This is a genomic window from Bradyrhizobium sp. CCBAU 051011, assembly GCF_009930815.1.
Lineage (GTDB): Bacteria > Pseudomonadota > Alphaproteobacteria > Rhizobiales > Xanthobacteraceae > Bradyrhizobium.
In genome coordinates, this window is the sequence record NZ_CP022222.1 from 6,871,261 (window position 1) to 7,319,702 (window position 448,442).

General features: G+C 62.6%; 434 protein-coding genes, 5 tRNA genes and 8 pseudogenes (1 of these 447 running past the window's edge). 192 read left to right on the top strand and 255 right to left on the bottom strand.

All coding sequences use genetic code 11. From position 1 onward, the window contains the following. Together ACH79_RS32350 and ACH79_RS32355 are read left to right on the top strand one after the other, a co-directional pair. On the top strand, window positions 1-1,695 hold the 3' portion of the coding sequence (locus ACH79_RS32350; protein ID WP_161854567.1) for a valine--tRNA ligase. 1,173 nt of this gene lie to the left of the window's left edge; the window shows 1,695 of its 2,868 coding nt (coding positions 1,174-2,868); its start codon lies beyond the left edge, outside the window; its stop codon occupies window positions 1,693-1,695. Window positions 1,696-1,838: 143 nt separating this feature from the next. Next, a complete protein-coding gene (locus tag ACH79_RS32355; protein ID WP_161854568.1) occupies window positions 1,839-2,225 on the top strand; it encodes a VOC family protein in 387 nt (128 codons plus the stop codon). A 34-nt stretch (window positions 2,226-2,259) separates the two neighbouring features. Here the strand turns inward: ACH79_RS32355 and ACH79_RS32360 are convergent, their stop codons facing one another. Both ACH79_RS32360 and ACH79_RS44405 read right to left on the bottom strand, forming a co-directional pair. Next, complete coding sequence (locus ACH79_RS32360; RefSeq protein ID WP_246738218.1) at window positions 2,260-4,425, bottom strand: carbohydrate-binding domain-containing protein; 2,166 nt, start codon at window positions 4,423-4,425, stop codon at window positions 2,260-2,262. Further along, a complete protein-coding gene (locus ACH79_RS44405) occupies window positions 4,403-4,564 on the bottom strand; it encodes a hypothetical protein (protein WP_246738219.1) in 162 nt (53 codons plus the stop codon). The genes ACH79_RS32360 and ACH79_RS44405 overlap by 23 nt, the downstream gene beginning before the upstream one ends. Window positions 4,565-4,895: 331 nt before the next feature. On the opposite strand from ACH79_RS44405, the gene ACH79_RS32365 reads away from it, so the two are divergent. Together ACH79_RS32365 and ACH79_RS32370 are read left to right on the top strand one after the other, a co-directional pair. Further along, window positions 4,896-6,902 (top strand): vanadium-dependent haloperoxidase, encoded by a 2,007-nt coding sequence (locus ACH79_RS32365; RefSeq protein WP_246738220.1) that lies wholly within the window; start codon window positions 4,896-4,898, stop codon window positions 6,900-6,902. A gap of 436 nt (window positions 6,903-7,338) precedes the next feature. Next, entirely contained in the window at window positions 7,339-7,575 is a 237-nt protein-coding gene (locus ACH79_RS32370) for a hypothetical protein (RefSeq protein WP_161854569.1), read from the top strand. A 1,125-nt stretch (window positions 7,576-8,700) separates the two neighbouring features. Here the strand turns inward: ACH79_RS32370 and ACH79_RS32375 are convergent. Further along, complete coding sequence (locus ACH79_RS32375) at window positions 8,701-9,306, bottom strand: DNA-3-methyladenine glycosylase (RefSeq protein WP_161854570.1); 606 nt, start codon at window positions 9,304-9,306, stop codon at window positions 8,701-8,703. A 157-nt stretch (window positions 9,307-9,463) separates the two neighbouring features. Here ACH79_RS32375 and lipA point away from each other — a divergent pair, with 157 nt between their 5' ends. The 3 genes from lipA to ACH79_RS32390 are packed head-to-tail and all read left to right on the top strand — an operon-like array spanning window position 9,464 to window position 11,457. Further along, window positions 9,464-10,423 (top strand): lipoyl synthase, encoded by a 960-nt coding sequence (gene lipA, locus ACH79_RS32380; protein ID WP_161854571.1) that lies wholly within the window; start codon window positions 9,464-9,466, stop codon window positions 10,421-10,423. 15 nt (window positions 10,424-10,438) lie between these two features. Further along, window positions 10,439-10,978, top strand: a complete 540-nt coding sequence (locus ACH79_RS32385) for a DNA topology modulation protein (RefSeq protein ID WP_161854572.1) — start codon at window positions 10,439-10,441, stop codon at window positions 10,976-10,978. Continuing rightward, window positions 10,978-11,457 carry a type II toxin-antitoxin system RatA family toxin gene (locus ACH79_RS32390; protein ID WP_161854573.1) on the top strand — a complete coding sequence of 160 codons (480 nt, stop codon included), beginning with the start codon at window positions 10,978-10,980 and terminating at the stop codon, window positions 11,455-11,457. Before ACH79_RS32385 ends, ACH79_RS32390 begins: the two co-directional genes overlap by 1 nt. On the opposite strand, the gene ACH79_RS32395 is transcribed toward ACH79_RS32390, so the two are convergent. Further along, window positions 11,454-12,185, bottom strand: coding sequence for a FadR/GntR family transcriptional regulator (locus ACH79_RS32395; RefSeq protein WP_161854574.1), 732 nt, complete (start codon window positions 12,183-12,185; stop codon window positions 11,454-11,456). The genes ACH79_RS32390 and ACH79_RS32395 overlap by 4 nt on opposite strands. A gap of 230 nt (window positions 12,186-12,415) precedes the next feature. On the opposite strand from ACH79_RS32395, the gene ACH79_RS32400 reads away from it, so the two are divergent. Both ACH79_RS32400 and ACH79_RS32405 read left to right on the top strand, forming a co-directional pair. Further along, complete coding sequence (locus tag ACH79_RS32400; RefSeq protein WP_161854575.1) at window positions 12,416-13,324, top strand: NAD(P)-dependent oxidoreductase; 909 nt, start codon at window positions 12,416-12,418, stop codon at window positions 13,322-13,324. Window positions 13,325-13,435: 111 nt separating this feature from the next. Then, entirely contained in the window at window positions 13,436-15,109 is a 1,674-nt protein-coding gene (locus ACH79_RS32405) for a thiamine pyrophosphate-binding protein (RefSeq protein WP_161854576.1), read from the top strand. A gap of 4 nt (window positions 15,110-15,113) precedes the next feature. Here ACH79_RS32405 and ACH79_RS32410 read toward each other — a convergent pair whose 3' ends face one another. Both ACH79_RS32410 and ACH79_RS32415 read right to left on the bottom strand, forming a co-directional pair. Further along, window positions 15,114-15,716 (bottom strand): CinA family protein, encoded by a 603-nt coding sequence (locus tag ACH79_RS32410; RefSeq protein WP_161854577.1) that lies wholly within the window; start codon window positions 15,714-15,716, stop codon window positions 15,114-15,116. 1 nt (window position 15,717) lies between these two features. Beyond that, window positions 15,718-16,914, bottom strand: a complete 1,197-nt coding sequence (locus ACH79_RS32415) for a bifunctional 2-C-methyl-D-erythritol 4-phosphate cytidylyltransferase/2-C-methyl-D-erythritol 2,4-cyclodiphosphate synthase (RefSeq protein ID WP_161854578.1) — start codon at window positions 16,912-16,914, stop codon at window positions 15,718-15,720. Between the two features lie 286 nt (window positions 16,915-17,200). Here ACH79_RS32415 and dusB point away from each other — a divergent pair, with 286 nt between their 5' ends. The 7 genes from dusB to hflX all read left to right on the top strand — a co-directional run bounded on the left by dusB (window position 17,201) and on the right by hflX (window position 26,648). Beyond that, complete coding sequence (dusB, locus tag ACH79_RS32420; RefSeq protein WP_161856674.1) at window positions 17,201-18,202, top strand: tRNA dihydrouridine synthase DusB; 1,002 nt, start codon at window positions 17,201-17,203, stop codon at window positions 18,200-18,202. Then, window positions 18,199-19,374 carry a nitrogen regulation protein NR(II) gene (locus tag ACH79_RS32425; RefSeq protein ID WP_161854579.1) on the top strand — a complete coding sequence of 392 codons (1,176 nt, stop codon included), beginning with the start codon at window positions 18,199-18,201 and terminating at the stop codon, window positions 19,372-19,374. Before dusB ends, ACH79_RS32425 begins: the two co-directional genes overlap by 4 nt. A gap of 9 nt (window positions 19,375-19,383) precedes the next feature. Next, a complete protein-coding gene (gene ntrC / locus ACH79_RS32430; RefSeq protein WP_161854580.1) occupies window positions 19,384-20,826 on the top strand; it encodes a nitrogen regulation protein NR(I) in 1,443 nt (480 codons plus the stop codon). Between the two features lie 170 nt (window positions 20,827-20,996). Beyond that, on the top strand, window positions 20,997-23,324 hold the full coding sequence (locus ACH79_RS32435) for a PAS domain-containing sensor histidine kinase (RefSeq protein WP_161854581.1): 2,328 nt from the start codon (window positions 20,997-20,999) through the stop codon (window positions 23,322-23,324). A gap of 17 nt (window positions 23,325-23,341) precedes the next feature. After that, entirely contained in the window at window positions 23,342-24,712 is a 1,371-nt protein-coding gene (locus ACH79_RS32440) for a sigma-54 dependent transcriptional regulator (protein WP_161854582.1), read from the top strand. A 302-nt stretch (window positions 24,713-25,014) separates the two neighbouring features. Then, complete coding sequence (gene hfq / locus ACH79_RS32445) at window positions 25,015-25,263, top strand: RNA chaperone Hfq (RefSeq protein ID WP_006020546.1); 249 nt, start codon at window positions 25,015-25,017, stop codon at window positions 25,261-25,263. Between the two features lie 11 nt (window positions 25,264-25,274). After that, the gene (gene hflX / locus ACH79_RS32450) at window positions 25,275-26,648 is read left to right on the top strand and encodes a GTPase HflX (protein WP_161854583.1); all 1,374 of its coding nucleotides are present in this window, start codon (window positions 25,275-25,277) and stop codon (window positions 26,646-26,648) included. Between the two features lie 8 nt (window positions 26,649-26,656). On the opposite strand, the gene mazG is transcribed toward hflX, so the two are convergent. The 3 genes from mazG to ACH79_RS32465 all read right to left on the bottom strand — a co-directional run bounded on the left by mazG (window position 26,657) and on the right by ACH79_RS32465 (window position 32,125). After that, complete coding sequence (gene mazG / locus ACH79_RS32455; RefSeq protein ID WP_161854584.1) at window positions 26,657-27,511, bottom strand: nucleoside triphosphate pyrophosphohydrolase; 855 nt, start codon at window positions 27,509-27,511, stop codon at window positions 26,657-26,659. A gap of 213 nt (window positions 27,512-27,724) precedes the next feature. Continuing rightward, window positions 27,725-28,720: a diguanylate cyclase gene (locus tag ACH79_RS32460; RefSeq protein WP_161854585.1), complete on the bottom strand. Its 996-nt coding sequence runs from the start codon at window positions 28,718-28,720 to the stop codon at window positions 27,725-27,727. 3 nt (window positions 28,721-28,723) lie between these two features. Next, window positions 28,724-32,125, bottom strand: a complete 3,402-nt coding sequence (locus ACH79_RS32465; protein WP_161854586.1) for a response regulator — start codon at window positions 32,123-32,125, stop codon at window positions 28,724-28,726. Window positions 32,126-32,448: 323 nt separating this feature from the next. Between ACH79_RS32465 and queC the strand changes: the two genes are divergently transcribed. Further along, window positions 32,449-33,150 (top strand): 7-cyano-7-deazaguanine synthase QueC, encoded by a 702-nt coding sequence (gene queC, locus ACH79_RS32470; protein WP_161854587.1) that lies wholly within the window; start codon window positions 32,449-32,451, stop codon window positions 33,148-33,150. Window positions 33,151-33,248: 98 nt separating this feature from the next. On the opposite strand, the gene ACH79_RS32475 is transcribed toward queC, so the two are convergent. The 3 genes from ACH79_RS32475 to nthA are packed head-to-tail and all read right to left on the bottom strand — an operon-like array spanning window position 33,249 to window position 34,932. Continuing rightward, window positions 33,249-33,632 (bottom strand): nitrile hydratase accessory protein, encoded by a 384-nt coding sequence (locus tag ACH79_RS32475; protein WP_161854588.1) that lies wholly within the window; start codon window positions 33,630-33,632, stop codon window positions 33,249-33,251. After that, window positions 33,632-34,291: a nitrile hydratase subunit beta gene (gene nthB, locus ACH79_RS32480; protein ID WP_161854589.1), complete on the bottom strand. Its 660-nt coding sequence runs from the start codon at window positions 34,289-34,291 to the stop codon at window positions 33,632-33,634. The genes ACH79_RS32475 and nthB overlap by 1 nt, the downstream gene beginning before the upstream one ends. Then, window positions 34,291-34,932, bottom strand: a complete 642-nt coding sequence (nthA, locus tag ACH79_RS32485; protein ID WP_161854590.1) for a nitrile hydratase subunit alpha — start codon at window positions 34,930-34,932, stop codon at window positions 34,291-34,293. Before nthA ends, nthB begins: the two co-directional genes overlap by 1 nt. Window positions 34,933-35,033: 101 nt before the next feature. Between nthA and ACH79_RS32490 the strand changes: the two genes are divergently transcribed. The 4 genes from ACH79_RS32490 (at window position 35,034) to urtA (ending at window position 40,027) form a co-directional block, all read left to right on the top strand. Further along, window positions 35,034-35,756, top strand: coding sequence for a hypothetical protein (locus tag ACH79_RS32490; protein ID WP_246738221.1), 723 nt, complete (start codon window positions 35,034-35,036; stop codon window positions 35,754-35,756). Window positions 35,757-35,845: 89 nt separating this feature from the next. Further along, the gene (locus ACH79_RS32495; protein ID WP_161854592.1) at window positions 35,846-36,652 is read left to right on the top strand and encodes an enoyl-CoA hydratase/isomerase family protein; all 807 of its coding nucleotides are present in this window, start codon (window positions 35,846-35,848) and stop codon (window positions 36,650-36,652) included. Window positions 36,653-36,836: 184 nt separating this feature from the next. Further along, complete coding sequence (locus ACH79_RS32500) at window positions 36,837-38,735, top strand: adenylate/guanylate cyclase domain-containing protein (RefSeq protein ID WP_161854593.1); 1,899 nt, start codon at window positions 36,837-36,839, stop codon at window positions 38,733-38,735. 5 nt (window positions 38,736-38,740) lie between these two features. Next, on the top strand, window positions 38,741-40,027 hold the full coding sequence (gene urtA / locus ACH79_RS32505) for an urea ABC transporter substrate-binding protein (protein WP_371419481.1): 1,287 nt from the start codon (window positions 38,741-38,743) through the stop codon (window positions 40,025-40,027). 87 nt (window positions 40,028-40,114) lie between these two features. On the opposite strand, the gene ACH79_RS32510 is transcribed toward urtA, so the two are convergent. Next, window positions 40,115-41,299 (bottom strand): Xaa-Pro peptidase family protein, encoded by a 1,185-nt coding sequence (locus tag ACH79_RS32510; RefSeq protein ID WP_161854594.1) that lies wholly within the window; start codon window positions 41,297-41,299, stop codon window positions 40,115-40,117. Window positions 41,300-41,674: 375 nt separating this feature from the next. On the opposite strand from ACH79_RS32510, the gene ACH79_RS32515 reads away from it, so the two are divergent. Genes ACH79_RS32515 through ACH79_RS32530 form a run of 4 tightly spaced genes read left to right on the top strand, consistent with a single transcriptional unit; the run spans window position 41,675 to window position 46,893 of the window. Further along, window positions 41,675-42,694 carry a TRAP transporter substrate-binding protein gene (locus ACH79_RS32515; RefSeq protein WP_161854595.1) on the top strand — a complete coding sequence of 340 codons (1,020 nt, stop codon included), beginning with the start codon at window positions 41,675-41,677 and terminating at the stop codon, window positions 42,692-42,694. Window positions 42,695-42,710: 16 nt separating this feature from the next. Next, window positions 42,711-44,612 carry a TRAP transporter large permease subunit gene (locus tag ACH79_RS32520; RefSeq protein ID WP_161854596.1) on the top strand — a complete coding sequence of 634 codons (1,902 nt, stop codon included), beginning with the start codon at window positions 42,711-42,713 and terminating at the stop codon, window positions 44,610-44,612. Between the two features lie 29 nt (window positions 44,613-44,641). After that, window positions 44,642-46,291 carry an acyl-CoA synthetase gene (locus tag ACH79_RS32525; RefSeq protein WP_161854597.1) on the top strand — a complete coding sequence of 550 codons (1,650 nt, stop codon included), beginning with the start codon at window positions 44,642-44,644 and terminating at the stop codon, window positions 46,289-46,291. Window positions 46,292-46,305: 14 nt separating this feature from the next. Next, a complete protein-coding gene (locus ACH79_RS32530; RefSeq protein WP_161854598.1) occupies window positions 46,306-46,893 on the top strand; it encodes a DUF2199 domain-containing protein in 588 nt (195 codons plus the stop codon). 9 nt (window positions 46,894-46,902) lie between these two features. Here the strand turns inward: ACH79_RS32530 and ACH79_RS32535 are convergent, their stop codons facing one another. The 4 genes from ACH79_RS32535 to metG form a co-directional block, all read right to left on the bottom strand. Beyond that, window positions 46,903-47,535: an antibiotic biosynthesis monooxygenase gene (locus ACH79_RS32535; protein ID WP_161854599.1), complete on the bottom strand. Its 633-nt coding sequence runs from the start codon at window positions 47,533-47,535 to the stop codon at window positions 46,903-46,905. A gap of 181 nt (window positions 47,536-47,716) precedes the next feature. Beyond that, window positions 47,717-48,514: an MBL fold metallo-hydrolase gene (locus ACH79_RS32540; RefSeq protein ID WP_161854600.1), complete on the bottom strand. Its 798-nt coding sequence runs from the start codon at window positions 48,512-48,514 to the stop codon at window positions 47,717-47,719. Beyond that, window positions 48,511-49,302 (bottom strand): TatD family hydrolase, encoded by a 792-nt coding sequence (locus ACH79_RS32545; protein ID WP_161856676.1) that lies wholly within the window; start codon window positions 49,300-49,302, stop codon window positions 48,511-48,513. The genes ACH79_RS32540 and ACH79_RS32545 overlap by 4 nt, the downstream gene beginning before the upstream one ends. Window positions 49,303-49,316: 14 nt before the next feature. After that, window positions 49,317-50,927, bottom strand: coding sequence for a methionine--tRNA ligase (gene metG / locus ACH79_RS32550; protein WP_246738222.1), 1,611 nt, complete (start codon window positions 50,925-50,927; stop codon window positions 49,317-49,319). 13 nt (window positions 50,928-50,940) lie between these two features. Between metG and ACH79_RS44410 the strand changes: the two genes are divergently transcribed. After that, the gene (locus ACH79_RS44410; RefSeq protein ID WP_246738223.1) at window positions 50,941-51,291 is read left to right on the top strand and encodes a hypothetical protein; all 351 of its coding nucleotides are present in this window, start codon (window positions 50,941-50,943) and stop codon (window positions 51,289-51,291) included. Between the two features lie 14 nt (window positions 51,292-51,305). On the opposite strand, the gene ACH79_RS32555 is transcribed toward ACH79_RS44410, so the two are convergent. From ACH79_RS32555 to ACH79_RS32565, 3 genes are read right to left on the bottom strand one after another with little or no spacing between them, the layout of a single operon-like run. Then, the gene (locus ACH79_RS32555) at window positions 51,306-52,346 is read right to left on the bottom strand and encodes a DNA polymerase III subunit delta' (protein WP_161854602.1); all 1,041 of its coding nucleotides are present in this window, start codon (window positions 52,344-52,346) and stop codon (window positions 51,306-51,308) included. Further along, window positions 52,343-53,029: a dTMP kinase gene (gene tmk, locus ACH79_RS32560; protein WP_161854603.1), complete on the bottom strand. Its 687-nt coding sequence runs from the start codon at window positions 53,027-53,029 to the stop codon at window positions 52,343-52,345. Before tmk ends, ACH79_RS32555 begins: the two co-directional genes overlap by 4 nt. 2 nt (window positions 53,030-53,031) lie before the next feature. Then, window positions 53,032-54,228 carry a D-alanyl-D-alanine carboxypeptidase family protein gene (locus tag ACH79_RS32565; RefSeq protein ID WP_246738749.1) on the bottom strand — a complete coding sequence of 399 codons (1,197 nt, stop codon included), beginning with the start codon at window positions 54,226-54,228 and terminating at the stop codon, window positions 53,032-53,034. Between the two features lie 230 nt (window positions 54,229-54,458). On the opposite strand from ACH79_RS32565, the gene ACH79_RS32570 reads away from it, so the two are divergent. Then, entirely contained in the window at window positions 54,459-55,403 is a 945-nt protein-coding gene (locus ACH79_RS32570; RefSeq protein WP_161854605.1) for an alpha/beta fold hydrolase, read from the top strand. Here the strand turns inward: ACH79_RS32570 and ACH79_RS32575 are convergent. Continuing rightward, on the bottom strand, window positions 55,400-56,323 hold the full coding sequence (locus tag ACH79_RS32575; protein ID WP_161854606.1) for a septal ring lytic transglycosylase RlpA family protein: 924 nt from the start codon (window positions 56,321-56,323) through the stop codon (window positions 55,400-55,402). The genes ACH79_RS32570 and ACH79_RS32575 overlap by 4 nt on opposite strands. A 954-nt stretch (window positions 56,324-57,277) precedes the next feature. On the opposite strand from ACH79_RS32575, the gene ACH79_RS32580 reads away from it, so the two are divergent. Together ACH79_RS32580 and ACH79_RS32585 are read left to right on the top strand one after the other, a co-directional pair. Then, window positions 57,278-57,367: transfer RNA gene (locus tag ACH79_RS32580), tRNA-Ser, on the top strand. Window positions 57,368-57,762: 395 nt separating this feature from the next. After that, the gene (locus tag ACH79_RS32585; protein ID WP_161854607.1) at window positions 57,763-57,984 is read left to right on the top strand and encodes a hypothetical protein; all 222 of its coding nucleotides are present in this window, start codon (window positions 57,763-57,765) and stop codon (window positions 57,982-57,984) included. Here ACH79_RS32585 and ACH79_RS45230 read toward each other — a convergent pair. Next, a complete protein-coding gene (locus ACH79_RS45230; protein ID WP_161854608.1) occupies window positions 57,977-58,240 on the bottom strand; it encodes a DUF2934 domain-containing protein in 264 nt (87 codons plus the stop codon). The genes ACH79_RS32585 and ACH79_RS45230 overlap by 8 nt on opposite strands. Before the next feature lie 256 nt (window positions 58,241-58,496). On the opposite strand from ACH79_RS45230, the gene ACH79_RS32595 reads away from it, so the two are divergent. Beyond that, the gene (locus ACH79_RS32595) at window positions 58,497-59,588 is read left to right on the top strand and encodes an IS5 family transposase (protein WP_161853322.1); all 1,092 of its coding nucleotides are present in this window, start codon (window positions 58,497-58,499) and stop codon (window positions 59,586-59,588) included. A gap of 205 nt (window positions 59,589-59,793) precedes the next feature. Then, complete coding sequence (locus tag ACH79_RS32600) at window positions 59,794-59,934, top strand: hypothetical protein (RefSeq protein ID WP_161854609.1); 141 nt, start codon at window positions 59,794-59,796, stop codon at window positions 59,932-59,934. 404 nt (window positions 59,935-60,338) lie between these two features. On the opposite strand, the gene ACH79_RS43315 is transcribed toward ACH79_RS32600, so the two are convergent. Then, complete coding sequence (locus ACH79_RS43315; RefSeq protein WP_202639089.1) at window positions 60,339-60,512, bottom strand: hypothetical protein; 174 nt, start codon at window positions 60,510-60,512, stop codon at window positions 60,339-60,341. A gap of 138 nt (window positions 60,513-60,650) precedes the next feature. Continuing rightward, window positions 60,651-60,851 (bottom strand): hypothetical protein, encoded by a 201-nt coding sequence (locus tag ACH79_RS43320; protein ID WP_202639374.1) that lies wholly within the window; start codon window positions 60,849-60,851, stop codon window positions 60,651-60,653. Window positions 60,852-61,234: 383 nt separating this feature from the next. Here ACH79_RS43320 and ACH79_RS32605 point away from each other — a divergent pair, with 383 nt between their 5' ends. From ACH79_RS32605 to ACH79_RS32620, 5 genes are all read left to right on the top strand, one after another. Then, window positions 61,235-61,462: a hypothetical protein gene (locus ACH79_RS32605; RefSeq protein WP_371419307.1), complete on the top strand. Its 228-nt coding sequence runs from the start codon at window positions 61,235-61,237 to the stop codon at window positions 61,460-61,462. Between the two features lie 225 nt (window positions 61,463-61,687). Further along, complete coding sequence (locus ACH79_RS43325) at window positions 61,688-61,834, top strand: hypothetical protein (protein ID WP_202639090.1); 147 nt, start codon at window positions 61,688-61,690, stop codon at window positions 61,832-61,834. Between the two features lie 1,197 nt (window positions 61,835-63,031). Further along, the gene (locus ACH79_RS32610; protein WP_161854610.1) at window positions 63,032-63,280 is read left to right on the top strand and encodes a DUF3551 domain-containing protein; all 249 of its coding nucleotides are present in this window, start codon (window positions 63,032-63,034) and stop codon (window positions 63,278-63,280) included. A gap of 770 nt (window positions 63,281-64,050) precedes the next feature. Further along, window positions 64,051-64,275: a hypothetical protein gene (locus ACH79_RS32615; RefSeq protein WP_161854611.1), complete on the top strand. Its 225-nt coding sequence runs from the start codon at window positions 64,051-64,053 to the stop codon at window positions 64,273-64,275. A 268-nt stretch (window positions 64,276-64,543) separates the two neighbouring features. After that, window positions 64,544-64,792 (top strand): hypothetical protein, encoded by a 249-nt coding sequence (locus tag ACH79_RS32620; RefSeq protein ID WP_161854612.1) that lies wholly within the window; start codon window positions 64,544-64,546, stop codon window positions 64,790-64,792. A 286-nt stretch (window positions 64,793-65,078) separates the two neighbouring features. Here the strand turns inward: ACH79_RS32620 and ACH79_RS32625 are convergent, their stop codons facing one another. Next, window positions 65,079-65,264 (bottom strand): DUF3606 domain-containing protein, encoded by a 186-nt coding sequence (locus tag ACH79_RS32625; RefSeq protein WP_161854613.1) that lies wholly within the window; start codon window positions 65,262-65,264, stop codon window positions 65,079-65,081. A 176-nt stretch (window positions 65,265-65,440) separates the two neighbouring features. Here ACH79_RS32625 and ACH79_RS32630 point away from each other — a divergent pair, with 176 nt between their 5' ends. Further along, on the top strand, window positions 65,441-65,734 hold the full coding sequence (locus ACH79_RS32630) for a hypothetical protein (RefSeq protein WP_246738224.1): 294 nt from the start codon (window positions 65,441-65,443) through the stop codon (window positions 65,732-65,734). Between the two features lie 166 nt (window positions 65,735-65,900). Then, window positions 65,901-66,110, top strand: coding sequence for a hypothetical protein (locus ACH79_RS32635; protein WP_161854615.1), 210 nt, complete (start codon window positions 65,901-65,903; stop codon window positions 66,108-66,110). 166 nt (window positions 66,111-66,276) lie between these two features. Here ACH79_RS32635 and ACH79_RS32640 read toward each other — a convergent pair whose 3' ends face one another. The 21 genes from ACH79_RS32640 to ccoN form a co-directional block, all read right to left on the bottom strand. Then, window positions 66,277-66,639 (bottom strand): hypothetical protein, encoded by a 363-nt coding sequence (locus ACH79_RS32640; protein WP_161854616.1) that lies wholly within the window; start codon window positions 66,637-66,639, stop codon window positions 66,277-66,279. Further along, window positions 66,636-66,821: a hypothetical protein gene (locus ACH79_RS32645; protein WP_161854617.1), complete on the bottom strand. Its 186-nt coding sequence runs from the start codon at window positions 66,819-66,821 to the stop codon at window positions 66,636-66,638. The genes ACH79_RS32640 and ACH79_RS32645 overlap by 4 nt, the downstream gene beginning before the upstream one ends. Then, a complete protein-coding gene (locus ACH79_RS32650; protein ID WP_161854618.1) occupies window positions 66,818-67,024 on the bottom strand; it encodes a hypothetical protein in 207 nt (68 codons plus the stop codon). Before ACH79_RS32650 ends, ACH79_RS32645 begins: the two co-directional genes overlap by 4 nt. Beyond that, window positions 66,996-67,478 (bottom strand): hypothetical protein, encoded by a 483-nt coding sequence (locus ACH79_RS32655; RefSeq protein ID WP_161854619.1) that lies wholly within the window; start codon window positions 67,476-67,478, stop codon window positions 66,996-66,998. The genes ACH79_RS32650 and ACH79_RS32655 overlap by 29 nt, the downstream gene beginning before the upstream one ends. Then, window positions 67,475-67,732, bottom strand: coding sequence for a hypothetical protein (locus ACH79_RS32660; protein WP_161854620.1), 258 nt, complete (start codon window positions 67,730-67,732; stop codon window positions 67,475-67,477). The genes ACH79_RS32655 and ACH79_RS32660 overlap by 4 nt, the downstream gene beginning before the upstream one ends. Beyond that, window positions 67,729-68,952, bottom strand: a complete 1,224-nt coding sequence (locus tag ACH79_RS32665) for a hypothetical protein (RefSeq protein WP_161854621.1) — start codon at window positions 68,950-68,952, stop codon at window positions 67,729-67,731. Before ACH79_RS32665 ends, ACH79_RS32660 begins: the two co-directional genes overlap by 4 nt. Window positions 68,953-69,388: 436 nt before the next feature. Then, entirely contained in the window at window positions 69,389-69,535 is a 147-nt protein-coding gene (locus ACH79_RS32670; protein WP_161854622.1) for a hypothetical protein, read from the bottom strand. Next, window positions 69,532-69,780, bottom strand: a complete 249-nt coding sequence (locus ACH79_RS32675) for a hypothetical protein (RefSeq protein ID WP_161854623.1) — start codon at window positions 69,778-69,780, stop codon at window positions 69,532-69,534. The genes ACH79_RS32670 and ACH79_RS32675 overlap by 4 nt, the downstream gene beginning before the upstream one ends. Before the next feature lie 161 nt (window positions 69,781-69,941). Further along, a complete protein-coding gene (locus tag ACH79_RS32680; protein WP_161854624.1) occupies window positions 69,942-70,613 on the bottom strand; it encodes a hypothetical protein in 672 nt (223 codons plus the stop codon). A gap of 84 nt (window positions 70,614-70,697) precedes the next feature. After that, a complete protein-coding gene (locus ACH79_RS32685) occupies window positions 70,698-72,056 on the bottom strand; it encodes an AAA family ATPase (protein WP_161854625.1) in 1,359 nt (452 codons plus the stop codon). A 458-nt stretch (window positions 72,057-72,514) separates the two neighbouring features. Then, window positions 72,515-72,715, bottom strand: a complete 201-nt coding sequence (locus tag ACH79_RS32690; RefSeq protein WP_161854626.1) for an AlpA family transcriptional regulator — start codon at window positions 72,713-72,715, stop codon at window positions 72,515-72,517. An 83-nt stretch (window positions 72,716-72,798) separates the two neighbouring features. Continuing rightward, window positions 72,799-73,254 carry a hypothetical protein gene (locus tag ACH79_RS32695; protein ID WP_161854627.1) on the bottom strand — a complete coding sequence of 152 codons (456 nt, stop codon included), beginning with the start codon at window positions 73,252-73,254 and terminating at the stop codon, window positions 72,799-72,801. Then, window positions 73,251-74,534 (bottom strand): site-specific integrase, encoded by a 1,284-nt coding sequence (locus tag ACH79_RS32700; RefSeq protein ID WP_161854628.1) that lies wholly within the window; start codon window positions 74,532-74,534, stop codon window positions 73,251-73,253. Before ACH79_RS32700 ends, ACH79_RS32695 begins: the two co-directional genes overlap by 4 nt. An 889-nt stretch (window positions 74,535-75,423) precedes the next feature. Beyond that, window positions 75,424-75,609: a cbb3-type cytochrome oxidase assembly protein CcoS gene (gene ccoS / locus ACH79_RS32705; protein ID WP_161854629.1), complete on the bottom strand. Its 186-nt coding sequence runs from the start codon at window positions 75,607-75,609 to the stop codon at window positions 75,424-75,426. Beyond that, window positions 75,609-77,801 (bottom strand): heavy metal translocating P-type ATPase, encoded by a 2,193-nt coding sequence (locus ACH79_RS32710; protein ID WP_161854630.1) that lies wholly within the window; start codon window positions 77,799-77,801, stop codon window positions 75,609-75,611. Before ACH79_RS32710 ends, ccoS begins: the two co-directional genes overlap by 1 nt. 13 nt (window positions 77,802-77,814) lie before the next feature. Next, entirely contained in the window at window positions 77,815-78,312 is a 498-nt protein-coding gene (locus ACH79_RS32715; protein WP_161854631.1) for a FixH family protein, read from the bottom strand. Between the two features lie 20 nt (window positions 78,313-78,332). Next, window positions 78,333-79,796, bottom strand: a complete 1,464-nt coding sequence (ccoG, locus tag ACH79_RS32720) for a cytochrome c oxidase accessory protein CcoG (protein ID WP_161854632.1) — start codon at window positions 79,794-79,796, stop codon at window positions 78,333-78,335. A gap of 99 nt (window positions 79,797-79,895) precedes the next feature. After that, entirely contained in the window at window positions 79,896-80,768 is an 873-nt protein-coding gene (gene ccoP / locus ACH79_RS32725) for a cytochrome-c oxidase, cbb3-type subunit III (protein ID WP_161854633.1), read from the bottom strand. 7 nt (window positions 80,769-80,775) lie between these two features. After that, a complete protein-coding gene (locus ACH79_RS32730; protein ID WP_161854634.1) occupies window positions 80,776-80,940 on the bottom strand; it encodes a cbb3-type cytochrome c oxidase subunit 3 in 165 nt (54 codons plus the stop codon). Between the two features lie 12 nt (window positions 80,941-80,952). Next, complete coding sequence (ccoO, locus tag ACH79_RS32735) at window positions 80,953-81,687, bottom strand: cytochrome-c oxidase, cbb3-type subunit II (RefSeq protein WP_161854635.1); 735 nt, start codon at window positions 81,685-81,687, stop codon at window positions 80,953-80,955. An 11-nt stretch (window positions 81,688-81,698) separates the two neighbouring features. Continuing rightward, window positions 81,699-83,345: a cytochrome-c oxidase, cbb3-type subunit I gene (gene ccoN / locus ACH79_RS32740; RefSeq protein WP_161854636.1), complete on the bottom strand. Its 1,647-nt coding sequence runs from the start codon at window positions 83,343-83,345 to the stop codon at window positions 81,699-81,701. Between the two features lie 60 nt (window positions 83,346-83,405). On the opposite strand from ccoN, the gene ACH79_RS32745 reads away from it, so the two are divergent. Continuing rightward, a complete protein-coding gene (locus ACH79_RS32745) occupies window positions 83,406-83,981 on the top strand; it encodes a hypothetical protein (protein ID WP_161854637.1) in 576 nt (191 codons plus the stop codon). 75 nt (window positions 83,982-84,056) lie between these two features. Here the strand turns inward: ACH79_RS32745 and ACH79_RS32750 are convergent, their stop codons facing one another. Beyond that, entirely contained in the window at window positions 84,057-84,770 is a 714-nt protein-coding gene (locus tag ACH79_RS32750; protein WP_161854638.1) for a Crp/Fnr family transcriptional regulator, read from the bottom strand. Window positions 84,771-84,955: 185 nt separating this feature from the next. On the opposite strand from ACH79_RS32750, the gene ACH79_RS32755 reads away from it, so the two are divergent. Next, window positions 84,956-85,273 carry a cytochrome c gene (locus ACH79_RS32755; protein ID WP_202639091.1) on the top strand — a complete coding sequence of 106 codons (318 nt, stop codon included), beginning with the start codon at window positions 84,956-84,958 and terminating at the stop codon, window positions 85,271-85,273. 107 nt (window positions 85,274-85,380) lie between these two features. After that, window positions 85,381-86,220 carry a universal stress protein gene (locus ACH79_RS32760; protein WP_161854639.1) on the top strand — a complete coding sequence of 280 codons (840 nt, stop codon included), beginning with the start codon at window positions 85,381-85,383 and terminating at the stop codon, window positions 86,218-86,220. A 44-nt stretch (window positions 86,221-86,264) separates the two neighbouring features. Here the strand turns inward: ACH79_RS32760 and ACH79_RS32765 are convergent, their stop codons facing one another. The 5 genes from ACH79_RS32765 to ACH79_RS32785 form a co-directional block, all read right to left on the bottom strand. Then, window positions 86,265-88,958, bottom strand: a complete 2,694-nt coding sequence (locus ACH79_RS32765; RefSeq protein WP_161854640.1) for a bifunctional acetate--CoA ligase family protein/GNAT family N-acetyltransferase — start codon at window positions 88,956-88,958, stop codon at window positions 86,265-86,267. 111 nt (window positions 88,959-89,069) lie between these two features. Next, on the bottom strand, window positions 89,070-89,495 hold the full coding sequence (locus ACH79_RS32770) for a hypothetical protein (protein WP_161854641.1): 426 nt from the start codon (window positions 89,493-89,495) through the stop codon (window positions 89,070-89,072). A 99-nt stretch (window positions 89,496-89,594) separates the two neighbouring features. Beyond that, window positions 89,595-90,428 carry a universal stress protein gene (locus ACH79_RS32775; protein WP_161854642.1) on the bottom strand — a complete coding sequence of 278 codons (834 nt, stop codon included), beginning with the start codon at window positions 90,426-90,428 and terminating at the stop codon, window positions 89,595-89,597. Between the two features lie 126 nt (window positions 90,429-90,554). Continuing rightward, the gene (locus ACH79_RS32780) at window positions 90,555-90,770 is read right to left on the bottom strand and encodes a hypothetical protein (protein ID WP_161854643.1); all 216 of its coding nucleotides are present in this window, start codon (window positions 90,768-90,770) and stop codon (window positions 90,555-90,557) included. Between the two features lie 206 nt (window positions 90,771-90,976). Beyond that, window positions 90,977-91,858, bottom strand: a complete 882-nt coding sequence (locus ACH79_RS32785; RefSeq protein WP_371419308.1) for a Crp/Fnr family transcriptional regulator — start codon at window positions 91,856-91,858, stop codon at window positions 90,977-90,979. Between ACH79_RS32785 and ACH79_RS32790 the strand changes: the two genes are divergently transcribed. Further along, entirely contained in the window at window positions 91,842-92,045 is a 204-nt protein-coding gene (locus ACH79_RS32790; protein WP_161854644.1) for a hypothetical protein, read from the top strand. The two genes, ACH79_RS32785 and ACH79_RS32790, sit on opposite strands and share 17 nt — an antisense overlap. A gap of 108 nt (window positions 92,046-92,153) precedes the next feature. Here ACH79_RS32790 and ACH79_RS32795 read toward each other — a convergent pair whose 3' ends face one another. The 6 genes from ACH79_RS32795 to ACH79_RS32815 form a co-directional block, all read right to left on the bottom strand. After that, window positions 92,154-92,384: a hypothetical protein gene (locus ACH79_RS32795; protein WP_161854645.1), complete on the bottom strand. Its 231-nt coding sequence runs from the start codon at window positions 92,382-92,384 to the stop codon at window positions 92,154-92,156. Window positions 92,385-92,487: 103 nt separating this feature from the next. Continuing rightward, a complete protein-coding gene (locus tag ACH79_RS43330) occupies window positions 92,488-92,646 on the bottom strand; it encodes a hypothetical protein (protein ID WP_202639092.1) in 159 nt (52 codons plus the stop codon). A 170-nt stretch (window positions 92,647-92,816) separates the two neighbouring features. Further along, the gene (locus ACH79_RS32800; protein WP_161854646.1) at window positions 92,817-93,656 is read right to left on the bottom strand and encodes a CHAD domain-containing protein; all 840 of its coding nucleotides are present in this window, start codon (window positions 93,654-93,656) and stop codon (window positions 92,817-92,819) included. 83 nt (window positions 93,657-93,739) lie between these two features. Next, the gene (locus ACH79_RS32805) at window positions 93,740-95,302 is read right to left on the bottom strand and encodes a bifunctional aminoglycoside phosphotransferase/ATP-binding protein (protein ID WP_246738225.1); all 1,563 of its coding nucleotides are present in this window, start codon (window positions 95,300-95,302) and stop codon (window positions 93,740-93,742) included. A 109-nt stretch (window positions 95,303-95,411) separates the two neighbouring features. Beyond that, entirely contained in the window at window positions 95,412-95,837 is a 426-nt protein-coding gene (locus ACH79_RS32810; protein WP_161854647.1) for an HPP family protein, read from the bottom strand. Between the two features lie 24 nt (window positions 95,838-95,861). Then, window positions 95,862-96,689, bottom strand: a complete 828-nt coding sequence (locus ACH79_RS32815; protein WP_161854648.1) for a universal stress protein — start codon at window positions 96,687-96,689, stop codon at window positions 95,862-95,864. A gap of 338 nt (window positions 96,690-97,027) precedes the next feature. Here ACH79_RS32815 and fixL point away from each other — a divergent pair. The 5 genes and pseudogenes from fixL to ACH79_RS32840 form a co-directional block, all read left to right on the top strand. Next, window positions 97,028-98,501, top strand: a pseudogene (fixL, locus tag ACH79_RS32820) (sensor protein FixL); the annotation flags it as partial. Then, a complete protein-coding gene (gene fixJ / locus ACH79_RS32825; protein ID WP_161854649.1) occupies window positions 98,485-99,096 on the top strand; it encodes a response regulator FixJ in 612 nt (203 codons plus the stop codon). The pseudogene fixL and the gene fixJ, both read left to right, overlap by 17 nt. 107 nt (window positions 99,097-99,203) lie before the next feature. After that, on the top strand, window positions 99,204-99,578 hold the full coding sequence (locus ACH79_RS32830) for a response regulator transcription factor (protein ID WP_246738226.1): 375 nt from the start codon (window positions 99,204-99,206) through the stop codon (window positions 99,576-99,578). Between the two features lie 116 nt (window positions 99,579-99,694). Next, entirely contained in the window at window positions 99,695-100,399 is a 705-nt protein-coding gene (locus tag ACH79_RS32835; protein WP_161854651.1) for a helix-turn-helix domain-containing protein, read from the top strand. 42 nt (window positions 100,400-100,441) lie between these two features. Beyond that, a complete protein-coding gene (locus ACH79_RS32840; protein ID WP_161854652.1) occupies window positions 100,442-100,699 on the top strand; it encodes a hypothetical protein in 258 nt (85 codons plus the stop codon). A 264-nt stretch (window positions 100,700-100,963) separates the two neighbouring features. Here ACH79_RS32840 and ACH79_RS32845 read toward each other — a convergent pair whose 3' ends face one another. Continuing rightward, window positions 100,964-102,226: an aminotransferase class III-fold pyridoxal phosphate-dependent enzyme gene (locus ACH79_RS32845; protein WP_161854653.1), complete on the bottom strand. Its 1,263-nt coding sequence runs from the start codon at window positions 102,224-102,226 to the stop codon at window positions 100,964-100,966. A 243-nt stretch (window positions 102,227-102,469) separates the two neighbouring features. Here ACH79_RS32845 and ACH79_RS32850 point away from each other — a divergent pair, with 243 nt between their 5' ends. Beyond that, a complete protein-coding gene (locus tag ACH79_RS32850; RefSeq protein ID WP_246738227.1) occupies window positions 102,470-103,105 on the top strand; it encodes a DsbA family protein in 636 nt (211 codons plus the stop codon). An 83-nt stretch (window positions 103,106-103,188) separates the two neighbouring features. Then, window positions 103,189-104,157: a tripartite tricarboxylate transporter substrate binding protein gene (locus ACH79_RS32855; RefSeq protein WP_161854655.1), complete on the top strand. Its 969-nt coding sequence runs from the start codon at window positions 103,189-103,191 to the stop codon at window positions 104,155-104,157. A 5-nt stretch (window positions 104,158-104,162) separates the two neighbouring features. On the opposite strand, the gene ACH79_RS32860 is transcribed toward ACH79_RS32855, so the two are convergent. Beyond that, window positions 104,163-104,453, bottom strand: a complete 291-nt coding sequence (locus ACH79_RS32860; protein ID WP_161854656.1) for a PilZ domain-containing protein — start codon at window positions 104,451-104,453, stop codon at window positions 104,163-104,165. A 268-nt stretch (window positions 104,454-104,721) separates the two neighbouring features. Here ACH79_RS32860 and ACH79_RS32865 point away from each other — a divergent pair, with 268 nt between their 5' ends. Continuing rightward, a complete protein-coding gene (locus ACH79_RS32865) occupies window positions 104,722-105,924 on the top strand; it encodes an acyl-CoA dehydrogenase family protein (protein WP_161854657.1) in 1,203 nt (400 codons plus the stop codon). Between the two features lie 11 nt (window positions 105,925-105,935). Next, window positions 105,936-106,337, top strand: a complete 402-nt coding sequence (locus ACH79_RS32870) for a VOC family protein (RefSeq protein ID WP_161854658.1) — start codon at window positions 105,936-105,938, stop codon at window positions 106,335-106,337. Window positions 106,338-106,663: 326 nt separating this feature from the next. On the opposite strand, the gene ACH79_RS32875 is transcribed toward ACH79_RS32870, so the two are convergent. Beyond that, complete coding sequence (locus ACH79_RS32875; protein WP_161854659.1) at window positions 106,664-107,452, bottom strand: Spy/CpxP family protein refolding chaperone; 789 nt, start codon at window positions 107,450-107,452, stop codon at window positions 106,664-106,666. A 428-nt stretch (window positions 107,453-107,880) separates the two neighbouring features. On the opposite strand from ACH79_RS32875, the gene ACH79_RS32880 reads away from it, so the two are divergent. The 7 genes from ACH79_RS32880 (at window position 107,881) to ACH79_RS32910 (ending at window position 115,312) form a co-directional block, all read left to right on the top strand. Continuing rightward, window positions 107,881-109,221: an ABC transporter substrate-binding protein gene (locus ACH79_RS32880; protein WP_161854660.1), complete on the top strand. Its 1,341-nt coding sequence runs from the start codon at window positions 107,881-107,883 to the stop codon at window positions 109,219-109,221. Between the two features lie 100 nt (window positions 109,222-109,321). After that, window positions 109,322-110,257: a carbohydrate ABC transporter permease gene (locus ACH79_RS32885; RefSeq protein WP_161854661.1), complete on the top strand. Its 936-nt coding sequence runs from the start codon at window positions 109,322-109,324 to the stop codon at window positions 110,255-110,257. Next, window positions 110,257-111,168: a carbohydrate ABC transporter permease gene (locus ACH79_RS32890; protein WP_161854662.1), complete on the top strand. Its 912-nt coding sequence runs from the start codon at window positions 110,257-110,259 to the stop codon at window positions 111,166-111,168. The genes ACH79_RS32885 and ACH79_RS32890 overlap by 1 nt, the downstream gene beginning before the upstream one ends. Window positions 111,169-111,172: 4 nt before the next feature. Next, window positions 111,173-112,273, top strand: a complete 1,101-nt coding sequence (locus ACH79_RS32895) for an ABC transporter ATP-binding protein (RefSeq protein ID WP_161854663.1) — start codon at window positions 111,173-111,175, stop codon at window positions 112,271-112,273. A gap of 30 nt (window positions 112,274-112,303) precedes the next feature. After that, the gene (locus ACH79_RS32900; RefSeq protein WP_161854664.1) at window positions 112,304-113,293 is read left to right on the top strand and encodes a hydroxyacid dehydrogenase; all 990 of its coding nucleotides are present in this window, start codon (window positions 112,304-112,306) and stop codon (window positions 113,291-113,293) included. A 63-nt stretch (window positions 113,294-113,356) separates the two neighbouring features. Further along, window positions 113,357-114,781, top strand: coding sequence for an amidase (locus ACH79_RS32905; protein WP_161854665.1), 1,425 nt, complete (start codon window positions 113,357-113,359; stop codon window positions 114,779-114,781). Window positions 114,782-114,901: 120 nt separating this feature from the next. Further along, window positions 114,902-115,312, top strand: a complete 411-nt coding sequence (locus ACH79_RS32910; protein ID WP_371419309.1) for a hypothetical protein — start codon at window positions 114,902-114,904, stop codon at window positions 115,310-115,312. Window positions 115,313-115,334: 22 nt separating this feature from the next. On the opposite strand, the gene ACH79_RS32915 is transcribed toward ACH79_RS32910, so the two are convergent. Next, window positions 115,335-115,880 (bottom strand): DUF1993 family protein, encoded by a 546-nt coding sequence (locus ACH79_RS32915; RefSeq protein WP_161856680.1) that lies wholly within the window; start codon window positions 115,878-115,880, stop codon window positions 115,335-115,337. Window positions 115,881-115,943: 63 nt separating this feature from the next. Between ACH79_RS32915 and ACH79_RS32920 the strand changes: the two genes are divergently transcribed. The 3 genes from ACH79_RS32920 (at window position 115,944) to ACH79_RS32930 (ending at window position 118,244) form a co-directional block, all read left to right on the top strand. Further along, window positions 115,944-116,720, top strand: coding sequence for a transporter substrate-binding domain-containing protein (locus ACH79_RS32920; protein ID WP_161854667.1), 777 nt, complete (start codon window positions 115,944-115,946; stop codon window positions 116,718-116,720). Between the two features lie 188 nt (window positions 116,721-116,908). Next, window positions 116,909-117,748, top strand: a complete 840-nt coding sequence (locus ACH79_RS32925; protein WP_161854668.1) for a DUF2147 domain-containing protein — start codon at window positions 116,909-116,911, stop codon at window positions 117,746-117,748. 142 nt (window positions 117,749-117,890) lie between these two features. Further along, entirely contained in the window at window positions 117,891-118,244 is a 354-nt protein-coding gene (locus tag ACH79_RS32930) for a hypothetical protein (protein WP_161854669.1), read from the top strand. A 12-nt stretch (window positions 118,245-118,256) separates the two neighbouring features. On the opposite strand, the gene ACH79_RS32935 is transcribed toward ACH79_RS32930, so the two are convergent. Together ACH79_RS32935 and ACH79_RS32940 are read right to left on the bottom strand one after the other, a co-directional pair. Beyond that, window positions 118,257-118,661: a cupin domain-containing protein gene (locus ACH79_RS32935; protein ID WP_161854670.1), complete on the bottom strand. Its 405-nt coding sequence runs from the start codon at window positions 118,659-118,661 to the stop codon at window positions 118,257-118,259. A 23-nt stretch (window positions 118,662-118,684) separates the two neighbouring features. Then, window positions 118,685-119,383 (bottom strand): ribonuclease activity regulator RraA, encoded by a 699-nt coding sequence (locus ACH79_RS32940; protein WP_161854671.1) that lies wholly within the window; start codon window positions 119,381-119,383, stop codon window positions 118,685-118,687. Between the two features lie 225 nt (window positions 119,384-119,608). On the opposite strand from ACH79_RS32940, the gene pxpB reads away from it, so the two are divergent. From pxpB to ACH79_RS32955, 3 genes are read left to right on the top strand one after another with little or no spacing between them, the layout of a single operon-like run. After that, window positions 119,609-120,340 (top strand): 5-oxoprolinase subunit PxpB, encoded by a 732-nt coding sequence (gene pxpB, locus ACH79_RS32945; RefSeq protein ID WP_161854672.1) that lies wholly within the window; start codon window positions 119,609-119,611, stop codon window positions 120,338-120,340. After that, window positions 120,337-121,392: a biotin-dependent carboxyltransferase family protein gene (locus ACH79_RS32950; protein WP_161854673.1), complete on the top strand. Its 1,056-nt coding sequence runs from the start codon at window positions 120,337-120,339 to the stop codon at window positions 121,390-121,392. The genes pxpB and ACH79_RS32950 overlap by 4 nt, the downstream gene beginning before the upstream one ends. A 34-nt stretch (window positions 121,393-121,426) precedes the next feature. Continuing rightward, window positions 121,427-122,200, top strand: coding sequence for a LamB/YcsF family protein (locus tag ACH79_RS32955; RefSeq protein WP_161854674.1), 774 nt, complete (start codon window positions 121,427-121,429; stop codon window positions 122,198-122,200). Between the two features lie 59 nt (window positions 122,201-122,259). Here the strand turns inward: ACH79_RS32955 and ACH79_RS43335 are convergent, their stop codons facing one another. From ACH79_RS43335 to ACH79_RS32965, 3 genes are all read right to left on the bottom strand, one after another. Further along, window positions 122,260-122,412: a hypothetical protein gene (locus tag ACH79_RS43335; protein WP_176721835.1), complete on the bottom strand. Its 153-nt coding sequence runs from the start codon at window positions 122,410-122,412 to the stop codon at window positions 122,260-122,262. Between the two features lie 217 nt (window positions 122,413-122,629). After that, the gene (locus ACH79_RS32960) at window positions 122,630-123,796 is read right to left on the bottom strand and encodes a CmpA/NrtA family ABC transporter substrate-binding protein (protein WP_161854675.1); all 1,167 of its coding nucleotides are present in this window, start codon (window positions 123,794-123,796) and stop codon (window positions 122,630-122,632) included. Then, entirely contained in the window at window positions 123,793-124,383 is a 591-nt protein-coding gene (locus tag ACH79_RS32965; RefSeq protein ID WP_161854676.1) for an ANTAR domain-containing response regulator, read from the bottom strand. Before ACH79_RS32965 ends, ACH79_RS32960 begins: the two co-directional genes overlap by 4 nt. A 113-nt stretch (window positions 124,384-124,496) precedes the next feature. Between ACH79_RS32965 and rimO the strand changes: the two genes are divergently transcribed. Both rimO and ACH79_RS32975 read left to right on the top strand, forming a co-directional pair. Next, entirely contained in the window at window positions 124,497-125,822 is a 1,326-nt protein-coding gene (gene rimO / locus ACH79_RS32970; protein WP_161854677.1) for a 30S ribosomal protein S12 methylthiotransferase RimO, read from the top strand. Between the two features lie 287 nt (window positions 125,823-126,109). After that, window positions 126,110-127,306, top strand: coding sequence for an acetylornithine transaminase (locus ACH79_RS32975; RefSeq protein ID WP_161854678.1), 1,197 nt, complete (start codon window positions 126,110-126,112; stop codon window positions 127,304-127,306). Window positions 127,307-127,400: 94 nt separating this feature from the next. On the opposite strand, the gene ACH79_RS32980 is transcribed toward ACH79_RS32975, so the two are convergent. The 3 genes from ACH79_RS32980 to pcsA all read right to left on the bottom strand — a co-directional run bounded on the left by ACH79_RS32980 (window position 127,401) and on the right by pcsA (window position 129,916). Continuing rightward, complete coding sequence (locus tag ACH79_RS32980) at window positions 127,401-128,375, bottom strand: quinone oxidoreductase (RefSeq protein WP_161854679.1); 975 nt, start codon at window positions 128,373-128,375, stop codon at window positions 127,401-127,403. A gap of 75 nt (window positions 128,376-128,450) precedes the next feature. Continuing rightward, window positions 128,451-129,185, bottom strand: coding sequence for a TerC family protein (locus ACH79_RS32985; RefSeq protein ID WP_161854680.1), 735 nt, complete (start codon window positions 129,183-129,185; stop codon window positions 128,451-128,453). Further along, window positions 129,182-129,916, bottom strand: a complete 735-nt coding sequence (pcsA, locus tag ACH79_RS32990; protein ID WP_161854681.1) for a phosphatidylcholine synthase — start codon at window positions 129,914-129,916, stop codon at window positions 129,182-129,184. The genes ACH79_RS32985 and pcsA overlap by 4 nt, the downstream gene beginning before the upstream one ends. 134 nt (window positions 129,917-130,050) lie before the next feature. Here pcsA and ACH79_RS32995 point away from each other — a divergent pair, with 134 nt between their 5' ends. Next, window positions 130,051-131,241, top strand: coding sequence for a UbiH/UbiF family hydroxylase (locus ACH79_RS32995; RefSeq protein ID WP_161854682.1), 1,191 nt, complete (start codon window positions 130,051-130,053; stop codon window positions 131,239-131,241). 99 nt (window positions 131,242-131,340) lie between these two features. Here the strand turns inward: ACH79_RS32995 and ACH79_RS33000 are convergent, their stop codons facing one another. Continuing rightward, window positions 131,341-132,294, bottom strand: coding sequence for an AEC family transporter (locus ACH79_RS33000; protein ID WP_161854683.1), 954 nt, complete (start codon window positions 132,292-132,294; stop codon window positions 131,341-131,343). Between the two features lie 123 nt (window positions 132,295-132,417). On the opposite strand from ACH79_RS33000, the gene hspQ reads away from it, so the two are divergent. Continuing rightward, window positions 132,418-132,750, top strand: a complete 333-nt coding sequence (hspQ, locus tag ACH79_RS33005; protein ID WP_027537766.1) for a heat shock protein HspQ — start codon at window positions 132,418-132,420, stop codon at window positions 132,748-132,750. A gap of 128 nt (window positions 132,751-132,878) precedes the next feature. Here the strand turns inward: hspQ and ACH79_RS33010 are convergent, their stop codons facing one another. Further along, entirely contained in the window at window positions 132,879-133,664 is a 786-nt protein-coding gene (locus tag ACH79_RS33010; RefSeq protein ID WP_161854684.1) for an invasion associated locus B family protein, read from the bottom strand. A gap of 262 nt (window positions 133,665-133,926) precedes the next feature. On the opposite strand from ACH79_RS33010, the gene ACH79_RS33015 reads away from it, so the two are divergent. From ACH79_RS33015 to ACH79_RS33025, 3 genes are all read left to right on the top strand, one after another. Further along, complete coding sequence (locus ACH79_RS33015) at window positions 133,927-135,744, top strand: extracellular solute-binding protein (protein WP_161854685.1); 1,818 nt, start codon at window positions 133,927-133,929, stop codon at window positions 135,742-135,744. A gap of 79 nt (window positions 135,745-135,823) precedes the next feature. Next, window positions 135,824-137,329, top strand: a complete 1,506-nt coding sequence (locus ACH79_RS33020) for a class I adenylate-forming enzyme family protein (RefSeq protein ID WP_161854686.1) — start codon at window positions 135,824-135,826, stop codon at window positions 137,327-137,329. Window positions 137,330-137,419: 90 nt separating this feature from the next. Next, window positions 137,420-138,709 (top strand): GGDEF domain-containing protein, encoded by a 1,290-nt coding sequence (locus ACH79_RS33025; RefSeq protein ID WP_161854687.1) that lies wholly within the window; start codon window positions 137,420-137,422, stop codon window positions 138,707-138,709. A 154-nt stretch (window positions 138,710-138,863) separates the two neighbouring features. On the opposite strand, the gene mfd is transcribed toward ACH79_RS33025, so the two are convergent. Further along, a complete protein-coding gene (gene mfd, locus ACH79_RS33030; protein WP_161854688.1) occupies window positions 138,864-142,382 on the bottom strand; it encodes a transcription-repair coupling factor in 3,519 nt (1,172 codons plus the stop codon). Next, window positions 142,379-142,669, bottom strand: coding sequence for a succinate dehydrogenase assembly factor 2 (locus ACH79_RS33035; protein WP_161854689.1), 291 nt, complete (start codon window positions 142,667-142,669; stop codon window positions 142,379-142,381). The genes mfd and ACH79_RS33035 overlap by 4 nt, the downstream gene beginning before the upstream one ends. A gap of 408 nt (window positions 142,670-143,077) precedes the next feature. Between ACH79_RS33035 and ACH79_RS33040 the strand changes: the two genes are divergently transcribed. The 4 genes from ACH79_RS33040 to recG all read left to right on the top strand — a co-directional run bounded on the left by ACH79_RS33040 (window position 143,078) and on the right by recG (window position 148,050). Further along, window positions 143,078-144,271: an RNA ligase RtcB family protein gene (locus ACH79_RS33040; protein ID WP_161854690.1), complete on the top strand. Its 1,194-nt coding sequence runs from the start codon at window positions 143,078-143,080 to the stop codon at window positions 144,269-144,271. Next, window positions 144,268-144,891, top strand: a complete 624-nt coding sequence (gene prfH, locus ACH79_RS33045) for a peptide chain release factor H (protein ID WP_161854691.1) — start codon at window positions 144,268-144,270, stop codon at window positions 144,889-144,891. Before ACH79_RS33040 ends, prfH begins: the two co-directional genes overlap by 4 nt. Before the next feature lie 671 nt (window positions 144,892-145,562). Further along, window positions 145,563-145,838 (top strand): hypothetical protein, encoded by a 276-nt coding sequence (locus ACH79_RS33050; protein WP_161854692.1) that lies wholly within the window; start codon window positions 145,563-145,565, stop codon window positions 145,836-145,838. Window positions 145,839-145,941: 103 nt separating this feature from the next. Further along, on the top strand, window positions 145,942-148,050 hold the full coding sequence (gene recG, locus ACH79_RS33055) for an ATP-dependent DNA helicase RecG (protein WP_161854693.1): 2,109 nt from the start codon (window positions 145,942-145,944) through the stop codon (window positions 148,048-148,050). On the opposite strand, the gene ACH79_RS33060 is transcribed toward recG, so the two are convergent. The 4 genes from ACH79_RS33060 to ACH79_RS33075 form a co-directional block, all read right to left on the bottom strand. Beyond that, window positions 148,002-148,985, bottom strand: a complete 984-nt coding sequence (locus ACH79_RS33060; RefSeq protein WP_161854694.1) for a dihydrodipicolinate synthase family protein — start codon at window positions 148,983-148,985, stop codon at window positions 148,002-148,004. The genes recG and ACH79_RS33060 overlap by 49 nt on opposite strands. Before the next feature lie 124 nt (window positions 148,986-149,109). After that, on the bottom strand, window positions 149,110-149,895 hold the full coding sequence (locus tag ACH79_RS33065; RefSeq protein WP_161854695.1) for a DUF502 domain-containing protein: 786 nt from the start codon (window positions 149,893-149,895) through the stop codon (window positions 149,110-149,112). A 247-nt stretch (window positions 149,896-150,142) separates the two neighbouring features. Continuing rightward, the gene (gene glmS, locus ACH79_RS33070) at window positions 150,143-151,969 is read right to left on the bottom strand and encodes a glutamine--fructose-6-phosphate transaminase (isomerizing) (protein WP_161854696.1); all 1,827 of its coding nucleotides are present in this window, start codon (window positions 151,967-151,969) and stop codon (window positions 150,143-150,145) included. Window positions 151,970-153,078: 1,109 nt separating this feature from the next. Then, window positions 153,079-153,843, bottom strand: coding sequence for a DUF6236 family protein (locus ACH79_RS33075; RefSeq protein ID WP_210255649.1), 765 nt, complete (start codon window positions 153,841-153,843; stop codon window positions 153,079-153,081). Between the two features lie 846 nt (window positions 153,844-154,689). Between ACH79_RS33075 and ACH79_RS33080 the strand changes: the two genes are divergently transcribed. Both ACH79_RS33080 and ACH79_RS33085 read left to right on the top strand, forming a co-directional pair. After that, window positions 154,690-155,184, top strand: coding sequence for a hypothetical protein (locus tag ACH79_RS33080; RefSeq protein WP_161854698.1), 495 nt, complete (start codon window positions 154,690-154,692; stop codon window positions 155,182-155,184). 140 nt (window positions 155,185-155,324) lie between these two features. Then, window positions 155,325-155,738, top strand: a complete 414-nt coding sequence (locus ACH79_RS33085) for a hypothetical protein (RefSeq protein ID WP_161854699.1) — start codon at window positions 155,325-155,327, stop codon at window positions 155,736-155,738. A 1,596-nt stretch (window positions 155,739-157,334) separates the two neighbouring features. Here the strand turns inward: ACH79_RS33085 and ACH79_RS45235 are convergent. Further along, window positions 157,335-157,460 (bottom strand): GMC oxidoreductase, encoded by a 126-nt coding sequence (locus ACH79_RS45235; RefSeq protein WP_161854700.1) that lies wholly within the window; start codon window positions 157,458-157,460, stop codon window positions 157,335-157,337. Between the two features lie 362 nt (window positions 157,461-157,822). On the opposite strand from ACH79_RS45235, the gene ACH79_RS33100 reads away from it, so the two are divergent. Then, on the top strand, window positions 157,823-158,269 hold the full coding sequence (locus ACH79_RS33100; protein ID WP_161854701.1) for a nuclear transport factor 2 family protein: 447 nt from the start codon (window positions 157,823-157,825) through the stop codon (window positions 158,267-158,269). A 485-nt stretch (window positions 158,270-158,754) separates the two neighbouring features. Here ACH79_RS33100 and ACH79_RS43340 read toward each other — a convergent pair whose 3' ends face one another. Continuing rightward, window positions 158,755-159,069: a hypothetical protein gene (locus ACH79_RS43340; protein WP_202639093.1), complete on the bottom strand. Its 315-nt coding sequence runs from the start codon at window positions 159,067-159,069 to the stop codon at window positions 158,755-158,757. Between ACH79_RS43340 and ACH79_RS33105 the strand changes: the two genes are divergently transcribed. The 6 genes from ACH79_RS33105 to ACH79_RS33130 all read left to right on the top strand — a co-directional run bounded on the left by ACH79_RS33105 (window position 159,068) and on the right by ACH79_RS33130 (window position 167,745). Then, on the top strand, window positions 159,068-162,424 hold the full coding sequence (locus ACH79_RS33105) for a peroxidase family protein (RefSeq protein WP_202639094.1): 3,357 nt from the start codon (window positions 159,068-159,070) through the stop codon (window positions 162,422-162,424). The genes ACH79_RS43340 and ACH79_RS33105 overlap by 2 nt on opposite strands. Window positions 162,425-162,665: 241 nt before the next feature. Further along, on the top strand, window positions 162,666-162,863 hold the full coding sequence (locus ACH79_RS33110) for a hypothetical protein (RefSeq protein ID WP_161854703.1): 198 nt from the start codon (window positions 162,666-162,668) through the stop codon (window positions 162,861-162,863). A 52-nt stretch (window positions 162,864-162,915) separates the two neighbouring features. Continuing rightward, complete coding sequence (locus ACH79_RS33115) at window positions 162,916-163,617, top strand: hypothetical protein (protein ID WP_161854704.1); 702 nt, start codon at window positions 162,916-162,918, stop codon at window positions 163,615-163,617. 93 nt (window positions 163,618-163,710) lie between these two features. Beyond that, window positions 163,711-164,325: a TetR/AcrR family transcriptional regulator gene (locus ACH79_RS33120; protein WP_202639095.1), complete on the top strand. Its 615-nt coding sequence runs from the start codon at window positions 163,711-163,713 to the stop codon at window positions 164,323-164,325. A gap of 73 nt (window positions 164,326-164,398) precedes the next feature. Further along, window positions 164,399-165,259, top strand: coding sequence for a DMT family transporter (locus ACH79_RS33125; protein WP_161854706.1), 861 nt, complete (start codon window positions 164,399-164,401; stop codon window positions 165,257-165,259). Window positions 165,260-165,354: 95 nt separating this feature from the next. Beyond that, the gene (locus tag ACH79_RS33130; protein ID WP_161854707.1) at window positions 165,355-167,745 is read left to right on the top strand and encodes a tetratricopeptide repeat protein; all 2,391 of its coding nucleotides are present in this window, start codon (window positions 165,355-165,357) and stop codon (window positions 167,743-167,745) included. A 53-nt stretch (window positions 167,746-167,798) separates the two neighbouring features. Here ACH79_RS33130 and ACH79_RS33135 read toward each other — a convergent pair whose 3' ends face one another. Together ACH79_RS33135 and ACH79_RS33140 are read right to left on the bottom strand one after the other, a co-directional pair. Continuing rightward, window positions 167,799-168,413 (bottom strand): ferric reductase-like transmembrane domain-containing protein, encoded by a 615-nt coding sequence (locus tag ACH79_RS33135; RefSeq protein WP_161854708.1) that lies wholly within the window; start codon window positions 168,411-168,413, stop codon window positions 167,799-167,801. Between the two features lie 35 nt (window positions 168,414-168,448). Continuing rightward, complete coding sequence (locus tag ACH79_RS33140; RefSeq protein ID WP_161854709.1) at window positions 168,449-168,937, bottom strand: Twin-arginine translocation pathway signal; 489 nt, start codon at window positions 168,935-168,937, stop codon at window positions 168,449-168,451. 289 nt (window positions 168,938-169,226) lie between these two features. Here ACH79_RS33140 and ACH79_RS33145 point away from each other — a divergent pair, with 289 nt between their 5' ends. Both ACH79_RS33145 and ACH79_RS33150 read left to right on the top strand, forming a co-directional pair. Continuing rightward, window positions 169,227-169,511, top strand: coding sequence for a type II toxin-antitoxin system RelE/ParE family toxin (locus tag ACH79_RS33145; RefSeq protein WP_161854710.1), 285 nt, complete (start codon window positions 169,227-169,229; stop codon window positions 169,509-169,511). A gap of 10 nt (window positions 169,512-169,521) precedes the next feature. Continuing rightward, on the top strand, window positions 169,522-169,818 hold the full coding sequence (locus ACH79_RS33150) for a HigA family addiction module antitoxin (protein ID WP_161854711.1): 297 nt from the start codon (window positions 169,522-169,524) through the stop codon (window positions 169,816-169,818). 153 nt (window positions 169,819-169,971) lie between these two features. Here the strand turns inward: ACH79_RS33150 and ACH79_RS33155 are convergent, their stop codons facing one another. Continuing rightward, window positions 169,972-170,352 carry a helix-turn-helix domain-containing protein gene (locus tag ACH79_RS33155; protein WP_161854712.1) on the bottom strand — a complete coding sequence of 127 codons (381 nt, stop codon included), beginning with the start codon at window positions 170,350-170,352 and terminating at the stop codon, window positions 169,972-169,974. Between the two features lie 141 nt (window positions 170,353-170,493). Between ACH79_RS33155 and ACH79_RS33160 the strand changes: the two genes are divergently transcribed. Further along, on the top strand, window positions 170,494-170,883 hold the full coding sequence (locus ACH79_RS33160; protein WP_161854713.1) for a DoxX family protein: 390 nt from the start codon (window positions 170,494-170,496) through the stop codon (window positions 170,881-170,883). A gap of 175 nt (window positions 170,884-171,058) precedes the next feature. Continuing rightward, the gene (locus ACH79_RS33165) at window positions 171,059-171,655 is read left to right on the top strand and encodes an NAD(P)-dependent oxidoreductase (protein WP_246738228.1); all 597 of its coding nucleotides are present in this window, start codon (window positions 171,059-171,061) and stop codon (window positions 171,653-171,655) included. A 113-nt stretch (window positions 171,656-171,768) separates the two neighbouring features. Here the strand turns inward: ACH79_RS33165 and glmU are convergent, their stop codons facing one another. Further along, the gene (glmU, locus tag ACH79_RS33170; protein ID WP_161854715.1) at window positions 171,769-173,127 is read right to left on the bottom strand and encodes a bifunctional UDP-N-acetylglucosamine diphosphorylase/glucosamine-1-phosphate N-acetyltransferase GlmU; all 1,359 of its coding nucleotides are present in this window, start codon (window positions 173,125-173,127) and stop codon (window positions 171,769-171,771) included. 309 nt (window positions 173,128-173,436) lie between these two features. Here glmU and ACH79_RS33175 point away from each other — a divergent pair, with 309 nt between their 5' ends. Together ACH79_RS33175 and ACH79_RS33180 are read left to right on the top strand one after the other, a co-directional pair. Next, entirely contained in the window at window positions 173,437-174,732 is a 1,296-nt protein-coding gene (locus tag ACH79_RS33175; RefSeq protein WP_246738229.1) for a hypothetical protein, read from the top strand. Window positions 174,733-174,828: 96 nt separating this feature from the next. Further along, window positions 174,829-175,209 carry a hypothetical protein gene (locus tag ACH79_RS33180; protein ID WP_161854716.1) on the top strand — a complete coding sequence of 127 codons (381 nt, stop codon included), beginning with the start codon at window positions 174,829-174,831 and terminating at the stop codon, window positions 175,207-175,209. Here the strand turns inward: ACH79_RS33180 and ACH79_RS33185 are convergent. Continuing rightward, entirely contained in the window at window positions 175,169-176,794 is a 1,626-nt protein-coding gene (locus ACH79_RS33185; protein ID WP_202639096.1) for a beta-(1-6) glucans synthase, read from the bottom strand. The genes ACH79_RS33180 and ACH79_RS33185 overlap by 41 nt on opposite strands. Window positions 176,795-177,044: 250 nt before the next feature. On the opposite strand from ACH79_RS33185, the gene ACH79_RS33190 reads away from it, so the two are divergent. The 6 genes and pseudogenes from ACH79_RS33190 to ACH79_RS33215 all read left to right on the top strand — a co-directional run bounded on the left by ACH79_RS33190 (window position 177,045) and on the right by ACH79_RS33215 (window position 183,555). Next, complete coding sequence (locus ACH79_RS33190; protein WP_161854717.1) at window positions 177,045-177,623, top strand: beta-1-3, beta-1-6-glucan biosynthesis protein; 579 nt, start codon at window positions 177,045-177,047, stop codon at window positions 177,621-177,623. A 201-nt stretch (window positions 177,624-177,824) separates the two neighbouring features. Beyond that, window positions 177,825-180,503: a glycosyltransferase gene (locus tag ACH79_RS33195; RefSeq protein WP_161854718.1), complete on the top strand. Its 2,679-nt coding sequence runs from the start codon at window positions 177,825-177,827 to the stop codon at window positions 180,501-180,503. Window positions 180,504-180,745: 242 nt separating this feature from the next. After that, window positions 180,746-180,821, top strand: a tRNA-Lys gene (locus ACH79_RS33200). A gap of 209 nt (window positions 180,822-181,030) precedes the next feature. Next, on the top strand, window positions 181,031-181,171 hold the full coding sequence (locus ACH79_RS33205) for a hypothetical protein (protein WP_161854719.1): 141 nt from the start codon (window positions 181,031-181,033) through the stop codon (window positions 181,169-181,171). 1,476 nt (window positions 181,172-182,647) lie between these two features. Continuing rightward, window positions 182,648-182,746 (top strand): annotated as a pseudogene (locus ACH79_RS45240) (PEP-CTERM sorting domain-containing protein); the annotation flags it as partial. 551 nt (window positions 182,747-183,297) lie between these two features. Then, window positions 183,298-183,555 carry a hypothetical protein gene (locus ACH79_RS33215; protein ID WP_161854720.1) on the top strand — a complete coding sequence of 86 codons (258 nt, stop codon included), beginning with the start codon at window positions 183,298-183,300 and terminating at the stop codon, window positions 183,553-183,555. Between the two features lie 189 nt (window positions 183,556-183,744). Here ACH79_RS33215 and ACH79_RS33220 read toward each other — a convergent pair. Beyond that, a pseudogene (locus ACH79_RS33220) lies at window positions 183,745-184,256 on the bottom strand (IS5 family transposase); the annotation flags it as partial. A gap of 325 nt (window positions 184,257-184,581) precedes the next feature. On the opposite strand from ACH79_RS33220, the gene ACH79_RS33225 reads away from it, so the two are divergent. Further along, window positions 184,582-185,187 (top strand): hypothetical protein, encoded by a 606-nt coding sequence (locus tag ACH79_RS33225; RefSeq protein ID WP_161854721.1) that lies wholly within the window; start codon window positions 184,582-184,584, stop codon window positions 185,185-185,187. 1,268 nt (window positions 185,188-186,455) lie between these two features. Here ACH79_RS33225 and ACH79_RS33230 read toward each other — a convergent pair. Further along, window positions 186,456-186,680, bottom strand: a complete 225-nt coding sequence (locus tag ACH79_RS33230) for a hypothetical protein (protein ID WP_161854722.1) — start codon at window positions 186,678-186,680, stop codon at window positions 186,456-186,458. 31 nt (window positions 186,681-186,711) lie between these two features. Here ACH79_RS33230 and ACH79_RS33235 point away from each other — a divergent pair, with 31 nt between their 5' ends. After that, window positions 186,712-186,900: a hypothetical protein gene (locus tag ACH79_RS33235; RefSeq protein WP_161854723.1), complete on the top strand. Its 189-nt coding sequence runs from the start codon at window positions 186,712-186,714 to the stop codon at window positions 186,898-186,900. Between the two features lie 330 nt (window positions 186,901-187,230). Here ACH79_RS33235 and ACH79_RS33240 read toward each other — a convergent pair whose 3' ends face one another. Continuing rightward, window positions 187,231-187,452, bottom strand: a complete 222-nt coding sequence (locus ACH79_RS33240; protein ID WP_161854724.1) for a hypothetical protein — start codon at window positions 187,450-187,452, stop codon at window positions 187,231-187,233. A 554-nt stretch (window positions 187,453-188,006) separates the two neighbouring features. Between ACH79_RS33240 and ACH79_RS33245 the strand changes: the two genes are divergently transcribed. Continuing rightward, the gene (locus ACH79_RS33245; RefSeq protein ID WP_161854725.1) at window positions 188,007-188,384 is read left to right on the top strand and encodes a hypothetical protein; all 378 of its coding nucleotides are present in this window, start codon (window positions 188,007-188,009) and stop codon (window positions 188,382-188,384) included. Window positions 188,385-188,598: 214 nt separating this feature from the next. Beyond that, window positions 188,599-189,006: a hypothetical protein gene (locus ACH79_RS33250; RefSeq protein ID WP_161854726.1), complete on the top strand. Its 408-nt coding sequence runs from the start codon at window positions 188,599-188,601 to the stop codon at window positions 189,004-189,006. A 27-nt stretch (window positions 189,007-189,033) separates the two neighbouring features. Here the strand turns inward: ACH79_RS33250 and ACH79_RS33255 are convergent, their stop codons facing one another. The 3 genes from ACH79_RS33255 to ACH79_RS33265 all read right to left on the bottom strand — a co-directional run bounded on the left by ACH79_RS33255 (window position 189,034) and on the right by ACH79_RS33265 (window position 192,471). After that, window positions 189,034-189,483 (bottom strand): response regulator, encoded by a 450-nt coding sequence (locus tag ACH79_RS33255; protein ID WP_246738230.1) that lies wholly within the window; start codon window positions 189,481-189,483, stop codon window positions 189,034-189,036. A 43-nt stretch (window positions 189,484-189,526) separates the two neighbouring features. Beyond that, the gene (locus tag ACH79_RS33260; RefSeq protein WP_246738231.1) at window positions 189,527-191,860 is read right to left on the bottom strand and encodes a PAS domain S-box protein; all 2,334 of its coding nucleotides are present in this window, start codon (window positions 191,858-191,860) and stop codon (window positions 189,527-189,529) included. A gap of 206 nt (window positions 191,861-192,066) precedes the next feature. After that, the gene (locus ACH79_RS33265; RefSeq protein ID WP_161854729.1) at window positions 192,067-192,471 is read right to left on the bottom strand and encodes a hypothetical protein; all 405 of its coding nucleotides are present in this window, start codon (window positions 192,469-192,471) and stop codon (window positions 192,067-192,069) included. A 162-nt stretch (window positions 192,472-192,633) separates the two neighbouring features. On the opposite strand from ACH79_RS33265, the gene ACH79_RS33270 reads away from it, so the two are divergent. The 4 genes from ACH79_RS33270 to ACH79_RS33285 all read left to right on the top strand — a co-directional run bounded on the left by ACH79_RS33270 (window position 192,634) and on the right by ACH79_RS33285 (window position 194,654). Beyond that, window positions 192,634-192,879, top strand: coding sequence for a hypothetical protein (locus ACH79_RS33270; protein ID WP_161854730.1), 246 nt, complete (start codon window positions 192,634-192,636; stop codon window positions 192,877-192,879). Window positions 192,880-192,998: 119 nt separating this feature from the next. Continuing rightward, window positions 192,999-193,598, top strand: a complete 600-nt coding sequence (locus tag ACH79_RS33275) for a formyltransferase family protein (protein ID WP_161854731.1) — start codon at window positions 192,999-193,001, stop codon at window positions 193,596-193,598. Window positions 193,599-193,801: 203 nt separating this feature from the next. Continuing rightward, window positions 193,802-194,155, top strand: a complete 354-nt coding sequence (locus ACH79_RS33280; protein WP_246738232.1) for a hypothetical protein — start codon at window positions 193,802-193,804, stop codon at window positions 194,153-194,155. Then, entirely contained in the window at window positions 194,100-194,654 is a 555-nt protein-coding gene (locus ACH79_RS33285; protein WP_371419310.1) for a hypothetical protein, read from the top strand. Before ACH79_RS33280 ends, ACH79_RS33285 begins: the two co-directional genes overlap by 56 nt. 104 nt (window positions 194,655-194,758) lie before the next feature. On the opposite strand, the gene ACH79_RS33290 is transcribed toward ACH79_RS33285, so the two are convergent. Together ACH79_RS33290 and ACH79_RS33295 are read right to left on the bottom strand one after the other, a co-directional pair. Continuing rightward, window positions 194,759-194,959 carry a hypothetical protein gene (locus ACH79_RS33290; protein ID WP_161854732.1) on the bottom strand — a complete coding sequence of 67 codons (201 nt, stop codon included), beginning with the start codon at window positions 194,957-194,959 and terminating at the stop codon, window positions 194,759-194,761. Between the two features lie 57 nt (window positions 194,960-195,016). Beyond that, on the bottom strand, window positions 195,017-195,415 hold the full coding sequence (locus ACH79_RS33295) for a RidA family protein (protein ID WP_161854733.1): 399 nt from the start codon (window positions 195,413-195,415) through the stop codon (window positions 195,017-195,019). A gap of 157 nt (window positions 195,416-195,572) precedes the next feature. On the opposite strand from ACH79_RS33295, the gene ACH79_RS33300 reads away from it, so the two are divergent. Both ACH79_RS33300 and ACH79_RS33305 read left to right on the top strand, forming a co-directional pair. Beyond that, window positions 195,573-196,451, top strand: a complete 879-nt coding sequence (locus ACH79_RS33300) for a DMT family transporter (protein ID WP_161856686.1) — start codon at window positions 195,573-195,575, stop codon at window positions 196,449-196,451. Between the two features lie 179 nt (window positions 196,452-196,630). Then, window positions 196,631-198,064 (top strand): caspase family protein, encoded by a 1,434-nt coding sequence (locus ACH79_RS33305; protein WP_161854734.1) that lies wholly within the window; start codon window positions 196,631-196,633, stop codon window positions 198,062-198,064. Between the two features lie 100 nt (window positions 198,065-198,164). On the opposite strand, the gene ACH79_RS33310 is transcribed toward ACH79_RS33305, so the two are convergent. Together ACH79_RS33310 and cysK are read right to left on the bottom strand one after the other, a co-directional pair. Beyond that, window positions 198,165-198,404: a BrnA antitoxin family protein gene (locus tag ACH79_RS33310; RefSeq protein WP_161854735.1), complete on the bottom strand. Its 240-nt coding sequence runs from the start codon at window positions 198,402-198,404 to the stop codon at window positions 198,165-198,167. Window positions 198,405-198,407: 3 nt separating this feature from the next. After that, on the bottom strand, window positions 198,408-199,385 hold the full coding sequence (gene cysK, locus ACH79_RS33315; RefSeq protein ID WP_161854736.1) for a cysteine synthase A: 978 nt from the start codon (window positions 199,383-199,385) through the stop codon (window positions 198,408-198,410). 236 nt (window positions 199,386-199,621) lie between these two features. On the opposite strand from cysK, the gene ACH79_RS33320 reads away from it, so the two are divergent. After that, window positions 199,622-199,837 carry a hypothetical protein gene (locus tag ACH79_RS33320; RefSeq protein ID WP_057861666.1) on the top strand — a complete coding sequence of 72 codons (216 nt, stop codon included), beginning with the start codon at window positions 199,622-199,624 and terminating at the stop codon, window positions 199,835-199,837. 6 nt (window positions 199,838-199,843) lie between these two features. On the opposite strand, the gene tgt is transcribed toward ACH79_RS33320, so the two are convergent. Next, window positions 199,844-200,977, bottom strand: coding sequence for a tRNA guanosine(34) transglycosylase Tgt (gene tgt / locus ACH79_RS33325; RefSeq protein ID WP_161854737.1), 1,134 nt, complete (start codon window positions 200,975-200,977; stop codon window positions 199,844-199,846). Between the two features lie 337 nt (window positions 200,978-201,314). Here tgt and nhaA point away from each other — a divergent pair, with 337 nt between their 5' ends. The 5 genes from nhaA (at window position 201,315) to ACH79_RS33350 (ending at window position 207,443) form a co-directional block, all read left to right on the top strand. Next, window positions 201,315-202,655, top strand: a complete 1,341-nt coding sequence (nhaA, locus tag ACH79_RS33330) for a Na+/H+ antiporter NhaA (RefSeq protein ID WP_161854738.1) — start codon at window positions 201,315-201,317, stop codon at window positions 202,653-202,655. Window positions 202,656-203,244: 589 nt separating this feature from the next. Then, a complete protein-coding gene (locus ACH79_RS33335) occupies window positions 203,245-204,423 on the top strand; it encodes a patatin-like phospholipase family protein (RefSeq protein WP_161854739.1) in 1,179 nt (392 codons plus the stop codon). Window positions 204,424-204,553: 130 nt separating this feature from the next. After that, entirely contained in the window at window positions 204,554-205,294 is a 741-nt protein-coding gene (locus ACH79_RS33340) for a TetR/AcrR family transcriptional regulator (RefSeq protein ID WP_161854740.1), read from the top strand. A gap of 278 nt (window positions 205,295-205,572) precedes the next feature. Beyond that, entirely contained in the window at window positions 205,573-206,178 is a 606-nt protein-coding gene (locus ACH79_RS33345; RefSeq protein WP_246738233.1) for a PepSY domain-containing protein, read from the top strand. Window positions 206,179-206,417: 239 nt separating this feature from the next. Continuing rightward, on the top strand, window positions 206,418-207,443 hold the full coding sequence (locus tag ACH79_RS33350) for an aspartate-semialdehyde dehydrogenase (protein WP_161854742.1): 1,026 nt from the start codon (window positions 206,418-206,420) through the stop codon (window positions 207,441-207,443). A 353-nt stretch (window positions 207,444-207,796) separates the two neighbouring features. On the opposite strand, the gene ACH79_RS33355 is transcribed toward ACH79_RS33350, so the two are convergent. Continuing rightward, window positions 207,797-208,825 (bottom strand): IS110 family transposase, encoded by a 1,029-nt coding sequence (locus ACH79_RS33355; protein ID WP_161849768.1) that lies wholly within the window; start codon window positions 208,823-208,825, stop codon window positions 207,797-207,799. Window positions 208,826-209,268: 443 nt separating this feature from the next. Here ACH79_RS33355 and ACH79_RS33360 point away from each other — a divergent pair, with 443 nt between their 5' ends. Further along, window positions 209,269-209,739, top strand: a complete 471-nt coding sequence (locus ACH79_RS33360) for an SgcJ/EcaC family oxidoreductase (RefSeq protein ID WP_161854743.1) — start codon at window positions 209,269-209,271, stop codon at window positions 209,737-209,739. 130 nt (window positions 209,740-209,869) lie between these two features. On the opposite strand, the gene ACH79_RS33365 is transcribed toward ACH79_RS33360, so the two are convergent. The 6 genes from ACH79_RS33365 to coaD form a co-directional block, all read right to left on the bottom strand. Continuing rightward, window positions 209,870-211,171, bottom strand: coding sequence for a sorbosone dehydrogenase family protein (locus tag ACH79_RS33365; RefSeq protein ID WP_161854744.1), 1,302 nt, complete (start codon window positions 211,169-211,171; stop codon window positions 209,870-209,872). A 287-nt stretch (window positions 211,172-211,458) separates the two neighbouring features. After that, the gene (gene queA, locus ACH79_RS33370; protein ID WP_161854745.1) at window positions 211,459-212,535 is read right to left on the bottom strand and encodes a tRNA preQ1(34) S-adenosylmethionine ribosyltransferase-isomerase QueA; all 1,077 of its coding nucleotides are present in this window, start codon (window positions 212,533-212,535) and stop codon (window positions 211,459-211,461) included. A gap of 136 nt (window positions 212,536-212,671) precedes the next feature. Beyond that, window positions 212,672-213,136, bottom strand: a complete 465-nt coding sequence (locus ACH79_RS33375; protein ID WP_161854746.1) for a peptidylprolyl isomerase — start codon at window positions 213,134-213,136, stop codon at window positions 212,672-212,674. Next, a complete protein-coding gene (locus ACH79_RS33380; protein WP_161854747.1) occupies window positions 213,112-213,552 on the bottom strand; it encodes a hypothetical protein in 441 nt (146 codons plus the stop codon). Before ACH79_RS33380 ends, ACH79_RS33375 begins: the two co-directional genes overlap by 25 nt. 4 nt (window positions 213,553-213,556) lie before the next feature. Continuing rightward, the gene (locus ACH79_RS33385) at window positions 213,557-214,099 is read right to left on the bottom strand and encodes a peptidylprolyl isomerase (RefSeq protein WP_161854748.1); all 543 of its coding nucleotides are present in this window, start codon (window positions 214,097-214,099) and stop codon (window positions 213,557-213,559) included. Between the two features lie 43 nt (window positions 214,100-214,142). Continuing rightward, window positions 214,143-214,640 carry a pantetheine-phosphate adenylyltransferase gene (gene coaD, locus ACH79_RS33390; RefSeq protein ID WP_161854749.1) on the bottom strand — a complete coding sequence of 166 codons (498 nt, stop codon included), beginning with the start codon at window positions 214,638-214,640 and terminating at the stop codon, window positions 214,143-214,145. A gap of 274 nt (window positions 214,641-214,914) precedes the next feature. On the opposite strand from coaD, the gene ACH79_RS33395 reads away from it, so the two are divergent. Next, entirely contained in the window at window positions 214,915-215,172 is a 258-nt protein-coding gene (locus tag ACH79_RS33395) for a hypothetical protein (protein WP_161856687.1), read from the top strand. A gap of 116 nt (window positions 215,173-215,288) precedes the next feature. Here the strand turns inward: ACH79_RS33395 and ACH79_RS33400 are convergent, their stop codons facing one another. Then, the gene (locus ACH79_RS33400) at window positions 215,289-216,071 is read right to left on the bottom strand and encodes a GntR family transcriptional regulator (protein ID WP_161854750.1); all 783 of its coding nucleotides are present in this window, start codon (window positions 216,069-216,071) and stop codon (window positions 215,289-215,291) included. 137 nt (window positions 216,072-216,208) lie between these two features. On the opposite strand from ACH79_RS33400, the gene pcaB reads away from it, so the two are divergent. The 3 genes from pcaB to ACH79_RS33415 all read left to right on the top strand — a co-directional run bounded on the left by pcaB (window position 216,209) and on the right by ACH79_RS33415 (window position 219,225). After that, the gene (pcaB, locus tag ACH79_RS33405) at window positions 216,209-217,546 is read left to right on the top strand and encodes a 3-carboxy-cis,cis-muconate cycloisomerase (protein WP_161856688.1); all 1,338 of its coding nucleotides are present in this window, start codon (window positions 216,209-216,211) and stop codon (window positions 217,544-217,546) included. A 36-nt stretch (window positions 217,547-217,582) separates the two neighbouring features. Beyond that, window positions 217,583-218,578: a tripartite tricarboxylate transporter substrate binding protein gene (locus tag ACH79_RS33410; protein ID WP_161854751.1), complete on the top strand. Its 996-nt coding sequence runs from the start codon at window positions 217,583-217,585 to the stop codon at window positions 218,576-218,578. A gap of 164 nt (window positions 218,579-218,742) precedes the next feature. Then, window positions 218,743-219,225 (top strand): hypothetical protein, encoded by a 483-nt coding sequence (locus ACH79_RS33415; protein ID WP_161854752.1) that lies wholly within the window; start codon window positions 218,743-218,745, stop codon window positions 219,223-219,225. Between the two features lie 129 nt (window positions 219,226-219,354). Here ACH79_RS33415 and ACH79_RS33420 read toward each other — a convergent pair whose 3' ends face one another. Continuing rightward, the gene (locus tag ACH79_RS33420) at window positions 219,355-220,062 is read right to left on the bottom strand and encodes a hypothetical protein (RefSeq protein ID WP_161854753.1); all 708 of its coding nucleotides are present in this window, start codon (window positions 220,060-220,062) and stop codon (window positions 219,355-219,357) included. 371 nt (window positions 220,063-220,433) lie between these two features. Between ACH79_RS33420 and ACH79_RS33425 the strand changes: the two genes are divergently transcribed. Beyond that, complete coding sequence (locus ACH79_RS33425) at window positions 220,434-221,735, top strand: sensor histidine kinase (protein ID WP_246738751.1); 1,302 nt, start codon at window positions 220,434-220,436, stop codon at window positions 221,733-221,735. A gap of 247 nt (window positions 221,736-221,982) precedes the next feature. Here the strand turns inward: ACH79_RS33425 and rnk are convergent, their stop codons facing one another. Both rnk and ACH79_RS33435 read right to left on the bottom strand, forming a co-directional pair. Next, window positions 221,983-222,396: a nucleoside diphosphate kinase regulator gene (gene rnk / locus ACH79_RS33430; RefSeq protein WP_161854755.1), complete on the bottom strand. Its 414-nt coding sequence runs from the start codon at window positions 222,394-222,396 to the stop codon at window positions 221,983-221,985. Between the two features lie 16 nt (window positions 222,397-222,412). Next, complete coding sequence (locus ACH79_RS33435) at window positions 222,413-222,898, bottom strand: GreA/GreB family elongation factor (protein WP_161854756.1); 486 nt, start codon at window positions 222,896-222,898, stop codon at window positions 222,413-222,415. Window positions 222,899-223,743: 845 nt separating this feature from the next. Here ACH79_RS33435 and ACH79_RS33440 point away from each other — a divergent pair. Together ACH79_RS33440 and ACH79_RS33445 are read left to right on the top strand one after the other, a co-directional pair. Further along, complete coding sequence (locus tag ACH79_RS33440; protein WP_246738234.1) at window positions 223,744-224,352, top strand: hypothetical protein; 609 nt, start codon at window positions 223,744-223,746, stop codon at window positions 224,350-224,352. A 133-nt stretch (window positions 224,353-224,485) separates the two neighbouring features. Then, on the top strand, window positions 224,486-224,689 hold the full coding sequence (locus ACH79_RS33445; RefSeq protein ID WP_161854758.1) for a hypothetical protein: 204 nt from the start codon (window positions 224,486-224,488) through the stop codon (window positions 224,687-224,689). Between the two features lie 113 nt (window positions 224,690-224,802). Here the strand turns inward: ACH79_RS33445 and ACH79_RS33450 are convergent, their stop codons facing one another. From ACH79_RS33450 to ACH79_RS33465, 4 genes are all read right to left on the bottom strand, one after another. Further along, window positions 224,803-225,312, bottom strand: a complete 510-nt coding sequence (locus ACH79_RS33450) for a hypothetical protein (protein WP_161854759.1) — start codon at window positions 225,310-225,312, stop codon at window positions 224,803-224,805. Window positions 225,313-225,569: 257 nt separating this feature from the next. Then, window positions 225,570-228,296 (bottom strand): DNA gyrase subunit A, encoded by a 2,727-nt coding sequence (gene gyrA / locus ACH79_RS33455; RefSeq protein ID WP_161854760.1) that lies wholly within the window; start codon window positions 228,294-228,296, stop codon window positions 225,570-225,572. Window positions 228,297-228,499: 203 nt separating this feature from the next. After that, window positions 228,500-228,898 (bottom strand): DUF2306 domain-containing protein, encoded by a 399-nt coding sequence (locus ACH79_RS33460; RefSeq protein WP_161854761.1) that lies wholly within the window; start codon window positions 228,896-228,898, stop codon window positions 228,500-228,502. A gap of 260 nt (window positions 228,899-229,158) precedes the next feature. Continuing rightward, window positions 229,159-229,647, bottom strand: a complete 489-nt coding sequence (locus ACH79_RS33465; RefSeq protein ID WP_161854762.1) for a single-stranded DNA-binding protein — start codon at window positions 229,645-229,647, stop codon at window positions 229,159-229,161. A 502-nt stretch (window positions 229,648-230,149) separates the two neighbouring features. Between ACH79_RS33465 and ACH79_RS33470 the strand changes: the two genes are divergently transcribed. From ACH79_RS33470 to uvrA, 3 genes are all read left to right on the top strand, one after another. Next, window positions 230,150-230,911 carry an outer membrane protein gene (locus ACH79_RS33470; RefSeq protein ID WP_161854763.1) on the top strand — a complete coding sequence of 254 codons (762 nt, stop codon included), beginning with the start codon at window positions 230,150-230,152 and terminating at the stop codon, window positions 230,909-230,911. 225 nt (window positions 230,912-231,136) lie between these two features. Continuing rightward, the gene (locus tag ACH79_RS33475) at window positions 231,137-231,796 is read left to right on the top strand and encodes an outer membrane protein (RefSeq protein WP_161856689.1); all 660 of its coding nucleotides are present in this window, start codon (window positions 231,137-231,139) and stop codon (window positions 231,794-231,796) included. A gap of 263 nt (window positions 231,797-232,059) precedes the next feature. Further along, a complete protein-coding gene (gene uvrA, locus ACH79_RS33480) occupies window positions 232,060-235,044 on the top strand; it encodes an excinuclease ABC subunit UvrA (RefSeq protein WP_161854764.1) in 2,985 nt (994 codons plus the stop codon). A gap of 11 nt (window positions 235,045-235,055) precedes the next feature. Here uvrA and ACH79_RS33485 read toward each other — a convergent pair whose 3' ends face one another. The 3 genes from ACH79_RS33485 to ACH79_RS33495 form a co-directional block, all read right to left on the bottom strand. Next, window positions 235,056-235,607 (bottom strand): RNA 2'-phosphotransferase, encoded by a 552-nt coding sequence (locus ACH79_RS33485; protein WP_161854765.1) that lies wholly within the window; start codon window positions 235,605-235,607, stop codon window positions 235,056-235,058. Window positions 235,608-236,049: 442 nt separating this feature from the next. Next, window positions 236,050-236,997, bottom strand: coding sequence for a cytochrome D1 domain-containing protein (locus ACH79_RS33490; protein ID WP_161854766.1), 948 nt, complete (start codon window positions 236,995-236,997; stop codon window positions 236,050-236,052). A 2-nt stretch (window positions 236,998-236,999) separates the two neighbouring features. After that, entirely contained in the window at window positions 237,000-237,542 is a 543-nt protein-coding gene (locus ACH79_RS33495) for an SRPBCC family protein (protein WP_161854767.1), read from the bottom strand. 466 nt (window positions 237,543-238,008) lie between these two features. Between ACH79_RS33495 and ACH79_RS45245 the strand changes: the two are divergent. Further along, window positions 238,009-238,122: pseudogene (locus ACH79_RS45245) on the top strand (PEPxxWA-CTERM sorting domain-containing protein); the annotation flags it as partial. 109 nt (window positions 238,123-238,231) lie between these two features. Here the strand turns inward: ACH79_RS45245 and ACH79_RS33505 are convergent. The 3 genes from ACH79_RS33505 to ACH79_RS33515 all read right to left on the bottom strand — a co-directional run bounded on the left by ACH79_RS33505 (window position 238,232) and on the right by ACH79_RS33515 (window position 239,759). Further along, window positions 238,232-238,558 carry a PRC-barrel domain-containing protein gene (locus tag ACH79_RS33505; protein ID WP_161854769.1) on the bottom strand — a complete coding sequence of 109 codons (327 nt, stop codon included), beginning with the start codon at window positions 238,556-238,558 and terminating at the stop codon, window positions 238,232-238,234. A gap of 171 nt (window positions 238,559-238,729) precedes the next feature. Continuing rightward, window positions 238,730-238,969, bottom strand: a complete 240-nt coding sequence (locus tag ACH79_RS33510) for a hypothetical protein (protein WP_161854770.1) — start codon at window positions 238,967-238,969, stop codon at window positions 238,730-238,732. 13 nt (window positions 238,970-238,982) lie between these two features. Further along, complete coding sequence (locus tag ACH79_RS33515) at window positions 238,983-239,759, bottom strand: AAA family ATPase (protein ID WP_161854771.1); 777 nt, start codon at window positions 239,757-239,759, stop codon at window positions 238,983-238,985. A gap of 65 nt (window positions 239,760-239,824) precedes the next feature. Between ACH79_RS33515 and ACH79_RS33520 the strand changes: the two genes are divergently transcribed. After that, the gene (locus tag ACH79_RS33520) at window positions 239,825-240,163 is read left to right on the top strand and encodes a hypothetical protein (RefSeq protein ID WP_161854772.1); all 339 of its coding nucleotides are present in this window, start codon (window positions 239,825-239,827) and stop codon (window positions 240,161-240,163) included. 528 nt (window positions 240,164-240,691) lie between these two features. Continuing rightward, window positions 240,692-241,354 (top strand): outer membrane protein, encoded by a 663-nt coding sequence (locus tag ACH79_RS33525; protein ID WP_161854773.1) that lies wholly within the window; start codon window positions 240,692-240,694, stop codon window positions 241,352-241,354. 112 nt (window positions 241,355-241,466) lie between these two features. Here ACH79_RS33525 and ACH79_RS33530 read toward each other — a convergent pair whose 3' ends face one another. Further along, window positions 241,467-242,324 carry a PCC domain-containing protein gene (locus tag ACH79_RS33530; protein WP_161854774.1) on the bottom strand — a complete coding sequence of 286 codons (858 nt, stop codon included), beginning with the start codon at window positions 242,322-242,324 and terminating at the stop codon, window positions 241,467-241,469. Between the two features lie 4 nt (window positions 242,325-242,328). Beyond that, window positions 242,329-243,966, bottom strand: coding sequence for an acyl-CoA synthetase (locus ACH79_RS33535; protein ID WP_161854775.1), 1,638 nt, complete (start codon window positions 243,964-243,966; stop codon window positions 242,329-242,331). 192 nt (window positions 243,967-244,158) lie between these two features. Here ACH79_RS33535 and ACH79_RS33540 point away from each other — a divergent pair, with 192 nt between their 5' ends. Beyond that, complete coding sequence (locus ACH79_RS33540) at window positions 244,159-244,683, top strand: DUF3828 domain-containing protein (RefSeq protein ID WP_161854776.1); 525 nt, start codon at window positions 244,159-244,161, stop codon at window positions 244,681-244,683. Between the two features lie 57 nt (window positions 244,684-244,740). Here the strand turns inward: ACH79_RS33540 and ACH79_RS33545 are convergent, their stop codons facing one another. Further along, window positions 244,741-245,142, bottom strand: a complete 402-nt coding sequence (locus ACH79_RS33545) for an SPW repeat protein (RefSeq protein ID WP_161854777.1) — start codon at window positions 245,140-245,142, stop codon at window positions 244,741-244,743. Between the two features lie 173 nt (window positions 245,143-245,315). Beyond that, window positions 245,316-246,260, bottom strand: a complete 945-nt coding sequence (locus ACH79_RS33550; RefSeq protein ID WP_161854778.1) for a tetratricopeptide repeat protein — start codon at window positions 246,258-246,260, stop codon at window positions 245,316-245,318. Between the two features lie 99 nt (window positions 246,261-246,359). Here ACH79_RS33550 and ACH79_RS33555 point away from each other — a divergent pair, with 99 nt between their 5' ends. Beyond that, window positions 246,360-246,632, top strand: coding sequence for a GNAT family N-acetyltransferase (locus tag ACH79_RS33555; protein WP_161854779.1), 273 nt, complete (start codon window positions 246,360-246,362; stop codon window positions 246,630-246,632). Window positions 246,633-246,698: 66 nt separating this feature from the next. Here ACH79_RS33555 and ACH79_RS33560 read toward each other — a convergent pair whose 3' ends face one another. Further along, window positions 246,699-247,490: a fumarylacetoacetate hydrolase family protein gene (locus ACH79_RS33560; RefSeq protein ID WP_161854780.1), complete on the bottom strand. Its 792-nt coding sequence runs from the start codon at window positions 247,488-247,490 to the stop codon at window positions 246,699-246,701. Between the two features lie 195 nt (window positions 247,491-247,685). Next, on the bottom strand, window positions 247,686-248,069 hold the full coding sequence (locus ACH79_RS33565; protein WP_161854781.1) for a DUF3597 domain-containing protein: 384 nt from the start codon (window positions 248,067-248,069) through the stop codon (window positions 247,686-247,688). A gap of 291 nt (window positions 248,070-248,360) precedes the next feature. Here ACH79_RS33565 and ACH79_RS33570 point away from each other — a divergent pair, with 291 nt between their 5' ends. After that, window positions 248,361-249,272 (top strand): DUF2189 domain-containing protein, encoded by a 912-nt coding sequence (locus ACH79_RS33570; protein ID WP_161854782.1) that lies wholly within the window; start codon window positions 248,361-248,363, stop codon window positions 249,270-249,272. Window positions 249,273-249,480: 208 nt separating this feature from the next. Continuing rightward, window positions 249,481-250,296, top strand: a complete 816-nt coding sequence (locus tag ACH79_RS33575; protein ID WP_161854783.1) for a lytic transglycosylase domain-containing protein — start codon at window positions 249,481-249,483, stop codon at window positions 250,294-250,296. A 51-nt stretch (window positions 250,297-250,347) separates the two neighbouring features. On the opposite strand, the gene ACH79_RS44415 is transcribed toward ACH79_RS33575, so the two are convergent. Further along, window positions 250,348-250,485, bottom strand: a complete 138-nt coding sequence (locus tag ACH79_RS44415; RefSeq protein ID WP_246738235.1) for a hypothetical protein — start codon at window positions 250,483-250,485, stop codon at window positions 250,348-250,350. An 805-nt stretch (window positions 250,486-251,290) separates the two neighbouring features. Between ACH79_RS44415 and ACH79_RS33585 the strand changes: the two genes are divergently transcribed. From ACH79_RS33585 to ACH79_RS33595, 3 genes are all read left to right on the top strand, one after another. Continuing rightward, window positions 251,291-251,443 (top strand): DUF1127 domain-containing protein, encoded by a 153-nt coding sequence (locus tag ACH79_RS33585; protein ID WP_016846063.1) that lies wholly within the window; start codon window positions 251,291-251,293, stop codon window positions 251,441-251,443. 189 nt (window positions 251,444-251,632) lie between these two features. Then, window positions 251,633-253,066 (top strand): methylenetetrahydrofolate--tRNA-(uracil(54)-C(5))-methyltransferase (FADH(2)-oxidizing) TrmFO, encoded by a 1,434-nt coding sequence (gene trmFO / locus ACH79_RS33590; RefSeq protein WP_161854785.1) that lies wholly within the window; start codon window positions 251,633-251,635, stop codon window positions 253,064-253,066. 4 nt (window positions 253,067-253,070) lie between these two features. After that, window positions 253,071-254,174, top strand: a complete 1,104-nt coding sequence (locus ACH79_RS33595; RefSeq protein WP_161854786.1) for a serine/threonine protein kinase — start codon at window positions 253,071-253,073, stop codon at window positions 254,172-254,174. Between the two features lie 129 nt (window positions 254,175-254,303). Here the strand turns inward: ACH79_RS33595 and ACH79_RS33600 are convergent, their stop codons facing one another. Genes ACH79_RS33600 through yajC form a run of 5 tightly spaced genes read right to left on the bottom strand, consistent with a single transcriptional unit; the run spans window position 254,304 to window position 258,582 of the window. Beyond that, window positions 254,304-255,167: a phytoene/squalene synthase family protein gene (locus ACH79_RS33600; RefSeq protein ID WP_161854787.1), complete on the bottom strand. Its 864-nt coding sequence runs from the start codon at window positions 255,165-255,167 to the stop codon at window positions 254,304-254,306. Next, window positions 255,164-255,547 (bottom strand): Mth938-like domain-containing protein, encoded by a 384-nt coding sequence (locus ACH79_RS33605; RefSeq protein WP_161854788.1) that lies wholly within the window; start codon window positions 255,545-255,547, stop codon window positions 255,164-255,166. The genes ACH79_RS33600 and ACH79_RS33605 overlap by 4 nt, the downstream gene beginning before the upstream one ends. A 4-nt stretch (window positions 255,548-255,551) precedes the next feature. Continuing rightward, on the bottom strand, window positions 255,552-256,556 hold the full coding sequence (gene secF / locus ACH79_RS33610; protein ID WP_161854789.1) for a protein translocase subunit SecF: 1,005 nt from the start codon (window positions 256,554-256,556) through the stop codon (window positions 255,552-255,554). A gap of 10 nt (window positions 256,557-256,566) precedes the next feature. Continuing rightward, entirely contained in the window at window positions 256,567-258,165 is a 1,599-nt protein-coding gene (gene secD / locus ACH79_RS33615; RefSeq protein ID WP_161854790.1) for a protein translocase subunit SecD, read from the bottom strand. Between the two features lie 54 nt (window positions 258,166-258,219). Beyond that, window positions 258,220-258,582, bottom strand: a complete 363-nt coding sequence (gene yajC, locus ACH79_RS33620) for a preprotein translocase subunit YajC (RefSeq protein WP_161854791.1) — start codon at window positions 258,580-258,582, stop codon at window positions 258,220-258,222. 194 nt (window positions 258,583-258,776) lie between these two features. On the opposite strand from yajC, the gene ACH79_RS33625 reads away from it, so the two are divergent. Beyond that, entirely contained in the window at window positions 258,777-259,748 is a 972-nt protein-coding gene (locus tag ACH79_RS33625) for an ATP-binding protein (protein ID WP_161854792.1), read from the top strand. A gap of 155 nt (window positions 259,749-259,903) precedes the next feature. On the opposite strand, the gene ACH79_RS33630 is transcribed toward ACH79_RS33625, so the two are convergent. Together ACH79_RS33630 and ACH79_RS33635 are read right to left on the bottom strand one after the other, a co-directional pair. Then, window positions 259,904-261,283, bottom strand: coding sequence for a LysM peptidoglycan-binding domain-containing M23 family metallopeptidase (locus tag ACH79_RS33630; protein ID WP_161854793.1), 1,380 nt, complete (start codon window positions 261,281-261,283; stop codon window positions 259,904-259,906). A 109-nt stretch (window positions 261,284-261,392) separates the two neighbouring features. Beyond that, on the bottom strand, window positions 261,393-262,010 hold the full coding sequence (locus ACH79_RS33635; RefSeq protein WP_161856690.1) for a protein-L-isoaspartate(D-aspartate) O-methyltransferase: 618 nt from the start codon (window positions 262,008-262,010) through the stop codon (window positions 261,393-261,395). A gap of 281 nt (window positions 262,011-262,291) precedes the next feature. Here ACH79_RS33635 and ACH79_RS33640 point away from each other — a divergent pair, with 281 nt between their 5' ends. Then, on the top strand, window positions 262,292-262,669 hold the full coding sequence (locus tag ACH79_RS33640; protein WP_161854794.1) for a response regulator: 378 nt from the start codon (window positions 262,292-262,294) through the stop codon (window positions 262,667-262,669). Between the two features lie 106 nt (window positions 262,670-262,775). Here the strand turns inward: ACH79_RS33640 and surE are convergent, their stop codons facing one another. From surE to ACH79_RS33700, 12 genes are all read right to left on the bottom strand, one after another. Next, window positions 262,776-263,543, bottom strand: coding sequence for a 5'/3'-nucleotidase SurE (surE, locus tag ACH79_RS33645; RefSeq protein WP_161854795.1), 768 nt, complete (start codon window positions 263,541-263,543; stop codon window positions 262,776-262,778). 96 nt (window positions 263,544-263,639) lie between these two features. Beyond that, window positions 263,640-264,095, bottom strand: a complete 456-nt coding sequence (locus tag ACH79_RS45250) for a hypothetical protein (protein WP_371419311.1) — start codon at window positions 264,093-264,095, stop codon at window positions 263,640-263,642. A 12-nt stretch (window positions 264,096-264,107) separates the two neighbouring features. Beyond that, the gene (serS, locus tag ACH79_RS33655) at window positions 264,108-265,439 is read right to left on the bottom strand and encodes a serine--tRNA ligase (RefSeq protein ID WP_161854796.1); all 1,332 of its coding nucleotides are present in this window, start codon (window positions 265,437-265,439) and stop codon (window positions 264,108-264,110) included. Between the two features lie 110 nt (window positions 265,440-265,549). Then, a complete protein-coding gene (tatC, locus tag ACH79_RS33660) occupies window positions 265,550-266,374 on the bottom strand; it encodes a twin-arginine translocase subunit TatC (RefSeq protein ID WP_161854797.1) in 825 nt (274 codons plus the stop codon). After that, a complete protein-coding gene (gene tatB / locus ACH79_RS33665; RefSeq protein WP_161854798.1) occupies window positions 266,371-266,889 on the bottom strand; it encodes a Sec-independent protein translocase protein TatB in 519 nt (172 codons plus the stop codon). The genes tatC and tatB overlap by 4 nt, the downstream gene beginning before the upstream one ends. A 116-nt stretch (window positions 266,890-267,005) precedes the next feature. Further along, window positions 267,006-267,248, bottom strand: a complete 243-nt coding sequence (locus ACH79_RS33670) for a twin-arginine translocase TatA/TatE family subunit (RefSeq protein ID WP_057834624.1) — start codon at window positions 267,246-267,248, stop codon at window positions 267,006-267,008. A gap of 229 nt (window positions 267,249-267,477) precedes the next feature. Then, complete coding sequence (scpB, locus tag ACH79_RS33675; RefSeq protein ID WP_161854799.1) at window positions 267,478-268,209, bottom strand: SMC-Scp complex subunit ScpB; 732 nt, start codon at window positions 268,207-268,209, stop codon at window positions 267,478-267,480. Between the two features lie 18 nt (window positions 268,210-268,227). Next, entirely contained in the window at window positions 268,228-269,055 is an 828-nt protein-coding gene (locus ACH79_RS33680; protein WP_161854800.1) for a ScpA family protein, read from the bottom strand. Further along, window positions 269,052-270,074: a beta-N-acetylhexosaminidase gene (nagZ, locus tag ACH79_RS33685; protein WP_161854801.1), complete on the bottom strand. Its 1,023-nt coding sequence runs from the start codon at window positions 270,072-270,074 to the stop codon at window positions 269,052-269,054. The genes ACH79_RS33680 and nagZ overlap by 4 nt, the downstream gene beginning before the upstream one ends. A 47-nt stretch (window positions 270,075-270,121) precedes the next feature. Continuing rightward, window positions 270,122-271,645, bottom strand: a complete 1,524-nt coding sequence (locus tag ACH79_RS33690) for an SPOR domain-containing protein (RefSeq protein ID WP_161854802.1) — start codon at window positions 271,643-271,645, stop codon at window positions 270,122-270,124. A 120-nt stretch (window positions 271,646-271,765) separates the two neighbouring features. Further along, on the bottom strand, window positions 271,766-273,559 hold the full coding sequence (gene argS, locus ACH79_RS33695) for an arginine--tRNA ligase (protein ID WP_161854803.1): 1,794 nt from the start codon (window positions 273,557-273,559) through the stop codon (window positions 271,766-271,768). A gap of 9 nt (window positions 273,560-273,568) precedes the next feature. Then, window positions 273,569-274,765 (bottom strand): deoxyguanosinetriphosphate triphosphohydrolase, encoded by a 1,197-nt coding sequence (locus ACH79_RS33700; protein ID WP_202639097.1) that lies wholly within the window; start codon window positions 274,763-274,765, stop codon window positions 273,569-273,571. Between the two features lie 104 nt (window positions 274,766-274,869). On the opposite strand from ACH79_RS33700, the gene erpA reads away from it, so the two are divergent. Beyond that, entirely contained in the window at window positions 274,870-275,199 is a 330-nt protein-coding gene (gene erpA, locus ACH79_RS33705) for an iron-sulfur cluster insertion protein ErpA (protein ID WP_057861732.1), read from the top strand. A 194-nt stretch (window positions 275,200-275,393) separates the two neighbouring features. Here the strand turns inward: erpA and ACH79_RS33710 are convergent, their stop codons facing one another. Further along, a complete protein-coding gene (locus tag ACH79_RS33710) occupies window positions 275,394-276,299 on the bottom strand; it encodes a LysR family transcriptional regulator (protein WP_161854805.1) in 906 nt (301 codons plus the stop codon). 223 nt (window positions 276,300-276,522) lie between these two features. On the opposite strand from ACH79_RS33710, the gene ACH79_RS33715 reads away from it, so the two are divergent. Beyond that, window positions 276,523-277,596 carry a tartrate dehydrogenase gene (locus ACH79_RS33715; protein ID WP_161854806.1) on the top strand — a complete coding sequence of 358 codons (1,074 nt, stop codon included), beginning with the start codon at window positions 276,523-276,525 and terminating at the stop codon, window positions 277,594-277,596. A gap of 88 nt (window positions 277,597-277,684) precedes the next feature. Further along, window positions 277,685-278,653, top strand: coding sequence for a tripartite tricarboxylate transporter substrate binding protein BugD (locus tag ACH79_RS33720; RefSeq protein WP_161856691.1), 969 nt, complete (start codon window positions 277,685-277,687; stop codon window positions 278,651-278,653). A 135-nt stretch (window positions 278,654-278,788) separates the two neighbouring features. Here the strand turns inward: ACH79_RS33720 and ACH79_RS33725 are convergent, their stop codons facing one another. The 4 genes from ACH79_RS33725 to ACH79_RS33740 all read right to left on the bottom strand — a co-directional run bounded on the left by ACH79_RS33725 (window position 278,789) and on the right by ACH79_RS33740 (window position 284,819). Beyond that, window positions 278,789-279,265 (bottom strand): hypothetical protein, encoded by a 477-nt coding sequence (locus ACH79_RS33725; protein ID WP_161854807.1) that lies wholly within the window; start codon window positions 279,263-279,265, stop codon window positions 278,789-278,791. Between the two features lie 434 nt (window positions 279,266-279,699). Next, window positions 279,700-280,563, bottom strand: coding sequence for an amidohydrolase family protein (locus tag ACH79_RS33730; RefSeq protein WP_161854808.1), 864 nt, complete (start codon window positions 280,561-280,563; stop codon window positions 279,700-279,702). After that, window positions 280,560-283,685, bottom strand: a complete 3,126-nt coding sequence (locus tag ACH79_RS33735) for an efflux RND transporter permease subunit (protein ID WP_161854809.1) — start codon at window positions 283,683-283,685, stop codon at window positions 280,560-280,562. Before ACH79_RS33735 ends, ACH79_RS33730 begins: the two co-directional genes overlap by 4 nt. A 3-nt stretch (window positions 283,686-283,688) precedes the next feature. Beyond that, window positions 283,689-284,819, bottom strand: coding sequence for an efflux RND transporter periplasmic adaptor subunit (locus ACH79_RS33740; protein ID WP_161854810.1), 1,131 nt, complete (start codon window positions 284,817-284,819; stop codon window positions 283,689-283,691). Window positions 284,820-284,978: 159 nt separating this feature from the next. Between ACH79_RS33740 and xth the strand changes: the two genes are divergently transcribed. Next, a complete protein-coding gene (gene xth / locus ACH79_RS33745; protein WP_161854811.1) occupies window positions 284,979-285,770 on the top strand; it encodes an exodeoxyribonuclease III in 792 nt (263 codons plus the stop codon). After that, window positions 285,767-286,264: a GNAT family N-acetyltransferase gene (locus ACH79_RS33750; protein WP_246738236.1), complete on the top strand. Its 498-nt coding sequence runs from the start codon at window positions 285,767-285,769 to the stop codon at window positions 286,262-286,264. The genes xth and ACH79_RS33750 overlap by 4 nt, the downstream gene beginning before the upstream one ends. Before the next feature lie 150 nt (window positions 286,265-286,414). Here ACH79_RS33750 and ACH79_RS33755 read toward each other — a convergent pair whose 3' ends face one another. After that, a complete protein-coding gene (locus ACH79_RS33755; RefSeq protein WP_161854813.1) occupies window positions 286,415-287,257 on the bottom strand; it encodes a tetratricopeptide repeat protein in 843 nt (280 codons plus the stop codon). Next, the gene (ilvD, locus tag ACH79_RS33760) at window positions 287,244-288,968 is read right to left on the bottom strand and encodes a dihydroxy-acid dehydratase (protein WP_161854814.1); all 1,725 of its coding nucleotides are present in this window, start codon (window positions 288,966-288,968) and stop codon (window positions 287,244-287,246) included. Before ilvD ends, ACH79_RS33755 begins: the two co-directional genes overlap by 14 nt. A gap of 891 nt (window positions 288,969-289,859) precedes the next feature. Between ilvD and ACH79_RS33765 the strand changes: the two genes are divergently transcribed. Both ACH79_RS33765 and ACH79_RS33770 read left to right on the top strand, forming a co-directional pair. Next, entirely contained in the window at window positions 289,860-290,816 is a 957-nt protein-coding gene (locus tag ACH79_RS33765) for a calcium-binding protein (RefSeq protein WP_161854815.1), read from the top strand. Window positions 290,817-291,313: 497 nt separating this feature from the next. After that, the gene (locus ACH79_RS33770; RefSeq protein WP_161854816.1) at window positions 291,314-293,512 is read left to right on the top strand and encodes a transglycosylase SLT domain-containing protein; all 2,199 of its coding nucleotides are present in this window, start codon (window positions 291,314-291,316) and stop codon (window positions 293,510-293,512) included. Between the two features lie 119 nt (window positions 293,513-293,631). Here the strand turns inward: ACH79_RS33770 and ACH79_RS33775 are convergent, their stop codons facing one another. The 8 genes from ACH79_RS33775 to ACH79_RS33810 form a co-directional block, all read right to left on the bottom strand. After that, complete coding sequence (locus ACH79_RS33775) at window positions 293,632-294,600, bottom strand: tripartite tricarboxylate transporter substrate binding protein BugD (protein ID WP_161854817.1); 969 nt, start codon at window positions 294,598-294,600, stop codon at window positions 293,632-293,634. A 33-nt stretch (window positions 294,601-294,633) separates the two neighbouring features. Beyond that, window positions 294,634-295,875: a threonine synthase gene (locus ACH79_RS33780; protein WP_161854818.1), complete on the bottom strand. Its 1,242-nt coding sequence runs from the start codon at window positions 295,873-295,875 to the stop codon at window positions 294,634-294,636. A gap of 115 nt (window positions 295,876-295,990) precedes the next feature. Beyond that, window positions 295,991-297,409 carry a dihydrolipoyl dehydrogenase gene (lpdA, locus tag ACH79_RS33785; protein ID WP_161854819.1) on the bottom strand — a complete coding sequence of 473 codons (1,419 nt, stop codon included), beginning with the start codon at window positions 297,407-297,409 and terminating at the stop codon, window positions 295,991-295,993. Between the two features lie 138 nt (window positions 297,410-297,547). After that, window positions 297,548-298,915 carry a pyruvate dehydrogenase complex dihydrolipoamide acetyltransferase gene (locus tag ACH79_RS33790; RefSeq protein WP_161854820.1) on the bottom strand — a complete coding sequence of 456 codons (1,368 nt, stop codon included), beginning with the start codon at window positions 298,913-298,915 and terminating at the stop codon, window positions 297,548-297,550. 2 nt (window positions 298,916-298,917) lie between these two features. Further along, window positions 298,918-299,223 carry a DUF5076 domain-containing protein gene (locus tag ACH79_RS33795; protein ID WP_161854821.1) on the bottom strand — a complete coding sequence of 102 codons (306 nt, stop codon included), beginning with the start codon at window positions 299,221-299,223 and terminating at the stop codon, window positions 298,918-298,920. 6 nt (window positions 299,224-299,229) lie between these two features. Continuing rightward, a complete protein-coding gene (locus tag ACH79_RS33800; RefSeq protein ID WP_161854822.1) occupies window positions 299,230-300,621 on the bottom strand; it encodes a pyruvate dehydrogenase complex E1 component subunit beta in 1,392 nt (463 codons plus the stop codon). 30 nt (window positions 300,622-300,651) lie between these two features. Then, window positions 300,652-301,677, bottom strand: a complete 1,026-nt coding sequence (pdhA, locus tag ACH79_RS33805; protein WP_161854823.1) for a pyruvate dehydrogenase (acetyl-transferring) E1 component subunit alpha — start codon at window positions 301,675-301,677, stop codon at window positions 300,652-300,654. Window positions 301,678-301,892: 215 nt separating this feature from the next. Continuing rightward, window positions 301,893-302,210, bottom strand: a complete 318-nt coding sequence (locus ACH79_RS33810) for a septum formation initiator family protein (protein WP_161854824.1) — start codon at window positions 302,208-302,210, stop codon at window positions 301,893-301,895. Between the two features lie 122 nt (window positions 302,211-302,332). On the opposite strand from ACH79_RS33810, the gene ACH79_RS33815 reads away from it, so the two are divergent. Then, window positions 302,333-303,319: an integrase core domain-containing protein gene (locus ACH79_RS33815; protein WP_161849690.1), complete on the top strand. Its 987-nt coding sequence runs from the start codon at window positions 302,333-302,335 to the stop codon at window positions 303,317-303,319. 201 nt (window positions 303,320-303,520) lie between these two features. Here ACH79_RS33815 and ACH79_RS33820 read toward each other — a convergent pair whose 3' ends face one another. The 3 genes from ACH79_RS33820 to eno form a co-directional block, all read right to left on the bottom strand. Continuing rightward, the gene (locus ACH79_RS33820; protein ID WP_161854825.1) at window positions 303,521-304,075 is read right to left on the bottom strand and encodes an NADPH-dependent FMN reductase; all 555 of its coding nucleotides are present in this window, start codon (window positions 304,073-304,075) and stop codon (window positions 303,521-303,523) included. 557 nt (window positions 304,076-304,632) lie between these two features. Beyond that, window positions 304,633-305,769, bottom strand: a complete 1,137-nt coding sequence (locus ACH79_RS33825) for a zinc-binding dehydrogenase (RefSeq protein ID WP_161854826.1) — start codon at window positions 305,767-305,769, stop codon at window positions 304,633-304,635. A 46-nt stretch (window positions 305,770-305,815) separates the two neighbouring features. Beyond that, a complete protein-coding gene (gene eno, locus ACH79_RS33830) occupies window positions 305,816-307,099 on the bottom strand; it encodes a phosphopyruvate hydratase (RefSeq protein ID WP_161854827.1) in 1,284 nt (427 codons plus the stop codon). 174 nt (window positions 307,100-307,273) lie between these two features. Between eno and ACH79_RS33835 the strand changes: the two genes are divergently transcribed. Genes ACH79_RS33835 through queF form a run of 3 tightly spaced genes read left to right on the top strand, consistent with a single transcriptional unit; the run spans window position 307,274 to window position 309,155 of the window. After that, window positions 307,274-308,266, top strand: coding sequence for a lyase (locus ACH79_RS33835; RefSeq protein ID WP_161854828.1), 993 nt, complete (start codon window positions 307,274-307,276; stop codon window positions 308,264-308,266). Next, a complete protein-coding gene (locus ACH79_RS33840; RefSeq protein ID WP_161854829.1) occupies window positions 308,263-308,634 on the top strand; it encodes a cytochrome c family protein in 372 nt (123 codons plus the stop codon). Before ACH79_RS33835 ends, ACH79_RS33840 begins: the two co-directional genes overlap by 4 nt. A 56-nt stretch (window positions 308,635-308,690) precedes the next feature. Then, complete coding sequence (queF, locus tag ACH79_RS33845) at window positions 308,691-309,155, top strand: preQ(1) synthase (protein WP_161854830.1); 465 nt, start codon at window positions 308,691-308,693, stop codon at window positions 309,153-309,155. A gap of 59 nt (window positions 309,156-309,214) precedes the next feature. Here queF and ACH79_RS33850 read toward each other — a convergent pair whose 3' ends face one another. Further along, window positions 309,215-309,892, bottom strand: a complete 678-nt coding sequence (locus ACH79_RS33850; protein ID WP_246738237.1) for an HAD-IA family hydrolase — start codon at window positions 309,890-309,892, stop codon at window positions 309,215-309,217. 220 nt (window positions 309,893-310,112) lie between these two features. Between ACH79_RS33850 and ACH79_RS33855 the strand changes: the two genes are divergently transcribed. Further along, on the top strand, window positions 310,113-311,093 hold the full coding sequence (locus tag ACH79_RS33855) for a hypothetical protein (protein ID WP_161854831.1): 981 nt from the start codon (window positions 310,113-310,115) through the stop codon (window positions 311,091-311,093). A 6-nt stretch (window positions 311,094-311,099) separates the two neighbouring features. Here the strand turns inward: ACH79_RS33855 and ACH79_RS33860 are convergent, their stop codons facing one another. The 5 genes from ACH79_RS33860 to secG all read right to left on the bottom strand — a co-directional run bounded on the left by ACH79_RS33860 (window position 311,100) and on the right by secG (window position 315,918). After that, window positions 311,100-312,275: an MFS transporter gene (locus tag ACH79_RS33860; RefSeq protein WP_161856693.1), complete on the bottom strand. Its 1,176-nt coding sequence runs from the start codon at window positions 312,273-312,275 to the stop codon at window positions 311,100-311,102. A 14-nt stretch (window positions 312,276-312,289) separates the two neighbouring features. Continuing rightward, window positions 312,290-313,141 carry a 3-deoxy-8-phosphooctulonate synthase gene (gene kdsA, locus ACH79_RS33865; protein WP_161854832.1) on the bottom strand — a complete coding sequence of 284 codons (852 nt, stop codon included), beginning with the start codon at window positions 313,139-313,141 and terminating at the stop codon, window positions 312,290-312,292. A gap of 95 nt (window positions 313,142-313,236) precedes the next feature. After that, window positions 313,237-313,563, bottom strand: a complete 327-nt coding sequence (locus tag ACH79_RS33870; protein ID WP_057834587.1) for an NIPSNAP family protein — start codon at window positions 313,561-313,563, stop codon at window positions 313,237-313,239. A gap of 176 nt (window positions 313,564-313,739) precedes the next feature. Beyond that, complete coding sequence (locus ACH79_RS33875) at window positions 313,740-315,371, bottom strand: CTP synthase (RefSeq protein ID WP_161854833.1); 1,632 nt, start codon at window positions 315,369-315,371, stop codon at window positions 313,740-313,742. Window positions 315,372-315,537: 166 nt separating this feature from the next. Further along, window positions 315,538-315,918, bottom strand: a complete 381-nt coding sequence (secG, locus tag ACH79_RS33880) for a preprotein translocase subunit SecG (RefSeq protein ID WP_161854834.1) — start codon at window positions 315,916-315,918, stop codon at window positions 315,538-315,540. Between the two features lie 225 nt (window positions 315,919-316,143). Between secG and ACH79_RS33885 the strand changes: the two genes are divergently transcribed. Genes ACH79_RS33885 through ACH79_RS33895 form a run of 3 tightly spaced genes read left to right on the top strand, consistent with a single transcriptional unit; the run spans window position 316,144 to window position 317,608 of the window. Further along, a complete protein-coding gene (locus ACH79_RS33885) occupies window positions 316,144-316,710 on the top strand; it encodes an XRE family transcriptional regulator (protein WP_161854835.1) in 567 nt (188 codons plus the stop codon). Between the two features lie 7 nt (window positions 316,711-316,717). Further along, complete coding sequence (locus ACH79_RS33890; protein WP_161854836.1) at window positions 316,718-317,053, top strand: hypothetical protein; 336 nt, start codon at window positions 316,718-316,720, stop codon at window positions 317,051-317,053. Between the two features lie 21 nt (window positions 317,054-317,074). Beyond that, the gene (locus ACH79_RS33895) at window positions 317,075-317,608 is read left to right on the top strand and encodes a GNAT family N-acetyltransferase (RefSeq protein ID WP_161854837.1); all 534 of its coding nucleotides are present in this window, start codon (window positions 317,075-317,077) and stop codon (window positions 317,606-317,608) included. A 4-nt stretch (window positions 317,609-317,612) separates the two neighbouring features. On the opposite strand, the gene tpiA is transcribed toward ACH79_RS33895, so the two are convergent. Beyond that, window positions 317,613-318,365 carry a triose-phosphate isomerase gene (gene tpiA / locus ACH79_RS33900; protein WP_161854838.1) on the bottom strand — a complete coding sequence of 251 codons (753 nt, stop codon included), beginning with the start codon at window positions 318,363-318,365 and terminating at the stop codon, window positions 317,613-317,615. Window positions 318,366-318,626: 261 nt separating this feature from the next. Here tpiA and ACH79_RS33905 point away from each other — a divergent pair, with 261 nt between their 5' ends. From ACH79_RS33905 to ACH79_RS33930, 6 genes are all read left to right on the top strand, one after another. Next, window positions 318,627-320,528: a peptidylprolyl isomerase gene (locus ACH79_RS33905; RefSeq protein ID WP_161854839.1), complete on the top strand. Its 1,902-nt coding sequence runs from the start codon at window positions 318,627-318,629 to the stop codon at window positions 320,526-320,528. A 64-nt stretch (window positions 320,529-320,592) separates the two neighbouring features. Further along, window positions 320,593-321,606: an anthranilate phosphoribosyltransferase gene (gene trpD / locus ACH79_RS33910; protein WP_161854840.1), complete on the top strand. Its 1,014-nt coding sequence runs from the start codon at window positions 320,593-320,595 to the stop codon at window positions 321,604-321,606. 19 nt (window positions 321,607-321,625) lie between these two features. Continuing rightward, window positions 321,626-322,447, top strand: coding sequence for an indole-3-glycerol phosphate synthase TrpC (trpC, locus tag ACH79_RS33915; protein ID WP_161854841.1), 822 nt, complete (start codon window positions 321,626-321,628; stop codon window positions 322,445-322,447). Between the two features lie 3 nt (window positions 322,448-322,450). Continuing rightward, window positions 322,451-322,951, top strand: a complete 501-nt coding sequence (gene moaC, locus ACH79_RS33920) for a cyclic pyranopterin monophosphate synthase MoaC (RefSeq protein ID WP_161854842.1) — start codon at window positions 322,451-322,453, stop codon at window positions 322,949-322,951. Window positions 322,952-323,059: 108 nt separating this feature from the next. After that, window positions 323,060-323,320 carry a hypothetical protein gene (locus ACH79_RS33925; protein ID WP_161854843.1) on the top strand — a complete coding sequence of 87 codons (261 nt, stop codon included), beginning with the start codon at window positions 323,060-323,062 and terminating at the stop codon, window positions 323,318-323,320. Between the two features lie 255 nt (window positions 323,321-323,575). Continuing rightward, window positions 323,576-326,308, top strand: a complete 2,733-nt coding sequence (locus ACH79_RS33930) for an EAL domain-containing protein (protein ID WP_161854844.1) — start codon at window positions 323,576-323,578, stop codon at window positions 326,306-326,308. 844 nt (window positions 326,309-327,152) lie between these two features. Here ACH79_RS33930 and ACH79_RS33935 read toward each other — a convergent pair. From ACH79_RS33935 to ACH79_RS33960, 6 genes are all read right to left on the bottom strand, one after another. Further along, window positions 327,153-327,563, bottom strand: coding sequence for a hypothetical protein (locus ACH79_RS33935; protein ID WP_161854845.1), 411 nt, complete (start codon window positions 327,561-327,563; stop codon window positions 327,153-327,155). Beyond that, a complete protein-coding gene (locus ACH79_RS33940) occupies window positions 327,556-327,741 on the bottom strand; it encodes a hypothetical protein (protein ID WP_161854846.1) in 186 nt (61 codons plus the stop codon). The genes ACH79_RS33935 and ACH79_RS33940 overlap by 8 nt, the downstream gene beginning before the upstream one ends. A 217-nt stretch (window positions 327,742-327,958) precedes the next feature. Beyond that, window positions 327,959-329,137, bottom strand: a complete 1,179-nt coding sequence (locus ACH79_RS44420; RefSeq protein ID WP_246738238.1) for a hypothetical protein — start codon at window positions 329,135-329,137, stop codon at window positions 327,959-327,961. A 305-nt stretch (window positions 329,138-329,442) separates the two neighbouring features. Continuing rightward, entirely contained in the window at window positions 329,443-330,777 is a 1,335-nt protein-coding gene (locus tag ACH79_RS33950; protein WP_161854847.1) for a S41 family peptidase, read from the bottom strand. A 178-nt stretch (window positions 330,778-330,955) separates the two neighbouring features. Further along, window positions 330,956-332,137: an NADH:flavin oxidoreductase/NADH oxidase gene (locus ACH79_RS33955; protein ID WP_161854848.1), complete on the bottom strand. Its 1,182-nt coding sequence runs from the start codon at window positions 332,135-332,137 to the stop codon at window positions 330,956-330,958. A 53-nt stretch (window positions 332,138-332,190) separates the two neighbouring features. Beyond that, window positions 332,191-332,499 (bottom strand): hypothetical protein, encoded by a 309-nt coding sequence (locus ACH79_RS33960; protein ID WP_161854849.1) that lies wholly within the window; start codon window positions 332,497-332,499, stop codon window positions 332,191-332,193. A 125-nt stretch (window positions 332,500-332,624) separates the two neighbouring features. On the opposite strand from ACH79_RS33960, the gene ACH79_RS33965 reads away from it, so the two are divergent. The 5 genes from ACH79_RS33965 (at window position 332,625) to ACH79_RS33985 (ending at window position 336,359) form a co-directional block, all read left to right on the top strand. Then, entirely contained in the window at window positions 332,625-333,251 is a 627-nt protein-coding gene (locus ACH79_RS33965) for an HAD family phosphatase (RefSeq protein ID WP_161854850.1), read from the top strand. Between the two features lie 26 nt (window positions 333,252-333,277). Continuing rightward, on the top strand, window positions 333,278-334,489 hold the full coding sequence (gene glp, locus ACH79_RS33970) for a gephyrin-like molybdotransferase Glp (RefSeq protein WP_161854851.1): 1,212 nt from the start codon (window positions 333,278-333,280) through the stop codon (window positions 334,487-334,489). A gap of 196 nt (window positions 334,490-334,685) precedes the next feature. After that, window positions 334,686-335,387 (top strand): transcriptional repressor LexA, encoded by a 702-nt coding sequence (gene lexA, locus ACH79_RS33975; protein ID WP_161854852.1) that lies wholly within the window; start codon window positions 334,686-334,688, stop codon window positions 335,385-335,387. Window positions 335,388-335,615: 228 nt separating this feature from the next. Continuing rightward, on the top strand, window positions 335,616-336,038 hold the full coding sequence (locus ACH79_RS33980; protein ID WP_057838114.1) for a hypothetical protein: 423 nt from the start codon (window positions 335,616-335,618) through the stop codon (window positions 336,036-336,038). Window positions 336,039-336,122: 84 nt separating this feature from the next. Then, complete coding sequence (locus tag ACH79_RS33985) at window positions 336,123-336,359, top strand: hypothetical protein (RefSeq protein ID WP_161854853.1); 237 nt, start codon at window positions 336,123-336,125, stop codon at window positions 336,357-336,359. Window positions 336,360-336,366: 7 nt separating this feature from the next. Here ACH79_RS33985 and ACH79_RS33990 read toward each other — a convergent pair whose 3' ends face one another. After that, window positions 336,367-338,661, bottom strand: a complete 2,295-nt coding sequence (locus ACH79_RS33990; protein ID WP_161854854.1) for a ComEC/Rec2 family competence protein — start codon at window positions 338,659-338,661, stop codon at window positions 336,367-336,369. 505 nt (window positions 338,662-339,166) lie between these two features. Here ACH79_RS33990 and ACH79_RS33995 point away from each other — a divergent pair. The 4 genes from ACH79_RS33995 to ACH79_RS34010 all read left to right on the top strand — a co-directional run bounded on the left by ACH79_RS33995 (window position 339,167) and on the right by ACH79_RS34010 (window position 342,220). Next, window positions 339,167-339,424, top strand: coding sequence for a hypothetical protein (locus ACH79_RS33995; RefSeq protein WP_161854855.1), 258 nt, complete (start codon window positions 339,167-339,169; stop codon window positions 339,422-339,424). A 168-nt stretch (window positions 339,425-339,592) separates the two neighbouring features. After that, window positions 339,593-339,775, top strand: a complete 183-nt coding sequence (locus ACH79_RS34000) for a hypothetical protein (RefSeq protein ID WP_057848834.1) — start codon at window positions 339,593-339,595, stop codon at window positions 339,773-339,775. Between the two features lie 114 nt (window positions 339,776-339,889). Continuing rightward, window positions 339,890-341,320 (top strand): type I glutamate--ammonia ligase, encoded by a 1,431-nt coding sequence (glnA, locus tag ACH79_RS34005; protein ID WP_161854856.1) that lies wholly within the window; start codon window positions 339,890-339,892, stop codon window positions 341,318-341,320. A gap of 576 nt (window positions 341,321-341,896) precedes the next feature. Then, window positions 341,897-342,220, top strand: a complete 324-nt coding sequence (locus ACH79_RS34010) for a hypothetical protein (RefSeq protein WP_371419312.1) — start codon at window positions 341,897-341,899, stop codon at window positions 342,218-342,220. A 73-nt stretch (window positions 342,221-342,293) separates the two neighbouring features. Here the strand turns inward: ACH79_RS34010 and ACH79_RS34015 are convergent, their stop codons facing one another. Both ACH79_RS34015 and ACH79_RS34020 read right to left on the bottom strand, forming a co-directional pair. Continuing rightward, on the bottom strand, window positions 342,294-342,713 hold the full coding sequence (locus ACH79_RS34015; RefSeq protein ID WP_161854857.1) for a nuclear transport factor 2 family protein: 420 nt from the start codon (window positions 342,711-342,713) through the stop codon (window positions 342,294-342,296). A gap of 5 nt (window positions 342,714-342,718) precedes the next feature. Next, window positions 342,719-344,401: a glutamine--tRNA ligase/YqeY domain fusion protein gene (locus tag ACH79_RS34020; RefSeq protein ID WP_161854858.1), complete on the bottom strand. Its 1,683-nt coding sequence runs from the start codon at window positions 344,399-344,401 to the stop codon at window positions 342,719-342,721. A 144-nt stretch (window positions 344,402-344,545) separates the two neighbouring features. On the opposite strand from ACH79_RS34020, the gene gltX reads away from it, so the two are divergent. The 4 genes and pseudogenes from gltX to ACH79_RS34040 all read left to right on the top strand — a co-directional run. Next, window positions 344,546-345,970, top strand: a complete 1,425-nt coding sequence (gene gltX / locus ACH79_RS34025) for a glutamate--tRNA ligase (protein WP_161854859.1) — start codon at window positions 344,546-344,548, stop codon at window positions 345,968-345,970. 159 nt (window positions 345,971-346,129) lie between these two features. Beyond that, complete coding sequence (gltA, locus tag ACH79_RS34030) at window positions 346,130-347,434, top strand: citrate synthase (protein ID WP_161854860.1); 1,305 nt, start codon at window positions 346,130-346,132, stop codon at window positions 347,432-347,434. A 267-nt stretch (window positions 347,435-347,701) separates the two neighbouring features. Next, window positions 347,702-348,091 (top strand): SPW repeat protein, encoded by a 390-nt coding sequence (locus ACH79_RS34035; protein WP_161854861.1) that lies wholly within the window; start codon window positions 347,702-347,704, stop codon window positions 348,089-348,091. A 218-nt stretch (window positions 348,092-348,309) separates the two neighbouring features. Continuing rightward, window positions 348,310-348,786: pseudogene (locus tag ACH79_RS34040) on the top strand (MFS transporter); the annotation flags it as partial. A 102-nt stretch (window positions 348,787-348,888) separates the two neighbouring features. Here ACH79_RS34040 and lpxB read toward each other — a convergent pair. The 17 genes from lpxB to ACH79_RS34125 all read right to left on the bottom strand — a co-directional run bounded on the left by lpxB (window position 348,889) and on the right by ACH79_RS34125 (window position 367,936). After that, on the bottom strand, window positions 348,889-350,055 hold the full coding sequence (gene lpxB / locus ACH79_RS34045; protein WP_161856695.1) for a lipid-A-disaccharide synthase: 1,167 nt from the start codon (window positions 350,053-350,055) through the stop codon (window positions 348,889-348,891). A gap of 23 nt (window positions 350,056-350,078) precedes the next feature. After that, window positions 350,079-350,936, bottom strand: a complete 858-nt coding sequence (locus ACH79_RS34050) for an LpxI family protein (protein WP_161854862.1) — start codon at window positions 350,934-350,936, stop codon at window positions 350,079-350,081. Window positions 350,937-350,955: 19 nt separating this feature from the next. Next, on the bottom strand, window positions 350,956-351,759 hold the full coding sequence (gene lpxA, locus ACH79_RS34055) for an acyl-ACP--UDP-N-acetylglucosamine O-acyltransferase (RefSeq protein ID WP_161854863.1): 804 nt from the start codon (window positions 351,757-351,759) through the stop codon (window positions 350,956-350,958). A gap of 170 nt (window positions 351,760-351,929) precedes the next feature. After that, complete coding sequence (locus tag ACH79_RS34060; RefSeq protein ID WP_246738239.1) at window positions 351,930-352,283, bottom strand: hypothetical protein; 354 nt, start codon at window positions 352,281-352,283, stop codon at window positions 351,930-351,932. 249 nt (window positions 352,284-352,532) lie between these two features. Next, window positions 352,533-353,168, bottom strand: a complete 636-nt coding sequence (locus ACH79_RS34065; protein WP_161854864.1) for a histidine phosphatase family protein — start codon at window positions 353,166-353,168, stop codon at window positions 352,533-352,535. A gap of 145 nt (window positions 353,169-353,313) precedes the next feature. Further along, window positions 353,314-353,772, bottom strand: coding sequence for a 3-hydroxyacyl-ACP dehydratase FabZ (gene fabZ, locus ACH79_RS34070; RefSeq protein ID WP_057859038.1), 459 nt, complete (start codon window positions 353,770-353,772; stop codon window positions 353,314-353,316). Next, window positions 353,772-354,839 (bottom strand): UDP-3-O-(3-hydroxymyristoyl)glucosamine N-acyltransferase, encoded by a 1,068-nt coding sequence (lpxD, locus tag ACH79_RS34075; protein ID WP_161854865.1) that lies wholly within the window; start codon window positions 354,837-354,839, stop codon window positions 353,772-353,774. Before lpxD ends, fabZ begins: the two co-directional genes overlap by 1 nt. Before the next feature lie 127 nt (window positions 354,840-354,966). Beyond that, window positions 354,967-357,525: an outer membrane protein assembly factor BamA gene (gene bamA, locus ACH79_RS34080; RefSeq protein ID WP_161856697.1), complete on the bottom strand. Its 2,559-nt coding sequence runs from the start codon at window positions 357,523-357,525 to the stop codon at window positions 354,967-354,969. Between the two features lie 171 nt (window positions 357,526-357,696). Further along, window positions 357,697-358,872 (bottom strand): RIP metalloprotease RseP, encoded by a 1,176-nt coding sequence (gene rseP / locus ACH79_RS34085; protein WP_202639098.1) that lies wholly within the window; start codon window positions 358,870-358,872, stop codon window positions 357,697-357,699. Between the two features lie 43 nt (window positions 358,873-358,915). Continuing rightward, entirely contained in the window at window positions 358,916-360,139 is a 1,224-nt protein-coding gene (gene dxr, locus ACH79_RS34090; RefSeq protein ID WP_161854866.1) for a 1-deoxy-D-xylulose-5-phosphate reductoisomerase, read from the bottom strand. 4 nt (window positions 360,140-360,143) lie between these two features. Beyond that, complete coding sequence (locus ACH79_RS34095; RefSeq protein WP_161854867.1) at window positions 360,144-360,992, bottom strand: phosphatidate cytidylyltransferase; 849 nt, start codon at window positions 360,990-360,992, stop codon at window positions 360,144-360,146. Further along, a complete protein-coding gene (locus ACH79_RS34100; RefSeq protein ID WP_161854868.1) occupies window positions 360,989-361,744 on the bottom strand; it encodes an isoprenyl transferase in 756 nt (251 codons plus the stop codon). Before ACH79_RS34100 ends, ACH79_RS34095 begins: the two co-directional genes overlap by 4 nt. Window positions 361,745-361,786: 42 nt before the next feature. Continuing rightward, window positions 361,787-362,350 carry a ribosome recycling factor gene (gene frr, locus ACH79_RS34105; protein WP_161854869.1) on the bottom strand — a complete coding sequence of 188 codons (564 nt, stop codon included), beginning with the start codon at window positions 362,348-362,350 and terminating at the stop codon, window positions 361,787-361,789. 70 nt (window positions 362,351-362,420) lie between these two features. Next, window positions 362,421-363,137 (bottom strand): UMP kinase, encoded by a 717-nt coding sequence (gene pyrH, locus ACH79_RS34110; RefSeq protein WP_161854870.1) that lies wholly within the window; start codon window positions 363,135-363,137, stop codon window positions 362,421-362,423. 71 nt (window positions 363,138-363,208) lie between these two features. Then, window positions 363,209-364,132 carry a translation elongation factor Ts gene (gene tsf / locus ACH79_RS34115; RefSeq protein ID WP_161854871.1) on the bottom strand — a complete coding sequence of 308 codons (924 nt, stop codon included), beginning with the start codon at window positions 364,130-364,132 and terminating at the stop codon, window positions 363,209-363,211. A 132-nt stretch (window positions 364,133-364,264) separates the two neighbouring features. Beyond that, the gene (locus tag ACH79_RS34120) at window positions 364,265-365,263 is read right to left on the bottom strand and encodes a 30S ribosomal protein S2 (RefSeq protein ID WP_161854872.1); all 999 of its coding nucleotides are present in this window, start codon (window positions 365,261-365,263) and stop codon (window positions 364,265-364,267) included. A 225-nt stretch (window positions 365,264-365,488) separates the two neighbouring features. Continuing rightward, on the bottom strand, window positions 365,489-367,936 hold the full coding sequence (locus ACH79_RS34125; protein ID WP_161856699.1) for a caspase family protein: 2,448 nt from the start codon (window positions 367,934-367,936) through the stop codon (window positions 365,489-365,491). 260 nt (window positions 367,937-368,196) lie between these two features. Here ACH79_RS34125 and ACH79_RS34130 point away from each other — a divergent pair, with 260 nt between their 5' ends. After that, entirely contained in the window at window positions 368,197-368,664 is a 468-nt protein-coding gene (locus ACH79_RS34130) for an aminoacyl-tRNA deacylase (protein WP_161854873.1), read from the top strand. Window positions 368,665-368,746: 82 nt separating this feature from the next. Here ACH79_RS34130 and ACH79_RS34135 read toward each other — a convergent pair whose 3' ends face one another. The 10 genes and pseudogenes from ACH79_RS34135 to ACH79_RS34180 form a co-directional block, all read right to left on the bottom strand. Beyond that, window positions 368,747-369,166 (bottom strand): CBS domain-containing protein, encoded by a 420-nt coding sequence (locus ACH79_RS34135; protein WP_161854874.1) that lies wholly within the window; start codon window positions 369,164-369,166, stop codon window positions 368,747-368,749. Window positions 369,167-369,359: 193 nt separating this feature from the next. Next, the gene (gene adh / locus ACH79_RS34140) at window positions 369,360-370,877 is read right to left on the bottom strand and encodes an aldehyde dehydrogenase (RefSeq protein ID WP_161854875.1); all 1,518 of its coding nucleotides are present in this window, start codon (window positions 370,875-370,877) and stop codon (window positions 369,360-369,362) included. A gap of 136 nt (window positions 370,878-371,013) precedes the next feature. Further along, entirely contained in the window at window positions 371,014-371,979 is a 966-nt protein-coding gene (locus ACH79_RS34145; protein ID WP_246738240.1) for a helix-turn-helix domain-containing protein, read from the bottom strand. Between the two features lie 286 nt (window positions 371,980-372,265). Beyond that, complete coding sequence (locus tag ACH79_RS34150; protein ID WP_246738241.1) at window positions 372,266-373,243, bottom strand: FHA domain-containing protein; 978 nt, start codon at window positions 373,241-373,243, stop codon at window positions 372,266-372,268. After that, window positions 373,240-374,583 carry a S1C family serine protease gene (locus tag ACH79_RS34155; RefSeq protein WP_246738242.1) on the bottom strand — a complete coding sequence of 448 codons (1,344 nt, stop codon included), beginning with the start codon at window positions 374,581-374,583 and terminating at the stop codon, window positions 373,240-373,242. The genes ACH79_RS34150 and ACH79_RS34155 overlap by 4 nt, the downstream gene beginning before the upstream one ends. A gap of 32 nt (window positions 374,584-374,615) precedes the next feature. Continuing rightward, complete coding sequence (locus ACH79_RS34160; RefSeq protein WP_246738243.1) at window positions 374,616-375,089, bottom strand: DUF2846 domain-containing protein; 474 nt, start codon at window positions 375,087-375,089, stop codon at window positions 374,616-374,618. A gap of 201 nt (window positions 375,090-375,290) precedes the next feature. Then, a pseudogene (locus ACH79_RS34165) lies at window positions 375,291-375,476 on the bottom strand (hypothetical protein); the annotation flags it as partial. 40 nt (window positions 375,477-375,516) lie between these two features. Continuing rightward, window positions 375,517-376,266 carry a carbonic anhydrase gene (locus ACH79_RS34170; RefSeq protein ID WP_161854878.1) on the bottom strand — a complete coding sequence of 250 codons (750 nt, stop codon included), beginning with the start codon at window positions 376,264-376,266 and terminating at the stop codon, window positions 375,517-375,519. A 182-nt stretch (window positions 376,267-376,448) separates the two neighbouring features. Next, on the bottom strand, window positions 376,449-379,958 hold the full coding sequence (dnaE, locus tag ACH79_RS34175) for a DNA polymerase III subunit alpha (RefSeq protein ID WP_161854879.1): 3,510 nt from the start codon (window positions 379,956-379,958) through the stop codon (window positions 376,449-376,451). Window positions 379,959-380,425: 467 nt separating this feature from the next. Next, entirely contained in the window at window positions 380,426-381,172 is a 747-nt protein-coding gene (locus ACH79_RS34180; RefSeq protein ID WP_065750695.1) for an outer membrane protein, read from the bottom strand. Window positions 381,173-381,474: 302 nt separating this feature from the next. Here ACH79_RS34180 and ACH79_RS34185 point away from each other — a divergent pair, with 302 nt between their 5' ends. Both ACH79_RS34185 and ACH79_RS34190 read left to right on the top strand, forming a co-directional pair. Further along, a complete protein-coding gene (locus tag ACH79_RS34185) occupies window positions 381,475-381,765 on the top strand; it encodes a DUF3551 domain-containing protein (protein ID WP_161854880.1) in 291 nt (96 codons plus the stop codon). Window positions 381,766-381,913: 148 nt separating this feature from the next. Then, entirely contained in the window at window positions 381,914-382,180 is a 267-nt protein-coding gene (locus ACH79_RS34190) for a DUF3551 domain-containing protein (protein ID WP_161854881.1), read from the top strand. Between the two features lie 132 nt (window positions 382,181-382,312). Here the strand turns inward: ACH79_RS34190 and ACH79_RS34195 are convergent, their stop codons facing one another. From ACH79_RS34195 to ACH79_RS34250, 12 genes and pseudogenes are all read right to left on the bottom strand, one after another. Further along, entirely contained in the window at window positions 382,313-383,011 is a 699-nt protein-coding gene (locus ACH79_RS34195; protein WP_161854882.1) for an ABC transporter ATP-binding protein, read from the bottom strand. A gap of 7 nt (window positions 383,012-383,018) precedes the next feature. After that, window positions 383,019-384,287: a lipoprotein-releasing ABC transporter permease subunit gene (locus ACH79_RS34200; RefSeq protein WP_161854883.1), complete on the bottom strand. Its 1,269-nt coding sequence runs from the start codon at window positions 384,285-384,287 to the stop codon at window positions 383,019-383,021. Between the two features lie 80 nt (window positions 384,288-384,367). Beyond that, entirely contained in the window at window positions 384,368-385,687 is a 1,320-nt protein-coding gene (proS, locus tag ACH79_RS34205) for a proline--tRNA ligase (protein WP_161854884.1), read from the bottom strand. A 250-nt stretch (window positions 385,688-385,937) separates the two neighbouring features. Beyond that, window positions 385,938-387,503: a copper resistance protein CopC gene (locus ACH79_RS34210; protein ID WP_161854885.1), complete on the bottom strand. Its 1,566-nt coding sequence runs from the start codon at window positions 387,501-387,503 to the stop codon at window positions 385,938-385,940. Between the two features lie 10 nt (window positions 387,504-387,513). Beyond that, the gene (locus tag ACH79_RS34215) at window positions 387,514-388,038 is read right to left on the bottom strand and encodes a YcnI family protein (RefSeq protein WP_161854886.1); all 525 of its coding nucleotides are present in this window, start codon (window positions 388,036-388,038) and stop codon (window positions 387,514-387,516) included. Between the two features lie 9 nt (window positions 388,039-388,047). Continuing rightward, window positions 388,048-388,557: a copper chaperone PCu(A)C gene (locus ACH79_RS34220; RefSeq protein ID WP_161854887.1), complete on the bottom strand. Its 510-nt coding sequence runs from the start codon at window positions 388,555-388,557 to the stop codon at window positions 388,048-388,050. A 42-nt stretch (window positions 388,558-388,599) separates the two neighbouring features. Beyond that, window positions 388,600-388,839, bottom strand: a pseudogene (locus ACH79_RS34225) (TonB-dependent receptor); the annotation flags it as partial. A 92-nt stretch (window positions 388,840-388,931) separates the two neighbouring features. After that, window positions 388,932-389,318, bottom strand: a complete 387-nt coding sequence (locus ACH79_RS34230) for a DUF2946 domain-containing protein (protein WP_161856703.1) — start codon at window positions 389,316-389,318, stop codon at window positions 388,932-388,934. A 49-nt stretch (window positions 389,319-389,367) separates the two neighbouring features. After that, the gene (locus ACH79_RS34235; RefSeq protein WP_161854889.1) at window positions 389,368-389,868 is read right to left on the bottom strand and encodes a TlpA disulfide reductase family protein; all 501 of its coding nucleotides are present in this window, start codon (window positions 389,866-389,868) and stop codon (window positions 389,368-389,370) included. Next, a complete protein-coding gene (locus ACH79_RS34240) occupies window positions 389,865-391,079 on the bottom strand; it encodes a sialidase family protein (protein ID WP_161854890.1) in 1,215 nt (404 codons plus the stop codon). The genes ACH79_RS34235 and ACH79_RS34240 overlap by 4 nt, the downstream gene beginning before the upstream one ends. Window positions 391,080-391,108: 29 nt before the next feature. Beyond that, a complete protein-coding gene (locus ACH79_RS34245; protein WP_161854891.1) occupies window positions 391,109-393,511 on the bottom strand; it encodes a TonB-dependent receptor in 2,403 nt (800 codons plus the stop codon). 92 nt (window positions 393,512-393,603) lie between these two features. After that, on the bottom strand, window positions 393,604-393,978 hold the full coding sequence (locus ACH79_RS34250; protein WP_161854892.1) for a DUF2946 domain-containing protein: 375 nt from the start codon (window positions 393,976-393,978) through the stop codon (window positions 393,604-393,606). 463 nt (window positions 393,979-394,441) lie between these two features. Here ACH79_RS34250 and ACH79_RS34255 point away from each other — a divergent pair. The 5 genes and pseudogenes from ACH79_RS34255 to ACH79_RS34275 form a co-directional block, all read left to right on the top strand. Beyond that, window positions 394,442-394,695: pseudogene (locus tag ACH79_RS34255) on the top strand (globin); the annotation flags it as partial. Window positions 394,696-394,761: 66 nt separating this feature from the next. After that, on the top strand, window positions 394,762-394,953 hold the full coding sequence (locus tag ACH79_RS34260; RefSeq protein ID WP_161854893.1) for a globin: 192 nt from the start codon (window positions 394,762-394,764) through the stop codon (window positions 394,951-394,953). Window positions 394,954-395,106: 153 nt separating this feature from the next. Then, entirely contained in the window at window positions 395,107-396,126 is a 1,020-nt protein-coding gene (locus tag ACH79_RS34265; protein WP_161854894.1) for a sugar ABC transporter substrate-binding protein, read from the top strand. A 6-nt stretch (window positions 396,127-396,132) separates the two neighbouring features. Then, the gene (locus ACH79_RS34270; RefSeq protein ID WP_161854895.1) at window positions 396,133-397,635 is read left to right on the top strand and encodes a sugar ABC transporter ATP-binding protein; all 1,503 of its coding nucleotides are present in this window, start codon (window positions 396,133-396,135) and stop codon (window positions 397,633-397,635) included. A 10-nt stretch (window positions 397,636-397,645) separates the two neighbouring features. Then, window positions 397,646-398,680, top strand: a complete 1,035-nt coding sequence (locus ACH79_RS34275; RefSeq protein WP_161854896.1) for an ABC transporter permease — start codon at window positions 397,646-397,648, stop codon at window positions 398,678-398,680. A gap of 19 nt (window positions 398,681-398,699) precedes the next feature. On the opposite strand, the gene ACH79_RS34280 is transcribed toward ACH79_RS34275, so the two are convergent. From ACH79_RS34280 to ACH79_RS34300, 5 genes are all read right to left on the bottom strand, one after another. After that, window positions 398,700-399,179, bottom strand: coding sequence for a hypothetical protein (locus tag ACH79_RS34280; protein ID WP_161854897.1), 480 nt, complete (start codon window positions 399,177-399,179; stop codon window positions 398,700-398,702). Between the two features lie 116 nt (window positions 399,180-399,295). Next, complete coding sequence (locus ACH79_RS34285) at window positions 399,296-399,433, bottom strand: hypothetical protein (protein ID WP_161854898.1); 138 nt, start codon at window positions 399,431-399,433, stop codon at window positions 399,296-399,298. A 56-nt stretch (window positions 399,434-399,489) separates the two neighbouring features. Further along, entirely contained in the window at window positions 399,490-400,797 is a 1,308-nt protein-coding gene (gene mtnK / locus ACH79_RS34290; protein WP_161854899.1) for an S-methyl-5-thioribose kinase, read from the bottom strand. 142 nt (window positions 400,798-400,939) lie between these two features. Beyond that, entirely contained in the window at window positions 400,940-401,548 is a 609-nt protein-coding gene (locus tag ACH79_RS34295; RefSeq protein ID WP_161854900.1) for a trans-aconitate 2-methyltransferase, read from the bottom strand. Window positions 401,549-401,581: 33 nt separating this feature from the next. After that, window positions 401,582-401,935, bottom strand: a complete 354-nt coding sequence (locus ACH79_RS34300; protein ID WP_161854901.1) for a hypothetical protein — start codon at window positions 401,933-401,935, stop codon at window positions 401,582-401,584. Between the two features lie 525 nt (window positions 401,936-402,460). Between ACH79_RS34300 and ACH79_RS34305 the strand changes: the two genes are divergently transcribed. Next, on the top strand, window positions 402,461-402,700 hold the full coding sequence (locus tag ACH79_RS34305; RefSeq protein ID WP_161856704.1) for a PilZ domain-containing protein: 240 nt from the start codon (window positions 402,461-402,463) through the stop codon (window positions 402,698-402,700). A gap of 22 nt (window positions 402,701-402,722) precedes the next feature. On the opposite strand, the gene ACH79_RS34310 is transcribed toward ACH79_RS34305, so the two are convergent. From ACH79_RS34310 to ACH79_RS34410, 22 genes are all read right to left on the bottom strand, one after another. Continuing rightward, window positions 402,723-402,998, bottom strand: coding sequence for a DUF1467 family protein (locus tag ACH79_RS34310; RefSeq protein WP_065750677.1), 276 nt, complete (start codon window positions 402,996-402,998; stop codon window positions 402,723-402,725). A gap of 6 nt (window positions 402,999-403,004) precedes the next feature. Beyond that, on the bottom strand, window positions 403,005-403,409 hold the full coding sequence (gene mce / locus ACH79_RS34315) for a methylmalonyl-CoA epimerase (protein WP_161854902.1): 405 nt from the start codon (window positions 403,407-403,409) through the stop codon (window positions 403,005-403,007). A gap of 55 nt (window positions 403,410-403,464) precedes the next feature. After that, window positions 403,465-405,135: a ribonuclease J gene (locus tag ACH79_RS34320; protein WP_161854903.1), complete on the bottom strand. Its 1,671-nt coding sequence runs from the start codon at window positions 405,133-405,135 to the stop codon at window positions 403,465-403,467. Beyond that, entirely contained in the window at window positions 405,135-405,947 is an 813-nt protein-coding gene (locus tag ACH79_RS34325; RefSeq protein WP_161854904.1) for a biotin--[acetyl-CoA-carboxylase] ligase, read from the bottom strand. Before ACH79_RS34325 ends, ACH79_RS34320 begins: the two co-directional genes overlap by 1 nt. Window position 405,948: 1 nt before the next feature. Next, window positions 405,949-407,385: an NADH-quinone oxidoreductase subunit NuoN gene (gene nuoN, locus ACH79_RS34330; protein WP_161854905.1), complete on the bottom strand. Its 1,437-nt coding sequence runs from the start codon at window positions 407,383-407,385 to the stop codon at window positions 405,949-405,951. Window positions 407,386-407,451: 66 nt separating this feature from the next. After that, on the bottom strand, window positions 407,452-408,963 hold the full coding sequence (locus ACH79_RS34335) for an NADH-quinone oxidoreductase subunit M (protein ID WP_161854906.1): 1,512 nt from the start codon (window positions 408,961-408,963) through the stop codon (window positions 407,452-407,454). Continuing rightward, a complete protein-coding gene (gene nuoL / locus ACH79_RS34340) occupies window positions 408,963-411,032 on the bottom strand; it encodes an NADH-quinone oxidoreductase subunit L (RefSeq protein ID WP_161854907.1) in 2,070 nt (689 codons plus the stop codon). The genes ACH79_RS34335 and nuoL overlap by 1 nt, the downstream gene beginning before the upstream one ends. Before the next feature lie 8 nt (window positions 411,033-411,040). Further along, entirely contained in the window at window positions 411,041-411,349 is a 309-nt protein-coding gene (gene nuoK / locus ACH79_RS34345) for an NADH-quinone oxidoreductase subunit NuoK (RefSeq protein ID WP_161854908.1), read from the bottom strand. Further along, window positions 411,346-411,984: an NADH-quinone oxidoreductase subunit J gene (locus ACH79_RS34350; RefSeq protein WP_161854909.1), complete on the bottom strand. Its 639-nt coding sequence runs from the start codon at window positions 411,982-411,984 to the stop codon at window positions 411,346-411,348. The genes nuoK and ACH79_RS34350 overlap by 4 nt, the downstream gene beginning before the upstream one ends. A 119-nt stretch (window positions 411,985-412,103) precedes the next feature. Next, window positions 412,104-412,598 (bottom strand): NADH-quinone oxidoreductase subunit NuoI, encoded by a 495-nt coding sequence (nuoI, locus tag ACH79_RS34355; protein ID WP_057840541.1) that lies wholly within the window; start codon window positions 412,596-412,598, stop codon window positions 412,104-412,106. Between the two features lie 7 nt (window positions 412,599-412,605). Continuing rightward, the gene (gene nuoH, locus ACH79_RS34360) at window positions 412,606-413,676 is read right to left on the bottom strand and encodes an NADH-quinone oxidoreductase subunit NuoH (protein ID WP_161854910.1); all 1,071 of its coding nucleotides are present in this window, start codon (window positions 413,674-413,676) and stop codon (window positions 412,606-412,608) included. A gap of 10 nt (window positions 413,677-413,686) precedes the next feature. After that, complete coding sequence (nuoG, locus tag ACH79_RS34365) at window positions 413,687-415,765, bottom strand: NADH-quinone oxidoreductase subunit NuoG (protein WP_161854911.1); 2,079 nt, start codon at window positions 415,763-415,765, stop codon at window positions 413,687-413,689. A gap of 7 nt (window positions 415,766-415,772) precedes the next feature. After that, on the bottom strand, window positions 415,773-416,261 hold the full coding sequence (locus ACH79_RS34370) for a hypothetical protein (RefSeq protein WP_161854912.1): 489 nt from the start codon (window positions 416,259-416,261) through the stop codon (window positions 415,773-415,775). Between the two features lie 5 nt (window positions 416,262-416,266). Next, window positions 416,267-417,592 (bottom strand): NADH-quinone oxidoreductase subunit NuoF, encoded by a 1,326-nt coding sequence (nuoF, locus tag ACH79_RS34375; protein ID WP_161854913.1) that lies wholly within the window; start codon window positions 417,590-417,592, stop codon window positions 416,267-416,269. A 21-nt stretch (window positions 417,593-417,613) separates the two neighbouring features. Next, window positions 417,614-417,829, bottom strand: coding sequence for a hypothetical protein (locus tag ACH79_RS43345; protein WP_202639375.1), 216 nt, complete (start codon window positions 417,827-417,829; stop codon window positions 417,614-417,616). After that, window positions 417,826-418,437 carry an NADH-quinone oxidoreductase subunit NuoE gene (nuoE, locus tag ACH79_RS34380; protein ID WP_161854914.1) on the bottom strand — a complete coding sequence of 204 codons (612 nt, stop codon included), beginning with the start codon at window positions 418,435-418,437 and terminating at the stop codon, window positions 417,826-417,828. The genes ACH79_RS43345 and nuoE overlap by 4 nt, the downstream gene beginning before the upstream one ends. 11 nt (window positions 418,438-418,448) lie before the next feature. Then, complete coding sequence (locus ACH79_RS34385; RefSeq protein WP_161854915.1) at window positions 418,449-419,405, bottom strand: FkbM family methyltransferase; 957 nt, start codon at window positions 419,403-419,405, stop codon at window positions 418,449-418,451. After that, window positions 419,405-420,601 (bottom strand): NADH-quinone oxidoreductase subunit D, encoded by a 1,197-nt coding sequence (locus ACH79_RS34390; RefSeq protein WP_161854916.1) that lies wholly within the window; start codon window positions 420,599-420,601, stop codon window positions 419,405-419,407. Before ACH79_RS34390 ends, ACH79_RS34385 begins: the two co-directional genes overlap by 1 nt. 2 nt (window positions 420,602-420,603) lie before the next feature. Continuing rightward, complete coding sequence (locus ACH79_RS34395; protein WP_161854917.1) at window positions 420,604-421,215, bottom strand: NADH-quinone oxidoreductase subunit C; 612 nt, start codon at window positions 421,213-421,215, stop codon at window positions 420,604-420,606. An 11-nt stretch (window positions 421,216-421,226) separates the two neighbouring features. Then, window positions 421,227-421,817 carry an NADH-quinone oxidoreductase subunit B family protein gene (locus ACH79_RS34400; protein WP_161854918.1) on the bottom strand — a complete coding sequence of 197 codons (591 nt, stop codon included), beginning with the start codon at window positions 421,815-421,817 and terminating at the stop codon, window positions 421,227-421,229. Continuing rightward, window positions 421,808-422,173, bottom strand: coding sequence for an NADH-quinone oxidoreductase subunit A (locus tag ACH79_RS34405; RefSeq protein ID WP_057856661.1), 366 nt, complete (start codon window positions 422,171-422,173; stop codon window positions 421,808-421,810). Before ACH79_RS34405 ends, ACH79_RS34400 begins: the two co-directional genes overlap by 10 nt. 203 nt (window positions 422,174-422,376) lie before the next feature. Beyond that, a complete protein-coding gene (locus tag ACH79_RS34410) occupies window positions 422,377-422,892 on the bottom strand; it encodes a MarR family winged helix-turn-helix transcriptional regulator (protein WP_161854919.1) in 516 nt (171 codons plus the stop codon). 168 nt (window positions 422,893-423,060) lie between these two features. Here ACH79_RS34410 and ACH79_RS34415 point away from each other — a divergent pair, with 168 nt between their 5' ends. From ACH79_RS34415 to ACH79_RS34430, 5 genes are all read left to right on the top strand, one after another. Continuing rightward, on the top strand, window positions 423,061-424,251 hold the full coding sequence (locus ACH79_RS34415; RefSeq protein ID WP_161854920.1) for an aromatic ring-hydroxylating dioxygenase subunit alpha: 1,191 nt from the start codon (window positions 423,061-423,063) through the stop codon (window positions 424,249-424,251). A gap of 101 nt (window positions 424,252-424,352) precedes the next feature. Continuing rightward, window positions 424,353-424,562: a hypothetical protein gene (locus ACH79_RS43350; RefSeq protein WP_202639376.1), complete on the top strand. Its 210-nt coding sequence runs from the start codon at window positions 424,353-424,355 to the stop codon at window positions 424,560-424,562. A gap of 129 nt (window positions 424,563-424,691) precedes the next feature. Further along, complete coding sequence (locus tag ACH79_RS34420) at window positions 424,692-424,886, top strand: hypothetical protein (protein ID WP_161854921.1); 195 nt, start codon at window positions 424,692-424,694, stop codon at window positions 424,884-424,886. A gap of 519 nt (window positions 424,887-425,405) precedes the next feature. Continuing rightward, window positions 425,406-425,864, top strand: coding sequence for an Hsp20 family protein (locus ACH79_RS34425; protein WP_161854922.1), 459 nt, complete (start codon window positions 425,406-425,408; stop codon window positions 425,862-425,864). Between the two features lie 78 nt (window positions 425,865-425,942). Beyond that, a complete protein-coding gene (locus ACH79_RS34430) occupies window positions 425,943-426,266 on the top strand; it encodes a hypothetical protein (protein ID WP_161854923.1) in 324 nt (107 codons plus the stop codon). 577 nt (window positions 426,267-426,843) lie between these two features. On the opposite strand, the gene ACH79_RS34435 is transcribed toward ACH79_RS34430, so the two are convergent. Then, window positions 426,844-427,338: a DNA ligase gene (locus ACH79_RS34435; RefSeq protein ID WP_161856705.1), complete on the bottom strand. Its 495-nt coding sequence runs from the start codon at window positions 427,336-427,338 to the stop codon at window positions 426,844-426,846. A gap of 163 nt (window positions 427,339-427,501) precedes the next feature. On the opposite strand from ACH79_RS34435, the gene ACH79_RS34440 reads away from it, so the two are divergent. Together ACH79_RS34440 and ACH79_RS34445 are read left to right on the top strand one after the other, a co-directional pair. Continuing rightward, complete coding sequence (locus tag ACH79_RS34440) at window positions 427,502-428,602, top strand: sensor histidine kinase (RefSeq protein ID WP_161854924.1); 1,101 nt, start codon at window positions 427,502-427,504, stop codon at window positions 428,600-428,602. 35 nt (window positions 428,603-428,637) lie between these two features. Next, window positions 428,638-428,907 (top strand): hypothetical protein, encoded by a 270-nt coding sequence (locus ACH79_RS34445; protein WP_161854925.1) that lies wholly within the window; start codon window positions 428,638-428,640, stop codon window positions 428,905-428,907. 1 nt (window position 428,908) lies between these two features. Here the strand turns inward: ACH79_RS34445 and ACH79_RS34450 are convergent. Further along, a tRNA-Asp gene (locus ACH79_RS34450) sits at window positions 428,909-428,985 on the bottom strand. 319 nt (window positions 428,986-429,304) lie between these two features. Here ACH79_RS34450 and ACH79_RS34455 point away from each other — a divergent pair. Continuing rightward, entirely contained in the window at window positions 429,305-429,604 is a 300-nt protein-coding gene (locus ACH79_RS34455; protein WP_057844275.1) for an HU family DNA-binding protein, read from the top strand. Between the two features lie 106 nt (window positions 429,605-429,710). After that, window positions 429,711-430,970, top strand: coding sequence for a peptidase T (pepT, locus tag ACH79_RS34460; protein WP_161854926.1), 1,260 nt, complete (start codon window positions 429,711-429,713; stop codon window positions 430,968-430,970). A gap of 163 nt (window positions 430,971-431,133) precedes the next feature. On the opposite strand, the gene ACH79_RS34465 is transcribed toward pepT, so the two are convergent. Next, window positions 431,134-431,994, bottom strand: a complete 861-nt coding sequence (locus ACH79_RS34465) for a class I SAM-dependent methyltransferase (RefSeq protein WP_161854927.1) — start codon at window positions 431,992-431,994, stop codon at window positions 431,134-431,136. Window positions 431,995-432,323: 329 nt separating this feature from the next. Between ACH79_RS34465 and ACH79_RS34470 the strand changes: the two genes are divergently transcribed. Beyond that, window positions 432,324-433,010 (top strand): hypothetical protein, encoded by a 687-nt coding sequence (locus ACH79_RS34470; protein WP_246738244.1) that lies wholly within the window; start codon window positions 432,324-432,326, stop codon window positions 433,008-433,010. Between the two features lie 59 nt (window positions 433,011-433,069). Here ACH79_RS34470 and ACH79_RS34475 read toward each other — a convergent pair whose 3' ends face one another. The 8 genes from ACH79_RS34475 to ACH79_RS34510 form a co-directional block, all read right to left on the bottom strand. Then, window positions 433,070-433,225, bottom strand: coding sequence for a hypothetical protein (locus ACH79_RS34475; protein ID WP_161854928.1), 156 nt, complete (start codon window positions 433,223-433,225; stop codon window positions 433,070-433,072). A 778-nt stretch (window positions 433,226-434,003) separates the two neighbouring features. Next, a tRNA-Val gene (locus ACH79_RS34480) sits at window positions 434,004-434,080 on the bottom strand. A 373-nt stretch (window positions 434,081-434,453) separates the two neighbouring features. Then, window positions 434,454-434,855: a GFA family protein gene (locus ACH79_RS34485; protein WP_161854929.1), complete on the bottom strand. Its 402-nt coding sequence runs from the start codon at window positions 434,853-434,855 to the stop codon at window positions 434,454-434,456. Window positions 434,856-434,964: 109 nt separating this feature from the next. Next, a complete protein-coding gene (gene lon / locus ACH79_RS34490; protein ID WP_161854930.1) occupies window positions 434,965-437,391 on the bottom strand; it encodes an endopeptidase La in 2,427 nt (808 codons plus the stop codon). A 312-nt stretch (window positions 437,392-437,703) separates the two neighbouring features. After that, a complete protein-coding gene (gene clpX / locus ACH79_RS34495) occupies window positions 437,704-438,978 on the bottom strand; it encodes an ATP-dependent Clp protease ATP-binding subunit ClpX (RefSeq protein WP_057840487.1) in 1,275 nt (424 codons plus the stop codon). Between the two features lie 430 nt (window positions 438,979-439,408). Next, window positions 439,409-440,044: an ATP-dependent Clp protease proteolytic subunit gene (locus tag ACH79_RS34500; protein WP_161854931.1), complete on the bottom strand. Its 636-nt coding sequence runs from the start codon at window positions 440,042-440,044 to the stop codon at window positions 439,409-439,411. 308 nt (window positions 440,045-440,352) lie between these two features. After that, entirely contained in the window at window positions 440,353-441,711 is a 1,359-nt protein-coding gene (gene tig, locus ACH79_RS34505; RefSeq protein WP_161854932.1) for a trigger factor, read from the bottom strand. A 166-nt stretch (window positions 441,712-441,877) separates the two neighbouring features. Then, window positions 441,878-441,962: transfer RNA gene (locus ACH79_RS34510), tRNA-Leu, on the bottom strand. 349 nt (window positions 441,963-442,311) lie between these two features. On the opposite strand from ACH79_RS34510, the gene ACH79_RS34515 reads away from it, so the two are divergent. Together ACH79_RS34515 and ACH79_RS34520 are read left to right on the top strand one after the other, a co-directional pair. Next, the gene (locus ACH79_RS34515; protein WP_246738245.1) at window positions 442,312-443,403 is read left to right on the top strand and encodes a multicopper oxidase family protein; all 1,092 of its coding nucleotides are present in this window, start codon (window positions 442,312-442,314) and stop codon (window positions 443,401-443,403) included. 10 nt (window positions 443,404-443,413) lie between these two features. Further along, window positions 443,414-444,499, top strand: a complete 1,086-nt coding sequence (locus ACH79_RS34520) for an enolase C-terminal domain-like protein (protein ID WP_161854934.1) — start codon at window positions 443,414-443,416, stop codon at window positions 444,497-444,499. Between the two features lie 88 nt (window positions 444,500-444,587). Here the strand turns inward: ACH79_RS34520 and ACH79_RS34525 are convergent, their stop codons facing one another. After that, a complete protein-coding gene (locus ACH79_RS34525; protein ID WP_161854935.1) occupies window positions 444,588-446,087 on the bottom strand; it encodes an NAD(P)H-hydrate dehydratase in 1,500 nt (499 codons plus the stop codon). Between the two features lie 367 nt (window positions 446,088-446,454). Between ACH79_RS34525 and ACH79_RS34530 the strand changes: the two genes are divergently transcribed. After that, on the top strand, window positions 446,455-446,793 hold the full coding sequence (locus tag ACH79_RS34530; protein ID WP_027537227.1) for a P-II family nitrogen regulator: 339 nt from the start codon (window positions 446,455-446,457) through the stop codon (window positions 446,791-446,793). Window positions 446,794-446,943: 150 nt separating this feature from the next. Next, window positions 446,944-448,353, top strand: a complete 1,410-nt coding sequence (glnA, locus tag ACH79_RS34535) for a type I glutamate--ammonia ligase (RefSeq protein WP_057858562.1) — start codon at window positions 446,944-446,946, stop codon at window positions 448,351-448,353. Window positions 448,354-448,442: the final 89 nt, after the last annotated feature.

Genomic DNA, 448,442 nt, shown 5'->3' on the forward strand with positions numbered 1-448,442 from the left:
GCACAGCCGGCGATCGCGGCGGTGCGCTCGGGCGCGACCAGCTTCGTGCCGAAGAACTGGGAGAAGACCTATTTCGAGTGGATGGAGAACATCCAGCCCTGGTGCATCTCGCGCCAGCTCTGGTGGGGCCATCAGATTCCGGCGTGGTACGGGCCCGACGGCAAGGTGTTCGTCGCCGAGACCGAAGAGGAAGCCGTCGGCAACGCGCTCGGCTATTACGTCGAGCAGGAAGTCATCACGCCGGAGCAGGGGCGCGAGATGGCCCAGGATCCTGCCAAGCGCGAGGGATTCATCACGCGAGACGAGGACGTGCTCGACACCTGGTTCTCATCAGGCCTGTGGCCGTTCTCGACGCTCGGCTGGCCGGATGAAACGAGCGAAGTGAAGCGCTATTACCCGACCAACGTGCTCGTCACGGGATGGGACATCATCTTCTTCTGGGTGGCGCGGATGATGATGATGGGCTTGCACTTCATGAAGGAGGCGCCGTTCTCGACCGTCTACATCCACCGTCTCGTCCGTGACGAGAAGGGCGCGAAGATGTCGAAGTCGAAAGGCAACGTCATCGATCCCCTCGGCGTCATCGACGATTTTGGCGCCGACGCGCTGCGCTTTGCGCTGGCGCGCGGTGCCGCGCATAACCACGACATCAAGCTCTCGCCGCAACTGGTCGAGACCAACCGAAATTTTGCGACAAAGCTGTGGAATGCCTGCCGCTTCGCCGAGATGAACGGCTGCGACAAGCCCGACCGCTTCGAGCCGACGGCGGCGAAGGAAACGTTGAACCGCTGGATCGCGCACGAAACCTCGCGCGCCACGCGCGAGGTGACCGAGGCGATCGAGGCCTATCGCTTCAACGACGCGGCGAATGCGATCTACCGCTTCGTCTGGAACGTCTATTGTGACTGGTATGTCGAACTCGCAAAGCCCTTGCTGATGGGCGAGGAGGGGGCGGCCAAGGCCGAGACCCGCGCCATGATCGCCTGGGCGCGCGACGAGATCCTCAAGCTGCTGCACCCGTTCATGCCCTTCATCACCGAAGAGCTCTGGGCGGTAACGGCCAGGCGCGACGGCCTGCTGGTGCTGGCCGAGTGGCCGCGCAAGGCGAGCGCGGTGAGCGAAGAACAGATCGCTTCGATGGCGATGGCAGGCCCCGGCGATCCCCTGATCGCGCCTGTCATGGCCGCGCTCGACGCCGGCGATTTCAGCGATCCTGCCGCCGAAGCCGAGATCGGCTGGGTGGTCGACCTCGTCACCGCCATCCGCTCGGTGAAGTCGGAAATGAACATCCCGCCGGCGACGTTGATCCCGGTGGTGCTGTCGGGTGCTTCTGCGGAGACCAAGGAGCGCGCGCAGCGCTGGAACGACATCGTCAAGCGATTGGCGCGGCTGTCGGATATTTCGTTCGCCGATCGCCCGCCGGAAGGCGCGGTGCAGTTGCTGGTGCGCGGCGAGGTGGTGGCGCTGCCGCTCAAGGGCGTGATCGACCTCTCGGCCGAAAAGACCCGGCTCGACAAGGAAATCGTCAAGGCCGACGCCGACATCAAGCGCGTCGACGCCAAGCTTTCCAACGAGAAGTTCGTGGCCAACGCACCCGAAGAGATCGTCGAGGAAGAAAAGGAAAAGCGCGAAGCGGCAGTGGCGCGCAAGGCAAAACTGCAGGAAGCGCTGGAGCGGCTGAAACTGGCGTTCTGAAGCAAGGCGCCGACCTATCCGCGTCATTGCGAGCGAAGCGAAGCAATCCATAGCGCGACACGCGGAGAGGTGGATTGCTTCGTCGCTTACGCTCCTCGCAATGACGGCTGCGATAGCTTGAGTCATCATCGAGGACCTGATCGATGCTCGACCACGTCTCCATCACCGTATCCGATTTCGCCGCCGCCGAACGCTTCTACGACGCGATCATGGCCGCGCTCGACGTCGTCAAGGTCGGCCGCAGCGACCGTTGGCTCGGCTACGGCGAACGCGCCGACGCGCAGTATCCGGACCGCGTCTACATCGCGATCTACAGGGGCGAGAGGCCGGACGAGGCCACCAGCCGCCACTGGTGCTTCAAGGCCAAATCGCGAGCCGAGGTCGACGCCTTCTGGCGCGCCGGCATCGCCGCCGGCGGCACCGATGACGGCCCGCCGGGCCTCCGCCACTACCACCCCGCCTATTACGGCGCGTTCCTGCGCGACCCCGACGGCAACAAGGTCGAGGCGGTGTGCCATCGAGCGGAGTAGGGCATGCAGGCTGCTTGCTTGCTTTCGGTGGACCTCAGACGAACAGAAAATCGCTGGCGTGGAGCTGGCTCAGCGTTGTGTTCTTGATCTCGATCGTGTTGTTGGCGTCAACGGTGATCACGACACTGGTGCCAACCTCGGCCATGTGCGACTGCAGCGCGCTGAAGTCCGCAAACACTGTCTTGTCGAACTGAATGATGTCCTGCACGCCATCGGTGTTCTGGAAGTCGGCAATGGTGTCGTTGCCGAATCCAGGGGCGAACACAAACGTGTCATTGCCGGCACCGCCGGCCAGATAATCGTTTCCGCCGCCGCCGGTCAGCCGGTCGTTGCCGCCGCCACCATACAGGAACTCGCTGCTGGTACCGCCCTGCAGGCTGTCATTGCCGTCGTCCCCGAACATCTGGGTTGCCGCGGTGCCGCCTTTTATCTGGTCGTCACCGGCGTTGCCGTGCATCGTATCCAGTCCGCCGCCGCCGGAGAGATAGTCGTTGCCGTCACCGCCATTCATGACGTTGGCGGCGCCGCTGCCATAGAGCTGGTCCTTGCCGCTGCCGCCGTCGAGCAGGGCGCCGGTGTCGCCGGCGCTGGCCTTGATGATGTCGTTGCCATCGTCGCCATAGAGCTGATCCGTTGCCGTGGTGATGCCGGCGCCGCTGTTGATCGTGTCGTCGTCCGCCCCGCCGTGGATCGCATCCGCGCCGGGGCCGCCGTTGATGGCATCGTTGCCCGCGCCGCCCTGGATCAGGTCCGTCCCGGCACCGCCGTTGATCACGTCCTTGCCTGCGCCTCCGTCAAGGCTGTCATCATCGGTCGACGAGCCGAAGAACAGGTCCTGGTGACCGGTCATGTCATAGTGGATGGACTTGTTCTGATAGAGGTTCCAGGTCCCCGGCGAGCTTGGATTGACAGCGTCGGAAACGGCAAGATGCTCGCCGTTGACGGTGATGTCCTTGATATAGAGGTTTCGGTCGCCGTCGGCGGTGGCGATATCGTTGATGAAAGCGAGATCGAGACTCGAGACGGTAGCCGGGTTGGTGAACGTGAAGGAGAAGGTCTGGAAACCCGACGCATCGGTCGCGCCGTGGAATTCGACTGTGTTGCCGACCTGCTGCCCGTTAATCAGGACCTGCATCCTGGCGCCGACGCCGTCAACGACGGAGCTGTAACCCGTCACCGTAACTGACGTTTCCGCGAGTTTGGGAATTGTATCGGGGCCGCCGGTAATGGTGTCGTCGCCCCCGTCCGCCTTGATCGTGTCGTTGCCCACGCCGCCGGACAGCACGTCATTGCCGCCGCCGACATCCATCAGATCGGCGGACGGAGAACCCGTTAGCGTCTGGCCAGGCGGCTGGTGCTGACCTCCGTACCATTCAGTAATCAACTCCTGCGCAGGCTTGCCTTGCGGCGAGTAGCCGATCGGCGAGTATTTGTTGTTCGTATCCCAGTTCCAGATCGACGCGCCCCTGAACCAGCTTCCGCCTTCCGATCCCCACACCTGAAAGAAGGCACTGAAGGCGTCATGTTGCTCCTGGACGTCCTGCGTCGTGCCTTCGGCCCAGCCGCCTGGGCGGATATTGGTTCCGTCGACACTGCGATAGCCGGTTTCAGTGAAGAACACCTGCTTGTCGTACTGCAAGGCGAGGGAATGGAAGAAATCGACCGGCGACATGTGATTCATCACCTTCGCCCAATAGTCGTCCGTCGACATGCTGTTCCATGCGTTGACCATCTCCTCGACAGTTGGATCGGTTGTCGTCGTCAGCGGCGGATAAGCGTTGATTCCGATGACATCAACCTTGTCCCAAAAGCTCACATTGATGGCTTCGTCGGTTGCGGCGGCATAGGTGATCTCGCCGTGGAACACGGCACGTATGGAATCGATGAGGTCGACCCAGTAGCTTCGATACTGGGGTCCGGAGAGCTTGCCGAGTTCATTGCCGATCGAGAGCATGGTCACGCCGGCTTGCTCGGCGATTTCAGCCATGTGGACCATTTCCTCCTTGTAGGAAGCAAAGAAGGCGGCGGGATCGCTCGGAACAAGTGCGTAGGCGAGCGTACCATCGAGAGCTGAAACCATGGGCTTCAACGTAACCGAAAGCCCGATCGCCCTTGCATTTGCCGCAGCCTGAAGAATGTTGGCGTCGCTCTCGGTCTTGTTGGGATCCGCGGAGACATCATTCGACGTCCTGGTCTGCATAAAGAGCCGCGGCGCGAGCTCGATCGAGTTTGCAGGTGCTCGCGATCGCCTCCATGGCGGCGAACGCGGAACTGGCGACGAATGCACCATTGTAGTTGGAGAGGAAGCCAAATCCCTGAACAGGAAACACGCCCGCCATCGCACAGCTCTTTTCTTTTGAAGTTTTTGCTGTTTGGTGGCTCCGTGGTTTGCGCATCACGCCGCGTGTTCACGCATTCGACGCGGTACAATTGTGAGCACTTCACTCGCGCAAAACGAAGCAGCAGGCCACACTTACGCGTTCAACGTGGGCGTGTCGTGACAGGATTGAGTCGATGTTGCGATGGTTGAAAAAGCGAAGCGCGTCGTTGCTGGATCGTTGCCAGTTCGACTCGAACCGAAGAAGCTTGCTCGGGAACTTTGAGTCGTTCACGTCGTAGCGCCACGGCAAGTCGAACGCTTTGGTGGTTCCGAAGCGGACGCCTGCGACGATGCCGGGCTTGCTTGGCCAGCGCGATCGGCAGCCGGTGGACCGCTTCTGCCGATTGGTCCGCACGACTCACTTATTGATCTGCGTCAATCTCCTCTTGCTTCCTTCTGATTGCATCATTTCGCGTCTAGGACAGGCGCACAAGAGAGTGGAAGGCTCCGGCGCAATCCTGGATTTGCCTGCGAGGGAGGAACTCTCCATGGCCGACCACCACCCCACCATTTCGATTGAATCCGACCTGGCATCGCCGGCCCTGCCGACGACCACCGCGGTCACTCGCCGCTCGCTGCTCGGCGGGGCCGGCATCGCTGTTGGCGCCGCCGTGTTGACGTCGCCGCCGGGCATGCCCGGAGTAGCCCCGGCCGCGGCGCAGACTGTGGGCGTGGGCGTGAGCGTGGAGGCGCGGCCCCTCGACGCGGCGTTCAAGCGCCGCGCTTTCGAGGTCCGAGCGGCCTGCGCGAGCAACAACGAGAAAATTACCATCCCGCCCCACCCCGCGAATGGCGATGAGGCGCGCTACACCAACAAGATCGGTTCCGATACACGGGGCCTGCCGCACGACAAACGCGGCGAAGTGGAACAAGCTGCATGGCAGGCGCTCTATGCCGCTTGCCAGTCGGGCGATCCCGCTGATTTCGAGAAAATCTCGCTCGGCGGCACGCGCAAACTGGTCAATCCCATCGGCACACAGGCCGTCAGTCTCAGCGGCATAAACCCTACTCAGATTGCGATACCGCCGGCACCGGCGCTTGCAAGCGCGGAGCGTGGCGGCGAGGCGGTCGAGGTCTATTGGCAAGCTCTGCTTCGTGACGTTCCGCTTACCGAGTTGCGCGACGACACCTCCAATCGCGACGTGCTCGCAGCAACCGAGGAAATCAACAAGCTCGCCGATTTCCGGGGGCCGAAGTCTGGTGGGCGGGTCACTCCCGGTACGCTGTTCCGCGCCAATGCGCTTTATTTCGACCCGGCTGACCCGAAGGGCCGCTCCGTCACGCCTCCAGGCGTTTTGGACGGCCCGCTGATCTCGCAATTCCTGCTCCGGGACGTGCCCTATGCCACACAGTGGATCAGTGCTCAAATTCGCACCACGTTACCCGCCAGCGAATTCCTGACCGAATACGAGGAGTGGCTGGCGATCCAGAACGGCACTCCATCGAAACGCAGGCTGCAGTTCGACGCGACACCGCGATACATAACGACAGGGAGAGATCTCGCGGAGTATGTCCGCACGCCTCCTGCATTTGCGTGGGCGGCAACACTGCTCCTTGCGACCCCCGGCGGTGGGACGGACCAACGCTACTCCGGGATCTATCCACCGACAGAGCCCGCGTCCTACCCATCGAACCCGTATCGGAAATCGAAAACCCAGGGCCCCGGGGCTGCCACCTTCGGGTTCCCCTATGTGCAGGCACTGCTCGCCACGGGGATCAGTAACTCCGTCCGCGCGGTCTACTGGCAGAAGTATTTCGTGCACCGGGCTGTGCGACCGGAAGCCTATGGCGGTCTGGCGCACCATCGCCTCGCCAATGGCGTGAGCGACTACCCGTTGCACGACAACTTCCTGAAATCGGAAGCCCTCGATCGCAGCAAGGCAAAATACGGCACCTATCTTTTGTCACAAACCTATCCGGACGCCGCGCCCTTCCACTCCACCTATCCCGGCGGTGCCACCGGCGTTGGTGCCGTCGCGGCTACCATATTGAAGGCGTTTTTCGACGAGAGCCGCGTTATCCCCAACCCGGTACAGCCCGATCCGGCTGACCCGACGAAACTCGTACCCTACAGCGGCCCGTCGCTCACGGTCGGTGGAGAGTTGAACAAGCTCGCGGTGAATTTCGGTTTCGGACGGAATTGGGCGGGCATCCACTGGCGTTCCGACGCTTCCGCCTCTATGGCGATCGGCGAGGAAGTGGCTATCGGGATGCTGCGGGACGAGCGCACCACCCTCCGAGAGCCCTTCGACGGCTTCTCCTTCACGCGCTTCGACGGCAGCCGTGTTACAATCTGACAGCAGCCGGGCGGCGCCCCTTTCGTGGGGCGCGTCGGCCGGCTGTGCGGAGAAGCGGAAGCGTTTATGCCCGGAGTGGCAGCCATGGCGCAGAACCTGGTAGCCGGATTGGTCGTGGTGGCCTTGATTATCATGGGCTTGCTTGCCTACGCCCAGAAACATGAGGGGTGCTTGCACGGGCGCTCGCTCCAAACGTTCAAGCCCTGCGGATCAGTTAGCGTCAACATGTAGCGCCGGTCGCGACGCTGCGGCTGACTTCGCGCGATTTAGTGCCCATCCCATGGAGCGCGCGCGAGTGTCAACAGAATCCACGGCGCGGCCATCGCGGCCGGGCAGGGCACGTCACTAAACCCGAATTTAATGGAAACAATGGGGAGCGAACCCCACCTGTTCGTTGTGTAACGGTCTTTGCATAACCGCTCGAAAGGACAGAGCCATGAAAGTCGCAATGTTAGCGTTGGTCACCGCGTCAATGCTCTCAAGCACGTATGCATTCGCAAATACGGCGCATCATCAACCGTTCGTCAGAAGCTCCATGTATGCCACTCCAGCCGTCGTCCTGCATCCGAATTACGGCAATGCGAACGGAAATCCGGATGGTCCGACAACGTTGAGCGGCACCGGCGATTCTCAATTCGGCGGCACGTCGGCCGGCACCAGCGGCTACAACTAGGTGTGCGAAGTAGCAGCGAGCAGGAAGCATAGCCCGGATCAGCGTAAGCGAGATCCGGGTCTTGCTTTGTCCCGCATGTCGCTGCGCTCATGCGGGCTACTTGCTTGCTAAAGATCGCGCTTTTTCCACCACGCCCATGCGAGCTCAACAGATCGCTTTCTGAAAAACGCAGCAAGTTTTACGACGGCATCCCAATCATAATGTTCTTTGGAGGCACAAACCTCTCCGCTTTTGTCGAGCAAAGACAAATAATAGCGTCCGTCAAGGACTCGCTGCGCCCTCAGCGGATCGACTATCCTCGCGGCGGGACTAATCTCATCCGGGCCTACTGTCTGTTTGGTTGAAATTCGCAAGTCTCTCGCCCCTGCGCCAATATTCGATTTTTTCCAGCAACTTCAAGCTGATTTGCCCCGTCCAGCCGAGAACGCAAAAATAATCCGCTTCTCGCGCGCCCCAAATCACCCGTACAATTCCCGCCATCCCGTCCCGAGAAGAGGGGCGTTGGCCATCGTCACGAACGTTGGGACGGGTTGCGGTGGACGCGGCAGCGTCAGGCGCGCAAGGTGTTCGCAGGGCGGTTATCCGTGAGCGAACACAGCGCGCAGACGAACGACGCTTAAACGCTTTCGCTTTCTGCTTCGGCCGGCACGCACTTGGCCGGTTGAAGTCTCTGGCGAGGGAAGCTGCGTACGGCAAAACCGTGTGGTCCTGGCACCCGTGGCTGGTGTCAAGCTGGCGGAGGTTTGCAGTCGCCCAACCGGGTCATGCGAACCGTCAATTCGTCAGCGATGGAGGCAAGAGGAATCCGTCTCCAGGGAGAGCTCGGCATAAGCCGTCAAACCATTGCGCAGGGAATGCCGGACTGCTCCGGCTGTACCTGTATGCTCGTGTGCGCATTTCCTTAAGTGCAACTGCACACGGGACCGCGGGTGCGGCAAGCACCCGGCATTCCCTGCGCCCTCTCATCTTGACGAGGGCATCAGATGCAAACCTCGGGCGAATAACGTCGCGAGAACGCGAAACTGTATCCACGTCATTGCGAGCGAAGCAATCCACTCTTTCTTTGCTCGGCGACATGGATTGCTTCGCTGCGCTCGCAATGACGCTGAAAGAGAAACCGCGTTGTCAAAACCGCTTGCTCAGGAACCGCGATCCCTTCAGGCCATAGCGCCACGGCAGATCGACTGCTTTTGTAATGCCGATCCGGACACCGACGATGGTCTCCGCCTTGCTGACGCGCGCATGCAGCGCAAACGGCGGCTGGTCCAGCGGCAGTTCGTTATGCTTGATCGTGATGCCGAGCGCCTCGCAAAGCTTGCCCGGTCCCGTGCACAGCGCGCGCGCCTCCTGCAGGCCGCGGCGGCGGCGCATGGCAGCGAGGCCATGGGTCGGCTCAAGCGCGCGGATCAGCACGGCGCTGGCCGAGCCTTCGGCCTCGCAGACGAAGTTCACGCACCAGTGGATGCCGTAGGAGCGGTAGACATAGGCAAATCCCGGCGGGCCGAACATCACCCGGTTGCGCGGCGTCGGCCCGTTGAAGGAATGCGCGGCCGGGTCGGTGTGATGATAGGCCTCGACCTCGGTGATGATGCCGCCGACGCCGCCGACCAGCAGCGTCGCCCCGATCAGGTCGGGCGCGACCTCGTGCACGCTGCGGCCAAAAAACGAGCGTTTCAGCGGCTTGCCGAGTCGGGGGGCGGCGCCGTCGGCAGGCTTGGGGCTTTGAACCATTTTCAGGTGAGAATCGTTCGCGGAAGGGGTGAAATTCGTCATTATCTTGCACGTTCTGCCGGGTTTCGCGAGCCGGGGGCGCGTGGTCTTCCGCAACCGGGTTGCAGCTACAGGCGACACGGATTAGCTAAGTATTCTTGCCATTTCCGGACTTAACATGGTCGTCCTTGTCGATACCGTCTCCGCCAACCAGGTGCGCCCGCGTCACCCCGAAAAGGTGAACCGGCCGGATGCGCTGTCGCCGCCGAAGCCGGACTGGATCCGGGTGCGCGCGCCGAACACCCGCGGCTATGCCGACACCCGCAAGATCGTCAAGGAAAACGGCCTCGTCACGGTGTGCGAGGAGGCTGGCTGCCCGAATATCGGCGAGTGCTGGGACAAGAAGCACGCCACCTTCATGATCATGGGGGACACCTGCACCCGCGCTTGCGCGTTTTGCAACGTCAAGACCGGCATGCCCGGCGCACTCGACGCCGCCGAGCCGGAACATGTGGCGGAAGCGACCTTCAAGCTCGGGCTCACGCATGTCGTGGTGACTTCGGTCGATCGCGACGATCTCGCCGACGGCGGCGCCGAGCATTTTGCGCAAGTGATCCGCGCCATCCGCGCCCGTTGCCCGACCACGACGATTGAAATTCTCACGCCTGATTTCCTCCGCAAGGAGGGCGCGCTCGAAGTGGTGGCGGCGGCAAAACCCGACGTGTTCAACCACAATCTGGAGACCGTGCCGGCGCGTTATCTCACCGTGCGGCCGGGGGCACGTTATTTCCATTCGATCCGGCTGTTGCAGCGGGTCAAGGAGATCGACCCCACGATTTTCACCAAGTCGGGCATCATGGTCGGCCTTGGCGAGGAGCGGCACGAGGTGCTGCAGGTGATGGACGATCTGCGCTCGGCGGAGGTCGATTTTCTCACCATCGGGCAATATCTGCAGCCGACCCGCAAGCATCACGCTGTGATGCGCTACGTGACGCCGGACGAGTTCGCAGGCTACGAGAAGGTTGCCTACACCAAGGGTTTCCTCATGGTATCGGCGAGCCCGCTGACTCGCTCGTCGCACCATGCCGGCGAGGACTTTGCAAAACTGCAGGCGGCGCGCGTCGCGCGGGGCCGCTAGCCTCGGATTGAACCAATGCACCGTGTTCTTGTGATGGGATCGTCGGGGTCCGGCAAATCGACATTTGCCCGGCGGCTGTCGGAGATCGCAGGCATTCCCTTCGTTTCACTGGATGCGTTGTACTGGAAACCCGGCTGGGTTCCCTCAGATAATACGGAGTTCGGGCAGCGCGTGGCCGAGGTCGTGCGTCAGCCGCAATGGGTCATCGACGGCAACTACACCAGCAGCGGCGCGGGCGAACTGCGCCGCGAGATCAGTGACACCGTGATCTGGTTCGACCTGCCGCGCCGGAACTGCATGCTCGGCATCATGAGGCGGATCGCCGGCAGCTATGGCAAGGTCCGCCCGGAGATGGCGGAGGGTTGCCCCGAGAGGATCGACTTCGAGTTTTTTCGTTATGTCTGGACCTATCGCCAGCGACAGCGGCCGAAACTCCTAGTCTATTTTCAGGGGCTGCGTGCCGATCAATCGCTCGTCTGCTTCACCGATCGGACGCAGGCGGACGACTATCTGAAGAAAATCGCGATCAAACAGAACCGGGCGAGTATCCACTGATGCCGCGCTTTTCCAGCAAGCGCCGGGTTCATCACACCGCGCCGCAGATGTTCGATCTGGTCGCCGATGTCGAGCGCTATCCGGAATTTGTGCCGCTGTGCCAGTCGCTGCGGGTCCGTCAGCGCACGGCGAGGCCGGACGGCACTGAAATCGTGGTGGCTGACATGACGGTGTCGTTCAAGCTGGTGCGGGAATCCTTCACCAGCCGGGTGACGCTGGACCGGGCGAACCTGAAGATCATGGTCGAGTATTTGAAGGGCCCGTTCAGCAATCTGGAAAACCGCTGGACGTTCGAGCCGCGATCGGAAACCGACTGCGACGTCGGATTCTTCCTGTCCTACGAATTCAAGAGCCGGATGCTGGCGATGCTGATGGGGACGATGTTCGATACCGCGTTCCAGCGTTTTGCCGCCGCGTTCGAGAAGCGGGCGGACGCGGTTTACGGAAAGACGGGGGCAGGGCCAGCGAGAACCGGCTAAACATCCGCTAGGTCGGCGCGATCGGCCAGGCGGCGCGCGGCCTTGTCGTAATGCTTGCGGGCCTTGTCCCGCGCGGCGGCAGCATCGCCACGCTTGATGGCCTCGACCAGGCGGGCCTGCTCCTCGATCGCAACCGTGGCGAGCTCGGTGGCCTTGGTGTTCTTGACGGCGACCGATCGCAGCTTCTCGGCGATCTGGCCGTCGATCATCATGATGAAATTAAGGGCGTGCTCATTGTCAGCCACCTTGGCGATGGTATGGATCAGCTGGCGCTCGGCCTCGAAATGGCGCTCGGCGCCGCGTTCGCGATCGCGGATCGCCTCGCGCATCTCCTTGAGGATCGCCTCCATGCGGACAATGTCCCGGTTGGAGCGCGCCAGCGCCGCGTCGGCTGCGACCTCGATCACGACGCCGTTGCGCAGGCGCAGCAGCTTCAACAGCTCCTTGCGCTTCTGGAAACACGCAGGGCTGATCCGAAACGCCGTCCGCTCCTGCGGCTGCGCGATGAAGGCGCCGACGCCGACGCGGCTCTGGACGACGCCATCATATTTGAGCTGCGAGATCGCCTCGCGAACCACGGTCCGCGCAACCCCGAACTCGTTCGCCAGCGCCTGTTCGGACGGCAAGCGGTCGCCTGGCCGAAGCTCACCCGCGTGCAGGGCGCCAGTCAGGCTGGCGACGATCTCCTCCGGTAATGAAGGACTCCGTTCAAGCGATTTGATTTTCAAATTGATCGTCCTGCCCTGATGGCGCTGCAGCCGTTGATCCGGACACTATGGGGCACGCCAATCCGAAGGGATATCGAAATCGAGCGGTCGGCGCAATGAACTATCAGGTTGTCAGACAGCTTGCCGTCGTGGTAGCCCGAAGAAAAAGCTGACGGTGCGCGGTGACGCTGCCCACACGCCAATGCCAAGAAAATTCCAAGAGAGCGCCAAAATCACAGGGAAGGCCGGAGATGACATTCGAACGCGTTGGCTTTATCGGCCTCGGTGGAATGGGACGAGGTTTGGTGAAGAACCTCGTCGCCAAGGGCGTGGCAGTCACCGCCTACGATCTCAACCCGGCCGCTGTCTCCGTTGCCCAATCGTTCGGCGCGACCGCTGCCAACGGTGTTCAGGAAATCCGCGACAATTGCCGCATCGTCATGATTTGCGTCAATGAAGCCGAGGATGTCGAGGCGCTGATGACGTGTCGCGACGGGCTGCTCGCCGGTTCCGCTGCGGGCTTCATCATCGTGGATCACACCACCGGCAGCCCGCAAATGGTTGCGAAGCTCGATCGCATGGTGCGTGCGGCCGGCGGACGCTACGCCGAAGCGCCGATGACGCGAACGCCGAAACACGCCGACATCGGCAAGGTCAACGTGCTGTTCGGCGGCGAGGGCGACCTGCTCGACGATCTCAGACCGTATTTCGAGCTCTATGCCGAGAACATCTTCCACATCGGTCCATTGGGACACGCCATCCGCCTCAAACTCATTCACAACTATATCGCCTTCGCTAATGTGGCGGCGTGGTGCGAGGGGTTTGCGCTCGCAGCAAAAGACGGGCTCGATCTCTCGCAGGTGATCCGCATCATCTCGGCCGCCGGCGGCAAGAGCGGCATGCTCGACCTCTATGGCCAGGCGACGCTCGAAGGCGACTTCACCCCGCTGATGTCGCTGGCGAACGCGCGCAAGGATGTGCGCTATTACGCGCGCTGGCTGGAGGAGGCGGGGCTGCCTGGGTTCATGGCGGAGGCAGTGCACCAGACCTACCGGCAGGCGGCGCTGCTCGGGCACGACGGCGAGTCCTGCACCGCCGTCATCAAGGCCTATGAGGCCGTGACCGGCGTTGAGGCGCGGGTAGAGCCGAAAGACCGGTAAAGGAACATGACCGGCGACATATCAGATCTCGCAGGAAACCGGTTGCTGGTGCCGACGCCATTCTTTAAGCCGGGTCCAAATCCGTAAATCCCGCAACGGAAGGGCGAGCCGATGGATGGCAATCTTCGAACCGGTGGACATATTCTGATCGAGCAATTGGCCTTGCACGGCGCCGATACCGTGTTCGGCGTGCCCGGCGAGAGCTTTCTGGCCGCCCTCGACGGGATGTATCAGAGCCAGCGGGTGCGGTTCATCAACGCCCGGCATGAAGGCGGCGCGGCCATGATGGCCGATGCCTATGGCAAGCTCACGGGAAAGCCCGGCATCGTGTTCGCCACCCGCGGCCCCGGCGCCACCAATGCTTCCGCCGGCGTCCATGTCGCCTTCCAGGACTCGACCCCGTTGATCCTGCTCCTTGGCCAGGTCGGGCGCGACATGATGGAGCGCGAAGCGTTCCAGGAAATCGACTATCGACTGATGTTCGGGCCGATGGCGAAATGGGTCGCGCAGATCGACGATGCGCGGCGGATTCCCGAATTCATCTCGCGCGCCTTCTTCACCGCGACCTCGGGCCGCCCCGGTCCGGTGGTGCTGGCGCTGCCGGAGGACATGCTCACCGACACCGCCGAGGTGCCGGATGCGCCGCCCTATAATCCGATTCCGGTTGCGCCCGATGAGGGCGCCTTGCGGCAGTTCCATGCGCTGCTGTCTGAGGCGAAGAAGCCGTTCCTGATCGTCGGCGGCGGCGGATGGAGCGATCAGGCCCGCCGCGAGCTTGAAGCGTTTGCCGCCGCGCACGAGGTCCCGGTCGGCGTCTCGTTCCGATGCCAGGATTATTTCGACAATCTGCACCCCTGCTATGGCGGTCATGTCGGCATCGGTCTCGACGCAAAGATCGCCGAACGAATCCGCACCAGCGATCTGGTGATCGCGCTTGGTGCGAGGTTGGGGGAGGCGACCACATCCGGCTACACGCTGTTCGATGTTCCGAAGCCGAAGCAGCCGCTGGTCCATATCTATCCCGACCCGGAAGAGATAGGCCGTGTCTATTCCCCGACGCTCGGCGTGGTCGCGAGCAGCGCGGCCTTCGCCGCTGCGATCAGGCGGCTGGAGCCGAAACATCGCTCGCGCGCCGACTACGTCAAGGCGGCGCATGCCGACTATCTCGCCTTTGCCGAGCCGACGCGGTCGCCGGGCGACGTGCAGCTTTCGCAAGTCGTGCGCGGTTTGAGTGATCGCTTGCCGCACGACACCATCATTTGCAACGGTGCCGGCAATTATGCCGTCTGGGTGCATCGGTTCTGGCGCTATCGGCAATATCGCACCGAGCTTGCGCCGACCTCGGGCTCGATGGGATACGGCCTGCCCGCGGCCGTTGCCGCCAAGCTGCAGCATCCCGAGCGCACCGTGATCGCGTTCGCCGGCGACGGCTGCTTCCAGATGACCGGATTGGAGTTCATGACCGCGGTCGAAAACCGGCTGCCGCTGATTGTGATCGTCTGCAACAACGGCATGTACGGCACCATCCGCATGCACCAGGAGCGGACCTATCCCGGCCGCGTTTCCGGCACCGATCTCGCCAACCCGGACTTTGCCGCACTGGCCCGCGCCTGCGGCGGTTTTGGCGCGCGTGTCGAGCGCACGGAAGACTTTGCGCGCGCTTTCGACGAAGCCGTGGCAAGCGGATTGCCGGCCATCATCGAGCTTTCGATCAGCCCGGAAGCATTGACGCCGGTGAGCTCGCTGAGCGAGACGCGCGCCAAGGCTTTGGCTGCGCAGTCCTGATCGGCTAGGTCCGTGTCGGCCGACGTCGCTTGACGGCGCTGCGCCGTGGCGTTCGCGCGACCCGCGGACGCAACCGGCTCATCGTCTGACGTCGCGGTTTGACCGGCGGCTGCGGTCCGCGCGCCAGTTCCATCAGCATGCGCAGCGCTTCCACCACGGAGCGCTGGCGCACGGTGGTGCGGCCGATGGCTCCAAAACGGAATTCGCGGTGCAGGATCTTGCCGTCGCGCGATGCGACGGCGAAATGGACGAGGCCGACCGGCTTACCCGGCGTCGCTCCGCCCGGACCCGCAATGCCGGTGATGGATACCGCGAGATCGACGCCGGCCTTCTCCAGCGCGCCGACCGCCATCGCAGTCGCGGTCTCCTTGCTGACCGCGCCAAAGGTCGTCAGCGTTGAGGCCTTGACGCCGAGCATTGCGCGCTTGGCGTCGTTTGAATAGGTGACAAAGCCGCGGTCGATGACATCCGAAGAGCCGGGAATATCGGTAAGCGCGCCCGCGACCAAGCCTCCCGTGCAGGACTCCGCGGTCGCGATCATCAGCTTTCGCATCCGGCACAAATCGAGCAGCGAGCGGGCGAGGGCGCGGGCGTCGCTGCCGCTCATCCTACTCTCTCCAACCTTTATCGTCCCACGGCAGGCGGATGGTGACGCTCGCGGTTGCGGCGATGCCTTCCTCGCGGCCGGTAAAGCCGAGCCGCTCGCTGGTCGTCGCCTTCACCGCGACACGGGAAATGTTGAGTCCGGTGATCTCGGCAATGCGGGCGCGCATGACATCGCGCAGCGGCCCGATCTTCGGGCGCTCGCAGATCATGGTGACCTCTAGATTGGCGATGCGGCCGCCGCGCGCGGTGACGCGATCGACGGCGTATTTGAGAAATTTGTCCGACGCAGCGCCCTTCCACTGCGGATCGCTGGGCGGAAAGTGCGAGCCGATGTCGCCGTCCGCCAGCGCGCCGAGAATGGCGTCGACCAGCGCGTGCAGGCCGACGTCGCCGTCGGAATGGGCGAGAAAGCCGCGGGTGTGCGGCACCCGTACGCCGCAAAGCATCAGATGATCGCCGTCGCCGAAGGCGTGCACGTCATAGCCGGTGCCGGTCCTGATGTCGCCGAGCTGGGCGGCGAGGCGGGCTTCCTCGCGGACGAAATCTTCTGGCGTTGTCAGTTTCATGTTTGCAGGATCACCTTCAAAGGTCGCTACCGTCAATCCCGCCCACTCCGCGAGCGCCGCGTCATCGGTGAAATCGCTGCGACCGTCGCGCGCGGCGCGGCGGTGGGCATCGAGAATCACATCGAAGCGAAACGCCTGCGGCGTCTGCGCGATTCGCAAGCGTGCGCGGTCGGGCGTTGCCTCGACATCGCCGGTATCGCTCACCTGTTTGATCGTATCTGTGACTGATATCGCAGGCACGGCGGCACCGGTGCGTCCGGCCGCATTGACCGCGCGTGAAATCACCGCAGCGGTTACGAAGGGCCGCGCGGCGTCATGGATCAGAACGATGTCGGGCTTCTCCGCCGCGAGCGCTTCGAGCCCGGCATGCACCGAAGCCTGACGGGTCGCGCCGCCATTGGTGGGCGGCTGGTGACGCAGTCCTGCGACGGCCGCGGTGAACATGACGGCGTCATCGGGATTCACCACCGGCTGTACCGCAAAGACGTCCGGATGCCGGCAGAACGCCTCCATGGCGCGGAAGATCACGGTCTGCCCGCCGATCTCGCGATATTGCTTCGGCCCTCCGGCGCCGGCGCGAAGCCCGCGTCCGGCTGCGACGAGAATGGCTGCGGTACGCTCAGGTTTGGGCATCGGGACTCAAATACGACGAATCAGGGTTGAGGAGGGGGCGTCAGGCCGCGCTGGCGCACAGCCCTTACCATGCCGAATACGGAAAACAGAGTGATTCCCATCACCTGTGGGAAAAGCGGTTTTTGTTGCAGTGCACTTGCACAAATGGTAGATCTGTCTAAAGTGTAGGCAAGAAGCTTGACTGCCCAAGATTTGTGCTCACAATATGCGCTGACGGTTGCAATGACGCCGCCGCCCCAACCATGAGAACGCCGTGACCGGCCCGGAAAGTGAAGGCTCTAAGCCGTTGAAAATAGGCGAAATTGCTGTCGCCAACCGGGTTCTTCTGGCGCCGATGTCCGGCGTCACCGATGCCCCCTTCCGACGCCTGGCGGCCACTCTCGGCGCCGGACTGGTCGTCTCGGAGATGACCGCCAGCGACGAACTGGTGCACGGCAGGCCGATGTCGGTTCTGCGCTGCGAGAAAGCCGGTGTCGGACCACACGTCGTTCAGCTTGCGGGCTGCGAGGCGCACTGGATGGCGGAAGGTGCAAGGGTCGCGGAAGCCGCCGGCGCCGACGTCATCGACATCAACATGGGCTGTCCGGCGCGTCATGTCACCGGCGGTCAGTCCGGCTCGGCGCTGATGCGCGATCTCGATCATGCGCTCAAGCTGATCGAAGCTACGATTGCGGCGGTGAGGGTGCCGGTGACGCTGAAGATGCGGCTCGGCTGGGACGATCGCTCGCTCAACGCGCCGGAACTGGCGCGCCGCGCGGAAGCCGCCGGCGTGCAGATGATCACCGTGCACGGGCGCACGCGCTGCCAATTTTACAAGGGGACCGCCGATTGGGCCGCCGTGCGCGCGGTCAGGAACACGATCTCCGTGCCGCTCGTCGTCAACGGCGACATCACCTCATTCGAGAAGGCGGTCCAGGCGCTGGAAGAGTCGGGGGCGGACGCCGTGATGATTGGGCGTGGCGCGCAGGGGCAGCCCTGGTTGCCGGGACAAATAGGCCGTCGGCTTGAAACCGGGACGGTAGAGACTGCACCGTCGCTCGCGGAGCAACTCGCCCATGTGCGCGCACTCTACGACGAGGTTTGCAGCCATTACGGGCTGCGCATCGGGCTCAAGCATGCACGCAAGCATCTCGGCTGGGCGCTGGAGATCGCAGCCCAGTGCAGCCGCGCGCCGGCGGAGACTCTGAAAGGCTGGCGGCAAAAGATTCTGACGTCGGAAGATCCGCACCGCGTGCACCGATCGTTGCAGGACGCGTTCGACGATTTCGCATGGAGTGCTGCTGCATGACATCAGCCGCAGAACATCGCCGGCCAGTGCCTGCAGACAGCGAGGCCATCCTCAACGCGCTGCCGAACCCGGTGCTGCTGGTGGCGCCTGACGGCCGCATTGTCGACGCCAATATCGCCGCCGAATCCTTCTTCGAGATCTCGACGCAATTCCTGCGCCGGCAATCCCTGAAGGAGCTGGTGCCGTTCGGTAGTCCATTGCTGGCGCTGATCGACCAGGTACGATCCAGCGGCTCGCCGGTCAACGAATACAAGGTCGATCTTGGTACGCCCCGGATCGGCGGCGATCGCCAGGTCGATCTTCACGTCGCGCCGCTCACCGAACGGCCCGGCCACATCGTCGTGATGCTGCAGGAGCGCACCATCGCCGACAAGATGGATCGACAACTGACGCATCGCAGCGCGGCGCGCTCGGTCATCGCGCTGGCCGCGATGCTGGCGCATGAAATCAAGAACCCGCTGTCCGGCATCCGCGGCGCGGCGCAACTGCTGGAGCAGGCGGCCTCGTCCGAAGACCGCATGCTGACGCGGCTGATCTGCGACGAAGCTGACCGCATCGTCACCCTGGTCGATCGCATGGAAGTGTTCGGCGACGACCGCCCGGTGGCGCGCGGCCCGGTCAACATCCATTCCGTGCTCGACCACGTCAAACGGCTGGCGCAGTCTGGCTTCGCCCGCAACATCCGCTTCATTGAAGAGTACGATCCGTCATTGCCGCCGGTGCTGGCCAACCAGGACCAGCTCATTCAGGTGTTCCTCAATCTGGTGAAGAACGCTGCCGAAGCTGTCGCCGATCTCGGCAGCGACGCCGAAATTCAGCTCACCACCGCCTTCCGCCCCGGCGTACGCCTGTCGGTGCCGGGCAAGAAATCGCGGGTGTCGCTGCCGCTGGAGTTCTGCGTCAAGGACAACGGCTCCGGCGTGCCGGAAGACCTGCTGCCGAACCTGTTCGACCCCTTCGTGACGACCAAACAAACCGGCAGCGGCCTCGGGCTGGCGCTGGTTGCCAAGATCGTCGGCGATCACGGCGGCATCATCGAATGCGAATCCCAGCCGCGGAAGACGACCTTCCGCGTGCTGATGCCGATGTTCAATCCCACCAAACAGTTCGACCAAAGCAACCGCGACGGCGTTCCGGGTACGCCGTCGCCTGCCTCACAGGACGCAAGATGAGGAATAACGATGCCCGCAGGTAGCATACTCGTTGCCGATGACGACACCGCCATCCGGACGGTTTTGAACCAGGCGCTTTCGCGCGCCGGATATGAAGTGCGCCTGACCGGGAACGCCGCGACGCTATGGCGCTGGGTGAGTCAGGGCGAGGGCGATCTCGTCATCACCGACGTGGTGATGCCGGACGAGAGCGCGTTCGATCTTCTGCCGCGCATCAAGAAGATGCGGCCGAACCTTCCCGTCATCGTCATGAGTGCCCAAAACACCTTCATGACCGCGATCCGGGCCTCAGAACGCGGCGCCTATGAATATCTGCCGAAACCGTTCGACCTCAAGGAGCTCATCACCATCGTCGGCCGCGCGCTGGCCGAGCCGAAGGAGCGGGTAGCGAGCTCCGCCGACGATTCCGAATTCGATTCGATTCCCCTGGTCGGCCGTTCGCCGGCGATGCAGGAAATCTATCGGGTGCTGGCGCGGCTGATGCAGACCGATCTCACGGTGATGATCTCCGGCGAGTCCGGCACCGGCAAGGAGCTGGTTGCGCGTGCGCTGCACGACTACGGCAAGCGCCGTAACGGTCCGTTCGTCGCCGTCAACATGGCTGCGATCCCGCGCGACCTGATCGAATCCGAATTGTTCGGCCATGAACGTGGCGCGTTCACCGGCGCTAATACCCGCGCGTCGGGCCGGTTCGAACAGGCGGAGGGCGGCACGCTGTTTCTCGATGAAATCGGTGACATGCCGATGGAAGCGCAGACGCGGCTATTGCGAGTGCTGCAGCAGGGCGAATACACCACCGTCGGCGGGCGCACCCCGATCAAGACCGACGTGCGGATCGTAGCGGCCAGCAACAAGGATTTGCGCATCCTGATCCAGCAGGGCCTGTTCCGGGAAGATCTGTTCTTCCGACTGAACGTGGTGCCGCTGCGCTTGCCGCCGTTGCGGGAGCGGATCGAGGACCTGCCGGACTTGATCCGCCATTTCTTCACGCTTGCCGAAAAGGATGGCCTGCCGCCGAAGAAGCTCGATGCGCTGGCGCTGGAACGGCTGAAGCAGCACCGCTGGCCCGGCAACGTTCGCGAGCTCGAAAACCTCGCGCGCCGGCTGGCCGCCCTCTACCCGCAGGACGTCATTACGGCCTCGGTGATCGATGGCGAACTGGCGCCGCCGGCGGTCACCTCGGGCGGCAACGCGCCGATGGGCGTGGAGAACCTCGGCGGCGCGGTCGAAGCCTACCTGTCCTCCCACTTCTCCGGCTTCCCGAACGGCGTCCCGCCGCCGGGCCTCTACCACCGCATCCTCAAGGAAATCGAGGTGCCGCTGCTCACCGCGGCGCTGGCGGCCACGCGCGGCAACCAGATCCGCGCGGCCGACCTGCTCGGCCTCAACCGCAATACGCTGCGCAAGAAGATCAGGGATCTCGACATCCAGGTTTACCGGAGTGGCGGCTAGCGATTGAATCCGCCCGCGTTCGCAATGAAAATGAGGTGATTCGGCTGAGGATTGATCGCTTTAGCGGGTGGCCGCGCCGTGGAATTGTCGCAATTCGGCAACATTGTGATATGAATGCATCAGTCCGCAACGCGCGGGCTTAAAGCCTTTCAGCTCACCGAATTGCCGGAATGACCACCGCAGAGACCTCGGCGCCACCGTTCGACCCAGCACGTACCGAATCCGGAGGGGGCTTCCTGCGGAGGTGGGTGGCGCCGTTCGCCGTCGCAGTCGCGCTGCTGTCGGCATTCCTGACCTTCGTGGTTTTGAGCGGCCTGACGCCGATCGAGCCGACCCGCCACGTCGTCTACTCGTTCCTGATGATCAATGCGGCGACCATCCTGCTTCTGGTCGCCATCATCGCCCGGGAAGTCTGGCTGGTGATCCAGGCGCGGCGCCGCGGCCGGGCCGCCGCACGGCTGCACGTCCAGATCGTCAGCCTGTTCTCCATCATCGCGGTGCTGCCCGCGGTGCTGGTTGCGATCGTCGCCAACGTGACCATCGACCGCGGCCTGGACCGGCTGTTCTCGGGCCCGACGCGCGAGGTGATGCAGAACTCGCTGATCGTTGCCCGGGCCTATACCTACGAGCATGCGCAGCTCATCCGCGGCGACATCCTGGGGATGGCCAATGACATTGCGCGGGCAAGGCCGCTGTTCGACCAGGACCGCCGGTCATTTCGCGAATTGCTGACGATGAGCGCCACCTCCCGGAATTTGCCGGGAGCCATGCTGATCGACAAGGATCGCAATATCCTGGAGACGGCGCAAACCGGCATCAAGCAGGACTTTACGACGCCGCCGCAGGACTTCCTCAGCAATGTCAACGAGGACGAGCCGCAGATCGCGGTCTTTCCCGACGCGAACTACGTGGCGGCGGTAATCCGGCTGCGCTCCTTCAACGATACCTTCCTGTATGTGGCGCGGCTGCTCGATCCTCGCGTGGTCGCGCAGCTCAAGCAGACCGAGGCCAGCGTCGCTGAATACGCCCAGATCGAAGCCCGCCGGCTCGGCATTCAGGTCGCCTTCGCGCTGATGTTTGCGGTGATTGCGCTGACCATCCTGATGGCGTCGGTGCTGATCGGGCTGAATTTTGCCAACTGGCTGGTAGCACCGATCCGCAATCTGATGAGCGCGGCCAATATCGTTTCGACCGGCGATCTGCATGTCCAGGTGCCGGTCCATAAATCCGAAGGTGATCTCGCCCAGCTCGGCGAGACCTTCAACAAGATGACGGCCGAATTGCGCACCCAGCGAGACGAACTGGTCAGCGCCTCCGACCTGATCGACAGCCGCCGCCGCTTCATCGAGGCGGTATTGTCCTCGGCCAGCGCCGGCATCATCGGCGTCGATGCCTCCGGCAGCGTCGGCATTCTGAACCGCTCGGCCGAGAAACTGATCGGCCATGCCGAATCCGAGACGCTGGACCATCCGCTGTCGGACGTGCTGCCCGAGCTCGACGACATGATGAAGACGGCGCGTGAGGGCACGCAGCGTCTGGTGCAGGGCCAGATCACGATTACGCGCGACGGCCATGAGCGCAACCTGTCGGTTCGGGTCAGCGCCGAACAGACCAGCCATTCGCGCGACAGCTACATCATCACGCTCGACGACATCACCGAGCTCGTCTCCGCGCAACGCACCTCGGCCTGGGGCGACGTGGCGCGCCGCATCGCCCATGAAATCAAGAATCCGCTGACGCCGATCCAGCTTTCAGCGGAACGGATTCGCCGCAAATTCGGCAAGGTCATCACCGAAGACAAGAACATCTTCGAACAATGTACAGACACCATCGTGCGACAGGTCGACGACATCAGGCGGATGGTTGATGAGTTCTCCCGCTTCGCGCGGATGCCAAAGCCGGTCATGGAAGGCGAGGACGTCGCCGACACCGTGCGGCAGGCGGTATTCCTGATGAAGGTAGGCCATCCCGATCTCGATATCGAGGCCGATATCAAGCAGGACCCGATGCGGGCGCAGTTCGACCGCCGGCTGATTTCGCAGGCGCTCACCAACATCATCAAGAACGCGACGGAAGCGATCGAACAGGTGCCGCCGGAAGAACTCGGCAAGGGACGCATCGACGTGATCGCCGCGCGCGAAAACGAAGACATCGTGATCGACGTGATCGACAACGGTATCGGCTTGCCCAAGGTAAGCCGCGCGCGGCTGCTGGAGCCCTATGTGACGACGCGGCAAAAGGGCACCGGGCTCGGACTCGCCATCGTCGGCCGCGTGCTGGAAGACCATGGCGGCCGGATCGAACTCAAGGATGCCTCCGATTTCCGGCCCGGACAGCGCGGTGCCTGGATGCGGCTGCGATTCGCCGTCTCCGGTCATGCGACGAAGGTGGAATCACATCAGCAGGGCAATGAAACAAAAGGGTCGCCAGGCGAAACCAATGAAGCGGCATCCGCGACCAATGATCGAACAAAATCCGAAGTCGCAACAGGCAACTGACAAGACAGGTGTAACCCATGGCAAGTGACATTCTGATTGTCGACGACGAAGCCGATATTCGTGACCTCGTTGCGGGCATCCTGGACGACGAAGGCTTCAATACCCGTACCGCGCGCGACAGCGATTCGGCGCTGGCTGAGATCTCCAACCGCCGCCCGCATCTGGTGTTTCTCGACATCTGGCTGCAGGGCTCCAAGCTCGACGGCCTGCAATTGCTCGAGCAGGTCAAGAAGGAGCACGCCGACGTTCCCGTGGTGATGATTTCCGGCCACGGCAACATCGAGACCGCGGTGGCGGCGATCAAGCGCGGCGCCTATGACTTCATCGAAAAGCCGTTCAAGTCGGACCGGCTGATCCTGGTCGCGACGCGGGCGCTGGAGACCTCGCGCCTCAAGCGCGAAGTGAAGGAATTGAAGCAACTGGCTCCCACCGCCAGCGTCCTCACCGGACGCTCCGCCTGCATGAACCAGTTGCGCCAGACCATCGACCGGGCGGCCAAGGCCAACAGCCGCATTCTGATCGTCGGGCCCTCCGGCTCGGGCAAGGAACTGGCAGCGCGGACGCTGCATAATGCATCGAGCCGTGCAGAAGGCCCGTTCGTCGTCATCAACGCCGCGGCGATCACCCCGGAACGAATGGAAGTCGAACTGTTCGGTATCGAGCAATCGAACGGCGAGCAGGCGCGCAAGCCGGGCGCGCTGGAAGAGGCGCATGGCGGTACGCTGTTCATCGACGAAATCGCCGACATGCCGCGCGAGACCCAGAACAAGATCCTGCGCGTACTGGTCGATCAGACCTTTCAGCGCTCGGGCGGCACCGCCAAGATTCACGTCGACGTCCGCATTATTTCCTCGACGGCGCGTAACCTGGAGGAAGAGATCGCGGAAGGGCGTTTCCGCGAAGATCTCTATCACAGGCTGTCGGTGGTGCCGATCCGCGTTCCGCCCTTGTCGGAACGCCGCGAGGACATCCCCGAACTGATCGACTATTTCATGGATCAGATATCCGTGGCGACGGGCTTGCCGAAGCGGCAGATCGGCCAGGATGCGATGGCAGTATTGCAGTCCCATGTCTGGCCCGGCAACGTCCGCCAGCTCCGCAACAATGTCGAACGCGTCATGATTCTGGCCGGCGGCGGCCCGGAAGCGATCATCACCGCCGATATGTTGCCTCAGGATGTGGGCTCGATGGTGCCGGCGATGCCGACCAGCAATAATGGCGAACACATCATGGGGCTGCCGCTGCGCGAAGCGCGGGAAGTCTTCGAGCGTGACTACCTGATCGCGCAGATCAGCCGGTTCTCCGGCAACATCTCGCGGACGGCCGAATTTGTCGGCATGGAACGCTCGGCGCTGCACCGCAAGCTGAAGGCGCTGGGTGTTGGCTGAAGTTTGAGTGAATCGTTCGTTCGATAGTTCGCGATCTGCGCGGCCAATGGCATCGCTCGCGCAGATCCATGCATCTGCTTGGGAATATTTATCTCTTTCAGGTCATTTGAAGAGAATGGCCACTGGGTTCCGAGGGGGTGACGCGCGAACCGGCTTGCCTAAAAAGCGCGCGTAGCCTCTAATCGGATCGCCGAGCCGACCGGAGGGGGATCTCAGGGGAAGCCGGCGAGTCGGGGGCAGGCTCCATGAGAGAGCAACAACCGGCTTAATAAAAAGAAGCACGAGACGGCGGGACAAAAACAATGGCGGCAGACCGCGCACAAAATCTACAAGACACCTTCCTAAACCACGTTCGTAAAACAAAAACGCCACTGACGATCTTTCTGGTCAACGGAGTAAAGCTGCAGGGGATAGTCACCTGGTTCGACAATTTCTGCTTGCTGCTTCGGCGCGACGGTCATTCGCAGCTTGTCTACAAGCATGCGATCTCGACCATCATGCCGGGCGCTCCGATCCAGTTGTTCGAGGGCGGCGAGGATGCTCCGGCTTGAGAGTGAACTGATTGGAACCCTTCGACCGTGAAGGGAGCGCCGACCGTCCGCGGTCGGAGGCCAAACAAAGCGGGCGGGTGATCGTCATCGGCCCTTATTTGCGTATGCGCCGCGGCGACGCCGATGCGCAGGCGAATGAGGCTGTCCGCGATTCAGAAGCCCGGCTTGACGAAGCCGCTGGCCTGGCGCGCGCCATCGACCTCACGATTGCCGATGCATTGATTGCACCGATCAGCCAGATCCGGCCGGCGACCTATCTCGGCAAGGGAAAGGTCGAGGAGATCACCGGCCTGATCGCAGGCCACAACATCGAGCTGGTGGTGATGGATTGTGCGCTGTCGCCGATCCAGCAGCGCAACCTCGAGAAGGCCTGGAACACCAAGGTGCTCGATCGCACTGGCCTGATCCTGGAAATCTTTGGCCGCCGCGCCAAGACCAAAGAGGGCGCGCTGCAGGTCGAGCTGGCGCATCTGAATTACCAGCGCAGCCGCCTGGTGCGGTCATGGACCCATCTGGAGCGCCAGCGCGGCGGCTTCGGATTCATGGGCGGCCCCGGCGAGACCCAGATCGAGGCCGACCGCCGCCTGATCGGCGACCGCATCACGCGCCTCGAAAACGAACTGAAGAAGGTCCAGGCGACGCGGCGGCTGCATCGCGCCGGCCGGCAGCGGGTGCCTTATCGCGTGGTCGCGCTGGTCGGCTACACCAACGCCGGCAAGTCGACGCTGTTCAACCGCCTTACGCGCGCCGACGTGCAGGCGGCCGACATGCTGTTTGCGACGCTCGACCCGACCTTGCGCGCGCTGAGCCTGCCGCATGGCGGAAAGGCGATGCTCTCGGACACCGTCGGATTCATCTCCAACCTGCCGACGCAGCTTGTCGCTGCGTTCCGCGCCACGCTGGAAGAGGTGCTGGAGGCCGACATCATTCTCCACGTTCGCGACATCTCGCATGAGGACGCGGAGGCGCAGGAGCGCGACGTCGACGCCGTGCTGCGTCAGCTCGGCATCGATCCCGGCTCCGGCGGACGCATCCTCGAGGTCTGGAACAAGATTGATCGCTTCGATCCCGAGGAGCGTGAAAACCTGCGTAACATCGCCGCCCGCCGTCCGCCGGAGCGCCCGTGCTTTCTGGTCTCGGCTACCTCGGGCGAGGGGATCAACGAACTGTTGAGCGCGATCGAGGAGCGGCTGGCGGCAACCCGCACGACGCTGGACCTGTCCATCGATGCTTCCGACGGCGCGGGTATCAGCTGGCTGCACCGCAATGCCGAAGTGCTCAACAAGGAGCTTCACGACGGACGCTTCGACATGACGGTGCGCGTCGACGAGACCAAGCGCGACATCGTGGTGGCCAGATTCGACGCCGTCCCGCGGGTGGCGTAGGCCCGAATTCAGCGCGTACTTTGTGCAGGGATCGGTGCAGCCGCCCCTGACTTCTCGCCTTTGGCCTCGTTCCAGAGCGCGTCCATCTCTTCAAGCGTTGCGTCTTCGAGTGAGCAGCCACGGGCGGCAAGCGCGCGCTCAATATAGGCAAAGCGGCGCTCGAACTTGGCGTTGGTGCCCCGTAGCGCGGTTTCGGGATCAGCGCCAACGTGGCGGGCCAGATTGACCAGGGCAAACAGGAGATCGCCGGTCTCTTCCGCGAGCTCGTCGACATCCTTGCGGTCGAGCGCCGCCTCGATCTCATCGGCTTCTTCACGGATCTTGGCGAGCACGGCACGTGGATCGTTCCAGTCGAAGCCGACGGTCGACGCCTTGCGCTGCAATTCCATCGCCCGCGTCAGCGCCGGTTGGCCGGCCTTGACGCTCGATAGCAGCGATTTATGCGTGGTCTCCTCCGTCGGCCGCCGTGCTACGCGCTCGGCCTTTTCCTCGGCCTTGATGCGCTCCCAGGCGCTCTTGACGCCGGCGGGGGCGATGTTGCCGTCCTTGTCGGCAAACACATGCGGATGGCGGCGGATCAGTTTCCGCGTGATCGCTTCGACCACGTCGCCGAAGGCAAAGGCGTTCTGCTCTTCCGCCATGCGGGCGTGATAGACGACCTGCAGCAGCAGGTCGCCCAGCTCCTCGCGCAGGTCGTCGAGATCGCCGCGCGTGATCGCATCCGCCACCTCATAGGCTTCCTCGATCGTGTAGGGCGCAATCGTCGCAAAATCCTGTTCGAGGTCCCACGGGCAGCCCGTGACCGGCGTACGCAGCGCCGCCATGATCTCGATGAGGCGGGAAATATCGCGGGAAGGGGTCATGGGATTTCCGAAAGCCGAGGAAGGACAGCAGCTTTATGCCGCAAGCGGCCCGCCGTTCCCAGAAAAAGCAATGGCATGGTCGGTTATTTCCACCGACGGGAAGGCGGTCCGTTGGGCCGGATCGAGCACGTCGGTTCCACGCCGATCGATCGCTGCACGCAAATCAAGCACGGTAATGCGGGGAACTCCCGGGCAAGTCCTTCCGAGCCTGAACTAGACCGACCTGCCTCCGACTTTTTCGAAGGATGGTTTGCGCGGCGGCTCCGGAAGCGGAGAGCGCGGCTCGTGCGCCACGCGGTTGCGCCCTTCCTGCTTCGCGCGATAAAGCGCGGCATCGGCCTCGCTCAGCCAAGCCTGGATCGACTTGCGCTCGGTCGCCGGGAATGCCGCCACGCCGGCGCTGATGGTCACGATCCCGTTGCCGGGATTTCCATTGTGCGGGATTGCCATTTTTTCGACCGCCTGACGCAAACGGTTGGCCGCGGCTACACCCGCCTTGAGATCTTGTTCGGGCATCAGGATCAGGAATTCCTCACCACCGTAGCGATAGATCTCGTCGCCGGCCCGGCTCGCGTTCGCCAATGCTCGCGCGACAGTCTGCAGCACCTTGTCGCCGGCGGGATGACCCTCGTCATCGTTGTAAGCTTTGAAGTAATCGACGTCGCACATGATGGCGCAATAGCTGCGCTCATAACGTTCTGCCTGCGCGCCAATCGCGTCGAGGTCCTCGCTCAGCTTGAGGCGGTTGCCAAGCATGGTCAGCGAATCCGTCCGCGACTGGTCGAAAAGCCGGCGATTGAGTCGCGCGAGTTCCTCCGACTGCTGGAATAATCGGCGGTGGAGCGCGGTGACCCGGGCGGCGACATGCAAGCGCAGCTTCAGCTCCACAGTATCGAGGGGTTTGACGAGGTAATCGTCGGCGCCGGCCTCCATGCCGCTTACGATATCAGTCCTTTCGTCAAGGATCGTCAGAAAGATGAAATAGGTATAAGTGTCCCCGTTACTCGCCCGGACCCGGCGACAGAGTTCGAGCCCATCCATTCCCGGCATCATGCGGTCGCTGATGATGACCTCGACATCGGCCGTCTCAAACAGACGCCACGCTTCCTCACCGCTCGTCGCCACGATGCATTCATGGCCCAGCGAAATGACGGCGGCTTCGATTATCAGCCGTGACGCCGTGTCATCTTCAGCAACTAGAATGCGCATTGTTCATACCTTCGCAATTTCGGATCGCAGCACAGTGCTGGCCAGATCGAACTGCCGTGCGAGATCCGCAACCAGTTGCGAGGCAATACTTGTATCGCCATTTCGTGCGCGCGTTTCCAGTTCGGCGCAGGTCCGGACCATGCCGTTGGCGCCCAGATTGGCGACGCTTCCCCTCAGCTTGTGGGCGAGTCTGATCAGACTGGCCGCATCGCCCAGCCTGGCTGCATGCTGCAGACCGGCCAACTGGCGCGGGGTTTCCTCAAGGAAGCTGTCCAGCAGCTTTCCCACCAGGCCGGGCGAGCCGGCTCTTTCCAGCGTGCGCAGCTCGTCCAGGACGGAGCGATCGACCACGTCGTCGGATTGCGGCCGCGGCGCGATAGATGGGGATTCGACCACAGGAAGTCTCGGCAGCGATCGCTCGAGCGCGGCGGCGAGTTCGGCACGTTTCAGCGGCTTGGTGATGTAGTCGTCCATCCCCGCGGACAGGCTCTTGGCGCGCGCGTCCTTCATGACGTCGGCCGTCAGCGCGATGATCGGCGTATGCCGACCGGATCGTTCGCGCAGCCGGATCGCCCGGGTCGCCTCGTAGCCATCCATCTCCGGCATCTGGCAATCCATCAAGATCGCCGCGTAGGGGATCCGGCCGACGGCCTCAATAGCTTCGAGGCCGTTCGCCACGACATCGGCACGATAGCCGAGCGCAACGAGCATGCCGATTGCGACCTGCTGGTTCACGATGCTGTCCTCGACGACCAGGATACGTGCATTTCGTCGCGGTGCAGACGTTGCGGTTTGTCCGGCAGTGACGTCCGGGATTTCAACACGCAACGGTTCGTTGCCGGCGGGCCTCGCCATGACTTCCGTCAGACAATTATACAGAGCGGATTGCCGGGCCGGCTTGGTGAGGCAGGCATCGAAAAATCCCTCGGAGTCCGGCGCGGAATCGGCCTGGCTGATCGACGTCAGGAGAACCAGCCGGGTGCCGGCAATGGCGGGATCGGCCTTGATGGCCCGTGAAAGGGCAGATCCGTCCATACCCGGCATCTGCATGTCGACAATGGCGACATCGTACGGCTCGCCGCGGGCGCTGGCGGCACGTAACATTTCCAGGGCGCGGGCGCCGGATTCGGCGCTGCCATTGCGCATGTGCCAGCTGACAATATGCTCATGCAGGATCGCCCGGTTGACGGCGTTGTCATCGACGGCAAGCACGCGCAAGCCGCGAAGGTCCATGTGCTGCCGCCGGGCTGGCAGTGATGCGGCGGCGAGCGGCACGGCGAACCAGAAAGTGCTGCCTTTTCCCGGCTCGCTTTCCACGCCGATCTCGCCGCCCATCAATTCCACAAGCCGCGTGCATATGGCCAGCCCGAGTCCGGTACCCCCGTATTTTCGCGTTGTCGAAAGGTCGGCCTGCGTAAATGCGTCGAAGAGGTGAGGTTGCTGTTCCGGCGAGACGCCGATTCCCGTGTCACGGACCTCAAAGCGGATCGTTGCGCCATCGTCATTCTTCGTCTGCAGCCGGGCGCGCAGAACCACCTCGCCGTGCTCCGTGAACTTGACCGCATTGGCAGCCAGGTTGGTGAGAACCTGGCGCAAACGGAATGGATCGCCACGAAACGCCGCCGGAAGATTGTGATCGATCAGGCTCGCCAGCTCCAGCCCCTTGGCGGCAGCGGCTACGGCCACCACCCCGGTGACGCCTTCGACAACGTCGTACAGATCGAAGTCGATGATTTCGAGCTCTACCTTGCCGGCCTCGATCTTTGAAAAATCCAGGACGTCGTTGATCACGCCGAGCAGGGCTTCTCCCGATTGCCTCGCCATCTCCGCATAGCCGCGCTGGCGTGGATCGAGGTCGGTGTCCAGCAGCAGGCCTGTCATGCCGATCACGCCGTTCAGCGGCGTTCGGATCTCGTGGCTCATGGCACTCAGGAATTCGGACTTGGCCCGCGTTGCCTGCTGGGCTTCGCGAGCCTTTTCGACCAGCATCGTTTCAGCGCGCTTCTGCTCGGTGATATCGTCGTGGGTCGCAACCCAGCCCCCGTTCGACATCGTCGTTCGCCGGATCAGGATCACGCGGCCGTCGGCGAGCGTGAAGGTCTCGGAGGCCAACGTCGGCATTCTCTCGACGTGTTGCTCGACGGAAAGATCGCTCTTTTCGCCGTTCTCGACGTGAGCTTGCAGAAGCTGGGCCAGCGGCGTTCCGGGCGCGACCTGTTTTTCCGTCAGATTGTACATTTGCCGGAAGCGATCGTTTGAGATCACCAGCTTCTTGTCCGCATCGAACATGCAGAGGCCTTGCGACATGTTGGTCATGGCCGCATCGAGCCGCATGTTTGCTCGCTTCAGCTCCGCCGATTGCTGCTGCAGGGAAGCCGCCATGCTGTTGAAGCCGTTAGCCAACTCGCCCAACTCGCCCTTGGCCTGAACGGTGGAGCGGTGATCGGCATTTCCGGCGCCGACAATGGCGGCGTCGTGCTGCAATTGCCGTATCGGACGCACGATTCCCGAGGAGAGCAGCCAAGCCAGCAAATATACCGATGCGACCGCCAGCAAGGTCAGGATAAACGCCCACTGCGTATGTTTGAAGGCGCTGGACTGTTGGATCCCGGGCAAGCCGACCGTCACGACCCAGGGAACGATTTTTGCCGTGACGGTTGATGTGGCGCGCGACTGGCCATCGTACCAAATCACCTCATCGCCCTGATACCGAAGGCCGAGGTAATCAGGCGCCGTCGACTCCTTGCTCAGGTTACGCCCGGTCAATTCAGGTCGATCGGTGCGCCCAATGACGATACCGTTCTCGTTCAGAATCGTGACGACACTTCCGCTCGGCAGCGTTGTCGAATCCACGATTTCGGCAACGCGCGCCAGCCTCATGCCCGTGACGATGACGGCCCGTATCGCGCCGGTTTCGTCAAGAACCGGGCGCGCCACAACGGCAACCCACTCGGCGTTCAATCGGCTTACGATCGGCTCGCTTACCGTGAGCTTTCCTTCACGCGCCGGCTTGAAATAGCTCCGCCCAATTCCTGAAAGCTTGCTTCGATCCTCCACAGGGTGCTGCGAGGTTCCGATGTTGTTGCCCGCCAAGTCGAACAGCAGAATGTTGTTCAAATAGGACGGCAGGTCCGCCTTTACGTTGGAAAGAACTACATCGTTTTTTTCGGCATCCCCCGGATTGGTGGAAATCATTTTGCCGATAACGCGCAACAAGGTATCCACGTCGTGGATGTGGTCATCGACGCGCCCGGCGGCCATGCCCGCCGACCGAACGGCCGCGTCGCGGTTATTGACGAAATCCTCGTTGAACCGGTCCCAGAGAAAAATCGCTGCGAGAATAAGCAATGGCAGCGCGGCTGCCGTGACGAGAACCAGCAGTCGCGTTCGAATACGTCCGCTCATCTGGAAATGCCGCCTTCCGTGCGCTGAGGTGACCTGTCGGCGGCGCGGGGCAATGATCCGAGCCAGCGACCGTTCGTGAGCCTCAGGCACAATTCCGACTTGTCAGTCGGCTCGCTAGGCCCACCTTTGGTAGCAGTAGATCGTGACATCGTTAATAAAGTGTATCTATGGAACCAACGGCCGGTCACGAACCGCTGAAGGAAGTTTAAGCCGGTCGCCGCCTCGGGGAGCGCGATGAGGTTCGCACGCCGGGTAGATCGACGTCGAAATCGCATCGCTCTGCAGCCGATTGGCCTCGATATCGATGGATGCTAAGGGGGGACATGAACGACTCCGAAACCGCGCTGGTGCTGTTTTCCGGCGGGCAGGATTCCACCACCTGCCTGGCCTGGGCCTTGCGCCGCTTTGCGCGCGTCGAAATGCTCGGCTTCAGCTACGGTCAGCGCCACGCGATCGAACTTGCGTGCCGGGACCGGCTTTTGTCCGGGATGAAATCGCTGCGGCCGGAATGGGCGGCAAAACTTGGCGATAGCCACACGCTGGAAATCCCGACATTGGCGGAAATTTCCGACACCGCACTCACACGCGATGTGGCCATTGCAATGGGGGCCGACGGTCTGCCGAACACATTCGTACCCGGCCGTAACCTGGTGTTTCTAACCTTCGCCGCGGCGCTGGCCTACCGGCGCGGCATCCGTCACATCGTCGGCGGCATGTGCGAGACCGATTACTCCGGTTATCCGGATTGCCGTGACGAGACCATCAAGGCGCTGCAGTCGGCGCTGAACCTCGGTATGGCGAAGAATTTCGAATTGCACACGCCGCTGATGTGGCTCGATAAGGCCTCAACCTGGAAGCTCGCGCATGAGCTTGGCGGGGCAGGGCTGGTCGACCTGATCCGCGAGCACTCCCACACCTGTTACCTCGGCGAGCGCGGCGCGCAGCATGATTGGGGCTATGGCTGTGGAGAGTGTCCGGCCTGCGCATTGCGGGCCAAGGGCTGGCGGGAATATGCGGAACAGTAGATGCTTTCGTCATTGCGAGGAGCGCCAGCGACGAAGCAATCCATCTATCCGTTGTGCCGTGAAATGGATTGCTTCGCTTCGCTCGCAATGACGGTGGCTTATCCAAAATCCTCCGCCTTCAACTCGATCGGCGCACCATGCGGCGTGCGGTCGGCGGCGTGGTCCCATGCATCACGGTAGCGATGCAAGACATCCGACGTCGCAACCCCCTTGGCTGCGACCAGCGTTTCCAGCGTGGCCAGCCAGTGCCGGTAATAGGTCTCGCCCGTATCGGGGTCGCCGGCGGCCTGCGCGTGCTTGATTTGCGCGCCCAGCGTCTCCGCCCATTCCTTCCAGGTGAAGACACCGGCCTCATGCAGCGCCAGCGCCATGGCAAACGCGCGCGCCTCCCACGGCTCGCGAAACACGGGGCCGTCCTTGTCGCGGGGGACGCCGGGCACGGCGATGGCCGCCCGCATCGCCTGTTGCGGGGTCAGATTCATCACACGGGCTCCAGATAGGATTCCCAGGCGTCGACGGAGACGCTGAGCGTCGGGTCCGTACCCTTGCCCCACAATTCCGGCCCGTCGAAACGCACGGTGTAAAGCCATTGCGGGTCTTCGCCCTGGCCGAGCGAGTTGGTGTCGGGAAAGACGTGACAGCCGTGATTGAGCTCGATGGTGCCGAGATGGCCGCGGACATATTGCGGCAGCCTCGTATGCGTCACCGGATGGATGTCCTTCATCCGCACGGTCTCGCCGACCGCAAACATCGCTGGCGCCTTCGCCTCGCGCTCGGTCGGGCCGCCGCGCCGGATCGCCGGTGTGATTTCATTGGGAGCGACCGGCTTGACGCCGGGCTTGGGCGGCGAGAGCACCTTGCCGGCCTCGATCTCCTCGCGCGTCACCAGTCCGCGCTCGATCATCAGCGTTTCCAGCCCGGCCAGCCAGATCTGGAAATAGCTCTTGCTGAGGTAATCCTCGGGCGGCCGGTTCTCGCGTGCGAAGCGCGACATATCGATGTTCCAGCCGCCGGGGCGTGCCATCGCGACCGTCAGCGCAAAGGCGCGACGCTCCCAGTCGCCATGAAACACCGGCTCGTTCGGCTCAGGTATGACGGGGCCAAAACCCTTGGCGCCGCCCATGTCATGCGCGCCGTCCATCAGGCGATCTCGCTCGGCTGTTTGGGCAGGCCGGTGCCGATCATGCTGTCACGTGTCACGAGTTCGGCGAGTTGCTCGGCGCTCCAGCCCTCGGTGCCCTCGGGACGCATCGGCAGCACGAGGTAGCGGATTTCGGCCGTGGAATCCCAGACCCGGATCTTGGTCGTATCCGGCAGCGTCACGCCGAAATCCTGCAGCACGCCGCGCGGGTCGGAGACGGCGCGCGAGCGGTAGGGCGCGGATTTGTACCAGACCGGCGGTAGCCCCAACACGGGATGCGGATAGCAGGAGCACAGCGTGCACACGACCATGTTGTGCTGCTCCGGCGTGTTCTCCACGACGACCATGTGTTCGCCCTGGCGGCCGGAATAATCCAACTCGGCAATCGCCGCCGTTGCGTCCTTCATCAGGCGTTCGCGATAGGCGGGGTCGCTCCACGCCTTGGCGACCACGCGAACGCCGTTGCGCGGTCCGATCTTCTTTTCATAAAGGTCGATCAGGAGATCGAGGGACGCCGGATCGACATAGCCTTTCTCGGTTAGGATCGATTCCAGCGCGCGCACGCGCAGCTCGGTCTCCGACAGCTCGGAATGATCGTGGTCGTGATGATGGCCGTGGTGGTCGTGATCATGGTCGCTCATGCGGTCAGGATAGGCGCAAAATCCGGGCTATGTCGAGGCTGGGACTCTGCTAGCATTTGCCGATGGGGATCAGGGCAGGGTGGACCAAAATAGCGGCGGCCATGGCCATTTTGGCCTGGCTTCCGGCGGGAGAGGCGTGGGCGGCGAATGGCGCCTATGCGGTCGATGCAGCCGACATTGGCGAAGCCGGCTCGTGCAAGGTCGAGAGCTGGCTGTCGGCCGCGTCCAACACGGATTTTTCGGCGGTCGCGAATCCCTCCTGTGTGGTCAACCCGTTCAAGCCGGTCGAATTGAGCATGCTCACCAACCGTGCGCGCAGCGACAGCGAATGGAGCGCTACGATCCAGCCGAAGGCCAAGATGAACATCGCGCCGACTGGCGTCGGAAGGCTCGGCTTTTCCTTTTATGCCGGCGGCTCCTTCGATGCGCTGACCGGCGAGAATCTCACCGCTTTTGCAGTGGTCCCGGCGACGTTCCGGCTCAACGAAAATATGCGCGTCAATTTCAACGGCGGCTGGCTGTGGGACCGCAGTGTCGATCGCCATTTCCTGGCTTACGGAATCGGATTCGACTGGAAGTTCACGGAAACCTTGCAGTGGACCATCGAAGCCTTTGGCCAGGCGGGCCAATCGGATACGCCGAGCGTGGTCCAGCCGCGGTTCCAGACCGGCTTGCGTTACCGGCCGAACGAGATTTTCTCGGTCGATCTGATCTATGGCCGCAATATCTCGGGCGAGAACGCCAACTGGATCACGCTCGGCACTACGATCCGCTTCCCGGTGCCCGGTAGCCAGCCGGAACACCATCGCACCGGACATTTGTGATCCGTCTCCAGGCCTACTTGCAGCCTTTCCCGAGACCGCAGATTCATTTCTGAGATAGGTTCGGGAAAACAAGGGCAGGGAGGCCATGCGTGACCGAATTTGTGAAGATTGAAAAAGGCCAGGGACCGGATGGGCGCGTCGCCGTCGTGCGTTTCGACCGTGGCGACGGCATCAATGCGCTGTCGCCGGAAGCGATGCGCCAGCTCACCGATGCCGCACGCAGCTTCGAGGATGACGCTGCGACCTCCGTCGTGGTGCTCACTGGCGGCGCCAAATCGTTCAGCGCGGGTTTCGACCTGAAGGATCCGGAAGGCCGCTCGCGGAAGACAATGGACCTTGGCGCGCTGCGCCGGCACCTGAAGCTTGGACCGCGGCTGACGCGGGCGTGGCAGGATATGGAGCAGATCACCATCGGCGCCATCGAAGGCTTCTGCGTCGGCGGTGGCGTGGCGCTGGCCGTTGCGCTGGACTTCCGCGTGATGGCCCGCGACGCTCATATGCGCGTGCCCGAGATCGGCCTCGGCATGAACATGAGCTGGCAAAGCGTGCCGCGGATGCTGCACCTGATGGGACCGGCCCGCACCAAGCAGGCCGTGATCCTCGCCGACCAGCGCATCTCGGCCACTCAAGCTTACGAATGGCGGCTGGTGGAGGAGGTGGCTGATCCCGGCAAGGCTTTCGAGGCCGCGATGGCGCTCGCCACCAAGGTGGCCGCCCAGCCGCCGCTGTCGGTCGCCATGACCAAGCTGACCGTCAACCGCCTGGCGCATGCGCTCGATGATCTCGCCAGCCACATGGATCTCGACCAGTTCGCGCTCGCGAGCATGACGGAGGATCACAAGGAAGGTGTCGCGGCGTTTCTGGAGCGCCGCAAGCCGCGCTTCAAGGGCAGTTAGGATAAAGCGATAATAATATCAATGCCGTACCGGAGGCGTATTCTGAGCTTGATTTAAGTCAAGTCTCGGAAATGGCTTGGTGTTGATTTCGATAAGGAAGCATGACTTTAGCGCGGAAGCGCGCGTAACGAACGTCGAAGAGACTTACCGGCTGTATCCTTCGCGACTGAGGAGGGCGCACGGGATGTTCACATTTCGAACCTCACTCACCTTCGCGGTGATGGCGTTTATCGTCGCTCTGGCCGTGCTGCTGATCGCAATTCAGATCCTGGCTCTTCGTTGGGCCACGCACGAAGCCGCGTCTGCCTATATGGATGCGACCAGCGCGAAGGCACTCGGGCGCCTCCGCACCGAGATTACGACTATGACGTCGTTGGTACATGTGCTGGCGACAAGTTCCAGTGTAGCCGATTCAAATGAAAGAACCGAGACCGGCCGTGCGATCCCGCTATTCAAAGCCGCACTGCAAGAACAGCCTCAAATGGACAGTGTCTATGCAGGTTTCGAAAACGGTGCTTGGTTGCAGGTACGGCGCATTGACGGTCTCAACGACGAGCAGCGCGGAAGGCTGCGTGCGACGCCTGAGGCCAACATTGCGATCAATTTGGTCCGGCCCACGCCCAGTGGCGATCTGCCGATGCGACGAATTTTCGAAGATCAGCAGGGCAACCAGGTCGGGCAGCTTGATCTATGGAAATACGGATATGACGCGCGCAAGCGGAGCTGGTACCACGAGACGGTAAAAGCCGACCGAGCGCTGGTCTCATCGCCTTATCTTTCATTCAGCATCGGCGCACCCGTGATCACCGTTAGCGCGCCCTTGCGAGGCAAAGTGTCCGGCGTCCTTGCCGCAGATCTCAAGCTCGACAGCTTCAGCGAATTCGTCCAGTCACAACGACCGGGAGCGCACGGCAGTGTCTTGATCTTCGACTCGGCCGGCGCGCTTATAGCCCACCCCCATTTCGCACAATTCGTTGTCGATGCGATGACGCATCCATCCCAACCGCAACTGCCAAGCATCAAGGAAATCAACTCGGGCGTCGTGCAGGAAGCCTTGCGCAGATCAGATGGTCGCGACCACTACAACGGAAGTATCCGTGACGATCACGGGCGGGACTTTCTGTTCAGGGTGACAAAATTCAATCTGGGTGGGCAATATGACGCCGCCATACTGTTGCTGGCGGCCCAAGAAGACTTTGCTCAGAATGTACGGAAACTCCAGTTCACCGGACTAATCCTCGCAATCATCGCTAGCGCTGCTTTTATTCCGGTCATTTGGATATTCGGCGGCGGAATGTCTCGATCATTGAGAGACATTACTGCCCAAGCCGTCAAACTCCAGACGCTGGCTGCGCCCGGCCCCTCGTCAGTCGCGTCACGCATTAAGGAAATTCACGAACTCGGCAGTGCAATGGAACTCGCGCAACGCGCCATCTGGTCGTTCGCACATTTTGTGCCCAAGGAGATCGTCCAGCGCATCGTTGATGATTCCATCTCAACCGAGCTTGGCGGTGTTCGAGAGGAGATCAGCGTCGTTTTCACTGACGTCCGGGATTTTACGACGATCGCAGAGTCCGCAGACCCTGATACTCTCATGCACCAAACGTCGCGCTATTTTTCCGTGCTTACGGAGGCCTTTCTCGCCGAAGGCGGAACAGTCGACAAGTTCATTGGCGACGCCGTGATGGTGTTTTGGAACGCGCCCAATCCACAGCCCGACCACGTCGAGCGGGCCTGCCGGGCAGCCCTTGCGGGCAGGGCGGCATGTGAGGAGCTCAACTCTCAGTTCGAAACCGAGGGCCTGAAGCCGTTCTTCACGCGATTTGGCATACATGTAGGGGAGGCCATCGTCGGCAATCTTGGGTCGACGGAGCGCATGAACTACACTGCCCTTGGCAATACGGTAAATCTGGCGGCGCGCCTCGAAGGGCTGAACAAGCAATTTGGAACCACCATTCTTGTGAGCGAAAGCGTCCATTCGCGGGTTGAGCACTGCTTCCAGTTCAGAGCCTTCGAGACGGTCATTGCCAAGGGCATGACGAAGGAAACCCGCATCTTCGAGCTGGTCGGGGCAGCGACATGAAATCAATGATGCCAGGTGCGGTGCCATGTGTCTTGGCAAGGTTGTTCGGCCTGTGGCTGATGCTCGCAGTTTCGGCGGCTCACGCCGGCGAGGACACCATCAAAATTGGAATTCTCCATTCCTTGTCGGGCACCATGGCAATCAGCGAGTCCGTGCTCAAGGACACCGTCCTCATGCTGATTGCGGATCAAAACAAGAAGGGTGGGCTGCTTGGACGGAGACTGGAGCCAGTCGTTGTGGATGCCGCGTCCGATTGGGATGTCTTTGCGAAGAAAGCGAGGCAGCTAATCTCCAACGACAAGGTCGCCGTTGTATTCGGGTGCTGGACCTCCGCCTCGCGCAAGTCCGTGCTGCCGATTTTCGAGGAACTGAACGGCTTGCTCTTTTACCCCGTGCAGTACGAGGGTGAAGAAAGTTCGCGTAACATTTTCTACACCGGGGCCGCGCCCAACCAGCAAGCAATTCCGGCCGTTCGATATCTGATCAGCAACGAGGGAGGCAAGGTTCGCAGATGGGTTCTGCTCGGTACCGACTACGTCTACCCGCGCACGATCAACCGAATCTTGAGCGCGTATCTTGCTGCAGAAGGGGTGTCGCCGGATGACATCATGACGATCTATACGCCGTTCGGTCATTACGAATGGCGAGAGATCGTCGGGCGAATCAAAGCCTTCGGTTCGGAGGGAAAAAAGACCGCAGTCATATCAACCGTTAACGGAGATGCAAACACGTACCTCTACAGCGAACTAGCAGCCCAGCAGGTAGACGCCAACGCAGTACCAGTGATGGCTTTCTCGTTCGGCGAGCGCGAATTGCTGGGTGCGGACATTGCCCCCGTCGGGCATCTGGCGGCCTGGAATTACTTCCAGTCGATCAAGTCAGCAGAGAACGACGCTTTCGTGAGGATGTGGGCGGACTTCAACAAGCAACGAGACAAAACCACGAATGATCCGATGGAAGCCACCTTCATTGGGTTCAGGATGTGGGCACAAGCCGTCGTTCAAGCGGGCACAACCGACATAGATGCGGTCCGGCAAGCCATGTACGGCCAGAGGATCAACGCACCGAGCGGCTTCGAGGTTGCAATGAACACCAACCATCATCTTTCCAAGCCAGTCATGATAGGCAAGATAAATTCTTCCGGGACCTTCAATGTCATTTGGCGGTCGATCAATCCGGTCCGAGCCGATGCCTGGAGCAAGTACATCCCCGACAGCGCCAACCGTACAGCTGATTGGACCTTTCCCTGGGTCTGCGGGGGATGCATCGAGCCGACGTTCAAGGAGTGGTGAGGAGTGGCGGACTCAGTTGGAAACCAACCCGCGGGCGGTGAGGTGGAGAAGGCCTGATTGTCGGAGCGCGGTGAAAGCCAAACGGCCTCAACGCACCTGTGCCCTGCCGCCGATGTTCCAACCGCGGCCGCCTTCGCCAAAGATCTCGTGGCCCGTTGCCGTCACCGCAACCGTGTCTTCCAGCTTGATGAAGCCGCGCGTGGGATGCTTCATCGTTGTTTCGATCGACACCACCATGCCCGGCTCCAATGGCCGGCGCGCGTCCGGATCGTCGTAGGGAATGGGACCTGTAGCCGTCAGGCGAGGGGCCTCATGGCTGACCAGCCCCATGCCGTGCGCGAGAAAGTCGGTACATTCGCGCTGGCTGGACCGCGCGAGCTCTCTCTCAGCCGCGACATAAATTTCACCGCCCATGGCACCCGGCCGAACGGCGGCGAACGCCGCCCGCTGGATGGTTTCAATTTCGGCCAGCAGGTCCATGAGCTCGCTGTCCGGCTCGCCCAGCACCGCCATCCGCGCGAGATCGCCGATATAGCCGTGATAGTTGCCGCCGGAATCCAGTGACAGCACGTCGCCGTTCTCCCAGCGCTGTGCCGAAGGCGCCCGGTTGTGGCTGGAGCCGCAAGCCAGCAGGCAATACTCGAACGTCAATCCGCGGTTCACCTCCGCGATCTTCAGCGCATCGGAAAGCTGCTGCTTGGTGGTGCCCGGGCCGTGGTTCGCGATGACCTCGATCATGGAGTCGATCACCAATTCCGACGCCTTCTTCAGCCTGGCTAATTCGGCCGGCGATTTCACGGCACGCAGGCGTTCGAGCACCAGCAGCGCATCCTTGATCTCGCTACCGGGCAGGGCATCGGAAAGGGCCCTGCCGGCGTCCATCGGCAGGAATGGCATCTCGACGCCGACCCGCTTCATCGGCACGCCCGCGCCCTTGATCAGGCCGACCGCCTGTGAAACGGCATCCACCGATCCGTTGCCTTCGGTACGGGCCTGCGGAACCCACAGCGGCGCGACGGCCCGCTGATGGGTCTCCAGCCGATGCCCGATATAGACCGCCTTGTCTGGCGCGCCTTTCGGATAGATCACGACCGGCAGGTAGCGGCTAACCCCGAGCGCATCCATGTAGTCGAAGAAGATCGCGCGCTCGGCGCCGAGCAGATATTGGACATTGTGTTTGGACGTCGCGACCAGGATGTCGAGCCCGGCCGCTTCCATCAGCAAGTCGAGCTTGGCCGTGTCGAATGGAATGGCGCGCGATTGTCCTTGCATGATGAACCTCCCGATGCCGCTGGCGTCGCCTGGACCGCATTTGTGGGCGGGAAGTGGGCTGCTACCAGCGACGAAATCAACGAGCTCCAATGCAGTTTAACGAATGCCGGCTGGCTGTTGACCCGCATATCCATAATTCGCATAAGGTATATTATGGAATATCTATATCTACAATTAGATCAAATATTTAGCCGGATATCCTGGCAAACCGGGCCAGCCTGACAGCTGTACAGGCGTTCGTTTGGCCTAAGCAGGCCTGATCCGCCAAAGCCTGTGTTGCCGCCGCGTGCCGACGCTGCAATAAGCGCCCGAGTACGCTGATGACTCGCGACATCGGGTCGTCTCAAGAACAACAACCCTTAAGGGAGAACAAGGATGAGTTTTTCACGACGCACGCTTCTCAAGGCATCCGCTGCGTCAGCGGTTTTGGGCGGCATCGGCGCGCCGTTGGTGGCGCGGGCCCAGGCGGGCGAATTTACCTACAAATACGCCAATAATCTTCCTGACGGCCATCCCATGAACGCCCGGGCCAAGGAAATGGCCGCGGCGATCAAAGCCGAGACCAATGGCCGGTTCGACCTGCAGATTTTCCCGAACAACCAGCTCGGTTCCGATACCGATATGCTGAGCCAGATCCGCTCGGGCGGCGTCGAGTTTTTCACGCTGTCGGGCCTGATTCTGGCGACGCTGGTGCCGGCGGCGTCGATCAGCGGCATCGGCTTTGCTTTTCCGGACTACGACACGGTCTGGAGGGCCATGGACGGGGGCCTGGGCGGCCATATCCGTGGCGAGATCGCCAAGGCGAACCTCGTGGTGATGGAGAAGATCTGGGACAACGGCTTCCGCCAGACGACGTCATCGACCAAGCTGATCAACGGTCCTGAGGACCTCAAGGGCTTCAAGATCCGGGTACCGGTGTCGCCGCTCTGGACCTCGATGTTCAAGGCGTTCGAGGCGGCGCCCGCCTCGATCAATTTCAGTGAAGTTTACTCCGCGCTGCAGACCAAGATCGTCGAGGGCCAGGAAAATCCGCTCGCGATCATCTCGACCGCGAAACTGTATGAAGTGCAGAAGTTCTGCTCGCTGACGAACCATATGTGGGACGGCTTCTGGTTCCTGGCGAACCGCCGCGCCTGGGAAAAGCTCCCCGAGGATGTCAGGACCATCGTCGCCAAGAACATCAATGCGGCGGCCGTCAAGGAGCGCGAGGACGTCGCCAAGCTCAATGCCGGGCTGCAGCAGGAACTGGCGGGCAAGGGCCTTGCCTTCAACCAGCCCAACGTGACGCCGTTCCGCGACAAGCTGCGCTCCGCCGGCTTCTACGCCGAATGGAAAGGTAAATATGGCGATCAGGCCTGGGAGCTGCTCGAGAAGTCCGTGGGCAAGCTCTCGTAGCGTCTGAGCGACCGTCATGGCTCATGCCGAATTGAGTGAGGGCATTGGCGGCGAGGTGGGTCAGTCCCCTCCTCGCCGCCGACCGTTGCTGGCGTCGATCGAACACGCCCTGGGAGTGCTGGTCGAGCTTCCGGCCGCGCTTCTGGTCATAGCCGAGATCATGATCCTGTTTGCAGGCGTGGTGGCGCGCTATGCGCTGCACCAGCCGTTGATCTGGTCGGACGAACTCGCCTCGATCCTGTTCCTGTGGCTTGCCATGCTGGGTGCCGCGGTCGCATTCCGCCGCGCCGAGCACATGCGGATGACGGCGGTGGTCGCCAGCGCGAAGCCCGCCATGCGCGCTTATCTCGATCTGGTGGCGACGTCGGCGGCGCTGGCGTTTCTCATTCTGATCGCCTGGCCGGCCTACGAATACGCCTACGAGGAAAGCTACATCACCACGCCGGCGCTGCAGATCAGCAATATCTGGCGCGCCGCAGCGCTGCCGGTCGGCATTGCCCTGATGGCGATGTTTGCGCTGCTGCGGCTGGCCCGCGCGAGCAATTTTCGCACGGTGCTGGCCGCGATCCTCTCGGTGGCGCTGGTCATCGGGATATTCTGGCTGATCAGGGGCTCGCTCAAGCCGCTCGGCAACCTCAACCTGATCATCTTCTTTGTCGGCGTCGCCGGCTTCTGCGTGTTCGCCGGCGTGCCGATCGCGTTCGGCTTTGGTCTGGCGACCTATGGCTATCTGGCGCTGACCACGGGCACGCCGCTGATGGTGCTGGTCGGCCGCATGGACGAGGGCATGAGCCACCTCATTCTGCTGTCGGTGCCCCTCTTCGTCTTCCTCGGTCTCTTGATCGAGATGACGGGCATGGCGCGCGCCATGGTGGCGTTCCTGGCAAGTCTCCTGGGCCATGTCCGCGGCGGACTGCATTACGTGCTGGTCGGGGCGATGTATCTGGTCTCGGGCATCTCGGGCTCCAAGGCTGCCGACATGGCCGCCGTGGCGCCGGTGTTGTTTCCGGAAATGAAGGCGCGGGGCGCCAAGCCGGGCGATCTGGTCGCCCTCCTCTCCGCGACGGGCGCACAGACCGAAACCATCCCGCCGAGCCTGGTGCTGATTACCATCGGTTCGGTCACCGGTGTGTCGATCGCGGCGCTGTTCACCGGTGGCCTGTTGCCGGGCCTGGTGTTGGCGATCACGCTGTCGGCGCTGGTGTGGTGGCGCTACCGGAACGAGGACCTGCGGCATGTCACGCGGGCGAGCGCCGGCGAGATCGTCCGCGCGTTTGCCATCGCCCTGCCCGCTATCGCGCTGCCGTTCGTGATCCGCTACGCGGTGGTCGAGGGTATCGCGACCGCGACCGAGGTTTCCACCATCGGCATCGTCTATGCCTTCATCGTCGGCTTTTTTGTCTACGGCCTCCTGATCTACCGCAATTTCGACTGGCGGCGGATCGTGCCGATGCTAGTCGAGACCGCGGGCCTGTCGGGCGCGATCCTGCTGATCATCGGCTGCGCCACCGGCATGGCCTGGGGTCTCACGCAGTCCGGCTTTTCGCGGACGCTGGCGGCCGCCATGACCGGCCTGCCCGGCGGCTCGTCGACATTCATTGCGGTCTCGATCGTGGCCTTCGTGATCCTGGGCAGCGTGCTCGAGGGCATTCCGGCGATCGTGCTGTTCGGGCCTTTGCTGTTTCCGATCGCCCGCACGGTGGGCGTGCACGAGGTCCACTATGCGATGATCGTGATCCTCGCGATGGGTATCGGGTTATTCGCGCCGCCCTTCGGAGTAGGCTATTATGCGGCGTGCGCCATCGGACGCGTCGATCCGGCCGAAGGTATCCGGCCGATCTGGGGCTACCTCTTGGCGCTGATGGTCGGCCTGATTATCGTGGCGATCTTCCCGTGGATTTCCATCGGGTTCTTGTAAGGTCTAATTTTGTAAATGGGACACAGCCGATGAGCGCAGCCCAGAACCAGTATTCCATCGGATTGGACAAGACCCCGGCAAACTATGTGCCGCTGACGCCTTTGAGCTTCCTCGCCCGCAGCGCCGCCGTCTATCCGGATCATGTCAGCACCGTCTATGAAGGCCGCAGCTTCACCTGGGCCGAGACCTACGCGCGGTGCCGGCGTTTTGCGTCATGGCTCGCCGGACGAGGTATCGGCAACGGCGATACGGTAGCAGTGATGCTGCCGAACGTCCCGGCGATGAACGAGGTGCATTTCGCGGTCCCGATGGCGGGTGCCGTGCTGAACGCGCTGAACATCCGGCTCGACGCACCCTCGATTGCCTTCCAGCTCGACCATGGTGGCGCGAAAATCATCCTCGTCGATCCGGAATTCTCTGGCGTGATTGCGGAAGCGCTGACGCTGATGCAGGGGCCGAAACCGTTCGTCGTCGATGTCGACGACGCGGCTTTTGCCGGCGGCAAGCGGATTGGTGAGATTGAGTACGAGGCGGCAGTTGCGGCGGGCGATCCCGGCTTCGTCGCGCGGCTGCCCGGCGATGAATGGGACGCGATTGCGCTAAGCTATACTTCCGGCACCACTGGCAACCCGAAGGGCGTCGTCACCCACCACCGCGGCGCCTATCTCAACGCCGTCAGCAACATCCTGGCCGGCAATCTCGGCCAGCATCCGGTGTATCTCTGGACGTTGCCGATGTTCCACTGCAATGGCTGGTGCTTCCCATGGACGGTCGCGGCCTCCGCCGGCATCAACGTCTGCCTGCGCAAAGTCGATCCGGCCAAGATCTTCGAATTGATACCCAAACACGGCGTCACCCACATGTGCGGTGCGCCGATCGTCTACAACACGCTGATCAACGCGCCCGGTGCGCCCAAGGGCAACGCCGCGCGCCCCGTCGTCGGATTGATCGCAGGTGCTGCGCCGCCGGTCGCCGTGCTCGAGGGCGCCGAAAGCATCGGCATCAAGCTGACGCATGTGTACGGCCTGACCGAGGTCTATGGCCCCGCCTCCGTCTGCGCCGAGCAGCCGGGCTGGGACGAACTCCCCGCCGACCAGCGCGCGCAGATGAAGCGCCGGCAGGGCGTGCCCTACCCCCTGGAAGAAGCCGTCACGGTGCTCGACCCCGAGACCATGCAGGAGGTGCCGCGCGACGGGGAAACCATCGGCGAGGTGATGTTCCGCGGCAATATCGTGATGAAGGGCTATCTGAAGAACGAGAAGGCGACGCAAGAAGCCTTCGCCGGCGGCTGGTTTCACACCGGCGATCTCGGCGTGCTCGACGAGCACGGCTACGTCATCATCAAAGACCGCTCCAAGGACATCATCATATCAGGCGGTGAGAACATCTCCTCCGTCGAGGTCGAAGATGTCCTCTACAAGCACCCGGCCGTGCTGTTCGCGGCTGTGGTCGCAAAACCCGATTCCAAATGGGGCGAGGTGCCCTGCGCCTTCGTCGAATTGAAGGAAGGCGCCAAGGCGACGGAAGCCGAGATCATCGCCTTCTGCCGCAGCCACATGTCGGGCTTCAAGACGCCGAAGGCGGTGGTGTTCGGAGTTATCCCGAAGACCTCCACCGGCAAGATCCAGAAGTTCATGCTGCGCAACCAGGTGGATTCGGCGAAAGCGATTTCGGCCTGACGCGCATGAGTCCAATGAATGACGATTTCGATTTGGCCAACGACCCGCGCTGGCGTCGGCTATGGGATCGGCCGTGGTCTTGTGGAGTCTGCGGCGAAACGCATCACGGCCTGATTGACCTGGCTTGCGGTAATCCCGCGCAATGGCCCGGTACTGAGGACAAGGCGCCCAACAGCGCGCTGGACCTCAGCGGCAACTTCCTCTCCGAGGATTTCTGCGTTCTGGACGGACAGCATTTCTTTGTGCGGGCGGTGCTCGAGCTGCCGATCCGAGGCGGCAGCGACCAACCATTCGGCTTCGGTGTGTGGACGACCCTGTCACGCGAGAATTTTGTGCGCTACGTCGAGACATTCGATAGGGGCGAACAGGACGAACTCGGCCCATGGTTCGGCTGGTTCTCCAATCGGCTTGAAGGATATCCCGATACGCTGAACCTCAAATGTCAGGTTCATCTAGTGAGCGGCCGACAGCGACCGCGTGTAGTGCTGGAACCCACCGACCATCCTCTTGCAGTCGAGCAGAGGAGCGGCATCACCTTTGACCGGCTGCTTGAGCTTTATGCCATCAGCGGCCATGACATAAGATCGTCGCTCGGCGACTGAATGCAGCCTCTATGCTGATGCTCGTTCCACGGGCGGATAGTATTGCGGCGCTTCAGCGCGTTCGAACATGCTGTAGTCGCGCATCACTTCGAAGACTCGAAAGTACTGTACCGTCGGATCGGCAAACAGGCGGGAGCCGAATTCGACGCCTGCTTGGTCATTTGGCAGATCGATCAGGTGCGCAAAGTGCTCGTCACGATAGACGCTTGTGAAAGCGTCACGGCGCCATTTGGTCTCGGCCGGTAGCGTGGCATGCTTTGATTCAGCGGCGAGGATATAGGTCGGCTTGCGCCTTGCCGGATCGTTATAGGGAGTGCGCCGCTCAGGCTGCCAGATCGGCTGCCCCGGTTTTGCTTCGTGGATGACCTGCGCGACGCGGATGCGATAGTCCGAAAAGACTCTCTCGCGGCCGATGGTCTGGACATCATGATGGCGCGCATGCGCCCGCCACGCCGTCAGCGCCCCCTCGTCCTGCCAGATCTGGTAGGACAGCAGCAGGTTCTCCCGCGTCAAGCTCCTGAAGCGATCGATGAAGAGGCAGCCACCCATCGCCTCAAGGTCAGGCTTCAGCGAGGCCGCGAGATCGAGATATTGATCGCGGTGTCCTGGCCTCGTCTGGACTTCAAAGAACAGGCCAATCATCGAAACTCCTCCACGGCCTACGATCGAGTTTGCACTGCGCAATCGATCTTCTGTCCGGGTTCTCAAGTACCAGCCTCATCCCGTCATAGGCCGGTATGGCGCCCGGCGAAAGGCCCTGTCGCGGTGTCTTTTGGTCTAGAATGTGCGTGTTGGCGCGGACGGCGCAAGCCGCGCGGCGGTCCTAGCCGAGCTCCAGCCGCATCCCATCATAGGCCGGAATTACGCCATCCGGCAGGCTCTGCCGCAACACCTCATAATCGAGGTCCGAATGCATGTTGGTGATCACGGCCTGCTTCGGCTTGAAGCGCTCGATCCATGACAGCGCATCGTTGACGCTGAAATGGCTGGGATGACCGGCATAGCGCAGTCCATCGACGATCCACAGATCGAGATTTTCGAGCGCGGGCCAGCTCTCCTCGGGAATGTCGTGCAGGTCGGGCGTGTAGGCGGCGGCTCCGACGCGGAATCCCAGCGCCGGAATCCTGCCGTGATGAACCAGAAAGGCGGACAGTTTGACCGGGCCGCCCTTCCCTTCGGTGGTATGACTCTCGCCGGCTTCGATCGAATGGCGCGTCAGGATCGGCGGATAGTCGCTGCCTTCCGGCGAGATGAAGCAATAGGAGAACCGCGCCATGATGTCTTTGGCGGTCGACTGGTTGAAGTAGACGGGAATGCGCCGGCGCTGGTGCAGCACGACCGAACGCAGATCGTCGATGCCGTGGGTCTGGTCGGCGTGTTCATGCGTCAGGTACACCGCGTCAATGTGATCGACATTGGCGTCGATCAATTGCTCGCGCAGGTCGGGCGCGGTGTCGATCAAGATCCGCGTGGTGCCGTGCGCGCCGGTACGCTCGACCAGCAGCGAGCAGCGGCGGCGGCGATTTTTGGGATTGTTGGGATCGCAGGCACCCCAGCCGAGCGCCGGACGCGGCACGCCGGCGGAGGATCCACAGCCAAGGATCGTCAGCGTCACCGTCATGCGGTCGCCTTCGCCGCCGGCACCTTGGAGAACAGGTGGAAGAAATTTTCCGTCGTTTGCCGCGAGATCTCCTCCAGCGATACCCCGCGTGTCTCTGCCAGCACCTTCGCGACCTCAACCACGTAAGACGGCTCGTTGCGTTTGCCGCGAAACTTGCCGGGCGCCAGATATGGCGAGTCGGTTTCGACCATGATGCGATCGGCCGGCAGTTCAGCCGCGAGCTCGCGCAACGCTTCGGACTTCTTGAAGGTCAGGATGCCCGTGAAAGAGATCGAAAGGCCCAGACCAATCGCCTTCATCGCCAGTTCGCGCCCGCCGGTGTAGCAATGCAGCACAGCGCGGAACGGCCCCTTGGCAATCTCGTCTTCAAGGATGCGGCCGCAATCCTCGTCGGCTTCGCGGGTATGGATCACCAGCGGGAGGCCCGTCGCCCGTGCCGCTGTGATATGCGCGCGAAAGCCACGCTCCTGCGCCTCGCGCGAGCCGTGCTCATAGAAGTAGTCCAGCCCCGCCTCCCCCAGCGCCACGACCTTCGGATGCTTCGTCAATTCGATCAGTTCGCTGGCAGGGATGCCGTCTTCCTCATCGGCGTTGTGCGGATGGGTGCCGACCGAGCAATAGACGTTGGGAAACCGCTCGGCGATGGCGAGCAACTCGCCGAGCCGCTTCACCCGGGTCGAAATCGTGACGATGCGGCCGATCCCCGCCGTCTCGGCGCGCGCGACGATGGCATCGAGATCCTCGGCAAAATCCGGGAAGTCGAGATGGCAATGGCTGTCGATGAGCATGGCTTGCAAACGGCTCAATCCGCCTTTGGTTCGACATAGCGCGGAAATACCCCGACCGGCGGCGGCAAATTCGTGCCGGCCGCAATCCGCGTCCCGATCGCCGCAAAGTCCCTTGCGTCCTGGGGAACGCCGAGGCTGTCGAGCAGCTTGCCCGAGGCCTCCGGCATCACCGGTTGCGTCAGGATCGCGACTTGCCGCACCACTTCCGCGGTCACATAGAGCACGGTTTTCTGCCTCGCCGGATCGGTCTTGGCCAGCGCCCATGGCGCCTCGCCCGCGAAATAGCGGTTGGCCTCCGCGACCACGGACCACACCACGTTCAGCCATTGATGGATCTGCTGGCTCGCCATCGCGGTCCGCGACGCCTCCAGCATGGCATCTGCTTCCGCCAGGATTTCCTTGTCATTGTCGGTGAATTCGCCCGGCTCCGGCAGCACGCCGCCCAGTTGCTTGGCGATCATCGATAGCGAGCGCTGCGCCAGATTGCCGAGATCGTTGGCGAGATCGGCATTGATGCGCGCGACGATGGCTTCATGGTTGTAGTTGCCGTCCTGTCCGAACGGCACCTCGCGCAGGAAGAAATAGCGCATCTGGTCGACGCCGTACTGATCGGCCAGATTGAAGGGGTCGACGACGTTGCCTACCGACTTCGACATCTTCTCGCCCCTGTTGAACAGGAAGCCGTGCGCATAGACCCGCTTCTGCACGGGAATGCCGGCCGACATCAGGAACGCCGGCCAGTACACCGCATGGAAGCGGATGATGTCCTTGCCGATGATGTGCACATCCGCCGGCCAGTAGCGCCAGTTCGCATCGTTCTCGTCGGGGAAGCCGACGCCGGTGATGTAGTTGGTGAGCGCATCGACCCAGACATACATCACATGTTCGGGGTCGTTCGGGACCTTCACGCCCCAGTCGAACGTCGTGCGCGAGATGGAGAGATCCTTCAGGCCGCCCTTCACGAAGCTGACGACTTCGTTACGGCGCGAATCCGGGCCGATGAAATCCGGCTGGCTCTCATAGAGCTGCAGCAAGCGATCCTGATAGGCGGACAATTTGAAGAAGTAGCTCTTCTCCTCGACCCATTCGACCGGCGAGCCCTGGGGGCCGCGACGCACATTGTCCTCGCCGAGGACGGTTTCCTCCTCGGCGTAATAGGCCTCGTCGCGCACCGAATACCAGCCGGCATAGGTGTCGATATAGATGTCGCCGTTCTGCTGCATCCGGTTCCAGACCACCTGGACCGAACGATGATGGTCAGGCTCCGTGGTGCGGATGAAGCGGTCGAACGAGACGTTCAGGCGTTCGTCCATCTCCTTGAACCGGCCGGCATTGCGCGCGGCGAGTTCGGCGACGCTCATGCCTTCGCTCTCGGCGGTTTGCACCATCTTCAGGCCGTGCTCGTCGGTGCCGGTGAGGAAAAACACATCCTTGCCGTTGAGCCGCTGAAACCGCGCCAGCGCGTCGGTCGCGATCGCCTCGTAGGCGTGGCCGATATGCGGAATGCCGTTCGGATAGGCGATCGCGGTCGTGATGAAGTACGTGTCGCGCTCGGCAGCCGCCGCCGGCTTGGCGGCGGGCGCCGGCTTCGAGCGTGGCGCGGCGGGCTTCGGACTTTCTGCCACGGGCGCCGCTTGAATGGCAGGGCTCGCTTCTTGCGGCGTTACCGCGCGCTTCTTCGGCGCAGTTTTCGTTGCGGACTTCTTGGCTGATTTTTTGACGGCCTTCTTCGCGACCTTCTTGGCCGACTTTTTCGCGGCTTTCTTCGGAGCCTTCTTTGCAGCCTTCTTCGAAGCCTTGCCGGCCTTCTTCACACCGCGCTTGCTCGTGGTCATACTTTTCTTGGCCGCACGCTTTTTCGCCGCTGCCTTCTTGCTGGCGCTAGCGGATGGCGACTTGCGAGCCTTCTTCGTCTTGCGCTTTTTCGAAGCTTTCTTTCCAGCCGTCGCCACCACGAATTCCTTTATGACTCAAAGATTGTTGGATTGAGATCAGGCGGAGCGTTACCGCGTCGCGTCCGCGAGCATCCCGAACACCGAGAAAACCAGCGGTTTTCGCTCCAAATTATAGGATTCGGTGTCGCGCGCGGCGCGGACGATCTTTTCCCATACCTCCGCCAGCCGTGCAAGGCGGGGCAGATTTGCGTTGGCGTCGCCAGCGCGCAGCTTTTCGCCGATCCAGCGCTCGATGCCGTCGGTGAAGGCGGCCAGCGCCACACGGTCGCTGGTGCCCAGCGCCTCGCCAAGGGCATGCAATTCGCGCGGATCGACCTGCGGCAGCGTCGCCAGCAGCGCCGCAGTCCGCTGCTGCAGCTTCAGCGCGTCGCCGCCGAGCAGCGTCAGCGCGCGGGACACGCTCCCCTCCGCGGCATCGGCAGCCTCCGATAGCGCCGGATCATCGGGTGCGATGTCAGCGGCCCGCGCTGCCGCGCGAATGACGTCGTCGGCCGCAAGCGGCCGCAGCGGCAGCTTGCGGCAGCGGGACAGGATCGTCGGCAAGGCCCGCGCCGGCGAATGGCTGACGAGCAGGAACAGCGATCGTTGCGGCGGCTCCTCGAGAATTTTCAGCAGCGCGTTGGCGGCGTTCGGATTGAGCTCGTCGACGGTGTCGACGATGCAGACCCGCCAGCCATCCACCGCCGCGGTCGAGCCGAAGAACGAAATCGTCTCCCGCGTCTCGTCGACGGTGATCACGGTCCGCATCACACCGCGATCGTTGAGGCCGCGCTCCAAAACCAACAACCCGCCATGCGCGCCGGCGGTGACTTGACGCGCGACATGATCATTCGGATCGAGCGCCAGCGTCTCGGCGCGCTGCACCGAAGGCAGGACTGGATTGGGATTGGCGAGCACGAAGCGCGCCATGCGATAGGCCAGCGTCGCCTTGCCGATGCCTTGCGGTCCGCCGATCAGCCAGGCATGCGGAATGCGCCCGCTGCGGTAGGCTGTCAGCAAGGCGGTCTCCGCCTCGCGGTGGCCGAACAGATCGGCCGTTTCGCGGGGATGCCTGATCGCCGTCTCCTGCTCGGCCTTGCGTGCGCTCATGCCGTTCCCGCCTTATTCGGGACCGCGAACAGGTGATCGCGCAGCGCCGTCCAGACGCGGCCGGCAACCGTGTCTGCGTCGGCATTGGCATCGATCAGCACGCAGCGTTGCGGCTCTTCCGCGGCGATCTGCTTGTAGGCATCGCGCAGCCCCTGATGGAATTGCAGATCTTCCGCCTCGAACCTGTCCGGCACGCCGCTGCCGCGGCGGGCCGCGGCGCGCTGGTGGCCGACTTCCACGGGAATATCCAGAATGATGGTCAGGTCCGGCTTGAGATCACCGATCGTGACCCGCTGCATGGCGTTAAGAACGCCGGGCGCGACCTGCCCCAGTCGACCCTGATAGGCACGGGTCGAGTCGGAGAAGCGGTCGCACAGCACCCACGTTCCCTGGCTGAGCGCCGGCTGGATGACGGTGCGAACGTGGTCGTCGCGCGCGGCCGCGAACAGCAATGTCTCCGCGTCCGGTCCCAGCAGCTTGCCCATTCCCGACAGCACGAGATGCCGCATGATTTCCGCGCCCGGCGAGCCGCCGGGTTCGCGGGTGACGATGGCGCGCAGCTTCGCCGCCGCCAGACGCTCGGCGAGCTTCTTGATCTGCGTGGACTTGCCGGAGCCCTCGCCGCCTTCAAAGGTAATGAACTTCCCGCGTCCGGATGGCCGCTGCAGCGTTGCCTGGTTCATGCTCAGAGCTTCTCTGCACTCGCGCGGAACACGCCGATGACGAGCTCGCTGGCTCCGTCGATCGCGCGGCGCATGGTCGACCCGGTGCCAACCGCTTCCGCAGCATAGACCGGCGCCTCCACGGCGACGTTGGCGCCGCGCCACACCTTGACGACACCGACCGGCTGGCCGGCCTCCACCGGGGCCCGCACCGGACCATTGTAGACGATGCGCGCGATCAGTTTCTCGTTGCCGTTCTTCGGCACCATCACCTTGATCGGCTGAGGGCTGGCAAGCTTCACCGAGCGGCTTTCGCCGCCGAACACCTTGGCATAGCCGACCTGCTGGTTGGCCGCGAACAGAGTGCGGGTCTCGAAATTGCGAAAACCCCATTCCAGCATCTTCTTGGCCTCAGAGGCACGATCATCGGGATCCTCGAGCCCGTTGATGACGACGATCAACCTTGTATCGTTCTGCACGGCGGAGCCGACCATGCCGTAGCCGCCTTCCTTGGTGTAGCCGGTCTTAAACCCGTCGGCGCCGTTGAGCGTGTTAAGAAGCGGATTGCGGTTCTGTTGGCGGATCTTGTTCCAGGTGAACTCCCGCTCGCCGAACAATTTGTACATGTCGGGATAGGCCACGATCAGATGGCGGGCGAGCTTTGCCAGTTCGCGAACCGTCATCCTGTTGGCGGGATCGGGCAAGCCGCTGGAATTGCCGAATGTCGACTTCGTCAAGCCAATCTCGCGGGCGCGCTTGGTCAGGAAGTCGGCGGCAAAGATCCGCTCATTGCCGGCCATGCCTTCGGCCAACGCAATGCAGGAGTCATTGCCGCTTTGGATGATCGCGCCCTTCAACAGGTCGTCCACCGAGACCTTGCTGTTGAGAATGGCAAACATGGTCGAGCCGCCGGCCGGCGCACCGCCCTTGCGCCAGGCGTTCTCGCTGATCCGGTATTCGTCCGTCAGCTTTACCTTGCCTTCCTTGATGGCGTTGAAGACGACCTCGACCGTCATCAGCTTCATCATGCTGGACGGCGCTCGCAATTCGTCAGCGTTCTTCTCGAACAGCACGCTGCCGCTGGAACCTTCGATCAGGATTGCAGTCGGCGCATCGCCGTCAAAGCCGCCGTCCTCTTTCTTCGGCGCGCCCTGCACGCTGTTGTTGGCGGCGTAGACGATCCCGCCCCAGCCCACCGCGAGCGCGACGGTAGCCGCCATCAGGCTTCGCCACGCAAGAACGGCCGCGGCGTCGGATTTGCGGGGAACGGAGGTCTCTGCTGCCATCGGCGATGTCCTGAATCCGCGCGTTTTAACAGTTGGAAGTATCGCAAACAACACAGGTTTTGGACGCGCAGCCGTGTCGATCCGATTGCGGCAGCGGACGAAGGAACATATCGTGGCGATGCCGCAATCTCCCGACAGAATACGAAAAACAGGGCGGAAACGCGATGCCATCTTCACGCACTATTTCCGCCAACGGGCTGGACTTCTTTATTGTTGAACAGGGTCAGGGTCCGCTGGTGCTGCTCTGCCATGGCTGGCCCGAACTGTCCCACTCCTGGCGGCACCAGATCCCCGCCATTGCCGAAGCCGGTTTCCACGTCGTCGCTCCCGACATGCGTGGGTTCGGGCGGACCAGCGCGCCGGCCGATGTCGGCGCCTACACCATCTTCCACAATGTCGGCGACATGGTCGCGCTGGTGGCGGCGCTCGGCGAAAAGCAGGCGGTCATTGTCGGCCATGACTGGGGCGCGCCAGTCGCCTGGCACGCGGCGATGTTCCGGCCCGATATCTTCACCGGGGTCGCCGGCTTAAGCGTTCCGCCACCCTCCCGCGGGCGCGGCCTGCCGCTCGAGACGCTCAGGCAGAACGGCATCACCAATTTCTACTGGCAGTATTTTCAGGCTCCCGGCGTGGCGGAGGCCGAGTTCGAGCGCGACGTCGCGGCGACGATGCGAATCGTGCTGGCCGGGCGCGGGCTCTCCGATCCGGCGGCCCATCAGTTCGTGCAGGAGGGCAAGGGCTTCCTCGGCGATACCGACCCGAATCGACCGTTGCCGAACTGGCTGACCGAGGCCGACCTCGCCTATTTCGCGGCCGTCTATCAAGAGTCCGGCTTTCGTGGCGGGCTGAACTGGTATCGCAACATCGACCGCAATTGGGAACTGACGGCACCCTGGCAGGGCGCGCAAATCCACCAGCCCTCGCTGTTCATCGCGGGATCGAAAGACGGCGTCATTACCGGGCTGATTGGCGCCAAGCAGGTCAAGGAAATGGAGCGCGTGCTGCCGAACTTGCGGCGGAAGCTGATTCTCGATGGGGCCGGACACTGGATTCAGCAGGAGCGGCCCGATGAGGTCAACGCCGCCCTGATCGCCTTCTTGAACGGCTAGTAGAGGCCGCGGCCGCTGAGGACTTCGCTTGGCCCCCGCGGATCGACCGGCAGGTAAGCCTGGCTCGGGGCCGCATAGTTGGCCTCGTTCTCGTAGGACACCGCGCGCGGATTTTCCGCGGCACGGCCACGCGAACGGCTGGAGGCCGACATTTCCGAGGTCGCATTGACCGAGGCGTAGTCCGCCGAGGTATTGCCGAGGCTATAGGGCCTCCCCGCCGGCATCGGCACTTCGCCCCGGATACGGCCCGCGGACGACGGCATCTCCGGAACAAACGGGCGGGCCGACGCGACCCGGACCGTGGCGGGGGACGGCGCAGGCTCGCCGGTCCGCAGCGTCGCCTGGAGCTGGCGGTCGTCGGAACCCTCGAGCGGGGCCCGGCCGACATATTCAACGCGGACCTTGGCGACGCCGTTGGCTTTGAATTCAAGCAGTTCCGCGGCCTTGTTCGAGACGTCGATGAGCCGGTTGCCGTGATAAGGGCCGCGGTCATTGACGCGGACGATCAGCGACTTGCCGTTCCGGACGTTGGTGACACGGGCATAGCTTGGGATCGGCAGGGTCGGATGGGCCGCCGTTAGCGAGGTCATATCGAAGACTTCGCCATTGGCGGTCAGCCGGCCGTGGAAGTCATCGCCATACCAGGAGGCCATTCCCTCGGCACGGTAGTTCGGGTCCTCTTCCGGCACGTAGACCCGGCCTGCGACGGTGTAGGGCTTGCCGACGCGGTAGGTTCCCCCGCCCTTCGGCACGGGATCGCCAAACGCCACGACGCGGGGGCTCGAGGAGACCCCGTATTTGGGATCGATGCGGCTGGCGAATTTGTCCGACGAGGCGCAATTGGCGAGGACAAGGCATGTTGCCACGGCAACAGTACCACGAACCGCCCGAACGATCGTTGTTGGCCGTCGAATCCCCATCACCCCAATTACCATTTTCAGCGGCCTGCTGCCTACGTTGAAGCGCTACGGCCTGATCCCCACGATGCGGCCCACCTCCGCATCACGTGGTGAAGATATCGCAACCGGAACACGGCGGAAATGGGGTGTGGTCGCGCGTGACGAATGATCTGGTCGCGTGTGGTGAATGAATGGTTGCCTGCTCTATCCGTTGATTTACGGGCACAGCGCCACGATTCATCGTGTATGCATCCTTCGTCTTAGGCCTTTCTGTGCCGCTTTCAGACAATCTGTTGCATCAAATCACCACTCACGACCGATCTGCGATTCCGCCCGGTGAATCTTTTTGACTGTGCAACGGTGGAGTCGTTCTGTGGATCGCAGGGGCGCAAAGGATTTGTGCGATGATCGAGACGGTTACAGCGGTGATGGGCCTGGTGAGCGCAGGCATTTTCTTAGCCCATGCATTTGAAGGCTATCGTTACAGAGCTTGAGTTTTGACGGCCGGGGTTCGGGTAGCCCGCCCGGACTTCAGACAGAGAAATGGCGATAGTTCGGATCAGGGATTCGGAAAGCTTTAATAAATTCGGACGAGCATCTGGTGTGGTAGGTGTCCCATGCGCAGCCACGACATAGTCTCCAACGGATTTCTCGCTCTGACGACGGCCAGTTTCGTGCTCCTCTGCTCGGGCCTGCTGGCAGTTGCATTCGGCTAGCGAAACGCCCGAACCAATTGGGGCAGCGATGCCGGGACGATGCGTCCCGGCGAAATTGGCAAGTGCCGACAGACCGCCGGCTAAGCGAACTGCCGCTGATCCGTCACCACCCTTTCCCGGTGCGTGCAGGGTGGCTTCTCCGGCTCAACCAGCGATACTGGTTCTTCGTGCCTACCGCCCCGGTGTTTCCCGACAAATCCAGTTTTCTTCTCTTGTGCTCCCACCTTCGCATCGGCTAAGCGCTTGATCGTAAAGGCAAGGAAGGGTGGCCGAGTGGTTTAAGGCACCGGTCTTGAAAACCGGCGTGCCTGCAAGGGTACCGTGGGTTCGAATCCCACCCCTTCCGCCAGAAATAGATTTAACTATCTGATTTTATTGTATTTTGTATCCTGCGACTGGGCCTACGCACAATCAAGCGCACAAACGGTTCTCGATGATCCAGATACCCTTTTTGCCGTCGGCCTTGCAGTCGTCGCAATCATTATTGCCGTCGGCAAGCTAATTGAGCGGGTTTGTCGCCCTCCGAGCGCGGAGGCAGACAAATGGATATAGCCCTCATTGTGATCGCGGTTTGCGTCGCCCTGTACGTCGCTGTTCGGTTGACGCTGCGAAACTACTTTCCGCCGGATACATGACCCGAACGCCCGGCCCCTTATGCAGGGCTGGTAAGAGCTTCGGATCCTGGAACCGGGCCTACGTGCAAAGCATTTATGGCTCTCTCAGTGTCTCTTTTGGAAGCGGCAGATGCAAGAATACCGCGCCTACATCATGGGGCCGGACGGCCACGTACAGAGCCGCATCGACATCCGTTGCGATGATGAGGCCGAGGCCATCAGGCTCGCCCAGCAGCTCGTTGATGGTCACGACGTGGAGCTATGGCAACTGGATCGACAGATCGAGACATTCAGACACACGTCCGAGCGGCCAATCCTGAGGCAGTCGATTACTGCCGATGGCGCTAACTGAGCTCAGACTCGGCTTGAAGCCAAAACTCCAAGTCGCGGTCTGCAGGGCACCCGTTCTGTTCCCAAATTTCCCGGGCGCGTGCACTGATCGCCTGCTTTGTGCGTCTCGCCTCCAGACGCTGCCGCAACCTCTGCCTTAGCTCTTCAATCCAAGCCGTCAGTCGCTCCACGGTCGTCTGATCATTGATACGCGAGACAATCCGGGTCGCTTGGTCGATCTTGCGTTCTAGTTCCCGGGGATCTTCACTCTGATCCATGTACCATCTCCATCTAAATAAGACGGTTCAGGTCACAGCTTTGTTCATAGCGATGATGGAAATTCTAGGCGGCCGATGCACGATGGGACTCCCTAGTGGACCCCTCAGCGTTTGTGCCCGTTGCACCTCCAATCAGGCCAAGGAGGAACTCCCCATGATGAAGATCGCTTTAGCAGGCTGCTGAAAAAGTCGTTTTGCGAGGCGATCGGAGTGTGATTCTGTGCATGTGGTTGATTCCTTTCGACTGAGGATCGGGATGCGCGGCGAAGATGAGCATGCGGAACGCCTTTTCAGCTACGTGCGGCTGGAGACACGGATCCCTACGGACCATCCGCTGCGAGCGATCCGGGAGCTTGTTGACGCGGCGCTGAAGGATTTGTCGCGATCGTTCGATCGACTGTATGCGCGCGAAGGACGGCCGTCGATCCCGCCGGAGCGGCTGTTGCGAGCGCTGCTGCTGCAGGCGTTCTACACGGTGCGCTCGGAACGGCAGCTGATGGAGCAACTCGACTACAACCTGCTATTTCGCTGGTTCGTCGGCCTGTCTGCGGACGATACGGTGTGGGACGCGACCGTGTTCTGCAAGAACAGGGACCGCCTGCTCGACGGTGATATCGCGGCGAAGTTTTTCGCGAGCGTTCTCAACCTTCCGCAAGTGAGCAAGCTGCTGTCCAGCGAGCACTTCTCCGTCGACGGCACGTTGATCGAGGCCTGGGCCAGCATGAAGAGTTTTGTGCCGAAGGATGGCGATGGCAGACCGCCGGCGGCCAAGGGCAGTGGCGGGCGCAACGCCGAGCGCGACTTCCATGGCGAGAAGCGCAAGAATGACACGCATTCTTCGAACACTGACCCGGATGCCAGGCTGTTCCGCAAAGGCGCCGGCAAGGAGGCCAAGCTCTGTCACATGGGTCATCTGATGACGGAGAACCGCAACGGGCTGATCGTCGATGCGCGACTGACCGAGGCCAACGGCACCGCGGAGCGGACCACCGCGCTCGACATGATCGAGGATAATGCCAAGCCTGGCAGCACGGTGGGCGGTGACAAGAACTACGACACTGCCGACTTCGTCGCAGGCTGTCGTGAGCGCGGCTGCACCCCGCATGTCTCCCAGAACAATGCCAATCGCCGCTCGGCGATCGATGCGCGCACCACCCGTCATCCCGGCTATCGCATCAGCACGATCAAGCGCAAGCGGATCGAGGAGCCGTTCGGCTGGATCAAGACCGTTGGCGGGCTGCGCAAGACACGCCATCGCGGCCGAGGATTGGTCGAGTGGTTCTTCGTATTGACCGCGACCGCCTACAACCTCGTTCGCATCCCGAAAATTCTGGCAACGACGGCATGAGTCTGTCTGGAGCATCGAAAATGAAGCAAAATCGCCTCCGAGACACCGCCTACGGCGTCGTTCAGACCTCGGAAGTCGCCGCATCCTCGCGCCGATCAAGAAAATCGCTCCTGCAATCAGCTTTTTCAGCAGCCTGTTAGTCGTGGCGGCAGGTGTGCTGATGACCGCCCCGCTCGTCACTCAGGTTAAGGCCCAAGGTGTCAAGATGGCCCAAGTCGATATGCAGACCGGGCGGCATTTCGAAGACCGTGACGACCGCGACTATAGGGACCGTCGCCGTTACGACTCCAACGCCACAGTTGGCGTCGGTCCAGGCGGTGTCACCATCGGGACAGACGAGACGTGAAGATTGACCACGGATCGATCTAACGTTTAGTACCAGCGTCCTCGGCCGTACCACCCGCCGCCGCCAATCAGCAGAATAACAAGCACAATAATGAGAAGTGTGGTGGTATCCATGAGCCTTACTCCGCCTGCTGCGTAAACGCAGTGCGCAGCTTGGAATTCTAACTGTTGATAACGTTTAACCGTTGGGTCCGGTTCCGAGACCTTGCGTGGCGAGATGGCACGTCATCAGCCGAAGTAGGTAATGCGCGCAGATTGACGACAGGATCGTCAAGCCCTGCCGCACCGTCATGCGTGACGCTGCCGACGACATGGGCAAGCGGGCCGAGGCACGGCGTATACGCCTTTTGGCGTAGGAGGCCAGCCTCCGGGTAGTCAGCCAACGCCATACGGCTTGTTGAGAAATTAATCGCGATTGCCCAGCGCCTTCTCCGCGTATTGATCAATCGCGACGGTGATCGCCTGAACGTGTTGATAGCAGTGGCCTTCACGGGCGGCCCGCTGGCGAAGTTCAGCAAGCGCGCGAATCCATGGCGAGTCATCCGCCTTGTCGCCGTACCATTTCAATTGTTCGCGCATCACCAGCTCCGACCGCCCAACCCTTTCGTTGGACCGCCCTGCACACACTCTCGTTCTTAAAAGAGACAGCCGTGGCGCGGGGCAGGGTTACGCCACGACTGTCCCAGTGCGCCCATCATGCGGAAAGCGCAAATCTTTCTACCGGGAAAAAATGGCAATGAAGAGCAGAAACAATGGCGGGCGCAAGCCCGACACGATGGTTCCAGAGCACGGATTACAGCGCGTCTTTCCCGGTTCGCCGACGCCGTAGGGCTTGTTGAGAAAGTAATCGCGGTTGCCTAGCGCCTTCTCTGCGTACTGATCGATCGCGACGGTGATCGTCTGAACTGTTGGTAACATCAATCGTTGCCCAATTAGTGTCAGGAAACCGGTGCTCCGTACCCTACCCTTTCTGGGGGGCCGCCATGGAGCTCGAGCTGAGAAGATTGCCTCTGTTCAGGACCAATCAAACCATGACTGCCGTTTCTGCGGCGGAAGGCTCACTCTCCTCAAAACGATCATGGAATCTGAAAGCGGAGACGTCATTCATATATTTGAATGCGGATAGTGCGGAGAGCGCATTTGGAAGGACTAGGCTAGAAGTCCGCTACTGGGCGGCTAGACCTCATTTGGCGGCCCGACGCACGACGTTTCCGGACGACACGCGCCGGGCCCTGCCACCCCCGGTCACCCCCCGGAATGGCTAATTCAGGTTGGATCCGATTCTTGTCAGAATTGGGCGCATGCCACGAGAGAAGAAGATCACCTTCGGAGAGATGCGAGAGGCCGGCGTCTTTGGCGTCGTCGTCTTCTGCAGCGACTACCATTGCAGCCACTCCACCAGCCTGCCCGCCGATCGTTGGCCAGACCATGTTCGGCTCTCCGATATCGAGCCGCATTCGTCTGCAAGGCGTGCGGCAAGCGCGGTGCCGATGTGCGGCCTCTCTATGGCGCAGCCCAAATGGGCCTAGCCGGTCGTAGCTAAGCCCTTCGTCTTCGGGCCAGCAACTCGAAACGAACAAGAATAGCTGTGCAAGCGGCTAGCGCGCCCAAGGCCATCAAAAGAACCGTCGTGAGCATGGGAAATCTCCAGCCCGATGATTCGCAATTTCTTAAACTGTGAATTATCTCGGCCGAATATTTAAGAAGAAGTTAACATCCCGCCTTCCTGACGGCGGCAAGCTTAGAAGAGATCAATGACCGTCTTTGTCTATGTCAACACGGGCAAGCAGGTTGGTGACCCCGAGCATATCAAGGTGTTCGCCAATCAGGACGCTGCCGAAACGTGGTTTGCGGAGAACGATCCGGAAGGCGTTGCGTTTGAATATGAGGTTCTGGAGTGAATCGACTAGACCCCAGAAACCCGCCGGGGTTGAGATCGGCGGGTTTCCGTACTCTCGCGGGGGCTTGGGCGTTGCCGCGATTAGGTCATGCATACCAATCTGGAGTTTAACGGTTCACTAAGTTTGCATCGGCCGGCACCCGTCACCCCTACCCGCTGATCAGCCGGCACGTCCCCACCGTTAGAAACGGGCACTGCCCACGGCGGTGCAGTCGCCAAGCCCGTCCCATGGCGCATTGGAATGACGGCCCCAGCCTCCTCCCCCCGTGGCTCGGGCCGTTTCTCCGAAGCTTGGCATAGACATTGCTCCAGCATGTATTTCGAGACCGGCGGCGTCTTTATTTGGACGAAACCGTTTTCTCACGCGAGGAAAACGTCCTGAAACAATGGGCGAGCTATCCTTGTCTCCAATGATCAGGGGATGGCCAAAATGCAATACTTATTCGAGCTGATTTGGACGCAGTCATGCAGCAGATACCTGGCCTCAATGGGGCCAGCAGGAGGCTCAGCGATGCGTTCGAATTGTGAAAACGTGACGAGGTAATGCCGAGTTGGAATGAAGCGCTTTGAAGTCAGGAAGCATCGAGTTCAACGGGCGCACGATCGCCTGTCTAATTCGCAACCAGTCCGCCACTGGGGCGTCGCTGGAGGTGGTCGGCGCAATGGGCATCCCGACGCAATTTACCCTTCTGATCGTTGCTGATCGCTTGAGGTGCGGGTGCACTGTGATATGGCGAACCGAACGCTTGATCGGCGTCAAATTCCACTAAGCTTATGTGTCGAAGGGATTAACCCGCCAGAGTTCAGGGTATGACAAAGAGGCCGGCCCGGTTCTTGTTTTCCCCGATAGTGTAGATTCTGCGCTCGTTAGGGCGCGCAAGGGGACGGCTCCGGCACGCGCACTCCCAGCTTCCGCGCCGGGGCCGTTTCGGACTGGGTATCCTCATTGGCACGACCAGAAACCTATTGCTTGAGCAACCTATTGCCCTGGTACACCCGGTTTGAGGACCCAAGGCTACAGGATGATCTTGCTATGACGGTTTTTGTCTACGTAAACACCAGCAAGCAGGTTGGCGACGCCGAGCACGTCAAGGTGTTCGCCACCACGGACGCCGCGAAAAAATAGTTCGAAGAAAACGATCCCGAAGGCGTTGCCTTTGAATATGAGGTCTTGGAGTGAGTGCTGAAGGAGGCTCTGATGCGCATCCTGGTCTTGGCGATTTTGGCGATCGGGATAATCTCAATGGGGCCGGCGGCTGCCCAGATGTACGATCCGGCTTATCCGGTTTGCCTGCGGGTATACGGCCCGGCCACCTATTACGAATGCGGATACACGTCGCTGCCTCAATGCAACGCGTCGGCATCGGGCCGCTCGGCACAGTGCGTCATCAATCCATATTTCGGGGGCGCGCAAGCGGGTTATCGGCGGCATGGCCGGGTCTACTAAAGTGAACCGGATTGGCCGCAGGACCGCCTATGCGATGGTTGTCATCTTGGTTCTGGCGATCGCATGGCAAGTGCTAGGATCGCTGTAGGCCCGCCAGCGTAGGCCGCCCCAGTTTGGCACTGCGCGGGCGGCCCGGCGCACGACGGTTTTGGACGACACGCGCCGGGCCTTACCCACCGGAATGGCCCATTCAGGCTGGGTGTGATTCTTGGCAGAATTGCGCACCCTAGGGACCGTAGGTCGCAAGGCCAGTAGGCAACCGTCACTCAACCGGCGCGTTTGAATGCCGGCCCCAGCCCCTTTCGTAGGAACGAACTCTCAACGCCTTGCGTTGTGTGAACGCTCCGTGAGGCGCGTACCATGAATAACACGGATCAGGACACGGTATTGCGAGCTATGGAGGACGCCAGGCGCATCCTCGCAGAATACATCGCGCCAGGTCCACACGACGCTACACGTACAGTGCACAGGCTCATCGCCGTCCTCGATAGAGATGAGGTTGTCCTTGCTCTCGATCGAATGAAACGGCGCCGAACTCTTCGCCTTGTGGAATAGAGGCGCGCCCGGGGGTTAAGGCCCCGGACACTTCCGGACGACACGCGCCAGACCTAACCGTTGCAGGTCGTATCCGACGCCTCGCTGCCCCGTCGCCCAAAGGACTACCCCGCCAAGCCTCTTGACAGGTTGCCGCCCGCGCCTAATTTTTTCGCCGGGGCATCGCCCCTCTAGCCAAAAGGGAAAGCTGTAACGACCGTCAAAGGATGACGACGATGATGGACGAAAACATTGCCCGCTTACGAACCCATCGCAATAATATCGCCCGCTACCGGCGTTTGCTCCAAACCAAGCTTACTGATCTAGAGCGCCAATTTATTGAAAGGCGTCTGTCCGAGGAGCAATCGGATTACGAGCGTTTGGTAGAAGGCACCTTCCCCATGACATTCAAAATTCCGAAGACTCCTGAAAAGCAGCCAACAGCTTACGAGGCTGTCTAGGGCTCGCCAGGAACGGACCTGTAACCGTTCGCGTTGATGCGGGCGCCACGCCCCCCTGCATGGCGCATTGGAATGGCGGCCCCAGCGTTGATTGCCCCCAGGCTGGGGCCGTTTTTCGCGACCTTACTCAAATGTCGCCGCTACTCTCATACCCTTCACGCCGGCAGGCGCCGAGCTGTTCGCCTGAGGTCGGTTTTTCTTTTGTTCAGCTTGGAACGAACCAACGATCTGATTCTTCTCTGGAGCAAAGTCGCTTGGACGAGATCCGATGCCCCATTACTATTTGGATTTGCGCGATGAGGACGATCTAGCGGTTGATGAAGAGGGGCTGGAACTGCGGGACGTCGCGGCCGTGCAGGAGGAGGCCACACGATCCTTGGCGGAACTGGCTGGGAATGCGGTTCGCGGGCCCAGCTATGATGGCAATCGAAACCATCAGATGGCGATTGAGGTCAGAGACGAGACCGGCCCGGTGCTTGAAGTGAAATTCAGTTTTCAGATCAATAGGCAGAAGTAGCGGTCCAAATCGTGCCGACCAGCATTACCGGCAAGGCGCTTTTGCGGGGCGCTGGATAATGCTCCAGGAACACACTATGCCGCGACCTGTAACCATTACGCTTTGGTCCCTCGCTGCCGCGTGTTTATGCGCATTCACATTCGCCGCAGCGATCATGGCGCATTGAGACCGCCGCGGTTGGCGACCCAACTACGAAAGGGCCCCAGCGGCGGCGCTGAGACCCTTCCGAGGTGTCGCACGGGGGGAAGTGCGACATCATTTCAATCACCCACTCCACCAGTGGTTCCTAACGCCCAAGCCGGCGCTCGACCCGCTTGCGACCGCTGCCAACTTTCTTGACGGCCTTCTTCACAGCGCTGGCGGACTTCTTTGTCTTCTTCGCCGTGTAGCGCACTTCATAGTCCTGCCCGCCGGCGACCCGTGCACGGTCCTGCGTGCGTCCGCGGGCTGATTTCTTCTTTGCCTTTGCCATCCTGCAATACCTCCCATTGCAAGCGGCAACGCGTCATCATAGGCGGGGTTCCAATTCCGGCGCGCCGGAACGATTCAGCACAGGTCGATTTAGATTCGCATTGCGTGGAGTTCATAATGCGTAGGTCTAGTTGGACGCCATCAATAGTCCCGAATGACAACGATGAGACGGTTTACTTGGTAGCGGATGATTTCGGTCGATTAGGCCGCGCGTGGTCCGAAGCAGATTACGAAACCACCGACCTCGAAACGGTAATTCAAGACCTGCTGACCGGCCAATATAGCAACCCGATCCGCATCGTCGCCTTCAATACCGCCGAACGTTGGTCGGAAGACGTTTCCGAAGACGTCGCGCACGAATTGCGCCGTCGCTGCGATCTGCAAATGCGCGATCTCCCCCCTACGATCTCTGATTTTGTCGAACGGCATGAGGATCGTGATCGGCGTCAGTTGACCCTTTGGCTAGTTTAACTCAGACTCCCGAGTTGTAACTGGTACGATATCTGCACACATTTGAAGTGCACGCGGTGCCGCTCAATTGGCTGGGTCGATCCGCGTCCGAAATGGACGGAAGTAATAGATTATCAAGGGGCATTTTTTCGCCCTAGTTCATCATTTACTGATCGAGCTTTGTCACATGTCTATTTCTGACGAGTTGGCCAAACTCATTCCTATTGGCGAAGAAAACGCGGTATCTGGCCTGTTGCTTTGGAAGCAACTGAAGATGTGGTCACCGGCGAGTATTAAGCACACTTTGAGGCTGATGGCTCGGGATGGTTTAATCGAACGCAGGCAAGTTCTGCGCGACGGCCACGAGACGACCTTGTATTTCAGGTCGCGCAGTTGATTCAGAATCAAGCCCGATACAAAGGCTGACTGGCAGAACAAGTTCGAGGATCCGGTATCGTTGCCCAGGGCAAGAAGCTGTCACGCTTCGTGACTCCGCCGACTACATCACCAGCTTGCCGAAGATGCGTCCAAAATGTCGAAACACGATCTACGTCCTAATAATGTCAGGCAATGCCCAACGGTTGATGGTTAAGCGGACGATTGAAGTCCGGCGCCTTCGCCTGCCAGGACTCGCGCGTCAGTCGGTACGCTACGCCGCGGGGATCCTCTCCTGCCCCCAAGTGCTGGCGCTTCCCTGTCGGTATTCCGGCCTCGTCGTGCATCACCACCACGTCGTCATGCACCGAATAAAAACCGACAGTGATAGCGCCAGGGTTGTCCCCGAACGGCGCTGCGGTTTGCACCGACACCGCTTTGATGTCAGCTCTTGGCCGTGGCTTCGCTGATTGGCGTGCGGGAGCAAGGGGCACAGTGTCCGCGCGCTTTGCCTCGTCACCACGAGCAAGCAGGGTATCGAGCCAGGTCACGCTCTGCCCTTGCGGAAGTCCACGCCGTAAACGACGTTGCTGGCCGGCTCTTCGATCTCAGCCAGTCGCGCCGCAGCCCTCTCCCGCTGGATCGCGAAGGCCCGTTCCGGTGAGCAATCCAGCTCGGCCTGGATATCCACTGCTTCAGTTATTGCTCCCAGCAGTCCGCCATACTGAATCATTGCTTACTCCCCGCAAGAATGGCGAGTGCTTGCTTGCAGACACAGCCCGGCGCCTTGTTCGTCAGGTCTCGCCGCAGCATTGCAACTGGCAGGCCTTCAAACTGCTTCTTCAGCTCAGCCGCCTTTGCGTCCACAAACGCCTCGGCCTCTGCGCATGTTGCCCTGATCCGCTCGTCAAGCGGCGGCGTGCGATTGATTGCCATCTTCTGCTTTCCCTCGTTGCTGGATTGCTGCGAGCGCCTTCCTGGCATCCGCGGCCTCGTTTTGAGCCCGTCTCACTGCGCGGTCCTGTTCTTTCTCACGCGCAGCCAAGTAGCACTGGACATCGTAAGGAAGCGCCTTGAAGCGCGGCCCCATTGCCTTCGGCCACGAGCGCGGCGGAGGGATCGCGGCAATGCTGCTGATCACCTCCGCCACTGCACCCCCCGCTGTTGGATCGGCGAAGCCGTTAGCGAGGTGCGAGTCGGAAATCTCCTTGACTGCCTCCCAAATCTTTTCGATGGGGGCCACCTGCTCACAATCACGGATGAAGGCCGCGACGTGAACAGGCGCCGCCGGCAACGCACGGACGTTTGCCTGAATGCACCACTTGCCAAAGGCTGTCGGCTCTTCCTGGATGCGAGCGTTCAGCAGTGCCTGCAAAACAGGACTGTTCATCGGCCAGCCTTGATCAAGGTGCTATGCGCCTTACCCAGATTCCGACGCAGCAAGCTTAGTCGGCTGTAGCCCCTCAGATCGCCTTCGACCGATCCAAGCTTGCGCAGATGCTCGTCAAACTGATCAAGCGCCTCCGCCCTCTTGCTATGACCATACAGATGGAAATCGGCTGCGATCTGGTCGGGACCACGACCCTCCCCCGTCCAGTTCCTCGCGGCTTGGTCTACCTGCTGCAGAAAGTCGTCCTCGCTCATGATGCCCTCTTCAAGGATTTGATCTGACCGGCGATGCGCGCCGCCTTGTCACCCTTGGCGGATGCAAGTTGCTTCTGCAGTGCCTGGATCTTGGATGAATGGTCAGTGGTGCTCCGGTTCGGCTGGGAAACGCCAGGCCGCTGGACCGGAGGCAAGGCCTGCGGGACCGCCTTCGGCGCCGCCACCATCCGCCGGTACTTTATTGCATCGGCTGCAAGTCGCTGAAATGCAGGATGGTGGAGTGCCAGGTTTGTTTCTGCTTCACGCGCAAACTGCTCACGCGATAGCCCGTATTCGGCGACGTAAGAAACGAGATCCTCGACCATCTCGGCCTTTTCAGCCATCGTCATCGGGCCAAGCGCCGCATCTGACGCGCGGCTGTACTGCTGGCGCATTGTCTGAAACTGTTGCTGCTGGACCTGGGCCTGCTGCTGTTGCCATTGCGCCTGGGCGCTTTGGAGCTGACTAACCCGCTGCAGTACGCCCATCGCACGATTGAAGCGCTGAGGATCCTGCTGTGACAGGAGATTAAGGGCAGGCTCCCACTGCTCGGCCGGAATGTTGGCCAACTCGGGGAAGTGATCGACCAGGTTCGCCATCGCATACTGGTTTGCGACGTTGAGGGCGTTTGCGTAACTCTGCTGGACTGCCTCAGCCTTGGCAAACTCACCTTCCAGAGCCTGCCGCACCTGCGGAATCTTCAACGCCTTGCGGGTCTCAGGATCGAGACCTTCCATCGTATCGATCGCGTCCGCGGCATCGTCGTTGCCAGGCACGTTCTGCGCAGTCTCGGCCTTGGCGTCTTCCTTGGCCGACATCTCAACGCCGAGCTGCTCCGCAATCTTCGGATCACCCTTGATGACCTTCGCCCGCTCCTCATCGACTTTGTCGGTGAGGGTGGCCAGGTCGAGACCGTCGGCAAACTTCAGCAGATCGGTGCGGGTCGCCGCATAATCCTTGGCCGCCTGCTCGACGGTGACAGCCTCTTTGGTATCAATCTCGCCACGAAGCTCCGTTACCGAAAGCTCCAGCTCAGGCACCTGCGATGCCGCGCGGTTAGCTGCAGCTTGCCGGACAGGATCGCCCTCCGGCGCGTCTTGCTCCGCGGGCTCATCCTTCCTGGTCGTAAAGCCCGCCTTGGCGTTTTCATACTCACGGCCGAATAGCCCTTCGGTGGATGGCGTGAATTGGCCCGTAGCTTCGTCGCGATTTTCGCTCATTGAGCCTCTGTGATGTTGAGAACTACGCAGCCGTATTGACAGGTTGTTGGCTCAAAGTGGCCGCCAAATAGCCCCATTGTGATCGATCCTTCAGTTGGGGCGCTGATTAATTGGTGCCGTGCCATGATGTTGGTCCGAAAAGCACTATTTGCGATGGGTTGTGCATGGGGGATAGTCCTCGCCATCAGCCAGTATGCCAGCATGCTCTTTGAATGAGCGACCACCACGCTCGGAGCCATTTAGAGGGCCGTAAAGCGCGCGTCCGTCGCCGGCGGGTGTCGTGGCAGGATCGAGGCCGGCCGCACGTAGAGCCTCCAGAAGGGCTTGGCGAGTCCATTCGCTAGGCTTGCTCCCTTTGGCACGAGCAGCACGATCAACCAGCGCCGTGATCTCGGGCTGGACGCGGATCGTAATGTTGTCGGAGAAGCGGACGGGCTCAGTCATTGGTCTTAGCCTTGGTGATGCGGTACCCGCGCTGCTGCATCAGTTCGAGCGCAGCCCGGACTTCCATGTCGGATAGCTGGCAAAGCGGGGTGTGCGTCTGGAGCATGCGGGCAAGTTCGCCCAAGTCCTCGCCGCTCATTTCATTATCACCGTTTCAGTGGGGGACAGATCGGCGTCTGGCGCGTAGATCGGCTGGCCGTCAGTGGTGCGGGCAATCTCGACCGGCATCAGCCGCGGACGCTCCAGAGCCTTGCCGGTGCGGGTGATGTGTTCGCCGCCTATCAGCCAATCGAAGACTGCTTGCTGCTCAACGACAGCCAGGCGCCCGAACGGCGTTGCCGTCGCGCACTGCCTCATCAACTCGCCTAGGTGTTTGTCAGTCATGGTGCGATCCCGGTTTCAGTGTAGTGCGCCGGGGGGCACAGAGGTGCCGGGGTCGCCAAATCAGATGCTGACAATGTAAGGCGAACCGATCTGTTTTGCCAATTGTTTTGTACGTAGAGATGTACGTTACGAGACTGAGCTAGACAAACAGCCCGTATTTTCTAGGTAACTTCAGCGTGATTGGCGGAAGATGCATCCGCCGGCTGCCCGTATTCCGCAATCAAAGCGCGGTCGATCACGCCCATCACTTCATCAAGCACTGCATCAGGTGAGCGCTGATCCGCTCTCGGCACCCGCTCCTTGATCATGTTCACAAGGCGAACGAGAATCTCGGGATCGACACGAGCAGGCAATGGGCCGGGATCATAGGTGATCTGTGCAGGCGGTGGCGCCTGTCCGTGCCTTGGATCGATAATCACCCGCTCGATCTTCTGCCAGGATACCGTCAGGTTCTTGGACTCGCTGTCATCCGCTGGCTTGTCGCCATAGGTGCGCGGCGCATACTTCCCCACCAGCCATTTGATGTTGTCGGTCTGCAGCCGGGCCCGCTGCACTCTCGCGTGGTCCGCAACCGCCTTGCCGTTCTCAATGAAGAAGTCGCCGGCATCGTCAAACGAGACCTCAATAACCCTCTCTGCCCAGAAGTCAGCCCAAGCCAACCTCGCGCGCGCGTAATCGTTCTTTAGGTCTTCACGGCCATTCATCCACCTGTAGAACGTCAACCTGCTTGGCATCCCCTCTTCTCGACAGATGCCAGTCAACATCTCTCCATCCATGATCCGTTGCAGAATCTGGTTCGCGATCTCTTTTGAGTATTCAGACGGTTTAGCCATTGGTTCCTGGTCTCTTGATCTTCAGACCTCGGTAACACCGGTAACAGGGGTAACTCTGGTCACAGCGGTAACACCGGTAACTTTTCATTCTCCAGCGTCGGCGTTCCGCTCCTCATAGTCGGCAATCCATCTGTCGATGCAGTAGCGGTGCAGGTGTCGCCGGTAGCCGCCGTGGTGAACCTCCAGGGTCTCGCCGCGCTTCCAGCAGTGATCGCATTTGTGTCGATTGCTGATGACCTCGGAGACGTCGACGCCCAGCTCTTCCGGTGTGAACTGGGAGCGCAACAGGGCAGCGGCCTGCCTGGCAGGCTTGCCATCGATCCAGACGTGGGGCTCGTCGATAAAGTTACCGGTGTTACCGGCCTCCTCGAGATCAGTAACAGGCTCGTCGGGAATTTCTGCTGTCGCAGCAATGGTGTTCGATCGGGTGTTACCGGTGTGACCACTGTTACCGGGGGGCATGGGCTCAAGCCAGTAGCGGCTCTTACCGACCTTATGCACCTCGCCCGCCTTCGCCATTTTGCCAAGCAGACGCTGGACGCTGACACGAGGCTTGCCGGTTGCGGCAACGATCTCGGCCGGTGTCATTGGATCGCCGTGATCCTGAAGCGCGGCAATGATCTGCGATCGCTCGTCCGACCGCCGGACCTCAGCAGCCTCGCCCAGGATCGTCCAGAAACCGCCCGCGAAGAGGAGCGCGGTTTCCTTCTCGTCGACGTCGCGCCCGCGGACGTACAGCGTCTTGCCGTTCTGGTTGGCGTCGAGAACGAGCGTCGTATCGGCACAGGCGCTCAGTCCGTTTGATCCGCTCAGCGCCTCCAGCGGGTCGTCCGCGCCGCCCTTCTTGGTGTGGTGCAGGCCAAGAACCGCTATCCCATGCTCCGTTGCCCACTTCTGCAACGGCGCCCAAGTGGAATAGTCGCTCTCGTAGGCATTCTGGTTCCTGTTGCCCGGCGGTTTGATCCGCTGCAGCACGTCGATCACAACCAACCGTGGCGCCGGCACCTCCAGACGCCACCTGTCCAGCAACTCAAGCAAGCCACCGTCGAGGCGCAGCGGTTCCGTCGCCCATTCCAACCGAGAAAGGTCCGGCCGGTCTCGCTCATTCGGGAATAGTGTCTTGATGCGGCTCTGGATCCGGCGTTCGCCGTTCTCCAGGTCGATATACAGGACGTCGCCCTGCTCGCACATGATGGAGCCCATCGCGACGCCGCCGGTCGCAACAGCGAGTGCCATGTCAATGGCAAGCCAGGTCTTGCCGAGCTTCTGCCGCCCCGCAAGAACCAGAAACCCTTCGCTGAGATAGCCCGGCACCACCCATTTGAGAGGGTCGAATGTTCGGGCCATCAGCTCGACGGTGTTTGTTCGCCGGAGCCGTTCCGGCGTCGACGCCCTCGCATCAAGTCGCAGGATCTGCGCGTCGAGTTGGCGGTTGCTTTCCATCACAGCTTCCAGCCCCTCGCAATGAACGTTGCATTGACTTCGGGCGGTAGACAGCCGGGCGCTACTTCCTCAGTCCATCGAACTGCGGTTTGCGGATCAATCGATCCATTCGCCAAGGCTACCCCGTGAAAGGCCACCTCCTCACGAATGAGTTCGAGTCGCTTGCAGACAGTGCGGAGAGCTGCCAACACGAACTCGCGCTGTTGGTCTGGCGGGGCGTGACCTGCGTCGGTATTGTTCTGCTCATTGCGCCCTCCATGCTCGAATGCGGGAGGGTGTCCGCTTACGGAAACGGTCGCCGATCGGTTCATGCACAACGATATAGCCGCGACCAAATACACTGCGGGCCAAGGCTTGCACGAAGTCGGAAGAGGTCTTATTGTCCGAGCTGTCCGCCAAGACATGCTCTGGAATCGGCCCGCCGCTCAGGTGGGCCTTTTCTTTGGTGGGCATGAGGGTTACGCGGCCTCCAAAGCAGCAGCCACAGCGGCCTTCTGGAACGCCTCGACCTCATCCTCAAACCAAACCACGGCGCGCGCGTCGGGATCGAGTTTCGTCCCCTTCGGGAATTTGCCGTCAGCGATCTTTGCGTAGAGCGTCGGCTTCGCCCATCCGGTGGCAGCAAGCACCGCGGGCAGTCGCATTACCTTCCGAACCATTGTCTGATCTCCTAAGGCCGTAATGGCCTAGGAGCAAATCAATCATAATGCCGGAATCGGCCCCCGAAACAATTGGGGGGAGATCAAACCTTCCGAGCGGCATGCGCGACGACGCGCCTGTAATGGTCCCAGCATTCGTCCGCTTTGTTTGGCGTGATGGCTATTCCGAATGTGCCCTCGCACCAAGCTGCTGCCTTTTCCAAAATGACCTTCTTCGCCCCATATGGGCGCTGCGTCGGCAGTGACATACCGCGGCGCGCCTGCTCTGGGTTCTCCGGGTCGATGATCTCGTTGATGCTCTCGTGAATATCATCGAGCGCTTCCCGACTGCGCCTGCGCAGTAGAACCGGGATCATCTGAGCGCGCTCTTGTTCCGCTGCAATCATGCGCCCTTCTGGAGTAGCGTTGTGGCGTTCAATGGCTTGGTCTTCTGCTTCCGCGAGCCAAAGATTTTCGCAGTGCTCGCCCACCAAGAGGGCTCGCGCGTCCTCCAAGACCGGCTTGCGCCCTTGTCCTCTGCCGGCACCACCGCGGCTCATTTCCGCGCCCCGATCTTGACGACGTTGCTGCCGCCAACCGTCTTGCCGGTGCAGTAGGCAGCCCAATCCGCCATCAGCCGGCGTCGCTTCTCCAGCATGTCGCCGCGGTGGTAGGCAGCCTTGACCTTATCCTTGATGGTGTGCGCCAGTGCCATTTCGGAGAGTTCGTCTCCGTAGGCGGTTTGCTCCATGCACCAATCTTTGAAGGTAGACCGAAAGCCGTGAACGGTCGCCACGTCCGGCGCATAGCCCATGCCCTTCAGCAATTCGGACATGGCAGCGTTTGACAGGCCGGCGTCGGCCTTCCCGCCCGGGAAAAGGTAGTCCCCTTCGGTCGGCACCGCTTCAAGCGCGGCCAGGGCCTGCTTTGTGAGCGGGACGACGTGATCTCGCTTGCGGGCGCCCTTCTTGCCCTTCACCCGCGCCGCCGGGATCGTCCAAAGCTTTTCGTCCTTGTCGATCTCCTTCCATTTGCCGCCGATCGTGTCACCCGTGCGGGCTGCGGTCAGGATGGTGTATTCAAGCGCCCGGGCGCTAACGCCTTCCTTGGCCCGAAGCTTCGCCATGAACGCTGGCATGTCGCTGTAGGGCAATGCGGCGTGGTGCTCCACGGGGGCCACCTGAGACCGCGCTGGCAGGAGCTGGTCAAGATGCCCGCGCCAGGTCGCCGGGTTCTCGCCATTGCGGTAGCCGCGGGCCTTTGCGTAGGACAGAACCGTTTCGATCCTGCCGCGAGTCCGCAAAGCCGTTTCGGTTTTGATGTTCCAGAGCGTTCCCTGACGCCCGTTCTTTTCGGTCCGCTGCTCTAGCACCTTCATGACCAGACCAACGTCGATCGCTGCTACCGGAAGATGGCCCAAGAAGGGATACGCATATGTCTCCAGGGTCGATGCCCACTGACCGGCGTGCTTGTCACTTTTCCAGCCTGACTTGTTCGCCTCAATGTAACGCTCTGCGCATTCCTTGAACGTTAGAGCCTTGGCCCTCTCTACCGCCTGCTCGGCCTTGCGGGCTTTCCGCTCCTCAATGGGGTCGACACCGTCCACAACGAGCCCGTAGGCTGCGTCCCGCTTCTTGCGGGCATCCTTGAGGCTGACCAGCTCGAAGTCCCCCAGGCCCATCTTACGGGCGCGGCCGGCCATCATGTAACGGAAGACCCAGGCCTTGGTCTTGAAGTCGCTGACCTGCAGATAGAGGCCTCCACCATCGCCATAAAGACCCGGCTTAAGGTCCTCTTTCTCCGTGAATTTCACCGAAAGCTTGTTGGTGGGCCGCGCCATCGCATTCCCCCTATGTACGACTCTACGTACAAATATGCGCTAGCTTTCACGGGATGGCAATAGCCCTTGCTGGACTATCCAGACATAAAAAAGCCCCGTAGAATCGGGGTTTCTTGGACTCTATGAGACGAGGCGAGACATGAAAACTACGGACACCCCTTCCGCCAATTTGGCTAAATTACCGAAATTTCTGACCAATTCAGTCTTCTTACCCACACATCTGCCCACCCAGGTTCGCCAGCGGCGACTACCCCGAAGCAAGTAAATGCTGGTGTCGAGCGAACCTCTCGTATTCAAGCCGCGACGGAGTGATCATGGACACTCTCCTCATCGGCGCAGCGATCATCATCGCGCTCTATATCGCGCTCCGTCTGGTGCTGCGGTTCTACTTCCCGCCGGATACTTGACCTTGAGTAGAGAGGCTAACCCCGCTTTCGATCTCACCCTCGCCGGAAGTAGCAACTATCAAGAGTGGCGAATGGATATTGTCCGGCTCGCCACGTTCGTTGACCCACCAACGACTTCTCAGGATGAGGCTCTCAACGAGGTATGGGTAGTTCCCGGTTCGGACATTGGCAGGAGGCTCGATCACACGAGCGGCGATGCCGGGAAACGTGAGTCGGTAGACCTTCCCGATCTTTAGGCTTGATCCGCGCCGCATCCAGCTCTCCTCCGTCCTCGCATTTTTCAGCACGCATCTGAACTCGGTACCTTAACAATAGTTACGAGGGAGAATGGTTAAGAGAGGGTTAATTTGGCCACCAAGCGAGACCTTTCCCTCTTCCGGTCGACATGCACCGAGGCCTTCCCATTCGGGTCACCCACTGGAATGGTCTGTTCAGGCTGCGGGTGATTCTTGGCAGAAACAAGCGCCAGCGAGCCCGAGCACCTAATGACGCCCGCTCACCGTCGAAGACGCCGTCTCCTCCGAAACTGGCTCATCATCGGCAATCGCGCGCCACCCTGCCCCCTCCAAGTCGTCGTACTGGCCGTTCTTGAGCGACCAGAGAAAACCCGCCAGGCCGAGGGCGCCGAGCGTGAGTGCGAGCGGCACGAGAAATACCAGGACTTCCATCAGCAAAGCTCCCTCGCGCCGCGATGGGCGCGCAGCGCGTTCAAGATCACAAGCAGGGACGAGCCCGACATCGCGGCGGCGGCGACCAGCGGCGTGGCGAGGCCTGCGATGGCCAGTGGCACGGCAAGCAGGTTGTAGCCGGCGGCGAGCCACAGGTTCTGCCGCATCAGCAGCAGCGCCTTTTGCGAGAAGCCGATGGCCGCAACGACCGGCGCAAGGCGGTCGCCGAGGAACACCAGATCGGCGGTTGCCTGGCTCAAATGGGTCGCGCTGACCGGCGACATCGAGGCATGCGCAGCCGCCAGCGCCGGCGCGTCGTTCATGCCGTCGCCGACCATCAGGACCTTGACGCCTTGGCGTTTCAATTCCTCGATGCGGACAATCTTGTCCGCCGGCGTGACGCCCGCGCGCCATTCATGAACGCCGAGCTGTTCGGCGGCATGGCGCACCGCAGGTTCGCGGTCGCCCGACAGAATCTCGACTTCGATCCCGGCCCTGACGAGCGAGGCAATAGCGCCGGCCGCATCGGGGCGCAGGCGCTGCCTCACCGCAAAGACATGCCGCGTCTCGCCGTGACGGAAGGCGACGACGGAGGCCTCCGGATCGCGGTGCAGGATCTCGTTGGCGATCTGGTCCGCGCCGCAGAACGACGGCCGGCCCAACCGGACTTCGAGCCCGCGGACGAAACCGCGCACGCCCAGGCCGGCTACCTCCTCTACTCCGGCCAAGGGCGTCCTTGCGCCGGAGGCGCGGGCCACCGCGGCGGCGACGGGATGATGGCTGGCAAGGGCGAGCCGCCCGACGAGCTCGAATACATCTTGCGGCACGTCGACCGCATTGGTGACGTCAAGCTCCGGCAAGGTCAGCGTGCCCGTCTTGTCGAACACGGCGCGATCGACGTCGGCCAGCCGCTCGATGGCATCGCCGGAATTGAGCAGCACGCCGGTGCGGAACATGGCGCCCGAGACGACGGTCTGAACTGCCGGTATCGCCAGGCCCAGCGCACAGGGACAGGTGATGATGAGGACCGAGATAGCGGTAACGATAGCGTCGTGCCAGGTGGCGCCATAGGCCGCCCAGCCCAGCATGGTCAGCAGCGCCGCCGTATGCACCACAGGCGCATAGAGCCGCGAGGCGCGGTCGGCGAGCTGTACGTAGCGGGAGCGCGCCTGCACGGCATTGTCGAGCAGCCGGCTGATCTCCGCCAGCAGCGTGCCTTCGGACGCCGCCGATACCCGCACCCGCAAGGCGCCCGACAGATTGAGCGTGCCGGCATAGACGGCCGTGCCCGGCCCAGCCTTCACGGGCAGAGTTTCTCCGGTGATCAGGCTCTGGTCGATCTTGGACTGTCCCTCGATCACAGAGCCGTCGACGGCCGAGCGCTCGCCCGGACGTAGCAGGACGATGTCGCCGGCCTGTACCGCGGCAATCGGCACGACGCTGATTTCATCGGCGCCGATGAATTTGGTCGCCGTTTCTCCCTTGAGTGCGGCGAGGTTTCCGGCGACCGCCCGCGTCTTGCGGCGCATGCTCTGGTCGAGGTAACGGCCGGCCAGCAGGAAGGCGAGCAGCATCAGCGCGGCATCGAAATAGGCATGCTCGGCGTGGTGGATCGTCTCCATCACCGACATCGCGAGCGCCATCACGATGCCGATCGAGATCGGCACATCCATATTGGTGCGGCGCGCCCGCAAGGCGGTCCAGGCGGAGCGGAAGAACGGCTGCCCTGAATAGGCCGCCGCGGGCAAGGCAATCAGCGCCGACAACCAGTGGAAGAAATCACGCTGTTCCGGGATCATGTCGGTGACATTGCCGGACCATACGGGGATCGACAGCATCATGATGTTCATCGCGGCAAAGGCCGCGACTCCGAGGCAGCGCAGCAGAAAACTCGCCTGCTCGGTCTCGACAGCTTCGGCGCGGACAGGCTCGAACGGATAGGCCTTGTAGCCAAGCTCGGCCAGCCGGTCGATGAAGCGGGCCGGATCGAGCGTACCTTCCTTCCATTCCAGCGCCACGCGGCGGTCGGTCAGGTTGACGCGCGCCAGCGTGACGTTCGGCAGCGCGGAAAGACCGCGCTCGATCTTCGACATGCAGCCCGCGCAATTGACGCCCTCGACTGCCAGATCGATATGCGACAGCCCCGAGCCGAGATGCCGGACATAATGTGAAAAGTCTCGCGTCGCCTGCATTGATCGCGCCTTCCTAGTTCAACAACATGCGGTTTCTGGACAGGAACATCCGCTGTCCCGACGCGACACCTTCAAGCACCAGATCCCACTGCCCCGGCGCAATGGTCTCCGCGCTTCCGCGATAGATGCCGGCGCTCACTTCGGCGAGCATGACCTGCTGATCGGCGCGGCGATCGGTCGGCCGCTCGAACCGGCCGAGAAATGTAAGTCCGGGCATCGGCCGCCCGGAATTGTCGCGGGCCTCGACCTGTAGCGTCGCGCCGCCCTGCCCGCTGCGCTCGACATGGGCGTCGACCTTCCAGTTGCGCGCGCTCTGGGCATGGGCGGTAGCGATCTCCTTCTGATAGGCAAGGCTGGCAGCGTAGGCGCTGTCGACCTCGGTGCCCGGCAGGGTCTGGATCGCGAGCCGCATCATGAGGAGGTTGACCCCGATCACGACGCCGAAGAACACCACCGTCATCACGAACACCATGCGCCCCGTGATCGGTCTCGGCGTCCATGCCCTGTTCATGTGAATGCTCCCCTCGGATTTCATGGCGACACGAAATGGTCAGTCGCGGAGGCCACTTCGCCGAGCCCGATGTCGGTCACGCGGAAATTCACCGGAACGGATTTTCCGGGATTGCTCTCCGCAGGCGCTGTCACCAGCATCCGCAATTCCGTGGTGGTGTCGCGCGCTAGGATGATCATGGGCCGGTCCTGCGTCACGGAATCGGCTCCGATGACATGGAGCGTGGCGTTGACCGGGCCGTCGATATCAATCGCGATCACGCGGTCGAAGCCGCGCTTGTTCAATAGGCGCACGGTATAGGCGTTGCGGATCGATCCGTCGGAGAGTTTTACCGCGACTGGATTGCGGTCATGCAGCACGTTGATATCGAGCAGCGAGCGCGTCAGCAGCACATAGAGCATCACCGCGCCGACCGCAGCGATCAGGGCGGCGTAGGTGACGGTGCGCGGCCGGATGATCCGGTAGATCGGCGGCTTGCCTTCCTGCCGCCGATGGATGTTGATGTCGTTGTCGTAGCCGATCAGGCGGGTTTCCCGGCCGATCTTGGTCATCACGGTGTCGCAGGCATCGATGCAGAGGCCGCACTGGATGCAGTCGAGCTGCGGCCCGTTGCGGATGTCGATGCCGGTCGGGCACACGGCCACGCACTGATAGCAGTCGATGCAATCGCCGACTGGCTGACCGAGCGCGCGCAGTTCGTTCGCCTTCTTCAGCGATGTCCGCGCCTCGCCGCGATCGTATTTATAGGTGACGTTGAGCGCCCATTCATCGGTGAGCGCGGCCTGGATGCGTGGCCATGGGCACATGTAGACGCAGACCTGCTCGCGCATGAAGCCGGCGAGCAAATAGGTCGTCGCGGTGAGAATGCCGATCCAGATATAGGCAATCATCGGCGCCTGGAAGGTGATGAGCTGCTTCACCAGTGTCGGCGCGTCGTTGAAGTAGAGCACCCAGGCGCCGCCGGTCCACCACGCGATCATCAGCCAGATCGAATGCTTCAGCAGGATCTCGGCAAAGCGCTCGAGCTTCATCGTGCCTTTGGCCGCATCCTTGCGCATGCGCTCGCGCCGGTCGCCTTCGATCATCCGCTCGATGGCATAGAATAAATCGGTCCACACCGTCTGCGGGCAGAGATAGCCGCACCAGATGCGGCCGCCGACAGCGTTCATCAGGAACAGCGTCAGGGCAGCTATGATCAACAGGCCGGTGAAGTAGTAGACTTCCTGCGGCCACAGCTCGATGAAGAAGAAATAGAAGCGGCTGTTCGGGAGATCGACCAGCACCGCCTGATCCGGGGCGCCGAGGCCCCTATTCCAGCGCACGAACGGCAGCAAGTAATAGACCCCGAGGCAGAACGCCATCAGTCCCCATTTGGTCCGGCGAAACGTTCCGGAAACGCTCTGCGGATAGACTTTTTTCTGCGCCGCATAAAGCGGCGCGTCGTCGTCAAGCTGCAGGTCGGTCGGGCTCACGGATTTGTTCATCGCCGGGTTGGTCTCGTCTCAGGCGTTCACTCTAGACCCAGCTCCATAGCCGCGTTTGATCCATCTCAAACAGAACGGCGACGCCGCATCACCCTGTCGCTATTTGCCTCCACCGAGCGAGTGGACGTAGACCGTCAGCGCCTTGATCGTGGAAGGATCGAGCCGGCCGACCCAGGCGGGCATGACGCCGGCGCGGCCGTTGCTGATGGTCTCCACCAGCGTCGCCTCGTCCGATCCGTACAGCCAGATCTTGTCGGTCAGATCGGGCGCGCCGAGTTCCTGATTTCCCTTGCCGTTATCGCCGTGGCAGGACGTGCAGTTTTCCGCAAAGATCTTCGCGCCGGCGGCCCGATCGTACCCCGGCGCCGTCGCCAGGCCGGACAACGACCGGACATAATTGGCGACGGTCACGATCTGGTCCTTCTTGAGAACGCCCTCCTTGCCGAACGCCAGCATCGCGCTCTCATGCGCCTTCGGATGCCCCGAGCGGGCGCCGAACTGGATCGTCTGCATGATCTGGTCGAGGCTGCCGCCCCACAGCCATTCGTCGTCGTTTAGATTGGGATAGCCCTTGGCCCCCGCCCCGCCGCTGCCGTGGCAAGGCGCGCAATTGTCACCGAACACCGTCTTGCCGCGCGCGCGGGCGAGCGCCAGCAGCGCGGGATTCTTCTCGATCTCCTCCAGCGAGGCAGCGCCAAGCGCCACCATCTTGTCGCCGCGGATCTTTTCCAGATTGGCCAGCTCGGCGGCGACCTCAGCGCGGGTGGAATAATTCCATATCCCCGTCGTGTGGCCCCAGAGCAGCGGCCACGCCGGATACACGATCCAGTAGCCGACCGCCCAGAGAATGGTCAGGTAGAAGGTGATCAACCACCAGCGCGGCAACGGCGTGTTGAGCTCCTTGATGCCGTCCCACTCGTGACCGGTGGTGGTTCTTCCCGATACATGATCGAGATCGCCGTGTTTCGTCATGATCGCATTACTCCTCGCGCAAAGGCATTTTCGCCGCTTCGTCGAAAGCGGCCTGGTTGCGCGGCCAAAGCGCGTAGGTCAGGATGGCGATGAAGATTCCGACGAAGATCGGCGTCCAGAACGTCGTGACCAGGTCCGACGCCAGGTTATGGACCGTGAGGATTGCTTTCATCGTTCTGCCTTCTCAGCGAAGATTTGCTTTTTCGTTGTAAAGTTTGAAGTCGACCAGCGTGCCGAGTATCTGTAAGTACGCGACCAGCGCATCCATTTCGGTCGGCGCGCCGCTCTTGCCGTCGAAATTGCGGGCAACCGCCTTCGGATAGCGCTTGGTGAAGGCATCCACGCCGGCATTGTCAGGATCGGCCTGTGCCTTGAGGTCGGCGATGGCATTGGCCACCTGGTCGTCCGAATAGGGCACGCCGACGGCGCGGTTGGTGCGCAGATGACCGGCCACGCTCGCCTCGTCGACTTCCGTCCGCGACAGGAAGGCGTAACCGGGCATCACCGACTGCGGCACGATCGCGCGCGGGTTGTTCAGATGCGTGACATGCCATTCGTCGGAATATTTGCCGCCGACACGCGCCAGATCGGGCCCGGTACGCTTGGATCCCCACTGGAACGGATGGTCATACATGCTCTCCGCCGCGAGCGAATAGTGGCCGTAGCGCTCGACCTCGTCGCGCAGCGGGCGAACCATCTGCGAATGGCAGAGGTAGCAGCCTTCGCGGACATAAACGTTGCGCCCGGCGAGTTCGAGCGGCGTGTATGGCCTGACGCCGTCGACCTTCTCGATCGTGCTCTTGAGATAGAACAGCGGGGTGATCTCGACGAGACCGCCGATGGCGATCACCACCAGAATTCCCGCGACCAGGACGATCGAGTTCTTTTCGAAGATTTGGTGCCGTGCCCAGAAAGACATTGTTGCGCTCCTCATTCCGCCGGCTGAAGAGCGACGGGCGAATGCACTTCCGCTTCGCCAACCCGCACCGTCATCCAGAGATTATAGGCCATGATCAGCGATCCGATCAGGAACAGCCCACCGCCTGCGGCGCGGATGATGTAGAAGGGATGCATCGCTTCCACGGTTTCGATGAAGGAATATTCGAGGAAGCCGAGCGAGGTGTAGGCGCGCCACATCAGGCCCTGCAGAATTCCCGACACCCACATCGCCGAGATGTAGAGCACGATGCCGATGGTCGCGGTCCAGAAGTGCCAGTTGACCAGCTTCAGGCTGTAGAGTCCCTTGCGATCCCATAGCCATGGAATCAGACAGTAGAGCGCACCAAAGGACACGAACCCGACCCAGCCCAGCGCACCGGAATGCACATGGCCGATGGTCCAGTCGGTGTAGTGGCTGAGCGAGTTGACGACCTTGATCGACATCATCGGCCCTTCGAAGGTCGACATGCCGTAGAAGGCGACCGACACGACCAGCATGCGCAATACGGGATCGGTGCGAAGCTTGTCCCAGGCGCCCGAGAGTGTCATCAGGCCGTTGATCATGCCGCCCCATGAGGGCATCCACAGCATGATCGAGAACGTCATGCCGAGCGTCTGCGCCCAGTCCGGCAGTGCCGTGTAGTGCAGATGGTGCGGACCGGCCCAGATGTAGAGGAAGATCAGCGACCAGAAATGGATGATCGACAACCGGTAGGAATAGACCGGCCGCTCGGCGCGCTTCGGAATGAAGTAGTACATGATGGCAAGGAAGCCGGCGGTCAGGAAGAAGCCGACGGCGTTATGCCCGTACCACCACTGGAACATGGCGTCCTGGACACCGGCCCAGGCAACGTAGGACTTCGAGCCGAATATCGACACCGGCAACGCGGGATTGTTGCCGAGATGCAGCACGGCGATAGTGACGATGAAAGCCAGATAGAACCAGTTGGCAACGAAGATATGCGGTTCTTTTCGCTTGATGATGGTCCCCAGAAAGACCAGCAGGTACACTACCCAGACGATCGTCAGCCATAGATCCGCGTACCACTCCGGCTCGGCATACTCCTTGGACTGGGTCACGCCGAGCAGATATCCGGTGCCGGCGACAAGAATGAAGAAGTTGTAGCCGATGACGACGAACCAGGGGGCCAGATCGCCCGCCAGGCGCACGCGGCAGGTCTTCTGCACGACATAGAGCGAGGACGCGATCAGCACGTTGCCGCCGAAGGCGAAGATGACGGCCGATGTATGCAGCGGTCGCAGGCGACCGAAGCTGGTCCATGGCAGATCGAAATTGAGCGAGGGCCACGCGAGCTGGGACGCGATCAATACCCCGACCGCAAACCCCGCGATGCCCCAGATCACCGACATCACGGCGGAGAACTTGATCGGGCCCATGTTGTAATTGGGCCGGCCGTTGATTTCCTGCGGCGGCAGCGACGGGCGGGCAAAGTACCGGTTGACGATCGCAATGACCGCCCAAAGGCTTGCGGCGGACGACAGCGCGGCATGGAATGCAAACGCCGTATCCTGCGCCATGGCCATGGCGAGCAGGCACAAAAATGCCATGAGCGAAAAGACCAGCACCAGACCGGCCTCGCCGTGTGTCATCGATTTTGCGGTTGAAGACTGGGTCATGAGCTAGCTTCTCTTCTGCGGATGCCTGACCTCACTGATCACAGCCTCGCGAGCGGGAAATTGATCGAGGTCAATCTTCTTGCGGTTTTGCGCAGTTTGTTGCTGATAGAGCTGGGCTGCGAGGATTCAGCAGCAACACGGGCCAATCGGCAGGCAAGCCTGCGTTGCCTTGGCACGTTTCAAAGGAACGTCGGCCCTGCTCACGGGCTCCTTCGCGAGGGAAGCAGCGCGTTCGGTCGACCCGTAAGCTTCCAGATGCGGGAGATCGGCATCCCGGACCGTCCGCTTGAATTCCGCGCGAGCGATGCGTTTGCTGAACTTGGTGATCATCGCGCGCCACCGGCGGCCCATGGCGGCAGCCAACCTTCCCGTATCGGCGGTCATGATTGTCACGACGAGACCTCGATGATCATGCGCGACCAGACCGCAGCCTGGCTGTGTCGCGCCCTGTCGGCGCGGGGTGACGATCAGCGCGATCAGAACGCACGGCGCTTGGCGGCGGAGGGACTGGCCAATTGTTTCGGGCGGGTTTGCAGGTCGCCCCAGAACAGCACCCCGGCAAACACCACGAACATCGTGACGACGAAGACGGTAACGAGCAACGAATCGGTCGGCATGCGGTTGATCTCCCCGTGATGGAGGCAGCATGCACGCGGGCTTCGATCGGGGCTTTGACCAAGATCAAATGCAACGCGACTTCCGCGGGATTTCTCATGCCGCAGCCATGGCGACAGCCCGGCCCGGGTCCAGCAGGCGGACACCACCCGCGACGATGATGAGCATCTTCTCGCGCTCGAACCGGGTCAGCGTCCGGCTCACGGTTTCGATCGTCAGCCCGAGATAATCCGCGATATCCTGCCGGCTCATCGGCAGCGTAATGGTCTGCCGTTCGTCGCCGATGTGGGCCAGACGCTTTCGCCAGCCGACAAGGAAGGACGCAACTTTCTCCTCCGCAGTGCGGCGGCCCAACAGCAACATCTGCTCCTGCGCCAGCATCAGTTCCCGCGCCGCGAACGCGTTGATCCGGATCAGGAAGTGCGGCCTCTGCTCGATGAAATGCGTGAACGTTTCCCTGGAGAAGCGGCACACTGTGATGGAATCGACTGCATCCGCCGAGAAACTGTAGCGATCGGACGGCGCCATGCCGAGAAAGTCGCCCGGCAGCGCAAAGCCGACGACCTGACGCCGCCCATCCGGCAGCAGCTTGTACAGACGCGCGACACCCGCCGCCACATTGTGGACCGAATGCGCGAGCTGACCCGCCGTGAACAGCGCTTCATTGGGAGCGAGATGAACGTGGCGGGCGATCCGCTCGAACTCGGCAAGGTCGGCCTGGTCAAGCGCGCCGCAGATGCTGAGCGAGCGCACGGTACAGGCTGAGCAGCGGCCGAAACTTGCCCGATTTGGAGAGATGGTTCGTATCATTTGCCGCTGTCCGTTCAAGCGCCGGATTGACGTCCCTGTCCGTGGCCGCCCCTCAACAACCAGGAGATATAGTTCATTGCAGTGAATCCAGCATGGGCTGGTTGATCCAGGTCAAATTCGCCGACGATTAAACCCTCACAATAGCAACCGGCTGGAGAATCCATTCGCCACGAGTTGGAGCTGCGATGATCAGACGAATCCTGATGCCACTGGCGTTCACGTTGATCTCGTTGGTGCCGGCAGCGGCTGCTTCGCCTCAGGAGCAGCGCGGCAAGACCTACGCGCTGAACAATTGCGCGCGCTGCCATTCGATCGACAAGGTTTCGCCAAGCCCGCTGAAGATCGCGCCGCCATTCCGGACGCTACACAAGCGCTATCCGATCGAGACCATTGCAGAGGCGCTGGCGGAGGGTATCTCTACCGGCCATCCCACCATGCCGGCGTTCCAGCTCGACCCGGACCAGATCGGCGACCTGTTGGCGTATCTGAAGACGCTCGAATAACAGCGCGGGTCATACTCCGCACAAGTCCGCGAGCGCAGCTCATTGCGATGGATCAACTCTCGCAAACCGGCAGAGCGCTAGGTTGCGCCTCGGAAAAGGAGAGCCCCATGGCGTACAAGGACATTCTGCTGACTTTGACGAGTTATCCCGATCCCACCCCGACCTCGATCACCGAGGATGCCGTCGCGATCGCCGCGACCTTCGGAGCTCATCTGGCGGCGATAGCCTGCGAAGTGTATGTGGAGATACCCGGCCGTTTTCTTTCGGGCTCCATGGCCAACATTCCCGGCATCATCGCCGGCGAAGTCGAAAAAAGCCGGAATAGCGCCAAGGCCATGCTGGCCGCTTTCGACAATGCTGCGAACAAGGCCGGCATTCTGCGCGAATCCTATCTCGAGAAATGCCCGACCTTCGCCGTGCCGGACCTGTTGGTAGACCACGCACGGCTTCGCGATCTCACCATCGTGCCGGCGCCGGAAAACTATGATCAGTGGTACGCGGAAGCCGTGATCTTCGGATCGGGACGGCCGACGCTCGTTTTGCCCGAGACAGCGCGTAAGCGTGGTTTCGAGTTAGGGACCGTCGCAGTCGCCTGGGATTTCAGCCGTGCTGCGGCCCGCGCGGTTTCCGACGCGCTGCCGCTGCTCGAAAAGGCCAGAAAGGTGCGGATCGTCACCGTCACCAACGAAAAGAAACTGGACAACAAGCATTCCGCCGAAGCGCTGGCCAAAAACCTGGCGCGCCATGGCATCGACGTGGTGCTCGACAAGGTCGATGCCGACGGCCGGTCGATCGGCGAGGTGCTCGAAGCCTACACGGTTTCGCATCAGGTCGACGTCCTCGTGATGGGCGCCTACGGTAATTCGCGATGGCGCGAGTTCATCCTCGGCGGCGCCACCAAGAGGCTGCTCTCGAAGCCGCCGCTGCCGATTCTGTTCTCACATTGACGACGGCTGGCTCCGTGCCGGAGAGATAGCAGCATCAGGCGGGCTCAAAGCGCCAGCCTGACATTGCAGATGTCATGCTCGACCGGGTCTGTCTTCACCTCGAAGCCGAGGCTACGGCACATCGCCAGCATGATCGTGTTCTCGGCGAGCACGTCGCCCGAGATCGCTTTCAGGCCTTCTGACTTCGCGTATTCGATGATCAACTGCATCAATACCCAGCCGAGGCCCCTGCCCTTGAGGTCCGAGCGCAACAGGATCGCGTATTCGCCGCTCTCGTAGATCGAGTCGGAATGAATCCTGACGACGCCGACGAGTTCATTGGTCGCCTCGTCGAACGCGACAAAGGCCATCGCCCGGGCATAATCGAGCTGGGTCAGGCGGGCGATGAACTCGTGGGAAAATTCCTTCATCGGGGCGAAAAATCGCAGCCGCAGATCGTGCATGGTGACGTGTTTCAACATCTCGTGGATCAGCGGCTCGTCCTCGGGCCGGATCGGACGAACGAAGACGCGCCAGCCGTCCTTGACCTCGATATGGCGCTGCCACTGCGAGGGATAGGGCCGCACGGCGAAATTCGCAGGACCCGAACCGCGGAACTTGCGCTCGACCCGTCCAATCGCGACACGTGCATCGACCGCCAGCACGCCGGCTTCATCGGCCAGCAGCGGGTTAATGTCGAGCCCTCGGATTTCCGGAATGTCGGCGGCCAATTGCGCGAGCTTGACCAGAACCATCGCCACCGCGTCCTGCTTCACCGCCGGCACGTCGCGATAGGCGCGCAGTAGCCGGGAGACGCGGGTGCGCTCGATCAGGCTCTCCGCCAATTGCAGGTCAAGCGGCGGCAGCGCCAGCGCCTTGTCGTTGATGATCTCGACCGCCGTGCCGCCGCGGCCGAACACGACGACGGTGCCAAACGTGGGATCGTCGGCGAGGCCGAGAATGAGTTCGCGCGCCTTTGCCCGCACCACCATCGCCTGCACCATCACGCCCGAGATCCGTGCCTCCGGCCGCAGCGATCGTGCCCGCGCGAGAATATCGGCGGTCGCCTTGCGCACCGCGTCGGCGCTGGTGAGATTGAGCACGACGCCGCCGACGTCGGATTTATGCACGATATCCCGCGACATGATCTTGAGCACGACCGTCGATCCCTGCGCAAAGATCGCATTCGCATGCGCGACCGCCTCCTCGGCATCAGCGGCGGCGAAGGTCGGCACGGCCGCAATATCGTAGGCATCAAGGAGCTGTTTAACCTCGATCGGATCAAGCCATGAGCGATCATCGGCCAACGCCGTGGCCACGAGCTTCCGCGCCGCGCCCACATCGGGCGCAAACTCGCTCGGCATCGCGGGCGGAACCTGCGCCAGCGCCTCAACGACTTCGCGATGCCGGACCAGATGCATGAAGCCGCGCACCGCGTCGTCCTCGGTCAGATAGTTCGGAATGCCGGCATCACTCAGCAACTTGCCGATCGACGGCTCGGCGCCGACCCAGACTGCGAGTACCGGTTTGGGCAACATGCGGCGTTCGGCGCGGTACTTCTGGACCACGCCGGTCACGGCTGCGGCGATCTCATCGGCAGGCGCGATTGCGGTCTGGACATTCATGACAAGCACGGCGTCATTGCTCGGGTCGGCCAGCAGCGCCTCCAGCGCCACGGCATAGCGCTCGGCATCGGCGTCGCCGACGATGTCGACCGGGTTAGACTTCGACCACGTCGGAGGCAGCACCGCATCCAGTCGTTCCCGCGTCTCCGGCGAGAGCTGGGCGGAGATGCCGCCGAGTTCGGCCAGCCGGTCGATGGCCAGCACGCCGATGCCGCCACCATTGGTCAGGATCGCCAGCCGCTTGCCGGGCGGAGATTTGAGCCGTCCAAGCGTTTCCGCACAGTCGAACAGTTCGCCAAGATCGGAGACGCGCAGGACGCCGGCGCGCTGAAATGCGGCATCGTAGACGGCATCCGCCCCGGCCAGTGCGCCGGTATGCGTTGCCGCCGCCCGCGCGCCTTGCGCCATGCGGCCCGACTTGACGACGACGACGGGTTTGACCCGGGCGGCGGCGCGCGCCGCTGACATGAACTTGCGGGCGTCCTTGATCGCTTCGATGTAAAGCAGAATGGCGTGGGTCTTTTCATCCAGCGCGAAGTAGTCGAGCAGATCGGCGATATCGACATCGAGTTGGTCGCCAATCGAAACAATGCCGGAAAAACCAACAGAGCGCTGCGCCGCCCAGTCCACCATCCCCGCTGCAATGGCGCCGGACTGCGAGATCAGCGCCAGATGTCCCGCCACCGGCATGTGCGCCGAAAAGCTGGCATTGAGGCTGACGCCCGGCATCATGATGCCCAGGCAATTCGGGCCGATCAGCCGCATGCCGTATTTTTGCGCGGCTCGTTCCGCTGCCTCCGCCAGCGAATCCGGACCATGGCCGAGCCCGGCACTGACGATGACCGCACCTGCCGCGCCGCGGCGGCCCGCTTCATCAATCAGACCTGCGATGGTGCGGGCCGGCGTGGTGAGGACAACGAGTTCCGGCACAAATGTCAGTTTGGCGATGCTGTCAGCGGTCGCCACGCCATCGATCTCGTGATAGCGCGGATTGACGAGACCGAATTCGCCTTTGAACTGAGCTTTACGAATATTGTTGAGAATGGCGCGGCCGACCGAGCCCTGGCGCGGACTGGCCCCGACCAGTGCGACGGAATGCGGCGAAAGCAGATTGTTCAGACGATAGGTGGACATCGTTCTCCAGTATCGGCAGCTCGCGACCCCTGTGCGACAGGTTATCCGGAAACGGTCACGGCGCGATGATATATCGCGCCATGATCGTCAATTTCTGGGGCTGTTTTCCGATCAGTTCAGCGAGCGTCCGCTGATCAAGTTCGACGTAGCCGCGATCATCCGCTCACCATGCCTGAACAGCCGTTCGGAGTCGCGACGGAAGAAGTCGAGCTGGTGCTGGCTGCAGTCCTGGCACGTCGTCTTGATATCATTTACGGAGTGTGCGCTCGCCATCTTGGTGACGAACTCCGTGAACAAATGCATCTCGGTCTGCGTTCGCTCCAGCATCTCGTCGCCGAGGAACACCAGCTCCTCGAGCATCATCTTCTGCGCGCCAATCATGAACTCCAACGCGCCCTGATTCAGTTTGGTGGCTTCCGCTTCTGCATTTGCGGCTGCTGGAAGGGAGCCGGAAGCGGTCCGCTCAGACAACTCTGACATGACGATCTCCGATTTCTGAGTTTCCGCCGAAACGATTACCGGGGTCGGGGTGAACATTGAGGCGCATCAAACTGGCGTCATTGCGACCGCAGCCAGAGCCAGCGAACACAAGGCAAGGAACTCACCGGGACCAAAGGTCACATCCCTCCCCCGGGATCAGTGCGACATCAGGACCGGCACGGTCATGCAATCGAACATGCTGCGCGTGACGCCGCCCAGAATTCGTTCCTGCAAGCGCGAATGGCCGTACCCACCCATCACCAGAAGGCCCATACTGCTTTCGGCCGCGATCGACAGGATCGCGCCCTGGACGGCGCCGCGGTCCGTCGTCAGCCGTTGCACCCGGGCCGCAATGCCACGCCGCCCCAAATGCGCGGCGAGTTGGTCCGAGGAGGCGTCGCCCGCTTCCTCATTGACCGCAATCACGGTCACGGCGTTCGCGCCCATCAGAAACGGCATCGCATCGCGCAACGCGCGGGCCGCAAGGCGGCTGCCGTCCCAGGCGATGCCGACGTGATGGGCGTCGAGCGGTCCCTTGTGGATATAGGGAACCATCAGCATCGGCCCGCCGGAATTGAACAGGATCTGCTGCGGAATCTCATTGTCGTAGCTGGCTTTCGAGGGATCGGGCTGCAGCACGATCGTCATGTCGTAAAGCCGGGCAAGCGCGCTGATGGTCTTCCCGGCCTCGGCGGGAATTGCCGCAAAGGTCCTGATGCCGTAGGCGATCTTGGCAAGCTTGGCCTCGATCTCGAACACGGCGATCGCAGCGTTCGCCCGTTCTCGAGCGCGCTCCAGGTCAGCCCCCATGACGGCGGCTACGGCGGCGCCGCCGCCTTCCACCATCAATCCGGCGTTGCCCATCGCTTCATAGCCGATGGCCACGGCATCGAGGTGCGACCGGCGCGCAATGGTCAGCGCGACAGCGACGTCGATCACCGGCCTCACCAGACGCTCGGAGGGAATATGAACCAGAATGTTCCTGAACATCGCCGTTCTCCCACACATTCGCGGGGCGCTGACGCCCCCGTCCCGATTATGCCGGTAAAGATAAACGATGGACGGAGGGCCGGGGGTTGACCCACATCAAGCTCGAATTCGATCGCCTCCTCCGTGCTATCGCGGAATGAGCTGCAGCTCCAGCAGCGCCAGTCGTTGCAAGGCTACCGGATCGCACTCTCCGCCGTGAGCGGCGCGCAGAATCGCCTCGGCAATAGCCTGAACGTGACTGGAGCTGACCGGCTCGGGAAGCGAAGCCACCGCGGCATCAAACGCCGCTTCCATTACCGAGATGATCTCGGGCGGGAAGGACGCATTTGCAAAATCCTTCATGACGGTGGCTACAAAAGGAAGCGGCTGCCAATGCATCTTGGGGGGCGGGACTGCTATCAGCAGCCGCTCGAGTTTGCTGTGTCATCCCTTGGACACATATTGCATAATTTTCCCGAAGGTGAATCGTTCCCAAATTCAAGGAAATCAAATGGACAAAGCATCATTTCGCGGGACAGTTTCGCCATCCGCGGTCTTGCATATCTATTTCAAAGCGACGGATTCTGGTGGAGGTAACGGTCGTCGAACTGGGCCAATTCCCCGAGCTTTGCTTCGTCAAGTACCGTCACTCGGCCGCGGCTGATGTCTACGATCCGCTCCTCGCGCAGTTGCTTGATCACGCGGTTGGCATGCACGGGCGTGATGCCCAGCGCCTCGCCGATTTGTTCCTGCGTCAGCGGCATTTCGAAATTGTCGCCCGCCAGCCGACCGGTAACTTCAAGCCGCCTGCGAAGTTCGAGAACGATGTGGGCGAGCCGCCCGGTCGCCGGTCGCTGTCCGACATTGACGATCCATTCCCGGAACATCGCGGCATCGATCAGCGTGTCGCGCCAGAGCACTTCCGCGACGTTCGGCCTCGTCCGCGTCAACGCCCGCAACGACGCGTGGCTGATGAAGCCGAGCGTGGACGCGGTCAAGCTAACGAGATCGTGGTCCATACGGTGCAGGTGCAAGCTCTGCAGGTCGGGAATCTCCCCCGGAATATGGATCGAGAGAATTTGCCGCTGGCCGCTGGCTATGACCTTGGACCGAACGCAGAAGCCTTCGATTATCAGGCAGCATTCCGTCGGGCGCTCGCCGTCGGATACGATGGCTCTGGCCGCTTCCCAGTGACGAACGGCAATCGGAAGCCCTCGCAATGCAGCAATGTCCGCTTCTTCCAATCCTGAGACGGTATTGAGTCGTCGCAGTAACGCCGCAAACACAAGCTCCCGGTCCAAACCCCTGTCTCCTCCGTTCGGACGACCGTTCTCCAGTGAACGAAACGGACCGCTCGATGCGGGGTTCCCAACAAACGTTAAGGACGCCGCCGATGTGACGTGGGAGGTTTCAGGCCCCGCACGGAGGTCCGTCATGAAGAAAAAACGCAATCGCAGCCGCCCCGCCCTCCCGCTTCAGGAGCGGCTTGGCCAAGTCGCCCTTCGCGCGCGGGAGGAGGCAGCTGGCCTGCCGCCCGGTGAGGAACGCGACCGTCTGATCGAAATAGCGATGGCAAACGAGGCTGCAGCCACCATCGACCGCTGGCTTTCATCCCCGGGTTTGCAGGGCCCCAAATAGTCCAGCTTTCTGAATGTGCCTGCCTGCTCCCCGTTCCCGCCCGGCCAGGCGAAAGGACTCACGCTTGCGTTCATGCGGGACGTGACTTGAGCTTTTACTTCGGGGCTTTTACTTCGGCTTTTCGGCGCAGACGTGAATGACGTAGACCGGATTGGAGAACTCGTCGGTTACCTCCATCCGCCAGTCCTTGCCCGGGCGCAACTTTCCGTCGAGATCCTGGATGATCTGCCCTGCAGTTACCGTTGCTTCCCGCCATGCTGCCCGCACGTCGGGTAATTCTTCCCCTTCCTCGTCAAGTTCGATCCTGTCGTAATACACGTTGAAAAAGTAACGTGGCATGAGGGCATTCCCTTACGGCGCATCCTTCTCGACCGTATGCAACTAAACTCCCTGGCTGGTGCCTACTTTTCGGCCGGCTTCGTCACCACCATCGTCAGTTACTTTAATGCGTGTTCGATTCCTGCCATTTGTCCGGGTCGGACTTGGTCGTGCCGGACCTCTGTTCCTTTTCGGGGTTGCCCTTCCACGGCTTGTCGGTTTGCCGGTGCGTTCCCCAGTCGGTCTGCTGACGCGGGTCGTCCTTGGGAGTTTCTTTGCTCATGCCGCTACCTCCTTGGGGAGAATAGCCGTCAACCCGGCCAAAGGTTCCTGCGGCCGGAGAATGCAGCGACCGCAGTACGCCGGGCCAGACGGCAGGTTCGTGGATTCCAGCCGGCTAGGCCCCGCGCGAATTTCTTGCTGACTTGGAGGAAGTTTCGTCCTCACAACGGCTTAGGTTGAATTCTGGAGAACGGAACCACGGAAAGACTTGGCCATGTCGCGATGAGACGCGAGCGCCGCACCGAGCAATTTTTCCTTGCGGCGGCGATAGCCCGGCGGACGCTTCTTGCTTGTTTTGCCCTTTTTTGCTTGCGGCCCGTCGCCCGCAAGGCTGGCAAAGCTCTTGATATCGCGGAGGTCGCCCAATGCGCGCTGCAGCTGCTTTGCCGGCTGATGCAGATGGCGCAATTCGCGGCGACCCCACAGATTGACAGTTTCCGTCAGTGCTTCAAGCATGTAGCGGAAGCGTTTGAACTTGATCCGTAACCGGTGACGGCGCGACGCGCCCAAGGTATTCAGCTGCCGCCCTTGGCGGACCAATCGCCCGTGCCAGCGGTTGAGTTTACGGGCGCAATAGATTTGCAGAGCCTCCGCGTCCTTGCGCTGCTGGCAGCGCGCGAGCCATGGCCCCCGTCTGATCCAGCCTGCCATTGCCGAGATCAGATGTTGCGTCCGAACCGAGCGCAGGGCGCGAACCAGTTGGCGGTGGTTCCGCATCTGGCGTTGATCGAGCTGCTCCCCGATCATGCGCTGCGCCCATGCGCGGTATCGCTTGCGGCGCGCATATTCCACCAGGACATCGCTGTCGCGCGCGGCGCCGAGCGAGCCATTCAGCCACGCGATCTCCTTCTTCAGGCGCACCCATTCCTCATCGACCACGATCGGCGCGAAGAACGCCACCGCGGCGCGCAACCGCGTGATGGCGATGCGGATCTGATGCACGGCCTCGGCGTCGCCGGCGCATGCGCTACTGTGATGGGCCTTGATGGCCGCGACGCAATCGAGCGCCATCGTTTGGAATGCGGTTGCACAATCGAGGCTTGCCGCCGCGGCGACCTTGCGCCGGTTGGACGTTCTGGTCGGCACCGCCATCGTCAGCTCACCCCCCGCGCGACCAGCGCAGCACAAGCGTTGCGCAGCGACTGGTCCGGTGTTCCTGAGGCGTCAATTATATGCCAGTTTACCGCGCCGGTCGTATCCTGTTTCAGGGCGATATGCCGCGTCGCGTCGGATGCATCATCCCTGCGCTGCTCGATCCGCGCCAGCCTAGTCGCTAGATCAGCCGTCAGAAACAGGCCGACAAACCTTGCGCCCCGCTTGGCCGCGAGGCCGGCGATTTCGGTCCGTTCTCCTTCCTGCAAATACATGGCATCGAGCACGACCGAACAGCCCTGGGCAAGGATACGTTGCGCGGTGCTCGCGAGCGCATCGTATACACGTTTCGAGATATCAGCCCGATAGGCGGATTCCGGGAGAGCCGTGGTTTCGCTGGTACCGAACAGGCGCTTGCGGATGACGTCCGAGCGGACGATGACCGCGCCGGGTGGAGGCTCGATCAGGCCCGCGAGCCCGCGTGCAAGCACCGATTTGCCTGTTCCCGACAACCCACCGATTGCCACCAACAGCGGCTGCTTGGGCATGATGAGGCGCCCGGCCAGATCGAAATACCGTTTGGCCTCCCGCCACACCACGTCGCTCGCTTCGGCATGTTCGCTCTTCACGAACAGCACATGCGCCCGGATCGCTGCCCGCACCGACAGGAATAGCGGCAGCAGCTGGAGGCCATCGATCTGTTCCTCCCCCGCCTCCGCAAGGTAGCGATTAAAGACCGTGCTTGCCGCCGCAGGTTGATCGAAATGGATCAGATCCATCAGCGTAAAGGCGAGATCGTAAAGCACATCCGTCGTGGCGATGACGGGATCGAACTCGATGGCATCGAACAACAGCGGCCGGCCGTCCACCAGGGCAATATTGGCAAGATGCAGGTCGCCATGGCAACGGCGCACGAACCCCTGCTCGGCACGCCGCCTGAGCAACGGCTGCAACGTCTTTGCACATTCGCGGCTGGCTGCATCGAGCTGATCGATCGCCGCGGCAGCAAGCCCGCGCACCCCGCGAAACTTTGCGGTATTGCGGTCGATGATCGGGCGAATGGAGGCTAGCCAGCTTTCTCCGTCCGCGCGCGGCGCCTTGCCGTGGGATTGCAGAATTGCGTCGGCCGTGGCCGTCGCAAGCGATGCATCGATCATCATCGATTTCGCGACGCAATCGAGCGACTGCGTCTCGTCGAACCGCGCCATTTCGACCGCCCATTCGACCGGAGTGCCGGCGCCGCCGATTTCGAGAGCACCGTCGGAATTGCGCGTGATGGCGACGATGCGCCGGTAGAGTTCGGGAGCGTTGCCGGCGTTGACTTTCAGCTCTTCCTCGCAGGCGCGCTTGCGCTTCTCCAATGACGAGTAATCGAGGAATGGCAAGCGCACGGCGCGCTTGATTTTCAAGGCCCGGTCCGCGCCGAGAAAAACTATGGAGGCATGGGTATCGATCCGCCTGCCGCCCTTGGCCGGACCAAAGCTGGAGCCCTCGAGGAACTGCAGCACCTCCCGTTGCGGGTCGGCCTCGGTGGCGGCCGCATTGGCGGATGGCGGCATCGTCATGGCTGCGACACGGCGGCGCCGGTGAGGTTCGCGACTGAAAGCAGTTGCCGTTCCTCCCGGAGCAGGCGGTAATGCATTTCGTCGGATATCCTCCGCGAGTGCATGCAGCCTACCCCCGCGCGCTCTCGGTCAGCGCACGCATGATGTCCCCGCGCGAGATGATCCCGACCATCCGCTGCTCGGCATCCAGCACCGGCAGGCTCTTCATCCGGTGGTCCACCATCAGTTGGAGGACGCGGGTCAGTTTCGTTGCGGGGTCGACGTAGATGAATTCCGACGTCATCACATCCACCACCATCCGCGACAAAAGGTCGTCATAGGCCGGAACCATGCGGCCGGGGTTGAACGCGAAGCATTTCAAAAAATCGAAATTGCTCACGACGCCAACGATGTCATCGCCCTCGCGCACCGGATAGCAGTTGAAATCATCGGCCTCGAACATCCGATGCAGCTCGCGCATGGTGGTGTCGCGCGTAACCGTCTTCACCTGGCGCGTCATGAATTGCCCGGCGGTCGCTTCGAGAAATCTATGCACGGCGGTTCCTCGGGATTGAGATACTTAACGGGACAGGAACGCGCAGCGGCGGGATTCAGTTGCAAGGTGGCGTGTCACGCCGCTCAGCACCCATTCGCGCAATCGCGAGTGACCGTAAGCGCCGGCGATCACCGCGCCCGCTCCGACATTGCCGGCGATCTTCTCTAGTTGTTCGGTCACGCCGCCGGCCTTTTCCGGAACGAGGGTGTTCGCCGCGATGCCGTGGCCGCGCAGCCATGCCGCCACGTCGGCAACATGCGACAGCGCATCCGCGCGACGGCCATCCTGCTCCGGAATCTCCGCAACCGTGACTTCCGTTGCAGCAGCCAGGATCGGCAGAGCATCGAACACGGCCCGGCGCGCTTCCCGCACGTCCTTCCAGGCGATCAGAACGCTTCTCAGATCGAGCCATTCGGCTCTGGGCGGCACCACCATGAGCGGCCGGCCCGCCTGCATCACCAGATCGCTCGGGTCGGGAGCCGCACTGGGATCCACCAGGGCCTCGGAGCGGGCGCCGACCACGAGGATATCGGCGGCTCTTGCCTGCTGCAGCATGTAGGGGACCGGTAACGTGCGGGTGGCGCGCCACTCCACCGCTATTGCGCGCCTCTCGACCGACGCACGAAACTTCGATTCGAGTTCCGATAACTGTCGCTCGATAGCAGCGGTCTCCTCTTCGACCAGCTTTTGCGCAATGGCGCCACTCGCGAAGTACATTGGCGGCCTGAGATCTGAAGCCGCAACGGCAATAATCCGCGCCCCGAATCGTTCGGCGATATCTCCGGCCACCCTGAGGCAGGCATCGTTGGGCCGGTCCAGCGCCAGACCGACCATGACGGTTTTGTAGTCCATAAACCTGCTCCACGCCTTCGGGCGAAATGCCGAACGGCCCCAACCCACACAGCGACATCCTAGAGGTCCGCGCCGATTTGAAGCTGACCTAGATCAAGAAATCTCGTTCGCCTCTTCGAGGCGTGCACTATCGCAGCATGGCGCTGGCGGAAATTCGAAAAATTGCGCATATTATCAAATGGATATCGAACCTTTATGATGTCGCTTCGCCGCTGTTTCCCACGCCCGATCTAATGCGGTATCTGATGAACCAGAGCAGCCCAAGGCGAAGCATGTTCAGCGCCGACCGCCCCTTTTGAGATCAAGACCCGCTCGACGCGAACGCGCGCAGCGGCGCCGAGGGATCGGGCGTAGGCGCGTGGGATCTCGAGCTATCGACTCGCAAGTTGAGCTGGTCCAGCGCCGCACGGAAGCTCTTCGGCGTCGAGCCGGATGCCCCTGTCGATTACGATCTCTTCCTGTCCCTGCTCGATGCGCAGGACCGCGACCGAACAGCAGAGGCTGTACAACAGTCGATCGCTACCGCATGCAGTTTCGACGTTCAATACAGGGTGCGCCGGCATTCGGATGAAGGTCATTGGGTACGCGCGCTAGGCACGACCATCAATGGTCCCGACGGCGCTCCCGCCCGGCTTAGCGGCGTGATGATCGACATCAGCCGCGAGAAGCGTCTTGAGGATGCGGTCAGGACGCGCGAGCGGCACTTCCGCTCGATTCTGGACACGATTCCGGATGCGATGATCGTGATCGACCAGCATGGCATCATGCAATTCTTCTCCAGCGCCGCCGAGCGCCAGTTCGGTTACAGCGAACCCGAGGCCATCGGAAAAAACATCAGCGTGCTGATGCCGGAGCCGGACCGCAGCTCACGACGGCTATATCGCGCGTTACCTGAAGACGGGCGAGCGGCGCATCATCGGCATCGGGCGTATCGTCACCGGCATGCGCAAGGACGGCACGACATTTCCGATGCATCTCACCATCGGCGAGATGCATTCCGCAGGAAGGCCCTTCTTTACCGGATTCGTTCGCGATCTCACCGAGCAGCAACAGACCCAGGCGCGGCTGCAGGAGCTGCAATCCGAACTCGTTCACGTCTCCCGGCTGAGCGCGATGGGCGAGATGGCCTCCGCCCTCGCCCACGAACTCAATCAACCGCTGTCAGCCATCAGCAATTACATGAAGGGATCGCGCCGCCTGCTGGCCGGCAGCAGCGACGCCAACGCGCCGAAGATCGAGGTAGCGCTCGATCGCGCCGCGGAGCAGGCGATCCGCGCCGGCGACATCATCAGGCGATTGCGCAATTTCGTCGCCCGCGAAGCGTCCGAGAAGCGCATCGAAAGCCTTTCAAAAATGATCGAAGAGGCCGGCGCGCTCGGGCTCACCGGCGCCCGCGAACAGGGCGTATTCCTGCGCTTCAACCTCGATCCGACTTGCGATCTCGTGCTAGCCGACAGGGTCCAGATCCAGCAGGTGCTGGTCAACCTGTTCCGCAATGCGTTGGAAGCGATGGCGGCCTCGACGCACCGCGAACTGATTGCCTCAAATACCAGGGCCGCAGATGACATGATCGAAATTGCCGTTTCCGATACCGGGTCCGGCTTCGCGACCGATGCGCTTGCCCACCTGTTCCAGCCATTTTTCACGACGAAGGAGACCGGCATGGGCGTCGGCCTTTCGATCAGCCGCACCATCGTCGAAACCCACGGCGGCCGGATGTGGGCCGAAACCAACCGGTCCGGTGGTGCGACCTTCCGCTTCACGCTGCCCGCCGCGCATGCCAAGGATATGACCGATGCCAGCGAACGCTAAGGTTTATGTCATCGACGACGATCCGGCGATGCGCGACTCGCTGGATTTCCTGCTGGGTTCGGCCGGCTTCCGCGTGCGTCTTTTCGATTCCGCGCAGGCTTTCCTGAGCGAGGTTGCGACCCTGGAGGCCGGCTGTGTGGTCACCGACGTGCGCATGCCCGGTATCGACGGCATGGAACTGATGCGCCGACTGAACTCCAGCTCGCGAAAACTCCCGGTGATCGTCATGACCGGCCATGGCGACGAGCCGCTGGCCGTCGAAGCGATGAAGCTCGGGGCGCTCGACTTTCTGGAAAAGCCGTTCGATGACGACCGGCTGATCGGCATGGTCGAGACCGCCCTTCGCGAAAGCGGCTCGAAAAGCGACGCGGTGTCGGCCGATATGGCAGCGCGCGTCGCCAGCCTCACCCAGCGCGAACGCCAGGTGATGCAGGGGCTGGTAACGGGGCAATCGAACAAGGCCATCGCCCGGGAATACGACATTAGTCCGCGCACGGTGGAGGTCTACCGGGCGAACGTGATGACCAAGATGCAGGCTGGTAATCTTTCCGAACTGGTACGATTTGCGATCCGGGCCGGCTTCGTCGAAGATTGAGCCAAGTCAATTCGGGGACTGGAAAAGCGTCTATTTTTGTCGGCATGATCGACACCCGAAGCAGCACCACAGGTGAAGCCAGCGTCGGCCTTTCGCCCAGGAAGGCAATGATTTACGTTGTCGATGACGACTACGACGTCCGGACATCGCTGCGATTTCTGCTGGAGACCGAGGGTTTCGAAGTCCGCACTTTCCGTAGCGGAACCGCGCTGCTCGGATCCTCCACCCGCAATCGAGCGGATTGTCTAGTCGTTGACTACAAGATGGCGGAACTCGACGGACTCGAACTGGCCTATCGGCTGCGAAGGCTCGACGTCTCCACCCCGATCATTCTGATCACGGGCTATCCTGACCACGGCATCTCGGCCAAAGCGCATTTGGTCGGCGTGCGCCACGTGCTCTTGAAGCCCAACCTGGACGGCAATCTGGTCGATTGCGTTCGAAACGCCATCAATGCGCCGAACGTGGCGAGCCGGCCCTGAGGCCGAGCGCCCTCCGTAAAACCCCGTAGGGGATCTCCCTTAGGATATCGCCCCAAATATCGGACAGCTAAAATCCCAATTACACCAAGGCCATCCCGCATCGAGGAGATGGCAAAATGCTCACCCAGACGATCACCACCCCGGCAGTCCCGGCAGCCAAGGTTTTCCCCGCCCCGCGCGCCCAGAATGTTCCGGCCGTCGACCAGTTCAGCGTGATCGCGACCTGCGCGGGTGTAATTGCCAGCGAGTTCTCCTACCGCAAGGACGAGGAAATCTACGGCGAGGGCGAGCCTTGCGAATATGTCTATCAGGTGGTCCGCGGCGCGGTGCGCACCTACAAGCTGCTCAACGACGGACGGCGGCAAATCGGCGCGTTCCATCTGCCGGGCGACGTGTTCGGCCTCGATGCCGGTTCGATCCATCGCCTGACGGCCGAAGCGATTGGCGAGACCACGGTTCGCCTCGTGAAGCGGCGCAGCCTGGAAGCTGTCGCCGGGTTGAATGTCCAGGTAGCCCATAACCTCTGGATGATGACCGCAAGCGACCTCCGGCATGCCGAAGACCATATGCTGCTGCTGGGCCGGAAGACCGCGATGGAAAAAGTTGCCACCTTCCTGCTGGAGATGGACCGCCGGCTCGCCAAGGCCGGCATGGTGGCGCTGCCGATGTGCCGCCGCGACATCGGCGACTATCTCGGCTTGACGCTGGAGACCGTTTCGCGGGCGCTTTCACAGCTCAGCGACCAGGGCATTCTCGTGTTTTCCAGCGCCCGTCAAATCGTGCTGCGCAATCGCCAGCGACTGGCGGATCTGGACGCCTGAGAGTAAGCTGGGGCCACGATGCCGGAAGGATGGGAGTGCAGGATGAACAATTATCGCGTCTCCTTCTACAAGTACCTCTGTAATTCCGACGGGCACAGCTTCAAATGCCTGCAGCGCCAGATCGATGTCCAATCGGACGAACCTTCCCAGGCGATAGTGCTCGCAGCGCGGTTGGTCGATAACGAACGGATCAACGCCGATTGCGTCGAGGTCATGCACCTGAGCGGCCATCACGAGTTCGAACATCCCGCGGTCTATTCGCCCGCGCGCAGCAAGCAGGTATGGAACCGCGTCGCGTGACGAATTGATCGCGACGTTGATTGAAGCTCGAGCAGTTGCGAGCCTGCGCGGTCGGCTGCTCGTTGCGCGATGTGATCTCGTGCTGGCGGCTATTTGATCCACGTCAATGCGAAACCGGCGAAACGCAGGGATAGTCGATCTGCATGCCGGACGAGGATGTCCCGCATCACTCGGCGATCTCGCCGTTTTCTCCTAAGACTGCCCCGCCATCGTCGGTCATAGCGACCGCGTTGCGGGGCATTTTATTGATGTCCGTAAATTCGTTTACCGATTGGGTCCCGCTTCCAACTCGCGGACGGCCTTGAAGCCATGCGAAGCCGCCTGCAACGCCTCATCGATATCGGCTGCACGATGCGCCGAGGACAGGAACATATTGTGCTGGGGATGAAAGAATGCGCCGTGACGTAGCGCGGCCGAGCAGAACGCCCTGCCCTTGCGTACCTCCGGATCACCCTCGAACAGCATCAGCGGCATCTGCGGCGGCCCGCTCTGGCGGATCGCGATGCCATGTTCGTTCGCCAGCGCCGCCAGTCCCTCGCGCAATCTCAGGCCGATCGCGCGGATATGTCCTGGCACGTCGGTCTCGCGCGCGATCCGCAACGTCGCCCGCGCCGCCGCCATGGCTACCGTGCCGCACCAGAACGAGCCGGTGACGAATATCTTGGTAGCGGCCTCGCGGAAGCGATCGTTGCCGGTAACGGCGGCCAGCGCGTAACCGTTGGCAATCGCCTTGCTCCAGGCGCACAGGTCCGGACGCACGCCGAGCGCTTCCCAACTCCCCCTGATATCCAGGCGCAGTCCCGCCCGCACTTCATCGACGATCAGAGCGGCGTCAGTCGCATCGCAAGCCGCGCGCGCAGCTACGGCAAATTCTTTCGTCGGCAATTCGAGATCGCGGCCCATGTCGTGGCGGAAAGCCGTCACCAGGATCGCAGCGAGATCCTTGCCCGCGTCCTCGACCGCTGCCCGCAGGCTCTGCACGTCGTTGTATTCGAAGTGCAGGAGATGCGCGCGGTCCTCGGCCGTCACGCCGGCCACGCTCGGCGAGCACCATGGCAGCGCGCCGTGATAGCTACCCTGCGCGACCAGCACCTTGCGGCGTCCGGCGCCTGCACGGGCGATCGTGACGCAGCTCGTCGTCGCATCGCCGCCGTTCTTCTGAAACATCGCCCAATCGGCATGGGGCAGCATCGCCACAAGATCCTCGGCAAGCTCCACCATGACCTCGCCCGGACCGTTAAGGCAGTCCCCCTTGGCAGCCTGCGCCTCAGCCGCCGCCTGAACCTCGGGATGCCGGTGGCCGAGCAGGATCGGTCCCCAACTGCACATGAAGTCGATGTATTCGCGGCCATCGACGTCGCGCACGCGGCACCCCTCCGCGGAGGCGAAGAATTGCGGATAGCCTTCCGGGAGCCGCGCGGCATTCAGATGGCCCCACATGCCGCCCGGCACGACCAGTTTGGCCCTCGCGCGCAACACGGCATCCGCTGTCTGCGTTTCGCTCAACCGCGCTATGTGCTGGGTCATGACGTTCTCGTGATGCATTTCACCAAGTGGAATCCAGCCTCGGTCGCGCGGATGAAGCGGCACGGGCGTCACACGACCATCAAACCATCGCGCATGACAGGCGACAAGGTCCCACGTCCGGCGTGGTCCGCAAATGCGCGGTTCCCAATGCGATCAAACCGATCGGGTGGCTTTTGGCTCGCTAAAGCAATAAAAGACGAGCTCCGTTCTATCATCCCTTACCACATTCGTTTCGGAGCAACGTTGAACGTCCATCGTCCCATTGTTTTCGTCGCGCTCCTTGCATTCGCGTCCTTTGCCCTCGCAAACTCTGCGATGGCGCAAAGCGCGATCGCGGCTAACGTCGCCAAACCGATGTCTCTCCCCGACATCGCCATCGGGTCTGAAAAGGCGCCGGTCACCATCACCGAATATTCGTCGATGAGTTGCCCGCATTGCGCGGCGTTCGGACAAAATGTTTTTCCGATGCTGCGTTCGAGATATATCGACACCGGCAAGGTGCGTTTCGTGTTCCGCGAGTTTCCGCTCGACATCAAGGCCGCCGCAGCCTCGATACTGGCGCGCTGTATCGGCAAGGGCGATGCCGAAAAGTACCTCGCAGCCGTCGAGCTGTTGTTCAAGTTGCAGGACCGCCTGATGACGCAGACCAAGGACACGCTGCTCTATGTCGGCAAGCAGCACGGTATGAGCGAGCAGGAGGTCAAGACCTGCGAGGAAGACCAGGCGCAGTTCGACAAGCTGAGTGCCGATCAGCAATACGCCCATCGGGAATTGAAGGTTACCTCAACGCCGACGTTCTTCCTCAACGGTGTAAAGCTGCAGGGGTCGATGTCGTTCGAGGAGCTGGAGGAACGGATTACGCCGTTGCTCAAGAAATAGCACCGCGCGCCTCGCCGGAAGCCCCTTGTCCGGCGCCGCCGCCTCGCCGATGATGCCCCCAACAAACATACGGGGGTAACGCCATGACCGCGGCTGTACGGGTATTGTTGGCAGCCGCGTGGCTGCTGTCCGGTGTCGTGTCGTCATCGGCGCAAAACTATCCGAGCAGGCCGGTGCGCGTCGTGGTCGGCTTTCCCGCCGGCGGACCGACCGACGTCATCGCCCGCCTCGTCGCGCAGAAGCTTAGCGACAATCTCGGCCAACAGTTTTTCGTCGAGAATATCGGCGGTGCCGGCGGCAACACCGCCGCCGGCCAGGTCGCCCGCATGGCGCCGGACGGCTACACCATCATGGTGGTCAGCACCGGCTTTGTTGTGAACCCCAGCCTCTACGCCAAGGTGCCGTATGATCCGGTCAAGGATTTTGCGCCGGTGACGCTGGTTGCGGTTTCGCCGAATGTCGTGGTGGTCAACCCGCAGCTCGCTGCCAAGACATTGCCCGAACTGGTGCAGCTCATCAGGGACAATCCCGGTAAATACAGCTTTGCGGGGCCCGGGGTCGGATCGACGCCGCATTTGGGCGGCGAACTGTTCCGCCTCGCCTTCAAGCTCGACCTGGTCCACGTCCCCTTCACGGGCGCCGCCCCTGCGATTCAGGCGACGGTCGGGGGACACACGCCGATCGCTTTCACGGCGCTGCCGCCTGCCCTGTCCGCGGTGCAGAGCGGACAGCTGCGCGCGCTCGGCGTGGCCTCGACCGAGCGTGCCGCGGGTCTGCCGGACGTGCCGACCTTTGCCGAACAGGGCGTGAGCGATCAGGAGGCTGACACGCTGACAGGCATTGTCGCGCCGGCCGGAACGCCGAAGGCAATCATCGATCTGCTTCATCGCGAGATCGCCGGGATCGTCGCGCAGCCGGACGTCAAGGAACGCCTCACGACGCTCGGCTTCAAGGCGGTTGCGAATACGCCGGATCAGTTCGGCGCACGGATCAGGCTGGAGATGGAAAAGTGGGGCAAGGTGGTGCGCGATGCAAAGTTGCGGATCGAATAGTGCGTTCAGCACCCACGGTTCGATGACGGCTGTTCCACAGCGGCATCCACGATGTTGACGAAGGTCAGGCCGATACGGTTCTTCTGGATCCAGGCGACCCGGCACTCGTGCACGATCGACGGATCTCTCGCCATCACCAGGCGAAAGTGCTTCGGGACGAAGGCCGGATTGTCGACGTCGATCGCCGCCCCTTCACGTGAAATATTCCGCACCACGCACGGCATGACGGACCCGCCGGATGAAACATAGGCAGGCTCGTCGATCTCCGTTCGCGGATACTTTCGCTTCTCTTCCATCCTGTTCGTCCCGTTCCGGATCGATCCCGGTTAAACCGCAAGGCTAGCGCAAAACCTTAAACAACTCGGCGTGTGCGCCGCAGCGAACAGACCCAACCTGCCGAAACCTCGATCCCAAGCAATCGTCCGCGGAGCCATTGTGCAGAGCGGCACGAAATCCGATCGGTTATCTGCACATGTGCTCCGCGTCGCCATGGGCTTGCCGATTGCGGCGATGGCACGTTAGCTTTTCACCAACGACTGGCACGCGGACGCGACGGACCCACACATGATCTTGAATACAGCGATCGCAAGCTCTGCTGATCTCGCGGGCGACCAGGCGGTGATCGCCCGGGCCGAAGCCATATGTGAGGATGTCGCGAAAGCGTCCGACGATATCGAAGCCGCGCGGCGGCTGCCGCCGGCTCTGCTCGACAAGCTGCACAAGGCGCAATTGTTCCGGCTGTTGCTGCCCCGTTCGACCAACGGGATCGAAACCGATCCCGTCACTTTCTTCCACGTCATCGAAACCATTGCCAAAGCTGACGCTTCCACGGCCTGGTGCCTCAGCCAGGCCGGCGGTTGCGCGATGTCTGCGGCGTATCTGGACCTGCCGGTGGCGCAGGCGATCTTCGGCGATCCGCGCGCGGTGCTGGCATGGGGTCCCGGCCCCAAGGTCCGCGCCGTTGAATGCGAAGGCGGCTACAGGGTGACGGGGGTGTGGTCGTTCGCATCAGGCGGCCGCCATGCGACTTGGCTCGGGGCGCACTGCCCGATCTACGCGGCCGACGGCTCGCCCAAATGCGATGCCAACGGAGCCCCGCTCGAGCGCACCATGCTGGTACGCGCCGAAGACGTTGAGTGGACCGACATCTGGAACACGGTAGGGCTGCGCGGCACGGCCAGCGACCAGTTCGCGCTCAGCGACTTCTTCGTGAGCGCAGACCATTCGATTACCCGCGAGTTCGAGCGCGAATGCCGCGAGCGCGGCCCGCTCTACCGCATGAGCAACCACACCTGCTACCAGGTGGGGTTCGCCGGCGTCGCCTGCGGCATCGCCCGCACCGCGCTCGACAATTTCGTCGAGACGATGCGCAACAAGGTGCCGCGCGGCGCGAGGATGTCGCTGCGCGACAATGCGGTGGTTCAGAGCAACCTTGCCCAAGCAGAAGTCAACCTCCGTGCCGCCCGCGGCTACGTCTTGCAGTCGATGGCCGACACCTGGAAGGATCTTAGCGCCGGCGCGACCATCACGGTCGCGCAGCGCATGAACATCCGCATGGCCTCGACCCACGCCATTCACAAGGCGCGCGAGGCGGTCGACTTTGCCTACAACGCCGCAGGCGCCACCGCGATCTTCGAAAACCATCCGCTGGAGCGGCGATTCCGCGATATCCACACCGTGACCCAGCAACTGCAGGGCCAGCTCCGGCATTTTGAAACGGTCGGTGCCTGGATGATGGGCGTCGATACCGATCTCAGCTTTGTTTAGGAGAAACGACCATGGGACTTGGCGCGCTGCAGCACTACACGATCGAGCCCTCTGATCTCGAGCGCGCCAAGGATTTCTATTGCGACGTCCTTGGGCTGGAGAACGGCGACCGCCCCCCGCTCGATTTTCCCGGCTACTGGCTCTACTCGGGCGGCACAGCCACGGTGCATCTGATGGGCACCCGCAAGCCGCGCGAAGGCATCGTGGTGCGCGGTACCGAGAGGAAGTACGAGGATACCGGTCGGCTTGACCACATCGCCTTTGCGGCGACCGACGTCGAGGGGATGCGCAAGCGCCTGCAGGCGAAAGGCGTCAAATTCCGCGAGAGCATCGTGCCGCGTACCGGCGATACCCAGTTCTTCCTCTACGACCCCGATGGCGTCGGCGTCGAACTGAACTTTCCGAAGACCTGAGGCCCTCCAGGCCCATGCCTGACTTCAAAGGACGGCACCAGCATGGACGCCGGTGCCGTACGTGATGTTGAGGGGCAACACTTGCAACCAAAGACTGAAGTTCCCGACAACGCCGCGAGTCAGCCACGACTATGGCGCCAGTCCGTCAGGGTTTCTTCATCATTGCAATGAGATTGGGGGAGCCGCGCCGCTGCGGCAGAATAGCCGGGTGCCGTGCCTTTCAACCTACCCCAGGGCCTGCGTACCCGGCTATTCGTCCGGCGAGCCAGCTATAGCGTTTTCGAGCGACACGGGTTCGCGTTAAGAAAACGCGTCAAAACGAGAATCTAATCGAGCCCGCGTTCGTGGCTCAGATTGACCATTTCCTGAATGAAGACCGCCTTTTGCTTGTCGTCCAGGCTGGCGAATAGCGGCTCGGCCGCATCCGCCACGTTGCGCTGATCTACAGCGCGGTCGTTGAGAAACTGGGCCTCATTGCGCATCTGCTCGATGATGTCGTCAGGCGGATCGCGCTTGGCGCGCGCAACACGCAGGTTGAGCCGGTCAGCACCGTTATGACCGAGATAGTGCATCGCACTGTTGAACCCCGCCCAATGCTTTTCCTGCTCGGGCGTGAGGTTCAGCTCCTTCTTGATCCGTTCGATATTGGCATCGCTGTTGGCGACGATCTGTTCGGCCGTCAGTTGCGGCGCGCCGGTCTGGGTGAGGACGGGTCGCTGCTGCTGCGGTTGCTGCTGTTGTTGCTGCTTGGCGGTCTTGGTAGCCTTGCTTCCCTTCGCCGGCTTCGACGTGTCACCCTGCTTGGAAGGCTCGCCTTGTTTGGAAGCCTCACCCTGCTTGGCAGTATCCTTTGCCGCCGGCGCCTGTCCGCCCTTGTTGCCCCCGGTCAGCACACCGGTGACTCCGGTCACGACGCCCACGACGCCGCCAATGGCGCCGCCAAGCACGCCGCCGACCGGGCCCGCCGCCTTGTTACCCTCGCGGGCGCCCTTCTCGACACCCTGAACCAGCTGCGCATCCGCAAGCCGCGGCGCGCTGAGAAGCATGATGGCGGCCAACCCCATGGCCACGCACACTTTCCACCGCGTGCGCAGTTTGGACGTTGGGCTAGTCATGATTGGTCTCCGTGGTCGTTAACTAGGACTGATGTCCTCGAATCTGAATCTTATCGTTTTAGCGACGAGCAAGTCTAGCCGCGGTGCTGACCGTTATCGCTGGCGTCGAAATATCAAACCCGTAGACCGGGAACCCCGCGGCGCGACCGCAATCTCCAAACTCTCTCGCGTTCATCATGCCGTGTGCAACGCAATATGCCGCGCAGAGAGGCATTGCAGTATTCCGACCGCTGGAAAATTTGCACGCAACGTTAGTTCTAGAATGTCGCACATGTCATTTCTCGACAGACGTGTTCAATTCTGTTCTGATTGCGCAACCAAATCTCCGCGGGGCAGCCATCCCAAATCGGCGCGATCGCGTGAATGCCAATAAGAATAAGAAGAGGAACAACGAGACGACAACAAGAAGCAAGCAAAGAGGAAACGCCATGTCACGCAAGAAGCTTTCTCGCCGACAATTCGTTGCTGCTACTGCGCTGTCATCTGCGGCGCTCATCACCGCGCCCTATGTGCGTGGCGCCTACGCTGCAGGTAAGCTTTCGATCGGCTTCTGGGACCACTGGGTTCCCGGCGCCAACAAGGCTTCCACCGATCTCGTCAATGCCTGGGCCGAGAAGGAAAAGGTCGAGGTTCAGATCGACTACATCCCGAGCCAGGGCAACAAGAACCTGCTGACCATCGCAGCCGAAGCGCAGGCGAAATCCGGTCACGACATTCTGGCCATGCCGACCTGGTGGCCGCATGCGCAGGCCGAGCTGCTTGAACCCATGAACGACGTCATGGAAGGCCTCATCAAGCAGAACGGTGAACCCAACGGCACGGTGAAATATCTCGGTCAGTCCAAGGGCAAATGGCTTGCGGTGCCGGCGAGCGTCGGCAGCCAGATCAAGGGTCCCTGCTCCCGCATCGACCTGATGAAGCAGCATGCCGGCATCGACGTACAGGCGCTGTATCCCGCCGGTGCCCCACCGAAGGCCGATAGCTGGAATCTGGAGACCTTCCTGAAGGCCGCAGAGGCCTGCCAGAAGGCCGGCGTTCCCTTCGGTATCGGGCTTGGCGAGACTAGCGACAATGTCGATACGGCAGGCGCGATCTTCCAGTCGTTCGGTGCAGCCCTTGTCGATGAGAAGGGCAACCTCACTGTCAAAACTGACGCGGTGCGCCAGGCACTGGAATACTACAAGAAGCTGATCTCCTTCCTGCCGCCGGATGCCGGCGCCTGGGACGACTCCTCCAACAACAAATGGCTGGTCTCCGGCAGGGGCGCCATGATCATGAACCCACCGAGCGCCTGGGCAGTCGCCAAGCGCGACGCACCGCAGGTGGCCGAGCAGTGCTGGACTCATGGCTTCCCGGCCGGACCGAAGGGCCGCTACGCGCCCTACCTCGCCTACTTCTGGGGCACCTGGTCGTTCTCCAAGAACAAGGAAGCGGCCAAGAGCGTGCTCAGGGCGCTTTCACAACCTGATGCGATCGAGAAGATGTGCGTGGCGAGCGGTGGCTATGACCTGCCCTGCTACGAAAAGCTCACTACCCTGAAGGTCTGGCAAGAGGAAGGGCCGCCGAAGGGCACGCTCTACCACTATCCGAACCCGCACAACCACCAGACGCTTTCGATCGCCGCGGCGCCCGCTCCGCCGAAGATCGCACAGCAGATCTATACGCAGGCAACGTTGACCAAGATGTGCCTGCGTTATCACAAGGGCGAAGCGATGGAAAAGGTGCTCGCCTGGGCTGAAGGCGAGTGCGAAGGCTTCATGCGGAGCTGACGGAGGGGACGTCATGGCGGCCCGCTTGATCGCAGGCCGCCATTCCCTATCCGCTGTCAATCATAGGCGCGGCGAAACCTTACAGGGATAAAAACACACCATGGCTGACGTCGCATTGCAGCCGAACCGGGCCGCCGCGCAAGCTGCGCGCAAACGCTCGAGCCTGCACAGTATGATGAAGCGCAAATCGACTGTGGCGTTCCTGATGACGCTGCCGCTGATCCTCCTGATCGCGACCCTTGTGATCTATCCGGCATTCTACGCGCTGCACCTCGCGACGTTGAACAAGTCGATGCAGCGCTTCGTCGGGCTCAGCAATTTCGAATTCCTGTTCAAGCGCGAGACGTTCTGGCTCGTCGTCAAGCAATCCTGCATCTTCGCGATCACGGCCGTCATCTTCAAGGCGCTGCTGGGCTTTATCATTGCGCATTTCGTTCACAACATACCGGCCAAGGGCCAGCGCAAATGGCGCGGCATGCTGCTGGTACCGTGGGTAATCCCCCCGGCGATGAGCACACTGGCGTGGCTGTGGCTGTTTGACCCCTCCTACAGTGCGTTCAACTACACGCTCTCGTTCTTCGGCATCGGGCCGATCCCATGGACCGGCGATGCCATGTGGGCGCGCTTCTCGGTCATTCTCGTCAACATCTGGGTCGGCGCACCGTTCTTCATGATCATGTATCTGGCGGCGCTGAAATCCGTTCCGGAACAACTCTACGAGGCCGCGGCCATCGACGGCGCCAATTGGTGGCAGCGCATCTGGTACGTCACGCTGCCGATGATGCGAAACATTATCGCGATTACGACGCTGTTCTCGCTAATCGTGACCTTCGCCAACTTTGACATCGTGCGCATCCTGACCGCGGGCGGCCCGCTCGATCACACCCATATCTTCGCGACGTGGGCGTTCCGCATCGGGATCGAGGGCAGCGATATACCGCTGGGCGCCAGCGTATCCCTCTTCATGGTGCCGATTCTGGCGGTCGCGGCGATCTTCATCCTGCGCGACGTCAACAAACGCGGGAATGAAGCCTGATGACAACGGTGACCATCGACAAGGCCGCGCCGACCCGCAAGGTCAAATACGGCAGCATGAGCCGCGACCGCGCCTGGGCACTGCGCTGGTCGTATTTCTTCCTGGTGATCTTCGCGATCTTCTTCCTGACGCCGCCGATCTACATGTTCATCACCTCGCTGAAGAGCAGCGCGGAGATTTCGGCGGCAACCAATCCGTGGTGGGTGTTCCACCCAACGCTCGACAACTATGTCGGTCTGCTGACCTCGAACCAGTTTCTGCGCTTCTTCTGGAATTCGGCGATCGTCTCGATCTTCGTCGTCACCATCACCATGCTGATAGCAGTACCCGCTGCCTTTGCGCTGTCGAGGATGCGGTTCTGGGGTTCGGCGACGCTCGCGACCGGCGTGTTCCTGACCTATCTCATTCCCGAGACGCTGCTGTTCATTCCGCTGTTCAAGATGTTCGCGGTGATCGGCGACTGGACCGGCATCCAGCTCATCAACAGATGGTACGTGCTGCTGATCCTCTATCCGACACTTACGGTGCCCTTCTGCACCTGGATCATGATCGGCTACTTCGCCTCAATTCCGAAGGAGCTCGATGAAGCCGCCATTATCGACGGCGCATCCTGGTTCCAGACGCTGACGCGGATATTCATCCCGGTGGCGTTGCCGGGCCTGATCGCAGCGACGATCTTCGCCTTCACAGTCTCCTGGGCGCAATTCCTCTATCCGCTGGTCTTCACTACGTCGACTGACCAGCTCGTGATGCCCGTTGGCATCATCACGACGCTGATCAAGGGCGACGTGTTCAATTGGGGACAGATCATGACCGGCGCCCTGCTCGGCGCCGCGCCCCCGCTCATCATCTACGCATTCCTGATGGACTATTACATTGCCGGCCTGACCGCCGGTGCGACGAAGGGTTGATCTCATGGCTGACGTGACGTTGCGCAAGGTGGTGAAGCGTTATGACGAAGTCGAGGCGGTGCGCGGCATCGACCTCGATATCGCCGACCATGAGTTCGTCGTGCTGGTTGGGCCATCGGGCTGCGGGAAATCAACCACCTTGCGGATGATCGCCGGCCTGGAAGATATCTCCGACGGCGACATCATGATCGGCGGCGACGTCGTCAACGATGTGCCGCCGAAGGACCGCGATATCGCGATGGTGTTTCAGAATTACGCGCTTTACCCGCACATGACGGTCGCGGAGAACATGTCGTTCGGACTTCGGCTGAAACGCTATCCGAAGGCCGAGATCAAGAGTCGCGTCGACGAGGCCGCGCGCATGCTCGACATCGTCGAGCTCGTCGACCGCAAGCCGAAGCAATTGTCGGGCGGCCAGCGCCAGCGCGTCGCGATGGGCCGCGCCATCGTGCGCAACCCGAAAGTTTTTCTGTTCGACGAGCCGCTGTCCAACCTCGACGCCAAGCTGCGCGTGCAGATGCGGATCGAGATCAAGAAGGTGCATCAGAAGGTCCGCACCACGACGGTCTACGTGACCCACGACCAGGTCGAAGCGATGACGCTGGCGGACCGCGTGGTGGTGATGAACCACGGCCGGATCGAGCAGATCGGCACGCCGAACGAACTCTATCACAAGCCGGCGACGAAATTCGTTGCCAGCTTCATCGGCTCGCCGGCAATGAATTTCGTCCCGTGCCGGCTGGAGGATCTCGCCGGCAAGTTGCACGTCCGGTTGACTGACCGCATCGCCTTCCCGCTGCCGCCGGCCCGTGCTGCCCGTTATCAAGGCATTCCGCGCACCGACAAATTGCTGCTGGGGCTGCGCCCCGAGCACATCACCGAGGCGAAGCCGCATCCTGAGCCCGGTGTGGAGGCCTTTGACGCGGTGCTCGACGTCACCGAGCCGATGGGAATGGAGACGCTGATCTATTTTACCCTGGAAGGTTCGCAGGTCTGCGGCCGGGTCAATCCCAATGCCGGCGCGCAGGATGGCGCTCCGCTCCGATTGGCTGTGGACCTCAATAATATGCACCTGCTAAACGAGGTGACCGGCGTCGTCCTTTGACGGCGCATTAGCGAGACCCAAGGGCAGGAAATGGCTACCAACAAGAAGAAAATCTTCATCACGGAATCGATGTCGCAGCAGGGAAGAGCGCTACTTCATGCGCGCGACGACATCGAGATCGTCGAATTTCCCAACATGATTGCGCAGAAGGATTTCGAGGCCAAGCTGAAGGAGCATGCGCCGGTGCACGGTGTCGCCCTCGGCGGCACCCGCTTCGGCGAGCCCGAACTCGAAGCCTCGAAAGACATGCTGGTGGTTACCCGGATCGGCGTCGGCTTTGACGCTGTTGACGTCCCCGCGCTCAGCCGCCGCAAGGTCCCGCTGATGGTGGCCGGCACCGCCAATTCGCCGTCCGTTGCCGAGCATGCGGTATTCATGATGCTGACGCTCGCCAAGCGCGCGACAGAAATGCATTCGCTCGTCAGGGACGACAAATGGGCTGATAGGCTCGGAATGCTGCCCTTTGACCTCTTCGGCAAGACGGTGCTGATCGTCGGCTTCGGGCGCATCGGCACCCGCACCGCCAAGCGGTGCCTCGCGATGGAAATGAACGTGTTGGTTTACGACCCCTACAAGTCCGCCGCCGACATCAAGGCCGCCGGCTGCGAACCGGTCGCCGACCTCGACGCCGCGCTGCCGCGCGCTGACTTCCTCACCATCCATTGTCCGAAAAACCCGGAGACGGTCGGCATGTTCAATGCCGACAGGCTGAAGCGGCTGAAGCCATCAGCCTATCTGATCAACACGGCGCGCGGCGGAATCGTCGACGAGGCCGCGCTGCACGCAGCCCTGGTGTCCGGCAAGCTTGCCGGCGCGGGCCTCGACGTTTTCGAGCAGGAGCCCCCGCCGGCCGGTCAGGCATTGCTCGCCCTGCCGAACGTCATCATGGCGCCGCATGTCGCAGGTGTCACGGTGGAAGCCGTGGACCGGATGAGCGAGCAAACCGCCCGCAACATCCTGAGCGTATTGGACGGCGATCCGGTGCGTCAGAACGTGATCAATCAGGACGTGCTCGGCTGAACCATCGGAGTGAATGGTCCGGCGCGGCCGTTCCATCGGCCCGCCGGCAAGCGAGGTATCTGCATGGCCTTCAAGGAATACGGCAATTTTGATGCGGTCGGCCTCGCCGAACTGGTTCGGAAGAAACAGGTCTCGGCCAAGGAATTGCTCGATGAGGCCATCGCTCGTACCGCGAAGGTTGATCCGCAGATCAACGCTGTTGTCGTCAAGCATTACGACTATGCCGAGCGCCAGGTCGCGCGCGGCCTGCCCGATGGCCCCTTTACGGGCGTACCGTTTCTGCTGAAAGACCTCGACCTCCTGGAGGGCACGCGCACGACCTCCGGCGCCACGGTCCTGAAGGATTTTATGGCCGACCACAGCGGCACGCTCGTGCAGCGCTTCCTCGACACCGGCGTGTCGATCTTCGGCAAGAGCTCGAGCCCCGAATTCGGCCTGATGCCGACGACGGAGTCGCGCCTGCACGGGCCGACCCGGAACCCCTGGAATCTCGAGCATTCTTCCGGCGGGTCATCGGGCGGCGCGGCGGCGGCTGTTGCCGCCCGCATCCTCCCCTTCGCGCATGCCAGCGACGGCGGCGGCTCGATCCGGATCCCCGCCTCCGCGTCCGGCGTGTTCGGCCTGAAGCCGACCCGGGCGCGCAATCCACTCGGTCCCGATCGCGGCGAAGGCTGGGGTGGCTTCGCCTGCGGCCATGTCGTCAGCATCAGCGTGCGCGACAGCGCTGTGATGATGGATGCGATCCACGGCCCGGAGCCGTCGAGCCCCTACATCGCGCCGCCGCCGGAGCGGCCGTTCTCGCAGGAAGTCGGCCGCGACCCCGGCCGGCTGCGCATCGCCTTCACCGATAAGTCGCCGTATGGCGACGCCATCGACCCTGAAATTGCGGCAGCGGTGCGCGAGATCGCAAGCCTGCTGGCGGGGCTCGGCCATCACGTCGAGGAACGCGCGCCGAAGCTTCCCGCCGATCCGGCCGCGACCATAACCACGATCGTCGGCGCCAACACCGCGCTGACGGTGCGGGTGCTCGAGCAGAGGTTCGGTCGAGAGATGACGGACAGGGATCTCGAGATCTTGACGCTCGCGCACTCGCACAACGCAAAGAAGAACACGGCGACCGACTATGTCGCCGCCCAGCTTGCCGCCTTCCAGATATCCCGTTCGCTGGCGACCTTCTTCGAGAGCTGCGACGTCTTCCTGTCTCCGACCTTGTGCGCGCCGCCGCTGCGCATCGGTGAACTCAACACCATGTCGAACGACCTGTCGCACATCGTCCCAATCCTGCGCCGTTATATGCCGGGGACCTCGATATTCAACATGTCAGGACAGCCGGCGATGTCGGTGCCGCTCGCATGGAACAGGGCCGGGTTGCCGCTCGGCATGATGTTCTCGGCCAGATTTGGCGACGAGGCGACCCTGTTCAGGCTGGCCGGCCAGCTCGAACAGGAGCGTCCCTGGAAGACTATGTTACCACCGGTATGCGCCTAATCGCGCCCAAAAAAAGCCACGGATTGACAAAGCCCGGCTTTATTCGGAAGCAAGGCAAGGGCCCGGGGCGGCAACGGTCACTGATTCCGTAACCGGGTTCGATCCGGAGGCTGAATCGTGATGCAAAACGACCCCACCGACAATGCCCTGGCGACCATCGCCAGCATTCTTGACCCGCCGGAAGCCCGTCGCGACCCCGAAAAAGCTGCGGTCGCCGAGCAACGCCCGGCGTCCCCTCCACCGCTCCCCACCACGCCTCCGCCGATCGAGGCTCACGGTTACTCGAAATATGGTCCCGGGCCGATGGCGGCGATCCGTTTCAAATGGACGGTCCGCCTCGAGAATAGCGACTACTATGTCGACGAGACCATCGGAGAGAATTCCGCTCCGATCGTGAGCGGCCCGATGTCGAGGGAAGCCGCGATCCAGATGGTCGACGATCGCGAAAGCGACGCCAGCCGCCGCTTCGAGCTGTTCAAGAGCGAGATGACCGGGCGCGCGACCGCCAACAAGGAAAGCAGCGAAGCGTAGCGGTCCGCTCTCCCTTTGACGGCTATCTCGGCGGCCCCAAGAAGTCCTTCTTGGCGAGATCGACGCCGGCATGGCGCAGGATGTCGTACGCTGTCGTGACATGAAAGAAAAATTGCGGAACGCTGAACGTCAGCAGCAACGACTTTCCGGTAAATTTTCGCTGGGTCCCGTTCTTGAACGTGAAAGCGACTTCCTTGTCGGCTGCGTTCTCGATTCCCTCGCGCGGCAAACCTTGCACGAAATCAACCGTTGCCGATATCCGCGACTTGAGTTCGGCAATGTCAGGCTCCGCGTCTGAAAATGTGTGAGGCGCGCGGCCGGCCAGCAGCGCGCAGGCGACGATCGCATGCCGCTTGGCCTCTCCTGCCTGCTGTTTCAAATTGTACATCGTGGGTGAGAGTCGCATGTTCAGAAGAACGGCGGGCTCGATATTTCGCCCTTCGGCATGGGCCGCGGCCTTGTCGAGGAGACTGGACAGATTTTCGAGATACGGCACGAACACGCCGACGGAAGCCTCGTGGAGCGAGATGGTCACGATTTCATTTTCTCCGGGTGGCACCGCTGGCATATCTGGTCTAAATCGGCGCCATCGCTCCAGAGTGTCATCTAACTTGTCGGCGGAGAAGACCCGATGTTTCGCGTGTTCGTTAGTCTTGCAATAGCTGTCCTGTGGACCGTTGTCGCCCATGCTCAGCAGCCGGCGAATTCCCGCCTCGACGACATCATCAAGCGCGGCACGCTGCGGGTCGGCATGACCGGCGACTATCAACCGTTCACCTATTTCGACAAGGCGACGTCGCAATTCCGCGGCTTCGACGTCGACATGGCGGAAGCGCTTGGCAAGGCGCTCGGCGTCAAGGTCGAGTTCGTTCAGACGACGTGGCCGCAGCTGATGAAGGATTTCGAAGCCGACAATTTCGATATCGCGATGGGCGGCGTCTCGATCACGCTTGACCGGCAGAAAAAGGGAATGTTCTCGACGCCGATCATGCGCGAGGGCAAGACGGCGATCGCCCGCTGCGCCGACCAGGGCAAGTATGAGACGATCGCCGATATCGACAAGGCCGGCACCCGCGTCATCGTCAACCCCGGCGGCACCAATGAGCGCTTCGCCAAGGCCAACAGGAATGCCGAAATCAAGGTGTGGAACGACAATGTCACGATCTTCGACGAGGTCGCCAAGGGCAATGCCGACCTAATGATGACGGACGCTTCCAAGACCCGCTACCAGCAGAAGAAGCACCCCGGCGTGCTCTGCGCGGTGCATCCGGAAAAGCCGTTCGATTTTTCCGAGAAAGCCTATTGGCTGCAGCGCGACATGCCGCTGAAGGCTTTTGTCGACCAGTGGCTGCATATCGCCATCCAGGATGGCAGCTTCAGGAAAATCTACGCCGTCTGGTTCGATTGACCTCTGATACGCCTGTTTCGCAGGAAATTGACCGTCTATCGGGCGCTATCTATTCTGCCCGGATTGAATTTGAACCGAAGCCGCTAGTACACGACATATAGTTTGAAAGTGATCTGGATCACGCTGGGTGAAGCTGCCACTGCGTAATAGCTTTGGCAGCTCGGGTCCCCCGCTCAGGAGGTCGTCATATGAAGAAGTGTCTCGCTATCGCCGCGCTTTTGCTGGCGAGCACCGTCACCGCCGCGCAGGCGCAGTACTCGTTTGAGTATAACGGCCGCACCATTACCATCGATCCCGATCGCGGCACCGTTTCCATTCCCGGCGTCTACGATAATACCGGCAAGAAGACCAAGCGCCCGCGTGGCGAGGAAGGCGACCTTGATCGTCCGACCAGGAAGGTCCCGCAGCAGGCGAAGACCGCTCCGCAGGCCGCACCGGAGACAGCCTCGCCTCCGGCTGCGACGGCACCGGCGGAGCAAGCGGCTGCCCCTGCGTTGGCGCCCGCGCCGGTTGCCCCTGCTCCAACCGCTGCACCGCCCGCACCGTCGAACAATACGGCGGCCGTTGCGCCAACGGACGCCCCTGCGCCTCCAGCGGCAGCGCCCGCTCCTCCGGTACAACAGAATGCCGCTCCGGCAGTCCCGCCCGCACCCGCTCCCGTTGCCGCGCCAGCACCACCGCCGCCGCAACAGAAGCAGGCCGCGGCCCCGCCAGCTTCGGCGCCCGCTACGAATTCACCGCTCGGCGTGTGGTTGACGGAGGAGAAGGAAGGCAAGATCAGAATCGAACAATGCGGCCAGAATCTCTGCGGCTATTCCGTCGACAAGAAGTCGAACCAGAATGGCGAGCAGATCCTGATCAACATGAAGCCCGGCAAGGACAAGTGGAGCGGCCGGATTTTCGACCCGAGCACCGGCAGCACCTATGACTCCACGATCGCGCTGAAGGGCACCGACAGCCTGCGCGTCCAGGGCTGCGCGTTCGGCGGCATGTTCTGCGGCGGGCAGACCTGGACCCGCGTCAACTGATCGCAAGCCGCGGCCTCCCATACGACCAAAAGCCCCGCTGCAATGCGGGGCTTTTTCATTTCGGCACAGCGCGTGATGGCAATCACAGTCGCCAAAGAACCGCTATGAGACGCTGATCGTGTCCAAATTAAAGGGGCACGTCATGGTTAGGTCTCGGAAATCCGTAGTCGCCGTTGCATTGATTGCCGCACTGGGCATAGTGACGCCATCGGCAGCCGCAACCTTCGACGGCGACTGGAATGTGCAGATCACCTCATCGAACGCCGCCTGCAGCAGCGGCGCATCGGTCTCGATCGGAATCAGCAACGGCCAGGTTGCCTCCAACAGCACCGCTGTCACAGCGTCCGGCCGTGTGGCGGAAGCCGGCGCCATCCGCGTCACGCTTGCGAGCGGCATGAAGCGCGCGGTTGGCTCCGGCATGCTCACGGGCACGTCGGGATCGGGCACGTGGCGCGCGGCCATGTGCTCCGGCACCTGGACCGCGCAGCGGATGTGAGGCGACAGGTCCTCAGCCGACTTTCCCGGAATACTCCTCGTCGGTGACATGCTCCATCCAGGTGGAATAGACGCCGTCGAGCGCCTCCTGCATCGCGATGTGAGTCATGCTGTTTTGCGGTGAAGCGCCGTGCCAGTGCTTCTCGTTCGGCGGTATCCAGACGACATCACCGGGACGGATCTCCCTGATCGGACCACCCTTGGCCTGTACCCGGCCCACGCCGGAGAGGACGTAGAGCGTCTGGCCAAGCGGGTGGGTGTGCCAGGCGGTGCGCGCACCAGGCTCGAAGGAAACTCGCGAGCAGTTCAGACGCGCCGGCGCGGGAGCCATGTTGATCGGATCCTGCAGCACCGTGCCGGTGAAATTCTCAGACGGCGCCCGACGGGTCGGCCGGCTGCCCGCGAGATGAATATCCATGAAGTTATCTCCCTTCTTCGAACTTATTTCTTCGTCGCCGCGTAGCGCGCCTTGGTCTCGGCGTTCATCGGATAGAGGCCGGGCAACGCCGCACCGTTGTTCACCTCGTTGACGATCCAGGCTTCCATCCGCTCCTGCTCCGGCCCTTCAGCCAGTACATGGTCGAGAAGCGCCTGCGGGATCAGCACCGCGCCATCCTGGTCGGCGACGACGATGTCGTTGGGAAATACCGCAACCCCGCCGCAGCCGATCGGCTCGCCCCAGCCGACGAATGTCAGCCCCGCGACCGACGGTGGCGCCGCGAAGCCATCGCACCAGACGGGCAGATTGGTACCGAGCACGCCTTCGACGTCGCGCACCACGCCATCGGTGATCAGTGCCGCAACGCCGCGCTTGACCATGCGCGCGCAGAGAATGTCGCCGAAGATGCCGGCATCGGCGACGCCCATAGCGTCGACCACGGCGATGCAGCCCTTCGGCATCGCTTCAATCGCGGTGCGGGTCGAAATCGGCGACGACCAGGATTCCGGCGTGGCCAAATCCTCGCGCGCGGGAACGAAGCGCAGCGTGAAGGCCGGCCCGACCAGCCGCGGCTGTCCCGGCCGTAGCGGCTTGGTGCCGCGCATCCAGACGTTTCGCAGGCCCTTCTTCAGCAGCACAGTGGTGATGGTGGCGGTGGACACGCCGGACAGGGTTGCGAGGGCTTCGGGGGACAGGGACATCTGGAATGCAGGCTCCGGAGGATGGATGAAAGGTAGCGCATCTTGCGAAGCGCTGATGTCACGTCAAGGGCTCGCGGAAAGAAGCGCGATCATAACATCTTATCGTCGGCATGCAGATTAATTTATTGAACTTACTGGCTGATTTCGTGCGAAGCGAATTCCACTCGCGCCCAAAACACGCTACAGGTTGAGTGAGCACGAGAGCTGCGAGACAGTTTAGAGGCCATGGCCGCGACGCTTCCCCCGCCCCGCCTTTTGCCGAGTGGCGACAGCGCCATCACGGTGGAATTCAGCCGCAACATCGATGATGCCGCCAACCGGCGGGTGTTGGCGCTCGACCGTGCCATGGCCGCCGAGCCGATCGCGGGCGTCACCGAGACGGTGCCGACCTATCGCTCGCTGCTGGTGCATTACGATCCCGAGCAGATCGATTTCGACCAGCTTGGCGAAAAGATCCTCGGCTTTGCGCAGCGGCCGGTGCCGGCCTCGACAAAGACCCGGCGCTGGCGCATTCCGGTCGTCTACGGCGGCGAGCACGGCATCGACCTCGAGGATGTCGCCAAGACCCTCAACACCACGCCCGACGAGATCGTGGCGCGGCACGTCGCTGGCGACTACCGGGTCGCCATGATCGGCTTTACGCCCGGCTGGTCCTATCTCAGCGGGCTTGCAGATAGCCTGCACATGCCGCGGCGGCAGAATCCGCGCCTGCTGACGCCGGCCGGCACCATCTCGATCGGCGGGGTACAGACCGGCGTGCAGTGCCTCGCCGGCCCGAGCGGCTGGCACCTGCTGGGGCGGACGGCGGTCCGCACCTACCAGCTTCATCGCGATCCGATTTTCCTGCTTGAGCCCGGCGACAACGTCACCTTTGCAGCGGTCGATGCCAAGACGTTCGCCGAGCAGGATCGCGCGGCCGAAGCCGGCGAATTCATTGCCGAGCAGATCGCCTCATGAGCAAGCTCGTCATTGCCGCGATCGGCCCGGCCAGTTCGGTACAGGACGGCGGACGCCCCGGCGCCCAACGCTATGGCCTGGTGCCGAGCGGCGCGATGGATCGGCTGGCGCTGGCAGCCGCGAATACGCTGGTCGGCAATGAGCCGTTCACGGCGGCCATCGAAGTCGGTCCGTTCGATGCAAAATTTACCGCGCGCGGCGGCGCCGTGCGCGTTACCTTGGCTGGAGCCCCGCGCAATGCCGATATCGCCGGTCGCGCGATGGCGCCGGATACCTCCGCGACGCTTGCCGATGGCGAGACACTGACGCTCGGCTTCGCCCGCGGCGGCTCGTTCAGCTATCTCGCGATCGAAGGCGGCATTGCCGGCGAGCCGATGTTCGGCAGCCTCGCGGTCAACGCCCGCGCCGGCCTCGGCAGCCCCTATCCGCGTCCGCTGCAGGCTGGCGACGAATTGCAGACGAAACCGGCAAGCGGCGCGCCGGAACGGCGGATTGAATTGCCCGCGGCAACCGACGCGCCGATCCGCATGGTCTGGGGACCGCAGGACGACGAATTCGCCGACGAGACCAAAAAACTGTTTCTCGACAGCGAATGGAAGATATCGGCGACCAGCGACCGCATGGGCTACCGGCTCGAAGGGCCCGAGCTCAAGCATCTCCACGGCCACAACATCGTTTCCGATGGCACCGTCAACGGCAGCCTGCAGGTGCCCGGCAATGGCCAGCCGATCGTGCTGATGCGCGACCGCGGCACCAGCGGCGGCTATCCGAAGATCGCAACCGTGATTTCGGCCGACTTCGGGCGATTGGCGCAGATCCCCGCCGGGCGCGCCTTTCGTTTCAGGGCCGTCAGCATGGCGGAGGCGCAGGCCGAGGCGCGCAAATTTGCGGAGTTGCTGCGCACCCTGCCCGAACGGCTGCGAGCGATCGAAAGCGTTGATCTCAACATCGACGCGCTGCACGATGCCAATGTCGCGGGCCACGCCGTCAATGCGGTCGATGCCGGAACCTGGCACGCGGTATCGATGGCCGAGATAGCGGGGCCGGACTGACCACCAATCCACTCACGAGAAGCGGACGGACATCATGACAACCATCGACCTCAATTGCGATCTCGGCGAAGGTTTTGGCGCGTGGGAAATGGGCAATGATGCCGCGATGATCGAACTGGCGACGTCGGTGAATGTCGCCTGCGGCTTTCATGCCGGCGATGCCGACATCATGCGTCGCACCGTTGAGCTAGCGAAAGCACGTGGCGTCAGCGTCGGCGCGCACCCTGGATATCGCGACCTGCACGGCTTCGGCCGGCGGCCGATCCCGGGCCTGAAGTCTTCGGAGATCGAGAACCTCATCGCCTACCAGATCGGCGCGTTGCAGGCGATTGCGACCGCGGCCGGCTACAAGGTCACCCATGTCAAGGCGCATGGCGCGCTCTCCAACGTTGCCTGCGAGGACGACATGACCGCAAAAGCCATCGCCAACGGCATCAAGGCCGTCGATCCCAACTTGATCTTTGTCGTGCTCGCCAATTCCAAGCTGGTGCAGGCCGGCGAAGCCGCCAATTTGCCGATGGTGCACGAGGTGTTTGCCGACCGCGCCTACGAAGACAATGGCTCGCTGGTGTCGCGCAAGAAGCCGGGCGCCGTGCTGCATGATGCGAAGGAGATCGCCGACCGCGTGGTGCGGATGGTGCAGGACGGCGCGGTGGTCTCAGTCACCGGCAAGGTGATCAAGATGCGCACCGACACCGTGTGCATTCACGGCGATACGCCAGGCGCCGTCGATATCGCGCGTGGGGTACGTCAGGCGCTGAAGGATGCGGGGATAGCGGTCGCGCCGTTCAAGACGGCGCAGCCATAGCGTTTTCGAGCGAAGTGGAAGCCGGTTCGCGTGAAGAAAACGCGTCAGAAAACAACGCCTCAGAACGGATGAACCGACAGCGTGCCGAACACGATGGCGGCAATGAGCGCGAACGCGCTGTAGAGCGCGGCGGTATGAAAGCCGGTGCCGGAACGGCGGGACACCGAGCGTGCGTAAAGGTGCAGGCGGGCTTCCGCCGATAGTTCGCGCATGGTCGATCTCCAACGCAGCATGGAGTGCATATGGAATATCGATCGCGCTCCGATGCAAGATGTCCGCCGAAATAGCGATATCGACGCTTCGGCGCCCACCATTTCGAGGGGAAAATTCCTCTCTGCCTGATCAGAGCGAGAATATTATTCGGGCCGATTTGAGCCGGTAGGAACCCCGAATAGTAAATTTCGTGGCGGAACCCGTCAGCCGACCGGCTTAGGGCCTCCAATGCCCAATCTTGAAAGCTGCCAGATGCCCGGCGATGTCGCCCGGATCGAAAGCGGGACCGGCAAACGCACCGATGGCCTCGGAGGCGCCAGAGGCCCTGCCTTGATGCCCCAAGGCGGCGTCATAGAGCTCCGGCCTGAAGACCTCCATGGCGGTCCGCAGCGCCTCGGGGCGCATCGCTGTCTGCCCCCAGCGCACCATCTGGGCGTAGAGCCAGGCGGCCTGCGCCGGATCGGGCCGGCCTGCCCCCTCGCGCCCGACCAGCAGATAGCGACTGCTCTCGCGCCGCTGGCCGTCGGGTGAGATCTTCAGCCGCCCGTCGAGGGTGCGCTGGATCACCTCGGCGCCAACGCCGAGCCGGTCCGGCCGCGCCAGCACATGGGCAGCCTCGGCGCGGTTTCCGGGATCCTCGATGTATTCGGCAGCGTGGGCAGCCGCCCGGATCAGGGCGGCCAGCACCTCGGGATTCTTTTCCGCCCACTTTTCCCTGACCGCGAGAACCTTTTCGGCCGCGCGCACCAGGATGTCAGAGACGAAATGCAGGATGTGGCCGACGCCAAGATCGACCGCGACCGAGTTCCAGGGCGCGCCGACGCAAAACGCATCGACGTGGCCGTTGGCGAGGCTGTCCACCATGTAGGGCGGCGGCAGCACCACCAGCCGAATGTCCTCGTCGGGATCGACCCCGCCCGCCGCCATCCAGAACCGAAGCTGGTAATTATGGGTGGAGAACGGGAACGTCATGCCGAACGTCAGCGGTTCCGCGCCGCTCTTGCGCCTACTGGTCACGACACGGGCGAGCGCCAGCGCGGTGGCCATGGGATCGAGGGCGTCGCCATCGAGTTCGCCCATGATCGCAGCATGCAGCGCCGGCGACACCGTGATCGCATTGCCATTGAGGCCCAGATTGAACGGCGCCACGATCGGCACCTTGACGTGGCCAAGCCCGAGGCTCGAGGCGATCGCAACCGGCGCCAGCAGATGCGCTGCGTCGAACATGCCGATATTGAGCTTGTCGCGGACATTGGACCACGACACTTCCCGCACCAGGGTAACGTCGAGCCCTTCGGCGGCGGTAAAACCCTTGTCGACGGCGATGATCAGCGCGGCCGCATCGACCAGCGGAATGAAGCCGATATGCAGCGGTGTTTTCATTTCAGGAGCTCCGACGCGGTCAGGATCGACTGCGCGATCTCGCCGATCTTCTTTTTCTCGCGCATCGCAGTGGAGCGCATCAGCACATAGGCCTCGTCTTCGGTCAGGCCCTTCACCTTCATCAGAATTCCCTTGGCGCGGTCGATCACCTTGCGCTCCTCGAGCGCGGATTTGGTGCGGTCGAGTTCGTCCTGCAGCTTGGAGAAGGCGTTGAAGCGGGAGATACAGAGGTCGAGGATCGGCTTGATCCGCTCCTTCTTCAGTCCGTCCACGATGTAGGCGGAAACGCCGGCCTCGACGGAAGCCTGGATCGAGGCCGCATCGCTCTGGTCGACGAACATGGCGATCGGGCGCCGTACCGCGCGGCTGACCTGGAACATCTGTTCCAGCACGTCGCGGCTGGGATTTTCCAGATCAATCAGGATGACGTCGGGGTCGAGCGCATAGATTCGGGCCAAAAGGCTCTGCATTTCGCTGATATGCACGACGCCGGTAAAGCCAGCCTCCCGCAACCCCTCTTCCAGGATTGCGGCCCGGATCGGGCTTTCGTCGACAATCACGATTTTCGGCGACGACTCAGCGCTCATCGATCAACTCATAACCCGGCGGGGCATCCATAGCACGGAAGACCGCCGCGCAAAGCCTTGTAATTGTGGGAAATTGGGACTAGTTCGTGCTCATCAATCAGGCAGATCTAGATATGCAACAGGCCGCTGCGCCCAAAGTCAGCTTTGTTTCGCTTGGGTGCCCCAAGGCGCTGGTGGATTCCGAGCGCATCATCACGCGGCTGCGCGCCGAAGGCTATGAGCTGGCGCGCAAGCATGACGGCGCCGACATCGTCATCGTCAACACCTGCGGCTTCCTCGACAGCGCCAAGCAGGAATCGCTCGGTGCCATCGGCGAGGCGATGGCCGAGAACGGCAAGGTGATCGTCACCGGCTGCATGGGCGCCGAGCCCGAGCAGATCGAGGCGGCCTATCCCGGCGTGCTGTCGATCACCGGCCCGCAGCAATATGAGAGCGTACTGGAGGCCGTGCACCGCGCGCTGCCGCCGGTGCATAATCCGCATCTCGATCTGGTGCCGCCGCAGGGCGTCAAGCTGACGCCGCGGCACTACGCTTATTTGAAGATTTCCGAAGGTTGCAACAACCGCTGCAGCTTCTGCATCATCCCGAAACTGCGCGGCGACCTCGTCTCGCGTCCGGCCAATGACGTGCTGCGCGAGGCGGAAAAGCTCGTGGCGGCCGGCGTCAAGGAATTGCTCGTCATCTCGCAGGACACATCGGCCTACGGCGTCGATATCAAATATGCGGACAGCCCCTGGAAGGATCGCCAGGTCCGCGCCAAATTCTTCGACCTCGCAAAAGAGCTCGGCGAACTCGGCGCCTGGGTCCGGCTGGAATATGTCTACCCCTACCCGCATGTCGACGAAGTCATCGGCCTGATGACCGAGGGCAAAATTCTGCCCTATCTCGACATTCCCTTCCAGCATGCGAGCCCGGACGTGCTGCGGGCCATGAAGCGTCCGGCCGCGCAGGAAAAGACGCTGGCGCGGATCAAGAAGTGGCGCGAGGAATGTCCTGACCTCACGCTACGCTCGACCTTCATCGTCGGCTTTCCCGGCGAGACCGATTCCGACTTCGCCTATCTGCTCGACTGGCTCGAAGAAGCCGAGATCGATCGTCTGGGCTGCTTCAAGTATGAGCCGGTCGCCGGCGCCGCGTCCAACGCGATCGAAAATGCCGTGCCAGATGAGGTCAAGCAGGAGCGCTGGAACGCGCTGATGGCGCGGCAGCAGAAAATCTCCGCCCGCCGCCTCAAACGCAAGGTCGGCACCAGGCAGCAGATCATCATCGACGAGGTCGGACCGACGGTTGCGAAAGGCCGCTCAAAGGCCGACGCGCCGCAAGTCGACGGCGCGGTCTATTTGTCCAGCCGCCGCCCGCTGAAGGTCGGCGAGATCGTCACCGCGAAGATCGAGCGGTCCGATCAATACGATTTGCACGGCAGTGTCGCAGGGTTCTGACCCCGGCTCAGGAAGTAGCGAGCCACGGCGGCGGCAGCGCTCCGGCGGGGCTTCCGCTTGACACGGCCAGCCCTTCGGCTGTATGGGCCATCGCCATGAAGCTGAACCGGACCAACCGCCGCCCCTGCCTGCGTCGTCGCTCCCGCGACGATGATGGGGCGCGCCATGTCCGACGACAACGCTGATCAGCTAGTTTCAGCCAAGTTCTCGAGAAGGCCGCACCCTCAAAAGTGCGGCCTTCTTGCGTTTCGGCCTCACCTTTCACCCACTACCCAGAGGAGATCGACATGACTGACGCCACCCATCCGTTCGACGCGCTGATGGAGATTACCGCTCGCCCGCCGGTGGTGTTCGTCCGCGGTGCGGGCTCCTTTCTCTGGGACGACTCCCGCAAGCGCTATCTCGACTTCGTGCAGGGCTGGGCTGTCAACGCACTCGGCCATTCGCCGCCTGCCGTTGCGGAAGCGCTTGCCGCACAGGCCAACAGGCTGCTGACGCCAAGTCCCGCCTTCTACAATGGTCCGAGCCTCGAGCTGGCGCAGGCGTTGGTCGAAAAAAGCTGCTTCGATCAGGTCTTCTTCGCCAATTCCGGCGCCGAAGCCAATGAAGGCGCCATCAAGCTCGCGCGCAAATACGGCGCCAAATACAAGAACGGCGCGTTCGAAATCATCACCTTCGAAGGCGGATTTCACGGCCGCACGCTCGCGACCATGTCGGCCTCGGGCAAGAAGGCGTTCGAACCACTGTTCGAACCCAAAGTATCGGGCTTCCGGAAAGCCAAGCTCAACGATCTCGATTCAGTGAAGGCGCTGATCTCGGACAACACGGTCGCGGTGATGTTGGAGCCGATCCAGGGCGAAGCCGGTGTCTGGCCGGCCACCGATCAATTCCTGAAGGAGTTGCGCGCGTTGACGAAGCAGCACGGCCTGCTGCTGATCGTGGACGAGATTCAGACCGGCATGGGCCGGACCGGCAAGCTGTTCCACTACGAGCACGCCGCTATCGAGCCCGACATCATGACGCTCGGCAAGGGTATCGGCGGCGGCGTGCCGCTGGCCGCCCTGCTCGCCACCGGGCACGCCTCCTGCTTCGAACACGGCGACCAGGGCGGCACCTTCAACGGCAATCCCCTGATGTGCGCTGCGGGCCTGGCCGTGCTCGACCATGTGGCCAAGCCGGAATTCCTGAAAGCTGTGGCGGACGCCGGCCTGTTCCTGGAAAGCGAGCTGCACAAACTGTCCGCCCGGCATGGGCTCGGCGAGGTGCGCGGCCGCGGCCTGCTGCTGGCGCTCGACCTCAAACTGCCGATCGGTGCGTCAATCGTGGCCGAAGCGTTCGCAGACGGCGTACTCATCAACTCGCCGCAGCCCGATGCGCTGCGCTTCATGCCGGCGCTCAACGTCACGCGCGAGGAGATATCACTGATGATCGATTGCCTGGATGCGATTTTGGTCAAGGCAGGCGCGGCGCGTCGGGTGGCGTAAGGCTCTCATGTCATTCCGGGGCGATGCGGAGCATCGAACCCGGAATCTCGAGATTCCGGGTTCACGCTTCGCGTGCCCCGGAATGACGGTGACGTCACGGCCGCAAGATCGCAGCCCCCGTCGTCGCGCGGCTCTCGAGCTCGGTATGCGCTTTCGCCGCATCCTTCAGCGCGTAGGCATGGTTGATCGGCACGTGGAGCTTGCCGTTGATGACGGCGGCGAACAGCGTGTCGGCGCCTTCGAGCAGTTCGTTCCGGGTAGAGACGTAATCGTTGAGCTTCGGCCGCGTCGCAAACAGCGAGCCGTGATTGTTGAGCTCGGCGAGTGGGAACGGCGGCACCGGGCCGGAGGCGTTGCCGAAACTGACGAACAGGCCGCGCGGCCGCAGGCACGACAGTGAGCCCGGGAAGGTGGTCTTGCCTACGCCGTCATAGACGACGTCGCACAGCTCGTTGCGGCTGATCTGTTTGACGCGGGCCACGAAGTCTTCCTCGTTGTAGAGGATGACGTGATCGCAGCCATTGGCCAGCGCAAGATCGGCCTTGGCCTTGGAGCCGACGGTGCCAATCACATGGGCGCCGAGCGCCTTCGCCCACTGGCAGGCCAACAGGCCGATGCCGCCGGCGGCGGCGTGGATCAGCACGCGATGGCCGGGTTCGACCTTGAAGGTCTTGTGCAGGAGGTACCAGACCGTCAAACCCTTGAGCATCAGCACCGCGCCCTGCTCGTAGGTGATGTGGTCCGGCAGCTTGACCAGCTTGTCCGCCGGGATCACCCGCTCCGAGGCGTAGCCGCCGAGCGTGAAATAATAGGCGACGCGATCGCCGGGATGAAAATTGGTGACGCCGGGTCCGACGGCCACCACCTCGCCGGCGGCCTCGTTGCCGGCGATGAACGGCAGGCCGGGCGCCTTGTAGAGGCCGGTACGGAAATAGACGTCGATGAAGTTCAGGCCGACGGCGTGCTGGCGGATGCGGACCTCGCCCGCTGCAGGCGCCGCTACGTCCACGTCTTCATACACCAGGGCTTCCGGCCCCCCTACCTTGTGCACGCGCACGGCCTTGGTCATGACAGTCTCCCTCGGTATTTCCTGAAACGCCCAACCTGAAAGCGAAACGAAAGCCATCGCCGGCCGGATGTCAACTCACCCCCGGCTCCTGACGGCCTTCTTGCGGTTGCGCCGGGCGAGCACGTTGAACAGTTCGACCGCGGCTGCGAACAACATGGCGAAATAGATGTAGCCGCGCGGAATATGGAATTTGAATCCATCCGCCACCAGCGCCACGCCGATCAGCACCAGGAAGGCCAATGCCAGCATCTTGGTGGTCGGGTGATTGGCCACGAACCGGGCCACCGGACCCGACGAGACATACATCACGACGCATGCGATCACGACGGCAGCGATCATGATTTCCAGGTCCTGCGCCATGCCGATCGCGGTGATGATCGAGTCCAGCGAGAACACCATGTCGATGACGATGATCTGCATGATCACCCAGAAGAATACGCTGGTTTTGGGTTCGCCATCGGGCTCGCCATGGCTCGCCTCGACCTCGCCATGAATTTCATGCGTCGCCTTCGCGATCAGGAAGGCGCCGCCAGCAATCAGGATGATGTCCCTCCAGGACAGTTCGACGTTTCGCACCGTGATGACAGGCTCCGTCAGGCCGATCAGCCACACCAGCAGGCTGAGCAGCACGATGCGGAACACCAGCGCCAGCAAGAGGCCGATTTGACGCGCGCGCTTGGCCTGCTCTGGCGGGATTCGCGACACGATCACCGAAATGAAGATGACGTTGTCGATACCGAGCACGATTTCCAGTGCCGTCAACGTCAGTAGCGCCGCCCAGGCTTCCGGGCTCGTCAACAATTCCATCATGCTCTGAACGACTTTATTTGCCGGATCACGGCGTCGCTTCCCACAACATAGGCGGCAATGGCGCAAAGCCCGGCGATGATGGGAGCACCCACGTTGAAATCGCTGATGAGCGTGTAGATCGCAAGCACGGCTCCGATTGCCATCAGCCACAGGGTCAGCCAGCGCAGACGCACCACCCGGAACGGGTGCAGCACATGAAACGGGGCGAATGTGAGCGCGATCAGGATTGCGATTCCCAGCGTGGCGAGTTCCTTCGGCAGGTTCAGCAAGAACAAATAAAACGCCGCGGCGTTCCACAGCGCCGGAAAACCTCGGAAGTGATTGTCGGAGGCCTTCATGCGTCGGTCGGCGAAATAGAGCGCACCGGAAACCATAATGCCGATGCCGAGTATGGGCGCCGCCAGCGGCAGCAGCCTGCCGCTCGCGGTGATGGCATAGGCCGGAACGAAGACGTACGTTACGAAATCGACGACGAGATCGAGAACCTCGCCCGACCAGTTCGGCTGCAACCGCACGACGTCAGGTTTTCGCGCCAGCGGGCCGTCGATGGCATCGATGATCAGGGCGACGCCAAGCCAGCCGAACATGCTGGCCCAATGCTCGCGCACGGCCTCCAGCATCGCGAGCAACGCGACGCCCGCGCCCAGCGCCGTAAAAATGTGTACGGCGAATGCGGCGGTTCGCATTCGACTGGTTGCAGGAGCGGAATCTGGCTCTGAGGTCTGGTCCATTGCTCGGGCAGTGCTATCAGGAATCGCTCCGATTTGCATATCGGCGATTGCGGCGTTCCGCCGCGCGATTGGGCGGAAACATTTCGTCCGGTTGACGGCTTGAAAATGCCCGCCCGAACGTCAATTGTCCCAATATGAACGACGCATCTCAGGTTTATGACGCCGCTGTGATCGGCGGCGGGCCAGCGGGGTTGACCGCCGCCGTCGCGCTGGCCGCAACGGGCGTAAAGATCGCCCTGCTCGCCCGCCGTGTCCCCTATGCCGACAACCGCACGACGGCACTATTGGGAGCATCCACCGATCTGCTGGAACGGCTGGACGTCTGGCCGCGCTGCCGCAACAAGGCGGCGGCCCTGCGGACCATGCGCCTCGTTGACGATACCGGCCGGCTGATCCGGGCGCCGGAAGTGCGCTTCAGCTCGGACGAGATCGGTCTCGAACAATTCGGCTACAACATCGACAACCGCTCGCTGATGGTTGCCCTGGAAGAGCGCGCCGCAGAACTTTCGAACCTGACCCGGTTTGACGATGAGGCTGTAACGATCGACCCGCAGGATGCGCTCGTTTCGATCCGCACCGGCAAGGGCGGCCAGCTCGCCGCGCGGCTGGTAATCGGCGCCGACGGACGGCAATCGCCCTCCCGCGAGGCAGCCGGCATTACGATCAGCCGCCGCGACCTGCATCAGTCGGCGCTGACCTTCAACATTTCCCATTCCCGGCCGCACAACGGCATCTCCACCGAGTTTCACACCGCGCAGGGCCCATGCGTATTCGTGCCCCTGCCCGGCGACCGCTGCAGTGTGGTGTGGGTTGCAGCAACCCGGGAAGCCGAGCGGCTGATGTCGCTCAGCGACGACGAATTGTCGGAAGCCGCGGAAACGCAGTCGCACTCCATTCTCGGCCGCGTCCAGGTCGAAGCCGGGCGTAACCTGTTTCCGCTGACAATCGAGCGTCCCGACCAGTTCGCCAGCCATCGTGTCGCACTGGTCGGTGAATCCGCCCATGTGGTGCCGCCGATCGGCGCGCAGGGCCTCAACATGGGATTGCGCGATGCGGCCGATATCGCCGACATCGCAGGCAGCGCAATCTCGCTCGGGGAAGATCCGGGATCGCCGGCGGTGCTGGCGCGCTATCAGTCCGCCCGCCGCACCGACGTCGCGAGCCGGCTGATTGCCATCGATGTCGCCAACCGTTCATTGCTCAGCGATTTCTTAGGCATGCAATCGCTGCGCGCGGCCGGCATGCACCTGCTTGGTTCGTTCGGCCCGCTGCGGCGGCTCGCGATGCGCGAGGGGCTGGCGCCGACCTGGAAGCGCGTCAGCTAAGGCCGGCCGCAGGCGGCGCAAGTCTTTGCGAGCCGGGTACCATTCTACTTTGCATGGGGTTGTTTTCGATATTTTCGTTTCGAGCACCCGCGCAACGCCTTACGGAAACGCCAGCCGTCCGCTCTGGATGAACCACATCACGCTGGTCAGCGTGACCACGGAGGCGAAGGTCCCGATCAGGACGGCGACGGACGCCGGTTCGATCCAGGTGTTGTTCTGCCGCGCGATCACGAACACGTTCAGCGCCGGCGGCAATGCCGCCATCAGGACGGCGGTCGCAGCCCAGGGCTGTGCGAACGGGCCGAACAGCAGCATCAGGGCGAACACGATTAGCGGATGGATCAGCAGCTTGATCGCGATCACGCCGGGCACCTCCCAAGGCACGCGGTCGAACGGCCGCAGCGCCACGGTCACGCCCAGCACGAACAGCGCCGTCGGTGCCGCAGCGTTCTGCAGAAACAGCAGCGTCCTGTCGATGGCGACCGGCAACTGGATGTGCAACGCCGCGGTGAGCGCGCCCGCCGCCGCCGACATGATCAGCGGATTGAGCACGATCTGCCGCGCGGCTACACCAATAGCATGCAGGAAAGACGGATGTTTGCGATCGGTCACTGCCATTAGCAGCGGCACGATCGTGAACAGAAAAATGCTGTCGCAGCAGAAGATCAGCGCGGTCGGCGCCGCCGCCTTGGCTCCAAGCACCGCCAGCGCCAGCCCGGGGCCCATATAGCCGATATTGCCGTAAGCGCCGGCAAGCCCCGCCATGGTGGCCTTGCGCAGCGACAATTCGCCGATGATCCGGCCAGCCACCATGGCAAGGACGAAGGCGCAGACGGTCGCAAGCGTAGTTGCGATCAAGAATGGCGGGTTGTTCAGTTCGGAAAACGGCGTCTCCGACATGATGCGAAATAGCAGCGCCGGCAGCGAGACGTAGAGCAGGAAGAAGTTCATCCAGCTGAGGCCCGATTCCGGCAGCCCCCGGGTCTTGCCACAGGCGAAGCCGATAAAAATCAATCCAAAATAGGGGAGCGCGAGGTTGAGGATATCGACCATCTCGGAAGCGTCTTTTCGTCAGTGATTTCGGGGGGATGGCGCCGGATATGGCCACTATACGTAAAGGTTAACTCGTTCTATTGCCCCTAGCATCGGCCACAATCATGGTCTATTCGACGGGACATGATCAAAGCGCGCACCGCCAAATTTCAGATCGGGCAGATCGTCCGCCACCGGGTGTTCTCATTCCGCGGCGTGATTTTCGACATCGATCCGGAATTCAACAATACCGAGGAATGGTGGTTGTCGATCCCCGAGGAGGTTCGGCCTCACAAGGACCAGCCGTTCTATCACCTGCTCGCGGAAAATTCGGAGTCCGAATACGTCGCCTATGTCTCGGAGCAAAATCTGCTGCCGGACGATTCCGGCGAACCGATCCGGCATTCGCAGGTGGCCGAGATCTTCGTGAAGGACAAGTCGGGCGGTTACCGGCCGCGCAATCCGTCGCTGAACTAGCGCGGTTTCGCGCAAAAGCGGAAACTGGTTTGCTCCAGGCAAACGCGTCAACGCCGAGCCATCTCTGACTGGAAACACAAAAGGCGCCCGGTTGGGGCGCCTTTTGTTTTGTCGAACGGCTGCGGCCGTTACTTCGCCGCCGGATTGGCGCCGCCCGGTTGGGCCGCCTCCAGCTTCTTGCGCTGCTCTTCGGCCCGCTTCTGCAGCTCTTCCTGCAGTTTCTTCTGGTTTTCCTCGAACTGCTTCGGATCGGTCGGCGGACCGTCATAGGCCTTGGCGAATTCGCCCGCGAGCGGCAGCGGCAACGTCAGTGGCGCACCGTTGGAATTGATCGCCTGAACAACGAGGTTCTGGCCCTTCTTCAGGCTGGCGATCAGCTCAGGGGTCGCCTCGTAGTCGGACATGCAACCGTTCTGGAAGCAGATGACGTAGGGACCCTGCATCGGCGCATTGCTATCGACGATGATCCGCGTGCCGTGGACGAGCTGCATGCCGAGCGGCAGCGTCACGCGCAGGAGCTTTTTCGGCTCGCCTTCCGGCTCGATGATGACGGCGGCGATTACGGGCTGGCCCGACTCGATGCGGCCGTCCTTGCCGGTGAAGCAAACCTGCTTGGCGCCGGCTTCCTGACCCTTGAGGCAGAACTTGGTCCAGGGAGCGTAGATCAGCTGAACCTGCTGTTCCTGCGGCGGGGTGGCTCCGGCGGCGGGGGCACCGGCCGCAGGGGCTTGCGGGGCGGGCGCGGGAGCCTTGGGAGCCGCCTTCGGAGCCGCTTTCGGCGCGGCGGGCGCCGGCGCTGGTGCCTGCGCCTGCGCACCCGACGCAATCAACGTTGCCGACAGTGCCGAGGCCGCCAACAGGGCCAACATCTGCCCACGCGGCCGGACTGACCCGGCCAAGATACGGAAATTCATTGCGGAAAACCCTTTCTGAACCGGAGCGTCCGAAACCGCTGCAGACGCCGACACCTCTACCCGCGCTGAGGCGGCTATCTCGTTGGCAATTGAGGCGGATACGTGACAGGCGTTCCCGCTGGCATCAACTGCCCGCCTTCAATACAGCGGCAGCCGAAAAGATCAATGCCGACAAGCATCTTTGGTATTCCCCGCAGGCCGGGGCCAAAGCCTATGGTAAAGCTTTTCGGTGTGCATTTTCGAATCAAATCGCTGCCCGCCAATGACCGCCTTTAGGCATATCCGTCTGCGTGTGCTGACCTGTATCACCCTCGCGCTGGGTGTGGCTCCGCTCAGCGGTGCGAAGGCGGCCGAAACCCACGCACTGGCGATGCACGGGACGCCCGCCCTGCCCGCCGATTTCACCCACATGCCCTATGCCAATCCGGATGCGCCGAAGGGCGGGCGGCTGGTCTGGGGCGTCCTTGGAACTTTCGACAGTCTCAATCCCCTGATCGTCCGTGGCATCGCCGTTCAGCAGATCAGGGGCTTTGTGGTCGAGAGCCTGATGGCACGCGGCAATGATGAGGCTTTCACGCTGTATGGCCTGCTCGCCAGGAGCGTCGAGACCGACGATGCGCGCAGCTATGTCACCTTCCGCCTCGATCCCAAAGCGCGCTTCGCCGACGGCAAGCCGGTTACGACAGAGGACGTGCTGTTTTCATGGACCTTGCTGCGCGACAAGGGCCGTCCCAATCACCGCCAGTATTATTCCAAGGTCGCAAAGGCCGAGGCGCTCGACCCGCTCACGGTGCGCTTCGATTTCGGCGGCGCCAATGACCGCGAACTGCCGCTGATCCTCGGCTTGATGCCGATCCTGCCTAGGCATGCCGTCGATCCCGCCACGTTCGAGGAAACCACGATGACCGGGCCGGTCGGTTCCGGTCCCTATCGCGTCACCGCCGTCAAGCCGGGAGCCAGCGTTACGCTGACCCGCAATCCCGACTATTGGGGCCGCGACCTGTCTGTAAATCGGGGCCTATGGAACTTCGACGAGATCAGGCTCGACTTCTACCGCGAGTCCAACGGCCTGTTCGAGGCGTTCAAGCGCGGCCTCTACGATTTTCGCGTCGAATACGAACCGCTGCGCTGGCACGAGGGCTACGACTTTCCGGCAGCCCGCAATGGCGAAGTGATCCGCGACACCATCAAGCCCGGAATGCCACAGCCGTCGGAATTCCTGGTGTTCAACACGCGGCGCCCGCAGTTTTCCGACATCCGCGTGCGGCAGGCGCTGACGCTGCTGTTCGATTTCGAGTGGGTCAACCGCAATTACTTTTTCGGGCTCTATGCCCGCACGCCGGGCTTCTTCGCGGGATCCGAACTCTCCGCCTACACCCGTCCGGCCGACGCGCGCGAGCGCGAACTCTTGCAACCGTTCGCCGAGCGCATCCGCCCCGATATTCTCGACGGCACCTATCGCCTGCCCGTCACCGACGGATCGGGCCGCGATCGCACGACGTTGCGCCAGGCGCTGAACTTGCTGTCGGAGGCCGGTTACGATCTCGATGGAGCCGTGCTGCGGCAGCGTTCGACCAGGACGCCGCTCACCTTCGAAATCCTGGTAACGACGCGCGACCAGGAGCGGATCGCGCTGTCCTATCAGCGCGACCTCAAGCGCGCCGGCATCGAGGTCAGCATTCGCGCCGTCGATCCCGTGCAGTTCGACCAGCGCCGGCTCGGCTACGAGTTCGACATGCTGCAGAACCGCTGGGATCAATCGCTGTCCCCCGGCAACGAGCAATCGTTCTACTGGGGCAGTCAGGCCGCCGACATTCCCGGCACGCGAAATTACATGGGAGCCAAGGAGCTGGCCATCGACGCCCTGATCGGGACGCTGCTCGAGGCGCGTGAGCGTCCGGCCTTCGTCTCGGCGGTGCGGGCGCTCGATCGCGTTCTGATATCGGGCTTCTACGCAATTCCGGTGTTTAACGTGCAGGAGCAATGGATCGCGCGCTGGAATCGGATAGAACAACCTGTGGCGACCGCGTTGACGGGCTATCTGCCGGAAACCTGGTGGCAGAAGCCGGAAGCGAAGTGAATTTAGTTGCGTACCCAAGTATCTTGCCAAGTATCTTGCCCAACCGACGCAACCCTCGTGATAGAGCCGAAGTAACGCCGTGACCCAGCCGACCGCTTCGCCGACGCTCGATACGCTATTCAAACGGAACCTGGCACGGCAGCCGGACGCGCTGGCGCTGGTTGATCCCCCCAACAAGCCACGCATCACCGGCCAGCCGCCGAAACGTCTTAGCTTTGCGCAGGCCGACCGTATGATCTCCTCGCTGGCCGCGCACTTCATCGAGTCGGGCTTGCCGTCCAATTCCGTGATCGCGGTTCAACTGCCGAACACCATCGAATTCGCGGTCACCGTGCTCGCCGCCTATCGCGCAGGTCTTGTCGTTGCAGTGCTGCCCCTGCTCTGGCGGCAGTCGGAATTGACGATGGCCCTCAACCGCACCGCCGCGCGGGCGATCGTGACTTCGGGCAAGGTCGACGGCGTGGTCTATTCGGACATCGCCATGAACGCCGCCGCCGAAGCGTTCTCGATCCGCCATGTCTGCGGCTTCGGCAGCGACCTGCCGGAAGGCATGGCCTCGCTCGACAATGCCATCTTCCGGGAATCTCCGACCACGCGCGCCGTGGTCCAGGACGGCCGCAAGGCGGCGCTGATTTCATTCGATGTCACCGCAGACGGCTTCCGGCCGGTCCCGCGCGCCCATCTCGGCCTGATTGCGGGTGGGCTTTCCATGTCGCTCGAAAGCGACGTGCCGCAGGGCGCCACCATCCTGTCGGCGTTCTCGCCGATGTCGTTTGCCGGCCTCGCCTCCTCGCTGGCGATCTGGCTGCTGTCGGGCGGAACATTGGTGCTGCACCACCCCTTCGACGATGAGGTTCTGGAGCAGCAGATCAACGAACAGGCCTGCGACACGCTGATTGCACCTGCTCAACTGGCGCTGCGGCTGGACGAACTGGACCTCGCCGCGCGGATGCCGAGCCTGCGCAATGTTATCGGCCTGTGGCGCACGCCAGAGCAGGTCGGCTCCAGCGCATGCTGGACCGCGCAACAGGCGACGCTGACGGATGTCTATCTATTCGGCGAGGCCGGATTGTTCGGCGCGCGCCGGATCGCCGAGGATGGCTCGCCGGCCCTGATCAAGCCTGGCCCGCACGGCGCGCCGCGCGATCTGCCGGGATCGTCGATCGCGGGCGAAATCCTCGTGACGCCGCGCGGCACGTTAGGATTGCGCGGGCCGATGGTGCCGGTCGCAGCCTATGCGCCCCCTCCGCCGCCGAGCGACTCCCTGATCGCGGCGCCGCCGCGCGACTATGTCGACACGGACTACGCCTCGCGACTCGACCGCGTGACCGGTGCGGTCCATATCACGGCGCCGCCGTCCGGCGTCATGGCCGTCGGCGGCTACCGGTTCCTGGCGCAGGACCTCCAAGAATGGGCGCGCCGGCTCGGCCAGGGTGCGCTTCTGACCGCGTTGCCGGACCGTATCAGCGGCCACCGGCTGGCGGGGCGCGCCCTCGACAACGCGCGCGCTCGGGACGCGCTGACAGAACTTGGCCTTAACCCCTTGATGGTGGAAGCATTTCGGGATCGGAGCAACGCCGCCTGAGACGCCGGCGGCGGGCGTCCGTTGACGCCGCATTAAGCGGGGCAAACTAGGATCGCGGCTTCCTGTTTCGCGCCTTATCCGAGTCCGCAAATGTCCCAGCAAGGTCCGATCCTCGTCGTATCAAGCGCGAGCCGGCCGTCTTTTGCCGCCACGCTGGATGGCGCAGGGCTGTTTCCCGTGGTCGAGACCGGATGGGCGGACGCGGCGCGCGCGGTCGAGCAGGTCCAGCCGGCCGCCGTGCTGGCCGCGGCATCGCAGACCGACGCTGCCGGACTGACGGAGTTGGCCGCGCGGGTCGCGGCGCGACAGCCTTATCTGCCGTTGATCGCGGTGGACCCGCAGATGGCCTATCCCGACAACGTCATTCCCTTCTTTCAGAGCCAAGTCCTTCAGAGCCAAGTCCTTCAGAGCCAAGTCCTTCAGAACCACGTCCCCCACACCCAACAAGCTGGCTGCGACCGGCTGATGGCCCGCCTGCGGGCCGTGCTGCGCGTGCGGGCGTTGCATGCAACCGTGATGCGCCGGCTGGTGCCGGCAGCGCCGATGACGCTGTCACAGATCGACCCGGCGCGCGATGCTACCGTGCTGCTGATCGGCCGCGGCGGCGCCTATCCCGCGCTGTCGGTCGCGCTTGGCGAGCGCAGCGGCGTGGTCGGCGCGCTCTCGATCGAGGCGGCTGCGAAGCATCTCAACACCAGAGACATCGACGGCATCGTGCTCGGCGAAGGATTCAGCCTGCGGGTCGTCGATGCCTTCCTCACCGTGCTGACGGAGGACTCCCGTTTCCGCAATCTCCCCGTCGTCGTGACCGCAGGCGATCTGGCGCCGGCCTATGATCTGGCGAACCTCGAAATCGTTTCCGGCGATGCGGCCCAGGTGGCAACGACGGTGCTGCCGCTGATCCGCCAGCACGCCTTCGAAGCGCATCTGAGCCGCACGCTGAAGGCAATCGACGCCGACGGCCTGATCGACGCGCGGACCGGTCTGCTCACGGCGGAAGCCTTCGAACGCGACTTTGCCAGCGCCATCTACCAGACCCAGCAGCGCGGCGGCGGATTGTCGGTCGCGCGCTTTGCGTTCGACCCCGATCATCCGCGCGCGCAATTCGATGGCGCGCGGATCATCAGCCGCCTGATGCGGCAAATGGATTTTGGCGCCGCGCAGGACGACGGCTCGGTGGTCGTGGTGTTTGCCGAGGCCGACCTTAAGACGGCCCATGCCGTCGCCCGGCGGCTGTCGAGCGTGATGCGCCATACCAGTCACGGCCAGCGTGACGCACGGTCGGAGCCTTCAGTTACGGTCGCCACGCTGCTGCCGAACGATTCCGCGAAGTCATTGCGGTCACGGCTGCAGGAAGGTGCGCAACGCGCGGCATCTTAGAGCAAGCGCCCGATCTATCCCCGTCATTGCGAGCCAGCGGGTCGGCGCGAAGCGCCGCCCGATGACAGGCTCCGCGAAGCAATCCATCCCTCCGCGCATGAGGACAGATGGATTGCTTCGTCGCTTCTCGCAATGACAGGAAGAGAGCTCCCGCTTACGCCGCCTTCTTGCTTTCCGCGAGATTGGCGAGCTGCCGCAAGATCTCGGTCGTGCCCATCAGCCGCTCTTCCGGCGTCTTCCATGCCTGCAGGAACACCACCTTCATGTCCGGCCGCACTTTCGCGGCCTGGCCGTGCTGGCGGATGAAGGCTACCAGGCGTTCCGGTTGGGCAAAGCTGTTGTCGCGGAACGAGATCACCGCGCCCTTAGGCCCGGCATCGACCTTCTCGACATTGGCTCTGCGGCAATAGGCCTTGATCGCGGCGACCTTGAACAGATAGCGCACCTCATCCGGCAGCACGCCGAAGCGGTCGCGCATCTCCGCGGCGAAATTGTCGATCTCCTCGTCGGTGTCGAGATCGGCCAGCCGCCGGTACAGCGATAGCCGCACCGCAAGGTCGTTGACGTAATCCTCGGGGATCAGCACCGGCATGCCGATGGTGATCTGCGGCGACCAGCGGTCTGCGGCAGGCTCCGCCACGCCGGCCTTGAGGTTGAGGATCGCCTCCTCCAGCATCGATTGATAAAGCTCGAAGCCGACCTCCTTGATGTGGCCGGACTGCTCCTCTCCGAGCAGATTGCCGGCGCCGCGGATATCCAAGTCGTGCGACGCAAGCTGGAAGCCGGCGCCGAGCGTTTCCAGCGACTGCAGCACTTTCAGCCGCCGCTCGGCCTGACCGGTGATCTTCTGCTGCGTCGGCAGCGTGAACAGCGCATATGCTCGCAGTTTCGAGCGCCCTACCCGCCCGCGCAACTGATAGAGCTGCGCCAGGCCGAACATGTCGGCGCGGTGCACGATCAGCGTATTGGCGTTCGGGATGTCTAGGCCGGACTCGATGATGGTGGTCGAGAGCAGGATGTCGTATTTGCCGTCATAGAAGGCCGACATGATGTCCTCGATCACGGTCGGCGGCATCTGGCCGTGCGCGACGGCGACCTTCATCTCGGGCACGTTCTTATCGAGGAAGTCTTTCACGCTGGCGAGATCCTCGATCCGCGGCACGACGTAGAACGCCTGTCCACCGCGGTAGCGTTCGCGGAGCAGCGCTTCGCGGATCATCAGGGGATCGTGCGGGGCCACGAAGGTACGCACCGCGAGGCGGTCTACCGGGGGCGAGGCGATGATCGAGAGGTCGCGCACGCCGGTCAGCGCAAGCTGCAGCGTGCGCGGGATCGGAGTGGCGCTCAGTGTCAGCACATGCACCTGCGCCCGCAACTGCTTCAGCCGCTCCTTGTGGCTGACGCCAAAGTGCTGTTCTTCGTCGACGATCAGCAATCCGAGGTCGCGGAACTTGATCGACTTGCCGAGCAGTGCGTGGGTGCCGACCACGATATCGACATTGCCTTCGGCGAGCCCCTTCTTGGTTTGCGTCAGCTCCTTGGCCGGGATCAGACGCGAGGCCTGCGCGACATTGACTGGAAAGCCTCTGAAGCGTTCGGCAAAATTCTTGCTGTGCTGCCGCGCCAGCAGCGTGGTCGGCACCACGACAGCGACCTGCTTGCCGTCGAGCGCCACGGCAAACGCCGCTCGCAATGCCACCTCGGTCTTGCCAAAACCGACGTCGCCGCAGATCAGCCGGTCCATGGGACGGCCGCTTTCGAGATCCTTAAGCGTGGAGGTGATGGCGCCAAGCTGGTCCTCGGTTTCCTCATAGGGGAAGCGCGCGCAGAATTCGTCATAGACATGCGGCTGCACCGGCATTTTCGGCGCTTCGTGCAACTGGCGTTCCGCGGCAATCTTGATCAGCTCGCCCGCGATCTCGCGGATGCGGTTCTTGAGCTTGGCCTTGCGCGCCTGCCAGCCACCACCACCCAGCCGGTCCAGCTCCACACCGGTCTGCTCGGACCCGTAGCGCGACAGCAGCTCGATATTTTCGACCGGAAGGAACAGCTTCGTTTCCGCGGCATAATGCAGTTCGAGACAGTCATGCGGCGCGCCGCCGACCTCGATCGTCTGCAAACCCACAAAGCGCCCGATGCCGTGCTCGACATGCACCACGAGATCGCCGGTCGAAAGGCTCGTGACTTCCGAGATGAAGTTGTCGAGCTTGCGGCTTGATTTGCGCTGGCGCACCAGGCGGTCGCCGAGGATGTCCTGTTCGGTGATGACCGCGAACTCATCGGTCTCGAAACCGCTCTCCATGCCGACCACCGCCAGCATGGCCTCGTTGCGCGGCGTCGCCTGCACCGTGCGCCAGGTGTTGACGCTGGTGATATTGGCAAGCTTGTGATCTCTGAGCATGCTGGCCATGCGGTCGCGCGAGCCTTCGCTCCACAGCGTGATCACGACCTTTTTGCGCTGCGCCTGCAGGGCCAGCACATGCGCCACCACGGCCTCGAACACGTTGATGGAAGTATCGGCGCGCTCGGGCGTGAAATTGCGGCCCTGCCGCGCGCCGGCGTCGAACACGTCGCTGCTGCCGTCAGGTACGGCAAACGGTGTCAGCCGCGCTAGTGCGGCGTCGTTCAGCCGCGTCGTCCATTCCGTTTCCGTCAGATAGAGCCGGTCCGGCGGCAACGGCTTGTAGATCGCGCCGGACCCTGGATGCTCCAACGCCTCGCGCCTTGCCTCGTAATAGTCCTGGATCTGCTTGAAGCGCTCGCGCGCAGCATCCTCGCTCTGCGGCTCGATCGCAACCGGCGCGCCATCGAGATAGTCGAACAGCGTATCCATCCGTTCCTGGAACAGCGGCAGCCAATGCTCCATGCCGGGATGGCGACGGCCTTCGCTGACGGCCTCATAGAGCGGATCGCCGCGCTCCGGCGCGCCGAAGGTCGCGACATACCCCATGCGGAAGCGGCGGATGGTCTCGGTAACGAGCTGGAATTCGGAGATCGGCACCAGGTCGAGCGCGCGCATGTCGAGCAGCGTGCGCTGGGTTTCCGCATCGAACGTGCGGATCGATTCCAGGCTGTCGCCGAAGAAATCGAACCGCACGGGCTGATCGAGCCCGGCCGGAAACAGATCGAGAATGCCGCCGCGCACCGCGTATTCGCCGGGCTCGCGCACGGTCGAGGAGCGGTTGTAGCCATTGTGCTCCAGCCAGGCGACGATCGAATCCATCGGCACGACATGGCCGGGCGCGACCGACAGCGCCTGCGCCGCCACCACCTCGCGCGCCGGCACGCGCTGCACGATGGCATTGACGGTGGTGAGCACGATCAGCGGCTTGTCGCTGCCCTGCAGGCGCGACAGTCGCGCCAGCGTGGTCAGGCGCTGCGCCAGGACGCCGCCATGCGGCGACACCCGGTCATAGGGCTGGCAGTCCCAGGCCGGAAACTGCATCACCGGCAGATCGGGCGCAAAGAATTCCAGCGCCCGCGCCAGTTGTTGCATGCGCGGGCCGTCGCGGCAGACCACCGCAAGGCTGACCGCCGGCGGTTTCGGCCGGGCCGCCACCGCACGCGCGAGGTCCGAGACGACCAGCCCTTCCGCGCCTTCGGCAACGTTGGCAAAGGTCAGCGCGCGGCCGGGAGCCAGCAGCGTCGCGGGCGATTTGACTGATGCCTTCATGCGTCGTGATCCACGGCGCGAAACGCCTTGATACGCTCGAAAAGCGCGGTCGCATATTCCGGATCGAGCGGCTTGTCGCCGATCAGCGCGGCATAGAGATCGGGATCGGGTACCTCGATCAGGCGCTCAAGTTCGGCCAGTTCGTCATCTCGCATTTCTGATATCTCGGCATCCGCAAAGCGTCCGAGGATCAGATCCATTTCGCGGGTACCGCGATGCCAGCAGCGAAATAAAAGCCGCTTGCGGCGGTCATCCAGGCCACCGCTCGACCGTGTCGTACCCGTCATTTCTCTGTCCCATCCGAACGCCAAAAGCCCGGACGTGCCGGGCGAGGTTGATATAGTCCCCGTACCCGGGATTGTCAGTAGCGTTTCGCCCACAGATCCATGCGAAAGTGGACGTGCACCGCTCGCGAGGCACTTCATTGCGCCCTTGGGTTGCCGCATCGCTGCGGTTTCGCCGCGCGGGGGTTGCAGCTTTTGCATTTCGCCGCTATGTGTCTGCCGCGATCGGTGGCCGATTTTGGCACGATCATCAGGGAGAAGGCTCGATGACGTTGATGTCTCGCCGCCCCGTCGAGGGCATCGCCTAAGAGCGCGTGCGTTAGCCCGCCGCTTGGGAACTCGCGCGCTTAAAGCCAACGATCGTTGCGTTTGCGCGCGTCGACGATTCTCAAATCTCCAGAAAGTCTTTCAATGGGCACTTCTCCCAAAGTGGACGGCTGCGCGCCGATCCACGTCTTCGCCTCGTCCAAGTCCTGGATCGAGGGCAACGCTACGCTGCAACTGCAACAGGTCGCCGGATTGCCCGGCGTCCGCGCGGTCGCCGCGATGCCGGACCTTCATCCCGGCAAATACGGCCCCGTGGGCTGCGCTGTGCTGTCGGATCACATTCATCCGCAACTGGTCGGCTCCGACATCGGCTGCGGCATGGGCCTGTTTGAACTCGATATCGCCGCGCGCAAGCTTCGGCTCGACCAACTGGCCGGGCGCTTGCACGCGCTCGATCAGCCATGGGACGGCGATACGAGCAGCGTTCTGACCGACGCCGGTCTTCGCGCGACCGCCTTCGATGCTTCGCTCGGCAGCATCGGCGGCGGCAACCACTTCTGCGAGATCCAGGCGATCGAGGAAATCCTTGAGCCTGACATCGCCGCGCAGGCCGGGCTCGACCGCGACCATGCCTATGTTCTGATCCATTCCGGTTCGCGCGGCCTCGGCTTCTCGATCCTGGAGCGAGAGATGCGGAACGGCCAGGCGGCGCTTGACCCCGCGAGCGAAGCCGGCAGCGCGTACATGGATGCGCATGATCACGCCGTGCAGTGGGCCAGGCTCAACCGCCGCATCATCGCGGAACGCGCTGCGGCCACTGCGCGTGCGGACCTGCGTCCTGTCAACGATCTGGCGCACAACATGGTCGAGCGTCAGGCCGATGCGGGTGGCAACGTGTTGGCGCTGCATCGAAAGGGCGCAGCGGCTTCCGATCGCGGCCTCGTACCGGTGCCGGGATCGCGCGGCACGCTGTCGTATCTGGTGGAGCCGCTGGCGGCGATGCAGACCGAAGCTCTCGCCTCCCTCGCGCATGGCGCAGGCCGCAAATACGATCGCGCATCCATGCACGGCCGTATCAGGGTCAAGAGGTCCGACGTGGCGCGACTGGAGCGCAATCCCTATGGCGGCATCGTCGTCTGCGGCGATCGTGGCCTGCTCGCGGAGGAGGCGCCCGAGGCCTACAAGAACATCGAACGCGTCATCGAAGACCTCGTCGAGTTTGGCCTGGCGCGGGTGGTGGCGACGCTCCGGCCGCTCGTGACGTTCAAGAAGGCGCAATCCAATGTGGCGAGCAGCGCCGCCCGACGGGAGAAATCCTGGAAGGAGGACCGCCGATGATCCGTCTTCTCTTCACCAGCGGCCGCGGTCCGGCGGAATGCCGGATCGCGGTCCGGAAAGCCGTCGCAACGCTCGCGGCCGAAGCTGCTGCGCTCGGGCTTGAAACCGACTGCGTAGAAGGCCCGAGCCCGGACAGACATGGTCCGGGCTCGGCCATCGTTCTGGTCCACGGCGAGGCCGCGGCCGCGTTCGCGCGGCCGTGGATCGGCGCTATCCAGTGGGTGGCGCAGAGCCCGGTCCGGCCGCATCACAAGCGGAAGAACTGGTTCATCGGCGTGTTCGAGCTTCCGGCGCCGCCGGAAGCTCCGAAGGCGTTCGCAGCGCAGGATGTCCGCTTCGAAGCCTTCCGGGCCGGCGGCCCTGGCGGCCAGCATCAGAACAAGACCGAGAGCGCCGTGCGCGCCACGCACATCGCCAGCGGGCTCTCGGTCGTCGCGCGGGAGGAGCGCTCGCAGCATCGCAACAAGGCGCTGGCCCTGGAGCGGATGGCGGCGCTGCTCCGGCTGCAGGGTGAGCTCGAAGCCATCACCGCCCGGAACGATGCGCATGCAGCGCATGACCGCCTCGAGCGTGGGCGGCCGGTGAAGCGGTTCAAGGGCGACTCCTTCCGGGCATCGTAGTATAGGTTAGTGACAGTGCCGGAGTGCAGTTCCTGGAGAAGTGCAATCGCGCGGTGTAGCAATAGGTCCCGTGGAACGTACGGTTTGTACAATGACGAACGTAGTACAAGTTTACGACTATCGGTTCCCTAACACCGATTTTGCCATATGCGCTTTCAAATGCGCCTCTCGGAGATCGCGCAGTCACTTGGTTTTGAGGTCGAGAGTTGGGAGGATCAGCTGGGTCCAGCTCGCGGAATGCTTCTCAGGCTACCCACGGGACGAGTGGTCTTGTTTCTTGAGCTCCAACACGCGATCGATCACTATCGAGAAATGGGGCCATACGTCCACGTAGACGCCGGTGCGGTTGCGGAGTTCGGCGTTGAGCCTTTGATAAGCGAAGTTTTGACGACTCTCGGTTTATCGGACCAATCAGTTGATTGGCGCGCATCAAGTGATGCAGCAGCAAATTGCTATTGATCTGGTGAAACGAGTAGCGGCTTATAAAGGACTGAAAGACTAAATTGATGCGGACTGGTGCTCGTCGCACGCAAATCATACGGATACTTCTCTGGATAGCTCTCGCCCTGTTCGTCCTCTCACTCTTCTCGCCCTCCGTTTCGGGAGGTAGATTTTTTCGCGAGGATTTCGTGTGCAAGGCGCACCAGTGGACGCGGGGATGGGAGCTTCTCTTGATTGGACCGCTCGGCGTCCTCGATGGGCAGTTCGGATGGATTGCAAATCCGTTGATGCTTTTTGCGGCGCTAGGAAGACTACGCCGAGCCGCAAATCTGAGTTTTGCATTAGCGGCCGTCGCGCTCATCGTCGTCACTGCTTTTTCCTTCACCTCTGTATGGATGGACGGTGGAGGAAACGCGACGGTGTGCGGCTTTGGACCGGGGTACTATCTTTGGCTGGCTTGTTCTGTTCTCGTGTTGATTGCGACGCTGTTGAAACCGGCCAAGTAGGCCGGCGTCGACCGCATCGCCTTGAAAGGCCGTCTCGAAAAAAAGCCGTGGACGTTCCGCCCAAACCCGCGCATGACGGCGCGAAACGGTCTTAGGTTTCGATATGCGCCCCACCCTGCTCAATCCGCTGTTTGCGCCGGTCACGAGCCTTCCAGGCGTCGGGCCGAAGCAGGACAAGTTGCTGCGGTATCTGCTCGACCGCGATGAGACGCCGCGGCTGGTCGATCTCTTGCTGCACCTGCCGGCGAGCGTGATCGACCGCCGGGCGCGGCCCAAGATCCGCGAGGCGGCGCAGGGAACCGTGGTGACGCTGGAAGTCACCGTCGACCGCCACCGGCCACCTCCGCCGCGCAATGCCCGCGCGCCCTATCTCGTCTATGCCTCTGACGATACCGGCGACGTGGTGCTGACGTTCTTCCGCGCCAAGCCTGGTTATGTCGAAAAGCTGCTGCCGGTCGGCGAGAAGCGCTACGTATCGGGCACGCTGCAGATGTATGACGGCATTCCGCAGATCGTGCATCCCGACCGCGTGGTGGATGAAGCGACGTTTTCAAAATTGTCCGGCATCGACCCGGTTTATCCGCTGACCGAGGGCCTCGCGCTGGGATCGCTACGCCGCGCGATCGCGCAGGCGCTGCAGAAGCTGCCGGAATTGCCGGAATGGATCAGTCCGGAGGTGATCCGCCGCTGCAGCTTTCCGCCGATCCGGGAAGCGCTGAACCGCGTGCATGTTCCGGTCGAACTCACGGACATTTTGCCTGATGGCCCGTTCTGGTCACGGCTCGCTTTCGACGAACTCTTGGCCGGTCAATTGGCGCTGGCGCTGGTGCGTGCGCAACTCCGGCGTCCGGCCGGCGACCGCAACGCCGGCGACGGCCATCTGCGCCACAAGATCATCGACGCGTTGCCCTATGCGCTGACGTCGTCACAGCGCGAGGCGGTCGCGGCCATCACCGCGGATTTGCTGCAGCCGGTGCGGATGTTGCGGCTGCTGCAGGGCGATGTCGGGTCCGGCAAGACGGTCGTGGCGCTGTTGGCAGCCGCTGCTGTGACTGAAGCCGGCAAGCAGGCTGCGCTGATGGCGCCGACCGAAATCCTCGCCCGCCAGCACATCAAGACCATAGCGCCGCTGGCCGAACGCGCCGGCCTGCGGGTTGCCATCCTGACCGGCCGCGAGAAGGGCAAGGAGCGGCGCGAGATTCTGGCGCGACTCGAAGCCGGCGAAATCGACTTTTTGGTTGGCACGCATGCGCTGATCCAGGACGACGTGATCTTCAAGGCGCTGGCGCTGGCAGTGGTCGACGAACAGCATCGCTTTGGCGTGCGCGAACGGCTCGCGCTGACCAACAAGGGCGAGGCTGTCGACGTGCTGGTCTTGAGCGCGACGCCGATCCCGCGCACGCTGGTGCTCACCTATTTCGGCGACATGGACGTCTCCGAACTGCGCGAGAAGCCGGCCGGCCGGCAGCCGATCGACACCCGTGCGGTCCCGGCCAGCCGGCTCGACGAGGTCGTTGACGCCGTCGGCCGTGCGCTGAAATCAGGCACGCTGGTCTACTGGATCTGTCCGCTGGTCGAGGAATCCGAGGCTGAAGGTACCGAGCATCTCACCAACGCGACGGAGCGGTTTGAGAAACTGCAGCAACGCTTCGGCGACAAGGTCGGTCTCGTCCACGGCCAGATGAAGGGCGCGGAGAAAGACCGCGTGATGGCGCAATTCGCCGCGCACGAGATCGGGCTCCTGGTGGCGACCACGGTGGTCGAGGTCGGCGTCGACGTCCCGGCCGCGACCATCATGGTGATCGAGAACGCCGAGCGCTTCGGCTTGGCGCAATTGCACCAGTTGCGCGGCCGGATCGGGCGCGGCTCGGAGGCGTCTACCTGCCTCCTGCTCTACAAGGAGCCGCTCGGCGAAATGTCGAAGGCGCGGCTGAAGGTGATCCGCGAGACCACCGACGGTTTTCGGATCGCCGAGGAGGATCTGAAGCTGCGCGGCGAAGGCGACGTGCTCGGCATCCGCCAGAGCGGCCTGCCCGGCTACCGCATCGCCCGCTCAGATGTGCACGCCCAACTCATTACGCAAGCCCGCGACGAGGCGCTGCGGATCATGAAGGACAATCCGAAGCTCAGGGGTGAGCGCGGCGAGGCGCTGCGCTGCCTGCTTTACCTGTATGAACGCGACGAAGCCGTGCCGCTGATCGGCGCGGGATGACGCGCCGCGACGTCGGCAATGCGGCGCCGGTAGTGCTCGGTGCCCTCGACGATTTTGTCGATCAGCGCCTCCAGCGCCCAGAATTTTTCGTGGATATCGAAGGTGACGGCGCGGCTGTCGGTGCAGGCGAACGTGCCGAGGCGCTGGTGATAGAGCTTTGCGAGCTTCGGATAGCCCATCGGTTCGGCCATCGCTGATAGCGCGAGATAGACCGAGAGTTCATCCGCCAGCTCCGGATGGCTGATGTGCTCGGTCATCAGCCACTGGTAGAGATCGGGATGAAAATTCGTGAACACGCCGGTGAAGCCGCGCGAGCCGGCCTTCATCGCGTCAAAGGCAATCGCCGCATTGGCGTTGACGATGGCAAGCGGCGTATCCCTGGTCAGCGCCACCCGACGCTTGACCGTTTCGAGGTCGCAGGAGACATCCTTGAGGATAACGAAGCGGCCACTTTTAGCGCAGAATTTCAGTTCGTCGTCGCTGAGCAGACGGCGATAGGGCGCCGGGCACTCGTAGAGTCCAAGCGGAAGCTGCTTCGGCAGCCGGTCGAGCAGCCAGGTCAGGTCGTCGATGAACTTGCTGCCACCTTCCCGCTTGGCGTCGAGGCGGTTGGTGACGAGCACCATGCCGTCGACGCCGGTTGCGGCAATCGCGGTCAGCTCGGCAAGCTGGTCATCCAGGCTTTCGCTGATGTGGCCGGAAGCGATCACCGGCACGCGGCCTGCGGCGGCCTTCTTGGCGAAAGCGGCGAGCTCGACGCGTTCGTCGAGCGTGAGAAACTGCATCTCGCTGGACTGGCAGACCGCAAACAGCGCGTCCGAGCCATTGTCGATGTACCATTCCACCAGCCGGCCAAGGCCGGGATAGTCGATCGCGCCGTTCGCGGTGAACGGCGTGATCATCACGGGAATGATGCCTTCGATCTTCTGCGTCATAAGTTCAGCCTATCTATCCGTCATTGCGAGCGCAGCGAAGCAATCCATTCTTTCTTGATGCGCGAGATGGATTGCTTCGCTTCGCTCGCAATGACGGCGGAGGGAGCGTCGCAGGTGCCGCGCCCTACTCCACCTTCACCTTTGCCGGAGCCGGCTGCAGCGCGGCGGCGGAATTCGCCACGCGCGCGGCGTTCGCCATGCCGGCCAGCGCGGCGTTGCGCTTCTGTGGATCGGAGCCGGGCTGCACCACGCCCGCCGACATGATCAGGGTCGCGGCGTCCTCGGTGCTCATGTCGACTTCGATGATCTTGCTCTTCGGCACGTAGAAGAAGAAACCGGTGGTTGGGTTCGGCGCGCAGGGCAGGAACACCGAGATATGCTCCTCCTGGCCGGGAAGCTGGCTGGCGATGTTCACGCTCGGCGACTGCGAGATCAGAACGATCGACCACATGCCGGGCGAGGGAAATTCGACCAGGCCGACCTTGCGAAAGCTCGAGCCCTTGCCCGAGAACAGCGTCTCGAATACCTGCTTCAGGCCGCGATAGATCGCGCGCACCACAGGCATGCGGCCGAGCAGCCGTTCGCCGAGATCGACCAGCGTCCGTCCGATCAAATTGGCGGTGAGGAAGCCCAGCAGCGTCAGGGCGACCACGGCGACGATCAGCCCCGAGCCGGGCAGTCCGAACGGCAGGTAGGTTTCCGGCCGGTAGGCCGTCGGCACGAACGGACGGACGATGCTGTCCACCCAGTTCACGAACCACCAGGTCAAATAGAGGGTAATGGCGACCGGGCCTGCGACAATCAGTCCGGTCAGAAAGTAGTTCCGAAAACGGGCCACTAGCCCGGCGTGATGGCCTTCCGGCACGGGTTCGTCCGGGGGCGCGGTCGGGGGCAGTTCTTCGCGGTTCATCGTGGTTCCAGGTCGGAGCAGCCGGACTCGATATTCGGGCGCGATCGGACGCAAAACCGGGGTCCACTTTTGCTGATCGCGCCTATCCCAGCTAAGCCATCCTAGCAGGTTTTTGAAGCCCCGGCATGACAGCCGAGGGACTTGACTAGAGCCTTTTCCGTTTCGATTGAATCGAAACGGGGCTCTAGATTCCTTATTTTGACGCGTTTTCTTAACGCGAACCGGGTCCACTTCGCTGGAAAACGCTCTATTCGACCGTTACCGATTTGGCGAGATTCCGCGGCTGATCCACGTCCGTGCCCATCACCACGGCGGTATGATAGGCCAGCAGCTGCACCGGGATGGCATAGACCATCGGGGTGAACGTCGCCGCCATGTCCGGGAGCACGATGGTAACAAGCGATTCGATGGTGGCTTCCGCCGCCCCCTTGGCATCGGTCATCAGGATGATGTTGCCGCCGCGGGCCGCGACTTCCTGCATGTTGGAGACGGTCTTCTCGAACACCCGGTCATGCGGCGCGATCACCACGACCGGCATGGTTTCGTCGATCAGCGCGATCGGCCCATGCTTGAGTTCGCCGGCGGCATAGCCCTCGGCGTGGATGTAGGAGATTTCCTTGAGCTTCAGCGCACCTTCCAGCGCCAGCGGATAGCTGGTGCCGCGGCCGAGATAGAGCACGTCCTTTGATTTCGAGATGTCGCGCGCCAGCTTCTCGATCTGCGGTTCGATGGTCAGCGCCGCCGCCATCAGGCGCGGAATCTCGACCAGGCCATGGACGAGCTTGGTCTCGTCCTCGTCGGACAATTCGCCGCGTGCCTTGCCGGCAGCGACCGCGAGCGCGGCCAGCACCATCAACTGGCAGGTGAAGGCCTTGGTCGAAGCGACGCCGATTTCGGGACCGGCCAGCGTCTGCAGCACGGTTTCGCTTTCGCGCGCGATCGTCGAGGTCGGCACGTTCACCACCGACAGGGTGTGAACGCCCTGCGCCTTGGCGTAGCGCAGCGCGGCCAGCGTGTCGGCGGTCTCGCCGGACTGTGAAATGAAGATCGCGAGATCGCCTTTGCGCAAGGGTGCCTCGCGGTAGCGGAATTCGGATGCGATATCGATTTCGACCGGCACCCGCGCCAGCCGCTCGAACCAGTATTTGGCGACGTAGCCGGCAAGGTTCGCGGTACCGCAGGCCGTGATCGAAATGCGCTGGATATCCTTGAAGTCGAACGGCAGCTTGACCGGCAACATCACGCGCTCGCTCGCCATGTCGATGTATCTGGCGAGGGTGTGTCCGACCACTTCCGGCTGCTCGTGGATTTCCTTGGCCATGAAGTGGCGGTAGTTCGCCTTGTCGACCAGCGAGGTCGAGGCGCTGTGCTTGACCGCGTCGCGGTGCACGATCGCATTGTTCTTGTCGTAGATGGTCGCGCCCTTGCGGGTCAGCACCACCCAGTCGCCGTCTTCGAGATAGCTGATCATGTCGGTGAACGGACCGAGCGCGATCGCATCCGAACCCAGATACATTTCACCGTCGCCATGACCTATCGCCAGCGGCGGGCCGTTGCGGGCGCCGATCATCAGGTCGTCGTCGCCGGCGAAGATGAAGCCGAGCGCGAACGCGCCACGCAATTCCGACAGCGCCGCCCTCACCGCCTCGACCGGCTTGATGCCCTGCTGCAGCAGGCTGTCGACCAGGTGCAAAACGATCTCGGTATCGGTTTCGGTCTTGAAGACCGTCCCCTTCTTCTCGAGCGCCTCGCGCAGCTCGCGAAAGTTCTCGATGATGCCGTTGTGAACCACAGCGACGCGTTCGGTCGCATGCGGATGCGCGTTGTTCTCAGTCGGCTTGCCGTGCGTTGCCCAGCGGGTATGCCCGATGCCGGTATGGCCCTTCAGCGGTTCTGCATCCAGCCGCTTTTCGAGGTTCTTCAGCTTGCCTTCGGCGCGGCGGCGTTCGAGGTGATCGCCTTCCAGCGTGGCGACACCAGCGGAGTCATAGCCGCGATATTCAAGCCGCTTGAGTGAATCTACCAGAAGCTCCGCGACCGGAGCTTTTCCAAGAATGCCGACAATGCCGCACATGCGGTTCAATTTCCCCAAATCGACGAATAGCGTCGCAACCCGCGACTGTCTTAACGAAATTCGCTGTCTTACAGATACTCAATAATTATTGCGGATTGAGACAGCCTTAAGTGAAAAGCTTAATGGGTAGCCAAACCGGGTATTAACCTGTCACAGCCGGCTAGTCGTGCGGAATATGCGTCCGCGATCTCGCGGCATGACCTGCCCGAGCTTTGGCCTTGGTTCCCTCCGAAAGAGAGGGAGCAGGGAATGCCGGGTGCGCGCTGCACCCGCGGTCTCGCGTGCAATGGGTAGAAGGAAACGCACACGAGCATACAGGTTCAGCGGAGGCAATCCGGCATTCCCTGCGCAATGGCTTTACGGCTTATAACGCGCTCTTCCCGGCGACGAATTCCTTTTTGTCACCGTCACCAGCGGATTGAGATTTGTCTAAGCCCGGTCGGGCCGACGCGTCTCCGCTGGCTTGACATCAGCCACGGATGCCAGAACCACGCGACTTCGCCGTACGCAGCGCCCTCACCCTTCACTCCGATCGGCGAATGCCGGTGCGAAGTTCTGGCGAGAGCCTTGAAACGCCGGTCGTCTGCGCTGGCGTAAGATCACTCACGGGAGAACCCGCCCTGCGACCACGATCGCGCCCGACGCCGCTGCGTCCACCGCATCCAACCCCGCGTCCGTGACGATCGCGATACGCCCCTCTTGCCGGGGTGGATGGCCGAAGTGATAGCGGTGATTTGGGCGAGGATGGAAGCAGAATATTTTTTCGGTTACGGCTGGACGGGTAGCATCAGGTTGATCTGGTTGGACAAATTCGCTTGGGCGCGCGGGGCAAGTCGCTCAGCGAGAAAGACAGAATTAAATGCACTGTCACCGTAATGGGAGGGATGACTTTTACGGTTTCAACCGCAGCGATGTACGGTTTTATAGGCGCCAGACGCGCGAGATAGCTAGAGCGCGCTCGGGCATGTGAATTCAAAAGAGCTCTTTGTGAAAGCTGGAAACGTATCGATACGGGTTGGTCCTGTCTCTCAGACCTCGCCAGCCCCAATCGGGTGTGATTTTCAAGGAAGTTGCTGACGCTGATGCCGCAGACCCTACAAGCGCTGCCGTCAGCGCCGCTGTTGTGCCAAGTGCTGTTGCGCCACATAAGCGGCAAGCCCATCTCTCACGATCGCGAATGGCTTCAGATCAAATGAGGTCTTCAAGCTCGAAAGTCGAACAGGGAACTGCCATTCCGAGCATACCCGGATAGCAGCTGAGCACCCCTCATCTATGCGAAGTAGGGCTTCTTCGAGTGTTGCCTTAGGATCCTCGCTCGCATTTACTTCTGACACAAGCCGGTCGATCTCATTTCTCAGGGCTTGCAGCTCGTCATAGCGCTTTAGGCGAAACTCAAGGATCTCGTTTAGGGGGACTTCTTTATCCGGCACAGGAACCGCGCGATAGAGTTCGAGCGCTAGGCCCCCTTTGTCTGTAAGGGTTCCATCTTTTACAAGTAAGGAGTTCTCGCCTTGAGCAATTGCCCAGGTGCCTGGATTCTTTTCGTCTAAATCTCGAAGAGCCTGAGCTTGGGCAAGAATTAAGACTTCGACTCCAAATGAACCACTTAGGAAGACATTCGGTAGCTCGAGGACTTTGGCCGCTGACAAGAAGTCAACGTCGGGGCCACTCCCACCAACGTGAATTGCATTGTTCGTTGGCCACGCCAGTTTGTCGAAGTAGATCAGTGAGCTTCGAAGTTCTTGAGCATCCAACGAGGTAGATTTGATCGAGAGCCGAGTGCCTTCGATCTGCATGGGACAGCTGACGATGAGTCCACGCTTTGGCTTCCCATATGAGGGATCCTTGCCTGCGCGCCGTTTTGCCTCGCCCACTCACATTCTCCGAAAAATCATCGAGTTTCGCACGCAATCGTCAAAGCTCTCGACCTATCGTCGACAATAAGATTGATATTCTGATACCCGCCGATTCGAAATCACTTTGAGCGGATCGCAGCCGCCGAAACTCCGACGAACAATCGTCGTCGCCTTTGCTCGTGCTGAGGCAACGCGTGTAACGCTTCAGTAGAGTTTCGATCTCGCTGATGGCCAAGTTATATGATGATATGGCGTGGCTGCAGTCGGCCTTTGCTGGACCTGTGCAGATGCAAATCGCAAAGATCAGTGCAGCCGTCGACGTTGTCAGCTTACGCATTAATGCTTCCCCGGACCCGTCCTTATCCAACCGCAACCGGAGGGCGAGGGCAAGGGGGCGTTAGCGCTCCTGCTGGAGCCCTACAGCCGGGCTAGTGCCAAGCGGCGTCGGATTTACTTTGTCCAAGCCCAGTCGGGCCGACGCGTTTCCGCTGGCTTGACATCAGCCACGGATGCCAGGACCACACGACTTGATGTCTAGCCGTTTTTCCTGCCTGTTGAGAACGGCGGAAGTACCAGAAAATAAAGGCATTCTTCGATTTCTGCTGGACGAATGGAAGACCCGCCCGAACGCGCCGGGCCGATAGGCCCTAGTTTTCACACCCTGCTGCGCTGGCGCGGCCTGCGCCCGGCTGCAGCCGCGCTGTGCGGCCTTCCTACGGCCTCGACGCAATTCCTGACCGCGCTGCCGCCTGTTGTCGGTTCGGTCCCGTGCTGCGCCCGCGGGACTGTGGGTCCGCGCGGAAACAACCTGCATCCGCGCCGACGACAAGATACCCTTGTCGTCGGGGAACGTGGGGGACGGCAATGAAACCGGGACTGTGGCTGCTCTTAGGACTCGTGATCGGTAGTATTGCGGGCTGGTATGCGCGGGGGCTTACCGTGCCGGACGTTCGCGCCAGCACAAACTTCCGCTTCAATGACAAACTGACCGACCCGCAGCTACCGTATCTCAGCGCGAAGGGTAGCTGGCGAGGCGCAAACTTGGCCAACAAAGTCAACACGGTCGATATTATCTGCGATGCCTCCGAGAGAAACTGCGATCTCTACCAAGCCGACGTGATGTCGCTGAGCGACCAACCTTGGCTATCCTCGTATAGCAAGTCGTTCCGCATCACGAAGCTCGATGCCCAGAGCGTGGTTGCCGAGGCGTTACCCGACGTGTGCGTGCGCCAAACGCTGACGTTCGACCGAATAGCGAAGGCAGTGACCATGGTGCGCACCAAGATCAACCGCGAAGATGCCTGCTCCATCGTGCAGGACGCACCGGTAACACTCTATCTCGGAGAGCCGCTGCGTTGACGCCGCGCGCCGATGCGCGCTCGTGCCTTCACGCGACGCACGGAGCACGAGCGCGCGCCGGGGCTAAGCCGCTATGGCGCTATGGACAACCGGTGCATCGTTCAGCCATTCTTTGATCCGGGAAATTTGGGGGCGAGCCTATGAACCGGGCAGGATCAGTTGTCGCTCTGAGCGTGTTTCTGATGATTAACCTATCCAGCGATGGCGTCGGTCAAAACAATCCGGCCTTGCGCCTTCAGTGTGATTGGTTATCCACCTTGGATGTCGCAACGATGAGAACGAGCCCAACGTCGGGATCAAAGTTGATCTCGGTGGAAGTACTGCAAGGTCGGGCGGGCCGTCTCAAGAAAGAGGGTTTGGGGGCTGAATTTGCGGCCGTCGTAACCGACGAGCAAATCGAAGCAGAAACCGAGTATCAAATGGGAGCCTTGCGGCATCGCGAGCGCATTACGATCAACCGCTACACGGGCAAGATTGACAATTTCATTGTTATCGGGAAGGCCGAGCTAGTTCACCATGGACTTTGCAAACAACTGCCCGGTCGGATGTTCTGACCTCCCGCCGTTTCCCTGAAGTGCCACGACTAAAACGACCGTCTCGCGCCAGTCTCTGGCATGCTCCGCGTGCCGCATCCACGATGACCGTGGGTCCTACTGATAGGGAATTACGGTGACAGTGCGTTACGGTGACAGTGCACTTAATCTGGCGCTGGCGAAGTGCAATTGAGTGCACTGTCACCGTAATTCGGAGAAAGACCGAGTGGAACCGTGCGTGCTTTTGGGGCGGTCGTAGATTCCCACTCAGCCTTCAGCGCCCACCGTAACTATTCGGTCCCCAATAACTGCATGTGGCCGATAATCCGAAGGTGCTGCTGCTGCAGCTCCTATTTATTCCTCGTGGCGTACCGTCTCGATTGTAAAACTCGTGCCGGCCGTTGGGGTAAACCACCTCCGTGGATCCATCCGAATGACGTGTAGTAGTTTTGGATGCCCTCCCAACAGCTGACCTAGTTTGTTGCGCTTCAACTTCGCTGATTGTGAAAACCGTCAAGGTAGCAACAGCTAGCATCAAGCGCATTCCACCCTCCATGAATAATTGCACACGAAAATTGCGGGCTGGCCGACTACTTCTTTGTCTTGACGCTCCGATCGTCCGGCCTCTGCTCCTGCTTCACGATCTCCTTGTGCGACATACTGGAGCCTTCCGTGCGTCCCCCACCTGAGGAATGAATAACTTGGGTATCTCGCGATTTCGTATCAATTGTTGTGGTTGATCCATCGCCACGTTGGATTGTTGTTGTTTGAGCTACAGCCGACGCATGAAGTGCGCCCAGAAGAGCCAGTACTATTATCGGAAATCTGAATGACATCGATCGCTCCCTATAGCGAGCTATTTCACGATTTTTGTTGACTTAACGGGCCGATATCCCTGCCGCGGTTCAGGTCTACCATCCGCAAATTCGCACTTAATTAGCACGCATCGAGCGTCCACATTTTCGGGCCAATATCGGAGACGACCTTCATCACCAGGGGCAAGGGTTACGCTCGGATAATCTCCTTGGGGCGGCTGCGTTACATACGTCACACGCACCGTTCTGTTGGGATAGTTGTTCTTAGTCACGCACACTTTGTACCCGCCAGTATGCCACCAACGATCAGATGTGTATGAAAAGCGGCACGCTTCGGCCTCCGTGGAAGAGGCGAGACCAAGGACAAATGTTCCTATCGCATATATGGATCTATTCATAATTTACCCCGCGGATCTATAACAACCATAAGTTAATACCACTTGCAGAAGTTGGGCAAGCCAGCCGCCGGATGAGCTTAGAGATACCATTTGGAATTACGGTGACAGTGCACTTAAATGCGTAATGCGAGCAACCTTCGACCGGATCAAGCGCACTGGACTGCACCCCTGAATGAGACACGATAATTTCTGTGACAGGCAGAATGACCTGTGGCAGCAAGAGGGACGATCCGTCACTTTCCGACGGCTTACAAAATTGAAGGCGATCAAGCGCGTTGAAGGAGGCGAAGGCGTTCTGCCTGTGGCCCGCGAGCTTCGGCGGTGCGTTGTTTGGCCATTTACCCTGCGAGCACCAGCTCGCTCGCCTTCTCGGCCAGCGCAATGGTGGCGGCGTTGGTCATTACCTAAGGGATTCCAGCGAATACTGACGCGTCGATGACGCGCAGGTTCGAGACGCCTTTTACACGCAAGGCATTATTGACGACGGCGCCATGCGGCAGGTGCCGACAGGAACTACGGTGACGGTGCACTTAAATGCGCGGTACGAGCAATCTTCAACCGGATTAAGTGCACCGTCACCGTAATTCCTGCTCATGTCGATCCTGGTTTGGACCAACTCCTACACAGCGTATCTTTGATATTATCGGCCGGTGCCGCCTTGCTGGAATTGGAAGTTCGGTTGACCTAATCGCGAGACCATACCGCGGCGCAAACCTTGAAGGAGATCGTGACGCTGGAGCAACATTGGATTAGGAAGCGGTCTCTACGATCAGGCGAGGCACTTCGCCGTCGGCCCATGCAGGGAATAAGCACGACTGGCTCGCGAGATTGTTCGCGAGGGTGGGCCAAGAGCTAATTGTTCAGCAGCGTTCCCGAGAGAGGAGTGGCAATGATGACAAAGCACGCGAGCTTTGCCGAGGCGCGCAACCAAGTCCGAGCAGCGCTTGCCGCGATGGGCTCGGGCCGCCCAGAGGTATACATCGATTGCTGGGCCAAGTCCGAGGACACGACACTGTTTGGTGCGTGGGGTCCGATTGAGAGTGGGTACCGACGTCTTGTCGAAACATTCCGCTGGGTGGGACATCGGTTCAAAGGAGGCGCGTTAGTCCCGGAGGATATCGTCTCGTTTGAAAGCGGTGACCTTGCTTATACGGTGGGCTTCGAACGCGGCGAGGTGTCGGTCGATGCCAACGCTCCAGCCTCGATGACGATCCGCGTGACGCACGTCTATCGCCGTATCGACGGCGAATGGTATCTCGTCCATCGTCACGCCGATTTCCCACCTTCCGACCAGCGCACCGGGGGCGTACGCTCGGTGGGCCCGGATGGGGAAACTTGAACTAAGGATTCGGGCAATGGCCGCCGATTTGAAGGTCGACATCGCCGCTAAACGCGCTTGCCGATCCGCAAGACCTGAAACCACCCCTTTCGTACGAAGCGATGACAGACCAAACTCCATTGCGCGTCTTTTTTAGTTGCCCTGTATTGCAAGGCGGTTTACCAGGCGACGCGGATAGGGAAGCCGAGCATTGTTGTCGGCCGCTTCACTTGCAAAAGGTGCAACACGACGGTGCTCAGGTGGTGGGGCACCCAACACAGTTTTACGGGTTGGACAGGACCGCTTGACGTGCGGCGACCCAATTAGGCGACCAGGTCAGCTTGGGTCAATTTCACGAAGGTGCCGCTCTCATGCATCACGAGCCGGGCGCGCTCGAAACATGTCGAGACGAAAACCGGTCGATCACGCGCCCACGCGTTCGCCCCTTTGGAATATTTCCCAAAGTGGACGCGTGGAATTTCCACGAAGCTTGCGTGAGAAATACCCTATCTGCACACGCTTCCGCCGTTGCCGATTTTCACCGGCGCCACCAGCGAGGAGTTGGTGTCGCCGAAGGCGCCGGTGCCGACCGTGGTCTTGTGCCCCAGCGCAGTAGTATGACACTGCGACTTCTGTGAAATATTGCGGACCCCGCCGGCGTCGGTTGTTGCCAAATATGTGGCTACCTGTGCGCGATAAAGCTTTGATCCTTTCGCATTCTCATCTCTAAAGCGCCACAGAGTGGGCTCCCGCTTCCCAGCCTGCATGCATTCGCAGAGGCGTCCGGAATTCCACAACTCGGAAATCAGGGAGACGGACATGCAACTCATTCGATCAGACCTCGATTTCATTCTCGCGCAAATTCGTTTCGCCGAAACCGGCGCTCCTTTGGAGGACCCTTCCCTTCCGTTTGGGCTGCGGACGGTTGACGGCACTGATAACAGCGTAGTGCCGGGCCAGTCGGACTTCGGCGCCGCGGATCGGGTGTTCCCGCGAATGACCGATCCTGTGTTCCGCGACGCGGATCTCGGGACGTCCTACTCCCAGACCAAAGATACAGTGATCGACGCCCAGCCGCGGATCATCAGCAATCTGATTGCCGACCAGAACGCGAGCAGCAATCCAGCGGCCGCCGCAGTCGACAGCGATGGCGACGGGGTTATTCCGAACGTGAACCCTGATGGCGCGGCGCCGTTCAATCAGTGGTTCACGTTGTTCGGCCAGTTCTTCGACCATGGCCTGGATCTGGTGAACAAGGGCGACAGCGGGACAGTGTTTATCCCGCTGCAGCCGGACGACCCTCTCTACGTCGAAGGCAGCCCGACCAATTTCATGGTGTTGACGCGTGCGACCAACTTGGCCGGCGCAGACGGGAAGCTAGGGACTTCGGACGATGTCCACGAGCACACCAACCAGACGACGCCGTTCATCGACCAGAACCAGACGTACACGTCGCATCCGTCGCACCAGGTTTTTCTGCGCGAGTACGCGCTTGACGCCAACGGTAATCCGGTGGCTACGGGGCGTCTGCTCGAAGGCGCCGATGGCGGCCTGGCAACATGGGCTGACGTCAAGGCGCAAGCGAAGGCGCTGCTCGGCATCGACCTGACCGATGCCGATGTGACCAACATTCCCTTGCTGGCAACCGACTCCTACGGGCGCTTCCTGCCCGGAGCCAATGGATACGCCCAACTGGTGATGCCCGGCCCTGACGGCATTGCGGGCACGCCCGACGACGTCCTGACAGAAGGCGACCCCGCCAATCCCGTCAGCACCACCGACGCGATCCGTACCGGACACGCCTTTCTGAACGACATTGCCCATGATGCCGTTCCGACCGACAAGGTCGCGGACGGCGACACGGAGGTCAGCCTCGCGAACCTTGACGGATCGGATACGAGCGGCAACTACGACAATGAGCTGCTAGATGCCCACTACATCACCGGCGACGGACGCGGGAATGAGAATATCGGCCTGACCGCTGTTCATCACGTTTTCCACGCGGAACACAACCGGCTGATCGGGCACCTGAAGGAGGTGATCCTGGCCGAAGCGGACAATGATCCAGCATTCGTGAGCCAGTGGCTGAAGCCGGGAGCGAATATATCCGACGGCATCCAGGACAGTGAGTGGAATGGCGAGTACCTATTCCAGGCCAGCCGATTTGCGACCGAGATGCAATACCAGCATCTTGTCTTCGAGGACTTTGCACGCAGCATCCAGCCGAACATCGATGAATTCGAGGCGCACGACGTCACCATCGATCCCGCGATCGTGGCCGAGTTCGCGCACACGGTCTATCGGTTCGGGCACTCGCTGCTGCGCGAGACTGTCGACCGTATCGATGCCGACGGCAACGTGGTCGACGCCAATGCCGCGGTGGCGGGCGATCAGCAGCTCAGCCTGATTGACGCCTTCCTCAACCCGCTCGCCTATGCGGAGCGTGGCGCCGACGGCGAGGCTGCAGCGGAGATCGTGCGCGGAGCAACAAGCGAGGTCGCCAACAGCGTCGACGAATTCGTAACCGATGCGCTGCGCAACAATCTTCTCGGTTTGCCTCTGGATCTTGCGACAATCAACCTCGCGCGCGGCCGTGACACCGGCGTGGCACCGCTCAACAGTGTCCGCGAGCAGTTCTACGAAAAAACCGGAGATGCCGATCTCAAGCCCTATGCGAGCTGGGCGGAATTCGGCAGCGGCATCAAGCACCCGGAGTCTCTCGTCAACTTCATTGCAGCGTACGGCGTTCATCCATTGCTCGCTGCTGCCGCCACGGTGGCGGAGAAGCGCGCCGCTGCCGTCACGATCGTCTATGGGACGGCGGATGACCCGGCCACGGCGGCAGACGAGACCACTGGCCCGGACACTGATTTTCTCAACGGCTCCGGCGCCTTCGCCGGTGTCGAGACGGGTCTCAATAACGTTGACCTGTGGATCGGCGGCCTGGCGGAGAAGCCGCTGGCGTCGGGCGGGCTGCTGGGCTCGACCTTCAACTTCGTGTTCGAGACCCAGATGGAGAATCTGCAGAATGGCGACCGCTTTTACTACCTGTCGCGGCTGGAAGGCACCAATTTCCTGAATCAGCTCGAGGGCACCTCGTTCTCCGAGCTGGTGATGCGCAACACCGGTACCACTCACCTTCCCTTCGACGTCTTCTCGGCGCCCACCTACACGATCGAAGCCGGCGACCCGTCAACCCATCCGGTCGACGCTGCCGGAAATACATTGGTGACGACCAACCATGGAGGCAAGCTGAAGTTTCTTGGCGACGATCACGTCGTGATCGGCGGCACCGGCCGGACGGACAGGATTCTGTCCGGCGCCGGGGACGATACGCTCTGGGGCGACGGCGGCAACGATGTCCTCGACGGCGCGCTCGGCAACGATGCCGTGATCGGTGGCGACGGCAACGATCGCCTGGCGGGCGGCGAAGGTGACGACTTCGTCAACGGCGCCGCCGGAAATGACAAGGTATCGGGCGGCGCAGGCTCCGATCTGCTCGTCGGCCTGGAGGGTCGCGACCGCATCGAGGCCGGCGATGGCGACGACGAGGTCTTCGGGGGCCTCGGCAATGACCAGATCCTTGGCGGCGCCGGCAACGACGAGCTGCTGGGGAACGAGGGCGATGACTGGATCAAGGGAGGCCAAGGCGACGACCACCTGATCGGCGATAACGGCAATCCGTTCGGCGAGCCGCTGGCGGACACGGACACGGCCCTGTTCTCGGGCAAGGCAAAGAACTACACGATCACGCATAATGCCGATGGGTCAATCACGGTCACCGACAAGGTCGACGCCGACGGCACGGACACGCTGCAGAATATCGAACGCCTGCAATTTGCGGATCGGATGATCTTGGCAGACGGCACGACCACGCCGCACGGTGGCCACGGCTTTGGATGGTGGGGCGAGTTTCGCGACTCCGTCACCAGCGGTCAGGCGCCTGCGACCGGCACGAGCGCGGGGGCGCCGGCAAGTCAGGGTTCTGCTACGGCCCATGCGAACGGCGCGACCGCATCGTCCACCACATCGTCCTTGGCAAGCCACAGCTTTGCGCTGTTGAACCAGTATATGGCCGGCAGCTCCGGCCGGGTCGATCCCGGTCAGGACGTGGCGGCCGTGCCGAATGGCGCCATCCGCGGTCAGGATTCCTTCCTGACGAGACCGCAGCAATGATCGGCTTCCGCACCCGGGCTCCCGCGCCTGGGTGCGGGCAAGAATCCCGATACGCAGTACCGCAACGACCAGCACTTTCTGACGCTTCTGCAGGTTCCGCCTGTCTCATATCTGCCGCACCCGCAAAGACGTGACCGGACCTGCCGCACTGTCGGCGCATTCGGTCATTCATGCTCACGGCGCGGCTGAGGGGGGCGCGGCTGATTGCCCTGCTTTCTCTAACGTAAGAGGAAAACGTACTGTGAAGAAGATTGTGATTGCAACGGGTGCGACGCTTGCCCTGGTGACTGCGGCTGGTGCTGCCGACATCCCGCGCAGACAGCCCGTCTATCAGACGGCCCAGGTCGGCAAGATGCCGATTGGCAAGACCCCCATCGGGAAGACCCCGGTCGGCAAGACGCCTGTCGCGCCGCCGCGACCCTATGCGTCGCGGTATTGATTCAGATCCACGTTGATCCTGACCTCTAGCGTCGACAGTCGAAGAGCGAACCGTGGCAAACAGGCCGAAGAGATCGGGACTATGCCTGCTTGCGGGACTCGCTGTCCTGCTCCAGTGCGAAATCCATCCAGCTTCTGCCCGCGAGATTGACATTCTCGCGGGCCTGGAACGTCTCATTTCGCCGAAACCGGAAGTCGACAAGCGCGCCGCCAATGCGGATGCGCTTGTTTCCCCTGACGCGTCCATTGAATCGAAACCGGCGCCACAGTCGATCCGAAAGCCGGCATTGCGATCGGCAAAGGGCCCGTACTACGTCGATTTCAGAGCGCGAACGGCGGCGAGCTGGGGACATGCTTTCGTCTGGTTCGGGAAGACAAGCGAGCGAGCCGTCGAAGTCGCGGGCCTTACCCCTGCCGGAGACAACGTACCTTATGTGCTCGGTCATCTGATCTGGGTGCCGTCCGAGACCAAGGCGAGCTATGGCGATCTTGATCCGCAGTACCTGACCGCCAGCTACCGCGTTTACTTGAATGAACCCGACGCAAAACGGGTTTTCGCATACATCAAGAAATTGCAGGCGAGTTCACCGGTCTGGAACGCCGAAACAACCAATTGCACCGCGTTTATCGGCAGCATCGCGGAATTCATGGGATTGAAAGTTCCCCACCGCTGGCAGCGTCCCGAGAACTACGTCAACAATCTCAAGGCGATGAATGACGGGCGCCAGATGATCCGCCTGTCGTCAGAGCAATAGCTTGCGTTCGCTACACTTCCCTGCAGGATGAACTTCGCGTCGCCGGTCGATGGCTCACTTGGATTTAAAGACCAATTGGTCTATATATTAGTAATGAGCCGCCAAACCCCAGTGCAGTTGCCCCGTGGCCGCCCCCGAAGTTTCGACGTGGAAGCCGCTGTCGAACGCGCGATGGGTGTGTTCTGGTCGCGGGGCTATCACGCCACGGCGCTCCCGGACCTTCTTCGCGCGACGAAGCTCTCGCGCGGCAGCCTTTACGCCGCTTTCGGCGACAAGCACTCGCTCTTCCTGCGGGCGCTTGATCGCTACATTGCCGATGCGCTGACACGGATGGATATCGAACTCGACCGCCGCAGGGAGCCGGTCGACGGCCTGCGGGCCTACCTTGCCGGCTACGTCGACCGCACGACCGGTGCCAAAGGTCGGCGCGGATGCCTGCTGGTGGCGACAGCCATGGAACTGGCTGGCCAGGATGCCGAAGTCGGTCGTCGCGTCGCGAGCTTTTTCAAAGCTATGGAGGCCCGACTGGTGGATGCGCTTTCCCGTGCGAAGACGGCGGGCAAGCTGGCCGATGGCGTTGAGCCTTCAAGTGCCGCCCGAATTCTCGTCTGTTTCGTCGAGGGGCTGCGCGTGGTCGGCAAAACGGCGCCGACACGGATCACATCGCAAGCCACCGCCGACGCGCTTCTCGACCGCTTCATCAGGTAACAGACTATGGGACGCCTTCCGCGATTGGCGCGCGCCAATATTTAGACTGATCGGTCTTGAAAGGAAAGTTGCCATGTCTGCCATTCAGATCGTCTGCGCGGTGGTTGTCCCCCTGCTCTGGGGTTATCAGTTCGTGGCCATCAAGGTGGGCGTGACGGAGTTTCCACCGCTCTTCTTCCTCGCACTGCGCTTCCTGGCCATCGCGCTGCTGCTTGTTCCGTTCGTCAAAAGGCCTGCGCGTCAACAGTTCGGCCCTATCGCAGCTATTTCGATTTTCCTTGGTGGACTGAACTTCGGGCTCTTCTATGTTGGCCTTGGGCTCGGCTCGGGAAGCATGTCGGCCGTCGCCTATCAACTCGCCACGCCCTTCACCGTCCTGCTGGCCTGGCCGCTGCTCGCGGAGAGGCCGTCTCTCACCACGTCCGCCGGCGTGGTGATTGCATTCATAGGCGTGGTCGTGCTGGCAGCGGAGCCTGGCCTGTCGGCAAACGCGCTTCCGCTGCTGCTTGTGGTCGGGGCAGCCTTCGCATTCGCGGTGTCCAACGTCCTGACGAAACGCTACGGCCCGTTTGATCCCCTGATGTTGATGGGGTGGTCGTCGCTGCTCACGGTGCCTCAGGTCATGTTGATGTCGTTGCTCCTTGAGCATGGCCAACTGGCGAGCCTTGTCACGGCGGATGAACGTGGTTGGCTGGCCCTCGCCTACACAATTTTCATCGGAGGGATTGTCGGGTTTGGCCTTTGGTTCTGGCTAATCGGGCGTTGCTCCATGGGCCGCGTCGCCCCCTTCGGTCTGCTGCTTCCGGTATTCGCCTTGATTTCGAGCGTGTTGTTCCTTGGCGACCGCATCACGCCAAAGCTGATTGCCGGGGGGCTAATCGCGATATCAGGCGTCGCCATTACACAGGCCAGACCAAGCGCTCGACCAATTTGAACCCGGAAGCGCGCCGGGGCGACTTAGGGGTTTGGGCTTGAGCTGATTTCCGCTTTGACCGCCGCCTTCGCCCACGCGCTCTGGATGGGGATGAGATGCTCTGGCGCTGCTTTTTCCTGGCTCTGGCGTTCCTGCCCGCGCTCGCCCCGCCGGCTCGCGCGGCGGACAAGGCGTGGGAGGACTGCGGTCAGACCGCCGATCAGGATCGCAAGATCGCCGGATGCACGACGGTGTTGGCGCGCGGCGCGGCAGAGAGCGAGACCAACCGCGCCAACGCCTACGTCAATCGCGGCTATGCCTACTCCAGGCGCGACTACGACCGCGCCATCAGGGATTACGACGAGGCGATCCGCCTCGATCCGAAAGCCGTGCGTGCCTACAACGCGCGCGGCCGTGCGTACCACATGAAGGGCGACTACGATTGCGCCATCGCGGATCTGGACGAGGCGATCCGGCTCCATCCACGCTACGCGCTTGCGTATGAGGGCCGCGGCAAGATCTACCACAGCAAGGGCGATTACGACTGCGCCATCAGGGATTTCGACGAAGCGATCAGCCTCGATCCGAAATTTGCGGACGCCTATAGCAATCGCGGCAATGCCTACTCCAGCAAGGGCGACGACGATCGCGCCATCAGGGATCATGATGAGGCAATCCGCCTCGACCCGAATTTTGCGGACGCCTATTTCAATCGCGGGCTAGCCTACACCAGCAAGCGCGATAACGACCGCGCCATCAAGGATTACAGCGAGGCGCTCCGCCTCGATCCGAAAAATGCGAGCACCTATTTGCATCGTGGCGGTGCCTGGTTCTTCAAAGGCGATAACGACCGCGCCATCAAGGAGTACGACGAGGCGATCCGGCTCGATCCGAAATATGCGCTGGCCTATGAGATTCGCGGGCGGGCCTATGAAACCAAGGGAGACCCCGCTCGGGCGAAGAAGGATTACGACGAGGCGGCGCTGATACGGCGGGGTGCGAAACAAGCCGCGCCAACGCCTCTTGACATCAGCGGGACGGCCTCTTCCGAAAAGGTCGATTACGACCTCGTCCTCAAGGATTTCGACGAGGCAATCCGCCGCGATCCGAAAGATGCGATAGCCTATTACAGTCGTGGCAGCGCCCACGCCCAAAAGGGCGATCACGACCGCGCCATCCAGGATTTCGACAAGGCAATTCGCCTCGAGCCAAAAATTCCGTTTGCCTATTTCGAACGCGGCAATGCCCATAAAGGCAAGGGCGATAACGACCGCGCGATCAAGGATTACAGCGAGGCGATCCGCCTCGACCCGAAATACGCGGCTGCCCACCACAACCGTGGAATTACTTACTTCCACAAAGGCGATAAAGACCGCGCCATGAAGGATCTCGATGAGGCGATCCGCCTCGATCCGAAAGATGCGATGACCTATTACAGCCGCGGCAGCGCTTACACCAACATGCGCGATAACGACCGCGCCATCAGGGATTTCGACGAGGCAATCCGCCTCGATTCAAAATATGTGGCTGCCTATTACAATCGCGGCAATGCCCACAGGGACAAGGGAAATAACGACCGCGCCATCGACGATTACAGCGAGGCGATCCGCCTCGACCCGAAATATGTGGTTGCCTATGTCAATCGCGGGGCTGTTTACTCCTACAAGGGCGACAATGATCGCGCCATCCAGGAGTTCGACGCGGCGATACGACTCGATCCGAAAGATGCGGCGGCTTATTACAATCGCGGCAGCCTCTATTCCAGCAAGGGTGACAGCGACCGCGCTATCAAGGATTTTGACGAGGCCATCCGCCTCGATCCGAAATACGTGGTTGCCAACTACAATCGCGGCTACGCCTACTCCAACAAGGGCGATAACGACCGCGCCATCAATGATTACAGCGAGGCAATCCGCCTCGATCCGAAGAATTCGCGGTCGTATGGCCGTCGCGGCGATGCCTACCGTGGCAAAAGCGATTTCGAACGCGCGGTCAAGGATTACGCCAAGGCGATCGAGCTGGTCGGCAAACCGGAGAAGTCGCACTGGAATTACTGGCTCCTTCGCGGCGTGAGCTACGAGCGGCTCGGCAAATGGCCTCAGGCCGAGGCGGACTTTCTTAAGGCGATGGAGCTCGATCCCGATCAGCCCTCGGTTCTCAATCAGCTCGGCTTCAACTGGGTCGACCGTAATCTCAAGCTGAAGGAAGGCCTGGCGTTGCTCGAGAAGGCCGTCAAGCTCAAACCGGACGACGGCAATTTGCTCGACAGTCTTGGCTGGGCGCACTACCGGCTCGGCGACTATCAGGAGGCGATCAAGCTGATGGAGCGCGCGGCCACTCTCGAACCAAAGAGCAGCGAAACAAGGGACCATCTCGGCGATGCGTACTGGCGGACGGGACGCCAGGACGAGGCGCGTCAATCCTGGGAGCAGGCATTGTCGCTCAAGCCCGACCCAACTGAGGCGGAGAAGATCAAGGGCAAGATTGCCCGAGGGCTGGAAAAATAAGGCGCCTGGTGGCGCAGTGGCGACACGATGCCGCGTGCGCTAGCTCCGCTGGTTTACCGTCGCGCAATGTTCTCTCCGCGCAACGTCCCTCGCTTTCTCCATACCCGTAGATCGGCCATGACTTTTATGGTCGCCGCGAGGACCAGCGCGCAAAGCGCCGCCTTCGAGATCGTCTCCATCGTTCCCTCGATCAGCATGGCATGGACCACACTTCCTGCGACGATGATAATCGCGAGAGGCATATGGACGATACGCCACATTTGCGCTCGCAGTCCCAATCGCCGGCGGAGTGCAGCTATAAGTGCGACGGCGAAGATTGCCCACATGGCGATCACACCCCAGGGGGAAAACGGCGTCGGCGATGAGAAGAGAAGCGCGTCAATCATATCAGGCGGACTGGTGATCCAAAGGCCCCCGACGTGGACCACCACCGCGACGACCAGCACGCCTCCGATCCAGTGATGTATAAGCCGTCCACGATAGGCCGACGGTCCCGGCAAGTATCTGCCAATCAGCAGAGGCTGAACGAGCACAAGACCCAGTGCGATGATTCCTGCGAAACAGGCCAGTATGTAGACCGGATCGCGCCATGCCAGCAGCGGGCTCGTCCCTGCAGCGGCGATCGGCACGCAAATGGCTGTCGCAAGGGCGACCCAGATCAGGGTCACCTGGGCCAATCTCCACCCCTTCGTTCGCAACTCGGTCAGACCGGCTGAAGGACGAAGTGCGCCTCCAGGCTGGTATCTTTTGCGCTCCGCATCACGGGACGCAGAAAGACGGTTTTGAATTCACCACTGTCATAGGCCAGGTGACCATGCGGTTGGCCAAAGATGGGAATAATCTGCGGCATCTCGAGACGGAACGCCCCGTTCTTGTCGGTGAGCGTGGCTCCATGACTTTGCGGCTCGTGCTCCCGCCCTTCGGTCGTGTGCGCCCAAATCTGGATGCGCTGCCCGGCAAGCGGCGCCCCGTCGCCTGCGCGGCGCACTGTGCCACTCATCCAGAAGCCACCCTTGCCGATCCGATCCACGATCGCCGCGCCCCCGCGGTAGTTGTTGGCCCCGCCTGGCATCGAAGCGGTCGGCGCAAGGCCTTGCGCGCGAGCGGGCAACAGGAGCCCGGAAACCCCGGTTGCCAGGACGCAGCCGCCAGCAGCGAGGAGGTTCCGGCGGTTGAGTAGGACGGTGGTCATGTAGCTTCCTCCTGGCGACCGTGCAGTTGCTCCGCCAAGGTTACAACAACAAGCGCGAGACGCCCAGTTGAGGGAGGCGAAGAGCGCGACAGGTCGCAATAACAGTGTTGTGAAAGGGTGTGCCGGCCGCTCAACCAGCAAGTAGCCCGCATGAGCGCAGCAATTGCGGGGATAAACCACAGCCCGGATGTCGCTACGCTCATCGGGGCTACGCTTGCAGCTTCGTCACTAGTATCTCATCGAGATACTAAGCATTGCAATACGTATCTCAATGAGATACGTACTGCTCATGATTAGGAGCTTCAAGGGGAAGTTCGCCGAGTCGATCCTTCAGGGCCGCGCGGTACCGAAGGGGTTCCCGGCAAACCTCGCCAAAGTAGCGCGCCGAAAACTGATCATGGTGGACGCCGCCGATTTTCTCGAGGCCCTGAACTCGCCTCCCGGTAACCGCCTTGAACGACTCAAGGGCGATCTGGTGGGCAAGCACTCGATCCGCATCAATGATCAATGGCGGATCGTATTTAGATGGAGCGATGCGGGTCCCGAAGACGTGGAAATCGTCGACTATCATTAGGAGCTTGCAGATGGCAAAGAAACTTCCCCCGATTCACCCCGGCGAAATCTTGCGAGAAGAGTTTCTCGTTCCGCTTAAGCTGACATCCTACGCCGTCGCAGCGGCGCTGCACGTGCCGCGCACCCGGATCGAACGCATCGCGCGCGAAGAGAAGCCCATTACGGCCGACACCGCGCTGAGGCTCGGCAAGTTCTTCAAGACCGGCGCTGCGTTCTGGATGAACATTCAGGCGCGCTACGACCTCGAAACGGCCGAAGACGTGCTCGCACCGCAAATCAAAAAGATTGCGTCCTACGAGGCAGCGTGAGGGTAACGGCTAGCGGTGACAGTGCACTTAATCTGCCGCGGGCGACGTGCAATGGGGTGCACTGTCACCGTAATTCCAGTCAACACGCATAAAACGTCAAGACGTATCGCAAGGCGATCTGTATGCGAGCCGTCTGTGGCAGCGCCTTGGTATTCAGCCGCCCTTGGCTTTGCGGCCGCGCGCGCTCGGCTTTACCGGCACGCTCTGTCCATACTTAATCCACCAGGCCGTCAGGGCCTCCATCGTGGGTCCAAGCGCGCGTGCCTTTTGCGTCATCTCATACTCTACCCGCAGCGGCACTTCTGCGAACACGGTACGCGAGACCAGACCGTCCGCTTCGAGCTCGCGGAGTTGTGCGGTCAGCATGTGCTGGGTGATGCCGGGGATCGCCTTTCGCAACTCCCCGAAGCGGTAGACCCGCTGGTTGAGCAGCCACATGATCTCCAGCTTCCACTTGTCTGAGAGCAATGCGAACGCGCGCCGCATCTCCTCATGCATGTTGATTTCTTTATTGGCCATAGTCTGGTTTTCCATACCTGCTGCAAGTTATTCATCCTACTTGCGAGAGACGATCTTGTTCTACATTTTCGATGCACAAGGCGCGCAGAAAAGTGCGCATCCAGACAACGAACAAGATGAAGGAGATTGCTGCTCAACAGCAATCAACGAGACCTCATGGCTGCAATTTACTCTTACTGGATCAGCACGGCGCTTCTGTCCTTGCTGTATCTGACTTCCGCTTACATGTACGTCACCAAAGGAGATTGGGTTCGGCAGGCGCTCGCGGAGCTTGGCTACCCGGCCTACCTCGTGCCGTTGATGATCGTCGTGAAAGTTTTGGGCCCGGCCGCAATTCTGTTGCGCTTCAATGTGCCGCTCAGCGATCTCGCCTATGCGGGTATGTTTTATCACCTGCTGTTGGCCTTCCTGGCGCACGTTGCGGTCCGGAAGCCCAGCGCTGCCCTGCCAGCCGCGGTGGGCCTCGTGCTATTGGCTGCCTCGTTCGTCACGCAAAACGCCGCTCGCGAGGTCCCGTCGTCCTATATGCAGGCGGCAGCGTTCTGACGCGCCCGGCCACCATCAACTATGGAAAGAACATCAATATGAGCCGCATCAAAGGAATGGCTGCCATCGTCACAGCTTCGCGGCGCGGCATTGCTTGCGCCACGGCAAAGCTGTTGCCGTTAGGTGCAACATGAAAGTAACGCTCTTTGGTACCACAGGAACTACAGGTAGGTACTTGATCGATGAGGCTTTGAAACGCGGCATTGACGTCACGCTCGTTGCGCGGCCGAGCAGCCTCTTTGAAAACGCCAAGGTGAATATCGTTCGCGGTGAGCTTACCGATAGTGCTCTTCTGCGAGAAGCCATCAGCGGATCTGACGCCGTCTTGTCGGCGCTTGGGCCGACGACGTTACGGCATCCAGAAGATTTGCCGATTACGAGGGCTACGGAAGCGATTATTTCAGCGATGAAGCAGACGCAGGTGCAACGCCTCATTGCCGTTTCTACCGGCACGGCTGCCGACCCCGGGGATCGATTTGACTGGAAAATCGGGCTCCCCGCGTTGCTAATCAAGCATATGATGCGCAGCTGCTACAATGACATCCTTGGGCTCGCAAGGGTGATACGAGCTTCGGAGTTGGAATGGACAATGGTGCGTGTGGCTTTCTTGAAGAACCATCCCGCCTCCGCTCACCTCAACGTAGGGCTGTATGGCGTTTCCAGACATTCGCTGACCGTCAATCGCGAAAACGTTGCAAAGTTCATGTTCGATCAAATCACTGACCGCCGGTATATCCATCAAGCGCCAGGGATCAGTACGAAAGAAGTTTGACTTCTCGCCGATGCGTCGAAGCCACGGCTCCCCCTTGACCAGGACAGATCGGCTACGTGGCCAAGGGAATCTATAGTTAGCTACTGACAGAGAGGACTCAAAATCCCTCGCGCTTAACCCTCTTTCGGCTTCTTGGCCCGCATCTTCATTTCGCGATACCTTGCCGCCCCGCCCTCGCGGTTGCTCTGCGGGCTGCGTTCCACCGCCATCGCATCGTCAGGCACGTCCTTGGTGATGACCGAGCCCGAGCCGATATAGGCGCCCTTGCCGATCTTCACCGGCGCGACCAGCGAGGAGTTGGTGCCGATGAACGCGCCCTCGCCGATCGTGGTCTTGTGCTTGAAGAAGCCGTCATAGTTGCAGGTAATGGTGCCGGCGCCGAGGTTGGAATTGGCGCCGACATGGGCGTCGCCGACATAGGAGAGATGGTTGACCTTGGCGCCCGCTTCGATTGTCGCCGCCTTGGTCTCCACGAAATTGCCGATCTTAACGCCGTCGCCGAGCGAGGTGCCGGGGCGCAGGCGCGCATAGGGACCGATCGAGGCCTTCTTTCCGATCGAGGTCTCTACGATGTGCGAGAACGAATGGATCACCGCGCCGTCGGCAATCGTCACACCGGGGCCGATCACCACGAACGGTTCAATGGTGACGTCGCTGCCGAACTTGGTGTCAGCGGCGAGATAAACCGTCTCCGGTGCGATCAGTGTCACGCCGGCATCGAGCGCCGCCTGGCGCAGCCGCGCCTGCATCACCGCTTCGGCTACCGCAAGCTGGGCCTTGTTGTTGATGCCGCGCACTTCGTCTTCGCTGGTTTCGATCACGACGGCCTCCAATCCCATTTCCCTGACAATAGCGACGGCATCGACCAGATAGTATTCGCCCTTGCTGTTGGCATTGCCGATCCGGTCGAGAATTTCCAGAGCGCGGTGGCCGTCGAACGCCATCACGCCGGCATTGCACAGCGTGACCTTGCGTTCCTCCGCGGTCGCGTCGGCATGTTCGCGGATCGCCATCAGGCGGTCGCCTTCGAGCAGCAGCCGGCCATAGCCGGTCGGGTCGGCAGCCTGGAAACCGAGCACCGCGAGCGCAGCGCCGTTTTCCAGCGGCGCGCGCAGCCGCGCAAAGGTTTTGGCCGAAATCAGCGGCGTGTCGCCGAACGCCACCAGCAGATCGTCGGCGCCGCGCGCGATCGCCTCGCGGGCGGCCAGCACGGCATGCGCGGTGCCGAGGCGCTCGGCCTGAACGAAGGTCGCCGCGTCCGCCCGCACCCGCTTGACCTCGTCGGCCACCGCCTTGTGGTTTGGCCCGATCACGACCGCGAGCGAGGCGCCTGTTCCATGCGGGGCGGCGTCCAGCACATGCGCCAGCAGCGATTGGCCAGCGACGGGATGCAGCACCTTCGGCAACGAGGATCGCATGCGCGTGCCCTCGCCGGCAGCGAGCACGACAGTCAGGCTGGATCGAGCGGTCATTCGGGTCCTCAGAGTCTGACTCAAAAAGCAGCCGACGAAATCGGGCACTTTCGTTTGGCTCGTCATGCCCGGCCTTGTGCCGGGCATCCACGTCTTTTGTTCCCATCGAGCAAGAAAGACGTGGATGGCCGGGACAAGCACGGCCATGACGGAACGTATCGGGCGAACAAGCTTGCCGGCCGTCTTTAATTGTTTTCCCCCGGAGATCAAACCGATTCGCCGCCCAAAAACCTCCTGATTCAGGTGAGCGGCGCTTTTCCCTGTTAATGTTTGACCGGTGATTCGGGCCTTGAGGAGGGCCAAGGGCGTTTGGCCAAAAAACCAGACCATCTCCCGGACTTCGAGGCGGACGACAGCGGTGGCATGCTCAGCAACCTGCTGGCCGACGAGGATGAATTCGACCGTCGCGCCCTGTGGCGGATCGCCTCCTGGGGCTTTGGCGCGACGGCTGCGGTGGTTCTGGCCGTGATGGCGAACCAGTCGTCGTTCGGATGGAAGCGCGAGCAGGTCGCAGCCGCCGACCTGACGCGGCAAGCGCAGCAGATACAAACGGTCGCCAGGGAAACCCAGAACGAGGCGCGGCGGCTCACAGCCGCGATCGAGACGCTCAATGGCGATCGTGACAGGCTGTATGCCCGCGTGACCAACCTGGAACACGGGCTCGACTCCGTGACCGGCGCCATTGCCCGGCAGGGCCCTGCTTCCACTCCGCCGCCTGCTGCCAATGCGGAGCCGGCGGCCAGCCCGAATCCGCAAGCCTTGAATCCGCAAGCCTTGAATCCGCAAGCCTTGCCATCCGTCGCGCCGGTCGCCACTGCCCCGGCCGCAGCGCCCGCCGCAGACAAGCATGCAGCCAGCGCTGCCGCCGAGCCGGCCCCGGCTCCTCCGGTAAAGGATGCAGGGAAGACCGACGCCGGCAAGACCGATAGCGGCAAGCTGGAAACGGCAAAGGCCGATATGCTCAAGCCGGAGCCGACAAAGCCCTCGCCCGCCACACCGCTGGTGGCCTCGCAGTCGATGATGGCGCCGCCAGATCCTGCGGCCGCCAAGCTGATCGAGCCCGGCAAACCGCCGAACCAGGTTATCGCGAGCCCGATCCCTGACGTGGTGGCGTCGGCGCCGTCAGATGCGGAAGCGGACGAAGAGACTGCGCCAAAAGTTTCCCTGCAGCGGACCGAGTTCGGGGTCGATCTCGGCACCGCCAATTCCGTGAACGGCCTGCGTGCGCTGTGGCGCGGGCTGTTGAAGTCGAGATCGAACGCGCCGCTGATGGCGCTGCGTCCAATCATCGTCATCAAGGAAAGCACGACCGGCCTCGGCATGCAGCTTCGCCTGGTCGCCGGTCCGCTGAACGATGCCGGCGCCGCCGCAAAAATCTGCGCCGTCCTGGCCGAAAACAACCGTCCCTGCGAAACCGCTGTTTTCGACGGCCAGCGGCTGTCGTTCAAACCCGACGACACGCCGCCCACCGCCGCCAAGCCGATGCTGCGCCGGCGCGCCGTCGCCAAGCGGTCGACGGTCGTCGAGGAGGGGAAGCCGGAACCGCCGCCGCCGGCGACGCAGGCGACATTGTCGACCATCCTCGGCAGGAAAAACACGCAATAAGCTTTTGGCTACAGAGCGTTACGTGAAATCCTTGACCCGCATTCTCTTCACAGTCGGACGCTTGTCCCAAACGCCAATCCCGACCATATTGCCGCGATGAAAAAATCCCCGTTCCGGCTTACGCCCTATCAAGTCCAGTTCCTGTTGGTGGTCGGTTTCGTCACCGTCGGCTACGCGCTTTATTTGCGCTACCTCGCGGTGGAGTTCTCGACGGTTGCGCTCGCCTGCGACGCCGGCCTGCAAAGCACGCTGTGCAAGTCGCGGACGCTTGCCACCTATCTATTCAAGAATTCGGTGTTCGGCATCACCGCGGTGGTGATCGCTGTGCTTCACGTCATCCGGCCGTCGATCTTGCTGTTGACCTTGGGGCTGATCGCGGCGGGCTTCGGAATCGTGCTCTACAATATCGCGCTGTCGGGGATTGCGATCGGCCTGCTCATTTTGGGATTTGCACGGCCCGCGCCCGCCACAGCGTGAGCGCCAGCAGCAAATAGATCGCGCAGGTCCACATCGCCTGCCAGTTCTGGCTGCCCTCGTTGAAGCCCATGAACAGCGCGGCCGCCACCAGCAGACCGGCGAACGCGGATTCGGCGATCGGGCGCATGCCCTCCTTCGGCCGGTTCAGCAGCATCAGCGCCGCGAACGGCACCACCGCCATGGTCAGCGAGGCGAACGGAAAATCGCGGTAGCGCGGATCGAACGCAAAGCCGAGCGCGGTCCCCGCCGCGATCAGCGTGGTGACACCGAGCACGAAACCCAACAGCGCCGTCAGCACTGACTTGGTCCTGATGTCGCGCGGCCCGAGCAGTTCGAGGAAGGTCGGCAGCGGCCGGCCCGACATCGCGGCGTTCGCGCACAGCATCGGCGAGGCGATGGCGGCCGCCAGCAGCGCGCCCCATTGCAGCCAGCCGCCGGCCCCGTAGCTCTCGTAATACATCTTGTCGGCAGCGATCCCGAGCAGCATGCCGGCGGTCGTTGCAGACGTTCCGACCACGACCCAGGCGGCCAGCCCAGGCTTCCACGGCCGCCGCCGCAGCGTCAGCCAGCCCGCCAGGAATACGAGGGCGCTGAGCGCCATCCCACAGCCCATCTGCAGTTTCCAGAATGGATAATTGCTGATCGGCTCGCCGGGCGGATATTTCAGCGCCCGCTGCGCGTCGTTGATCATGCCCCAATAACCGCCGACGGTGCCTTCGAGCTGGCGCTTCCAGGGCTGGTCATAGGCCTCGATCAGGTTGACCCGAAACTTTTCGCGCTTGGCGAGATCGAGGATTTCGGACACCACGCGCGCCTGGTTGGTGCGCGAGGGCAGCGCGCCTTCGCGCATCCGCCCCGCGCTCGGCCAGCCGGTCTCGCCGATCAGGATTTCCTTGGCCGGAAACGCAACGGCCATCCGCTTGCGGATATCGTCGACATGACTGGCGGCAAACTTCGCGCGTACCGGGATGTCTTCCCAGTACGGCAAGATATGGATCGTGACGAAGTCGACCGCGTCATAGATTTCGCGGTTGCGCAGCCAGAATTCCCAGACGTCGGCATAGGTCACGGGCACGGTGACCCGCGACTTGACCGAGCGGATATTGGCGGCGAGATCGGATGTCGTCATCTCGCCACGCAGCAGCACCTCGTTGCCGACCACCAGCGCGGTGATGGTGCCCGGATGTTCCTTGGTCAGTTCGATCGCGACCGCAATCTGGGCGAGGTTCTTGGTCCGGTTGCTCGAGAGCCAGATGCCCTGGATCACCTTCAATCCCACCTTGGCGGCCAGCGCCGGGACCTGATCGAGCCCGTTCTCGATCGAATAGGTCCGCACGCAATCGGTGATCTTGGCGAGTTGCGCCAGATCCTGCGCGATCTGTTCCGGAGGGATTTGCGTGGTTGGAATCAGCGGCGTCTGCGCGCCGCGGAACGGCGCGTAGGAAACGCATTGCAGCTTTGCGTTGGGATCGATCGGCGCGCGCGCAAGCGTAATCGGCGTGGCGAGCCACCACCACAGGGCCGCGATCATAGCGAGCGATGAAAGGAGAAGCGCCAGCGGCGTACGAAGAGAAATCGGTTCCATCCTCCGGGCGGGGACCGTCGATTACCCGTTCATCGGCGTTCTGCCAAGATGCTGGACAGCCTATTCCGTCTCGTCCCCTGCGGCAGTTTTACCACCGATACGATAAAGTTGTGACTTTGCTGGACAAAATCGCAAATACCCGTCATTTGAATCGCCTGATGTCTCCGCCGCATTGGGGACGAATTTGGGCGGCAACAAGCCAGACCAACACACCAGCCGCCCGCGCGGCGGGAAACTAATCGGGGAATGTATGCGTCGACGGGTGCTTGATCCAAAAGTTGCGGTTTTGAGACGCTTTGCTGCTGCCGGCCTGGTCCTCCTGATCGGATCGGCTGGCGCGTTGGCCCAGAGCGGCTCCCCGGCCCCGCAGGATCAAGGCAAACCGCAGGCCGCCAACCCCGATCCCGGCAAGGATAACCAGCGCAAGGCGGACGAATTCGTCGAGGCGTCGCAGGCCATCAACGGGCCGGCCGGCAACCCCGAATGTGTCTGGCTTGGCCGGCGCGTGGTCAGCCTGATGTGGCGCGACGACCTCGATACCGCGTTCCGCCATCTTGACCTGTACGACCGCTTCGGCTGCCCCGGCGGGCATGTCCAGGCCGCCTTCCGCTGCCTGACCCGGTTCGGCGGGCAGATCGACCCCAAGGTCGCGGAAACGCTCTCCAGCCGCATTCACGCCTGCTGGATCAACCCGGGCGCCCAGCCTCAGACCGCCGCTGCCCAAGGCCCGGCACCGGCAGCCCCTGCGACCGCCGGCAACGCGCCGCCTGCGCCCGCCGCTTCGCCCTCGCCGGCTCCCAGCCCCGCACCTGCCCCGCCGGCGAAATAACCGTCGGGCATTCAGGATCCGTTCAGCGGAACGATCCTATTTATCCGGTGTTTCGATTGGTCACGCCCTTAAAAAGTCATGGGCGTCATACCAGTTGTGAATTCGCGCGGCAGGATTATCCTAATGATGCCGCTATGTCGGTCGAGCCTAGGGGACAGGTTCGCTTTCCTTAAATCTCAGCCCCGTATGGTTTAGCCGCCGATGCGTGCTGTCGTCGCCGTTCTGCTGTTTGTCACCGCAGCTCACGCCGGGGTGTGGGGCCTGTTCCAGCAAAAGCTGCCGGCCCCCGACTTCCGCGGCATCCTGCCAAGCGTTTCCTATGCGCCATTCGAGGGCAGCGCGCATCCCGACGTCGACAATCTGCCGCAGGTCGAGAAGATTCGCGCCGACCTGAAAAAACTCTCGACGATGACGCGCGCGATCCGTCTCTATTCGTCGACCGGTGGCGTCGAGCTGGTTCCGCCGATCGCCGCCGAGTTCGGCCTGAAGGTCACGCTCGGCGCCTGGGTCGACAAGAACACCGACCGCAACGAGCGCGAGATCGACGCCGCCATTAACCTGGCCAAGCGCAACAGCAATGTCATTGGCATCGTCGTCGGCAACGAAACCGTGTTTCGCGGCGAGCAGAAGGTCGAGGATCTGATCGCCCTGATCAAGCGGGTGAAGAAGTCGGTCAACGTTCCCGTCACGACAGGCGAAATCTGGAACATCTGGCGCGACAATCCGGAGCTCGGCTCCTCCGTCGATTTCGTCGCGGCCCACGTCCTGCCCTATTGGGAAAACTTCACCGACAAGCAGGCGGTCGATCAGGCGGTTTACCTCTATGGGCTGCTGCGCGAAAAATTCCCGGGCAAGCGCATCGTCATCGCCGAATTCGGCTGGCCCAGTGCCGGCTACAATTTGCGGAACGCCGAGCCGGGCCCGTTCGAGCAGGCCTCCGTGCTGCGCAACTTCGTCACCCGTGCCGAAGCCATGGGTATGGAATACAACATCGTCGAGGCGATCGATCAGCCCTGGAAGTTCTTCGAAGGCGGCGTCGGCCCCTATTGGGGCATTCTCGACGCCAACCGCGAACCGAAATTCGCCTGGACCGGGCCGATCGTAAACGAGAACTACTGGAAGCTCGCCACGATCGCGCTGCTCGTTGGCATCCTGATGTCGCTGCCGATCCTGCGGCTGGAACGGCCGACCATCATGCAGGCGCTGATGCTTTCGGTGGCCGCCAATGGCGTCGGCGCCTGGGTTTCGACGGTCTTTGCCTACTGGGCCGGACATTACTTCGTGCTCGGCTCGGCCTTTGCGCTGACGCTCGGCCTCATCCTGCTGGTGCCGCTGATCCTGATCGCGATGGCGCGGATCGACGAGATCGCAGCTGTTGCCTTCGGCCACGGCCCGCGCCGGCTGATCACCAAGAGCGCGCCGCTGGCGCCCGCCACCATCGGCGAGAACGTCGCCTTCCCGAAGGTGTCGATCCATATCCCGGCGTATTTCGAGCCGGTCGAGATGCTGAAGCAGACGCTGGATGCGGTATCGCGGCTCGACTACCCGAATTTCGAATGCGTCTGCATCATCAACAACACGCCCGACCCCGAATTCTGGCAGCCGATCCAGGACCACTGCCGCGCCCTCGGCGAGCGCTTCAAGTTCATCAACGCCGAGAAGGTGCAGGGCTTCAAGGCCGGCGCGCTTCGTATCGCCATGGAGCGCACCGCGGCCGACGCCGAGATCATCGGCATCATCGACGCCGACTATGTCGTGCATCCGGACTGGCTGAAGGATCTCGTGCCTGTGTTCGCCGACCCGCGCGTCGGCCTGGTGCAGGCGCCGCAGGAGCATCGCGACGGCGATCTCTCGCTGATGCACTACATCATGAATGGCGAGTATGCCGGCTTCTTCGACATCGGCATGGTCCAGCGCAACGAGTTCAACTCGATCATCGTGCACGGCACGATGTGCCTGATCCGCCGTTCCGCGATGGACATGGCCGGCGGCTGGTCCAGCGACACCATCTGCGAGGACACCGATCTCGGCCTGACCATCCAGCAGCAGGGCTGGCTGACGCACTACACCAACGTCCGCTATGGCGAGGGCCTGCTGCCCGACACCTACGAGGCGTTCAAGAAGCAGCGTCACCGCTGGGCCTATGGCGGCTTCCAGATCGTCAAGAAGCATTGGCGGCGTTTCCTGCCCGGCGCCAGCCGGCTGACGCCGGACCAGCGCCGCGAATTCTCGCTGGGCTGGCTGAACTGGCTAGGGGCCGAAAGCCTGGGCGTCGTGGTGGCGATCCTCAATCTGATCTGGGTGCCGATCGTGGCCTTTGCCGACATCGCCATCCCCGACAAGATTCTGACGCTGCCGATCATCGCCTCCTTCATCGTCTCGCTGGTGCATTTTATCGCGCTCTATCGCCTGCGGGTGAAGATCAAGGCCGGCCAGATGCTGGGCGCAATGATTGCGGCGATGAGCGTGCAGTGGACGGTGTCGCGAGCCGTAGCCCAGGGCCTGATCACCGAGCACCTCGCCTTCGCCCGCACCTCCAAGGGAGGGCTGTCGCGGATGTCGATCGAATTCCAGGCGTTCTGGGAAGCCGTGATCGGCGTGCTGCTCCTGATCGGGGCCGCCGTCTTGGTCGTCACCAACGGCTACAAGGAAGTGCGGGAGATCTACATCTTCGCGGGCGTGCTGGTGCTGCAAAGCCTGCCGTTCCTGGCGGCGGTTTCGATCGCGGTGCTGGAAAACTCCCGCATCAATTCCTTCGCGTTCTGGCGCAACAGCGCGGTGCGGACGGCGGAACTGATCGGCCTGCGCCCGGTCAGCCTGCCGCGGGTCTCCAACCAGTCCCAGCCGGTCGCCTCCGAAGTCCGCCGCGAGGCCAATTAGCGTAGCGTTTTCGAGCGAAGTGAGTTCCGGTTCGCGTCAGGAAAACGCGTCGAATAAGGAAGCGATCTCGGTTCTGATTTCAGCAGAACCGAGACTTGCCCGTGGATTGATTGGCGCTGGATAGTTGAAGAATCCGAACTAACCTTTAGCTACCTCAAGAGAATTGGATCAGGCGAACTTGGAATTTGTCGCGCCGGCGCTATTGACCCGCAGGGGCCCGCCCCCTACACAGCGCGGCAAGTGAGCGCGTAGCTCAGGCGGTAGAGCACGTGACTTTTAATCATGGGGTCGAGGGTTCGAGTCCCTCCGCGCTCACCAAATCATCAAATATTTCATAGTTCTTACAAGGTATAGGGGCGCCTTTTTGAGTCGCCCCTTTTCGTGTCCGCAGCAGGTTTGACCGAAGCGGCCCTGACCATTGCGAACATGGGAACGGCTCTGGCCGCGGGGCCGGGCCGCAAATGCCCCACCTTCACCATGATTTGTGCATACATCCACCCAACACCTGCTGGGGCAGGATAGCGCCAATGGCAGCTCGTTTCCATGAGACAACGGACGAGGAGTTCGAGGTGCAGTGTCGCAACCTCGTGCGCGTCGTGTCGGCCTGCACTCTGGGGCTTTGGTCGTTTTCTGCGGGCCTGCTGATCGGGACCTTCTATCTGTTTTGAAAGTGTTGCGGACGGGCGACTTCCGCTTTAGGTCGGCCGTTACGTCAGCCATCGCCCTTGCCCAACCCCGTAAGATGCTGCCGGCGTAGCGCCAGCGCACGAGCGGAATCGGCTGCGCAATGGGCGGGTCGAGAGGCCCTGCGCACGACGTTGCCGGACGACATGCGCAGGGCCACGCCACCCCAGGGCAACTCCCCTAAATGGCCCATTCAGGCTGGGTCTGATTCTTGGCAGAATTGGGCGCGATGCAGCGCCCTCAGAAAATCATCTTTGGAGAGATACGGGAATCCGACGTGGCCGGTGTCACCGTCTTCTGCCGGGACTATCGCGTAGCCACTCGACCACCCTACCCGCCAATCGCTGGCCGGATGAGGTGCGTCTGTCCGATGTGGAGCAATTCGACTGCAAGGCGTGCGGGCACAGGGGCGCCGACGTCAGCCGCTGTTTGAGGGAAAAAGATCGCGGCGTTATGAGTTAAAATACGGCCCCAGCGGGGCTTGGGGCAGACTGGGGCCGTTAAGTGAGATGCGTCTCCTGTGCCGAGAACAAAACCGACTCCGGCACATCCCTTGATAGCAAGTGGCAGATTACCTCGTACTTACTCTTTAGGGTATCCGATCGCATCTTTAGGGGTACCCGATCACGCACACTCGTTGTCCTGAGAGACTGCCGACCACATCAAGGTCTTCGCCACGAGGGACGCCGCGGAAAAATGGTTCGAGGAAAACGACCCCCGAAGGCGTGGCCTTTGAGTGTGTAGTTCTGGAGTGAACCGCATCAGAACTGGCGGGCAGCTTGGATCCGAGCAGAGCAAAGGAACGATATTCACCGCGCCAATGTTAACCCGTGCATTCAAGACAACGAGGAGCCGCCATAATGAACCGCTTTGCTTGCTTGGGGGCCTGTCTGGTGGTGTACGCTCTTGCCGGTCCAGCCTTGCTTGCCGGTCCAGCCTTGGCTGCAGGCGGATGTGGCGTCGGGTGCAGCAGCACTTCTGAAGGGGCTTGTGTCCGCGATGGATGGCAGCAAGCTTTGCCCGTTCGGAACGTGTGCCCGGCCACATCCGTGGCATCTCCCCCTTGCGGGCCGTATCACCGATGGAGCCGGCAATCCCAGATGTGCGTTGAGCGTTGAATCGACGGGGTGCCTGTTGTCAACTGAGCCGGCCTGCATGGCGAGCAGCATGATGCTGAGCGCGCCAACCGTTAAGGCCAACGTTCCGTTCTCAGCGCTTGGCAGCGCGGGGCGGACGTGAGGCCGCTCTTCCGAGTGCGCCCATGTGGTCGCTAGCCAACGCGATAACGCCTTAGGAACGATCCGGGCCTGATGCCGTAGGAATCGGGTGGCGTCCATAGACGCCACCGCGGCTCCAGCCCTTTGCGCCGTCTTCTCGACTCCCGGGGCTGGGGCCCGCCCTTCGTATGCGGCCAGTCGGGCCTTTGACAGCGTGGTGATCAGCACTGTGGAACGCCGTGCCAGCCCTCGACCTGGGCCATGATGACCCTCGGTTTCGCCGGCGTGGGCTTCATGACCTCTCGTCGTCGCAAACAGGCACCCGCGCTGACGGTGGCCTGATCGCCAACCCAATCAGAATCTACCGAGAGACCGCCTTCGGGCGGTCTTTTTGTCAGCGGTTTCAGAATTAACCTCCGCGGCGAACATCAAGCCTACGGGAGTTCTGTTGCGGCCTGCCTCAACAGGTCTAGCGTGGCCGTAGGTCGCGCAGACGGCAATAGTGCCCCGCCTGCGTACCGCGCGAATAGGGGGGCCGCTTTGCCCTCGGGGCGGCCCCCCCCCCCCCCCGCGTGGCATGGGCATTGCTACATGCCCCGCCCGATACCTGATCGGCGACGCGGCAACGAGTGGTGCCCAGCTGTCGGCGGCGCTGCCGAGTCGATACAGCCACGATTGCAGCGAATGGCTCCCTTTGTCGGTATTGCACGGATCGCACGCCGGCGCCTTGCCCTGGGCCAGCGTGCCGCCCCTTGATGATCGCGGTGGAACTGAACGTCTCCTAAATGTTCCGTTCAGCAGCCATTGCGCCTCGGAATGTTACCGTCCTCTTTTGGAGAAACCATGCGCGGCTTTGCCGCGTTTAGTTCCTACAAACCTAATGGGAGCTGAAAATGCCATTGATCAACGGAGCAGCTGCGGTCCTCGCCCTCCAACTCGGAATGCCCGCAGTCCAGAACGAAATGCCTGAAGTGGTTCAGGTTGGTGGGTATTGCAGCCACGGCTACGACATCGACATCCATGGCCGTTGCTATCCCAACGGTGTCATCCCGCCGCAATACCAAGCCGCGCGCCAAGGCTACGCCTACTATCAGCCGCGTCGATACTACAGGGAAGAGTACCGGCCACGTTGGCGACACTATCGCTATTGAATTCAAGCTGTACACCTAGGCGATGATTTCCCTTTCGATCGCCGCGTGGGCGCGTGGTCTGGCCGCAAAGTGCCGGCAACAACGGATGGCCGTATTTGCAGTGCGACAGAGCGCGCTTTTTCGCGCATTTCCGAAGTTGCGCGTGCTTCTGCGGCGTATTCCGGATGCGCCTGGAGATAGGCCTCCAAACGCCAGGCTCCTGATCCAGTCCGCAGCATAACCACGATCGGCCAGCAGCATCGTTTTCGACTTCAGTCGAGACAGGAGTTTGCCAGCAAGTCGGTTGTCGTGCACCTCGCCGGCCGTCAGCGCGAGCCGCACCGGCAAGCCATTGGTACGACCAATGCATGAACCTTGCTGGTCAATCCACCTCGCGACTGCCGCCGGTTGCGTGTGATACACGCCCCATGCTGATGCACGCGAACAATAGACGTGTCGATCATTTGCACGGCGGCATCATGGGCGCCGGCCAGTGCGCTCATAAGCTTGGCCCACACGCCCGCCCGTCGAACGAAGCGATTGTAGCAGGTGGTGTACGGGCCGAAGTTGTCCGGCAGATCGCGCCATGGCGCGCCAGATCGCAAGACCCAGAAGATGCCATTGAGGACGCGACGGTCATTCACTCGTGGCACGCCGCGCGGCTTATTCGGCAGCATCGGCTTGATGGCAGACCACTCATTGTCGGTGAGTTCGTAGCGCATGATTCGGCCCTCGAATTAGGGGCTTGAATCATCATCGGCAGGTGGGCTCAACATGCCCGGCCAAGGAGCGCTTTGGTCGCGATGCGCCCGAAAGCGGACGCGTTATACTCACTTTGAGTTTTGTCGTTCGTGACCCAAGGCGGACATTTTCCAAACATTCGAAACAAATTAACTCAAGTGGTTAAGTTCGCCGAAGCGAGGCCAGTTTATCATTGCGGGAATATGCCTACGTAGACTGAAGCGGCGGTGAACCATGTCTCGCGACCTTCCGATCTCAGGACCGTCTCTGGCTGACAAAGTTGCGCTATGGCTTTCGACAAGCCGCATGACCGATGGCCTTTGGATCGGAAGCTCACATGGTGACCCTGAACCTGCGCTACAACGTGTGGAAGCCGCGCTTAAACTAATGGAGCATTTTGCTCCGCTTCATTACCGACGTGTCAAGAGTAGCTTATCTCGAATTTGGGTGACGCTGGTTCCGCATGGAGCCGGCTGCTATCTGCATTCCTTGAACGTCTGCTTGCTCGACGAGCGCGTCATCGCTTCTGAAACCACAACGCTCGAATGGATCGCATCCGCTATCATACATGAAGCGACTCATGCGAGGCTAGAGAAGCGGGGCATTCGCTACGACGAGTCGGTCCGCTATCGGATCGAACGGAGTTGTGCTCGAAGAGAACTGGATTTTGCTCTGCGTCTGCCAGACGCCGACGCCTTGTTGGAAGAGATCAAATGGAGGCTCGAACGGTGCAATGAGGAGAATGCGTCCTTTACCGATCAAAAAATGTGGGAGGGAATTGAACAGGGCAACGAAGACATGCTCCGTCATCTCGGGACGCCAGAATGGGTCATATCTTCAGTGTTCAAGGCGAGAGATCTAGTGGTATGGCTTCGCCGCTTCACACGACGTATAGCCGGAGCTTCTTTGTAATGATCGCATAGCGTTGGGACGACCGTTTCTGGCCCGAAGGCGAAGTGCCGCGATGTCCGCTACCGCGCCGCTGTTGGGGGAGAAGCAGACATCAGGTGGCCGACTCGCATGGTGTCTCGGGCCGGACGGACGCCGTATCAGTGGTGACTGACTTCAACCAGTATGGCATTTCATTCCCGCGCAGTCCGGCAATCAATGAGCTGATCTGGCCGGTCAGGATGCGAATGGGGCCAATGGCGTCCAAACGACAGTATCGGGCCATGACCTATCGTCGTCGCAAATAGATAGGCATCTGCGCTGACGGCGGCCTGATCGCCAACCCAATCAGAATCTGCCGAGAGACCGCCTTCGGGCAGTCTTTTTGTCGGCGGTTCCAGAATTAACCTCCGCGGCGAACATCAAGCTTAACGTGCGAGTTTCGTTGCGGCCTGCCTAAACAGGTCTAGCGTGTCAGCAGGTCGCGCAGATGGCAAGAGTTGCCCCCGCCTGTGTACTGCGCGATTAGGGGCCGCTTCGCCCTCGGGGCGGCCCCGCCCCCGCGTGGCATGGGCATTGCTACATACCCGGCGACTGAGATTTCAGAGCCCAGTCTGAGACAAGGCGCCGCCGGGACAATGCATTTCGAGCTTGGCGGCGCATCTTTTTGAGACCTGCAAAAAAGACAAATGCCAAGCGCCAACGCTGATAATCGCCGAAACGCGGGACCTTCGCACCTTCTTGATTGGCTAGTGCCTCGCCGCAGGTCGCTCCTCCCAAGCTGCGCACAAATGCGGCAGGGCCAAAAAGCCCGGCGGCCACTTACGGCCGCCGGACGATACGCAAGTACAATTTGACCTGGAAAGTCGTCATTAAATCGGGAACAAGCGGCAACGTCTGCTCAAAAGTGAACAGAAGGAAAATCGATTAATAAAAGGATGCCCAGTTAGGTTGAAACGGCGGCCCCCTCATCAACTAGCTCAGACAGCAACTCCGCATCGCCGACGCCGCTCCAAGATCGATGGCGTCGCGATCGGTAAGGTTGACTGGTTAGGTTAAACTGCGAGTTCGGTTGCCACGCTTCAGGAGTCTGCCTAGTGGTCGGTCACCGGACACTTCCCCCAAGTCGTCCGGGCCCACACAGCAAAGCCGTCGGGCGATCATACTCCGCCCGCCGGCTTTGTCTTAAGGATGATCGGTGCGCCACCAATGGCTGAAAGTGAACTACGTCGTCGCCGTCGTGATCGCGATGATTGGCTGGCTTTTCCTCATCGCCTGGATCGTGAGGCAGTTCATTTGATCGGCCGCAGCAGGTACGCCGCAAACAACAAAGGCGGTCCCCACAAAGCCAGCAAGCCGTAAATGACGAGCTCTACAACGTCCATGCTCATCCCCAATGACATGTCGTTGCCCAAGCTTTGCCTAGATTCGCGCTCGGTAAAAGCGAAACAGTTTGTGCGCTGCACCCTGCGGCTGGTGGTCTGGTTGCCAAGTCTCACATGCGCTGAAAGGATCATGGCCGGTCACAAGACGTTGGAGCGATGCTAGATGCATACGCGGTCCAAACGATATGTCAGGCGCCAGCGCGGACGGCAGAAGGCGGCCGACCGCCGAGCTCATGCCAAATATGCGCCATCGACATATGCGCCATCGACGCGCCCCGAAAATCGCCTGGCCTTCCAGGTTGCCGCCGGGCTGAAGAAGCGCTGGCCGAACGTCCTGCCCTTCTCCATTTAGCTCCGCCAACTCCCCAACCGCAGCGTTCGAGATCCCTCGACCGCGGCCTGAAACAAACGGCTGTGTTCCTCGTTGTTAATGAAACAGGGACGCGGTCATGCAATTTTTTTTCAATCTCATCTGGAACCAATCACGCGGCAGATTCCTCGCGGCAATGCGTAAAAGGGAGGCCGAGCAATGATCGAACTCTCAGCAGGAATTCTCGCCTTGGTCAGCGTCGGAATCTTCGCCGCCCACGCGCTGGATGCTTACCGCACGGGCTAAGGCGCGGCGCAGCGTGAATCACAAACGAAACGTCGTCTCAAGCGCCGTGGCGCAGGGACGGCGTTGTCAAACGTCTGCTGCCTCTTGTCGATGTCTGTCCGATGAAGATCCGCGGACGTTGGCGTCGGCGAGCTGTGAGCGCGGCTTGAGAGGCACGCCTAGCTGGTGAGCCTTGAAGGCTACCCCTCCCACGGTTCGATCCATCTTTTCCGCAATTGCCTGGGCTGAATATTCCTCAGCAAGATCCCTGAGGTCTTTAATGTCCTCTGCACTCCAGCGCTTGGCCATCTAGTATCCTCCATTAACTCCCGTGCCTAAATTGGGAAAAAATGGAATAGTTCCATGCCGCCCGCTACGTTTGGAACGACATTCGCGAGGGTAGCTCCATCGAGGGCACTCGTAAGAACCGCCTTAGGTCTCATGGTCTCCGGCGGCGGCTCCGCGATCGGCGCCATCAAGGCCGCCCGGCAGCCACCTCTCCGGCAACAGCCAGCTTATACCGGTTAACCCGAATTTCCTGGCCCAAGACCATGCGGGCCTGCGATCGTTCCTCCACGCAACGGATGGCTTGGCGCATGAAGCCCGACATCACGGGGGCATCCGGGCGGCTTTTTTGTTTTCATGCCAAGGAATAGCACTCTCAACCGATTTGACGGTGGTTGCCGTTCAAGAAGCCTTGCTGTGACGGCCATACCGGCTGCCGCACCGACGTTGCTTTTGAATGACGTCCAATTTCGCCGCCAGCCTTCCCGACGCCGCATACAACTTCAATATGGAAGGAGTACAATCCGGCGTAGCCGCTCTGGAGCGGAGACCGGATTGCTAACCGGAGGGACCGAAAGATGTTCGCTAGCATCGCCGGCATGGCCCTCGCGCTACAATTGGGCGTACCTGCCCACCCGCACGACGTAAGCGTCCCCCCAGCCCAGGAAATCCGTTACCGGCGTCACGGCCGCCCGCCGCCATGCGGCGACGGCTACGATCTCGATGAGCGCGACGGCAAGTGCTACCCGAACGGGATGGTGCCGCCGCGCTATCAATCGGGCCGGTACTATCCGCTGGAGTATGGCGGCGGCCAGCGACCCATCCCATGCAACCATGGCGCAGACCGCGATATTCGCGACGGGCTCTGCTATCGGACCGGCACGGTGCCACGGCAGTATCAGGCGGGCCGCGAAGGTTATCACTACAGGCGAAACGGCTATTACGAGATGCGGTAGCGCGGCGACGCTGCATATCGGCATGCCGATTCGCAGCCAGCCATTGGCGGCCGTTGCGGATTTGACTTCCAATACCTGAAATGCGTTCATCGGGTATTCAGGGCGTGTTTTGATATATTTGCACGGACCAACAGCAGCCCCTCGATCGTGATCGGACGACCGGTCAGCGCATTGCGGAAACGCCGGCAGCTTCTGGTTTGATTGGAGACCGACCATGATTGTCAGCATTGCCGCCGCAGCACTGGCCGCTCAGTTGAGCGTGGCGCCTGGAAGCGCTGTTGCACCCGTCGCGCCTCAAACCGTGCAATACCGTGTACCCGTCCATCCGCCGCCATGCGGCCATGGCTGGGATCTGAGCGCACGCGACGGCATGTGCTACCCGAACGGCTATCTGCCGCCGCAAGACCAGGCCGCACGGCAATATCGCTACTATCGCGGCGGCTATGGTGGCGGCATGGGCGGCGGCTACTCCGTTCCATGCGGCCATGGCACGGATCGGGATAGCCGTGACGGTCGATGCTACCCGACCGGAACGGTCCCGCCGGAGTTTCAGTCAGGACGCCAACAATATTACGGCGACGGATATTATGATGGCCGCCGCCGCTACTACCGGGACTATTGAGCCTTGCCGATCGGCTGCCGCCGGCCGCTACGGCCGGCGCAGCTGCGCAAGAGCTTCGGCGACCACCGCGACGAGGGAAGCCATGGTGTATGGCTTCGGCAGCCATCCGAGCGGCGCATAGGGCTCTGCGCGCCCGCGCGTGTGCACATCGTCGTGCGCGGTCGCAAAGATGCAGCGAATGTCGAAGTCCTGATACAATTCGCGCGCGGCATCGATACCATCGCGGGTGCTGGCGAGGCGAATATCCATCACGGCAAGCGCCGGCTGCGCCTCACCGGCCAGCGCGACGGCTTCCTCCGCCGTCGTAGCCGGACCAATGACTACAAAGCCGGCGGACGTCAGCGCGATTTCGGTCTGCATGGCGATCAGAAAATCATCTTCGACGACGAGAACGCGCGGGGCAGCCTGCTTGTCTTCCATTCGTCGTGTCGCCGCTTCGTCACGCGGCGGCGAGTTCCGGTCCGGTTCGGATGGCAACGCAAAATATCCTGCGCTGTGCGGATTCGTCATCGATCACCGACTAGATTTTCGCCGCTGGGAAATCGAGGCATGCCCGCGACGGATTTTTCGTAACGTGAAGCGTTCCATGTAGCTGCCGCGCGAGGCCGAGCACGAGCTGGAGCCCGGACGAGGTCTTGCGTACGGCTTGCAGATCGAACCCCTCGCCGTCATCCTCGACGCAGAGCGCCAGCCGCCCGTCCTGACCGGTCAGGCTGACCCGAACGGCCTGCCTCGCATGATCCGTGCTGCCGTGCTTGACCGCATTCGTCAGCAACTCGTTCAATATCAACGCGAGCGGCATCGCCACGTCGTTGGAAAGCACACCGCCCGCCGGGCCGCACTCAATTCGTGCGTCCGCCGGCAGCAATTGCCGGATAGTCTCGCAGACCGCCGGCAGAAATTCTTCCGCCGCGACGCGACTGGCATCGCTTCGCCCGTACAGCACGCGCTGTGCCGCCGCCATGGCCGCGATCCGCGCGCTGGCTTCGTTGAGCACTTTCCTCGCTTCGTCGCTATGGGCGGTCCTTGCCGCGGAGAACAGCAACGCCTGCAGCATCTGTATGTTGTTCTTGATGCGATGGTTGAGTTCATCGAGCAGCAGCCGTTGCTGGGTCTCGGCCTGCCGCCGCTCGCTGATATCCACCAGCATGTTGATCGCGCCGGTGACGTTGCCCACGGAGTCCCGCAGCGGCGTCGGGAACGGAATGAACGGTACCCGCGTGCCGTCCGGCCGCTCGGCCACCGCTTCGGCACCGCGCACGGCGCGTCCTTCCCTGAGCGCAACCGCCATCGGACATTCATCGTGCGGCAGCGGCGTGCCATCCGGCATGAACAGCTTCCACGTGACACACCACTCGTCGCTGCCGAGCGCGGGGGTACGGCCGGAAAATTCGACCGCCGCCTGGTTGAAATAGGTGATTTTTCCCTGCGCGTCGGTCGTGTAGATCGCGGCCGGAATCGCCGCGAGCAATTCCGTGAGATGTCGTTCGCTCTCCCGGACTTTACGTTCGGCCTTCTTGCGACCGGTGATGTCGCGGGCGATCTTCGAGGCGCCGACGATAATCCCTGCGCTGTCGCGGACGGGCGAGACGGTCAGCGAAATGTCCAACAGGCTGCCGTCCTTGCGCCGGCGGACGGTCTCATAATGGTGGATGCGCTCGCCGCGCCGTATGCGTGCCAGGATCCCGGGCTCCTCGTCTTCGCGTCCCGGCGGAAAAAGAATGGTCACGGGCTTGCCGACGACCTCGATGGCGGCATAGCCGAACAGCCGCTCGGCGCCTGAATTCCAGGTCCTGATGATCCCGTCCAGATCCTTGCTGATAATCGCATCGTCGGAGGATTCCACGATGGACACGAGCTGCTGCGTACGTTCCTCGGCGGCGCACCGCGCCTGTTCCGCCCTCAGTCTGGCGATGCCGAACCCGAGGTGCCGTGCCAGCGTCAGCGCGACGTCGATCTCAGGTTCAATGAAGTGATGCGGCCGGTCGTAATAGGCCATGAATTTTCCGGCGAGCCGGCCGCCGATCAGGATCGGAATGAAGGCAACGGCCGCGATCTGTTCTCGCGCCACCGTTTCCTTGAGCGTGTCCGACAGAGCTGAAGCGGCGACATCCTCGAAATAGACCGGACGCGGATTTCCTTCATCCCTGTGCCACGGCGAATGGCCTTCGACGGCCTGCCGATACCCGTCCGATAAGCCCCGCCATCCGACGAAGCGCATCACGTCGCGGTCGTCGTACAGCAGAATGGAGGCGCGCTCGCAGGCAAGCGCGGCGATGATGCCGTCGAGGCCGGCGTCGTAAACCGCCGGAAGGGATGTGGCGTATTGGAGCCTTTCGGAGAACTGGAACAGCGCCGCCTGCTCTTCGCTTCGCCGCGCCAACGCCTGTTCCGCTGCCTTGCGCAGGCCGATGTCATGTTGAACGCGCACCGCGTAAAGGAAATTGCCCGACGGATCGCGGACGCTGGTAGACGTGACCTCCACCCAGAGATACGTGCCGTCCTTGCGGGCGAGGCGCTTCTCGATGGTGTAGCGGGCGATGTCTCCCGCTATCTGCCGCCTGAACTGCGCCAGATCCTGCACGACGTCCTCTGGGGAGGTCTCGTCAAAAATGGAGCGGCCGAACAGGTCGGCCGCTTCGCGTCCCACCAGCTCGCAGGCCTTCTGGTTGACGCGCCGGATCCGTCCGGCGTGATCGACCTCGACGATGCCCGCACCCACATGTTCGTAGCTGACACCCAGCCTTTCTTCATGCGCGGGCGACCATTCCTCGCGGGGCGCGCAGGCGACGTCAGAGGTCGCGGACCGGCCAGGCTTGGAGCGAGTCTTGGCCGTCCGATCCTGGATGTTCATTCCCGCCATCCCTGCCTTTAGGGGCAAACCTGCCTCACGCGATACTTGGCATCGGCACATGCAGGAAATCAGCACGCATGACCGCTGAGCTTTAACTTTGGACAAGTCCGGCAGGAGAAGATTGTTCCCCGCGATGGCTGGGCACCGAAACGTCCGCCTTCCAGCGCGCTTCGTTCCCGCAGGGATGGATCACAGTTTGATCGCCACTAGCAGCCTCGGCAGATCCCCGTGAACGTACTCACCTCCGGCCGCCCCCGCGGCCGGACCGGCGGCGGCTTGCGCGGTTTGGCTTGACGTGCGCTGATGATCCGCTGCGAGGCGCCTGGATAGGGCGGCGTCGCGAGGCGCGCGCGGGGCGCTGGAGATTCGACCGCGCCGTAGGAGACGGTTGGCGGGGGAGGATTCGACCTGAGCGGCGGCGTGTTCGCGGCATTGCCGATGCCGCTGGGATCGGAGAGCGCCCGTGGGTTGGCCGGTCCGAACGGCACGCCCGATATCGGCGCATTGCCGGCGCCGGCCGAGCCGGCCGGCGGCGTTAGTTGTGCGAATGCCTTGGCGGGGATGATCAGGCCGAGCGCCACCACGAGAACAAGCGCCGGATTGCGGGACATCGACGTACTCCAGGAGGCAGCTTATGCAACGAACATCTATGGCGCGTGTTCCCTCGCTTCCAGCTGCGCCTGTTTTCCTGCTGTCCGCCCTGTTCCGGAGTAGGCGTCGGTGGGAGAATCAGGCCTAATTGAGGCGCGATCACGTCTTGAGATTCCGGCGGCATGAACCAGCCCGAAGCGCTCGATTCCGATATCCGCGCCCTGCAGCAATGGCTGCGCGCCGCCTGGCAGCAGCTCGGCGATCCCGCCCTCACCGCCTTCGCCCGGCGCGAGCTGCGCAACCAGATGAAGCAATGTAGCGTCGACTTGCGGGCCTGCCTGCAAAGGGCGGCCGAACAACCGTCTGAACCGGCCCGGCCGCCGTTGCCGGCCCATTCCAGGCCGGAACTGCGAATCCTGTCGTGGTAGCCGTCGAGCCGTAACCGGCCGGCCCTGTTGATAACCCGCAAGCGCCGGAGCCGGCATCGAAACAGGCCGCCCGGGTGTGCTATCGGCATACCGGCCCGATTAACGACGGAAGAAAACACATGCGGATCACCCTGGTTGGTTCCCGCCATTTCGGCGTGACGACATTCAACACGCTGCGCCAACAGGAGGTCGATATCGTCCGCGTCGTCGTTCACGATGGCGAAGACCGGCTTGCCGCCGCGGCGCGGGCTGCCGGCGTCGAGGTCGTGGTGCAGGCCCATCCGAAATTCGTGGCCGCATCGGAAATCGCGCCCAATACCGACCTGATCGTAACAGCGCATAGCCATGCTCGCGTCACCAGAGAGGCGTTGGCCGGCACCAAGCTAGGCGGCATCGGCTATCACCCTTCGCTCCTGCCCCGGCACCGCGGCATCGCCGCCGTGGAGTGGACCATCAAGGAAGGCGATCCGATCGCGGGCGGCACCGTCTACCACCTCGCCGACCGCATGGACGCAGGCGCTATCGCCGCGCAGGAGTGGGTGTTCGTCAGAAAGGGAGAGACGGCGCGCGAGCTCTGGGAGCGCGCGCTAGCCCCGCTCGGCCAGAAACTGCTCACTGACGTCATCTTTCACGCCAAGACTCATAACAACCTCCCTGCCACGCCGCAGGAGGAAGAATTCGCCACCCAAGCGCCAAGCCTGTCCGACTCCAAACACTGACCTCTACCATGATACCGGAAATCTGCGGGAATCAGGCCCGAACCGCGCCGAAACGGTGAATTTTCCCGTTCCCCGGCGGAACCAGATTCACCTTGATGTGTTTGAGCCCGCAGGAACTTTCTTCAGTGCTGCGTCGCACCAAAGTTTGAACACATTGTGACAAGATAAGGCGCTCCATCACACACATTTCGGGGATCTGACCCATGCGCTCCAACCGCATCCGCAACCTGTTGTTTGTTCCGTTTCTCGCTTCCGCCGCGATCCTGGCCGCCGCTCCAGCTTCAGCCCAGAACCCCTATGATGGCCTTTGGCAGGTCACCGTTGTCACAAAAACGGGAAGTTGCGATGCGCAGACTACGTCGACCGTGAATGTCACCGGCGGCAAGATTTCGGGCGGCCCGGTTTCCGGCAGCGTCGGCTCCGGGGGACTTGTGCGAGTCTCGATCAATGGTGCATATGCGAACGGTCAACTCAGTGGCAACTCCGGATCGGGGAAATGGAATGGGGCTTCAGCTGGTGTCGCATGTAGCGGTCGATGGGAAGCATCCCGTCAGTAAGGCAAGCCAGACTTTCAAATTTTTCGCCAAGGCGCGGCGGCTGACATTCGCAGCCGTCGCTTTTTTTATGGCCGCCTTCGCGGCATCGACGAGCCATGCGCAGTCCAGCGCCTTCGCCGGCATGGCCGGCACCTGGTCCGGCGGCGGCACTGTGACACTCGACGATGGTTCGAGCGAACGGATTCGTTGCCGCGCAACCTACAGGGTGGGCGGAGCCAACATGGAGATGGTCCTCACCTGCGCCAGCGACGCCTACAGGTTCAACCTGCAGGCCGCCGTGGTCGCCGCGGGCGGTGAGGTCAGCGGCACCTGGACTGAGTCCAGCCGCAATGTCGGCGGCAGCATCCAGGGCCGTGGCGCGGGAGGCAGCTTCCAGGTCGTCGCCCAGGCGGCCGGCTTCGCCGCCAACATTTCGCTCAAGACCACCGGCAACAAGCAGCAGATCGCCCTGAGGGCCGACAGCCAGTTCCGCGCCGCCAATATCTCGCTTTCGAAGTAGCGCTGCGGCTCCTCGGCTCAAACACCGGCATCGGAACTGGATCGCCCGCCCCGGTGCGCAATTGCGCACAAGGCGGGCGATGGCAGTTTCGGACGCTTTGCGGCCTAGCCCGTCTTCGGCTGCTCGAGTTTCGCCGCCGTCTGCTTGATCGTCTTGGCGATCAACAAGGCCTGTTCCTTGTTGAAGGCAAAATCCTGCACGCCCCGCTGCGTGGTCAGCGACAGCACCATGATGTCGGGCTGGTGCTCGGGCCAGCCGGTCGCGAAAGCGGTGACGAAGTCTGCGGTAGTCGATCGATTGGTCATTGGCTCACGATATCCTCTGGTCGGACAGCGCCGTGTCCTGGCGCTTGAGATGTTCGGTTACGCCTTGGGCACGAACGCGGTAACTTCGATTTCAACCTTGGCCCTGACGTCGACCAAGCCGTCGATGTAGAGCAGCGTCGACGGCGGGAAGTTGCGCCCGAGCGTTTCCTTCCACGCTGCACCGATGCCGGGACCTGCGGCCTCGTATTCGCTGCGGCTGGTCAGGTACCACGTCAGGCGCACGATATGTTCGGGGCCGGCGCCGGCTTCTCCAAGCAGCTTGACGATGCGCTTCAGCGCGGAGCCGACCTGGGCGGCCAGGTCAGGGGCATAATCGCCCTTCTCGTCGCCGCCGGTCTGTCCGGCCAGCACGATCCATTTGCCTGAAGCGTCGATCTCGACGCCGTGCGAGAAGCCGCGGGGTTTTGACCATTCGGCCGGTTGCAAGATACGCATGCAGTTTCCTCCTTGAGACCGCCGCTCTTAGCACTGAACCGCCGGCTGCTCCCACAGCGAAATTGCCGTGCCGCGCATCGCTGTATCAGCGCATTTGCGCGTTGCAAATTGTGGCACACTCGCCGATACCGGCCTGCCCCAACCTCTTTCTCCGCAGATGGACCGCACACCTTCCAAAACCCTGGCCGCGCTGTGGATGGCCGGCTGGCTCAGCTTGATGCTGATCATCGCGATCGCCGGTCGCGAGGCCGCGCGCGAGATCAACCTGTTCCAGCTCATGGAGATGCGCTCGGTCCTCGGCTTCCTGATGCTATACCCGCTGATCCACGCCAGCGGCGGATTTGGCGCGATGAGGACGAAGCGACTGCCGCAGCATGTGGCGCGCAACCTCATTCACTATGGCGCGCAGCTCGGCTGGTTCCTCGCATTGACACTGATCCCGATCGGCCAGGTGGTGGCGATCGAGTTCACCATGCCGATCTGGACTGCAATCCTGGCTGCCACGTTTCTCGGCGAGCGCATGACATTCTGGAAGATCGCCGCCATCGTGCTCGGCATCATCGGCGTTGTCGTGATCGTTCGTCCCGCCACGAGTGAGGTCGAGCCAGGGCAGTTGATCGCACTGGCGGCTGCGGTCGGCTTCGGCGTTTCCGTCGCGATGGTGAAATCCCTGACCCGGACCGAACAGCCGCTCGCGATCATGTTCTGGATGCTGGTGATACAGTCGGCGTTGGGATTGTTCCCCGCGCTCTACGTCTGGCAGTGGCCACCCGCCCATCTCTGGGGTTGGGTCGTCATCATCGCGTTTTGCGGCACGTTCTCCCATTATTGCATGGCGCGTGCGATGCTGCATGCGGATGCAACCGTAGTGATCCCGATGGATTTCTTGCGGGTTCCCTTGAGCGCCGCCGCAGGCTGGCTGATTTATTCGGAACGGCTCGACATGTTCACCGTGGTCGGCGCGGCCTTAATCCTCGCCGGCAATCTGTTGAACCTGAAACCGAATCCTCCGACTAAGGCGCGAGCCCCAAGCTGAATTTTATTTCCCGCGCTGTGATCTAGATCACGTCGCGGGCCGTGTCGCGAAGGTAACGCATGGCTCCGGATTTGGTTTTTCACCTGCTTTTTTGTGGTGCGAAGCAGGCGATTCTTTGTAATGTCCCGCCAGCGTTACAAGCCAAAGCCTTTTTGTTCGATTCTGCAGGGGGATTTCCTATGCGTTTCCAAACCCTCATTTTGTCCGTCATATGCATGGTCTTGACGGCCGGGGCCGCCAGTGCCGAGAAGCGTGTCGCCTTCGTCGTCGGTAACGGCGCCTACAAGAACGTTGCGCCGCTGCCCAACCCGTCAGTCGATGCCAAGGCGATTGCCGCCACCCTGCGCAATGTCGGATTCGAAGTGGTCGAGGGTTCCAATCTCACGCGCGACAAGATGACCGAACGTCTGCTCGACTTCGGCAAGAAGGCGCAGGGCGCCGACGTCGCGCTGTTCTTCTACGCTGGCCACGGCATCGCCATCAGCGGAACCAACTATCTGCTGCCTGTGGACGCCGACATCAAATCCGAAATGGACGTCAAGCTCGGCGCCGCGATCAATATCGATCTCACGCTCGAGCAGACCATGGGCGACGCCAAGGTCAAGCTGGTGTTCCTTGATGCCTGCCGCGACAATCCGTTCGCAGCCAAGATCAAGTCGAACTCCGCGACTCGCAGTGTCAATGTGCAGACCGGTCTTGCCGAAATGAAGTCCGGCGAAGGCACGCTGATCGCATTCGCGACCGGCCCGGGCCAGACCGCGCTCGACGGCCAGGAAGGCGGCAACAGCCCGTTCACGCGCGCTTTGCTCGCCAACCTCACCCAGCCCGGCGTCGAAATCCAGCAGGCGATGACCAAGGTTCGCGCCCAGGTCAACGAGGAGACCAACAAGGGACAACTGCCCTGGGGCCACACCAACCTGATCGGCGCGGTCTACCTGAACGGCGCGCCCGCGCCGGGCGCCGTGGCCGCTGCGGCACCGGCGGCGACCGGTTCTTCAAAGGCGTCGGACGTGGAACTGGAGTTCTGGCGTTCGATCAAGGATTCCAACAAGCCGGAAGAACTCAACGCCTATCTCACGAACTATCCCAACGGTCAGTTCCGCTCGCTGGCATTGTCGCGGATTGCGTCGCTGGAGAGCGGTGCGAAGGATGCGACCCGCAATCTGAGCGCAGGGATCGATCCGGCGACCTTCAAGGACGAAGCCAACCAGACCACCGAGGACCAGATCGGCCTCGACAAGGGCCAGCGCCGCGACGTACAGCGCCGTCTCACCGGGCTCGGTTTCGATACCAAGGTCACCGGCCAGTTCGATGCCCCGACCCGCGCCGTGATCACGCGCTGGCAGGCCGCCCGCGGCTATCCCAAGAGCGGATACCTCAACAAGCTGCAGCACAAGGCGCTGCTGACGGAGATCGTGGCGGCTGCGCCGGCTGCGAGTGCCGACGAGGAGCGCCCGAAGCCGCGCCGCGCCCCGAGCAGCAATACGGTCCAGGCTCAACCGCAGCCGCAGCAGGCCCCGCCGCAGCGCCAGTACACCGCTCCTGCCCCTGGTCCCGATCCGGCCGGTGCCGGCCGCTTCATCGGCGGCGTCGTCGGCGGCATGCTACGCTAACGGCGAACAAATCTACAAAAAGGCCCGGGATCATCCCGGGCCTTTTATTTTGCGCTTCGCTAGGTGAGTTCAGCGGCAAATTGAGTTCGGCAGGGACGTGCTACTTGCCCGCAGCCTTACGCAGCGCCTCGTTGATGCGGTCCTGCCAGCCCGGACCGCCCTCCTGAAACCACTCCAGCACATCCTGGTCGATGCGCAGCGTGACCTGCTCGCGGACGCCGGGAATGGCGGCTGGTTTGGGTGGCGCCTCCGCCACCTTGGTCGTGGTCCGCTTGAACGCGGCCTCGGCTTCGGTGCGTGCATCGTTCAGGGTTCTCGGCCGCCTCGGCTGGTCTGCCATCGCTTAAATTCCCTCAAACAGCGCCGTCGACAAATACCGTTCGGAGAACGACGGCACGACGGCGAGAATGGTTTTGCCGGCGCTCTCGGGTCGTTTGCCGATCGAGAGCGCCGCCGCGATCGCGGCGCCTGAGGAAATGCCGCCGGAAATGCCTTCCATGCGCGCCAGCGCGCGCGACATCTCGATCGCCGCCGGGCCGTTGACCCTGACGATCTCGTCGATGACAGAGCGATCCAGAATGTCCGGAATGAAGCCCGCGCCAATGCCCTGGATCTTGTGCGGCGTATGCTGCCCGCCGCCCAGTACTGGACTTTCCTCCGGCTCGACAGCGACGATCCGCAAGCTCGGCTTGCGGGGCTTGAGCACCTGTCCGACGCCGGTGATGGTACCGCCGGTGCCGACGCCCGCGACGAAGAAATCGATATTGCCGCCGGTGTCGTTCCAGATCTCTTCCGCCGTGGTGCGGCGGTGAATTTCGGGATTGGCGAGGTTCTTGAACTGCTGCGGCATCACGGCGTTGGGCGTCGTCCGCACCAGTTCCTCGGCGGTTGCGATCGAGCCTTTCATGCCCTGCGCCGCCGGCGTCAGGATGATCTCCGCGCCGAGGAACGCCAGCATCTTGCGCCGCTCGATCGACATCGATTCCGGCATCACCAGTTTCAGCCGGTAGCCGCGCGAGGCCGCGACGAAGGCGAGCGCAATGCCGGTATTGCCGGAGGTCGGTTCGATCAGCACGGTGTCGGCATTGATCACGCCGGCCTTTTCCATTGCGATCACCATCGCCGCGCCAATGCGGTCTTTCACGCTCGCGGCGGGATTGAAATATTCGAGCTTGGCCAGGATGGTTGCGCTAACACCATGCGCCTCCGGCAATTTGCGCAGGCGCACGACCGGCGTGTCGCCGATCGCATCGACGATGGAGTCGTAAACCTTTCCCCGCCCCGGACGTTGCACTGCACTCGCGGCTGACGACGCATCCATCTCAACACTCCCAAAGTGATCATGTGCGGGGAACTGGCGGCTCTCCTTACTTAGGAGGCGCTCTCGTCGATGCGCAAGCCAGAAACGTCGGAGTCGAGAATTCGCTGCATCGCAAAATGCAATTGTCGCAAAATATCGCGAAATCAACGCATTTGTGTTGCGACATCGTCAAAGAATTCTGCTTATACTTTCGTCGTGAGCTGAGCCAGAGGTTCAGATCGCCAGGGAGGGTCACGATGCGAGCAATCGCTGAAATCCTGTCGACCGTAACATACAGGCCGGATCCGCGCGGATCTGATTTGCCGACGTGCCCGGTGTGTGCCGACACCATGGTGGCTGCAGAAGCTTCCGCCTACCTCACCGACAATGTGATCAGCTATCTCTGGACCTGTGACACCTGCGGTTACGGCTTCGTGACCAAGCATTCGGCGAAGAGGTTCGCCTGTAATTGACTTAAACTATCTTGGAGCAATGTCACCGCGCGCCCAACCGGCGCGCGTTTGTTTTTGGAACGTCTCGAACGTGCCGGCAGCAATCGCATCGCGCATGCCCCGCATCAGATGCTGATAGTAAGCGACGTTGATTTCCGACAGCAGCATCGCGCCGAGCGTCTCTCCCGACCTGACCAGATGATGCAGATAGGCGCGCGAGATATTGCGCGCCGACGGCCATTCGCTTTCCTCATCGAGCGGCCGCGGATCGTCGGCATGGCGCGCATTGCGCAGATTGATCTGGCCGAAGCGGGTGAACGCCATGCCGTGTCGCCCGTTCCGCGTCGGCATCACGCAATCGAACATGTCGATGCCGCGCGCCACCGCTTCCAGCAGATCCTCCGGCGTGCCGACGCCCATCAGATAGCGCGGTCGATCGACCGGCAGCGCCGGCGCAGTTTCCTCGATCATCGAAAGCATCACCGCCTGCGGCTCGCCGACCGCAAGCCCGCCGATCGCGTAGCCGTGGAAACCGATCTCGACCAGTTCACGCGCGCTTGTTTGGCGCATCTCGGGAATGTCGCCGCCCTGCACGATGCCGAACAGCATGTAGCCGCCGGGCGCGCTCTCGAAGGCGCGCTTGCTGCGCTCGGCCCAGCGCAACGACAACCGCATTGCGCGCTCAATGTCATCGCGCCCAGCCGGCAGCCGCACGCACTCGTCCATCTGCATCGCGATGTCGGCGCCGAGCAGCCGCTGCACTTCGATCGAACGCTCCGGCGACAGTTCGACCTTGGCGCCGTCGATATGCGAGCGGAAGGTCACGGCCTTCTCGCTGACCTTGCGCAAGTCCGACAGCGACATCACCTGGAAGCCGCCGGAGTCCGTCAGCATCGGGCCGTTCCAGCCGGTGAAGGTCTGCAGGCCGCCTAACGCAGCGATCCGCTCGGCGCCCGGCCGCAGCATCAGATGATAGGTATTGCCGAGCACGATATCGGCGCCGGCATCGCGCACCTCGCGCCAGTGCATGCCCTTCATTGCGCCGGCCGTGCCGACCGGCATGAAGGCGGGTGTGCGCACCACGCCATGCGGCGTTGTCAGGCGGCCGGTGCGAGCTGCACCATTAGTGGCGAGCAATTCGAAATGATTGGGAAGACTCATGGCGCTGCTTATTACGTGCTGGGAACGGCCAATCAACCGCCCAGTGAATGAAATCTGACGCTTGGTGCCCAACACGAAAGCACTCGGGCTCCCTCGCTGTTGGATAAAACTCGGCACTTTGCCTCAATTGTTGCGGCGCGATATTACGGTAGCTCTTGCGAGGAAAGCGGACGTCGCGCGGATACCCCATTTCAGTAGCGATTGACCCCAAACAGACATTGTTCTTCCAAGATTGAATTGTCGCCATCGCGATGTATAACGGCGTTCGGGTGCTCGCTGCATTGAGCAGCGACAGGTCAAGCGATGGTCGGGCCGCCACGCGGAAAGCGTGCGCCTCATGAACGACAGCCCTTCATTTGACGATCTGCCGAAAGCCCAGCGGCTGGCGGAACAGGCCCTCAGCAACCTTCATCGGTTCCTGCATGTCGAGGCGGTCAGCGGTGCCGCACTTCTCGTTGCCGCTGCCGCTGCACTGATCTGGGCCAACTCTCCGTTCGCTCATAGCTATCACGCCTTTTGGAACCTTCCGCTCACAATCGGTCTCGGGGATTACGTTTTTTCCCGGTCGCTGCATTTCTGGGTCAACGACGCGCTGATGACAGTCTTCTTCCTCGTCGTGGGCATGGAGATTCGGCGCGAGGTTCATGAAGGCGCGCTGAGCAGACTCGACCAAGCCATTCTGCCGCTGGTCGCGGCGACTGGTGGCGTCATCGTCCCGGCGCTCGTCTATCTGAGCTTCAACAGCGATCCGGCTAGGGGGCAGGGCTGGGCCGTGCCAACCGCGACGGACATCGCCTTTGCCGTCGGGGTGCTCGCGCTGCTTGGACGAACGATCCCGGTCAATGTGCGGGTCTTCCTGCTTGCTCTGGCGATCATCGACGACATCATTGCGGTACTGATCATTGCCCTCTTCTACACCGCCAGTCTTCAGTCTGGCGGTTTCATCATCGCGTCAATTGGCGTTCTCGCGGCTTTAGGGTTTCAGCGGATTGGGATCGGTTCTGCGCCCTTTTACGTACTGCCCGGTTCTTTGGTTTGGATTGGGTTCATGGTGGCCGGGATCCACCCAACCCTTGCAGGTGTCGTGCTCGGGCTGATAACTCCGGCACGCGCCATACCGATGCGGGAGCCGCCGCTGGAAGTAGTGTCGCGAGTGCTCAAACAGTTGCGAAGTAGCGATGCGGTGAAGGCAAGGGATCCGCATCGGTTGGAGCAACCGCTGCGAGACCTTCGCGTAGCTCACCGCGAGATATTGCCGCCGGTGTCGCGGGTGCAGATGGCAATGCATCCGTGGGTGGCCTACGGCATCATGCCGATCTTCGCGTTGGCGAATGCCGGCGTCAGCTTAACGGGTGCTGATCTCTCCGCTGGGGGCCATCTGGTGATGATGGGCACTGCGCTTGCCTTGGTCGCTGGGAAACCGCTTGGCGTCGTCGGCGCGACTTGGGTCGCGGTACGACTGGGCTGGTGTCGCCTTGCTCCTGGAGTTTCGTGGGGTGGCGTCTGGCTGGTCGGCCTGCTGGCTGGCATCGGTTTTACCATGTCGATCTTCATCTCGATGCTCGCCTTCTCCGATCACGGATTATTGAGTGCGGCGAAACTGGGCGTACTCGTCGGTTCGCTTGTCGCCGCCACGCTCGGTCTTGGCTGGGGCGCCACCTACGTTCGACGTCAGTGAGGCGGCTCCAATGCCTTTCAAAGCTCCGCACGCATCGCTCGTATCATTCGCCGTTGAGGTTCTGCCCTCCGGGATTACCCAAATAATGATCGTCGAAACTAGCTTGCACCTGAATCCCAAGCATCCTTCGTACAATAAATCCGCCGTGGAAACTCTCATTTCGGCCGCGCAAACGTATGTTAGCGCCAACATAGAAGGTGCTGCTGCTATTCGGCTTGTTTCTACCCAAAGCGGGGAAATCTGACTGTCTGCTCACCGTTGTTTTGTCGGCAATAGCCCATCGTGTCAGTTTAGCGCGATGCAGCGATATGCCCGACTCCTCACCCAACGGTCGCGATCCGACGATCCAAGCTAAGGTAACGTTCACGTTTGATCGATTTCGCGTGTGGGCGTGGGCACCGGGCGATTTCATCCACCCGTGCGCGCTCCGGAGCAGCCCGTGTCCCACGCCAGACAAAATTGAGCCACCGAGAAGCTCCCACTTGTTAAACAAAACGATACCGTATAGTTTCATGAACAGGGCCCGGACGGGACGCCGCTGACGATGAGGCCGGCGGCGGCAAATGCGTGTGACGGTGACTGACGGCGAATGCCCTCCCTCTCTTTTCTGACTGGATCAATCCTCTCCGACAGCCGGATCAGGAGGACAAGCTCACGCCTGCTCAAGTCGGCCGTCCTGCTGTGCAGCCTCGCGCTGGCCGCCTGCACGTCCCTGCCGCGGACGCCCTACAGCGCTGCGGAAGCATCCAGCTCCCGCGTGCTCGATATCGACGGCTTGCGGCGCTACGCCGACGAACCCGTCACGAAATTCCGTTTCGAGAAAGACGAACGCTCCTCAACCAGGACCTATCTCGCGCTCTCCGGCGGCGGCGCCGATGGCGCCTATGGCGTGGGCGTGTTGAACGGCTGGACCGCGGCCGGCACGCGCCCGACCTTCTCGGTCGTCTCGGGCGTCAGCACCGGCGGCCTGATTGCGCCCTTTGCGTTTCTCGGGTCGCAATACGACGACACGCTGCGGGAGGTCTATACCAGCGGGATCGCGGAGAGCCTGCTCGATGATCCCAGCATCATCCGCGTGCTGTTCGGATCCGGCCTGTTCGGCAACAAGCGGCTGCGCGAGCTGGTGGCCCGCTATGTCGGGCCGGAGATCCTGGCCGCCGTTGCCCGCGAAAATGCCAGGGGCCGAAAACTGCTCGTGGTAACGACCGATCTCGACACCCAGCGCACCGTTGTTTGGGACATGGGGAAAATCGCCGCGGTCGGCTCGCCGGAGGCGCTGCACCTGTTTCGCGACGTGATGGCCGCCTCCGCCAGCATTCCCCTGGTCTTCCCGCCCATCCTGATCGAAGCCGAGGGCCAGGGCCGGCGTTTTCAGGAGATGCATGTCGACGGCGGTGTGACTGCTCCGGTTCTGACGCTGCCGGATGCCCTGCTCTTCCAGGGACGTCTGCCCGGAAACAGCCGGATGAACATCTACATCCTCGTCAACAAGAAGCTCGAACGAACCTTTGAGCTCGTGTCCAACAGCACGCTCGATGTCGCCTCACGCAGCCTGTCGTCGATCACCCAGTCCCAGACCCGCTCGGTGATTTTCTCGACCTACGATTTCGCCAAGCGCAATCGGTGGGGCTTCCATTTGTCCTATATCGAGCGCGACTATCCCGCGTCGCCCAAAGAAGGATTCGATACCGCCTATATGCGCGCCCTTTACCAGTATGGATATGAGAAGGCTGCGTCGGGCCACGCCTGGAGCTCGACGCTTCCGTGAGCCACTCGGAACGACAAGCTGCCCATATCGTTGACGATATGGCCAATTCGGCCAGATTCGCGATGACGCCCCTCTTGCTGCGCGTTATAGAGCAATGACAACTATGACGACCGCGCAGGAATCGTTGGGCATGGGATTGACTGCGACCAAGGCCAGACCGGCAAAACGCGACGTCCCAAAGTCGCGCGGCGGCCGGCCGACGAAAAGCGCCGCCATCGAGCGCGATCAGCGGCTGATCGAAGTTGCCACCCGTCTTTTCCTGGACCGGGGCTATGATGCGACCTCGCTTGATGCCGTTGCGGAAGCAGCCCGGGTCAGCAAGCCCACCGTCTATGCGCGCTACGGCGACAAGCGCGGACTGTTTGCGGAAGTGCTGAGGCGCGAAATTGACCGCTGGCTTGCGCCGCTTGCGGAAGCGGCGGAAGTGCAGCTCACGCGGGCCTCGGACATCTCGGTCGAGCAGCGCCTGATCGAGGTCGGGCGCGAGATGCTGATGTTCACCTGTGGGCCCGATGCCGTCGCCTTCAGCCGCATGATGACGTCGCAGGCCATCAACTTTCCCGACATCGCCAAGCTCGGCAAGGAGGAAGGCTGGCTGAAGGCCGTTTCAACGACCGCGCGCTTCTTCGATCATCTGGTCGCACAGCGCGCCATGGACGTCGAGGATACCGGCATCGCGGCTGAGGTCTTTCTCGATGTGGTCGTCGGCCACACCCACCGGATGGCGACGTTCGGAACGCCGCTTGAGATGAAGTCCGCCGAAAAGCGGATGCGGCTGGCAATCAGGCTGTTCCTGGCAGGAGCGCTCGGGCCACCGAGCCGCGTCCAGTCCAATCCCAAGGGAACCACGCGGCGACGTCCCTCTCGCTGACAATTCCGTGAGAACGGCGTTTCACATGCGGTACGGGCGGGATGCACCCTTGACCAAACAAAACGATACGGTATGGTTTTGTTAAGTGAAGCGGCGGGCTTCCCCGCTTACCAGTCCCGGCGGGGCTCGCGCCGCTTCGATCGCCGCAAACGGCGGTCCCGCCCGTTTGCGACGTTCCGCGGCCGACCCATATGCCTCCAGGGGGTCGGCCGCGTTTCTTCGAGACGATCCGGCCCATCCGCCGGCAGAGACAGGCTCAAGCACGGAGACTTGCAAACATGCGCATGCCCCGCTGTTGGAGACCATTGCTTGCAATCATCCTGCTGGCGATCATCCTCCCTGCCCCGATCCATGCCATGGCGTCGTCGACCGACGAGCCAACCTCGCTCCGCAATGAGCCGGACGATGGCGCCGCGTCCGACCAGCGGGCGATCAGCCGCGAGCTCGCGCTTTTCCGCGGTTCGGCGGTCTCGCTAAGCCAGGCGATGGCTATCGCCGAAGCCCTGCATGCCGGCGCGACCACCGCCGATATCAGCTTCGACGGCGCGCCGGATGCGCCGGTCTACCGGGTAAAGACCCTTCACAACGACCGCATCTGGCACCACGCCATCGACGCCGCGACCGGCAAGATCGTCGGCGGCGAAGCCGCCCTGCCGCTGAAGGAATTCGATGCCGAGGATCGCAGCAACCTCGTTGCACTCAGGACGGTCCGGCATCGCCTGGCGGATGCCGTTCGCGTCGCCGAACATGCGGCATCGGGCAAGGCCATTAGCGGCGGCCTGGTCCGCGAACGCGGCCGGCTGAATTTTGCGATCGTCGTCATGAGCGGCAACGACCTGAAGGCGGTAGTCCTCGAGCCTCCCGGCGCCGCACGACGGCGGTGAGGGGCGCGTCCGTTGCAGCCAGCGGGCTAAAACCCGTTGACGGCAGCCCAAAGCTGCCGCATAAGTCCGCGCCATGACGATCTCGACCAAAGCGACCGCGAAAACCAAAGCACCCTCCGGGGGCTGGGGAGCCGTGCGCGCGTAGTCGAACGACCGCATCATCCAAACCGCAGCCCCGCCTGAAAAGGACCGGGGCTTTTTTATTGCCCGCAACATGCGCGAACCAGGAGGATAGACAAGTGAGCCACGAACCCGTTGTAGCCATTGCCGGCGTGACCGGCGCTGTCGGCGCCGAATTCATCGCCACCATGGACAGGCGCGGCTTCCCCGTCCGCAAGCTCAAGGCGCTAGCCAGCGCCCGGTCGGCGGGCAAGACCATCGATTTCCGCGGCGAGAAGATCGTGATCGAGGAGCTCACCGAAAAGTCCTTTGAGGGCGTCGACATCGCGCTGTTCTCGGCGGGCGGCGGGATTTCGCGCAAGTTCGCGCCCGCCGCCGTCAAGGCCGGCGCCGTCGTGGTCGACAATTCCTCCGCCTTCCGGATGGATCCGAACGTTCCGCTGGTGATCCCCGAGATCAACGCGGGCCGCATCAGGGATCACAAGGGCATCATCGCCAACCCGAACTGCTCGGCGATCACGGCGCTGGTGCCGCTATGGCCGATCCACCGGCAGAACCGCATCAAGCGCATGATCGTATCGACCTATCAGGCGGCGAGCGGCGCGGGCGCGGCCGCCATGGAAGAACTGGTGGAGTCGACGCGCGCCTATCTCGACGGCCGTCCGTTCACGCCCAAGGTGATCCCGCTGCCCTACGCCTTCAACGTCTTCAGCCACAACACGGCGATCGATCCCGAGACCGGCTACAACGACGAAGAGACCAAGGTCATCAAGGAGACCCGCAAGATCTTCGAGGATGACAGAATCGCCATCGGCGTCACCTGCGTGCGCGTGCCGGTGCTGCGCGCCCATTGCGAGGCGATCACCTTCGAATGCGAGAACCCGATCACGGAAGCCGACGTGCGCGCCATCCTATCGAAGGCGCCGGGCGTTCGGATCGTCGACGACCGGGCGAAGAACTACTTCCCGATGCCGATCGATGCGTCCGGCCAGGATGACGTTCTGGTCGGCCGCATCAGGAAGGATCTCAGCGACGCCTCAGGTCACTCGATCTCGATGTTCGTCTCCGCCGATCAGCTCCTGAAGGGCGCGGCGCTCAACGCGATACAGATCGCCGAGCTGCTGCCGCAACGCGCTATGGCGTGAAGGTGACGATGCCGTAGGGTGGGCAAAGGCGCACTTGCGCCGTGCCCACCGTCTATCCGCAACGGCAGTGAATGGTGGGCACGCTTCGCTTTGCCCACCCTTCTGTAACGGGCCTCGATTAGTCAATCCCTTTGCGTTGTCCGCCCGCCGGGGTCTCGCTTCTGTACGGGGTCGGCGCAGGGCCGCCACCTGATGGGGTTGGAAGAGGATAGGTCGACCAATCTACGTTGTGCGTGCTCACGAGGGCGACCTGGTGGGCAACGGCCTGACCTGATCCATCGTCCCGGCGAAGGGACTTCGCTTCGAGAAGGCCTGGTGTTGTGACCCGCCCGAAAACTGTTGTGTCTCTCCTGTTAGGCTGCGGCAGCAGCGGCGTTAAAGGGTGTTCCGTCGGCGAGCATGCGATGCATGATCACCGCGAGCCGGCGCGCCAGCGCCACTTTGGCTTTGTTCGTGCCGGCGCGCCGTTTGATCCGCATGGCCCAGCTCTTCAATTGCGAACAGCCTTTGACCGGCTTGGTCAGCATGACGTTGGCGGCTTCGTAAAGCACCGTGCGCACCGAAGCATCACCGATCTTGCTGATCCGGCCGGTGTAGTCGGTCTCGCCGGATTGATGCTTCTTCGGGGTCAACCCGAAATGGGCTCCTGCCTGCTTCGACGATTTGAACCGGGCTGGATCGTCGATCGCGCTGGCATAGGTTAGCGCCACGATTGGGCCGACCGCCGGGACTGACGTCAGCAGCCGTGCTTGCATGTCGGATCGCACCATCCTGCGGATCTGCTTCTCGAAGGCTGCGAACTCGGCCCGCAGCACTGTTCGCACCGCTAGCAGCGCCTTGGCGATCGTTTGCAGGTGCGGGTGGCCCGCCACGAGCTCCTCGATCCGTCCCGCGAACGTCTGCCCGGTCGTCTTGCCAACCTTCAGGCCAAAACCGCGCAGGATCCCGCGCAGACTGTTCTCCACGTCGTGAAGCTTCGATTGCACCAGCTTGCGCGCCGTCAGCAGCGATCGGGTCTCTTGCGCACTCATCGATTTGCAATGCACTGGCCGGAACCAGCCCAGCCGCATCAGTTGCGCGATGCCGCGGGCATCGTTGCGATCCGACTTGACCGGCATCGCCTCGAACGCCTTCCGCACGTGCCGCGTCTCCAGCAGTTCCACGGCAAGGCCGGCTATCTTCATGGCCGCAAACAGCCATTGCGACAATGGTCCGGCCTCCAGCCCGATCCGCTCCAGGCCGAAGCCCAGCGAACCGAACCAGGCGATTAGGGCTTGCGGCTCGCTCGCCACCTTGGCCTCGCGCACGATCTTGCCATTGGCGTCGACAACGCACACGCTCGAGCATTCCAATGACACGTCGATTCCGGCATAATGCTCCATGGTCGTCTCTCCTTGATGCTTGGAGCGAGGCTCATCCCTCTGACTCCGTAACACCATCAATGTGAGGGACGACCGCCCGCCTTCCAGGCAGGTCGCGCGAAGCGCGCCACCCAACACCGCCGTAGCAAGCGCGGCTTGCCTGGAGGGTGGACCGGGGCCCGTTACCCCATCTACACACTTCTCAATCAGAGCAGTGCTGACCCAAGGAGACATCGACCTTCTTGCTTGCCGGTAAGTCAACCGCTCTGACTTATGGTTCGCCGGCCGCGGATGATGTAGTTTCACTCGTGTGAGGTTACGAAACTCAGTCAAGCCAGGTGGGACCGTTCAATTTATCAGCCCAGGTGACATCGATCACCTGACGCCAAACCATGCAAATAACTAGCCGCTCGCATTGCAAGAGGCCGTCTCATCTCTGGCCGGTATTCGCAAGGGAGTGTGTCATGCGATCCTTTCAAAAAGTGCCCGCCGCAGCAGTTGCCCTGTACGTGTTGTTGCTTCCAATTGGCTCCAGCGCTTTGGTCGAACCGAAAACGGAGGTGGCGGCAGCGGCCTCGGCATGGGGACAAACTATTGGCGGAGGCGATCCCGAAAAAGTCTTATCGCTCTATGCGGACGACGCCGTACTCTGGGGCACGCTGTCGCCGACCGTGCGTTCCAATCGGGAGGCGCTACAAGAGTATTTCGTGAACGCCTTCAGGGTTCTGCCCAACCTGAAGGTTGCCTTCGGCGATCAGTTGATCCGCGTGTACGGGAATACGGCGATCAACACCGGCTACTACACGTTCTCCTATGGCAGGGATGGCGAGGCCAAGACCTTGCCCGCGCGCTACAGTTTCACCTACGTCAAGAACGGCGATCGTTGGCTGATCGTCGACCACCATTCCTCGGCTATGCCCTCGACACCGAAATAGGAGCTGTAGGGTGGGCAAAGGCGCACTTCGCGCCGTGCCCACCATCTATCCGGCAGTGTGTATGGTGGGCACGCTTCCGCCTTCGCTCTTCGAGCTACGGCGGACAAGTCGTTTTGCCTACCCAACGCAGCTACGCACCCGTCACGCGCCAGATGACGTTGCCGACGTCATCGGCCACCAGCAGCGAACCGTCAGGCCCGAGCGTCACGCCGACCGGCCGCCCGTAGGAAACCTTCTCATCAGGCGCGAGGAAGCCCGTCAGAATATCCCGCGGCGGGCCGGATGGGCGTCCGTTCTCGAACGGCACAAACACGACGGCGTAGCCGCTCAGCGTGCTGCGATTCCAGGAGCCGTGCTGGCCGATCACCATGCCGTCCGGAAAGCCGGGCAGCGTGCCTGCCGGCATCCAGCACAGGCCGAGCGAGGCGGTATGGCCGCCCAGCGCGTAGTCCGGCGTGATCGCCTTCGCCACCATGGCCGGATCCTGCGGCACGCGGTCGTCCACCGTCTGGCCCCAGTAGCAGTAAGGCCAGCCGTAGAAGCCGCCGTCGCGCACTGAAGTCAGATAGTCCGGCGGCGTCTCGTCGCCGAGGCCGTCGCGTTCGTTGACGACGGTCCAGAGCACGCTCGTGCTCGGCTCCCAGGCGAGGCCCACGGCGTTGCGCAGGCCGCTGGCGAAGATGCGGCTCGTGCCTTTAGCCAGATCGAGCTCATAGATCGCGGCGCGGCCCTCCTCGACCTCCATGCCGCTCTCGGCGATGTTGCTGAGCGAGCCGACACCGGCATAAAGTTTTTTGCCATCCGCGCTCGGCAGCAGGCTCCGTGTCCAGTGCCCGCCGGGCTTGAAGGTGACGAGCTTTTTCCCCTCCGCGGTGATGCGGTCGGCACCGGCCACATATGGAAAGGCCACCACGCCGTCGGTGTTACCGACGTAAAAAGTATCGCCCACCAAGGCCATACCGAACGGTTGGCTCAGCCCTTCCATGAAAATCCCGCGGCCCTCTGCAACGCCATCGCCGTCGCGATCGCGCAGCAGCGTGATGCGGTCGGCGCTGACGCCGAGCGCTGCGGCACGCCGCATGGTTGCCTGCATCGCATAGTGGAACACGCTCCTGGGCGGTCCCGCGATCTGCGTCGCCTCGGCAATGAGGACGTCGCCATTGGGCAGCACGTTGATCCAGCGCGGATGGTCCAGGTCGGTCGCGAATGCATTGACCTTGAGCCCGGGCGCGGCGGTGGGCTTCTGCCCCTCGCTCCAGCCCTGCGCCGTCGGCATCTTCAGCGTCGGGATGGCGCCCTGCGGCTTCGCCTCTGGGATCGCTGGCTTATTGCCCCAGGCCGGCGCTGGCGCGGCGCCCTGCAGACGGCGCCATTGCAGCGCAACGGCGCCGATCAGCGCGACGACGCGCGCAAAAATACCCGACATGTCCATAAAGTTCTCCAGATGATCGCGCGCACCCTATCCGACGCCAGGAAGCGTTGGAACCTCGGCGTCGGCGCGCAAACTCGCCGGCACCTATGCGTTTTCGTGTGAAAGCAGCTGATGTCGCCGGACGGCCACGGCGCTGATGTGTAGCGAAAGACGGTAGTACTACGACCTTGGCGACATCAGCCGAATCGCAGAAACACAATCTTGGCGCTTCTTTGTCAGAGCGCTTCCTCCCTGAACCTTTGCCCGCCCGGTCGGCGGGCCTCTTTTTCGAGCGAAGACGCCCGGCGTCAATCACGTGCGCGAAACAGCAGGCAGGCGTCCCCATAGGAATAGAACCGGTAGCCGGCCGCAATCGCATGCGCGTAGGCCTGCTTCATAGTGTCGAGACCGGAGAATGCCGACACCAGCATGAACAGCGTCGAGCGCGGCAGGTGGAAATTGGTCATGAGGATATCGACCGCGCGAAAGCGATAGCCTGGCGTGATGAAGATCGAAGTCTCGCCGTCGAACGGCTGAACGGTGCCGTCCTCGCGCGTCGCGCTTTCCAACAGCCGCAGCGACGTGGTGCCGACCGCGATGATGCGCCCGCCTTTGGCGCGCGCGGCATTCAACGCCCGGGCGGTATCGGCCGAGATCGAACCCCATTCCGCGTGCATTTTGTGCTCGGAGGTCTCCTCCACCTTGACCGGCAGGAAGGTCCCTGCCCCGACATGCAGGGTCAGCCGGTGCAGCTCGACGCCGCGGCCGCGTAGCGCAGCTTCCAGCTCAGGCGTGAAATGCAGCCCCGCGGTCGGCGCGGCGACCGCGCCCTCGTTCGCCGCGAACATGGTCTGGTAGTCGGCGGCATCGCGATCGTCGGGCGTGCGCTTGGAGGCGATATAGGGCGGCAGCGGCGGCATGCCGAGATCGGCGATGGCCTGGTCGAGCGTGGGGCCATGAAACGAGAACGACAGCGTGACCTCGCCCTCTTCGCCCTTGGCCTCGACCTCGGCGTCGAGATGCCCGAGCAGGCAGACCTTGCCCTCATTGCCGAAGCGAACGATGTCGCCGGGCGCGAGCTTCTTCGCCGGCTTGACCAGCGCCTGCCAGCGCGACCCGTCGAGCCGCTTGATCAGCGTCGCCTCGATCTTCGGCTCGGTCTCGCGGCCGATGCGGCGGCCCTTGAGCTGGGCCGAGATCACCTTGGTATCGTTGACGACGAGCTGATCGCCCGCCTGCAGCCACTGCGGCAACTCGGCGACGGTGCGATCGTGCAACACGCCGTCCGGCTGCACCACCAGCATGCGCGCGGCATCGCGCGGGCTGGCTGGCCGCAGCGCGATGCACGTGGCAGGAAGTTCGAAGTCGAAGAGATCGGTGCGCATGGCGCGGCCGCGCCTCACTTGGGCATCATTCCGGGGCGCATCGATGATGCGAACCTCAGATGCGCGATTGCGCATCGGGGAATCTTGAGAATCCGGATTGCCGCGCGTCGCGCGGCCTCCGGAATGACGGGTTGGATCAAGCCGCGTCCAGCGCCATCCGCGCCTTGACGATCTTGTCCGGGTTCTGCACCGGCTCGCCGCGCTTGATCTTGTCGACGTTCTCCATGCCCGAGATGACCTTGCCCCAGACCGTGTATTGGCCGTTGAGGAAGGCGGCATCGTCGAAGCAGATGAAGAACTGGCTGTCGCCGGAATCCGGGTTCTGAGCGCGGGCCATCGAGACGGTGCCGCGCACATGCGGCTCCTTGTTGAACTCGGCCTTCAGCTTGTTGCCGGAACCGCCGGTGCCGGTGCCGTGCGGGCAGCCGGTCTGCGCCATGAAGCCCTCGATCACGCGATGGAACACGATGCCGTCGTAAAATCCCTCGCGCACCAGTTTCTGGATCTGGGCGACGTGGCCAGGCGCGAGATCAGGACGCATCTCGATGGTGACAGGACCCTGGGTGGTTTCAAGGATCAAAGTATTTTCTGTATCAGCCATGCTCTTTTCTCTTCTGGTTTGGGTGGACGTTTGCGGGTTCTGAAAGTGACCGCGAAAGGCCGGCCGGCTACCGCACCGCCCAGTCCCTCGGTAAATGACAACGGCGTACAGCGTTGCAAGGTTTCCATGACGGCAATCCGGTACGCAATCCGGTCATTCTCGCTGGGATTTCCGGATTCATAGGTAATCCTGGGTTGGCCGAGAATGGCGCCTCCGCGGTTGAAACTGACGACGACGGTAATGTCCATCGGGTCAGCGCGCGAATAAGGCGGCGGCTGCCAGCACGAATACAGTTTGGCAAAGACATCCTTGAGGGTATCGAGTTGCTGCGGCTGGGCCGAGGCGTGTGCCGCCGACGCCAGCCACACCAGAGCGGCGGCAAACCGCAGCGATGGCTTGCTGCGCGGCCGCGTCATGGCCTCACTTGAGGTCAGATGCGACTTGCACCTTCACCATCTTGTCGGGATCGGCGACGGGCTCGCCGCGCTTGATCTTGTCGACCACATCCATGCCGGCCACCACTTCACCGATCACGGTGTACTTGCCGTTCAGCGACGAACCTTCGGCGAACATGATGAAGAACTGCGAATTCGCCGAGTTGGGATCGCTCGTGCGGGCCATGCCGACGATACCGCGCTTATACGGCACGTTGGAGAATTCGGCCGGCAGGTTCGGATATTTGGAGCCGCCGGTGCCGTTGAAATTCTTGCCGTCGCCGGTCTGCGCCATGAATCCCTCGATCACGCGATGGAACGGCACGTTGTTGTAGTAGCCCTCGCGCGCGAGCAGCTTGATGCGCTCGGCATGCTGGGGTGCGAGATCGTTCCGCAGCTTGATCACGATGCGGCCCTTGGTCGTGTCGATCACGATCGCATTCGCCTTGTCGAGATTGGCGGGCAGCGGCTGCGCGATCGCGGGGCTAACCAGGAACAGCGCGGCGAGAACGGCGAGAATTCGGATCATGAAAGCTCCGGTGATGTGAAAGCAGGAAGCGCGTACGCGCGCGTCAGCCGGCGAATTTAGACTTCAGGCTCGCGGCAATCTGGGGCGGCACGAAGGCGGAGAAGTCGCCGCCCATGCCGGCGATCTGGCGTACCAGCGTAGCGGTGATCGGACGGACCGCGGGTGATGCCGGCACGAATACCGTATGCACGTCCGGCGCCATAGCCTCGTTCATGCCGGCAAGTTGCATCTCGTAGTCCATATCGGTTCCGTCGCGCAGGCCGCGAATCATGATGGTCGCGCCGACCTGCCGCGCCGCAGCCACGGTAAGATTGTCGTAGGTGGTGCAGTCGAGAGCGCAGCCGGCCTTTTGCGCAATCGGCTCACATGTCATCCGAACCATCTCGAGCCGCTCCTCGGTCGAAAACAGCGGCTTTTTGCCGGAATGGACGCCGATGGCGACAATCAGGCGGTCACACAGGGTGACGGCGTGCCTCACCACGTCCAGATGGCCGTTGGTGATGGGATCGAATGAACCGGGATAGAGCGCGATACGGGGCATGAGACCCTCCTACCCCGCCCCGGGCGGCCCGGCAAGCCGGGCCCGGTTCCCCGCCGGTCCGGCTTTTTATTTCAGATCGGCCAATGAACCAGTCCCGGGCGCCGGGCGTCTTCCTGGGCGGGCTGGATTGTTTCGTCCGCCACTGGCCGACGAAACAAAACTCGGCCGGGACGAAACCATTTTCGGACTTGGCGAAGACGGCCGGAAACTTGCGCTGGCTACAAGTCCGCCCAACGAAACGACGGGCCGCGAAGGCCCACCACAGGGGACCGTCATGATCAAGGCTTTTTCCGCTGTCGCTGCTGCCGCATTCATCGCTGCCGCGCTGACCGTACTGCCCGGCTTTGCCCCGCAGGTCGAAGCCAGCGTGCCGCAGGCGCTGGCCAAGGGCGACCGGCTCCCTGTCCGCACCGTCGGCAAGGATTGTTCGCAGCAGGCCTGGCCGAATTTCGAAGCTTCCTGCCTCCGCGCCGCCGGCTCCCAGGCCGTGGTTCGCGAAGCCCGCCTGGTGACCGCCGATCGCACCCCGTAACGGCAGATTTTCGTTCCGACCTCCAAGGAACCGCAGAAATGGCGAGCAGGGATGCCCCCCTGCCCGCCATTTGCGTTCTGAACGCTGTGGCTTGCGCGAAAATTCTGCCGCCCGCCTCAGGAGCGCGATTTGGTCTTGCCGGGAGATCGCGCCGGACGGCCGTCTGCCGTCGCCTGATTACCGACGCGCTTGAGCACCGACGTCACGACGTAGCGGCCGGCGGGATGGATGCTTTCCGAGATCTCGAACAGGCGGCCGTGCGAATCCAGATAGCGGCGGATGACTTCCAGCGCGGGCGATCCGGCTTCCGCCCCCAGCGCCTTGGCGTACTCGGTCGGAATCACGGTCGCCGCCACGGTCTGATGCACTTCGGAAGCGATCACGCCATAACTGTCCGCGATCATGTCGCAGACCAGGCGGCGGTCCTTCCGGATGTCGCTTACGGCATCCGCATAGCTTTCCTCGACATAAACATTGACCCAGGCGAGCGGCGAGCTCTTGGGCTTGGTCGATGCGCGAACGTACGGAATCCGAAGCCAGCGCGACCCCGGCTGACAGCCAAAGCGCCTTGCGGCCTGGCGATCCATCACCACGGTCTCGATACGCCTGATATCGCGATCGGTAGCTGCGGCGAGTTCAACCAGATCGCTCAATGAGCCGAGCGTCTGCTGAAAGCTCTCTTGCGGCCGTTCGCGCGTCTCGACCCGCGTGCCGGAGCCCTTCCGGCGCGACACCGCCCCAAGCTCGGTGAGCCGGCGCATTGCCGCCCGCACGGTCTGACGGCTGACATCGTAACGCGCCGCAAGCTCGAGTTCGGTCGGAATCAGACCGCCGATCGGGTACTGGCCGCGGTGGATCGCTTCCAACAAATCGCGGGCGATGTCCTCGTAGATCGGCATGTCGAACGGTTCTCGCGGGTCGGGTCGCTGCCATAGCACGGCTTCTACAGCCCCGCACCCGCACTTGACAAATTTGTACGTATCAATCATATGGCCGTACATATTAACGGAGAGGAAACAAGCGCGTGGCCAGCACGATGTTCGACAGCGCCCTCTATCGCGACGTTTTCTCGACGCCTGCCATGCGGGCGGTATTTTCCGACGAGGCGCAGCTCAGGGCCTATGTGCAGGCCGAGGTCGCGCTTGCCACCGCACAGGGCGAGACCGGCGTGATTCCGCGCGAGGCGGCCGAGGCGATCGCGCGGCAGGCGCCGGCGATCGCGCTGGATATCGAGCAGTTGAAGCGCGACACCGAGAATGTCGGCTATCCCATCGTCGGCCTGGTACGCCAGCTCTCGGCGCACCTCGGCGAAGCCGGCCGCTATTTGCACTGGGGGGCGACCACCCAGGACATCATGGACACGGCGACCGTGCTGCAACTGCGCGAAGCGGTGGCGCTGATCGAAACAGAGCTCGCCGAGGTCATCGCCACGCTCGCGGGTCTCGCTCGCCTCCACCGCGATACGCCGATGGCGGGCCGAACCCATCTGCAGCAGGCGCTGCCGATCACGTTCGGGCACAAGGCTGCCATTTGGCTATCGTCGCTGCAGCGCTCGGCCGAACGACTCGAGCAGGCCAAGCCTCGCGCCCTTCAGGCCCAGCTCGGCGGCGCCGCGGGCACGCTGGCTTCGCTCGGCGAGCGCGGACTGGACGTGCGTGCGGCCTACGCGGGCGCGCTCGGTCTCACTGAGCCTGACATCACCTGGCATGTCGCCCGCGACGGGCTGGTCGAACTGGTCCAGACGCTGGCCGTGATCTGCGGCGCGCTCGGCAAGATCGGCTACGACGTCATGATCCTGATGGCGACCGAGATCGGCGAGGTGTTCGAGCCATTCTCCTCGCATCGCGGCGCCTCCTCGACCATGCCGCAAAAGCGCAATCCGATCTCCTCGGAAATTTTGCTGGCGAACGCAAAGGCAACCCGCGACGCCGCTTCGCTGATGCTGGATGCCATGGTGCAGGATCTCGAGCGCGCCACCGGTCCCTGGCATTGCGAATGGCTGGCGTTGCCTCAAGTGTGCCTGCTGACCTCCGGATCGCTTTCGCAGGCGCAATTCATGCTGTCCGGCCTGATCGTCGATCCCGAGGCGATGAAGCGAAACCTGCAATCCACACGCGGGCTGATCGTAGCCGAAGCGGTCATGATGGGGCTTGCGCCCGCGCTCGGCCGCCAGGCGGCCCACGACGAGGTCTATGCGGCCTGCCGCGATGCGTTCGAGCGCGGCGACGCACTGCTCGACGCCTTGCTGCGGCGCCCGGCGATCGCATCGGCCTTGCCGCCCGATCGGCTCGCCGCCTTGTGCGAGCCGTCAAACTATCTCGGCACCGCCGGGGCGATGGTGGACCGCGTGCTCGCGCGTCACGGCAAAAAATAGACAAAACAAACAAAAGACATTTGGGAGGATTGATCCATGGCGACCCGCACGCTCGATCGCCGCGCCGTCACGTTCGGCTTGGCTGGTGCCCTCTGCATGCCCTCGATCCTGCGCGCGCAGGCGAATTATCCGGACCGGCCGATCAACGTCATCGTGCCGTTCGCCGCCGGCGGGCCGACCGATGCAATCGCGCGCATCTATGCCGAATTTCTCTCGCGCGATCTCGGGCAAACGCTGGTGATCGAAAACGTCGCCGGCGCCGGCGGCACGATCGGCTCGACCAGGGCCGCCCGCGCGACACCCGACGGCTATACGATCCAGATCGGTCAGGCCGGCACACATGTGTCGAGCGTCGGGCTTTATAAAAACCTGAAGTACAACCCGATCACGGATTACGAACATCTGGGATTGCTCGGCGATCTCCCGCAGGTGCTGATCGTCAAGCGCGATCTTCCGCCCGATAACTTCAAGGCGTTCGTCGACTATGTCCGCGCCAATGAATCAAAGCTCAATGTCGGTACCGCCGGCCCCGGCTCGTCGGCGCATATGGGCGCGGCCATGCTGAACGTGCGTCTCGGCACCAAGGTCAATCTGGTCTCCTACCGCGGCACGGGCCCGGCGATGAACGATCTCATCGCCGGCCAGATCGACTACATGGTCGAAGTGTCGCTCACGGCGCTGGCCCAGATTCAGGCCAAGACCGTGCGCCCGCTGGCGGTGTTCCGCTCGGCGCGAATTTCCACCCTGCCCGACGTGCCCTCCACCAACGAGTTCGGCGTCGATGGCCTCGACTTCCCGGTCTGGCTCGGATTCCTCGCCCCCAAAGGCACGCCGCAACCGATCGTGGAGCGGTTGAACGCCTCGATCCGCAAGGCAACCCAGGACGCGACCCTGCGCGCCCGCCTCGCCCCGCTCGGCCTGGAAATGCCCCAAGACGCGACCAACACCCCCACCGGCTTCCGCGCCTACGTCCAGTCGGAAATCGACCGCTGGGTGCCGCTGATTCATAAGGCCGGGCTGACGATTGAGTGAGGTCCGAACGTAGCCGGTGGCATTCCTTTGCGGCCACTCAATCCGGCCCGCGACAGTTTGGCGAAACGGTCGTTCCCTGGGGCGGTGTTCGAGTGTCAGGTCTGCTTGCGGCCCAAAGCCAACGTGACCTCCGGCCCTGCCGACGTCCGCTTTCGGAAGCGCCTTTGACCGATCGGATTTTGTCTCGCGCCAACCGCTCGATTGAGCCTCGCCGCAACCGTCCGCCGGGTCAAATCGGCAACAACGCCGCCCGACTTTCTTGCGGCGACATGCCGCCTGGCAAGCGCTGTCGCCTCGGCCCGCTGAACCCGCATTCGAAGGTCATGGAGTTCAGCAATCAGCTTGGCCATCTCATCAACGCTTTGAAGCAAAGTCTGAACACGACGAAAGCTGCTCATATTGCCACTCACACAAACCGCCAGAAGTTCGGCACATGCGAGCACATGCACTACGGGACAGAATTTTCCAACGCCGTAGGAATACGGTTCGACAAAAGGAGAACAGCAAGCCGATGCGCGAAAGAGCAAGGCTTACGACCGACGAGGCCGAACGGCACGCGCGCGCGATCCACGTACAGGCTATTGGCGGACCATGTGAGCTCGATCTGGCGCGTAGCGATGGGCTCAGCTCCGTTCTGCGTCCACTAGTGGCCCCAAGCAGCGCGCAGCCCGGATGGAGCGAAGCGCAATCCGGGAACGATCTCGCCACAACGATCGGCTTATCCCGGGTTGCGCTGCGCTTCACCCGGGCTACTCGCTGGCTTGACGATCGATTAACTACTGTTGCTTTGCTGGCAACCGACGAAGCGCCCAGCTATTCCCGAAACGCACCAGCATCGCGTCGCAGTTGTTGTCCGGACACTTTTGGCCGGCGTCATCCGGAAACACGCGCAGGGCGATGTGATCATTATCGATCCAGCTCTGAAGCCGCCATTCCAGGAGCTCTTCCCTCCTGGCTTGCCATTCCAGTGAAAGCGAACCGTTCACGTTAGAGCCAATCGCAAGGTCATGCTCGCCGCCATAGGCATAATCATTGTCTATGACGATGAATCTTGATCCATCCGGCGAAAAATATGGCGTACCCGAGAGACGCAGGACATTTCCCGTGCGAGCGCTGAGAAGTTCTACAGCGCCGCCTTCATAGTATCTGATCGCGATCGAATAGACGCGCGCCTCGGGATGATACGCGGCGAGCCGATAGCTGATGCACCTCGCTGCGTCGTCGGTTTCGCAAGCTTTGCCTTCGTCTCGATATGCCTTTGACGCGCCGTTTTCGAGCCGCAGCGTCAGCAACTCGCCCTGGCGGCTCGCGAGTTTCCCGAACTCGCGCAGACAGGCAGCCTCCACGTCATCCGCTTGCTGGTTCTCGATATCAACGCCACAGATCGCCGGTGCCGCATTCGGGCCGGCCTGAGCGGCGGCGTAGCTGGGCAAAAGCAGCAACAAACATCCTGCGACCAGCACATAAATCATTTTAACGAGCATATGGATCAGCCGTTTTTCGTGGACACCCCGCCAATGGCGCGCCTGCCCTAAAAATGAACTCTATCTTCAGTTGATGCGCTGATATCACACCTATCGCTTCTTGGGCACGTTCTGAACGTGCGGACGGCATTTTCCCATTGCTGGCTTAGGCCGATGCGATAGCTTATCCGGGGGGGCTTGGGCAGGCAATGAAAGTAAGCGGCGAACCAACCAGATCGAAAAGCCGCGCGACGACCACGACAAAGGGCCGCCGTGCGCCAAAGGCAGCGGCCATCCCCGGCCCTGCAAAAACAAAAGCCAAGAATCCCGCCAAAACGGAAATCGAACAGCTTACCCTCGAACTGCAGGAAGCCAGGGAGCGGCAAGCGGCGATGGCGGAGGTCTTGAGCCTCATCTCGGACTCGCCGACCGGCATCCAGCCGGTGTTCGACCGCATCGTCAGGAACGCCGCGCGGCTCTGCCAGAGCGTGCTGAGCGCCGTCTATCGGCGGGAGGGAGATCATGTCCATCTGGTCGCGCATGACCAGTTTTCCCCGGAATCGGTAGCCGCGGTGCGCAAGGCCTACCCTGCCGCGCTGACCAGCAAGAATCTGATCTCGGTCGCCATCCGCGAGCGCCGCGTCGTGCACGAGCCGGACGTGCTCGTCTCCGGCGGATATAGCGACCTGCAGAAAACATCGGGCTATCGCAGCATCCTCGTCGTGCCGATGCTGCGCGACGAGGTCGCGATCGGTGCCATCGCGGTGATGCGGCTGGAGCCGCAATTATTTGCCAAGGCGCAGGTCGAGCTCCTGAAAACCTTTGCCGGACAGGCGGTCATCGCCATCGAGAACACGCGGCTGTTCACCGAGGTCCAGGAACGCACTACGCAATTGTCGCAATCGCTGGAAGATCTCCGCACCGCGCAGGACAGCCTCGTGCAGACCGAGAAGCTGGCAGCGCTGGGAAGGCTGGTGGCGGGCGTGGCGCACGAGCTCAACACCCCCGTCGGCACCAGCCTCACGGTTGCCTCAGCATTCATCAACAAGGCCGATCGCTTTGAAGCCGATGTCGCCGGCGGCGGCGTGCGCCGGTCGAGCCTGACTGAATTCATTGCGGCAAGCCGCGAGGCGGCCTCGCAAGTCATGATCAATCTCAATCATGCGATCGATCTGATACAGTCGTTCAAGCAGGTTGCGGCCGATCGCAACGTTTCGGACCGCAGAGGCTTCGATCTCGGCGTGGTGACCGAACAGGTCGTCAAGGGACTGCGGTTCGGGCTGCGCAGAAATCTCGTGGTCAACGTCGCATGCGAGCCCGATCTCGTCATGAACAGCTATCCCGGCCCCTACGGCCAGGTGTTGACCAACCTGGTCATCAATTCCGCGGTGCACGCCTATCCGGATGGCGCGCGCGGCGCCGTCCATATCGCGGCCCAGGCGTCGGGCAAGCACAACGTCGAAGTGCTGTTCTCGGACGAGGGCTGCGGCATGAGCCCGGAGATCAAGCGCCAGGTGTTCGATCCATTCTTCACGACCCGGCGCGACCAGGGCAGCACCGGCCTCGGACTGCACATCGTCCACAACATCGTGACCAATCGTCTGGGCGGCCGGATCAATCTGGAAACCAGGCCCGGCGCGGGAACGAAAATCCGGATCATCGTGCCGCGCGAAGCGCCGCTTGCCGCGGAATGATGCGTATCAGACGACCTGCCGGCACTGCCGATCGGTCGCGATGAATTCGGGTCGTGGTGTGACGTATAGAAGCAATCTCTGTGAGGTGCCCCACTCGATCATGGACCGAGAGGGGCTACCTTGCAGGTTGGACCTTCAAGCCTTGAAGAACGTCGCAACATAGAACACGGCAGCCAAAACGACGGTGATGCCGATAACCGTTAAGGCGGCTTGCCTAGTTGAAACGTCGCACATATCAAAGCCTCCTTCAGTTGGACACGCCCAGCACCGTCAACGACCGCTTGTTGTGGCCCGGCGTTTGAAACTCGATGGCTTGGCCAACCGACAGGCCGATCAACGCAGCTCCGACCGGCGTAAGAACCGAGACGCGCTTTAACGTTATGTCCGCTTCGTGTGGATACACCAACACGACGTCACGGACTTCGCCGGTCTTGTCATCGCAGTACCGGACTTGGGAGCCCATGCGGACCACTCCGCGCAGATCGGAATTATCCGCCACCACGCTTGCACGCTCCATCTCCTGTGCAAGGAAATGGGCCACGCGCGGGAACAGCATCGCGCTCGAACTGGCCAGCGCGTTTAGACGCCTAGCCTCATCCTCCATCACCGTGATTGGCGGCAACACGATTTCAGACTTGCTCTTGGAATTAGTTTTGCTCATTACTTTCTCTCCTTTCCTAAGCTGCTGATGGTCCCGGATCATCGTCATCAAAGAGCTTTTTGCCCTTGACCACCGGATTGGAAAACAAAGCCCTGACAACATCATTCGCGCCACCTCGACTGACGCGTTCGATCCTGACGACGTTGGTGCGCCCAGCGATGAAGAAGGGGATTTCACTTCCGACCTTCAGCCCAACCAACGCTGCGCCCAACGGTGACATCACGGGGATTTGGGTTCGCTCGGACGCGTAGTCTTCGGGATACACCAGTTGCCTCGTCTCGCGAGGAAAGCCCCAGGTGATCCAGAACGTCACCCACGAACCCATGGTGACAATGCTGTCCAATCTGGCTGCGCCATCAGGGACGATTTCCGCACGGTTGATCTCACTCAAGAGAAAGCGTGCATCCACGTCGCCTTGATCTGCGCCTGCCAGCGCGAGCCGCTCCAAGCGGCGATGGTCAGAGGCCGGAAGAGTGACGTCTGGGATAGAGGGGTTGTTCACGACATGCCTCCTTGTTTGGGCTTCCCTCGCGGAAGAGCCACACACCAAATCTGCTTGATGAAGGAAGGGGGAATCCGGACGGCAAACTACCGTCCGGCTAGACTCCTGCTTGGAGGCGTCCGGCGTGCAAGCAACGCCGCGCGATGCGCGGATCGATGTCGAGGACGTGTGTCATGTCGTGGCCACCATAGGACCTTCCACCGCGCCCTGTATCGCGACCAAAGACCGCACATCCCCTCAGGATGCCGGCAAGGGCTCAAGATGGTCGCCCAGGCGACTGTGCGACGAAGCGAGAGCGTTGTTTCAGCAGGGCTGCTGACGCCTTTGAACATGACTCGTGAAAGGTTGCTCAATGTCCGTTGGGGTCCATGCGCAGACATCGCGGATTGACTAACAACGACCCCAACGACAAGGCCAGAAGAGCTGCAGTAAGGTGCAGCAGCGCATGGGGGCGGTCCCCGCCACATCGACGGGGGTCGCAAACATGAAATACTAAGTTTCAACAACTCCATCCAGGTTCGAGATCGGCCAGAAAACACCGGACGCCTTTCGCGCGGCAGCAGGCGGGCACTCGGGCCTGGATCGTATTTCCGGGCCAGAATGAATCCACCGCGCTGCCGGATTTAAGCCGCATTGTGACCCAGGTCGCGGCCAAAGGTCGTGCCCGCGGGGGCGCAACACCGGGGTGTCCCATGTCCGGTCATTTGCGATTTTGCTTCGGCGCTTTTGTCTTTCTCGCAGGTCTGTCGACATCGCCTGCGTCTTCGAATCCTTTTGCAGACTGGTTCAATTTCGCTCCCCGGCAGGCCACTGCGCCCGCTGCCGCAGAAGCGGAAGCGGAGTGCTTGTCGCGGCCGGGCAAGTCGACGACGGCCGGCCAGCACTGGGTCTACCGTCTGGAAGGCGGGCGCAGATGCTGGTTCCAGACCGATGAGGCGATGGCGGTGAAAAAGCAGGCTCGTCATCGCGCCGCGAAGCCTCGTGTCACCGCTTCCGAGGAGAACGAGGCCGCGCAGAGCAAGCGCAAGGCGGTCGTGGATGCGCGTGCGGAGCTGCTGCGCTCCGCACCTGCGGAAACTTCTCCGCCGACGCCGCCCGCACCCAAGCTAAAGGTGGCCGATGCCGCTTCCGTCGTCCCTGCGGCCGCCGCAGCCCTCGTGCCGCCGGCACCCGTCGCCAATCGCGTGATCGATCAGCTCACGCTTGACCAAGCCACGTCGCGCCAGGTCGACGTGGAGACGCTTTTGGCAGCCGCGCCGGCCGCCGCGGTTGCCGCCTCCGCCCCTCCTGCCGCACCCAACTCCGAGGCAGCCGATGACGGCCGCGGCTGGACGGCAACCTGGCTTGGCGTGCTGCTGATGGCACTGGGCCTTGTCTCGGTCCTGGCCTCGAGCAGGACCGTTCGGGAGGCTACGCTGTTGACCGGAGAACTACGGAGATTCTCGCAGCCCTAATTGGCACTGCCTTTGCTGTACACCTGAATGCGCCGCGAGCGCGTCCCAAACCAGACCAGCGCAGAGGCTACCAATGACAACTTCGCATCTACTTCAGACACTCCGGGGCACGGCAGCGGTGAACCGGTCACAAATGGCGAGACTGATCGAAAGCCTCTCGCGTTCGGTCGAGCTGCTCACCATCGAAATAGAACACGAGGAAACCCGCGCGGGTGTTTATGATCTGTCGGCCGTAACCTATCCGGTGTTGGCGCGGAGCCTGCGAGCCCGGAAGGACAACATCCGGATCACCATTGCTTCACTGGAGGCACAGCTCGACGCAACCGAGGCGGCGTAGCCGTATTTGCTTAAGGTAGCTGTCGCGCCGCGGGAAAGCCACGCGGCGCACCTCAACATGCTCCACGCCTGCCTGTGCCAGCCACGGCGGGGACGACGAGTTGGCAAGTCGGTTCAATTCTGCGACTGGGCTATCGGGCCGGCGCTCTCGCGAGGGCTGGAGGCGACTTGTGGCAAGGCAAGGGTGAAAGCATCGATCAGACGGCGCCGCCAGGGTTGCGTCAGCATCGATAGCTTGCCTTCGAGCAGAGCCGCCCGTTCCCGGGCTCCCACGCTTTCCGTGCTGACTTTGAGCAGTTCGGCCAGGAGCTTGTTCGTGCGTTCGCATTCTCGCTCGAAGTCGGCCCGATGGCCGCTGGCGATCACCTTCATCTCCGCCAGCTCAGTCTGCAAGCTCTCGATTCGCTGCTTCAGGGCGGTGACCACCTGGTGACCCGCCTGCGTTTGCGGCTGACGGGGTATTGGGGAATGGCTGAATTCGCTGAGATCGACCTGGACCAGCGTCTTGCCGTCGTTGGAGCGGGAGCGCGGCCATCGGTGTCGCTTCACCAGGGCACGCGCGGCCTCTGGCGAAACAGTAAGTCGTTCGCCCAGTTCGGCATACGTCAGCATCTCGACGGGCATGATTTTGCTCCCGTTGGCCGGACGGTCACCACCCGGATACAGCAAATGGTATCGATATATGGTTAAGGTCTGGTTTACTGCACCGGGAGCCCTGGCGCGGCGCGCTGGGGGCTCTCGGCGTCGTACTCCAGATGAGCCAACGGGTCGCGCGAATGCGCGCCCGATGACAGGCTCCGCGCAATCCGGGGTCGCCAGCGGATGGGCCTGATCCCGGATTTCGCTTCGCTCCGTCCGGGCTACACGCTTTGGCCGCGCGCTTACGCCCCGTTTCCGTTCTCGCCGTTCTCGTCTTCCGAAATATGCTCGACCGACACCACGTGCTCGTCCTCGGCGGTGTCGAACACGATGACGCCCTGTGTCGAACGACCGGCGATGCGGATGTCCTCGACCGGGCAGCGGATCAACTGACCCTTGTCGGTGACCAGCATGATCTGATCGCTGTGCTCCACCGGGAACGACGCCACCAGCTTGCCGTTGCGGTTGTTGACGCTCATCGCGACGATGCCTTTGCCGCCGCGTCCGGTGGTGCGGTACTCGTAGGACGAGGTGCGCTTGCCGAAGCCGTTGACGGAGACTGTCAGCACCACCTGCTCCTGCGCCGACATTTCGGCGTAGCGCTCCTGCGAGAGCTGAAGCGAGCCCGAGGTCTCCTCGCCTTCTACATCAGCAGGCTCTTCCGCCGCGGCTTCGCCGGCCACTGCGCGGCGCATCTTGAAGTAGGCCGAACGCTCGTCGGAGGAGGTCTCGACATGGCGCAGGATCGCCAGCGAGATCAGCTTGTCGCCCTCCGCCAGCGCGATGCCGCGCACGCCCATCGAGGTGCGGCCGGTGAAGACGCGCACGTCGGTGACGGGGAAGCGGATGCACTGGCCGCCGGCCGCCGTCAGCAGCACGTCGTCATGCTCGGTGCAGATCTGGACGTCGACGATCGATTCGCCCTCCCCGAGCTTCATGGCGATGATGCCGGAGCGGCGGACATCGACGAAGTCGGACAGCTTGTTGCGGCGAACGGTACCGCCTGTCGTGGCGAACATCACATCGAGATTGGCCCAGGAGGATTCATCCTCCGGCAGCGGCATGATGGTGGTGATGCGCTCGCCCTGCTCCAGCGGCAGGATGTTGATCATCGCCTTGCCGCGCGCGTTGGGAGCCGCCATCGGCAGCCGCCAGACCTTTTCCTTGTAGACCTGGCCGCGCGAGGAGAAGAACAGCACCGGCGTATGGGTCGAGGCCACAAACAGCCTGGAGACAAAGTCCTCGTCGCGGGTCTGCATGCCCGCGCGGCCCTTGCCGCCGCGCCGTTGTGCCCGATAGGTCGAGAGCGGCACGCGCTTGACGTAGCCGGCGTGTGAGACCGTGACCACCATGTCCTCGCGCTGGATCAGGTCTTCGTCCTCGACCTCGCCTTCCTGCTCGACGATCACAGTCTTGCGCGGGGTGGCGAACTTCTGCTTCACCTCGGCCAGTTCGGTCTTGACGATCGCCTGAACGCGGGCGCGCGACCGCAGGATGTCGAGGTAGTCGGCGATCTCTGCCGCGAGCTTGTCGAGCTCTTCGGAAATCTCATCCCGCCCCAGTGCGGTCAGCCGCTGAAGCCGCAGGTCGAGGATGGCCTTGGCCTGCTCCATCGACAGCCGGATCGTACCATCGGCGTTGATGCGGTGCCTGGGATCGTCGATCAGCGTGATCATCGCCTCGACGTCCCGCGCCGGCCAGTCGCGCGACATCAGCGTATCGCGCGCGGTGTTCGGATCTGGCGAGGTTCGGATCACGCGGATCATTTCGTCGATATTGGCGACCGCGATCGCAAGGCCGACCAGGATATGGGCGCGGTCACGCGCCTTGCTGAGCCGGAACTTGGTCCTCCGGGTCACCACCTGCTCGCGGAACGCGATGAAGATGGTGAGCAGATCCTTCAGGGTCATCGTCTGCGGACGACCGGAATCCAGCGCCAGCATGTTGGCCGGGAAATTCGCCTGCAACGGCGTGAACCGATAGAGCTGGTTGAGCACGACATCGGGCACGGTTTCGCGCTTCAGCTCGATGACGACGCGATAACCGTCGCGGTCGGACTCATCGCGGAGATCGCCAATGCCCTCGATCTTCTTCTCTTTCACCAGATCGGCGATGCGCTCGACCATCGTCGCCTTGTTCACCTGGTAGGGAATTTCGGTGATGATGATCGCCTCGCGATCCTTGCGGATGGTGTCGATCGTCACCTTGCCGCGCATCACGATCGAGCCGCGGCCGAGGTGATAGGCCGAGCGGATGCCCTGACGGCCGAGAATAATGCCGCCGGTCGGGAAATCCGGGCCTGGTACGATGTTGATGAGGTCGTCGATCGTGAGCGCCGGATTGTCGATCAGCGCGACGCAGGCGTCGATGACTTCGCCGAGATTGTGCGGCGGGATGTTGGTTGCCATGCCGACGGCGATGCCGCCGGCGCCGTTGACCAGGAGATTTGGGAACTTGGCCGGCAGAACCGACGGTTCCCGCTCGGAATTGTCATAGTTGGGCTGGAAGTCGACCGTGTCTTCGTCGATATCGCCGATAACCTCCTGCGCCGACCGGGTCAGGCGCGCTTCGGTATATCGATAGGCCGCCGGGGGATCGCCGTCGATCGAGCCGAAATTGCCCTGCCCGTCGATCAGCGGTACGCGCATGGAGAAATCCTGCGCCATCCGGACCATCGCGTCGTAAATCGATTGATCGCCGTGCGGATGATACTTACCGATCACGTCGCCGACGACGCGCGCGGATTTGACGTATTTCTTGTCCGGCGTGTGTCCCTGCTCATGCATCGAGTAGAGAATGCGGCGGTGCACGGGCTTCAATCCGTCGCGCGCATCCGGCAGCGCCCGCGCCACGATCACGCTCATGGCGTAATCGAGGTAGGAGCGTTTCATCTCGTCGAGGATGGAAACGGGACGGATATCGGAGCGCTCCGGCGGCTCGCCGGGCTTGTCGTCTTCGTTGTCGGACAAAGGGGAAATCCAGTCAGTTCTTAGTCGGGAATCATATAGCGCATCGAGGGTCCGATAACCACCCCGAAGCTTTCAAGTGGGAGCTGTTTTTCCGCTCGTTTTTTCATGGACTTACGGCATCGCAAGGAGGTTTCCCAACTGCTGCTGGAACGGCCATTTCCGGGTTGGACTGAAGCGCCAAAACGGCACCTGAATACCGTCCATTATGGACCGAAAACTACCGCATGCATGATCCGTCCCGGCAGGAACGTGAACACGCCGGCGACGACGAGCGCGCCGAAGAAGATTGAGATCATCGCCTTCTTATGCGCGCCGACATTGTGCCGGCGGGCGTGCAGAACCGCGAACACCAGCATGATCGGCGTGAAAATCGACAGCAGATGGATCGGGCTGAACGGGCCGAACATGCGGATCTCGTGGATCCAGAACCCGCTGACTGCGACCGCAAACATCAGCAGCACCCAGATCCAGCCGATGGTCCGGTGCGGCAAGGTCCCCTTTGGCGCGGCGAACTGTACGATGCCGAGCGCAAACGCCGCCATCGCGGCGAAGGCGTGCAGCGGGATCGTGCCGGGGGCCTCCAGCAACGGTGCGAGGCTCATGGTGGCCGCTCCAGACCGGTTGGCGTTCGAGGCTGGGAGCAGCTTAGGCGAAATACCTCATGCAAATATTAAGCAGATAACAGCGCGCCGAACCGGCCATGCGCTCGGATCGCAACGCGCCAACGAGCGCTTTCAGCCGAATGTAGATCGTTCTTGCGCCGGCACATTAAGTAAACCAGGCGTAAACGCCCGTTCTCGCAAGCGAATTTTTTGCGAAGCCAATGCGCCGCAAGGCCCTGCTCCAAAACGGGCGCCTTGCGCTAGAACGGGATGTCGTCGTCCATGTCGCTGTTGCGGCTGCCGGCCGCCACCGCCCGCCGCGGCGCCGAAGAGACCGGACCGCTGGAGCCGAAATCGCCGGAATCATCGGAGCCGAAGCTGCCGCCTCCACCGCCGCCGCGGCCATCGAGCATGGTCAGGGTCGAGTTAAATCCCTGCAACACAACTTCGGTCGAGTATTTCTCGACGCCGCTCTGATCGGTCCATTTGCGCGTCTGCAGCTGGCCCTCGATGTAAACCTTGGCGCCCTTCTTCAGGTATTGCTCGGCGACCTTGCAGAGCCCCTCGTTGAAGATCACGACGCGGTGCCACTCGGTCTTTTCCTTGCGCTCGCCGGTACCCTTGTCGCGCCAGGTCTCCGAGGTCGCGATGCTCAGATTGGCAATCGGCCGCCCGTCCTGTGTGCGCCGGATCTCCGGATCCTTGCCGAGGTTGCCGACCAGAATCACCTTGTTCACACTTCCCGCCATCGCCGCTCTCCACTCGATATCGCCGGCAAAATCATTGGCCCGGCCGCTATCGCCGGACGTCTTCAATTCTTGACCTGTCGCTTGGCCAGTCGCCTGTCCGCTTTGGACATCCGAACCGACCCTATACGCTCGCAGGCCCCGCTGACTTGGCGATCCCTCGCCAAGCCGGCGGTTATCCACATATAGCATCGCCCGGCCGCATGTTCCAGCTTTGTTCCCGCCAACACCCCACCCAGCGCCTGGCCGCGAGGTTACAACCGCTAGGCGAACCCCGGGAACCCACGGAAAGCCGACTTGGAACCCGAAAAGTTCCCTCCGCTGTTCCAATTATACCAGCATAATCATGGCGTTGTGCATATAACTTGGCTCTCGCCTGTTGCATCCGGGACACGCCATTTTTGCGCGAGTCGCGATATAGAATTACCCAACGGCGCGGGCGTTCGCGTCATCACGGCAACGCTTCGGGACCAACGGGAAGCGGGCAAGAGCTGGAGATCAGAGGATGAAGAAGTTTCTGTTAGGTACGGTTGCTCTCATCGCGTTCGCTGCGCCTGCCGCGGCCGCCGACCTGCGGGCGCGGCCCATCACCAAGGCGCCGCCGGCACCGGTCGCCGTGGTCTACGATTGGACGGGCTTCTACATCGGCGCAAACGGTGGCTGGGGTTCCAGCCGCAAGTGCTGGGATCTCACCAACGATGGCGTGGGTCCTGTAGTTCCGGCCTTCCACGAAGGCTGCCACGATGCAACCGGAGGCACCGCCGGCGGTCAGCTCGGTTATCGCTGGCAAGCTGGCACCTGGGTGTTCGGTCTTGAAGGCCAGGGCAACTGGGCCGACTTCAGGGGCGACAATGTGAGCCTGTTCGATCCGACGCTCCGCAACGAGTCGCGCATCGATGCGTTCGGCCTGATCACGGGCCAGGTCGGTTACGCCGCCAACAACGTTCTGTTCTACCTCAAGGGCGGTGCGGCCGTTACGGCGGATCGTTTCCGCATCCGCGATGTTGCCTCGGGCGTCGTGATTGCCAACACCGGTGACGACACCCGCTGGGGTGGCGTGGTCGGCGCGGGCATCGAATTCGGCTTTGCCCCCAACTGGTCGGCCGGCATTGAATATAACCACTTGTTCATGCAGGACCGCACCCACGACTTCGTCACCACCGTGGGCGGCCTCGCCTTCGGCAGCGACCGCATCCGCCAGGACGTCGATCTCGTCACCGTTCGCGTGAACTACCGGTGGGGTGGCCCGGTGATTGCGAGGTACTGATCTACGCCTTCACCGAAGATGAAAAGGCCGGCCTTTGCGCCGGCCTTTTTGTTTGGTTGTACCGCGGGTTCGTCGACACCCGCGCCGGTTGCAGAGTACCTACTTTTGCCGCGGATGTGGTTTTTCGGCGACAGCCTTTTGCGGGAACTTCAAGCTATATGCGCGAGCAACCTCAAATTGACGGCTGAGGAAAGTTTGCGTTGGAGCCGCGAAAGGAAAAAGAAAGTGAAAAAGATTCTGCTGACCACCACCGGTTTGATCGCGTTTGGGATGGCGCCCGCGATCGCCGCCGATCTTCCCGCGCGGGCCTACACCAAGGCACCCGCCGCCGCGATTGCGATCAATAACTGGACCGGCTTCTACCTCGGCGCGATGGGCGGCTACGCCCAGGAGAATTCGTCGGGCATCGGCACGCTGAGCGGCGGATTCGCTGGCGGCACCGCCGGCTACAACTGGCAGATGGGCAACGTCGTCCTCGGTCTCGAAGCCGACGCCGCCTGGGCTGACGTGGGTGCGAACGTGGGCCTCTTCGGGGGTCTCGCCTCGGTCGACTACACGATTCGCTCGATGGGTACCGTTCGCGGCCGCGTCGGCTACGCCTTCGATCAGGTCCTCGTCTACGGCACCGGCGGCTACGCCTGGTCCGACAACCGCTTCACCGCGACCGCGCTCGGCGTGAGCGTCTCGGACGATCGCTTCCACTCGGGCTGGACCCTCGGCGCCGGTGTTGAGGTCATGTTCGCACCGAAATGGTCGGTCAAGGCCGAGTACCTCTATAAGAGCCTCGAAGGCGGTACCTACTTCGGCAACGCCGTCGCGGGCGGCGTTCAGGTCGGAACGATCAACCTGAACAGCGTTCAGGTCGGCGTGAACTATCACTTCTAAGCTTTCTCAACTGAAGCTGCACGCGCCTCCGTTCCGAGACCCGGAACGGAGGCGTCTTGTTTTGAGTTCCGGCTCGCGCTGCTGACGGCTGCTGCCAAAACGTTGATGGCGCAAAACAATCCGTTGATGATTCGCGCGCGGCACTGGATATTCCCTGCCGTTCTTCCTATGTTCCGACTTTCACTCATCGGCGCCTGATCCCGGTTCGCTCCGGCAATGCGCGCCCAACGCGGCGCGCGACAAGCGTGCCTGGAAATGCCGATATGGATGAAGTGCTAAGGGCGAAGCGCCAACAGAACGCCGGCTCCGCATCGCGTGCGATCACGATTCGCGGTGCGCGCGAGCACAATCTCAAGAATGTCGATCTCGAGATTCCCCGCGACAAACTGGTCGTGTTCACTGGCCTCTCCGGCTCCGGCAAATCCTCCCTCGCTTTCGACACCATCTATGCCGAAGGCCAGCGCCGCTACGTCGAATCGCTCTCGGCTTACGCGCGTCAGTTTCTGGAGATGATGCAGAAGCCTGATGTCGATCAGATCGACGGCCTCTCGCCTGCGATCTCGATCGAGCAGAAGACGACGTCGAAGAATCCGCGCTCCACTGTCGGCACCGTCACCGAAATCTACGACTATATGCGCCTGTTGTGGGCGCGCGTCGGCGTGCCCTATTCGCCGGCCACCGGCCTGCCGATCGAAAGTCAGATCGTCTCGCAGATGGTCGACCGCGTGCTGGCGCTGCCCGAAGGCACCCGCCTCTATCTGCTGGCGCCGGTCGTGCGCGGGCGCAAGGGCGAATACAAGAAAGAGATCGCCGAATGGCTCAAAAAGGGTTTTCAGCGCGTCAAGATCGACGGCACCTTCTATGAGCTCTCGGACGCGCCAGTTCTCGACAAGAAATTCCCGCACGACATCGATGTGGTGGTCGACCGCATCGTGGTCCGTCCCGATCTCGGCCAGCGCCTCGCCGAAAGTTTTGAGACCGCGCTGAAGCTCGCTGAGGGCCTAGCCGTGATCGAATATGCGGATGCCCCGGCGGGCGCGGCGGAAGAGAAGAAGTCCGACAAGAAGACCGCAAAAATCCACGACAAGAGTGGACCGGAGCGAATTCTGTTTTCGGAAAAATTCGCCTGCCCGGTTTCCGGCTTCACGATCCCGGAGATCGAGCCGCGGCTGTTCTCGTTCAACAACCCCTACGGCGCCTGCCCCGCCTGCGGCGGCCTCGGCGTCGAGCAGCATATCGACGAGGACCTCGTCATTCCCGACAAGGAGCTGACGCTACGCAAGGGCGCCATCGCGCCCTGGGCCAAATCATCCTCGCCCTATTACATCCAGACGCTGACCGCGCTTGGAAAATTCTACAAGTTCACGCTCGACACCAAGTGGAAGGACCTGCCGAAGAAGACGCAGGCAGCGCTGCTGCACGGCTCCGGCGACGACGAGATCAAATTCTCCTATGAGGACGGCGTCCGCTCCTACGACACCAAGAAACCGTTCGAGGGCGTCATCACCAATCTCGAGCGCCGCTACCGCGAGACCGAAAGCGAGTGGGCGCGCGAGGAGCTGGCAAAGTATTTCTCCGACATTCCCTGCGCGGGCTGCAACGGCCATCGCCTCAAGCCGGAGTCGCTCTGCGTCAAGATCGGCGGCAAGCATATCGGCGAGATTTCCGAATTGTCGGTGAAGCGCGCCGGCGAATGGTTCGAGAGCGTGCCGGCCGCGCTCAACGCGCAGCAGAACGAGATCGCCGCGCGCGTGCTGAAGGAGATCCGCGAGCGGTTGTCGTTCCTGCTCGACGTCGGCCTGAACTATCTGACCCTATCCCGCTCCTCCGGCACGCTGTCCGGCGGCGAAAGCCAGCGCATCCGCCTGGCCTCGCAGATCGGCTCGGGGCTGACCGGCGTGCTCTACGTGCTGGACGAGCCCTCGATCGGCCTGCACCAGCGCGACAACGCGCGTCTATTGGAAACGCTGAAGCGGCTGCGCGACCTCGGCAATACCGTGATCGTGGTCGAGCATGACGAGGACGCGATCCGCCTCGCCGACTACGTGCTCGACATCGGCCCCGGCGCCGGCATGCATGGCGGCCACATCGTGGCGCAGGGCACGCCCGCCGAGGTCATGAAGAATCCGAAGTCGCTGACCGGGAAATACCTCACCGGCGAATTGTCGGTGGCGATCCCCGAGCGCCGGCCGCCGAACCATCGCCGCACCATCAAGGTCGTCAACGCCCGCGGCAATAATCTGAAGAATGTCTCGGCGGAGATTCCGCTCGGCCTGTTCACCTGCGTGACGGGAGTTTCCGGCGGCGGCAAGTCGACCCTTCTGATCGACACGCTCTACCGCGCGATTGCCCGAAAACTCAACAACGCCAGCGAGGGCGCGGCCCCGCACGACCGCATCGAGGGGCTGGAGCATATCGACAAGATCATCGACATCGACCAGTCGCCGATCGGCCGCACGCCGCGCTCCAACCCCGCGACCTATACCGGCGCCTTCACGCCGATCCGCGAATGGTTCGCCGGCCTGCCCGAAGCCAAGGCGCGCGGCTACGAGCCCGGCCGCTTCTCCTTCAACGTCAAGGGCGGCCGCTGCGAGGCCTGCCAGGGCGATGGCGTCATCAAGATCGAGATGCACTTTTTGCCCGACGTCTACGTCACCTGCGATACCTGCAAGGGCAAGCGCTACAACCGCGAGACGCTCGAAGTCCTGTTCAAGGGCAAGTCGATCTCCGACGTGCTCGACATGACGGTGGAAGAAGCCGCCGAATTCTTCAAAGCCGTCCCCCGCGTCCGCGAGACCTTCAAGACGCTGCACCGCGTCGGCCTCGACTACATCCATGTCGGCCAGCAGGCGACAACGCTCTCGGGCGGCGAAGCCCAGCGCGTCAAACTGGCCAAAGAACTCTCAAAGCGCGCCACCGGCCGCACGCTCTATATCCTCGACGAGCCGACAACGGGCCTGCACTTCCACGACGTCGCAAAACTCCTGGAAGTGCTGCACGAGCTGGTCGCCCAGGGCAACACGGTGGTGGTGATCGAGCACAATCTGGAGGTCATCAAGACCGCCGACTGGGTCATTGACCTCGGCCCCGAAGGCGGCGACGGCGGCGGCGAGATCGTCGCCTGGGGCCCGCCGGAGGACATCGTCAAGGCGCCGCGGAGCTATACGGGGAAGTTTTTGGCCCCGGTGCTGAAGAAGGCTGATGGCAAGCCAAGGAAGGCAAGCAGCGCGAGTGAGGCGGCGGAGTAGCTCTTCGCAGCCTAATCTGCCGCGGTTGACGACAAGAACTCCGGCGGCACTCGATCCGTCAGCCAGACACCGTTGTCAGCGAGGTAGAACTTCATGCCACTCGCATGCATGGCTAGCGCGTCGATCTTAAAGATATGCGGCTTGCCATGTCGCGCACCCACACGACGGGCCGTCTCTTCATCGCGGGAGAGATGAACCTGCTGGCGGGCCTGCGGCCTGAGCCCCTGTTCAAGTATTGCTTCCACAAACCGCGTCGCTGTCCCGTGATACAGCACCGGCGGCGGTTCTTTGGGCGACAACCCGAGTTCAACGGACACAGAATGCCCCTGGGCTGCCCGAATGCGCAGCCCATCTGCCGAGACCGAAAATCGCTTCTTATCGCTTGTCTCGACGACGTGAAGCAGCTCTGTCCGGTCGAACTTCGTGCCGAGGGCACTGGCCTTGTCGATCAGTTCTCCGATGTTGGCCCACCCTTGGGAATCCAGCGCAAGCCCGATCGCATCCGGCTTGTGACGCAGGACGAGACTCAAGAACTTGCTTAGCTGCGTTTGATCGATCGACATTCTACCTAAACAAGCTCAGTTGCCTGCTGAATTCCCGCGCTTCTCTAGCGACACTGCGATGCGTTCCAGAAAGACGTTCATCCGTCGGGTCTCCGCGACCTGTTGCTCGTAAAGCTCGGCCCAGTTGGCTCCGGACGGTCCACGTCCCCGATATCCCCTCGAAAGCCATAGCCACACCGCCATCAGCACTACGAACGGCAACCATGAGGCCGCTAACGCCATCCAATCATTCATAAGAAACGTCTCCGGTTTCACCGCGCGTCCGCGCATCTGCATGAGCAGCGGCGACTTGAATGCGACTGATGGCATAACGCAATGCGCTACGCAATCTTACATTGATGATGACCTAAACGTGTAGGATGGGTAGAGCGCAGCGAAACCCATCACCTTCGCCAACGGTGGGTTTCGCTTCGCTCTACCCACCCTACGCAGTACGCTCGCTCTACCGCCGCAAGAACCTTCCGAACGCGCGCGGCCCGTCGCCGACCTTGATCTCGCCTGTCACCTTGAGCTCGGCCGCATCGATCACGCTGATCGAGTTGCTCTCCCAGTTCGCCACGATGACGCGCCTGCCATCCGCCGTCGCCGCGATTCCTTCCGGATAGTCGCCCACGGTGATGCGCTTGATCGGCGCCAGCGTGGCGAGATCGAACACGCTGACGGTGCCGTCGTACTGGTCGGTGACGAAGCCGCGGCCCTGGGCGAGCGCCACTGCATAGGGGCGCAAACCCGTCTTCACGCGTCCAATCTCCTTGTGTTCGGCGATGTCAATCACCGACACGTCGTTCGAGCCGACATTCGCTGTGTAGGCGCGCCGGCCCTCGGCATCGATCGTAATGCCAAACGGGCGCGTCCCGACCTTGACGACGGCCCGCCGCTCGCGCGTTGCGGTATCGATGACGGACACGCTGTCGGCGTCGCGGTCCGCCGAGAGCAGGAGCCGCCCGTCCGGCGTCACCGCGAGACCCGAGGGCGATGCGCCGACCGTGATATTTGCGATCACGCGCTGCTCCCTGGGATCGATCACCCGCACCGCCGCGGCGTACCAGTCGGCGACATAGACGGTGGCGCCATCCGGCGTCACGGCGACACCGAGTGGGCCGCCGCCGACGTCGATCTTGCCGACGATCCGGCGTGCGGCGGCATCGATCACCGTCAGCGCCTTGATGTCCGGGCTCGTCACATAGGCGAAGCGTCCGTCCGGGGTGATCGCGACGCCCGCAGGCTTGCCGCCGATCGCGATGGTCGCGACCGGCCGCAAGGATGTGAGATCCACGACCGTCAGATTTTCGCTGAGCTGGTTGGTGACGAACGCCTCCTCGGCCCAGCCCTGCCCGGCGAAGGCGGAGCCGATGCCGGCGACGAGCGCCGCCAGGGCAACGGCCCGCACGATCAGCTTCCGCTTTCGACCTTCTTCTTCAGCGCCTCGAGGCCCGCACGGTAGAGCCCGCTAACCGCTTTCACCGCGGCCGCATCGCTCAGCTCCGGCGGCGGATCGTTGTTGGGAAAGCCGCGATAGAATGCGCCGGCCCACTCCAGGCTGCTCCCCTTGCCGTCGGCGCTAGGGGTGACCGTCAGGGTAGACGAATAGTTGGTGACCGGCAGCACCTTCACGTCGACGGCCGTGATCCGGTAGGAGTAGGTCATCTTCTCGGCATCGTACTTGTAGAGCTCCTCATCGACGGTCGCGCCATCAGCGAGCGTCAACCGCCGCGTGGCCTCGATCTCGTTGCCTTTCGCGCCCTCGGTCTTGCTGACCGGCTGCAGCCAGCTCATGTCCTGGAAATTGCCGATCACCGCCCACACCTTGGCCGGCGGCGCGTTGATCTCGATCGATTCCCGCACCTTCTGGCGGGTTGGCCCGTGCGCCCAGGCGGTCCCCATCATCGCCAGCGCCATCACCACGGCGCCCACCCTCGCAATCGTCACGCTCATGTCGTTTCCCCACTCTATTGTTGGCCCCGCGTCGGCGCGGTGGCGACATCGTCATGCATTTTCGCACTAAAAAAGGCTGGTTCGTGGCGCCGCCGGACAGGATGCAATGCCGTTTGCCGCGTTCGGTGTGAGCTTCTCCCCCGCGATGTACTGTTCGCCGCCGCAGATCGGATATCCCAACATTGTCGGTAACAACGTGGGCAACTGGGATGCCTCGACGGCGGCGCAGTCTTCGGTAACTCTTGCATTCACGAACCTGCAGACTGCAGCAGCATTTGCGCTGGTGAGCAACGATACAAGTTACACCCTTACGGCGCTGTTGGGCGGAAGCATCGTCGAAAGCTTCTCGACGAGCGTTGGTGCTACCGCCAATGATTTTTATGGATTTAGCGGCATCGCGTTCGATTCAATCAGGGTGACGTCGAACGACAACGATTTTTTTCTGATCGACAATGTGCAATTCGGCGCTGTCAGCGCCGTGCCTGAACCATCGACATGGGCCATGCTCATTCTGGGCTTTGCCGGTGTCGGCTACATGGCCTATAGGCGGCGCGGTCCCGCCGCTTCTGCCGTCGCCTGAGCGTCGGTCTCGTCAGAGAGTAACAGAAAGCTCGTAACGCGGAATAGCGCAGGCTATTCCGCTTCCTTCGTTCGACCGCGCGGCGCGATTTCGTTCATCCCCGACGTCGCTACACCGTCCAATAGTGCGGATGCGGGCGCGAGCGATCGCCCCAATCGAAGGCCTCTTCATCGAGCTCGGACGGGCCCGCGCGCAAATCCTCCAGCGTCACGTCGGTCTGGTAGGCTTGGCGTGCGGAATCAAATCGGAGAGCGTCCCAGCGGATCGGACAGTGATGGTGGCTGCCGAGCAGCCCTCCGGTCTTGATCACGGCGTAGGCCACGGTTCCGCTCACCTTGTCGAGCATCAGCCGCTCGATCGAGCCGAGTTTCGTGCCATCGCGCCCGTACACGTTCACGCGCTCGACGCGATCGCTGGGCACCAGGGTATGAGGCATGGCGTCCTCCCTGCTTTCCCTTGTTCATTCGACATCATAGCACAAGCGGGCTCGGCGTGGCTGCCTCACCCTGCGACAAAGTCTGCAGTTGTGTAGGATGGGGGGAGCGCAGCGATACCCCTCGCGTCGCGCGAATGCCGGATTTCGGCGCGATCCCGCCCGACTTGGACATCAACGCCGCGTGGTCGGATCATTGAGAAGCACCTCAAGAAAATAACGGCACGCCTCGTCTTCATCGGGAAACTCACGAAGGGCGTTCATATTTCCGCGCTCGTAATAATAGGTGCGCCAAACGCCTCCACTTCTTTCCAATCGATACTGCTCGTGGTCGGCCCCAATTCCCTCGACACTAAACGCGCGCGGCCGCACCCCACGGTCTGACAAAATTCTTTGTAGTTCCGCGATGTCCATTAGGGCAACGCCCTCACTCCTCGATCGCCGCCTCGACGAACCCGTCCGGGTCATCGCAGAACTCGCGCAGGACCTTGTAGTGGTCCGTCTCGCGCACCGCCACCGGCTCCAGCCCGTATTTCGTCAGCCGCAGCAACGTCGCGTTGGGATACGCCATCAGCATTGGTGCGTGCGTGGCCATGATGATCTGGCAATGGCCGACGTTCTCCATCCGTCGCATCAGTTTCAGAAACTCGATCTGCCGCGCCGGCGACAGCGCGGATTCTGGTTCGTCGAAGATGAAGATGCCCTGCCGCTGGCAACGCTCTTCGAAGAAACGCAGAAAGCCTTCGCCGTGGGAATGAGACAGGAAGTCCGGCGGAGGGCCTCCTCCCTTTGGATATTTCTGAGCCATCTCGTCTAAGTATCGGGCAACCGAGAAAAAGCTTTCGGCGCGGAAAAACCAGCCATTGGTGATTTTGGGTAGCCAGCTCGCCCGCAACGCGTTGGACAATTGTCCCCCCATTTTTTCCAACGCCCAGGAGTGGTCGACTGTCATGTACCCCTTGCCGCCGCCGGCTTCGTCATAGCCGGCGAGCACGGCGATGCCCTCGAGCAAGGTGGATTTGCCCGTCCCGTTCTCGCCGACGATGATGGTGATCGCCCGGTCAAAGCTCAGCTCGAAATCGTCGCGCAGCAACGGGAGGCAGAACGGATAGGCCTCGCGGTTGGTGATCCGTGACGGCTCGAGCCAGACGCGCTTGAGATACGGCGCCGGCAGGTTGATCGGACGATTGCGTCGGGAGGCCATGAATTCGGTTCTCTGGAAACAAAGTCGTTCGTAACGGTTATACAGCCAATACCGTACAATCCTAGATGGTACGCCACCCCGTGCAAAGCGCCACCTATGCAATCTTCCGCAACGCCATCCTCTCCGGGCAGCAGGTCGTCTGCCGCTACGGCGGCCGCGGCCGCGAACTCTGCCCGCATATCATCGGCACCAATCGACGGGGCGAAGAGGTCGTGCTGGCCTGGCAGTTCGCCGGCGAAAGCAGTGGTCCGCTGCCGCAATGGCGCTGCCTGAAACTCGCCGAGGTCAGCAACGCCCGCACGCGCACAGGCCGCTGGCATGAGGGCAGCTCGCATCGCACGACACAGACTTGCGTCAGCGATATCGATCTCGACATCAACGTCCATGTGCGCCGGCGCAGGTGAGGCAATCGTTAGCAAACGTGTCGCGAGCTCGCGAAACTCTATCCACCCGTCATTGCGAGCGAAGCGAAGCAATCCATTGTCACCTCATGCGCGCAAAGATGGATTGCTTCGCGGAGCCTGTCATCGGGCGCGCATTCGCGCGACCCGTTGGCTCGCAATGACGTGGATAGGCCGGTGCGTACCAACATTCGCATGCGCGAACACAATGCCGATCGAACGCAATCGTGTCACCTCTCGCGCATTTCGAGAACGCATTCTGCGCCACACGTCGCCGCATCGCTGTCGAAATAGCAACCTGCTCGCGCCAATGAGCGGACGTGCTTCGGTCCAATTTTTGCCGGCATACATGTCGTATGGTTAATCCTGCGAACGACGTTCTCACATCCGCACAAACGTCGCTTGCGGACGATTCTTTCGGGGCGCGTTCGCGCTCACTTCCAGAACCTTACGTCACCGTGCCGGTGCAATCGGTCCGCTCTTGGGGGCCTGCAGGGGATTATACGAGTGTTCAACTACAGGGGACAAACTATGAAACGACTACTTCTAGCTGGTGCAGCCATTCTGTCGGCCGCCACCGCGGCCTCGGCCGCCGACCTGCGGGCGCGGCCCTACACGAAGGGTCCGGCGCCGGCGGTGGTGTCTCCGGCGTACAACTGGTCCGGCTTCTATATCGGCGCGATGGGCGGCTATGGCTGGGAGACTGATGCGGGCAGCGGCGGCTTCGGCGGCGGCACGATCGGCTACAACTGGCAATTCCCCGGCAGCCAGTTCGTCTTCGGTATCGAAGTCGACGCCGCCGGCGCCAGCATCAAGGACAGCGTCACCGAGGATCTTGGCGGCGGGCTTCTGGTCACCTCCGAAACCAAGATCAACTCATTCGGCAGCGTGACCGGCCGCGCCGGTTTTGCGCTCGATGCAGCCCTGCTCTACGCCAAGGGCGGTTATGCCTGGGCCAACAACAAGGCCTCCATTTCAGCGATCGGGCAGACGTTCTCGGATAACCAGACTCATACGGGCTTCACCATCGGCGGCGGCCTCGAATACATGTTCACGCCGAACTGGTCGGCCAAGGGCGAGTACATGTACACGAGCCTCGGCGGCGAAACCTACAATCTGGGCGGCATCCCGCTGGATTCCGGCAACTTCGACTTCCACACCATCAAGGTCGGCGTGAACTATCACTTCAGGTAAGCCGAGAAACTGTAGGGTGGGCAAAGCGCAAGCGTGCCCACCATTCGGTCCGCAAAGAAAGGTGGGCACGGCGCAAATGCGCCTTTGCCCACCTTACGGCATCACGAAACACTCAAACCACTTCCAGCACCAGCTCCATCGTCATCAGTACCGGGTTATCGCCGCGCATCAGCCGGCCCTCGGCGATGCCGCCCAGATAATCCACGAGTGCGATATCGATCTCCGCGTGCAACGTGCCGTCGGCGCCGGGCGCGATCATGCCGGCCTTGATGGCAAGCTCGGTCGCAAACGGCACTACCGTTCGGCCGTCGGTGAAATGCGCACCGATGGTGGAGCCTACGCCGCCGTGAATCCGCGCGCGCAGGATGCCGTGCTGCCGGCAGAAGGTCTCCAGCGCGGCGGCAAAATCCTGATTCGGCCGCAGCCGCAGTGCAAACGCGCGGCTCTCAGCTTTCACATCCGTGCTCGCGCGCGCCACCGGGCCGAACAATTTGAAATTGGTCTCGGGGTCTGGCTCGGCCGTGAAAACAGCGCCGTCGATGCCGAACGCTTCCGCCGCGAACGGTTCGGCGACGATGCTCTCCTCGGGAAGAATGTGGCCGCCGTGCAGATGGCCGTCGGTCTCGGTCCACAGCCCGTGGCAATGAAAGAACGGCGTGCCGTCGCGCTCGCCAAGCGTCATCGCCCCACACTTCAGCCGCGTGATGCCGGAGGGCCGATACGTATCGCTGTAGAACGCCGCATTGGCGCCGGTCTTCGATAGCGCCGGCATCACATAGGCGAACGGGCCGAGCGCCCCTCCCCGCATACTCAACACGCCGCCGGAAAAACCGGCCGCCGCAAAGCCGCGGCGTGCGGCTTCCAGCAGCGGCAGACCGGCCTCAAGTGTAAATGAAAACGCCCGTCCCCGCGCCGCGACCCATTGGATGCGTTCGGGCGCGGGCGGCCCGGGCTGCTCGATGCTTCGCATCGGCTCAGCTACCCGTCTTGGAAATGAGCTCAAGCAGTCCTCGCGCTTCCAGTTCATCGCGGACCAGCCGCTTCGGAATCTTGCCGTAGCCGGATTTCGGCAGCGCTTCCCAGAAGAAGAAGCGCTTCGGCATCTTGTAGCGCGGCACCTTCGGCGTCAGGAATGCGGCGAGCTCCGCTTCGCTCACGGCGGCAGCGCCCTCTCGCGCGACGCAGACTGCGACGCCGACCTCGCCCCAGAACGGGTCGGGCACGCCGAGCACTGCGACCTCGCCGATCGCGGGATGGGTGAGAATCTTCTCCTCGACCTCGCGCGGATAGATGTTGGAGCCGCCGGAGATGTACATGTCGGAGGCGCGGCCGGTGATGTAGACAAAACCCTCCTCGTCCATGTGGCCGAGATCGCCGGTACGAAACCAGCCGTCGCGGAACGCTTTCGCGTTGGCTTCGGGGTTGTCGTAATACCCGGCAAACACCGCGGGCCCGATCACGCAGATCTCGCCGGTCTCGAACGGTTTGAGCTCACGGCCGTCATCGCCCTGGATCGAGACCTGCATCCCCGTGCGCTCGAAGCCGCAGGTGCCGATGCGGGCCTGCGGGCCGTCCTCGACGTCGTGCAGATTGGCCGGCATGACAGTGATACTGCCGGTGACCTCGCCGAGCCCGAAATATTGCACCAGCACCTTGCCGAGCTTGCCTAGCGCGGCCTTCTGGTCCTCGCGATACATCGGCGCGCCGGCATAGATCACGAAGCGCAGCGAGGAGTGATCGAACTTGTCGACCGCGGGATGCTCGACCATCATCTTCAAAATGGTCGGCACGGTAAAAATGTTGCTGACGCGGTGCGCCTCGATCAGCCGGAACGCCTCGGCGATGTCGAATTTTTCGGTGGGTAGCAGGATGGTCGGCACCCCGCGCGCGGCCTGCACGAGCTGGTGCACGCCGGCGCCATGCGACAGCGGCGCGACCACCAGCGAGGCATCCGTCTCCGTCGTGCCCGGCATCAGGTCGGCGAGATGGTTTGTCACCACAAAAGCCATCTGGCCGTGGGTGAGCACGGCTGCCTTGGAGCGTCCCGTGGTGCCGGAGGTGAAGAAGAACCAGCAGGGATCGTCGTAATCGACCGCGGCGTTCTCGATCCTTGCGCCAGCCTGCGCCGCGATCACGTCGCTCACCGCCCGCTCGCCGAGGGTGCCCTCGCCGATCCGCCAGATGAATTCGAGCGCGGGATTGGCAGCCGCCGTGGCATGATCGGGAAAATCGCCATGGCACAAAAACGCCTTGGCGCCGGAGGCGCTGGCGAGATAGGCGACCTCGTCCGGCATCAGGCGAAAATTCGTGGGCACCCAGACCGCACCAAGGCGAAAGGCCGCGAACATCGACCAGAACATCTCGTCGCAATTCCTGGAATGGACCAGGATGCGGTCGCCCTTGACGACCCCACGCGCGGCGAGGCCTGCCGCCAGCGCCGATACGGCGGAATCGATCTCGCGCCAGGTCCAGGATTTCTCACCCCAGATGAAGCCCGTGCGGTTGCCGTGGCGGCGGGCATTCTGGGTCAGCAGATGCGCAAGGTTCATCACCCGGCGCGACATCCGCGCCAGTCCGCCCCGCGGATTGGCCATGGTCTCGGCCCCGGTCATCGGAGGACAGCCCCAGCAGCCCCCTGCGGGCCGCGCCAGTAAATGGTTACGCATCGCAACGCGGACATCGAATACCTCATTCGAACGATAACAGACGGCCAGGCGACCAATGGTCTGCCGCCGGCGTCATGCTCAGCATGGTCCAGCCAGGCTCTCCCGTCCATAACCCGCCCCAACGATTTGAGGAACCAAATGATTGCCCGCCGAAACCTCATCGTATCGGGCGCAGTCCTCGTGCTGGCCGCTGCCCTGCCGCATCACGCGCGCGCCGCCGACGATCCGGCCGGCATTCTCACCGCGGTCTATACCTGCGTGGCCAAGGGCAAGGGCGATGGCGGCGGCACGTTCGTCATCGAGAACAAGGCGGCGAAAGCAAAATACCTGTCGAAATCGCTGATTGCGCTATGGGCCAAGGCGGACACCCGCACGAAGAAGGGCGACGGCGGACCGGTGGGGTTCGACCCCGTCACCAATTCACAGGACCCGGACGTGAAATCGTTCAAGGTGGTTGCCGAGAAGCAGGACGGCGACAAGACGACCATGGCCGTCACGATCGAAGCTCATCAGCGGGATGCACGCGCCAACCCGGCCGACAAAACCATCCGCTACGATTTCGTCCGTGAAGCCGGCCAATGGAAGATCGATGACATCAAGGGCGCCGTCGATGGCACCCCCTGGTCGGTTCGCGCCCTGCTCCTCGACTCATTCAAATATTAGGTTGAAATCGAGGGCCCGCCGGCCATGTGTGAGGCCGGCAGGCCCTCCCTCGGAATTTTACTGCGGATGGTTGGCCAGTTCCTGGTCACTCAGGCGCCAGTCCTGCCAGAGCTGCAGCGCACCGAGCAGGGCAACGATTCCGCCCAGCGTGGCGTGCCAGATCCGGAGCGTCTCATCGCCGGAATAGCCAAAGATAAAGGGCGACGCGATCAGCCAGAGGCCAAGCGCGATTTCACCCACCTCCTCCCAGCGCTGCAGCGCGACATATTCGAGCTGGGCCAGTCCGAAGATCAGCATGCCGACCACGAATGTATTGAGGATCATGGTGCTGCGTTCTGAGTCCATCACGTCATGATTGGAGAACGGAAACCAAGGGGACACCACGATCAGCACGCCAAGCAGCATGCCGAGCCAGTCTTCCCACGTGCGATGCTTGCTGAAGAAATGAATGCCCGACATTGTAGACCTCCCCTAGGAAAAAGAGGCATACGTCGGCGGCCGCGATCACAGTTCGATATCGATCCAGACCCGGCCACTTCGGCGGCGTATGTCATCCAAAAGACGTAGGAACGCTGCCCACCGCTGCAAGGTCCGCCTGCAGAGATCTTGCGGGCGGGAACCGTATCCGACCGCTATTGCGCCGCACCCAACCGTTGCAGGCTCTCGCTGGCGGTGCGCAGGTTTGGGCTGATTTCCAGCGCCTTGCGGAAATCCGCAATCGCGCCTGCCTTGTCGCCGAGCCGCATCCTGGCCTGACCGCGGTTGTTCCAGGAATAGGCGTCGGCCGGGTCGTATTGCAGCGCCTTGTCATAATCGGCCAGGCCGCCCTTGGTATCGCCCTGGAACAGCCTGATCATGCCGCGGTTGCGCCAGCCGCGCGCGTCCGTCGGCGCCATCTTGATGGCCTCGCCGTAATCGGCGGCAGCACGGTCGAGCTGTTCGCTGTCGCGATGGACATTGCCGCGGTTGATGTAGGCCAGCACGGTAGGTCTGAACTTGATCTCCGTGGTGTAGTCCGCCAGCGCGCGGGTCATGTCGCGCTTGCGGTGATAGGCATAGCCGCGATTGCCGTAGGCTGTCGCAAACGTCGGATTGTGCTTGATGGCGGCGCTGAAATCGGCGATCGCGCGATCGAGTTCACCCTTGTTGAACCAGGCGTCGCCGCGGTTGTTGTAGGCCAGCGCGAACGCGGGATCGATGCGGAGCGCTTCGTCGTAATCGGCCATTGCACGGTCGAGATCGCGCTTGAAGGCGTAGACACGGCCGCGATTGGTGAGTGCACAGGCCGACGTCGGATCGAGCCGGATCGATTCATTGAGGTCGGCAAGCGCGGCGTCGAGTTGCCGCTTCTCGGTCAGCCCATGGCCGCGGAAACAGTACGCGGCCGCAAGCCTCTTGCCGGTCTCGCGCTTGGCATCGATGACAGCGCCGCACGCGGCCACCTTGTCGTCCGGCGTCGTGGTGATGCTGACGCAAGCCTGCCAGGTCTGATCATCTTCTGCGGACGCGGCGGGCGATTGCGCCAACGTCACGGCTGCGCCAAGTAGCGAAGCGGTCAGGCAGGTCACGATACGCATATCAGCCAATCCCCAGCGAGCCAGTTCCTCCTTCGTCGCCGGTTTGCATCGGCGGGTTCATGCCCTACATAACAGGGTGACTCATCCGGGAATCGCCGCATGGCCGCCGTCCGCGACAACAAGACCCAAAACCGCTTCGAACTCGACGTCGACGGCGCCGTGGCGTTTGCCAACTATCGCGTCACGCCCTCGGCGGTCGTCATCACCCACACTGAAACGCCCCGCGCACTGCGGGGCCGCGGCATCGCTTCCGAACTAATCAAGGGCGCGCTCGAATTGATCCGCGCCGACGGGCGCAAGGTCATCGCCGGCTGCGGTTTTGTCGTCGATTACCTGCGCAGAAATCCGGAATTCGCCGATCTGACGGCGTGACGTCGTCATAGCCCGGATGGAGCGAAGCACAATCCGGGATAAGTCCATCCGGGCTTCCCGTGCGCCCTACGTAATCCGGATCGACATATCAGGCAGGCCCTCGAGCTTGCACAGGATCACGTCGCCCTTCACCACCGGGCCGACATTTTCCGGCGTGCCGGAATAGATGATGTCGCCGGCCTTGAGCTCAAAAGCTTCCGAAAGCTTGGAGATCTGCTCGGCCACGTTCCAGATCATGTTCTGCAGGTTGGAGTTCTGCTTGACCGTGCCGTTCACCGCCAGCGAGATCGCGCCCTTGGTGAAGTGGCCGGTCTTGGCTGCGGGATGAATAGGCCCAAGTACCGCGGAGCGATCAAAGCTCTTGCCGATTTCCCACGGCTTCTTCTCGTCGCCCATCGCCCGCTGCAGATCCCGCCGCGTCATGTCGAGGCCAAGCGCATAGCCGTAGACATGGTCGAGCGCCTGCTCCGGTGAAATGCTGGTGCCGCCGGATTTCAGCGCCGCCACCAGTTCAACCTCGTAGTGATAGTTCTTGGTCAGCGTCGGATAGGGATGATCGCCGACCGTTCCGATGGCGACATTCTGGATCGCATCGGTCGGTTTCTGGAAAAAGAACGGCGGCTCGCGATTGGGGTCTGAGCCCATTTCGCGGGCATGCGCGGCATAGTTGCGGCCGATGCAATAAATGCGCCGCACCGGAAACACGTCGGTCTCGCCCGCGATCGGGATGGTCGTCGTACCCACCGGGAAAATCGATTTGGGGCCAGCCTGCGCATCGGCCGCGCCGCTCTGCACCGCAGTGCCCGCCAGCACCAGCGCACCCGTTGCCAAAATGGTCCTGCGATCGACGTTGCTCATCGGCGTCCTCCTTGTATTTTGTATTTTTCTCTTGTTGCCGGATGCGTATCTACCGCCTTTTCGAGCCGAGGTGGACATGTTTTGCGCGTTGTACATTGCAAAGCTGGAATGCACCGCGTTCGATGATCGGTGCCGCCATCCGCAAACAAAAAGGCCCGCGTCACCGCGGGCCTTTCGGGTCGGTCTGGACGAAGCTCAGTGCTTGATATCAGGCGGCAGCTTGCCGCCATTGGCAGCCAGCTTGGCCATGACCTGCTTGTGCAGCCAGATATTCATACTGGCGGAATCGTTGCTGTCGCCGGTGTAGCCGAGCTCTTTCGCGAGATCCTTGCGCGCGGCAAAGCTGGAATCGATGTCGAGCGCCTTCATCAGGTCGACGATCGAGGTGCGCCACGCCAGCTTCTCTCCCTTGGCAGCGACCGCCTTGTCAAGGATGGGCGCAACGTCGACAGTCGCGGCCGCCGGTGCAGCAGCAGCCCCACCGGACGATCCGGTCCCCGCGGCCGCGCCGCCGCCCGCCGGCGCGGCGCCTGCCTTGCTACCGAAGATCGCGCTCATGATTTTTCCGAAAATGCTCATCGTTCACTCCCAATGACTTGAGGATGGGCTTAAGTCGCCGCCGACTTTTCGACCGGCAGCACCACGCCGGATCACCGGCAAGTCTAGCCAGACCGAAGAAGCTTGCCAATGAAACATTCACCTAAGCGTGAGTGCCTTTGTCGCTGTTTGAGAGTACGCTGATGACTCGGTTCGCGACATGCCAGTTCCATCCCTCTGTCTTCGCGGCTGGCCTGATCGTGATCATTTTATGAAACGGCGCATTGCGTCTTTCGACAGGCGCACCATGCGACCGCCAGGGAGACAGCGACCATGGCCACCTTTCACGGCAATGTCACATCAATGGCGCAGGGCGTAACCGATCGTGCTGCCGCGCCAGTCATCCGAACCATCGGCTTGTTAGATCTCCATCGCGCCTTGCAGCGCGGCTGGGAAGATTTCAAGGCGGTACCAACTCACGCTATCATTCTGTGCGTCATCTATCCCGTGCTCGGACTGATGCTGGCACGCGCTGTGCTCGGCTATTCCGTGCTGCCACTGCTGTTTCCGCTCGCCGCCGGCTTTGCCCTGATCGGTCCGTTTGCGGCAGTCGGTCTTTATGAGATGAGCCGCCGCCGCGAACGCGGTGAACAGGCAACCGCCTGGGATGCGCTCGAAGTCGTGCGCTCGCCGTCGTTCGGCGCGATGCTCGGGCTCGGCGTCCTGCTGCTGGCCCTGTTCGTGACCTGGGTGGCCACCGCGCAGGCGATCTACATCGCCGCGTTCGGCTATGCGGGAGCGACCGGCATTTCCGATTTCGTCACGCGCGTGCTGACCACGTCACAAGGCTGGTGGCTGATCGTGGTTGGCTGCGGCGTGGGCTTCCTGTTCGCGCTCGTCGCGCTTTGCATCAGCGTGGTCTCCTTCCCGCTGATGCTCGACCGCCATGCCGGCGCCGGCGACGCGATGGTGACTTCGCTGCGCGCGGTAGCACGCAATCCCGCGCCGATGGCGGCATGGGGATTGATTGTCGCGGCGCTGCTGGTCGTGGGAACGTTGCCGTGCTTCCTGGGCCTGGCTGTCGTCATCCCGCTGCTCGGTCACGCCACCTGGCATCTCTATCGAGAGACGATCGAGCCGGAACTCAATCCACAGCCGCTTCCGCCCCGCGCGCACCGCGAACGCAAGCCGGCCGCCGATTTCCCGGCCAACCTGTTCCCCTGGCGGCGCAAGGACGGCGCCTAGGCTGCAGGGAACCTGATCAATCAAACCGCCGGTCGATCCGACCGGCGTTTTGGCTGTTCACCGCTCACTAACGATGAATTGAGCATGTTCAACGGAATAGCATCCAGGGCCACGATTTGAGCCTTGTTTTGGCCGATCTTGCTTCGAACATTCGGCGTGACGTTGACACTAACCTCGATGACGCATCGATCGTGGAGCGAACGGCACGATGACCTCTCGCCTGTCTCTGCGCGCTCTCGCCTTGGGCGCCCTGTTACTGAGTTCTGCGGCGCCTGCACTCGCCGCGCCCTGCGGCACGGGCTCGTTCGAAACCTGGCTGGAAGACTTCAAGAAGGAAGCGGCAGCCAAGGGAATATCGGCGTCCGCCATCCAGGCCGGCCTGTCCGGCGTCACGCTCGACAAGAGCGTGCTGGCCCGCGATCAATCGCAGAAGGTTTTTAGCCAGAGTTTTGAGGAATTCTCCGGCCGCATGGTTCCGCCCCGGCTCACCCGCGGCTCCAACATGCTCAAGCAATACGGCTCGGTGCTCGGGCGTATCGAGCAGGCCTATGGCGTATCAGGCGAAGTGCTGGTGGCGATCTGGGGCCTGGAAACCGATTTCGGCGTCAACATTGGAAAATTCTCGACCCTGCGCGCACTGGCGACGCTGGCCTATGATTGCCGGCGCACCGAGTTGTTCAAGGCGGAGTTGATGGATGCGCTGCGCATTGTCGAGCGCGGCGATATCGCGCCACAGGATCTGCGCGGCGCCTGGGCCGGCGAAATCGGCCAGACCCAGTTCATGCCCTCGTCCTACATCAAATTCGCGGTCGATTTCGACGGCAATGGCCGCCGCGATCTCATGCGCAGCCCGCCGGACGTGCTGGCCTCGACCGCGAACTTCCTCGCCAACCATGGCTGGCAGCGCGGGAAAGAGTGGGAGCCCGGCAGCGCCAATTTCGCTGCGATCAAGGAGTGGAACAAGAGCGAGGTCTACGCCAAGACCATCGCAGCTTTCGCAACGCAGCTTTCGCGCGCGCCCTAGCAAACTCAAAGGGCCCCGGCCGCAATAACCGGCCCTTTGCCACGCTCTATTTCACGCGCTCGCTTGCATCGCCTTGCTCAGATGAGCCGCGCAGGCGCCAGCCTTGCCGCTCAGCATCGCATCCTGGGCAGCCGCGATTTCCTTCTGCGCGGCGATCTTCCCTTCGCCGTCCGCCATGTTCTCGATCATCGTTTCGGTCCTGCTCAGATTATCGCCGCTGCAACTCGCTTTGACTCGCGCGGCGTCGGCTGGAGAGACGGCATAGGCCAGGACTGCTACCGCAGCCGCGAGTAGTTTGTTGAGCATCGAAATTCCCCTTTTTGATTTTTTTCACAGGCGGCGCCATCGCCGCCTGCAAAAGCAATTGTTCGCCGAAGCGGGAAAACTTCGGAATGAACTTCGCGCGAGGTCATGGGCGCGGCGCGCAAGGACAAGAGACGATTCGCGAAGAAGCGACACCTTGATTGCGTGAAGGCCTCAGCGCCAGGAGACCAGCGCCTGCGGTCCGATTGGCGCCGACCATGCTGACACGGCAGCTCCGTCAAGCAGGTCGGTTATCTATGGGCAGGCTGAGAAGCCGCTCCCAGGCAACGCTGTAATAATGAATTTATATTCAGTTAAGATCATTCAACGCATGCGATTCGCGCATAAGAAAATTCCAAGAATCAGGGGTTTTCCGCCATTTTTGTCCGCCTCGGATCGTTCTATGGCGGCGTTGGCTAACAGTTCGGCAGCAAAACAAGGGTTATTCGTCTTTTACGGAAAACCCGCAAATTTACGGCATTAGTTGTATAGTTTGAGACCGCCCTCGCACGCTTCGAACGGTCGATCCGCAAGCCATGCCGAAAGGTTAAGCGGACCTTATCGCAGTTATGCGTTTGACGATTAGCTGCACCGCAACATCGGAACTTCTGCACTGCAAAATCTAAGCTATATTCATTTCAACGATGAAGCTGTCCTCCAAGAGCTGAATCGTAACTGCAAGGAGACTACCATGTTGCTCTCGCTCATCCGCATGATCCAGGCTTTCCGGGATTATCAGCGCAATGTCAGCGAACTGTCCCAGCTCAGCGATCGCGAGCTGGCCGATATCGGCCTCGATCGTTCGGACATTCCGCGCGTTGCCGCCGGGACCTATAACGGCTGATCGCTGTTCAGCCGCCTGATGAACGGATAACGCCCGCCTCCGCTGCGGGCGTTGTCGTTTGAACCTCGATCTTGACGCGTTTCTTCACGCGAACCGGTTATACACCCACGGATCAAGTCCGAGGGCATGCTTCGCTTGAAAACGCTATTGCAGGTGCGCTTTGCGTGAAAACGCGCTAACCCTGCGCGCATGATTTCCTCTACCTCCCAAACTGACACCGTCCATGTGATTGGCGGCGGCCTCGCCGGCTCTGAAGCCGCCTGGCAAGTCGCCAATGCGGGCGTTCGCGTCGTGCTGCACGAGATGCGGCCGTTACGGATGACCGAGGCGCACCGCACCGAGGGCCTGGCCGAACTGGTCTGTTCCAACTCATTCCGGTCAGACGATGCGGCCAACAACGCCGTAGGCCTGCTCCATGCCGAGATGCGCCGGCTGGGATCGATGATCATGCGCTCCGCCGATGCCAACCAGGTGCCCGCCGGCGGGGCACTGGCGGTCGACCGCGATGGGTTTTCCGCGGCTGTCACGCGCGCCCTGCACGACCACCCGCTGATCGCGATCGACCGGAGCGAGATCGCCGGGCTGCCGCCTGCCGAATGGGGCAATGTGATCGTCGCGACCGGCCCCCTCACCTCGGCGCCGCTGGCAGACGCCATTCGCGAGCTGACGGATGAGAACGCGCTGGCGTTCTTCGACGCGATCGCGCCGATCGTGCATAAGGATTCCATCGACATGTCGGTGGCGTGGTTTCAGTCGCGCTACGACAAGGTCGGACCCGGCGGCACCGGCGCCGACTACATCAACTGTCCGATGACCAAGGAACAGTATGACGCCTTCGTCGCGGCATTGCTGGCCGGCGACAAGGTGGACTTCAAGGAATGGGAGACCAACACGCCCTATTTCGACGGCTGCCTGCCCGTCGAGGTGATGGCCGAGCGCGGCCACGAGACGCTGCGGCACGGACCGATGAAGCCGGTCGGGCTCACCAATCCGCACAACCCGACAGTCAAGCCTTACGCCATCGTGCAATTGCGGCAGGACAACAAGCTCGGCACGCTCTACAACATCGTCGGCTTCCAGACCAAGCTGAACTACGGCGCGCAGCAGCGCGTGTTCCGCACCATTCCCGGGCTCGAGAACGCCGAATTCGCCAGGCTCGGCGGCCTGCATCGCAACACCTTCCTCAACTCGCCGAAGCTGCTGGATGGCCAGTTGCGGCTGCGTGCGCAGCCACGGCTGCGCTTTGCAGGGCAGATGACCGGCTGCGAGGGCTATGTGGAATCCGCCAGCATCGGGCTCATCGCAGGCCTTTACGCTGCGGCCAATGCGCGGGCGCAATCGCTTGAACCGCCACCTCCGACCACGGCGCTGGGCTCGCTGCTCGGCCATATCACCGGCGGCCATATCGAAACCATCGAGGCGGGCACGCGCTCGTTCCAGCCGATGAACATCAACTTCGGACTATTCCCGCCGCTTGCCAGCCTGCCGACCAAAAAGGCGGACGGCACGCGGCTGCGCGGCAACGAGAAGACGGTCGCCAAGAAGCAAGCGCTCAGCGCGCGGGCGCTAACCGATCTCGATCGCTGGATCGCCGAGCATCTCGGCGTAGCGGCGGCGGCGTAATCCCATGGCTCTGCCGAAAGACGACGCCGCCACGCTGTCGGCGCGATGGACCGAAGGCGTGCTGCTGAAGCGCGACGTGTTCTCCACGGTCGAACGCGGCCGTTTTCGCGATGAAGCCGCCGAGGTCGATGCCGTGCTGCGCCGGCTCGATCAGGTGCCGCTGTGGTCCTATCCCCTCGCACGCCATCTGTTCGCCCGCGAGCGCCGCGCGCTGGCGCTGGCGCGTGATCTCGACGTCGGCCCGAAGCTGCTCTGGGCAGGACGGAAGGCACTGGTGCGCGGCTTCATCGACGGCGTCGCGCTGCATCTGGCCAAACCCCATGGCGACCTCGCCTATTTCCGCTCCGCCAAATCAGCGCTTCGCAAGCTGCACCGCGCCGGCATCTGCCACAACGATCTCGCCAAGGAGCAGAACTGGCTGGTGAGCCGCGACGGCCGGGCCTACCTCACCGATTTTCAACTGGCCGCCTGCTTTTCGACCCGCAGCCGCCTGTTCCGGATCGCCGCCTATGAGGACCTGCGGCATCTGCTGAAGCACAAGCGCAGCTATGCGCCGGCGGCGCTAACGCCGATGGAGCGCAAAATTCTCGCGCGCAAATCCTTCGTCGCCAGCCTCTGGCTCAAGACCGGCAAGAAGGTCTATCAGGCCATCACCCGCGGCCTGTTCAACTTCACCGATCGCGAAGGCGGCGGGCGCCGGCTGGTCAACGACGCGCCTGTCCTGATCGAGCTGATCCGGAAGAATCCCGATGTGCGCGATACCGCCATCGTCGCATTCGCCGACCGGCGCAGCGGCGTCGGGCTGTATGCCTTTGTCGAGGCCGACAAGGTCGAGCTGGAAAAGCAGTTGCGCAGCGAACTTGCCGCCGCCAAAGGCGTCAAGCCGCCAGAGCATATTCAGGTCGTCCACGCCCTGCCGCGCGACGCCGCCGGCAAGCCGCGCACGGAAATCCTGCAGCTCGTCGCGATGAATCAGGTCGACCTGATCGAGCCGCTCATCAACAACGAGGTCGATCGTGCGTTCCTGAAGGACATTCTCGAGAGCCGAAAGAATTTGCGCGACCGGTTCAATTTCGAGAGCAGCGAGTTGAATTCGCGGTCCCGCTAGCCCGGATGTCGTCACCCGCGAAAGCGGGTGATCCAGTATTCCAGAGACGTTCGTGTTCAATCGAGAGGCCGCGGCGTACTGGATACCCCGCCTTCGCGGGGTATGACGACCTCCATGGGCGGCATCTTCCTATCCGCCGAACTCCCGTGATCGCGACGCACGCCACAGCGTCCACAGAATCCGCAGTCGCGACGTCGCCTGCGGGACGAATGGATCGGCGTCGGCCCGTGACATGCGCTTCAGATCGCGGCGGATCAGCGCCAAAGGCAGGAAGACTGGCCGCACCTGCGGCGGCACATGCGTGAGCAGCTCGAAGGCCGTCTCAAGATGTTTTCGGGCCTCGCCAATCAGATGATCGATCGCGGCACGCGCCTGTGGCGTCTGCTTGCCCGCAAATACCTGCTCCATGCCGCTGCCATGTTGCTGCAGCAATTGCAGCGGCACGAAAAGCTGCCGCCGCGCGGCATCGTGGGGCAACGCCGTGAGTACCTGGGCTATTCCCTGCGCCAGCCCGCCATGGCGCGCAAGATGGTCGATCGCCGCCGACGGCGGCGCCGCGATCCGCGCAGCCAGCGAGAACAGCGCTGACGAGGTGTCGGTGACATACCCCTCCAGCGCGGCCATCGACGGCATCGGATCGTTGTAGAGGTCGAACTGGTGCTCCTCGATCAGCCGCAATAGCGGCTCGATCGGCAGGCGAAATTCGCCGACCGTTTGCCGGAGTTCGGCAGCGACCGGATTGCCCTCGACGCCGCCATGGCCGGCGCCTTCGAGCATGTCGGTCCACCACTGCATCCGCATCTCGCCAGGCAATGGCTGGCTGACCTGCTCGCGCACGCGCGAGATCTCGACATTGAAGGCATAAATCGACAGCAGGGCGCGGCGCTGGACCGCCGGCAGGAACAATGTCGAGGCATAGCGGACGAAGTCGTGCGTGCGCACCAGATCGGCGCAGAACGCGGCGGAATCCTTCGACGTCGCGGCCTCGCTCATGGCACTGCAATCAACGCCGCCGCGACGCGTCGCCGCTCACCCAGCATGATGTTGTAGGTGCGGATCGCAGGCCCCGTCTGCATCGCATCGAGCACCACGTGCACGGCGCGCAGCGCCTCGCGCAGGCCGCGTGGCGGTACCCACACTTCCGTGCCGGTGCCGACGATCAGCGTATCGATGGAATTGGCGGCCTTGAACACGCGCGCCAGCGAATATTCATCGATCTCGGCAGGTTTCGTCACCGGCCAGGCCCAGATCGCATCCGGCAGGCACAACAGCGACCCGCGATGCGACATGTCGGCGAAAGCGAAGCCGCCCTTGCCGTAGGCTTCGATCGGCGCCGACCTCGGAAGATGCGGAGCGTCCGAGGATGTGGCCATATAACTACTTCTTCGCAGGCGTATCCGGCGCGTCGCGGTGCTCGCCAACACCGAGATAGATCAGGATCGGCGCGGCAATGAAGATCGAGGTGTAGGTGCCGACCAGCACCACGCCGAACATCATGACCGCAGTGAAGCTGTGGATCGCGTGGCCGCCGAACAGGAGCAGCGCAAGCAACGCAAGCGTCACCGTGACGTGGGTGATGATTGAGCGCGACAATGTCGAATTGATGGACTCGTTCAGAAGCTGCGGCATCGGCATCTTCTTGTAGCGCCGCAGCATTTCCCGGATGCGGTCGTAGATGACGACGGTGTCGTTCAGGGAGTAGCCGAGAATCGTCAACAGCGCCGCGATACTGGTGAGGTCGAAATCGACCTGCGAGATCGACATGAAGCCGATCGTCAGCACGATGTCGTGGACGTTGGCAATCATGGCGCCGAGCGCGAACTGCCATTCGAACCGGAACCAGAGATAGATCAGGATCCCGACGATCGCGACCATCAGGCCGACCATGCCGAAGGCCAGCAATTCGCCTGATACGCGGGGGCCAACGACTTCGACGCGGCGATATTCGACGGAATCGCCGAGAGCACCGCGGACCTTCTGCACCGCAGCCTGCTGCGCAGCGTCGCCGCCGGGTTGCTCGGCCACCCGTATCAGCACGTTGGCTTGACCTTCACCGAACTGCTGCAGCTGGATGTCGCCGAGCCCAAGCGTACTCAGCGTCCCGCGCATCGCGCCGATATCGGCCGCGCCGGACTTGGATTGCACTTCCAGCAGCGTGCCGCCCTTGAAATCGATGCCGAAATTCAGCCCATGGGTGAAAAACAGCACGATCGCGACGATCGAAAGCGCTGCCGATATCGGAAAGCTGATGCGGCGAAAGCGCGTGAAATCGAAGTGCGTATCGTCAGGGACGATGCGCAGCGGCGGCAACAGATCGAAGATGGCGACGATGGTCAGGATGACGACCAGAACGCCCAGCGCAATGAGAACGTATTGAGTCACGGTGGGGTTCCTAGATCGGCACGGTCTTCGGCCGCTTCCACCGTACCCAGCCGGCAACGATCAGGCTGGTGAGCGTAAACGCTGTAAAGACCGTGGTGATAATGCCGATGCCGAGCGTAACGGCGAAGCCGCGGACCGGGCCGGTGCCGATGTAGAACAGCACCGCAGCGGCGATGAAGGTGGTGATGTTGGAGTCCAGAATAGTCGCCAATGCGCGCCGGAATCCCGCGTCGATCGCCGAAATCGCGTTGCGGCCGTGGCGGAGCTCTTCCCGGATGCGCTCATAGATCAGCACGTTGGAGTCGACCGCGATGCCGACTGTCAGCACGACACCGGCGATGCCGGGCAGCGTCAGGGTGGCGTTGAGCAGCGAAAGGATGCCGAAGATCATCGCGACGTTGATGGCGACCGCGATGTTGGCGAACACACCGAACAGTCGGTAGGTCACCAGCATGAACACGATGACCATGATGGAGCCGACATAGGCCGCCAGTTTGCCCTTCTCGATCGAGTCCTGGCCGAGGCCCGGGCCCACGGTACGCTCTTCGACGACGGTGAGCGGCGCAGGCAGTGCGCCGGCCCGCAGGAGCAGCGCGAGTTCGTTGGCGGCCTGGACGGTGAAACTGCCGGAAATCTGCCCCTGCCCGCCGGTGATCGGCTCGCGGATTACGGGCGCAGAGATCACCTTGTTATCGAGGACAATGGCAAACGGCTGCCCGACATTCTCCGACGTCGCCTGAGCGAACTTGCGCGAGCCCGAAGTGTTAAACTTGAAGCTCACGATCGGCTCGTTGGTGCGCTGGTCGAAGCCCGGCTGCGCATCGGTCAGGTCGCCGCCGGAAACCAGAACCTGTCGCTTGATGACGTAAGGCACCTTCGGCGGTTGCTCGCTCATCAGGACTTCCGAATCGGCCGGCACCCGTCCCGCCTGCGCCTGATCCGGCGAGACCGACGAATCGACCATGCGGAATTCCATCTTGGCGGTCTGGCCAAGGATGCGCTTCAGCTCGGTCGGGTCCTGCAGACCCGGCACCTGAACCAGAATGCGGTCGGTGCCCTGCCGCTGGATCAACGGCTCCACCGTACCCAACTGGTTGATACGGCGTTCGACGATCTGGATCGACTGCTCGTTCGTTTGCCGTATGCGTTCGGTGATCGCCGCTTGCGGCACCACAAGGCGGATCAAGCCACCGCCGGCGTCTGAAACCTCGAGGCTTCGCTGCCCGCTGGAGCCGAGCAGCCCGCCGAGCGGCTGCGATAGCTCACGCAACTTGGGGAGTGCCGCCTGAAGGTCGCTCTCCTTGATGCGGACTTCGACGGCGTCGCCGCGCACAGCAAGACCGGTGTAACCGATCTTGGCTTCGCGCAGCACGCGGCGGGCTTCGTCGCGAACCTGATCCAGTCTTTCCTTCTTGATGTAATTGGTATCGAGTTCGAGTAGCAGGTACGAGCCGCCCTGCAAATCGAGGCCGAGCACGATGTGGCGTTGCGCCCAGACCGGCCAGGTCTTCACCCGCTCCTGGGAAAAGAAGTTCGGAACCGCGAACAGGCAGACGATCAGCGCCGTCAGAATGATCGCCAGCGCCTTCCACCGCGAGAAATACAGCATCGAGTAGACCCGTCACTTCCAGGAAAATGCGCCGCTACGAGCAGCGCGCAAAACTCAGCTCGCGGACGTCTCGTCCTTGGCCTCACTCTTTTCCTTGGCCGGCTCGCCCTTGGTGCGGACGCCCGAGATCATCTGCCGCATCTGCCGAACCCGGACGCCGTCCGAAATTTCGAACTCGATCTGGTCGTCGTCCACCACCTTGGTCACCTTGCCTACCAGGCCGCCCGAGGTGACGACCGTGTCGCCGCGGCGGATGTTTTTGACCAGCTCCTGGTGATCCTTGATCTTCTTCTGCTGCGGCCGCAGAATCAGGAAGTACATGATCACGAAGATCAGCGCGAACGGCAGCAGCGACATCAACATGCTGTTGGCATCGCCGCCGGCTGCAGCCTGGGCGTACGCAGGGGTAATCAGCATTCGAACAATCCTCGTGAGACGGAAAAGAACCGGCCATGCCTGGGCTTAGCGCCTTGGGCAAATCGCCGGTCCGGGCAAATTCGCGCGGACTATAGCGGCGGCGGGCCCAATTGCAACGTGGCCGGCCCTCTCATTTAGGCCGCTTGCGGGACCTTCCAAGGCCCGTTAAGGCTGCGCGGTCAGGAACTCCAAAAATGTCGAAAAAAGCCAAGAAAACAGCGGCTCGCGCCGCCCCCAAGGCGGCCTCGCGAGCCCTTGCAAAAACCGCGACAAAACGTCCGGCAAACAGCCTTAACGGCGCCACGGCCGAGCGGATCGCGACTGCGCTGGAGGCCATCGCCGGTCACCTTTCCGCAGCCTCTCCGGCGGCGGGAAGCCTTGAGTCGTTCGGATCTGCCGACGCCTTCGTCTGGCATCCGGACGGACGCCTTTCGCCGGTGCCGCGCGTCAGCCGCGTCGACCTCGGCCTGCTTCGGGGTATCGACCGGATGCGCGACATCCTGATCGAAAATACCGAGCGCTTTGCCGATGGACTGCCCGCGAACAACGCCCTGCTCTGGGGCGCGCGCGGCATGGGCAAGTCATCGCTGGTGAAGGCAACTCACGCCAATATCAATATCGACCGCAAGCCGGCCGACCGGCTCAAGCTGATCGAGATCCACCGCGAGGACATCGAGAGCCTGCCCGGCCTGATGGACCTCCTGCGCAGCTCCGATTTCCGCTTCATCGTGTTTTGCGACGACCTCTCGTTTGACGGTAACGACGCCTCCTACAAGTCACTCAAGGCGGTGCTGGAAGGCGGCATCGAGGGTCGTCCCGACAACGTCATCCTCTACGCCACCTCGAACCGGCGGCACCTGCTGGCGCGCGAGATGATCGAGAACGAGCGCTCGACCGCGATCAATCCGGGCGAAGCGGTCGAGGAAAAGGTATCGCTGTCGGATCGCTTTGGCCTGTGGCTCGGCTTTCACCGCTGCAGCCAGGACGAATACCTCGCCATGGTCCGCGGCTATTGCGGCCATTTCGGCATCAAGATCGCCGACGACGAGCTGGAGCGCGAGGCGCTGGAATGGTCGACCACCCGCGGCTCCCGCTCGGGCCGCGTGGCCTGGCAGTTCACGCAGGAGCTGGCGGGACGGCTGGGTGTGAGGTTGACGGGGAAGTAGGCGCTGCGAGCCCGTAGCCAGGATGGAGCGCAGCGCAATCCGGGATCAGTCTGGGCCGTTGAGAGACCGGTCCCGGATTTCGCGGAGCCTGTCATCGGGCGCGCATTCGCGCGACCCGTTGGCTCCAACCGGGCTACGCGTACACGGCTAGCCGCTCACGCCCCGTTCAGGAATTGAAGCGGGTCAACCGGCGAAGATCCCTTGCGGATCTCGAAGTGGAGTTGCGGCGACCCCACCTCGCCCGATTGACCCGACTTGGCAATGATCTGGCCGCGCTTGATCGTGTCGCCGCGCTTCACCAGCAGTTCACTCGCATGGGCATATGCGGTGACGTAACCGTTGGAGTGCCGCACTAGAACCAGATTGCCGTAACCCTTCAGCTCGTTGCCGGAATAGGCGACCACGCCGTCTTCCGCGGCCTTCACCGGCGTGCCTTCCGGCACCGCCAGGTTGATGCCGTCATTGGCCTTGCCGTTGGTCTTGGCGCCGTAGCTGGTGATCACCTTGCCGCGCACCGGCCAGCGGAAGGTCGGCAGCGCGCCGGTGGCTTCGCTGGGCTTGACCGAAGCCTGCTCGACGACAGGCTTTTCTTCCGTGACATTGGTGGTGGCGGAAGCCAGCCGCGCGCTCTGCGGCGGGCCACCGACCGAGGCCATCTTGGTGGCCGGCGCCGCAACCGGCGCGGCCGGCTGGGCGGGGGCTGCAGCGAGGACGGGCTGCGCCACGGGAGCCGCGGCCGCGGACTTCGAACCGGGCACGGTAAGCTTCATGCCAAGGCTGAGCTTGGCGGATTGATCGAGGTTGTTGGCCCTGGCGAGTTCGGTCACCGGCACATTGTTCCGGCGCGCGATGCTCATCAGCGTATCGCCGCGATTGACGACATGGACGCTCGGCGCGGCCACCGCAGCGGCAACCGGCTTGCTGGCCGGGGCTGCAGGTGCCGGCACGGGTGTAGCCGCCGCCGTCTGCCGCGGAATGATCAGTTGCTGGCCGGGCGACAGCACGCGTGGCCCCTTGTAGCCGTTGGCCTGCAGGATCGCGGCGGCGGACACGTTGTAGCGCTTCGCCAGAATGTCGAGCGTGTCGCTGGTGCCGACGATGATCGTCGTGCCGCCCTGCCCAGCAGCCGGACGGGCGGCCGCGACCGAGCGCGGCGGCACCGTGGCGGTGGTCTCGATGGGCGGATTGGACGGCGGCGCATAGGATGAAACCCCACGCCCTCCTCCAGACACCCCGCTCGGGCTCGCCGGATAGGCGGGCGGTGCAGCGACGGCAGGCGGCGGCAGGGCTTGGGACTGGAATTGCGGCGCCGACGACTGCGGCCGGGCATATTGCGGCAGATCGCGGCGTTCAGCGGCGGGCGCGCGTACCGAACCGGTCGCTTCGGGCTGAGAGGCAAAGGGATTGGAGAACGAGCTATCGGAAAAGCGCGTCTGCATATCGGCGCTGCAGCCGGCAAAGCCGACCGACATCAGCGTCAGCACCGCGACCTGCGGCACCCGACGCGAGCGAAGCAACTCGGCGAGACGGGACATGGTTACTCACTCGTACGCAACAAAATACTGTTTTGAGTAAACACGTACCGAGTAAATAACCGCTTAACCCTTGGAATAAGATGTTGGCGGGAACCGCCAATCCGGGATTCTACAGCTCGCGGGCTATTCCCGGCAGCGCCGGGACGAAGCGGACATCAACCAATTCCTTGCGATCAAAACCGCTGTCCGTCCTGGTCATCCGGACCAGCGTCTGGGTGCCGTGATGGGGCCCGACCGGAGCGATCAGGATGCCGCCCGGCACCAGCCGCTCCAGCAGCTTTTCGGGAATCTGTTCCATCGCCGCCGTCACGATGATGCGGTCGAAGTCACCGGCGCCCGGCGGAATGTCAAAACCGTCGCCGAGCATCACCTCGATATTGAAATAGCCGAGCGCTTCAAGCCGGTCGCGCGCCGTATCCGCCAGCGTCCGGTAGCGTTCGATTGTCAGGACATGCGTGCACAACCGCGACAGCACCGCGGCCTGGTAGCCGGAGCCGGTACCAATCTCGAGCACCTTGTGGCTCTTCTGCAGTTGCAACTGCTCGGTCATGTAGGCGACCACGAAGGGCTGGCTGATCGTTTGCCCGCAGGCGATGCCGAGCGCGCTGTCGCGGTAGGCATGATCGCGATCGCCCGCCGTCACGAAAGCCTCGCGGGGCACCGCCTCCATGGCTCGCAGCACCGCCTGGTCGCTGATCCCCCGCCGCCGCAGGGTGAGCTGAAACATCATCTTCTCGGGGGGTTCTTGCGACATTGCGGTCTCGTGGCGGGACTCAGCCGCTAATCCAATGCATCAGCTTCGCCGAGATGTAATAGCGTCCGCGCATTTAAGGAACGATTTCCTCAAGATTGTGGTTCCGGCGCCGGAACCACGGGTCGCCTCCCGGCGTTAGGGCACGGAAAAATCCCTCGCAAGAAGTCCATTCGCGGGGCCACCCGTCCATGTCGACATTGCAACCAAGGACGTTTTTTGCGAACCTCGACGCTGGGAAGGGCAAGGAATCCATCATGGTAATGACACGGCCGGCGGGCTGTTCTGTTTTCCTCGTCGAGGATGAGGTCATGATCCGGATGATGGTCGCCGACATGCTGGAAGAGCTGGGCCATACCGTCGCTGCCGAGGCCGGCGAAATCGGCGAAGCAGTCAAGCTGGTACAATCGACCGAATTCGATCTCGCGATTCTCGACGTCAACGTCAACGGCAAGGTGATCACGCCGGTGGCGGAGTTGATTACCGCGCGCAACCGCCCCTTCATCTTTGCAACCGGCTACGGCTCCTCCGGCCTACCCCAGGAATATCGCGACCGCCCCGCGCTACAGAAGCCTTTCCAACTGGAAACGCTGGCGCAGGTGATCGCCTCTACGTTGAAGAGTGCGCCAGTTTAGGCCGCTTCGCGTTAGCCCGGATGGAGCCGCAGCGCAATCCGGGATAGTTCGTCAGCTTGCGGCACCATCCCCGGATTTCGCTGCGCTCCACCCGGGCTACCGTTCATCACTTCAACGTCGTCATCAGCTCTTCTGAAAACGCTTCATCCGTGCGGTCCAGCCGCAGCGGCGTGACTGAGACGTAGCGCGCCGCAAGCGCCGCGAGATCAGTGCCTTCGGCTGGCGTATCCATCATCGCGGCGCGCTCGAAACCGATCCAGAAATAGGGATTGCCGCGGCCGTCGTGCCGCTTGTCGACCTTGAGGAAGCCGAGGTTGCGCTTGCCCTGCCGCGTGACACTGATACCCTTGACCTGGTCGGGCGTGCAGGCAGGAAAATTGACGTTGATCACCGTGTTCTTCGGCACCCCCGCATCGATCACCTTGCGCAGGATGCCTGGACCAAATTTCAGTGCGGTGTCCCACAGCGGCGCGTGACGGGTCTCGATGGAAAATTCCTGGCTCAGCGCGAATGACGGGATGCCCAGAATGGTGCCTTCGAGCGCGCCCGCGATGGTGCCGGAATAGACGACGTCCTCCGCGACATTGCGGCCCTTGTTGACGCCCGACAGCACGAGATCGGGCATCTTCTCGCCGAGGATGTGGCGCGAGCCCATGATCACGCAATCGGTCGGCGTGCCCCGTACCGCGAAATGGCGCGGACCGACTTCGCGCAAGCGCAGCGGATCGTTCAGCGACAGCGAATGCGATACGCCGGACTGATCGAGCTCCGGCGCCACGATCCAGACGTCGTCGGACAGCGCGCGGGCGATCTCCTCGACGATCTTCAGACCCGGCGCATGGATGCCGTCGTCGTTGGTGCAGAGAATTCGCATCCGTCAAAATGCCTTCTGTTTCAGATTGGGGCGGGCTCTTGCCTTTGGGCGTCGTCTTATCCGGCTATCGCGGCCGAGGCAAACCGGCCCGATTCCTCATGTTTTCTTCATCCAGACCCGCCAGGGGCGCGCGAATCTGGCGCCGCCATCGATTTTCATCTGCAGATCTGGCGATGCCGGTTGCGCCATTTCGACGGGCGCAGGCGGCGGTATCGCTGGCAGCGCCGGCGCCGCTTGCTCAGGATCACTGATAGCCGGCAGCTCTAGCTTCAGCGGTAGTGCGACGGGATCGATCGCCGGGATCGGCGCAGCTATCGGCTCCGACCCCGGCTCCGGCTGCTTGTGCCGCGTCCGCGCAACCGCCAGCCCCTTGTCGAAATCCGCAGCGTTGAGCCACTCCTTGACACGCATCCGATCGATCAGATCGTCGTCCCACAGGCGCGCCACTTCGATGTCGAAGGCGCCCATCAGCCGCTGGTCGATCAATTGCATCCCGTGGCCAGTGACAGCCCATTGCCTCCCGATCCAAAGGATGTCGCGATGCAATGCCATTCGTGCCTTGCGCTATTTGTCCCGCTCGATGGTTTTAAGCCCGCCCATGTAGGGCTGCAGCACAGGGGGCACCGCGATGGAGCCGTTCTCCTGCTGATAGGTTTCCATCACCGCAATCAACGCGCGGCCGACGGCTGTGCCGGAGCCGTTGAGCGTATGCACGAAGCGCGGCTTGCCATCGGGCCCGCGCGAGCGTGCATCCATCCGCCGCGCCTGAAAGTCACCGCACACCGAGCAGCTCGAGATTTCGCGGTAGGCTCCGCCCTCACCCTGCCCCGGCATCCAGACCTCGATGTCATAGGTCTTCTGCGCGGAGAATCCCATGTCGCCGGAGCACAGCGTCATCACGCGGTAATGCAGGTCGAGTTTTTGCAGTACCTGCTCGGCACACGAAAGCATCCGTTCATGCTCGTCGCGGCTGGTCTCGGGCGTTGCGATCGAAACCAGCTCGACTTTGGTAAATTGATGCTGGCGGATCATGCCGCGGGTATCGCGGCCCGCAGCGCCCGCTTCGGCGCGGAAGCACGGCGTCAGCGCGGTGAGCCGCATCGGCAATTCTTTTTCGTCGACGATGGATTCACGGACGAGATTGGTCAGCGAGACTTCGGCGGTGGGAATGAGGCCGAGACGTTCGGTCTTCAATCGTTCGTCGGGCGCGACAAGCAGTTCGCCCTTGATCGCCCAGAACTGGTCGTCCTCGAATTTCGGCAATTGTCCCGTGCCGAACATGACGTCGTTGCGCACCAACAGTGGCGGATTGACCTCGGTGTAGCCGTGCTCGTTGGTATGGAGATCGAGCATGAACTGGCCGATCGCACGCTCCAGCCGCGCCAGGCCCTTCTTCAGCACGACGAAGCGCGCGCCCGACAATTTCGCGGCCGCCTCGAAATCCATGTAGCCGAGCGCGCCGCCGAGATCGTCATGCGGTTTCGGCGTGAAGGCGTAGTTGCGGATCTTGCCGTAGACGTGACGCTGTACATTGCCGTGCTCGTCCGCGCCTTCGGGGACGTCGTCGAGCGGCAGGTTCGGAAGCGCAGCAAGTTCTTTCGCCAGTTCCTCATCCGCCGTCTTCGCCGCCAGCTCGAGCTCCGGCATCGTAGTCTTGAGTTCGGCAACTTCCGCCATCAGCTTGCTGGCGCGCGCGTCGTCCTTGGCCTTCTTCGCCTCGCCGATTTCCTTCGAAGCCGCATTGCGCCGCGCCTGAGCCTGTTCGGACGCCAGGATGGCCGCCCGGCGCCTCTCGTCGATCGCAAGCAGCGACGCCGACAGCGGCGCCAGCCCCCGGCGCTTCAGGCCGGCGTCGAAGGCTTGCGGGTTGTCGCGGATCGATTTGATGTCGTGCATGGCCACAATTCCTGCGTCATGGCCGGCTTGTCCCGGCCATCCACGTATTAACCGCAAGGTCTGTAAAAGACGTGGATGCCCGGGACAAGCCCGGGCATGACGAATAACCCCTACTCGGCCGGATTGGCTTCCGGGGGCGGGCTGGCGGGCGGTGTGCCTGACGCGGCCTGCGCCGCGGCGGCGGCCTTCTTTTCCACCATGCGGACCGCGACGATCGCGCCCTCATAGAGCGCCATCAGCGGGATCGCGAGCGAGGCCTGGCTGATGACGTCTGGCGGCGTCAGCACGGCGGCGATGACGAAGGCGATGACGATGAAATAGCGCCGTTTCTCGCGCAGCATCTGGGAGGTGACGATGCCGATCCGCCCCAGCAGCGTCAGAATCACCGGCAGTTGAAACGCGACGCCGAAGGCGAAGATCAGCGACATCATCAGCGACAGATATTCGCCGACCTTGGGCAGCAACTGGATCTGCGCGCTCTCCTCGCCGCCCATCTGCTGCATGCCGAGCGAGAAACGCACCAGCATCGGCAGCACCACGAAATAGACCAGCAGCGAGCCGAGCACGAAGAAGAACGGGGTTGCGATCAGGTACGGCAGGAACGCGCCGCGCTCGTGCTTGTAGAGGCCCGGTGCCACGAATTTATAGATCTGCGTCGCCACGATCGGGAACGAGATGAAGGCGGCGCCGAACAGCGCGAGCTTCAACTGCGTGAGGAAGTATTCCAACAGCGCGGTATAGATGAATTTCGAATTCTCGGCACCCGCGACCCAGACGAACGGCCAGACCAGCACGTTGTAGATCTGCTTGGCGAAGAAGAAGCAGAAGATGAACGCAATGCCGAAGCCGAGCAGCGCCTTGATCAGCCGCGAGCGCAGCTCGATCAGATGATCCATCAAGGGGGCCTTGCTGGCCTCGATGTCTTCGATGGTCATGACGCTTTGGCGTCCTTGAGGATGTCGGGCGCCGGCGGTGCAACGTCCTGTGGCGTGGGCTGAACTTCGCGCGTGATTGCCAGCGGCTCGGACACCGCCGCATGCGCTTCCGCCTCGACAAAGGTCTCAGGCGTTGGCGCGGCCGGTGTTGTCGGGGTGACGGGTTCGCCGATAGCGCCCGCCACCTGAGCGTCGTTGGCGGGGGCAGCGGCCGGCTTGTCGATGTCGCCGATCTGCAGGGCGTCGTTGACGTCCTTTTGCAGCGAGGTCATGACGCTGGCCGGGGAAAGCGCGGTTGCGGTGTCCTTGACCTCGTCAAAGCTCTTCTTCAGGTCGGCCATTTCGGCCTCGCGCATGGCTTCCTGGAACTGACCCTGGAATTCGGACGCCATCTTGCGCGCCTTGCCCATCCATTGCCCGACCATGCGCAGCACGCCCGGCAGCTCTTTCGGGCCGATGGCAATCAGCGCGACGACCGCGATGACGACCAGTTCACTCCACCCGATGTCGAACATGAATTCTTCCGCTCGCGCGAGGCGTCCGCGCCCCAATCCTACTTAGCAAGATTTGGGACCGCCTGCGCCTTTTCTCAACCGGCGTCTATCAGCCAAGCCCGGTTCAAGATGCCCGGTTAGACGGCCTTGCTGCCGACGTCCGTCCGCGCCGCGGTCGGCGCCGGCGTCGCATTGTGATCGATGGTCTTCACCGGTTCAGCGGGCTTTTCGGCTTCCTTGGTGTCGTCCTGCATGCCCTTCTTGAAGGCCTTGATGCCCTGCGCGACATCGCCCATCAGGTCCGAAATCTTGCCGCGGCCGAACAGTAGCAGGACCACTGCGATCACGACGATCCAGTGCCAAATGCTAAGAGAACCCATCCTGCAACCCTCCAAAAGAGACGGCCGGCTTCCGGCCAAGCTTTGGCGGAAGGTAGGCCCGAGAGGTGTCAAAAACAAGGACCCATGCCGCGGCAAATCGCTGTCGCGGCTACGTATTATGGCTACCGTTAACCCGCCTTCCGGGAGAAAACGGCGCCTGCCTGGGACCGGAACATGCCCGGAAACAAAATCGCGAAAACAACCCCATGCAAAGTAGAACGCGCCGCTCCTAGCCTTCGCCCGATGCCTCGGGCTCGGCCGCCGGCGCCAGCAAGAGTTCCAGATTGTCTCCGGCCTCCAGCGGGTCCTCGTCCTCGCGTAGCGCCACATCGTCCGATGGCGTCGGAACGCTGAAGCCGGAGGGCAGCCGCGAATCCAGTAGCCCCGTGCCCTTCAGCTCTTCCAGGCCCGGCAGGTCGCCCAGCGCCTCCAGACTAAACTGCGAGAGGAACGCCTCCGTGGTACCGAAGGTCAGCGGCCGGCCCGGCGTCTTGCGGCGGCCGCGGGGGCGGATCCAGCCGGTTTCAAGCAGCACATCCAGCGTTCCCTTTGACGTGATCACGCCGCGGATCTCCTCGATCTCGGCGCGCGTCACGGGCTGGTGATAGGCAATGATCGCGAGCACCTCGATCGCCGCCCGCGACAGGCGCCGCGTCTCCGTGCTCTCGCGCGTCATCAGCCACGACAGATCGCCGGCGGTGCGGAACGTCCACTTATTCGCCACGCGCACCAGATTGACGCCGCGCGGGGCATATTCGGCCTGCAACTGCGCCAGCGCCGCCTTGACGTCGACGCCATCGGGCATGCGCTTGGCCAAGGCCGCCTGATCGATCGGCTCGGCAGAGGCGAACAGCAACGCTTCGAGCAGCCGCAATTCCTCGGGCCGCGCGGCCTGATCGGTGTTCTGGTCGATGGGATGATCCTCGGCATCTTCCATGCGTTTTTCCGCCAGGCTTGCCATGGCTAGGTCTCCTTCCACTTACTCGACCGTCATATCCGGAGCGGGCATTGCTGCCTGCGGCGGACGCTTGCGAAAATACAGCGGCGCGAACGCCTCTTTCTGGTTCAGCTCCATCTCGCCTTCGCGCACCAATTCGAGCGCTGCGGCAAAGCTCGAGGCAAACACCGTCGCCCGCTGCGAGGGATCGACGACATAGCTGAGCAGGTAATCGTCGAGGCAGTTCCACTCCTCGGACTCGGCCATGCCGACCAGCCGCTCCAGCGAGGCGCGCGCTTCCGCCAGCGACCACACCGTGCGCTTGGCCAGATGTACGGTCGCCAGCACCCGCTGCTGACGCTGCGTGGCATAGGCCGTGAGCAGATCGAACAGCGTCGCGGTGAATTTTGGATGCTTGATTTCGGCGATGGTTTCCGGATTGCCGCGCGGAAAGATATCGCGCTGGAACTGGGGCCGGTTCATCAGCCGGTTGGCAGCTTCGCGGATAGCCTCGAGCCGGCGCAGCCGGTTGGCCAGCGCGGTCGCCATTTCCTCAGCGCTCGGCCCGTCAGGCGTCGGCGGTTCAGGCAGCAGCAGCCGTGATTTCAGGAACGCCAGCCAGGCAGCCATCACGAGGTAATCGGCCGCGAGCTCAAGGCGGATCTTTCGCGCGGCCTCGATGAACGTCAGATACTGATCTGCCAGCGCCAGTATCGAAATCTTGGCGAGGTCGACTTTCTGTTGGCGCGCCAGCGTCAGGAGCAGGTCGAGCGGGCCTTCATAACCCTCGACGTCGACGACCAGCGCCGCCTCGCCGTCGGTGATTTCGGCGGGCCGTCCGGTTTCAAACGATAGAATCTCAGCCGTCATGCCGTTCCTACCCGATCCATCAACGCTTCAAGTTCAGCCCGTCCCGCCTGCCGGTCGAAGGGCTCCGGCTGCTTTCGCGCGGCCAGCGCCCGCTTGGCGCGTCCCAAGGCCTCATCAGCCAGTTCCGGCGTCTCGCGCGCCACGTCGCGCATCTCGTCGAGCTTGCCGTTGCAATGCAGGACCATGTCGCAGCCGGCGGTGATGATGGCGCGGGTCCGATCAGCGATCGATCCGGCCAACGCATTCATCGACACGTCATCACTCATCAACAAACCCTGGAACCCAATTCCGCCGCGAATCACCTGCCGGATGATTGTCGCAGAAGTCGTCGCGGGTTGGGCGGGGTCTAACGCGCTAAACACAACATGTGCGGTCATCGCCATGGGCAGGTCCGCCAGCGGCTGAAACGCGGCGAAATCGGTCCGTTCCAGCTCTTCTCGCGCCGTATCAACGGTCGGGAGCCGGAAGTGGCTATCTGCCGTAGCCCGACCGTGGCCGGGAATGTGCTTCAGCACGGGTAGCACGCCGCCCTGCTCCAGCCCCTCGGTTACCGCGCGAGCGATCGCTGCGACCTTGGCGGGCTGGGTTCCATAGGCCCGGTTGCCGATCACGGCGTCGGCGCCAGCCACCGGAACGTCCGCCAGTGGCAGGCAGTCGACGGTAATGCCGAGGTCGATCAGGTCGGCCGCGATCAGCCGCGAGCTCAGGCGCGCGGCTTTCAGGCCGAGTGCCGGGTCCAGGTCGTAGAGCGCGCCGAAGGTGGCGCCGGGCGGATAGACCGGCCAATGCGGCGGCCCGAGCCTCGCCACCCGCCCGCCTTCCTGATCGATCAGGACCGGCGCATCCACCTCGCCCACAAGGCTACGGAATTCATCAACGAGCGCAGATACTTGATCCGGCGCTTCGATATTGCGTTTGAACAGGATCAAGCCCCATGGCAGCTCGCCACGGATGAATTCCCGCTCCGCAGCGGTCAATTCCAGTCCTGATACGCCCGTGATGAATGCGCGGCTTGTCATGGGGGCCGATTAGGCCCCTCATAGCCCCTGGGTCAAGGAAACCGCCGTTAATTCCTTTGGACGAAGCACTGCCCGCCGGCCGATTTCAGGTTGCTGCAGACCTGCGCCGCCTCCTCGGACGAGCCGAACGGGCCGGCGAAGGCGCGGTAGTAGACGCCTTTCTCGCCGAGATCGACCCGCTTCACCAGCGATGAGTGCGGGCCCAATACGCTCGGGAACTTGCCCTGCAGCGCCCGGTAGGAGGCCTGCGCATCGGCCTCGTTCTTCTGCGAGGAGACCTGCACCAGATAGCCACCGCTGGCCGCAGGGGCCGGTTGCGTCGGATTGACGGCGGCAACACGCGCAGGCGCTGCCGGAGCAGGATCGGCCCCGCCCTGGGGCGACAGAGACATCGGCGGATTGGCGCTGGCATTAGCGGATGCCGGATTGCGCCCGGCCGGCGCTGCGGGCGGCGCAGTCGGGCCCGGACCCGGAGCGGCAGCGCTTCGCGTCGTCGGTGCCGGGCGCGGTGGCGGCGCGCTGGCCCCCGCCGGGACCCCACCATTGTCGGCCGGGTCACCCTTGACGGCAAGCGTCCTGATCCGGCGCGGCTCGTTGTTCGGCATCGTGCCATTCGCCCCGCTCTGCGGCGGCAGGCCGGACGAAGAAACGCTCGAGACCGGCGGCGGGCTGTTGTTCTGGTTCAGCGGCGGAAACACCACGCGCGGCGCGCCGGACCGCGTGACATCGACCGGGGTCTCCTCGCGCGATACCAGCTTCTCGCCGCCATCGCCCGACAGCATCCGGTCAGGGTTCTTGGCGGCGCCCGCATCTGACGGCGCCGGTACCACCTTGGTCGGGCTGTTGTCGGCCCGGATGATCGGCGGCTCGCCTGAGCGGGGCGAACCGACATAGGTGCGATAGGCAAAGGCAGCGCCGGTCCCGACCACAGCCAGCGCCACCACCGCCGCGACCGTCATCAGGCCGCTCGAACGCTTCTTGGGCTCAGGCTCTTCCTCGTATTCGCTCTGGTAGGCGTAGGGATCGTCCGGATAGGCCGGATCGCGCTGATAGTCGTGCTCGCCGTTCTCCAACCGCCCGTACAGCGCATCGTCATAGCGCGATGGGTCCTGCTGCGGCTCGTCGGCATATTGCTGGTGTTGCGGAGCCTCGTAATAGTCGTCCCGCACGAGCGCTTCATGGGCAGGCACCTGCGGCGGCTGGGCCGAATAGCGATGCAACGGATGCACCGGCGATGGCTGCTGGTATTCCGGCTCGTCGTCGTAGTTGTTCTCCGGCAGCGGCGACGGAAGTGGCGGCGGCGGGGTCGTCTCCTGCCGTGCGCGCTGCATCCATGCCGGCAGCGCCGGCGGCGCACTGGGCTCTTCTTCCGGCGGATCATACGCCGGCGGATCGTACTGCGATGGACGCACATTGGCCCGCGACTGCAGCGGGCGCGGCGCCGGCTTGGCCGGCGCGTTCCCGAACTGGTCGTTTTGTCCGATCAGCCGCGCGAGCTCGGCAAGTGGATCACCCTCGCCGCGCGCTTCGTCGGCGGAGGGAAAAGGTCGGTTCTGAGATCGTTCAGCCATCGTGATGATGCATCCCCTACGGGACAGCGCCAACCCGCCATGTCAAACAAGCCATGGCGAGCGAATGAGCCCCTGCCAGATACCCCCACGAACCCCCATTCGTGAGGCCTTAGCCCCTGCCTACCGCATCTCGGTTGGAGCGTGGACGCCGAGTACGGCTAAGCCCGATGCCAGAACCGAGACAACGCCCTGAACCATCGCCAGACGCGCCATCGTAATCTCTGCATCATTAGTCATAATGAAGCGTAAATAGGGCAAATCCCGCCCCTTGGTCCACAACGCGTGAAATTCACTGGCCAAATCATATAGATAAAAAGCGATTCGGTGTGGCTCATGTGCGACCGCCGCGGCCTCGATTATTCGGGGATAGAGCGCCAGCCGTTTCAAAAGGTCCATTTCGGCCGGATCTGTCAGTCGCTCGACCGGGGCAGAAGCCAGCCAGGCGGACCGTGCGGCATCATCCTCGGGCAGTTCGGGAACTACCTCGCGGGCGTTCTTGAAAATCGAATGTCCACGTGCATGTCCGTACTGCACGTAGAAGACAGGATTGTCCTTCGACTGTTCGAGCACTTTTGCAAGATCGAAATCGAGCACGGCGTCGTTCTTGCGGAACAGCATCATGAACCGCACCGCGTCAGAGCCGACTTCGTCGACCACTTCGCGCAGCGTGACGAAATCGCCCGAGCGCTTCGACATTCGCACCTGCTCACCGGCGCGCAACAGCCGCACGAGCTGCACGACCTTGACGTCAAGCGCGGCCTTACCGTCGCTGACGCCCTTCACCGCCGCCTGCATGCGCTTGATGTAGCCGCCATGATCGGCGCCAAACACGTCGATCATGTCAAGGAAGCCGCGATCGACCTTGTTCTTGTGGTAGGCGATGTCGGAGGCGAAGTAAGTGTAGGCGCCGTCCGATTTAATCAGCGGACGATCGACGTCGTCGCCATAGGCGGTGGCCCGGAACAGCGTCTGGATACGATCTTCGTAGTCCTCGACCGGTTTGCCCTTCGGCGGCGGCAACCTGCCCTCGTAGATGTCGCCCTTGGCGCGCAGGAAATCGATGGTCTCGGTGACCTTGTTGTTGCCGGTCTCGACCAGTGAGCGCTCCGAGAAGAACACGTCGTGCTTGATGTTGAGCGCGGCGAGATCGCCCTTGATCATATCCATCATCATGGCGATCGCCATGGCGCGTACGATCGGCAGCCATGACGTGTCAGGCATCGCCTTCAATTTGTCGCCATGCTCGGCGGCAAGCGCCTGCCCGACCGGGACCAGATAATCGCCGGGGTAAAGCCCTTCGGGGATTTCGCCGATGTCTTCGCCGAGCGCCTCGCGATAGCGCAGGAACGCCGAGCGCGCGAGCACGTCGACCTGCGCGCCGGCATCGTTGATGTAATATTCGCGCGTGACGTCGTAGCCTGCGAATTGCAGCAGGCCGCACAGCGCGTCGCCGAACACCGCGCCCCGGCAATGCCCGACATGCATCGGTCCGGTCGGATTGGCTGAGACGTATTCGACATTGACCTTTGCGCCGTGGCCGACCGCGCTTTTGCCATAGGACGCGCCTTCGCGCAGCATGGTGAGCAGTTCGTTCGCCCAGACCTCTGGCTTCAGGGTGAGATTGATGAATCCCGGGCCGGCGACCTCGACGGCGGCGACCAGATCGTCAGCGCGCAATTTTTCCGCGATTTTATCGGCGAGATCGCGCGGTTTTACCTTCGCGTCCTTGGCCAGCACCATCGCGGCGTTGGTCGCCATGTCGCCATGGCTGGCGTCGCGCGGCGGCTCGACCACGACGCGGGAGAAATCGATGCCGGCGGGCCACTGGCCCTCGGCCGCGAGCGCGGCGCAGATCGCCTGCACGCGCGCCAGCGCGTCGGCGAACAGGTGTTGTGAAACTGGCTTGTCGGACATGGGCGCCGCCTAACGCAAATCCGGGGTCGAGTCAAAAAGCCTTTGGTGCTCGATTAAGGCAAAACGGTCGGTCATTCCGGCGATGAAATTGCCGATCCGGCGGGCCCTTTCGCCCTCCGTTTCGCGCTCGGTGCCCTCGATCCACTCCGCCGGCAGGTCGCCGGGCGAACTCTGATAGCGTGCGAACAGATCGAACAGGATGCCTTCCGCCTCGCCCATCACCCGCATGACGCGGCGGTGGCGGTACATATGCTGTTTCAGGAACGCCTTGATAGCAGCCTCTTCCTCCGCGACATCGGGCGGAAAGGCGACCAGCGGCTGACGGTAGTGGCGGACATCATGGGCCGATTGCGGCTTCGCCGCGGCAAGGCGCCTGCCCGCTTCCGACATCACCGCTCCGATCATGTAGGAAATCAGCTCACGCACCAATTCCGCGCCGCGCCTGGCGTGATCGAGATTGGGATAGTGACGGTCGATCTCGCCAATGATGGCCTCGGTGAGCGGCATCACCTTGAGGTCGTCGACGGCAAACAGGCCGGCACGCAAGCCATCATCGATGTCGTGCGCGTCGTAGGCGATATCGTCGGCAAAGGCTGCGACCTGCGCTTCCAGCGAGGCGTAGCTCCACAGCTCCAGATCGAATTTCTGGTTGAACTCGGCAATGCCGATGGGAATCCCGCTTTCGGCCGCGGCCCCGCTACGCCCGGTCAGCGGGCCGTTATGCTTGACGATACCCTCCAGCGATTCCCAGGTCAGGTTCAGCCCGTCGAAATCAGGATAGCGGTGCTCCAGCGAAGTTACGACCCGCAGCGCCTGCGCGTTGTGATCGAAGCCGCCATGGGCCGCGAGGCACTTGTCGAGCGCCCGTTCGCCGGCGTGGCCGAACGGGGGATGACCGAGGTCATGGGCCAGCGCCAGGGTTTCCGTGAGGTCCTCGTCGAGGCCGAGCTGGCGGGCCAGCGCGCGGGCGATCTGAGCCACTTCCAGCGAATGGGTCAGCCGGGTGCGGTAGTGATCGCCCTCGTGGAACACGAAAACTTGCGTCTTGTGCTTCAGCCGCCGGAATGCGGTGGAATGGATCACCCGGTCGCAATCGCGCCGGAATGGGCTGCGGGTCCGGCTCGGCGGCTCCGCGAACAACCGCCCGCGGCTGGAATCGGGGTCGCAGCCATAAGGCGCACGGGGGGCAGCCATTCCGACCGACACGATTTTTTAGTCCTTATCCATTTGATTCCGCGAGATTACGCACTTAACTATGTCTGAGGCGCCATACCAAATGAATTGGGTATGACGCCTCTGGAGACCATGCCATGACCACTGCCATCACCGTCAGCGAGCGGGCTGCCCGCCGCATCGGCGAAATCCTCAAGGGCGAAGGCGACGGCGCGATGCTGCGCATATCCGTCGAGGGGGGCGGCTGTTCCGGCTTCCAGTACAAGTTCGATGTCGACCATGCCAAGGCCGAAGACGATTTGGTGATCGCACGCGAAGGCGCAGTGGTGCTGGTCGATCCGGCCTCGGTGCCGTTCCTCGCCGGCTCCGAAGTCGATTTCGTCGACGACCTGATCGGCGCCTCCTTCCGCGTGGTCAATCCAAACGCCACGGCGTCGTGTGGTTGCGGGACCAGTTTTTCGATCTGAAGCAAAGGCGGCGGCCCCAATCAAGATCCTCATGCCGTGCAGGCGGCTATCCAGCACGCCGCGGCCCATCCTCGTCATTGCGAGCGCAGCGAAGCAATCCATAGCACCGCAAGTGGAGGCGTTGATTGCTTCGCTGCGCTCGCAATGACGGGCGGATGCGGTTGGCGCAGCGGCCATCGGGACAGGCACGCGCCCTACGCTTCCCGCGCGTAGCGCGGCAGACCGGCTTTCAGCATCTCCAACACCTCGTCCCTCACGGGATCGCGGGTGCCGCGGGTGAAGGCGGCGGCGAGCGGCAGCTTGTTCATGTCGGAGCCGGCAAGGCGAATGAAGCGAACGCCACGGGTTGCCATGCGCGACGTCCAGCGCGGGACAATGGCAACGCCAAGCCCTGCGGAGACCAGGTTGACGATGGTCTGCTTCTCGTCGGCAATTTGCGCGACGCGCGCCTCGCGCCCGGCTTCGGCGAACAGCTTCATGGTCAGGTCGTGGCTGTGCGGGCGCGACCGGCGTTCGGGTACGATCAGCGGTTCATCTTCGAGGTCGGCGATGGTCAGGCGCTTGCGCTGTGACAGCGGATGACGCTCGGCGACCGCGACAACGGCGGTCTCCTGCAGCAGGAAGAGAAACTCCAATCGCTTGTCGGGCCTCTCCGGTGGGCGCACGAAGGTGAGATCGAGCCGGCCGGACAACAGCCGCGGCAGCAGGCGCACGGTCTTGTCCTCGACCAGTTGCACGGTGACGTCGGGCCGACGCTTCCGGAAATCATGCAACAGCCGCGGCAACAATCCCGCGGCGGCGCTATCGATCGCGCCAACGCGGATGATCGCGGCCCGCTTGCGGCCGCGCATGCGGAATTTTCCGGCGAGCGTATCGGCCTGCGCCAATAGCGCCCTCGCCTCCCTCAGCAGCACCGCGCCATCCTCCGTCAGCGCGACGCTGCGCGTCGTGCGCGTCATCAGCCGCGTGCCGAGGTCGTCTTCGAGCAGGCGGATAAAGCGGCCGAGCGCCGACGGCAGCATGTCGAGCCGCTGCGCGGCGCGGCCAAAATGCAGTTCCTCGGCCGCCGCCACGAAACAGCGCAATTGATGCAGGTCCATCGGTCCTCCGGGCGGGATTATATCAATTTTTTGTATAAATGGGAGGCGGTTGCTGATCAACGGCGGCGGCCGCAGGATGCGCCGAGAGCAAGGCTCGGCAAGCCGTCATTGCGAGCGCAGCGAAGCAATCCACGCCGCCGCTTGCGGTGAGATGGATTGCTTCGTCGCTTCGCTCCTCGCAATGACGGCACGATCAACGATGGCCGTTCCCAAGGAGATTTCGATGCGTGAATATTCAATCGCGGCCATCCCCGCCGATGGTATCGGCCCGGAAGTGATCGCTGCCGGCGTGCAGGCGCTGGAGAGCCTGCAGAAGCGTCTCGGCGACGTGAAATTCAACGTCGAGACCTTCAATTGGGGCTCCGACTACTACCGCAAGCACGGCGTGATGATGCCGGCCGACGGCCTCGCGACCTTGAAAAAGTTCGACGCGATCTATTTTGGCGCGGTCGGCGCGCCCGACGTTCCCGATCACATCACGCTGTGGGGGCTGCGCCTGCCGATCTGCCAGGGGTTTGATCAATATGCCAATGTGCGCCCGACCAGAATCCTGCCCGGCATCACCTCGCCGCTCCGCCACGCCGGGCCCGGCGACCTCGACTGGGTGATCGTGCGCGAAAACTCCGAAGGCGAATATGCCGGCTGCGGCGGCCGCGTCCATCGCGGGCTGCCGGAGGAAGTCGGCACAGAGGTTGCCGTTTTCACCCGCGTCGGCGTCCAGCGCATCATGCGCTACGCCTTCCGCCTGGCGCAGTCGCGCCCACGAAAACTGCTCACCGTTGTGACAAAATCGAACGCGCAGCGTCATGGCATGGTGATGTGGGACGAGATCGCCGACGAGGTCTCGAAAGAATTTCCCGATGTCACCTGGGACAAGATGCTGGTCGATGCGATGACGGTGCGCATGACGCTGAAGCCGCAGAGCCTCGACACCATCGTCGCGACCAACCTCCATGCTGATATTCTGTCAGACTTGGCCGGCGCGCTGGCCGGCAGCCTCGGTGTGGCGCCGACCGCGAACATCGATCCCGAGCGGCGCTTTCCTTCGATGTTCGAGCCGATCCACGGCTCGGCGTTCGACATCACCGGCAAGGGCACCGCCAATCCGGTGGCGAGTTTCTGGACCGCGTCGCAGATGCTCGATCATCTCGGCGAGTCCGAGGCGTCGGCACGGTTGATGCGCGCCGTGGAAAAGGTCACGGGCGACGGCATCACCACGCCCGATGTCGGCGGTACCGCGACGACAAAGGATGTCACCCAGGCCGTCGTGGATGCCATCCATAGCTCCAACGTGTGACGCCACGTCACCGGCGTGGCGGACCGTGCGCGAGGCAAAAATGCCCGTGCAATAAATCAGAACAAGAATTTGGGAGGTGCAGATGCAAATGAGAAAGACGGCCGCCATTGCGCTGGCATTCGCCATGGTCAGTTCTGCAAGCCAGGCGCAGAACTACCCGAGCCGGCCGATCACGCTGCTGGTCCCGTTCGCCGCCGGCGGCGCCACCGACACGGTGGCGCGGGTGACCGCGCAGTCGATGTCGAAACTGCTCGGACAGACGATTGTCGTCGAGAACGCCACAGGCGCCGGCGGCACCATCGCGGCGACGCGGGCCTCGCGCGCAGAACCGGACGGCTATACGATCCTGATCCACCACATCGGCATCTCCACGGCGGCGACGCTCTATCGCAAGCTCGCCTACGACACCAAAATGGCGTTCGCGCCGATCGGCCTCGTCACCAACGCGCCGATGACGATCATCGGCCGTCCCGATCTGCCGCCCAATACGCTCGCCGAGCTCGTCACCTACATCAAGGCCAATGGTGACAAGATGACCTTTGGCAATGCCGGCTTAGGGGCCGCGTCGCATCTCTGCGGCATGCTGTTTATGACGGCAGTCGGCAAGGAAATCCTCACCGTGCCCTACAAGGGTAATGCGCCGGTCATGAACGATCTGATCGCCAAGCAGATCGACCTGTCCTGCGACCAGACCACCAACACCACTGGCCCGATCGCGTCGAAGCTGATCAAGGCCTACGCCATCACCACGAAGACGCGGCTCGAGTCGATGCCCGATCTTCCGGCTGCCGACGAATCCGGGCTGAAGGGGTTTGAAGTCGCCGCCTGGCACGGCATCTATGCGCCCAAGGGCACGCCCGACGATATCATTCAAAAGCTCGCCAAGACGCTGCAAGAGGCACTGCGCGACCCCGATCTTGTGAAGCGGTTCAACGACATCAACACCGAGCCTGTCCCGCAGAACGAAGCGACGCCCGAAGCCCTGAAGGCGAAACTGATCAGCGAGGTCGATCGCTGGGCGCCGATCATCAAGGCGGCCAATCAGTTCGCGGATTGAGGAAGCGCCTGAAAAGTTTCAGCGCTCGCCGCCGAACAGCGCGGCGTTGCGCAGCGTGAACAGAGGCGCATGAGCAAAGCCGCGCCTCACGGCACTAAATTTAGAGTGGCGGAGGCGCGGCTGTGCATAGGCCGCTTACGTACCGGGCGTTTTGACGACCAGTTTTATGTTGAAGAGGCTGACGTCCTTGAACGGGTTCGGCGCGCCTTCGATGGTGCCCGTGCCCTTGGCGTTCGCATACGCACCCGTGCCCGAGAGGATCGTATACTCGCCGTTTGACCGGCCGTCTTTGAGCGTGCCGGTGTAACGCGCCGTTATCGAGCCCTCCTCGAACGTGTAGGTGCTGTAGCCGTAGTAGGGTCCCGAGCCTTTAAGCAAGTCTGCGGAATGGACGAACTCTTTCACCCCGAGACGGCCGTCCTTGAAGACGGTGACGCCAAAAAATTTGCCGGACATGACCGTCTGTCCTTCGACGTTGGCGGCCTCTGTGACCTTGACATCGATAGGCTTGACGATGAGCTTGAACTCTAGCACCTGTTCTCCGGCTACAGCGGTCGACGCCGAAATGGCCAGAGCCACGCCAGAAAGGAAAACGGCGAGAGACTTGCGCATGTGCTCCTCCTGCGTTTGCTGATGTGGAATGCTGCCGTGCCTCGCCAGCGGCTGACGTTCCTGGGATTGTCCAGCATGCAGGCTCGGACACAACTATAGGTCCGAGCGACGGAGGAAAGGTTCAGCGCTTGATCTCGTGATCCTCACCACCAGCGGGGCGGTCCCAAAGAAGCAATTCCACGCCAACTCCGAGCGCACGGCAGCGCAAATTCTGGTGCTTTGTCGGAAACCGGAGCTTGATCGATGTCAAAGGCCCGGGAAATCTCCGGGAACCTCGTCCTCCCATTTTTCGGCGATGAAACGCCTATACAGCGTGGAACCACCAGGCCCATCGGCGCGCGTCAGATCATCTCGGAAATTAGCTTCGACGATATCGCCGGATGCGAGCTTTTGGCTGCGAGTTCATGGATTGAGGCGACCTTCGCGCCTCGCGCTCAGCGCTCGCCGCCGAACAGCGCGCGCGCATTGCCGTGCGCGACCTGCGCCGCGACCTTCGGCGGTAATTGCGTGAGCCAGGCGCGATAGCCGGCCATGATCTCGCCGTAGCTGTCCCAACGCTCGTTGATCCAGGTGTCGGAGCCGAGCAGGAAACGGTCCGGGAAACTCTCGAATAGCGCGCGCCATTCGGCGGTCAGCTTGCCGCCGCCGTCGGTGATGCCGCCGCGATAGGACAGTTCGCCCCACAGCTTCGGATATTTCGTCAGCATCTCCGCAACGCGGTCGGTCGAAAGGCTGAAGCCGGTATGGGCCCAGATGATGCGGGCGCGCGGATTGTGGCGCATCAGGATCTCGACGGCCACGTCGTCGGCATGGGCATGCAGATAGAGGTCGTGCTCTACCGCGAAATCGACGGTTTTCTTCACCCATTCGGTGTCGGCGGCCTTGCCCGAGATATGGAATTCGCCGATGCCACGGTAATAGCCGCGTTTGAACTCGTCCTGCACGAGGTCGAATATGAAGGGATCGCCGAACCAGGTCTGGATGTCGGCGCGCACCCGGTACGGCCGGATGAATGGAACGATCTGCAGGCCCTGCGGCTTCGCGTCCATCAGCGCATGCGTGCCGGTGTTGGGACGGCTGGTGGCGAGGATGCCGGTAACCCGGTGTTTTCTGAACAGCGCCAGCACCTCGTCGATGCTATAATGGGGCTTTGGCTCCCAATTGTAGTGCAGGTGGGCGTCGAAGATTTCGATCGCCTCGTCAGCCCTCGCCTGCCCGACCGTACCCGCCATCCATGCGAGCGCCATGACGGCGGCGCATCGCAATGCGGATAGAACCAGTTGCCCGATGGCGCTCATTCGGCGGCGACCACGTGCGGCCGCTCCTCGCCCGGCTCTTCCAGTTGCGGTTCGAGCTTGCGCCGCAGGCGGCGGTCAACGCGGTCGAGATAGATGTAGATCACCGGCGTGATGTACAGCGTCAGGAGCTGGGACAGGCAGAGGCCGCCGACCACGGCGATGCCGAGCGGCTGGCGCAGTTCGGCGCCGGCGCCCGCACCCAGGGCAATCGGCAGCGTGCCGAAGATCGCGGCAAACGTCGTCATCATGATCGGGCGGAAGCGCAGCAGCGCCGCCTCGCGGATCGCGTGTTCGGCGCTCAAGCCGACGCGGCGGCGCTCCAGCGCGAAGTCGACCATCATGATGGCGTTCTTCTTGACGATGCCGACCAGCATCACGATGCCGATCATGGCAATCACCGACATCTCCATCCCGAACAGCATCAACGTCAGGATCGCGCCGATGCCGGCCGACGGCAGGCCGGAGATGATCGTGATCGGATGGATGAAGCTTTCATACAGGATGCCGAGGATGACGAAGGCGGCAAACACCGCCGCGAGGATCAGGACGCCCTGCCCGCGCAGCGAATCCTGGAACACCTGCGCGGTGCCTGAGAAGCCGGTCGCAATCGTCGCCGGCAAGTTGGATGCCTGCTCGAGTTCGGTGATCTTGTCGACCGCATAGCCCAGTGAATAGCCGGGCGCGAGGTTGAAGGAGATCGTTACCGCGGGCTGCTGAGCCTGATGGTTGATCTGGAGCGGACCGACGGTTGGAACCAGTTTTGCCACCGCCGACAGCGGGATGGTCTGGTTGTTCTGCGTCTTCATATAGAGCTTGGAGAGGTCCGACGGATCGACCCGGAACTGCGGCTGGACTTCCAAGATGATCTGGTAGTCGTTCGACGGCATATAGATCGTGCCGACCTGGCGCGAGCCGTAGGCGTTATAGAGTTGGTTGCGAACCTGGTCGACAGTGACGCCGTAGACCGCCGCCTTCTCGCGGTCGATATCGACCGTCATCTGCGGGTTCTTGATGTAGAGGTCGGTGGTGACGTCGAGCAGGCCCGGCAGCTTCTCGATCTTCTCGCGCATCTCGGGCGCCAGCCGGTACAGCGACTCGGTATCGCCGCTCTGCATCACGTACTGATACTGACTCTTGGAAATCCGGCCGCCGATATTGAGGTTCTGGATCGGCTGGAAGAACGCCTGCATGCCGGGAATCTGGCGCGCCTGAAGCCTCAGCCGGCCTATGATCGTGCTGAGATTGTCACGCTCCTTTTTCGGCTTCAGCGCGATGAACAGGCGTCCGTAATTCGCCGTGGCGTTGGGACCGCCGGCACCGACGGTGGAGTTGATATATTCGATCGCGGGATCGGATCTCAGCACGGCGACCAGCGCCTGCTGCCGCTCCTTCATCGCATCAAAGGAGGTGTCGGTGGCAGCCTCGGTCACGCCAATCAAAAAGCCGGTGTCCTCCTGCGGGAAGAAGCCCTTCGGCACGATCATGTAGAGGTAGATGGTGCCGCCCAGTGTGCCCAGCGTCACCAATAGCATCAGGAATTTGCGGGCCAGCACCCAGTCGAGCGTCCACTCATAGGCACGCAGCCAGGATTCGAACATCCTTTCGAAGACGCGGAGCACGATGTTCGGCCGCCGGGTCGCGTCATGGGCGCGCAGTACCCGGGCGCACAGCATCGGCGTCAGCGTCAGCGAGACAAATCCGGACACCACGATCGCGACCGAAATCGTCACGGCGAATTCACGGAACACGCGGCCGACGATACCGCCCATCAGCAGCACCGGAATGAACACGGCGATCAGCGAGAACGTGATCGAGATGATGGTAAAGCCGATCTCGCGGGCGCCCTTCAGCGCTGCCTCGAACGGCCGCATGCCGTGCTCGATATGGCGGACAATGTTTTCCAGCATGACGATGGCATCGTCGACCACGAAGCCGACCGATAGCGTCAGCGCCAGCAGCGTCATGTTGTTGATGGAGTAGTCGAGCGCGTACATCACCGCGCAGGTGCCGAACAGCGAGATCGGAACCGCCAGCGCTGGAATGAAGGTCGCGGATGCCGAGCGCAGGAACAGGAAGATGACCAGGATCACCAGCCCGATCGCGATCAAAAGCGTTTCCTCGACGTCGGCCACCGCCTGACGGATAGAAATGGAGCGGTCCATCAGCACGTTGATCGAAACCGACGGCGGGATCTGCGCGCGCAGCACCGGGAATTTCGCCAGAATGGAATCGACAACCGCCACGGTGTTGGCGTCCGGCTGTTTCTGGATGCCGAGCACGATGGCACGCTCGTTGTTGAGCCAGCTCGCGACCCGCTCGTTCTCGACGCTGTCGTAGATCCGCGCCACCTCGTCGAGCTTTACCGGGGAACCGTTGCGCCAGGCCACCACGATCTGGCGATAGTCTATCGCCTTGTCCATCTGGCCCGAGGCCTGCAACGCCACGTCCTGTTTCGGCCCGTTCAGCGTGCCGACCGGGGTCGAGGAATTGGCGCGCGACACCGCCGTGCGGATATCCTCGAGCGACAGCCCGCGGGCCGCGGCAGCCTCGGGATCGGCCTGGACGCGAATGGCGAATTTCTGCGCGCCGTAGACGCTGACCTGGGCGACGCCCGGAATCTGCGAGAGCGTCTGGCCGATGGTGATGTCGGCATATTCGTGGACCGCCGACAGCGGCAGCGTCGACGAGTTGAGCACGACGAACAGAACGGGGAAATCGGCCGGGTTCACTTTGCGGAAGCTCGGCGGGATGATCATCTCGACCGGCAGCCTTCGCTGCGCGATGGTCAGCGCGGTCTGAACGTCCAGCGCCGCGGCATCGATGTTGCGGTTGAGATCGAACTGGATGGTGATCGTGCTGGTGCCCTGCGACGAGTTCGACGACATCGAGGAGATGCCGGCGACCGTGGAGAGCTGGCGTTCAATGACGCCAGCGACCGACGCCGCCATGGTATCCGCGCTGGCGCCCGGCAGCGTCGCGGTAACGGCAATGGTCGGAAAATCGACCCGCGGCAGCGCCGAGACCGGCAACAGGCGGAAGCCGAAGATGCCGAACGCGATGATCGACGCCGTGATCAGCGTCGTCATGACCGGCCGGCGGATGCAGAGTTCGGACAGGGTCATTGGCTAAGCCCCGGCCTTCTTGGCTCGCGGCTCGACCCGCGATCCGTCCGACAGCAGTAATTGCCCGTCGACCACCACGCTCTCGTCGCCGGCGAGCCCTTCCGAGATCACCGACAAGCCCTGCGCGGTGCGGTCGACCGTGACCGGATGGACCTTGGCTGTGCCGTCCTTGACCACGAAGACGAAATTGCCGCTCTGGCTCCGCTGCACGGCGACCGTCGGCACCACGACCGAATCTTCGCTGCGGATGATGAGCTTGGCCGCGACCAACGTGCCCGGCCACAAGGTCTCGTTCTCGTTGTTCATGATCCCGCGCACGGTGACCATTCCGGTGGCCATATCCACGGTGTTTTCAACCATCGCGACCTTGCCGCTCTCGGAGCGCTGATGGCCGGGGATGGTGGCGGTGACGCCGGAGACGCCTTTCGCCATCGATTCACGCAAGTCCGCCAGCACGCGCTGCGGGACCGAGAAGGTCACGTAGACCGGCGCCATCTGGTTGATGACCGCAAGCGGGGTGGTATCGGCCGGACGCACGAAATTGCCGACCTTCACGTTGGCGACGCCGATCCGTCCGGAGAACGGCGCGCGGATCGTGGTGTAGCTCTTCTGGACCTTCAGATTGTCGAGCGCGGCTTGATCGGCCTTGATGGTGCCGGTCAGGATGTCGGACTGGGTCCTGGCATTATCGACATTGACCTGTGTTGTGGCGCCCTTGCCGACGAGGTCGTTGAAGCGGCGGAGGTCGCGCTGCGCGCCCTCGAGCTGCGCCTGATCCTTGGCGAGCACGCCCTCGGCCTGCTCGATCTGGGCGTCGATCTGGCGGCTGTCCAGCGTGAACAGCAGATCGCCTTCGTTGACCTTGGCGCCGTCCTCGAAATGAACCGCGACGATGGTGGTCTCCAGCCGCGACTTCAGCGCCACGCTGGAGATCGGCGTCACCATCCCGATGGCGTCGACATCGACCGGCATCGATTTGCGCTCCGCCTTGGCGAGTTCGACGGAAACCATCCGCGGACGCTGCGGGCCCTGGGCGTTGCTGCTGCCGCCCATCCACGAGGAGCGGGTGATAAAACCGGCCGCCGTGGCGATGGCGATAGCGCCGACGAGAAGGATTACGGAACGCTTTTTCATATTTTTTCACGCCCGCCTGCCCCGGATAAGGACGGGCAGGTCTTCTCCTAGCCCCTTGACGGCGATCTTCGCGCCTTATTTCTAAACGGTTATCACAGCCTCGCTGCACATGGTATGCCACTGCCGGAACAATGTGTAGTTACAATCCCGAGCCATTTTATGCGCGTTGCAACCTGGAACGTTAATTCGATCCGCCAGCGGCTCGAGCACCTCCTGACCTGGCTCAGGGAATGCTCGCCCGACATCGTCTGCCTGCAGGAAATCAAATGCGTGGACGATGCGTTCCCGCGGCTGGAGATCGAGGCGCTCGGCTACAACGTCGTCACCCACGGCCAAAAGACCTTCAACGGTGTCGCGCTACTGTCGAAACTGCCGTTCGACGAGACCAAATCCGGCCTGGCCGGCGACGACGAGGACGCCCACGCCAGATTTCTCGAAGGCGTGGTGACGCTCAAGACCGGGGTCATGCGGATCGCCTGCCTCTATCTGCCCAACGGAAACCCGCCGGACACCGAAAAATACCCCTACAAACTCAAATGGATGTCGCGACTTCTTGAGTATTCGAAGGAGCGGCTTAAGGCGGAAGAGCCGCTGGTGCTCGCAGGCGACTTTAACGTCATTCCAGCGGCAGCCGACGTCTATAACCCCGCCGCCTGGGGCAACGACGCGCTGTTCCGTCCGCAAACCCGCGAGGCCTTCCAGTCCCTCCTCGGCCTTGGCCTCACCGATGCGCTGCGCGCGGTGACCGACGAGCCAGGCCTCTACACCTTCTGGGACTATCAGGCGGGCGCCTGGCAGAAGAACTGGGGCCTGCGAATCGATCACCTCCTGCTGTCGCCGCAGGCGAGCGACCTGCTGACCAATGTCGGGATCGACAGCTATGTGCGCGCCTGGGAGAAGCCGTCCGACCACGTCCCGGTATGGGCGGATTTCGATCTGGAGACGGCGTGAGCGCATCAGGCGCGAAGGTTGCGATTAGGGACGCAGTGCCCGAAGATGCCGCTGCCGCCTGCCACGTCCTCAGAGAATCGATCTCGCAATTATGCATTGCCGACCACGGCAACGATCCGGTGATCTTGAACGCATGGCTGGCCAACAAGACCCCGGAAATCGTGGCGGGATGGACAAGGCAGGAGGGAAACTCGCTTCTCGTTGCGGTCGAGGGCGATGCCGTCCTGGCTGTCGGGGCCGTAACCGACGCCGGCGAGATCAGGCTGAACTATGTCGCACCCGATGCGCGGTTTCGCGGCGTCAGCCGTGCGTTGCTGAGGGCGCTCGAAGCCAGAGCCGCCGAGCGAGGCAATCGCCGTTGCACCTTGACCAGCACCGAGACCGCGCATCGCTTCTATCAGTCGGCGGGGTATATCGATGACGGCGCACCGACCAGAAAGTTCGGCACGGCTGGCGGCTATCCGATGTCGAAGGATATCGGCGCGGAGCCGTAGGGCGGGCAAAGCCAACGGATCGCACGAATGCGCGCCTGATGTTAGAATCGCAGGGTGAGCAAAGCGCGGCGTGCCCCCATTCACGCCAGCGATGTCGGAGAGATGGTGGGCACGGCGCAAAAGCGCCTTTGCCCACCCAACAATCGCCCGTCAGTCCCGCTTGCCCTGCACCCAGTGCTCGAGCATCTGTAGCGCCGTGGCGCGGTCGTCGTCGGAGGCCTTGGCGAAAGCGCGGTTGTAGCTTTCGCGAATCCAGGTCTCTTCGGGCGCGGCGTTGTCGCGCGCCAGCGTCAGCCACATCAGGCCGCGGGCAGCCTGCCGCGGCAGCCGGTCGCCGTTGAACAGCATCTGGCCGAGCATGGCTTGCGCCTGATGCTGGCCCTTCTGGGCGGCCAGACCAAGCCAGCGCGCGCCATAGCGGAAGTCGTCCCGCGAGGCGTCCGGGGTCTTCAGATAGAGCCGCGCTAGATCGTATTGCGCGTCGGCGTTGCCGAAATAGGACGCGGCATAGGAGAACATCTCCCGGGCGCGATCAGTGTCGGGCTTGATCTTGGAATTGGGGATGCCGTTGAGGTAGTAGCGGCCCAGCGCGACGAAGGCATTGGCGACGATCACCGCCTGCGGCGCCGAAGGGCTGTCCTCGGCATGCGCGTTGGCGATGCGGCTGAAATATTCGAAAGCGCGCAGGTCGTCCTGGATGACGCCATTGCCATCGGCATACATCCGGCCAAGCTTCCACTGCGCGACGGGATGGCCACCCTCGGCGGCGTATTGCAGCGAAGTCAGCGAGGATGCAGCAACCGCCGTTGCCGTCGCGGGCGCCGGCGGAGCCTTCTTCAGGGCCTGCGCAGTGACGGCCTGCGCGGCGGGCTGATTCATCACGGGCAGCGCTGCGTCCGGCTTCACCGGCGCGCCGTCAAATGCGAATCCGGGAGCCGCCACCGGCGCGGCCCCTAGCATCAACGCAAATATGATACGCCTAGATATCCGCATAACATTGTTTCTCGTGCGCACCGCCAGGATGGGTCACAGCCCCGTCCACCGCCGGCCCAACCTGTTGGGCATATTTCCACAGCGCACCCGACGTATGGTTAGTCTGTCGAGGTGCCCATTTGGTTTTACGTTCGGCGAGTTCGGCGTCGGTCAATTTTACGTTAAGAGTCCCGACCTCGGCGTCGATCTCGATAATGTCACCATTTTGCAACAGGGCGATCGGACCGCCCACCGCTGCTTCCGGTCCGACATGGCCGATGCAGAAGCCGCGGGTGGCGCCGGAGAACCGGCCGTCGGTGATCAAAGCGACCTTGCCGCCCATCCCCTGCCCGGTCAGCGCCGCCGTGGTCGAGAGCATCTCCCGCATGCCGGGACCGCCGCGCGGCCCCTCGTAGCGGATCACGATGACCTCGCCTTCCTTGTAGGTTCGCTTCTGGACGGAATCGAAGGCGTCCTCTTCCCGATCAAAGCAGCGGGCAGGACCGGCAAATTTCAACTTCGACATGCCCGCGACCTTCACGATCGCACCCTCCGGCGCGAGATTACCCTTCAGCCCGACAACGCCTCCCGTGACGGTGATCGGGTTGTCGGCGGACCGCACTACATCCTGGTGCGGATTCCATTTCACGCTCTTGAGGTTTTCGGCGATCGTCCGGCCCGTGACGGTTAGGCAGTCTCCGTGCAGGTGGCCATTGTCGAGCAGCGTCTTCATCAGAAGCGGTATGCCGCCAACCTCGAACATGTCTTTGGCAACATAACGGCCCCCTGGCTTCAAATCCGCGACATAAGGAGTCTTTTTGAAGATTTCGGCGACATCAAATAAGTCAAACTTGATCCCGCACTCATGCGCGATCGCCGGCAGGTGCAGCGCAGCATTGGTCGAGCCGCCGGAGGCAGCCACGACGGCCGCGGCGTTCTCCAGCGAGCGGCGGGTGACGATATCGCGCGGCCGGATGTTGGCTGCAATCAGCTCCAGAATCTTCTCGCCGGCGGCGGCGCAAAACGCGTCCCGAATCTCGTAAGGCGCTGGCGCTCCTGCCGAATACGGCAGCGCCAGGCCGATCGCCTCGGACACCGTCGCCATGGTGTTGGCGGTGAATTGTGCGCCGCACGCACCGGCTGAGGGGCAGGCCACCCGCTCGATTTCGTCGAGATCGGCATCGGACATTTCGCCGACCGAGTGCTTGCCGACGGCCTCGAACATGTCCTGCACCGTGACCTGCTGGCCACGGAAATTGCCCGGCAGAATCGAGCCGCCATAGATGAAGATCGAGGGCACGTTGAGCCGGACCATTGCCATCATCATGCCCGGCAGCGACTTGTCACAACCGGCCAGCCCGACCAAGGCGTCATAGGCGTGGCCGCGGACGGTGAGCTCGACCGAATCGGCGATGCACTCCCTCGACGGCAGCGACGAGCGCATGCCGTCATGGCCCATGGCGATGCCGTCGGTCACGGTGATGGTGCAGAATTCGCGCGGGGTGCCGCCGGCGGCCGCAACGCCCTTCTTGACCGCCTGGGCCTGGCGCATCAGCGAGATGTTGCAGGGTGCGGCCTCATTCCAGCAGGACGCGACGCCAACGAAAGGCTGGTGGATCTGCTGGGTGGTCAGCCCCATCGCGTAGAGATAGGACCGATGGGGAGCGCGCTCCGGCCCCTCCGTCACGTGACGGCTCGGCAACCTCTTCTTGATGTCGGTCTTGGCGTCCATCCGTGGAACCTGTTTCCTAGCTATCTCCTTGTCGGTCTCGGGAGCAATTTCCCGTCGCCTTCGGGCCAATCAGCTTTGAAAGAAATGGTTTCATGGAGGGGTGTGGCTAAATAGCGGCGCAGGCAAGAGCCGGACGGGGTGGTTAACCAAATGTTCCCTCACTGTTGCGGCCACGCAACAATCGTGGCGCGGCGGCAACCATTATTCGGGCTTATCAGGCCCACCGTGTTGCCACTTTCGCCGGATCACCCGATTTCGAGCGCTAGACCAAGCGCCCGAGTGGACGGGTCGCAACCTGGGGGGCGATCGTGGCAGAAGTCTCCGCTGCATCTCGCCTCGCCCGCTCATGCGACCAAATTGGATTCGGCGACACGACTGTGCGTCGCCGGGGAATCGCAAAGCGCAACCCGATCGACATCGCTGCAGCCGATTCCTTGATCGCCTGCCGCAGCTGCAGCGCTCCGAAAGTTACAGAGCCTGACATCAATCGCGTTCGAAGCGATCGCGTCAATTTTGTGCGGCCGATACTTTTTCCGTCAGTTTTTCGTCACGCATGATGCTTGCCGCGACAGGCGGCAGCAGCGGATTGATCCGATCATTGCCTAGACGAAACAACGTCGTACGCGATTTGTCGCGGAGGTTTGATCGCCGACACAATCGACGGATGCGCGCAAGCGCGCGGTCGCAGAGATGCCTTTCGCGTCACCATATTGCCCCTGCGAAACGCAAATCCGCCGCGCGCACGTCCAGCCACCGGCCCGTTTTCCTGCTCTTCCTTCGATGCGGGTGAAGGATCCTGCCTCACGTCCTTCCCGCGCGCATCACGCGAGGCTTTCCCAAAGTCCGTGGTCGTTTTTAGTACGTGAGGCCTCTGAGTAAGAGGTTTGAATAATGGCACGCTTCAATCTGAACAGCTTGTTCGGCAACGACCGCTTCGAAGATTTTTTCGCCAGGTTCGGCGGCGGCAGCTCCGACCATGATCATCTGAACGGGACAACGGGCAACAACACGTTGTTCGGGGGTGCCAAGGAAGACACCCTCGCCGGCATGGCCGGTAGCGACACGCTCAACGGCGGCTCCGGCGCCGACAAGGTGTGGGGCGGCTCGGGCAACGACAACCTGTCAGGCGGCTCCGGCGCTGACCTTCTCGTCGGCGGCTTCGGCGCCGACCGGATGGATGGCGGCACCGGCAACGACGTGTTGCTCAGCCGGTCGGATGCCGGCGAGATGGTCGCGGCGCAGGATGGCAAGACGCAGATCTTCGCGACTGAAACCGCTGCGTTCAAGGCCGTCAACGATACGCTGACCGGCGGCGCCGGCGGCGATACCTTCCGCTTCGAAGGCATGGTGAACGCCAAGGACGAGATCGTCGCAAAGCACGTCAATGCCGACGGCACCATCGACTGGGTTGGCGTGACCGGCGAGAACGGCGCCACTCACGATCACTGGGTCGACGGCTTCGGCAACGACGTGATCCGCGACTTCAATCGCGCCCAGGGCGACAAGATCGAAATCTCGGCGCACACCGCCGAGGTCAAGTCGATCCAGCACAAGGACAGCAATGGCGACGGCAAGAACGACTACAGCGTAATCACCGTCATCAGCCAGCAGGGCAATGCCGGCGCGCATGACGAGGATCTGCTCGGCACCATCACCGTCTACGGCAATCTGGTGAAGCAAAGCGATATCGCCGTTACCCAGACGGTGTACGGCGCTTACGAGAAGGTCGGCGAACTCGGCGGCGCGCACTTCGACCTGGAGGACGACGGCGTGCTCGCCGGTGGCGGCACCGACGGCGGCCACCACAACGAGGCCACCGCGATGGCCAACATGGCGATGTACGGCTAAGCCGAAAACAACAAGACACAATCACGGACAAGGCCGCCTCCCGGCCCTTGTCCTCCAGCGTCCGGTGTCGATTCAGCGTCGCCGGGCGCTGGACTGCGTCGAGAGCGTGTAGCCCGCATGAGCACAGCGATATGCGGGGCATCGTTTCCCGCATTCGCTGCGCTCATGCGGGCTACGAAGCAACGACTACGTCTCAATCCACCTTCACATTGGCGGCCTTGATCATCGGCCACCATTTTGCGCCCTCGGCCTTCTGCGAGGTGCCGATCGCTTGCGGCATTGAGCCCGTGAAGTGACGAACGGAAAGCAGCTGCGCGGCGCTACGCTTGGGAACCTTTGAGTTCCATTCGGCCTTATTTTGCGCGCATTTGTTGCATTGACGTGACAATTGCGCTCAAGCGTTGTGGTAATCTTTCGAACAGTTCGGGCCAAGCGCATCACGCGATCTCTTGGTTTCGACAGTGTTTGTGACGTGGCTTTCGCAGGGGGACCATGGAATGAACCGATGCTTACGCTCGTTGTCCTGTTTTTTCACATTAGCTGGACTCGCTCTCTTCTCGACGGATGCGACCGCGCGGGCCAGCCATAAGCCACACGCCCAGAAGGCGCACGAAGCGAGCAAGAAGTCGCACGTGGCCAAGCAGGCTCGCTCCCATCGCAGCGCTGCGCACGGAAAACGCCGGCACGCCAAGCACGCTTCCTCACAACACAAGGCGAAGCGGCCGGAGGCTCCGCCTGCTCCCAAGGAGGCCGTCGCTCCGCTGACGGGCGATCTTGCGCTGGTAAAGGAAGCCATCGATCTCGCTCGCAAGGCAAAGACCGAAGAGGCAACGGAGATCAGGAACAGGATCGCGGATCCGGCGGCGCAAAAGCTCGTCGAGTGGTTCATCCTGCGCCACCCGGCGACGACAGCGACTTTCAGCCGTTACGCGGCGTTCATCGCCGCCAATCCGGAATGGCCGAGCGCGGCGTTGCTGCGCCGGCGCGCAGAGGCGCGGCTATGGGAGCAGCGCAGCGATGCGGCGACGGTTCGCGGCTTCACCGGCGATCGGCCGACCTATGCCAAGGGCAAGTTGGCGCTGGCGCGCGTGCTGCTGGCAGAGGGCGATCGGGACGGCGCGGCCAGGCTGGCGCGCGACGCATGGCGATCGGACGAATTGTCGGAGCGCCTGGAGACCGACGCGCTCGAGACGTTCCGCGACCTTCTCAATCGCGATGACCACCGTGCGCGCATGAACAAGCGCATCGGCGTCAAGGATCTCGCCGGCGCCAAGCGCGCCGCGCGGCGTCTTGGCGACGACGAGCTTGCGATCGTGAAGGCTTGTGCCCTGGTCAGGGGAAAAGCGGACAAGGCGAAGGATGCACTCGACGATGTCGCAGTCGAGGCCCGGCAGGATCTCGGGTACACCCTTTGCCGCATTCAGTGGATGCTCGCCCAAAACCGCATTGACGATGCAGCCGGCCTGATGCTGGCCGCGGCACCCGAGACCATGGCGCTGCAGGACACTGATCAATGGTGGCGCGAGCGCCGTATGCTCGCCCGCAAGCTGCTCGATGACGGCAAGTTCCAGACCGCCTACCAGGTGATCCGCCCCGCCGCGCTGCCGGCCAATGAATACTACCGGTCCGACTTCCACTTCATGTGCGGCTGGATTGCCCTGCGCTACCTCGACGACCCCGCCACCGCGGCCCGGCATTTCGCCCGGATCGATGAGGGACAGGTCAATCCGACCGTGCTGGCGCGGGCGAACTACTGGCGCGGGCGCGCCGCCGAAGCCCTCGGCGAGAAAGACGCGATGCGCTCAAACTACGAAGCGGCCGCGCGCTATCCGACCGCCTATTACGGGCAACTCGCGCGCGCCAGGCTTGGCCGCGACCGGATCGAACTGCGGGCCCCCTCGCCCGTGCTCGCCTCCGCCGATGTGCCGGCCACCGACGAACGCGTGCGCGCCGCCGAGATGCTCTACGAGATCGGCGAGCGCGATGTCGTGCTCTATTTTGCCGCCGATCTCGGCGAACAAAGCTCCGACGTAACCTTGCTCGAAGCGCTCGGCGAGCTCACCGGCCGCCGCAACGACGCCCGCGCGATGCTGCAGATCGGAAAGCCCTCGCTCGGCCGCGGACTGCCGCTCGACCATTACGCCTTTCCCACCATCGGGATTCCGCCGCACCGTCAGCACGCCCCCGAAATTGAGCTCAGCATGATTTATTCGGTGGCGCGCACGGAGAGCGCGTTCGACCAGCGCGACAAGTCTGCGGCAAATGCCGTCGGCCTGATGCAGGTGACGCCGGAAGCGGGACGCGATACCGCGAAGCGCTTCAAGGTCAGCTACGACTGGGACCGCATGGTTTCCGATCCCGTCTACAACACGCAGATGGGCGCCGCAGAACTGAGCGCGCTACTGAGTGAATACAAGGGCAATCACATCATGACCTTTGCCGGCTACAATGCCGGCCGGGGCCGGGTGCGGGACTGGGTCAAGGCCTATGGCGATCCGCGGGACCCCAAGGTTGATCCGGTTGACTGGGTCGAGCGCATTCCGTTTTCGGAGACGCGAAACTATGTCCAGCGCGTGATGGAAAATTTGGCGGTCTACCGCGTGCGGTTTGACAACGACACCGTCGTGGCGTCGAAGCCCAACCAGCGCGTCAATACGCAGGAGGTGAATGCGGCACCGCCGACGGGCTCGCAGTGAGCGTACCTGGACGGCAGATTAGCGCAGCGCGCAATCCACCGCGTCACGGTGAATAAACCGCGGGTTGCGCCTTCCGCTTCGAGCCGTGCCACATCCGCCGCCGGTTTACGGAGGTGACATCAATCCACCTTCACATTGGCGGCCTTGATCATCGGCCACCATTTCGCGATCTCGGCCTTCTGCCAGGCACCGAGCGCTTCGGGTGTCAATTTGTCCTTGGGCGGCATTTGCAGTCCGAGATTTTCGAGCTGCTTGCGCACCGCCGGATCGCCCAACGCATCCACCGTCGCTGCATTCAGCTTGGCGACGACGTCCTTCGGCGTGTCCCTGGGCACCCAGAGGCCGGACCACAGCGTCATGTGGAAACCCGGCAGCCCCGCTTCGTCCACGGTCGGGATGTCGGAGGCGGATTCGACGCGCTTGGAGTCGGTGATGGCATAAGCGCGGATGTTGCCGGCGCGCACCTGTCCGATCGAGTTCGAGGTCTGGTCGACGATCATGTCGATCTGGCCGGCGACGAGATCGTTCATCGCGGGGCCGGTGCCGCGGTATGGCACATATTGCAGCTTGATGCCGGAGACGTTCTCGAAATAGAGCCCGGCGATATGGCTGCCGGAGCCGGCGCCTGCCGTGCCCGCGGTCACCGGCGTCGGCTGCGCCTTCAGCCACGCCAGAAATTCCTTCAGCGACGTTGCGGGAACCGCCTTCTTGCTGACGATGATCATCGGATTGCTCGGCAGCAGCGCAACCGGTTCAAGATCGGTGACGAGGTCATAGCCGAGCTTGTAGATCGCGCCATTGGCGACGTGGGTGCCGAGATGCCCGAAGCTGACCGTGTAGCCGTCAGGCGGGGAGCGCACCGCGCGGCCGACGCCGACCGAACCGCCCGCCCCCGTCACATTCTCGACCAGAACCTGCTCGCCGAGCGAGACCTTCATGCGCTCGGCGAGAATTCTCGTCATCGCATCCGACGGGCCGCCGGCGGAGAACGGCACGATGATGGTGATGGGGCGGGAAGGAAAGCTTTGCGCCGCCGCCGCACCGCTGAACGCCAACGCTGCAATCGCGGCCAGAATGATCTTTCGCATCTCGTGCTCCCATCACATTCCGCCGCGTGACAGTCAGAGCCTCGCGTAGTCGATCGGTTTGTGGCGATCGAGCGTGCGCGTAACCGGCGGCAGCGGATATTTAAGCCCCGTCGCGCAATTGAACAGCATGACGCGATCGTTTTTCGTCACGCGGCCCTCGGCGAGGCTTTGCTGATAGGCAGCATATGTCGCCGCCCCTTCCGGACACAACAGCAGCCCCTCCTCCCGCGCAACTTCGTTGAGCGCAGCAGAAATCTTCTCATCCGGGACCGCAATGGCGAAACCCTTGCTCTCGCGGACCGCGCGCAGGATCAGAAAATCTCCGACCGCCTGCGGCACGCGAATGCCCGACGCGATGGTGTGGGCATCCTCCCAGCGCGGCGCGTGCTCGGTGCCTGCTTCAAAAGCGCGCACCATCGGCGCGCAGCCGGATGCCTGCACCGCGACCATCCGTGGGCGCTTCGATCCGATGAAGCCGATGGCTTCGAGTTCGGCGAACGCCTTCCACATGCCGATCAGGCCGGTACCGCCGCCGGTCGGATAGAAGATCACGTCAGGCATCTCCCAGCCGAGCTGCTCGGCGAGCTCCAGGCCCATCGTCTTCTTGCCTTCGATCCGGTACGGCTCCTTCAGCGTCGAGGTATCGAACCACCCTGCCTTGGCTTTGCCCTCGCCGACGATCTTGCCGCAATCGTCGATCAGGCCGTTGACGCGATAGACGGTGGCGCCCTGCAGCTCGATCTCGCTGACGTTCACCTCTGGCGTATCGGCGGGGCAGAAGATCGTGGTCTTGATGCCGCAGGAGGTGGCGTAGGCCGCCAGCGCAGCGCCGGCATTGCCGTTGGTCGGCATTGCCATGTGCTTGATGCCGAGCGCCTTGCCCATCGACACCGCCATCACCAGGCCGCGGGCCTTAAACGAGCCGGTCGGCAGACGGCCCTCGTCCTTGACGATGATCTCGCCGCCGCCGAGCTTCTTCGCAAGCTTCGGCAGGCGAATGAGCGGCGTCATGACTTCGCCGAGGCTGACGATGTCGGAGACCTTCCGCACCGGCAGCAGCTCGCGATAGCGCCACATGTCGGCTGGGCGTTGTGCCAGAGCTTCCTTGGTCAGCGCCTTCTTCACGCCCGCGAGATCGTAGCGCACCAAGAGCGGCTTGCCGGCCTTGGAGAGATTGTGGATCTGGTCGGCTTCGTACCGATCGCCTTCCATTGCGCATTCGAGATGGGTCACGAACGTCGGTCGTTCGATGGTGAGATTGTCGTTGTCTTTCACGCTTGGTTTTCTTTCTAGTTGAGCGATCTATATCCGCGTCATTGGGAGCGAAGCGAAGCAATCCATAGCGCCGCAAGCGGATAGCTGGATTGCTTCGCTCGCAATGACGGCAGAGTCACATATTCAGCACGCGGCCGTAGGCGTCGAGCACGGCTTCCTTCATCATCTCCGACAGCGTCGGATGCGGGAAAACCGTGTGCATCAGCTCTTCTTCCGTGGTCTCCAGGTTCATGGCGACGACATAGCCCTGGATCAATTCGGTCACTTCCGCGCCGATCATGTGCGCACCGAGCAACTGCCCGGTCTTCTTGTCGAAGATCACCTTGACGAGGCCCTGATCCTCGCCGAGCGCGATCGCCTTGCCGTTGCCGACGAAGGGGAAACGGCCGACGCGGATTTCACGGCCGCCTTCTTTCGCCTTCGCCTCCGTCAGCCCGACCGAGGCTATCTGCGGGTGGCAGTAGGTGCAGCCGGGAATGAGGTTCTTGTCCATGGCATGCGGATGCAGGCCCTTGATCGCCTCGATGCAGACCACGCCCTCGTGCTCGGCCTTGTGTGCCAGCATCGGCGGGCCGGCGACGTCGCCGATGGCGTAGATGCCGGGGACATTGGTCTTGCCGTAGCCGTCGATCACGACAACGCCACGATCCGTCTTGACGCCGACCTTCTCCAGCCCGAGGCCTTCGACATTGCCGACCACGCCGACCGCCGAGATCACCCGCTCGAACTCGACCGTCTGCGGCTTCTTGCCGTCGTCGATGGTGGCGACGACGCTGTCGGCCTTCTTCTCCAGCTTCGTCACCTTGGTGTCGGAGAGAATCTTGATGCCCTGCTTCTCGAACCGCTTACGCGCGAGCCCCGCGATTTCCGCATCCTCGACGGGAAGAATCTGCGGCAGCACCTCGACCACGGTGACGTCGGCGCCCATGGTGTGGAAGAACGAGGCGAACTCGATGCCGATCGCGCCGGAGCCGACCACCAGCAGCGATTTCGGCATCCGATCCGGCACCATCGCCTCGAAATAGGTCCAGACCAGCTTCTTGTCGGGCTCGAGCCCCGGCAGCACGCGCGGTCGGGCGCCAGTGGCAATGATGATGTGCTTGGCCTGGTAGGCGCCCTCGCCCAGCGCCCCCTTCGGCGCCTCGACGGCGGACTTCTTCACCGTGACCTTGCCGGGTGCGTCGATCGAGGCGTCGCCCCAGATCACCGTCACCTTGTTCTTCTTCATCAGGAAGCCGACGCCGTCGTTGAGCCGCTTCGAGACGCCACGCGAGCGCTGCACCACCGCCTTCGGATCGAACGAGACTTTTTCGGCGGAAAGCCCGTAATCCTTGGCGTGCTGCATGTAGTGGTAGATTTCCGCCGAGCGCAGCAGCGCCTTGGTCGGGATGCAGCCCCAGTTCAGGCAGATGCCGCCGAGATAGGACTTTTCGATGATCGCGGTCTTGAAACCAAGCTGCGCCGCGCGGATCGCGGTGACATAGCCGCCGGGACCGGAGCCGATGATGATGACGTCGAAGGATGTATCGGCCATTGGCTACTCGCTCGCTATCGTGCGACCATCACTATTCTTCGTCATTGCGAGGAGCCCTTGCGACGAAGCAATCCATCTTGTCGCCGGTGAGATGGACTGCTTCGCTGCGCTCGCAATGACGGTGCGGGTTACCTCGCCTCACACCATCATCATCACTGGGTTTTCGATCAATTGCTTGAACGCGCCGATTAGTTCGGCGCCGAGCGCGCCGTCGATGGCGCGGTGATCGCAGGACAGCGTCACGCTCATCATCTGCGCGATCTCGATCTTGCCATCGCGCACCACGGGGCGCTCCTCGCTGGTGCCGACGGCGAGGATCGTCGCATGCGGCGGGTTGATCACGGCGGTGAAGTGGTTGATGCCGTACATGCCGAGGTTCGACACCGCCGTGGTGCCGCCCTGATATTCTTCCGGCTTCAGCTTGCGCGCCCGCGCGCGCGCCGCAAAATCCTTCATCTCGGACGAGATGGTCGACAGTGTCTTGGTCTCCGCCTTGCGGATGATCGGCGTGATCAGGCCGCCGGGCATCGCCACGGCAACGCCGATGTCGGAATGCTTGTGCTTGAGCATGCCGCCTTCGGTCCAGCTCACGTTGCAGTTCGGAATCTTCTGCAGCGCGACCGCCATCGCCTTGATGACGAAGTCGTTGACCGAGAGCTTGTAGGCCGGCTTCTTTTCCTTGTCCTTCGGTGCGGCAGCGTTGATCTCCTCACGCGCCACCAGCAGCTTGCCGATGTCGCAGTCCATCGTCAGATAAAACACCGGCACGGTCTGCACCGAGGCGGTGAGCCGCTGCGCGATGGTGCGGCGCATGCCGTCATGCGGCACGATCTCGTAGGAGCCCTCTTCGAACAGCGCGAGAATCTGCTTGTCCGACATTGACGGCGCGAGGCCAGGACCCGCGGCGGGCGCGGCTGCCGGGGCCTTCAGGCCCTTGCCGGATTTCGCGTCCTCGACGTCGCGCGCGACGACGCGGCCATGCGGGCCGGAGCCGGTGATGCGCGAAAGATCGATCCCGGCGTCCTTGGCGAGACGGCGCGCCAAAGGCGATGAGAAGATGCGCGCGTGGCCGTTGCCCTTGGCAGGCGCTACCGCAGCCTGAGCCGCCGGCGCGGCAGCCTGTGTCGGCCCAGTTGCTGCAGGTTTTGGCGCGGGTGCCGGTGCCGATGTAGCGGCAGCGGGCTTGGGCGCCTCAGGGGCTTTCGGTGCCTCAGCGGGCTTCGGTGCGGACGCTGCTCCGGCACTAGTTGCCTTCACATCCTCGCCGTCGCCGGCCATGACCGCGATGACGTCATTGACCGGCACGTCCTGCGTGCCCTCTGGAACCAGGATCTTTGCAATCGTGCCCTCGTCGACCGCCTCGACTTCCATGGTCGCCTTGTCGGTCTCGATCTCCGCGATCACGTCGCCGGATTTGACCTTGTCGCCCTCTTTCTTGAGCCACTTGGCAAGGTTGCCCTTTTCCATCGTGGGCGACAGCGCGGGCATCAAAATGTTGATCGGCATTGTCAGTGACCTTGTTGCGACCGCGGCGTGGTGGAGCCCATGTCGGTCGGCCGGTTGATTTCGGCTTCGAACATATCGACGATGCGCGCGAGCGCTTCGTCCTCGGTGTAGCCGCTCTCGCGCGCATAGGCGCGGGCGGCATGGCGGGCGATATCGACCAGCATCAGGCCCCACATGTCAGGCTCCTCGAAAGCACGCTGGAACGCGATCGAGAGCCCGCCATCGACGACGAAGGCCCGCAGGACCTCGACGGCATCGTCCCGGCCGATGACGTCGGGCGGCAACGGCTGTTCGCTGGGGCCGGCCATCTGGACCTACCGATACGAAACGGCCTTGGCGGCCGCGACCACCTCGGCGACGGACGGCAATGCCAGCTTTTCGAGATTGGCCGCATAGGGCATCGGCACGTCCTTGCCGGACACCCGCGCGACCGGCGCGTCGAGATAATCGAAGGCGTGCTCCATGATGCGGGCGGCGATTTCGGCGCCGACGCCGGACTGCTGCCAGCCCTCCTCCACCGTCACCGCGCGGCCGGTCTTCTGCACGGAGGCGATGATCGTTTCGGTATCCATCGGACGCAGCGTGCGCAGGTCGATCACCTCGGCCTCGATGCCTTCCTTGGCGAGTTCTTCCGCGGCCTTGAGTGCATAGGTCATGCCCATCGACCAGGAGACAATGGTGACGTCCTTGCCCTTGCGCACCACGCGCGCCTTGCCGATCGGCACGACGTAGTCGTCGAGCTTCGGCACCTCGCCGGTGTGGCCGTACAGGACTTCGTTTTCGAGGAAGATGACCGGGTTGGGATCGCGGATCGCGGCCTTGAGCAGGCCCTTGTAGTCGGCGGCCGAGAACGGCGCGATCACCTTCAGACCGGGTATTTGCGAGTACCAGGCCGAATAGTCCTGGCTGTGCTGGGCGGCGACGCGGGCGGCGGCGCCGTTCGGCCCGCGGAACACGATCGAGCAGCCCATCTGGCCGCCCGACATGTACAGCGTCTTGGCCGCGGAGTTGATGATCTGGTCGATCGCCTGCATGGCGAAGTTGAAGGTCATGAACTCCACGATCGGCTTCAGCCCCGTCATCGCCGCACCGACGCCGACGCCGGCAAAGCCGTGCTCGGTGATCGGTGTGTCGATCACGCGCCGTGCGCCAAACTCCTGCAGGAGGCCCTGGGTGACCTTGTAGGCACCCTGATATTCAGCGACTTCCTCGCCTATGATGAAGACGTCGCCGTCGCGGCGCATCTCTTCGGCCATCGCATCGCGCAGCGCGTCGCGGATGGTCTGGGTGATGAATTCGGTTCCGGCGGGCACTTCCGGCTCCGGCTCGCTGACGGTCGTCGGCGCTGTCGGATGTTGTGCGGCCTTGGGCTGCGGCGCTTCCGCCTTGGCTTCTGCGGGAGGCGCTGATTCCGTGGCCTTGGCAGCGGGCGCCGGCGCCTTCGCGAGCTCGGCCGCGTTCTCGCCGTCAGCGAGGATCATCGCGATCGGCGTATTCACCGCGACGTCGGCGGTGCCTTCCGGGATCAAAATCTTGCCGAGCGTGCCCTCGTCGGTTGCCTCGACCTCCATCGTCGCCTTGTCGGTCTCGATCTCGGCGATGACATCACCCGACTTGATGGTCTCGCCTTCCTTTTTCAGCCATTTGGCGAGGTTGCCCTTCTCCATCGTGGGCGACAGCGCAGGCATCAGAACTTGAATCGGCATGGTAGCTCCGGATACTTTTGGGGCTTGCGCTTAGCGGTAGATGTCGGTCCAGAGTTCGGACACATCGGGCTCGGGATCGCGCTGGGCGAAATCGGCGGACGCGTTGACGATCTCGCGGACCTCGGCGTCGATCTTCTTCAATTCCTCCTCGGTGACCTTGGCGGCCAGGAGGCGACTGCGTACCTGCTCGATCGGGTCGGAGTCGTGGCGGACCTTTTCCACCTCCTCGCGTGTGCGATACTTCGCAGGATCCGACATCGAGTGGCCGCGGTAACGGTAGGTCTGCATCTCCAGGATAAAGGGACCGTTGCCGGCGCGGCACCAGGCGACAGCCTCATCCGCGGCGGCCTTGACCGCGCGGACGTCCATACCGTCGACCTGCTTGCCGGGGATGTTGAAGGAGGCGCCACGCTTGGAGAAATCGGACTGCGCGGAAGCGCGCGACACCGAGGTACCCATGGCGTAGCGGTTGTTCTCGATCACAAAGATCACCGGGAGCTTCCACAGCTCCGCCATGTTGAAGCTTTCGTACACCTGGCCTTGGTTGGCGGCGCCATCGCCGAAATAGGCGAGCGCGACATTGTCATTGCCGCGGTAGCGGTTGGCAAACGCAAGGCCGGTGCCGAGCGAGACCTGGGCGCCGACGATGCCGTGGCCGCCGTAGAAATTCTTCTCCATGCTGAACATGTGCATGGAGCCGCCCTTGCCCTTGGAGTAGCCGCCGCGGCGGCCGGTGAGTTCGGCCATAACGCCGTTGGCGGACATCCCGCAGGCCAGCATGTGACCGTGGTCACGGTATCCAGTTATGACCTGATCGCCCTGCTTCAGGGCCATCTGCATCCCCACCACCACGGCTTCCTGGCCAATATAGAGATGGCAGAACCCGCCGATCGCACCCATGCCGTAGAGCTGGCCGGCCTTCTCCTCGAAGCGGCGGATCAGCAGCATGTCCCGCAGCGCGGCTAGCTCCTGCGCCTTGGTGAATTCCGGTGGGGACCCGCTTGCCTTCTCCTGCCCTAATTCCTTCGCGACAACGCTTTTCTTGGGTGCAGCCATGGCAATTCCGGGGTGAGAAAGAAAGACGGGATCAGCCCTCTCTATCCCAACTCAAACCGCCGTGAAAGGATTGCGTGCGCTGAAGAAAATATTGCTATGCCGCACTGCAACGTGGCGGGACATTTTCGAAATTGATTTTGCAGTTTTTTGAAATTTGCGGACCGGCAGAAAGCATCGTCCCGACAACGACGTTGTCGATGACATCGGCTTGAAAATCAGTTCGGCTTGATGGTCCGGATCAGGTCGCGCGGATTGGCGTAGTCGAGTTGGAAGCGCGCGCGCTCATCCAGCATGTCGGGGTCGACCCGGTCGGAGCGCAGTAGCGATACCCGCTGTTCGCCCTCTGCCCGCTCCCGCTTCAACCGCGCCAGCTCCGAGGTGAGCGCGATGATCTCCTGATCGAGCTCCTGGCGCGCATTCAGGCCGTATTTGCCGGTATAGGCGTTGACACCGAAATAGCTGACCATCAGCGCCGCCACCGTGTAAAGGGCGAGGCCGGTCAGGATGGACTTCAATCGGGTACGGGAGACCATGCGCCCAAGATGCGACGGCTGGGTTAATGGATTCCTAAGGCCACGGGCTTGACTGACCCCCCGTCATTGCTGTGCATGTTCACTAATTCGCTGATTGGATCGCTCCTCTGGAGGACGATCCGATGCGCGACAATAGCTACGACCGGACGATTGAACGCAACTATCTGCAGAAGTGGCGGTTTCTGATCCCGGAATATGAGGCGGTGAAGGCTGGTCGATCCCCGCTGTTCAAGCGGGTCGGCGACTTCTACCGCCATCACGGGACCTGCTCGCAGACCTTCCGCAAGTATTACAATCGCTATCTGCAGAGCGGTGAGGAAGCGGACCTGCTGCCGCGCCGGCGCGGGCCCAAATGGCGGGAACGGCGCGAGCCGGAAGGGATCGAGGCGGAGATCGTCGCCCACCGCAGGCGGGGGATGAACCGCTACGAGATTCATGCCGTCTTGCGTGAGAAGCGCGACACGGTACCTTCGCCCGTAACGATCTACCGGGTGCTGAGACGCTACCAGCTGAACCGCCGCACGGTGGCGATGCGTGAGGAGAAACGTCGCATTATCAAGGACAAGCTCGGGGAGCTGGGCCACGTCGATCTGCATCAATTGCCGCGCGATATGTTCCTCGCGCCACCCCCGGTCACGGCCTACATCATCAGCCTGATCGACAGCTGCTCGCGGCTGGCCTGGGCCGAGGTCCTGACGTCCAAGAAGGCGCTGCCGGTCATGTTCAAGACCCTGAAGATGATCAACACCCTCAACGTCACCTATGGGCTCGTCTTCCAGGAAATCCTGTCCGACAACGGCGCCGAGTTCGCCGCCCGCACCAAGCCGGACGAGCATCCGTTCGAGGCCATGCTGCTCGAGCTTGGCATCAAACACCGCTACTCCAGGCCCTATCGACCGCAGACCAATGGCAAGGTCGAACGCTTCTGGCGCACCCTCGACGAGGACGTTATCGAGGGCGCCACCTTCGACAATCTCGATCACTTTGCCAACGAACTGTTCGAGTACCTAATCTACTACAACAACCACAGGCCCCATCAGGCCTTGGCGGGGCAAACTCCCAAGGCCTTCGCCGCTACCAAGACCACTGCGATCCAATCAGCGAATTAGTGAACATCGACAATTGCGAGCCAACGGGTCGCGCGAACGCGCGCCCGATGACAGGCTCCGCGAAGCAATCCATCCCGCCGCGGAAAGAAAGACTGGATTGCTTCGTCGCTTCAGCGCAAAATTGCTTTGCAATTTTGTCGCGAGCTCCTCGCAATGACGGCGGGAGAGTTCGCACCTCGCAATGACGGGGATAGAAAGCGGTTACTTGTTCTGCTTCTCGATGAACGCCGCAAAGGCGTCGATATATTGCTGCAGCACCTTCTGCACCGCTTCCTTGGTGAGCTGGCCCTTGTCGTCAAAGGCGTCGCCGACGCCGTTCAAATAGATTTCGGGCTGGCCGAGGATCGGGCCGGAAATACCGGGCAGGATGTTCTGCAGATGCTTGGCCGCGCTGACGCCGCCGAGCGCGCCGGGCGAGTTGCTGACGATGCCGGTCGGCTTGCCCAGGAACGAGCTCTTGCCGTAGGGGCGCGAGCCGACGTCGATGGCGTTCTTCAACACGCCGGGGATCGAGCGGTTATATTCGGGCGTCACGAACAGCACGCCGTTCGACTTCTGCAGCTTTTCGCGGAATGCCAGCCAGTCGGCCGGCGGATTGGCTTCCAGATCCTGGTTGAAGAACGAAATGCCTTCGAGCGTGGTCACGTCGAGCTTGAGCGAAGCCGGCGCCAGCTTGGCGAGCGCATTGGCAACCTTGAGCGAAAAGCTTTCCTTGCGCAGAGAGCCGACGATGGTGACGATGGTATGGGTAGCCATTGGGTATCCCTTTTGAGAGCGAACGCGCCTGCTCTCCCTTACGCCAGATCACCAGAAAGATGCAAGTGCATGAAATGCCCTTTTTGTGGGTTTGGCCGCGCCCTTTCGGCTTGGCTCACGGCGTCATCTTCAGGGCGGCGCCATTGCTTCAAGTTCACAAATTCGAAACATGGAACCAGCAGTTCTACGGTCTAGATCGTCCCAACAACAGTGTTAGCGTGCGCCTCACTACGGAGGGACTGTCATGCGAAATCGAATGTCGGCGCAAACGCCAAGGTCACGATTTGACGTTGCGAAGGCCTATCTGGAACTGCAAAGGATCAGGCGCGCCGTCGAACTCGAGGAAGCAGCGGTGCATCTGACGCGAACGCTCCATCCAAAAAGAAAACCAACGAACGCCGGATCGAAATCACAGCGATAATTTAGGTGATACTTGCCGGGCGCGTGGACGCGCGCGCATGACATATCTCGCCGCCAGAAAATCCTTCCCTAATGCAGAACAGGCCGTCCCATCGGGCGGCCTGTTCTGTCGATGGCCGGATAAACGCGGCGTGCCGTCAGCTCTTGTTCGGGTTGATCAGGAATTTCTCGCCGGTGGAGCGCTTGTTGTAGACGGCGATATTGGAGAGCTGCAACGTCTCCTGCAGCGACACCACTCGCGTGTAGTGGCTGGCAAACGTGGTCTTTAGTTCGGAGGCCACGCGCTGGCGCAGGCGGCCGATTTCGGCGGGGCCGATCTTCTGCAGGAACGGCGTCAACAGCCAGCCACCGACGCCCCAGGTCAGGCCAAAGGCACGGCTCAGTTCGGTCGGGCGGTTGTCGAGGCTGCCGTAGATGTAGACCTGCTTGTACACGTTGGAGCCGTAGCGGCTGTACTCCTTGGCGGTCTTGTTGGCCGCCATCTCCATGCTGGTGAGGATCTGGCTTGCCAGCTTGCCGCCGCCAATGGCGTCGAAGGCGATGGTCGCGCCGGTTTCCACCAGCGCATTGGTGAGATCGTCCATGAAGGTCGGCGCGGTGGAATCGACGATATATTTGGCGCCGATATTGTGCAGGATGTCGGCCTGCTCCTTGCTGCGCACGATGTTGACGAGGCCGATGCCGTCCTTGATGCAGATCTTGTTGAGCATCTGGCCGAGGTTCGATGCGGCGGCGGTGTGCACCAGCGCCTTGTGATTTTCGCGCCGCATCGTCTCGGTCATGCCGAGCGCGGTCAGCGGATTGACGAACCATGACGCGCCGTCGGCGGGCGTGGTGCCCTCAGGCAATTCCATCACGTCCCGCACCCTGATGGTGCGATACTGCGTGTACATCGCGCCGCCGATCATCGAGACGGTCTTGCCCATCAGCGCTTTGGCGGCGTCCGACGATCCGGTCCGGATCACGACGCCGGCGCCTTCATTGCCCGCGGGAAGCGACTGATCGAGCCGCGCCGCCATCATCCGCATCGCCGTATCAGGCATCTTCGCGGTGACGACGGGCGCGTCCTTGCTGCCGGATTCCTTGGCGGTCGACATGTCGGCCGGGCCGATCAGAAGCCCGAGATCGGACGGGTTGATCGGCGTCGCCTCGACCCGGACCACGACCTCGTCGTCGGCCGGGTCAGGGGTCGGGACGTTCACCAGCGACAGTTCGAGTTCGCCGCTCTTCTTGAGCAGCGTACGCAGTTGAAGCCCGCTGTTGCTGTCACTCATCGCAATCCCTCCCCTGGTGCTCGTTCTATCTGGATGCGCCGGCGCGTTACGCCAAGGCCTTCAGCGCCGATTTCCCGGCATATTTCGCCTGCTTGCCGAGCTGCTGCTCGATGCGCAGGAGCTGGTTGTACTTGGCGGTGCGGTCGGAGCGCGCCAGCGAGCCGGTTTTGATCTGGCCGCAATTGGTGGCGACCGCGAGGTCGGCGATGGTGGAGTCCTCGGTCTCGCCGGAACGGTGCGACATCACCGAGGTGTAGCCGTATTTGTGGGCCAGTTCGACGGCGGCGAGCGTCTCGGTCAGCGTGCCGATCTGGTTGACCTTGATCAGGATCGAGTTGGCGCGGCCGTTCTTGATGCCGTCGGCCAGCCGCGTAACGTTGGTGACGAACAGGTCGTCGCCGACGAGCTGGCACTTCTTGCCGATCAGGTCGGTCAATTCCTTCCAGCCTTCCATGTCGTCTTCGGACATACCGTCCTCGATGGTGACGATCGGATAGCGCGAGACGAGATCGGCGAGATACCTCGCCTGCTCCGAACGCGAGCGGGTCTTGTTCTCACCGCCATAGACGTAATTGCCGTCCTTGAAGAACTCGGTCGCGGCGCAATCGAGCCCGAGCATCACGTCGCTGCCCGCCTTGTATCCCGCCTTGCCGATGGCGCTGACGACGAATTCAAGGGCTGCATCCGCCGACGGTAGGTTCGGCGCAAAGCCGCCCTCGTCGCCGACATTGGTATTGTGCCCCGCCTTCTTCAGTTCGCTCTTCAGCGTGTGGAAGATTTCCGCGCCACAGCGCAGCGCCTCGGCGAAACTCGCAGCGCCGACCGGCAGGATCATGAATTCCTGGAAGTCGATCGGGTTGTCGGCATGCACGCCGCCATTGATGATGTTCATCATCGGCACTGGCAGCGTCCGCGCCGAGGTGCCGCCGACATAGCGATAGAGCGGCATGTCGAAGGATTCGGCTGCCGCCTTGGCGCAGGCGAGCGAGACGCCGAGGATGGCGTTGGCGCCGAGCCGGCTCTTGTTCGGCGTACCGTCGAGATCGATCATGATCTGGTCGATATGGACCTGATCCTCGACGGCCTGATCACTGAGGGCTTCGAAGATTTCACCATTGACGGCCTCAACCGCCTTCTGCACGCCCTTGCCGAGATAGCGCTTCTTGTCGCCGTCCCGAAGTTCAACCGCCTCATGCGCGCCGGTAGAGGCGCCCGACGGCACCGCAGCGCGGCCGATCGAGCCGTCTTCCAGCACCACATCGACTTCAACGGTAGGGTTGCCACGGCTATCGAGAATTTCACGGCCAATGATGTCGACGATGGCGGTCATATCTGAACTTTCCTGGAATGTTGGTCCGGTTTCGGGGGCGTCTTACACGGCAAGCAAGCAAATGTGAACGCTTGACCGATGGCCTTTTCCGGACGGCCAAAACCCGTCAGGATAGACTGATCCAAGGTTGATATCGGCGTCCAAACCTTCACGTTCACAAGCCGGGGTAACGCAATGAATCGCCGCCAGTTTCTTGGAACCGCCGCCATTGGAATCCTCGCCGCGCCCGCCCTCACGCGAAGGACCGCCGCCCAGGAAGGCCCGTTCCGCGTCAAATATTTTCCGGTCGCCGCAGGCATGGGCTCGCGCGACACCACCCCTGCCCCCGACGGCACGATCTGGTTCTGCGGCCAGCGCAACGGCACGCTGGGGCGCCTCGATCCACGCGACGGCTCCTACAAACTGGTCGACCTCGGCAAGGGTGCCGCGCCACATGGCGTCATCATCGGCCCGGATGGCGCCCCCTGGGTGACCGAGGGCGGCCAGAACGCCATCGCCCGCGTCGACCCCGGGGATCACAAGGTGACGCTGTTCCGCCTGCCCGAAAAGGAGGCATACGCCAATCTCAACACGGCGGTGTTCGACAAAAATGGCATCTATTGGTTCACCGGCCAGACCGGCATCTATGGCCGGCTCGACCCGAAATCAGGCGACATGACCGTGTTCAAATCGCCGCGCGGCCGCGGCACTTACGGCATCACGATCACGCCGAAGGGTGACATCTGGTACGCCTCGCTCGCCGGCAATCACATCGCCAAAATCGATCCGGCGACCGGCAACGCGACGGTGGTCGAGCCGCCGACGCCGAACCAGGGCGCGCGCCGGGTGTGGTCGGATTCCAAGGGCCGCATCTGGGTCAGCGAGTGGAACAGCGGCAATGTGTCGATGCACGATCCCGCCGACGGCTCCTGGAAGGCGTGGAAGCTGCCGGGCAATAATCCCCGGACCTATGCGGTCTATGTCGACGACAAGGACAAGGTCTGGCTCACCGATTTCGGAGCGAACGCGATCGTGCGCTTCGATCCCGTGACGGAAAAGTTCAACGCATTCCCGAGCGACAAAGCGGGCGCGAACGTACGCCAGCTCGACGGCCGGCCCGGCGAAACCTGGGGCGGCGAATCCGGCAACGACCGCCTTGTGATGATCCAGACGGTCGCCCCTGCGTGAGATTGCTTGCGGTCCTGCTGCTCGTGACAATCCTGCTGCCGCCGTCCGCCTTGGCGGAGGACGGCGCACAGGCGTTCACCCCCTGCCGCGCCTGCCATAGCCTCGATCCGGCCGAGCGCAACCTGCCCGGCCCCAATCTCTCAGGCCTGATCGGTCGCGCGGTCGGCAGCAATGCCGGCTTTGACTACTCGCCGGTGCTGCGCAAGGCACGCGACGAAGGCTTGCGCTGGGATGCGAAGCGGCTGGAGACCTTTCTAGCCGATCCCGCTGCGATGTTTCCGGGATTATGGATGTCGATGCGTGGCATCGAGAACGCCGCCGAACGGCAGGCGCTGGTGAAGTTTCTCGCCGACCCCGCCTCGCGCTGACAGTTGACGGCCGCGCCACTTGCGTCCATGTCACCCGTCGCAACAGGACGATCATGATGGCCAAGAAATCATTGCCGACATCATTGCAACTCGGTCGCGCCGTGGAATGGCCGGATAGCCCGGAAAAGGCAAAGCTCGACCGCGTGCCCAACCCGCAAGCCGGCACCAACTATCTGGTCCGCTTCACTGCGCCGGAATTCACCTCGATTTGCCCCGTCACGGGACAGCCGGATTTCGCACATCTCGTGATCGACTACGTGCCCGGCCAATGGCTGCTGGAATCCAAATCGCTGAAGCTCTATGTGGCGAGCTTTCGCAATCACGGCGCCTTTCACGAGGATTGCACCGTCATGATCGGCAAGCGCATCGCGGCCGAGATCAAGCCGAAGTGGCTTCGCATCGGCGGCTACTGGTATCCGCGCGGCGGCATCCCGATCGACGTGTTCTGGCAAACCGGCAAACTACCCAAGGACGTGTGGGTGCCGGACCAAGGCGTCGCGCCGTATCGCGGGCGGGGTTGATCCATCGCATGTCCTCCCCTCAGATCCTGCAGGCACTTCGCAAGAACGCCACTGGCGGATCAGAGATCAGGATCGAACCAGAAGTCGTGAGGCAAATCGGTTAGATCATCCGTGACGCCGGTTGCACCCGTGAAATCCTCGTCTCGAAAGTACAGGCTGCGAGTAATCAGGACTCGGGCGCCGGCAGAGGCCGCTGCAACCAGACCGTTGCGAGAGTCCTCGATGGCCAGGCAAGACATGGCAGGCAGGCCAAGAGCGTCGATCGCCGCGTGATAGGCGTCCGGTGCCGGCTTTTTGTTAGGCACGTCTTCCCCGGAAACGATCACGTCGAAATTCCGCTTCCAATGCGATCCCAGATTTTGGGTCAGTAGTGCGCCAATGTTGTCCCGCGACGTGGTCGTAACGATCGCCAACCGCAGCCGCCCGTCGCGGGCTCGAACGACCAGGTCGGCTACTCCCGGTCGCAGTCCGCAGGCGCCGCTGCCAACCAGTTCCGCATATCGGCGCGTCTTGAAGCGGTGCAGCTCGTTGATGTGTCTATTTGACAGATCGAAGCGATCCTCGGAGAGCGTCTCCCAAAAATACCTGATACGCTCTCTTCCGCCTGCGATCCGCAGCAGCTTGCCGTACGTTGCCACATCCCAGCTCCACGGCAGGTCGAAATGGTTGAACGCTTCATTGAATGCACGTCGATGAAATTCCTCCGTCTCCGCCATGGTTCCGTCGACGTCGAACATGATGGCCCTGAACCTGTTCAACTTGGCCCTCGCTCCCAGTTGTGGCGTGGCATCCGGCGAAGCGCCGACGCCCCCGTTCGAGATCACGAAGCACAATTGGCCCGCGCGGCTCGGAATTGCGACTTTGAAATTCTGATGGGCAGCCAAATTTTTGCTGATAGCGCCGAAGCCTCACCCCCGGCTGCTTGAACCGGAAGGCCGGTACGGCCGACCACCGCACATGAATACTGCCCGCTCTGCCGTCCTCCGGCTTCTCGTCCCTCTCTGTCTCGCCGCAACGATCTCGCACGCATTAGCCGCGCCGCCGGCAAAATCGGCAGAGGATCGCTACATCGCCGCGCGCGATGCCGCGATCGAGAAGATCACGGCCATGTACGATGCCGGTAACGCGCACGATGCCGCGCGCAAGGCAGAGGAAGCGGCAAGCGCCGATCTCGGGGCGCAGATGCGTGCCATTCTCAATGAGCCCGCCCGCGCTGATTTTGGCCCGGCCAAGCTGAACATCGACGCGTTCGCTAAAGGCGATGAGGGTTTTGGCATGCTCGACGGGTTGCGCTTCGACGCCTTGCTAGGAAGCAATGGCGAGAAAGCAGGTCAAGACGGCGCCGACGGCAAATATGTCGGACCGAAAGCGCATATCGTCGTCACGACACAGACGCTGTTCGAACGATGGCTGCGCGCCCACAAGAACTGGTGGGACAAAGGCGCCAAGAACGTGCCGCAGCAGATTGGCGCCGCGCTAAGGGACGAGAGCTTCTACACGCAGGCGGTATCGAGCGGCGCTGCCGTAGTGAACTTCAACTCGCTACCTGTTGCGAAGCTCGAAGGCGCGAGCTTTGCCTATGCCATGCTGGCCGGGCGAACCCAAGACGAGTTCCCCGACGAGGCCGACAACGTCTTCGTCTCTGCCATCGCGAACGGCAAAGTCTACATCGCCTATGGGGCGATTGATCCCCAGGTGAAAATCCCCGCCTGTATCGCTATCCGGACCGGCTACAAAAAGAAGGCCGAACAGGCCGATGACGATTTCCGCTCCGGAAAGATCGACCGGAAGGCTTACGACAGGCTGGGCAATCTGCGTCAGCAGGGTGAAGATGCCTACAAGCGTTGCTTCACGCAGAATGCGCCGAAGCAGGCTTCCTTTGCGGAAGCGACCCGGCAGGCCGAGAAGCTGCTTTGGGCGGCACTGAACGCACGCTGAGACAGGCTACGTCGACGGCGCATCCGCCGGCCGCGTCTGGCGCAGCAGTTTGGCGCAGACGAAGCCCAGCGCGATCATCATGGCGCCCGCGATAAGCAGGGTCGGCACCTTGCCGGCATGCTGGATGCCAAAGCCATAGGCGATGGGGCCGACGGTCTGGCCCATGAAGAAGAAGAAGGCGTGCAACGACAGCGCGGTTGCGCGCGCATCCGCCGACAATTCGCTGGCGAATACCTGCAGGCTGCCGTGGATCATGTAGAAACCCCAGCCCATGAAGATCAGATTGAGTAGCTGCAATCTCCATTCCAGCCCCAACGCGACCGCCATGAGCTGCAAGCCGACCAGCGCCGCTCCGCCGATGATCATCCCGTTGACGCCGATCTTCGGCAGAAGCCGCGATACCGTCATGGTGTAGAAGAGGCCGCCGACCGCAAAGCCAGCGATGACGACACCTGCGATCGACAGCGAGGTTTGTCCGAGGTCGAACAGGAACGAGGCAATGAACGGAAACAGGCCGAGCACGCAGCAGCCTTCGATAAAGACCGCCGAGTAGCAGATGCGTGCGTTCGGATTGGTGAAAATCGTGCGATAGCCCTGCTTGAGGGCCGACAGGCTGGTGCGCGGCGGATGGGTCAGCGCAGCACCACGAAATCCGATCGCGACCACGATCGAAGCCACCACGACAATCGCCCCGAGCACGGCCAGCACGCCGCGCCAGCCGAGGAAATCGCCGATCAGGCCGGACACGGTGGCGCCCAGCAGATTGCCGGTCATGGCGCCGGCCAGCGTACGCCCGATCGCGACCTGACGCTTTTCGGCGCCGACGAGATCGCTGGTCAACCCCAGCGCGATCGGAAACACGCCGCCAGAACCGATGCCGGCCAGAATGCGGCTGGCAAACAACAGCGGAAACGAGGTTGCCATCGCGCCGAGAATGTTGGCGAAGCCGAGCAGCGTCAGGGCGACAATCATCAGCCTCGCCTTGCCGAAAACGTCGGCGAAGGCGCCGAGCACCGGCTGGATGATGGCAAAGGTGAAGGCGAACGCGGCGGCGAAACTGGCGGCGGTGGCGATGCTGACCGAAAAATCCTCGGCCACGTGCGGCAAGACCGGATCGAGCGCGCGGGCGGACAGGGCCGCCGAAAAGGTTGCGAGCGCAATAATATTGAGCGCCGGCGGCATGCCGCTGGCGGCGGTCACGACGAAGCGTTCTTGGAAAGCGCGTCGAACGCCATCAGCCGCTTCACCAACGCCTCGAACTCGCGCAGCGGCACCATGTTGGGTCCGTCCGACGGGGCGCGATCGGGATCGGGATGGGTCTCGATGAACAGACCGGCGACGCCGACCGCGACCGCCGCACGCGCCAGAACGGGGACAAATTCACGTTGGCCGCCGGATGAGGTGCCCTTCCCGCCCGGCTGCTGCACCGAATGGGTGGCGTCGAAAATAACGGGCGCCCCTGTCGTCTGCGCCATGATCGGCAGCGCGCGCATGTCGGATACCAGCGTGTTGTAGCCGAACGAGGCGCCGCGTTCGGTCACCAGCACGTTCGGATTGCCGCCGCCGGTGATCTTGCTGACGACGTTCGTCATTTCCCACGGCGCGAGGAACTGGCCCTTCTTGACGTTGACGACCTTGCCGGTCGCTGCGGCCGCAAGCAGCAGGTCCGTCTGCCGGCACAGGAAGGCCGGGATCTGCAGCACGTCCACCGCCTGTGCGGCTTCCGCGCATTGGCCGGCCTCGTGCACGTCGGTCAGCACGGGCAAACCGAGCGCGGAGCGTATCTCGGCGAAGATCGGCAAGGCCTGCGCCAAGCCAACTCCGCGCGCGGCTGAGCCCGAGGTGCGGTTGGCCTTGTCGAAGGAGGTCTTGTAGACGAGGCCAATGCCGAGGCGGCCCGCGATCTCCTTCAGCGCGCTCGCCACTTCGAGCGCATGCGCCCGGCTTTCGAGCTGGCAGGGACCTGCAATGATCGAAATCGGCAGGCCGTTGCCGAATTTGACCGGCCCTACCGAGACGACGGGAGCTGCTTCGGGTTTCGCGTTCAAGGGATTTTCCTTACGTCACTGGCGCGGACCATGCCGGTCCGCGACTTCAGGATCAACCCCGTTTACCCCCTAAAATATCAGGGTTGCGCGAGCGGCTATTTCACCGCCGAAAACGCCGTCGGCACCAGCAACTGGCTGACGATGTTGTCGATGATCTGACCGTCTTCTTCGCTCTTGGCACGGCCGGCGATCCAGTCCGGATCGGACTGGAATGCGGTCCATTTCTTTTCGCGGTCGGCAAGCGAGTCCCAGGCGACGAAATAGGTCAGCTCCTGATTGGAGGTGCCGATCAGCGTGGTGTAGAAGCCGGCCTGCTTGATACCGTGCTTGTCCCACAGTTTCAGCGTCAGCGTATCGAAGCGCTTCATCAGCGCCGGCAGGCGGCCCGGCAGACAGCGATAGACGCGCATTTCCATGATCATCGGCTTTGCTCCCTTTATTGTTTTTGCGGTTCAGGGAGCGGTTTGTCGCAACAATTGGCGCGTTCGTCAAAGGAGCGGCAGAGCGGTAGGGTGGGCAAAGCGCAGCGTGCCCACCATTCAGTCCAAACACGGGGCGAGGCGGTGGGCACGCTTCGCTCTGCCCACCCTACAGAATTCTACACCAGCCGCGACTGCGCCATCGCCGCCTGGATGAAGGACGCGAACAGCGGATGCGGCTCGAACGGCCGCGACTTCAGCTCGGGATGGAATTGCACGCCGATGAACCAGGGATGGTCCTCGTATTCGACGATCTCCGGCAGCACGCCGTCGGGCGACAGGCCGGAGAACCGCAGGCCGTGTTGTTCGAGCCGGTCCTTGTAGGCGGTGTTGACCTCGTAGCGGTGGCGGTGGCGTTCCGAAATCTCGGTGGCGCCGCCATAGACTTCCGACACGCGGCTGCCGCGCTTGAGCGTGGCCGGGTACGCGCCAAGCCGCATCGTGCCGCCGAGATCGCCGGACTGCGATCGCTTCTCCAACTCGTTGCCGCGCAGCCATTCCGTCATCAGGCCGACCAGCGGCTCCTTGGTCGGGCCGAACTCAGTGGAGTTCGCTTCCTCGATGCCGACGAGGTTGCGCGCGGCTTCGATGACCGCCATCTGCATGCCGAAGCAGATGCCGAAATACGGCACGTCGCGCTCACGCGCGAACCGCGCCGCGCGAATCTTGCCCTCGGCGCCGCGCTGGCCGAAGCCGCCAGGCACCAGGATGCCGTTGACGTGTTCGAGGAACGGCGTCGGATCCTCGTTCTCGAACACCTCGCTCTCGATCCAGTCGAGATTGACCTTCACCTTGTTGGCGATGCCGCCATGGGAGAGCGCCTCGATCAATGATTTGTAGGCGTCCTTCATCCCCGTATACTTGCCGACGATGGCAATGGTCACTGCGCCTTCCGGGTTACGCACGCGCTCGTTGATGACATTCCAGCTCTGCAGCGCCGGCGGAATTTTAGGGCTGATGCCAAACGCGGCCAAAACTTCGTCGTCGAGGCCGGCGGCGTGATACGCCTCAGGCACGGCGTAGATGTTGTCGACGTCCCTCGCCTCGATCACGGCGCTTTCGCGCACGTTGCAGAACAGGCCGAGCTTGCGCCGCTCTTCCTTCGGAATTTCGCGGTCGGTGCGGCACAACAGGATATCCGGCTGGATGCCGATCGAACGCAGCTCCTTCACCGAGTGCTGGGTCGGCTTTGTCTTGAGTTCACCGGCGCTTGGAATGTAGGGCAGTAGCGTCAGGTGAATGTAGACGGCGTGATCGCGGGGCAACTCGTTCTTGAGCTGGCGGATCGCCTCGAAGAACGGCAGGCCCTCGATGTCACCGACGGTGCCGCCGATCTCGACCAGCACGAAATCATATTCGTCATTGCCGGAGAGGACGAATTCCTTGATCGCGTTGGTGACATGCGGAACGACCTGGATGGTCGCGCCGAGATAGTCGCCGCGGCGTTCCTTGGTGATGATGTCCTGATAGATGCGCCCGGTGGTGATGTTGTCGGCCTTGGTGGCCGGACGCCCGGTGAAACGCTCGTAATGGCCGAGATCGAGATCGGTCTCGGCGCCGTCATCGGTCACGAACACTTCGCCGTGCTGATACGGCGACATCGTTCCGGGATCGAGGTTGAGATAGGGGTCGAGTTTGCGGAGACGGACCTTGTACCCGCGAGCCTGCAGCAGGGCACCGAGTGCCGCCGAAGCCAGACCCTTTCCGAGCGAGGAAACCACGCCGCCGGTGATGAATATGTACCGCGCCATGGGATTCTACCTTTAAGGCCACTGCCCCGATTCTCCAAAACGAATCGCGTGCACGGGCAAACATTTTGCCGGGCTGTGGGTGACGTTAAATATGAAGCGATTTCAGAGCATTGATGGGAAATTCTGATGCAGGACGGTAGACGCCGTCCTGCATGGCCACCCTGCTTTATTGCGAACGCGGTGCCTGCGGGCCCGACGGTGCCTGCTGTTCATCCACCTTCTTGAGCGTATCGAGCACGCCACCGGAAGTCGGCGGAGCGACCGGCGTTGCGCCACCCGGCTGGGACTGAGTCGCCGGCGAGGTGCCGAGAATCGATGCCGGCTTGCGATCGACGCCTGCGAGCCAGGCCAGCGTCATGCTGGTCAGAAAGAAAAGCCCCGCCAGAATCGCGGTCGTCCGCGTCAACAGATTGGCGGTGCCGCGGCTCGACATGAAGCCGGCGCCGCCGCCCATGCCGAGGCCGCCGCCTTCGGATTTCTGCAGCAGCACGGCGCCGATCAACACGGCGACGATCATGAGGTGAACGACGATAATGACGGTCTGCATCTTAAAAACCTTCCGTCACAAGCGAAGAGCGCCGGGCTTCGGCTGCACCAAGAGCTTGCGGGTTTTCCTGAAGTTGCGCGGTGTTACACGATCGGACGGGGCATTGTCACCCCCAACCGCCGCCGTGGAGATAATTGCCGCAGGCGCTGCGGCAAGGCTGTCCACATATCCCGCCGGGCTTCTGATCAGGCTTGAGCTCGCCGCAATTTCTCATATAATAGACGAATGGACACTATAGTAGACGAGTTAAGCATCCGCCTCGCCCAGCGCCTGCGGCTCGAACGCGACAGCCGCGGCTGGTCGCTGGCCGATCTAGCCGAACGCTCCGGGGTGTCCAAAGCCACCATCAGCAAGATCGAGCGCGCCGAGGTCAGCCCGACCGCAGTGGTGCTGGTCCGGCTCGCCAGCGCCTTCGATCTCACGCTCGCTGGCCTGATGCTGCGTGCCGAAGGCCAAGGCGGGCGTCTTTCGCGCGCCGCCGAGCAGCCGGTGTGGCGCGATCCCGAGACCGGTTATTTGCGCCAGCAAGTATTCAACCGGCCCGATCACCCCATCGAGATCATCAAGGTCGAGATGCCTGCAAAGCAGCGCGTGACGCTGCCCGCTTCGTCCTACGCCCACATCCGTCAGGTGCTCTGGGTGTTGTCGGGCGCGCTCGTCCTCATCGATGGCGGCGAGCGCCACGAACTCGGCGCCGGCGACTGCCTCGGATTCGGTCCGCCGGCGGAGGTGACGTTTGCCAACGAGAGCGCCGCGCCTTGCACCTACGTCGTCGCTCTTGCGCGGAGCTAGGCTTGCGATGGCGGAGGTCGAAAGAAGTTTTCCGGACGACCTCGCCGCCCCCGCCGGCCACAATCGCGGCCCTCCGCTTGAGGAGGAGCACACGCCGGAATGGGGCAACGGCGGAATCGGCAATTACTTCTACTGGAAGGCGGCGAATCACGCGGCCTGGAAAAACCCCTCGCCCGGCATTGTCACCTTTCGGATCAGAAAAGCCGAACGGCTGGGGCTGACTTACGAAGAATATACGCTCGAAATTCTCGAACGCGGCCGTCACCTGCAAGTCGAGGATGTCGAGCGGATTGCAGAGATCAAGCGGACGCGTGTCTTGCGCATCGCCAATCATCGAAGCTGAACGTCGCGGAAACTCATCCTCATGTCGAACATCAAGATCAAAGCCTTGAAACCTTCGCCCGAAGTTTGCGCAGCGCTTGGTGAAATACTGATCGAGACGGTGGCGAATGGCGGCTCGGTCAGCTTCATGCATCCGCTGTCACGGGAAACGGCTGAAACGTTCTGGTCCAATTCGCTGAGCGCTGCGGACCGCGGCGAGCGGATCGTCCTCGGCGCCTTTGACGGCGACGAGCTGATCGGTACCGTCACGCTGCTGCTCGATCTGCCGCCGAACCAGCCGCACCGGGCCGAGATCGCGAAGATGATGACGCGCGTCAGTCACCGCCACCGCGGGATCGCGACGGCACTGCTGCGCGAGGCGGAGCGGCTGGCGATCGCACGCGGGCGCTGGCTGCTCGTGCTCGACACTGCCGAGGACGAGGGCGCGGCGGGATTGTATGAGCGCGTAGGCTTCAGGCTGACCGGCGTGATTCCGGACTACGCGCTCAAGCCCCACGGCGGCCTCACCGGCACGCTGATCTACTGGAAGAAGCTGCAGGAAGGCGTGCCAGCCTGAGAAGTTAGCAAGCCTCCGCGATCGCCAGGAAATCCGTCGCTTTCAGGCTGGCGCCACCGACCAGCGCGCCGTTGACATCGGTGACCGCCATCAACTCCGCTGCGTTGGAGGGCTTGACCGACCCGCCGTAGAGAATCCGGATCTTGCCGCCTTCCGCCTTAAATCGGCTGGTGAGAACACCGCGAATAAAGCGATGAACCTGCTCGACATCTTTTGGCGTCGGCGTCAGCCCGGTCCCGATCGCCCAGACCGGCTCATAGGCGACCACCAGATTGGCCGCCGTCGCACCATCCGGCAATGAGCCCGCGAGCTGCCCGCCGCAGATATCCAGTGTCTGGCCGGCATCGCGCTGCTTCTGCGTCTCCCCGATACAGACGATTGCCACAAGGCCCGCCCGCCAGGCCGCTTCCGCCTTCTGCCGGACCACCGCATCGCTCTCGCCATGGTCGGCGCGCCGCTCCGAATGGCCGACAATGATGGCGCTGGCGCCGGCATCCGCCAGCATTTCCGCCGAGAGATCGCCGGTATGGGCGCCCGTGGCCTTGGCGTGGCAATCCTGAGCACCGACAGCGAGCTTTGAGCCGAGCGCCTTGTCGGCGAAACCGGCGATCAGGGTCGCCGGGGGGCAGACCAGCAGGTCGGCCTTGCCGGCCAATGCACCCGCGCCCGCAATCATTGCCTCGAATTCACCCAGGGCGGATTTCAGGCCGTTCATTTTCCAGTTGCCGGCGATCAGCGGCCGGATGGCTTCGGTCATGTCAATTTCCCGCAAAAATGTCAGACTTTGTGGCTTGCAGATGCGCTAGCAGAGGCGCGCCGTCAGTTCCAGATACCGGTCAGACGATCCCCCGACCGTTAACCGCTTCAATTGGCCCATATGGCCGAGGTTGCGAGGGGGCTGCGGCCACTTTATGATGCTTTATCAACTCGGTGACGCCCTGTTGCGGAATTCGGTCCCGGATCGAATTCCCTTGGGCACGACCCGGTTCCCCTCTCCTGCAAAAAACAAGTTGGACCCATGCTTCGAGGAATTCGGAAAGCCTCATCAAACTGGCTCGGCAAGATTGTCATGGCCACCGTGATGGGCGTTTTGATTGTCAGTTTCGCAGTTTGGGGCATTGCCGACATCTTCAAGGGGTTTGGCCAGTCGTCGCTCGCCAAGGTTGGCGGGACCGAGATTTCGACCGACCAATTCCGCCAGATCTACACCGAAAAGCTGCAGCAACTCGGCCGCACGTTCGGCCGTCCGCTGACCACCGAACAGGCCCGCGCGTTCGGCATCGACCGGCAGGTTCTGCAACAGACCATCGCCGAAGCCGCGCTGGATGAGGAAGCCCGGCGGATGGGGCTCGCCCAGTCGCAGGATGAGACCATGCGGCTGATCTACAACGACCCGAATTTCAAGGGATTGGGCGGCAAGTTCGATCCGGCACGCTTCCAGGCCACTATCCGCCAGTTCGGATACACCGAGCAGCGCTATCTCAACGAACAGCGGCGCGTCGGACTGCGCCGCCAGATCGCCGGCACCGTCTCGGCTGGCCTCGAGCCGCCGAAGGTCCTGATCGAGGCGCTCGCCCGTTTCCAGAACGAACAGCGCTCGATCGAATTCGTCAAACTCGACGCCGCGCAGGCGGGCACCATCGACCCGCCCTCACCCGAGGCCCTGGCCGCCTATTTCGAGGACCGCAAGACCCAGTTCCGCGCCCCCGAATATCGCAAACTGTCCTTTGTCGTGATCAGCCCGGAAGAGATCGGCAAATGGATCGAAGTTTCCGACGAGGACGCGAAGAAGGTCTTCGAGCAGCGCCGCGACCAGCTCGGCACGCCGGAAAAGCGCGAAGTGTCGCAGATGTTTTTTCCGAGCGAAGGCGAAGCGCAGGCCGCGCGCAGCCGCATCACGTCGGGAACGTCGTTCGACGACGTCGCCAAGGAGCGCAATCTCAACCTGGCCGACGTCGATCTCGGCCTGATCGCAAAGACCGCGATCATCGATCCGGCGATTGCGGATGCGGCGTTTTCGCTTGCATCGGGCGAAGTCAGCCAGCCGGTGCAGGGCCGTTTCGGCGTGGCGCTGGTCAAGGTCGGCAAGATCGAGCCGGGCACAACGCCGACTTTTGAAAGCGTGGCGGCGCAAGTGAAGAAGGAGATCGCGACCGAACGCGCGCGCGTCAAGGTCAACGAGATCCAGAACAAGATGGAAGACGAGCGCAGCGGCGGCGCCAACATCGTCGAGGCCGCGCAGAAGCTCGGCCTGAGCCCGGTCACGATCGAAGCCGTCGACCGCTCCGGCCGCACGCCCGACGGCCAGCCGGTGGCTAACATTCCGCGCGGTCTCGACGTGGTCTCACAGGCCTTCAACAGCGATATCGGCGTCGACAGCGAACCGATCCAGTTTGCCGGCGGCTATGTTTGGTACGACGTGCTCGGCATCACGCCCTCGCGCGAGCGGCCGCTCGACGAGGTCCGCAGCCAGGTCGAGGCGAAATGGCGCGAGGACCAGATTTCGAACCGGCTGCGCGCGAAGGCGACCGAGATCGTCCAGAAGGTCGAGCAAGGCGGCGCGCTTGCCGAGGTCGCGGCTTCGGTCGGATCGAAGGTCGAGACTGCTGCCGGCTTCCGCCGCGACGCCTCGCTTTCCGGCGTACCCTCCGCCGTCATCACGGCCGCGTTCCGGACGCCCAAGGACGGCGTCGGGCAGACGCCGGGCGCCGGCGGCAGCGAGTGGATCGTCTTCCGCGTCACCGACGTGACCGTGCCGCCGATCGACGTCGCCTCGGACGAACTGAAGAAGCTCAAGGAGACGCTGCAACGCGGGATGAACGACGAACAGGTCGCGCAATACATCACGAAGATCGAATCGATAATCGGCACCTCCATCAACCAGGCCGCCTTCGCGCAGGTGACGGGCGCTAACAACTGAGCACGATCGGCCTCGGGAAGGCCGGTCGCACTCCACGACGACACCCAATCCTGAAAGCCAAGCGATGGACGATCTCAAATCTATCATCGGAAAAGTCGCCACCGGCGCCACGCTGTCGCGTGACGAAGCGGCGTCCGCCTTCGACGCCATGATGTCCGGCGAGGCGACGCCCTCGCAGATGGGCGGGCTGCTGATGGCGCTCAGGGTCCGCGGCGAAACCGTCGACGAGATCACCGGCGCGGTGTCGGCGATGCGTGGCAAGATGTTGCGGGTCAAGGCGCCCGACGACGCGGTCGACGTGGTCGGCACCGGCGGCGACGGCTCCGGTTCGGTCAACGTCTCGACTTGCGCTTCCTTCATCGTCGCAGGCGTCGGCGTGCCTGTCGCCAAGCATGGCAACCGCGCGCTGTCCTCGCGCTCGGGCGCGGCCGACGTGCTGGCTTCGCTTGGCGTCAAGATCGATCTCACACCCGATCAGGTCGGCCGCTGCGTGGCCGAGGCCGGCATCGGCTTCATGTTCGCGCCCGCGCACCACCCGGCCATGAAGAACGTCGGCCCGACCCGGGTCGAACTCGCCACCCGCACGATCTTCAACCTGCTCGGTCCGCTCTCCAACCCGGCCGGCGTCAAGCGGCAGATGGTCGGCGTATTCTCCCGGCAATGGGTTCAGCCTCTGGCGCAGGTGCTGAAAAACCTCGGCTCCGAATCCGTCTGGGTCGTGCACGGCTCCGACGGGCTCGACGAGATTACCCTCACCGGCCCGAGCTTTGTGGCGAGCCTCGACAACGGCAAGATCACCACCTTCGAGATCAAGCCGGAAGATGCCGGCCTCGTCTGCTGCAACACCGACGCGCTCAGGGGCGGTGACGCCGACGCCAATGCCGAGGCGCTGCAAGGCGTCCTCAACGGCAAGCCCAGCCCCTATCGCGACGTCGCGCTGCTGAACGCCGCGGCGGCGCTGATCGTGGCCGGGCGCGCCAGGGATTTGAAAGAAGGCGTGGCGCTCGGCGCCAAGTCGATCGACAGTGGTGCGGCAGCGGCGCGGCTGAAGCACCTGGTCGCAGTCTCGCGCGGCTGATTCGGGGGGGCGGGAAGAGATGTCCGATATCCTGACCAAGATCGAGACCTACAAGCGCGAAGAGATTGCCGCGGCCAAGCGCGCGCATCCGCTTGCCGAGATCGAGGCCCGCGCCAGGACCGCGCCGCCGCCGCGCGGTTTTGTGCGCGCAATCCGCGACAAGCTCGCCCGCGGCGACTATGCGCTGATTGCCGAAGTGAAGAAGGCTTCGCCGTCCAAGGGACTCATTCGCGCCGATTTCGATCCGCCGGTACTGGCAAAAGCCTACGAGGCCGGTGGCGCGGCGTGCCTCTCCGTGTTGACGGATGCGCCCTCGTTCCAGGGCCATCTCGATTTCATGGTGGCGGCGCGCGCGGCGACCAACTTGCCGGTGCTGCGCAAGGATTTCCTGTTCGACACCTACCAGGTGGTGGAAGCCCGCGCCCATGGCGCGGACTGCATCCTGATCATCATGGCCGCGCTCGACGACGCCGCGGCCAAGGATATCGAGGACGCGGCGATTGCGCTCGGCATGGACGTGCTGATCGAAATCCATGACCACGCTGAGCTTGATCGCGCGCTAAAACTTCGCTCGCCGATGATCGGCGTCAACAACCGTAACCTGCGCACCTTCGAGACCACACTGGCGACCAGCGAGGCGCTGGCGCCGCTGATCCCGCCCGACCGCCTGATGGTCGGCGAGAGCGGCATCTTCACGCCTGACGATCTTGCCCGCCTCGAGCGCGTCGGCATGTCGACCTTCCTGGTCGGCGAAAGCCTGATGCGGCAGGCCGATGTGACCGCTGCGACACGTGCGCTGTTGACGCGCGTCACCACACCGCGTGCGACCGGGACCGGCTGAGAGATGGCGCGGAAGGTTTCCAAAGGCGGCGCCCTCACCCATATCGATGCGTCGGGCGAAGCGCGGATGGTCGACGTCTCGGACAAGGCCGCAACCGAGCGCACGGCGGTAGCCGAAGGGCGCGTCGTCATGGCCAAGGCGACGCTTGACCTGATTGTTTCCGGCAATGCCAAGAAGGGCGACGTGCTGGGCACGGCGCGCATCGCCGGCATCATGGCGGCCAAGCGCACGTCGGAACTGATCCCGCTGTGCCATCCGCTGGCGCTGTCCAAGGTGACGCTCGACATCACGCCCGACAAAAAACTTCCCGGCTGCATCGTCCGCGCCACGGTCAAGGTCACCGGTCCGACCGGGGTGGAGATGGAAGCGCTGACGGCGGTGTCGGTCGCGTGTCTGACGATCTACGACATGATCAAGGCGGTCGAGCGGGGCGTTCGCATCGAAGGCATCCATCTCGTCGAGAAGATCGGCGGCAAGTCCGGCCATTATCGCGCGGAGCGCTGAGCCGGGCGACGGTTTTACCCTTGTCACGCGCGTGTGACCGGCGCTGCGGGGAATGCCTTCCAAGCCGGCGGGGTTGTTCGCTTCGGGACCTTCACGAGGAGGAATCCGATGTCGAGATACAGGCTTGTGGGCGCGGCGGCTGCGTTGGCCGTGATGACGGCACCCGCCAAGACACCTGCCATGGCACAACAGGTCATGGGCGAACCCGGCTATTGCGCGTTCTACTATCCGAACGCCAATTGCCAGAACAAGGGTCCCGGCAATCCATATACCGACCCGCGGCGGTTCAGCCAGAGATATGTCGCGCCGGACGGCACTCAAGCCGTCGTTGTGAAGAAGCGGACGCGCACGTCCGCGACACGCATGTAACGTCCCCGCAAATCTCGCCATCGAGCGGAGGATCGGCCATTTCCGGGCCACCGCTTCTGCGCGAGCAGACTCACCCGGTTCCACCACAGAGCGATGGTTCCCTGTGGTTGCCGGATTGCCGCTTCGCCACTCGGCTAACCCTTCATTAACCAGGCTTGCTAACGTCAATTCCATCTCGGCGCGATATCGACGTCATGGGTCGGGATTGGGAGAACGCCGCTTCCGGCTGTTCATTCCCGGCAGCGATCGTGTTCCATGGCTTCAACCGGCACCACACGATTCAGGATCGCGTCCGCCTTTCGCGGCGGCCCGATCCGCTGGCTGATCTTCGGCGGCTTGCTCCTGATCGCCACCATTGCGATCGGCGCGACCGTCATGGCCGGGAATTTCCGCGAGCGCGCACTGCGTAACAGCGAGCGCGAGCTGGAAAACACCGTGCTGCTGCTGGCCCGCCATTTCGACCAGCAGCTCGAAGATTTTCAGGTCGTCCAGAAAGACCTGATCGCCTTCATGCGCTCCAGCGGGATCGCCACGCCCGAGAACTACAAGCGGCGGATGTCCGGTCACGACATTCATCTGATGCTGAAATCCAAGATCGAGGCGGTGTCCTATGTCGGTGGCATCAACGTTTTCGACGCCGACGGCAATCTGATCAATGCCTCGGTCGCCTGGCCGCCACCATCGGTCAACTCGGCGGACCGCGCCTTCTTCAGGACCTTCAAGTCCAGCCCGCAATCGCCGGATATGCTCATGGAGCCGGTCTACAGCCGCGTCACGGGCGCCTGGACCACGGTGATCGCCCGCAAGGTGATGGGACCGAACGGCGAATTTCTCGGCGTCATCGGCCGAGGCATCGAACCCGTCAACTTCGAAAGATTCTTCGCTACCGTTACGCTCGGACCGGGCGCCTCTATCACCATGCTGCACAGCGACGGCACGCTGCTCGCCCGTTACCCGCATGTGGCTGACATGATCGGTCAGAACTTGAAGACCGGTCCGGCCGCCCAGCGGCAGATCTTCGAGCTGCCCCGCAGCACCTCGCGCCTTACCAGCCCGATCGACGGCGAGGACCGGCTGATCTCATCCCGTGCACTGACGAATTTCCCGATCGTGATCGTCGCTTCGACCACGACGTCGGCCGCGCTCGCCGACTGGCGCGAGCAGATCGGCATCCTGATTACGGTCACCGGATTGTCCGTGCTGGCGATCGCCGCCCTGCTGTTCCTTGTCGTGCGCAAGCTTTACCATCAGCACCGCGCGTCGAAGCAGCGGCTGACGCTGGAAAAGCAGCGTCTCGACACCGCCGTCAACAACATGACGCAAGGTCTGCTGCTGTTCGATTCGAAGCAGCACCTCGTCATCTGCAACAAGCGATATCTCGAAATGTACGGCCTGTCGGCAGAAATCGTGAAGCCGGGCTGCAGCTTCCGCGAGGTGATCGCCCACCGCAAGGACACCGGATCGTTCGTCGGCGACATCGATCATTACGTCGAGGTGGTGCTGCGCGACGTCGCAAACCGTAACGCCATGGTGATCTCGACGCCCGACGGGCGTTCGATCCAGGTCGTCAACGAGCCGGTTGCGGACGGCGGATGGCTGGCGACGCATGAAGACATCACCGAACGGCGGCGCGCCGAGGAACGCATCACCCACCTCGCCCATTACGACGCGCTGACCGAGCTGCCGAACCGCACGCTGTTTCACGAACGGCTCAAGCGCGAACTGTCCTTTGCCGCGCCGAACCGGCCGTTGGCGGTGCTCTATATCGACATAGACGAATTCAAGAGCGTCAACGATTCGCTCGGCCATATGATCGGCGACGAGCTCCTGAAGTCGGTCGCTGCCAGCCTCGCTGCTTGCGTGCGGAAATCCGATTTTGTCGCCCGGCTCGGCGGCGACGAGTTCGCCATTGTGCAGACCGGGATCGAGGACACCGACGACGTGATGAAGCTCGTCAGCCGCATCTTCGAGGCGATCCGCGCACCCTATCAATGCCTCGGCCATCAGGTGACCACCGACGCCAGCATCGGTATTGCGCTGGCGCCGCAGGACGGCTCCGATATCGACCAGATCCTGAAGAATGCGGATCTGGCGATGTACGCCGCCAAGGCCGCCGGCCGCCGCACCTATCGCTTCTTCGAACCGGGCATGGAAGCCGAGGTCCGCGCCCGCCGCAGCCTGGAAATGGACCTGCGAAAGGCGCTGGTCGACGGCGGCTTCGAGGTCTATTACCAGCCCTGCCTCGGTCTGCAGACCAACGCGGTCACCGGCTGCGAGGCGCTGGTGCGCTGGCGCCATCCGCAACGCGGCATGATTTCGCCCGCCGAGTTCGTGCCGCTCGCCGAGGACACCGGCCTGATCAACCAGCTCGGCGAATGGGTGCTGACCACCGCTTGCAAGGAAGCAGTGAGCTGGCCCGACAACGTCAGGCTTGCGGTCAACGTCTCGCCGATTCAATTCAAGAGCGGCACGCTGGCGCTGAAGGTGATGGCGGCGCTGGCTGCATCGGGCCTCGCCGCCGACCGGCTGGAGCTCGAGATCACCGAGGCGGTCCTTATCAGGGACGACGAAGCGGCGCTCGCCGTCCTCCACGACCTCCGCGCCATCGGGGTCCGCATCGCGCTCGACGATTTCGGGACCGGCTATTCCTCGCTGAGCTATCTGCAGCGTTTTCCGTTCGACAAGATCAAGATCGACCGCTGCTTCATCACCGACATTGCCGAGCTGGAAGGTTCGATCTCCATCGTTCAGGCGGTGGTGAACATCGCCGCCGATCGCCACATGACGACAACAGCCGAAGGCGTCGAGACCGAAGCGCAGCGCGAATTGCTGCGCGAACTCGGCTGCTCGGAAATTCAGGGCTATTTGTTCAGCCCGCCGAAGCCGGCGGCGGAGTTGAGGCCGCTGTTGCTGGCGGATCGGGAGCGGCCTCACGAGGCGTCGACGAGCCGGGCTCGCAAGCGCAAGCCGGTTGCGCGCACAGCGTAGCGTTTCGACACTGCCTGCCACCGTCATTGCGAGCGAAGAAGCAATCCATCGTGCCGCACGCGGGGTGACAATGGATTGCTTCGCGGAGCCTGTCATCGGGCGCGCGTGCGCGACCCGTTGGCTTGCAATGACGTGGAGACACATGTTCGCATTCTCGCAGCATGATTTGCCCGAGTTGCACTGTATCGTTTCGCCCCAGAAGTGAGAGGGCGCAGGGAATGCCGGATGCTTTGCTGCACCCGCGGTCCCGTGTGCAAATGCACTTAAGGAAATGCGCACACGAGCATACAGGTACAGCCGGAGCATCCCGGCATTCCCTGCGCAGTGGGTTTACGGCTTATGCCGCGCTCTCCCTGGAGACGAATTCCTCTTGCCTCCATCGCCGGCGAATTGACGGTTTACCGAAAACCCGGTCGGGCTTCGAAAACCTCCGACGGCTTGACACCAGCCACGGGCGCCAGGACCACACGGTTTTGCCGTACGCAGCTTCCCCTGCCAAAGACTTCGACCAGACAGTGCGCGCCGGCCGAAATTCTGACGGAGGCGTTTAAGCGCCGTTCATCTGCGCGATGTGTTCGCTCACGGAAACCGCCCTGCAAACACCTTTCGCGCCGACGCTGCCGCGTCCACCGCAACCCGTCCCAACGTCAGTGACGATGGCCAACGCCCCTCTCTCGGAACGGGATGGCCGGATTTGTAGTGGTGATTTGGGGCGGGCGAGAAGTGGATTATTTTTGCGTGCGGGGCTGGACGGGGCAAATCACCTTGAAGTTGCTGCGGAAAATCGCACAATCGCGCACGGCAAAAGCCTCCGACCGTCCACTAGTCCAGGCCCTGTCGCGTTTTAAACGACGCTGGTGCCCGTATCGAACCGACGAGAATTGAATGCAGTGTCACCGTAACCATAGACCGAATTAGCTTCGTTCTTCAGTTCCGCAGATCGCTCTTCCGCCGTCTTAACGGCCGACTCAATGGCATTGTGCGACATCTCAGTGGGATGTTTTCGAAGGATATCCAAACCAAGAGAGATGCCCGCGAGAGCCTGGAGCGATGTGGCGTTGGCCGTCATGTCAAGCAGCAACTCCAAGGCGCGTTCTGGTGAGGCAACGCGCGCAATGAAGTCGCCTATCGCGAATGCCAAATTTTCGTCGGCCAAATGACCGAAGCGGTTTGCCAAGCAACCGAAGAAACGTTCCAGCTGACTTTCCGACAGTTTCTCTCGATCAATATAAAGTGCCAAGATCAGCTCATCCAAGCCTGGTCGCCTTGTCACGACAGGAGAGCACGCGACAGATGAAGTCCACGTGCTCTTCCGAAACGAATTCGGCGGTCAAAAGCGAATCCCCAAACTCACGAGCGACTGCCTGCCCAACCTGCAGCGACTGAAGCTGTGTCGCAGCACCCAACCGACGGTATGCGAGTTCGAAATCCAACAGAACCTCCCTCCGGAATCGCCGCATTTCCCGGAATGGTCCACCAAGCGGCGGGAGCAATGAAGGAAGCATCCTTATGCGATCAGTCAACGGCTTTCCAGATCGGCAAACGAACTCACTACCTCGCCAATTTTGTAGTACGCCTTGCGATTCGACCTTTCCTACCCCGCCGGCGCGCGCTTGTCGGCGGGCTTTCTTATCAAGAGCAAGTAACTTGCTAGAGCCGCGCCTTCTGCGCGAGCGGCACCCGAAACGTCCTGAAGCCTTCGATATCGGGAAACCCCTCGGCTGCTTCGCGCGAAGCCAGTGTCAGGACCGCGGCCGGGACTTCGCCGCTGATCAGGCGGTCGATCGCGCCTCGCGTTCCCTCGCTGAACTGGACTTCGGCGGCGCCCGCCGCCATGAACGCGGCGCTGACACGGCCGCTGGACGCGGATTGCTTCTCCTCGATTGCGATGTTCTTGTTGTTGAGGTCGGACAATGAACCGATCTCCGGACGTGCGAGGACAAGCGCGACCAGATTGTCCGGCTCGTCCGGCGATGCGGATGTCGTCTTTGCGGTGTCTTGGACCGGCTCTATTTCCGGATTGTCCAAATTGCTGGCCGCTTCCCGGCCCGTTCCGATGGCCGTGACGAGGTCGGCCATGCCTGTCGCTTCCACCAGCTGCTGCTGCAGGGTTCGTGTCGCGGGAGCACTGGCGGCTGCAGCAAGCGTTGCGGCGGTCTTTGGCGCAGGGGGAGCCGCGGCGAGTTCGAGCGTGGCCGGCGGCGGCAGGGTGACCTCGGATTTGGCCTCCGACTTGGCCTCGGTCTTGGCTTCAGACTTCGCCTCAGACTTCGCTTCAGACTCGGCCTCGGGCTTCACTTCAGACTTCACCTCGGACTTGGGAGCCTCCGCGGGCTGTGACGCGGCGATGGCGGCTGCCTGGCTGGGCGCCGGCTTCTGAGGGATTTCCACTTTGCGCTCCGGCGTCTGACCGCCGGCGACGGCCTTTTCGCGGGCCACGGGCGGCGTAGCCGATGGAATAATCTTGCCGGTCGCGGCGAGACTGGGAGCTGCCTTTTTGGCATTCGTCGGCCTGGCCTTCGATGCCGCCATGTGACTGCGCGGCGCGGAGCGTGATGCCGGCGCGGCCTGCCTTGTCACGCGCGCGGAACTGGCGTGGTCCGGTCCGACCGGGTCCGCCTCAACCGGAACGACGACATCAGTCTCGCGTCCCCCGTGCTGCCGGGCGGACAAGGCCCGATCGGACCAGGCCATATAGGACTGGCACCCGCGATTGCACGGCAGCCCGTCGATATAGACGATATCGGGCGAATCCGGCGGATTGGCCTGCAGGGCTCCGCTTGGACAAAGGGAAAAAATCAGGGCCAGCAAGGTCCACTTTTTCGACATGACCACTCCATTCAACGCGCCTGGTTTGCCGCGAGGTACGATTGGATGGAGACGAGGTTTCAAAAAAGTGGTCGTGTTGAATTGCTGCTTGCGCCTTGACGATGCCGTTTCCGCGACCGCCGCACGCCGCAAAAAACGTCAGTGCGAGCCAACGGGTCGGCGCGAAGCGCCGCCCGATGACAGGCTCCGTGAACCAATCCATCTCTCTCTCCGCTGGTGGAGAGACGGATTGCTTCGTCGCTTCAGCGCAAAATTGCTCTGCAATTTGTTGCGAGCTTCTCGCAGTGACGGGGCCGAGATTAAAGCTAGTTCGGCACCGCGCGCTTCGCGGCGGTCACCGCGTTCGCGTTCACGCTGCCGCCGCGCAAAAGGTTGAAGGCGGCGTTCAGCGCCTTGTCGTCCTTTTCGTTCGGCGGGACGTAGGCCTGCGAGCCGGCCTGCTCGGCGCCGTCGGCGGCGAGATGGCCGCGCATCGACGCTTCGCCTTTCAGATCGGTGCGGCCCTTGAGTTCATCCGGCACGTCCTGCAGGACCTCGATGTCGGGCGCGATGCCCTGGGCCTGGATCGAGCGGCCGGACGGCGTGAAGTAGCGCGCCGTGGTCAGTGCGAGCGCGCCATTGCCTGATCCGAGCGGGATGATGGTCTGCACCGAGCCCTTGCCGAAGGTGCGCGTGCCGACCAGCGTGGCGCGCTTGTGGTCGCGCAGCGCGCCGGCCACGATCTCGGAGGCGGAAGCCGAGCCGCCATTGATCAGCACGACCAGCGGCTTGCCCTTGGTGATGTCGCCGCCGCGCGCGGTAAAGCGCTGGGTTTCCTCCGAGGTGCGGCCGCGGGTCGAGACCACCTCGCCCCGGTTCATGAAGGCGCTCGACACCGAAACGGCCTGGTCGAGCAACCCGCCGGGATTATTGCGGAGGTCGACGACATAGCCAGCGAGTTTTTCCGGCGGAATTTCCTTGGAGATGCTGGCGATCGCCTTCTTCAGGCCGTCGGTGGTCTGCTCGTTGAATCGGGTGATCCTGATGTAGCCGATATCGCCGCCGTCGGTCTTGTGGCGGACCGGCCGCACCCGGATGATCTCGCGCACGATGGCGACATCGATCGGCGCGGCGGAACCCTTGCGCACGACCTTGAGCCGGATCTTGCTGTTGGCGGGGCCCTTCATCCGGGCGACCGCCTGTTCGAGCGTCATGCCCTGAATCTGCTCGTCGTCGATCTGGGTGATCACGTCGCCCGACAGCATGCCGGCTTTCGCCGCGGGCGTCTCGTCGATCGGCGTCACCACCTTGACGAGGCCCTCTTCCATCGTGACCTCGATGCCGAGCCCGCCGAACTCGCCATGCGTGGTCTCCTGCATGTCGCTCCAGCCTTTCTCATTCATGTATCGCGAATGAGGATCGAGCGCGGAGATCATGCCGTTGATGGCGCCTTCCATCAGCTTGGAATCGTCAGGCTTCTCGACGTAGCTGGTCTTGATCCGCTCGAACACGTTGCCGAACAGATTGAGCTGGTTATAGGTGTCGGAACGGGCCGCGGCCTTTGCCGCCGCTACCAGATTTGTCCCCTGCGGTCCGACCACGAGAACGGTCAGACACACGCCCGTCACGGTGCCGAGAAGAAAGGCAAGATTCCTGCGCATCGTGGGGCGTCCCTTTATCTCTACGGACGCCCACCATCCCATGTGAATCGGCGCCCCTGTCCCGGCCCCGCCAACTCACAATGGCTTTTTGGTCGGATCAAGGCACGCCGGCCCGGCGCAATACGGTCGTTTACAGGTGTGTCGTTTGCGTTCCGGCGGGCTTACGGATTTGAGATCGCTACGAATTCGAGGCCGCTTGATCGGCCTCCCACAGGCCGGTTTGCCAGGTGGAGGGCCTGGTTCCAAAACCGCGCTTGGCGCGGGTGCCCAGCCAATAGCCGAATTGCGGGGGAACGTTGCGGAACGGGCCCTCGACGCCGAGTTTGAGCGCGGCGTCCATCGGCCAGTTGGGATTGTTGAGGATTTCCCGCCCGACCGCGATCAGATCGGCCTGGCCATCGCGCAGGATCTGCTCGGCCTGGTCACCATGGATAATGAGGCCAACCGCCATGGTCATGATCTCGGCATGGCGCCGGACGTATTCCGATAGCGGCACCTGGTAGCTGTATTTGATTTCCTTGCCCAGGATCGGCGCCGTCTCAGAGATGCCGCCGGAGGAGCAGTCGATGACGTCGACGCCCTTGGTCTTCAGGATCTGTGCCAGCCGCGCGCTCTGTTCCGGCCCCCAGCCGGCATTGTCCTCGACCGACAGGCGGACGAACAGCGGCTTGTGGTCCGGCCAGTGCGCGCGCACGGCCTCCGTCACCTCGATCAGGAAGCGCATGCGGCCCGCTTCCGAGCCGCCATATTCGTCCGTACGCTGGTTGGATCGCTCCGACAGGAACTCATGCACGAGGTAGCCGTGGGCGCCGTGCAGCTCCAGCACGTCGAAGCCCGCCGCATGCGCGCGGCGCGCCGCCTGCCCCCAGGCCTGCACCAGGTCCTTCACCTCGCCGGTTTCGAGCGCGCGCGGCACCGGCCATTTCTCGCTGTGGGCGATCGCGCTCGGCGCCACCGGCTGCCACGCGTCCCAATCCTCGATATCGGGCGTCCGCTGCAGCGGGCGGTCGCCCGCCCACGGCCGGCTCGCGCGCGCCTTGCGGCCGGAATGGCCGAGCTGAATGCCGGCGACTGCGTTCTGCTGCTTGATGAATTGGACGAGGCGGCCGAGCGGCGCGACGAACTTGTCGTCCCAGATGCCGAGATCGCCGACGGTGCCGCAGCCGCGCCGCTCGACCTTGGTCGATTCCACGACGACGAGACCGGCCCCGCCGGCGGCAAACTTGCCGGCATTCATCAGATGCCAGTCGGTCGGAAAGCCCTTCTCGGCCGAATATTGATGCATCGGCGGCACCACGATGCGGTTCTTTAAGCTGACGCCGCGGATCGTTATCGGGGAAAACAGCAGCGTTTCCGTCATGCCTGCCTGCCTCGCGGACATCATTGTCCCGGCACGGCGCCGGGATGTGTCTTCTACTTTGCGCTGGTGCCGGTTTTGGTATCGGCGGATTTGGCCTTCGGTTTCGCTGCCGCCTTGTCGGCCTTTGGTGCGCTGTTGTCGCCGCGCATCGTTCCCCAGGGATCGCTGCCCTTCTGTTGTTCCGGGATATTGCCGAGCGACCGCTTGTAGGCCCGCTCGGCGTCCTTCTCGGCCGCGATCTCCGCCCCCGTCTTGGGCTTGTCCTCCTCGCCATATCTGGCGGGGCCTTTTTGGGCCGCAGCCGGTCCGGCGAGCAACGCGATCGCAGCCGCAGCGCCCAAAATTCTACCCAGGATTTTCATGCCACCACTCCCTGTTTGACCCCACGCTTAGCACAGCTCGCGCAGCGGCTTAAGCGCCGGATTACGCTTGGACGCAAATCGCCGTGGCCGTTGCCGAGGCCGGTCCAGTTTTGTAAACGACTGCCATGAATTTGCCGCCAGCGCCCCATTCCGTCGACGCCTTGCTGTTCGACCTCGGCCGTGTCGTGCTCGATATCAGCTTTGATCAGGTAATGACCTGCTGGGCGGGGCATGCGGGCTGCGCGCCTGCAGACCTTACCAGCCGCTTTGTCGTCAACGACAGTTTCAAGCATCACGAGACCGGCCGGATCGACGACGCCGCGTTCTTTGCGAACCTGCGGCAATCGCTCGGCATCGGCATTACAGACGCCCAGTTCCTCGAAGGCTGGAACGCGATCTTCACCGGCGAGATGCCGGGCATCGCACCGCTGTTGGCCGGCGCGGCCAAGCGCCTGCCGCTTTATGCATTTTCCAACACCAATCCGGCTCATGTCGCGCATTTTTCGCAGGCCTATGCCGGCGTGCTCGGCCATTTCCGCGAGATCTTCCTGTCCTCCAGCATCGGTTTGCGCAAACCCGACGCGGAGGCCTATGATCACGTGATAAAGGCGATCGGCGTGCCGGCGTCGCGGATTCTGTTCTTCGACGACTCGGCCGCCAATATCGAAGGTGCGCGGGCGCGCGGCCTTTCTGCCATCCACGTGACATCGACGGATGACGTGGCTAGGGCACTGACTGCGCTTGGAATCTAGCGCTGGAATTTGACGGAGGTCTGCCCGTGGCCTTGATGCCTGTCGCCGATGCGCTTGCTGCGATCCTTGCCGGCGCTGAAGCGCTGCCCGAAGAAATGGTGGCCCTCGATGCCGCCCATCATCGCATCCTCGCGCGCGACGTCGCCGCGCGGCGGACGCAGCCGCCGCTGGCGATGTCGGCAATGGACGGCTATGCGGTGCGTGCGGCCGATGCCGCCGACGCCAGCGCGCGGCTGAAGGTGATCGGCGAGGTCGCCGCCGGCCGGCCGTTCGAGCGCAAGGTCGGCCAGGGCGAGGCGGTACGGATCTTCACCGGTGGCGTGATCCCCGACGGCGCCGACGCCGTCATCATCCAGGAAGACACGGCAGCCGACGGCGATCATATCACCATCTCGGAAGCCGCCGTTCGGGGACGGCACATCCGTGCCGCCGGCGTCGACTTCCGCGAGGGTGACGTCCTGCTCAAACGCGGGCGCCGTCTCGGCGACCGCGACCTGTCGCTCGCCGCCGGCATGAACTATCCGGAGCTAGCGGTGCACCGCCGCCCGAAGGTCGCTGTGCTCGCGACCGGCGACGAGCTGGTGATGCCGGGGGCAAGCCCCGGTCCTGGCCAGATCGTCTATTCCAACGGCTATGGCCTGCGGGCGCTGGCGCGGGCCGAGGGGGCCGACGTCATCGATCTCGGCATCGCCGCCGACACTGTCGCCGCGACCACGCAAGGCATCCGCCGCGCCCGCGAGGCTGACGCAGACATCCTGATCACCATGGGCGGCGCCTCGGTCGGGGACCACGACCTCGTCAAGCGCTCGCTGGAGGCCGAGGGCGTCGCCATGGCGTTCTGGCGGATCGCCATGCGGCCGGGCAAGCCGATGATGCACGGGCGGCTCGGCGCGATGCGGGTGATCGGCCTGCCCGGCAATCCCGTCTCCTCCTATGTCTGCGGCTTCCTGTTTCTGGTGCCGCTGATTCGCGCATTGTCGGGCCGCGACCACGTTCATCACGTCAGAGAAAGCGCCCTGCTCGGCCGCGACCTCGCCGCCAACGACCAGCGCGAGGACTATCTGCGCGCACGCCTCGAAGCGCGCGAAGACGGCACGCTGGTCGCCGTGCCGGTGAACCATCAGGACTCGTCGCTATTGGGGAATCTCGCTGCGGCACAGGCATTAGTGATACGTCCGCCGTTCGCGCCGGCGGCCGCCAAGGGGGCGCCTTGCGAGCTGCTGCGGCTGCCGGAATGACGCCTCAAGACGCGTCTTGGACAGAAACCCTGACGCGTTCACCTGAAATTAAGTGGTTGCGGAACACATATCGAACATATAGTGTCCGTTCATGATTTGTTTCGACTGCTGGTGTCTCTGCCTGGGAGTTTGGGGACTCCCGCCATCCGAGCGCTGAAGATTCGAAACGACGACGCCAACCGGGGGATTGCTCGCGATGCTTACGCGCAAACAGTACGAACTTCTGCGTTTCATCAATGAACGGCTGAAAGAGGCTGGCGTACCGCCCTCCTTCGACGAGATGAAGGACGCGCTCGACCTGCGCTCGAAATCCGGAATCCACCGCCTCATTACGGCGCTGGAGGAGCGCGGCTTTATCCGCCGGCTGCCCAACCGCGCCCGCGCTATTGAAGTCATCAAGCTGCCGGAGTTGGCGGCTGCCGGCAACGGCCGCCGTGGCTTCACGCCGAGCGTCATTGAAGGCACGCTCGGCAAGCGCACGGTGAGCCTGCCCGCCGCCGAGGATGACGGCAATCGCCCGGTCGCGGTGCCCGTGATGGGCCGGATCGCCGCCGGTACGCCGATCGAGGCGCTGCAGACTCGCAGCCACACCATCAGCGTGCCGCCCGACATGCTCGGCTCCGGCGAGCACTACGCGCTCGAAGTACGCGGCGATTCCATGGTCGAGGCCGGCATCCTCGACGGCGACATGGCGCTGATCCAGCGCAACGAGACCGCCGACACCGGCGACATCGTGGTGGCGCTGATCGACGAGGAGGAAGCTACGCTAAAACGCTTCCGCCGCCGCGGCGCCTCGATCGCGCTGGAGCCCGCCAACGCCGCCTATGAAGTCCGCATCCTGCCGCCGAACCGGGTCCGGATTCAGGGCAAGCTGATCGGCCTTTACCGCAAATACTGACCGGTGTGCCGTCCGAGGACATGACGGAAAAGAACCCCGGCCCTTCGCCGGGGTTTTTTGTTGAACGATTGGAACCAAGGCACGTTAGCGCGTTTGTGAATGTGGCGCAGCGCGCCAGTCGCAGAATTGCCCAGAAAAAAGAAAAGGCTCTGCGCCATGTCCACTCTGATAGGGGCCTGTGCCTCCTTGAAGACACGGGTCAGCTATCTCAAATGAGGGAGCCATCCGATGTGTGACTATAGCCTGCATGCTGTGGCTACCCGGCCTGCCCAGGTCGGCGAGACGCTGATCACCACGACGTTCCGCGGTACATCGACCCGCGGCTTTGCGTCGGAACGCGAGCCAGCAGTGGCGGTCTGCATGCTTCCCGGCACCGAACTGGCGTTCGCCGAGGACGTCAAATACGACAACCGCTGGATCTGGACGCGAACCACCGACTGGCGGGTCGGCAAATTCAATCAGATCGAACCCGAAGTCGCCGACCGTCATCATGACGCGATCGAATTTCCTGATGGAAGCCATGTGCTGGTGACGCAGCTTTGCGAAGGCCAGCGCGCAACCGTGCTGCAATTGCCGGTGGTTCAGACCGGTGGCGAGCGCGCACCGAAGGTGACGGAAGCACGTCCGGCCGCTTCGATCGTGACCGGATAGACGCCACGTGGATGCGATCCGCCGGTCCAGGCCGGCGGATCATGGTGATGCGTTTTTCAAAATTCGGCACCGAGGGGGCAACCGGTGGTCAACAAAGTCACATGGCAAAGGGCTGGACGCGTCACCGAGCCCGGACGTTACATGTTCAGATATGGCTGGCTCACCATCACGGCCGAAGACCTCGCGATCTGGCAGCAATTCCCCGAAGCGTCTTTCACGCTGGTCAACCTGCCGTCATCCCCCGACGCGCCGGAGGAATTCCACCTCGGCGCGTTCGAGATACCGGCCCATCCGTCCAGTCCCCCGATCGACGAGCATTGAAATCCGCCTACTCTTCCGCCTGAAGGTCCGCCTCGGCTGGCGTCGCATCGACGGCGCGAGGCGGCACGACGCGCGGGGCCAGAACGTTGGCGTCGACCTCTCCCGCGTCGGCAACGGCCGGCCACCAGGGGCGGTCGCTCCCTCGCGGCTTCACCGCCTCGACGACAAATCCCTCGCGGCCTCGTCGCAGCGTCATGGCGCCCTGCCGCCGCAGCCGCTCGGCATCGATCACGGAAGCCGCGCAGGAAGCGGGCGCCTGCCGCAGGGTCACAATGAGCGCCGCGCGCTCGCAATCGTCCGCCAGCGCCTCGGGCCTGAACGCCTGCGCGACCAGGCCGCCGCCGGCGGACGGCATCACGCAGCCGAAATCGTCGCAGGAGACGCCTGACGTGAGCGATGCATCGGTTGCCGTGCGCGCGTCGGCATCCGCCGCCAGCCACTCCTTCAGCAGGAAGACGTCCCGGGACCCCTTGGCCGCGTGCATCAGATGCAGCCTCCCATCCTGGCCGCGGACGCCGACATGGCGGCCGTCGGCGGAGATCAGGATATCCGGCTGCGGCGCCCTCGCCGCCCACAATGCCGCCGCCAGCACCAGCGCCGCGCCCGACCAGCGCAGCGGCGTGCGCAACAGGCCGAGCAGGATGATGCCGAGGCTCGCCGCGATCAGCGGCCCGATGCCGATCGCCGGCACCCGGCCGACCGCGCCGGGCAGCGCTGCGACCCATTGCGCCACAGCGATCATCCAGTCGATGCCGACGCCCATGATCGCCCAGAACGGGCGATCGAACCCGAATGGCATCGCGACGAGGCCGAGCAGCCCCGCCGGCATCACCAGCGCCGACACCACCGGCATCGCCGCGAGATTGGCGAGCACGCCATAGGGCGTGACCCGGTGGAAGTGGAAGGCGGCGTAGGGCGTGGTCGCGAGCCCCGCCACCAGCGAGGCCGGCAACAGCATGGTGATCTCGCGGCCGCCCCACAGCGCCGCGCGGGCGGTTGCGGTATGATCGGCGGTCGCGAACAGGCGCGGCATGCCGATCTGCACCAGCGCCACCAGCCCGAGCGTCGCCGCAAACGACATCTGGAAACTCGGATGCACCAGCGCTTCCGGCGCGACCGTCAGCACGATCAGGGCGGCGACCGCCAGCGTGCGAAACGTAATCGCGCGGCGATCGACCATGACGGCGATGAGCACCACCGCCGTCATGAAGAACGAGCGCTGCGTCGCGACCTCGGCGCCGGATAGCAACAGATAGAACGCGGCGGCGACGAGCGCGGCCGCCGCCGACCATTTCTTGATGGCGTAACCGACCGTGAGCGCAGGGAACAGGGCGAGCAGCGCCCGCACCGCAAAGAACACGACGCCGGCGACAACGGCCATGTGGTAGCCGGAGATCGACAGCACGTGGCCGAGGCCGGAGATGAACATCGCATCGTTCACCGGCGGTGAGATCGCATCGCGCCGCCCGGTCAACAACGCGGTGGCAATGGCGCGCTGGTCGCCTTCCAGCGTGGTCCTGATCCGCGCATCGATGGTGTCGCGCAGGCCCTGCATGAACGCCGAATAGCGCAGGCGCAGCCCGCCGGCTTCCGGCGGCTCGGCGGTCTTGATCGCGCCCATCACGAAGCCGGAGGCGCCGATGCCGGCGAAAAACATGTCGCGGCTGAAATCGTAGCTGCCCGGCCGCACCGGCGAAAGCGGCGGCAACAGCCGCGCCTTCAGCTCGACAAAGCTGCCGACCGGCGGCGCCGTCCCCTTCTTCACCGACAGCCGCACGCGCTCGAGTCTTGTTTGGCCCCGCGCGCTTTCCATAGTGACCACGCGAAGCACAAAACGGTCGGTGCGCTCGCGGATGTCGCGGGTCTCGACGAAACCGGTCAGCGAGACCGAAAACATCGGCCGCGCCAGCACGCCATGCGCGACCCGCGCGGTCTTCCAGGTCGCGATCGCAAAGCCCGCCGCAACGGCTGCGACCATGACCGCGAGCGGAAAGAATTTTTGCCGCCGCAACAGCACCGCCGCCGCGCACAGGGCGATCGCCACGACGGCAGCCGCCGATAGCGCCGGCTCATGATCGGCGGCGAAGTAGAATGCGATCCCGGTGCCGAACGCCACCGGCACCCAGGGCAGCAACCGCCCGGCACCGGCTTCCGCGCGCGCCCAGGCGCGCAGGGCCTCGATCAGCGGCGGCCAGAATGCCGGACGCGATGGCAGAACGCCGCCGGCCGCTACTGCGGCGCACGGCGGCCAGGTGCCGGCATAGCCCCGCTTCCGGCCCGAAATGTCGCCTTGCTCCGCCACGCGTGCTTACACCCTACGATCTCGTGGAGATCGCAAGACTACCGGACGCTGTATTCGGACGGCTAGCAGAACGGATGCAGAATCCTGAAAGAGCGGGGACGCGCGAAGCTCCGGGCCCCCCAACCGGCCGGCGCCCGAAAAGGCAATTCATCCACGTGGAAAACCGCCGTTAAGTCAGGCCAACTGCATTTTCCGACTCGGCAGACCGTGCTCTCTAGATCGAGGCTGGTGGCGGAGTACGAGGTGAGCCAGTTTTACTGCACGCTTCTGCTTGTGACGGCTCTGATGCTCACGGCATGCTTCGGAGTAGCGGCTTGGCGCCTCTCCGATGACACATCGGAGGTGACCGGAAGCTTTTTGCCGCCGTTGATCGAGCCGCGCTAAAAATCCCCATCATTGGGCGGTTTATTGAACCCGTCAGCGGTACCGGATGCACAAACCGGAAGAAATGCATGGCGGCCAGAGTTACAGTTGCACCAGTGGAGCGAACATCAGGACAAGTGACATGAAGCGTGCGGTCTGGATTTTATTTGCGGTGGTCCTGACCTCCTCCCCTGCCGATGCCGCCTCTCCAGAGCAATGCCGCTTCATTGAGGCACGAGCCGAGCGCGAGGCGTGCTACCAGCGCCAGGAGGCCGCGCGGGCCGCCCGGCAAAAGGCGAACGAGGTCCGGCAGGCCGAGCAGCAAAAGCCCTACGAGCCCATGACGGCGGACGACGCCCAGCTCGCAAAATCCCTGCGCAGCATTTGCCGGGGTTGCTAGGCGGCCGGCGCCACGATCCAATCCCGACGGCCCACCGCCCTGAAACCGCTCTTGCAAGTGCGCCGCAGCAGGATGCACACTGTGCGCGCATGACCAGGTGTCAACGTCTACGGCTCTCGGCTCGACTGGAATTCACAGTTGCGCTCAAAACGAGAGGAGCATGACCCCATGCGAGAAATCGAAATCCACGACTATGCACGGCAGTTGCTGGAAGCGCATGGCCCCAAGGCCATTGCGGAAGCGGCCCAGAACGCCATCGAACTCGAGGCAAAAGGCGAGGCCGAACTGGCCAGAACCTGGCGGCATATCGAAGACGCGATGAAGCTCATGCGCGGGCCGCACCAAAGCTGAGGCTGCCGGCGTGCAACGCAGAACGTGGTCCCAAAACCCGTCGCAAGCCGCTTCGCCACGGCTGAATGGCGGCACGACCTCCACGATGCGCCTCTCCATGACAGGAGTGAAGCCATGTTTCCGAAGTGTGCGACAGCCGAAGACCTCGTGAAGGCGATCAGCGACGAGAAGGTGCAGATGATCGATCTGCGCTTCACCGACTTGCCTGGGGTGTGGCAGCATTTTTCCGTGCCGCCGAGTGCCGCGAATGTCGACGCTCTCAGCGAAGGCCTTGGATTCGACGGCTCATCCATCCGCGGCTTCCAGGAAATCCAGGAAAGCGACATGCTGGTCGTGCCGGACCCGGCCACGGCCTTCCTCGACCCGTATTCGCCTGCATCGACCCTGGTCCTGATCTGCAACATCAGGGACCCCGTGACCGGTCAACCCTATAGCCGTGACGCCCGTTACATCGCCCAGAAGGCGGAAACCAACCTGAAGGGCACTGGCCTCGCCGATACGAGTTACTTCGGCCCGGAGGCAGAGTTCTTCGTGTTCGACGACGTGCGCTACGGACAGGGCATCAATTACGCCTTCCACGAAATCGATTCCAGCGAAGGAAGTTGGAATACCGGCAAGGAGGAAGACCCGAATCTGGGCCACAAGCCGCGCCCGAAGGAAGGATATTTTCCCGTTCCCCCGACCGACAGCATGCAGGCTCTCCGCACCGAAATGGTGCTGACGATGGAACAACTCGGCATCCAGATCGAAGCCCATCACCATGAAGTCGCAACCGGCGGCCAGAACGAGATCGACATGCGCTTCACTACGCTGACCCGCATGGCGGACAATCTGATGATCTACAAATACGTGGTGAAGAACACCGCCCGCGAGCACGGCATGACCGCAACGTTCATGCCGAAGCCGCTGTTCGAGGACAATGCCTCGGGGATGCACGTTCACCAGTCCCTTTGGAAGGGCGAGACCAATCTGTTCTACGACAAGGGCGACTATGCCGAGTTGAGCCAGTTCGGCCGCTACTACATCGGCGGCCTGCTGACCCACGCCTGGGCGTTGTGCGGGCTTTGCGCCCCCACCACGAACTCCTATCGGCGTCTGGTGCCAGGCTATGAGGCTCCGATCAATCTGGTCTATTCGCAGCGCAACCGCTCAGCCTGCTGCCGGATTCCGATGTATTCGCCGAACCCGCGGGCAAAGCGCGTCGAGTTTCGCTCGCCCGATCCCTCCTGCAATCCCTATCTGGCCTTTGCCGCGATGCTGATGGCCGGCCTTGACGGCATCAACAGCCGGATCGATCCGGGCAGCCCGATCGACAAGAACCTTTATGACCTGCCGCCCGCCGAGGCGAAGGACGTGAAGTCGACACCCGGATCGCTGGATCAGGCGCTCGACGCGCTCGAGCGCGATCACGCCTTCCTGCTCCGCGGCGATGTGTTCACCGGCGACGTGATCGAGACCTGGCTCGACTACAAGCGCAAGAAAGAGATCGATCCTATCCGGCTGCGTCCTCATCCTTACGAGTTTCATTTGTATTACGACATCTAGCCAGGTTGTGGACCCACTGGCGCTTAGCCCAAATTCGTATTGATGCGAGTTTGATGAAGACCAGATAGTTGGCAGCGACGGAAAACACTTCTGCCGCCGCACCAGGACCGCAACCGCGCCAAGCGCGATCCACGAGCGGGCCGCCCGGCAAAAGGCGAACGAGGCCCGGCAAGCCGAGCAGCAAAAGCCCTACGAGCCCATGACGCAGGAAGATGCCCAGCTCGCAAGGGCCATACGGGGCATTTGCCGCGGTTGCTTGTGGTGAGGATCTGACGACGTGCTGCCGCGACAATGATGCCGCAGCGCCGAACAAATGCGCGATCGCGCTCGGCGTTCAAAATCAGCATCAGCATGTCAATCGCCGTCGTGACAAATTCATTACGGACCCTTAATGAAAATGCATCTCCCTGCATAAGACGATTGCACCGCGCGCTTATCACAACTGAGTCGCGCGAAATTCACTCGAAAGGTTCTGCGGATCGGCGATCATGCCCACGCAGCATTCAGCAATGACGCTGAGTCTGTTCAAAACAGATAGGGAAGAACATGCTCAACAAGCTATTCGGAGTAGCCGCAATGGCTGCCGTAGCCTATGCCGTCGTTCCAGCCTACGCCGCGCAAACGACGGGCTGCAGCGGTGTGAACCTGGAGAAAACCGAAGCCGCGACCGAAGCCATGGCCGATGGCCCGGGCAAGTTCACGGCGGAAAGGGAAGTCGCGCAGGCCCAGGAGGCCCTGCTCGGCGGCAACATGCGTTCATGCGCGATGCACCTGTCCAGGGCAGCGCACGCGGACCACGCTCCATATGAGGGCATGATGATCCAAACCCCGGCCGCGACCACCACCGAAGGCCCATACCATTCGCAATGGAATTGGAAACCAATCCAGCCTGCGCTGTAAATCTGGCTAAAGGGCTGATCGAGCGACGATCGGCCCTTTCAGCCGAGGCCGGACATTTGGCTAGCCGCACGAACTAGGTGGCGTCCGTGCGCGGCTCGATCAGCGGCGTCTTCGACGACACGTGGTGGCTGACGATCTTCCAGTCGCTGTCTTCACGGACGATCACCCAGGTAATCTTCACCGTCAGCGGTTCGGCGCCCGCTTCCACGAAAAACGACGCCGTGCCGGCGACGTTGATCAGGTCGGGAGCGGCCTGCGCGGTCCTGACGTCGGTGAATTTGACCGTCGGGGAATGCCACCTCGGCAACCCATCGAAATAGGCGGCAATACCGTCGTTGCCGCGATAGAGGCTCGGATTCGAGCCGAAGAAGAAGGCGTTGCGCGCGTAGAGCGACGCCAGCGCTCGAGCGTCCAGCTTGCTGAACGCCGCCGCCCATCTACCCATGATGCCGGAGACGATGTCGTCGGTCGCGCTGCGCTCGGACGACCCCATCGCCTTCAGCCCTTCCCGCCGACTTCCTTCGCAAACGTGTCGCGCAGGCCGATGGTGCGGTTGAACACCGGCTTGCCCGGCGCGGAATCCTTGTCGCGCACGAAGTAGCCCTGCCGTTCGAACTGCATCACCTCGCCGGAATTGTCCGACGCGACCGATGGCTCGATCCGGGCGTCAGGCAAAACTTCGAGGGACTCCGGATTGAGGTCGACAGCGAAGTTCGCAGCGCTCGGGCTCGGGTTCGAGAAGAGCTGATTGTAGACGCGGATCTCCGCCGGCACTGAATCCCTGGCCGACAGCCAGTGCATGGTGGCCTTGACCTTGCGGCCATCAGGCGCGTTGCCGCCCTTGGTCGCGGGATCGTAGGTGCAGCGCAATTCGACCACCTCGCCCGCGTCGTTCTTGATGACGCCGGTGCATTTGACGAAATAGGCATAGCGCAGCCGCACCTCGTTGCCCGGCGACAGGCGGAAGAATTTTTTGGGTGGATTTTCCATGAAGTCGTCGCGCTCGATGTAGAGCTCGCGGCCGAACGAAATTTTTCGCGTGCCGGCGCCCGCGTCGTCGGGATGATTGACGGCCTCGAGCTCCTCGACCTGCCCTTCCGGATAATTCTCGATCACCACCTTCAGCGGCCGCAACACCGCCATCCGCCGCTGCGCCGACTTGTTGAGATGCTCACGAATGCAGAACTCCAGCATGCCGACATCGACCACACTGTTGGCTTTGGCGACGCCAATGCGCTTGACGAATTCGCGCACCGCCGCCGGCGGCACGCCGCGCCGCTTCAACCCGGCAATGGTCGGCATGCGCGGGTCATCCCAGCCGGAGACGTGGCCGTCGCGGACGAGCTGCGTCAGCACGCGCTTGGACAGCAGCGTGTAGGTCAGGTTGAGCCGGGCGAATTCGTACTGGCGCGGCTTTGACGGCACCGGCAGCTTGTCGAGCAGCCATTCATAAAGCGGCCGATGGTCCTCGAACTCCAGCGTGCAGATCGAATGCGTGATGCCTTCGATGGCGTCCGACTGGCCGTGCGCGTAGTCGTAGCTCGGATAGATCGACCATTTGGTGCCGGTGCGCGGATGCTCGGCATGCAGGATGCGGTAGAGCACGGGGTCGCGCAGGTTGATGTTGCCGGCGGCCATGTCGATCTTGGCCCGCAGCACCCGCGTGCCGTTCGGAAACTCGCCGGCCTTCATGCGGCGGAAGAGGTCGAGGTTTTCCTCCACCGGGCGGTCGCGGAACGGCGAGTTCTTGCCGGGCTCCGTCAGCGTGCCGCGGTTGACCCGGATTTCCTCCTGCGACTGGTCGTCGACATAGGCATCACCAGCCTTGATCAGGCCCTCCGCCCAGTCGTACAGGCGCTCGAAATAGTCGGAGGCGTAATAGAGATCGGTTCCCCAGTCATAGCCGAGCCAGTGCACGTCGGCCTGGATGGAATCGATATATTCCTGCTCTTCCTTGGTCGGGTTGGTGTCGTCGAAGCGCAGATGGCACTTGCCGGCGAACTCCTGCGCGATGCCGAAATTAAGGGCAATCGACTTGGCGTGGCCGATGTGCAGGTAGCCGTTCGGCTCCGGCGGAAATCGGGTCACGATCCGGCTATGTTTCTTCGAGGAGAGATCGGCCTGTACGATGTCGCGGATGAAATCGCGCCCCGCCTCTGCCGCTACCGGTTCTGTGGTCATCAACGAGTTCCTGTTAGGGATTGGCGAACCTTCTGCCAAATTCGCCCTTGCGAGCCAAGCCTACTTTGCCAATGGCTAAGGCTTTAGTTATGCACCGTTCCTGCTATACACCACCGCCAATTCCAAACCTCACCCGCCCGGTAAATGACAGATCCCGTCGTCACACGCTTCGCTCCCTCGCCCACCGGCTTCCTCCATATCGGGGGAGCCCGCACCGCGCTGTTCAACTGGCTCTACGCCAAGAAGACTGGTGGCAAGATGCTGCTGCGGATCGAGGATACCGATCGCGAGCGGTCGACCGAACCTGCCATTGCGGCCATTCTCGACGGCCTGAAATGGCTCGAGCTCGATTGGGACGGCGACGTCATCTACCAGTTCAGCCGCGCCGCGCGCCATCGCGAGGTGGCAGAGCAGTTGCTCGCCAGCGGCAAAGCCTACCGCTGCTACGCCACCGGGCAGGAACTGGCAGCGATGCGCGAGAAGGCACGCGCCGAGGGCAAGACGCGCCTCTATGACGGGATGTGGCGGGACCGCGACCCCTCCGAGGCGCCCGCGGGCATGAAGCCCACGATCCGCCTCAAGGCGCCGCAGACCGGCGAGACCGTGATCGAGGACCAGGTGCAGGGCCGCGTGGTCTGGCAGAACGAGAACCTCGACGATCTCGTGCTTTTGCGCGGCGACGGCAACCCGACCTACATGCTGGCTGTCGTGGTCGACGACCACGACATGGGCGTCACCCACGTGATCCGGGGCGACGACCATCTGATCAACGCCGCGCGCCAGAAGCAGATCTACGACGCGCTCGGCTGGGACATCCCCAACATGTCCCACATCCCGCTAATCCATGGGCCCGACGGTTCAAAACTCTCGAAGCGCCATGGCGCGCTCGGCGTCGATGCCTATCGCGCCATGGGATATCTGCCGGCGGCGCTCCGCAATTACCTGGTCCGGCTCGGCTGGAGCCATGGCGACCAGGAAATCTTCTCGACGCAGGAAATGATCGACGCGTTCGATCTGCCCGCGATCGGTCGCTCGGCGGCGCGGTTCGATTTCGCCAAGCTGGAGAACCTCAACGGCCACTACATCCGCCATGCTGATGACCGCGAGCTGGTCGCGCAGTTCGAAAGCGTATTGGATTACGTCCCCAACGGCGCCGAGCTGAAGGCAAAACTCAACGACACGACGCGCGGCCAACTGCTTCGCGCTATGCCGAGCCTGAAGGAGCGCGCCAAGACCCTGATCGAGCTGATATCGGGCGCCTACTTCATCTTTGCCGACCGTCCGCTTGAGATCGAGCCGAAGGCGGCCACCCTGCTGACGCCGGAGACGCGCGCGCTGGTCGGCCAACTCCGGACGGCGCTCGAGACTGTCACCGACTGGCGCGCCGAGACCGCGGAAGCCGCCATGCGGAATTTCGCAGAGCAGAACAATCTCAAGCTCGGCGCCGTCGCCCAGCCACTCCGGGTGGCGCTGACCGGACGTACGACTTCACCGGGCATTTTTGACGTTTTGGCGGTACTGGGGCGGGAGGAATGCCTGGCGCGCTTGGGCGATCAGGCGGCCAACTAAGCCCCTACCATATGGGGGCCGCGGCCATCTTGCAGTGCACAGGGCAATAAGCTACGCCTTTGGCGCCGCTTCTAGACATGCCGGCTTCCCTTGCTGCTGCCTTGCGAATGGCACCAAGGTCGGCGCGGTTTTTCGTAACGATTTCATCGGGGATCCACGATGGACGCAAAATCCAGCAACAAGACTGCAACGCTCACGGTAGGTAACAAGACCTACGATTTCCCGATCCTCAGCGGCACGGTGGGGCCCGATGTCATCGACATCGCCAAGCTCTACGCCCAGGCCGGGATGTTCACCTACGACCCCGGTTTTACCTCGACCGGTAGCTGCCAGTCGAAGATCACCTATATCGACGGCGATGCCGGCGTGCTGGAATACCGCGGCTACCCGATCGAGCAGCTCGCCGAAAAGGGCGACTTCCTCGAGACCTGCTACCTGCTGCTCTACGGGGAGCTTCCGACCCCGGCGCAGAAGAAAGACTTCGACCATCGCGTGATCCATCACACCATGGTTCACGAGCAGATGGCCCGCTTCTTCCAGGGCTTCCGCCGCGACGCCCATCCGATGGCGATCATGGTCGCCGCCGTCGGCGCGCTCGCCGCGTTCTATCACGACAGCACCGACATCAACGATCCGAAGCAGCGCATGATCGCCTCGATGCGCATGATCGCGAAGGTCCCGACGCTGGCCGCAATGGCCTTCAAATACACCGTCGGCCAGCCCTTCATGTATCCGAAGAACTCGCTCTCGTTTGCCGAGAACTTCCTGCACATGTGCTTCGCGGTGCCTTGCGAGGATTACAAGATCAACCCGGTGCTGGCTGACGCGCTCGACAAGATCTTCATCCTGCACGCCGACCACGAGCAGAACGCCTCGACCTCGACGGTGCGTATCGCCGGCTCCTCCGGCGCCAACCCGTTCGCCTGCATCGCCGCCGGCATCGCCTGCCTCTGGGGCCCCGCGCATGGCGGCGCCAACGAAGCCGCGCTCGCAATGCTCGCCGAGATCGGCACGGTCGACAAGATTCCGGAATTCATTGCCAAGGTGAAGGACAAGAACTCCGAAGTCCGCCTGATGGGCTTTGGCCACCGCGTCTACAAGAACTACGACCCGCGCGCCAAGATCATGCAGAAGATGTGTCACGCCGTGCTGGCCGAGACCGGCCATGGCGACGACCCGATGCTGAAGGTCGCACTGGAACTGGAAAAGATCGCCCTCTCCGACCAGTACTTCATCGACCGCAAGCTCTATCCGAACGTGGACTTCTATTCGGGCATCACGCTGAAGGCGATGGGCTTCCCGACCTCGATGTTCACCGTGCTGTTCGCGGTCGCCCGCACCGTCGGCTGGATCAGCCAGTGGAGCGAGATGATCGAGGATCCGCAGCAGAAGATCGGCCGTCCGCGCCAGCTCTACACCGGCGTCGCCCGCCGCGACTACGTCGAGATGGACAAGCGCAAGTAAGCTGCCTCATAGGGACAAGTCGGAAAAGCCGGATGCGATCATCGCGGCCGGCTTTTCTCTTGTGGGGTGGGCAAAGCGGAGCGTGCCCACGATGGCCGATGCCCGAAGAGATGTGGGCACGCTTCGCTTGCCACCCTACGGCGCGCTAACCCCGCCGCGCCCTTCTTGTGTCGCCGCCGCCTCGCCAGCCGCGCTGTCGCAGGCCCTAGCCGCTGCAAAAACCAATACCATGTGTAAAGGGAGACTTGCGCGAAGGAGGTGAGCTTCATGCGCATTCGACATTGGCAAGACGCCGCCAGCCTGGTGCTGGGCGTCTGGCTGGTCTTGTCGCCGTTCGTCCTCGGCTTCACCGGGGCGGCCACCTGGATCACCGTCGTGCTTGGGTTATGCGTTATCTTGTTTGCCTTGGAGGGGTTGATCATTCCGTCCTATCTGGAGGAATGGGGAGAAATTCTCCTCGGCCTGGCCCTGCTGGCGGCGCCCTGGACGGTTGGCTACGAGACAACCTTGGCTACGGTCAACAGTGCGGTGTCAGGTCTGGTCGTGATCCTGTTTGCAGTCTGGGAATTGGCGACCGATCGCGACTTCGCCACATGGTGGCACGATCACTGGCAATCGGACAGCCAACTGACAACACGGAGGTTGTCTGAAGCCTGACTTGGAAGGCCTCGCTACGACCGTCCATCGGTGACGTCGGGAGCGACGGGTTGTTTCGGCGTGCTGTTTCGAACCCGTTCGCATCATCCTCGATGCCGTGGCAACGGCCGCGCAAATGCGCGCCGTTCGTTGAAGCGACGCCGGCGGGTGCGTGCCGGACGGCGCCATTCGCCGCGATCCCCTCTTACCGCCCGACTGAGCCAAAAGTCTTATGAGGCCGTGGCTACTACACCGGCTGGCTTCAGACCTCGCCTACGCTCGGGATCGTGGTGTCACTGGCCGTAATCATCGCAACCCGCACCTACTTCGGCAATGAGGCCTTCGACACGTGGGCCTGGCGCGTCCCGTTCCTGGTGTCCTTCCTGCTGGTGGGTATTGCAATCTACATCCGGCTTCAGTTGCAGGAGACGCCGATCTTCCAGGAGATAAAGGCCAAGGGCCAGATGACCAGAAATCCCTGGAAGGAGGCCTTCCTCAGTTCGAACATCAAATACGTCGGGATCGCCACCATCGTGCTGATCGGGCAAGGCGTGGTTTGGTACAGCGGTCAGTTCTGGGCGCTGTATTTCCTGCAGCAGGTCTCCAAGGTGGACCCGCTGACCTCGGCCTACATCGTGGGAGCAGCGCTGCTGATTGCAACGCCAAGCTTGATCTTTTTTGGCTGGCTGTCCGACATCATCGGCCGCAAGCCGGTGCCTAAAGCGTGATGACGTTTCTTCGAATCGTCATCCCGCTTTATCTTTTTGTTTGAGCATGATCCTTTCGGAAAACCGCTACACACTTTTCCGGATCATGCTCTAGTTTGGCCGTCTAGCCTTGTGCATCGTCGCAAGCACGATATCGGCCGCCCGCACGCTGGGCGGCTGGTTGCCGGTCGACATGATGTCGTCGATCTTGGCGAAGCCTTCGAGTTGCTTCCGGCGCAGGTCGCTGTCGCTCATCACCTCGCGTAGCGCCTGCGAAAGCTTTTCCGGCGTGCAGTCTTCCTGCAGGAATTCGGGAATGACGTTCTCGCCGATCACGAGATTGGCAAGGATCACCGAGTTCACCTTGATCGCGCGGCGCAGGATCCACGCTTCCATCGCGCCGGTGCGGTAGGCCGTGACCATCGGCACGCCCGCCAGCGCCAGTTCGAGCGTCACGGTGCCTGACTTGGCCAGCGCCGCGTGCGCGATCCGAAACTTCGCGCGCTTCTCCTGCTCGCCGATGACGACCTGGGGCTGCACTGGCCAGCCCTTCACGGCCTCCACCACCGTCTCCTGCAGATGCGGCATGGTCGGCAGCACCAGTTCGAACGTGGTGCCCTGCTCCTGCAGCCGCGCCACCGCCTGGCCGAACACCGCCATGTGGTGGCGGATTTCGCTGCGGCGGCTTCCCGGCAGCACCAAGAGCACCGGCGGCGATTCCGCCCGCCGCGCAGCCTCCTCGGCATTCGGGCGCAGCGAGGCCAGTTGCTCGGTCAGGGGATGGCCGACATAGCTGCAGGGCGGCCCGTGCAGCCGTTGATAGGCCTCGGGCTCGAACGGCAGCAGCGCCAGCACGTGATCGACATATTTCAGCATCGCCCGCGCCCGGCCCGGCCGCCATGCCCAGACCGAGGGCGATACATAGTCGACGATCGGCAGCCCGGGATCCTTGGCGCGAACGCGCTTGGCAACGCGGTGGGTGAAATCGGGGCTGTCGATGATGACGAGTATATCGGGTGCAGCTTCTGTAACCGCGATCGCGGTTTCCTTGATCAGGCCGAGTATCTTCGGCAGGTCCTTGACGACGGCGGCGAGCCCGATGATCGAGAGCTCCTCGATCGGAAACAGCGACTCCAGGCCTTCGCGCGCCATCGCGCGACCGCCGACGCCTTCGAACTGCACCCCGTCGCCAAGGCGCTGGCGCAGCACCTTCATCAAATTGGCGCCGAGTCGGTCGCCGGACTCTTCCGTCGCGATCAGAAAGATCCTCCGCTCCATTCCGGCGGTCGCGCGAGACGGCGTCACGCTGCTAACCCCTGGATGAACAGGCCGGCTTTGTCCGCGGCCTCGATCATGGCTTGCGAGTCGGCGGCAATCGTATGGCCGGCGATCACGGCGATGCCGGCGAGCCCGGCTTTCGCGGCGCCGTCGATGGTTTTGGCGCCCACCGTCGGCAGGTCGAAGCGCAAATCCTGGCCGCTCTTCGGCGCCTTCACCAGCACGCCGCGGCCGGATTTGGCTCTGATACGCCCGGCCTCGCGCAGCCGCGCCACGCGTGCGAGCAGCCCATCGGTGCCCTCGATGTCCTCGACCGCCACCACGTGCCCGTCAATCACGACCACGGCCTGGCCGATGTCGAAGGGACCGAGCGCGCCGAGCACCTCCCGCCCCCTGGCGATATCGGCCAGAGCGGCCGGATCGGGCGTGGCGCGGGCAATGTTTCCTTCCGGCATCAGAATATCGGGCGCGACATCCCTGATGCCGACCATTCGAAAACCGTCCTGTTCGAGGATGCGGCCGATGCCCGACAGCAGATGATCGTCGCCGCCGCGAAATGCCGCCAGGACATGGCCGATGACGCGCAGCGTTCCCCAGTCCAGCCGGATTTCCGACAGCGCCGGCCGCAGCAGCGTGCCGATGAAGATCAGATCGCGGCAGCCCTCGCTGCGGAACAACTTTGTCGCGCGGCCGAGTTGTCCGACCGAAATCCAGTGATGACGGTAGCGTTCGACCCCACCCGGATCGCAGGCGCCGCGCAGCGCGAACAGCACCGGCGCGATCCCCCGCGCGGCAAGCGAATCCGCCACCGCGAACGGCATTGCGCCGCCGCCTGCGATGACGCCGACCGGCGATGAAATGTCGGAGGCCGCTGAGATCATGGCTGCGGCGATCCCGTCATCACTGCCTGTGGCCGTCGTCGGCGGGAAGGCAAAGCGCGCGATGCTTGCCCTGCTCGATGAAGGCGAGGATTTCGGCGATCGCCGGGTCCTCGCCGGCCAACGGCTGCACCGCGCTCAGCCGCTCGGCAAAGATGCCGGGGCCGTGAAACAGCTTCTGGTAGAACGAGCGCACTTTCGCCAGCCGCTCCTTGGTGAACTTGCGGCGCTTCATGCCGATGATGTTGAGGCCTTCGAGAGCGGCATACTGGCCGTTGACGAGGCCGAATGGAATGACGTCGCCGCGCACGCCGCAGACGCCGCCGACCATCACCTGCGGCCCGATCCGCGTGAACTGGTGCACGGCCGATAACCCGCCGATGAAGACGAAATCGCCGATCTCGCAATGGCCGCCGAGCGTCGCCGAGGTCGCGAAAATCACGTCATTGCCGACCTGGCAATCGTGCCCGACATGGCTGCAGTTCATGAAGTAGCCGCGCTCGCCGACCCGCGTCACGCCGCCGCCGGCGACCGTGCCGGCGTTCATGGTCGAGGACTCGCGGATGGTGCAGCCCGCACCGATCTCGAGCCTCGTCAGTTCGCCCTTGTAACTCAGCGATTGCGGCGGCGTGCCGAGCGAGACGAACGGATAGATCGTGCAGCCGTCGCCGATCGTGGTCTGCGCAGTGACGTGCACATGCGCGATCAACTTGCAGTTGGCGCCGATGATGACATGGGGCCCGATGATGCAATAGGGACCGATCGTCGTCCCCTCGCCGATCACAGCGCCATCCTCAACCCGCGCGGTTGGATCGATCGTACCCATCAACTAAGCCCAGCCCATCCGTTGCACGCGAATATCTCGCGTTTTCCGGTGGTTAGCGCGGCATCCCAAGGCTGTCTAGTGACGTATGGTTACGGCGTGTTGCGAATCGTCCGGTCCGCAATGTCCGCGGTCGGCCGGTCCTCGCCGGACGTCAGAGCGATCCTGCGGCGTCAGGTCATGCTGCCGGGCATGAAGCAGCGAATCGAAATTCCGGCCGTGCCCTTGATCGGCCAGACCATCGTCCTGCCCACGCGATTCGGCACCGTGATGAGGGCGTCGTCGGGGACGTCGATCCACTGGCCCTCGAGGCGCACGCGATAGTGACCGTCCTTCGATTCCCAATCGACGTCGGCAACCGCTGAGCCGTCGGCATCGGAGCAGCACGGCCCCTTGCCGCTTCTCAAGCTATCGAACCAGGATTTGAGCGGAGAATTGGCGTAACGGCCGTCGTCGCGTGCCATTGCGCTACCAGCGAAAACAGCGGCCGAGCCTATCAGCACAACGGCAGTTGTCAGGCGTTTCATGCGGCAATCTCAACAGTGACCTGCCACCGGAAATCACGAGTCAGTCGATTGGACCGAAGTTCCAATGCGCCATGCTCACGCTGACGGCATGGCCACACGGAGTGACAGGCACATGCTCCGTCAACGTCCCGAAATTGTCGAGTATACCCGCGTATAGTCACGCCTGACCGTTGCAGACAGTGCGCGGTGACAGTTCACACCAACGGCGCTCCTCACGCGCAGGCAACTGCCGACCTCGCAATATTCTCTCTAGCTGCCTGCCTGCGCGATCCACTCGCTTGCCTGCACCCGCGTGAAGAGGACGGCCGGGCCCGAGGCGCTGGTCTTGTACACCAGTGCCTCGCCTTCGCGGATATCGGCAAATTCCTTGCCGAAGGCATCGGCGACGTTGGTCTTGTGCGTCACCGCCAGATTGTTGACGCCGGCTTTCGGAGCCACGTTGACGAGGTCGCGCACGGCGCGTCCCGCCTTGGCGTTCTTGCCGTCGGGGTTAGCCATCGCCGACGAACTGCCGGCGCCGCTGTCGGTCAATTCGTCCACCGCAGCCACGTCCTTGCCGCCAATCAGCTTACCAGTCTCCACTGCACGGTTGAGCCGGCTGGTGTAGACTTCGCCGACCGGCACCCCCAGTTTCGCAAGCGCCGCCCCAAGCTCGCGTGCCATGGCGCGGCCCTTCTCGCTCAGTTGCCGCTGCGCGCTCATGTCGTCGAACTTGAAGGGATAGATGTCCTTCTGGCTATCGTCGGTGGCGCCGTGCCGAAACACGATGACGTAGCCACCGCCCTTCAGCGACGATACCAGACCATCCAGATCAGCCGCGTAACTTGGCGGCGACGTCAGCAGAAAAATGACCAAACACGAAATAATAGACGCAAGCCTGTTCACGGGAAGCCTCCGTTGAAAAAGCGTGGCCCCAAACCGGACTTATGCGGAAAATTTCATCAATCGCCTCGGCGTGGGTTCCACTACCAACGATTGAGCAGAGATATCAGGAAGACGTCGGTTGTGTGACGGATAAATTCAATTCGGCTCAATCCGTCAGCATCGCGCCGACGTCGGCCTCGGCGACCACGCTGCCATTCACCTTGGCGTCGCCGTGAAACCACCACATCGCCTTGCGGCGGCCGATCGAGCGCATGTGATACTCGATGGTATCGCCGGGCATCACGGGTTTTCGGAATTTGCACTTGTCGATGGTCAGGAAGTAGACCGCCCGCGGCTTCTCGGTGCCTTCGACCGACTTGATGCCGATGACGCCGGCGGTCTGCGCCATGGCCTCGATCATCATCACGCCGGGATAGACCGGACGCTCGGGAAAATGGCCGAGAAACGGCGGCTCGTTGAAGGTGACGTTCTTGATACCGATCCCACTGTAATCGGTCCGGATCTTGATCACCCGGTCGATCAGCAGCATCGGATAGCGGTGCGGGAGCGTCTTGAGGATCTCGTTGATATCCACGAGCTCGAACCTGACCGGTGCCTCCTCCATCACTCCTGTCCTTCGCCTTTCGGATCGGCCGTGCCGCCCTGTGCCAGCCGCTCCACTGCAACGATCTCTCTAAACCACTGCCTGGTTGGTTTGGCAAAATGACCGCCCCAGCGGCCGTTCGGCGGAATGTCGTCCTTGACCGCGCTCATGGCCGTGACCTGGGCGCCGTCGCCGATCTTGAGGTGATTGTTGATACCCACCTTCGCCCCCAGCGCGACGTTGTCACCGATCGTCAGGCTGCCCGCGAGCCCGATCTGGGCCGCGAGCAGGCAGTGCCTGCCGATAGTCACATTGTGGCCGATCTGGACCTGATTGTCGATTTTGGTCCCCTCGCCGATCACCGTATCCCGGAGGCTGCCGCGGTCGATGCAGGTGCCGGCACCGATCTCGACATCGTTCTGGATCAGGACGCGGCCGGTCTGAGGCACCTTCAGGTGGCCCTCGGGGCCGAAGAAGATGAAGCCATAGCCGTCCTGGCCGATGCTGCAAGCGGGATGGATCAGGACGTTGTTGCCGATCAGGGCGAACTGAATCGCGGTCCGCGCGCCGACATTGCAGTCGCGGCCGATCTTGACGTCGGCGCCGATCACCGCGCCGGCGCCGATCACGGTACCAGTGCCGATCTCGACCCGCGGGCCGATCACCGCCAGCGGATCAACGATGACACCGTCCTCGAGATGGGCGGACGGGTCGATGATCGCCGACGGCGCGATGCCGTCATTGTCGAACCAGGATTGCGGACGAAGCGCGTCGGCGTGCCATTCGCGCGCCAGCTTCACGAAGGCGCGGAACGGCTGGGCCGCCCGCAGCACCGCCACATGGGCTGGCACCTGGGCTTCGAAACGCGGGCTGACCAGGCAGGCGCCGGCCTTGGTCGCCTTGAGCTGATCGGCATATTTGAGGTTGTCGAAGAACGCCAGATGCATGGGACCGGCTTCGTCGAGCGAAGCGAGGCCCCTGATCACATCACCGCCCCGCGCGGGATCGGCCAATACCGCTCCCGTCAACGCGGCCAGCTCGGCCAGCGTCGAGGAAGGAGGTTGCTTGAAGAATATCGGCTGCGCCATTCCATCCGCCGCAGTCCGGCCGGCCTTCACACCGGGGTGCCGTCTCCGAAGCAACGGAGCCGACCCCTCCTCTTATTCCGTGGTGCTCTCGTCTCCCGGACCTTACGTCCGGTCGCTTCGAGACGCCTTAGAACGATGTGCCACCGCCAAACTTGAATTGCTGCACGCGGTCAAACTGACCCTTCGTAAGCGGAACCGCATAGTCGAAGCGCAGCGGACCGAACGGCGAAGCCCAGATGATGCCGACACCCACCGAGGTGCGTACCAAGTTGCCGTCGTCATACTGCAATCCCAAACAGGTTCCGGCGTTGGCATTCGGGGATTGCGTCGGCGGGACGCAGCCAGGCACGTTCACCTCACCCGTTGCCGCCCACGACGTCGGCCCCTTGTAGTCCCATAGTCCGCCAGCGTCGGCATAGACCGAGCCCTTGAGCCCGACTTCCTTCGGCAGGAACCAGAACGGCATCTGCAGTTCGAACGAAGCGCCCCAGTACTTGGTGCCGCCCAGCGCGTCACGCGTGCCGAAGGGGTTGAGATCGCGCGGACCGATGCCGTTCGGCGCGAAACCGCGAACGAGGTTCGGGCCCATCTGGAAGTGATCGAGCATGCGCAGCTCGCTGCCGCCGAACTGGTTCAGCATGCCGCCCTGGAGGTGGATCAGGCCGACGATATCGGCGACCAGCGGGGTGTAGTACTTCGCGTCGATCGCGGACTTGATGTACTTCACGTCGCCGCCGAGGCCGGCGAAGTCCTGTTTCCAGTCAATCAGCAAGCCGTCGGTCGGGTTCTTGTTATTGTCCAGCGTGTTGTAGTTCAGCGAATAGCCGACCGACGAAGTCAGCGCCTTGCCGCTCTGCAACTCCCGGCGAATGGGCAGCGAAGCTTCGCCATCGCTGTAACACCACAGGCCGGCACCGGAAGTGTCCGTGGCGGTTTGGCCTCCCGACGTGATCGATCCGCCGTTAGGTGCGCCCACCAGATTCGCAAAGGCCGGCGATGGGTTGAACGCGAGCAACGAGTTCGATGAGTTGTTGTTGCAGTTCGCGAGCGTGCTCGGCAGCTGGATTTCCTGCTGGTAGATCGAGTAGCGCAACTGCAGCGCGAGGTCTTCACGCAGGGTGAAGCCGAGCCGCGGGCTGAAGCCAAGCGTCTTGGTGCCGTAGGCAATGTAGCTGTTGGCCAATTGCTCGCGATAGAACAGGTCGAGGCCGAGCGCGACGCGATAGTCAAACAGATAGGGGTCGACGAACGACAGCGAACCGCCGCGCGCGTACTGGCCATAGGTCACGGCTGCCTTCGCATACAGGCCGCGGCCGAGGAAGTTGCGCTCGGAAATGCTGACTTCGGCCAGCGCACCGTCCGTGGTCGAGTAACCGCCCGACACCGAGAAGTCGCCGGTCGACTTCTCTTCGAGGTCGACGACCAGGATCACGCGGTCGGTCGACGAGCCGGGCTCGGTCAGGATCTTCACGGCCTTGAAGAAGTCGAGGTTCTTCAGCCGGCGCTCGGCACGGTCGACCAGCGCACGGTTGTAGGCGTCGCCTTCGGACAGATCGAACTCGCGACGGATCACGTAATCACGGGTGCGGGTGTTGCCGCGGATATTGATGCGCTCGATATAGGTTCGCGGGCCTTCATCGACGGCGAACACGATCGAAACGGTGTGCTGCTCGAAATTGCGATCGCCGCGCGGGCGCACCACGGCGAACGCGTAGCCGCGCCGTGAGGCCTCGATCTGCATTTCCTCCACGGATTTCTCGAGTGCTTCGGCATTGTAGACCGAGCCGACGGCGACGCGCGAGAAGCTGCGCATCGAGGCCGCATCGAGGGTTGGAATCGAGGTCTGGAAATCGACGGAGGCAACGCGATATTGCTGCCCTTCCTCGATCTTGAAGGTGACGAGGAAGCCCTTCTTGTCGGGATCATACTCGGTCAGCGCGGCAATCACCTGGACGTCGGCGTAACCGTTCTTGAGATAGAAGCGACGAATCAGGTCGCGGTCGGCCTCGACCCGGTCCGGATCGTAGACGTCGGCGCCGCCGAGGAAGCTCAGCAGGTTCGATTCGCGGGTCTTGATGACGTCCTTCAGGCGATAGGACGAATACGCGACGTTGCCGACGAACTCGATCGACCTGACGCCGGTCTTGGTGCCCTCGGTGATCGTAAAGATCAGGTCGACGCGGTTGTTCGGCTGCTCGATGATTTCAGGGGTCACGCGCACGTCGTAGCGGCCGGAGCGCCGGTAGATTTCAGCGATTCGCTGGGCATCCGACTGAACCATCGGGCGCGAGAACGTGCCGCGCGGCTTGGACTGGATTTCGGCCGAGAGCTGCTCGTCCTTGACCTTCTTGTTGCCTTCGAAGGCGATGCGCCCGATCACGGCATTTTCGACCACGGTCACGACCAGCCGGCCGCCGACCTGGTTGATTCGCACGTCCTGGAACAGGCCGGTCTCGATCAGCGCCTTCAGACCATCGTCGATCTGGGCCTGCCCGAGGCGGCCGCCAGGTCCTGGCTTGAAATAGGAACGGATGGTCTCGACTTCGACACGCCGGTTCCCCTCAACGGCGATCGACGCCACTGTCTGGGCCGCAGCCGGCACAGACACCAGCGCGCCCCCCATCGGCGCGGCCAACATGATCAGAGTGCCCAGCAGAGCCCCCCGCACTCGCATTCCCAACATCATGCGCAACGCGCCCTCGTCATTGCATGCCGGCCCGTACCCCTACGAACCGGCAGATTCCCAAGTTGCATTGCTTGTAGCTAATTTCGACAGGGGGGCAAACCAGACTTCACGCGGCAATTCCAATTTCATTCCAAGGCGTTGCCAATGGGCAACGTCACAAAAAAGCCGCTACTACGATCTTCCGAACAGCCCCTTCAGCCACGGCACCTGATGGAAATCGTTATAGAAAGCGAACACCATCAGCATCAGCACCAGAACAAGCCCCACGCGGAACCCGTATTCCTGCGATTTTTCCGACAATGGGCGTCCCCGCAGCACCTCGGCCGTGTAGAACATAAGGTGGCCGCCATCCAGCAAGGGAACCGGGAACAGGTTCAGCAGTCCGATCGAAATGGACAGCACCGCTGCCAGATGCAGCAAGGGAATCAGCCCCAGCGTGGCCACCTGCCCTGAAATCTGCGCGATCCGAATCGGCCCGCCGATCTGGTCCGCGCTGGCCCGGCCGGTGAAGATGTTGCCGATATAGGACAGCGTCTGCTCGATAACGAACCAGGTTTCCTTGATTCCGAGCCAGAGCGCGGTCGCCGGATCGACCTTCTCGGTCGTCACTTCGCCCGGCGAGGTTGCGCGGGTGATGCCGAGAATCCCGAGCCGCTGCGTGTTTCCGAACGGATCCTTCACTTCACGCAGTTCCGGCGTGCCCTTCAATTGCAGCGCGGAATCGCCGCGCTTGACGGTGAAGGTCAGGGTGTCGCCAGCACGCACGCTGACTAGCCGCTGCATGTCGGAAAAGCTGCCGACCTTCTTGCCGTCGATGGCGGTGACGATGTCGCCGACCTGGAAGCCCGCCCGCTCGGCGGCGCTCGCGGCTTCGATCTTGTCGACGCGCGCCGTCGTGCTCGGCTTGCCGAAGAAGGTGAACAGGCAGGTGAAGATGACGATTGCGAGAATGAAATTCGCGATCGGACCGGCGGCCACGATGGCGGCGCGGGCGCCGACTTTCTTGTGATGGAAGCTGCCAGCCCGCTCTTCGTCGCTCATGCGGGCAAGCGTTTCGGCCGAAGCCGGCGTCGAGGCTTCCGATTCGTCGCCGAAGAACTTCACATAGCCGCCGAGCGGGATCGCGGAGATCTTCCAGCGGGTACCATGGCTGTCATTGAAACCGGCGAGTTCCGGCCCGAAACCGAGAGAGAAGGTCAACACCTTCACGCCGGCCCAGCGGGCGACGAGGAAGTGGCCGAGTTCGTGGAAGAACACGACGATGGTCAGCACAAACAAAAAGGGAATGATATAGCCGATGAGCCCGTGGCCCAACGTATTGAAACTGTTTAGAAAAAACTCAATCATCAGGTTCCCCTCGACAAGAGCCAAAGGCTCCGTCCCCAACCCTCTAGGATGCCTTTAAGGCAATTTGAGGCAATAGGGAGGCGGCTCTGTTTCGCGCGTTATGGTCAACGGAGATCGCGTCGTCAGCCGAGCTCAGAGGCGCAAGGTTCCCGGTGCGAATCCAGTCATTTATGGTGGCCTCGACGAGGCGCGCGATCGACCCGAACTTGATCTTTCCGGCAATGAACGCCGCCACCGCCACCTCATTGGCGGCATTGAACACCGTGGTCGCGCCACGCCCCGTACGTAACGCCTCGTAGGCCAGCCGCAAGCCCGGAAACCGCTCAAAATCCGGCGCCTCGAAGGTGAGCTGACCGATTTTCGCGAGATCGAGCCTCGCCGACGGGCCAACGATTCGCTCGGGCCATCCAAGGCAATGCGCAATCGGGATGCGCATGTCGGGTGCGCCGAGCTGTGCGACCACGGAGCGATCGGAGAATTCGACCATGCCATGGATGATCGACTGCGGGTGCACGAGAACGTCGATCTCGTCGGCGGAGAGCGCGAAGAGATAGGAAGCTTCGATGACTTCGAGGCCCTTGTTCATCATCGAGGCCGAATCGATCGTGATCTTCTGGCCCATGCTCCAGTTCGGATGCTTCAACGCCTGCTCCAGCGTCGCCTGCTCGATGTCGGCCGGCGCCCAGGTGCGGAACGGGCCGCCGGATGCGGTGATGATCACGCGCACCAACTCTTCGCGATTGCCGGAAGAGAGCGCCTGAAACAGCGCGTTGTGCTCGGAATCCGCCGGCAGAATGCAGGCACCGGCTTTTGCCGCGCGCTGCATGAAAAAATCGCCAGCACAGACCAGGCATTCCTTGTTCGCCAATGCGACGGCAGCGCCGCGATCGACCGCGGCGAGCGCTGGCTTCAGCCCGGCCGCACCGCTCACCGCCGCCATCACCCAGTCGGCGGGACGTGCCGCGGCCTCGATGATCGCGCTTTCACCGGCGCCGCATTCGATGTTCGTGCCTGCCAGTGCGTCCTTCAGTTCGCCAAGGCGCGCGGGATCGGCGATTGCCGCGAATCGTGCGCCGAATTCCTTTGCAAGTTTAGCCAGCGCTTCGACATTGGAATTCGCGGTCAGCGCCTCGACCTGGTAGCGGTCGCGCGCGCCGCGCAGCAAATCCATGGTGCTGTCGCCGATCGAACCGGTGGCGCCTAGCACCGTGACCGTACGCACGGCGGCCAACGCGGCCTTGTTGTTACGCAATGGAACTGCGCTCATCCTGTCACCAAACCATAAGACCGCGGCCGACGCCATCGGCGCCGCCCCGCAGAAGGCCGAAAAGTGCCGCCACGACGACGGCTGCGACAAATCCATCCAGGCGATCCATTAGTCCGCCGTGGCCGGGAATAATGTGACTTGAGTCCTTTACGCCAAAACGCCGCTTCACGGCGGATTCGAAGAGATCGCCGAGCTGCGAAGCCACCGAGAGGACCCCCGCAAGCATCAATAGCGGCCCGATTCTGCCCAGATCGAACACCGCAAACCCGATTGCCACGGCGAGGCTGGCGGCAAAACCGCCGATGGCGCCCGCCCAGGTCTTTTTCGGGCTGACGCGCGGCCAGAGTTTCGGCCCGCCGATGCCGCGGCCCGCAAAATAGCCGCCGCTGTCGGTGACCCACACGATCAGCAGCACGAACATCAGGGCGGCAAAGCCCTTCACGGAATCGAGACGCACCAGCACCGAGGCAATTTCGGCCGCCGCCGCGTACAAAAAGCCCGCCGCCGCCCAGTTTCGCCGTTCCGGGGCGATCGCCACAACCGCGACGAAACCAACCGCCAACACAATCAGCGCGGCATCGAGCCGGCCAAACGCAAAGCAAATTCCGGCAATCGCAAGCGCCGCCACGCCGGGCACGATCACACGCATCGCGCCGGCGAGACCAACGATTGCCAGCCATTCCACAAACAGGCCGATCGCCGCCAGCGTCACCAGCGCGGCCCACAGAAAGCCGCCCGCATAGGCGATGGCGACCGCTAGCGGGATCAGTACCGCGGCGGCGGCGATGCGCATCACGAGATTGCGCGAATCGGGTGCGCTTGCTGCCGCCGGCGCGGCCTCGGGCTCGGTCACGATCCGGTTTTCGCGGCCAGACCGCCGAAACGGCGTTCCCGTCTGGCATATTCGGCAATGGCGCTTTCGAGCGCGGCCTTGTCGAAATCCGGCCAGTGGATCGGCACGAACACGAGTTCGCTGTAAGCCGCCTGCCACATCAGGAAGTTCGACAGCCGCTGCTCGCCGCTGGTGCGAATGATCAGGTCGGGATCGGGAATGTCGGGCGCATCGAGATATTGCCCGAGTGCATCGGCATCGATCGATGCCGGATCGCGCTTGCCCTCGGCCACCTCGCGCGCCAAGCGCTGCGCGGCGCCGGCGATTTCCTGGCGCGATCCGTAATTGAACGCGACCACGAGGTTGAGCTTGGTGTTGGTCTTGGTCAGTTCCTCGGCTTCGTTCAGCAGCGTGCAGATGTCGGGCTCCAGCCCTTCCCGCTCGCCGATCACGCGCACGCGGACGCCGTCGCTATGCAGCGTCGCCAGATCGTTGCGGATGAATCGGCGCAGCAGGCCGAACAGGTCGCCGATTTCGGTCGCCGGCCGCGACCAGTTTTCGGAACTGAACGAAAAGATCGTCAGATAGAGGACGCCGAGTTCATGGGCGGCGCGAACCACGCGACGCAGCGCGTCGACGCCGCGGCGGTGGCCTTCGGCGCGCGGCAAGCCGCGCGCTGCCGCCCAGCGCCCATTTCCGTCCATGATGATCGCCACATGCAACGGGACGGATCGGTCAGATCCTTCCGTGGCGGGGGCGGCGGCGTTCGGCATCATCAATATTCCAGGACCAGTCTCAACTCTTCAACGTTGCCTTCAAACGGTGAGGATTTCCTTTTCCTTCGCCGCCAGCAACTGATCGATTTCCGCAATCATTCCGTCGGTCGCCTTCTGCACATCGTTGGCGAGCCGCTCCTGATCGTCCTCGGAAATCTCATGATTCTTCTCGAGCTTCTTGACGATATCGAGCCCGTCGCGGCGGACATGGCGAACCGCAACCTTGGCAGCTTCGGCGTATTTATGCGCGACCTTGACCAGTTCCTTGCGCCGTTCCTCATTGAGCTCGGGAATCCGCAGGCGCAGCACCTGCCCTTCGGTCGCCGGCGACAGGCCAAGATTGGAATCGACGATGGCCTTTTCGACGGCTTTCACCATCGACTTGTCCCATACCTGCACAGAGAGCAGGCGCGGCTCGGGCACGCTGACGGTCGCGAGCTGGTTGAGCGGCATATGCGTGCCATAGGCATCGACCTGCACCGGCTCCAGCATGGACGCCGCCGCGCGGCCGGTCCGCAATCCGCCCAACTCGTGCTTGAGCGAGTTAGTGGCGCCTTGCATGCGGCGCTTCAATTCGTTGATGTCAAAACCGGGCGTGGGCATAACACTCTCCCCTCCTTAGAAAACCAGCCGCCGGCATCAAAAGCTGGCGGTTCGAAGCAGCACCAGCCTGTCAGCCGGCAACCACCGTGCCGTGGCCGGTCCCGCGCAGGATCGCGCCGATCGAACCCGGCTCGGCGATCGAGAATACGATGATAGGCAGTGACGTCTCGCGGGCAAGCGCGAATGCTGTCGCATCCATCACCTTGTAGTCGCCGGCGATCGCCTGCGAATGCGTCAAACGGTCAAAACGCTTGGCCGACGGGTCTTTTTTGGGATCGGCGCTGTAAACGCCGTCGACATTGGTAGCTTTGAGCACCGCCTGCGCCCCGATCTCGGCCGCCCGCAGCACCGCCGTGGTGTCGGTGGTAAAGAACGGATTGCCGGTTCCGCCGCCGAGCAGCACGATTCGTCCATCCGCGAGGTATTTGTGCGCTGCACTGCGGGTGAACAGCTCGGAAATCTCGGGCATCACGAAGGCCGAGAGCGTCCGCGCCGGCGCACCCTTGCGCTCGATCGCCGCCTCCAGCGCCAGGCAGTTCATCATGGTGGCGAGCATGCCCATGGTGTCGCCGGTCGGACGCGACACACCGCGCGAGGACACTTCCACGCCGCGAACGATGTTGCCGCCGCCGATCACGACGGCCACCTCGACGCCGAGCTTCTTGGCCGCGATCAGGTCGTCGGCGATGCGATCAACGGTGGGCTGGTCGATGCCGAAGGACTGGCTGCCTGCGAGATACTCGCCCGAGAGCTTGATCACGACGCGACGATAGACCGGCTCAGCCATTGCTTATCGCTTTCCTCTCCCGCGCAGGCGACTTCCGGCGCGGCCGCGCCGGAAGACTAGTACCGCAGCGGTTACTTCTTGCCGCTGGCCGCCGCGACTTCGGCCGCGAAATCGGATTCCTGCTTTTCGATTCCTTCGCCGAGAGCATAGCGCACAAATCCGGCAATCTTCACCGGCGCGCCGACCTTGCCTTCAGATTCCTTGACCGCCTGCGCGACCGACTTGCCGGTGTCGTGGATGAACGCCTGATCCAGCAGGCAGACTTCCTTGTAATAGGTCTTGAGGCCGGACTCGACGATCTTCTCGATCACGTTGTCGGGCTTGCCCTGCTGGCGGTACTTGTCGGCCAGCACGTCCTTTTCGCGCTTCACGATCTCGGGGTCGAGGCCGGACGGATCCAGCGCCTGCGGATTGGTCGCGGCGACGTGCATCGCAAGCTGGCGGCCGAGCTGAGCAAGTTCATCGGTCTTGCCGGCCGATTCCAGCGCGACCAGCACGCCCATCTTGCCGGCGCCGTCGATCACGGCGCCATGGACGTAGCTCGACACCACGCCCTTGCCGACCTCGAGCGAGGCCGCACGGCGCAGCGACATGTTCTCGCCGATGGTCGCGATCGCGTCCGAAATCGCGGTCTCGACGGTGACGTCGCCGACCTTCGCGGCCTTGATCTTCTCGACGTCGGCGCCGTTGTGGAGCGCGACCTGGGCGATCATCTTGACGAGGCCCTGGAACTGCTCGTTGCGAGCCACGAAGTCGGTCTCCGAATTGACCTCGACCACGACGCCCTTGGGGCCCGAGGTCACGGCGCCGATCAGGCCTTCGGCCGCGACACGGCCAGCCTTTTTCGCAGCCTTCGACAGGCCCTTCTTGCGCAGCCAATCCTGCGCGGCCTGCATGTCGCCGGAGGTTTCGGTGAGGGCTGCCTTGCAGTCCATCATGCCTGCGCCGGTCGACTCGCGCAGTTCCTTGACCATCGCCGCCGTGATCGTTGCCATCGTCGAATATCCTTCTTGCCTGTTAGCCACGGGCAACGGCACGGTTTGCGCCGGCCGCCGTCAGCTACAGGGAATGCCGTAATCTGGGGAGCAGAACCGGTGGCCGGAAGACCCGGCCACGCGGCGTAACAATTATTCCGCTTCCGCGGTCAGCGTCTTGGCCTGGGCGACCCAGGCATCGGCGCGGCTCGGAAGACCAACCTCTTCACCGATCTTGTGCGCGGTGTCGTGATCGAGCTCGGCGAGCTGCCAGTAGTGGAAGATGCCGAGGTCGTTGAGCTTCTTCTCGATGGTACCAGACACGCCGGTGAGCTTCTTGAGGTTGTCGGCGGTGCCGCGCGGACCGGCCAGCCCCTGGAAGCCGGCCGGCTGCGGAGCCGCCGGAACTTCCTCGCGAACCGGCTGAACCGCGGCGCCGATGTCGATGCCGGAATCGCCCTGCGCGCGCGAAATGCCGTCGATGGCGGCGCGGGCCACCAGATCGCAATACAGCGAAATGGCGCGGCCGGCGTCGTCATTGCCCGGCACCACGAAGGTGATGCCCTTGGGGTCGGAGTTGGTGTCGACGATGGCGGCAACGGGAATGTTGAGCCGCTGCGCTTCCTGGATCGCGATGTCTTCCTTGTTGGTGTCGATCACGAAGATCATGTCGGGAAGCCCGCCCATGTCCTTGATGCCGCCGAGCGAGCGGTCGAGCTTGTCGCGCTCGCGCTGCAGCGTCAGCCGCTCCTTCTTGGTATAGGAGTTGGCTTCGCCCGACGAGAGCACCTCATCGAGGTGACGCAGGCGCTTGATCGAACCCGAGATCGTCTTCCAGTTGGTCAGCGTGCCGCCGAGCCAGCGCGAGTTGACGAAATACTGCGCCGAGCGCTTGGCCGCGTCGGCCACGCCGTCCTGCGCCTGACGTTTGGTGCCGACGAACAGGATGCGGCCGCCCTTGGCGACGGTGTCGGACACCGCCTGCAGTGCACGATGCAGCATCGGCACGGTCTGGGCGAGGTCGATGATGTGGATGTTGTTGCGGGCACCGAAGATGTAATCCGCCATCTTCGGATTCCAGCGGTGCGATTGGTGACCAAAGTGAACGCCAGCTTCGAGGAGCTGACGCATAGAGAAATCGGGTAGCGCCATAGTTATAGTTCTCCGGTTGGTTCCTCCGGAAACGTGTGAGCAAACGAGCCTGATTGGCCCGGTTGCCACCGGACGGCCTTTGAGAGCCATGTTTCCGTGTGAGATGGCGCGCTATATAGCCGGATTCCAGCCAGAAGCAAGGAAATACGGCCGGATTTTCGGTCTTGTAGATCAGCGATTCAGGGCCGCCTCGGGCCAGACCCGGCGGATCTGGCCCTTTAACAATCAGCATCGGGCTCCTGGCGGGCAGCTCCTGGCCGGAGCTGGGCGGGCCGCTGGCGGCGGTGCAGCCATCCGAGGCGGCGGCGGCGGTGGCGCGGCCATACGCGGTGGCGGCGGCGGTGGAGCCGCCATCCTCGGTGGAGGCGGCGGCGCGGCCATACGCGGTGGCGGGGCCGGTGGCGCGGCCATCCTGGGTGGCGGCGATGGTGCCGCCATCCTCGGTGGAGGAGGCGGCGGCGCAGCCATGCGCGGCGGCGGGGCCGAGGGGGCGGCCATCCTGGGTGGAGGCGACGGGGCTGCCACCCTCGCCGGTGGAGGCGGTGCGGCCATCCTGGGCGGCGGTGCCGACGGAGCAACGCGTGCAGCGGACGGTGGCGGAGGCCGGGCCACCTGCACCGCGGACGGCGGCGGCGTTCGTCGCGATTCAGGCTGCAATTGAGGTTTTGGAGCAACCGCAGCCGCAGGTCTTGAGGGCGCGGCCGCGCTTGGGGGCGGTGCGACCACCCTTGACCCTTCTCTTGGCCCTTCTCTTGGTTGCTGGCCAGCCGGCGCCGTTGCGCCGATCGCGGGTCTGGCTCCGGCAGCGGAAGGTGCCGCCGATCCCGGCGGCGGACCGCCCGGCCCAGGCCTCGCGTTCGGACTGACGGCGGCGCTCGGAGGCGCCGGTGGCGTGCCCCTGGCGCCCGGGACCGGCAGGGCGTTGGTCCTCGGCACGGGCTGCTGTGTCGACGGCAGCGCGGCTGGCGCGTTTGCCGGTTGCACTGCGTTCGGCCTTCCGGTCTGCCCCGCGGGAGTACCGGGCAGACCCGTTCTCACGGCGGGATTGATCGTGGCGCTCGGCGGCACCGGCGCCTTGCCCTGCTGGATCAGCGTCGCCCGCTGCGCCACCGCAGGCGGCAGCACAGGCGTGGCGCTCCCCTGCCCCGGCGCAGCCACCCGATCCGGAGTGCCGGGGCGCCCGACAGGCCTGCCGCCAGGTCCGGCCATACCAGGTCCGGCCACGGGCGCAACCGGCGGCCGGTTGATCACGCTGTTGATGACGGCCCTGTTGTGGATGTTGGCATAGATGATGTTGTTCGGCGGCGGCGCCACGTAGCGCGGCGGTCTGACATAGACCGGTATCGGCACGAAGATCGGCTGCGGCAGGATGAACAGCCCGATCGGCGGCGGCGGCGGCTCCAGCACCACGAAATCATCCGGCGGCGGCGGCAGGTAATAGACCGGCGCCGGTGGCGGCGCGACGAAATCGAATTCGGGATCGCCGAAGGCCAGCACCGGACGATCGATATAGATTAGCTCGTCCGGCGGCGGCGGCGGCACATCGTAATCGATCACGTCGAATGTCGGCGGCGGCTCCAGCGGCGCGGTGAGAATGGTGAGGCGCCGGCGTGCGTCGGCCGCATGCGGCCCGCGCGGGTAGCGTTGCAGGTACGACCAATAGGCGTTCGGAGTGTCGGTGCGGTAGGTGCGGCGCCAGGTGATCGCCTCGCGCCGTGCCGCCGCGATCGCCCTCACCCGCTTGGCCAGGGGATCGCTCGCATAGGCGCCGAGAAACTCCTCATAGCCCTGCAGCGTGTCGCGCTCGACCGCCATGGCGTAGGCATCCTGCACGCCGAGTTCGCGGATCGGCTTGCTGCGGACGGCGGCGGCCTGATCCGCCGACGGCTGCGCCGGCGCGTCGGGCTCACGCTCGAAGAACGTGAAGGCCGCATCGACCTTCTGGCTGTCCCAGGGCATCTGCGCGCCCTTGCTCGCCTCGTTGACGCGGAGCCGCAGGCGATTGAAGACCTCCGGCAACGGCAGTCCGCCGGTCCGGATCATCTCGGCCAGCGACTGGGCGTAAATGCCGTACGGCCCCTGCTCGGCCGGCGCCACGGTTCCGGGCGCCGCGTTGAACGCGATCAGCATGTGCGGGTCGGCCTCGACGAGGGCGAGGCCACTTGCGATCTGCCCGTCGACGAAAGGCTGCTGGCGCGCCGCATCCAGCACGACGATGCCGGCCTTCAGCGGCAGCGAGGCGAGCTGGCGGATGTAGTCGCCGGTCCGCAGCGCCTCGGTCGGAACGTCGGTATCGCGGTTGATCGCTGAATCGACCGGCACGAAGTAGTTGTCGCCGGCCAGCTGCAGCCCGTAACCGGCCAGATAGACCATTGCGACCGTATCAGGCCCCGAGCTGTCGGCCTTCTGGATGAAATCGCGGAAACTCTTGCGCAGCGTGTCGCCATCGAGATCGCGGGCGCCGACCACGTCGAAGCCTGCCGCCTGCAACGTCTGCGCGATCAGGCCGGCGTCGTTGGCCGCGGTCGCCAGCGGCGATTTCGCGTAAGCGCCGTTGCCGACCACCAGCGCAATGCGCTTTTCCGGTTGCTGCGCCGCGGCGGGGCTCAAATATCCCGCCAGCGCCGTGACGAGACACATCGCGAGGATCGACAGACTTCTTACTAACCGCATGGCTTCCACCCTGTCGCCGCCCGAGCGCCGCATCGAAGGCTCGTTGAGCTGAACATTTCTTGAATAAATACGCTCGCAGCAAGGCAATTCGCGCAAAATCCGACCGAGACGGGTCCTCCCTCGACGGTTCCAGCACCGAATTCGCATTGTCGCGGCCTGCCGGCGGGCGTATCTTGCTGCAATCGTGTTCGCCCGCATCGTGAGGCGACTGCGCGAGTTCCTCCCGGTGTGCGGATTGCCCATGCAATGGAGGAGCCGCCATGACCGTTTCCCCGACCCTGCAGAAGTACCTGGATCAGAGCGTCACCTACGACGTGATCCCGCATGCCCCAACCATGTCATCGAACCGTACGGCCGAGGCTTGCCACGTGCCGGGCGAGGCGCTGGCGAAAGCCGTCGTGCTCCGCCGTGACGGCGGCTACATGATGGCCGTGCTTCCGGCCTCCCATCACCTGCATCTATCGGCCCTGAAAAGTCAGCTCGGCCACAAGGTCGACCTGGCGAGCGAGGACGAAATCGAACGGCTGTTCGAGGACTGCGAGCGCGGCGCGATCCCGCCGCTCGGTGAGTGCTACGGGCTGGACGTCATCATCGACGACAGCATCGACGCGCGACGGGAAATCTACCTGGAGGGCGGCGATCACGCGACGCTGATCCGCATGGATGGCGACCAGTTCGCCCGACTGACGGCGAAGGCCTGGCGCGGCCACTTCAGCACCCACGATTGAGGCCCGCGCACTTCCTTCGGTCGTCCGCGTCGATTTCGACGCGGACGCCATCGCGCGTGAACGGCAAGGACTGCCGCCGTATTCAGTGATGGGCCGCGACGCTCTTCACGCACCCGGCCAGCAAATCATTGGGTGCAAAGCGGCTGACATCGCCCAGGCTGATCATGCCGACCATTCGCTTGCTCTTGTTGATCACCGGCAACCTTCGGACCTGCAGCGCCTCCATGTGATGGACGGCCTTGGCAAGGTCATCGTCCTCCCGGCAGCAATGAATGCCTTCGGTCATCACGTCGCGCGCCAGGGCGCGGCTGGGGTCGAACTTGCCGTTCGCAATTCCTTTGCAGACGATGTCGCGATCGGTCACCATCCCGACCAGCTGGTCGTTCTCTCCGATCGGAATGCAGCCGATGTCATGTTCTCGCATCAGTTTGGCAATTTCGGTGATGGGCGTATCGGGATTGACCCAGTCGACGCCCTTGTGCATCGCGTCTTTGACTTTCATGGCGGACCTCCGTCACTGCGATTTCAGGTGAAATTCACGTGATGCAGCACAGTTCCCCCTCGATGCGATTATACGCCGGTTCGGCCGGGGCGGAATCGCAAAGGCAATGAAAACTTCTTGAAAAGACGATCGCGACGTAGCGCGCTGGACCGAAATGGTCCGCGCGCTACGCCGTTACCGATGTCAGGACAGGTTAGAAGAAGCCGAGCTTCTTCGGGCTGTAGCTGACGAGCAGGTTCTTGGTCTGCTGGTAGTGGTCGAGCATCATCTTGTGGGTCTCGCGACCGACGCCCGATTGCTTGTAACCGCCGAACGCGGCATGCGCCGGATAGGCGTGGTAGCAATTGGTCCAGACCCGACCGGCCTGGATGGCGCGGCCGAAGCGGTACAGCCGGCTCGCATCGCGGCTCCAGATGCCGGCGCCGAGACCGTAGAGCGTGTCATTGGCAATCGCGAGCGCCTCGTCGTCGTCCTTGAAGGTCGTGACCGAAACGACGGGTCCAAAGATCTCCTCCTGGAACACGCGCATCTTGTTGTTGCCCTTGAACACCGTCGGCTTGACGTAGAAGCCGCCGGCAAGATCGCCCGGCAGCTCGTTGCGCGCCCCGCCCGTCAGCACCTGCGCGCCCTCTCCGCGGCCGATGTCGATATAGGACAGGATCTTCTGCATCTGTTCGGAGGACGCTTGCGCGCCGATCATGGTGGCCGGATCGAGCGGATCGCCCTGCACGATCGCCTCGACGCGCTTCAAGGCTCTTTCCATGAAGCGGTCGAAAATCGATTCATGGATCAGCGCGCGGCTCGGACAGGTGCAGACCTCGCCCTGGTTGAAGGCGAACATCACGAAGCCTTCGATCGCCTTGTCGAAGAACTCGTCGTCCTCGGCGGTGACATCCTTGAAGAAGATGTTGGGCGACTTGCCGCCGAGTTCGAGCGTCACCGGAATGAGGTTCTGGCTGGCATACTGCATGATCAGCCGGCCCGTCGAGGTTTCGCCGGTGAAGGCGATCTTGGCAATGCGCGGCGAGGAGGCCAGCGGCTTGCCGGCCTCGAGGCCGAAGCCGTTGACGATATTGAGCACGCCCGGCGGCAGCAGGTCGCCGATCAACCCCGCCCACACCATGATCGCGGCCGGGGTCTGTTCGGCCGGCTTCAGCACGACGCAGTTGCCGGCAGCCAGCGCCGGCGCCAGCTTCCAGCACGCCATCAGCAGCGGAAAATTCCACGGGATGATCTGCCCGACGACGCCGAGCGGCTCGTGGAAATGATAGGCGACGGTATCGTGGTCGATTTCGGAAAGGCCGCCCTCCTGCGCGCGGATCGCTCCGGCGAAGTAGCGGAAATGGTCGATCGCGAGCGGCACGTCGGCCGCGGTGGTCTCGCGGATCGGCTTGCCGTTGTCCCAGGTTTCGGCGAGCGCGAGCAGATCGAGGTTTTCCTCCATCCGATCGGCGATGCGGTTGAGGATCAGCGCGCGTTCGGCGACGCTGGTGCGGCCCCACGCTTCCTTGGCGGCGTGCGCGGCGTCGAGCGCATCCTCGACGTCCTTGGCGTCAGAGCGCGCAACCTCGCAGAGCAACTGCCCATTCACCGGCGAATGATTATCGAAATATCTGCCCGAGCGCGGCTCGGCCCATTTTCCGTTGATGTAGTTCCCGTAACGCCTTTCGAACGGGGCCTTCGCAGTCCGTGAGAATTCGACCTTGTTCATGGCTCTTCCTCGCAATGGCGTCGCTGGATGCGGCGCTCTGGGAAAACCATGGCGAAGGCCGGTTACGTTGTCAGTCCGTCCAAACTTGATCGCCGGCCCGCGTGTCGCAGAACTGCGACAGTGCGCGGGGCAATCGTCAGTGCGCGCGATGGAGGTCGAGGCGCCGCAGCTTTCGGTGCAGCGTCGCGCGGCTGATGCCGAGCGCCTCGGCGGCGGCCGAAACGTTACCGTCGCTGCGCGCCAGCGCCCGTTGTACCGCCGCCCGCTCGGCCTGATCGAGGTCGCGCGCCGGACTCGATGCACCGCCGAGCAGGTCGGCCGCCGGCAACGGTTTCTTCAGAAAGTCCCGCGTCACGCCGAGCGCCAGCCGCGCCGACCGTGTCGCACCGATGACGAGATCGTCGGCATCGACCGCAATCAGCCCGCCGCCGCCGCGATTGATGTCGGGAGCGTACAGAAAGCGCGCACCGGGAAACGCCAGGCGGAAATTCTCCGTCTCGATCCGCCGCGCGGCGTCGCTGACGGCAACCGATATGAGGTTGACGAAACCTTCGGTCAGGTCGGCGCGACAGGAGGAAACGTCGAGCGCCGCGGCCAGCCTGCCCTCGTGATCGTAGATCGGCGCCGAGGTGCAGCTCAACAGCGTGTTGCGCGCGTAAAAATGCTGGTCGCGATGAACGGTGAGCGCGCGTTGTTCGGCAAGACAGGTGCCGATGCCGTTGGTGCCCTCGCAATCCTCGCTCCAGACCGTTCCGGTCCACAATCCCCACGCCTTGAACGTCTCGTCGTCACACGCAGCGCCGCGCCGGTCGACCGGCACGCCGTTTCGGTCGGCCAGCAGCACGCAACATCCGACGCCGCCGACCGCGAGGAACAGGCGATCGAGGTTGGATTGAGCGGCGCGGACCAGCGGTTCGATCTGCTGCCGCGCCGTTTCGAATTCAGCCTGGCTCAGCCGGCGCGGCAGACTGCATTCGGCGGGATCGAGGCGATGAAAATTGGAGGACCGGCGCCAGGACGCGACCATGGCTGACGTCGCGGCCGAGCCGCGCGCGACCGTCGCCTGTACCTGATCGACATGGTGTCTGGTGGTCTGCGCCACGCTTGATCCTCCCGTGCTGTAAATTATTATGCCTGGAGCGGTTGACGAGTTGATGCAGATCAAACGCGCGGTCGTAACTGTCCCGTCCCCAAGCCGGCAATAGCCGATTATGCCTGACGACGCTGACAGGTTTTGGCAGCATGTCCTGGTAGACTTTAGTCGGCTTGGTAACGGGGCGATCGATGGCGCGCGCAGCGCCTGCTTGATCTCATTCAGCTTTTGCGCGGCTATCGGCGTCGGGTGAGCGGGCTCGTGCTGGCCGAGGCGCCCCTTGGCGGGCCAATGTTTATCGGCCCGCCTCCCCGGCCCTCGCCTTGCCGCGATCAGCATCGAGCCTGGCTTTCAACTGGCCGACATCACGGAAGAAGGTATCCTCCTCCTTGACCGGCACCACGCGAAGCGCCGGCGGCATAAGCAAGCGGGCGTTGTTCTGCCGGCCGGATTCGGAGAAGGCTTCGGACTGCTGCAGGGTCTGCGCTGCGACCGCGGTCGCCAGCACCGTGGTCACGATCGCGCCCTTCAGCCACAGTCGCGCCGGGCCGATCTCGCGCAGATGCAGGAAGCAGATTGTCGCAAGGACCGTCCAGGCGGCGGCATACTGATAGATGATGCCCGAAGGCCAGTTGAGGGCGAACGCGAAATAGCGCGCGAATTCGTTGTAGACGGTCAGCGCCAGTATGCCGGCAAGCGCAATCAGCAGGTTGCGCAGGAAGCGCGATCGGCCGGAAAAGATGCGCGATAGCAGCGCCCACAGCCCGGTCCAAAGCAATACGGCGGCGATGATCCCCAGCAGCGGCGTCAAATAGGACGAGGCCCGCGGCTCGGAAGTCTGGGCGAGCCAAATGGTAAGCGCAGACAGCCCGAGAACAGCGCTTGCGAGCCCCACAGCCAGCGCGACCGGCAGCGCTGGCCGATCGCGTGGCGCAAGCCGCTCGGGCTCGACCGCGTGGCTCGCCTGGCGGACACGCAACAACGTCTGCCCGATCCGGATCAGTTGCCTGCCGTCTGTCGCAAAGCGCGCTTGTTTCGCACGGACGCCATCGAGGAACGTGCCGTTGGCGCTTCCCAGGTCCTCGGCGATCCATTGCCCCGCATCGTCGCGAAAGATCCGCAGATGGCTCGCGGCAACATAGGGATCATCGACGATGACGTCGTTGTCGTAACCGCGGCCGATCCGCGCTTCCGCAGAGACGATCCGGAAACGTGCGGTGACCTCGCGATGGCGCGACAGAATCTCGATCCAGATTATCGCTTCACTTGTCATCGAGTCACTTGCACCGATTCAAGGAACCGTTTGCCGAGCGCGATCGCGTCCTCATAACCGATCGCCGGCAGGTTGAGCCGCGACACCAGCGCCTCGCGACCGTCGTCCTGGCTGACGGCGACCATGACAACGTTATAGAGGCCGTCGAATTCACGGTACGCCTGCGCGCACCAGATGGCGCGGAACGGCGGGTGGCTCGACGTGACGGCGGCGGCGACAAAGTCCTCGTGGCAGCGCTCCGGCGTGTACCATTTGCGGAACGGCCCACCGCCGACCACGCGCGGCTGGCTGAGGTTTGTCAGGAGCGAGGCGAGCTGGAATTGGTTGAGATCGATCGTCTTGACATAGGAATGGTTGATCTGGATCGAGCCGGTTGTGAGATCGGAGGCGACATACAGGCCGGTGTCGCTGGTGCAGGTCGTCGAATTGATGCTCGCGCGCGGCTTGGGCGTCGCATCCGCATTGGTCTGCGCCCAGCAATTGAACCACGATGCCGAGGTCTCCGGCGCACGGTACGGCCCGAGTGTGGCGGAACGGAAACCCCGGTCGGCAAACGATCTGTAGAGCGAGGCCTGCCAGGCGGCGAGCTGGCGCCCGACCTCGCCACGCAGTTCGGAAGGCGCAGCGCTGCGGCCGCGTACGCGCTCGAGCAGCGCCTCAGCGAAACGGGCGGGGACGAGGAAGCTGACGAGCTGGCCGCCGCGCCTGGTGGCGACATTGACGCCGACGACGCGGCCGTCAGCGGTGACGGCGGGGCCGCCGCTCATGCCCGGATTGAGCGCCCCGGTGAAGTGGACGCGTTCGTTGTAACTATGTTCGACCAGGCCGTTATAGGTGCCTTCGACGATGGTGAAACCGAGGTCGAGCGGATTGCCCATCGAGTAGAGCCGCTCGCCCTTAGGCATGGCTCCGTCCATCGCCGCCTTGTTGAAGGTGAAGAACGGCGCATCGCGCCTGTCGAGTTGAACGATCGCGAGATCGTTCGGCACGTCCACCCCGATCAGGCTGAGATTGCCGTGGCTGCCGTCAGCGCCCCGGTATTCGAGCCGGTAAGTCTTCGGCTCCAGTGCGGCCTGCGAGATCACATGATAGTTCGTGACCGCAAGCCCGTCGGCGGAGACGAGGAAGCCGGAGCCGATCGATGTCTGCCGTCCGGCATCTGCAAGCAGCGTACGAATTTGCAATAACCGCGGCGGCGCGGCAGCGTAAATGCCTTCCGCGGAAGACGATGGCGGACCGGCAGCAGACGCTGCGCTTGGTGCAAATGTTGCAGCAGACAGAAGCAGGAACGACAGAAGCAGGAGGGAGGCGCGCAACGCGCGGGCAATCAAGACAATCAAATCGTTCCCCAGTCCCGCGCTTCGAATTGACGCTAATCGGCCAGTTGCAGGTCCGCGAGCATCGTTCTCGCGGTCGGCTCGTCCAGCGGAATAAATTCGCCCGGCCCGAGATTATCGCTGCCGGACGTTGCGACAGCCGCGACCGCGACGCCGGCCAGTCCTCCGACCAGTGACATTCCGCTCACCGCATCATGCCTCGGGCTCGATTTGACGAGAAAGAAGTAGGTGCGGCCGGGCGCGGTGGTGAAATCGCGCCTGGTCTCGCCCGGAAACAGCGTTTCGCTCGCGACAAGCTGATGCGGACCCGCCGGGAGATCGGCATAGGCGTAGGTGCCTACCAGCACCTTACCCATTGGACTGCTATCCACCCTCACCTCACAGGCACAAAAGGCCATGGACAGCCCGTCGCGCTTTTTCTGAAGCACCACCACCCGGGACTGCCCCGGCTTCGGCGGGCCGATCTTTTGCGAGATCGCCGCATAGTCGGTACCGACCTTGGCCGTCATGCAGCCCGACAACATTAGCGCGCACGACAGCAACGCAATTCCACGCCCCAACATAACGCCCCCAATCGATTCCCCTCAACGGGCATATCCGGAAACACCGTGAGGTTGCAATAGCACTTATGGCGTTATCCGCGGGCGCCGGGTGACCCTACAGCGTCTGCACGTCGACCACGCCGGGACCGCCTTGATCGCGCCGGCGATCTACGGCGAGACCTTGAAACGGCCTGGCAGCTTCATTTCCACCTCGGTCTGCAGGTCGAGCATCATGACCATCGACACGTCGCCATCGGCGCCGCCTGATGGCGCGGGCGCGGGCTTTGCCGGCTGGCCCTTGGTCGGACCATTTGGCGCCGATGCCTCCGGCATGTTGGGCCGCCGCGCGACTGAGCCGCGGGAGATAACGGCGCCGCGCCCTATCCGGCTGCGGTCAGCTCAACAGCTCGACCTTGCCGGTTGCAAGCCGGTAGATGCCGCCGACCACTTTGATCTTGTTCTGCTCGACGGCGGCGTTGAGGATCGGTGCGGCCGACTTCAGCTTGGCGACGTTATCAATCACGTTCTGCCGAATGGCGTTGTCGAGCGCATTTCCGCTCTGCTGGGCTGACGCCTTCACCGAGGGTGCAATCGCGGCCACCAGAGACGGAATATGTCCCGGAGGCGGCTTATCGTCCTTCAGGGATTTGATCGTCGCGTCGACCGCACCGCAACTGTCGTGACCCAGCACGAGGATCATCGGCGTGCCAAGCACGGCGACGGCATACTCCATGCTTGCAACCGTATCGTCGTTGGCGAAATTGCCGGCCACGCGACAGACGAACAAGTCACCACGCGCGCTATCGAAGGCATATTCGGGCGCGATGCGCGAATCCGCGCAGCTCAGAACGGCTGCGTAGGGGTTCTGACCTCCGACCAATGCTTCCCTTTCATGCTTGAAGTCGTGGCGCCGCGATGTGCCGGCAACATAGCGCGCATTTCCTTCCATCAATTTCTTGAGGGCAGCGTCCGGCAACAACACGTTCTGCGGCTTGGGAGGAGTCTTCGTATCCTTGGCGTTAGCTGTGTCGGCGAGAGCTGTGTCGGCGAGCATTAGCCCGAGTGTCGAGGCCGCGAAGAGAACTACGGAACGCCGCGAGGGCGCCGTCGAATGAAGCTGATTTGAGACGCATTTTTCGCACATTGCACCTCTCCTTGCCTTCGGCGTCCGTGTCGCTGACGCCTGATCCGTGATAACGGTTATGATGGAGCGGCAAAGCTTCGGCGGAATCGGTTCTTGAGCCGCCGTAACAGATCGAGGATTCCCGCACACAATTAACGGTTGGCAGAGGCGAATTCGCTGCATGGCTCGCGAACAAGCGTTGGTTATAGCGTCTGCACGTCCACCACGCCAGCGACCGCCTTGATCGCGCCCGCAATCTGCGGCGAGACCTTGAAGCGCCCCGGCAGCTTCATTTCCACCTCGGTCTGCAGGTCGAGCATCATAACCACCGAGACGTCGCCATCGGCGCCACCCGATGGCGCGGTCGCGGGCTTTGCCGGCAGGCCCTTGGCCGTACCGTTTGGCGCCGATGCCTCAGGCATGTTGAGCCGCCGCGCGATCGAATCCAAAGGCTTGGTGTCGCGAACGAAAATCCGCAGGCCCTTTTGAGTTTTGGCCGCGGCATCATCCAGCGGCTCGGCATGCAGCACCCGGGCGCGGACGTCCTCGCCTTGCAGTTCGGCGCCGAGTTGCAGCAATACGGCAGCGCCCGGCTCGAGCACATCGCGATATTGCGCAAGGCCTTCGGAAAACAGCACGGCCTCGAAATGCCCGGTTGGGTCCGACAGGCCCATGATGCCCATCTTGTTACCGGTCTTGGTGCGGCGCTCCATCCGCGACACCACGGTGGCCGCGACCTTGCCCGCGGTCGCGCCGGTTTTGACGGCGCGGGAAAATTCCGCCCAGGACTGCACCCGCAGCCGCTTCAACACGGTCGCGTAATCGTCGAGCGGATGGCCGGACAGGAAGAAGCCGACGGCGTCGTATTCGCGGCGGAGTTTTTCGGCCGGCAGCCACGGCTCGATCTGCGGCAGCATGATGGTCGGCGCGTCGGCGGCATTGCCGAACATGTCGTTCTGGCCGATCGTCGCCGCCTCGTGGCTGCGCTGGCAGGCGGCGAGAATGGCGTCGGCACCGGCGAAGACGCGGGCGCGGTTGGATTCGAGCGTGTCGAATGCGCCGGCCGCGGCGAGACTCTCGATGATACGCTTGTTGATCGCGCGCGGATTGACCCGCGCGGCGAAGTCCGCAAGCGAGGTGAAGGCGCCCTTCTTGCGCTCTTCCACGATCTGATCGATCGCCTGTTGCCCGACGCCCTTCAGCGCGGCCAACGCGTAGTAGATGGTGTTGTCGCCGACCTCGAAGGTGGCGCCCGAACGGTTGATGTTCGGCGCCTCGACCTTGATGCCGAGCCGCTGCGCCTCGGCACGGAATTCCGAGAGCTTGTCGGTGTTGTTGAGTTCGAGCGTCATCGACGCCGCCAAAAACTCCACCGGGTAATGCGCCTTCATGTAGGCGGTGTGGTACGACACCAGCGCGTAGGCGGCGGCGTGGCTCTTGTTGAAGCCGTAGTCGGCGAATTTTGCCAGCAGTTCGAAGATCGTATCCGCCTGCCCTTTCGGCACGCCATTCTTCACCGCGCCGGCGACAAAGATGTCGCGCTGCTTGTCCATCTCGGCGCGGATCTTCTTGCCCATCGCGCGGCGCAACAGGTCGGCGTCGCCGAGCGAATAGCCCGACATCACCTGCGCGATCTGCATCACCTGTTCCTGATAGATGATGACGCCGAAGGTCTCTTTGAGGATCGGCTCCAGGACGGGGTGCAGATATTCCGGCTCCTCGTCGCCGTGTTTGCGGGCGCAATAGGTCGGGATGTTGGCCATCGGGCCCGGGCGATAGAGCGCCACCAGCGCGATGATGTCCTCGAAACGGTCGGGCCGCATGTCGATCAGCGCGCGCCGCATGCCCTGGCTTTCCACCTGGAACACACCGACCACATCGCCGCGCGCCAGCATCTGGTAACTCGGCGCATCGTCAATCGGCAACGTCGCCAGATCGACCTGGATGTCGCGCTGTCTGAGCAGTTTTACCGCGACGTCGAGCACGGTCAGCGTCTTCAGGCCGAGGAAGTCGAACTTCACGAGTCCCGCGGGCTCGACCCATTTCATGTTGAACTGGGTCACAGGCATGTCGGATTTGGGATCGCGATAGAGCGGCACCAGTTCGCTCAACGGGCGATCGCCGATCACGATGCCGGCCGCGTGGGTCGAGGCGTGGCGCGTCAGCCCTTCGAGGCGCTGGGCGATGTCGAAGGCGCGGGCGACCACCGGATCCTCGTCGCGGAACGCCTGCAGCTTCGGCTCGCCTTCGATCGCCTGCGCCAGCGTCACGGGTGCAGCGGGATTTTGCGGCACGAGCTTAGTGAGCTTGTCGACCTGGCCGTAGGGCATCTGCAGCACGCGGCCGACGTCGCGCAGCACGCCGCGCGCCTGCAGCGTACCGAAGGTGATGATCTGCGCCACCTGATCGCGGCCGTAGCGCTCTTGCACGTAGTCGATCACCTCGCCGCGGCGGTCCTGACAGAAGTCGATGTCAAAGTCCGGCATCGAGACGCGCTCGGGATTGAGGAAGCGCTCGAACAGCAGGCCGAAGCGGATCGGATCGAGATCGGTGATCGTCAGCGCGTAGGCGACCAGCGAACCGGCGCCGGAGCCGCGGCCGGGACCGACCGGGATGTCGTGGGCCTTGGCCCATTTGATGAAGTCGGAAACGATCAGGAAGTAGCCCGCATAGTTCATGCGGTTGATGACGTCGATCTCGAAGGCGAGACGCTTCTGATAGTCCTCTTCCGTAGTGCCGGGCGACAGGCCATGAACCTTAAGACGCCGTGCGAGCCCCTCCTCCGCCTGGCGCTTCAGCTCGGCCGCTTCCTCGGTTGCCGCATCCGAGCCCGATCCGGCACCGACGGTGAAACGCGGCAGGATCGGCTTTCGCGTCTTCGGGCGGAACGAACAGCGCTCGGCGATCTCGACGGTGGAGGCCAGCGCTTCCGGAATGTCGGCAAACAGCACCGCCATTTCGGCGCGGGTCTTGAAGCGGTGGTCCGGCGTGAGCTGATCGCGGTCGGTCTCGGCGATCAGCTTGCCGCCGGCGATGCAGAGCAGCGCGTCATGGGCCTCATAATCGTCATTGGATGCAAAATATGGCTCGTTGGTCGCGACCAGCGGTAGGCCCTTGGCGTAGGCGAGATCGATCAGGCCACCCTCGACGCGGCGCTCCTTGTCGATGCCGTGGCGCTGCAATTCGATATAGAGGCGATCGCCGAACAAATTCGCCAACCGCTCGCAACGGCTTGCTGCGAGCGCCGCATGGTCGGCCTGCAGCGCCAGCGAAATCGGGCCGTCGGGACCGCCGGTCAGCGCAATCAAATCCTCCGAATCGCCTTCCAGCCATTCGAGCTTGATATGCGGGGATTGATGGACCGGCGTTTCCAGAAACGCCCGCGAGTTCAGCCGCATCAGGCTGCGGTAGCCGCGCTCCCGCGCCGCCAGCAGCACGATTCGTGATGGCGCGGCGGCAAGCGCATTGCGCGCGTTCGGATCCTGATCGCCGAAATCGATGGCGAGCTCGCAGCCGACGATCGGCTGGATGCCATAGCCCGCCATCTTGTCGGAGAATTCCAGCGCCCCGAACATGTTGTCGGTATCGGTCAGCGCCAGCGCCGGCTGGCGGTCGCCTTTCGCCAGTTCGCCGAGCTTGGCAATCTTGATCGAGCCTTTCAGCAGCGAATAGGCCGAATGAACGTGGAGATGAACGAATCCGGCACTGGACATGCGCAAAATGGGCTCTTGCAGCGTGGTGGGGAGCGATCGCCGGCCGCTTACGTGCGCACCGACTCGCCGCCGCAATGGTGATGCCTTGGCCTGACGGAGTCCACGCGGAACGCGCGCTCCGCGCCCGCCATCCGGCTTTTCCCCAACCCGTCCGCTACCAAGTCCGGGTCAGCTTCCGCCATCATCAAAGCTGCGGAATCACCTGCGCCCAGACCGCAATCATGCCGACAAACAGCGTAATCGACGCCAGCGCCGCCGCTTCTTCCACGAACATCCGCAACATGGTCCGACTCCTTACGATCTGAGAACATATGAGGAACATTGTTCCTTTTTTGTTCTAGGAGTCAAGACCCCGTCTCACGGCATGTTCTGCGACAACTCCGCTTGGTTAACCGGACCACTCGCCGCAACAAAAAAAGCCCCGGGCACCGCCCGGGGCTTCGATGATTCGCGAGAATTGCGAACGATCAGTACCGCGAGACGGCCGGGCCACCGAACTTGTAGTTCAGGCGGGCGGTGACGAGATCGACGTCCTGACGGATGCGGTCGGTGCCAACGAAGCCGCCACCCGGCGCGGTGAAGGTGTAGGTACGATCCTGCATGAACAGGTGATTGTACTCGACGCCGACCGACCAGTTCGGGGCGAAGGCGTATTCGAGGCCGGCACCGATCGTACCGCCCCAGCGGGTGTCGTCGCCGGTGACGCCAACGAGCGCGCCTGCAAAGTTGTTGATGCGGTAGCTATTCGCGGTCACCGCAGCACCGCCCTTGACGTAGAGCAGGACGTTGTTGACGGCATAACCGACCTGACCGGTGAACAGGCCGAACGCATCGACGTTCGTGTGGTTGCGCGAGTTAGCGAACACCTGGCTCACGTTGCTGCCCGAGAAGTCGGCCCAGTTGCCCTGAGCTTCAAGACCGAACACCCAAGTGCCAGCCTGCCAGCGGTAGCCGACCTGGCCACCGACCGTGCCGCCGGTTGCATCATGGGAGCCCTCGGGGCCAACCAAAAACGCAGGCGGAACCGAATCCCAGGAGTTGCGGCTCGAACCCCAGCCGCCGTTCGCACCGATGTAGAATCCGGTCCAGTCATATACAGCAGCAACCATCGGGGGCGCCTTGGTGTAAGGACGCGCAGCGAGATCCGCAGCGAGTGCCGGCGCAGTTGCGCCGAGCGCAATCAGACTGGCCGTAACAAGCAAAACCTTCTTCATTCTTATTCCCGTTCCTTCGTTGACAGCCCCCAAGGCCGCGGCATGCTCTTAGCATCGTTCGCTCGAATTGCTGTAACCTCACGGCCACAGCACACACCAAACGGCCGCAGTGTGAACGTAAATTAATGTTGTCTTGCAGGCGTTTTTCGAAACATTGCTTCGCCAATGCTCGCCGCAAATAATTCACATTCGATTTACAGCGACGTGACGATGTGAATCGGTTGACGGGATTGCGCAGCTGCGGCTTGTCGACGAAAATGGAACAGCGCAAAAACGCCGATGCGCCATGAAGGAGATTCGAAATGCGTAGAGCGATTCTGGCCGTGCTGGCCGCGAGCGGATTGGCAGTTATCGGTGCCGCTCCCGCCGAAGCCGTCGGCACAAGATATCCGTTCTGCCTTCAGGGCAACGAGTATCCGGGACTGAGCTACTGCACCTTCACGAGCTACGAGCAGTGTCAGGCGACCGCGTCGGGGCGCTTTCTCTACTGCATCGCCAATCCCTATTATATCGGCGAGAGCGAACCACCGCCCTCCGCCTACCGCCCGCTGCCCGGCCGCGCGCTGCCGCCCGCCCCCGCTTACGGCAGATAGCGAGCGGCGCGGCTGCCCGCCCGCGAGACATTCCGCACACGCGCCTGCGCACGCCTACAACGCGTGAACGTGATTTGACGCCCGGTCGCGTCGAATATCTGCTGGCCGTCGGCCCTCGCGGATCGGCCGCGCTCTCAAGGAGGTTCTGATGCGCAATCTGGCTTTGGCAATTTTAGCGATCGGCGCGGCCTCGGCGGCTGTACCGGCGCAAGCGCAGACGTACGATCCCAGCTATCCGGTTTGCCTGCATGTCTATGGCAGGATCAGCTATTACGAATGTGCTTATACGTCGCTACCCCAATGCAACGCGACCGCGTCGGGCCGCTCGGCGCAGTGCGTTATCAATCCCTATTTCGCCTATGCTTCTCAGGGGCCGTCGGCACCTCGCAATAAGCGGTACCGCAGCGGCTACTGACTCCGTTAGAGCATGACCCGGAAAAGTGTGTAGCGGTTTTCCCTCGCGACAAACGCGGAACGCGTTTGCGCGGAGATCATGCTCAAACAAAAGAAAAAGCGGAATGACGATCCGAAGAAAAGTCATCACGCTTTAGTCCATTTCGACGACCTGGCCGTCGACCAGCGACACCCGCCGGTCCATCCGACCAGCCAATTCCATGTTGTGGGTGGCGATCAGCATCGCGACCTGCGTCGCCTTCACAAGCTGCATCAACGCATTGAAGACATGGTCGGCCGTGGTCGGATCGAGATTGCCGGTCGGCTCGTCCGCGAGTAGCACCCGCGGGGCATTGGCGACCGCGCGCGCGATGGCGACGCGCTGCTGCTCGCCGCCGGAGAGTTCGGCCGGGCGGTGCGTGACGCGGTCACCGAGGCCGAGATAGGCCAAAATCTCCTGCGAGCGCTTGATCGTCTCGGAGCGTTTGAGGCCGCGGATCATCTGCGGCAGCATGACGTTTTCAAGCGCGGTGAATTCCGGTAGCAGCCGGTGCGACTGATAGACGAAGCCGATGTCGGAGCGCCGGATCTGGGTGCGCTCGATGTCCGATAATTGCGAGGTCGGCGTGCCCGCGACATAGACCTCGCCGTCATCGGGGGTTTCGAGCAGGCCAGCGATATGCAGCAACGTCGACTTGCCCGACCCTGACGGCGCCACCAGCGCCACCGACTGTCCCGCCCACAGCGCGAGCTTCGCGCCGTTCAGAATCGTCAGCGTCGCCTCGCCCTGCCTGTACTCGCGTTTTATCTCGTGGAGATAGATAACCGGTACGTCTTCCGCCTCTTCGGCCATCTCGCCCTCACTCGTACCGGAGAGCGTCGACGGGATCGAGCCGCGCGGCGCGCCACGACGGATAGAGCGTCGCCAGGAACGACAGCGTCAGCGCCATGATGACGACCGCGGTGGTTTCGCCGAAATCGATCTCGGCCGGCAGGCGCGAGAGGAAATAGAGTTCCGGCGAGAACAATTCGGTGTTTGTCATCCAGGACAGGAACTGCCTGATGGATTCGATGTTCAGGCAGATCAGCATGCCGACGAAGAACCCGGTCAGCGTGCCGACCACGCCAATCGCGGCGCCCGTGATCAGGAAGATCCGCATGATCGAGCCCTGCGAGGCACCCATGGTGCGCAGGATCGCGATGTCCTGCCCCTTGTCCTTGACCAGCATGATCAGGCCGGAAACGATGTTGAGCGCGGCAACCAGCACGATCATGGTCAGGATCAAGAACATCACGTTGCGCTCGACCTGAAGCGCGTTGAAGAAGGTCGAGTTGCGCTGCCGCCAGTCGACCAGGAACACCGGCCGCCCGGCGGCCTCCGTCACGCTCTTGCGGAAGGCGTCGATGCGGTCGGGATTGGTGGTGAATACCTCGATCGCGGTCACGTCGTCCTTGCGGTTGAAATAGGCCTGCGACTCCGGCAGCGGCATGAACACGAAGCTGGCGTCATACTCCGACATGCCGATCTCGAACACGGCCGCCACCTTGTAAGGCTTGATGCGCGGCGTGGTTCCCATCGGCGTCACCGCGCCCTTGGGCGCGACCAGCGTAATGGTGTCGCCGGCATGCAGCGACAATTGATCGGCGAGCCGTCGTCCGATGGTCACGCCCTGCCCCTCGTCAAACCCCTCCAGCGTGCCCTGCTTGATGTTCTTGGCGATCGAGGTGAGCTTGTTGAGGTCCGCAGATCGCATACCGCGCACCAGCACGCCGGCGGCGTTGAAGGCGGAAGACGCCAACGCCTGGCCGTCCACGACCGGCGCGGCAAGACGAATGCCCTCGAGCTGGCTGATACGCTCGGCGACATCCTTCCAATCGGTCAGGGGCGATTCCAACGGCTGCACCAGAAGATGGCCGTTCAGCCCGAGGATCTTGTCCAGGAGTTCCTTGCGAAAGCCGTTCATGACGGCCATCACGATGATCAGCGTGGCGACGCCGAGCATGATGCCGAGGAACGAAAAGCCGGCGATGACGGAAATGAAACCTTCCCTGCGGCGCGCGCGCAGGTAACGCCCGGACAACAGCCATTCGAAGGGCGCAAAAGGCTTGGTTCGGGCTGTATCGCTCATGGTCTCACCATTACTCGATAATCCCATGATTCGGGCCAAATGTGGCCTTATTGACCAACATTACCGTCGCGGTGGATATCTTATCCCGCGATCTTCGCCACCACATCGGCCGGGCTGAGATTCTCGCGCGAGCCGTCGCTGCGCCGCTTGATCTCGAGCTTGCCCTCGGCGAGGCCCTTGGGACCTACCAGAATTTGCCAGGGGATGCCGATCAAGTCAGCGGCGGCGAATTTCGCGCCGGCGCGTTGGTCGGTATCGTCATAAAGCACATCGACGCCCTTGGCCTGAAGCTCGCGATAGAGTTTCTCGCAGGCGCCATCGACGGCAGCATCGCCCTGCTTCAGGTTCAGGATCACGGCCGTGAACGGCGCCACGGCGTCCGGCCATTTGATGCCGGCATCGTCATGGCAGGCCTCGATGATGGCGCCGACCAGGCGCGAGACGCCGACCCCGTAGGAACCGCCATGGATCGGCACGTCGACGCCGTCGGGGCCGGCGACCAGCGCCTTCATCGCGTCGGAATATTTGGTGCCGAAATAGAAGATCTGGCCGACCTCGATGCCACGCGTGTTGACGCGCTTGTCGGCCGGCACTTCGCTTTCGTAGCGCGCGGCATCGTGAACGTCCTCGGTTGCCGCATAGACCGACGTCCACTGCTTGATGATCGGCGTCAGATCGCCGTCATAATCGACATCGTCCGGTGGAATCGGCAGGTTGAGCACATCGCTGTTGCAGAACACGCCGGATTCGCCGGTCTCCGCCAGCACGATGAACTCGTGGCTGAGGTCGCCGCCGATCGGCCCAGTCTCGGCGCGCATCGGGATCGCTTTCAATCCCATCCGCGCGAAGGTGCGCAAATAGGCGACGAACATCTTGTTATAGGCGCGGCGCGCCGCCGCCTCGTCGATGTCGAAGGAATAGGCGTCCTTCATCAGGAATTCGCGGCCGCGCATCACGCCGAAGCGCGGGCGCTGCTCGTCACGGAACTTCCACTGGATGTGATAGAGATTGAGCGGCAGGTTCCTGTAGGATTTGACGTAGGCGCGGAATATCTCCGTGATCATTTCCTCATTGGTCGGCCCGTACAGCAATTCGCGCTTGTGGCGGTCGGCGATGCGCAGCATCTCCGGGCCGTAGGCATCGTAGCGGCCGCTCTCGCGCCAGAGGTCGGCAAGCTGCAGCGTCGGCATCAACAGTTCCAGCGCGCCGGCGCGGTCCTGTTCCTCGCGCACGATCTGCTCGATCTTCTTCAGCACCCGAAATCCGAGCGGCAACCAGGCATAAATGCCGGCCGCTTCCTGCCGCATCATCCCAGCGCGCAGCATCAGCCGATGCGAGACGATCTCCGCCTCTTTCGGATTCTCTTTCAGGATGGGCAGAAAAAACCGCGACAATCGCATGGGTCAACTCGAGGAATCAGTGGGCTACCGAAAGAAGGTGCAGTGAAAGCGGATCGGCTGCGAAAAGACAAGGCCGGAAACGGCTAAAAAGCCTCTGAAAACGAGGATTTGTAGGCCGTTTTGGCGGTGAATTATTAGTTTCGCAGTTCGTGGGATGGGTGGAGCGCAGCGATACCCATCAATGCCGGAAACACCGGGTTCTCGCGATGATGGGGTTTCGCTGCGCTCTACCCATCCCACACGTCCGGTGTCACCTCACCTCCAACTCATCCTGCAGCGTGATCTTCTGGAAGTCGGTGATTAGCGCCTCGATCTGCATCCGCCATCGGCCGGGTACCGGCAACGCGACGCCGCGCACGTGCCAGTAGCCGTCCGAACCGAGCACCGCACGCCGCTCCATCGGCTCGATGCCGCGGTCCGGCAAGCTCAGGATCAGCGTCGCCTCCTTGGCCGGCAGTAGCGCGGCGTCGCCCGTCATCAATTGCAGCACGAAGTCGTTCGCACCGACCTTGCCCGGCGAAACCAGCACCTGAAACATTGCTGCATCAGTGTGGATATGGACCGAGAGCGGCGCGGCAACAGGAGCAACGGTTGCGCGCGGCGGCGGCGTGAAGCGCCAGCCGGCGACCACGGCAAGGATGCAAACGGCGAGCACGCATTCGATGAGGATCGACCGCAGTAGCGGGCGGGTGTTCTCGTAGTCCGCAACGACCGCAGGCGTAAAGAGAAACCGGTTCAGGGCCGCCAAGCCAAGCAACAGGATCACCAGCGCCAGCTTGATCGAGAGAATGATGCCGTACTGAGTCTCGATCAGCGCACCAACGCTTCCGAGCTGGACGACCGACAGTACCAGTCCGCTCAGCACCAACAGCCCGACCATCACAATCGCGATGGCCGAGAACTGCTTGAGCACGCGCGGCAGATCGTCATTACGCCGATGCGCCATAGCCGCCAGCGGCGCCAGCGCGCCGATCCAGTACGCCGCGGCGACGCCGTGCAGGAACAGCGACGGCCGTGTCAGCCATTGCGGCGATGCCGTAGCCGCATGTCCGCTCGCCCCCAGCGACAGTCCGACGCCCACGATAGCGAGCGTGGTCAGGACCCATGAAATCAGGATGCTCGGACTTCGCCAGGAAAGCCAGGCGACGGCCATCCCCGCGATCGCAATCAACAGCGACGGTCCAAGCGAGGTCGCGAACGCGCTCGTCCACGGCGCCGACGTCACGATGCCGCCAAGCGGCAGGTTGAGGAGATCGAGCCCTTGCAGGCCAAGCGAGGCCACCGCACTGAGAAGACCTATGGCAAGCGCGCCGCGGCTGACCGTCGATCCGCCCGGGCCCTGTCCGATCCACGCCGCAAAGAACGCGCCGCCGACACCGACGAACAGGCCGAGGTAGACCCCGATCCGTGCGAGCCAGATCAACACCGGAAGCGGCCCGGCCTTCGCCGGCGGCGCAGCGCCAGTCACCGCGCCGATCGAGAACACCAGCGATCCCGCTACGGGATGGCCGTCCTGCGAGACCACGCGGTAGCTGACGATCTGCGTGCCCTGCGGCAGGTCGTCGGGCAGAACGATCAGGACCGATTGGCCGACCGCGCGCGTGGCGACGTCGCGCGCCTTGCCGCCGGCATCGATCAGGCCGACTACGGCCGGCGTGACGCCCTCGTTGAAGTGCAACTGCACCATCTTCGGCGGCTGCGCCAGCACGCTGCCGTCGGTCGGTTCCGAAGAGACGAGCGTCGCATGGGCCCACGCGGCGCTCGCAACGCAGAGAGCGGACAGCAGCGCGGCAAGGCTAACAAGCACGCGCGCCATCGGGATTGCTTTACGGCTTCGCAATCAGCTTGATGCCCGGCGCCGGCGTCTTGCTGTCGTGCCCATTACCTGTATTGCCTCCAGCCGGAGTATCGATCCAGCGGCTGACGCCCTGCTCGCATTCCTGCACCACAGGGAAATACAGCGTGGTATCCGGCTTCAGGCTCGCCGTGAGGTAGCTGGAAAAGACGAACTCATCGAAATTGTCGTCGGCGAGCTTGCCGCCGCTCCACACCACTTCCTTGACGCCTTCGGATATTTTCCCGCCGTGAAACTCATACTCGGTGGCGTACTTGCCTTTGACCGTCTCGACGGTCCAGCCCGGCTTGGGCATCGGCTTGATGCCGATCACCCCTTCCGGAACCTGCACCCGCAGCTTGACGGTCGCCGATCCCGCGCAGCCGTGCGGCACGGCGAACACCGCCTTGTAGTACGAGCCGACCGGCGCCTGCCGTCTTTCGAGCGTGACATGCGCCAACGCGGGAGCCGCCGATAACGCTGCCAGCGTGACGACGATCAAAGCGCCTTTCAACATCAGTGTCTCCTACTTCTTGCCCGAATGATCGTGCCCCGACGGCGCTGCGCCCGCGGGACCCTTGGCGCCGACGCTCTGCACGTCGAGCGACAGCGTCACCTTGCCCGCCTTCTCGAATTGAAGCGTGACCGGAACCTTGTCGCCCTCCTTGAGCGGCTGTTTGAGGTCCATCAGCATCAGATGGTGGCCGCCCGGTGCGAGCTTGACGGTCTTGCCGGGCTCGATCGGCAACCCCTTGTCGAGCTCCCGCATGGTCATGACGCCGTTGTTCATGGCCATCTCGTGAACTTCGAGCTTGCCGGCAATATCGCCGGCGGCGCCAACCAGCCGGTCCGGCGCCGTGCCCTTGTTTTCGATGGTGAGATAGCCGCCGGCGACCTTCGCGCCGCTCGGCGTCGCGCGGCTCCAGGCCTGCGTGATGACGATGTCACCGACGGTAGCGTCGCCCGCGTGTGCGGACGATCCGACCAGTGCCAGCATGGCGGCGCAGCAAGCAAGCGTGTGTGCAATGTTCTTCATGATCGATATCGATTCCGTTTGTGCTTGGGACCGGGGACGCACTTACCATCTGTACTTTATCCCCGCATAGACCGCCCGGCCGTTGCCGGGTTCAAATAATGGCGATGTGGGGGTCGCCTGGTTGATGATGCTGGTGCTGGCAATATAGGCCTTGTTCAGAAGATTGCGCCCTTCGACATAGGCCGAAACCGGCCCGCCATTATCGAAGCCGGCCTTCAGCCCGAGAAGCGCATAGGCTTCCGTCTTCTGCGTGTTGGCGTTGTCGACGAAATACGACTGCGGCAGCTCCGACGGATGGGGAGAATCTAAACATGGATGATCCTGGCTCAACTGAACGCACTGGCACGACCGCGGGCCGCGCCATTTGACGGAGGTCAAGTGAGGTCAGGAATTGCCGGTGGCGCGCGCGCCTGCGCGTGCGAGCTGACGCGCACCGGCGGCATATGATCTGTGGCTTCCAGCCATGTGATGAGCTGGTACTGCCGCTGCAGGACGACAAAGATCAACGGAGGCGGATCGATCGCAACGGCGCCGCCGTGGCTGACGCTGCAGAACCCGCAGCAATTGGCGCCGTGTTGCGGCGTGGCCGAGTTTGTCTTTGAGGCGTCCTGCGAGGACGCCATGCCGGAACAGATCGTCGCCATATAGAGCGGATCGGAGACGGCATGGGCGACGGCGCGAAACGCTCCGATCGGCGCGAGCAATTGCACCATGATCGAGAGCAGTACGATCGGAATGAAGACTTCCAGCCGCCGTCGCATGTTCACCCCAAAGCGCCCGAATAGCCGTGCCACCACTTATGCAAGTTTCTCATCTCATTGCTGCTTTTTGCTGAGCCGACCATTTTTCGAGGTCGGGTATTTCCGCCGATCCCTCGATCGTGGTGACGGCTCCGTCCCGCCCGATCAACAGCGTGCGCGGGATATCGCCCTGCCAGGCTGGGTCGATCTCGAACCGGAGACGTTCGACAAAGCCGTCGCTGAAAATCCAATTTTCCGCCGACGCGAGCCCCGACTTCTGCAGCATCGCCCGGGTTGCGCCGGCCAAATTCGGGACGAGATCGGCGCTGATCATCACGACGTCGACCTCGGAATGGGCCTTCATGAATTGCCCGAGCAGCGGCAGTTCGACCTTGCACGGGCCGCAGGTGACGCCCCAGAAATGCACCAGTGTCGGACGCCCGGCGTGCGAGCGCAGAATTTCCTGCCAGCTTCCGCGCACGAACGGCTTGAGCTCGGACGGCGTCTCCGCTCCCGGCGCGGCGCTCAGACAGGCAATGAGGAAAATAACGGCGAGCAGGAGGCGCTTCATGATCCGTCTCCGATCGGCAGAAGGCGATAGCCGTCGGCCTTGGTCATCCAGGAAAGAAAGGTCTTTTGTCCGTTGCTGACCAGCAGCGGATGGTCGGAGGTATCAGTCGTCGTGGCGATCGTGACCGGCTTCGACCAGCTCTTGCCCTCGTCATGCGAGGTCATCGCGCTGACCGCGGTCTTCTCACCGTCGAACTCCTTCCAGACCATGGTGGTGGCGTGCGGGCCGGCAAGAACATATGGCCGCGTTGGATTGCGGTCGGCGCGGCCGAGCGGAAGCGGATCGGAGAATGTGCGGCCCTCGTCTTGCGAGCGGGCATAGAACAGCCCCTTGCGGGCCTTGCCATTGGTGTACCAGGTCGCGTGGTAAGTGCCCGCGGACGAGATGGAAAGACTGGGACCATGATGCGGGCACGCGGCGATCTGCCACTCGTCGTTGCTGACGCGGCGAACCTCGCCTGGCGTCGCCGGGTCGCCAAATGTCATGATCGCGTGATCCCGTACCCCACCCTCGAAGATGTTCCTGAATACCACCACGGGACGGCCGGGGCCTGCGAAGGCGAGACCAATGCGGCAGCATTCGCAGGTGTTGTCGCTTGCCAGCCGCGTCTCGGAATAGGTCGCGCCACCGTCCTTCGACGAGGCGAAGAACAGCCCTGCCCCCTCGTACTTCTTGCCCTCCTGTTGCGCAGGCACCCGGTTGCGCTTGTCGATCCAGGCCGCAAACACCGAACCATCAGCATCAAGACCGAGCGCTACAAAGCGCTGGCTCTCGTTACTCGCTGTGATCGGCTGCGACTCGGCAAAGTTTTGGCCGCCATCGGCCGACCTGGTGGTCAGCACCTGGCCATTAAAAGCCTTGTCCCTGAAGTGCGAAAACGCCAGCGCAATGCCGCCGTTCTTCTCGACAACGATCTGGGGGCGCGCGTCCGGCCCCCAATCGAGCGTGAGCTCTTCGCGTGTCACCTGAACCGGCGTTGAAAAGCTGCGCCCTTCATCCTTCGAACTAGCCACCGAGATGTGGCCGCCCGCCATGAAGGCGAGCCACAGCGTTCCGTCTTGCGCAAAGGCCGGTGCGACTTTCGACGCGCAGCGCAGCGCTGTCTCCTCGCATGCCGCTTCCGAGGCATGGTGGTGATGGCTCATCTGCGCATTCGCCGCCGTGTGGCAAAGCGAGAAAGCGAGCGTCGCGAGCAGGCTCATTCGCAGCATGGCTTTATTCCTCCTGCAGGGCTGTCCAGTCATTTGAACGCCAGTTTCATTCCGGCCATGAACGCGCGCGGCGATCCCGCGTAGATCGAGCCGGTCGTACCTGCCAATGCGATCGCACCGTCCGGAATGCCCGTTGCTTGCACCGTATTCGCGATATTGTTGGCCGAAGCTACATACGTGCGGTCGAACACGTTTCTAACTTCAAAGTAGACATTCAGTGACTTGAAGTAGTCGGACTGGAGGTCCGTCTTGTAGTGCACGTTGAGATTGACCAATTCGTAACCGGGCGCCTTCAGCAGATTGGCGTTGTCCATATAGAACGCGTCTTTCCACTGCACTTCGACAAACGCACCAAGGCCTGCCAAGGGGCCCCACATTTGGTCATAGCCAAGCCGCGCCGTCAGCTCGTGCGCTGATACGCCGGGAATCTTGTTGCCCGCGCGATTGAAGTTGAAGGCCGCTCCACCTGCGCCGGGGCTCCTGAGAGTTTCCGTATATTCAGTGTAGTATTGATCGAGATAGGTATACGCCGCCGTGAAACGCCAGCCGGGATAGAACTTCCAGTCAGCGGCCAACTCCACCCCGCGATGCTCCGACTTGGGCGCGTTGAAGGTGAAGCTTGCATTGGGTGCACCAGCAGGCGTTGCCTGAGTCACGAGTTCGTCCCTGAAGAACTCGTAGAAGCCGGTCACGCTGAACTTCAGCGCGCTGTTCGGCGTCCAGTCGAAGCCGAGATCATAGCCAAGGTTCTTTTGCGCTTTCAGTTGCGTGTTGTTGCCGCTGGCGCCCGTGGAATCGACGAAGAGGTTGCCGACCTGTGGCGTGCCGTATCCAGTGGCAACGCGCGCGCGAAGCAGCCACTCCGGATTCAGCTTGTAGAGCAGCGCCAGTTCCGGCGCGGTGTTCTGGAATTGCCTGTCGGCGGACACTAGTCTCGGCGTCGCCGTCGGGACGTTGGGCGTGTTGTAGGCGTAGGATGTATTGATCCCCTTCAAAAGCGTGGTTTCCCATCCGATGCCGGCAATTGCAGTCAGATTGGGAGCGAGCTTGAGCTCTTCGCGCGCGCGGACACCGTAGTTCGTGGTGGAACTCCAGGTATTGCTTTGCAACAGACCAAGCTTCGCATTGCCGCCCGGCATCACGTTGCGCGTATCGCTCGATGCCGTCAGCGTGTTGTAGAACGCGCCGAAATACGTCGTCGATTCCATGCCGAGGATTTCGCCGCGCTTGGTCACGTCACTCATGTAATTGTAGGACGGGAAGTCACCGATCGCGCTGGTTGTTCCCGTCGGCTGATTGATGTTGCGATCGTCGAACACGAACTGGTTGCGCCAGGTGGTCGTATTGTCGAAATCGTGCTCCCACCGTCCGCCGACGATGGTGCGGCGATCCTCGCGGCCGAGGCCGGCCTGTATGGCGGTGAGCGGCGTTCTCGTCCCGTTGAAGCCGTTGTTGAAGAGGGAGACGGTTCCGCAGCCGGCGACGCCGGCCATCTCGCAGCCCTGCTGGAATGGGTTTTGGTAGTATTGATTGAGCGACAGCCTAACCGGCAGCCTTGTATCGAGATTGTTGTTGATGAACTTGACCGTGAAACGGTCGTCGGGCGTCGCGTGCAGGGTGCCGAGAAAATTCACGGTCTGGGTATTGAACCAGCTGTTCTGGATAAACCCATCGCCGCGCGCGTCGCTCGTAAACAGCGAGTACTCGAAATTGCCGACCTTCTTGCCTGCGGCGAGGTAATTGTTGAGATAGCCGAAGCTGCCGCCTTCGACGCCGTATTCGACCCCGTCGATGGTACGGCCCGGCCGGGTGCGGAAATTGAGCGCGCCACCGGTGGCATAGTTGCCAAAGAGCGCCGACGACGGCCCGCGGATGACGTCAATCGCGCCATAGGCCTTGGGATCGATCAGGTCGCTGCGGGAAAGCCCGTCCGGTTGCGTGACCGGAAAACCGTCATCGAAGATCACGAGATTGCGGATGCCAAAGCCGTTGCGGGCATTTGAACCGCGGATCGAGATGCCGATATCGCGGGGCCCGTTGCCCTGCTTCACCGAAATGCCCGGGCTCTCGCGCAGCACGTCGGCCACTGAGAATGCCGGCCGGTTGTCGAACTGGCTGCGATCGATCGTGGTCTGGGTCTGGCCGGCCGGCGCCTGGTACAGCAGCGCGCGCGCCACGCTTGGCGTGATACCGGCAGTCAGGGAGGAAGCCGTTGGCGCGATGGCCAGCGGCTGCCGCGCCTGCGTCCTGGCGGCGGAACGAGCCGCCGGCTTGCGGGCCGTAGGCCTGGCCGCGGCGGTCCGCGGCGCGTGGACCGTCACGGCCGGCAGGCTTTGACTGGCCGTCTGCGCCTGTGTTGCCGAGGGAAACGCCAGCGAGACGCTGCACAATGCAAGCGTGCTCACCCCGGCAAGGGCACGATAACGAAACATGGGAACGATCCTGACGCCGGCCTTCTGCCGGGCTGCTCATGTGAATCAACCGTGACGGCCGAAGGCCGCACCAATCTCGACAGGGATGGAGGTCAGGAAACGGAGGGTGGCGCGCGCGCCTGCGCGTGCGAGCCGGCGCGGGAGGCGAACCGGTCAGGCGTGAATTCGATCCAGACCACGCGCTCGGGCTGGCGATCGACAGTAACGATGTCGGCAATCTCTGGCGTGTCGATCGGGGCGCCGGTCTGCAGCACACTGCAGACCGAACAGCATCCGTCGTGGGCGCGGTGATTGGCCTGATCGGACTGCCCGGCACCGGGCGCACCATTGCCATGGCAGATCACGGCGCCGGTGAGCGGATCGGAGGCCGCGATGCTGGCCGCCCAGCATGCGCCGACCGGTGCAAAAATCTGCACCAGTAGCGCAATCAGGACTATTGGCAGAAAATTCTTCAGCCGCCGACGCATCGCAAACCTATCCGCTTCAGACCTTAATCATCTCAGGAGTCCGAAGTCGAGACGAAGTTCCCGGAACTATGTTGCAGCTTCAAGGAGTAAAGCTGGCGAAAAGCGATGCCTTTTGCAGCATTTGAAGGGCGCCCTACCCCGATACCAAGCCTCGGGCGTATTGTAGCTAAACCAACAACCAACGGTAGCAATTTCCCAATCATTTCGCAGAGTGCTGGAATTTTGAACAAACGTTGCCGAAAATGGTGACAAGACGAAAAAGATGGTCTACCAATTCAACCTCAGGCTGGCCGAGAGGCAAAGCTTGGTGGTCCAAGTCTCGGGAGGAGCCCTGACGCGCACAAGCAGCGTCGCCTCGACAATCAAGATCAAATCTAAATTTTCGAGGAAATTAAGGGTCGACACAATTTTTGAGCAGGGCTCCGAGCCCTGCTCTTTTTTTTCGAGACGATCGCAAACAATAATGACGGCATCGTCAAATCCGATCGAGCGAAGCTTTGAACTCGCCGCCGAGCGCTGCGCGGATCTCACGCCGCTGGTCTATCGCCGCCTGTTCGAGGCGCATCCAGAAGCGCAGACGATGTTCCGTACCGAGGGCAGCGAACTCGTCAAGGGTTCGATGCTCGCGATGACGATCGACGCCATCCTGGACTTTGCCGGCGAACGCACCGGCCTTTTCAGCCTGATCACATCGGAAGTCTCCTCGCACGACGCCCGCGCGCGAACAGCAAAAGTGGAAGCCGGTTTTGCGTCCGATCGCGCGCTATTCTTTTGAATCGGCGCATGATCTTGTCGCCAAACCGTGCACACTTTGGCGGATCATGCGCTGGCACGTCCCGCGAATTGTTCGTCGCGTTCTTCGGCATCGTCGCGCAGACGCTGCGTGAGGTCATCGGGCCGGAATGGTCTGATGACATCGACGCGGCGTGGCGGACATTGCTCGGCGACATCGAAAGTCTCGTTGCAGCGCAGTGAAGCGACGAGCACCAAAGTTTCCCTGATCTCATTGATACGGACGATCAAGTCATCCGGTGGCGGAACCGCGCCGAGTGTGAAAGACTGCCTCGATCCGCGGTGCGTGCAGTCGACGCCGACGGCGATAACAAAGACAAAACGAGGGAGCAAACGATGTCCGGAACTGACAAATCCGCAACGACCAGACGCGATCTTCTTCAGGCGGCCGGCGCGGCTGGCGCAGCGACCGCCCTGCTCGGGGGGCTGGGCATAAACCCGGCGCTGGCGGCAGCCACACGCTCGGAGAAACCGCTGAAGGCGGCGTTCTCCAACGCCGGCCTGCAGGCGACCTGGTGCGCCCAGGGCAAGCAGGCGGCGGAATGGTGGGGCAAGCTGTTCAACGTCGAGGTCACCTGGTTCGACGGCCAGCTCGACGCCGTCAAGCAGCGCGCCGCGATCGACAATATGGCCTCGCAGAAATGGGATTTTGTCGCCATCCAGGCATTCGGCATCGGCACGCTGACCCAGCCGGTGCAGAAGATGATCGACGCCGGCATTCCCGTGATCGACATGGACACGCTGATCGCGCCGCTCGACCAGATCAAGGTGCATTCGTTCCTGGCGCCCGACAATGAATTCATGGGCGCGTCGGTAACCCAGGCGCTCTGCAACGCCATGGGCGGCAAGGGCAAGATCATCATGACGCAAGGCGCGCTCGGCCATACCGGCGCACAGGGCCGCGCCAAGGGTTTTGAGTCCGTCGTCAAGCAGTTCCCGAACATCGAGGTGCTCGACACCCAGCCCGCCGATTGGGACGTCTCGAAGACAGCTCGGCTATGGGAGACCTACCTGACGAAGCACCCGCAGATCGACGCGGCCTTCTTCCACAATGACGACATGGCGCTGGCCGCCTACAACATCATGAAGGCGCGCAACCGCACCAACATCCTGATCGGCGGCGTCGACGCCATGCCGCCGGCGATCCAGGCGGTGAGCGAAGGCCGTATGTTCGCGACCGTGCGCAATCCCTCCTGCCGTATCCATGGCGGCGCCATCGTCGCCGGTGTCGCCGCGGTGACTGGAGGCGAGAAGAGCGGACAGGGCATTCCGAAGCACGTCATCACGGACGGACCGGTCGTGACCAAGGCCAACGCCGCCGGCATGCAATGGATGGAGGACCACTTCCTGATCTGAACCAGCATGCCCGCGGGACAACAGCCCATCCTCGAACTGCAAGAGATCACGAAGGCCTTCGGCGGCGTCGAAGCCCTTCGTGGTGTCGATTTCGCGCTGACCGCCGGCGAGATCCACGGTCTCGTCGGCGAGAACGGTGCAGGCAAAAGCACGCTGATGAAGATCATCGCCGGCGTGCATGCGGATTTTTCCGGCCGCTTCATCCTGGACGGAAAGGAAACCCGATTCCGGTCGGTGCGCGACGCCCATGCTGCGGGTATCGCCATGGTGCATCAGGAACTCAGCGTGGCGCCCGACCTGTCGGTGGCCGAGAACGTCTTTCTCGGCAACCAGCCGACCAACCGCCTCGGCTTCGTGCAATGGCGGCGCATGGCGCGCGAAGCCGGCGAGCAACTCAAGCGGTTCGGCATCGACGTCGACCCGATGTCACGGCTCGGCGACCTGCCGATCGGGTTGCAGCAACTGATCGAGATCGCCCGCGTGCTGTTCTCGGGCGCGCGCATCATCATCCTGGACGAACCGACCTCGGCGCTATCGCCGCCGGAAGTGGAGCGGCTGTTCGCGACGCTGAAGCGGTTGCGGGACGAAGGCACCAGCATCGTCTTCATTTCGCATTTCATCGAGGACATCTTGCGCGTCTCCGATGTCGTGACCGTGTTCCGCAACGGCAGGAAGGTCGCGGAAACCAGGGCCGCCCAGACCAGCAAGTCCGCCCTGATCGAGGCGATGATCGGCAAGGGCCGCGAGGCGCTGGAGGAGACCTATACGCACGACATTATGCTGCCGCCGGCCGCCGAAAGGCCGGTCGTGCTGAACGCGAACGGGCTCTCGCTCTCCCGCAGCCTGCGCGATGTTTCGTTCGACGTCCGCGCCGGCGAAGTGCTCGGCATCTACGGTTTTATGGGATGCGGCCAGCTCGAACTGGCGCGAATCCTGTTCGGCAAACTCAGACCCGATCAGGGCTCGCTGACGGTGGCAGGCGACCAAAAGAGCTTTCGCAGCACGGCCGATGCGCGGCGCGCCGGGATCGCCTTCGTGCCCGAGAGCCGGCGCGACATGCTGTTCCACCAGGAGCCGGTCTACAAGAATATCTCGATCAGCGTCCTCGACCGGATTTCATCCCTGCTGCTCAAGCCGTCGCGTGAGCGCGAGATCGCCACGCGGCAGGTCGACCAGTTGCGGATCCGCCCGGCGGCGGTGGAGCTCGATCTCGGCATGCTGTCCGGCGGCAATCAGCAGAAGGTGGCGCTGGCGAAATGGCTGAGCTACCCGCCGCGGCTGCTCGTGCTGTGCGAGCCGACCCGCGGCATGGACGTCGGCGCCAAGGACGACGTCATCCACATCGTCAGGGATCTGCGCGCCAAAGGGCTCGCCGTCATCGTGCTATCCACCGAGCCGGAGACGGTGCTGTCGCTCGCCGACCGCGTCATCGTGCTCAAGCGCGGCGCGGTGGTGCGGGAGTTTTCCAACGAACGGATCAGCAAGGACCGCCTGCTCGAGGCGGCATGAGGAGAGCGACATGACGACCGGTGACAGCGTGACAGTCGCGGCAGATCGCAAACGCCCGCACCGGCTCGCCGCGATACTGCGCTCCCAGATGCGCAACATCGCGCCGTTCCTGACGCTGATCTGCCTGTTTTCGTTCTTCGCGGTCGCAAGCCCCTCTTTTGCGACGCTCGACAATTTCGGCAACATCCTGACGCAGATTTCGGTTACCGGCATCATCGCCGTCGGCCTCACCTTCGTAATCCTCTGCGCCGAGATCGACCTCTCGATCGCCGCGATCGCCAACGTCACCGGCATCGCAGTTGCCTATTTCACGCTGCAGGAATCCTACGTCAACATCGCCAACGTCCCGATGCCGGGGTGGGCCGCGATCTTGTTGGCGCTGGCGCTCTGCGCCCTGCTCGGCCTCGTCAACGCGTTCGGGTTGACGGTCATCGGCATCCCCTCCTTCATCATGACGCTGGCAATGATGCAGATCGCGGCCGGCATCTCGGCGCTACTCGTGCGCGGCCAGATCGCCTACAAGGTGCCGCCGCTGGTTACCACGCTCGGATCGACATCGATCGGCGGCATTCCCTGGATCGTGATCGTGGCAGCGCTGATGCTGCTCGGCGGTCATCTGGTGCTGACCTACACCCGCTTCGGCCGCTACGTCTACATGGTTGGCGGAAACCGCGAGGCCGCCGAATATTCCGGCCTCAACGTCAAGCTCATCCTCGGCAGCGTGATGGTGATTTCAGCCGTCTGCGCCGGCATCGGCGGCATGCTCGGCGTCGCGCATTTCGGCAGCGCGCAGCAGAACGAGTTCGACACTTATTTGCTGGACTCGATCGCCGCCGTCGTGGTCGGCGGCACCAGTCTCTTTGGCGGCCGCGGCGGCATCGGCAACACCATCGTCGGCCTGTTCGTGCTCGGCGTCCTCAACAACGGCCTCGACCACGTCAACATCGACAGTTTTCTGAAGATTTTGATCCGCGGCCTGATCCTGCTGGCGGCGCTCATCATCAACGTCTATGCGCAGCGGCTGCGGGAGAGGACCGCCGAATAGGACTGCGGTGTCGCTCGCTTTACTCCCCGGCTTTGGCTTCGGCCATGGCCGGAGCTGCGATCTTTTCCTTCATTTCCTCGCAGATCTTGCGGACTTCCGCCGTCAACAAAGAACAGCTCTCAATTTGAACGAAGACGCGTTTGGCCTCCGCGCGGTAGCGCGCCGCGGTTTCCTTCAGTTCTTCGGTCACCACGAGCGCCTCGCGAGTCATGGCCTCGCACTGCCTGGCCTGTTCCATGAGTTCAACGCCCAGGGCCTCGATGTCCTTTGCCGCAGCTTCGTATTCGCGAACGACGGCTTCCGCCGACAGCCTGCCGATCTCCGTGGCCCCATCGTTGTGCTCCACATAATCCGGCATCCCCAAATCCGGAGCGCGCACGGAGGGCGGCGCGAATTCGGTCGGCCCGGATTCGTGGGGCGGAAATTTGCGAAACTCTTTTTCAATCTCGCGCTCAAGATCGATCGCATCGAGAATCGGCGGTTTTGCTACCCGTACCATGGGAATGCTCCCTGAATGAAAAATGTGAGCAGAGACAACAACTGTCTCGAAAAATGCAGCTTCGACGGTTAGCTTGCCTGTGGAAGCGAGCAAACCAAATCCCTTGAGTAAGCTTGTTAGTTAACCTTGATGTCCGCGCTGGCGGTTAATTCTGGAACCATCGAACGCTTGCCGTCGTGGCTATTTGCGCGCGTTTCAGGCTTGAAGATTTGATCGGCGGTATGATCCTGCTGGCGGCTATCATCAACGTCCATGCGCAGCGCTTGCGCGAGCGGACCCCCACTTAGAGCAACCGTCCCCGCGGGGGGCATCAACCGAAATCCGGCTGCCAGTCGAGAATCTCGCGCGCCGCTTTTGTCACGGCGCCGATCGTTGGAAATGAAGCCGCATCCACCATCATCGCCCGCGCCAGCCGCAGGCTGCGCGCCTCGGAGATCGCCCGCCGCTTCGGGTCTTCGATCAGTTCGAAATCGATGTTGTGGGCCAGTCCCAGAATGCGGCGGATGATTTTCGCGGCCGAGAAGCCGACGGTGTCGCGGAACAGCCGCGCCATGTAGGCCTGCCGCTCGGCCTCCAGACGCGCAGCTCCTGCCTCGCCGGGAAACAGCGTTCGCGGATAGGCGTCGCCATGGCCTTCCGTGCGCCAGAGTTCGAGGAACTCGCGGGCGAACTCGTTCCAGACGTCTTCGATCGTTTCCAGCACCCAGGCCTCGAACAGCCGCCGTTCGCCCACCGCGCGTTCGTGACCGGCGGACGCCAGGTAAGCCATCAGGAGATTGGCGATGACCGCGCCGACGTCGAAGCCCATCGGTCCATAGAACGCAAATTCAGGATCGATCACCATGGTTGCGCTTTCCGTCACCATGATCGAGCCGGTGTGGAGGTCGCCATGAATCAGGGCTTCCGGAGAGGCCATGAATTTGAGCTTGAGCCGCGATATCGCAATATGCAGGTCGAGGTCTTCTCGAAAAGCCGCGGCAGTGGCATCAAGCCACGGCTGTGTCCAGCGGTTCTGCTCGGCCTGGCGGTAGGGATCGGTGAAGATCAGGTCCTCGGTGATCTTGCAGAGCGCATGGTTGCCGGCGAAGGCGGCAATCCCCTCCTTCTTGTGCGCGGCCGTCACCGCCAGATCGGACGAGAAAAACAGCGTCCGCGCCAGAAAGGTCGTGATGTCTCCGACAAAGCGGGGATAGAGCGTGCCGGCCACCAGCCCCTTGCGCATAATGATATGCGGCTCGAGCAATTCCATGACGACAAGCGCCACCCCCTCGTTGTGGTGCAGCACATCAGGCACCAGACCGGGCGCCAGCCGCGCCTGATGCGTCAGCGCCAGATATTCGTAGTGCGAGCGCGACAGCGGCAGCGGCCAGCTCTCGCCGACGAGGCGGACGTAAGGCAGCGCCTGCTTTACGGCGATGCCGCCCGCAGCCCCCTTGACGATGAACACAAGGTTGAGGTTGCCGTCGCCGACTTCGCTGATCGACCATGAGGCCGGTGCGCCGCCGAGCCATCCGGCGACCTCCGGAAGTCCTGCGAGGTAATCCCGCAGATCGGCCTCGTGAAGAATTCGATACTCGGTCTCCCGCGGATCAGCCAATGATCGGCGCTGTGAACTCATCGTGGTCTCCCCCCGTTGCCGGCGCCGGGAGTTGCGGTTCACTCCCGTTTCAGGAACTTGATCCGGCCTTTCTTGGCTGGATCATAGCCGCAAGGCGTTGCCGGCGGCCAGCGCGTTCACCGTCCACAGTTGTCCCAACGTCTCAAATGAGCTGCGCGAGCCAGATGGTGTGGCCGCCGCAGTCGAGATCTTCGGCGATATACGCCACCACGCGAAACCCGTTCTGATCGAGCAATGAACGATATTCGGCGGGAGCGAGGCTCGCATGAAACAGCGGCTCGCCTGCAAAACTCCCGATTGCCTCGCCATGCACGGGACCGCTGGTGAACATCAGCGCCGCGTTCGGCGCTGCGTGTTCGCGAAACAGCGGAAACATCCGGCGCTGATCGTCGTAAGACAGATGAAAGAAACTGTCCCACGCCAGGATTCCGGAGAATTGCCGCTGCAAGGCAAGCCGACGCATATCGGCCACGATCCATTCCTGCTTGGGAAAATGCTTTCGGCAAACCTCGATCATGGTCGAGGAGGAATCCACGCCAGTGACGGGATGACCAAGCCCAATCAGATAAGCAGCCATCGGCTCGCCGGCGCCGCAGCCGAGATCGAGGATCGGGCCCGCCGGCGGCAACAGCGCCCGGAAACGGTCAAGCCAGGGCTTTTCAATAAGTTTGGTACGTGCCCGACTCTCGATCCAATCCAGTGCCTTGCGCTGGTACAGATCGATGATCCCTTCGGCTTCTTCCGACGCCATTTGCGAACTCACGCACCACGTAATCGCCAGCGCCTAGAATGTTTCCCGTTCCAGGAAGTTCGAGCCGATATCGGCCTTTTTCTTGATCGGGTCATAGTCGCAAAACACGCTATCGGCGACTAGCGTGTAGCTCGGGATGATCGTGTCCTTGTTCAGCTTCACGGAGGTCAGGCCAATGACTGCGGTCCGCTTGCCATCGATCCATTTGAATGGGGTCGTGCTCTGCGCCCTCTCGCAGGCCGCGACCGCATCGGCGAAGACGGAGCTCTCAACGAAGGCTTTCACCGTCCGAAGCTGCCCCAGGATTTTCCAGTTCATGTAGAACGATCCGGCAAGGCCGGCGGCGAGCAGGACAACAAACAATAATAAAATGCGCTGAAAATTCATTGATTTCCCCCAGGTGGAACTGACCCGGCGGCACAACTAGCCGATCCAGCCGGATTTGTCAGAGCCGGAATTTACCAATGAAATCGGCCAGCGGGCTATTGTCCCGATCGCCCGGATGTGACTAACGGTATCATCCGGCCTACATGATCGGATCAGGGACATCCGATGACGACTGACGATCTGGAAACGATTGCATTGCGGCCCACCGTCATTGGCGGCGCCCGCCAGGACGACGACTTTGAGGTGGTCTGGCGCGGCTTCCCGGTCGGACGGATCATGAAGCAGGCGGACGGCCCGCACTGGTGGTGGGCCTGCACGGTCTATGGGCTTCCCCCGACCCCCAATGACCGGGGGCCCGCCATCAATTTCAAGGACTGCCAGGTCCGCTTCCGGCTCGCCTGGGCCAGAATCCGGCCCACACTAACGGACGAAACCATCCAGACCGCAACGCGGCACGCCCAAGGGCTGCTGCAGCAACAAACGGCGAAGGAAGAAAAGCCCAAGGCGCCTGAACCGCTTCAGATCATGAACAACCATCGCGCGGCGCCCCGGCACCGGGTATTGAAGGCAGGATCGATCGAGTTCAATGGCGGCGTCATCGACTGCACCATCCGGAACGTATCTGATACGGGTGCCGCGATTGAAGTTGCCAGCCAACTCGGCATTCCCGATAGCTTCTGGTTGGTGATCTCGGGCACTCACACGCGTCGCTACTGCCGGGTTGCCTGGCGAAACGAAAAACGAATTGGCGTCGCGTTCGACTAGCGCCTTTTCAGATCGCGCCGGATCAGAACGGCAGACCCATCAGCTTCGACAGCCGCTCGATATTCAAAAGCCCCTGGTGATAGGCCCACATTCCGATGCCGAACACCACGCCCGAGATCAGCGTGGTCCAGAGCAGCTTCCAGCCCATCCGCGCCATCACCGGCGCGCCGGGGTCGGTGCCGGGCGCGCCCTCGCCGTCCTCGTGCTGGCTGCGGACGCCGAACGGCAGCGTCACGAACAGCACGACCCACCAGAGCACGAAGTAGATCGCAAGCGCGGTTGAGATGCTGTAGGCCATCAGAGCTCAGGCCTGTTCGATTTCGACGAGCGCGCCGGAGAAATCCTTCGGATGGAAGAACAGCACCGGCTTGCCATGGGCGCCGATCTTCGGCACGCCGTCGCCGAGCACGCGCGCGCCCTCCGCGATCAGCTTGTCGCGCGCGGCGATGATATCAGGCACATCGTAGCAGATGTGATGGATGCCGCCGTCGGCGTTGCGCTCGACGAACTTGGCGATCGGCGAGGCGTCACCGAGCGGCTGGATGAATTCGATCTTGGTGTTGGGCAGCGTCACGAACACGGTGATGACGCCATGCTCCGGCAGCGGCACCGCGCCGGAGATTTCGGCGCCGAACGCGCCGCCATAGATTTTGGCAGCCTTTTCCGCATCCTTGACCGCGATTGCCACATGATTGAGCCGGCCCAGCATGACGCCCTACTCCCTACTTCGTTTCCGGCGGCCAGCCGCCCGGACGCTTTCTACCTCAAACCACCAGAACATGAACGACGCAAATCGGCTTCTTGCCCCATTGCTCGTTGATGACCGCCCGCACCGCGCGGCGGACCGATTCCGCTGTGGCGTCCGGATCGCGCCGCCGCGCCCGCGGCAGGCCTTCGACGGTCGTGACCACCGTATCGAACACGATCTCGTCGATGATCTCGCCAGCCGCATTCTTCTCGGGGACGCCGACGAGATCAACCTCGGGATCGTCGGCCAGCTCGCCCTTGTCGGTCACGGCGATTGCCACGAAGGCGCATCCGGCGAACCCCATCCGCCGCCGTTCCACCACGGCGCGGGATTTGGAATCCTCCAGGATCGCGCCGTCCTTGTAGATCCGGCCCGACGGCAATTCGTCGATAATAGCGGGGTCGCCGGGGCCGAGCCTGACCAGATCGCCATTGCGGCAGGTCAGCACCTTCGGCACGGCGGCGGCGCGGGCGAGCTTGGCATGCTCAGACAAATGCAGCGCCTCGCCATGGACCGGGATCAGGATCTGCGGGCGCACCCAGGTGATCATGTCGCGCAGCTCGTCGCGGCGCGGATGGCCGGAGACGTGGACGAGATCGGTACGGTCGGTGATGACCTCGATCCCCTGCGCCACCAGCCCGTTGATGATGGCGCCCACCGCCTTCTCGTTGCCGGGGATGGTGCGCGAGGAAAAGATCACGCTGTCGCCTTTGTTTAGCGTCACCTGCGGATGGTCGTTATTGGCGATCCGGGCGAGCGCTGCCCGCGGCTCGCCCTGGCTGCCGGTGCACAGCGCCAGCACCTTGTCCGGCGGGAAATGGCCGTAGTAGTCGGCGCCGCGGAAATTCTGCACGCCTTCGAGATAGCCGGTCTCGCGGGCCACCTGCACCACGCGCTCCATGGCACGGCCGACCACGACCACTTCGCGATCGGCGGCCTTGGCGGCGTCCGCAACCGCCTTGAGGCGCGCGACGTTGGAGGCGAAGGTGGTGACGGCAACGCGGCCCTTGGCGGCCATCACCAGCTTGGCAATGGTGGCGGCGACCTCGGTTTCCGAGGGCGAGCGTCCGTCCCGCACCGCGTTGGTGGAATCGCCGACCAGCGCCAGCACACCGGCATCGCCGAGCTCCCGCAGGCGCCGCTCATCGGTCGGAAGGCCGATGATCGGCGTCGGATCGATCTTCCAGTCGCCGGTGTGCAGCACGGTACCTGCGGAGGTGTGGATCGCCAGCGCATGTGACTCTGGGATTGAATGCGCGACCGGGATGAATTCGACGGTGAACGGCCCGAGATTGATCCGGCCACCCGACGGAACCACCGTTACCGGGATTTTGGGCGGATTGCGCTCGGCGGCGCATTTGGCCTCGAACAGCGCGGCGCTGAATTTGGTCGCATAGACCTTGCATTGAAGTTTCGGCCAGAGGTCGATGATGGCGCCGAAATGATCCTCATGGGCGTGCGTCAGCACCAGGCCCATCAGGTTGTTGCGCTCTTTCTCCAGGAAGCTGATGTCAGGCATGATCAAATCGATGCCCGGCAGGTGCTCCTCGTCGCCGAAGGAGACGCCGAGATCGACCGCGAGCCAGGAGCGCTGGTGGCGGTTGCCGAGCCCATAGATCGACAGGTTCATGCCGATCTCGCCGACACCGCCGAGCGGCGCAAAGGTCAGTTCATCCGGCCGCGCCATCAGGCCGCTCCCACAGACGCCGCGGCGCCGAAATAGACTTCGCCCGCGGCGATCGGAATACGCTTGCCCTCGGCCGTGCGGACGATCAGGCAGCCGGTTTCATCGATGGTATCGAACGCGCCTTCGACCGTCGCGGCTCCGGTCTGGATCGCGACCCGCTCGCCAAGTCCGAACGCGCGCTCCAGCCACAGTTTTCGAATTTCGGCAAAGCCACGGCCATTGTCCCAGATGCCGCGGAACTCGGCCCAAGCCTCCGACAGTGCCGTAAACACTTCCTCCGCGCTGACGCTGACGCCGAGCGCGGCCAGCGAGGTCGCCGGCGTCGGCGTGCCCTCAGGCGCGGCAATGACGTTGGTACCGATACCGACTACCACGGCTAGGCGATTGCCGGCCACAGCCTCGGCCTCCAGCAGGATGCCGGCGAGCTTCTGCCCGTCCGCCATGACGTCATTGGGCCATTTCAGGGCGTATCTCAGAGGCTCGGCGCCGGCGCGGCGCAAATTGGCTTCGATGCTGAGCTTCTGCAGCGCGCTTTCCAGCGAAAGCCCTGCGGCAAAACCCAGCGTGGCGGCGACACCGGGAGAGACGTCCATGATTTCGAGGATGCTGCTGGCGAGGCTGCCGCGCGGCGCGATCCAGGCGCGCTGCCGGCGGCCTCGGCCCGCCGTCTGCTCCGTTGTCACGAACCACATCGGGCCGCGCTCGCCATCGCGGGCTCGGGACATGGCTTCGGCGTTGGTCGAACCGATCCGGTCGAAGGCGGCGAGAGCGTAGCCCGTCGATGAGGCCCTGGGACCGAGTGCGAAGGTCATCCTAGAACAGCGACTTCGCTGCCGCCGTGGCGACGCTGACCAGCGGCCCCGGATAGACGAAGAAGAAGATGTTGAAGATGCCAGCCACCGCCAGCACCGTGCGCAATTCGATGCGCATCGGTTCGATCTGGCCGGCCGGCTCGTCGAAATACATCACCTTGACGATGGTGAGATAGTAGAACGCGCCTACCACGCTGGTCAGCACGCCGATGACGGCGAGCGTGAACAGGCCCGCCTTGATCGCGGCCACAAACACGTACCATTTGGCGAAGAAGCCGGCGAGCGGCGGAATGCCGGCCAGCGAGAACAAGAGCATGGCGAAGAAGAACGCCAGCATCGGATTGGTGCGCGAGAGCCCGGCGAAGTCGCTGATCTGTTCCACCGCCTGCCCGTTCCGCTTCATGGTCAGGATGACGGCAAAGGAGCCCAGCGTCATCGCCACATAGATCGCGATGTAGATCAGAACGCCCTGCGCGCCCTCCACCGTGCCCGATGCAAGGCCGACCAGCGCAAAGCCCATATGGCCGATCGAGGAATAGGCCATCAGGCGCTTGATGTTCTTCTGCCCGATCGCGGCGAACGAACCCAGCGCCATCGAGGCGATGGCGACGAAGACGAGGATCTGCTGCCATTGCGGGACGATGCCGGGGAACGCGGTGAGCGTCACGCGGGTGAACACCGCAAGCGCGGCCACCTTCGGCGCGGAGGCGAAGAACGCCGTCACCGGCGTCGGCGCGCCTTCATAGACGTCGGGTGTCCACATGTGGAACGGCACGGCCGAGACCTTGAAGCAGAGGCCGGCAAGCAGGAAGACGAGGCCAAACACGATGCCGACGCTACCGGTCTTCACAGCGGCTGCGATGCCGGCAAAATCGACCGTGCCGGTGAAGCCGTAGATCAGCGAGGCGCCGTAGAGCAGCATGCCCGACGAGAGAGCGCCGAGCACAAAGTACTTCAGGCCGGCCTCGGTGGACTTGGCGTTGTCGCGGTTCGAGGCGGCGACCACGTAGAGCGCGAGCGACATCAGCTCGAGCCCGAGATAGAGCATGATCAGGTCGGCGGCCGAGATCAGCACCATCATGCCGAGAGTGGAAAGCAGCACCAGGATCGAATACTCGAAGATGCGCCGCGACGGGTCGGACAGGAACTCCGTCGACAGGATCAGCGCCGCCGCCGAGCCGATGATGGCGAGGATCTTCAGGAAGCGGGCGAAGTCGTCGACGATGAAGCTGCCACCGAAGGTCGTGAGCTTGCCGGCCGGTAGCATCAATACCAGCGCGCCGGTGATAACCAGCAGCACCACCGCGAGCGTGGTGACGAGCCGGGTCGTATCCTGCCCGCGATAGGCACCGAGCATCAACAGCGCCATGGCGCCGACGGCCAGCACCAGCTCCGGCAGCACCGGCAGCAACTGATAACCTGCACTTGAGAAGCTCATGGCCTTCTTATCCTTGACGCGTCTTCTTCATGCGAACCGGCTTCCACTTCGCTTGAAAACGCTACGTTATTGCGCGACCAGCGCGGCTGCCTTCACGGCAGTCACGGCGGCATTGTAATTATTGACGAGTTGCTGAACCGAGGCGGCCGACATGTCGAGCACCGGCTTCGGATAGACGCCGAACAGGATGGTGAGGAACACCAGCGGCATCAGCGTCAGGCTTTCGCGGGGCGTCAGATCCTTGATGCTGGCGAGCGACGGCTTGGTCAGCGCGCCGAACACCACCTTGCGATAGAGCCAGAGCGCGTAAGCAGCCGACAGGATGACGCCGAGCGTGGCAATGGTCGCGGTCGGGATCGAGACCTTGAAGGTGCCGAGCAGCGTCATGAATTCGCCGACGAATCCGCTCGTGCCGGGCAGACCGACATTGGCCATGGTGAAGACCATGAACACCATCGCATAGAGCGGCATCCGGTTGACGAGACCGCCATAGGCCGCGATCTCGCGGGTATGCATGCGGTCGTAGACGATACCGACGCAGAGGAACAGCGCGCCGGAGACGATGCCGTGCGACACCATCTGGAACACGCCGCCGGCGACACCCTGGGTCGTACCCGCGAAGATGCCCATGGTGACGAAGCCCATATGCGCCACCGACGAATAGGCGATCAGCTTCTTGATGTCTTCCTGCATCAAGGCCACCAGCGAGGTGTAGACGATGGCGATTACCGACAGCGAGAAGATCAGCGGCGCAAAATCATGCGACGCCAGCGGGAACATCGGCAGCGAGAACCGGAGGAAGCCGTAGCCGCCCATCTTCAGGAGGATCGCGGCCAGGATCACCGAGCCCGCGGTCGGCGCCTCGACATGCGCATCCGGCAGCCAGGTGTGCACCGGCCACATCGGCATCTTCACCGCAAAGGAGGCAAAGAACGCCAGCCACGCCCAGGTCTGCAAGGACCGCGGCACCGCGGTGTTCATCAGCGTCGGGATGTCGGTCGTCCCGGCATTCCAGTACAGCGCCATGATGGCCAGCAGCATCAAGACCGAGCCGAGCAGCGTGTAGAGGAAGAACTTGAACGACGCATAGACCCGGCGCGGGCCGCCCCAGACGCCGATGATCAGGAACATCGGGATCAGGCCGCCTTCGAAGAACAGATAGAACAGCACGAGGTCGAGCGCCGAGAAGGTGCCGACCATCAGCGTTTCCAGAAACAGGAACGCCATCATGTATTCGCGCACGCGCACTGTGACGGACTTCCAGCTCGCTATGATGCAGAACGGCATCAGCGCGGTGGTCAGGATCACGAACGGCAGCGAAATACCGTCGACGCCCATGTGATAGGTGATGCCGCTGGCGAGCCAGTTCGCCTTTTCGACGAACTGGAAATCCGCACTGGCGGCGTCGAAGCGCCAAACCAGGATCAGCGACACCGCGAAGGTGACCAGCGTGGTCCACAGCGCGATCCAGCGCGCATTGCGCCGCGCCGCTTCATCATCGCCGCGGGTGAGATAGATCGCCACCGCGCCGATGACCGGCAGGAAGGTGACGACCGAAAGGATAGGCCAGGTTGTCATTACTGGCCTCCCAAGCCGAACATGAACCAGGTGATCAGCCCGGCGACGCCGATCAGCATCGCGAAGGCATAGTGATAGAGATAGCCGGTCTGGATCTTCACCACGTTGCGGGTGACATCGAGCACGCGCGCCGAGACGCCATCCGGGCCGAAGCCGTCGATGACGAAGCCGTCGCCCTTCTTCCACAGGAAGCGGCCGAGCCACTTCGTCGGGCGGACGAAGATGAGCTCATAGAGCTCGTCGAAATACCATTTGTTGAGCAGGAACTGGTAGAGCATCTGGTGCTCGCTGGCGAGCTGGACCGGAATGTACGGCCGGCGGATGTAAAACAGCCATGACACCAGGAAGCCCACCACCATCATCACCGTCGGCAGCAAGGCGATGGTCTGCGGAACGTGATGCATTTCATCAATGATGTGCGGGTGCATCTTGAGCGACTCGCGGAAGAACTCTTCCACGCCATGGCCCGCGAACACTTCCTTGAACGGGAAGCCGGCCAGGATCGAGCCGGCGGCAAGGATGCCGATCGGGACCAGCATCCACATCGGCGCCTCGTGGGCGGCCTCGTAATGGTGCCGGTCATGCGGCTCGCCGTGGAACGTCTTGAAGATCAGGCGCCACGAATAGAACGAGGTCAGACCGGCCGCGATCACGGTCATCGCGAATCCATAATAGGCGAACGGATTGTGCGCGACGTAGGCGGACTCGATGATCGCATCCTTGGAGAAATAGCCGGCCGTGAGCGGGAAGCCGGTCAGCGCCAGCGTGCCGATCACCATCACGCTATAGGTGTAGGGAATCTTGTCCTTCAGCCCACCCATGTTGCGGATGTCCTGCTCGTGGTGCATCGCGTAGATCACCGAGCCGGAGCCCAAGAATAGCAGCGCCTTGAAGAAGGCGTGGGTGAACAGGTGGAACATTCCCACCGAATAGGCCCCCGCCCCCATCGCCACGAACATGTAGCCGAGCTGCGAACAGGTCGAATAGGCGACGATGCGCTTGATGTCATTCTGGACAAGACCGACGGTTGCCGCAAAGAACGCGGTGGTGGCGCCGAAGAACATCACGACGGCCTGCGCGTTGGGCGCCAGTTCGAACAGCGGCGACAGCCGCGCCACCATGAACACGCCGGCGGTCACCATGGTCGCGGCGTGGATCAGCGCCGAGACCGGGGTCGGGCCTTCCATCGCGTCCGGCAACCAGGTGTGCAGCAGGAACTGGGCCGATTTGCCCATCGCGCCCATGAACAGCAACAGGCAGATCAGGGTCAGCGCATCGGCGTTCCAGCCGAAGAAGTTGATGGTCTTGCCGGTCAGCCCAGGCGCGCCTGCGAAGATCGTCTCGAAATCGGTGGTCTTGAGCAGCATGTAGACGGCGAAAATGCCGAGCGCGAAGCCGAAATCGCCGACGCGGTTGACGATAAATGCCTTGATCGCCGCCGCATTCGCCGAGGGCTTCTGATACCAGAAGCCGATCAGGAGGTAGCTGGCGAGACCGACGCCCTCCCAGCCGAAGAACAGCTGGACCAGGTTGTCCGCGGTCACCAGCATCAGCATCGCGAAGGTGAACAGGCTGAGGTAGCCGAAGAAGCGCGGCCGGTACGGATCCTCGTCCATGTAACCGATGGAATAGAGGTGCACGAGCGACGAGACAGTGGTGACCACCACCAGCATCACGGCGGTCAGCGTATCGACGCGGAGCGCCCACGACACCTGCAGATCGCCGGAATTGATCCACGGGAACAGCGCGATGCGGGCGTCATGGTGCATGAAGCCGACATCGACCAGCGCCACCCAGGACAGCGCCGCCGAAACGAATAGAAGTCCTGTCGTGATCAGTTCGGCAGCGCGCGAGCCCTGAGCCGGCGGCTCGGAAACGTGATGGTCGTCGTGGCCGTGATCGTCATGACCATGGTCGTCATGTGCTTCCGCCGCGTGGGAGTGATCGCCATGCCCGTGGGCATGTTCCACCGTGTCGCCGCTCGGGTTGCGCGCATGCGCCCCGAAGATCGCGATCAGCCCCGCCAGAATGGCGCCGAGCAGCGGCAGGAATACTATGGCCTGATACATGCCCCGCCCTAACCCTTCATCAGATTGACGTCTTCAACCGCGATCGAACCGCGGTTGCGGAAATAGACCACCAGCACGGCCAAACCGATCGCGGCTTCCGCAGCCGCAACCGTCAGCACCAGCAGCGCGAACACCTGCCCGACGATGTCGCCGAGGAAGGTCGAAAACGCCACCAGGTTGATGTTGACGGCGAGTAGGATCAGCTCGATCGACATCAGGATGACGATGATGTTCTTGCGGTTCAGGAAGATGCCGAGGATTCCGACCGTGAACAGGATGGCGCCGACCGCGAGATAGTGTCCCAGACCGATCGTCATTTCACCCACTCCGCCGCGTCCGAATCCTGCAGCCCCTGCCCCGACGCCACCTTGCGCACGGCCATCGCCAGTTCCGGCGTCCGCGCGTTCTGCACGTTGATGTCCTGCCGCTTGACCTTCGCCTTGTGGCGCAGCGTCAGCACGATCGCGCCGATCATGGCTACCAGCAGCACCATGCCGGCGATCTGGAAGTAGTGGATGTACTTCGTATAGAGCACCAGCCCGAGCGCTTCGGTGTTGCTGACATTGGTCGGGATCGCCGCCGTGATCTGCTTGGCGGTATCGGGCTTCATGACCCATCCGCCCGCGACCAGCAGCAGTTCGGCAAGAAAGATGCCGCCGATCACCAGACCGATCGGCAGATACTCGATAAAGCCCTCGCGCAGCTCGGTGAAATCGACATCGAGCATCATGATCACGAACAGGAACAGCACCGCGACCGCACCGACATAGACCACGATCAGCATCATGCCGAGGAATTCGGCGCCCATCAGCACGAACAGGCCGGAGGCGTTGACGAAGGCCAGGATCAGATACAGCACGGAGTGCACGGGATTGCGCGAGACAATCACCATGACAGCCGAGGCCACGCAGACGCCGGCGAACAGATAGAAGAACAGCGCGGGAAGGATCATGCGAATGTTCCTCTCGTCATTCCGGGGCACGCGAAGCGTGAACCCGGAATCTCGAGATTCCGGGTCTGGTCCTTCGGACCATCCCGGAATGACGTTGAAATCTGGATCATGCCCTCACCTCACCGGTACGGCGCGTCGAGCTCGATTGCTTTCGCAATCTCGCGTTCCCAGCGATCGCCATTGGCGAGCAGCTTGGCCTTGTCATAGTAGAGTTCCTCGCGGGTCTCGGTCGCGAATTCGAAATTCGGTCCCTCGACGATAGCGTCCACCGGGCAGGCTTCCTGGCACAGGCCGCAATAGATGCATTTCACCATGTCGATGTCGTAGCGCACGGTGCGGCGGGTGCCGTCGTTGCGGCGCGGGCCGGCCTCGATCGTGATCGCCTGCGCCGGGCAGATCGCCTCGCATAGCTTGCAGGCGATGCAGCGCTCCTCGCCGTTCGGATAGCGGCGCAGCGCGTGCTCGCCACGGAAGCGCGGCGAGATCGGGCCCTTCTCGAACGGATAGTTCAGCGTCGGCTTCGGCTTGAAGAAATAGCGCATGGCGAGAAAGAACGCCGATACGAATTCGCTCAAGAGAAGCGCACGGGCCGTTGCGTTGACGTTGACACTCATGATGGCCTCACTTCGGCGCAATGCCGGCGAATTGCAGCACGGCGGCCACAATCACCACCATCGCCAGCGACAGCGGCAGGAACACCTTCCAACCCAGCCGCATCAGTTGATCGTAGCGGTAGCGCGGCACGATCGCCTTCGCCATCGCGAACAGGAAGAACATGAAGAACAGTTTCAGCGCGAACCACACCACGCCTGGGATCCAGGTAAACGGCGGCAGCGCCACCGGCGGCAGCCAGCCGCCGAGGAACATGATCGTCGCCAACGCGCACATAGTGGTGATCGCGACATATTCGCCGAGCATGAACAACAGATACGGCGTCGAGCCGTATTCGACCATGAAGCCCGCGACCAGTTCGGATTCCGCTTCCACCAGATCGAACGGCGGACGGTTGGTCTCGGCCAGCGCCGAGACGTAGAACACCACGAACATCGGGAACAGCGGCCACACATACCAGTTCAGGATGGTGAGTTGCGGCAGCCCGATCAGGCTGGCGAAGCCGCGGGCGTTCTGCGCTTCCACCACCGCCGAGAGGTTGAGCGAGCCGGCACACAAGAGCACGGTGATAATGACGAAGCCGATCGAGACTTCGTAGGACACCATCTGCGCCGCCGAGCGCAGCGCGGCCAGGAACGGGTACTTCGAGTTCGACGACCAGCCGGCCATGATGATGCCGTAGATCGACAGCGACGAGATCGCGAAGATGTAGAGCACGCCGACGTTGATGTCCGAGATCACCCAGCCGAGATCCATCGGGATCACCGCCCAGGCGGCCAGCGCCAGCACGCACGATACCAGCGGCGCCAGCAGGAACACGCCCTTGTTGGAGCCGGACGGGATGATCGGCTCCTTCAGCACGAACTTCAGAAGATCGGCGAAGGATTGTAAGAGGCCCCATGGGCCGACCACGTTGGGGCCGCGGCGGATCTGCACCGCCGCCCAGATCTTGCGGTCGGCGAGCAGGATGTAGGCGATCGCGATCAGGAGAACGACGAGCAGCAGGACGCTCTGCGCGACCATGACGATCAGCGGCCAGAGAAAGCCGGTCCAGAACGGGCTTGCGAACAAATCAGCCATCAGATCACGCTCACTCCGCTGCCGTCAGCATTCGCCCGGCCGCCAGCCGGGAACATTCCGCCATCACCGCCGAGGCCCGCGCGATCGGGTTGGTCAGATAGAAGTCCTCGACCGACGATTTCAGCGGGCTCTTGTCGACCTTGCCGCCCTTCTTGCCCGCCAGCGCCTTGACGTCTTCGGCCTTGCCGGGCTCGATCTGGTCGATCCGCATCAGATGCGGCACGGCCTTGAACAGGGCCTGGCGCAACGCCCCGAGCGAGTCATAGGGCAGCTTCTTGCCGAGCACATCCGACAGCGCGCGGGCGATCGCCCAGTCCTCGCGTGCTTCCCCGGGCGGGAACGCCGCGCGGGCGGCGATCTGCACCCTGCCCTCGGTGTTGACATAGAGGCCGGATTTCTCGGTATAGGCCGCACCCGGCAGGATGACATCGGCGCGATGCGCGCCGCGATCGCCATGGGTTCCAATATACACCACGAACGTGCCGTCCGGCACCTTTACCTCGTCGGCCCCCAGCAGGAACAGCACGTCGAGCGTGCCGAAGGTCGTCATCTGCGCCAGGGTCAGCCCGCCCTTGCCGGCCGAAAAGCCGATATCGAGCGCACCCGCGCGCGAGGCGGTATCCTGCAGCACGGCAAAACCGTTCCAGCCGTCCTTGAGCGCGCCGACGCCCGCCGCGACCTTGGCCGCCAGCGCCAGCGCCGCCGCACCGTCATGTCGCGATAGTGAACCGGCGCCGACCAGCACCATCGGGTGCTTGGCGCCCTTCAGCACCTCGGTGAAGGAATGCTTGCCGCTGGCGAGCTCGTTGAGCGTATCGGTGCCCGCGCCGAGATAGTCGTAATCATAGGTGAGATCGGCCCTGGCGCCGACCAGCGCGACCTTGAGCTGGCCCGTGCGCCAGCGCTTGCGGATGCGCGCGTTGAGAACGGCGGCTTCCTTGCGCGGATTGGCGCCGATGATCAGCAGCGCATCGGCCTGTTCGATCCCGGCAATGGTCGGATTGAAGATGTAGGTCGCGCGGCCGAGCTTCGGGTCGAAGGCATCGCCGCCCTGCACCGCCAGATTGGTGGAGCCATATTGTCCCAGCAGATCCTTGAACGCGAACATCTCCTCGACCGCGGCGAGATCGCCGGCAATGGCACCCATCCGCTTGCCGTCGGTCATCTTCACCTTGGCGGCGACCGCCGCGAAAGCCTCCTGCCACGACGCGGCGCGCAGCTTGCCGTTGTCGCGGATATAGGGCCGGTCGAGCCGCTGCGTGCGCAGGCCGTCAACGACGTGACGGGTCTTGTCGGAAATCCATTCCTCGTTCACAGCCTCGTTGATGCGCGGCAGGATCCGCATCACCTCGCGGCCGCGGGTATCGACGCGGATCGCCGAGCCGACGCCGTCCATGACATCGACCGATTGCGTCTTGCCGAGCTCCCACGGGCGCGCCGCAAAGGCATACGGCTTCGAGGTCAGCGCGCCCACCGGGCAGATATCGACGAGATTGCCCTGCAGCTCGGAAGTCAGCGCCTGCTCCAGATAGGTCGTGATCTCCATGTCCTCGCCGCGGCCGGTGGCGCCCATTTCCGGCGCGCCGGCGACTTCGGCGGAGAAGCGGACGCAGCGCGTGCACTGGATGCAGCGGTTCATCGAGGTCTTGACCAGCGCGCCCAGATACTTGTCCTCGACCGCGCGCTTGTTCTCGGCAAAGCGCGAGGTGTCGACGCCGTAGCCCATCGCCTGGTCCTGCAGGTCGCACTCGCCGCCCTGGTCGCAGATCGGGCAATCCAGCGGGTGGTTGATCAGCAGAAATTCCATCACGCCTTCGCGCGCCTTCTTCACCATCGGCGAACGCGTCGAGATTTCCGGCGGCTCGCCCTTCGGGCCGGGCCGGCAGTCACGCACGCCCCAGGCGCAGCTTGCGACCGGCTTCGGGCCGCCCTTCACCTCGACGAGGCACATCCGGCAATTGCCGGCGATCGACAGCCGCTCGTGGTAGCAGAAGCGCGGAATTTCGGCGCCCGCGGCCTCGCACGCCTGCAGCAGCGTGAATTCTCCGGGTACATCGATCTCTTTGCCGTCGATGATGAGTTTGGTCATTGCGGTCTCAGGTCTTTCCCAGCTTGCAGTCTGGCGGTGTAACGCTGGCGGTCTTCAGCGACGCCTTGATCCATTGCTGGGTCTCGGCGCCATAGGTGGCGAGATAGGCCGGCTGCGCCGCGCTCTTCTCGCACAGGAACGGCAGATGCGGCTTCAGGTCGTAATCGCAGGAGGCCAGCCACTCACGCTTTCCCGCGAACGCGCCGATCGCTTCCTCGCAGGCGTAGAGGAAATACGTGACGAAGCTCTCGTACTGCACCTGCTCGTCGCGCCCGGCCGCCTTGATCTTCTCGTAGTCCGGCTGCGCGAACTTTGGATTCTTGAACGCCAGATCGGTGTAACCCAGAAACGCCTGCCGTGCGCTGGACGCACGGTTGCCGGTGCGGATTTCGTTGATCTGGAACAGGATCGCAACAAAGCCGAGCAGCGCCACGGTCGCCTGCGCCATCTGCGCCAGCGTCCCGTACCTCTGCCACCAGAAGCTTGGTTGCGACATCGCGATCACTCCGCCGCGACCATGTTCACGGGATCGCGCACGCCGATATCGTCGATATCGGCCTTGTGCGAATACTGCGCGATGCGCTCTTCGATCTCGTGGCGGAAATGCGCGATCAGGCCCTGGATCGGCCAGGCGGCGGCGTCGCCGAGCGCGCAGATGGTGTGTCCCTCGACCTGTTTTGTAACCTCCAGCAGCATGTCGATCTCGCGCTTGTGCGCGCGGCCCTCGGCCATGCGCGTCAGCACGCGCCACATCCAGCCCGTGCCTTCGCGGCACGGCGTGCACTGGCCGCAGCTCTCATGCTTGTAAAAATAGGAGATGCGCGCGATCGCCCGGATCAAGTCGGTCGACTTGTCCATCACGATCACGGCGGCGGTGCCGAGGCCCGAGCGCAGCTTGCTGAGGCTGTCAAAGTCCATCGGCGTGTCGATGATCTGCTCGGCCGGCACCATGCGCACCGACGAGCCGCCGGGGATCACCGCCTTCAGATTGTCCCAGCCGCCGCGAATGCCACCGCAGTGACGCTCGATCAGCTCGCGGAACGGAATCCCCATCGCCTCTTCGACGTTGCAGGGCCGCTCGACATGGCCGGACACGCAGAACAGTTTTGTGCCGACATTGTTGGGCCGGCCGATCGCGGCGAACCACGCCGCACCACGGCGCAGGATGTCCGGCGCGACCGCAATGGATTCGACATTGTTGACGGTGGTCGGGCAGCCGTAGAGGCCGACATTGGCCGGGAATGGCGGCTTCAGCCGCGGCTGGCCCTTCTTGCCCTCAAGGCTTTCGAGCAGCGCTGTCTCTTCGCCGCAGATATAGGCGCCGGCGCCATGCGCGACATAGATGTCGAACGGCCAACCGTTGATGTTGTCCTTGCCGACCAGCTTTGCATCATAGGCCTGGTCGATCGCGGCCTGCAGGCGCTCGCGCTCGCGGATGAATTCGCCGCGCACATAGATGTAGCAGGCATGCGCGTTCATCGCGAAGCTTGCGAGCAGGCAGCCCTCCACGAGCAGATGCGGATCGTGCCGCATGATCTCGCGGTCCTTGCAGGTGCCGGGCTCGGACTCGTCGGCGTTGACCACGAGATAGCTTGGCCGCCCGTCGGTGGATTCCTTCGGCATGAACGACCATTTCAACCCGGTCGGAAAGCCCGCCCCGCCGCGCCCGCGCAGGCCGGAGGCCTTCATCTCGTTGATGATCCAGTCGCGGCCCTTGTCGATGATCGCCTTGGTGCCGTCCCACGCGCCGCGACGGCGCGCGCCCTCCAGCCCCCAATCGTGGAGGCCGTAGAGGTTCTTGAAGATGCGATCCTTGTCGTCGAGCATGACTTGAAGCTTCCTAACGGATCAACGATTGGACTGCGCGTAGGCGAGGCCCGCGGCGCATCCGCCGAAGGTCAGCGCCCACAACAGGCTTGATTCGAGCGTTGCGTTCAGCCCGTAACGCTGCAGCAGAAAGATGAATGTCGCCGCCGCGACGGCGTGCATGCCGATATAGCGCCAGTTCTTCATCGCGCTGACCCTTCCCTGCCCGATCACGGGCCCTGTGCCGTTACGCGTCATGTGGATTCCTTCAGCGTCGTCGGGCCGCCTGCCGGCGCCGAGAACTGACGGTCGATCTGCGGTCCCGGCTTCGGCGGATTGCCCGACGCAAAGCCGTCCAGCACCTTGCCGAAGGTTTCCTTGGTCAGGTCTTCGTAGGTGTCCTTCCAGATCTGCACCATCGGCGCATTCACGCAGGCGCCGAGGCACTCGACCTCTTCCCAGCTGAAATTGCCGTCCTTCGACAAATGGAAGGGATCGTGGTGGATGCGGCTCTGGCACACCTTGATGATGTCCTCGGCGCCGCGCAGGCGGCACGGCGTGGTGCCGCAGACCTGCACATGGGCCTTCCTGCCGACCGGCTGGAGCTGAAACATGGTGTAGAAGGTCGCCACTTCCAGCACGCGGATGTAGGGCATTTCCAGGAGGTCGGCGACCACACGGATCGCGGCTTCTGAAACCCAGCCCTCATGCTGCTCCTGCGCGCGCCACAGGATCGCAATCACCGCCGACGCCTGGCGGCCCGGCGGATATTTGGTGATCTGCGCCTTGGCCCAGGCGAGGTTCTCATCCGAGAACGCAAAGCTCGCGGGCTGCAATTCCTTCGGTGCGAGGCGGCGGACGGACATCGTTCAGTCTCTCATTGCACGCGGCGCGCGGCTTTCGCATTGAGCGCATCGATCCGGGCGAGCCAGAATGCACTTGCGGTGCCGAACACGTTGTAGCCGACATGGGTTGAAACCTTGATCCGATCCAGAATCGAAAGGTCGGTCACGGTCTCAAGGCGATGGCTGCGCGGATCGTAGACGATCAGCTTCAGCGATTGGTCGAGGATGTAGCGCGATACGGTATGCTTGGGGTCGTTGCCATGCTCCTCGCACAGCAACACGCTGTCGCCCTGCAAAAGCCGCGCACCGCCCTTCATAGCTTCGATCTCGACGCCTTCGACGTCGAGCTTGATCAAATATTTGCCGTCCGGCGCGATCTTGCCGTCGTCCAGGAGGTTATCCAGCGCGATGACCGGCACCTCCTCGCCGCCGGACTGGTCGCCGGCGATGCTGAAGGCCTCGTGCTTGGTGCCGGACAGACGCGCGGTGCCGCGCGCCGCACCGATCGCGCATTTCATCGTCTCGAAACGATTGCCGTTGATCCGCGCGTTGTTGGCAAGCTTCGAAAAATTCTGCCCCGACGGCTCGATCGCGATCGCCTTGTGCGATCCAAACGGCTTGCTCGACACCAGCACCGACCAATAGCCGTAATTGGCGCCGCAATCGAGCAGCGTGTAGTCGACGTCAGCGGAGTCCTGAAACAGCAACTCCAGTTCATCCTCGTAATGGAAGCTGCGATTGAGCAGCTTGCTCCAATAGCCGTCGCCATAGGGAAACTCGAACGTGGCGTCGTCATTGAGTTTGATCTGGATGCCGCGCTCCGACAGCGTCGTGCGCAACAAATTGGCGCACATGTTATAGCCGCGGTGCGAGAAGTTCGACGCCACCTTCGACCCCAGCACCAGCGCCACCGCGGCCAAACGCTCCCACGCGTTCGCACCCGCAAGTACGCCCGATGCCCGGTCAAACTGGATGGGCGCCTGCGCCATCACCGATCGACCTCTCCGAACACGATGTCGAGCGAGCCGAGGATGGCCGAGACGTCGGCGAGCAGGTGGCCCTTGCAGATGTGGTGCATCGCCTGCAGATGGGCAAAGCCCGGCGCGCGGATCTTGCACTTGTAGGGCTTGTTGGTTCCGTCGGAAACCAGATAGACGCCGAACTCGCCCTTCGGCGCCTCGACCGCGGCATAGACCTCGCCGGCCGGCACGCGCACGCCCTCGGTGTAGAGCTTGAAGTGATGGATGAGGGCTTCCATCGAGCGCTTCATCTCGCCGCGGCGGGGCGGCGCGATCTTGTTGTCCTCGACGACGACAGGCCCCTGCCCATCGGGCGCACGCAGTTTGGCGATGCACTGCTTCATGATGCGCACGGACTGGCGCATCTCTTCCATGCGGATCAGGTAGCGGTCGTAGCAGTCGCCGTTCTTGCCGATCGGGATGTCGAAATCCATCTCGTCGTAGCACTCATAGGGCTGCGCCTTGCGCAGGTCCCATGCCGCGCCCGAGCCACGCACCATCACGCCCGAGAAACCCCACTCCCAGGCTTCCTTCAGCGACACCACGCCGATATCGACGTTGCGCTGCTTGAAGATGCGGTTGCCGGTCAGGAGCGTTTCAAGGTCGGCGACCACCTGCAGGAACGGGTCGCACCAGGCCTCGATGTCGTCGATCAGTTTCGGCGGCAGGTCCTGATGCACGCCGCCAACGCGGAAATAGGCCGCGTGCATGCGCGAGCCGGAGGCGCGCTCGTAAAACACCATCAGCTTTTCGCGCTCTTCAAAACCCCACAGCGGCGGGGTCAGCGCGCCGACGTCCATCGCCTGCGTGGTAACGTTGAGCAGATGCGACAGGATGCGGCCGATCTCGCAGTAGAGCACCCGGATCAATTGCCCGCGGCGCGGCACCGTGATGCCGAGCAGCTTTTCCGCCGCGAGACAGAACGCATGTTCCTGATTCATCGGCGCGACGTAATCGAGCCGGTCGAAATACGGGATCGCCTGCAGGTACGTCTTCTGCTCGATCAACTTCTCGGTGCCGCGGTGAAGCAGCCCAATGTGCGGATCGACGCGCTCGACGACCTCGCCGTCCAGTTCAAGGACGAGACGCAGCACGCCATGGGCGGCAGGATGCTGCGGCCCAAAGTTGATCGTGAAGTTACGAAGGTTCTGGCTTTGCTCGTTCATGGTCAGGCCTTTGGCTCTGCCTTCTCATCGCCCGGAAGCGGATAGTCAGCGCCTTCCCATGGCGAGAGGAAATCGAATTTGCGGAATTCCTGGTTGAGCCGGACCGGCTCGTACAGCACCCGCTTCTCCTGGTCGTCGTAACGCACCTCGACGAAGCCGGTGAGCGGGAAATCCTTGCGCAGCGGATGGCCGTCGAAACCGTAATCGGTCAGCAGCCGGCGCATGTCGGGATGGCCGGTGAAGATCACGCCGTAGAGATCGTAGGCCTCGCGCTCGAACCAGTCGGCGCCCGGAAACACATCGATGATCGACGGCACCTGCGTGCTCTCGTCGGCCTCGGCGCGGACGCGGATGCGCTCGTTCAGGGTCGGCGACAGCAGGTGATAGACCACATCGAAACGCTTCTCGCGGCCGGGGTAGTCCACCGCCGTCACGTCGGTGATGTTGACGAAGCGCATGGCCGGGTCGTCGCGCAGATAGGTGGCGACTTCGACAATCTTTGTCGCATCGACCGTAATGGTGAGCTGGTTGAACGCGACCGCATGGGCGCTGGCCGCGCCGCCAAGCGCGCTAACAATCGTCTGCCCAAGGGCGTCGAGCTTGCCGTCGTCCATTACCTAAAACCTTAGCGTTCGATGGTCCCGATGCGCCGGATCTTCTTCTGCAGCAGCAGTATGCCGTAGAGCAGCGCCTCCGCCGTCGGCGGACATCCGGGCACGTAGATGTCGACGGGCACGATGCGGTCGCAACCGCGCACGACCGAGTAGGAATAGTGATAATAGCCGCCGCCATTGGCGCACGACCCCATCGAGATCACGTAGCGCGGCTCCGGCATCTGGTCGTAGACCTTGCGCAGCGCCGGCGCCATCTTGTTGGTCAGCGTGCCCGCCACGATCATGACGTCGGACTGCCGCGGCGAGGCGCGCGGGGCGAAGCCGAAGCGCTCGACGTCGTAGCGCGGCATCGACACCTGCATCATCTCGACCGCGCAGCAGGCGAGACCGAACGTCATCCACATCAGGGATCCCGTGCGCGCCCAGGTGATCAGATCGTCGGCAGCAGCAACGAAGAAACCCTTGTCCGAAAGCTCGTGATTGACATCGAGGAAGAACGGGTCATTGTGCCCGACCGGCTTGCCGGTCGAGGGATCGAGAATGCCCTTCGGCGCCTGCGCGATATCAGGCGAAGAGCCTATGGCTGTCTGGCTCAATCCCATTCGAGCGCGCCTTTCTTCCACTCATAAGCAAAGCCGACCGTGAGGACGGCGAGGAACACCATCATCGACCAGAAGCCGGTAGCCCCTAACTTGCCGAACGCAACCGCCCACGGGAACAGAAACGCCACTTCGAGGTCGAAGATGATGAAGAGGATGGCGACCAGGTAGAAGCGCACATCGAACTTCATGCGGGCGTCATCGAATGCGTTGAATCCGCATTCATAGGCGGAGAGCTTTTCGGGGTCCGGCTGCTGGAACGCGACCAGGAACGGGGCGATCAGAAGCGCCAGTCCGATCAGGCTCGCCACTCCGATAAACACGACAAGTGGCAGGTAATTTTGCAGGATGCCGGTCATCGGCGGTGCCTTTTCCTGCGGTTTTGAGCGGCCGCAGATTCGTTGATTGGAATTATTCTTGCCTTAGCGCAGCGCAACAGGGGGCGCAAGACAAGCCGCCCTGACGCCCAAGCCCGCCCCCAATGCGTTGGCAGAACACCAAAAAGTGTTGCGTTCCTGCCTCTCCTGACCAACGCGAGGCGGGCGGCATGGTGCCCGACTATTCAGTTCAAATCCTTCTCATCGGCGAGCATCTGGGCGGCCGTATCCGTGAGCCGGTCGATCTGGTCGAGCAGCACCGCCAACTCGTCCTTGCCGAGCTGTTCCAGGAGGCGCCGGTTGCGCTCCTGCGCCCCCGCCACAATCGCATCATGGGCGGCCAGCCCCGCCTTGGTCAGGCAAACCAGCGTCTCGCGGTTGTCCCGCGGATTGACCTCCTTGGCGACCAGTTTTCGCGACACCAGTTCCGCCAGCGCCCGGCTGATCTGTCCCTTATCCATGCCGACCGCTTCGGCGAGCCGGTTAACGCTCATTGGCGGCCGCCGCCCCAGCGAAGCCACGAGGCCGAACTCGACCGAGGACAGTCCCGCCAGCCGCTTGTAGCGCAGGATGGCGCTGCGCTTGAGCAGATTGGCGAGCACTATCAGCCGCGACGACATCATCGCGGTGATCGGCGCCATCTCTCCGTCCCGCGTGGCAGCGGCCGACGGCGCGGTCTGCTTTCCCGGCTTCTGGCTCATCTCCAAAGCTCTGCCAATAAAGCGCGGCGATGCCAAGCTCGGCGACGACGGCGATCGCGCAAGGCAATCGGGCGATACAAAAAGCCGATCGTTGACATTGTCATCGATTTCTACTTCACTTCGATCTATACGATCGCTGCGTCAGAAGCCGCGGCGGGAGGAAACGGCATGACAGTTACGCAGCGGGATCGCGATCTCGGGACCGGCTACGCCATGAAGCCGTCCACCACCCGGACCGAGCTGACCTCGGTCGGCCGCGGCACGCCGATGGGCGAACTGCTCCGGCGCTACTGGCATCCGGTCGGGCTTGTGTCCGACGCCACCGATATCCCCAGAAAAGTGCGCGTGCTCGGGGAAGATCTGGTGCTGTTTCGCGACAGGCACGGCCGCGCCGGCCTGCTGCACGCCCGCTGCTGCCATCGCGGCACCACGCTCTATTACGGCAAGGTCGAGGAAGATGGCATCCGCTGCTGCTATCACGGCTGGAAGTTCGACACCGAAGGCCATTGCATCGAACAGCCCTGCGAGCCCGAGGGCGGCCTGTTCAAGGATAAGGTGCGCCAGCCCTGGTATCCCCTGCAGGAGCGCTATGGCCTGATCTTCGCCTATCTCGGACCATCAGAGAAAAAGCCGGCGCTGCCGCGCTACGAATGCCTGGAGAAGCTGGACGACGGCGAGTTCGTCGAGGCGGACGATTCCTCGATCGGCGGCGGTGGGCCCGCAATCATTCCCTGCAACTGGCTGCAGCATTTCGAGAACGTGGTCGACCCGTACCACGTCCCGGTGCTGCATGGATCGTTCTCGGGGCCGCAATTCACCAACATGATGGCCTCGATGCCGGAGGTGAAGTTCGAGATGTCGCCGCGTGGCGTCACCGTGCGCTCGATCCGGCATCAGGATGACGGCAAGGTGTTTTACCGCGTGACGGAAGCCGTCCTGCCCACACTGCGCGTGGTACCCAATCCGCGCGTCGCGCAATTCGCCCGCGTCGAGTCGATCGGCTGGACGCTGCCGATCGACGATACGTCGTTCCGCATCTATGTCGCTGGCCGCGTAAATAATTCCGGCGACATCGGCAGGATGCGCTCCAAATTCAACGGAAAATTCTGGTGGGACATGACCGAACGGGAGCACCAGCAATTCCCCGGCGATTACGAGGCGCAGGTCGGCCAAGGCCCGGTGACGCTGCACTCGGAAGAACATTTCGGCCAGAGCGACCGCGGCATCCTGATGATCCGTCGGATGCTGAGCGATCAACGCGCGGCCGTAGCCGAAGACCGCGATCCGATCGGCGTCTCCTTTGATTCGAACGCGCCGCCGGTTGAATTCGACGCGGGGAATTTCATTCGCGACGCCTGAGACAGCCGGCTCAGCAATGAGAAAACGCGACGCAAGCGGCCGCTCCGGTGGAAGCCGCCGCAAGGCCCCCGCTCCAGCGATAGGTGCCGGCGCCGCCCACGATGTCTGTGCGCCGAACTTTCCTCGACCGCACCATCTTCAACGTCCTGATCGAGCCGACCAACAAGGAGTTTGCGCTCAGCGACACCACGATGGGCCCGTTCGGCCACCCTCTTCCCTTTGTTTTCATTACTGTTTTCATTCCAGCCGGTCGCTGCCTGCGCGCATCGATGCCGGTGGCGCGCCCTGTATGTGATCTACGTCACGGATGATTTGGCAGAAAACCGGCCAAAAACCGGCTGAATGAAACCATTTTGCCGAAACCGCGAAACCATCCTGAAACAGACGGGGCGTACGTCTCTCGCCAACACAGGACGCCAAAGGCGTCCAGGAGGCATCACATGAACCACTCGATTCACTCGGCAGATCGCAGCACCCATTTGAAGATCGTGGTCGTCGCGCTGGTGGCTGGCATCGCGGTGGCGGCGTTCGGTATCTCCGCCCGCACCGGTGCGGATTACAGCCAGACAGCCCAGGTCGTGAAGGCCGGCAAGCCGGTGGTCATCACCAGCTCGGGCACCTCGACGGTCCGTTAAACGATATCGACATCGTTGGAATAAAAACGGCCGCCTCAAGGGCGGCCTTTTTGTTTGCGGCGGTGCTTAGGGAACGATTGGTATTTCACTGTTCCAGAGGGCCGCCAACTGAGCCAGCAGGTCCAAAGGACGGCCCCCGCGGCAACTCAGCCTACTTCCATGTTCTGTTCAATACCGGACAGACATTGCCATTTTTTCCCGCTTCTATCGGTGTGCCAGATGGGTATCCACTACCCTATCTGGCTGTTTGAAATGGAAATACTTTGGATGGCCTCGGTGCACGCTTCGCGCTGGGGCCATTTTTATTCTGAGCCGTTTCAGGGGGTGACAGCGTGGGTAAGGCGCGGCGCGTGTCGTCAAAAATTTTTTGCGGCTCCCTTGAAACCAAAACCGATTTTCCTAATTTTTTCGTCGCCATCATACGGTGGTGTCCGGGTGCCTGATGGGCCCGGGCTGGAGACGGGCACCGGTCGTGTCCGGTGCCGCTCGTAACCAACTTGCTCATTGGAGGATTTGGCTATGCGCAGTTACAACTTTGAACCTCTCTGGCGCTCGACCATCGGATTCGACCGCCTCTTCGATCTCGCGGAAGCGGCCGCCCAACACGTCGGCGAGGACCACTATCCACCCTACAACATCGAACGGCTTGGCGAAGATCACTATCAGATCTCGCTGGCTCTCGCCGGTTTTTCACCCGACGAGATCTCGGTGACCGCAGAGCAGAACGTGGTTACCGTTGAGGGCGACAAGGCCGAGAAGACTGATCGGGAATTCATGTATCAGGGCATCTCGACCCGGCGCTTCAAACGCCAGTTCAACCTTGCCGATTATGTGCAGGTGAAGAGCGCCGCCTTTGACAATGGCCTGCTTAAGATCGAACTGGTCCGGGAGATCCCCGAGGCCATGAAGCCTCGCCGCATCGCCGTCAACGGCGTAGCCGGCGGTAACGTCAAGCAGATCGATTCCAAGGCGGCCTAATAACGTCGCTCCCTTGTTCTCACCGCGCGCCGGCGACCGGCGCGCGGCATCGCAACCTCGTCTGAATAGGAGGGTATCATGCGGCCGACGACCGCAATCGAAGATAATGTCTTCAACATCAACGCCCTGATACATCCCGGCACGGTGTTCAATCACCCCCGAGACGTCGTAAGCCACCCCACGCTCACATTGGCCGAGAAGCGCGCCATTCTCGCCTCCTGGGCTTCAGATGCGTCTGCTATCGCTTCGTGCCCTGCCCTTCGAGCGCCCGATGGCCTGAAAGCGCCGGTGACTATTGACGAGATTCTCGACGCGCTCTGCGAACTCGACGGCAAGCCCTGGAACCCGCCGGGAGGCAAACCCTTCCGCTTGCGGTCCACCGAGCGTGCACTTGCGGCCTAGAGGTCGGAGGCTGTGGGCCGGGTGGGTCAGCCACGCGTCGATATGGGAGACCGTGTCAGCCTGCCTTGCCTGCAGCTCAAATTGTTCGCGCTCTTTGCTGCCCGCGGGAAGCTCCGCTGAGCCTATGGAAATATCTGGCATTCGGTGTAGACCTGTTCACATCCCCCAATGCAGCCATCGCGAACAGACGAATTATTACCGGACATGGTTATGCAGTTGATCCTAACAGCCCGATGTTGGGGCGCATGCTGCTGTCGCGTAATTTACTGCGGTAGCTGACGAGAAAACCAATACGCTCATCACGAGTAGTGTTCGTGCTCGCGGCATGACGTTCACCCTCTCGCTGTGATCGGCACGGGCCCATCCCGCGCAGAAACTGCGCCTAGTCTGTGAAGAGGATTACGCCTGGGAGAAAATCGCGAAGCGGGGACACTGACCGCGGCAGCACGGAAGTGAACCGGGCATGGGTAGCGAGCGCTCTGCGCTGAATATCAGACGGACCCCGGCCAGCGACCTTGGAGGCATCAGCTGACCGGGGCCGCCTCCACACGCCGCCAGCCGGCGTGTTGGCTCGGAACTAATCCGCAACGCGGCCGTATGCCGGGTGCTGCCGGTTCTTGACCTTGATCCAGTCGCAAGTCTTCGCGCGCCGCTGCCGATGTTTTGAGACGATCCCCTCCAGCCGCATCCGGCACGCCGCGGTGAACAGATCCGGTCCTATCTCGCCGCGCTCGAATGGCGCCACGAAGATCCCCTGTGCCCGGCCGCGCGGCAGCTTGTCGAGCTGGGCCTTGCGGTCGAGTAATGGCTGGTCCCGCAAGTCCTCGCGGCCGAAGGCAAATAGGTCGAAGGCGTAGAGCTGGGCCTCGTCGTTGTACTTGTTCGAGTGCAGGGCGTTGAAGTCCGAAATGCCCTGGACATCGAGCACGCAGATCTCGCCGTCGATGACGAACTGGCTGTGGCGGATCTTCAGCGCCGTCTCCGCGATCCATGGGAACCGCCATGTCCAATCGAGGCCGCTCCTGGAAAGCAGCTGGACGTCCTTGCCGTCGTCGTATTTTACCTCGTGGATCCAATCGGGGCTCCGGGACGGTCTTGGATATTACCTGCTAATCCACGGGAGGAACCATCGCCACCATAAAGCATTTTCTTAGTTCGCCGCGGCAGTCCCGCCCGCTCCTGGTCAGCTTAGCAAAAGCGATGCACACGGTTCTGCATCGGGGAAGATGTAGGCCATGAAAGAGCCAGATCCGCACGTCCTCGGTTCGGACGCGGCAGCGCAGATCAACGACCTCTTTGATGCAGTTGATGTGGCCAAAGCCATCAATAGCGAGGAGTTCCGTCAACTCCTCGACCGCGTCCCGATCCCGATCATCATCTCCAAATTCGTGCGCGGCGATCATCGCATTTGCTATGCGAACGGAGCCTTCGAACGGGTGATCGGTATGAAATTGCCGGAGTTTGCCGGCCGCGGTTGGACGATACTCACTTCATTCGTAGACGAGAAGGATCAAAACACGACCCTTGCGAAATCCGTGTTGAGTAATGGTGACGACTTTTTGGGCACATTTAAGCGAACGCAGCCAACACCATTGGTAGTTGAAGCGTTCTGCGGAGTGATCGAGAAGGAAGACGGCACAGAGAACTACCGCGTTGCGGCGCTAATTGACGTGACAAGCCGGCTTGACGAGCGCGAGGAGTTCGAGCGCAAGACGAAGGAGCAGGATATGCTCCTTCGCGAGTTGCAACACCGCGTCAAAAACAACCTGCAACTCATCGTTGCTCTCATCCGGCTCGAAGCGAGAGCCGAGAGACGGGGCGAGAAGGTCAATTTGGCGGCGCTTGCTGGTCGTATCGAGTCCCTGTCAATCATATATAACGCCCTCTCGTCGGATGGACAGCAGAGCGAGATTGACTTGGGCAATTACCTGAACCAGATCGCATCGGCTGTCATGAATGCGCATGCGGCCGAAGGCATCCGGCTCGACATCAAGGTCGACCATACACCAACGTCCATAAACGTTGCGTTGCCCGTTGGTTTGATCGCGAACGAACTAGTGACCAATGCATTCAAGTATGCTTTTGTGGGCCGACCCGGCGGAACGATTACCCTGCACTGCCTCCGGCAAGATTCCGAAAGATATCGTGTCGTTGTGGCTGACGATGGCGTTGGCTTGCCGGAAGGAGGTCAATGGCCGGTTCCTGGAAAGATAGGATCGTTGATTGTGCAGGCGCTGCACGAGAATACGAAAACGGATTTGGTCGTTGAAACCGAGCGGGACCGAGGCGTTCGCGTGACGCTAACCTTTGGCCACAAATTGGCAGTCCGGCACTAGCCTTCGGCAAGGACGAGCAACGGCAGCTGCAGGACATGCGGCGCTCTGGCGCCGTCGAGGGCGACGCCGGCGGCGGCTCCGTTGAGGATCAGGCCAACAAGATGGCGAACACCGTCGACCGCAACAAGCAGCTCCGCAAAACCTATAATCCGGTCAACGTCGCCAGCGTCCGGCGATTCGACAAAGCCCGTGCGGTGGGTGCCAAACGGCTTGCGGCGGCAGAACAAAAGGGCACAGAAAGTGTCATACTCACGTCCCTTATAACACTTTTGAAAACCGCGGATGGCGCTAAGTCATTGAAATGACTGGCGCGAGAGACGGGACTCGAACCCGCGGCCTCCGCCGTGACAGGGCGGCGCTCTAACCAACTGAGCTACTCCCGCGGATGCCGTAATCAGATCCTGACCCGCGCAGAACCGAGGGCATAAAGGCCCGCTCCCGCTTAGTCAAGGACGTTGCGAATACCTGCGTGAGACAGGGCATTCTGCGATTTCGATGCAAATTGCCGCCTGTTTTCGGGCAAAACGGCGTAGGCAGCCGTCTGCCGAATCGTCTAAGGCCTGTGACATCAGGGTTTCTTGAAACCTTCCCGCGCTGATCGAGCGAAATCCCGGGGTTTCAGGTCACCACGCAATGCATTTTTCCGGCGCGGACTGGCATTCAACCACGCTCAAGCCAATCAACCAACGAGGAGGGCCAGATATGGCGAAGAAAGCGGCGGCTCCAGCCACCATCACACTCAAGCATCTGGCGGCAGCGCTCGCCGAGGAACATGACCTGTCGAAGAAGGCCGCCGAGGCGATCCTGACCGACATGGTCGGCAAAATTACAAAACACCTGAAGAAGGGCGAGCGTATCAGGATCGTTGGGCTCGGCATCCTCCAGGTCCGCAAGCGCGCCGCCCGCACCGGCCGCAACCCGGCCACCGGCGAGCCGATCCAGATCAAGGCCAGCAAGAAGGTGGCGTTCCGCGCCGCCAAGGAACTCAAGGAAGCCGTCTAGGCCGGAATTCCTCCCCGATCTGACCAGAAGCGCCATTCCGGCGGGGACCCGGAATGGCGCTTTTCTGTTATAGAGCCTTCCTGTTGCTCATCTTTTTTGGACCGTCATGCCGGCTTCCCCTCTTGCCTTCACCCACGATGTCACCGAGCGCTTCCTGCGCTATGTCGTGATCGACACCCAGTCCGATCCAAATTCGCCGACCTGCCCTTCCACCGAGAAGCAGAAGAATCTGGGCCGCCTGCTGGCGTCCGAGTTGCAGGCGTTGGGGCTCAAGGATGCCCATCTCGACGAGCACGGCTATGTCTACGCGACCATCCCGGCCAATACCGACAAAAAGGTCCCGGTGATCTGTTTCTGCTCGCACATGGACACGTCGCCGGACTGCACCGGCGCCAACGTCAAGCCGCAGATCGTGAAGAATTATCGCGGCGGCGACATCGTGCTGCCGGCCGATTCCACGCAGGTGATCCGCGCCGCCGATCATCCGGCGCTCGCCGACCAGGTCGGCCATGACATCATCACCACTGACGGCACGACCTTGTTGGGCGCCGACAACAAGGCCGGCCTTGCCGAGATCATGGATGCGGCGCGGTTCCTGATCGAGAATCCGCAAATCAAGCACGGCACCATCAAGATCCTGTTCACGCCCGATGAAGAGATCGGCCGCGGTGTCGACAAGGTCGACCTGAAAAAGTTAGGCGCCGACTTCGCCTATACGATGGACGGCGAAACCGCAGGGAATATCGAGGACGAAACCTTTTCCGCCGACGGCGCCACCATCACCATCGAGGGCGTCTCGACCCATCCGGGTTTCGCCAAGGGCAAGATGGAGCACGCGATGAAGATCGCCGCCGCCATCATCGACCGCCTGCCCAAGGACACCTGCTCGCCGGAGACGACCGAGGGCAAGGAAGGCTTTTTGCATCCGATCGGCATTTCCGGGCAGCTGGAGAAAGCCACCATCGGCTTCATCGTTCGCGATTTCACCGACGAGGGCCTGAAGGAAAAGGAAGCCCTGCTCGAAGGCATCGTCAAGGACGTGATGAAGGATTATCCGCGCTCGACCTACCGGATGGAGATCAAGCAGCAATACCGCAACATGAAGCAGGTGATCGACCGCCATCCGGAGACCGTCGACTACGCCATCGAGGCGATCAGGCGCGCCGGGCTAAATCCGGTGCGAAGCTCGATCCGCGGCGGCACCGACGGCTCGCGGTTGTCGTTCATGGGCCTGCCCTGCCCCAACATCTTTGCGGGCGAACACGCCTTCCACTCGCGGCTCGAATGGGTGAGCCGCCAGGACATGGAAAAGGCGGCGGAGACGATTGTGCATCTGGCCATGATTTGGGAAGAACGGGCCAAGTAATCGTCGCTCCGCTCTCTCCGCGTCATTGCGGGGAGCCAACGGGTCGCGCGAATGCGCGCCCGATGACAGGCTCCGCGACAAAGCAATCCATCTATCCGTTATGCCGCGCTATGGATTGCTTCGCTTCGCTCGCAATAACCGCGTGGCGCGCAGCGCGCTCCAGCTACGACGCCCTTGCCGTCACGATCCACACCGACGCCGGCAGCAGCACGGCATCGCCCTTCACAAACGGCACCAGCGCTTCGCGGATGGAAGCCGCGGCGGCAACGCGCAGATGCTCCGGCTGTCCCTCCAGCGCCCGGCTCACCGGGCCGATCTCCAGCGCGCCCTGCACCGCGCGGTCGAGGCCGCGGCCGATAGCAGCGTCGAGCAAGAGCGGACACGCTTCCATCTCCACTCCCGCAAATCCAGCCTCGCCCAGGATACGGCGCACCCGCGCCTCGGCGGCGAACGCAAACGGCCCGGGATCTTCCGGCCCCAACTGCGGCAGTTTCGGCACGTGCTTATAAGCCGCCATCAGCGGCGCCATGAAAAACGGATTTTCGCGCGGCTCGCGCCAGCACGCGAACGCCAGCCGGCCCGATGGCTTCAGCGCCTTTCGCATGTTGGCAAACGACAGCGCTGGATCGGCAAAGAACATCACGCCAAACCGCGAGGCCAGCACATCGAAGCTCGCCGGCTCAAACGGATGGACGGTCGCGTCAGCCAGAACGAAATCGATCGGCAAGTCTTTGGGCGCAGCCTGCCGCGCCCGCTCGAGCATGGGGCCGGATACGTCGATGCCCAGCACTCGCCCCGATGGCGCAACTTCCAGCGCAAACGCAATCGCCGTGGCGCCGCTCCCACACCCGACATCGATCACGCGCTCGCCGGGCTTCAGCTTCGCCCGATCGACGACGAGGTCGGCGACCGGCCTGAGCAGCACGTCCTGCGCCGCCTGACGATCCGCCCAGCGCTGGCCGGCCGGCCCGTTCCAGTAAGCGACCTGGTCGGCGTTTTGATCGTGGGGTTGCGGGATGTTCATCTGCGACGCAGCTCCACCTAGCGTCGAGGGACCGAACCTCGACAGTTTCGTTTTCACGGGCTCCAATATAACGATCCTAGCGCACCCGCCTTGCGATTGAAAATACCGCAACACAGACGAGCACGGCATTGCGTGAGTGCCGCGCCGATCACAAAATGGAAGGCGCAGCCGGCAGCGGCTCGCGACTCATGCCGGACGACTGATGCGTAACGCGGAATTAATCTCGTCACCCTATAATCTCAGGCAGTTGTAGTTGGGTGCCGCGTAGAGGAGCCGTCGCGACGGACCATCCGGCGACGGCTCCTTTTTTGTTCACTCATTTGCGAGTAATGCGCGTGACAGAGACATCGGAAAAGCAGAGCCAAACCGAACAGCCCGAATCTACGGCACCGAGCAAAAAATCGAGCAGGAAATCCATCCTGGCGCTGGCGGTGCTCGCCATTGGAATAAACAGTACTGCGGCCGTCTACACACTGTCGCCTTCCGACTTTGCTCTGCCTGATATCAGCGGCTTTGCTCTGCCTGATATCAGCAGTTTGGCCGAACTGCTTCCGCACCAGAAAGCTTCCGATCCAATACCGGATCCGGCTGTCGCCGCCTTGAAGGATATTCAGACGGTCCAGCAGCAACACGTTGCGTCGTTGCAAGAGAATAACTTCTTGTTGCAACAAAACACAGCTCTTCTTCAGCAAGATTCAATTGCGCTTGCGTCTCTAAGACAGAGCGTCGTGGATGAGCATACCGCTGTGAAGAAGATATCCGCTCAGATAGCGGATGAGCATGAAGACGTGAAGAAGATCTCTGCTCAGATTTCCAAACTCATTGCGAAGGTCGACACGCTGCAGAATGCAATGACCCCGGAAGTAACTTCCTCCATTTCAGCAAGGAACGCTCAAAACCGGCTATCCCGACCAATGCGCAAAAAGATGGTTCGGCAGTCTAAACCAGTTGGGCCTGTTTCGCTTGGAGGAGCGCCGCTAAGTTACCCGGCTACCACGCCAACCCCACAAAGCTGAAGAACAAGAGAGCGAGGCGCGGGACTTCGGTCTCGCGCCTGGACAGTCCGCCTTCGCTCTCAGAGCTTCGGCGTGACAGCCTTCGCCCTGCGCGGAGCAAACGCCGCGCCACTGCCGCAGCCGACATCGATGACGCGCTCGCCAGGCATCAGCGTCCATTTGCGCGCTTCTTCATCGATTTCGAACGTCCGTTGCGGCTGTGCCAGACCGTTCACGCCGTATCACTGCCGCATCTTTGCCGTGATGCCACTACGTTCGTTCATCTACGCAGAGAAATAGCGTCATAAGTACACTTTCGTGCACTTCGTTCGGAACGATATCCCGCTTTTCGCGTGGTCTATTGCGCAAGACAATTGTCCGGCACAAGCAACTGGAGGGATCAAGATGAATGGGATGCGCAAATATGCATTTGGCGCCGCGGCGGCAGCCGCTCTTTTTGTAATTCCGATTTCGGCCTTTTCTCAATCCATTGAGATCGGACCGGGAGGCGTCCGAGTAGATCGAGGAGGTGGGCGTTGCGAGCAACTAAGGCTTGCCTGCGAAAACAAGGACGCGCTGGGAGAGCGGGGCGAAGGAAATTGCCGCAGATATCGGGAGGCCTGCGGGCGACCAGTTCGCAGGGATGTGTGCGCCGAATTGAGATCTGCTTGCCTCAACAAGGATGCGTTAGGTGAACGAGGCGAAGGAAACTGCCGTCGGTATCGCGAGACTTGTAGAGGTCAGCTGTAGAGGTCGCTAAACCTCAGTCGCGGGGTGGTCCGGCATTCGCTCGGCGTCACCCCGCGCGCTGGTCCGCCGACCATTCCAGTTTATGATCTCGCCGGCGTGTTGATCGTGGCTGGCGGCAGCGACCAATGCGCGTTCGTTTCCTTGCGATCGGAGGATGGGGTTCAACTCGAACAAGTCCGCCTTCGCTCTTCGAGCTTCGGCGCGATAGCCTTCGCGCTTACGAGAGGGCTGGCTTGCCGCGCCGTAGCACGTCAGCGCGAAGGCTGGTAGGCGGCGAGAGATTCGAACTCCCGACCCTCTCGGTGTAAACGAGATGCTCTAACCAGCTGAGCTAGCCGCCCTTGAACCGCCCCTATCTACCGCCCCGCACGGCATGAACGCAAGCGAGGCCGGCGACGACAAATGGCCCGAAACCGGCCAATTGCCGCGAAAATGCCTGCCATACGGCGAGATCTTGAAACCTTTTCGACCGCTTGCTGGACCAGCGCGGCTGGGGCCGCACCGGTGTGCTCTCGGACAACCCGGCGATGCCTGAAAGCCGCCCGCTGCCGCCACCGGCCTCCGGGCCTATTACCGGCCTCACCAATATCTTGGCGACGCGACGATCCTCATGGCGGTGTGGCCGATCGGCGGCACGGTCGAGGGCTTTCACGTCGTTCTGATCACGGTCAACCCGTCACTGCTGCGGCGCGTGTCACGCGCGATGGACTGAGTTTAGTCGGTCTCGCGCGCCGGCAATCCCCCGATATCGTTGATCCAGGGAGCCGCCGAGCGGCACCAGATTTGCCGTGCTGGCTTTAGCTGATCGCGCTGGCGGATGCTGCCCCAGCGGATGCCCCAATCATCGGCCCCACCCTCGCCGCTGGTAAACAACGGCGAGCCGCATTCGCTGCAGAAGTGCTGAAAGCGCGTCCGGCCGTTGTCACCTCTTTTCGGATAGACTTTTGCTGGCGCGCCCGTCATTCGAACCTGGTCGGCAGAACAGATCACCGTCACCCGATACGGCGAGCCCGTCAGGTTCTGGCAATCGGTGCAGTGACAGATCGATACTTTCGCAGGATCGATCTCGGCCCGATAGGTCACCCGCCCGCAATGGCATTGCCCGTCAATTTCCATCCCTCATCAACTCCATCCGCCGGGCCGAGGTTCAAACCGAGGTCCTCCGCTCCGCACAAACAAAAACGGCGCCCGAAGGCGCCGTTTTATCATATCGTGACGGATCGGCTTAGTGGGCGGTCAGGCCGCCGCCGGCTTCATCGCCTGCGTCGGGCTTCGCGACCACCTTGGCATCCTCTTCCCACACGATCGGCGTGGGCGTGCGGACCAGTGCCTTGGCGACCACCTCATCCAGCCTCGCGACCGGGATGATGTCCATGCCGCCCTTGATCGCATCGGAAATCTCCGTGAGATCCTTGGCGTTGTCCTCGGGGATCAGCACCGTCTTGATGCCGCCGCGGGCCGCAGCCAGCAGCTTCTCCTTCAGACCGCCGATCGGCAGCACGCGGCCGCGCAGCGTGATTTCGCCGGTCATCGCGACATCGTGGCGGACCGGAATGCCGGTCATGACCGAGATGATCGCGGTGGCCATCGCCACACCCGCCGACGGTCCGTCCTTCGGGGTTGCGCCCTCCGGCACGTGGACGTGAATGTCGCGCTTATCGAACAGCGGCGGCTCGACGCCGTAGTTGATCGCCCGCGAGCGGACGTAGGACGCCGCCGCCGAGATCGATTCCTTCATCACGTCGCGCAGATTGCCCGTAACCGTCATCTTGCCCTTGCCGGGCATCAAGACGCCTTCGATGGTCAGCAGCTCGCCGCCGACATCGGTCCAGGCCAGGCCGGTGACGATACCGACCTGCGGCTCGCTGTCGATCTCGCCGAAGCGGTACTTCGGCACGCCGAGGAAGTCTTCGAGAGTCTTCTCGGTGACCTTGACCGACTTCTTCTTGGAGATCATCAGCTCCTTCACCGCCTTGCGGGCGAGTGTGGAGAGCTCACGCTCCAGGTTACGCACGCCCGCTTCGCGGGTGTAGCGGCGGATCATCAACAGCAATGCCTCGTCGTCGATCGACCATTCCTTGGAATCGAGGCCATGCTTGGAGATGGCGTTCGGGATCAGGTGCTTGCGCGCGATCTCGACCTTCTCGTTCTCGGTGTAGCCGGCGATCCGGATGATCTCCATGCGGTCCATCAGGGGCCCGGGAATATTCAGCGTATTCGCGGTCGTGATGAACATGACGTTCGACAGATCGTAGTCGACCTCCAGATAGTGGTCGTTGAAGGTCGAGTTCTGCTCGGGGTCCAAAACCTCAAGCAGCGCCGACGACGGATCGCCGCGGAAATCGGCGCCCATCTTGTCGATCTCGTCCAGCAGGAACAGCGGATTCGAGGTCTTCGCCTTGCGCATCGACTGGATGATCTTGCCGGGCATCGAGCCGATATAGGTGCGGCGGTGACCGCGGATTTCGGCTTCATCGCGCACGCCGCCGAGCGAGACGCGCACAAATTCGCGGCCCGTCGCCTTCGCGATCGACTTACCGAGCGAGGTCTTGCCGACGCCGGGAGGCCCGACGAGACACAGGATCGGTCCGGTCAGCTTGTTGGCGCGCGACTGCACCGCGAGATACTCGACGATGCGGTCCTTGACCTTCTCCAGTCCGTAGTGATCGGAGTCCAGCACGGCCTGCGCCTGCTCGAGGTCCTTCTTGACCTTGGACTTCTTGTTCCACGGAATCGACAGCAGCCAGTCGAGATAGTTGCGCACGACGGTTGCTTCCGCGGACATCGGCGACATCTGGCGCAGCTTCTTCAGTTCGTGCTGCGCCTTCTCCCGCGCTTCCTTGGAAAGCTTGGTCTTGGCAATCTTCTCTTCCAGATCGGCGAGCTCGTCGCGACCTTCGTCGTCGCCGAGTTCCTTCTGGATCGCCTTCATCTGCTCGTTCAGGTAATACTCGCGCTGGGTCTTCTCCATCTGGCGCTTGACGCGCGAGCGGATGCGCTTCTCGACCTGCAGCACCGAGATTTCGCTCTCCATCAGGCCCAGCACCTTCTCCAGGCGCTGCGTGACGGACAACGTCTCCAGGATGCCCTGGCGATCGGCGATCTTGACGGCCAGATGCTGCGCGACCTGGTCGCTGAGCTTGGCGAAGTCAGTGATCGCCTGAACCACGCCGACGACTTCGGCGGAGATCTTCTTGTTCAGCTTCACATAGCTTTCGAAATCGGACACGACCGACCGCGCCAGAGCCTCGGCTTCAACCGAGTTGGCGTCGGTGTCGGCGAGCGCGATCGCGGTCGCTTCGTAATATTCAGTGCGGTCGGAATATTTCTGCACGCGCGCGCGCTCGAGACCCTCGACCAGCACCTTCACGGTACCGTCGGGCAGTTTCAGGAGCTGCAGCACGCTGGCAAGCGTACCGACCTCGTAGATCGATTCCGGGCTCGGATCATCGTCGGACGCGTTCTTCTGCGTCGCGAGCAGGATCAGCGCGTCGTTCTTCATCACCTCTTCGAGGGCGCGGATCGATTTCTCGCGGCCGACGAACAGCGGCACGATCATGTGCGGAAAAACGACGATGTCGCGAAGCGGCAGCACCGGATACGAATGGCTTTCGCCGAGAACGATGGTTGGCCGGGTTTTTGGGGTCGTCATGGCCTATTCCTTCTGTTTTGCCCCCTTGCACGCAGTCCGCGTAGCTTGCGCAACCGCCACAAGGTGCCGGGATTTCCGGCTCGCCGGCCGCCCTTGCTGCCGTCTCTTACCGGATGATTTTGCGACGAATCTCGAACGTGATTTCCGCCACCACGAGCATTAGGTGGCTATCGGGTATGGGGGTGTCAAGTCACGGAAAATCACCGCAAATTGCGGCTCAAACGCGCGAAAAACGCTTACGCCACTGTGGCCGCCGGAATCTCCGGCAGCCGTCCTTATTGGGGTAGTACAACCGAGGTATGGCGAGCGCGATCAGGCGCTGGCGCTGCTCTCGACGGCCCGGTCCGAACGGTCCGCATAGATGTAGAGCGGACGGGCAGTTCCCTCGACCACTTCGCGCGAGATCACGACCTCTTCGACGCCTTCCAGACCCGGCAGATCGAACATGGTCTCGAGCAGGATGGCCTCGAGAATGGAACGCAGTCCGCGTGCACCGGTCTTGCGTTCGATCGCCTTGCGGGCGACCGCGCCAAGCGCCTCGTCGGCGAAGGTGAGCTCGATGTTCTCCATCTCGAACAGCCGCTGGTATTGTTTCACCAGCGCGTTCTTCGGTTCGACCAGGATCTTCTTCAGCGAATTCTCGTCGAGATCCTCCAGCGTCGCGACCACCGGCAAGCGGCCGACGAATTCCGGGATCAGGCCGTACTTCAGGAGATCTTCCGGCTCGACGTGGCGGAAGATTTCGCCGGTGCGGCGGTCTTCGGGCGCCAGCACCTGGGCGGCGAAACCGATCGAGGTCGAACGTCCCCGCGCGGAGATGATCTTCTCAAGGCCTGAGAAGGCGCCGCCGCAGATGAACAGGATGTTGGTGGTGTCGACCTGCAGGAACTCTTGCTGCGGATGCTTGCGGCCGCCCTGCGGAGGCACGGAGGCGACTGTGCCTTCCATGATCTTCAACAGCGCCTGCTGCACGCCCTCGCCCGACACGTCGCGGGTGATCGACGGGTTGTCCGACTTGCGGCTGATCTTGTCAATTTCGTCGATATAGACGATGCCGCGCTGCGCGCGCTCGACATTGTAGTCGGCCGACTGCAACAGCTTCAGGATGATGTTCTCGACGTCCTCGCCGACATAGCCGGCTTCGGTCAGCGTCGTCGCATCCGCCATCGTGAACGGCACATCGAGAATGCGCGCCAGCGTCTGCGCCAGCAGCGTCTTGCCCGAACCGGTCGGACCGATCAGCAGGATGTTCGACTTCGCCAGTTCGACGTCGTTGTGCTTGGTCTGGTGATTGAGGCGCTTGTAGTGGTTGTGAACGGCAACCGAGAGCACCTTCTTGGCATGGCTCTGGCCGATCACGTAATCGTCCAGCACCTTGCAGATTTCCTTCGGCGTCGGAATCCCGTCGCGCGACTTCACGAGCGAGGACTTGTTCTCCTCGCGGATGATGTCCATGCAGAGCTCGACGCACTCGTCGCAGATGAATACGGTGGGACCCGCGATGAGTTTGCGGACTTCGTGCTGGCTCTTTCCACAGAACGAGCAATACAGCGTGTTCTTGGAGTCGCTCGTGCCAACCTTACTCATTCCTGTCTCCGTCCGCCGTTCGATCCGTTACCCGATCGACCCATTCCGGCACGTCACCGGACCTGAAGGTAGATAGAGCAAATTCCGTACCAGAAAAGACCCTAACTCAATTACGCACCGTGCTGCGAATCACGGCTCTAGAATCCCCCGCGATCTTAACCCAGTCCACACAGCCAACCATGCTGACACCCGACTATCAAGAATTCGCTAATCGGGGCCGGAATGGCTACCCGTGACAATACCGTGATTTGTGGCATTCGCACGGGGAGAAGTTGACAAAATCGACTGAGCGTTGCGCTTGTGCCACGCCGCAAAACCGGCACGAAAGCGGAACTTTCGGCCTGTGCAGCGCACAGGCGCGCAGCTTTCGGCCATATTTGCCGATTCAACCAACCGTTAAGGTCAATGCGGGGTGTCGATACCCGTTACCTTACGGGACTTTCACAGGCGTCGCCTCTTCGGGACGCCTGTCGATCACCTTGTCGACGATACCGAAGTCGCGGGCCATCTCAGCGGTCAGGAATTTGTCGCGCTCCAGCGCATCCTCGATCGCCTTGTAGGTCTGGCCGGTGTGCTTCACGTAGATTTCGTTGAGGCGCTTCTTGAGATTCAGGATCTCCTGCGCGTGCAGCATGATGTCGGTGGCCTGGCCCTGGAAACCGCCGGACGGCTGATGCACCATGATGCGCGAATTCGGCAGCGAGAAGCGCATGTCCTTTTCGCCGGCGGCGAGCAGCAGCGAGCCCATCGAGGCCGCTTGCCCGGTGCACAGCGTCGAGACCGGCGGACGGATGAACTGCATGGTGTCGTAGATCGCAAGACCCGATGTCACCACGCCGCCGGGCGAGTTGATGTACATCGAGATTTCCTTCTTCGGATTTTCCGCCTCGAGGAACAGAAGCTGCGCGACTGTTAGCGTCGACATGCCGTCTTCGACCGGGCCGGTCACGAAGATGATGCGCTCTTTCAGGAGCCGCGAGAAAATGTCGTAGGCGCGTTCGCCGCGGTTGGTCTGCTCGACCACCATCGGAACGAGGTTCATGTAGGTTTCAACGGGATCGCGCATTAGTCACCCCAAGGGTTAGAAGAGGGTTCGTAGAGGGTTAGATCGGTGGGGGCGTACATCCATCGGCAAGGCAAGCCAATCGGCATGATTGTCGCGCGCGGATAAACGTCCCGTGATGCAGGACTTCAACTCAGAACTCGCGTTAGCGAGCCGTTCACAGATATGAGCCAATTTCCCGGCGACAAGGCCAGGCAATTGCGAGCCGAATGGAACGAGTTCAAGCTGATTCGCAGGCGACCTCATAGCGACGGATGCCCCCGCCGCTGCGCTTTCGCCGTTCATCATTAATGTCAGCCTGATCGAATCGATCAGGCTGCGCTCTTCTCGTCTTCTTCCTTGAACAGGTCCTCGCGCGAGACCTTCTTCTCGGTCACGTTGGCGAGTTCGAGGATGAAATCGACCACCTTGTCTTCATAAATCGGCGCACGAAGCTGGGCCAGCGCATTGGCATTGTTGCGATAGTAGTCCCAGACTTCCTTCTCGCGGCCAGGCATCGAACGCGCCCGCTCGATCACGGCGCGGCTGACTTCGTCGTCGGTCACGGTGATCTTGTTCTTCTCGCCGATCTCCGAGAGCACGAGGCCGAGCCGGACGCGGCGGTCGGCGATCTTCTTGTACTCTTCCTTGGCCGCATCTTCGGTGGTGTCCTCGTCGGCAAAGGTCTTACCGGAGGATTCCATCTCGGCCTTGATCGAGTTCCACATCAGGTTGAACTCTTCCTCGATCAGCGACGGCGGCGCCTCGAATTTGTGGCTGTCGTCGAGACGATCGAGCAGCGCGCGCTTGACGCGCTGGCGCGTCGCGCCGGCGAACTCGGCGACCAGACGTTCGCGCGCGGCTTCCTTCAGCTTGTCGAGCGATTCCAGGCCAAGCGACTTTGCGAACTCGTCGTCGATCTTGGTCTCACCCGGGGCCTCGATCAGGGTTGCCGTAGTCTCGAACTCGGCCGGCTGGCCGGCGAGTTTCTCGCTGGCGTAGTTCTTCGGGAATGACACCTTCAGGGTACGGGTCTCGCCCGCGCCGATGCCGACGAGTTGCTCCTCAAAGCCCGGAATGAACTGGCCGGCGCCGATCACGACCGGGATGCCCTCGCCGGTGCCGCCGTCGAACAGTTCGCCGTTGATGGAGCCCTTGAAGCTGATAGTGACGCGATCACCGTTCTCGGCCGTGGCGCCGTCGGCCTTCGCGGCATAGGGACGGTTGTTGTCGGCGATGCGCTTGATCGCTTCATCGACCTCGGCGTCGGTGACTTCGACCACCGGCTTCTCCACCGAGAAGGTTTTGAAATCGGCGAGCTGGATCGTCGGCACCACCTCGATCGCCACCGTGTAGGTCAGATCGGTCTTGCCGGCGAGCAGCTCCTCGACCTCTTTGGTCTCGGTCGGCATGGTGATCTTCGGCTCGGTCGCGAGACGGAAGCCGCGGTCGGTGAAGATCTGCGTGTTGGTGTCGCGGATGGTCTGGTCGATAGTCTCGGCCATTACCGAGCGGCCATACACCTTCTTCAGGTGGCTCACCGGCACCTTGCCGGGACGGAAGCCATTGATGCGCACCTTGTCCTTGAGGTCGACCAGCTTGGCATCCGCCTTGGCATCGAGATCCGATGCGGGAACGCTGACCTTGAACTCGTGCTTCAATCCCTCGGCGAGGGTTTCGGTGACCTGCATGGCGTCAATCTTCTTCCGCTTGCGCCGGGCCAGAGCGGCCCGGCAGTGTTCAAATGTTCGAGGCGTGGCTTGGCAAGCCTGACGCCGGTGGTTCGGCGGGCCTTGGCTCCCCCAGCGGGGAGCGGACCCTCCAGTATTCGTCATGCAAACGCTTGGATAGAGCGCTTGGTGCGGGCGGAGGGACTCGAACCCCCACAACTTTCGTCACTGGAACCTAAATCCAGCGCGTCTACCAGTTCCGCCACGCCCGCGTGAAAAGCATCCATACCCGGCCGCGATGCCGCGGGCGGCGGGCTTATAACATGAGCCTACACCTCCGCAGCAAAAAAATGGCCCTTTTTGACACCGCCGGGGCAAGGCGTCACAGCTGGACAGATAGACAAGAAAATGGTCCGGATCGGGCGCATGGCAAGCCCTAAATCAACGCTCGATCGACGCAAGCTGATGGCTGGTTTGGGCGGACTAGCTCTCGGCCAAGCGTGGCCGGCTGTGGGCCACGCCCAAAGCCGCGCGAGGGTCGCGATTCCAGCCCATGTGAGCAGTCTGCGCCTGCGCCCGGACGGCCCTACGACTGAGGTATGGTCACTCGGAGAAGCGCCGTTGCAGTTCAAGCGCGGCCAATCCGCGGACGTTGAGGTCCGAAACGACCTTCCTGGAGGGGTCTACCTCAACTGGCGCGGTATCGATGCCGCGCCAGCGCTGGAGCCAATCCTGCCCAAGGACTCGATCGTGCCGAGCGGTCGATCGGCCACATTCAAACTGGATGCCCGCCATGCCGGAACCTTCGCCTGCGAGCTGATCTCTTTCGGCGGTGCGCCAACCCCGCCGAGCCGGGCCCTGCCTGTGATTATCGCCGAACCCGAGGCGGTTGCCGTAGATGGCGACCAAGTTCTGCTGATCGAAGAGTGGCGCCTCCGCGCTGACGGCAGCGCCATTCCTCCGGGCGCCGAATCAGAAAAAATCACGTCAATCTATACAGTTAACGGAAAGTCCTCGTTCGACATTTCAGTCAATAAGCACCAGCGGCTGAGACTCCGCTTCATCAACGGCTCGCAGCGGACGGTGATTGCGATCAAACTCGACGCCGTCGAGCTGCGGGTGATGGCCATCGACGGGCAGCCGGCCGAGCCATTCCCGGCCCGAAATGGCGCGGTGGTGCTGCCACCGGGCGGTCGGCTCGATGCTTTTGTCGATGCGACCGCGCCATCGTCGATCCTCCTGCACGACGGCAAGGAAGCCCGCGTCATCGGCAAGCTAGCGCTCGCCGCGGAGCCACCGGTCCGAAACGAGCCCTTGCCTCCCGCCCCTCCGTTGCCGTCCAATGGACTACCGGCCAAAATTGATCTGAAAAACGCGCTTCGTTTCGAGATCCCGGTGGGCGAACCCGATCTCCTCGGCTTTTTTACCGGAAAGCCCCCTGCTTTCCAGGCCAAGCTGGGTCGGCCCGTGGTGCTGGCCCTGACCAACCGCGCCTCGGTGGCCCATGTGTTCCACCTGCACGGCCATCACTTCCGCCTGCTCGACCGGCTTGATGACGGCTGGAAGCCGTTCTGGCTGGATACGCTAGCCATTGAACCCGGCCAGACCCAACGCATCGCCTTCCTTGCCGAACATCCGGGGGGCTACCTGATTGAATCGGTCGCGACCGACTGGTCTGCGACCCGGATGTTGCGGTGGTACAGTGTCGCGTGAGGAAACGACCATGAGCAAACCCGTTCCCGCCATCCGCAGCGTCAAGGCGCGCGCTCTCGTCGTGCCGCTCGCGCGCCCCGTGAAGAACGCCTTTGGCGTGATCGATGTCGGACCGCTGGTCCTGATCGACGTCGAGACCGATCAGGGCGTCACCGGCCGCTCCTACATTTTTGCCTACGCAAAACTGACGCTGAAGCCGCTGGTGCATCTGATCGAGGAGATCGGCCGCGAGCTCGTTGGCAAACCGGTCGCGCCCTACGACCTGATGAAGGCGATGGACGCCAAATTCCGCCTGCTCGGCTGGCAGGGCCTCGTCGGCATGGCGGTATCAGGCCTCGATATGGCCTATTGGGACGCACTCGGCCAGTTGGCGGGCAAAACGGTGGTTGAACTGCTCGGCGGTTCGCCAAAACCGATCAAAGCCTATGACAGCTATGGCGTGGTCGATCCGGTCGCCGACGAACGCGCGCTGCGCCATTCGCTCGAACAGGGTTTTCGCGGCATCAAGATCAAGGGCGGCGACGGCGATGCCGCCAATGACGAACGCGTCGTCAAGGGCGTGCGCACGCTGATCGGCCCCGACGTCGCGCTGATGATCGACTTCAACCAGTCGCTCGATCCCGCGGAAGCCGCGCGCCGCATCGCCCGCCTCGAGCCCTACGATTTGCACTGGATCGAAGAGCCGGTGCCGCAGGAAAATCTGTCCGGCCATGCCAAGGTGCGCGAGATGTCGCCGACGCCGATTCAGGCCGGCGAGAACTGGTGGTTCCCGCGCGGTTTTGCCGAAGCGATCGAGCTAGGGGCCAGCGACTTCATCATGCCCGATCTGATGAAGTGCGGCGGCGTCACGGGCTGGCTGCAGGTCGCAGCCCAAGCCGAAGCTGCCAACATCCCGATGTCGAGCCACCTCTTCGCCGAAGCCAGTGCCCACATGCTGGCGGTGACGCCGACCGCGCACTGGCTCGAATTTCTGGATTTTGCCAGCGTGATCCTCGCCCACCCGGCCAGGATCGTCGATGGCACGGTCACCGCGCGAGGCCCGGGGCTCGGGCTGGAATGGGATGAGACGGCGGTGGCGAAATATCTGATCACGTAGGATGGGTGGAGCGAAGCGATACCCATCATCTGTCCGCGCGCCGGAATTGATGGGTTTCGCTACGCTCTACCCATCCGACAAAACCAAATTAATACTCAATCCCGAACTCGTCATAGAGCCGGCGGAACACGGCGGGCAGCACTTCCGGCAGGTCTTCCGCAATCAGCCCCGGCCCCGCTTCGCCCGCGGCTTCGCCATGCAACCAGACGCCGATGCTGGCGGCCTCATAGGCCGGCACGCCTTGCGCCAGCATTCCTGCGATCATGCCGGCCAGCACATCGCCCGCACCTGCCGTCGCGAGCCAGGGCGGCGCGTTGGAAGCGATGCTGGCGCGGCCGTCGGGCGAGGCCACCACCGTGTCCGGCCCCTTCAGCAGCACCACGGCGCCGCAGCGTTCGGCGGCATCGCGCACGCGTTCGAGCTTGGAGCGGCCGGGATGCTTGTTGCTGATATCGCTGAACAGGCGCGGAAACTCGCCTTCATGCGGGGTCAGCACGACCTGTGGATCCGCGCTGGCCCTGATCTGCTCAAACAGCCGCTCGGGCGCTTCGGCAAAGCTCGTCAGCGCGTCTGCGTCGAGCACCAAGCCGCGTTTCGCCGACAGCGCGGTATGGACCAGATCGCGCGTGCGCTCGCTAACGCCGGCGCCCGGGCCGATCACCACGGCATTGAGCCGCCTGTCGTCGAGCAGTTCGGCAAATTGGATGACGTTGTCGACCGCGCGGACCATCACCGCCGTCAGCGCCGCGGCATTGACGGCCAGCGCATCACGGGGCGACGCCACGGTGACGAGCCCCGCCCCTGCCCGCAGCGCCCCACGTGCCGCGAGCCTCGCCGCGCCGGTCGACGCCAGTTCGCCCGACAGCACGACCGCATGGCCGCGGGCATATTTGTGACCGTCGATATCGGGCACGGGGAAGGATTTTTGCCAGCTCTGCGGAACGTTCTCGAATGTCTGCGGCCGGATCTCCTCGAGCACATGCGCCTCGATGCCGATCTCGGCGACGCGCACGCGACCGCAATGCTTGCGACCGGGCATCAGCAGATGCGCCGGCTTGCGCCGGAAGAAGGTCACGGTCTCCACGGCGTTGATCGCAGCCCCCATCACCGCGCCACTCGTGCCGTTGATGCCGCTCGGCAGGTCGACGGCGAGCACGGGCGCGCCGTTGGCGTTGATCGCCTCGATCATCTCGAGCGGATCGCCCTTGACGGGACGGTTGAGCCCGGCGCCGAACAGCGCGTCGATGATCAGCGCCGGCTTGCCGATCGCCTGCGGGTTGAACGGCAGCACCGGATACTTCCAGCCGCGTGCAGCGAGCGCCGCGTCGCCCTGCAGGCTGTCGCGCTCGCAGAGCAGGATGACGGAGACATCACGGCCACGCGCGGCGAGTTCGGCCGCCGCGACAAAACCGTCGCCGCCATTATTGCCGCGGCCGGCGACCACCACGATCGGCCCCTCCTCGACCAGATCCATGGCGGCTTCGGCCACGGCCTGGCCGGCGCTCATCATCAGCGCGAAGCCGGGCGTGCCGGCCGCAATCGTCAGCCGGTCGGCACGTTCCATCTCAGTCGTAATCAGAACTTCCATGCCGAATCCTCGATCCGTCAGCCTTTTCTGGAGGCATAACCCGCAACGCCCCACGGCCCGCTTCGCCCCACCTGCATACGAATTGATCGGTTTGCCTATTTTGTAAGCTTCGCTATCATGCAGCGTCCGGCTCAACCTCTTCCATTTGCCTGTTAATAGTCTGATAACATTCCGAAATCAGCCGCATTAACAACTTGGCATAGACCCTGCTTTTGAGGAAGCCGGTTAGGATACCAAGCTCAGGATCTTCGCAGCATGCGATAAATCATGGGCATTCCGGCGTTGCCGGATGCAAGGATCAAACCAGACAGGCCGCCTCGCGCGACAACGAAACTATCTGCAATTTGGAAATGCCGGGAGGCGCTCTGTGAAGAAGATTGAAGCCATCATCAAGCCATTCAAGCTCGACGAGGTGAAAGAGGCGCTTCAGGAAGTCGGACTGCAGGGTATCACCGTCACCGAGGCCAAGGGTTTCGGCCGGCAGAAGGGACATGCCGAACTCTATCGCGGTGCGGAATACATCGTCGATTTCCTGCCCAAGGTGAAAATCGAGATCGTGATTTCGGACGAGCTGGTCGAGAAGGCGATCGATGCGATCCGGCGCGCTGCCCAAACCGGGCGCATCGGCGACGGCAAAATCTTCGTCTCGAATATCGAGGAAGCGATCCGGATCAGAACCGGAGAATCCGGGCTGGACGCTATCTGAGCCGGGTGCTATCCCGAATTTTGCGACTAAAAACCAAGAAAAGGGCTGCTTCGGCGGCCTGATTTCGTTCGCGATACCACCACCGATCGTCGGCGAAGTCTCGTTGTCGCTCAATTCCTGGAAACCGTCCCGCAGCCAAAAGGGGTATTCATGAAGACCGCCAAAGACGTCCTGAAATCGATCAAGGACAACGACGTCAAATACGTCGACCTGCGCTTCACCGATCCGCGCGGCAAGTGGCAGCACGTCACCTTCGACGTCAGCATGATCGAAGAGGATACCTTCGCCGAAGGTCAGATGTTCGACGGCTCCTCGATCGCCGGCTGGAAGGCGATCAACGAATCCGACATGTGCCTGATGCCCGACCCCGTCACTGCGACGATCGACCCGTTCTTCGCCGAGACCACGATGGTCATCATCTGCGACGTGCTCGAGCCGACCACCGGCGAGCCCTACAACCGCGACCCGCGCGGCATGGCCAAGAAGGCCGAGGCGATGGTGAAGTCGATGGGCGTCGGCGACACCGTGTTCTTCGGCCCCGAAGCCGAGTTCTTCGTGTTCGACGACGTTCGCTTCCAGACCACCCCCTACAACACCGGCTTCAAGCTGGATTCGTCGGAACTGCCGACCAATTCGGACACCGAATATGAGGGCGGCAATCTCGGTCACCGGATCCGCACCAAGGGCGGCTATTTCCCGGTGCCGCCGCAGGACTCGGTGCAGGACATGCGCTCGGAAATGCTCGGCGCGATGGCCAAGATGGGCGTCAAGGTCGAGAAGCATCACCATGAGGTCGCTTCCGCCCAGCACGAGCTCGGCATGAAGTTCGACACCATGACGCTGATGGCCGACCAGATGCAGATCTACAAATACTGCATCCACCAGGTAGCCCACATCTACGGCAAGACCGCCACCTTCATGCCGAAGCCGGTCTACGGCGACAACGGCTCGGGCATGCACTGCCACCAGTCGATCTGGAAGGGCGGCAAGCCGGTATTCGCCGGCAACAAATACGCCGACCTCTCGGAAACCTGCCTCCACTACATCGGCGGCATCATCAAGCACGCCAAGGCGATCAACGCCTTCACCAACCCGTCGACCAACTCCTACAAGCGCCTGGTCCCGGGCTACGAAGCCCCCGTGCTGCTCGCCTACTCCGCGCGCAACCGCTCGGCCTCCTGCCGCATTCCCTACACGGCGAACCCGAAGGCTAAACGCGTCGAAGTCCGCTTCCCCGACCCGATGGCCAACCCCTATCTCGGCTTCGCCGCGATGCTGATGGCCGGCCTCGACGGCATCAAGAACAAGATCGATCCGGGCCCGGCGATGGACAAGGACCTCTACGATCTGCCGAAGGAGGAGCTGAAGCAGATCCCCACCGTGTGCGGTAGCTTGCGCGAGGCGCTGGAAAACCTCGACAAGGACCGCGCGTTTCTGAAGAACGGCGGCGTGTTCGACGACGACTTCATCGACAGCTTCATCGAGCTGAAGATGACCGAGGTCGAACGCTTCGAGATGACCCCGCACCCGGTCGAGTTCGACATGTATTATTCGCTGTAAGGCTCGGCGGATCCCCGCCGGTCTCACTGCCCGAGAAATGCGAAAGGCGCTCCGTATGGGGCGCCTTTTGTTTTGAGGGCGGCGTGACT

Excerpts from the sequence above, each read along its gene's own strand:
- ACH79_RS32355 (WP_161854568.1), top strand. The coding sequence starts at position 1,839 with ATGCTCGACCACGTCTCCATCACCGTATCCGATTTCGCCGCCGCCGAA.
- ACH79_RS32360 (WP_246738218.1), bottom strand. The coding sequence starts at position 4,425 with ATGCAGACCAGGACGTCGAATGATGTCTCCGCGGATCCCAACAAGACC.
- ACH79_RS44405 (WP_246738219.1), bottom strand. The coding sequence starts at position 4,564 with ATGGCGGGCGTGTTTCCTGTTCAGGGATTTGGCTTCCTCTCCAACTAC.
- ACH79_RS32365 (WP_246738220.1), top strand. The coding sequence starts at position 4,896 with ATGCCGGGCTTGCTTGGCCAGCGCGATCGGCAGCCGGTGGACCGCTTC.
- ACH79_RS32370 (WP_161854569.1), top strand. The coding sequence starts at position 7,339 with ATGAAAGTCGCAATGTTAGCGTTGGTCACCGCGTCAATGCTCTCAAGC.
- ACH79_RS32375 (WP_161854570.1), bottom strand. The coding sequence starts at position 9,306 with ATGGTTCAAAGCCCCAAGCCTGCCGACGGCGCCGCCCCCCGACTCGGC.
- lipA (WP_161854571.1), top strand. The coding sequence starts at position 9,464 with ATGGTCGTCCTTGTCGATACCGTCTCCGCCAACCAGGTGCGCCCGCGT.
- ACH79_RS32385 (WP_161854572.1), top strand. The coding sequence starts at position 10,439 with ATGCACCGTGTTCTTGTGATGGGATCGTCGGGGTCCGGCAAATCGACA.
- ACH79_RS32390 (WP_161854573.1), top strand. The coding sequence starts at position 10,978 with ATGCCGCGCTTTTCCAGCAAGCGCCGGGTTCATCACACCGCGCCGCAG.
- ACH79_RS32400 (WP_161854575.1), top strand. The coding sequence starts at position 12,416 with ATGACATTCGAACGCGTTGGCTTTATCGGCCTCGGTGGAATGGGACGA.
- ACH79_RS32405 (WP_161854576.1), top strand. The coding sequence starts at position 13,436 with ATGGATGGCAATCTTCGAACCGGTGGACATATTCTGATCGAGCAATTG.
- ACH79_RS32410 (WP_161854577.1), bottom strand. The coding sequence starts at position 15,716 with ATGAGCGGCAGCGACGCCCGCGCCCTCGCCCGCTCGCTGCTCGATTTG.
- ACH79_RS32415 (WP_161854578.1), bottom strand. The coding sequence starts at position 16,914 with ATGCCCAAACCTGAGCGTACCGCAGCCATTCTCGTCGCAGCCGGACGC.
- ACH79_RS32425 (WP_161854579.1), top strand. The coding sequence starts at position 18,199 with ATGACATCAGCCGCAGAACATCGCCGGCCAGTGCCTGCAGACAGCGAG.
- ntrC (WP_161854580.1), top strand. The coding sequence starts at position 19,384 with ATGCCCGCAGGTAGCATACTCGTTGCCGATGACGACACCGCCATCCGG.
- ACH79_RS32435 (WP_161854581.1), top strand. The coding sequence starts at position 20,997 with ATGACCACCGCAGAGACCTCGGCGCCACCGTTCGACCCAGCACGTACC.
- ACH79_RS32440 (WP_161854582.1), top strand. The coding sequence starts at position 23,342 with ATGGCAAGTGACATTCTGATTGTCGACGACGAAGCCGATATTCGTGAC.
- hfq (WP_006020546.1), top strand. The coding sequence starts at position 25,015 with ATGGCGGCAGACCGCGCACAAAATCTACAAGACACCTTCCTAAACCAC.
- mazG (WP_161854584.1), bottom strand. The coding sequence starts at position 27,511 with ATGACCCCTTCCCGCGATATTTCCCGCCTCATCGAGATCATGGCGGCG.
- ACH79_RS32460 (WP_161854585.1), bottom strand. The coding sequence starts at position 28,720 with ATGCGCATTCTAGTTGCTGAAGATGACACGGCGTCACGGCTGATAATC.
- ACH79_RS32465 (WP_161854586.1), bottom strand. The coding sequence starts at position 32,125 with ATGAGCGGACGTATTCGAACGCGACTGCTGGTTCTCGTCACGGCAGCC.
- queC (WP_161854587.1), top strand. The coding sequence starts at position 32,449 with ATGAACGACTCCGAAACCGCGCTGGTGCTGTTTTCCGGCGGGCAGGAT.
- ACH79_RS32475 (WP_161854588.1), bottom strand. The coding sequence starts at position 33,632 with ATGAATCTGACCCCGCAACAGGCGATGCGGGCGGCCATCGCCGTGCCC.
- nthB (WP_161854589.1), bottom strand. The coding sequence starts at position 34,291 with ATGGACGGCGCGCATGACATGGGCGGCGCCAAGGGTTTTGGCCCCGTC.
- nthA (WP_161854590.1), bottom strand. The coding sequence starts at position 34,932 with ATGAGCGACCATGATCACGACCACCACGGCCATCATCACGACCACGAT.
- ACH79_RS32490 (WP_246738221.1), top strand. The coding sequence starts at position 35,034 with ATGGCCATTTTGGCCTGGCTTCCGGCGGGAGAGGCGTGGGCGGCGAAT.
- ACH79_RS32500 (WP_161854593.1), top strand. The coding sequence starts at position 36,837 with ATGTTCACATTTCGAACCTCACTCACCTTCGCGGTGATGGCGTTTATC.
- urtA (WP_371419481.1), top strand. The coding sequence starts at position 38,741 with ATGATGCCAGGTGCGGTGCCATGTGTCTTGGCAAGGTTGTTCGGCCTG.
- ACH79_RS32510 (WP_161854594.1), bottom strand. The coding sequence starts at position 41,299 with ATGCAAGGACAATCGCGCGCCATTCCATTCGACACGGCCAAGCTCGAC.
- ACH79_RS32515 (WP_161854595.1), top strand. The coding sequence starts at position 41,675 with ATGAGTTTTTCACGACGCACGCTTCTCAAGGCATCCGCTGCGTCAGCG.
- ACH79_RS32520 (WP_161854596.1), top strand. The coding sequence starts at position 42,711 with ATGGCTCATGCCGAATTGAGTGAGGGCATTGGCGGCGAGGTGGGTCAG.
- ACH79_RS32525 (WP_161854597.1), top strand. The coding sequence starts at position 44,642 with ATGAGCGCAGCCCAGAACCAGTATTCCATCGGATTGGACAAGACCCCG.
- ACH79_RS32530 (WP_161854598.1), top strand. The coding sequence starts at position 46,306 with ATGAATGACGATTTCGATTTGGCCAACGACCCGCGCTGGCGTCGGCTA.
- ACH79_RS32535 (WP_161854599.1), bottom strand. The coding sequence starts at position 47,535 with ATGATTGGCCTGTTCTTTGAAGTCCAGACGAGGCCAGGACACCGCGAT.
- ACH79_RS32540 (WP_161854600.1), bottom strand. The coding sequence starts at position 48,514 with ATGACGGTGACGCTGACGATCCTTGGCTGTGGATCCTCCGCCGGCGTG.
- ACH79_RS32545 (WP_161856676.1), bottom strand. The coding sequence starts at position 49,302 with ATGCTCATCGACAGCCATTGCCATCTCGACTTCCCGGATTTTGCCGAG.
- ACH79_RS44410 (WP_246738223.1), top strand. The coding sequence starts at position 50,941 with ATGGCAGGGCTCGCTTCTTGCGGCGTTACCGCGCGCTTCTTCGGCGCA.
- ACH79_RS32555 (WP_161854602.1), bottom strand. The coding sequence starts at position 52,346 with ATGAGCGCACGCAAGGCCGAGCAGGAGACGGCGATCAGGCATCCCCGC.
- tmk (WP_161854603.1), bottom strand. The coding sequence starts at position 53,029 with ATGAACCAGGCAACGCTGCAGCGGCCATCCGGACGCGGGAAGTTCATT.
- ACH79_RS32565 (WP_246738749.1), bottom strand. The coding sequence starts at position 54,228 with ATGGCGGCTACCGTCGCGCTCGCGGTGGGCTGGGGCGGGATCGTCTAC.
- ACH79_RS32570 (WP_161854605.1), top strand. The coding sequence starts at position 54,459 with ATGCCATCTTCACGCACTATTTCCGCCAACGGGCTGGACTTCTTTATT.
- ACH79_RS32575 (WP_161854606.1), bottom strand. The coding sequence starts at position 56,323 with ATGGGGATTCGACGGCCAACAACGATCGTTCGGGCGGTTCGTGGTACT.
- ACH79_RS32585 (WP_161854607.1), top strand. The coding sequence starts at position 57,763 with ATGCAAGAATACCGCGCCTACATCATGGGGCCGGACGGCCACGTACAG.
- ACH79_RS45230 (WP_161854608.1), bottom strand. The coding sequence starts at position 58,240 with ATGGATCAGAGTGAAGATCCCCGGGAACTAGAACGCAAGATCGACCAA.
- ACH79_RS32595 (WP_161853322.1), top strand. The coding sequence starts at position 58,497 with ATGCGCGGCGAAGATGAGCATGCGGAACGCCTTTTCAGCTACGTGCGG.
- ACH79_RS32600 (WP_161854609.1), top strand. The coding sequence starts at position 59,794 with ATGGCCCAAGTCGATATGCAGACCGGGCGGCATTTCGAAGACCGTGAC.
- ACH79_RS43315 (WP_202639089.1), bottom strand. The coding sequence starts at position 60,512 with ATGCGCGAACAATTGAAATGGTACGGCGACAAGGCGGATGACTCGCCA.
- ACH79_RS43320 (WP_202639374.1), bottom strand. The coding sequence starts at position 60,851 with ATGTTACCAACAGTTCAGACGATCACCGTCGCGATCGATCAGTACGCA.
- ACH79_RS32605 (WP_371419307.1), top strand. The coding sequence starts at position 61,235 with ATGCCACGAGAGAAGAAGATCACCTTCGGAGAGATGCGAGAGGCCGGC.
- ACH79_RS43325 (WP_202639090.1), top strand. The coding sequence starts at position 61,688 with ATGACCGTCTTTGTCTATGTCAACACGGGCAAGCAGGTTGGTGACCCC.
- ACH79_RS32610 (WP_161854610.1), top strand. The coding sequence starts at position 63,032 with ATGCGCATCCTGGTCTTGGCGATTTTGGCGATCGGGATAATCTCAATG.
- ACH79_RS32615 (WP_161854611.1), top strand. The coding sequence starts at position 64,051 with ATGATGGACGAAAACATTGCCCGCTTACGAACCCATCGCAATAATATC.
- ACH79_RS32620 (WP_161854612.1), top strand. The coding sequence starts at position 64,544 with ATGCCCCATTACTATTTGGATTTGCGCGATGAGGACGATCTAGCGGTT.
- ACH79_RS32625 (WP_161854613.1), bottom strand. The coding sequence starts at position 65,264 with ATGGCAAAGGCAAAGAAGAAATCAGCCCGCGGACGCACGCAGGACCGT.
- ACH79_RS32635 (WP_161854615.1), top strand. The coding sequence starts at position 65,901 with ATGTCTATTTCTGACGAGTTGGCCAAACTCATTCCTATTGGCGAAGAA.
- ACH79_RS32645 (WP_161854617.1), bottom strand. The coding sequence starts at position 66,821 with ATGATTCAGTATGGCGGACTGCTGGGAGCAATAACTGAAGCAGTGGAT.
- ACH79_RS32650 (WP_161854618.1), bottom strand. The coding sequence starts at position 67,024 with ATGGCAATCAATCGCACGCCGCCGCTTGACGAGCGGATCAGGGCAACA.
- ACH79_RS32655 (WP_161854619.1), bottom strand. The coding sequence starts at position 67,478 with ATGAACAGTCCTGTTTTGCAGGCACTGCTGAACGCTCGCATCCAGGAA.
- ACH79_RS32660 (WP_161854620.1), bottom strand. The coding sequence starts at position 67,732 with ATGAGCGAGGACGACTTTCTGCAGCAGGTAGACCAAGCCGCGAGGAAC.
- ACH79_RS32665 (WP_161854621.1), bottom strand. The coding sequence starts at position 68,952 with ATGAGCGAAAATCGCGACGAAGCTACGGGCCAATTCACGCCATCCACC.
- ACH79_RS32670 (WP_161854622.1), bottom strand. The coding sequence starts at position 69,535 with ATGAGCGGCGAGGACTTGGGCGAACTTGCCCGCATGCTCCAGACGCAC.
- ACH79_RS32675 (WP_161854623.1), bottom strand. The coding sequence starts at position 69,780 with ATGACTGACAAACACCTAGGCGAGTTGATGAGGCAGTGCGCGACGGCA.
- ACH79_RS32680 (WP_161854624.1), bottom strand. The coding sequence starts at position 70,613 with ATGGCTAAACCGTCTGAATACTCAAAAGAGATCGCGAACCAGATTCTG.
- ACH79_RS32685 (WP_161854625.1), bottom strand. The coding sequence starts at position 72,056 with ATGGAAAGCAACCGCCAACTCGACGCGCAGATCCTGCGACTTGATGCG.
- ACH79_RS32690 (WP_161854626.1), bottom strand. The coding sequence starts at position 72,715 with ATGGTTCGGAAGGTAATGCGACTGCCCGCGGTGCTTGCTGCCACCGGA.
- ACH79_RS32695 (WP_161854627.1), bottom strand. The coding sequence starts at position 73,254 with ATGAGCCGCGGTGGTGCCGGCAGAGGACAAGGGCGCAAGCCGGTCTTG.
- ACH79_RS32700 (WP_161854628.1), bottom strand. The coding sequence starts at position 74,534 with ATGGCGCGGCCCACCAACAAGCTTTCGGTGAAATTCACGGAGAAAGAG.
- ccoS (WP_161854629.1), bottom strand. The coding sequence starts at position 75,609 with ATGGAAGTCCTGGTATTTCTCGTGCCGCTCGCACTCACGCTCGGCGCC.
- ACH79_RS32710 (WP_161854630.1), bottom strand. The coding sequence starts at position 77,801 with ATGCAGGCGACGCGAGACTTTTCACATTATGTCCGGCATCTCGGCTCG.
- ACH79_RS32715 (WP_161854631.1), bottom strand. The coding sequence starts at position 78,312 with ATGAACAGGGCATGGACGCCGAGACCGATCACGGGGCGCATGGTGTTC.
- ccoG (WP_161854632.1), bottom strand. The coding sequence starts at position 79,796 with ATGAACAAATCCGTGAGCCCGACCGACCTGCAGCTTGACGACGACGCG.
- ccoP (WP_161854633.1), bottom strand. The coding sequence starts at position 80,768 with ATGACGAAACACGGCGATCTCGATCATGTATCGGGAAGAACCACCACC.
- ACH79_RS32730 (WP_161854634.1), bottom strand. The coding sequence starts at position 80,940 with ATGAAAGCAATCCTCACGGTCCATAACCTGGCGTCGGACCTGGTCACG.
- ccoO (WP_161854635.1), bottom strand. The coding sequence starts at position 81,687 with ATGTCTTTCTGGGCACGGCACCAAATCTTCGAAAAGAACTCGATCGTC.
- ccoN (WP_161854636.1), bottom strand. The coding sequence starts at position 83,345 with ATGACCCAGTCTTCAACCGCAAAATCGATGACACACGGCGAGGCCGGT.
- ACH79_RS32750 (WP_161854638.1), bottom strand. The coding sequence starts at position 84,770 with ATGATACGAACCATCTCTCCAAATCGGGCAAGTTTCGGCCGCTGCTCA.
- ACH79_RS32755 (WP_202639091.1), top strand. The coding sequence starts at position 84,956 with ATGATCAGACGAATCCTGATGCCACTGGCGTTCACGTTGATCTCGTTG.
- ACH79_RS32760 (WP_161854639.1), top strand. The coding sequence starts at position 85,381 with ATGGCGTACAAGGACATTCTGCTGACTTTGACGAGTTATCCCGATCCC.
- ACH79_RS32765 (WP_161854640.1), bottom strand. The coding sequence starts at position 88,958 with ATGTCCACCTATCGTCTGAACAATCTGCTTTCGCCGCATTCCGTCGCA.
- ACH79_RS32770 (WP_161854641.1), bottom strand. The coding sequence starts at position 89,495 with ATGTTCACCCCGACCCCGGTAATCGTTTCGGCGGAAACTCAGAAATCG.
- ACH79_RS32775 (WP_161854642.1), bottom strand. The coding sequence starts at position 90,428 with ATGTTCAGGAACATTCTGGTTCATATTCCCTCCGAGCGTCTGGTGAGG.
- ACH79_RS32780 (WP_161854643.1), bottom strand. The coding sequence starts at position 90,770 with ATGAAGGATTTTGCAAATGCGTCCTTCCCGCCCGAGATCATCTCGGTA.
- ACH79_RS32790 (WP_161854644.1), top strand. The coding sequence starts at position 91,842 with ATGAAGAAAAAACGCAATCGCAGCCGCCCCGCCCTCCCGCTTCAGGAG.
- ACH79_RS32795 (WP_161854645.1), bottom strand. The coding sequence starts at position 92,384 with ATGCCACGTTACTTTTTCAACGTGTATTACGACAGGATCGAACTTGAC.
- ACH79_RS43330 (WP_202639092.1), bottom strand. The coding sequence starts at position 92,646 with ATGAGCAAAGAAACTCCCAAGGACGACCCGCGTCAGCAGACCGACTGG.
- ACH79_RS32800 (WP_161854646.1), bottom strand. The coding sequence starts at position 93,656 with ATGGCGCTCGATTGCGTCGCGGCCATCAAGGCCCATCACAGTAGCGCA.
- ACH79_RS32805 (WP_246738225.1), bottom strand. The coding sequence starts at position 95,302 with ATGACGATGCCGCCATCCGCCAATGCGGCCGCCACCGAGGCCGACCCG.
- ACH79_RS32815 (WP_161854648.1), bottom strand. The coding sequence starts at position 96,689 with ATGGACTACAAAACCGTCATGGTCGGTCTGGCGCTGGACCGGCCCAAC.
- fixJ (WP_161854649.1), top strand. The coding sequence starts at position 98,485 with ATGCCAGCGAACGCTAAGGTTTATGTCATCGACGACGATCCGGCGATG.
- ACH79_RS32830 (WP_246738226.1), top strand. The coding sequence starts at position 99,204 with ATGATTTACGTTGTCGATGACGACTACGACGTCCGGACATCGCTGCGA.
- ACH79_RS32835 (WP_161854651.1), top strand. The coding sequence starts at position 99,695 with ATGCTCACCCAGACGATCACCACCCCGGCAGTCCCGGCAGCCAAGGTT.
- ACH79_RS32840 (WP_161854652.1), top strand. The coding sequence starts at position 100,442 with ATGAACAATTATCGCGTCTCCTTCTACAAGTACCTCTGTAATTCCGAC.
- ACH79_RS32845 (WP_161854653.1), bottom strand. The coding sequence starts at position 102,226 with ATGACCCAGCACATAGCGCGGTTGAGCGAAACGCAGACAGCGGATGCC.
- ACH79_RS32855 (WP_161854655.1), top strand. The coding sequence starts at position 103,189 with ATGACCGCGGCTGTACGGGTATTGTTGGCAGCCGCGTGGCTGCTGTCC.
- ACH79_RS32860 (WP_161854656.1), bottom strand. The coding sequence starts at position 104,453 with ATGGAAGAGAAGCGAAAGTATCCGCGAACGGAGATCGACGAGCCTGCC.
- ACH79_RS32865 (WP_161854657.1), top strand. The coding sequence starts at position 104,722 with ATGATCTTGAATACAGCGATCGCAAGCTCTGCTGATCTCGCGGGCGAC.
- ACH79_RS32870 (WP_161854658.1), top strand. The coding sequence starts at position 105,936 with ATGGGACTTGGCGCGCTGCAGCACTACACGATCGAGCCCTCTGATCTC.
- ACH79_RS32875 (WP_161854659.1), bottom strand. The coding sequence starts at position 107,452 with ATGACTAGCCCAACGTCCAAACTGCGCACGCGGTGGAAAGTGTGCGTG.
- ACH79_RS32880 (WP_161854660.1), top strand. The coding sequence starts at position 107,881 with ATGTCACGCAAGAAGCTTTCTCGCCGACAATTCGTTGCTGCTACTGCG.
- ACH79_RS32885 (WP_161854661.1), top strand. The coding sequence starts at position 109,322 with ATGGCTGACGTCGCATTGCAGCCGAACCGGGCCGCCGCGCAAGCTGCG.
- ACH79_RS32890 (WP_161854662.1), top strand. The coding sequence starts at position 110,257 with ATGACAACGGTGACCATCGACAAGGCCGCGCCGACCCGCAAGGTCAAA.
- ACH79_RS32895 (WP_161854663.1), top strand. The coding sequence starts at position 111,173 with ATGGCTGACGTGACGTTGCGCAAGGTGGTGAAGCGTTATGACGAAGTC.
- ACH79_RS32900 (WP_161854664.1), top strand. The coding sequence starts at position 112,304 with ATGGCTACCAACAAGAAGAAAATCTTCATCACGGAATCGATGTCGCAG.
- ACH79_RS32905 (WP_161854665.1), top strand. The coding sequence starts at position 113,357 with ATGGCCTTCAAGGAATACGGCAATTTTGATGCGGTCGGCCTCGCCGAA.
- ACH79_RS32910 (WP_371419309.1), top strand. The coding sequence starts at position 114,902 with ATGCAAAACGACCCCACCGACAATGCCCTGGCGACCATCGCCAGCATT.
- ACH79_RS32915 (WP_161856680.1), bottom strand. The coding sequence starts at position 115,880 with ATGCCAGCGGTGCCACCCGGAGAAAATGAAATCGTGACCATCTCGCTC.
- ACH79_RS32920 (WP_161854667.1), top strand. The coding sequence starts at position 115,944 with ATGTTTCGCGTGTTCGTTAGTCTTGCAATAGCTGTCCTGTGGACCGTT.
- ACH79_RS32925 (WP_161854668.1), top strand. The coding sequence starts at position 116,909 with ATGAAGAAGTGTCTCGCTATCGCCGCGCTTTTGCTGGCGAGCACCGTC.
- ACH79_RS32930 (WP_161854669.1), top strand. The coding sequence starts at position 117,891 with ATGGTTAGGTCTCGGAAATCCGTAGTCGCCGTTGCATTGATTGCCGCA.
- ACH79_RS32935 (WP_161854670.1), bottom strand. The coding sequence starts at position 118,661 with ATGGATATTCATCTCGCGGGCAGCCGGCCGACCCGTCGGGCGCCGTCT.
- ACH79_RS32940 (WP_161854671.1), bottom strand. The coding sequence starts at position 119,383 with ATGTCCCTGTCCCCCGAAGCCCTCGCAACCCTGTCCGGCGTGTCCACC.
- pxpB (WP_161854672.1), top strand. The coding sequence starts at position 119,609 with ATGGCCGCGACGCTTCCCCCGCCCCGCCTTTTGCCGAGTGGCGACAGC.
- ACH79_RS32950 (WP_161854673.1), top strand. The coding sequence starts at position 120,337 with ATGAGCAAGCTCGTCATTGCCGCGATCGGCCCGGCCAGTTCGGTACAG.
- ACH79_RS32955 (WP_161854674.1), top strand. The coding sequence starts at position 121,427 with ATGACAACCATCGACCTCAATTGCGATCTCGGCGAAGGTTTTGGCGCG.
- ACH79_RS43335 (WP_176721835.1), bottom strand. The coding sequence starts at position 122,412 with ATGCGCGAACTATCGGCGGAAGCCCGCCTGCACCTTTACGCACGCTCG.
- ACH79_RS32960 (WP_161854675.1), bottom strand. The coding sequence starts at position 123,796 with ATGAAAACACCGCTGCATATCGGCTTCATTCCGCTGGTCGATGCGGCC.
- ACH79_RS32965 (WP_161854676.1), bottom strand. The coding sequence starts at position 124,383 with ATGAGCGCTGAGTCGTCGCCGAAAATCGTGATTGTCGACGAAAGCCCG.
- rimO (WP_161854677.1), top strand. The coding sequence starts at position 124,497 with ATGCAACAGGCCGCTGCGCCCAAAGTCAGCTTTGTTTCGCTTGGGTGC.
- ACH79_RS32975 (WP_161854678.1), top strand. The coding sequence starts at position 126,110 with ATGACTGACGCCACCCATCCGTTCGACGCGCTGATGGAGATTACCGCT.
- ACH79_RS32980 (WP_161854679.1), bottom strand. The coding sequence starts at position 128,375 with ATGACCAAGGCCGTGCGCGTGCACAAGGTAGGGGGGCCGGAAGCCCTG.
- ACH79_RS32985 (WP_161854680.1), bottom strand. The coding sequence starts at position 129,185 with ATGATGGAATTGTTGACGAGCCCGGAAGCCTGGGCGGCGCTACTGACG.
- pcsA (WP_161854681.1), bottom strand. The coding sequence starts at position 129,916 with ATGGACCAGACCTCAGAGCCAGATTCCGCTCCTGCAACCAGTCGAATG.
- ACH79_RS32995 (WP_161854682.1), top strand. The coding sequence starts at position 130,051 with ATGAACGACGCATCTCAGGTTTATGACGCCGCTGTGATCGGCGGCGGG.
- ACH79_RS33000 (WP_161854683.1), bottom strand. The coding sequence starts at position 132,294 with ATGGTCGATATCCTCAACCTCGCGCTCCCCTATTTTGGATTGATTTTT.
- hspQ (WP_027537766.1), top strand. The coding sequence starts at position 132,418 with ATGATCAAAGCGCGCACCGCCAAATTTCAGATCGGGCAGATCGTCCGC.
- ACH79_RS33010 (WP_161854684.1), bottom strand. The coding sequence starts at position 133,664 with ATGAATTTCCGTATCTTGGCCGGGTCAGTCCGGCCGCGTGGGCAGATG.
- ACH79_RS33015 (WP_161854685.1), top strand. The coding sequence starts at position 133,927 with ATGACCGCCTTTAGGCATATCCGTCTGCGTGTGCTGACCTGTATCACC.
- ACH79_RS33025 (WP_161854687.1), top strand. The coding sequence starts at position 137,420 with ATGTCCCAGCAAGGTCCGATCCTCGTCGTATCAAGCGCGAGCCGGCCG.
- mfd (WP_161854688.1), bottom strand. The coding sequence starts at position 142,382 with ATGAAGGCATCAGTCAAATCGCCCGCGACGCTGCTGGCTCCCGGCCGC.
- ACH79_RS33035 (WP_161854689.1), bottom strand. The coding sequence starts at position 142,669 with ATGACGGGTACGACACGGTCGAGCGGTGGCCTGGATGACCGCCGCAAG.
- ACH79_RS33040 (WP_161854690.1), top strand. The coding sequence starts at position 143,078 with ATGGGCACTTCTCCCAAAGTGGACGGCTGCGCGCCGATCCACGTCTTC.
- prfH (WP_161854691.1), top strand. The coding sequence starts at position 144,268 with ATGATCCGTCTTCTCTTCACCAGCGGCCGCGGTCCGGCGGAATGCCGG.
- recG (WP_161854693.1), top strand. The coding sequence starts at position 145,942 with ATGCGCCCCACCCTGCTCAATCCGCTGTTTGCGCCGGTCACGAGCCTT.
- ACH79_RS33060 (WP_161854694.1), bottom strand. The coding sequence starts at position 148,985 with ATGACGCAGAAGATCGAAGGCATCATTCCCGTGATGATCACGCCGTTC.
- ACH79_RS33065 (WP_161854695.1), bottom strand. The coding sequence starts at position 149,895 with ATGAACCGCGAAGAACTGCCCCCGACCGCGCCCCCGGACGAACCCGTG.
- glmS (WP_161854696.1), bottom strand. The coding sequence starts at position 151,969 with ATGTGCGGCATTGTCGGCATTCTTGGAAAAGCTCCGGTCGCGGAGCTT.
- ACH79_RS33080 (WP_161854698.1), top strand. The coding sequence starts at position 154,690 with ATGAAACCGGGACTGTGGCTGCTCTTAGGACTCGTGATCGGTAGTATT.
- ACH79_RS33085 (WP_161854699.1), top strand. The coding sequence starts at position 155,325 with ATGAACCGGGCAGGATCAGTTGTCGCTCTGAGCGTGTTTCTGATGATT.
- ACH79_RS33100 (WP_161854701.1), top strand. The coding sequence starts at position 157,823 with ATGACAAAGCACGCGAGCTTTGCCGAGGCGCGCAACCAAGTCCGAGCA.
- ACH79_RS33105 (WP_202639094.1), top strand. The coding sequence starts at position 159,068 with ATGCAACTCATTCGATCAGACCTCGATTTCATTCTCGCGCAAATTCGT.
- ACH79_RS43340 (WP_202639093.1), bottom strand. The coding sequence starts at position 159,069 with ATGTCCGTCTCCCTGATTTCCGAGTTGTGGAATTCCGGACGCCTCTGC.
- ACH79_RS33120 (WP_202639095.1), top strand. The coding sequence starts at position 163,711 with ATGAGCCGCCAAACCCCAGTGCAGTTGCCCCGTGGCCGCCCCCGAAGT.
- ACH79_RS33125 (WP_161854706.1), top strand. The coding sequence starts at position 164,399 with ATGTCTGCCATTCAGATCGTCTGCGCGGTGGTTGTCCCCCTGCTCTGG.
- ACH79_RS33130 (WP_161854707.1), top strand. The coding sequence starts at position 165,355 with ATGCTCTGGCGCTGCTTTTTCCTGGCTCTGGCGTTCCTGCCCGCGCTC.
- ACH79_RS33140 (WP_161854709.1), bottom strand. The coding sequence starts at position 168,937 with ATGACCACCGTCCTACTCAACCGCCGGAACCTCCTCGCTGCTGGCGGC.
- ACH79_RS33145 (WP_161854710.1), top strand. The coding sequence starts at position 169,227 with ATGATTAGGAGCTTCAAGGGGAAGTTCGCCGAGTCGATCCTTCAGGGC.
- ACH79_RS33150 (WP_161854711.1), top strand. The coding sequence starts at position 169,522 with ATGGCAAAGAAACTTCCCCCGATTCACCCCGGCGAAATCTTGCGAGAA.
- ACH79_RS33155 (WP_161854712.1), bottom strand. The coding sequence starts at position 170,352 with ATGGAAAACCAGACTATGGCCAATAAAGAAATCAACATGCATGAGGAG.
- ACH79_RS33160 (WP_161854713.1), top strand. The coding sequence starts at position 170,494 with ATGGCTGCAATTTACTCTTACTGGATCAGCACGGCGCTTCTGTCCTTG.
- glmU (WP_161854715.1), bottom strand. The coding sequence starts at position 173,127 with ATGACCGCTCGATCCAGCCTGACTGTCGTGCTCGCTGCCGGCGAGGGC.
- ACH79_RS33180 (WP_161854716.1), top strand. The coding sequence starts at position 174,829 with ATGAAAAAATCCCCGTTCCGGCTTACGCCCTATCAAGTCCAGTTCCTG.
- ACH79_RS33185 (WP_202639096.1), bottom strand. The coding sequence starts at position 176,794 with ATGGAACCGATTTCTCTTCGTACGCCGCTGGCGCTTCTCCTTTCATCG.
- ACH79_RS33190 (WP_161854717.1), top strand. The coding sequence starts at position 177,045 with ATGCGTCGACGGGTGCTTGATCCAAAAGTTGCGGTTTTGAGACGCTTT.
- ACH79_RS33195 (WP_161854718.1), top strand. The coding sequence starts at position 177,825 with ATGCGTGCTGTCGTCGCCGTTCTGCTGTTTGTCACCGCAGCTCACGCC.
- ACH79_RS33205 (WP_161854719.1), top strand. The coding sequence starts at position 181,031 with ATGGCAGCTCGTTTCCATGAGACAACGGACGAGGAGTTCGAGGTGCAG.
- ACH79_RS33215 (WP_161854720.1), top strand. The coding sequence starts at position 183,298 with ATGCCATTGATCAACGGAGCAGCTGCGGTCCTCGCCCTCCAACTCGGA.
- ACH79_RS33225 (WP_161854721.1), top strand. The coding sequence starts at position 184,582 with ATGACCGATGGCCTTTGGATCGGAAGCTCACATGGTGACCCTGAACCT.
- ACH79_RS33230 (WP_161854722.1), bottom strand. The coding sequence starts at position 186,680 with ATGATCCTTTCAGCGCATGTGAGACTTGGCAACCAGACCACCAGCCGC.
- ACH79_RS33235 (WP_161854723.1), top strand. The coding sequence starts at position 186,712 with ATGCATACGCGGTCCAAACGATATGTCAGGCGCCAGCGCGGACGGCAG.
- ACH79_RS33240 (WP_161854724.1), bottom strand. The coding sequence starts at position 187,452 with ATGGCCAAGCGCTGGAGTGCAGAGGACATTAAAGACCTCAGGGATCTT.
- ACH79_RS33245 (WP_161854725.1), top strand. The coding sequence starts at position 188,007 with ATGTTCGCTAGCATCGCCGGCATGGCCCTCGCGCTACAATTGGGCGTA.
- ACH79_RS33250 (WP_161854726.1), top strand. The coding sequence starts at position 188,599 with ATGATTGTCAGCATTGCCGCCGCAGCACTGGCCGCTCAGTTGAGCGTG.
- ACH79_RS33260 (WP_246738231.1), bottom strand. The coding sequence starts at position 191,860 with ATGAACATCCAGGATCGGACGGCCAAGACTCGCTCCAAGCCTGGCCGG.
- ACH79_RS33265 (WP_161854729.1), bottom strand. The coding sequence starts at position 192,471 with ATGTCCCGCAATCCGGCGCTTGTTCTCGTGGTGGCGCTCGGCCTGATC.
- ACH79_RS33270 (WP_161854730.1), top strand. The coding sequence starts at position 192,634 with ATGAACCAGCCCGAAGCGCTCGATTCCGATATCCGCGCCCTGCAGCAA.
- ACH79_RS33275 (WP_161854731.1), top strand. The coding sequence starts at position 192,999 with ATGCGGATCACCCTGGTTGGTTCCCGCCATTTCGGCGTGACGACATTC.
- ACH79_RS33280 (WP_246738232.1), top strand. The coding sequence starts at position 193,802 with ATGCGCTCCAACCGCATCCGCAACCTGTTGTTTGTTCCGTTTCTCGCT.
- ACH79_RS33285 (WP_371419310.1), top strand. The coding sequence starts at position 194,100 with ATGGGGCTTCAGCTGGTGTCGCATGTAGCGGTCGATGGGAAGCATCCC.
- ACH79_RS33290 (WP_161854732.1), bottom strand. The coding sequence starts at position 194,959 with ATGACCAATCGATCGACTACCGCAGACTTCGTCACCGCTTTCGCGACC.
- ACH79_RS33295 (WP_161854733.1), bottom strand. The coding sequence starts at position 195,415 with ATGCGTATCTTGCAACCGGCCGAATGGTCAAAACCCCGCGGCTTCTCG.
- ACH79_RS33300 (WP_161856686.1), top strand. The coding sequence starts at position 195,573 with ATGGACCGCACACCTTCCAAAACCCTGGCCGCGCTGTGGATGGCCGGC.
- ACH79_RS33305 (WP_161854734.1), top strand. The coding sequence starts at position 196,631 with ATGCGTTTCCAAACCCTCATTTTGTCCGTCATATGCATGGTCTTGACG.
- ACH79_RS33310 (WP_161854735.1), bottom strand. The coding sequence starts at position 198,404 with ATGGCAGACCAGCCGAGGCGGCCGAGAACCCTGAACGATGCACGCACC.
- cysK (WP_161854736.1), bottom strand. The coding sequence starts at position 199,385 with ATGGATGCGTCGTCAGCCGCGAGTGCAGTGCAACGTCCGGGGCGGGGA.
- ACH79_RS33320 (WP_057861666.1), top strand. The coding sequence starts at position 199,622 with ATGCGAGCAATCGCTGAAATCCTGTCGACCGTAACATACAGGCCGGAT.
- tgt (WP_161854737.1), bottom strand. The coding sequence starts at position 200,977 with ATGAGTCTTCCCAATCATTTCGAATTGCTCGCCACTAATGGTGCAGCT.
- nhaA (WP_161854738.1), top strand. The coding sequence starts at position 201,315 with ATGAACGACAGCCCTTCATTTGACGATCTGCCGAAAGCCCAGCGGCTG.
- ACH79_RS33335 (WP_161854739.1), top strand. The coding sequence starts at position 203,245 with ATGCCCTCCCTCTCTTTTCTGACTGGATCAATCCTCTCCGACAGCCGG.
- ACH79_RS33340 (WP_161854740.1), top strand. The coding sequence starts at position 204,554 with ATGGGATTGACTGCGACCAAGGCCAGACCGGCAAAACGCGACGTCCCA.
- ACH79_RS33345 (WP_246738233.1), top strand. The coding sequence starts at position 205,573 with ATGCGCATGCCCCGCTGTTGGAGACCATTGCTTGCAATCATCCTGCTG.
- ACH79_RS33355 (WP_161849768.1), bottom strand. The coding sequence starts at position 208,825 with ATGGAGCATTATGCCGGAATCGACGTGTCATTGGAATGCTCGAGCGTG.
- ACH79_RS33360 (WP_161854743.1), top strand. The coding sequence starts at position 209,269 with ATGCGATCCTTTCAAAAAGTGCCCGCCGCAGCAGTTGCCCTGTACGTG.
- ACH79_RS33365 (WP_161854744.1), bottom strand. The coding sequence starts at position 211,171 with ATGGACATGTCGGGTATTTTTGCGCGCGTCGTCGCGCTGATCGGCGCC.
- queA (WP_161854745.1), bottom strand. The coding sequence starts at position 212,535 with ATGCGCACCGATCTCTTCGACTTCGAACTTCCTGCCACGTGCATCGCG.
- ACH79_RS33375 (WP_161854746.1), bottom strand. The coding sequence starts at position 213,136 with ATGGCTGATACAGAAAATACTTTGATCCTTGAAACCACCCAGGGTCCT.
- ACH79_RS33380 (WP_161854747.1), bottom strand. The coding sequence starts at position 213,552 with ATGACGCGGCCGCGCAGCAAGCCATCGCTGCGGTTTGCCGCCGCTCTG.
- ACH79_RS33385 (WP_161854748.1), bottom strand. The coding sequence starts at position 214,099 with ATGATCCGAATTCTCGCCGTTCTCGCCGCGCTGTTCCTGGTTAGCCCC.
- coaD (WP_161854749.1), bottom strand. The coding sequence starts at position 214,640 with ATGCCCCGTATCGCGCTCTATCCCGGTTCATTCGATCCCATCACCAAC.
- ACH79_RS33395 (WP_161856687.1), top strand. The coding sequence starts at position 214,915 with ATGATCAAGGCTTTTTCCGCTGTCGCTGCTGCCGCATTCATCGCTGCC.
- ACH79_RS33400 (WP_161854750.1), bottom strand. The coding sequence starts at position 216,071 with ATGCCGATCTACGAGGACATCGCCCGCGATTTGTTGGAAGCGATCCAC.
- pcaB (WP_161856688.1), top strand. The coding sequence starts at position 216,209 with ATGTTCGACAGCGCCCTCTATCGCGACGTTTTCTCGACGCCTGCCATG.
- ACH79_RS33410 (WP_161854751.1), top strand. The coding sequence starts at position 217,583 with ATGGCGACCCGCACGCTCGATCGCCGCGCCGTCACGTTCGGCTTGGCT.
- ACH79_RS33420 (WP_161854753.1), bottom strand. The coding sequence starts at position 220,062 with ATGCTCGTTAAAATGATTTATGTGCTGGTCGCAGGATGTTTGTTGCTG.
- ACH79_RS33425 (WP_246738751.1), top strand. The coding sequence starts at position 220,434 with ATGGCGGAGGTCTTGAGCCTCATCTCGGACTCGCCGACCGGCATCCAG.
- rnk (WP_161854755.1), bottom strand. The coding sequence starts at position 222,396 with ATGAGCAAAACTAATTCCAAGAGCAAGTCTGAAATCGTGTTGCCGCCA.
- ACH79_RS33445 (WP_161854758.1), top strand. The coding sequence starts at position 224,486 with ATGGCGAGACTGATCGAAAGCCTCTCGCGTTCGGTCGAGCTGCTCACC.
- ACH79_RS33450 (WP_161854759.1), bottom strand. The coding sequence starts at position 225,312 with ATGCCCGTCGAGATGCTGACGTATGCCGAACTGGGCGAACGACTTACT.
- ACH79_RS33460 (WP_161854761.1), bottom strand. The coding sequence starts at position 228,898 with ATGAGCCTCGCACCGTTGCTGGAGGCCCCCGGCACGATCCCGCTGCAC.
- ACH79_RS33465 (WP_161854762.1), bottom strand. The coding sequence starts at position 229,647 with ATGGCGGGAAGTGTGAACAAGGTGATTCTGGTCGGCAACCTCGGCAAG.
- ACH79_RS33470 (WP_161854763.1), top strand. The coding sequence starts at position 230,150 with ATGAAGAAGTTTCTGTTAGGTACGGTTGCTCTCATCGCGTTCGCTGCG.
- uvrA (WP_161854764.1), top strand. The coding sequence starts at position 232,060 with ATGGATGAAGTGCTAAGGGCGAAGCGCCAACAGAACGCCGGCTCCGCA.
- ACH79_RS33485 (WP_161854765.1), bottom strand. The coding sequence starts at position 235,607 with ATGTCGATCGATCAAACGCAGCTAAGCAAGTTCTTGAGTCTCGTCCTG.
- ACH79_RS33495 (WP_161854767.1), bottom strand. The coding sequence starts at position 237,542 with ATGAGCGTGACGATTGCGAGGGTGGGCGCCGTGGTGATGGCGCTGGCG.
- ACH79_RS33505 (WP_161854769.1), bottom strand. The coding sequence starts at position 238,558 with ATGCCTCATACCCTGGTGCCCAGCGATCGCGTCGAGCGCGTGAACGTG.
- ACH79_RS33510 (WP_161854770.1), bottom strand. The coding sequence starts at position 238,969 with ATGGACATCGCGGAACTACAAAGAATTTTGTCAGACCGTGGGGTGCGG.
- ACH79_RS33515 (WP_161854771.1), bottom strand. The coding sequence starts at position 239,759 with ATGGCCTCCCGACGCAATCGTCCGATCAACCTGCCGGCGCCGTATCTC.
- ACH79_RS33520 (WP_161854772.1), top strand. The coding sequence starts at position 239,825 with ATGGTACGCCACCCCGTGCAAAGCGCCACCTATGCAATCTTCCGCAAC.
- ACH79_RS33525 (WP_161854773.1), top strand. The coding sequence starts at position 240,692 with ATGAAACGACTACTTCTAGCTGGTGCAGCCATTCTGTCGGCCGCCACC.
- ACH79_RS33530 (WP_161854774.1), bottom strand. The coding sequence starts at position 242,324 with ATGCGAAGCATCGAGCAGCCCGGGCCGCCCGCGCCCGAACGCATCCAA.
- ACH79_RS33535 (WP_161854775.1), bottom strand. The coding sequence starts at position 243,966 with ATGACCGGGGCCGAGACCATGGCCAATCCGCGGGGCGGACTGGCGCGG.
- ACH79_RS33540 (WP_161854776.1), top strand. The coding sequence starts at position 244,159 with ATGATTGCCCGCCGAAACCTCATCGTATCGGGCGCAGTCCTCGTGCTG.
- ACH79_RS33545 (WP_161854777.1), bottom strand. The coding sequence starts at position 245,142 with ATGTCGGGCATTCATTTCTTCAGCAAGCATCGCACGTGGGAAGACTGG.
- ACH79_RS33550 (WP_161854778.1), bottom strand. The coding sequence starts at position 246,260 with ATGCGTATCGTGACCTGCCTGACCGCTTCGCTACTTGGCGCAGCCGTG.
- ACH79_RS33555 (WP_161854779.1), top strand. The coding sequence starts at position 246,360 with ATGGCCGCCGTCCGCGACAACAAGACCCAAAACCGCTTCGAACTCGAC.
- ACH79_RS33560 (WP_161854780.1), bottom strand. The coding sequence starts at position 247,490 with ATGAGCAACGTCGATCGCAGGACCATTTTGGCAACGGGTGCGCTGGTG.
- ACH79_RS33565 (WP_161854781.1), bottom strand. The coding sequence starts at position 248,069 with ATGAGCATTTTCGGAAAAATCATGAGCGCGATCTTCGGTAGCAAGGCA.
- ACH79_RS33570 (WP_161854782.1), top strand. The coding sequence starts at position 248,361 with ATGGCCACCTTTCACGGCAATGTCACATCAATGGCGCAGGGCGTAACC.
- ACH79_RS33575 (WP_161854783.1), top strand. The coding sequence starts at position 249,481 with ATGACCTCTCGCCTGTCTCTGCGCGCTCTCGCCTTGGGCGCCCTGTTA.
- ACH79_RS44415 (WP_246738235.1), bottom strand. The coding sequence starts at position 250,485 with ATGATCGAGAACATGGCGGACGGCGAAGGGAAGATCGCCGCGCAGAAG.
- ACH79_RS33585 (WP_016846063.1), top strand. The coding sequence starts at position 251,291 with ATGTTGCTCTCGCTCATCCGCATGATCCAGGCTTTCCGGGATTATCAG.
- trmFO (WP_161854785.1), top strand. The coding sequence starts at position 251,633 with ATGATTTCCTCTACCTCCCAAACTGACACCGTCCATGTGATTGGCGGC.
- ACH79_RS33595 (WP_161854786.1), top strand. The coding sequence starts at position 253,071 with ATGGCTCTGCCGAAAGACGACGCCGCCACGCTGTCGGCGCGATGGACC.
- ACH79_RS33600 (WP_161854787.1), bottom strand. The coding sequence starts at position 255,167 with ATGAGCGAGGCCGCGACGTCGAAGGATTCCGCCGCGTTCTGCGCCGAT.
- ACH79_RS33605 (WP_161854788.1), bottom strand. The coding sequence starts at position 255,547 with ATGGCCACATCCTCGGACGCTCCGCATCTTCCGAGGTCGGCGCCGATC.
- secD (WP_161854790.1), bottom strand. The coding sequence starts at position 258,165 with ATGCTGTATTTCTCGCGGTGGAAGGCGCTGGCGATCATTCTGACGGCG.
- yajC (WP_161854791.1), bottom strand. The coding sequence starts at position 258,582 with ATGCTGATTACCCCTGCGTACGCCCAGGCTGCAGCCGGCGGCGATGCC.
- ACH79_RS33625 (WP_161854792.1), top strand. The coding sequence starts at position 258,777 with ATGTCGAAAAAAGCCAAGAAAACAGCGGCTCGCGCCGCCCCCAAGGCG.
- ACH79_RS33630 (WP_161854793.1), bottom strand. The coding sequence starts at position 261,283 with ATGTCCCGTCTCGCCGAGTTGCTTCGCTCGCGTCGGGTGCCGCAGGTC.
- ACH79_RS33635 (WP_161856690.1), bottom strand. The coding sequence starts at position 262,010 with ATGTTTCAGCTCACCCTGCGGCGGCGGGGGATCAGCGACCAGGCGGTG.
- ACH79_RS33640 (WP_161854794.1), top strand. The coding sequence starts at position 262,292 with ATGGTAATGACACGGCCGGCGGGCTGTTCTGTTTTCCTCGTCGAGGAT.
- surE (WP_161854795.1), bottom strand. The coding sequence starts at position 263,543 with ATGCGAATTCTCTGCACCAACGACGACGGCATCCATGCGCCGGGTCTG.
- ACH79_RS45250 (WP_371419311.1), bottom strand. The coding sequence starts at position 264,095 with ATGGCATTGCATCGCGACATCCTTTGGATCGGGAGGCAATGGGCTGTC.
- serS (WP_161854796.1), bottom strand. The coding sequence starts at position 265,439 with ATGCACGACATCAAATCGATCCGCGACAACCCGCAAGCCTTCGACGCC.
- tatC (WP_161854797.1), bottom strand. The coding sequence starts at position 266,374 with ATGACCATCGAAGACATCGAGGCCAGCAAGGCCCCCTTGATGGATCAT.
- tatB (WP_161854798.1), bottom strand. The coding sequence starts at position 266,889 with ATGTTCGACATCGGGTGGAGTGAACTGGTCGTCATCGCGGTCGTCGCG.
- ACH79_RS33670 (WP_057834624.1), bottom strand. The coding sequence starts at position 267,248 with ATGGGTTCTCTTAGCATTTGGCACTGGATCGTCGTGATCGCAGTGGTC.
- scpB (WP_161854799.1), bottom strand. The coding sequence starts at position 268,209 with ATGGCAAGCCTGGCGGAAAAACGCATGGAAGATGCCGAGGATCATCCC.
- ACH79_RS33680 (WP_161854800.1), bottom strand. The coding sequence starts at position 269,055 with ATGACGGCTGAGATTCTATCGTTTGAAACCGGACGGCCCGCCGAAATC.
- nagZ (WP_161854801.1), bottom strand. The coding sequence starts at position 270,074 with ATGACAAGCCGCGCATTCATCACGGGCGTATCAGGACTGGAATTGACC.
- ACH79_RS33690 (WP_161854802.1), bottom strand. The coding sequence starts at position 271,645 with ATGGCTGAACGATCTCAGAACCGACCTTTTCCCTCCGCCGACGAAGCG.
- argS (WP_161854803.1), bottom strand. The coding sequence starts at position 273,559 with ATGTCCGACAAGCCAGTTTCACAACACCTGTTCGCCGACGCGCTGGCG.
- erpA (WP_057861732.1), top strand. The coding sequence starts at position 274,870 with ATGACCACTGCCATCACCGTCAGCGAGCGGGCTGCCCGCCGCATCGGC.
- ACH79_RS33710 (WP_161854805.1), bottom strand. The coding sequence starts at position 276,299 with ATGGACCTGCATCAATTGCGCTGTTTCGTGGCGGCGGCCGAGGAACTG.
- ACH79_RS33715 (WP_161854806.1), top strand. The coding sequence starts at position 276,523 with ATGCGTGAATATTCAATCGCGGCCATCCCCGCCGATGGTATCGGCCCG.
- ACH79_RS33720 (WP_161856691.1), top strand. The coding sequence starts at position 277,685 with ATGAGAAAGACGGCCGCCATTGCGCTGGCATTCGCCATGGTCAGTTCT.
- ACH79_RS33725 (WP_161854807.1), bottom strand. The coding sequence starts at position 279,265 with ATGCGCAAGTCTCTCGCCGTTTTCCTTTCTGGCGTGGCTCTGGCCATT.
- ACH79_RS33730 (WP_161854808.1), bottom strand. The coding sequence starts at position 280,563 with ATGAGCGCCATCGGGCAACTGGTTCTATCCGCATTGCGATGCGCCGCC.
- ACH79_RS33735 (WP_161854809.1), bottom strand. The coding sequence starts at position 283,685 with ATGACCCTGTCCGAACTCTGCATCCGCCGGCCGGTCATGACGACGCTG.
- ACH79_RS33740 (WP_161854810.1), bottom strand. The coding sequence starts at position 284,819 with ATGAAAAAGCGTTCCGTAATCCTTCTCGTCGGCGCTATCGCCATCGCC.
- xth (WP_161854811.1), top strand. The coding sequence starts at position 284,979 with ATGCGCGTTGCAACCTGGAACGTTAATTCGATCCGCCAGCGGCTCGAG.
- ACH79_RS33755 (WP_161854813.1), bottom strand. The coding sequence starts at position 287,257 with ATGCGGATATCTAGGCGTATCATATTTGCGTTGATGCTAGGGGCCGCG.
- ilvD (WP_161854814.1), bottom strand. The coding sequence starts at position 288,968 with ATGGACGCCAAGACCGACATCAAGAAGAGGTTGCCGAGCCGTCACGTG.
- ACH79_RS33765 (WP_161854815.1), top strand. The coding sequence starts at position 289,860 with ATGGCACGCTTCAATCTGAACAGCTTGTTCGGCAACGACCGCTTCGAA.
- ACH79_RS33770 (WP_161854816.1), top strand. The coding sequence starts at position 291,314 with ATGAACCGATGCTTACGCTCGTTGTCCTGTTTTTTCACATTAGCTGGA.
- ACH79_RS33775 (WP_161854817.1), bottom strand. The coding sequence starts at position 294,600 with ATGCGAAAGATCATTCTGGCCGCGATTGCAGCGTTGGCGTTCAGCGGT.
- lpdA (WP_161854819.1), bottom strand. The coding sequence starts at position 297,409 with ATGGCCGATACATCCTTCGACGTCATCATCATCGGCTCCGGTCCCGGC.
- ACH79_RS33790 (WP_161854820.1), bottom strand. The coding sequence starts at position 298,915 with ATGCCGATCAACATTTTGATGCCCGCGCTGTCGCCCACGATGGAAAAG.
- ACH79_RS33795 (WP_161854821.1), bottom strand. The coding sequence starts at position 299,223 with ATGGCCGGCCCCAGCGAACAGCCGTTGCCGCCCGACGTCATCGGCCGG.
- ACH79_RS33800 (WP_161854822.1), bottom strand. The coding sequence starts at position 300,621 with ATGCCGATTCAAGTTCTGATGCCTGCGCTGTCGCCCACGATGGAGAAG.
- pdhA (WP_161854823.1), bottom strand. The coding sequence starts at position 301,677 with ATGGCTGCACCCAAGAAAAGCGTTGTCGCGAAGGAATTAGGGCAGGAG.
- ACH79_RS33810 (WP_161854824.1), bottom strand. The coding sequence starts at position 302,210 with ATGGTCTCCCGTACCCGATTGAAGTCCATCCTGACCGGCCTCGCCCTT.
- ACH79_RS33815 (WP_161849690.1), top strand. The coding sequence starts at position 302,333 with ATGCGCGACAATAGCTACGACCGGACGATTGAACGCAACTATCTGCAG.
- ACH79_RS33820 (WP_161854825.1), bottom strand. The coding sequence starts at position 304,075 with ATGGCTACCCATACCATCGTCACCATCGTCGGCTCTCTGCGCAAGGAA.
- ACH79_RS33825 (WP_161854826.1), bottom strand. The coding sequence starts at position 305,769 with ATGAGTGACAGCAACAGCGGGCTTCAACTGCGTACGCTGCTCAAGAAG.
- eno (WP_161854827.1), bottom strand. The coding sequence starts at position 307,099 with ATGACCGCCATCGTCGACATCATTGGCCGTGAAATTCTCGATAGCCGT.
- ACH79_RS33835 (WP_161854828.1), top strand. The coding sequence starts at position 307,274 with ATGAATCGCCGCCAGTTTCTTGGAACCGCCGCCATTGGAATCCTCGCC.
- queF (WP_161854830.1), top strand. The coding sequence starts at position 308,691 with ATGGCCAAGAAATCATTGCCGACATCATTGCAACTCGGTCGCGCCGTG.
- ACH79_RS33850 (WP_246738237.1), bottom strand. The coding sequence starts at position 309,892 with ATGTTCGACGTCGACGGAACCATGGCGGAGACGGAGGAATTTCATCGA.
- ACH79_RS33855 (WP_161854831.1), top strand. The coding sequence starts at position 310,113 with ATGAATACTGCCCGCTCTGCCGTCCTCCGGCTTCTCGTCCCTCTCTGT.
- ACH79_RS33860 (WP_161856693.1), bottom strand. The coding sequence starts at position 312,275 with ATGCCGCCGGCGCTCAATATTATTGCGCTCGCAACCTTTTCGGCGGCC.
- ACH79_RS33870 (WP_057834587.1), bottom strand. The coding sequence starts at position 313,563 with ATGATCATGGAAATGCGCGTCTATCGCTGTCTGCCGGGCCGCCTGCCG.
- ACH79_RS33875 (WP_161854833.1), bottom strand. The coding sequence starts at position 315,371 with ATGGCGCGGTACATATTCATCACCGGCGGCGTGGTTTCCTCGCTCGGA.
- secG (WP_161854834.1), bottom strand. The coding sequence starts at position 315,918 with ATGCAGACCGTCATTATCGTCGTTCACCTCATGATCGTCGCCGTGTTG.
- ACH79_RS33885 (WP_161854835.1), top strand. The coding sequence starts at position 316,144 with ATGGACACTATAGTAGACGAGTTAAGCATCCGCCTCGCCCAGCGCCTG.
- ACH79_RS33890 (WP_161854836.1), top strand. The coding sequence starts at position 316,718 with ATGGCGGAGGTCGAAAGAAGTTTTCCGGACGACCTCGCCGCCCCCGCC.
- ACH79_RS33895 (WP_161854837.1), top strand. The coding sequence starts at position 317,075 with ATGTCGAACATCAAGATCAAAGCCTTGAAACCTTCGCCCGAAGTTTGC.
- tpiA (WP_161854838.1), bottom strand. The coding sequence starts at position 318,365 with ATGACCGAAGCCATCCGGCCGCTGATCGCCGGCAACTGGAAAATGAAC.
- ACH79_RS33905 (WP_161854839.1), top strand. The coding sequence starts at position 318,627 with ATGCTTCGAGGAATTCGGAAAGCCTCATCAAACTGGCTCGGCAAGATT.
- trpD (WP_161854840.1), top strand. The coding sequence starts at position 320,593 with ATGGACGATCTCAAATCTATCATCGGAAAAGTCGCCACCGGCGCCACG.
- trpC (WP_161854841.1), top strand. The coding sequence starts at position 321,626 with ATGTCCGATATCCTGACCAAGATCGAGACCTACAAGCGCGAAGAGATT.
- moaC (WP_161854842.1), top strand. The coding sequence starts at position 322,451 with ATGGCGCGGAAGGTTTCCAAAGGCGGCGCCCTCACCCATATCGATGCG.
- ACH79_RS33925 (WP_161854843.1), top strand. The coding sequence starts at position 323,060 with ATGTCGAGATACAGGCTTGTGGGCGCGGCGGCTGCGTTGGCCGTGATG.
- ACH79_RS33930 (WP_161854844.1), top strand. The coding sequence starts at position 323,576 with ATGGCTTCAACCGGCACCACACGATTCAGGATCGCGTCCGCCTTTCGC.
- ACH79_RS44420 (WP_246738238.1), bottom strand. The coding sequence starts at position 329,137 with ATGTCGAAAAAGTGGACCTTGCTGGCCCTGATTTTTTCCCTTTGTCCA.
- ACH79_RS33950 (WP_161854847.1), bottom strand. The coding sequence starts at position 330,777 with ATGCGCAGGAATCTTGCCTTTCTTCTCGGCACCGTGACGGGCGTGTGT.
- ACH79_RS33955 (WP_161854848.1), bottom strand. The coding sequence starts at position 332,137 with ATGACGGAAACGCTGCTGTTTTCCCCGATAACGATCCGCGGCGTCAGC.
- ACH79_RS33960 (WP_161854849.1), bottom strand. The coding sequence starts at position 332,499 with ATGAAAATCCTGGGTAGAATTTTGGGCGCTGCGGCTGCGATCGCGTTG.
- ACH79_RS33965 (WP_161854850.1), top strand. The coding sequence starts at position 332,625 with ATGAATTTGCCGCCAGCGCCCCATTCCGTCGACGCCTTGCTGTTCGAC.
- lexA (WP_161854852.1), top strand. The coding sequence starts at position 334,686 with ATGCTTACGCGCAAACAGTACGAACTTCTGCGTTTCATCAATGAACGG.
- ACH79_RS33980 (WP_057838114.1), top strand. The coding sequence starts at position 335,616 with ATGTGTGACTATAGCCTGCATGCTGTGGCTACCCGGCCTGCCCAGGTC.
- ACH79_RS33995 (WP_161854855.1), top strand. The coding sequence starts at position 339,167 with ATGAAGCGTGCGGTCTGGATTTTATTTGCGGTGGTCCTGACCTCCTCC.
- ACH79_RS34000 (WP_057848834.1), top strand. The coding sequence starts at position 339,593 with ATGCGAGAAATCGAAATCCACGACTATGCACGGCAGTTGCTGGAAGCG.
- glnA (WP_161854856.1), top strand. The coding sequence starts at position 339,890 with ATGTTTCCGAAGTGTGCGACAGCCGAAGACCTCGTGAAGGCGATCAGC.
- ACH79_RS34010 (WP_371419312.1), top strand. The coding sequence starts at position 341,897 with ATGGCTGCCGTAGCCTATGCCGTCGTTCCAGCCTACGCCGCGCAAACG.
- ACH79_RS34015 (WP_161854857.1), bottom strand. The coding sequence starts at position 342,713 with ATGGGGTCGTCCGAGCGCAGCGCGACCGACGACATCGTCTCCGGCATC.
- ACH79_RS34020 (WP_161854858.1), bottom strand. The coding sequence starts at position 344,401 with ATGACCACAGAACCGGTAGCGGCAGAGGCGGGGCGCGATTTCATCCGC.
- gltX (WP_161854859.1), top strand. The coding sequence starts at position 344,546 with ATGACAGATCCCGTCGTCACACGCTTCGCTCCCTCGCCCACCGGCTTC.
- gltA (WP_161854860.1), top strand. The coding sequence starts at position 346,130 with ATGGACGCAAAATCCAGCAACAAGACTGCAACGCTCACGGTAGGTAAC.
- ACH79_RS34035 (WP_161854861.1), top strand. The coding sequence starts at position 347,702 with ATGCGCATTCGACATTGGCAAGACGCCGCCAGCCTGGTGCTGGGCGTC.
- lpxB (WP_161856695.1), bottom strand. The coding sequence starts at position 350,055 with ATGGAGCGGAGGATCTTTCTGATCGCGACGGAAGAGTCCGGCGACCGA.
- ACH79_RS34050 (WP_161854862.1), bottom strand. The coding sequence starts at position 350,936 with ATGATCTCAGCGGCCTCCGACATTTCATCGCCGGTCGGCGTCATCGCA.
- lpxA (WP_161854863.1), bottom strand. The coding sequence starts at position 351,759 with ATGGGTACGATCGATCCAACCGCGCGGGTTGAGGATGGCGCTGTGATC.
- ACH79_RS34060 (WP_246738239.1), bottom strand. The coding sequence starts at position 352,283 with ATGAAACGCCTGACAACTGCCGTTGTGCTGATAGGCTCGGCCGCTGTT.
- fabZ (WP_057859038.1), bottom strand. The coding sequence starts at position 353,772 with ATGGAGGAGGCACCGGTCAGGTTCGAGCTCGTGGATATCAACGAGATC.
- lpxD (WP_161854865.1), bottom strand. The coding sequence starts at position 354,839 with ATGGCGCAGCCGATATTCTTCAAGCAACCTCCTTCCTCGACGCTGGCC.
- bamA (WP_161856697.1), bottom strand. The coding sequence starts at position 357,525 with ATGATGTTGGGAATGCGAGTGCGGGGGGCTCTGCTGGGCACTCTGATC.
- rseP (WP_202639098.1), bottom strand. The coding sequence starts at position 358,872 with ATGATTGAGTTTTTTCTAAACAGTTTCAATACGTTGGGCCACGGGCTC.
- dxr (WP_161854866.1), bottom strand. The coding sequence starts at position 360,139 with ATGAGCGCAGTTCCATTGCGTAACAACAAGGCCGCGTTGGCCGCCGTG.
- ACH79_RS34100 (WP_161854868.1), bottom strand. The coding sequence starts at position 361,744 with ATGCCGAACGCCGCCGCCCCCGCCACGGAAGGATCTGACCGATCCGTC.
- frr (WP_161854869.1), bottom strand. The coding sequence starts at position 362,350 with ATGCCCACGCCCGGTTTTGACATCAACGAATTGAAGCGCCGCATGCAA.
- pyrH (WP_161854870.1), bottom strand. The coding sequence starts at position 363,137 with ATGGCTGAGCCGGTCTATCGTCGCGTCGTGATCAAGCTCTCGGGCGAG.
- tsf (WP_161854871.1), bottom strand. The coding sequence starts at position 364,132 with ATGGCAACGATCACGGCGGCGATGGTCAAGGAACTGCGCGAGTCGACC.
- ACH79_RS34120 (WP_161854872.1), bottom strand. The coding sequence starts at position 365,263 with ATGGCGCTACCCGATTTCTCTATGCGTCAGCTCCTCGAAGCTGGCGTT.
- ACH79_RS34125 (WP_161856699.1), bottom strand. The coding sequence starts at position 367,936 with ATGCGGTTAGTAAGAAGTCTGTCGATCCTCGCGATGTGTCTCGTCACG.
- ACH79_RS34130 (WP_161854873.1), top strand. The coding sequence starts at position 368,197 with ATGACCGTTTCCCCGACCCTGCAGAAGTACCTGGATCAGAGCGTCACC.
- ACH79_RS34135 (WP_161854874.1), bottom strand. The coding sequence starts at position 369,166 with ATGAAAGTCAAAGACGCGATGCACAAGGGCGTCGACTGGGTCAATCCC.
- adh (WP_161854875.1), bottom strand. The coding sequence starts at position 370,877 with ATGAACAAGGTCGAATTCTCACGGACTGCGAAGGCCCCGTTCGAAAGG.
- ACH79_RS34150 (WP_246738241.1), bottom strand. The coding sequence starts at position 373,243 with ATGACAAGTGAAGCGATAATCTGGATCGAGATTCTGTCGCGCCATCGC.
- ACH79_RS34160 (WP_246738243.1), bottom strand. The coding sequence starts at position 375,089 with ATGACGGCCAAGGTCGGTACCGACTATGCGGCGATCTCGCAAAAGATC.
- ACH79_RS34170 (WP_161854878.1), bottom strand. The coding sequence starts at position 376,266 with ATGTGCGAAAAATGCGTCTCAAATCAGCTTCATTCGACGGCGCCCTCG.
- dnaE (WP_161854879.1), bottom strand. The coding sequence starts at position 379,958 with ATGTCCAGTGCCGGATTCGTTCATCTCCACGTTCATTCGGCCTATTCG.
- ACH79_RS34180 (WP_065750695.1), bottom strand. The coding sequence starts at position 381,172 with ATGAAGAAGGTTTTGCTTGTTACGGCCAGTCTGATTGCGCTCGGCGCA.
- ACH79_RS34185 (WP_161854880.1), top strand. The coding sequence starts at position 381,475 with ATGCGTAGAGCGATTCTGGCCGTGCTGGCCGCGAGCGGATTGGCAGTT.
- ACH79_RS34190 (WP_161854881.1), top strand. The coding sequence starts at position 381,914 with ATGCGCAATCTGGCTTTGGCAATTTTAGCGATCGGCGCGGCCTCGGCG.
- ACH79_RS34195 (WP_161854882.1), bottom strand. The coding sequence starts at position 383,011 with ATGGCCGAAGAGGCGGAAGACGTACCGGTTATCTATCTCCACGAGATA.
- ACH79_RS34200 (WP_161854883.1), bottom strand. The coding sequence starts at position 384,287 with ATGAGCGATACAGCCCGAACCAAGCCTTTTGCGCCCTTCGAATGGCTG.
- proS (WP_161854884.1), bottom strand. The coding sequence starts at position 385,687 with ATGCGATTGTCGCGGTTTTTTCTGCCCATCCTGAAAGAGAATCCGAAA.
- ACH79_RS34210 (WP_161854885.1), bottom strand. The coding sequence starts at position 387,503 with ATGGCGCGCGTGCTTGTTAGCCTTGCCGCGCTGCTGTCCGCTCTCTGC.
- ACH79_RS34215 (WP_161854886.1), bottom strand. The coding sequence starts at position 388,038 with ATGTTGAAAGGCGCTTTGATCGTCGTCACGCTGGCAGCGTTATCGGCG.
- ACH79_RS34220 (WP_161854887.1), bottom strand. The coding sequence starts at position 388,557 with ATGAAGAACATTGCACACACGCTTGCTTGCTGCGCCGCCATGCTGGCA.
- ACH79_RS34230 (WP_161856703.1), bottom strand. The coding sequence starts at position 389,318 with ATGCGACGGCGGCTGGAAGTCTTCATTCCGATCGTACTGCTCTCGATC.
- ACH79_RS34235 (WP_161854889.1), bottom strand. The coding sequence starts at position 389,868 with ATGAAGCGCCTCCTGCTCGCCGTTATTTTCCTCATTGCCTGTCTGAGC.
- ACH79_RS34240 (WP_161854890.1), bottom strand. The coding sequence starts at position 391,079 with ATGCTGCGAATGAGCCTGCTCGCGACGCTCGCTTTCTCGCTTTGCCAC.
- ACH79_RS34245 (WP_161854891.1), bottom strand. The coding sequence starts at position 393,511 with ATGTTTCGTTATCGTGCCCTTGCCGGGGTGAGCACGCTTGCATTGTGC.
- ACH79_RS34250 (WP_161854892.1), bottom strand. The coding sequence starts at position 393,978 with ATGCGTCGGCGGCTGAAGAATTTTCTGCCAATAGTCCTGATTGCGCTA.
- ACH79_RS34260 (WP_161854893.1), top strand. The coding sequence starts at position 394,762 with ATGATCTTGTCGCCAAACCGTGCACACTTTGGCGGATCATGCGCTGGC.
- ACH79_RS34265 (WP_161854894.1), top strand. The coding sequence starts at position 395,107 with ATGTCCGGAACTGACAAATCCGCAACGACCAGACGCGATCTTCTTCAG.
- ACH79_RS34270 (WP_161854895.1), top strand. The coding sequence starts at position 396,133 with ATGCCCGCGGGACAACAGCCCATCCTCGAACTGCAAGAGATCACGAAG.
- ACH79_RS34275 (WP_161854896.1), top strand. The coding sequence starts at position 397,646 with ATGACGACCGGTGACAGCGTGACAGTCGCGGCAGATCGCAAACGCCCG.
- ACH79_RS34280 (WP_161854897.1), bottom strand. The coding sequence starts at position 399,179 with ATGGTACGGGTAGCAAAACCGCCGATTCTCGATGCGATCGATCTTGAG.
- ACH79_RS34285 (WP_161854898.1), bottom strand. The coding sequence starts at position 399,433 with ATGGACGTTGATGATAGCCGCCAGCAGGATCATACCGCCGATCAAATC.
- mtnK (WP_161854899.1), bottom strand. The coding sequence starts at position 400,797 with ATGAGTTCACAGCGCCGATCATTGGCTGATCCGCGGGAGACCGAGTAT.
- ACH79_RS34295 (WP_161854900.1), bottom strand. The coding sequence starts at position 401,548 with ATGGCGTCGGAAGAAGCCGAAGGGATCATCGATCTGTACCAGCGCAAG.
- ACH79_RS34300 (WP_161854901.1), bottom strand. The coding sequence starts at position 401,935 with ATGAATTTTCAGCGCATTTTATTATTGTTTGTTGTCCTGCTCGCCGCC.
- ACH79_RS34305 (WP_161856704.1), top strand. The coding sequence starts at position 402,461 with ATGAACAACCATCGCGCGGCGCCCCGGCACCGGGTATTGAAGGCAGGA.
- ACH79_RS34310 (WP_065750677.1), bottom strand. The coding sequence starts at position 402,998 with ATGGCCTACAGCATCTCAACCGCGCTTGCGATCTACTTCGTGCTCTGG.
- mce (WP_161854902.1), bottom strand. The coding sequence starts at position 403,409 with ATGCTGGGCCGGCTCAATCATGTGGCAATCGCGGTCAAGGATGCGGAA.
- ACH79_RS34320 (WP_161854903.1), bottom strand. The coding sequence starts at position 405,135 with ATGGCGCGGCCGGATGAACTGACCTTTGCGCCGCTCGGCGGTGTCGGC.
- ACH79_RS34325 (WP_161854904.1), bottom strand. The coding sequence starts at position 405,947 with ATGACCTTCGCACTCGGTCCCAGGGCCTCATCGACGGGCTACGCTCTC.
- nuoN (WP_161854905.1), bottom strand. The coding sequence starts at position 407,385 with ATGAGCTTCTCAAGTGCAGGTTATCAGTTGCTGCCGGTGCTGCCGGAG.
- ACH79_RS34335 (WP_161854906.1), bottom strand. The coding sequence starts at position 408,963 with ATGACAACCTGGCCTATCCTTTCGGTCGTCACCTTCCTGCCGGTCATC.
- nuoL (WP_161854907.1), bottom strand. The coding sequence starts at position 411,032 with ATGTATCAGGCCATAGTATTCCTGCCGCTGCTCGGCGCCATTCTGGCG.
- nuoK (WP_161854908.1), bottom strand. The coding sequence starts at position 411,349 with ATGACGATCGGTCTGGGACACTATCTCGCGGTCGGCGCCATCCTGTTC.
- ACH79_RS34350 (WP_161854909.1), bottom strand. The coding sequence starts at position 411,984 with ATGATCCTTCCCGCGCTGTTCTTCTATCTGTTCGCCGGCGTCTGCGTG.
- nuoI (WP_057840541.1), bottom strand. The coding sequence starts at position 412,598 with ATGAGTGTCAACGTCAACGCAACGGCCCGTGCGCTTCTCTTGAGCGAA.
- nuoH (WP_161854910.1), bottom strand. The coding sequence starts at position 413,676 with ATGGCTGATTTGTTCGCAAGCCCGTTCTGGACCGGCTTTCTCTGGCCG.
- nuoG (WP_161854911.1), bottom strand. The coding sequence starts at position 415,765 with ATGACCAAACTCATCATCGACGGCAAAGAGATCGATGTACCCGGAGAA.
- ACH79_RS34370 (WP_161854912.1), bottom strand. The coding sequence starts at position 416,261 with ATGTCGCAACCAAGCTTCTGGTGGCAGAGGTACGGGACGCTGGCGCAG.
- nuoF (WP_161854913.1), bottom strand. The coding sequence starts at position 417,592 with ATGCTCGACGACAAGGATCGCATCTTCAAGAACCTCTACGGCCTCCAC.
- ACH79_RS43345 (WP_202639375.1), bottom strand. The coding sequence starts at position 417,829 with ATGACGCGTAACGGCACAGGGCCCGTGATCGGGCAGGGAAGGGTCAGC.
- nuoE (WP_161854914.1), bottom strand. The coding sequence starts at position 418,437 with ATGTCCGTCCGCCGCCTCGCACCGAAGGAATTGCAGCCCGCGAGCTTT.
- ACH79_RS34385 (WP_161854915.1), bottom strand. The coding sequence starts at position 419,405 with ATGGCGCAGGCGCCCATCCAGTTTGACCGGGCATCGGGCGTACTTGCG.
- ACH79_RS34390 (WP_161854916.1), bottom strand. The coding sequence starts at position 420,601 with ATGAACGAGCAAAGCCAGAACCTTCGTAACTTCACGATCAACTTTGGG.
- ACH79_RS34395 (WP_161854917.1), bottom strand. The coding sequence starts at position 421,215 with ATGGACGACGGCAAGCTCGACGCCCTTGGGCAGACGATTGTTAGCGCG.
- ACH79_RS34400 (WP_161854918.1), bottom strand. The coding sequence starts at position 421,817 with ATGGGATTGAGCCAGACAGCCATAGGCTCTTCGCCTGATATCGCGCAG.
- ACH79_RS34405 (WP_057856661.1), bottom strand. The coding sequence starts at position 422,173 with ATGACCGGCATCCTGCAAAATTACCTGCCACTTGTCGTGTTTATCGGA.
- ACH79_RS34410 (WP_161854919.1), bottom strand. The coding sequence starts at position 422,892 with ATGAGCCAGAAGCCGGGAAAGCAGACCGCGCCGTCGGCCGCTGCCACG.
- ACH79_RS34415 (WP_161854920.1), top strand. The coding sequence starts at position 423,061 with ATGACAGTTACGCAGCGGGATCGCGATCTCGGGACCGGCTACGCCATG.
- ACH79_RS43350 (WP_202639376.1), top strand. The coding sequence starts at position 424,353 with ATGTCTGTGCGCCGAACTTTCCTCGACCGCACCATCTTCAACGTCCTG.
- ACH79_RS34420 (WP_161854921.1), top strand. The coding sequence starts at position 424,692 with ATGAACCACTCGATTCACTCGGCAGATCGCAGCACCCATTTGAAGATC.
- ACH79_RS34425 (WP_161854922.1), top strand. The coding sequence starts at position 425,406 with ATGCGCAGTTACAACTTTGAACCTCTCTGGCGCTCGACCATCGGATTC.
- ACH79_RS34430 (WP_161854923.1), top strand. The coding sequence starts at position 425,943 with ATGCGGCCGACGACCGCAATCGAAGATAATGTCTTCAACATCAACGCC.
- ACH79_RS34440 (WP_161854924.1), top strand. The coding sequence starts at position 427,502 with ATGAAAGAGCCAGATCCGCACGTCCTCGGTTCGGACGCGGCAGCGCAG.
- ACH79_RS34445 (WP_161854925.1), top strand. The coding sequence starts at position 428,638 with ATGCGGCGCTCTGGCGCCGTCGAGGGCGACGCCGGCGGCGGCTCCGTT.
- ACH79_RS34455 (WP_057844275.1), top strand. The coding sequence starts at position 429,305 with ATGGCGAAGAAAGCGGCGGCTCCAGCCACCATCACACTCAAGCATCTG.
- pepT (WP_161854926.1), top strand. The coding sequence starts at position 429,711 with ATGCCGGCTTCCCCTCTTGCCTTCACCCACGATGTCACCGAGCGCTTC.
- ACH79_RS34465 (WP_161854927.1), bottom strand. The coding sequence starts at position 431,994 with ATGAACATCCCGCAACCCCACGATCAAAACGCCGACCAGGTCGCTTAC.
- ACH79_RS34470 (WP_246738244.1), top strand. The coding sequence starts at position 432,324 with ATGCGCGTGACAGAGACATCGGAAAAGCAGAGCCAAACCGAACAGCCC.
- ACH79_RS34485 (WP_161854929.1), bottom strand. The coding sequence starts at position 434,855 with ATGGAAATTGACGGGCAATGCCATTGCGGGCGGGTGACCTATCGGGCC.
- lon (WP_161854930.1), bottom strand. The coding sequence starts at position 437,391 with ATGACGACCCCAAAAACCCGGCCAACCATCGTTCTCGGCGAAAGCCAT.
- clpX (WP_057840487.1), bottom strand. The coding sequence starts at position 438,978 with ATGAGTAAGGTTGGCACGAGCGACTCCAAGAACACGCTGTATTGCTCG.
- ACH79_RS34500 (WP_161854931.1), bottom strand. The coding sequence starts at position 440,044 with ATGCGCGATCCCGTTGAAACCTACATGAACCTCGTTCCGATGGTGGTC.
- tig (WP_161854932.1), bottom strand. The coding sequence starts at position 441,711 with ATGCAGGTCACCGAAACCCTCGCCGAGGGATTGAAGCACGAGTTCAAG.
- ACH79_RS34520 (WP_161854934.1), top strand. The coding sequence starts at position 443,414 with ATGAGCAAACCCGTTCCCGCCATCCGCAGCGTCAAGGCGCGCGCTCTC.
- ACH79_RS34525 (WP_161854935.1), bottom strand. The coding sequence starts at position 446,087 with ATGGAAGTTCTGATTACGACTGAGATGGAACGTGCCGACCGGCTGACG.
- glnA (WP_057858562.1), top strand. The coding sequence starts at position 446,944 with ATGAAGACCGCCAAAGACGTCCTGAAATCGATCAAGGACAACGACGTC.